Source organism: Streptomyces sp. NBC_01707 (assembly GCF_041438805.1).
GTDB lineage: Bacteria > Actinomycetota > Actinomycetes > Streptomycetales > Streptomycetaceae > Streptomyces.
In genome coordinates this window covers 5,960,643-6,422,015 of the sequence record NZ_CP109190.1, presented here as the reverse complement: position 1 = coordinate 6,422,015, position 461,373 = coordinate 5,960,643, and the positions used below count along the sequence as shown (strand labels likewise).

377 protein-coding genes, 9 tRNA genes, 3 rRNA genes, 1 other RNA gene, 5 pseudogenes and 2 riboswitches (2 of these 397 running past the window's edge) are annotated in these 461,373 nt (G+C 69.8%); of the genes and pseudogenes, 166 read left to right on the top strand and 229 right to left on the bottom strand.

Translation table 11 applies throughout. The features are described from left to right. A protein-coding gene (locus OG963_RS28850; protein WP_093776986.1) for a sodium:solute symporter crosses the window boundary here: on the bottom strand, positions 1-868 show its 5' portion. Its footprint begins 599 nt before the window's first position; the window shows 868 of its 1,467 coding nt (coding positions 1-868); it begins with the start codon at positions 866-868; its stop codon lies off the left edge, out of view. A gap of 133 nt (positions 869-1,001) precedes the next feature. On the opposite strand from OG963_RS28850, the gene OG963_RS28845 reads away from it, so the two are divergent. From OG963_RS28845 to OG963_RS28830, 4 genes are all read left to right on the top strand, one after another. Further along, a complete protein-coding gene (locus OG963_RS28845; RefSeq protein ID WP_093930513.1) occupies positions 1,002-2,531 on the top strand; it encodes a PucR family transcriptional regulator in 1,530 nt (509 codons plus the stop codon). A 231-nt stretch (positions 2,532-2,762) separates the two neighbouring features. Next, complete coding sequence (locus tag OG963_RS28840) at positions 2,763-3,920, top strand: acyl-CoA dehydrogenase family protein (protein ID WP_030923469.1); 1,158 nt, start codon at positions 2,763-2,765, stop codon at positions 3,918-3,920. Between the two features lie 19 nt (positions 3,921-3,939). Further along, positions 3,940-4,815, top strand: coding sequence for an acyl-CoA thioesterase II (gene tesB / locus OG963_RS28835; protein ID WP_030923466.1), 876 nt, complete (start codon positions 3,940-3,942; stop codon positions 4,813-4,815). Positions 4,816-4,853: 38 nt separating this feature from the next. Then, positions 4,854-5,846, top strand: a complete 993-nt coding sequence (locus OG963_RS28830; RefSeq protein WP_093776982.1) for a cation diffusion facilitator family transporter — start codon at positions 4,854-4,856, stop codon at positions 5,844-5,846. Positions 5,847-5,859: 13 nt separating this feature from the next. On the opposite strand, the gene OG963_RS28825 is transcribed toward OG963_RS28830, so the two are convergent. The 4 genes from OG963_RS28825 to OG963_RS28810 all read right to left on the bottom strand — a co-directional run bounded on the left by OG963_RS28825 (position 5,860) and on the right by OG963_RS28810 (position 8,324). After that, entirely contained in the window at positions 5,860-6,639 is a 780-nt protein-coding gene (locus tag OG963_RS28825; protein ID WP_030923461.1) for a phosphatase, read from the bottom strand. A gap of 97 nt (positions 6,640-6,736) precedes the next feature. Next, complete coding sequence (locus OG963_RS28820) at positions 6,737-7,276, bottom strand: GNAT family N-acetyltransferase (protein WP_030923459.1); 540 nt, start codon at positions 7,274-7,276, stop codon at positions 6,737-6,739. A 41-nt stretch (positions 7,277-7,317) separates the two neighbouring features. Next, the gene (locus tag OG963_RS28815; RefSeq protein WP_093776980.1) at positions 7,318-7,671 is read right to left on the bottom strand and encodes a hypothetical protein; all 354 of its coding nucleotides are present in this window, start codon (positions 7,669-7,671) and stop codon (positions 7,318-7,320) included. 44 nt (positions 7,672-7,715) lie between these two features. Further along, on the bottom strand, positions 7,716-8,324 hold the full coding sequence (locus tag OG963_RS28810; protein ID WP_093776978.1) for a TetR/AcrR family transcriptional regulator: 609 nt from the start codon (positions 8,322-8,324) through the stop codon (positions 7,716-7,718). 109 nt (positions 8,325-8,433) lie between these two features. Between OG963_RS28810 and OG963_RS28805 the strand changes: the two genes are divergently transcribed. The 12 genes from OG963_RS28805 (at position 8,434) to OG963_RS28750 (ending at position 22,693) form a co-directional block, all read left to right on the top strand. Continuing rightward, positions 8,434-10,041 (top strand): carboxyl transferase domain-containing protein, encoded by a 1,608-nt coding sequence (locus OG963_RS28805; RefSeq protein WP_093776976.1) that lies wholly within the window; start codon positions 8,434-8,436, stop codon positions 10,039-10,041. A gap of 8 nt (positions 10,042-10,049) precedes the next feature. Further along, positions 10,050-12,143, top strand: coding sequence for an acetyl-CoA carboxylase biotin carboxylase subunit (locus OG963_RS28800; protein WP_371799615.1), 2,094 nt, complete (start codon positions 10,050-10,052; stop codon positions 12,141-12,143). Further along, positions 12,140-13,084 carry a hydroxymethylglutaryl-CoA lyase gene (locus OG963_RS28795; RefSeq protein ID WP_030923446.1) on the top strand — a complete coding sequence of 315 codons (945 nt, stop codon included), beginning with the start codon at positions 12,140-12,142 and terminating at the stop codon, positions 13,082-13,084. The genes OG963_RS28800 and OG963_RS28795 overlap by 4 nt, the downstream gene beginning before the upstream one ends. Positions 13,085-13,092: 8 nt before the next feature. Beyond that, positions 13,093-14,253 carry an acyl-CoA dehydrogenase family protein gene (locus tag OG963_RS28790; protein WP_093776974.1) on the top strand — a complete coding sequence of 387 codons (1,161 nt, stop codon included), beginning with the start codon at positions 13,093-13,095 and terminating at the stop codon, positions 14,251-14,253. 96 nt (positions 14,254-14,349) lie between these two features. Then, the gene (locus tag OG963_RS28785; RefSeq protein ID WP_030923440.1) at positions 14,350-14,991 is read left to right on the top strand and encodes a GNAT family N-acetyltransferase; all 642 of its coding nucleotides are present in this window, start codon (positions 14,350-14,352) and stop codon (positions 14,989-14,991) included. Then, positions 14,988-15,347 carry a hypothetical protein gene (locus tag OG963_RS28780; protein WP_093930508.1) on the top strand — a complete coding sequence of 120 codons (360 nt, stop codon included), beginning with the start codon at positions 14,988-14,990 and terminating at the stop codon, positions 15,345-15,347. The genes OG963_RS28785 and OG963_RS28780 overlap by 4 nt, the downstream gene beginning before the upstream one ends. Before the next feature lie 114 nt (positions 15,348-15,461). Beyond that, entirely contained in the window at positions 15,462-16,496 is a 1,035-nt protein-coding gene (locus tag OG963_RS28775; protein WP_030923434.1) for an ABC transporter substrate-binding protein, read from the top strand. A 157-nt stretch (positions 16,497-16,653) separates the two neighbouring features. Then, positions 16,654-17,505 (top strand): siderophore-interacting protein, encoded by an 852-nt coding sequence (locus tag OG963_RS28770; RefSeq protein ID WP_093776970.1) that lies wholly within the window; start codon positions 16,654-16,656, stop codon positions 17,503-17,505. Positions 17,506-17,663: 158 nt separating this feature from the next. Further along, entirely contained in the window at positions 17,664-19,112 is a 1,449-nt protein-coding gene (locus OG963_RS28765; RefSeq protein ID WP_371799614.1) for an aspartate aminotransferase family protein, read from the top strand. Next, the gene (locus tag OG963_RS28760) at positions 19,096-20,373 is read left to right on the top strand and encodes a lysine N(6)-hydroxylase/L-ornithine N(5)-oxygenase family protein (protein ID WP_371799613.1); all 1,278 of its coding nucleotides are present in this window, start codon (positions 19,096-19,098) and stop codon (positions 20,371-20,373) included. Before OG963_RS28765 ends, OG963_RS28760 begins: the two co-directional genes overlap by 17 nt. After that, positions 20,370-20,921 carry a GNAT family N-acetyltransferase gene (locus OG963_RS28755; RefSeq protein WP_093776964.1) on the top strand — a complete coding sequence of 184 codons (552 nt, stop codon included), beginning with the start codon at positions 20,370-20,372 and terminating at the stop codon, positions 20,919-20,921. The genes OG963_RS28760 and OG963_RS28755 overlap by 4 nt, the downstream gene beginning before the upstream one ends. Continuing rightward, positions 20,918-22,693 carry an IucA/IucC family siderophore biosynthesis protein gene (locus OG963_RS28750; protein WP_371799612.1) on the top strand — a complete coding sequence of 592 codons (1,776 nt, stop codon included), beginning with the start codon at positions 20,918-20,920 and terminating at the stop codon, positions 22,691-22,693. Before OG963_RS28755 ends, OG963_RS28750 begins: the two co-directional genes overlap by 4 nt. 118 nt (positions 22,694-22,811) lie before the next feature. Here OG963_RS28750 and OG963_RS28745 read toward each other — a convergent pair whose 3' ends face one another. Continuing rightward, on the bottom strand, positions 22,812-24,446 hold the full coding sequence (locus OG963_RS28745; RefSeq protein ID WP_093776960.1) for a beta-N-acetylhexosaminidase: 1,635 nt from the start codon (positions 24,444-24,446) through the stop codon (positions 22,812-22,814). Positions 24,447-24,772: 326 nt separating this feature from the next. Here OG963_RS28745 and OG963_RS28740 point away from each other — a divergent pair, with 326 nt between their 5' ends. After that, a complete protein-coding gene (locus OG963_RS28740; protein ID WP_030923415.1) occupies positions 24,773-25,048 on the top strand; it encodes a hypothetical protein in 276 nt (91 codons plus the stop codon). A gap of 44 nt (positions 25,049-25,092) precedes the next feature. After that, the gene (gene glmS / locus OG963_RS28735; RefSeq protein ID WP_030923412.1) at positions 25,093-26,922 is read left to right on the top strand and encodes a glutamine--fructose-6-phosphate transaminase (isomerizing); all 1,830 of its coding nucleotides are present in this window, start codon (positions 25,093-25,095) and stop codon (positions 26,920-26,922) included. A 104-nt stretch (positions 26,923-27,026) separates the two neighbouring features. Here the strand turns inward: glmS and OG963_RS28730 are convergent, their stop codons facing one another. Together OG963_RS28730 and OG963_RS28725 are read right to left on the bottom strand one after the other, a co-directional pair. Next, positions 27,027-27,599, bottom strand: coding sequence for a GPR1/FUN34/YaaH family transporter (locus tag OG963_RS28730; protein ID WP_030923410.1), 573 nt, complete (start codon positions 27,597-27,599; stop codon positions 27,027-27,029). A 175-nt stretch (positions 27,600-27,774) separates the two neighbouring features. After that, positions 27,775-28,296, bottom strand: a complete 522-nt coding sequence (locus tag OG963_RS28725) for a universal stress protein (protein WP_030923407.1) — start codon at positions 28,294-28,296, stop codon at positions 27,775-27,777. A gap of 974 nt (positions 28,297-29,270) precedes the next feature. On the opposite strand from OG963_RS28725, the gene OG963_RS28720 reads away from it, so the two are divergent. The 3 genes from OG963_RS28720 (at position 29,271) to OG963_RS28710 (ending at position 31,318) form a co-directional block, all read left to right on the top strand. Then, positions 29,271-30,506, top strand: coding sequence for a helix-turn-helix domain-containing protein (locus OG963_RS28720; protein WP_093776958.1), 1,236 nt, complete (start codon positions 29,271-29,273; stop codon positions 30,504-30,506). Positions 30,507-30,516: 10 nt separating this feature from the next. Beyond that, on the top strand, positions 30,517-31,119 hold the full coding sequence (gene orn / locus OG963_RS28715) for an oligoribonuclease (RefSeq protein ID WP_093776956.1): 603 nt from the start codon (positions 30,517-30,519) through the stop codon (positions 31,117-31,119). A gap of 126 nt (positions 31,120-31,245) precedes the next feature. Further along, positions 31,246-31,318: transfer RNA gene (locus OG963_RS28710), tRNA-His, on the top strand. A 120-nt stretch (positions 31,319-31,438) separates the two neighbouring features. On the opposite strand, the gene OG963_RS28705 is transcribed toward OG963_RS28710, so the two are convergent. The 9 genes from OG963_RS28705 to OG963_RS28665 form a co-directional block, all read right to left on the bottom strand. Continuing rightward, positions 31,439-32,470 (bottom strand): LacI family DNA-binding transcriptional regulator, encoded by a 1,032-nt coding sequence (locus OG963_RS28705; protein ID WP_030923398.1) that lies wholly within the window; start codon positions 32,468-32,470, stop codon positions 31,439-31,441. A gap of 298 nt (positions 32,471-32,768) precedes the next feature. Beyond that, positions 32,769-34,244: a GH1 family beta-glucosidase gene (locus tag OG963_RS28700; protein ID WP_030923396.1), complete on the bottom strand. Its 1,476-nt coding sequence runs from the start codon at positions 34,242-34,244 to the stop codon at positions 32,769-32,771. A gap of 168 nt (positions 34,245-34,412) precedes the next feature. Beyond that, positions 34,413-35,333, bottom strand: a complete 921-nt coding sequence (locus OG963_RS28695; protein ID WP_030923395.1) for a carbohydrate ABC transporter permease — start codon at positions 35,331-35,333, stop codon at positions 34,413-34,415. Between the two features lie 15 nt (positions 35,334-35,348). After that, complete coding sequence (locus OG963_RS28690) at positions 35,349-36,347, bottom strand: carbohydrate ABC transporter permease (RefSeq protein WP_093776954.1); 999 nt, start codon at positions 36,345-36,347, stop codon at positions 35,349-35,351. A 211-nt stretch (positions 36,348-36,558) separates the two neighbouring features. Next, positions 36,559-37,887 carry an ABC transporter substrate-binding protein gene (locus OG963_RS28685; protein ID WP_093776951.1) on the bottom strand — a complete coding sequence of 443 codons (1,329 nt, stop codon included), beginning with the start codon at positions 37,885-37,887 and terminating at the stop codon, positions 36,559-36,561. Between the two features lie 558 nt (positions 37,888-38,445). Beyond that, complete coding sequence (locus OG963_RS28680) at positions 38,446-38,613, bottom strand: hypothetical protein (protein ID WP_177309284.1); 168 nt, start codon at positions 38,611-38,613, stop codon at positions 38,446-38,448. Positions 38,614-38,966: 353 nt separating this feature from the next. After that, positions 38,967-40,454, bottom strand: a complete 1,488-nt coding sequence (locus OG963_RS28675) for a cellulose binding domain-containing protein (RefSeq protein WP_371799611.1) — start codon at positions 40,452-40,454, stop codon at positions 38,967-38,969. Positions 40,455-40,584: 130 nt separating this feature from the next. Continuing rightward, positions 40,585-42,003, bottom strand: coding sequence for a HAMP domain-containing sensor histidine kinase (locus OG963_RS28670; protein ID WP_093776947.1), 1,419 nt, complete (start codon positions 42,001-42,003; stop codon positions 40,585-40,587). Then, on the bottom strand, positions 42,000-42,719 hold the full coding sequence (locus OG963_RS28665; protein WP_093776945.1) for a response regulator transcription factor: 720 nt from the start codon (positions 42,717-42,719) through the stop codon (positions 42,000-42,002). The genes OG963_RS28670 and OG963_RS28665 overlap by 4 nt, the downstream gene beginning before the upstream one ends. An 89-nt stretch (positions 42,720-42,808) precedes the next feature. On the opposite strand from OG963_RS28665, the gene OG963_RS28660 reads away from it, so the two are divergent. Continuing rightward, positions 42,809-43,348: a hypothetical protein gene (locus OG963_RS28660; RefSeq protein WP_093776943.1), complete on the top strand. Its 540-nt coding sequence runs from the start codon at positions 42,809-42,811 to the stop codon at positions 43,346-43,348. Between the two features lie 11 nt (positions 43,349-43,359). Here the strand turns inward: OG963_RS28660 and OG963_RS28655 are convergent, their stop codons facing one another. Together OG963_RS28655 and OG963_RS28650 are read right to left on the bottom strand one after the other, a co-directional pair. Then, on the bottom strand, positions 43,360-44,262 hold the full coding sequence (locus OG963_RS28655; protein WP_030923382.1) for a spermidine synthase: 903 nt from the start codon (positions 44,260-44,262) through the stop codon (positions 43,360-43,362). An 88-nt stretch (positions 44,263-44,350) separates the two neighbouring features. Then, a complete protein-coding gene (locus OG963_RS28650; RefSeq protein WP_371126460.1) occupies positions 44,351-44,833 on the bottom strand; it encodes a hypothetical protein in 483 nt (160 codons plus the stop codon). 243 nt (positions 44,834-45,076) lie between these two features. Here OG963_RS28650 and OG963_RS28645 point away from each other — a divergent pair, with 243 nt between their 5' ends. Next, on the top strand, positions 45,077-46,447 hold the full coding sequence (locus OG963_RS28645; protein ID WP_371799610.1) for a tetratricopeptide repeat protein: 1,371 nt from the start codon (positions 45,077-45,079) through the stop codon (positions 46,445-46,447). Between the two features lie 174 nt (positions 46,448-46,621). On the opposite strand, the gene OG963_RS28640 is transcribed toward OG963_RS28645, so the two are convergent. Next, complete coding sequence (locus OG963_RS28640; RefSeq protein WP_030923374.1) at positions 46,622-47,218, bottom strand: histidine phosphatase family protein; 597 nt, start codon at positions 47,216-47,218, stop codon at positions 46,622-46,624. Positions 47,219-47,465: 247 nt separating this feature from the next. On the opposite strand from OG963_RS28640, the gene OG963_RS28635 reads away from it, so the two are divergent. The 7 genes from OG963_RS28635 to OG963_RS28605 all read left to right on the top strand — a co-directional run bounded on the left by OG963_RS28635 (position 47,466) and on the right by OG963_RS28605 (position 54,036). Continuing rightward, complete coding sequence (locus tag OG963_RS28635; protein ID WP_093777045.1) at positions 47,466-48,395, top strand: phosphatase PAP2 family protein; 930 nt, start codon at positions 47,466-47,468, stop codon at positions 48,393-48,395. Continuing rightward, positions 48,295-49,494 (top strand): hypothetical protein, encoded by a 1,200-nt coding sequence (locus tag OG963_RS28630; RefSeq protein WP_319325103.1) that lies wholly within the window; start codon positions 48,295-48,297, stop codon positions 49,492-49,494. Before OG963_RS28635 ends, OG963_RS28630 begins: the two co-directional genes overlap by 101 nt. Next, positions 49,485-51,092 carry a hypothetical protein gene (locus OG963_RS28625; protein WP_371799609.1) on the top strand — a complete coding sequence of 536 codons (1,608 nt, stop codon included), beginning with the start codon at positions 49,485-49,487 and terminating at the stop codon, positions 51,090-51,092. The genes OG963_RS28630 and OG963_RS28625 overlap by 10 nt, the downstream gene beginning before the upstream one ends. Then, the gene (locus OG963_RS28620; protein ID WP_030923363.1) at positions 51,089-52,423 is read left to right on the top strand and encodes an AAA domain-containing protein; all 1,335 of its coding nucleotides are present in this window, start codon (positions 51,089-51,091) and stop codon (positions 52,421-52,423) included. Before OG963_RS28625 ends, OG963_RS28620 begins: the two co-directional genes overlap by 4 nt. 314 nt (positions 52,424-52,737) lie before the next feature. Next, positions 52,738-53,079 (top strand): hypothetical protein, encoded by a 342-nt coding sequence (locus tag OG963_RS28615; protein ID WP_030923361.1) that lies wholly within the window; start codon positions 52,738-52,740, stop codon positions 53,077-53,079. A 149-nt stretch (positions 53,080-53,228) separates the two neighbouring features. Beyond that, a complete protein-coding gene (locus OG963_RS28610; RefSeq protein ID WP_093776935.1) occupies positions 53,229-53,972 on the top strand; it encodes a hypothetical protein in 744 nt (247 codons plus the stop codon). Further along, a tRNA-Lys gene (locus tag OG963_RS28605) sits at positions 53,963-54,036 on the top strand. The genes OG963_RS28610 and OG963_RS28605 overlap by 10 nt, the downstream gene beginning before the upstream one ends. A gap of 62 nt (positions 54,037-54,098) precedes the next feature. On the opposite strand, the gene OG963_RS28600 is transcribed toward OG963_RS28605, so the two are convergent. Further along, entirely contained in the window at positions 54,099-55,313 is a 1,215-nt protein-coding gene (locus OG963_RS28600) for a M6 family metalloprotease domain-containing protein (protein WP_030923354.1), read from the bottom strand. A 434-nt stretch (positions 55,314-55,747) separates the two neighbouring features. On the opposite strand from OG963_RS28600, the gene OG963_RS28595 reads away from it, so the two are divergent. After that, the gene (locus OG963_RS28595; protein WP_371799608.1) at positions 55,748-57,682 is read left to right on the top strand and encodes a putative bifunctional diguanylate cyclase/phosphodiesterase; all 1,935 of its coding nucleotides are present in this window, start codon (positions 55,748-55,750) and stop codon (positions 57,680-57,682) included. A gap of 235 nt (positions 57,683-57,917) precedes the next feature. Here the strand turns inward: OG963_RS28595 and OG963_RS28590 are convergent, their stop codons facing one another. Both OG963_RS28590 and OG963_RS28585 read right to left on the bottom strand, forming a co-directional pair. Beyond that, entirely contained in the window at positions 57,918-58,991 is a 1,074-nt protein-coding gene (locus OG963_RS28590) for an LLM class flavin-dependent oxidoreductase (protein WP_093776933.1), read from the bottom strand. Positions 58,992-59,084: 93 nt separating this feature from the next. Further along, positions 59,085-59,825, bottom strand: coding sequence for a decarboxylase (locus OG963_RS28585; RefSeq protein ID WP_319325104.1), 741 nt, complete (start codon positions 59,823-59,825; stop codon positions 59,085-59,087). 163 nt (positions 59,826-59,988) lie between these two features. On the opposite strand from OG963_RS28585, the gene OG963_RS28580 reads away from it, so the two are divergent. The 6 genes from OG963_RS28580 (at position 59,989) to OG963_RS28555 (ending at position 65,290) form a co-directional block, all read left to right on the top strand. Continuing rightward, on the top strand, positions 59,989-60,948 hold the full coding sequence (locus OG963_RS28580) for a D-2-hydroxyacid dehydrogenase (RefSeq protein WP_093776929.1): 960 nt from the start codon (positions 59,989-59,991) through the stop codon (positions 60,946-60,948). Between the two features lie 256 nt (positions 60,949-61,204). Then, entirely contained in the window at positions 61,205-62,107 is a 903-nt protein-coding gene (ehuB, locus tag OG963_RS28575) for an ectoine/hydroxyectoine ABC transporter substrate-binding protein EhuB (protein ID WP_093776927.1), read from the top strand. A gap of 19 nt (positions 62,108-62,126) precedes the next feature. Then, entirely contained in the window at positions 62,127-62,867 is a 741-nt protein-coding gene (ehuC, locus tag OG963_RS28570) for an ectoine/hydroxyectoine ABC transporter permease subunit EhuC (protein ID WP_093776925.1), read from the top strand. Beyond that, positions 62,864-63,505, top strand: a complete 642-nt coding sequence (gene ehuD, locus OG963_RS28565; RefSeq protein WP_030923333.1) for an ectoine/hydroxyectoine ABC transporter permease subunit EhuD — start codon at positions 62,864-62,866, stop codon at positions 63,503-63,505. Before ehuC ends, ehuD begins: the two co-directional genes overlap by 4 nt. After that, positions 63,495-64,346, top strand: a complete 852-nt coding sequence (gene ehuA / locus OG963_RS28560) for an ectoine/hydroxyectoine ABC transporter ATP-binding protein EhuA (RefSeq protein WP_093930500.1) — start codon at positions 63,495-63,497, stop codon at positions 64,344-64,346. Before ehuD ends, ehuA begins: the two co-directional genes overlap by 11 nt. A 185-nt stretch (positions 64,347-64,531) precedes the next feature. Further along, positions 64,532-65,290: an IclR family transcriptional regulator gene (locus tag OG963_RS28555; protein WP_030923329.1), complete on the top strand. Its 759-nt coding sequence runs from the start codon at positions 64,532-64,534 to the stop codon at positions 65,288-65,290. Between the two features lie 31 nt (positions 65,291-65,321). Here the strand turns inward: OG963_RS28555 and OG963_RS28550 are convergent, their stop codons facing one another. Both OG963_RS28550 and OG963_RS28545 read right to left on the bottom strand, forming a co-directional pair. Beyond that, complete coding sequence (locus OG963_RS28550; RefSeq protein WP_371799607.1) at positions 65,322-66,425, bottom strand: endonuclease/exonuclease/phosphatase family protein; 1,104 nt, start codon at positions 66,423-66,425, stop codon at positions 65,322-65,324. 78 nt (positions 66,426-66,503) lie between these two features. After that, positions 66,504-67,145: a M15 family metallopeptidase gene (locus tag OG963_RS28545; RefSeq protein WP_093776922.1), complete on the bottom strand. Its 642-nt coding sequence runs from the start codon at positions 67,143-67,145 to the stop codon at positions 66,504-66,506. Positions 67,146-67,438: 293 nt separating this feature from the next. On the opposite strand from OG963_RS28545, the gene OG963_RS28540 reads away from it, so the two are divergent. The 4 genes from OG963_RS28540 (at position 67,439) to OG963_RS28525 (ending at position 71,095) form a co-directional block, all read left to right on the top strand. Next, a complete protein-coding gene (locus tag OG963_RS28540; RefSeq protein ID WP_030923319.1) occupies positions 67,439-68,116 on the top strand; it encodes a response regulator transcription factor in 678 nt (225 codons plus the stop codon). Continuing rightward, positions 68,113-69,282, top strand: a complete 1,170-nt coding sequence (locus OG963_RS28535; protein ID WP_256223720.1) for a HAMP domain-containing sensor histidine kinase — start codon at positions 68,113-68,115, stop codon at positions 69,280-69,282. The genes OG963_RS28540 and OG963_RS28535 overlap by 4 nt, the downstream gene beginning before the upstream one ends. Before the next feature lie 94 nt (positions 69,283-69,376). Then, positions 69,377-69,450: transfer RNA gene (locus tag OG963_RS28530), tRNA-Lys, on the top strand. Between the two features lie 133 nt (positions 69,451-69,583). Further along, positions 69,584-71,095, top strand: coding sequence for an MFS transporter (locus tag OG963_RS28525; RefSeq protein ID WP_093930499.1), 1,512 nt, complete (start codon positions 69,584-69,586; stop codon positions 71,093-71,095). Between the two features lie 83 nt (positions 71,096-71,178). Here the strand turns inward: OG963_RS28525 and OG963_RS28520 are convergent, their stop codons facing one another. From OG963_RS28520 to OG963_RS28505, 4 genes are all read right to left on the bottom strand, one after another. Beyond that, positions 71,179-72,858, bottom strand: coding sequence for an AMP-binding protein (locus OG963_RS28520; RefSeq protein WP_371799606.1), 1,680 nt, complete (start codon positions 72,856-72,858; stop codon positions 71,179-71,181). Positions 72,859-72,884: 26 nt separating this feature from the next. Then, the gene (locus OG963_RS28515; RefSeq protein WP_093776916.1) at positions 72,885-73,475 is read right to left on the bottom strand and encodes a lytic polysaccharide monooxygenase; all 591 of its coding nucleotides are present in this window, start codon (positions 73,473-73,475) and stop codon (positions 72,885-72,887) included. Between the two features lie 160 nt (positions 73,476-73,635). After that, positions 73,636-75,642 carry an SPFH domain-containing protein gene (locus OG963_RS28510; protein ID WP_371799605.1) on the bottom strand — a complete coding sequence of 669 codons (2,007 nt, stop codon included), beginning with the start codon at positions 75,640-75,642 and terminating at the stop codon, positions 73,636-73,638. A gap of 76 nt (positions 75,643-75,718) precedes the next feature. Beyond that, a complete protein-coding gene (locus tag OG963_RS28505) occupies positions 75,719-77,182 on the bottom strand; it encodes a peptidoglycan-binding protein (protein WP_371799604.1) in 1,464 nt (487 codons plus the stop codon). 183 nt (positions 77,183-77,365) lie between these two features. Here OG963_RS28505 and OG963_RS28500 point away from each other — a divergent pair. The 3 genes from OG963_RS28500 to OG963_RS28490 all read left to right on the top strand — a co-directional run bounded on the left by OG963_RS28500 (position 77,366) and on the right by OG963_RS28490 (position 81,725). Further along, positions 77,366-77,439 (top strand) — tRNA-Lys (locus OG963_RS28500). Between the two features lie 423 nt (positions 77,440-77,862). Next, positions 77,863-79,794: a glycosyltransferase family 2 protein gene (locus OG963_RS28495; protein ID WP_371799603.1), complete on the top strand. Its 1,932-nt coding sequence runs from the start codon at positions 77,863-77,865 to the stop codon at positions 79,792-79,794. Further along, positions 79,791-81,725: a galactose oxidase-like domain-containing protein gene (locus tag OG963_RS28490; protein WP_371799602.1), complete on the top strand. Its 1,935-nt coding sequence runs from the start codon at positions 79,791-79,793 to the stop codon at positions 81,723-81,725. The genes OG963_RS28495 and OG963_RS28490 overlap by 4 nt, the downstream gene beginning before the upstream one ends. Positions 81,726-81,776: 51 nt before the next feature. On the opposite strand, the gene OG963_RS28485 is transcribed toward OG963_RS28490, so the two are convergent. The 4 genes and pseudogenes from OG963_RS28485 to OG963_RS28470 form a co-directional block, all read right to left on the bottom strand. Then, positions 81,777-82,790, bottom strand: coding sequence for a glycoside hydrolase family 6 protein (locus OG963_RS28485; protein WP_319739601.1), 1,014 nt, complete (start codon positions 82,788-82,790; stop codon positions 81,777-81,779). Positions 82,791-83,111: 321 nt separating this feature from the next. Then, complete coding sequence (locus OG963_RS28480) at positions 83,112-83,843, bottom strand: class F sortase (protein ID WP_093930495.1); 732 nt, start codon at positions 83,841-83,843, stop codon at positions 83,112-83,114. Positions 83,844-83,848: 5 nt separating this feature from the next. Continuing rightward, positions 83,849-84,424, bottom strand: coding sequence for a hypothetical protein (locus OG963_RS28475; RefSeq protein WP_093776906.1), 576 nt, complete (start codon positions 84,422-84,424; stop codon positions 83,849-83,851). 143 nt (positions 84,425-84,567) lie between these two features. Further along, positions 84,568-84,695, bottom strand: a pseudogene (locus OG963_RS28470) (TIGR01457 family HAD-type hydrolase); the annotation flags it as partial. A 26-nt stretch (positions 84,696-84,721) separates the two neighbouring features. Here OG963_RS28470 and OG963_RS28465 point away from each other — a divergent pair. Together OG963_RS28465 and OG963_RS28460 are read left to right on the top strand one after the other, a co-directional pair. Beyond that, a complete protein-coding gene (locus OG963_RS28465) occupies positions 84,722-85,186 on the top strand; it encodes a hypothetical protein (protein ID WP_371799601.1) in 465 nt (154 codons plus the stop codon). A 426-nt stretch (positions 85,187-85,612) separates the two neighbouring features. After that, positions 85,613-86,392: an HAD-IIA family hydrolase gene (locus OG963_RS28460; RefSeq protein ID WP_030923286.1), complete on the top strand. Its 780-nt coding sequence runs from the start codon at positions 85,613-85,615 to the stop codon at positions 86,390-86,392. A 176-nt stretch (positions 86,393-86,568) separates the two neighbouring features. On the opposite strand, the gene OG963_RS28455 is transcribed toward OG963_RS28460, so the two are convergent. The 9 genes from OG963_RS28455 to OG963_RS28415 all read right to left on the bottom strand — a co-directional run bounded on the left by OG963_RS28455 (position 86,569) and on the right by OG963_RS28415 (position 95,981). Continuing rightward, a complete protein-coding gene (locus OG963_RS28455; RefSeq protein WP_030923270.1) occupies positions 86,569-87,630 on the bottom strand; it encodes a 2-aminoethylphosphonate ABC transporter substrate-binding protein in 1,062 nt (353 codons plus the stop codon). A gap of 39 nt (positions 87,631-87,669) precedes the next feature. Next, positions 87,670-88,467, bottom strand: a complete 798-nt coding sequence (locus OG963_RS28450; protein ID WP_093776903.1) for an ABC transporter permease — start codon at positions 88,465-88,467, stop codon at positions 87,670-87,672. Next, a complete protein-coding gene (locus OG963_RS28445; protein WP_093776902.1) occupies positions 88,454-89,407 on the bottom strand; it encodes a 2-aminoethylphosphonate ABC transporter permease subunit in 954 nt (317 codons plus the stop codon). The genes OG963_RS28450 and OG963_RS28445 overlap by 14 nt, the downstream gene beginning before the upstream one ends. Continuing rightward, positions 89,400-90,509, bottom strand: coding sequence for an ABC transporter ATP-binding protein (locus OG963_RS28440; protein WP_093776900.1), 1,110 nt, complete (start codon positions 90,507-90,509; stop codon positions 89,400-89,402). The genes OG963_RS28445 and OG963_RS28440 overlap by 8 nt, the downstream gene beginning before the upstream one ends. After that, positions 90,506-91,186, bottom strand: coding sequence for a phosphonatase-like hydrolase (locus tag OG963_RS28435; RefSeq protein ID WP_319325184.1), 681 nt, complete (start codon positions 91,184-91,186; stop codon positions 90,506-90,508). Before OG963_RS28435 ends, OG963_RS28440 begins: the two co-directional genes overlap by 4 nt. Before the next feature lie 77 nt (positions 91,187-91,263). After that, positions 91,264-92,388: a TIGR03364 family FAD-dependent oxidoreductase gene (locus tag OG963_RS28430; RefSeq protein WP_362275211.1), complete on the bottom strand. Its 1,125-nt coding sequence runs from the start codon at positions 92,386-92,388 to the stop codon at positions 91,264-91,266. 132 nt (positions 92,389-92,520) lie between these two features. Further along, positions 92,521-93,285, bottom strand: coding sequence for a GntR family transcriptional regulator (locus tag OG963_RS28425; RefSeq protein WP_093777033.1), 765 nt, complete (start codon positions 93,283-93,285; stop codon positions 92,521-92,523). Between the two features lie 54 nt (positions 93,286-93,339). Continuing rightward, on the bottom strand, positions 93,340-94,569 hold the full coding sequence (locus OG963_RS28420) for a hypothetical protein (RefSeq protein WP_371799600.1): 1,230 nt from the start codon (positions 94,567-94,569) through the stop codon (positions 93,340-93,342). 179 nt (positions 94,570-94,748) lie between these two features. Further along, a complete protein-coding gene (locus OG963_RS28415; protein ID WP_371799599.1) occupies positions 94,749-95,981 on the bottom strand; it encodes an ROK family protein in 1,233 nt (410 codons plus the stop codon). Between the two features lie 56 nt (positions 95,982-96,037). On the opposite strand from OG963_RS28415, the gene OG963_RS28410 reads away from it, so the two are divergent. Both OG963_RS28410 and OG963_RS28405 read left to right on the top strand, forming a co-directional pair. Further along, positions 96,038-97,192 carry a Gfo/Idh/MocA family oxidoreductase gene (locus OG963_RS28410; RefSeq protein WP_093776894.1) on the top strand — a complete coding sequence of 385 codons (1,155 nt, stop codon included), beginning with the start codon at positions 96,038-96,040 and terminating at the stop codon, positions 97,190-97,192. Next, complete coding sequence (locus tag OG963_RS28405; protein WP_030923248.1) at positions 97,189-97,668, top strand: heme-degrading domain-containing protein; 480 nt, start codon at positions 97,189-97,191, stop codon at positions 97,666-97,668. Before OG963_RS28410 ends, OG963_RS28405 begins: the two co-directional genes overlap by 4 nt. A gap of 79 nt (positions 97,669-97,747) precedes the next feature. Here the strand turns inward: OG963_RS28405 and OG963_RS28400 are convergent, their stop codons facing one another. The 4 genes from OG963_RS28400 to OG963_RS28385 all read right to left on the bottom strand — a co-directional run bounded on the left by OG963_RS28400 (position 97,748) and on the right by OG963_RS28385 (position 100,609). Then, positions 97,748-98,608, bottom strand: a complete 861-nt coding sequence (locus OG963_RS28400) for a fumarylacetoacetate hydrolase family protein (RefSeq protein ID WP_371799598.1) — start codon at positions 98,606-98,608, stop codon at positions 97,748-97,750. A gap of 159 nt (positions 98,609-98,767) precedes the next feature. After that, positions 98,768-99,538, bottom strand: coding sequence for a YidC/Oxa1 family membrane protein insertase (locus OG963_RS28395; RefSeq protein WP_093776890.1), 771 nt, complete (start codon positions 99,536-99,538; stop codon positions 98,768-98,770). A 121-nt stretch (positions 99,539-99,659) separates the two neighbouring features. After that, a complete protein-coding gene (locus OG963_RS28390; protein ID WP_093776888.1) occupies positions 99,660-99,995 on the bottom strand; it encodes a DUF6412 domain-containing protein in 336 nt (111 codons plus the stop codon). Between the two features lie 86 nt (positions 99,996-100,081). Next, positions 100,082-100,609 (bottom strand): helix-turn-helix domain-containing protein, encoded by a 528-nt coding sequence (locus tag OG963_RS28385; protein WP_093776886.1) that lies wholly within the window; start codon positions 100,607-100,609, stop codon positions 100,082-100,084. 139 nt (positions 100,610-100,748) lie between these two features. On the opposite strand from OG963_RS28385, the gene OG963_RS28380 reads away from it, so the two are divergent. Beyond that, on the top strand, positions 100,749-102,197 hold the full coding sequence (locus OG963_RS28380) for an MFS transporter (RefSeq protein WP_093776884.1): 1,449 nt from the start codon (positions 100,749-100,751) through the stop codon (positions 102,195-102,197). On the opposite strand, the gene OG963_RS28375 is transcribed toward OG963_RS28380, so the two are convergent. The 3 genes from OG963_RS28375 to OG963_RS28365 are packed head-to-tail and all read right to left on the bottom strand — an operon-like array spanning position 102,163 to position 104,711. Then, the gene (locus tag OG963_RS28375; RefSeq protein ID WP_362275203.1) at positions 102,163-103,725 is read right to left on the bottom strand and encodes a sodium:solute symporter family protein; all 1,563 of its coding nucleotides are present in this window, start codon (positions 103,723-103,725) and stop codon (positions 102,163-102,165) included. The genes OG963_RS28380 and OG963_RS28375 overlap by 35 nt on opposite strands. Beyond that, positions 103,722-103,880 (bottom strand): DUF3311 domain-containing protein, encoded by a 159-nt coding sequence (locus OG963_RS28370; protein WP_078852680.1) that lies wholly within the window; start codon positions 103,878-103,880, stop codon positions 103,722-103,724. The genes OG963_RS28375 and OG963_RS28370 overlap by 4 nt, the downstream gene beginning before the upstream one ends. Positions 103,881-103,934: 54 nt before the next feature. Beyond that, the gene (locus OG963_RS28365; RefSeq protein ID WP_093930490.1) at positions 103,935-104,711 is read right to left on the bottom strand and encodes a class E sortase; all 777 of its coding nucleotides are present in this window, start codon (positions 104,709-104,711) and stop codon (positions 103,935-103,937) included. 108 nt (positions 104,712-104,819) lie between these two features. On the opposite strand from OG963_RS28365, the gene OG963_RS28360 reads away from it, so the two are divergent. From OG963_RS28360 to OG963_RS28335, 6 genes are all read left to right on the top strand, one after another. Continuing rightward, positions 104,820-105,818, top strand: coding sequence for an SEC-C domain-containing protein (locus tag OG963_RS28360; RefSeq protein WP_371799597.1), 999 nt, complete (start codon positions 104,820-104,822; stop codon positions 105,816-105,818). A gap of 221 nt (positions 105,819-106,039) precedes the next feature. Beyond that, on the top strand, positions 106,040-107,569 hold the full coding sequence (locus tag OG963_RS28355; protein ID WP_371799596.1) for an ATP-binding protein: 1,530 nt from the start codon (positions 106,040-106,042) through the stop codon (positions 107,567-107,569). 48 nt (positions 107,570-107,617) lie between these two features. Further along, a complete protein-coding gene (locus OG963_RS28350) occupies positions 107,618-110,527 on the top strand; it encodes a Z1 domain-containing protein (protein ID WP_371799595.1) in 2,910 nt (969 codons plus the stop codon). Positions 110,528-110,541: 14 nt separating this feature from the next. Continuing rightward, positions 110,542-110,988 (top strand): very short patch repair endonuclease, encoded by a 447-nt coding sequence (locus OG963_RS28345; protein WP_371799594.1) that lies wholly within the window; start codon positions 110,542-110,544, stop codon positions 110,986-110,988. Further along, a complete protein-coding gene (locus OG963_RS28340; protein WP_362275193.1) occupies positions 110,981-111,967 on the top strand; it encodes a DNA cytosine methyltransferase in 987 nt (328 codons plus the stop codon). The genes OG963_RS28345 and OG963_RS28340 overlap by 8 nt, the downstream gene beginning before the upstream one ends. Positions 111,968-112,012: 45 nt before the next feature. Continuing rightward, complete coding sequence (locus tag OG963_RS28335) at positions 112,013-113,569, top strand: DNA cytosine methyltransferase (RefSeq protein WP_371799593.1); 1,557 nt, start codon at positions 112,013-112,015, stop codon at positions 113,567-113,569. A gap of 10 nt (positions 113,570-113,579) precedes the next feature. On the opposite strand, the gene OG963_RS28330 is transcribed toward OG963_RS28335, so the two are convergent. The 3 genes from OG963_RS28330 to OG963_RS28320 are packed head-to-tail and all read right to left on the bottom strand — an operon-like array spanning position 113,580 to position 117,598. Then, positions 113,580-114,458: a DUF6339 family protein gene (locus OG963_RS28330; protein WP_371799592.1), complete on the bottom strand. Its 879-nt coding sequence runs from the start codon at positions 114,456-114,458 to the stop codon at positions 113,580-113,582. Then, positions 114,455-115,450, bottom strand: a complete 996-nt coding sequence (locus OG963_RS28325) for a hypothetical protein (RefSeq protein WP_371799591.1) — start codon at positions 115,448-115,450, stop codon at positions 114,455-114,457. The genes OG963_RS28330 and OG963_RS28325 overlap by 4 nt, the downstream gene beginning before the upstream one ends. A gap of 3 nt (positions 115,451-115,453) precedes the next feature. After that, entirely contained in the window at positions 115,454-117,598 is a 2,145-nt protein-coding gene (locus OG963_RS28320; RefSeq protein WP_362275183.1) for a helix-turn-helix transcriptional regulator, read from the bottom strand. 776 nt (positions 117,599-118,374) lie between these two features. On the opposite strand from OG963_RS28320, the gene OG963_RS28315 reads away from it, so the two are divergent. From OG963_RS28315 to drmB, 4 genes are read left to right on the top strand one after another with little or no spacing between them, the layout of a single operon-like run. Continuing rightward, positions 118,375-123,120 carry a DEAD/DEAH box helicase gene (locus OG963_RS28315; protein WP_371799590.1) on the top strand — a complete coding sequence of 1,582 codons (4,746 nt, stop codon included), beginning with the start codon at positions 118,375-118,377 and terminating at the stop codon, positions 123,118-123,120. Then, positions 123,117-125,021, top strand: coding sequence for a UvrD-helicase domain-containing protein (locus tag OG963_RS28310; protein ID WP_362275177.1), 1,905 nt, complete (start codon positions 123,117-123,119; stop codon positions 125,019-125,021). Before OG963_RS28315 ends, OG963_RS28310 begins: the two co-directional genes overlap by 4 nt. Next, positions 125,018-128,272 carry a helicase-related protein gene (locus tag OG963_RS28305; protein WP_371799589.1) on the top strand — a complete coding sequence of 1,085 codons (3,255 nt, stop codon included), beginning with the start codon at positions 125,018-125,020 and terminating at the stop codon, positions 128,270-128,272. Before OG963_RS28310 ends, OG963_RS28305 begins: the two co-directional genes overlap by 4 nt. Then, positions 128,269-130,134 (top strand): DrmB family protein, encoded by a 1,866-nt coding sequence (gene drmB / locus OG963_RS28300; RefSeq protein ID WP_371799588.1) that lies wholly within the window; start codon positions 128,269-128,271, stop codon positions 130,132-130,134. The genes OG963_RS28305 and drmB overlap by 4 nt, the downstream gene beginning before the upstream one ends. Positions 130,135-130,288: 154 nt before the next feature. On the opposite strand, the gene OG963_RS28295 is transcribed toward drmB, so the two are convergent. Beyond that, on the bottom strand, positions 130,289-130,471 hold the full coding sequence (locus tag OG963_RS28295; protein ID WP_371799587.1) for a hypothetical protein: 183 nt from the start codon (positions 130,469-130,471) through the stop codon (positions 130,289-130,291). Beyond that, positions 130,468-130,947 carry an ATP-binding protein gene (locus OG963_RS28290; protein WP_371799586.1) on the bottom strand — a complete coding sequence of 160 codons (480 nt, stop codon included), beginning with the start codon at positions 130,945-130,947 and terminating at the stop codon, positions 130,468-130,470. Before OG963_RS28290 ends, OG963_RS28295 begins: the two co-directional genes overlap by 4 nt. A 209-nt stretch (positions 130,948-131,156) precedes the next feature. Here OG963_RS28290 and OG963_RS28285 point away from each other — a divergent pair, with 209 nt between their 5' ends. Further along, positions 131,157-132,005: a helix-turn-helix transcriptional regulator gene (locus OG963_RS28285; RefSeq protein WP_362275163.1), complete on the top strand. Its 849-nt coding sequence runs from the start codon at positions 131,157-131,159 to the stop codon at positions 132,003-132,005. Then, positions 132,002-132,193, top strand: coding sequence for a DUF397 domain-containing protein (locus OG963_RS28280; protein ID WP_362275160.1), 192 nt, complete (start codon positions 132,002-132,004; stop codon positions 132,191-132,193). The genes OG963_RS28285 and OG963_RS28280 overlap by 4 nt, the downstream gene beginning before the upstream one ends. A gap of 92 nt (positions 132,194-132,285) precedes the next feature. On the opposite strand, the gene OG963_RS28275 is transcribed toward OG963_RS28280, so the two are convergent. Then, entirely contained in the window at positions 132,286-133,956 is a 1,671-nt protein-coding gene (locus OG963_RS28275; RefSeq protein WP_371799585.1) for a cellulase family glycosylhydrolase, read from the bottom strand. A gap of 241 nt (positions 133,957-134,197) precedes the next feature. Between OG963_RS28275 and OG963_RS28270 the strand changes: the two genes are divergently transcribed. The 3 genes and pseudogenes from OG963_RS28270 to OG963_RS28260 all read left to right on the top strand — a co-directional run. Next, positions 134,198-135,418, top strand: a complete 1,221-nt coding sequence (locus OG963_RS28270; protein ID WP_371799584.1) for a hypothetical protein — start codon at positions 134,198-134,200, stop codon at positions 135,416-135,418. Between the two features lie 321 nt (positions 135,419-135,739). Then, positions 135,740-137,149, top strand: a complete 1,410-nt coding sequence (locus OG963_RS28265; RefSeq protein WP_093776870.1) for an LCP family protein — start codon at positions 135,740-135,742, stop codon at positions 137,147-137,149. A 153-nt stretch (positions 137,150-137,302) separates the two neighbouring features. Continuing rightward, positions 137,303-137,494, top strand: a pseudogene (locus tag OG963_RS28260) (hypothetical protein); the annotation flags it as partial. 29 nt (positions 137,495-137,523) lie between these two features. Here OG963_RS28260 and OG963_RS28255 read toward each other — a convergent pair. From OG963_RS28255 to OG963_RS28245, 3 genes are all read right to left on the bottom strand, one after another. After that, a complete protein-coding gene (locus OG963_RS28255; RefSeq protein WP_371799583.1) occupies positions 137,524-138,501 on the bottom strand; it encodes a hypothetical protein in 978 nt (325 codons plus the stop codon). A 175-nt stretch (positions 138,502-138,676) separates the two neighbouring features. After that, positions 138,677-139,066: a hypothetical protein gene (locus tag OG963_RS28250; RefSeq protein ID WP_371799582.1), complete on the bottom strand. Its 390-nt coding sequence runs from the start codon at positions 139,064-139,066 to the stop codon at positions 138,677-138,679. 113 nt (positions 139,067-139,179) lie between these two features. Then, positions 139,180-139,458, bottom strand: a complete 279-nt coding sequence (locus OG963_RS28245; protein WP_256223715.1) for a hypothetical protein — start codon at positions 139,456-139,458, stop codon at positions 139,180-139,182. A gap of 365 nt (positions 139,459-139,823) precedes the next feature. On the opposite strand from OG963_RS28245, the gene OG963_RS28240 reads away from it, so the two are divergent. Then, on the top strand, positions 139,824-140,171 hold the full coding sequence (locus OG963_RS28240) for a hypothetical protein (RefSeq protein WP_093776862.1): 348 nt from the start codon (positions 139,824-139,826) through the stop codon (positions 140,169-140,171). Positions 140,172-140,361: 190 nt separating this feature from the next. Here OG963_RS28240 and OG963_RS28235 read toward each other — a convergent pair whose 3' ends face one another. Beyond that, positions 140,362-142,518 carry an FUSC family protein gene (locus tag OG963_RS28235; protein ID WP_371799581.1) on the bottom strand — a complete coding sequence of 719 codons (2,157 nt, stop codon included), beginning with the start codon at positions 142,516-142,518 and terminating at the stop codon, positions 140,362-140,364. Between the two features lie 620 nt (positions 142,519-143,138). Between OG963_RS28235 and OG963_RS28230 the strand changes: the two genes are divergently transcribed. The 3 genes from OG963_RS28230 to OG963_RS28220 all read left to right on the top strand — a co-directional run bounded on the left by OG963_RS28230 (position 143,139) and on the right by OG963_RS28220 (position 146,631). After that, positions 143,139-144,860, top strand: a complete 1,722-nt coding sequence (locus tag OG963_RS28230; protein ID WP_093776856.1) for an NAD-dependent malic enzyme — start codon at positions 143,139-143,141, stop codon at positions 144,858-144,860. A gap of 360 nt (positions 144,861-145,220) precedes the next feature. Then, positions 145,221-145,658: a cupin domain-containing protein gene (locus OG963_RS28225; RefSeq protein WP_093776854.1), complete on the top strand. Its 438-nt coding sequence runs from the start codon at positions 145,221-145,223 to the stop codon at positions 145,656-145,658. A 241-nt stretch (positions 145,659-145,899) separates the two neighbouring features. Next, positions 145,900-146,631: an SDR family oxidoreductase gene (locus OG963_RS28220; RefSeq protein ID WP_093776852.1), complete on the top strand. Its 732-nt coding sequence runs from the start codon at positions 145,900-145,902 to the stop codon at positions 146,629-146,631. Positions 146,632-146,645: 14 nt separating this feature from the next. Here the strand turns inward: OG963_RS28220 and OG963_RS28215 are convergent, their stop codons facing one another. The 3 genes from OG963_RS28215 to OG963_RS28205 all read right to left on the bottom strand — a co-directional run bounded on the left by OG963_RS28215 (position 146,646) and on the right by OG963_RS28205 (position 149,378). Further along, a complete protein-coding gene (locus OG963_RS28215; RefSeq protein WP_319739584.1) occupies positions 146,646-147,224 on the bottom strand; it encodes a hypothetical protein in 579 nt (192 codons plus the stop codon). Between the two features lie 64 nt (positions 147,225-147,288). Beyond that, positions 147,289-147,879 (bottom strand): TetR/AcrR family transcriptional regulator, encoded by a 591-nt coding sequence (locus tag OG963_RS28210; RefSeq protein WP_093930481.1) that lies wholly within the window; start codon positions 147,877-147,879, stop codon positions 147,289-147,291. Then, positions 147,876-149,378: an MFS transporter gene (locus OG963_RS28205; RefSeq protein ID WP_093776848.1), complete on the bottom strand. Its 1,503-nt coding sequence runs from the start codon at positions 149,376-149,378 to the stop codon at positions 147,876-147,878. Before OG963_RS28205 ends, OG963_RS28210 begins: the two co-directional genes overlap by 4 nt. A gap of 195 nt (positions 149,379-149,573) precedes the next feature. On the opposite strand from OG963_RS28205, the gene OG963_RS28200 reads away from it, so the two are divergent. Continuing rightward, positions 149,574-149,876: a hypothetical protein gene (locus OG963_RS28200; RefSeq protein WP_093776846.1), complete on the top strand. Its 303-nt coding sequence runs from the start codon at positions 149,574-149,576 to the stop codon at positions 149,874-149,876. Between the two features lie 139 nt (positions 149,877-150,015). On the opposite strand, the gene OG963_RS28195 is transcribed toward OG963_RS28200, so the two are convergent. After that, the gene (locus tag OG963_RS28195; RefSeq protein ID WP_256328184.1) at positions 150,016-151,410 is read right to left on the bottom strand and encodes a DUF445 domain-containing protein; all 1,395 of its coding nucleotides are present in this window, start codon (positions 151,408-151,410) and stop codon (positions 150,016-150,018) included. Between the two features lie 153 nt (positions 151,411-151,563). Here OG963_RS28195 and OG963_RS28190 point away from each other — a divergent pair, with 153 nt between their 5' ends. Further along, positions 151,564-152,817 (top strand): SGNH/GDSL hydrolase family protein, encoded by a 1,254-nt coding sequence (locus OG963_RS28190; RefSeq protein ID WP_319325146.1) that lies wholly within the window; start codon positions 151,564-151,566, stop codon positions 152,815-152,817. A 73-nt stretch (positions 152,818-152,890) separates the two neighbouring features. Here OG963_RS28190 and OG963_RS28185 read toward each other — a convergent pair whose 3' ends face one another. From OG963_RS28185 to OG963_RS28170, 4 genes are all read right to left on the bottom strand, one after another. Next, positions 152,891-153,550, bottom strand: coding sequence for a DUF1707 domain-containing protein (locus OG963_RS28185; RefSeq protein WP_176902306.1), 660 nt, complete (start codon positions 153,548-153,550; stop codon positions 152,891-152,893). 102 nt (positions 153,551-153,652) lie between these two features. Further along, a complete protein-coding gene (locus OG963_RS28180; protein WP_371126458.1) occupies positions 153,653-154,639 on the bottom strand; it encodes an ATP-binding cassette domain-containing protein in 987 nt (328 codons plus the stop codon). 26 nt (positions 154,640-154,665) lie between these two features. Then, positions 154,666-155,556 carry an ABC transporter permease gene (locus tag OG963_RS28175; RefSeq protein ID WP_093776840.1) on the bottom strand — a complete coding sequence of 297 codons (891 nt, stop codon included), beginning with the start codon at positions 155,554-155,556 and terminating at the stop codon, positions 154,666-154,668. Beyond that, positions 155,549-156,349, bottom strand: a complete 801-nt coding sequence (locus tag OG963_RS28170) for an ABC-2 family transporter protein (protein ID WP_093776838.1) — start codon at positions 156,347-156,349, stop codon at positions 155,549-155,551. The genes OG963_RS28175 and OG963_RS28170 overlap by 8 nt, the downstream gene beginning before the upstream one ends. Positions 156,350-156,539: 190 nt before the next feature. On the opposite strand from OG963_RS28170, the gene OG963_RS28165 reads away from it, so the two are divergent. Next, positions 156,540-158,909 carry a transglycosylase domain-containing protein gene (locus tag OG963_RS28165; protein WP_371799580.1) on the top strand — a complete coding sequence of 790 codons (2,370 nt, stop codon included), beginning with the start codon at positions 156,540-156,542 and terminating at the stop codon, positions 158,907-158,909. An 18-nt stretch (positions 158,910-158,927) separates the two neighbouring features. Here OG963_RS28165 and OG963_RS28160 read toward each other — a convergent pair whose 3' ends face one another. From OG963_RS28160 to OG963_RS28150, 3 genes are all read right to left on the bottom strand, one after another. Further along, complete coding sequence (locus tag OG963_RS28160; protein WP_030923141.1) at positions 158,928-159,248, bottom strand: multidrug efflux SMR transporter; 321 nt, start codon at positions 159,246-159,248, stop codon at positions 158,928-158,930. A 33-nt stretch (positions 159,249-159,281) separates the two neighbouring features. After that, a riboswitch (guanidine-III (ykkC-III) riboswitch) is annotated at positions 159,282-159,348 on the bottom strand. A gap of 58 nt (positions 159,349-159,406) precedes the next feature. After that, positions 159,407-159,745 (bottom strand): co-chaperone GroES, encoded by a 339-nt coding sequence (locus OG963_RS28155; protein ID WP_030923137.1) that lies wholly within the window; start codon positions 159,743-159,745, stop codon positions 159,407-159,409. Between the two features lie 54 nt (positions 159,746-159,799). After that, positions 159,800-160,120 (bottom strand): DUF3618 domain-containing protein, encoded by a 321-nt coding sequence (locus tag OG963_RS28150; RefSeq protein WP_093776834.1) that lies wholly within the window; start codon positions 160,118-160,120, stop codon positions 159,800-159,802. Between the two features lie 127 nt (positions 160,121-160,247). Here OG963_RS28150 and bcp point away from each other — a divergent pair, with 127 nt between their 5' ends. The 5 genes from bcp to OG963_RS28125 all read left to right on the top strand — a co-directional run bounded on the left by bcp (position 160,248) and on the right by OG963_RS28125 (position 164,039). Next, positions 160,248-160,715 (top strand): thioredoxin-dependent thiol peroxidase, encoded by a 468-nt coding sequence (gene bcp / locus OG963_RS28145; RefSeq protein WP_093776832.1) that lies wholly within the window; start codon positions 160,248-160,250, stop codon positions 160,713-160,715. A gap of 112 nt (positions 160,716-160,827) precedes the next feature. After that, entirely contained in the window at positions 160,828-162,324 is a 1,497-nt protein-coding gene (gene proP, locus OG963_RS28140) for a glycine betaine/L-proline transporter ProP (RefSeq protein WP_093776830.1), read from the top strand. A 161-nt stretch (positions 162,325-162,485) separates the two neighbouring features. Continuing rightward, on the top strand, positions 162,486-163,106 hold the full coding sequence (locus OG963_RS28135; RefSeq protein ID WP_093776828.1) for an HNH endonuclease: 621 nt from the start codon (positions 162,486-162,488) through the stop codon (positions 163,104-163,106). Positions 163,107-163,162: 56 nt separating this feature from the next. Continuing rightward, positions 163,163-163,948 (top strand): HNH endonuclease, encoded by a 786-nt coding sequence (locus tag OG963_RS28130; protein WP_176902305.1) that lies wholly within the window; start codon positions 163,163-163,165, stop codon positions 163,946-163,948. Between the two features lie 14 nt (positions 163,949-163,962). Beyond that, a tRNA-Leu gene (locus OG963_RS28125) sits at positions 163,963-164,039 on the top strand. 52 nt (positions 164,040-164,091) lie between these two features. Here OG963_RS28125 and rdgB read toward each other — a convergent pair. From rdgB to OG963_RS28105, 4 genes are all read right to left on the bottom strand, one after another. Next, positions 164,092-164,694, bottom strand: coding sequence for an RdgB/HAM1 family non-canonical purine NTP pyrophosphatase (gene rdgB / locus OG963_RS28120; protein ID WP_093930474.1), 603 nt, complete (start codon positions 164,692-164,694; stop codon positions 164,092-164,094). Between the two features lie 34 nt (positions 164,695-164,728). After that, positions 164,729-165,127, bottom strand: coding sequence for a hypothetical protein (locus tag OG963_RS28115; protein ID WP_093776824.1), 399 nt, complete (start codon positions 165,125-165,127; stop codon positions 164,729-164,731). Positions 165,128-165,229: 102 nt separating this feature from the next. After that, positions 165,230-165,967, bottom strand: coding sequence for a ribonuclease PH (gene rph, locus OG963_RS28110; RefSeq protein WP_030923110.1), 738 nt, complete (start codon positions 165,965-165,967; stop codon positions 165,230-165,232). An 89-nt stretch (positions 165,968-166,056) separates the two neighbouring features. Continuing rightward, complete coding sequence (locus OG963_RS28105) at positions 166,057-166,320, bottom strand: glucose PTS transporter subunit EIIB (RefSeq protein ID WP_078878901.1); 264 nt, start codon at positions 166,318-166,320, stop codon at positions 166,057-166,059. A 192-nt stretch (positions 166,321-166,512) separates the two neighbouring features. On the opposite strand from OG963_RS28105, the gene OG963_RS28100 reads away from it, so the two are divergent. Both OG963_RS28100 and OG963_RS28095 read left to right on the top strand, forming a co-directional pair. Further along, entirely contained in the window at positions 166,513-167,823 is a 1,311-nt protein-coding gene (locus OG963_RS28100; protein ID WP_030923106.1) for a PTS transporter subunit EIIC, read from the top strand. 258 nt (positions 167,824-168,081) lie between these two features. Continuing rightward, on the top strand, positions 168,082-169,347 hold the full coding sequence (locus OG963_RS28095; protein WP_093776822.1) for a PTS transporter subunit EIIC: 1,266 nt from the start codon (positions 168,082-168,084) through the stop codon (positions 169,345-169,347). Between the two features lie 80 nt (positions 169,348-169,427). Here the strand turns inward: OG963_RS28095 and OG963_RS28090 are convergent, their stop codons facing one another. Then, positions 169,428-170,180, bottom strand: coding sequence for an MBL fold metallo-hydrolase (locus OG963_RS28090; RefSeq protein WP_093776820.1), 753 nt, complete (start codon positions 170,178-170,180; stop codon positions 169,428-169,430). A gap of 182 nt (positions 170,181-170,362) precedes the next feature. Here OG963_RS28090 and OG963_RS28085 point away from each other — a divergent pair, with 182 nt between their 5' ends. After that, positions 170,363-170,842 carry a type II toxin-antitoxin system PemK/MazF family toxin gene (locus tag OG963_RS28085; protein WP_319325149.1) on the top strand — a complete coding sequence of 160 codons (480 nt, stop codon included), beginning with the start codon at positions 170,363-170,365 and terminating at the stop codon, positions 170,840-170,842. A gap of 271 nt (positions 170,843-171,113) precedes the next feature. Here the strand turns inward: OG963_RS28085 and OG963_RS28080 are convergent, their stop codons facing one another. From OG963_RS28080 to clpS, 7 genes are all read right to left on the bottom strand, one after another. Further along, positions 171,114-172,064, bottom strand: a complete 951-nt coding sequence (locus tag OG963_RS28080) for a PLP-dependent cysteine synthase family protein (RefSeq protein ID WP_030923093.1) — start codon at positions 172,062-172,064, stop codon at positions 171,114-171,116. Then, the gene (locus OG963_RS28075; protein ID WP_093776816.1) at positions 172,064-172,342 is read right to left on the bottom strand and encodes a MoaD/ThiS family protein; all 279 of its coding nucleotides are present in this window, start codon (positions 172,340-172,342) and stop codon (positions 172,064-172,066) included. The genes OG963_RS28080 and OG963_RS28075 overlap by 1 nt, the downstream gene beginning before the upstream one ends. 101 nt (positions 172,343-172,443) lie before the next feature. Further along, the gene (locus tag OG963_RS28070; RefSeq protein ID WP_256223732.1) at positions 172,444-172,569 is read right to left on the bottom strand and encodes a putative leader peptide; all 126 of its coding nucleotides are present in this window, start codon (positions 172,567-172,569) and stop codon (positions 172,444-172,446) included. Positions 172,570-172,703: 134 nt separating this feature from the next. Then, positions 172,704-173,135 carry a Mov34/MPN/PAD-1 family protein gene (locus tag OG963_RS28065; RefSeq protein ID WP_030923086.1) on the bottom strand — a complete coding sequence of 144 codons (432 nt, stop codon included), beginning with the start codon at positions 173,133-173,135 and terminating at the stop codon, positions 172,704-172,706. Positions 173,136-173,224: 89 nt separating this feature from the next. After that, entirely contained in the window at positions 173,225-174,664 is a 1,440-nt protein-coding gene (locus tag OG963_RS28060) for an amino acid permease (protein WP_030923083.1), read from the bottom strand. Between the two features lie 378 nt (positions 174,665-175,042). Further along, positions 175,043-175,624 carry a DUF2017 domain-containing protein gene (locus OG963_RS28055; RefSeq protein WP_030923081.1) on the bottom strand — a complete coding sequence of 194 codons (582 nt, stop codon included), beginning with the start codon at positions 175,622-175,624 and terminating at the stop codon, positions 175,043-175,045. A gap of 63 nt (positions 175,625-175,687) precedes the next feature. Beyond that, on the bottom strand, positions 175,688-176,002 hold the full coding sequence (gene clpS, locus OG963_RS28050; RefSeq protein WP_030923079.1) for an ATP-dependent Clp protease adapter ClpS: 315 nt from the start codon (positions 176,000-176,002) through the stop codon (positions 175,688-175,690). A 79-nt stretch (positions 176,003-176,081) separates the two neighbouring features. On the opposite strand from clpS, the gene OG963_RS28045 reads away from it, so the two are divergent. Continuing rightward, positions 176,082-177,410 carry a nicotinate phosphoribosyltransferase gene (locus tag OG963_RS28045; protein WP_093776810.1) on the top strand — a complete coding sequence of 443 codons (1,329 nt, stop codon included), beginning with the start codon at positions 176,082-176,084 and terminating at the stop codon, positions 177,408-177,410. A gap of 145 nt (positions 177,411-177,555) precedes the next feature. Beyond that, positions 177,556-178,140 carry an isochorismatase family protein gene (locus tag OG963_RS28040; protein WP_030923074.1) on the top strand — a complete coding sequence of 195 codons (585 nt, stop codon included), beginning with the start codon at positions 177,556-177,558 and terminating at the stop codon, positions 178,138-178,140. A gap of 144 nt (positions 178,141-178,284) precedes the next feature. On the opposite strand, the gene OG963_RS28035 is transcribed toward OG963_RS28040, so the two are convergent. Beyond that, positions 178,285-178,617, bottom strand: a complete 333-nt coding sequence (locus OG963_RS28035; protein WP_371799579.1) for a hypothetical protein — start codon at positions 178,615-178,617, stop codon at positions 178,285-178,287. A 124-nt stretch (positions 178,618-178,741) separates the two neighbouring features. Further along, positions 178,742-181,141, bottom strand: coding sequence for an immune inhibitor A domain-containing protein (locus tag OG963_RS28030; RefSeq protein WP_176902300.1), 2,400 nt, complete (start codon positions 181,139-181,141; stop codon positions 178,742-178,744). A gap of 370 nt (positions 181,142-181,511) precedes the next feature. Here OG963_RS28030 and OG963_RS28025 point away from each other — a divergent pair, with 370 nt between their 5' ends. Beyond that, positions 181,512-181,859 (top strand): hypothetical protein, encoded by a 348-nt coding sequence (locus tag OG963_RS28025; protein WP_030923068.1) that lies wholly within the window; start codon positions 181,512-181,514, stop codon positions 181,857-181,859. A 12-nt stretch (positions 181,860-181,871) separates the two neighbouring features. On the opposite strand, the gene OG963_RS28020 is transcribed toward OG963_RS28025, so the two are convergent. Continuing rightward, a complete protein-coding gene (locus OG963_RS28020; RefSeq protein WP_371799578.1) occupies positions 181,872-182,642 on the bottom strand; it encodes an RDD family protein in 771 nt (256 codons plus the stop codon). 109 nt (positions 182,643-182,751) lie between these two features. Further along, positions 182,752-184,353, bottom strand: a complete 1,602-nt coding sequence (locus OG963_RS28015) for an RDD family protein (protein WP_371799577.1) — start codon at positions 184,351-184,353, stop codon at positions 182,752-182,754. Positions 184,354-184,565: 212 nt separating this feature from the next. On the opposite strand from OG963_RS28015, the gene OG963_RS28010 reads away from it, so the two are divergent. Further along, complete coding sequence (locus OG963_RS28010) at positions 184,566-185,042, top strand: SsgA family sporulation/cell division regulator (RefSeq protein ID WP_371799576.1); 477 nt, start codon at positions 184,566-184,568, stop codon at positions 185,040-185,042. A 41-nt stretch (positions 185,043-185,083) separates the two neighbouring features. Here OG963_RS28010 and OG963_RS28005 read toward each other — a convergent pair whose 3' ends face one another. Continuing rightward, positions 185,084-186,451, bottom strand: coding sequence for an FAD-linked oxidase C-terminal domain-containing protein (locus OG963_RS28005; protein ID WP_319325152.1), 1,368 nt, complete (start codon positions 186,449-186,451; stop codon positions 185,084-185,086). A 97-nt stretch (positions 186,452-186,548) separates the two neighbouring features. On the opposite strand from OG963_RS28005, the gene OG963_RS28000 reads away from it, so the two are divergent. Continuing rightward, positions 186,549-188,213, top strand: a complete 1,665-nt coding sequence (locus tag OG963_RS28000) for a tetratricopeptide repeat protein (protein ID WP_093930522.1) — start codon at positions 186,549-186,551, stop codon at positions 188,211-188,213. A gap of 128 nt (positions 188,214-188,341) precedes the next feature. On the opposite strand, the gene OG963_RS27995 is transcribed toward OG963_RS28000, so the two are convergent. Then, positions 188,342-189,547, bottom strand: a complete 1,206-nt coding sequence (locus OG963_RS27995) for a hypothetical protein (RefSeq protein WP_093776796.1) — start codon at positions 189,545-189,547, stop codon at positions 188,342-188,344. Positions 189,548-189,801: 254 nt separating this feature from the next. Further along, entirely contained in the window at positions 189,802-190,947 is a 1,146-nt protein-coding gene (hppD, locus tag OG963_RS27990; RefSeq protein WP_093776794.1) for a 4-hydroxyphenylpyruvate dioxygenase, read from the bottom strand. A gap of 121 nt (positions 190,948-191,068) precedes the next feature. On the opposite strand from hppD, the gene OG963_RS27985 reads away from it, so the two are divergent. The 7 genes from OG963_RS27985 to OG963_RS27955 all read left to right on the top strand — a co-directional run bounded on the left by OG963_RS27985 (position 191,069) and on the right by OG963_RS27955 (position 197,655). After that, positions 191,069-191,542, top strand: a complete 474-nt coding sequence (locus OG963_RS27985) for an Lrp/AsnC family transcriptional regulator (protein WP_030923048.1) — start codon at positions 191,069-191,071, stop codon at positions 191,540-191,542. Positions 191,543-191,557: 15 nt separating this feature from the next. Continuing rightward, positions 191,558-192,205, top strand: a complete 648-nt coding sequence (locus tag OG963_RS27980; protein WP_030923046.1) for an ABC transporter permease — start codon at positions 191,558-191,560, stop codon at positions 192,203-192,205. Further along, positions 192,198-193,454 carry an ABC transporter ATP-binding protein gene (locus tag OG963_RS27975; protein WP_093776791.1) on the top strand — a complete coding sequence of 419 codons (1,257 nt, stop codon included), beginning with the start codon at positions 192,198-192,200 and terminating at the stop codon, positions 193,452-193,454. Before OG963_RS27980 ends, OG963_RS27975 begins: the two co-directional genes overlap by 8 nt. Then, positions 193,451-194,374, top strand: a complete 924-nt coding sequence (locus OG963_RS27970) for an ABC transporter permease (RefSeq protein ID WP_093776789.1) — start codon at positions 193,451-193,453, stop codon at positions 194,372-194,374. The genes OG963_RS27975 and OG963_RS27970 overlap by 4 nt, the downstream gene beginning before the upstream one ends. Beyond that, positions 194,374-195,369 carry a glycine betaine ABC transporter substrate-binding protein gene (locus OG963_RS27965; protein ID WP_093776787.1) on the top strand — a complete coding sequence of 332 codons (996 nt, stop codon included), beginning with the start codon at positions 194,374-194,376 and terminating at the stop codon, positions 195,367-195,369. Before OG963_RS27970 ends, OG963_RS27965 begins: the two co-directional genes overlap by 1 nt. Positions 195,370-195,452: 83 nt before the next feature. Beyond that, positions 195,453-196,061, top strand: a complete 609-nt coding sequence (locus OG963_RS27960; protein WP_030923034.1) for a winged helix-turn-helix domain-containing protein — start codon at positions 195,453-195,455, stop codon at positions 196,059-196,061. A 301-nt stretch (positions 196,062-196,362) separates the two neighbouring features. After that, positions 196,363-197,655 carry an MFS transporter gene (locus tag OG963_RS27955; protein ID WP_093776783.1) on the top strand — a complete coding sequence of 431 codons (1,293 nt, stop codon included), beginning with the start codon at positions 196,363-196,365 and terminating at the stop codon, positions 197,653-197,655. 81 nt (positions 197,656-197,736) lie between these two features. On the opposite strand, the gene OG963_RS27950 is transcribed toward OG963_RS27955, so the two are convergent. The 5 genes and pseudogenes from OG963_RS27950 to OG963_RS27930 all read right to left on the bottom strand — a co-directional run bounded on the left by OG963_RS27950 (position 197,737) and on the right by OG963_RS27930 (position 203,435). Beyond that, complete coding sequence (locus OG963_RS27950) at positions 197,737-198,525, bottom strand: S16 family serine protease (protein ID WP_093776781.1); 789 nt, start codon at positions 198,523-198,525, stop codon at positions 197,737-197,739. A 133-nt stretch (positions 198,526-198,658) separates the two neighbouring features. Next, positions 198,659-199,300, bottom strand: coding sequence for an IclR family transcriptional regulator (locus OG963_RS27945; RefSeq protein ID WP_030923018.1), 642 nt, complete (start codon positions 199,298-199,300; stop codon positions 198,659-198,661). Between the two features lie 496 nt (positions 199,301-199,796). After that, entirely contained in the window at positions 199,797-201,578 is a 1,782-nt protein-coding gene (locus OG963_RS27940; protein WP_037822492.1) for a DEAD/DEAH box helicase, read from the bottom strand. A 178-nt stretch (positions 201,579-201,756) separates the two neighbouring features. Then, a pseudogene (locus OG963_RS27935) lies at positions 201,757-201,961 on the bottom strand (death-on-curing protein); the annotation flags it as partial. 10 nt (positions 201,962-201,971) lie between these two features. After that, positions 201,972-203,435 carry an MFS transporter gene (locus OG963_RS27930; RefSeq protein WP_319739578.1) on the bottom strand — a complete coding sequence of 488 codons (1,464 nt, stop codon included), beginning with the start codon at positions 203,433-203,435 and terminating at the stop codon, positions 201,972-201,974. A 239-nt stretch (positions 203,436-203,674) separates the two neighbouring features. Here OG963_RS27930 and OG963_RS27925 point away from each other — a divergent pair. Further along, positions 203,675-203,746, top strand: a tRNA-Cys gene (locus OG963_RS27925). A gap of 125 nt (positions 203,747-203,871) precedes the next feature. On the opposite strand, the gene OG963_RS27920 is transcribed toward OG963_RS27925, so the two are convergent. After that, positions 203,872-204,111 carry a GntR family transcriptional regulator gene (locus tag OG963_RS27920; RefSeq protein ID WP_030923012.1) on the bottom strand — a complete coding sequence of 80 codons (240 nt, stop codon included), beginning with the start codon at positions 204,109-204,111 and terminating at the stop codon, positions 203,872-203,874. Positions 204,112-204,251: 140 nt separating this feature from the next. On the opposite strand from OG963_RS27920, the gene OG963_RS27915 reads away from it, so the two are divergent. From OG963_RS27915 to OG963_RS27905, 3 genes are all read left to right on the top strand, one after another. Next, the gene (locus tag OG963_RS27915; RefSeq protein WP_371799575.1) at positions 204,252-204,548 is read left to right on the top strand and encodes a hypothetical protein; all 297 of its coding nucleotides are present in this window, start codon (positions 204,252-204,254) and stop codon (positions 204,546-204,548) included. Between the two features lie 513 nt (positions 204,549-205,061). Then, positions 205,062-206,228 carry an acyltransferase family protein gene (locus OG963_RS27910; RefSeq protein ID WP_371799574.1) on the top strand — a complete coding sequence of 389 codons (1,167 nt, stop codon included), beginning with the start codon at positions 205,062-205,064 and terminating at the stop codon, positions 206,226-206,228. Between the two features lie 19 nt (positions 206,229-206,247). Next, positions 206,248-206,322: transfer RNA gene (locus tag OG963_RS27905), tRNA-Ser, on the top strand. 618 nt (positions 206,323-206,940) lie between these two features. On the opposite strand, the gene OG963_RS27900 is transcribed toward OG963_RS27905, so the two are convergent. The 4 genes from OG963_RS27900 to mycP all read right to left on the bottom strand — a co-directional run bounded on the left by OG963_RS27900 (position 206,941) and on the right by mycP (position 211,927). Then, positions 206,941-207,228 (bottom strand): hypothetical protein, encoded by a 288-nt coding sequence (locus OG963_RS27900; RefSeq protein ID WP_143020009.1) that lies wholly within the window; start codon positions 207,226-207,228, stop codon positions 206,941-206,943. 391 nt (positions 207,229-207,619) lie between these two features. Beyond that, complete coding sequence (locus OG963_RS27895) at positions 207,620-209,890, bottom strand: DUF6571 family protein (protein ID WP_319739576.1); 2,271 nt, start codon at positions 209,888-209,890, stop codon at positions 207,620-207,622. 25 nt (positions 209,891-209,915) lie between these two features. After that, complete coding sequence (locus OG963_RS27890; protein WP_319739575.1) at positions 209,916-210,347, bottom strand: hypothetical protein; 432 nt, start codon at positions 210,345-210,347, stop codon at positions 209,916-209,918. Between the two features lie 194 nt (positions 210,348-210,541). Then, positions 210,542-211,927, bottom strand: a complete 1,386-nt coding sequence (mycP, locus tag OG963_RS27885) for a type VII secretion-associated serine protease mycosin (RefSeq protein ID WP_371799573.1) — start codon at positions 211,925-211,927, stop codon at positions 210,542-210,544. Between the two features lie 923 nt (positions 211,928-212,850). On the opposite strand from mycP, the gene OG963_RS27880 reads away from it, so the two are divergent. Continuing rightward, positions 212,851-213,192: a hypothetical protein gene (locus tag OG963_RS27880; RefSeq protein ID WP_371799572.1), complete on the top strand. Its 342-nt coding sequence runs from the start codon at positions 212,851-212,853 to the stop codon at positions 213,190-213,192. Between the two features lie 309 nt (positions 213,193-213,501). Here OG963_RS27880 and OG963_RS27875 read toward each other — a convergent pair whose 3' ends face one another. The 10 genes from OG963_RS27875 to OG963_RS27830 form a co-directional block, all read right to left on the bottom strand. After that, positions 213,502-214,026, bottom strand: a complete 525-nt coding sequence (locus OG963_RS27875; RefSeq protein ID WP_319739572.1) for a hypothetical protein — start codon at positions 214,024-214,026, stop codon at positions 213,502-213,504. 101 nt (positions 214,027-214,127) lie between these two features. Beyond that, on the bottom strand, positions 214,128-216,464 hold the full coding sequence (locus OG963_RS27870) for a xanthine dehydrogenase family protein molybdopterin-binding subunit (RefSeq protein WP_093776763.1): 2,337 nt from the start codon (positions 216,462-216,464) through the stop codon (positions 214,128-214,130). Continuing rightward, positions 216,461-218,056 (bottom strand): 2Fe-2S iron-sulfur cluster-binding protein, encoded by a 1,596-nt coding sequence (locus OG963_RS27865; RefSeq protein WP_371799571.1) that lies wholly within the window; start codon positions 218,054-218,056, stop codon positions 216,461-216,463. The genes OG963_RS27870 and OG963_RS27865 overlap by 4 nt, the downstream gene beginning before the upstream one ends. Continuing rightward, positions 218,053-218,949, bottom strand: coding sequence for a xanthine dehydrogenase family protein subunit M (locus tag OG963_RS27860; RefSeq protein WP_030971135.1), 897 nt, complete (start codon positions 218,947-218,949; stop codon positions 218,053-218,055). The genes OG963_RS27865 and OG963_RS27860 overlap by 4 nt, the downstream gene beginning before the upstream one ends. A 295-nt stretch (positions 218,950-219,244) precedes the next feature. Continuing rightward, the gene (locus OG963_RS27855) at positions 219,245-220,879 is read right to left on the bottom strand and encodes a beta-N-acetylhexosaminidase (protein WP_093776759.1); all 1,635 of its coding nucleotides are present in this window, start codon (positions 220,877-220,879) and stop codon (positions 219,245-219,247) included. A 4-nt stretch (positions 220,880-220,883) separates the two neighbouring features. Beyond that, positions 220,884-221,723, bottom strand: coding sequence for a carbohydrate ABC transporter permease (locus OG963_RS27850; protein WP_030922997.1), 840 nt, complete (start codon positions 221,721-221,723; stop codon positions 220,884-220,886). Continuing rightward, a complete protein-coding gene (locus OG963_RS27845; protein ID WP_093776757.1) occupies positions 221,720-222,682 on the bottom strand; it encodes a carbohydrate ABC transporter permease in 963 nt (320 codons plus the stop codon). Before OG963_RS27845 ends, OG963_RS27850 begins: the two co-directional genes overlap by 4 nt. A gap of 2 nt (positions 222,683-222,684) precedes the next feature. Next, positions 222,685-223,989, bottom strand: a complete 1,305-nt coding sequence (locus OG963_RS27840; protein ID WP_093776755.1) for an extracellular solute-binding protein — start codon at positions 223,987-223,989, stop codon at positions 222,685-222,687. Between the two features lie 229 nt (positions 223,990-224,218). Then, positions 224,219-224,512: a DUF3039 domain-containing protein gene (locus tag OG963_RS27835; RefSeq protein ID WP_063756076.1), complete on the bottom strand. Its 294-nt coding sequence runs from the start codon at positions 224,510-224,512 to the stop codon at positions 224,219-224,221. 29 nt (positions 224,513-224,541) lie between these two features. After that, the gene (locus OG963_RS27830; protein ID WP_030922989.1) at positions 224,542-225,102 is read right to left on the bottom strand and encodes a YqgE/AlgH family protein; all 561 of its coding nucleotides are present in this window, start codon (positions 225,100-225,102) and stop codon (positions 224,542-224,544) included. Positions 225,103-225,379: 277 nt separating this feature from the next. On the opposite strand from OG963_RS27830, the gene murA reads away from it, so the two are divergent. Beyond that, positions 225,380-226,720, top strand: coding sequence for a UDP-N-acetylglucosamine 1-carboxyvinyltransferase (gene murA / locus OG963_RS27825; protein ID WP_030922987.1), 1,341 nt, complete (start codon positions 225,380-225,382; stop codon positions 226,718-226,720). Positions 226,721-226,956: 236 nt separating this feature from the next. Here murA and OG963_RS27820 read toward each other — a convergent pair whose 3' ends face one another. From OG963_RS27820 to OG963_RS27795, 6 genes are all read right to left on the bottom strand, one after another. Beyond that, positions 226,957-227,238 (bottom strand): HU family DNA-binding protein, encoded by a 282-nt coding sequence (locus OG963_RS27820; RefSeq protein WP_003968811.1) that lies wholly within the window; start codon positions 227,236-227,238, stop codon positions 226,957-226,959. Positions 227,239-227,659: 421 nt separating this feature from the next. Continuing rightward, the gene (locus tag OG963_RS27815; RefSeq protein WP_030922985.1) at positions 227,660-229,096 is read right to left on the bottom strand and encodes an NAD-dependent malic enzyme; all 1,437 of its coding nucleotides are present in this window, start codon (positions 229,094-229,096) and stop codon (positions 227,660-227,662) included. Positions 229,097-229,500: 404 nt separating this feature from the next. Further along, positions 229,501-231,909: a UvrD-helicase domain-containing protein gene (locus OG963_RS27810; protein ID WP_371799570.1), complete on the bottom strand. Its 2,409-nt coding sequence runs from the start codon at positions 231,907-231,909 to the stop codon at positions 229,501-229,503. A gap of 130 nt (positions 231,910-232,039) precedes the next feature. Then, entirely contained in the window at positions 232,040-232,969 is a 930-nt protein-coding gene (locus OG963_RS27805; RefSeq protein ID WP_093776751.1) for an anti-sigma factor, read from the bottom strand. Further along, positions 232,966-233,553, bottom strand: coding sequence for a sigma-70 family RNA polymerase sigma factor (locus OG963_RS27800; RefSeq protein ID WP_093776749.1), 588 nt, complete (start codon positions 233,551-233,553; stop codon positions 232,966-232,968). The genes OG963_RS27805 and OG963_RS27800 overlap by 4 nt, the downstream gene beginning before the upstream one ends. Before the next feature lie 89 nt (positions 233,554-233,642). Next, positions 233,643-234,254, bottom strand: a complete 612-nt coding sequence (locus OG963_RS27795) for an ABATE domain-containing protein (RefSeq protein WP_371799569.1) — start codon at positions 234,252-234,254, stop codon at positions 233,643-233,645. 119 nt (positions 234,255-234,373) lie between these two features. Between OG963_RS27795 and OG963_RS27790 the strand changes: the two genes are divergently transcribed. Next, positions 234,374-234,916 carry a GNAT family N-acetyltransferase gene (locus tag OG963_RS27790; protein ID WP_319325164.1) on the top strand — a complete coding sequence of 181 codons (543 nt, stop codon included), beginning with the start codon at positions 234,374-234,376 and terminating at the stop codon, positions 234,914-234,916. A 24-nt stretch (positions 234,917-234,940) separates the two neighbouring features. Here OG963_RS27790 and OG963_RS27785 read toward each other — a convergent pair whose 3' ends face one another. The 7 genes from OG963_RS27785 to OG963_RS27755 all read right to left on the bottom strand — a co-directional run bounded on the left by OG963_RS27785 (position 234,941) and on the right by OG963_RS27755 (position 243,679). Further along, positions 234,941-235,528, bottom strand: a complete 588-nt coding sequence (locus OG963_RS27785; protein ID WP_093776747.1) for a GNAT family N-acetyltransferase — start codon at positions 235,526-235,528, stop codon at positions 234,941-234,943. A 17-nt stretch (positions 235,529-235,545) separates the two neighbouring features. Beyond that, positions 235,546-236,691 (bottom strand): uroporphyrinogen-III synthase, encoded by a 1,146-nt coding sequence (locus tag OG963_RS27780; RefSeq protein WP_030922951.1) that lies wholly within the window; start codon positions 236,689-236,691, stop codon positions 235,546-235,548. Positions 236,692-236,817: 126 nt separating this feature from the next. After that, entirely contained in the window at positions 236,818-238,149 is a 1,332-nt protein-coding gene (locus OG963_RS27775; protein ID WP_093776745.1) for a NarK/NasA family nitrate transporter, read from the bottom strand. 145 nt (positions 238,150-238,294) lie between these two features. Beyond that, complete coding sequence (locus OG963_RS27770) at positions 238,295-239,548, bottom strand: acyltransferase (protein ID WP_093776743.1); 1,254 nt, start codon at positions 239,546-239,548, stop codon at positions 238,295-238,297. Further along, positions 239,545-241,671 carry a bifunctional polysaccharide deacetylase/glycosyltransferase family 2 protein gene (locus tag OG963_RS27765; RefSeq protein ID WP_371127940.1) on the bottom strand — a complete coding sequence of 709 codons (2,127 nt, stop codon included), beginning with the start codon at positions 241,669-241,671 and terminating at the stop codon, positions 239,545-239,547. Before OG963_RS27765 ends, OG963_RS27770 begins: the two co-directional genes overlap by 4 nt. A 66-nt stretch (positions 241,672-241,737) precedes the next feature. Then, a complete protein-coding gene (locus tag OG963_RS27760) occupies positions 241,738-242,400 on the bottom strand; it encodes a hypothetical protein (RefSeq protein ID WP_093776739.1) in 663 nt (220 codons plus the stop codon). 319 nt (positions 242,401-242,719) lie between these two features. Beyond that, positions 242,720-243,679: a LysR family transcriptional regulator gene (locus OG963_RS27755; protein ID WP_371799568.1), complete on the bottom strand. Its 960-nt coding sequence runs from the start codon at positions 243,677-243,679 to the stop codon at positions 242,720-242,722. A gap of 84 nt (positions 243,680-243,763) precedes the next feature. Here OG963_RS27755 and OG963_RS27750 point away from each other — a divergent pair, with 84 nt between their 5' ends. Further along, a complete protein-coding gene (locus OG963_RS27750; RefSeq protein ID WP_256223711.1) occupies positions 243,764-245,011 on the top strand; it encodes an MFS transporter in 1,248 nt (415 codons plus the stop codon). 73 nt (positions 245,012-245,084) lie between these two features. Here OG963_RS27750 and ssrA read toward each other — a convergent pair. The 5 genes from ssrA to ftsE all read right to left on the bottom strand — a co-directional run bounded on the left by ssrA (position 245,085) and on the right by ftsE (position 248,977). After that, positions 245,085-245,454: a transfer-messenger RNA gene (ssrA, locus tag OG963_RS27745) on the bottom strand. 95 nt (positions 245,455-245,549) lie between these two features. Further along, positions 245,550-246,038, bottom strand: coding sequence for an SsrA-binding protein SmpB (smpB, locus tag OG963_RS27740; RefSeq protein ID WP_030922931.1), 489 nt, complete (start codon positions 246,036-246,038; stop codon positions 245,550-245,552). Between the two features lie 18 nt (positions 246,039-246,056). Next, positions 246,057-247,250 carry a S41 family peptidase gene (locus tag OG963_RS27735; RefSeq protein ID WP_093776735.1) on the bottom strand — a complete coding sequence of 398 codons (1,194 nt, stop codon included), beginning with the start codon at positions 247,248-247,250 and terminating at the stop codon, positions 246,057-246,059. Between the two features lie 68 nt (positions 247,251-247,318). Beyond that, positions 247,319-248,236 (bottom strand): permease-like cell division protein FtsX, encoded by a 918-nt coding sequence (ftsX, locus tag OG963_RS27730; RefSeq protein WP_030922925.1) that lies wholly within the window; start codon positions 248,234-248,236, stop codon positions 247,319-247,321. A 51-nt stretch (positions 248,237-248,287) separates the two neighbouring features. After that, complete coding sequence (gene ftsE / locus OG963_RS27725) at positions 248,288-248,977, bottom strand: cell division ATP-binding protein FtsE (protein WP_030922922.1); 690 nt, start codon at positions 248,975-248,977, stop codon at positions 248,288-248,290. Between the two features lie 267 nt (positions 248,978-249,244). Here ftsE and OG963_RS27720 point away from each other — a divergent pair, with 267 nt between their 5' ends. Then, a complete protein-coding gene (locus OG963_RS27720; RefSeq protein WP_030922919.1) occupies positions 249,245-249,448 on the top strand; it encodes a hypothetical protein in 204 nt (67 codons plus the stop codon). A gap of 141 nt (positions 249,449-249,589) precedes the next feature. On the opposite strand, the gene OG963_RS27715 is transcribed toward OG963_RS27720, so the two are convergent. From OG963_RS27715 to OG963_RS27700, 4 genes are all read right to left on the bottom strand, one after another. Next, positions 249,590-250,507 carry a hypothetical protein gene (locus OG963_RS27715; protein WP_371799567.1) on the bottom strand — a complete coding sequence of 306 codons (918 nt, stop codon included), beginning with the start codon at positions 250,505-250,507 and terminating at the stop codon, positions 249,590-249,592. A 410-nt stretch (positions 250,508-250,917) separates the two neighbouring features. Next, on the bottom strand, positions 250,918-252,024 hold the full coding sequence (gene prfB, locus OG963_RS27710) for a peptide chain release factor 2 (RefSeq protein ID WP_030922913.1): 1,107 nt from the start codon (positions 252,022-252,024) through the stop codon (positions 250,918-250,920). A gap of 151 nt (positions 252,025-252,175) precedes the next feature. Further along, positions 252,176-253,414, bottom strand: a complete 1,239-nt coding sequence (locus OG963_RS27705; protein ID WP_030922910.1) for a serine/threonine-protein kinase — start codon at positions 253,412-253,414, stop codon at positions 252,176-252,178. 169 nt (positions 253,415-253,583) lie between these two features. Next, on the bottom strand, positions 253,584-255,218 hold the full coding sequence (locus tag OG963_RS27700; RefSeq protein ID WP_371799566.1) for a serine/threonine-protein kinase: 1,635 nt from the start codon (positions 255,216-255,218) through the stop codon (positions 253,584-253,586). Positions 255,219-255,728: 510 nt separating this feature from the next. On the opposite strand from OG963_RS27700, the gene OG963_RS27695 reads away from it, so the two are divergent. The 6 genes from OG963_RS27695 (at position 255,729) to OG963_RS27670 (ending at position 268,384) form a co-directional block, all read left to right on the top strand. Continuing rightward, complete coding sequence (locus OG963_RS27695; protein WP_371799565.1) at positions 255,729-259,592, top strand: FHA domain-containing protein; 3,864 nt, start codon at positions 255,729-255,731, stop codon at positions 259,590-259,592. A gap of 268 nt (positions 259,593-259,860) precedes the next feature. After that, positions 259,861-261,228 (top strand): ABC transporter substrate-binding protein, encoded by a 1,368-nt coding sequence (locus tag OG963_RS27690; RefSeq protein WP_176902299.1) that lies wholly within the window; start codon positions 259,861-259,863, stop codon positions 261,226-261,228. Positions 261,229-261,232: 4 nt separating this feature from the next. Continuing rightward, positions 261,233-262,618, top strand: coding sequence for a carbohydrate ABC transporter permease (locus tag OG963_RS27685; protein WP_093776725.1), 1,386 nt, complete (start codon positions 261,233-261,235; stop codon positions 262,616-262,618). Between the two features lie 97 nt (positions 262,619-262,715). Continuing rightward, a complete protein-coding gene (locus tag OG963_RS27680; RefSeq protein ID WP_371799564.1) occupies positions 262,716-263,639 on the top strand; it encodes a carbohydrate ABC transporter permease in 924 nt (307 codons plus the stop codon). Positions 263,640-263,830: 191 nt separating this feature from the next. Continuing rightward, positions 263,831-266,128 carry a CDP-glycerol glycerophosphotransferase family protein gene (locus tag OG963_RS27675; RefSeq protein ID WP_371799563.1) on the top strand — a complete coding sequence of 766 codons (2,298 nt, stop codon included), beginning with the start codon at positions 263,831-263,833 and terminating at the stop codon, positions 266,126-266,128. An 84-nt stretch (positions 266,129-266,212) separates the two neighbouring features. Further along, a complete protein-coding gene (locus tag OG963_RS27670) occupies positions 266,213-268,384 on the top strand; it encodes a bifunctional glycosyltransferase family 2 protein/CDP-glycerol:glycerophosphate glycerophosphotransferase (RefSeq protein WP_093776719.1) in 2,172 nt (723 codons plus the stop codon). A gap of 70 nt (positions 268,385-268,454) precedes the next feature. Here OG963_RS27670 and OG963_RS27665 read toward each other — a convergent pair whose 3' ends face one another. From OG963_RS27665 to OG963_RS27645, 5 genes are all read right to left on the bottom strand, one after another. Beyond that, positions 268,455-268,829, bottom strand: a complete 375-nt coding sequence (locus OG963_RS27665) for a hypothetical protein (protein WP_030922887.1) — start codon at positions 268,827-268,829, stop codon at positions 268,455-268,457. Between the two features lie 79 nt (positions 268,830-268,908). Then, positions 268,909-270,426, bottom strand: coding sequence for a bifunctional glycosyltransferase/class I SAM-dependent methyltransferase (locus OG963_RS27660; RefSeq protein WP_093776717.1), 1,518 nt, complete (start codon positions 270,424-270,426; stop codon positions 268,909-268,911). Between the two features lie 29 nt (positions 270,427-270,455). Continuing rightward, entirely contained in the window at positions 270,456-271,700 is a 1,245-nt protein-coding gene (locus OG963_RS27655) for a glycosyltransferase family 39 protein (RefSeq protein ID WP_107441124.1), read from the bottom strand. A gap of 234 nt (positions 271,701-271,934) precedes the next feature. After that, on the bottom strand, positions 271,935-275,501 hold the full coding sequence (locus OG963_RS27650; RefSeq protein ID WP_177309281.1) for a bifunctional glycosyltransferase family 2 protein/CDP-glycerol:glycerophosphate glycerophosphotransferase: 3,567 nt from the start codon (positions 275,499-275,501) through the stop codon (positions 271,935-271,937). A 362-nt stretch (positions 275,502-275,863) separates the two neighbouring features. Beyond that, positions 275,864-276,472, bottom strand: coding sequence for a TetR/AcrR family transcriptional regulator (locus tag OG963_RS27645; RefSeq protein ID WP_030922875.1), 609 nt, complete (start codon positions 276,470-276,472; stop codon positions 275,864-275,866). A gap of 130 nt (positions 276,473-276,602) precedes the next feature. Here OG963_RS27645 and OG963_RS27640 point away from each other — a divergent pair, with 130 nt between their 5' ends. Continuing rightward, the gene (locus tag OG963_RS27640; protein WP_037822519.1) at positions 276,603-277,553 is read left to right on the top strand and encodes an ABC transporter permease; all 951 of its coding nucleotides are present in this window, start codon (positions 276,603-276,605) and stop codon (positions 277,551-277,553) included. A gap of 4 nt (positions 277,554-277,557) precedes the next feature. Further along, complete coding sequence (locus OG963_RS27635; protein WP_093777016.1) at positions 277,558-278,334, top strand: ABC transporter ATP-binding protein; 777 nt, start codon at positions 277,558-277,560, stop codon at positions 278,332-278,334. Between the two features lie 304 nt (positions 278,335-278,638). Here OG963_RS27635 and OG963_RS27630 read toward each other — a convergent pair whose 3' ends face one another. Then, the gene (locus OG963_RS27630) at positions 278,639-283,669 is read right to left on the bottom strand and encodes an NAD-glutamate dehydrogenase (RefSeq protein WP_093776711.1); all 5,031 of its coding nucleotides are present in this window, start codon (positions 283,667-283,669) and stop codon (positions 278,639-278,641) included. Between the two features lie 382 nt (positions 283,670-284,051). Here OG963_RS27630 and OG963_RS27625 point away from each other — a divergent pair, with 382 nt between their 5' ends. After that, the gene (locus tag OG963_RS27625) at positions 284,052-284,618 is read left to right on the top strand and encodes a DJ-1/PfpI family protein (protein ID WP_030922863.1); all 567 of its coding nucleotides are present in this window, start codon (positions 284,052-284,054) and stop codon (positions 284,616-284,618) included. 58 nt (positions 284,619-284,676) lie between these two features. Here OG963_RS27625 and OG963_RS27620 read toward each other — a convergent pair whose 3' ends face one another. Together OG963_RS27620 and OG963_RS27615 are read right to left on the bottom strand one after the other, a co-directional pair. Beyond that, positions 284,677-285,348 carry an HAD family hydrolase gene (locus OG963_RS27620; RefSeq protein WP_371799562.1) on the bottom strand — a complete coding sequence of 224 codons (672 nt, stop codon included), beginning with the start codon at positions 285,346-285,348 and terminating at the stop codon, positions 284,677-284,679. A 58-nt stretch (positions 285,349-285,406) separates the two neighbouring features. Beyond that, on the bottom strand, positions 285,407-285,913 hold the full coding sequence (locus OG963_RS27615) for a hypothetical protein (protein WP_030922857.1): 507 nt from the start codon (positions 285,911-285,913) through the stop codon (positions 285,407-285,409). 285 nt (positions 285,914-286,198) lie between these two features. On the opposite strand from OG963_RS27615, the gene OG963_RS27610 reads away from it, so the two are divergent. After that, positions 286,199-286,654, top strand: coding sequence for an Rv3235 family protein (locus OG963_RS27610; RefSeq protein WP_051878273.1), 456 nt, complete (start codon positions 286,199-286,201; stop codon positions 286,652-286,654). A 145-nt stretch (positions 286,655-286,799) separates the two neighbouring features. Here OG963_RS27610 and secA read toward each other — a convergent pair whose 3' ends face one another. Continuing rightward, positions 286,800-289,625, bottom strand: a complete 2,826-nt coding sequence (gene secA / locus OG963_RS27605) for a preprotein translocase subunit SecA (RefSeq protein ID WP_093776707.1) — start codon at positions 289,623-289,625, stop codon at positions 286,800-286,802. A 240-nt stretch (positions 289,626-289,865) separates the two neighbouring features. Between secA and OG963_RS27600 the strand changes: the two genes are divergently transcribed. Next, positions 289,866-290,516 (top strand): GNAT family N-acetyltransferase, encoded by a 651-nt coding sequence (locus tag OG963_RS27600; protein WP_371799561.1) that lies wholly within the window; start codon positions 289,866-289,868, stop codon positions 290,514-290,516. Positions 290,517-290,550: 34 nt separating this feature from the next. Further along, a complete protein-coding gene (locus OG963_RS27595) occupies positions 290,551-291,726 on the top strand; it encodes a winged helix-turn-helix domain-containing protein (protein ID WP_093776705.1) in 1,176 nt (391 codons plus the stop codon). 13 nt (positions 291,727-291,739) lie between these two features. Here the strand turns inward: OG963_RS27595 and OG963_RS27590 are convergent, their stop codons facing one another. The 7 genes from OG963_RS27590 to mtnA all read right to left on the bottom strand — a co-directional run bounded on the left by OG963_RS27590 (position 291,740) and on the right by mtnA (position 300,240). Beyond that, positions 291,740-292,498: a response regulator transcription factor gene (locus OG963_RS27590; RefSeq protein WP_030922845.1), complete on the bottom strand. Its 759-nt coding sequence runs from the start codon at positions 292,496-292,498 to the stop codon at positions 291,740-291,742. Between the two features lie 183 nt (positions 292,499-292,681). Next, a complete protein-coding gene (gene hpf, locus OG963_RS27585) occupies positions 292,682-293,371 on the bottom strand; it encodes a ribosome hibernation-promoting factor, HPF/YfiA family (RefSeq protein WP_030922843.1) in 690 nt (229 codons plus the stop codon). 326 nt (positions 293,372-293,697) lie between these two features. Then, a complete protein-coding gene (locus tag OG963_RS27580) occupies positions 293,698-294,423 on the bottom strand; it encodes a ComF family protein (RefSeq protein WP_093776701.1) in 726 nt (241 codons plus the stop codon). Positions 294,424-294,519: 96 nt separating this feature from the next. Further along, positions 294,520-296,385, bottom strand: a complete 1,866-nt coding sequence (locus tag OG963_RS27575) for an LpqB family beta-propeller domain-containing protein (protein WP_256223706.1) — start codon at positions 296,383-296,385, stop codon at positions 294,520-294,522. Then, positions 296,375-298,399 carry an MtrAB system histidine kinase MtrB gene (mtrB, locus tag OG963_RS27570; RefSeq protein WP_093776699.1) on the bottom strand — a complete coding sequence of 675 codons (2,025 nt, stop codon included), beginning with the start codon at positions 298,397-298,399 and terminating at the stop codon, positions 296,375-296,377. Before mtrB ends, OG963_RS27575 begins: the two co-directional genes overlap by 11 nt. A gap of 1 nt (position 298,400) precedes the next feature. Next, positions 298,401-299,090 carry a two-component system response regulator MtrA gene (gene mtrA / locus OG963_RS27565; RefSeq protein ID WP_007448372.1) on the bottom strand — a complete coding sequence of 230 codons (690 nt, stop codon included), beginning with the start codon at positions 299,088-299,090 and terminating at the stop codon, positions 298,401-298,403. 4 nt (positions 299,091-299,094) lie between these two features. After that, complete coding sequence (gene mtnA / locus OG963_RS27560; RefSeq protein ID WP_362273751.1) at positions 299,095-300,240, bottom strand: S-methyl-5-thioribose-1-phosphate isomerase; 1,146 nt, start codon at positions 300,238-300,240, stop codon at positions 299,095-299,097. 140 nt (positions 300,241-300,380) lie between these two features. Between mtnA and OG963_RS27555 the strand changes: the two genes are divergently transcribed. The 5 genes from OG963_RS27555 to OG963_RS27535 are packed head-to-tail and all read left to right on the top strand — an operon-like array spanning position 300,381 to position 305,822. After that, entirely contained in the window at positions 300,381-301,577 is a 1,197-nt protein-coding gene (locus tag OG963_RS27555) for a glycerophosphoryl diester phosphodiesterase membrane domain-containing protein (RefSeq protein ID WP_319325178.1), read from the top strand. A gap of 4 nt (positions 301,578-301,581) precedes the next feature. Continuing rightward, positions 301,582-302,271: a DUF4129 domain-containing protein gene (locus OG963_RS27550; protein ID WP_371799560.1), complete on the top strand. Its 690-nt coding sequence runs from the start codon at positions 301,582-301,584 to the stop codon at positions 302,269-302,271. Then, positions 302,268-303,503 (top strand): DUF4350 domain-containing protein, encoded by a 1,236-nt coding sequence (locus OG963_RS27545; protein ID WP_371799559.1) that lies wholly within the window; start codon positions 302,268-302,270, stop codon positions 303,501-303,503. The genes OG963_RS27550 and OG963_RS27545 overlap by 4 nt, the downstream gene beginning before the upstream one ends. After that, on the top strand, positions 303,500-304,501 hold the full coding sequence (locus OG963_RS27540; protein ID WP_319325180.1) for a MoxR family ATPase: 1,002 nt from the start codon (positions 303,500-303,502) through the stop codon (positions 304,499-304,501). The genes OG963_RS27545 and OG963_RS27540 overlap by 4 nt, the downstream gene beginning before the upstream one ends. A 10-nt stretch (positions 304,502-304,511) precedes the next feature. Beyond that, the gene (locus tag OG963_RS27535; protein WP_093776689.1) at positions 304,512-305,822 is read left to right on the top strand and encodes a DUF58 domain-containing protein; all 1,311 of its coding nucleotides are present in this window, start codon (positions 304,512-304,514) and stop codon (positions 305,820-305,822) included. 121 nt (positions 305,823-305,943) lie between these two features. Here OG963_RS27535 and rrf read toward each other — a convergent pair. The 4 genes from rrf to OG963_RS27515 all read right to left on the bottom strand — a co-directional run bounded on the left by rrf (position 305,944) and on the right by OG963_RS27515 (position 312,780). Further along, positions 305,944-306,060: ribosomal RNA gene (gene rrf, locus OG963_RS27530) — 5S ribosomal RNA — on the bottom strand. A 79-nt stretch (positions 306,061-306,139) separates the two neighbouring features. Then, a 23S ribosomal RNA gene (locus tag OG963_RS27525) occupies positions 306,140-309,265 on the bottom strand. Between the two features lie 296 nt (positions 309,266-309,561). After that, positions 309,562-311,087: ribosomal RNA gene (locus OG963_RS27520) — 16S ribosomal RNA — on the bottom strand. The 16S, 23S and 5S rRNA genes sit together here, the layout of an rRNA operon. Before the next feature lie 685 nt (positions 311,088-311,772). Next, positions 311,773-312,780 carry a stage II sporulation protein M gene (locus OG963_RS27515; protein WP_093930343.1) on the bottom strand — a complete coding sequence of 336 codons (1,008 nt, stop codon included), beginning with the start codon at positions 312,778-312,780 and terminating at the stop codon, positions 311,773-311,775. 119 nt (positions 312,781-312,899) lie between these two features. On the opposite strand from OG963_RS27515, the gene OG963_RS27510 reads away from it, so the two are divergent. Continuing rightward, entirely contained in the window at positions 312,900-313,862 is a 963-nt protein-coding gene (locus OG963_RS27510; RefSeq protein ID WP_093776635.1) for an RDD family protein, read from the top strand. A 74-nt stretch (positions 313,863-313,936) separates the two neighbouring features. On the opposite strand, the gene OG963_RS27505 is transcribed toward OG963_RS27510, so the two are convergent. From OG963_RS27505 to OG963_RS27460, 10 genes are all read right to left on the bottom strand, one after another. Further along, positions 313,937-314,125, bottom strand: coding sequence for a hypothetical protein (locus tag OG963_RS27505; RefSeq protein WP_093776633.1), 189 nt, complete (start codon positions 314,123-314,125; stop codon positions 313,937-313,939). A gap of 225 nt (positions 314,126-314,350) precedes the next feature. After that, entirely contained in the window at positions 314,351-314,962 is a 612-nt protein-coding gene (locus OG963_RS27500) for a hypothetical protein (RefSeq protein WP_030927025.1), read from the bottom strand. 176 nt (positions 314,963-315,138) lie between these two features. After that, positions 315,139-316,596 carry an adenosylhomocysteinase gene (gene ahcY, locus OG963_RS27495; RefSeq protein ID WP_030927023.1) on the bottom strand — a complete coding sequence of 486 codons (1,458 nt, stop codon included), beginning with the start codon at positions 316,594-316,596 and terminating at the stop codon, positions 315,139-315,141. A gap of 288 nt (positions 316,597-316,884) precedes the next feature. After that, positions 316,885-317,853, bottom strand: coding sequence for a cation diffusion facilitator family transporter (locus OG963_RS27490; RefSeq protein WP_093776630.1), 969 nt, complete (start codon positions 317,851-317,853; stop codon positions 316,885-316,887). 87 nt (positions 317,854-317,940) lie between these two features. Beyond that, a complete protein-coding gene (gene manA, locus OG963_RS27485) occupies positions 317,941-319,122 on the bottom strand; it encodes a mannose-6-phosphate isomerase, class I (protein WP_093776628.1) in 1,182 nt (393 codons plus the stop codon). A 109-nt stretch (positions 319,123-319,231) separates the two neighbouring features. Further along, complete coding sequence (locus OG963_RS27480; protein ID WP_030927017.1) at positions 319,232-320,368, bottom strand: SIS domain-containing protein; 1,137 nt, start codon at positions 320,366-320,368, stop codon at positions 319,232-319,234. Between the two features lie 102 nt (positions 320,369-320,470). Then, on the bottom strand, positions 320,471-320,653 hold the full coding sequence (locus OG963_RS27475; protein ID WP_030927015.1) for a Trm112 family protein: 183 nt from the start codon (positions 320,651-320,653) through the stop codon (positions 320,471-320,473). A gap of 302 nt (positions 320,654-320,955) precedes the next feature. Further along, a complete protein-coding gene (locus tag OG963_RS27470) occupies positions 320,956-322,347 on the bottom strand; it encodes a phosphomannomutase/phosphoglucomutase (RefSeq protein ID WP_362277631.1) in 1,392 nt (463 codons plus the stop codon). 189 nt (positions 322,348-322,536) lie between these two features. Beyond that, positions 322,537-324,153, bottom strand: a complete 1,617-nt coding sequence (locus OG963_RS27465; protein WP_371799558.1) for an L-lactate permease — start codon at positions 324,151-324,153, stop codon at positions 322,537-322,539. Between the two features lie 149 nt (positions 324,154-324,302). Beyond that, positions 324,303-324,680 (bottom strand): DUF3499 domain-containing protein, encoded by a 378-nt coding sequence (locus tag OG963_RS27460; protein WP_030927009.1) that lies wholly within the window; start codon positions 324,678-324,680, stop codon positions 324,303-324,305. A gap of 322 nt (positions 324,681-325,002) precedes the next feature. Here OG963_RS27460 and OG963_RS27455 point away from each other — a divergent pair, with 322 nt between their 5' ends. Further along, complete coding sequence (locus OG963_RS27455; protein ID WP_078879028.1) at positions 325,003-325,446, top strand: metallopeptidase family protein; 444 nt, start codon at positions 325,003-325,005, stop codon at positions 325,444-325,446. A gap of 146 nt (positions 325,447-325,592) precedes the next feature. Here the strand turns inward: OG963_RS27455 and OG963_RS27450 are convergent, their stop codons facing one another. From OG963_RS27450 to OG963_RS27440, 3 genes are all read right to left on the bottom strand, one after another. Further along, positions 325,593-327,116, bottom strand: coding sequence for a DUF5719 family protein (locus OG963_RS27450; RefSeq protein WP_030927005.1), 1,524 nt, complete (start codon positions 327,114-327,116; stop codon positions 325,593-325,595). Continuing rightward, entirely contained in the window at positions 327,113-330,967 is a 3,855-nt protein-coding gene (locus tag OG963_RS27445) for a glycosyltransferase (RefSeq protein WP_371799557.1), read from the bottom strand. Before OG963_RS27445 ends, OG963_RS27450 begins: the two co-directional genes overlap by 4 nt. Before the next feature lie 491 nt (positions 330,968-331,458). Further along, positions 331,459-331,722, bottom strand: a complete 264-nt coding sequence (locus tag OG963_RS27440; RefSeq protein WP_030927001.1) for a WhiB family transcriptional regulator — start codon at positions 331,720-331,722, stop codon at positions 331,459-331,461. A 749-nt stretch (positions 331,723-332,471) separates the two neighbouring features. Here OG963_RS27440 and OG963_RS27435 point away from each other — a divergent pair. The 3 genes from OG963_RS27435 (at position 332,472) to OG963_RS27425 (ending at position 335,597) form a co-directional block, all read left to right on the top strand. Further along, the gene (locus tag OG963_RS27435; protein ID WP_093930348.1) at positions 332,472-333,011 is read left to right on the top strand and encodes a cysteine dioxygenase family protein; all 540 of its coding nucleotides are present in this window, start codon (positions 332,472-332,474) and stop codon (positions 333,009-333,011) included. Positions 333,012-333,279: 268 nt separating this feature from the next. After that, the gene (cofD, locus tag OG963_RS27430) at positions 333,280-334,236 is read left to right on the top strand and encodes a 2-phospho-L-lactate transferase (RefSeq protein WP_371799556.1); all 957 of its coding nucleotides are present in this window, start codon (positions 333,280-333,282) and stop codon (positions 334,234-334,236) included. Further along, positions 334,233-335,597, top strand: coding sequence for a coenzyme F420-0:L-glutamate ligase (locus tag OG963_RS27425; protein ID WP_362277642.1), 1,365 nt, complete (start codon positions 334,233-334,235; stop codon positions 335,595-335,597). The genes cofD and OG963_RS27425 overlap by 4 nt, the downstream gene beginning before the upstream one ends. Before the next feature lie 116 nt (positions 335,598-335,713). Here OG963_RS27425 and OG963_RS27420 read toward each other — a convergent pair whose 3' ends face one another. From OG963_RS27420 to OG963_RS27410, 3 genes are all read right to left on the bottom strand, one after another. Continuing rightward, on the bottom strand, positions 335,714-336,775 hold the full coding sequence (locus OG963_RS27420) for a DNA-3-methyladenine glycosylase (protein ID WP_371799555.1): 1,062 nt from the start codon (positions 336,773-336,775) through the stop codon (positions 335,714-335,716). A gap of 57 nt (positions 336,776-336,832) precedes the next feature. Then, positions 336,833-337,924 (bottom strand): sugar phosphate nucleotidyltransferase, encoded by a 1,092-nt coding sequence (locus OG963_RS27415; protein WP_371799554.1) that lies wholly within the window; start codon positions 337,922-337,924, stop codon positions 336,833-336,835. Between the two features lie 128 nt (positions 337,925-338,052). After that, positions 338,053-339,486: a peptidoglycan recognition protein gene (locus tag OG963_RS27410; protein ID WP_371799553.1), complete on the bottom strand. Its 1,434-nt coding sequence runs from the start codon at positions 339,484-339,486 to the stop codon at positions 338,053-338,055. Between the two features lie 138 nt (positions 339,487-339,624). Here OG963_RS27410 and OG963_RS27405 point away from each other — a divergent pair, with 138 nt between their 5' ends. The 4 genes from OG963_RS27405 (at position 339,625) to OG963_RS27390 (ending at position 345,686) form a co-directional block, all read left to right on the top strand. Continuing rightward, a complete protein-coding gene (locus OG963_RS27405) occupies positions 339,625-340,377 on the top strand; it encodes a TIGR03089 family protein (RefSeq protein WP_371799552.1) in 753 nt (250 codons plus the stop codon). A 236-nt stretch (positions 340,378-340,613) separates the two neighbouring features. Beyond that, on the top strand, positions 340,614-341,930 hold the full coding sequence (locus OG963_RS27400; protein ID WP_371799551.1) for an LCP family protein: 1,317 nt from the start codon (positions 340,614-340,616) through the stop codon (positions 341,928-341,930). Between the two features lie 224 nt (positions 341,931-342,154). Next, positions 342,155-343,948, top strand: a complete 1,794-nt coding sequence (locus OG963_RS27395; protein ID WP_093930350.1) for an LCP family protein — start codon at positions 342,155-342,157, stop codon at positions 343,946-343,948. 49 nt (positions 343,949-343,997) lie between these two features. After that, the gene (locus OG963_RS27390) at positions 343,998-345,686 is read left to right on the top strand and encodes an LCP family protein (protein WP_093776603.1); all 1,689 of its coding nucleotides are present in this window, start codon (positions 343,998-344,000) and stop codon (positions 345,684-345,686) included. 74 nt (positions 345,687-345,760) lie between these two features. Here OG963_RS27390 and OG963_RS27385 read toward each other — a convergent pair whose 3' ends face one another. Continuing rightward, the gene (locus tag OG963_RS27385) at positions 345,761-346,783 is read right to left on the bottom strand and encodes a glycosyltransferase family 2 protein (protein WP_030926978.1); all 1,023 of its coding nucleotides are present in this window, start codon (positions 346,781-346,783) and stop codon (positions 345,761-345,763) included. A 275-nt stretch (positions 346,784-347,058) separates the two neighbouring features. On the opposite strand from OG963_RS27385, the gene OG963_RS27380 reads away from it, so the two are divergent. Further along, positions 347,059-348,423, top strand: coding sequence for an LCP family protein (locus OG963_RS27380; RefSeq protein ID WP_093776601.1), 1,365 nt, complete (start codon positions 347,059-347,061; stop codon positions 348,421-348,423). An 80-nt stretch (positions 348,424-348,503) separates the two neighbouring features. Here the strand turns inward: OG963_RS27380 and OG963_RS27375 are convergent, their stop codons facing one another. Further along, positions 348,504-349,055, bottom strand: a complete 552-nt coding sequence (locus OG963_RS27375; protein ID WP_030926974.1) for an acyl-CoA thioesterase — start codon at positions 349,053-349,055, stop codon at positions 348,504-348,506. A 119-nt stretch (positions 349,056-349,174) separates the two neighbouring features. Here OG963_RS27375 and OG963_RS27370 point away from each other — a divergent pair, with 119 nt between their 5' ends. Beyond that, on the top strand, positions 349,175-350,479 hold the full coding sequence (locus OG963_RS27370; protein ID WP_093776599.1) for an LCP family protein: 1,305 nt from the start codon (positions 349,175-349,177) through the stop codon (positions 350,477-350,479). Positions 350,480-350,568: 89 nt separating this feature from the next. On the opposite strand, the gene OG963_RS27365 is transcribed toward OG963_RS27370, so the two are convergent. From OG963_RS27365 to OG963_RS27355, 3 genes are all read right to left on the bottom strand, one after another. Beyond that, a complete protein-coding gene (locus OG963_RS27365; RefSeq protein WP_371799550.1) occupies positions 350,569-351,375 on the bottom strand; it encodes a class I SAM-dependent methyltransferase in 807 nt (268 codons plus the stop codon). After that, a complete protein-coding gene (locus tag OG963_RS27360) occupies positions 351,372-351,848 on the bottom strand; it encodes a hypothetical protein (RefSeq protein WP_093776595.1) in 477 nt (158 codons plus the stop codon). The genes OG963_RS27365 and OG963_RS27360 overlap by 4 nt, the downstream gene beginning before the upstream one ends. Before the next feature lie 156 nt (positions 351,849-352,004). Further along, positions 352,005-353,162: an acyl-CoA dehydrogenase gene (locus OG963_RS27355; RefSeq protein ID WP_093776593.1), complete on the bottom strand. Its 1,158-nt coding sequence runs from the start codon at positions 353,160-353,162 to the stop codon at positions 352,005-352,007. Between the two features lie 189 nt (positions 353,163-353,351). Here OG963_RS27355 and OG963_RS27350 point away from each other — a divergent pair, with 189 nt between their 5' ends. Beyond that, on the top strand, positions 353,352-354,695 hold the full coding sequence (locus tag OG963_RS27350) for a UDP-glucose/GDP-mannose dehydrogenase family protein (protein WP_093776685.1): 1,344 nt from the start codon (positions 353,352-353,354) through the stop codon (positions 354,693-354,695). A gap of 112 nt (positions 354,696-354,807) precedes the next feature. Here the strand turns inward: OG963_RS27350 and OG963_RS27345 are convergent, their stop codons facing one another. From OG963_RS27345 to OG963_RS27335, 3 genes are read right to left on the bottom strand one after another with little or no spacing between them, the layout of a single operon-like run. Then, entirely contained in the window at positions 354,808-356,049 is a 1,242-nt protein-coding gene (locus tag OG963_RS27345) for a dipeptidase (protein WP_256223681.1), read from the bottom strand. A gap of 22 nt (positions 356,050-356,071) precedes the next feature. Next, positions 356,072-356,611, bottom strand: coding sequence for a 5-(carboxyamino)imidazole ribonucleotide mutase (purE, locus tag OG963_RS27340; protein ID WP_093776591.1), 540 nt, complete (start codon positions 356,609-356,611; stop codon positions 356,072-356,074). Continuing rightward, on the bottom strand, positions 356,608-357,747 hold the full coding sequence (locus tag OG963_RS27335; protein WP_319739088.1) for a 5-(carboxyamino)imidazole ribonucleotide synthase: 1,140 nt from the start codon (positions 357,745-357,747) through the stop codon (positions 356,608-356,610). Before OG963_RS27335 ends, purE begins: the two co-directional genes overlap by 4 nt. 167 nt (positions 357,748-357,914) lie before the next feature. Between OG963_RS27335 and OG963_RS27330 the strand changes: the two genes are divergently transcribed. Next, positions 357,915-358,418 (top strand): GtrA family protein, encoded by a 504-nt coding sequence (locus OG963_RS27330; protein WP_030926956.1) that lies wholly within the window; start codon positions 357,915-357,917, stop codon positions 358,416-358,418. Between the two features lie 132 nt (positions 358,419-358,550). Here OG963_RS27330 and OG963_RS27325 read toward each other — a convergent pair whose 3' ends face one another. Next, complete coding sequence (locus OG963_RS27325) at positions 358,551-359,816, bottom strand: ATP-binding protein (protein ID WP_093776587.1); 1,266 nt, start codon at positions 359,814-359,816, stop codon at positions 358,551-358,553. Between the two features lie 15 nt (positions 359,817-359,831). Continuing rightward, a complete protein-coding gene (locus OG963_RS27320; RefSeq protein ID WP_030926954.1) occupies positions 359,832-360,509 on the bottom strand; it encodes a response regulator transcription factor in 678 nt (225 codons plus the stop codon). 484 nt (positions 360,510-360,993) lie between these two features. Here OG963_RS27320 and OG963_RS27315 point away from each other — a divergent pair, with 484 nt between their 5' ends. Next, positions 360,994-362,484, top strand: a complete 1,491-nt coding sequence (locus tag OG963_RS27315) for an oligopeptide:H+ symporter (RefSeq protein WP_093776585.1) — start codon at positions 360,994-360,996, stop codon at positions 362,482-362,484. 98 nt (positions 362,485-362,582) lie between these two features. On the opposite strand, the gene OG963_RS27310 is transcribed toward OG963_RS27315, so the two are convergent. The 6 genes from OG963_RS27310 to OG963_RS27285 form a co-directional block, all read right to left on the bottom strand. Beyond that, complete coding sequence (locus tag OG963_RS27310) at positions 362,583-363,992, bottom strand: hypothetical protein (RefSeq protein ID WP_371800325.1); 1,410 nt, start codon at positions 363,990-363,992, stop codon at positions 362,583-362,585. 14 nt (positions 363,993-364,006) lie between these two features. Then, a complete protein-coding gene (locus OG963_RS27305) occupies positions 364,007-365,167 on the bottom strand; it encodes a hypothetical protein (RefSeq protein ID WP_371799549.1) in 1,161 nt (386 codons plus the stop codon). Continuing rightward, entirely contained in the window at positions 365,164-366,141 is a 978-nt protein-coding gene (locus OG963_RS27300) for a hypothetical protein (protein ID WP_371799548.1), read from the bottom strand. The genes OG963_RS27305 and OG963_RS27300 overlap by 4 nt, the downstream gene beginning before the upstream one ends. A gap of 119 nt (positions 366,142-366,260) precedes the next feature. Next, on the bottom strand, positions 366,261-366,926 hold the full coding sequence (locus OG963_RS27295) for a peptidase (RefSeq protein ID WP_371799547.1): 666 nt from the start codon (positions 366,924-366,926) through the stop codon (positions 366,261-366,263). A gap of 352 nt (positions 366,927-367,278) precedes the next feature. Then, positions 367,279-367,782, bottom strand: coding sequence for an ATP-binding protein (locus tag OG963_RS27290; RefSeq protein WP_030926945.1), 504 nt, complete (start codon positions 367,780-367,782; stop codon positions 367,279-367,281). Between the two features lie 254 nt (positions 367,783-368,036). Continuing rightward, the gene (locus OG963_RS27285; RefSeq protein ID WP_030926943.1) at positions 368,037-368,405 is read right to left on the bottom strand and encodes an STAS domain-containing protein; all 369 of its coding nucleotides are present in this window, start codon (positions 368,403-368,405) and stop codon (positions 368,037-368,039) included. Positions 368,406-368,725: 320 nt separating this feature from the next. Here OG963_RS27285 and OG963_RS27280 point away from each other — a divergent pair, with 320 nt between their 5' ends. Next, a complete protein-coding gene (locus tag OG963_RS27280; RefSeq protein WP_093776577.1) occupies positions 368,726-369,694 on the top strand; it encodes an RNA polymerase sigma factor SigF in 969 nt (322 codons plus the stop codon). Between the two features lie 111 nt (positions 369,695-369,805). Here the strand turns inward: OG963_RS27280 and hutI are convergent, their stop codons facing one another. The 4 genes from hutI to hutU all read right to left on the bottom strand — a co-directional run bounded on the left by hutI (position 369,806) and on the right by hutU (position 375,406). Beyond that, on the bottom strand, positions 369,806-370,978 hold the full coding sequence (gene hutI / locus OG963_RS27275; RefSeq protein WP_093930356.1) for an imidazolonepropionase: 1,173 nt from the start codon (positions 370,976-370,978) through the stop codon (positions 369,806-369,808). A gap of 32 nt (positions 370,979-371,010) precedes the next feature. Then, positions 371,011-372,396, bottom strand: a complete 1,386-nt coding sequence (locus OG963_RS27270) for a formimidoylglutamate deiminase (RefSeq protein WP_093930357.1) — start codon at positions 372,394-372,396, stop codon at positions 371,011-371,013. Beyond that, entirely contained in the window at positions 372,387-373,601 is a 1,215-nt protein-coding gene (locus OG963_RS27265; RefSeq protein WP_319325204.1) for an allantoate amidohydrolase, read from the bottom strand. Before OG963_RS27265 ends, OG963_RS27270 begins: the two co-directional genes overlap by 10 nt. A gap of 143 nt (positions 373,602-373,744) precedes the next feature. Continuing rightward, positions 373,745-375,406 (bottom strand): urocanate hydratase, encoded by a 1,662-nt coding sequence (gene hutU / locus OG963_RS27260; RefSeq protein WP_093776571.1) that lies wholly within the window; start codon positions 375,404-375,406, stop codon positions 373,745-373,747. A 268-nt stretch (positions 375,407-375,674) separates the two neighbouring features. Here hutU and OG963_RS27255 point away from each other — a divergent pair, with 268 nt between their 5' ends. The 4 genes from OG963_RS27255 to OG963_RS27240 all read left to right on the top strand — a co-directional run bounded on the left by OG963_RS27255 (position 375,675) and on the right by OG963_RS27240 (position 377,898). Continuing rightward, complete coding sequence (locus OG963_RS27255; RefSeq protein ID WP_093776569.1) at positions 375,675-376,103, top strand: hypothetical protein; 429 nt, start codon at positions 375,675-375,677, stop codon at positions 376,101-376,103. A 92-nt stretch (positions 376,104-376,195) separates the two neighbouring features. Beyond that, positions 376,196-376,939: a hypothetical protein gene (locus OG963_RS27250; protein WP_051878729.1), complete on the top strand. Its 744-nt coding sequence runs from the start codon at positions 376,196-376,198 to the stop codon at positions 376,937-376,939. Positions 376,940-376,977: 38 nt separating this feature from the next. Next, the gene (locus tag OG963_RS27245) at positions 376,978-377,445 is read left to right on the top strand and encodes a roadblock/LC7 domain-containing protein (RefSeq protein WP_030926928.1); all 468 of its coding nucleotides are present in this window, start codon (positions 376,978-376,980) and stop codon (positions 377,443-377,445) included. Between the two features lie 78 nt (positions 377,446-377,523). Beyond that, the gene (locus tag OG963_RS27240; RefSeq protein ID WP_030926926.1) at positions 377,524-377,898 is read left to right on the top strand and encodes a hypothetical protein; all 375 of its coding nucleotides are present in this window, start codon (positions 377,524-377,526) and stop codon (positions 377,896-377,898) included. Positions 377,899-377,913: 15 nt separating this feature from the next. On the opposite strand, the gene OG963_RS27235 is transcribed toward OG963_RS27240, so the two are convergent. From OG963_RS27235 to OG963_RS27225, 3 genes are all read right to left on the bottom strand, one after another. Then, positions 377,914-378,501, bottom strand: a complete 588-nt coding sequence (locus tag OG963_RS27235; protein WP_256223682.1) for a hypothetical protein — start codon at positions 378,499-378,501, stop codon at positions 377,914-377,916. A gap of 168 nt (positions 378,502-378,669) precedes the next feature. Beyond that, positions 378,670-379,521, bottom strand: coding sequence for a MurR/RpiR family transcriptional regulator (locus OG963_RS27230; protein WP_093776565.1), 852 nt, complete (start codon positions 379,519-379,521; stop codon positions 378,670-378,672). Continuing rightward, positions 379,518-381,110 (bottom strand): aromatic amino acid ammonia-lyase, encoded by a 1,593-nt coding sequence (locus OG963_RS27225; protein WP_176902296.1) that lies wholly within the window; start codon positions 381,108-381,110, stop codon positions 379,518-379,520. Before OG963_RS27225 ends, OG963_RS27230 begins: the two co-directional genes overlap by 4 nt. A gap of 141 nt (positions 381,111-381,251) precedes the next feature. Here OG963_RS27225 and OG963_RS27220 point away from each other — a divergent pair, with 141 nt between their 5' ends. The 6 genes from OG963_RS27220 (at position 381,252) to OG963_RS27195 (ending at position 386,703) form a co-directional block, all read left to right on the top strand. Then, positions 381,252-382,382 (top strand): ABC transporter ATP-binding protein, encoded by a 1,131-nt coding sequence (locus OG963_RS27220; RefSeq protein WP_371799546.1) that lies wholly within the window; start codon positions 381,252-381,254, stop codon positions 382,380-382,382. Then, the gene (locus tag OG963_RS27215; protein ID WP_030926916.1) at positions 382,379-383,023 is read left to right on the top strand and encodes an ABC transporter permease; all 645 of its coding nucleotides are present in this window, start codon (positions 382,379-382,381) and stop codon (positions 383,021-383,023) included. The genes OG963_RS27220 and OG963_RS27215 overlap by 4 nt, the downstream gene beginning before the upstream one ends. 3 nt (positions 383,024-383,026) lie before the next feature. Beyond that, positions 383,027-383,689: an ABC transporter permease gene (locus tag OG963_RS27210; RefSeq protein ID WP_030926914.1), complete on the top strand. Its 663-nt coding sequence runs from the start codon at positions 383,027-383,029 to the stop codon at positions 383,687-383,689. Between the two features lie 11 nt (positions 383,690-383,700). Then, entirely contained in the window at positions 383,701-384,660 is a 960-nt protein-coding gene (locus OG963_RS27205; protein ID WP_093776563.1) for an ABC transporter substrate-binding protein, read from the top strand. 18 nt (positions 384,661-384,678) lie between these two features. Then, positions 384,679-386,085, top strand: coding sequence for a cytosine permease (locus tag OG963_RS27200; RefSeq protein WP_093776561.1), 1,407 nt, complete (start codon positions 384,679-384,681; stop codon positions 386,083-386,085). A 195-nt stretch (positions 386,086-386,280) separates the two neighbouring features. Next, positions 386,281-386,703 (top strand): hypothetical protein, encoded by a 423-nt coding sequence (locus OG963_RS27195; RefSeq protein WP_093776559.1) that lies wholly within the window; start codon positions 386,281-386,283, stop codon positions 386,701-386,703. An 11-nt stretch (positions 386,704-386,714) separates the two neighbouring features. Here OG963_RS27195 and OG963_RS27190 read toward each other — a convergent pair whose 3' ends face one another. Continuing rightward, positions 386,715-387,476, bottom strand: a complete 762-nt coding sequence (locus OG963_RS27190; protein ID WP_093930437.1) for an SDR family oxidoreductase — start codon at positions 387,474-387,476, stop codon at positions 386,715-386,717. A 153-nt stretch (positions 387,477-387,629) separates the two neighbouring features. Here OG963_RS27190 and OG963_RS27185 point away from each other — a divergent pair, with 153 nt between their 5' ends. Next, positions 387,630-388,466, top strand: a complete 837-nt coding sequence (locus OG963_RS27185) for a helix-turn-helix transcriptional regulator (RefSeq protein WP_093930360.1) — start codon at positions 387,630-387,632, stop codon at positions 388,464-388,466. 298 nt (positions 388,467-388,764) lie between these two features. Here OG963_RS27185 and OG963_RS27180 read toward each other — a convergent pair whose 3' ends face one another. Continuing rightward, positions 388,765-390,168 (bottom strand): cystathionine beta-synthase, encoded by a 1,404-nt coding sequence (locus tag OG963_RS27180; RefSeq protein WP_030926902.1) that lies wholly within the window; start codon positions 390,166-390,168, stop codon positions 388,765-388,767. A 156-nt stretch (positions 390,169-390,324) separates the two neighbouring features. Here OG963_RS27180 and OG963_RS27175 point away from each other — a divergent pair. From OG963_RS27175 to OG963_RS27165, 3 genes and pseudogenes are all read left to right on the top strand, one after another. Then, positions 390,325-391,332 (top strand): annotated as a pseudogene (locus OG963_RS27175) (SGNH/GDSL hydrolase family protein); the annotation flags it as partial. Between the two features lie 333 nt (positions 391,333-391,665). Next, on the top strand, positions 391,666-392,886 hold the full coding sequence (locus tag OG963_RS27170) for an acetyl-CoA C-acetyltransferase (protein WP_093930361.1): 1,221 nt from the start codon (positions 391,666-391,668) through the stop codon (positions 392,884-392,886). A gap of 346 nt (positions 392,887-393,232) precedes the next feature. After that, the gene (locus OG963_RS27165; RefSeq protein ID WP_093776675.1) at positions 393,233-394,063 is read left to right on the top strand and encodes a hypothetical protein; all 831 of its coding nucleotides are present in this window, start codon (positions 393,233-393,235) and stop codon (positions 394,061-394,063) included. A 99-nt stretch (positions 394,064-394,162) separates the two neighbouring features. Here OG963_RS27165 and OG963_RS27160 read toward each other — a convergent pair whose 3' ends face one another. Further along, positions 394,163-394,480: a hypothetical protein gene (locus OG963_RS27160; RefSeq protein ID WP_093776555.1), complete on the bottom strand. Its 318-nt coding sequence runs from the start codon at positions 394,478-394,480 to the stop codon at positions 394,163-394,165. Between the two features lie 100 nt (positions 394,481-394,580). Between OG963_RS27160 and OG963_RS27155 the strand changes: the two genes are divergently transcribed. Then, a complete protein-coding gene (locus OG963_RS27155) occupies positions 394,581-394,808 on the top strand; it encodes a DUF4287 domain-containing protein (RefSeq protein ID WP_030926897.1) in 228 nt (75 codons plus the stop codon). A gap of 78 nt (positions 394,809-394,886) precedes the next feature. On the opposite strand, the gene OG963_RS27150 is transcribed toward OG963_RS27155, so the two are convergent. From OG963_RS27150 to OG963_RS27115, 8 genes are all read right to left on the bottom strand, one after another. Then, entirely contained in the window at positions 394,887-395,774 is an 888-nt protein-coding gene (locus OG963_RS27150; RefSeq protein WP_030926896.1) for a Bax inhibitor-1/YccA family protein, read from the bottom strand. A 170-nt stretch (positions 395,775-395,944) separates the two neighbouring features. After that, a tRNA-Leu gene (locus OG963_RS27145) sits at positions 395,945-396,030 on the bottom strand. Positions 396,031-396,271: 241 nt separating this feature from the next. Then, a complete protein-coding gene (locus OG963_RS27140) occupies positions 396,272-398,680 on the bottom strand; it encodes a glycoside hydrolase family 2 protein (protein WP_093776553.1) in 2,409 nt (802 codons plus the stop codon). After that, positions 398,677-399,588, bottom strand: coding sequence for an ATP-binding cassette domain-containing protein (locus OG963_RS27135; RefSeq protein WP_319325207.1), 912 nt, complete (start codon positions 399,586-399,588; stop codon positions 398,677-398,679). The genes OG963_RS27140 and OG963_RS27135 overlap by 4 nt, the downstream gene beginning before the upstream one ends. After that, the gene (locus OG963_RS27130; RefSeq protein ID WP_371799545.1) at positions 399,570-400,514 is read right to left on the bottom strand and encodes an ABC transporter ATP-binding protein; all 945 of its coding nucleotides are present in this window, start codon (positions 400,512-400,514) and stop codon (positions 399,570-399,572) included. Before OG963_RS27130 ends, OG963_RS27135 begins: the two co-directional genes overlap by 19 nt. Before the next feature lie 4 nt (positions 400,515-400,518). Then, positions 400,519-401,418 carry an ABC transporter permease gene (locus OG963_RS27125; RefSeq protein WP_093776549.1) on the bottom strand — a complete coding sequence of 300 codons (900 nt, stop codon included), beginning with the start codon at positions 401,416-401,418 and terminating at the stop codon, positions 400,519-400,521. Further along, complete coding sequence (locus tag OG963_RS27120) at positions 401,415-402,410, bottom strand: ABC transporter permease (RefSeq protein WP_093776547.1); 996 nt, start codon at positions 402,408-402,410, stop codon at positions 401,415-401,417. The genes OG963_RS27125 and OG963_RS27120 overlap by 4 nt, the downstream gene beginning before the upstream one ends. An 86-nt stretch (positions 402,411-402,496) precedes the next feature. After that, a complete protein-coding gene (locus OG963_RS27115) occupies positions 402,497-404,233 on the bottom strand; it encodes an ABC transporter substrate-binding protein (RefSeq protein ID WP_093776671.1) in 1,737 nt (578 codons plus the stop codon). A 221-nt stretch (positions 404,234-404,454) separates the two neighbouring features. Here OG963_RS27115 and OG963_RS27110 point away from each other — a divergent pair, with 221 nt between their 5' ends. The 3 genes from OG963_RS27110 (at position 404,455) to OG963_RS27100 (ending at position 409,082) form a co-directional block, all read left to right on the top strand. Beyond that, positions 404,455-405,474, top strand: a complete 1,020-nt coding sequence (locus OG963_RS27110) for a LacI family DNA-binding transcriptional regulator (protein WP_030926886.1) — start codon at positions 404,455-404,457, stop codon at positions 405,472-405,474. Between the two features lie 243 nt (positions 405,475-405,717). Continuing rightward, on the top strand, positions 405,718-406,488 hold the full coding sequence (locus OG963_RS27105; protein WP_093776545.1) for an ABC transporter ATP-binding protein: 771 nt from the start codon (positions 405,718-405,720) through the stop codon (positions 406,486-406,488). 68 nt (positions 406,489-406,556) lie between these two features. Beyond that, complete coding sequence (locus OG963_RS27100) at positions 406,557-409,082, top strand: ABC transporter permease (protein ID WP_093930367.1); 2,526 nt, start codon at positions 406,557-406,559, stop codon at positions 409,080-409,082. A gap of 93 nt (positions 409,083-409,175) precedes the next feature. Here the strand turns inward: OG963_RS27100 and OG963_RS27095 are convergent, their stop codons facing one another. The 13 genes from OG963_RS27095 to OG963_RS27035 form a co-directional block, all read right to left on the bottom strand. Continuing rightward, positions 409,176-410,480 carry a cyclopropane-fatty-acyl-phospholipid synthase family protein gene (locus tag OG963_RS27095; protein ID WP_093776541.1) on the bottom strand — a complete coding sequence of 435 codons (1,305 nt, stop codon included), beginning with the start codon at positions 410,478-410,480 and terminating at the stop codon, positions 409,176-409,178. Positions 410,481-410,777: 297 nt separating this feature from the next. Continuing rightward, positions 410,778-412,163 (bottom strand): NAD(P)/FAD-dependent oxidoreductase, encoded by a 1,386-nt coding sequence (locus tag OG963_RS27090; RefSeq protein ID WP_030926879.1) that lies wholly within the window; start codon positions 412,161-412,163, stop codon positions 410,778-410,780. A 463-nt stretch (positions 412,164-412,626) separates the two neighbouring features. Continuing rightward, the gene (locus OG963_RS27085; RefSeq protein ID WP_093776539.1) at positions 412,627-413,568 is read right to left on the bottom strand and encodes a Ppx/GppA phosphatase family protein; all 942 of its coding nucleotides are present in this window, start codon (positions 413,566-413,568) and stop codon (positions 412,627-412,629) included. After that, positions 413,565-414,173 (bottom strand): DUF501 domain-containing protein, encoded by a 609-nt coding sequence (locus tag OG963_RS27080; RefSeq protein ID WP_256223686.1) that lies wholly within the window; start codon positions 414,171-414,173, stop codon positions 413,565-413,567. Before OG963_RS27080 ends, OG963_RS27085 begins: the two co-directional genes overlap by 4 nt. Positions 414,174-414,242: 69 nt before the next feature. After that, positions 414,243-414,713 carry a septum formation initiator family protein gene (locus OG963_RS27075; protein WP_030926872.1) on the bottom strand — a complete coding sequence of 157 codons (471 nt, stop codon included), beginning with the start codon at positions 414,711-414,713 and terminating at the stop codon, positions 414,243-414,245. A 102-nt stretch (positions 414,714-414,815) separates the two neighbouring features. Next, on the bottom strand, positions 414,816-416,096 hold the full coding sequence (gene eno, locus OG963_RS27070; protein ID WP_030926869.1) for a phosphopyruvate hydratase: 1,281 nt from the start codon (positions 416,094-416,096) through the stop codon (positions 414,816-414,818). Positions 416,097-416,379: 283 nt separating this feature from the next. Continuing rightward, the gene (locus tag OG963_RS27065) at positions 416,380-417,078 is read right to left on the bottom strand and encodes a transglycosylase family protein (RefSeq protein WP_030926867.1); all 699 of its coding nucleotides are present in this window, start codon (positions 417,076-417,078) and stop codon (positions 416,380-416,382) included. 3 nt (positions 417,079-417,081) lie between these two features. Further along, positions 417,082-417,252, bottom strand: a riboswitch (cyclic di-AMP (ydaO/yuaA leader). Positions 417,253-417,552: 300 nt separating this feature from the next. After that, complete coding sequence (locus OG963_RS27060) at positions 417,553-418,500, bottom strand: transglycosylase family protein (RefSeq protein WP_093776537.1); 948 nt, start codon at positions 418,498-418,500, stop codon at positions 417,553-417,555. 105 nt (positions 418,501-418,605) lie between these two features. Beyond that, positions 418,606-419,895 (bottom strand): cytochrome P450, encoded by a 1,290-nt coding sequence (locus tag OG963_RS27055; RefSeq protein ID WP_093776535.1) that lies wholly within the window; start codon positions 419,893-419,895, stop codon positions 418,606-418,608. 9 nt (positions 419,896-419,904) lie between these two features. Continuing rightward, positions 419,905-420,867, bottom strand: a complete 963-nt coding sequence (locus tag OG963_RS27050) for a nucleoside triphosphate pyrophosphohydrolase (RefSeq protein WP_093776533.1) — start codon at positions 420,865-420,867, stop codon at positions 419,905-419,907. Positions 420,868-420,880: 13 nt separating this feature from the next. After that, positions 420,881-421,537 carry a SurA N-terminal domain-containing protein gene (locus OG963_RS27045; protein ID WP_093776531.1) on the bottom strand — a complete coding sequence of 219 codons (657 nt, stop codon included), beginning with the start codon at positions 421,535-421,537 and terminating at the stop codon, positions 420,881-420,883. Between the two features lie 138 nt (positions 421,538-421,675). Next, positions 421,676-422,077 (bottom strand): GtrA family protein, encoded by a 402-nt coding sequence (locus OG963_RS27040; protein WP_093776529.1) that lies wholly within the window; start codon positions 422,075-422,077, stop codon positions 421,676-421,678. Then, positions 422,074-423,033, bottom strand: coding sequence for a glycosyltransferase family 2 protein (locus OG963_RS27035; RefSeq protein ID WP_030926851.1), 960 nt, complete (start codon positions 423,031-423,033; stop codon positions 422,074-422,076). The genes OG963_RS27040 and OG963_RS27035 overlap by 4 nt, the downstream gene beginning before the upstream one ends. A 133-nt stretch (positions 423,034-423,166) precedes the next feature. Here OG963_RS27035 and OG963_RS27030 point away from each other — a divergent pair, with 133 nt between their 5' ends. Continuing rightward, positions 423,167-425,698, top strand: a complete 2,532-nt coding sequence (locus OG963_RS27030; protein WP_371799544.1) for a YfhO family protein — start codon at positions 423,167-423,169, stop codon at positions 425,696-425,698. A gap of 99 nt (positions 425,699-425,797) precedes the next feature. Here OG963_RS27030 and OG963_RS27025 read toward each other — a convergent pair whose 3' ends face one another. The 4 genes from OG963_RS27025 to OG963_RS27010 form a co-directional block, all read right to left on the bottom strand. After that, positions 425,798-425,980, bottom strand: a complete 183-nt coding sequence (locus OG963_RS27025) for a hypothetical protein (RefSeq protein ID WP_371799543.1) — start codon at positions 425,978-425,980, stop codon at positions 425,798-425,800. A gap of 75 nt (positions 425,981-426,055) precedes the next feature. After that, positions 426,056-427,588 (bottom strand): serine/threonine-protein kinase, encoded by a 1,533-nt coding sequence (locus OG963_RS27020; protein WP_093930369.1) that lies wholly within the window; start codon positions 427,586-427,588, stop codon positions 426,056-426,058. Beyond that, positions 427,585-428,244 (bottom strand): hypothetical protein, encoded by a 660-nt coding sequence (locus OG963_RS27015; protein WP_093776523.1) that lies wholly within the window; start codon positions 428,242-428,244, stop codon positions 427,585-427,587. The genes OG963_RS27020 and OG963_RS27015 overlap by 4 nt, the downstream gene beginning before the upstream one ends. Before the next feature lie 129 nt (positions 428,245-428,373). Next, positions 428,374-430,539 (bottom strand): N-6 DNA methylase, encoded by a 2,166-nt coding sequence (locus tag OG963_RS27010; protein ID WP_093776521.1) that lies wholly within the window; start codon positions 430,537-430,539, stop codon positions 428,374-428,376. A 233-nt stretch (positions 430,540-430,772) separates the two neighbouring features. Here OG963_RS27010 and OG963_RS27005 point away from each other — a divergent pair, with 233 nt between their 5' ends. Continuing rightward, positions 430,773-431,618 carry a DUF4190 domain-containing protein gene (locus OG963_RS27005; protein ID WP_093930371.1) on the top strand — a complete coding sequence of 282 codons (846 nt, stop codon included), beginning with the start codon at positions 430,773-430,775 and terminating at the stop codon, positions 431,616-431,618. Positions 431,619-431,657: 39 nt separating this feature from the next. Beyond that, complete coding sequence (locus tag OG963_RS27000; protein ID WP_093776517.1) at positions 431,658-432,392, top strand: hypothetical protein; 735 nt, start codon at positions 431,658-431,660, stop codon at positions 432,390-432,392. A 44-nt stretch (positions 432,393-432,436) separates the two neighbouring features. On the opposite strand, the gene OG963_RS26995 is transcribed toward OG963_RS27000, so the two are convergent. From OG963_RS26995 to OG963_RS26985, 3 genes are all read right to left on the bottom strand, one after another. Then, complete coding sequence (locus tag OG963_RS26995; protein WP_319325216.1) at positions 432,437-433,183, bottom strand: N-acetyltransferase; 747 nt, start codon at positions 433,181-433,183, stop codon at positions 432,437-432,439. A gap of 182 nt (positions 433,184-433,365) precedes the next feature. Continuing rightward, the gene (locus OG963_RS26990) at positions 433,366-434,109 is read right to left on the bottom strand and encodes an HNH endonuclease family protein (RefSeq protein WP_319739099.1); all 744 of its coding nucleotides are present in this window, start codon (positions 434,107-434,109) and stop codon (positions 433,366-433,368) included. 160 nt (positions 434,110-434,269) lie between these two features. Continuing rightward, complete coding sequence (locus tag OG963_RS26985; RefSeq protein ID WP_371799542.1) at positions 434,270-435,136, bottom strand: hypothetical protein; 867 nt, start codon at positions 435,134-435,136, stop codon at positions 434,270-434,272. Positions 435,137-435,241: 105 nt separating this feature from the next. Between OG963_RS26985 and OG963_RS26980 the strand changes: the two genes are divergently transcribed. Next, positions 435,242-435,817, top strand: a complete 576-nt coding sequence (locus tag OG963_RS26980) for a TetR/AcrR family transcriptional regulator (RefSeq protein WP_093930439.1) — start codon at positions 435,242-435,244, stop codon at positions 435,815-435,817. Here the strand turns inward: OG963_RS26980 and mfd are convergent. The 3 genes from mfd to OG963_RS26965 form a co-directional block, all read right to left on the bottom strand. Continuing rightward, positions 435,795-439,325, bottom strand: a complete 3,531-nt coding sequence (gene mfd / locus OG963_RS26975; RefSeq protein WP_093776509.1) for a transcription-repair coupling factor — start codon at positions 439,323-439,325, stop codon at positions 435,795-435,797. The two genes, OG963_RS26980 and mfd, sit on opposite strands and share 23 nt — an antisense overlap. A 318-nt stretch (positions 439,326-439,643) precedes the next feature. Further along, complete coding sequence (locus tag OG963_RS26970; protein ID WP_371799541.1) at positions 439,644-442,229, bottom strand: ABC transporter permease; 2,586 nt, start codon at positions 442,227-442,229, stop codon at positions 439,644-439,646. Next, positions 442,226-443,014 carry an ABC transporter ATP-binding protein gene (locus OG963_RS26965; protein WP_030926818.1) on the bottom strand — a complete coding sequence of 263 codons (789 nt, stop codon included), beginning with the start codon at positions 443,012-443,014 and terminating at the stop codon, positions 442,226-442,228. Before OG963_RS26965 ends, OG963_RS26970 begins: the two co-directional genes overlap by 4 nt. Before the next feature lie 430 nt (positions 443,015-443,444). Here OG963_RS26965 and OG963_RS26960 point away from each other — a divergent pair, with 430 nt between their 5' ends. The 3 genes from OG963_RS26960 (at position 443,445) to OG963_RS26950 (ending at position 447,318) form a co-directional block, all read left to right on the top strand. Next, a complete protein-coding gene (locus OG963_RS26960; RefSeq protein ID WP_371799540.1) occupies positions 443,445-445,055 on the top strand; it encodes an MFS transporter in 1,611 nt (536 codons plus the stop codon). 140 nt (positions 445,056-445,195) lie between these two features. Next, entirely contained in the window at positions 445,196-445,693 is a 498-nt protein-coding gene (locus OG963_RS26955; RefSeq protein WP_030926814.1) for a DUF485 domain-containing protein, read from the top strand. Continuing rightward, complete coding sequence (locus OG963_RS26950) at positions 445,690-447,318, top strand: cation acetate symporter (RefSeq protein WP_093776504.1); 1,629 nt, start codon at positions 445,690-445,692, stop codon at positions 447,316-447,318. Before OG963_RS26955 ends, OG963_RS26950 begins: the two co-directional genes overlap by 4 nt. A gap of 129 nt (positions 447,319-447,447) precedes the next feature. Here the strand turns inward: OG963_RS26950 and OG963_RS26945 are convergent, their stop codons facing one another. The 3 genes from OG963_RS26945 to OG963_RS26935 all read right to left on the bottom strand — a co-directional run bounded on the left by OG963_RS26945 (position 447,448) and on the right by OG963_RS26935 (position 452,123). Then, a complete protein-coding gene (locus tag OG963_RS26945; protein ID WP_030926810.1) occupies positions 447,448-448,341 on the bottom strand; it encodes a hypothetical protein in 894 nt (297 codons plus the stop codon). Between the two features lie 192 nt (positions 448,342-448,533). Beyond that, positions 448,534-451,140 carry an SUKH-4 family immunity protein gene (locus tag OG963_RS26940; RefSeq protein ID WP_371800324.1) on the bottom strand — a complete coding sequence of 869 codons (2,607 nt, stop codon included), beginning with the start codon at positions 451,138-451,140 and terminating at the stop codon, positions 448,534-448,536. Positions 451,141-451,145: 5 nt separating this feature from the next. After that, the gene (locus tag OG963_RS26935; RefSeq protein WP_093776665.1) at positions 451,146-452,123 is read right to left on the bottom strand and encodes an SMI1/KNR4 family protein; all 978 of its coding nucleotides are present in this window, start codon (positions 452,121-452,123) and stop codon (positions 451,146-451,148) included. Positions 452,124-452,412: 289 nt separating this feature from the next. On the opposite strand from OG963_RS26935, the gene OG963_RS26930 reads away from it, so the two are divergent. After that, entirely contained in the window at positions 452,413-452,937 is a 525-nt protein-coding gene (locus tag OG963_RS26930; RefSeq protein ID WP_030926803.1) for a YwqJ-related putative deaminase, read from the top strand. Positions 452,938-452,947: 10 nt separating this feature from the next. After that, positions 452,948-453,502, top strand: coding sequence for an SUKH-3 domain-containing protein (locus OG963_RS26925; protein ID WP_319739071.1), 555 nt, complete (start codon positions 452,948-452,950; stop codon positions 453,500-453,502). A 70-nt stretch (positions 453,503-453,572) separates the two neighbouring features. Here OG963_RS26925 and OG963_RS26920 read toward each other — a convergent pair whose 3' ends face one another. Next, positions 453,573-454,886 carry a sensor histidine kinase gene (locus OG963_RS26920; RefSeq protein WP_030926798.1) on the bottom strand — a complete coding sequence of 438 codons (1,314 nt, stop codon included), beginning with the start codon at positions 454,884-454,886 and terminating at the stop codon, positions 453,573-453,575. Between the two features lie 155 nt (positions 454,887-455,041). Here OG963_RS26920 and OG963_RS26915 point away from each other — a divergent pair. From OG963_RS26915 to OG963_RS26885, 7 genes and pseudogenes are all read left to right on the top strand, one after another. After that, positions 455,042-455,901, top strand: a pseudogene (locus OG963_RS26915) (hypothetical protein). Between the two features lie 24 nt (positions 455,902-455,925). Continuing rightward, positions 455,926-455,997, top strand: a tRNA-Gln gene (locus OG963_RS26910). 109 nt (positions 455,998-456,106) lie between these two features. Further along, entirely contained in the window at positions 456,107-457,555 is a 1,449-nt protein-coding gene (gene glmU, locus OG963_RS26905; RefSeq protein WP_030926794.1) for a bifunctional UDP-N-acetylglucosamine diphosphorylase/glucosamine-1-phosphate N-acetyltransferase GlmU, read from the top strand. Positions 457,556-457,675: 120 nt separating this feature from the next. After that, a complete protein-coding gene (locus OG963_RS26900; RefSeq protein ID WP_030926792.1) occupies positions 457,676-458,650 on the top strand; it encodes a ribose-phosphate diphosphokinase in 975 nt (324 codons plus the stop codon). Positions 458,651-458,832: 182 nt separating this feature from the next. Continuing rightward, on the top strand, positions 458,833-459,420 hold the full coding sequence (locus OG963_RS26895) for a 50S ribosomal protein L25/general stress protein Ctc (RefSeq protein ID WP_030926790.1): 588 nt from the start codon (positions 458,833-458,835) through the stop codon (positions 459,418-459,420). Between the two features lie 127 nt (positions 459,421-459,547). Further along, positions 459,548-460,141: an aminoacyl-tRNA hydrolase gene (gene pth / locus OG963_RS26890; RefSeq protein WP_030926788.1), complete on the top strand. Its 594-nt coding sequence runs from the start codon at positions 459,548-459,550 to the stop codon at positions 460,139-460,141. A gap of 86 nt (positions 460,142-460,227) precedes the next feature. Next, the gene (locus OG963_RS26885; RefSeq protein WP_093776496.1) at positions 460,228-460,698 is read left to right on the top strand and encodes a hypothetical protein; all 471 of its coding nucleotides are present in this window, start codon (positions 460,228-460,230) and stop codon (positions 460,696-460,698) included. A gap of 30 nt (positions 460,699-460,728) precedes the next feature. Here OG963_RS26885 and ppc read toward each other — a convergent pair whose 3' ends face one another. Continuing rightward, positions 460,729-461,373, bottom strand: the end of a protein-coding gene (gene ppc / locus OG963_RS26880) for a phosphoenolpyruvate carboxylase (protein WP_030926783.1). It continues 2,085 nt past the right edge of the window; 645 of the gene's 2,730 nt are visible here — the last part of the coding sequence; its start codon lies off the right edge, out of view; its stop codon occupies positions 460,729-460,731.

Below are 461,373 nucleotides of genomic sequence, written 5' to 3'. Positions count from 1 at the left end.
CCGCGCTGGGCAGCTTCGGGTACATGACCTTGGCCGCGGTGCCGATGACGGCTCCGGCGAGCGCGTAGACCAGGCAGTAGGTGCCGGCGACGGTGCCGCCCCAGCGCGCGGTCCGGTCGGTGCGTGCGGTGAACACACGCTGCCAGATGTCCTGACCGATCAGCATGCCGAAGGTGTAGATCAGCACGTAGGTGAAGATCGTCTCGCCGCCGATGCCCAGCGGGTCGAAGTACTCGGTGGGCAGCTTCGCCTTCATCTCGCTGAAGCCGCCGGCCTTGATGACCGCGATCGGCAGGAGCAGGAGCAGCACACCGATCGTCTTGACGACGAACTGCACCATGTCCGTGAGCGTGATCGACCACATGCCGCCGAGCGTCGAGTACGCGACGACGATGGCGCCGCCGAGGATGATCGCGACGGTCCGGTTCATGTCGAAGAGGACGTCGAAGATGGTGGCGTACGCGATGGTCGAGGTGACCGCGAGCATCAGCGTGTACGCCCACATCACGACGCCGGAGATGAGGCCGGCCCGGCCGCCGTAGCGAAGGTCGAGCATCTCGGAGACGGTGTAGACCTTCAGCCGGGCGATGCGCGCCGAGAAGAAGATGGACAGGGCGAGCAACCCGAGGCCGATGGTGAAGACCATCCAGGCGCCGGAGAGCCCGTACTGGTAACCGAGGCCGACGCCACCGATGGTGGAGGCGCCGCCGAGGACGATCGCGGCCATGGTCCCGGAGTACATCCAGGGGCCGAGGCGGCGGCCCGCCACCAGGAATTCGCTCTTGGACTTGGCGCGGCGCATGCCCCACCAGCCCATGGCGAGCATGCCCGCCAGATAGACGACGATCACCGCGTAGTCGACAGCCATGGGCTTCCTCCGTCTCAGTCACGTTGCGGGTCATTGCGGGGTTGTGTGGTTCGTGAAGACGGTAGGTGGCCCACAGGCGGCGCTGAAGTGTACGTTTTATCCATTCTCGCTGTAGCCAATGGATGGACCGTCCATGTCGGACACTCCCACCGGGCCCTCCGCCCCCACCGGATCCACCGTCCCCGCCGCTCCTTCCGGGTCCGCCGCCCCCTCCGGGTCGGCTCCGCCCACCCCGCCGATCCCGCTCGCCGAGCTGCTCGCCCGCGAGGACCTCGGGCTGCGCCTGATCGCGGGCCCGGCCCACGTCGACCTGCTGTGGGTGCACACCTCGGAGATGGCCGACCCGTACCCGTATCTGCTCGGCGGTGAGCTGCTGCTGAGCGCCGGAGTGCTGCTCAAGGAGCCGGACACCTATGTCGCCCGGCTGGTGGAGGCGGGGGCGGCGGCGCTCGGCTTCGGGGTCACCCCGGTGCACGACGCGGTGCCGCAGGCGCTGATCGAGGCGTGCGACCGGCACGGGCTGCCGCTGGTGGAGGTGCCGCCCGCGACGCCGTTCACGGCGATCGCGCGGGCGGTGTGGCGGCTGATGGCGGAGGCCCGGCACCGGGAGCTGCGCCGGGTGACGCGCGCCCAGCAGGCGCTGGCGACGGCGGCGGCCCGACCGGACCCGGTGCCCGCGGTGCTGCACCAGCTGGCCGCGCAGCTCGCCGGCCGGGCGATGCTGCTCTCCGCGGCCGGCGAGGAGCTACACGCGGCGGGCCGCCGCCCGGCCCCCGAGGTACGGGCGGCGCTGACCCGGCTGGCCCGCGTGGTCTCCCCCACCGCCGCCCCCGCCTCCCCGGCCCCGACGTCCGCGACCGACACCCTCGGCGCCACGCATCTCTTCGCGTACGCGCTCGGCGGCGGGCAGGGGCTCGTCCTGGCGCTGGCGACGGGGCGGCGCGAAGCGGGCGACCACACGGTCACCGGCATCGCGGTCGTCCTCCTCTCCCTGCTGGCCGCTCCGCACCAGGGCGCCGACGCAGCGGGCCGGTCGGCGGCGCTCGTGCGACTGCTGCTCGGGGCGGACCCGGTGGCCGTCGCCCCGCTGCTCGGCGGCACCGAACTCTGGACCGTGGTCCACGCACGTCGCAGCGGTGGCGGCCCGGTGGACCCGCTCACCGCCGGGGCGCTGGGCGCCGCCCTCGGGTCGGCCCTGGTCGACGCGGGCCGGGGCGGCGACGCCGTCAAGGTCCTGGTCCCGGGCGGCGACCGGGTCACCCCGCAGCCCGGCTGGACACTCGGCACCTCCGCCCCGGCCCCCATCACCGCACTGGGCCTCGCCGACGGTCAGGCGGCCCGCGCGCTGGGCCGCGCCGTGGCCACCCGCACCCCGCTGGCCCACCACCACACCGACACCGGCCGGGGTCTCGCCGCCCTCGTCCCGCACGCCGAGGCGGAGGCGCACGCCCGCGCGCTGCTCGCTCCGCTCACCCCCACGCTCGCGGAGACGCTCCGCTGCTGGCTGAGTCTCCACGGCAGCTGGGACCGCACGGCCACGGCCCTCCAGGTCCACCGCAACACGGTCCGCCAGCGCATCGCCCGCTGCGCGACGCTGCTGGACGCGGACCTGGACGACATGGACGTACGGACGGAGCTCTGGTTCGCACTGCGACAGCAGTGAGGCCGCGCCGACCGGCCCTGCGGTGCGGTCCGGGCCGGCCGGCCCTGCGGCGAGGTCGGGGCCGGTAGGTCCGGCGGTGAGCGCCGGCTGTGATGTGGGCGACCACCGCCGGCCAACTCTGGACAGCTCCGGTGACTGCCGGGTAACTTTTGACCAGAACTGAGCAAGCGCTTAGCCAGCCCTGGCCGAAGCTCACCCACGCTGCCCGAAGCTGACAGAGGAGGCACCCCCGTGCGCCGTACGGTATTCAACGAGGACCACGAGGCGTTCCGGGAGACCATCCGCGCCTTCATCGAGGCCGAGGTCGCGCCCGTCTACGACGAGTGGTTCGCCGCCGGCCAGGCACCGCGCGACTTCTACTACAAGCTCGGCGAGCTGGGCATATTCGGCATCAACGTCCCCGAGGAGTTCGGCGGCGCGGGCCTGGACACGCACAAGTTCGAGGCCGTCCTCTACGAGGAGACCGCGCGCGCGGGCGTCTCCTTCGGCGGCTCCGGCGTGCACGTGCTGCTCGCCCTGCCGTACATCAAGATGCTCGCCACCGACGAGCAGTTGAAGCGCTACCTGACGAAGTTCGTCACCGGCGAGGAGATGTGGGCGCTGGCGATGACCGAGCCGGGCACCGGCTCCGACGTCGCGGGCATGAAGACCACCGCCAAGCTCTCCGAGGACGGCACGCACTACGTCCTCAACGGCGCCAAGACCTTCATCACCGGTGGCGTGCACGCCGACCGCGTGATCGTGTGCGCCCGCACCTCCGCCCCGCGCGAGGACGACCGCCGCTTCGGCATCTCCCTCTTCGCCGTGGACACCAAGTCCGAGGGCTACTCCATCGGCCGCAAGCTCGACAAGCTCGGACTGCGCACCTCCGACACCGCCGAGCTGGCGTTCGTCGACGTGAAGGTGCCCGTCGAGGACCTCCTCGGTGAGGAGAACAAGGGCTTCGGCTACCTCGGCACCAACCTGGCGTCCGAGCGCTGGGGCATCGCCTTCGGCGCGTACGCGCAGGCCGCTGCCGCCGTCCGGTTCGCCAAGAGCTACGTGCAGGACCGCACGGTCTTCGGCAAGACCGTCGCCTCGTTCCAGAACACCAAGTTCGAGCTGGCCGCCTGCCAGGCCGAGGTGGACGCCGCCGAGGCCGTCGCCGACCGCGCGCTGGAGGCCCTCGACGCCGGCGAGCTGACCGCCGCCGAGGCCGCCTCCGCGAAGCTGTTCTGCACCGAGGTCGCGCACCGCGTGATCGACCGCTGCCTGCAGCTGCACGGTGGCTACGGCTTCATGAACGAGTACCCGATCGCGCGCCTGTACGCGGACAACCGCGTCAACCGCATCTACGGCGGCACCAGCGAGGTCATGAAGTCGATCATCGCCAAGTCCATGGGCCTGTAGAGCGGTTACGTTCTTCTCCATGAGCTCAGCACTTGAATCCCTGCTCGACCTGCTCGACCTGGAGCAGATCGAGCGGGACATCTTCCGGGGCACGAGCCGTTCGGCGGTCGTGCCCCGGGTCTTCGGCGGCCAGGTCGCGGCCCAGGCACTCGTCGCCGCGGGCCGCACCGTCCCCGCAGACCGCACGGCCCACTCCTTGCACTCCTACTTCCTGCGAATGGGCGACCCGGGCGCTCCGATCGTCTACAGCGTCGACCGGATCCGCGACGGCCGCTCCTTCACCACCCGCCGCGTGGTGGCCGTCCAGCACGGGCAGCCGATCTTCCATCTCTCGGCGTCCTTCCAGACGTACGAGGAGGGCCTGGAGCACCAGGCGGACATGCCGCCCGCTCCCGACCCGGAGACGCTGCCCACGGCGGAACAGATGCTCCCGCAGTACGCGGACGTGTTCACCGACCCGGGTGTCATGGACCGGCTGCTGGAGGCGCGGGCCGCGGTCGACCTGCGCTATGTCGGCGCCCCGCCGTTCGCCAACGTCGGCACACCGCAGGAGCCCCGCTCCCAGGTGTGGTTCCGCACCAACGGCAAGCTCGCGGACGACCCGCTGCTGCACGTCTGCATGGCCACGTACGTCTCCGACATGACGCTGCTCGACTCGGTGCTGCTCGCGCACGGGCGCGGCGGCTGGGCGGTCGGCGACGTGGTCGGCGCGAGCCTGGACCACGCGATGTGGTTCCACCGGCCGTTCCGGGCCGACGAATGGCTGCTGTACGACCAGGAGTCGCCGTCCGCGTCCGGCGGGCGCGGTCTCGGCCAGGCCCGCATCTACACGCAGGACGGCCGGCTGGCGATCACCGTCATCCAGGAGGGCGTGGTCCGGGTCCCGCGGGACTGAACAGGCCACGGCCCGCCCCTTCATGGATACTCCCCACCATGAGCGCCGAGAACAGCACCGACAGCAGCGCGCCTGGTGGGGAGTCCACGTTCACGGTCGTCGTCGCCGCGGTCGCCAACCTCGGTATCGCCGTGGCCAAGGCGATCGCGGGGCTGATCAGCGGATCGAGCGCGATGCTCTCCGAGGCGGCGCACTCGGTCGCCGACACGGTCACCGAGGTCCTGCTGCTCACCGCGCTCAAGCGCAGTGAGAAACCCGCCGACGACGAACACCCGCTGGGCTACGGCCCGGAGCGCTACATCTGGGCGCTGCTCGCCTCGGTCGCCACGTTCGTCGGCGGCGCGGTGTTCGCCTTCTACGACGGCATCCACACCCTCGTCCAGGGCGAGGAACTCGGCGACCCGCTGATCTCGTACATCGTGCTCGGAATCGCGTTCCTCCTGGAGGGCTACTCCCTGCGCACGGGCCTGCGTCAGGTCCGCGGCGAAGCCGCCCGTCTGGGCGCGCCCGCCACCCACTACCTGCGCCACACCCCCGACACCGCGGTCAAGGCGGTCGTGATGGAGGACTCGGCGGCCCTGGCCGGCCTGGTCCTCGCCGCGGGCGGCCTGCTCGGCGGTCAGCTCTCCGGATCCGGCGTCTGGGACGGCGTCGCGTCGCTCCTGATCGGCGCACTGCTGGTGTACGTCGCCTGGGTGCTGGGCCGGTCCAACGCCCAATTGCTGATCGGCCGCCCGGTGCCGACAGCGATGCGGGCCGGGATCCGCGAGGAACTTCTCTCGGTGCCGCACATCATCGAGGTCCTGGAACTCACCACCCTGATCCAGGGACCGACGGAAATCCTCGTCGCCGCGAAGATCGACTTCCGGGACGCGTCGACCGCGGCCCAGATCGAGTGGGCGTGCGAGGAGGCGGAGGAGCAGCTGCAGGAGCGGTATCCGGCGATTCGCCGGGTGTATCTGGACCCGACGCCGGGGCTGGGACTGATCGTGCGGGGCGGGCCCGCCGGCTCGGACCCGCCCGGCACCTGAGGACGACGGGCGCTCAGATCAACCCGGCCGCGTCCAGCAGATAGTCCGTCATCGGGTCGTAGAACCGCGGGTCCAGGACATGGTCGTCCAGCGGCACGACGACCTGAAGGGTGCCCTCCGCCTCCCCGAGGAAGAGTGCCGGGTCATTGCAGTCCGCGTACCCGACCGAGTCGAGCCCCCGCTGTCCGGCGCAACCCGCCCATCCGTGATCGGCGACGACCAGATCCGGCATCGGCCGTCCCTCGCGCTCCAGACCGTCCAGGACGGCCGCCATCGGCGCCGGGGAGTGCGTGTGCCACAGCGTCGCCCCGCGCTCCATCACGGCCACGTCGGCGAACTGGAAGACCATGCCCTCGTCCGCCATCAGCCCGGACGGAATCCGCACGATCTCGCACCCGGCGGCCCGCAAGGCGTCCGCGGTCTGCCGGTGCACATCCAGCAGCCCGCCCGGATGTCCGGTCGCGAACAGCACCCGCTCCGACCCGGCAGCCGCCTTGCGCAGCCGGGCCGCCATCCGCTCCAGCGCGTCGACCGTCAGCTCGGGATCGATGGTGTCCTGCCCGTGCCGGTGCTCCGGATCATCACTGACCCCACAGCGCTCGGCCATCACGGCGAGCACATCCTGCTCGTCGGCCCACCGGTTGCCGAGCTCCAGACCCAGCCAGTAGTGGCGATCGCCGTTGGCGAGCTTGCGGTAGTGGGAGAGGTTGTTGTCGCGGGGTGTCGCGACATCTCCGGCGATACGCGTACGGACGAGGTGTTCGACGAGGGCGGCACGGCTGGGTATCGGCATGAACCCATTGTGCCGTCAGGTGTGCGCAGCGTGCCGGGTGTCTTGCACGGCGGACGCCTGGGCCCCCACGGCCCCCAGGTGCCACGCCGCAGGGCCGCTACGGGCGCCGCACATCCGGCCGGGACGCCCGGTCCGTCCTGGCCGGTTCCCCGGCCTCCCGCAGATCCCGTACGAAGCGAAGGCCCGGGCGGCCGCCGAGCCGGATCTCCCCGGTGCGTACGAATCCCGTACGGGCCAGCACGGCTCGGGACCCGGCGTTGTCGAGGGTGGTGACGGCCCGCAGCGTGGTCAGACCGTACTCCGCGGCGGCGAGGCCGCAGACGTCACGGACGGCGGCGGTGGCCAGCCCCTGCCCGGCACTCTTCTCGGCGATCCGATATCCGAGCTCGGCCGAACCGTCGGCCACATCGACCAGATTGACCCGCCCGTGCACCGCACCGCTGCCGTCCACCAGCACATGGAAGAAGTGCTGCCCCGCAGCCTGCTCTGCGAGCAGATCGTGGTGCCGCACATCGAAGTGGGCGAAGTAGTCGTCGCCACGATCAGGGATCGACGCGGCGAAGTAGGCCCGGTTCTCCTGCTCGAACGCGAGAAGAGCCGGAGCGTGATCGAGGCGGAGGAGCTGCAGCGCAGGCATGCGGAGATGCTAAGGGCTGTCCCGTGATCCCGGCGGAACTGTCAGCGATCGCGCCCGGGCCTGCTCATCCGCCCGCGAAGACCTCGCCGCCATCGGCGATGACGTCGCCGCACAGGGCTTCGCCCGCCCTCGCCCCGCGGACCGGCCCCACCACGGATCGGCCGCCACGGATCGCCGGGCGCCGCCACCGGCACCTTGCGTTCCGCTTGCGCCTGGATCTCGTAGTGCGAGTCGTGGGCGGTCACACGGAACGCCTCTTCGTAGGAGGCCATGGCGGTGCGGACAGCTCCGCCGGCCAGACCTCGGCGGCGCACCACGAATGCCAGCCAGGTGAAGAAGCCCATGACCGCGGCGAGTGCACCGGTGACCACGAGGAACGGCAGGAACTGGCCCATGCGGCAGAGATTACCGGCGGCAGGGCCGCGGAAGCAGGTTCGCCCTACGCCTGCTCGCCCGCCGCCTCGAACGCCCCCCGCGCCAGCCGGTGCAGCAGCGCCGCCGTCGCCGTACGGCCCGGGAGGGCGCCGGGGCGGCCCAGGTGGGGGGTCGAGTTGAGCAGTCCGAAGACCGCATGGACGGTGGCGCGGGCCTCGCTCTCGGGCAGGAGGGGGTAGCGGGCGCGGACCACTTCGACCCACAGTTCCACGTACTCCCGCTGGAGCCGTCGCACCCGCTTGCGGTCGGTGTCCCGGAGGCGGTCCAGCTCACGGTCGTGCAGGGTGATCAGGGGGCGGTCGTCGAGGGCGAAGTCGATGTGGCCCTCGATGAGCGCGTCCAGCAGCGTCTCCGGGGAGCCGTCGCCGGATGTCGCGTCCTCGGTGACCCGCAGCTGTCCTCCGGCCAGGAGGCGCTCGCTGATGCCGACCAGGAGTTCGGCGAGCATCGCGTCCTTGCCGGGGAAGTGACGGTAGAGGCCGGGTCCGCTGATCCCCACGGCAGCGCCTATTTCGTCGACGCCCACGCCGTGGAAGCCGCGCTCGGCGAAGAGGCGGGCAGCCTCCTTGAGGATCTGCTCACGGCGTGTCGGGGAGTCCGTCCTGGTGGTCATGGATTCGATTCTAGACAGTCGGGTTAGCGAGCGTTAACCTGAAGGAAACGTGTTAACGCTCATTAACCGAGTCGGCCGTACCGGCCGACCGGGCAAGGGGGCTCGACGGATGCAGCAGGCACCGGTGCTGGCGAGTGCGGCCGATCCCGCGTCTCAGGGCTGGCTGGCCAACGAGGAGGCGCACCACGCGCTCGGCGACGAGCTGCGGGCGCGGCTGGCCGTGGCCAGGCTGGGCGGGGGTGAGAAGGCCCGCGCCCGGCATGTGGCGCGCGGCAAGCTGCTGCCCCGGGACCGGGTGGACGCGTTGCTGGACCCCGGGTCGCCCTTCCTCGAACTGGCGCCACTGGCGGCCGAGGGGCTGTACGGCGGCGCGGCCCCGGCGGCCGGAGTGATCGCCGGGATCGGGCGGGTCAGCGGCCGGGAGTGCGTGATCGTCGCCAATGACGCCACGGTCAAGGGCGGCACGTATTACCCCATGACGGTGAAGAAGCACCTGCGGGCCCAGGAAGTGGCGCTGGAGAACCGGCTGCCCTGTCTCTACCTGGTGGACTCGGGCGGGGCGTTCCTGCCGATGCAGGACGAGGTGTTCCCCGACCGGGAGCACTTCGGGCGGATCTTCTACAACCAGGCGCGGATGTCAGGGGCCGGGATTCCGCAGATCGCGGCCGTGCTGGGGTCCTGTACGGCCGGTGGGGCGTACGTCCCCGCCATGAGCGACGAGGCCGTGATCGTACGGAACCAGGGGACGATCTTCCTGGGCGGACCGCCGCTCGTGAAGGCCGCGACCGGTGAGGTGGTCACGGCGGAGGAGCTGGGCGGCGGTGAGGTCCACTCCCGGACGTCGGGCGTCACCGACCATCTCGCCGAGGACGACGCGCACGCGCTGCGGATCGTCCGGAACATCGTCTCGACGCTGCCCTCGCGTGCCGCTCTGCCCTGGTCCGTGGAGCCCGTCGAGGAGCCGAAGGTCGATCCCGCCGGACTGTACGGGGTCGTGCCGGTCGACTCACGGACGCCGTACGACGTACGGGAAGTGATCGCCCGGGTCGTCGACGGATCGCGGTTCGCCGAGTTCAAGGCGGAGTACGGGACGACGCTGATCACCGGCTTCGCCCGGATCCACGGACATCCGGTCGGCATCGTCGCCAACAACGGCATCCTGTTCTCCGAGTCCGCTCAGAAGGGTGCGCACTTCATCGAGCTGTGCGACCAGCGCGGCATCCCGCTCGTCTTCCTGCAGAACATCTCCGGGTTCATGGTCGGACGCGACTACGAGGCCGGTGGCATCGCCAAGCACGGCGCCAAGATGGTCACGGCGGTCGCCTGCACCCGCGTGCCGAAGCTGACCGTCGTGGTCGGCGGGTCGTACGGGGCCGGGAACTACTCCATGTGCGGGCGGGCCTACTCACCGCGCTTCCTGTGGATGTGGCCCAACGCCAAGATCTCCGTCATGGGCGGCGAGCAGGCCGCGTCCGTCCTTGCGACGGTCAAGCGCGACCAGCTCGGCGACGACTGGAGCGCCGAGGACGAGGAAGCCTTCAAGGCGCCGATCCGCGAGCAGTACGAGACGCAGGGCAACGCGTACTACGCCACCGCCCGGCTCTGGGACGACGGTGTGATCGACCCCCTGGAGACCCGGCAGGTGCTGGGGCTCGCTCTGACCGCGTGTGCCAACGCCCCGCTGGGTGAGCCCGGCTTCGGCGTCTTCCGGATGTGAGGGAACAGATGACGATGTTCGACACCGTTCTTGTCGCCAACCGCGGCGAGATCGCGGTCCGGGTCATCCGGACCCTGCGTGACATGGGTGTGCGGTCCGTGGCCGTCTTCAGCGACGCCGACGCCGACGCCCGGCATGTGCGGGAGGCCGACACGGCGGTACGGATCGGCCTCGCACCCGCCTCCGCGAGCTACCTCAACGTGCCCGCACTGCTGGAGGCGGCCCGCCGCACCGGCGCGCAGGCCGTGCACCCCGGGTACGGGTTCCTCGCCGAGAACGCCGGGTTCGCGCAGGCCTGCGCGAACGCGGGGCTCGTCTTCATCGGGCCGCCCGCGTCGGCGATCTCGCTGATGGGAGACAAGATCCGGGCCAAGGAGACGGTGGCCGCGGCCGGGGTCCCGGTCGTGCCCGGGTCGTCCGGCAGCGGCCTCAGCGACGCGCAGCTGGCGGACGCGGCGCGCGAGATCGGGATGCCGGTGCTGCTGAAGCCGTCGGCGGGCGGCGGCGGCAAGGGCATGCGGCTGGTGCGTGACGAGGCGCTGCTCGCCGACGAGATCGCGGCCGCCCGGCGCGAGGCCCGTGGCTCGTTCGGGGATGACACCCTGCTCGTGGAGCGGTGGATCGACCGGCCGCGGCACATCGAGATCCAGGTCCTGGCCGACGGGCACGGGAACGTGGTGCACCTCGGCGAGCGCGAGTGTTCGCTGCAACGCCGCCACCAGAAGATCATCGAGGAGGCGCCGTCCGTGCTCCTCGACGAGGAGACCCGGACGGCGATGGGCGAGGCGGCCGTCCAGGCGGCCCGCTCCTGCGGGTATGTGGGCGCGGGCACGGTGGAGTTCATCGTCCCCGGCAACGACCCGGCCTCGTACTACTTCATGGAGATGAACACCCGCCTCCAGGTCGAGCACCCGGTGACGGAGCTGATCACGGGGCTGGACCTGGTGGAGTGGCAGCTGCGGGTCGCCTCCGGCGAGCAACTGCCGTACAGGCAGGCGGACATCACACTCACCGGCCATGCCATCGAGGCCCGGATCTGCGCCGAGGACCCGGCCCGCGGCTTTCTGCCCTCCGGCGGTACGGTGCTCTCCCTCCGCGAGCCGAACGGCCACGGCGTACGGACCGACTCGGGACTCAGCGAGGGCGTCGAGGTCGGCAGTCTGTACGACCCGATGCTGTCGAAGGTCATCGTCCACGGTCCGGACCGGGACACGGCGCTGCGGCGGCTGCGCGCGGCCCTGTCGGAGCTGGTGATCCTGGGTGTTCCGACCAACGCCGGGTTCCTGCGCAGGCTGCTCGCCCACCCGCAGGTGGTGGCGGGCGAGCTGGACACCGGGCTGGTGGAGCGCGAGGTGGAAGGACTGCTGACCGACGGGGTCCCGGAGGAGGTGTACGCGGCAGCGGCGTTGCTGCGGCAGTCCTCCCCGGTGAGCGCCTCCCCCGTGGACGCCCCCGGCTGGGTGGACCCGTTCTCGGTGGCCGGCGGCTGGCGACTCGGCGGCACCCCGGCCCGGATCGTGCGCGACTTCCGGCTGCCGGGCCATGACCCCGTGCAGGTCTCACTGCGCGCCTGCCCGGCGGGCACCGAGCTGACGTTCGGCCATGTCGGGGAGGGCGCGCAGCCACCGGAGCCCCAGACCGGCGCCTGCGGCCCGCTGGCTCCGCTGCCCGGCGGCAGGGAGACGGCCAGGCTGGTCGAGCGGTCGCCGCACCGCATCGTCCTCGAACTCGCCGGTGTCACCCACACGTTCACCCACGCGGCCTCCTCGGAGGGGACCTGGCTGGGCCGGGACGGCGACACCTGGCACGTACAGGACCACGATCCCGTCGAGGCGTCGCTCACCGGAGCCGCCCGCTCCGGCGTCGACACGCTCGCCGCACCCATGCCCGGCACGGTCACCGTGGTGAAGGTGGCCGTAGGGGACGAGGTCGTCGCCGGGCAGAGCCTCCTCGTCGTGGAGGCGATGAAGATGGAGCACGTCATCTCCGCCCCGCACGCCGGGACCGTCACCGAGCTCGATGTCGCGGCCGGCTCGACCGTCGCCATGGACCAGGTACTGGCCGTCGTGGCGCCCGCGGCCGAATCCGGGGAGGACGCATGACCACCGCCCGTACCCTGCCCATGACGGTGCCCGCACCGGATCTGCCCGCCCGGGTACGCATCCATGAGGTCGGCGCCCGCGACGGGCTGCAGAACGAGAAGGCCGTCGTACCCACCGAGGTGAAGGCGGAGTTCATCCATCGCCTCGCCGCGGCCGGGCTGACCACCATCGAGGCGACCAGCTTCGTCCACCCCAAGTGGGTGCCCCAACTCGCCGACGCCGAGGACCTGTTCCCCCGCCTCGGCGACCTCGAGGGGGTCGCGCTCCCGGTACTCGTACCGAACGAGCGCGGGCTCGACCGGGCCATCGCACTCGGTGCCCGCCGGATCGCCGTCTTCGGGTCGGCGACCGAGGCGTTCGCCGCCCGCAATCTCAACCGCACGGTCGCCGAGTCACTCGCCATGTTCGAGCCGGTCGTCGCCCGCGCCAAGGCGGACAAGGTGCATGTCCGCGGCTATCTGTCGATGTGCTTCGGCGACCCGTGGGAGGGGCCCGTCCCCGTCCACCAGGTCGTCCGGGTCGCCAAGGCGCTGATGGACCTCGGCTGCGACGAGCTCTCCCTCGGCGACACGATCGGCGTCGCCACCCCCGGCCATGTGCAGGACCTGCTCTCCGAGCTGAACGAGGAGGGCGTGCACACCGACACCATCGGAGTGCACTTCCACGACACCTACGGCCAGGCCCTCGCCAACACCCTCGCCGCGCTCCAGCACGGAGTGACCACCGTGGACGCCTCCGCCGGCGGCCTGGGCGGCTGCCCGTACGCGAAGAGCGCCACCGGAAATCTCGCCACCGAAGACCTCGTGTGGATGCTCCACGGCCTCGGCATCGAAACCGGGGTCGACCTCGACGCGCTCACCGCCACCAGCGTGTGGCTCGCCGAACAACTGGGCCGACCGAGCCCGTCCCGTACCGTCCGAGCCCTCTCCCACAAGGAGTGATCCCCGCCATGTCCCTGGACCACCGGCTGACCGCCGAGCACGAGGAACTGCGCCGCACCGTCGAGGAGTTCGCGCATGACGTGGTCGCGCCGAAGATCGGCGACTTCTACGAGCGCCATGAGTTCCCGTACGAGATCGTGCGCGAGATGGGACGGATGGGCCTGTTCGGGCTGCCGTTCCCGGAGGAGTACGGCGGCATGGGCGGCGACTACCTCGCCCTCGGGATCGCCCTGGAGGAGCTGGCCCGGGTCGACTCGTCCGTCGCGATCACCCTGGAGGCCGGGGTCTCGCTCGGCGCCATGCCGGTCTACCACTTCGGTACGGAGGAGCAGAAGCAGCAGTGGCTGCCCAGGCTCTGCTCCGGCGAGGCGCTCGGCGCGTTCGGGCTGACCGAGCCGGACTGCGGGTCCGACGCGGGCGGTACCCGGACGACGGCCGTGCTCGACGGGGACGAGTGGGTGATCAACGGCTCCAAGTGCTTCATCACCAACTCCGGTACGGACATCACCGCACTGGTCACGGTCACGGCGGTGACCGGCCGCAAGGAGAACGGCGCCCCGCTCATCTCATCGATCATCGTGCCGTCCGGCACCCCCGGATTCACGGTCGCCGCCCCGTACTCCAAGGTCGGCTGGAACGCCTCGGACACGCGCGAGTTGTCCTTCACCGACGTCCGGGTGCCGGCGGCGAACCTGCTGGGCGAGGAGGGTCGCGGGTACGCGCAGTTCCTGCGGATCCTGGACGAGGGGCGGATCGCGATCTCCGCGCTGTCCACGGGTCTGGCGCAGGGCTGTGTGGACGAGTCGGTGAGGTACGCCAAGGAGCGGCACGCGTTCGGCCGGCCGATCGGCGCCAACCAGGCCATCCAGTTCAAGATCGCGGACATGGAGATGCGGGCGCACATGGCCCGGATCGGCTGGCGGGACGCGGCATCGAGGCTCGTGCACGGCGAACCGTTCAAGAAGGAGGCGGCGCTCGCCAAGCTGTACTCGTCGACGGTGGCGGTGGACAACGCGCGCGACGCGACGCAGATCCACGGCGGCTACGGCTTCATGAACGAGTACCCGGTGGCGCGGATGTGGCGCGACTCCAAGATCCTGGAGATCGGCGAGGGGACCAGCGAGGTGCAGCGGATGCTGATCGCGCGGGAGCTGGGGCTGCCGGCCTGAGGCATGCCGGGCGGGCCCCCCGGAGCGCGGCCGCCGGGCTCCTGTCGGCGGGCAATTCGTTCGACAGGGCCGGGCCCGCCCCGGCAGAGTCTGTCCATGGACCCCCGGCACTGGCCCCTCTACGGACTCCGCATCCGCACACCTCGCCTGGAACTGAGGCTTCCGGACCTGGAGTTGCTCGACGACCTCTCGACGGTCGCCGCCGAAGGCGTGCATGCCCCGGACAGCATGCCGTTCACCGTCCCCTGGACCGACACGACTCCCGCCGAGCGCGGCCGGGGCGTGTACCAGCATGTGCTGGGCAGCATCGCCAACTGGTCGGTGCGGAACTGGGTGCTGAGCCTGGCCGTGCTGCACGAGGGCAAGGTGGTCGGCCGGCAGGACCTGGGGGCGGCCGACTTCGCGGTGACCGGTGAGGTGAACACCGGTTCGTGGCTGGGGCTGGCGTACCAGGGACAGGGCATAGGCACCGAGATGCGGGCCGCCGTGCTGCATCTGGCGTTCGCCGGTCTCGGCGCCCGGACCGCGACCTCGTCGGCGATGACCGACAACCCGCGTTCGCTGGGCGTCTCGCGCCGGCTCGGCTATCTGCCGGACGGGCTCGAGGTGGCCGCCTTGCGGGGCGCTCCCGTGACCCTGCAGCGGCTGCGGATCGACCGCGGCCGCTGGGAGGAGCACCGCACCGTCGACGTGCGGATCGAGGGACTCGGCGCGTGTCGGAAGGACTTCGGCGGATGACGCTCCTGGTGCACACCTTCGTGCGGGGGAAGAGTGGCAAGCCGCACCTCCTCGACAACCCCCCGGACGGCAGCGACATGGCCGGGTTCGAGAGCTGCAGGACCGGCCTGTGGGGGTCGGAGCGGGTCCGGGCGCTCGGGGCCCGGTTCCTGCCCGAGCTCGCGTCCTGCGACCTGTACGTCGAGCCGGAGGACGTCGAGGAGTTCCTCGCCGAGTGCGAGCTGCTGCGCCCGCACGCGGCGGCACTCGACGCGCACTGCGGCTACCGCGAGGGCTATGTGGCCGAGCGGCTGGCCAACATCACCGCGGCGGCCCGGCGGGCCCAGGACGTCGGTGGCGGAGTCCTCGTCTGGTAGCCGGGCCGGTGGCCCATGGGGAGGGTGCCCACTGGACAGCTGCTGAGGTTAGGCTAACCTACCCTCGAACTCGTCAGCGGGCGCCTACCGGCGCGTACGAAAGCAGACACACCCATGCCCAAGGTCCGGACCACCTCCCTCTCCCGTCGCGGCCTCCTGGCCGCCGGCGGCGCCGTCGGTCTCGGCGCCGTGCTCGCAGCCTGCGGCGACAGCGACTCGAAAGGCTCCGGCTCCGGCTCGGGTTCGAGCTCAGAGAAGTCCGGCCCGTGGACGTTCAAGGACGACCGCGGTCTGACCGCGAAGGCCAAGTCGACCCCGAAGAGCATCGTCGCCTTCACCGGTGTCGCCGCCGCGCTCCACGACTACGGCGTCGAGGTCAAGGGCGTCTTCGGCCCGACGAAGACCAAGGACGGCAAGGCCGATGTGCAGGCCGGCGACCTCGACATCAGCAAGGTCGAGATCCTCGGCAACGTCTGGGGCGAATTCAACGTCGAGAAGTACGCTGCGCTCGGCCCGGAGCTGCTCGTCACCGCCATGTGGGAGAAGGACGCCCTCTGGTACGTGCCGGACGAGTCCAAGGACAAGATCCTCAAGCTGGCCCCGAGCGTCGCCCTGTGGGCGGCTCAGACCACCATCCCCAAGGCGATCCAGCGCCACGAGGACCTCGCCGCTTCCCTGGGCGCCGACGTCAAGGCCGCCAAGATCACCGCCGCCAAGGACCGCTTCGAGAAGGCCGCGGCCCGGCTGCGCGCCGCCGCCAAGTCCAAGCCGAACATCAAGGTCATGATCGGCTCGGCCAGCCAGGACCTCTTCTACGTCTCGCTCGCCAAGACGTCCGCGGACACCCTGTACTTCCAGGAACTGGGCGTGAAGTTCGTCGAGCCGAAGGTCAACTCCGCAGGCTTCTTCGAGGAGCTGAGCTGGGAGAACGTCGACAAGTACGACGCCGACATCATCATGATGGACAACCGCTCCTCGGCCCTGCAGCCCGACGCACTGACGTCCAAGCCGACCTGGGCCCAGCTGCCCGCCGTGAAGGCCGGCCAGGTCATCCCGCGCACCACCGAGCCGATCTACTCGTACGACAAGTGCGCGCCGATCCTCGAGGACCTCGCGAAGGCCATCGAGGACGCCAAGAAGGCCGGCTGACGCACCAAAAGCGCCGCCGGAGCACTCCGGAAGCGCTCCGGAGCCTTCCGGAACCGCCCGTCGCAGCACCCCAGCACCGGCCCGGCCCGGCCGGGATCTTCCCGGCCGGGCCGGGCCGCGTCACCCACGCTTCCCGGTTCCTGGAAGGAGCCCTCGTATGACGACCGCCGCCGCTCCCCCCGTCGCCCCCTTCCGGTTCTTCGGCCTGACGGTCCTCCGGACCAGGCGGCTGGGGCCGTCCATGCTCCGGATCACCTTCGGCGGGCCGGGACTCGACGGCTTCGCCGCCGGGGGCCGGGATCAGAGCCTGTCGCTGTTCCTGCCGCACCCCGGCCAGCCGGAACCAGTCGTTCCGGTCGATGAGAACGGCGACTGGTTCGCCGCCTGGCGGGACTTGCCCGAGGATGTCCGGGCCGTCATGCGCTCGTACACGGTCCGTGCGCAGCGTCGCGCCCCCGACGGTTCGACCGAAATCGATATCGACTTCGCGCTGCACGAGGACGGCGGCCCGGCCTGCCGCTGGGCCGCCGGCGCAGCCCCCGGCGATCTCCTCAAGGCGCTCGGACCGGCCGTCGAGGACAACACGGCCGTCCGCTTCCGGCCTCCTCAGGACACCGACTGGGTGCTGATATGGGCCGACGAGACGGCGCTGCCCGCCGCGTCCGCGGCCCTGGAGTGGCTGCCGGCCGGTATGCGGGCCCGGGTCTGGCTGGAGGTCCAGCACACCGAGGACCGCCAGGCGCTCAGCACCGCGGCCCGCGCCCGGATCAGCTGGCTCGTCCGGGACGAGGGCGCACCCTCGGCCGTGGACGCCGTGCGCGCCGCGGAACTGCCCGAGGGGAACGGGTACATCTGGATCGCGGGCGAGTCGTCGAACGTGCGGGCCCTGCGCCGCCATCTCGTGCAGGAGCGTCAGTTCGACCGCAGGCGCATCACGTTCGTCGGCTACTGGCGCCGCGGGCTGAGCGAGGAGCAGCTGCGTGCGAAAGCGGCCACCGAGGACGCGTAACGGCATGTGATCCGGACAACTTCTGCGTCCCATGGGGGGCGAGGGAACAACGCGACGTGAAGTTAGGTTAGGCTTACCTTACTTCGGCATCGCGCCCTCGCCCCCATCTTCTGTCCTGAGGGCCCGATGAAGTTCCCCGCATCCGGGAGGACCCCTTCATGCGTTCGCACCTGCTCAATGACACGACTGCGGAGCACTACCGTCGCTCCGTCACCGCAGGAGTCGAACGGGTAGCAGCCAAACTCGCCGCCACCGACCGGCCGTTCACCGGGATCTCCGTCGACGAGCTCTCCCCGGTCGTCGACGCGATCGATCTGGACCGGCCGCTGGGCGACGCGTCCGCCGCCCTCGACGAGCTCGACCGCGTCTATCTGCGTGACGCCGTCTACTTCCACCACCCCCGCTACCTGGGTCATCTCAACTGCCCCGTGGTGATCCCGGCCGTCCTCGGCGAAGCCGTGCTCTCGGCTGTCAACTCCTCGCTGGACACCTGGGACCAGAGCGCGGGCGGAACCCTCATCGAGCGCCGGCTGATCGACTGGACGGCGGCCCGGATCGGCCTCGGCCCGGCTGCCGACGGCATCTTCACCAGCGGTGGCACGCAGTCCAACCTGCAGGCCCTGCTGCTCGCCCGTGAAGAGGCCAAGTCCCGCCCCGAGCACTTCACCCGGCTGCGCATCTTCACCTCCGAGTGCAGCCACTTCAGCGTCCAGAAGTCGGCGAAACTCCTCGGCCTCGGACCGGACTCGGTCGTCTCCGTCCCCGTCGACCAGAACAAGCGCATGCAGACCGTGGCCCTCGCCCGCGCGCTGGAGCAGTGCGTCGTCGAGGGGGACGTCCCGATGGCGGTCGTCGCCACCGCGGGCACCACGGACTTCGGCTCCATCGACCCGCTGCCCGAGATCGCCGCGCTGTGCGATCAGTACTCCACCTGGATGCACGTCGACGCCGCGTACGGCTGCGGACTGCTGGCCTCGCGCGAGCGCCGCCACCTCCTCGACGGCATCGAGCACGCCGACTCGGTCACCGTGGACTACCACAAGTCCTTCTTCCAGCCGGTGAGTTCCTCGGCCGTGCTGGTCCGGGACCGGGTGACGCTGCGGCACGCCACGTACCACGCGGAGTACCTCAACCCGCAGCGGATGGCCAAGGAGCGCATCCCCAACCAGGTAGACAAGTCCCTGCAGACCACCCGCAGATTCGACGCCCTCAAACTGTGGATGACCCTGCGCGTCATGGGCGCGGACGGCATCGGCGAGCTCTTCGACGAGGTCTGCGACCTGGCCGCCGAGGGCTGGCGGCTGCTCACCGCCGACCCGCGCTTCGACGTCGTCGTGGAGCCCCAGTTGTCCACGCTGGTGTTCCGCTGCATCCCGGCCGCCGCCACCGCGCCCGCCGAGATCGACCGGGCCAACCTCCACGCCCGCAAGGCTCTCTTCGCCTCCGGCGAGGCCGTCGTCGCCGGGACGAAGGTGGGCGGCCGCCAGTACCTGAAATTCACCCTGCTCAACCCCGAAACGACCGCGCGGGACATCGCCGCGGTACTCGACCTGATCGCCGGCCACGCCGAGCAGTACCTGGGAGACTCCCTTGACCGCGCTTCCTGACCCCCACGACTTCATCGGGATCGGCCTCGGCCCGTTCAACCTCGGCCTCGCCTGCCTGACCGAGCCCATCGACGAACTGAGCGGCCTGTTCCTGGAGTCCAAGCCGGACTTCGAATGGCACGCCGGGATGTTCCTCGAAGGTGCCCATCTCCAGACGCCGTTCATGTCGGACCTGGTGACGATGGCCGACCCCACCTCGCCGTACTCCTTCCTCAATTACCTCAAGGAACGGGGCCGGCTGTACTCCTTCTACATCCGGGAGAACTTCTATCCGCTGCGGACCGAGTACAACGACTACTGCCGATGGGCCGCCGCCAAACTGAGCAGCGTCCGGTTCGACGAGACCGTCGAGTCCGTCACGTACGACGAGAACACCGCGCTGTACACCGTGGCCACCGCCGCCGGCGGCGTCTTCCGCTCCCGGCATCTGGTGCTGGGCACGGGGACCCCCGCGTACGTCCCGGAGGCATGCCAGGGCCTGGGCGGCGACTTCCTGCACAACTCCCGCTACCTGGACGGAAAAGCCTCCCTTCAGGCGAAGAAGTCCATCACCCTCGTCGGCAGCGGGCAGAGCGCCGCGGAGATCTACCACGACCTGCTCTCCGAGATCGATGTGCACGGCTACCGGCTGAACTGGGTGACGCGCTCACCGCGGTTCTTCCCGCTCGAGTACACCAAGCTGACGCTGGAGATGACCTCCCCGGAGTACATCGACTACTTCCACGCGCTGCCCGAGCAGACCCGCTACCGGCTGGAGTCCGACCAGAAGGGCCTCTTCAAGGGCATCGACTCGGAGCTGATCGACGCGATCTTCGATCTGCTCTACCAGAAGAACCTGTCCGGCCCCGTCCCCACCCGCCTCCTCACCAACTCAACGCTGCAAACTGCGAGTTACGAGGAGTCCAGCGGTCTGTACACCCTCGGCCTGCACCAGACGGAACAGGGCAAGGACTACGACCTCACCACCGAGGGCCTGATCCTCGCCACCGGCTACCGCTACGCTCCGCCGGCGTTCCTCGAGCCGATCACCGACCGGCTGCGCCACGACAGCCGAGGCCGCTTCGACGTGGCCCGCAACTACTCCATCGACACCACCGGGCGCGGCGTCTTCCTGCAGAACGCGGGCACGCACACCCACTCGATCACCTCGCCCGATCTGGGCATGGGCGCCTACCGCAACGCGTACATCATCGGCGAACTGCTCGGCCGTGAGTACTACCCGGTCGAGAAGTCCATCGCCTTCCAGGAGTTCGCCGTATGACCACCGACCTCGGCACCTTCACAGTCCGCGCCCTCGACCCGCTCGCCGACGCCGAGACGGTGCACGGCTGGGTCACCCACCCCAAGGCCTCCTTCTGGCTGATGGGCGGAGCCCGGCTCCAGGACGTCGAGCGGGAGTACATGGCGATCTCCGCCCACCCGCACCACGACGCGTTCATAGGACTGCACAACGGGGAGCCCGCCTTCCTGATGGAGCGGTACGACCCCACGGAGGTGGAGCTCAAGGGTCTCTACGAGGCCGAGCCCGGGGACATCGGGATGCACTTCCTGGTCGCCCCGACCGACACCCCGCTGCACGGCTTCACCCGCGCCGTGATCGCCGCCGTGATGGAGACACTCTTCGCCGACCCGTCGGTACGCCGTGTCGTCGTCGAGCCGGACGTGAGCAACAGCGCGGTGCACGCGCTCAACAAGGCCGTCGGCTTCGAGGTCCTCCGGGAGATCGTCAAGCCCGAGAAGACCGCCCTGCTCAGCGCCTGCACCCGGGAGCAGTTCGAGGCCGCACGACGCGAAGGAGCCGCCCGATGACCACGACCACCGACGCCGTCGCGCACCTCACGCCCGCACACTGGGCCACCGCCGACCGGCAGCTCGTCCGCAAAGCCCTCGCCGAGTTCGCCCACGAGCGACTGCTGACCCCCGAACCGCTCGGGGGCGGCCGTTACGCCGTACACAGCGACGACAGGGCGACCGAGTACCGCTTCGACGCCCGGCGCTTCGCGCTCGACCACTGGCAGGTCGACGCGGCCTCCGTGACCCGTCACCGGCACGGCCAGGAACTCCCCCTGGACGCACTGGAGTTCTTCATCGAACTGCGCCAGACGCTCGGCCTCTCGACAGAGATCCTGCCGGTCTACCTGGAGGAGATCTCCTCCACGCTGGCCGGCACCGCGTACAAACTGACCAAGGAGCCGGTGACCTCCGCCGAGCTCGTCGCCGCCGGCTTCCAGGCGATCGAGACGGGCATGACCGAGGGCCACCCCTGCTTCGTCGCCAACAACGGACGGCTCGGCTTCGGTGTCGACGAGTACCACGCCTACGCCCCCGAGGCGGCGAGCGCGATCCGGCTGGTCTGGCTCGCCGCCCGCCGCGATCGCGCCACCTTCACAGCGGGCGCCGGGCTCGACTACTCCACGCTGATCGACGGAGAACTGAGCGAGGAGACCCGGGGCCGGTTCGCCGCCACGATGACCGGCCTCGGTCTCGACCTCGGCGACTACCTGCTGATCCCGGTCCACCCCTGGCAGTGGTGGAACAAGCTGGCCGTCACCTTCGCCGGGGAACTCGCCCGGCACCATCTGGTCTGCCTCGGAGAGGGCGACGACAGCTACCTCGCCCAGCAGTCGATCCGCACGTTCTTCAACACCAGCAACCCGGACAAGCACTACGTCAAGACGGCGCTGTCCGTCCTCAACATGGGCTTCATGCGCGGGCTCTCCGCCGCGTACATGGAAGCGACGCCCGCGATCAACGACTGGCTCGCCGGGCTGATCGAGCGCGACGAGGTGCTGCGCGCGGCCCGGTTCTCGATCATCCGGGAGCGGGCGGCCATCGGCTACCACCACCGGGCGTACGAGGCGGCCACCGCCAAGGGCTCCCCGTACCTGAAAATGCTCGCCGCGCTCTGGCGGGAGAGCCCGGTGCCGGGCCTGGCGGCCGGTGAACGGGTCGCGACCATGGCCTCGCTCGTCCACACCGACCACGAGGGCAACTCCGTCGCGGGCGCGCTGATCACCGAATCGGGACTGGCACCCGCCACGTGGCTGCGGCGCTACCTGGACGCCTACCTGGTGCCGGTGCTGCACAGCTTCTACGCGTACGACCTGGTGTACATGCCGCACGGCGAGAACGTCATCCTGGTCGTCGAGGACGGGGTCGTCACCCGCACGGTGTTCAAGGACATCGCCGAGGAGATCGCCGTCATGGACCCGGACGCGGTACTGCCGCCGCAGGTCGAGCGGATCCGTGCCGAGGTCCCCGACGACATGAAACTGCTGTCGGTCTTCACCGACGTCTTCGACTGCTTCTTCCGTTTCCTGGCCGCCGGACTCGCCACCGAGTCGGTCCTCGACGAGGACACCTTCTGGCGGACGGTCGCCGAGTGCGTGGCCGGCTACCAGGAGTCGGTGCCGGAGCTCGCCGACAAGTTCAAGCAGTACGACATGTTCACCGACGAGTTCGCGCTGTCCTGCCTGAACCGGCTGCAGTTGCGCAACAACAGGCAGATGGTCGACCTCACGGACCCGTCGGGAGCACTGCAGCTGATCGGCACCCTGAGGAACCCGATCGCGGGGTTCTAGATCGTCGCCCCGCTCGCCGGACGAGCCTGATTGCTCAGGCCCGTCCGGCGAACCAGGGTCTTTCGTTCGGATCAGGCCGGCTCAGGGAGCGGCCCGCCGCCAGGCGGCTGATGTCACCTCACTTCGTGGACCACGGCACCTGCGCCGACCGGTAGTAGTCGATCCCGAGCGCCGAGAACCTCGGCCCCTGAGCGGCCAACCGCACCTTGTACGCGTCCCAGTCATGCGTGGACGCCGGTGACCAGCCCAGCTCCGCGACGCCCGGCAGCCGCGGGAACGCCATCTGCTCGATCTCGTCGCTGTTGGTCAGCGTCTCCGACCAGATCGGTGCCTCGACCCCGAGGATGGAGTTCTCCGGGGCGCCCTCGAGATACGTGCCGGGGTTCCAGTCGTACGAGCGCTGCACCTCGACATAGCCGGCCCAGGCCAGCCCCAGCGCGGTGTCCTTGTTGTACTTCATGTCGAGGTAGACCCGGTCCGCCGGGGACAGCACCAGCTTCGTGCCGTTCTTCGCGGCGTCCGCCACCTGCTTGCGCTCGGCGGCGCCCGTCTCGTCGTATCCCCAGTACTGCGCGACCGCGCCCGCGACGGGCGTGGCACCGGTCAGCTGGTGCCAGCCGACCACGGTCTTGCCGTACTTGCCGACGACGGCCTGTGCCTTGTTCATGAACGCCACGTAGTCGTCGTGGCTGGTGGAGTGCGCCTCGTCGCCGCCGATGTGGAGGTACTTGCCCGGGGTGAGCGCGGCCAGCTCGCGGACCACGTCGTTCACGAAGTCGTAGGTGATGGCCTTCGGCACGCACAGAGAGCTGAAACCGACGTTCGTGCCGGTGTAGAGCGGCGGCGCGACGCCGTTGCAGTTCAGCTCGGCGTACGAGGCGAGCGCCGCGTTCGTGTGGCCCGGCAGATCGATCTCCGGCACGACCTCCATGTAGCGCGAGGCCGCGTACCGGATGATCTCCCGGTAGTCGCTCTTCGTGTAGTAGCCGCCGGCTCCGCCGCCGACCTCCGTCTGACCGCCGTACGTGGCGAGCCGCGGCCAGGAATCTATGGCGATGCGCCAGCCCTGGTCGTCGGAGAGATGCAGGTGGAACTTGTTCATCTTGTAGAGGGCCAACTGGTCGATGTAGCGCTTGACCTCGGTGACCGTGAAGAAGTGCCGGGAGACATCGAGCATGGCGCCCCGGTAGGCGTAGCGCGGCGCGTCCGTGACCGTGCCGCCCGCGACCCTCCAGGGGCCCGCCTGACGGCTTTTCTTCTCCACATCGGCCGGGAGCAGCTGACGCAGCGTCTGGACGCCGTGGAAGAGCCCTGCCGGACCGCGCGCGGTGATGGTGACCGATCCGCGGCCGGACTTCAGCGTGTAGCCCTCCGCGCCCAACTTGCTGTCGTGGGAGCCGAGCCGCAGCCGGATGCCGTCGCTGCCACCGCTGCCGGTGACCGGCAGGGCGTAACCGGTGGAGGGGCGCAGCACGCCCGCCAGGTAGTCGCCGATCTTCCGGGCGTCGCGGGAGTCGTGGTCGACGCGAATCTTCGTTCCCGCGCTGATGACGTAGGGGGATCCGCCTGCCTTCACTTCGGCGGGGGCGGGCACGATCTGCCCGAGCGGACGGGGCGCGGCGGTGACCGGGCCGATGCTCGCCGCCGCCGCTCCCGGAGCCGCGCCGGCACTGGAGATACCGGCCGCCGTGACGAGCAGCAGCGAGCCGAGAAGACGGGGAAGGGCGGTGCGCTGTGTCCTGTGCAGTCTCACAAGCCGGGTCCCTTTCGACGGGTTCACACCTGCGGATCTCCTGAGAAACGAACCATCACCATGCGTATCGTGCGGCCCACGCGTGGTCAAGGTGTAGACCACTTCCCCCTTTTGCGGCCGACGGAATCTGACGTACAGCGGAAATCATCCGGTCGGGACGGGGCCCGGATCCTGAAGCGACGCTGAGCGACGCCGCGATCACATGGCGCGATTTCACGGTCTCTCGGTACCACCCAAGACCCCTCGGAGAGTGCGATCGCACTCACTCTTGCCCGATATCGGGCAGAATTGTTGCGTACGGCCTCCATTCCCCGCAATATCAACGAGTGCTCGAACGCCGCCCGTCACATGACGACCTCATCGATCACCTGGTGCGCTCCACCACGCTTCAGCGCGGAGAAGCGGCCCGGGTGATCCTCGACGTGCTGGCGTACTTCGACGAGACGACCGACGCCTTCGTGCGCCGCCGCCACCGGGAACTGCAGTCCGGCGGTCTGGTGAACGCGGAGATCTTCGAACGGATCGCGGCCGAACTGCCGCACCGGGCGGTCGCGCCACCGGAGCTGTCGCTCCGTCAGCTGCGCCGCATCGTCTACGGCTGAACAACGGGCACTCACCAGTACGTCCATGGAGGGGCAGAGACCATATGTGCGGAATCGTCGGATACATCGGGAAGCGTGACGTGGCTCCGCTGCTGCTGGAAGGACTGCAGCGGCTGGAGTACCGGGGTTACGACTCCGCGGGCATCGTCATCACGGGCAAGGCCTCGGCCGGGAAGCCCGCCGCTCTGAAGATGGTCAAGGCGAAGGGCCGGGTCCGCGAGCTGGAGGCCCGCATCCCCAAGCGCTTCACCGGCACCACCGGTATCGCCCACACCCGCTGGGCCACCCACGGCGCCCCGAGCGACGAGAACGCGCACCCGCACCTGGACGCCGACCACAAGGTCGCCGTCGTCCACAACGGCATCATCGACAACGCGTCCGAGCTCCGTGCGAAGCTCGTCGCCGACGGCGTCGTCTTCCTCTCCGAGACCGACACCGAGGTGCTGGTCCACCTGATCGCCCGCGCGCAGGCGGACACCCTGGAGGAGAAGGTCCGCGAGGCCCTTCGCTCGATCGAGGGCACGTACGGCATCGCCGTCATGCACGCCGACTTCAACGACCGCATCGTCGTCGCCCGCAACGGCTCCCCGGTCGTCCTCGGCATCGGCGAGAAGGAGATGTTCGTCGCCTCCGACGTCGCCGCGCTGGTCACCCACACCCGCCAGGTCGTCACCCTCGACGACGGCGAGATGGCCACCCTCAAGGCCGACGACTTCCGTACGTACACCACCGAGGGCTCCAGCACGACGGCCACGCCGACCACCGTGGAGTGGGAGGCCGAGTCGTACGACATGGGCGGCCACGACACGTACATGCACAAGGAGATCTCCGAGCAGGCCGACGCCGTCGACCGGGTGCTGCGCGGCCGGATCGACGACCGGTTCTCCACCGTCCACCTGGGCGGTCTCAACCTGGACGCCCGCGAGGCCCGCGGGGTCCGCCGGATCAAGATCCTTGGCTGCGGCACCTCGTACCACGCGGGCCAGATCGGCGCCCAGCTGATCGAGGAGCTGGCCCGCATCCCCGCGGACGCCGAACCCGCCTCCGAGTTCCGCTACCGCAACCCGGTCGTCGACCCCGACACCCTGTACGTCGCGGTCTCCCAGTCCGGCGAGACCTACGACGTACTGGCCGCCGTCCAGGAGCTGAAGCGCAAGGGCGCCCGCGTCCTCGGTGTGGTCAACGTGGTCGGCTCGGCGATCGCCCGGGAGGCCGACGGCGGCACCTACGTCCACGCGGGCCCCGAGGTCTGCGTCGTCTCCACCAAGTGCTTCACCAATACGGTGGTCGCGTTCGCGCTGCTCGCCCTGCACCTCGGCCGGATCCGCGACCTGTCGGTCGCCGACGGCAAGCGGATCATCGAGGGTCTGCGCAAGCTGCCCGCCCAGATCACCGAGATCCTCGAGAACGAGGACGAGATCAAGAAGCTGGCCGCGGAGTACGCGGACGCCAAGTCGATGATGTTCATCGGCCGGGTGCGCGGCTACCCCGTCGCCCGTGAGGCCTCGCTGAAGCTCAAGGAGGTCTCGTACATCCACGCCGAGGCCTACCCGGCGTCCGAGCTGAAGCACGGCCCGCTGGCCCTGATCGAGCCCGCGATGCCGACGGTCGCGATCGTGCCGGACGACGAGCTGCTGGAGAAGAACCGCGCCGCGATGGAGGAGATCAAGGCCCGCAGCGGCCGGATCCTCGCGGTCGCCCACCAGGTGCAGGAGAAGGCCGACCACACCATCGTCGTGCCGAAGAACGAGAACGAGCTGGACCCGATCCTGATGGGTATCCCGCTCCAGCTCTTCGCGTACCACACGGCGCTGGCCATGGGCCGCGACATCGACAAGCCGCGGAACCTCGCGAAGTCCGTCACGGTCGAGTAGCACGCGCGGCAGTACGCCGGACAGGGAGCGGCTCCGCACCACGCCACCACGGGTGCGGAGCCGCTCTCTCGCGTCGGCCGGGTCGCGCCGGCCGACGGGCTGCCTCAGCCGGTGGCCGTCACACCTCGGCCGGCAGCGCGCTTCGGGAGCACCGTCGGCCACTTGGCCAGCGCCGCCGTCGCCCCGTACCAGGCGGCGAGACCGGCCACCGCGGCGAGCCAGCCGCCGACCTTGCCGAGCCCGTCGCTGTCGGCGAACTGCCCGACACCCAGGAGCAGAAGCCCCAGGAAGAGCAGTCCGTACGTCCCCTGGGCGAGCAGGCCGCCGCCGGCCGACCCGAGAGCCAGGCTGAGTGCGAACAGCGCCCAGAGCAGCAGGAACATGCCCGCCGCATGACTGGAGACTTGGGCATCGGCACCGGTGCCCCAGGTGAACCAGAAGGCGCCGAGTCCGACGAAGGCCGTGCCGGTGAATCCGCTGCCGGCGCGGAACTCCAGCAGTCCGGCGACGAACAGGGCTATACCGCCGACATACAGCGCGAGCGAGACGGCGTCGGCCGCCGTCACACCGTCGATGACCCCGGTGTGACCGATACCGAACGCCAACAGGGTGAGTCCCAGGGCGAGATGGCCGAGGGTGGAGGTGCTGCTGTTCCCCGCAGAGACGTCATTGTCCACGGCGGGCTCCCTTCAAAGGCAGTGGTGCTGATTCCCGTGGCCCTTATGTACCCTTCACAAGCGCACAATCCACCTCTACGGGCGAGTAGATTGCCTGTTTCCGACGGCGAGTTGACGCCACGTCGGAGAACGAGGGAGCGGTGAGGGGTCGCCGCGGTTCCGCCAGGAGTCCGCGCTAGGGAATGACCACGACCGGGCGCTGCGCGCGCCGCGCCAGCCGCCCCGCCACCGAGCCGAAGATCCGGCCGACGATGCCGTGCGTGGAACCGACGACGATCGCGTCGGCCGAGTACTCCCGGCCCACGTCCTCCAGCTCGTGGCAGATGTCGCCGCCCCGCTCGACGAGCACCCACGGGACCTCGGAGAGGTAGTCCGCGCAGGCGAGCTCCAGCCCGAGGACCTCGGTGCGGTGATCGGGCACGTCGACGAAGACGGGCGGCTCGCAGCCTGCCCAGACCGTGGTCGGCAGCCGGTTGGCGACATGGACGATGATCAGACCGGAGCCTGATCTCCGGGCCATCCCGATGGCATACGCGAGGGCTCGCTCACTGGACGTGGAGCCGTCGAAGCCGACCACGACCCCATGCCGGAAGGCGGGATCGCAGGAATGGCGTGTTTCTTCGACCGCCTGCTGGTCCGACAGAGGGTCGGCTACCTGCTTGCGGTCCGCGGGTTCGGGGATTTCGTGACCGGCCATCGGTGTCTCGGCGAAGAGAGTCCTCGTGAGGAGTGAGCGGCTTGGGGAAGGTGTATCAGCGGGCGGTGATGCGGTGTCCGGGAATCATCTTCCCAACCCCTTACCCCCAAGGGTACGGCGCCACTCCTCCACTGCCCAGACCCCCGCAAAGCGCGTGCGATGTTCCAGGGAGCATGCCCGAGGCGGCTCCGTATGGCAATGCCGGTTGCGTAGTACATCGAGCTCGCGTGAACGGCGGGCCGTCCTCGGCGACCAGCAAGCAGCCGAGCACCACCGGCCACGCGCCGGCGCCGCAGAGTCACGGCACCGCACGCTCCGCACCGAAGCGGGGCACCCCGGGGCGCCGACGGCGGAGCGATGCCGGGAAACGACGCCGCGGCGGTGTTCAGCTGTTCACCGGTACCGGTCGCCCGCGTGGCGTTCGGCACATCCGCCGCCCCGGCCGCCGATACACCCACCGACCGGATACCGCCACCCGTCCCGGTTCCGCCGTTCCCGTCGCGACCTGCCGGGTCCCGCCCCGCCCACCTGGCCACAGGGGGCGTACGGGCGCAGTCGCATCGTCGGGGTCGTGCGCCGGTCAAACGACGGATTCAGGCTTGCGCAACCATATATTTTCAGCCAACTTCTCACCCCTGCCCATTCCTTGGGGAATTGGCCGATCAACCCCCTTGCCACCAGGCAAGAAGAGACCAGGCGGTACGCTTCCACCCGACGGGGACGGGCCACGAATGCGAGGCGCACTTCCCTGCACGGCTTCTGGGTGAAACGCTTCGTGATCGAATGCTTCCCGCCAAGTTGCCTTGTCGACATAGTGCTGGTTGGTCAACTTGTCACGTCGGCACCGCGGGACGCAGTAGATTCGATCTTGGGTGCCGAAGACTGGGGACTCGCGCAAGACCGAGGGGAAATGTGCAGGAGCGACAGGCCCGTAAGGACCAGGGAGACGCGAACACCGAGGGGGGCTTAGCGTCATGAGCCAGGACTCCGCCGCCGCAACGGAGGCTGTACGGAAGCTCAGCGGACGACGACGTCGGGAAGTCGTCGCCGTGCTGCTGTTCAGCGGCGGCCCCATCTTCGAGAGCTCCATCCCGCTCTCCGTGTTCGGGATCGACCGCCAGGACGCGGGAGTTCCGCGCTACCGACTGCTCGTCTGCGGCGGGGAAGAGGGACCGCTGCGCACCACGGGGGGACTCGAACTCACCACGCCCTACGGGCTGGAGGCGATCAGCAGGGCAGGCACCGTCGTGGTGCCCGCCTGGCGTTCGATCACCTCTCCGCCGCCCGCCGAGGCGCTGGACGCGCTGCGCCGTGCCCACGAGGAAGGGGCCCGCATCGTCGGGCTGTGCACCGGGGCGTTCGTGCTCGCCGCCGCGGGCCTGCTGGACGGCCGCCCGGCCACCACGCACTGGATGTACGCACCGACGCTGGCCAAGCGCTATCCGTCGGTCCATGTCGACCCGCGTGAGCTGTTCGTCGACGACGGCGACGTGCTCACCTCCGCAGGGACGGCGGCCGGCATCGACCTCTGTCTGCACATAGTCCGCACGGACCACGGCACGGAGGCCGCCGGTGCGCTGGCCCGCCGGCTCGTGGTCCCGCCGCGGCGCAGTGGCGGTCAGGAGCGCTACCTCGACAGGTCTTTACCTGAGGAGATCGGCTCCGACCCGCTCGCAGAGGTCGTGGCCTGGGCGCTGGAGCACCTGCACGAGCAGTTCGACGTGGAGACGCTGGCCGGGCGCGCCTACATGAGCAGGCGGACCTTCGACCGGAGGTTCCGTTCGCTCACCGGCAGCGCGCCGCTCCAGTGGCTGATCACCCAGCGGGTGCTGCAGGCGCAGCGACTGCTGGAGACGTCCGACTACTCGGTCGACGAGGTCGCGGGCCGCTGCGGCTTCCGCTCGCCGGTCGCGCTGCGCGGACACTTCCGGCGCCAGCTGGGCTCCTCCCCCGCCGCGTACCGGGCCGCCTACCGGGCCCGCCGTCCGCAGGCCGGGGCGCCGGACCCGGTGGCGACCGCCATCGACACGGTGGTGCCCGCACAGGGCACGCCCGCGAGCCGGAGGCCCGGCGCGACGGGAGCCCCGTCGGGCCCCGCGGTCGCGGCCCCCACGGCGGTCGGTGCGGGTCAGCCGGAGCACGGGAAGCCGGCGTCCGATGCGTACGCCACAGGACGCCCGACCCTGCCGGGGCAGCGCAGCGCCCCGTAGGGTGGGGCGTATGAACGATCGCATGGTGTGGATCGACTGCGAGATGACCGGGCTCTCGTTGACGGAAGACGCACTCATCGAGGTGGCCGCACTGGTCACCGACTCGGAGTTGAACGTGCTCGGCGAAGGGGTGGACATCGTGATCCGCCCGCCGGACAGGACGCTGGAGACGATGCCCGAGGTGGTGCGGCAGATGCACACCACCTCGGGCCTCCTCGACGAGCTGGCCGGCGGCACCACCCTGGCCGACGCCGAGGCCCAGGTACTGGCCTACGTGCGCGAGCACGTGAAGGAGCCGGGCAAGGCCCCGCTCTGCGGAAACTCGGTCGGTACCGACCGTGGCTTCCTGGCCCGCGACATGGCGGCTCTGGAGGGCTACCTCCACTACCGGATCGTCGATGTGTCCTCGATCAAGGAGCTGGCCCGCCGCTGGTACCCGAAGGCGTACTTCAACAGCCCGGAGAAGAACGGCAACCACCGGGCGCTCGCGGACATCCGTGACTCCATCACGGAGCTGCGGTACTACCGGGAAGCGGTCTTCGTACCGCAGCCCGGGCCCGACTCCGAGCAGGCGAAGGCCATTGCGACACGCCTGACGCAGCAGTCGGTCTAGGACCTTGGGAAGCCGCTGGTCACGAGTGTTTCGGGGCCCGGGATCAGCGGCTGAACAACGAGGGCGCGAGCACCCTCTCGGACCCTGTACACTTTTTCTCGGCCGGTCAGAAAAAGACCGGACATGGTGGGTATAGCTCAGATGGTAGAGCACCTGGTTGTGGTCCAGGATGTCGCGGGTTCGAGTCCCGTTACTCACCCTGAAGGGAAGGGCCCCGGTCTTCGGACCGGGGCCCTTCTCGTGTGCCCGTGCGACTGAGCCCCCCTCACCAGGCCCCTGTGTGACGGTCGTCACCCCTGCGTTCGGCCCGGGGCGTCCGTCAGGACGAATCGCGGACGACGAGTTCCGTCGGGAGCACGATCTGCGGGCGCACCTCGTTCTCGCCCGCGATCTCCTGGAGCAGCACCCGCGTCATCACCCGGCCCATCTCCTCGATCGGCTGGCGCACGCTGGTGAGCGCCGGGTCCATGTGACGGGCGACGGCCGAGTCGTCGAAGCCGATCAGCGCCACATCGTCCGGGATGCGCCGGCCTGCCTCGCGCAGGACCTGACGCGCGCCCGCCGCCATCACGTCGGAGGCGGCGAAGACCGCGTCCACGTCGGGGCGGCGGGCCAGCAGCTCCCGCATGGCGCGGGCACCGCCCTCCTCGGTGAAGTCGGCGGGCGCGATCAGCTCCTCGTCCGGGCCGAGACCGGCCGCCGCGACCGCCTTGCGGTAGCCGTCGAGGCGGCGCTGCGCGCCGTACACGTCGAGGCGCCCGGTGATCGTGGCGATGGAGCGGCGACCGCGGGAGATCAGATGGTCGACGGCGCCGCGGGCGCCCTCGAAGTTGTCGGAGTCGACCGCGGCCAGCGTCTCGGAGGCGGATCTGCGGCCGCTCATCACGGCCGGCATGCCGAGCTGTTCCAGCAGGTCCGGCAGCGGGTCGTCGGCGTGCACGGAGACCAGCAGCACGCCGTCGACGCGGTGCGCCGTCAGATACTGGGCCAGCCGCTTCCGCTCGCGGTCGTTGCCGACCAGGGTCAGCAGCAGCTGCATCTCGGTGTCGGCGAGGGCCGCGCCGACACCGCGGACGATGTCCGAGAAGTACGGCTCGGCGAAGAACCGGGTCTCGGGCTCGGGAACGACGAGGGCGATGGCGTCCGTGCGGTTTCCGGCGAGTGCGCGGGCCGCGCGGTTGGGTACGTATCCCAGCTCGGCGACGGCGGCTTCGACCGCCTCACGGGTGTGCTCGCTGACCCGCGGCGAGCCGTTTATGACCCGGGAGGCCGTGCCACGGCCGACTCCGGCCCGTGCCGCGACCTCTTCGAGCGTCGGCCGCCCGCCGCTCCGTACTCGCGCTGCCGCCATGGCTGCCTCCCGTTCGCGGTCAACTTCTCACAGTCAGATAACCAAACCAAGTCCACCTGTTGGACCCCGTGACACCTGTCCGACCTCGGAAGGCCTGCCGGGCCCAAACTATGGGAGCGCTCCCACCATACGGGATGACGGTGCCGGGTGCAGGTGGCCATGGGTCACCGGATCTGCGGATACGCATCCGGGAGCCGGCCGGAACAACGGGAGCTGCGGAAACGACGGAGACCCGGCACGGGGCCGGGTCTCCGTCGTCCGTCACGTGTGTCTGCACACGGGACACCCCTCAGAGAAGTCAGAGGAGTTCGGGGGCCGGGGGAAGTGCGTGACGGCGGATCACATCGGCGTACCAGTGGGCGCTCGACTTGGGGATGCGGCGCTGGGACGCGTAGTCGACGTAGACCGCGCCGAAGCGCTTGGAGTATCCGTACCCCCACTCGAAGTTGTCCATCAGCGACCACAGGAAGTAGCCGCGGACATCCGCGCCGTCGGCGACGGCCCGCTGGACGGCGTCGAGGTGGCCGCGCAGGTACTCGATCCGCTCCGGGTCGTCGACCCGGCCGTCGGGCGAGACCTGGTCGTCGAAGGCCGCGCCGTTCTCGGTGACCATCAACGGCAGCCCCGGGTGGTCGCGGGTGACGTCCATGAGCAGCTCGTACAGCCCGTTGGGGTCGATAGCCCAGTTCATCGCGGTGCGCTTCTTGCCCTCGGCGAGGTGGAAGGCGACCTGTTCGGAGCCGGTCCACGGGGAGTGGTCGCTGTTGCCGTGGCCGTCGTCGCGGGAGTCGCCCTTGCCCTCCTGCGGCATGGAGACGATCGTGGGCGTGTAGTAGTTCACCCCCAGCACATCGACGGGGCGGGAGATGGCGGCCAGGTCGCCGTCGTGGACCAGCTTCGACCAGTCCACCACGTGCGAGGTGTCGGCGATCAGGTCCTCGGGGTACGCGCCGCGCAGCATCGGGCCCGTGAAGATCCGGTTGCCCACCGCGTCGATCCGACGGGCGGCGTCCACGTCGGCGGCACTGTCGGTCAGCGGGCGGACCTGGTGCAGATTGAGGGTGACCGAGGTCTGCGCTCCAGCGGGGAGTCGATCGCGCAGTACCTCGATCGCCCGGCCATGGGCGAGGTTGAGATGGTGTGCCGCGCGCAGGGTGGCCGCCGGTTCGGTGCGGCCGGGGGCGTGCACGCCGGAGCCGTAACCGAGGAAGGCCGAGCACCACGGCTCGTTGAAGGTGGTCCACACCGGGACCCGGTCGCCGAGGGCGCGCGCCATGATGGCGGTGTAGTCGGCGAAACGCTCGGCGGTGGCCCGCTCGGGCCAGCCGCCCGCGTCCTCCAGCTCCTGGGGAAGGTCCCAGTGGTAGAGGGTGGCGACGGGGGCGATGCCCGCTTCGAGGAGCTCGTCGACGAGCTTGCGGTAGAAGTCCAGGCCGCGCTCGACGGCGGGGCCGCGGCCGGTGGGCTGCACCCGGGACCAGGAGACGGAGAAGCGGTAGGCCTTGAGCCCGAGCTCCTTCATCAGGGCCACGTCGTCCCGGTAACGGTGGTAGTGGTCGGCGGCGACGTCACCGGTGTCACCGGCCAGAACCTTGCCAGGGGTGTGACTGAAGGTGTCCCAGATGGAAGGGGTGCGGCCGCCCTCGGCAGCCGCGCCTTCGACCTGGTAGGCGGCCGTGGCCGCTCCCCAGACGAAGCCCGTCGGGAAGAGTGTCGTCGAGTTCGTTGCCTCGGATGCCGGCTTCGGGGTGATGTCAGGTCGTACGGCAGTCATGCGGGAGCGCTCCCATGTGTGGACGGAACAGAGGCAGGGCGAGGCAGAGGAGGTAGGGGTGGGGCTCCGGGCCCGTACGGCCTGTGGTCGGGGCAGGCCGTACGGGACATCCGGGAGCGGGGGGCACCGGGTGACGGACCATCACCCGGTGCGCCGGGTGCCGTCGGGTCAGCCCTTGACGGCGCCGGACATGATCCCTCCGACGATCTTCTTGCCGAAGATCACGAACACCACGAGCAGCGGCAGCGTGCTGATCAGCGCACCGGCCATGACGATGCTCTGGTCGGGGGTGTAGGACGCGCTCAGCTGGCCGAGGGCCACCTGGAGCGTCGGGTTCTCCTGGTTCAGGGCGAGATAGGGCCAGAAGAAGTCGTTCCACGCCTGCACGAAAGTGAGCATCCCGAGCACCATCATCGCGGGGCGGGCCACCGGGAGCACCACGCTCCGCACGATACGGAAGTTGTTCGCACCGTCGATCTTGGCGGCCTCGATGAGCTCGTACGGCAGCGCCTCCGACAGGTACTGACGCATGAAGAACACGCCGAACGCGCTCACCAGGGTCGGGAAGATCACCGACTCCAGATTCCCGCCCCAGCCGAGGTCGGACATCATCATGAACAGCGGGACGACACTGAGCTGCGGCGGGATCGTCAGCGTGGCGATGACCCCGGCCATCAGTCCGTTGCGTCCGGTGAACCGCATCTTGGCGAAGGCGTAACCGGCCAGCGTGCAGAAGAAGAGCGTCGCCGCCGTGATGCAGCTGGAGACGATGACGCTGTTGACGATCGCCTTGCCCAGATGTGCCTGGTTCCAGGCCGCGTCGAGGTTGTGGAACAACCGTCCGCCCGGCAGGAAGGGCGGTGTGGAGGCCAGCACCTCGTCCTGCGTGTGGGAGGCGGCCACCAGGGTCCAGTACAGCGGCAGCAGCGAGCCGATACCGACGACGGCCAGGGCGATGTAGGCGAACGGACCGCCCTGCAGTTGCTTGCCGGCGCCGGGCTTGAAGCGGCTCGGGCCTTTCTGGAGGCGGTCTGCGGAACGTGCCGGGAGGCCGAGCTCCGGGACTTTGGTGGGGCTGGTGATGGTCATGGATATCGCTCCCGGTCAGACCGCGGACTTGCGTACGAAGCGGCCGATGAGCCAGTTGACCGCGGCGATGATCAGCAGGAGGGCGAGCATCGCCCAGGCCACTGCGGCGGCCGGACCGAGATGCCCCAGGTTCCAGCCGTAGTTGTAGAGGTAGACGCTGAGGGTCTCGTACTGATTCTCGTTGCCTCCGGTCGCGCCGAGGGTGCCGCCCTCCAGCAGCAGGGGCTCGCCGAACAGCTGCATGGAACCGATGGTCGAGATGACGATCGTGAACAGGATCGTGGGCCGCAGCGAGGGGATGGTCACCTTGCGGAACTGCTGCCAGCGGGACGCTCCGTCGAGCGACGCCGCCTCGTACAGATCGGTCGGCACGGCCTGCATGGCGGCGAGGTAGATCAGCGTGTTGTAGCCGGTCCAGCGCCAGATCACGATGATGGAGATCGCGATCTTGGACGTCCAGTGCCCGTTGGCCCAGTTGGTGTGACCGAGGCCGACGAACTCCAGCGCCCAGTTCAGCAGGCCCCCGTCGGCCCGGAAGACCAGGGCGAAGACCAGGGCCGCCGAGGCCACGGAGGTGGCGTACGGGGTGAGGATGACCGTCCGCCAGAAGGTGCTGGCGCGGAGCTTGTAGTTCAGCAGATGGGCCAGGCCCAGCGCGACGAGCAACTGCGGGACCGTCGACATGACGCCGATCAGGAAGGTGTTGCTGACGGCCGTCCAGAACTCCGCGTCGTGCAGGATCTTGTCGAAGTTGTCCCAGCCGACCCATTCCATCTGGTTCAGTCCGGTCATCTCCACCCGGTGCAGGGCGATCCAGCCGGTGTAGACCAGCGGATAGAGCCCGAAAGCACCGAAGACGAGGAAGAACGGGGCTATGTAGGCGTACGGCGACGCCTTGTCGTCGAACCGCCAGAGCCGGCTCCGCCACGTCTGTCGGCGGGCGTTCAGTGGTGTCTGCTGGGAACCGCGGGGTGGCGGGGCGTATGCATCCCGGGTGGGAGTCGAGGTGGCCACGGGCGGGAGTCCTTCCCTGGATTGCTGGTTACCCGGGTACGGGGCTGGATGGGCCGAAGGCGCGTGCGGTGGGCTCGCACGGGGCGGCCGGGGAGATACCCGGCCGCCCCGTGCACGCCCATCGGGAGACGGGCTGTGCGCGGCCCCGGTGCCCCGCGGGGTGGGGACACGCAGGTGCGGGCGGCCCGGGGGCCGCCCGCTGCTGCGACGGTCAGCCGATCGCCTTGTCGATCGCGGTGGTCGCGGCCTTCCAGGCGTCGTCCGGCTTGGTGCCGCGCTGCTCCATGTTGTTGATCTGGGTGGAGATGCTGTCCTTGATCACGCCGTCCTTCGGGCCGAGAACGGTCTCAGGGATCGACTTGGCCTCACCGGCGTAGATCTCACCGATCGGGGCGTCGTTGAAGTACGGGAGCTTCGCGGTCTTCACGTCCGGCAGGTCGTACGCCAGCTTGTTGGACGGGAAGCTGCCGATCGCCTTGAAGACGGCGGCCTGCTGCTCAGGAGCGGTCAGCCACTTGACGAGCTTGGTGGCCTCGTCGACGTGCTTGCCCGACTTGGGCACGGCGAGGAACGAGCCACCCCAGTTGGCGGCGGTCGTCCCGGGGGCGGTGGTGATGTTCCACTTGCCCTTGTTGCCCTCACCGGCGTTGACCGAGATCTGACCGGCCATCCACGCGGGGCAGACCACGGTGGCCATGGTGCTCTTGCGCAGTGCGGCGTTCCACGGGGGGCTGAACTGGGCGAGGCCCTGCGTCAGCTTCTTGTCCGCAGCCTCGGCCGCCAGGTCCCAGCCCTGCTTGACGCTGGGGCTGTCCTTGTAGATCGGCTTGCCGCTCTCGTCGTAGTACTGCTTCGGGTTGGAGCTCACCACGGCGTTGTACATCGCGCTCGCGGAGTCCATGAAGAAGGTGCCCTTGGGGGCGGACTTCTTGTACTCCTCACCGAGCTTGAGGTAGTCCTCCCAGCCGCCGGCAACCTTGGCGGCGACCTCCTTGGGGTCGGTCGGCAGACCGGCCTTCTTGAAGAGGTCGGTGTTGTAGCAGAGCGACATCGGTCCGATGTCGGTACCGGCGCCGATCACCTTTCCGTCGGGCGTGGTGGCCTGCTTCTCCTTCCAGGACACCCAGTCGTCGACGTTGATCACCTTGCTGAGGTCGGCGAACTGGTCCGCCTTGGTGTCGACGATCTCCTTGATCCGGCCGACCTCGAGGCCCTGGACGTCCGCCAGGCCACTGCCCGAGTTCAGCTGCTGGAGCAGCTTGGGGTAGTAGACCTTCTCGTCGGCGGTGGCGTCCTCCTTGACCGTGATGTTCGGGTTGAGCTCGTGGTACTTGGCGAAGAGACCCGCTTCCTTGTAACCGAACTGCCCGAAGTCGGCGACGGTCAACGTGATCTTCCCGTTTGCGTCGGAGCTCCCGCTGGAGTCCGATGAGCCCGAGTCGCTGCATCCGGTCAGCAACAGGGCGGTGGCCGTCAGGCCCGTGGTGGCCACCAGCGCGGCTTTGCGACGCCGGCCGGCGTCGGTGCGGGTGATACGCATTCCACTACTCCTTGTTCCAGGGCGGGACTGGCGTTCTGACTGCGCGCCGTACGCGCAGGTGGGTGCAAGTGCCAGGTGGTGCAGGGGGGAAGACACGGGCAGTGCTGTCCGCGCGAGAATTTCCCGTGCGATGTGGGAGCGCTCCCATGCGCCGATGCCGGAAGGTTGCTGCCTCAAGGGGGTGGGTGTCAAGAGTTGAAGACGGTTCTGTTGCCCGAGTGTGTCCTGCAAGTCACGCGACCGTGTCCGGTCGAAGCCTTGCCTAAGCGTTCCGGCACCGTCCGCGGACAGCGCGTGCTCGTGAATACTCCCAGGCCGGCGAGGGTCTGGAGCCGGGAAGAGTGCAGGGTCCCGGCGGAAGCAGACCGATCGCGCTGTTTTCGTGTGCACCATCGGGCCGGTTCGGCCACGGCTGGACTTTGCTCGTCCGCCCACCGGAAGGTGAACAGGGTGCGGAGCCAGGGGGTGCGTTGGGCCGCATCCGCGTTCTCCCTCCGAACCGTGGCGCCGAGGTGAAAGGGCCTACCTGTGGCCCGGCTGTCGCCGAGGTGGGTGGGTTCAGGCCGTGCGCAGCCGGGTCGGCGTGGTCTCCGGTTCGGTCCGGGCCGCCCGGCCGGCCGCCTCCGCGTCGCCCGCCGCCACGGCGCGCACCGGTGCGTCATGGGTGTCGTCGCCGTGGTTCGGCTCGCCGGAGCGCAGGCCTAGCAGGTCGATGTCCGCATCCACGCGCTCCGCGTGGGGACCGCGCCAGCGGCCCGGCGGGCCGTGAGGCCGCCTTGCGGTCCGGCGATGGCGTACGTGGAGTGCCGGGCGGACGGGGCGATGCCGTGGGGGCGCGGCTGGACACGTCCGTGCTGACGGCAGCGATTCCGGCGGCGCTCTCTGCGGTGAACCGGAAGGTGTGACCAGGCGGTCGCGCGGACCGCGGTCGCCGGACGGGCCGGAAGACCAGGCCCGTCCGGCGACCGGGGACGGAACCGTTCGCCAAGAAAAATGGGGGCGCACCCCGGCCGGATGTGGGGGTGTGGGGCCGGCCGGGGTGCGCGCGGGGGGGGGGGCGGTCTGCGGGGCGGAGAAAACTACTTGTACGCGCCGAACGCCTTCGTGAAGGCGAGCGGCTCCTGCACGATCGAGCTGCACGACGCATCCGCCGACGGCTTCGCCCCGCCCGCGCACGCCTTGTCCCGCGTGCCCGACCACATCGCCAGCCGGCCCAGCCCCTTCTCCTGGGCGAACTTCACCAGCTGCGTGGCGCCCTCGACCTTGAAGATCTCGGTGCTGACGTCGTTCACGCCGATCATCGGGGTGACGGCCACGGCCTTCCACGCCGCCGCGTCCGACAGCCCGAGCACGCCCTTGACCTGGGCCTGCGTCGCGGTCGCCGCCTGGATCGCGTAGGAGCCCATGTCACCGCTGTACGAGGCGCCGTAGTCCATCGCCATGATGTTGACCGCCCCGACCTTGACGCCGCTCTTCTTCGCGTCGGCGATCAGGTCCACACCCGGCTGGGTGAGGCCCTCGGGCATGACCGGCAGGGTGAAGGACACATCGAGGCCCGGGTGGGACTTCTGCAGCTGCGCGATCGCCTGGGCGCGGCGGGAGTTGGCCGCCGTGTCGGGCAGCGCGCCGCCTTCGATGTCGAAGTCGACCTTGGTGAGCTTGTACGTGTCTATGACCTTGCCGTACGCGCCGGCCAGGTCGGCGGCGGAGGTGCAGCTGAGCGCCAGTTCGGAGCCTGCCGCGCCGCCGAAGGAGACCCGGACGTCGCCGCCCTTGGCGCGCAGCGCGCCGATCTGGGAAGCGACGTGGTCGTCGCCGAGGGCGGTGACGCCGCCCCAGAGCGGGGCGCAGCTGCCGCCGGAGGTGATGAAGGCGAGGTTGAACTCCTGCACCCCGGTCTTGGTGGCCGTGTCGACCAGGTCGTACGCCGGGTAGAGGGAGGTGTCGACGTACGGGGCGAAGCCGGCGCCGCCCGCCGTACCGCCGCCGCCCTCGGTCGCGGTGGGTGTGGGGGTGGGTGTGGGTGTGGGGGTCGCCGTGGCGGTCTGTGTGGGCTTGGCCGTGGGGGTGGCCGAGGGAGTCGGGGTCGCGGTCCCGGTCGGGCGTCCGCTGGGCTCCGGGGTCGCTCCGGTGTCGACGGAGCACTTGGCGTTGTTGATCAGGCAGCCGGTCGGGTCCGCCGCCGTGCCGTCCGAGGTGGTGACGAAGCCGACGGTGGCCGACCTGCCGGGCGCCAGCTCCTTGTTCCAGTCGGCGGGCTTCACGGTGACGTGGTTGCCGCTGACGGTGTGTTCGCCGTTCCAGAGGGAGCTGATCCTCGTGCCCGCGGGCAGGTCGAATTCGAGTGTCCAGCCCGTCTGGACCTTGTCGGTGTCGTTGGTGACGACGTACTGCCCGGTGTAGCCGCCCGTCCAGCCGCTGGTCCTGGTGTACGCCGCGCCTACCGAAGCGGCCTGTGCCGTGCCCGTGAGGGCGAAGACCGCGGAGCCGATCACTGCCGCGGCGACGACAGCGCCGATCGCCTTGGTCCTGGTGCTCGCCGTGCGCCGGTGCGTACTGGTGCCCATTGCGTGCCTGCCTCTGTCGTACGGGGGTGTGGGTGCGGGAGCACGCTAGCGGCCCCGAAACCGGCAAATAGGCTGTATCGGTCACGAGTTGATGTTCTTAGGGTTCGCTTAAGGGACGCATCGGTGCTGGTTAAGACCGGCCCGCGGTCCGGAGGCGGCGGCGCTGCCGGACCACCCGGCGGCGGCGCCCGCCCTGCCCGGGCCCACGCCCGTCGAGCCAGATCCAGATGCGGACCTCCGTGCCGCCGAGCACCGACCGCCCGATCCGCACATCGCCACCGGTGGACTCCGCGACGCGGCGGACGATGTCGAGCCCGAGCCCGGTCGAGCCCACCGAGGCCCGCTCCCCTCCCCCACCGCTTCCGCCGCGCGTCAGCGCCGCCTTGGGGTCCGCTATGCCACCGCCCGCATCCGAGACCAGCACGATCACGGCGTCGCCGCTGTGGTGCACGTCGACGGCGAAGGCGGTGCCCTCCTGGGTGTGCCGGAAGACGTTGCCGAGCAACGCATCGAGTGCGGCGACGAGTTCGGGCCGGGCGACGGGGATGCGTACCGTACGGTCCACTCCCGCGAGGCGCACCTCGCGCCCCTCGTCCTCGGCGAGCGCCGACCAGAAGTCCATCCGCTCGCGGATCACCTCTGAGGCATCGCAGCCGGCCCCGGGTCCGCTGTTCAGCCCCTGGGTCTGGGGGCGCTGTTCGCGGGCGGTGCGGATGATCGTGTCGACCTCGTGCTCCAGCTGCTCGACGGCTGCCCGGGTCTGCTCGGCGGCCGGGCCCTCACCGAGCGAGGCGGCGTTGAGGCGCAGGACGGTGAGCGGGGTGCGCAGCCGGTGCGAGAGGTCGGCGGCCAGTTCCCGTTCGTTGGCGAGGAGCTGGACGACCTGGTCGGCCATGGAGTTGAACGCGACGGCGGCGGAACGCAGTTCGGTCGGCCCCTCCTCGCGGACCCTGGTCCCCAGCCTGCCCTCCCCCAGGTCGTGGGCGGCGCCCGCGAGCCGCTGGGCGGGCTTCACCATCCGTACGCCGAGCCGGTCGGCGACCGCGACCGAGCCGACGATCAGCGCGATGCCCACGCCCGCCAGCATCAGCCAGGCGGTGGCGACCCCGTTGGACTCCTCGCCCTCGGGTACGAACACCTCGACGACGGCGATGCCCCCCGACCCCAGCGCGGTCGGCTGGAGCAGTGCGGAACCGCCGGTGACCTCGCTGATCGAGGCGCGCCCCGAGGTGCGTACGGTCTCCACGTCCTTGCGGGTGGCGCGCCGGGTGCCGATCTCCACCGGCCGGCCGTCCGACTCCTCGGATGCGGGGACGTGGACGGCCATGCGGCCCTCGCCGCCCGGCTCGGTGGTGAGGACGGCCGTCTCCAGTTCGGCACGGTCGGTGGTGATGGACAGGGTCGGACCGATCGTGGCGGCCTGCCGCTCGGCGTCGGAGAAGGCCCGGTCGCGGGCCATCTCCTTGATGACCAGGCCGAGCGGTACGGCGAAGGCGATGACGACCATCGCGGTGACGGCCAGACAGACCTTGACCAGGGCCCATCTCATACGGACTGCTCCGGGTCGGGCCGTTGCACCGCGGGCGGCTGGAGTTTCACTCCGACACCGCGCAGGGTGTGCAGATAGCGCGGCCTGGCCGCCGTCTCCCCCAGCTTGCGTCGCAGCCAGGAGAGATGGACGTCGATGGTCTGGTCGTCGCCGTACGACTGCTGCCAGACCTCGGCCAGGAGTTCCTTGCGCGGGACGACGACCCCGGGACGCCCGGCGAGGAAGGTGAGCAGATCGAACTCGCGGCGGGTGAGGTCGAGTGCGGTGCCGTCCAGTTCGGCCTGGCGGCGCAGCGGATCGATGGAGAGTCCGCCGACCTGGATGACGCTCGGCGGCGGCGCCTCACCCCCGGCGGCGCGCGAACGGCGCAGCACGGCGGCCATCCGCGCCGACAGGTGTTCCACCGAGAACGGCTTGATCAGGTAGTCGTCGGCGCCGTCGTTCAGCAGCCGGACGATCTCGCTCTCGTCGTCCCGCGCGGTCGCGATGATCACGGGTACGTCGGTGATGCCGCGGAGCATCTTCAGCGCCTCGGATCCGTCGAGGTCGGGCAGCCCGAGATCGAGGATGACCACATCGAATCGGAAGTGGGCGACTTCGCGCAGCGCTTCCAGCGCGGTACCGACACTCCGTACCGTATGGGAGGCCTCGGTCAGGTGCCGGATGAGGGCGGAACGTACGAACTGGTCGTCCTCGACCACGAGCACACTTGGCATGGGCGGCACCGTACGCCATCGACCGGCCCGCGGTCCTGTCCGTGGGGGTACGGGGACAGTACGGGGCCCTGTGGTGCAGGATGTGCCGGATGCAACGAGGACTCGTACACGCGCTCGCGTGGTCGCTCGCCACCGGCGCTGCGGTCACGCTGTCGTGGTGGGGCGTGCACACGGTGATGGCGGGGACGGCGTACGACCCGCCGCGCGCGGTGCCCATCTCCGCGAGCGCCCGTGACAGCCACAGCGGGGCGGACGCGTTGTCGTCCTCGACGAGGCGCCCGCCGTCGTCGCCGGCACCGACGCCGAGCAGTACCCCTCGTACCACCCCGAAGCCGTCCCCGACCCCTCCCCGGCAGCCGTCCCGCACCCCTTCGAGCAGCCCCGCGTCCACGCGCCCGCCCGAGCCCTCCGGCACGGTCAGGAGCTACCCGACGGACGGCGGACGGGTCGTATTCGAACTCGGCACCGACTGGGCGAAGCTCGTCTCGGCCACACCGGATCCGGGCTGGTCGATGCGGGTCTGGACGAACACGGACTGGATCCGGGTGAACTTCACCACCGACGAAGGGACGACGGTGTCGGTCTTCTGTACCTGGAACGGCCATCCGCCGATGGTCGAGATCGTCTGATCAGCCGCCGCTCACTCGAAGGCGGAGGGCGGAGGCGCGGGTGACGGACGGGCGTCCGCATCACTCACCGCCGCCGCGCCACCGGTGAAGTCGGCGAGCTCCTTGCCGTGTTCGACGCGTCCGGGGTGCGGGTCGGTGGCGACCCGGCGGGTCAGTTCGGCCACCTTGAGCGGGAGCGCCGAGGCGAGCAGCACGGCGTTGCCGAAGCGGCGGCCGCGCAGCACGGCCGGATCGGCCGCGAGTGCCAGCTCGGGGAAGACGGTGGCGGCGGTGGCGATCTGGCCGCGCAGATGGGCCAGCGGCGGGCCGTCGGCGAGGTTGGCCACGTACTGTCCGGCGGGCTTCAGGACCCGGCGTACGTCGGTGAGGAACTCGGCGCTGGTGAGGTGGGCGGGCGTACGGGCTCCGCTGAAGACATCGGCGATGACGAGATCCGCCCAGTCGTCCGGGATCTTCCCGAGCCCGGCGCGGGCGTCGGTGGAGCGGACCCTGATCCGGGCCTGCGGGTCCAACGGCAGCTCCCGACGCACCAGTTGGACGAGCGCTGCGTCCAACTCGACGATCTGCTGGGTGGAGCGCGGCCGGGTCGCCGCGACGTACCGGGCGAGGGTGAAGGCGCCGCCGCCCAGGTGCACGACGTGCAGGGGCTGCCCCGCGGGGGCTGTCAGATCGGCGATGTGGCCGATCCGGCGCTGGTAGGCGAAGGAGAGATGAGAGGGGTCGTCGAGGTCGACGTGGGACTGCGGGGCGCCGTCCAGGGTCAGCGTCCAGGCGTGCGGCCGCTCCCGGTCGGGGATCAGCTCGGCGAGGCCGCCGTCGACGGTCTCGGAGAGGGTCTCCGGCTTGCGGTCGGACTTGCGGTCCGCTCGTTTCCGGCCGCCCGCGCCTCCGCTCGACGCACCTCGACGTGCCACTGACGCTCGTCCCTACTCACTGCTCATCGCCCGGGCCGGTGCAGGACCGGCAGCGGCGGGGAAACCCGCCCACCTGGCCATTATGGGCTCAGCAGCAGTTGTCGGCCGCCTCGATCAGCCGGGCTGCCTGGTCGAGTGCGGCGCGCAGCGCGGCCGGGTCGGTGACCCGGGCGTCGGCGGCGGGCGGCAGCAGCCAGCCGCTCCCGGAGACCGGCGGCTCGGCGGGGACGCGCAGCCCACGGCCGTTCGTCTTCGTACAGGCACTGCCCGGTACGTCCCAGGCCTCCGCGGTGCCGGGCGGCACCAGGAAGCCCAGGGTGTCGCAGGTGCCGTCGTGCAGGACCGGGCCGACGGCCTCCTGATCGGCGCCGCGGCGCAGGATGTCCACGGCCTCCAGCCCCTGGCGGGCCGGAACGGTCACCAGGTCACAGGGGCCGCCGACGGGGGCGTCAGGGGGATCGCACTCCGGGGTCCCGGGATCGGCTTTCGCCGTACGGGTGGTGGCAGTACTGGTCGTCGCCGTCCGGGACGCCGAAGTCGTCCGCGAGCCGGCCTCCGTGCCGAGATGCAACAAGGGACCTCTCCTCTCATCGCCGGGCGGAGCCAGACTCCGTCTCCGCATGGACCAACGCGTCGACTACGTCAAGGGCTACGGTGCCGCACCGCCGCAAAGGGTGGCAGTTCATGGCGGATCGTGGGTGAGATATCCGTTTTGTAGGCAAACGCTGCGTGTGTGCGTCGTCACAGCAGGTACGTTCTTGCCCCGCCGGACACCGGAATCAGGCGCCCGGCTTGCACCAGAGAGGGCCCAGCCATGGTGTCGACAGGGGCAGTTCCCAACCTCGCCTTCCGGCGGCTGCGCGGACCGCGCTCCGCCGGGGAGTTCGCTGCCGCGGTACGCAGGTCCGCCCGCGAGATCGGCGAGCAGGTCGCGTGCGACGCCCGGTACATCGGACGCGTGGAGTCCGGCGAGATCCGCTGTCCCAACTACGCGTACGAACGAGTCTTCCTGCACATGTTCCCCGGGGCGACCCTGGCGGACCTGGGCTTCTCGGCACGCGAGTCCGTACGCGGCCGGGCGGCGAGAACCACCGGCCACGCGCCCGACCGCCCTGATACCCCACCACCCCCCACGCTCCAGAGCGACACCGACGAGGAGAGCGACGTGCTGCGTCGCGTATTCATGACGAGCGGCACCACCGCGATGGCGGCCGCATCCCTGGGCCTCGGCCTCGGCACCACGACCATCGTCGCCGCTGCCCTGCCCGCTCAACGGCGAGTCGGCGAGGCCGAGGTGACGGCCGTCGAGAAGGCGGTACGGCAGATCCGGCTGCTGGACGACCGGCACGGCGGCGGCGGCCTCTACCGGCGGGCCGCGCAACCGCTGCGGGCCGCTTACGCGCTGCTGGACGAGGGAACCGTCACCCGCCGGTCCACCTCCGACCGGCTGCACGCAGGGGCCGGCGAACTGGCCATCTCGGTGGGGTGGCTGGCGCATGACTCGGGACGCTTCGACGACGCCCGCTCGCACTACGCGGAGGCGCTGGCCACGGCTCGGCTGGCCGGGGACCCGGCACTGGAGGCGCACGCGTTCTGCAATGCGTCGTTCCTGGCGAGGGACACGGGGCGGCCCCGTGAGGCGGTACGCGCGGCGGAGGCCGGGCAGCGGGCGGCGGGACCACTGGGTTCCCCACGACTGCTGGCGCTGCTCGCGCTGCGGGAGGCGGGGGGCCGGGCCGGGCTCGGCGACCGGAGCGGTTGCGAACGGGCGCTGGGGCGGGCGCACACGGCATTCGGCCAGGGGGAGTCCGATGCCGACCCGGAGTGGATGACCTTTTTCCGGGAGGCGGAACTGGAGATGCTGGAGGCGCAGTGCTGGTCGGCCCTGGGCGACTGGCCGCGGGCGGCCCGCCATGCGCGGCGGGCCACCCGGCTCCAGGATCCGCACTTCACCCGGAACCTGGCGCTTTACCGCGCCGAGCTGACGACGGACCTGGCCCGGGCCGGGGCCGCGGCGGAGGCGGCCACGGCGGGTCAGCAGGTGCTGGACCTGCTGACCCAGGTCCAGTCCTCCCGCATCCGGGCGATGCTGGCGGCGGCGGTGCAGGTGCTGCGGGCTCAGCGGGGGTCACCGGAGGTGACGGAGTTCCTGGAGCGGTACGGAGATTCAGGGGCGGAGGTGTAGGCGGGGTGCCCCCACGCGACGCGCGTCCCGGTCCGGTGCACCGGTTCCGCCCTCGGTCGCCGGACGGGCCGGTTCCGGCCGCGCGGGACGGGACCGGGCGACGGTTGCGTCACCCGCGGGCCACGGTTCGGGGCCCGCGATCGAGGGCACCACGCGGCCGATCGGGGCAGGATCTCACCGGTCCAAATGGCCCGTGTCGTTCCAGCGTTCGAGGGCCGGTGCCCCATATGCCCATCCGAGCACCGATAGCGACGTCGGGTCCAGGCGGATGCGCGACGCGAACGACACGTCCTCGCCCAGCCAGCGCGCCCCCAGCGCCCGCAGGATGTGACCGTGCGCGAAGACCAGCACGTCACGTTCGGCCGAGCGCGCCCAGTCGACGATCTCGTCCGCACGGGCGGACAACTCGGACAGGGTCTCGCCGTCCGGAACCCCGTCGCGCCAGATGAACCAGCCCGGCCGGACCGCCTGGATCTCGGCCGGTGTCATGCCCTCGTACGCCCCGTAGTCCCACTCCATGAGCACGTCCCACGGCTGCGCCCGGTCGGCGAAGCCCGCGATGTCGCAGGTCTCCCTGGCGCGGACGAGCGGACTGGTGCGGACCTCCAGGCCCGGCAGGTCCGCCCACGGTCCGCGGTGCAGCCGCTCGCCCAGCAGCTTGGCGCCCGCGCGGCCGGTGTCGAGCAGAGGAATGTCGGTCCTGCCGGTGTGATTGCCCTTGACGGACCATTCCGTCTGGCCGTGCCGGGCGAGCAGGATACGCGGTGCCATGACGGCTCTCCCTGAATCTTGGTTCGGAGAAAACGACAACAGGGACGGGTGCTCCGCCTTTTCCATCATCGCTCACGTGTCCGGCAGGCAACCTCCGGGGCCGAACAGGCGTCCCCTTCCCCGCGGAGAAATCTCCGTACGAACCGGGGCATCCGCAGGGGTACCCCCGGGGAAAACACGGCCGATCTGCGCCGTACGGTTGAACGGCCGCCCTCGGTCGCATGAACACATGATGGAGAGCTTCCGAATGCCGCTTGCCACCGCGCCCGCGCCGAGCCACCGGCCTCGCTGGTGGGCCGAGCTGCCGCTGATCGCGGTCATATACGCGGTCTACTCGGCGGGCCGGCTGCTGGTTCGCAGCGACGTGTCGACCGCTGTGGACCACGGGCTGCGGATACTACATCTGGAGAAGACCCTCTTCCTCAACGCCGAGCACCCGCTCAACCGGCTGATGACCGCCCACCCGTCCATCGGCATACCCGCCGACTTCGCCTACGCCTCGCTGCACTACCTCGTCACCCCGGCCGTCCTGATCTGGATCTACCGGCGCCGCGCCGCCGTGTACCGCACCGCCCGCACCTGGTTGATGACCTCCACACTGCTCGGCCTGATCGGCTTCGCGCTGCTGCCGACCTGCCCGCCGCGGCTGCTGCACGCCACGCACGGCTTCGTCGACACGATGGCCCAGTACAGCTCGTACGGCTGGTGGGGCACCGAGGCGAGCGCGCCGCGCGGGATGGGCTGGATGACCAACCAGTACGCCGCGATGCCGAGTCTGCACGTCGGCTGGGCGCTGTGGTGCGGGGTCCTGCTCTGGCGTCACGCGCGGCACCCGCTGGTACGCGTCGCGGGCGTCGTGTACCCACTGGTCACCACGATCGTCGTGATGGGCACGGCCAACCACTACTTCCTCGACGCGGTCGCGGGCGCCGCCGTCATGACCGTCGGAGCGCTGCTGACCGGGCCGGTCGTGCAGCTCGCGGACCGGGTGCGGGCCGCGGTACAGGCCCGGTTCGCACCGGCCGATCCGGCCACGAAGTCCCCGATTGTCAGTGCCGGATGCAAGACTTCCGCGGGTGAGCGAATCCCCGGCCAGCGGACCTCCTCCGCAGACTCCACCGACGACGCAGCATCGGGCGACGCCGCAGACGACGGCGCTCCGGCAGCGGCTCGCTGAGCTGCGCGGTCCGGCCGTCGCCCCGCATCCGCTCGATGCCCGCGCGCTGGCCGCCCTTGCCGCGAACCCCGGCTGCAAGCGACGCGCCCTGCTGGACGGTGCCGGGGTGGACAAGGCCGCGCTGGCGACGGCGCTCGGCTCCCCCGCCGCGTTCGGCCAGTCGCAGTTCGCGTTCATGCGGGGCAACGCATTCGAGGCGAAGGTCAAGGCCGACGGCGGTACGGAGCTGATGCGGCTGCTGCACGAGCGGCTCGGCGGCGGCAGTGAGGCACCGCGCGAGGTCCTGGTACCGGATCTGACGGCGGCCGGTCCCGAGGGGCGCGCGGCCCGTACGGCGCTGGCGCTGCGGGAGGCGACGGGGGCGGGCGGCTGGGCGCTGCTCGACCATCCGATGCTGGCCCTGGAGGTGGCGGGCTCGCCCGCCTATCTGGAGCCGGACGCGGTGGTCGTGCACCCCGACGGCCGGTGGACGGTTGTGGAGATCAAGTCGTTCCCCATGATCGACAGTTCCGCGGACGCCGCGAAGGTCGGCGCGGCGGCCCGGCAGTCCGCGGTGTACGTCCTGGCGCTGGAGCGGATCGCGGCGGTCACACAGGGTGCGGAGGTCGGCCACCGGGTGCTGCTGGTCTGCCCGAAGGACTTCTCCAATCTCCCGACGGCGTCGGTGGTGGATGTGCGCAAGCAGCGTGCGGTCACCCGCCGTCAGCTGACCCGGCTGACCCGGATCGAGGAGATCGCGGCCGCCCTGCCCGAGGGCACCACCTTCGACCCTGAGTGTTCGCCGCAGGAGCTGACGGCCGCGGTCGAATCGGTCGCGGCGATGTACGCACCCGAGTGCCTGGCCGCCTGCGAACTGGCCTTCCACTGCCGGGCGAAGGCGCGCTCGGCCGGTGCGGTGCAGGCGCTGGGCCGGAGCGTCCGGGGCGAGCTCGGAGGTCTGACGACGGTCACCGAGGTACTGGCCGCGGCTGCGGGCAAGGAGGGCGACCCGGCGGATCCGACGGTCGCGGCCCTGCGCCGCGCGGCGGCCCTGCGCGCGGAGGCGCTGGAAAGAGTGCCCGGCCCGGCGGCTCCGGAGGGCGGAACGGTATGTCGCTGATCAGCACCCTGGCCCGGCTCGAGGCCGTGGAGAGCGGCCGGGCGCAGCCGATGGCCACCGTTCGGCATCGCCATCTCACCGGCCGGCCGCTCGTCCTCGTACCGCTGACCACCGCCGGTGAGGCGGGCGCCCCGCTCGGCGCGCTCGTGGGAACCGACCGGGACGCGCCGCGGCTGCTGACCGTGGCCCAGCCGCGCGACCGTGACCTGCGGTTCGCGTTCCTCGCCGACCTGGCCGAGGCTGTCCTGCCGCACATCGAGTCGTACGCGGACGTGGTCGAGCCGGCCGAGCGCAACGAGACCGATCCCGAGACCGGCAAGAAGGTCAAGGTCGAGGTCGAACTGTGCACGGATGCGCCGCAGTTGATCGTGCCGAGCCGGGCGGGTATCGACTTCGTACGGCTGCTGGGCCGTTCCATGCGGTTCCGGCGCACCGCCGAGGACGATCCGGACACCCCGTACCCCGCCCCGGCCCGTGTCCCACTGCTCGGCCGCTGGCTGACGCACTACGGGGAGCGGGCGCGGGTGCCGGGCTCCTCGCTGCTCCTCGCCGCGACCGATCTGCTGAACCGGCACTGGGCGAGCGGACAGTCCACGCTGGAGGACCAGCATCTGGGGGCTCTGCTCGCCTGGATCGACCCTCCGGCGGGCGAGTCCGGCGCCGAGGCCGCGCTCCGGGCCGAGCTGGAGCGGGACGACAGCGGCCGGCTGGTGTGCCCGCCGGCCGGTCCGGCCACGGACCCGGCGTTCGACAACCGGCTGCTCGCACCGGCGATCGAGAAGTACGACCGGGCGCGCACGGCACTCGCGGCGGCCGAGGACGGGCTCGCGGCCGACGCCCGGCTCGCCGAACTGACAGCGGCCGAACGGGAGATCGGATCGCTGCTCGCCGGCGTGCTGCGGCCGACCTGGGATGCGGTGTGGCGGGGCCTGGACCTGATGGCGCAGCTGCCGCCCGGATCCAGGGCCGAGGACCGCTGGACCCGGGACCGCTGGTCGTTCACCGGCCACCGGGACCGGGTGCGGTCCGGGGAGCCGCCGCAGCCACGCCGGGACGACGCGGTGACGGCAGCCCAGAAGCTGGCGTCCCGCGAGACGGCGCAGGCGCAGCTGGAGGCCCAGGAGGCGCTGGACGATCCGCTGGTGCTGGCCGGGCGGCGGCTGGCCGGCGAGGCGTTCGTCGGGGAGGTGACGGAGGTGGTGATGGCGTACAGCGAGTCGAAGCGGCCGTCGCCGCGCCCGCTGGTCACGGTCCGGACCGATGAGCGCCCGCATCTCGGTGAGCGGACGAAGGTGTACCGCTCGCTGGACGGCAGGCCGCAGACCGCCGAGTTCGTGGCGTACGCCTCCGAGGACTCCGCAGGACCGGACGAGGCCCTGCTCGTGCTGCGGATCACCGACCGGATGGGCCGGAGCAAGGAGCCGGCCCCGGGTTCGCTGCCGGAGCCCGGCGACCGGATCGCGTGGACGCTGTTCGAGCACGACCAGCGCGGCGGTCCGAAGCTGCCGGACCCGGAGGACACCCCTTGGACGCACGGCGGTCCGCCGGGCGCCGCCGCCGAGAACCCTGACCCCGTGACCGCGGAGGACCTTCTGTGACAGCCGTATTCGACCCGGGCGCGGCGGCGGGGCGGGCAACCACCGCGATCCTGGACGACACGCTGCACGGCACGGCACGCGGCATCGTGGTGGACTCCCCGCCGGGCGCGGGCAAGTCGACGCTCGTGGTGCGCGCCGCCCTCGAACTGGCAGCCGCCGGGCGCCCGTTGATGGTGGTCGCACAGACCAACGCCCAGGTCGACGACCTGGTGGTGCGGCTGGCCGAGAAGGACCCGGGGCTGCCGGTCGGAAGACTGCACAGCAATGACTCGGACCCGTACGACAAGGTGCTGGACGGCCTGGCCAACGTACGGAAATCGGCAAAGGCGGCGGACCTCGCCGGACTTGACGTCGTCATCTCGACGGCCGCCAAGTGGGCGCATGTGAAGAACGTCGAGCCGTGGGGGCACGCGATCGTCGACGAGGCGTACCAGATGCGCTCGGACGCGCTGCTGGCCGTCGCCGGGCTCTTCGAACGGGCACTGTTCGTCGGCGATCCCGGCCAGCTGGACCCGTTCTCGATCGTCGGCGCGGACCAGTGGGCGGGGTTGTCGTACGACCCGTCGGCGAGCGCGGTCTCCACCCTGCTGGCGCACAACCCGCAGTTGCCGCAGCACCGGCTGCCGGTGTCCTGGCGGCTGCCCGCGTCGGCGGCGCCGCTGGTCTCGGACGCGTTCTACCCGTACACCCCGTTCCGCAGCGGCACGGACCACGGCGACCGGCGGTTGTCGTTCGGTGTCGCGTCGGACGGCTCCGCCCCGGACCGGGTGCTGGACGAGGCCGCGGAATCCGGCTGGGGCCTGCTCGAACTTCCGGCCCGGCACACCCCGCGCACGGATCCGGAGGCGGTGCGGGCGGTGGCCCTGGTGGTGCGCCGTCTGCTGGACCGGGGCGGTGCGGCGACGAGCGAGCGCTCCCCCGAGCCCGCCGCGGTGACGGCGGACCGGGTCGCGGTCGGCACCGCCCACCGGGATCAGGCCGCGGCGGTACGAGCCGCGCTCGCGGAGCTCGGTGTGACGGGTGTGGCGGTGGACACGGCGAACCGGCTCCAGGGCCGCGAATTCGATGTGACGGTGGTCCTGCACCCGCTGTCCGGCCGCCCGGACGCCACGGCGTTCCACCTGGAGACGGGCCGGCTGTGCGTCCTGGCCTCGCGGCACCGCCATGCCTGCATCGTGGTCTGCCGCGAAGGCGTCGCCGACCTGCTGGACGAACATCCGTCGACGGAACCGGTCCAGCTGGGTGTCACGGTGAAGTTTCCCGACGGCTGGGAGGCGAACCACGCGGTCCTGGCACATCTCGCGGAACACCGGGTGCGCTGGGCGCCGTGACGTCGCCGGTGCGGCGGGCGCTGTGGCGCCCGGGCGCCCGGGCGCCGTGGCGCCGTGGCGCCGTGGCGCCGTGGCGCCGTGGCGCCGTGGCGCCGTGGCGCCGTGGCGCCGTGGCATCCGTCACGGCACCGGTGCGACGGTGGCCGTAACGTCGTCGGGCCGTGCGCGATGGGCCACCGTGGGGCGCACGTCGCGCCCGGGGGTGTGTTGGTGCACACCCCCGCGCACCGGACCCGCGCACCGCCCCGAAGCGCACTTGCGGCGGGTTGGACAATAGAGGGTGGCCGTCGGGCCCACCGAAGGAGGAACACCACATGGCACAACCCGAGCGGAACGAGCGGCAGCGGCTGCGCCCCGCGCCCCTGCTCTTCGAGCCGTCGGCGGCGGTCGCCGATCCCGAGCACTTCTTCGACCTGGAGTCGATGGACGACCCGCAGGAGATGCTGGACCGCGCCACCGAGCTCACCCTGGCATTCCGCGCCGCGACCGACCGCGCGGTCGAGTTCCAGGCGATCGCCGCTGCCCAGCTGGCCGACCCGCGCCGGTTCGACCGGCTGACCACCGCGGACATCGCGGAGCGCGCGGAGTGGACCGAGGACTACGCGAAGAAGATGGTCGAATTCGGCCGGAGCCTGCTGGGCGGCGCCAGACCGTGATGCCGGAGCGTCCGGCCCTTGCCCGGAGCTGACTCCGGGTACAGCCGCTGGCATATGCCCGCGGGCAAGATACTCCTCCCCCCACCACCCTGTCCCGATTTCCGGCAACTCTTGGAATCCGCACCGTCACTCCCGGTAGACCGGTGCACATGAGTGCATGGCTGCCAGACCAATCGACCCTGTACCCCGGCACCGGGTCCCACCGCAGCGTCGACATCTTCGCCGCCCTGCGGGACCGGACCGACGCCCAGGCCGGGCCTCAGCCCGGGAATCAAGCCGGGCATCAGACCGCGCAGGTCACCGCGGCGGGCGCCGCCTGGCTCGCCGGCGCCACGGCCTACCCGCACTCCACGCTCACCCAGTGGCAGGCCCACCCCGGCTCCCCCGGTGTGCTGCCGTGCGGCTCCGCGTTCGACGTGGTCAATGTGCCCGCGCTCTTCGGGCGACGGATGCTGGAGCACCTGTGGGCCGACGGGCCCGGTTCCGGTCCGGTCGCCTCTCACCGCGGGCGGATGCTGCTGTTCGCCGCTCCCGGGACCGCCCAGCGGCTGCCGTCGCTGCTCGACTGGGAGGAGTGGGGCAACCGCCCCGAGCCGGTGACGGAACACGACCCGCAGGCGCCCGACGACCAGGCGGACAGGTTCCCGCCGCTGCTCTGTCACGGCACCGGCGACGCGGTGACCGTCCCGCCCCTGGCCTGCGGTTCCACCTCTCCCGGGCCCCGGTGGGTGGTCGCCCCCGACACCCGTCACCCGTGGCTGCCGGGCCCCGACGTACTTCTCTGGGCCTGCGTACGCGTGACACGCTCGGCGCCCGCGTCGACGGCCAGGAATTCGATTTTTCCTCCCGCCGATCAGGATGCTAAGGTCTACGACGTCAGCAGGCGCCGCTAGCTCAGTTGGTTAGAGCAGCTGACTCTTAATCAGCGGGTCCGGGGTTCGAGTCCCTGGCGGCGCACAGACGGAAGAAGCCCCTCGCGCAAGCGGGGGGCTTCTTCGTTCCGCCGCCGGAGCGGTTGCTCACGTGCCGGTGGTGATCCTGACCGTCCACGCACCCGACGGCGTCCGGTCCGCGACCTCGACCCTGGTGTGCTCACCGGGAATGGTGTACGTCTCCCCGACCCGCAGCGGGGCGTCCGCGAGCGGTGGGTAGACCGACAGGTCCCAGCAGGCGTCGGTGCGGGGGTGGGTGTCGATGACATGGATGGGCCCGCCGCCGGACGACGTCCCGTTGCGGACCCGGTAGATCAGCACCCCTTCGCTGCAGGTCGACCGGTCGTTGCCGGTGGCGCTGCGGGCCTCCATCGCCACCACGCCGCCTTCCCCGGTCCTGATCACCGCGAGCCGCGTCCCGAGGGACGCGCCACGTGCCGGGGTGGCGGCCATCGACTCCAGGGTGATGTCCTGCTTGCGCTGGATGCACACCACCTGCCCGCGGTCCAGCCAGCCCAGCTTCCACTTCTGCCAGCCGAACAGGTCCGGCGCGAGACCGAACTGGCTGCCCATCACGTCCCAGTCGCCGACGTACGTGTCCCAGTCGCCCTTGCCGTCCGTCGGCCGGTGGTAGAGGTCCGGCAGGTCGAAGACGTGCCCGGTCTCGTGGGCCAGCACGTTCCGGTCCGGCGGGTGCTGTTCGAAAACGGTGACGACACGTCTGATGTCCGTACCGTCGGCGTGCAGCGGCTGGTCGAAGTTGACGACCTTGGTGGCATCGGAGTCGACGCCGGGGGCGTCCGGGTCGGCGACCAGATAGACGATGTCGTACTTAGAGAAGTCGACCTGGTCGTCGGCCGCGGCGATCGCGTCACGCAGATACTCGCTGCGCCGGCTGTCGTCCCAGTCACGCTTTATCCCGTAGGCGGTGGAGCTCCGGGGCATCTGGATCCAGTGCCGCTGCGGGTGCGGGCGCAGGGTGAACTTCCCGTACGAGGCACGCTGGAAGAACTGGGTGGTCGCCGGGAAGTAGTCGGCGGCCAGCTCGGCGGGGGTGGTGACGGGGCGGGCGTCCGTGAAGGAGAGGAAGATCATGACCGCGTCGAGCGGGTGGTCGGGGCGCGGGTAGGCGTCGTTCCAGTCCCCCACGCCCAGCGAGTGGTGCACCTCGGTCCGGGGCAGGGCGCACGGGCCGGCCGCTCCGGTGGCGGCCACCGCCGGACCGGCGACAAGAGAGATGGCGGCGAGCGCCAGAAGCGCGATCAGCCCTGCCAGTACACCACGCGGACTCGGCCTCTCCACTCCCGCGAGTCTGCGCTTATGCGGCACATCGACCTCCGGTGCGGGATGCGGGACTCGCAACCCAGCCTGTGCCGGTTTGGTGGTGTACGCCCTGTTGTGCTGCCCCACTCGGGTAAACAGACCGCCACCCGGTGACTTTTCACGGACAGTCATAATCGATCACCGCAACTGCGCAAGACGGACTCAAGATCGACTGGAGAGAACAGAGCCGCGCAGAAACAATCAGTCATGGGCAAACCGGATCGGCGCGCGAATGGTCCATGCGGGGCGATCCGCGGGCCCGGAACGGGAGCGGAGCTGGAACGGGCCGGACGACAACCTCTATGCTTCACCACGCTTTCCTGCGTGATTTCCGCCCCGACAGCGGCACTCCACGCGGCGGGCCCAGTCCGACCACATCTGTTCAGGACAGAACTGCACGGCGGGAGCGAGCGGTGAGCGAAACCTCCGAAGGGCCGAGGCCCCCGGCAGGCGCAGCGCCCCCTACCGCGCGACCGCCGGTCACGGAGCGTCATACGGATCCCGTGCCGGCACGGGCCGGAAACGGGATCGCGCACATGCCCGGAGCCGGGCTCGCAGACGGAACGGCTGACGGCATCGACGGGTCCGAGCCGGTGGGCCGGGGCGCCGACTACCGGGCCGCCTTCCGGGCCGCCACCCTTCCGATGGCGGTCGTCGACCACGAAGGCCTGATCCTCACCGCCAACGACGCCCTCGGCACGCTGCTCGGTGCCGCCCCCGCGGCGCTGACCGCGCAGTCCGCGTCCGATCTGCTCGACGTCTCCTCGGACGGGCGCACCTGGCATGCGTACCGTGAGGTGCTGCGCGGCCGGCGCTCCCGGTTCCGCTGCACGCGCAGGCTCAAGCACCCCGACGGGCGCTCGCTGTGGGCCGAGATCACCGTGGCACCGATGACGCAGACGCCACCCGGTTCCTCCGCCGGTTCCTGTCCCGTGCTGCTCTCCGTCGCCGACATCAGCGACCGACGCGAGCTGCAGAAGCGGCTGCGCCACCTCCAGATGCACGACCCGGTGACCCGGCTGCCCAACCGGACGCTGTTCTTCGAACGCCTCTCGGCAGCCCTGGAGACCCCGCCGGACCAGGACGCTCCCCGGCGGCACGGCCGGATCGGGCTCTGCTACCTCGACCTGGACGGGTTCAAGGCCGTCAACGACACGATGGGCCACCGGGTCGGCGACCGGCTGCTCGCCGCCGTCGCCGCCAGACTCACCGACTGCGCCGAACAGGAGAACCAGCACCGCAGCGGCGCCTCACTCGTGGCGCGCCTCGGCGGCGACGAGTTCGCCATCCTCGTCGAGGAGTCCGCCGGTACGCAGCAGCTCACCGATCTCGCCCGCGCGGTGCTCACCGCCCTGCAGAAGCCGTTCGACCTGGCCGGGCAGCGGCTGGCCGTATCGGCGTCGATCGGCGTGGTGGAGCGGGCCGCGGCCGGCACCTCGGCGACCGGTCTGATGCAGGCCGCCGACACCACGCTGTACTGGGCGAAGGCGGACGGGAAGGCCCGCTGGACCCTCTTCGACCCCGAACGCAACGCCCACCGGATGACGCGGCAGGCGCTCTCGTCCACACTGCGGCCCGCCGTCGAGCGCGGCGAGTTCACCATCGAGTACCAGCCGCTGGTCGGGATGGCGGACGGGGTCGTACGCGGGGTGGAGGCCCTGGTCCGCTGGAACCACCCGCAGTTCGGCATGCTCTCGCCGAATCGGTTCGTCGCGATCGCCGAGGAGGACGGTTCGATCGTCCAGCTCGGCCGGTGGGTGCTGCAGTCGGCATGCCGCCAGGCACGGCGGTGGCAGCTGGACCATCCGACCGAGCCGCCGCTGTTCATCAGCGTCAACGTCGCCGTACGGCAGGTCTGGGACTCGGACCTGGTGACCGATGTCGCGGAGATCCTCGCCGAGACCGGCCTGGCACCGGGCCTGCTGCAGCTCGAACTGACCGAGTCCGCGGTGATGGGCTCGGCGGGACGCCCGCTGGAGGCGCTTCAGGCGCTCAGCGACATGGGCGTCCGGATCGCCATCGACGACTTCGGGACCGGCTACTCGAACCTGGCCTATCTGAGCCGGCTGCCGGTGTCCGTACTGAAGCTGGACGGCTCGTTCGTACGTGGCTTCCGTTACGACGACGGCACGCACCCCAGCCCCGCCGACGAGACGATCGTCGAGGCGATGGTGCAACTGGCGCACCGGCTGGGCCTGACGGTCACCGCGGAGTGCGTGGAGACCGCGGGCCAGGCGGAGCGACTGCGCCGGATCGGCTGCGACACCGGCCAGGGCTGGCTCTACTCACGAGCGGTGGCCCCGGAACGCATCGCAGAACTGATCGGCGCCGGATCCCTGCAGCGCTGAGCCCCCGCGACAGCCCCAAGCCCACCCACGCACATCGAGCCCGCCCACCAAAACCAAGCCCGCCCGGCGCTTGAGGGCACCTGCGAGCCCGCCCACCAAAACCAAGCCCGCCCGGCGCTTGAGGGCACCTGCGAGCCCGCCCACCAAAACCAAGCCCGCCCGGCGCTTGAGGGCACTTGTCAGCCCGTCCGGCGCTTGAGGACAAAGCGGTCAGGCGGACGAACCCGCCCAACCCTCAGCCACGCAACCCATACGCATCCGCGATCAACTCATAACTCCGCACCCGCGCCCCACCCCCATGCGCATTGGCAGTGATCATCAACTCATCCGCACCGGTCCGCTTGGCCAGGTCGTCCAGCCCGGAGCGGACCTCGTCCGCCGTTCCATGGATCACATTGCCGAGCCAGCTGTCGACGAACTCGCGCTCCATCGGAGTGAAGGCGTACGCCTCCGCCTCCTCGGGGCTCGGGATGAGACCGGGCCGGCCGGTGCGCAGACGGACCATCGACAGCGCACCGGTCAGCACCTGGCGCCGGGCCTCGCGCTCCTCGTCGGCGGCCAGCGCCGAGACGCCGATCAGGGCGTACGGGGCGTCGAGCACCGCGGAGGGCTTGAACGACTCCCGGTACAGGTCGAGCGCCGGAATCGTGTTCTGCGCCGAGAAGTGGTGAGCGAAGGCGAACGGCAGACCGAGGACACCGGCCAGCCTCGCGCTGAAGCCGGAGGAGCCCAGCAGCCAGATCGGCGGGCGGCCGGTGGGGCCCTGCACCGGGCCCGGGACCGCGTGGATGCGGGCGTACGGGTGACCGTCGGGGAAGTCGTCGTCCAGGAACCGGGTCAGCTCGGCAAGCTGCTGCGGGAAGTCGTCGGCGCCCTCGTTCAGCCGGTCGGTGCGGCGCAGGGCGGCGGCGGTCGCGCCGTCCGTGCCGGGCGCGCGGCCGAGGCCCAGGTCGATGCGGCCGGGAGCCATGGCCTCCAGGGTGCCGAACTGTTCGGCGATGACGAGCGGGGCGTGGTTGGGCAGCATCACGCCGCCGGAGCCGAGCCGGAGCCGCTCCGTGTGGGCGGCGAGATGGGCGAGGATCACGGCCGGGGACGACGAGGCGACGCCGGGCATGGAGTGGTGTTCGGCGACCCAGAGGCGGTGGAAGCCGCGGCGTTCGGCCAGTTGCGCGATGTCCACGCTGGTGCGGAGCGCCTGGGTCGCGGTGCGGCCCTGACCCACGCTGACCAGGTCGAGCACCGAGAGCGGCACGGGGGCCGTCCCCTCGGCCCGGCCGCGAATGTCGTCGCCTCGGTTCTTGTCCACGTGAAGGCCTCTCCGGTGATGCGCTGGCGTCTGGACGCGTACGTCCGGGGGTGACTAACAGGAGGTTGTCTCCGTTTATTCCCCGGCCGGTCACTACGCCACCGGGGCCGGCGGCGCTTCCCGGGTGGCGAAGAGCGTGCCCAGCTGCGGCGCCCAGGTACGGCGGCGAGCCAGCCGCAGCGCCTCGAACACCGCCACCTGATTGGCGGTGAGAACCGGCTTCGCAAGAAGTTCTTCCAGGTCACAGATGTGCGCGGCGGTGTGTAGCGCGGTGTCCGGCACCAGTACGACGTCCGCGGCCGGTCGGTCCGCGGCGACGACGAGCTCCTTCAGCCGCTCCGGGCCCCACACGGCGGCCTCGGCGGCGGAGGTGACGCCGCCGCTGTGCGTGGCGACCACGTCGATGCCCGCGGCGGCCAGGAACTCACTGAAGAGCCGGGAGATCTCCTCGGGGTAGGTCGCGGCGACCGCGACGCGGGCGGCGCCCAGCGCCCGTACCGCCTGGACGAAGCCGAGCGACGCGCTGGAGGCGGGCAGTCCCGCCGCCCGGGCCAGGGAGGTGGTCTGCCCATGGGCCCCCTCCCAGCCGTACACGAAGCTCCCGCCGGTGCTGGCCCAGACCACCGACTCGACACCGGCACGCCGCAGCTCCTCGACACCCGCGGCGAGGCGTTCGGGCTCTCCCATCTTTCGCAGGGTGTCGGGGCGCCGGTCGTCCTCACCGGGTTCGGTGCGGTTCACGACCAGTCTGATCGTGGTGTCGAGGATGACCTCCATCCGTGGGAACTCGTCCTCCGCGAAGTGGCCCGGGTAGAGGAATCCGACGGTCGTCATGTCCACCCTCCTGCACTGCTGGACCGGTGTACTGGCGCTACTGCCCCTCCCTGCCCAGTATTCCCCTCGGCACCCGCCGCCCACATTCCCGTTGACGGAGCAAGGCCGGGGTGCGAGCGTGGTCAATCCTCACATCTCAGACACAGCGGAGCCGTCGTCTCTCATGCCAGAGCCCACCCTGCTCGTCCTGGACACCGCCCCTTCGCCGCGTCTCGGCCGGCTGACCGGACGGGTCCGGATCCGGTACACGGACGAGGCCGGCCTCGCCGGGCAACTGCCGCATGCCGATGCTCTGCTGGTGTGGGACTTCGCCTCCGACGCGGTACGCGCCGCCTGGCCGGGCGACGGCCCGCGGCCCCGCTGGGTGCATACGGCGAGCGCGGGCGTGGACCGGCTGCTCTGCCCGGAGCTGGCCGCGTCCGACACCGTACTGACCAATGCGCGGGGTGTCTTCGAGCGGCCGATCGCCGAGTACGTCCTGGGTCTGGTGCTGGCGTTCGCCAAGGACGTCCCCGGCACACTGGAGCTGCAGCGGCAGCGGCGGTGGCGTCACCGTGAATCGCAGCAGGTCGCGGGCGCCCGCGCGGTGGTGGTCGGAGCCGGGCCGATCGGCCGGGAGATCACCCGGCTGCTGATGGCGCTGGGGGTCCAGGTGGCGCTCGTCGGGCGTACCGCGCGCCGCAGCATCCACGGCGCCGAGGATCTGGACCGGCTGGCGGCGCTCGCCGACTGGGTGATCTGCGCGGCACCGCTGACGGAGCGCACGCGCGGGATGTTCGACGCACGTTTCTTCGGGCTGATGCAGCCGTCGGCCCGCTTCATCAATGTCGGGCGCGGGCCGATGGTCGTCGAGGACGATCTGGCCGACGCGCTGCGCAGACGGTGGATCGCGGGCGCGGCACTCGATGTGTTCGCACACGAACCGCTGGATCCGGGCAGCACGCTGTGGGACGTGCCGGGACTGATCGTGTCCCCGCACATGAGCGGCGACACCGTCGGCTGGCGGGACCGGCTGGGCGAGCAGTTCGTGGAGATGTACGAACTCTGGGCAGCCGGGAAGCCCTTGCCGAACGTGGTCGACAAGCGGCTCGGGTACGTCCCCGCCGGGGACCGGATCGAATGACCCCAACCGAGCGGGCAGGATGACCACTTCAGCCACCCATGACGGACATCTCCACATGACGGTCGGTCATGACCCGTTCCGCCCCAAGAAATACGCGCTGCGCACCGGTCGTCGCGCTCCGCCCACATGGGGACACGGAAGGGTCACGTCCCAGTCACCGTTTGATTGCATGCAGCCTCTTCCTGCATAGGCGCACGGGATCGGGCAGGCGCTGCACCTGTCCGGACTGTTCGACCCCTCCAGGAGACTGCGAACCATGGCTGACTTCCCGAACCTGTCCCGTCGGGGCTTTCTCAACCGATCGGCGGCCGTAGGTGGTCTGCTCGTCGTACCCGGTCTGCTCTCCGCGTGCAGCAAGACGGACGCCGGTTCCGCGGATGGTGCGGGGGCGCTGGAGGCGCTCCGCAAGCAGGGGTTCGTCCGGGTTGCGTACGCCAACGAGGCCCCGTACGGCTACATGGAGGGCAAGCAGCTCAAGGGCGAGGCGCCCACCCTGCACCGGGAGATATTCAAGGCGCTCGGCGTCGACGAACTGAAGCCCACCCTCTCCGAGTGGGACGGGCTGATCCCCGGGCTGCAGGCGGGCAAGTACGACGTGGTCAGCGCCGGCATGGCGATCACGCCCGAACGTTGCGCCAACGCCATCTTCTCCGAGCCCGAGTTCATCTCGCCCACCGCTCTGATGGTGAAGAAGGGCAACCCGAAGAAGGTCACCGATCTGGCATCGGCGAAGGCCGCCGGGATCGTCGTCGGCGTGATGTCGGGCGCCGTCGAGGGTTCGTACGCCGAGGGGGCCGGCATCCCCAAGGACAGGATCAAGTCGCTGCAGAAGCCCCAGGACGGCGCCGACGCGGTCAAGGGCGGCCGGATCGACGCGTTCCTGCTCACCGGAATCTCGCTGCGCTGGCTGGCGAGGACCAACCCCGGCACCGAGGTCACCGAGGCCTTTCTGCCGGAGCTTGACGGCAAGCGGCAGTACAGCCCCGGCGGAGCCGTCTTCCGGAAGGGCAACGAGGATCTGCGGGACGCCTTCAACCGCGAGCTGAAGAAGATCGTCTCGGACAGGTCGCGCTATGTCGGCCTGCTCCAGGAGTACGGCTTCGGAGCCACCGAGCTGCCACCGACGACCCTGAAGACGGCCGATCTGTGCAAGGGCTGACAGGGACGGACCCCACCGCATGAGTGATTTCTTCTCCGCCTTCGTCGACGATCTGCCGCAGCTGCGCTCGGGACTGTGGGTGACCCTCCAGGCGACCGTCCTGGGGGCGTTGCTCGCCCTGCTCCTGTCCTTCGTCCTCGGTCTGATGTCGGTCAGCCGGCAGCTGGTGGCGCGCGGCGTGTCACGCGTGGTCGTGGAGTTCTTCCGCGGTACCTCGCTCTACATCCAGCTGTTCTGGCTCTACTACGCGATGCCGCCGCTGACGGGGTACGAACTGACACCGCTGCTCTGCGGCGTCGTCGCCTTCGGCCTCAATTACGGCGCGTACGGCTCCGAGGTGGTGCGCGGCGCGATCAGCTCCGTACCCCGTGCCCAGTACGAGGCGGCGGTCGCGCTGAACATGACGCCGCTGTACCGGATGCGGAAGGTGATCATTCCGCAGGCCTGGGTGCAGATGATCCCGTCCTTCACCAATCTGCTGATCCAGCTGCTGAAGTGCACCCCGCTGCTGTGGCTGATCTCCGCGGCCGACCTGATGACCGTGATCCAGCAGCTGCGCGACCGGACCGGTGAGACGCTCACCGCCTACATGACCCTGCTGGTCGCCTACTTCGTCCTCGCCTACGCGCTGACTCTGCTGATGAACCTGCTGGAGCGGAGCGCCAAGCGACGGCTGGGCCTGGCCACCGGTGCGGGCTCGCTGCTGCGCAGCCGCAGCGCGACGGAGGCCGTCGCCTCCGCGACCGGAGGTGCCCGGTGAACGGCTTCGACTGGAACGCCGCCCGGGACGCACTCCCCCTGGTGCTCGAGGGTTTCCGGGTCACGCTGCTCGCGACCGTGCTGGGCACGCTCGTCGCCGCGGTCCTCGGGCTCGCCATCGCGGTCGCCGGACGGGCCCCGAGCAGGTTGGTGACCGTGCCGGTGCGGGTCGTGATGGAATTCATCCGGTCCACCCCGCTGCTCGTGCAACTGGTCGGCGCGGCAGCCCTGTTCACCGCGGTGGAGCCGCTGACGATCGGCATTGCGGTGCTGGGCGTCCACTACGCCGCGTACACCTCCGAGGTGTACCGCGCCGGGATCGACGGTGTGCCGAAGGGCCAGTGGGAGGCCTGCCGGGCGCTCTCACTCACCCCCCGGCGGACCTGGCAGGCCGTGATCCTGCCGCAGGCGGTGCGCAATGTGCTGCCCGCCCTCGGCAACTACGCGATCTCGATGTTCAAGGAGACCCCGTTCCTCGCCGTGATCACGGTGCAGGAAATGGTCTTCGAGGCCCGTAAGTACGGCGCCGATCACTTCGCCTACACCGAGGCGTTCACGCTCGCCGGACTGGTCTTCCTGGTCGCGAGCTACCCCACCTCGCTGCTGATGAGAAAGCTGGAGAAGCGCCTTGGCCACTGAACCCCTCCCCCTGCAGAAGGCGGCCGCCGAGGCCCCGGTGGACATCGCCCCGGTCCCTGCCGCGTCGCAGACCGGCCATCCGCTGGTCCGCTTCGACAACGTCGTGAAGCGGTACGGCGACCATGTCGTCCTCGACGGGCTGGACTTCTCGGTGCGGCGCGGCGAACACGTCACGCTCATCGGACCAAGCGGCTCGGGCAAGACCACCATCCTGCGGCTGCTGATGACGCTCGAGAAGGTCAGTGACGGAGTGATCTGGGTGGACGGCGACCCGCTGTCCCACGTCAGGGCTCCCGACGGCTCGCTGCGGCCGGCGACCGAGAAGCATCTGCGCGAGGCCCGGACGAAGATCGGCATGGTCTTCCAGCAGTTCAACCTCTTTCCCCACATGAAGGTGTTGCAGAACATCACCGAGGCACCGGTGAGCGTGCTGGGCATGGACCGGGACGAGGCGGAGACCCGCGCCCGTGAACTGCTCGATCTGGTGGGGCTCTCGGGAAAGGTCGACGCACACCCTTCCCAGCTCTCCGGCGGCCAGCAGCAACGGGTCGCGATCGCACGCGCGTTGGCCATGCAGCCGGAGATCCTGCTCCTGGACGAGGTGACGTCCGCGCTCGACCCGGAGCTCGTGGCGGGTGTGCTCGACCTGCTGGGCGACATCGCGCGAAACACCGACATCACGATGCTCTGCGTGACCCACGAGATGAATTTCGCCCGGGACGTCTCGGAGAAGGTGCTGATGTTCGACGCAGGGCGGGTGGTGGAGGCCGGTTCGCCGGAAAAAATCTTTTCCGACCCCGAGCACGAACGTACGCGCGAGTTCCTCGACGCGGTGCTGTGACCTCGCCCTCCCTCGGCCGCTAATGACTTTGGCATATGCCAGACGGGTGCAGCCCAGCTGACAGCGCCAGGGCGTCTCGTCAAGTCGTCAACGGACCCCCCTCAAACGCCATTTGGCGGCTATCGTGGTGCGGAAGCTTGCGGTTACAACCTGGTCTTGCGGTCACAACCTGGTAGGGGGAAACCGTGGCGTTGAAGCCCGAACCGACCGCACCGTTCCACTCGGTGCAGTACGCCCTTCGCGTTCTCGAAACGGTCTCCAAGCACGGCAACGGCGTTCTGGACGCCCAGATCTCCCGCGAGACGGGGCTGCCGGCCGGGCATCTCGCCCCGCTGCTGCTGATGCTGCGCCGCGAGGGCTATGTCGAGCAGGTCACCGACGGCGCCTATGTCATCGGCGCCTCGCTCCTGCTGCTCGGCTCCGGCGCCAGCCGCAGGCAGGCCCTGGAGACCAAGCTTCAGCAGACCCTGGACCAGCTGCGCGACTCGGTCGGCGCCGCCGTGTACATCAGCCGGTACGTCGACGGCGAGATCCGGGTCACCCAGTACGCCGACGGTCCACGCACCCCCGCGGTCAACGAGTGGGTCGACTTCCGGTCCGCCGCGCACGCCAGCGCGATCGGCAAGTGCCTGCTGACCCAGCTCGACCAGAACGGCCGGCGCGACCACATCTCGCGCCACAAGATCGCCCGGCTCACCTCGCGGACCATCACCAACGAGAAGGTCCTGTTCTCCAAGCTGGACAGCCAGCCGGCGACGGTCCCGGTGCTCGACCTCCAGGAGTACGCGGTGGGAACGGTCTGCGCGGCCGTCCCGCTGACGGCGGGCTCCTCGGCCGGCTGCCTGGCGCTCTCGCTTCCGGTCGAGGACGCACACCGGCTGCGCTCGGCGGCGGACACACTGAACCGGCGGGCCGCACCGGTCCTGTTGTCACTGGCGCTCTGAGCACGAGTTCCGACAGTTCCTGGGCGGTCTGCTACGCCTTCAGTCTGGCGCCGACGGGCCGGTGGTCGCTGCTGGTCGCGGGGAGGGTCCAGGCGTCGGTGGGGGTGACGCCCCGGGTGAGGATGTGGTCGATACGGGCGACCGGGAACGCTGCGGGCCAGCTGAAGCCGAAGCCGGCCCCCACCTCGTCCTGGACAGATGCCAGCCGGGAGTTCAGGGAGGCGAGGCCCCGGTCGGTGGTGGCGCCGTTGAGATCTCCCATCAGGAGGATCTTCTTCTGCCGTTCCTGGTCGACCGCGTGATCGAGCGCGGTCAGGACCTGGTCGCGCCGTGCGATGGTGAAGCCGGAGACGCCGACCCGGACGGAGGGCAGGTGCACCACGTAGACGGCGAGCGGTCCGCCCGGCCCCTGGACCCGGGCGCGTAGGGAGCGGCTCCAGCCGGGGTCGATGGTGACGCGCTCCGAATCCGTGATCGGGTAGCGGCTCCACAGGGCGACGGTGCCGATGTGGACCGAGTGCGTGAGCCGGCGGCCCAGCACCTTCTGGTAGGCGGGCATCGCGTCATCGGTGACCTCCTCCAGAGCCACCAGGTCGGGGTCGGCGGCAAGCAGCGTCCGGGCGGTCCCGGCAGGGTCCGGGTTGGCGGCACCGACGTTGTGCGTGACGACCGTCAGGTCCGGCTCGACATCCGGCTGCCCGCCGAGAAACAACTGCCCGAACATCGCAGCCCACACGGCAGCGACCAGGAGCGCGGCTACGCCGGCCGGCACCGACCTGCGGAGCAAGGCGGCCGACAGCAGTACAGGCACGGCCAGACCTGTCCAGGGCAGCAGAGTTTCGAGCAGACTGCCCGGATTGCCGACCGAGTTGGGCACCAGCGAGTGGCCGACCAGCACGGTCCCCGTCATGACCGCCAGGGCGGTCGGAAGCCGGCCCTTGCGCCACCCCTGGCCGCGGGTGTGCCGATCGGACATGTGGTCCGGCCGGTCGCCGGCTTGTTCGTCCGGCACGGGTGCCGCCTCGGGAACGGCCGACTGTGCGCGCTCGGCGTCGGTGGACGGAATCTGGGTGGGGTCGAAGAACCCGCCACCGATGTACACATCCGGGTAGGGGTCCTCGTGCAGGTCGGGCACGTCGTGTCCTTCAGACAAAGGGGGGTGGGTCCGGACCGGCTCGGCGGTGCCGGCTCGGGGCGAGGCGACGGGTAACCGTCAGCCGGCGGCATTGTTCAGCGGGGCGGGGCAGGTGCCGCCGGGGCCGGCCAGCAACTCGAAGTGCCACATCTCGTTGGCGTAGACCTGGCACAGGCCATAGCCGGAGCCGTGCCGGATGAGCCAGTCGTCGGCGTCGGTGGGGCCGATGTCCACCGCTTTCCCGGACACGTGGGTCGACTTCTCCGGGGTGTTCACGAACTCCCGCGCCTTTTCCAGGCTCCCGTACTTCTCGATTCCCTCCTCCAGCAGGCGCTGCTGGTGCTCCTTGCTGCGCCAGCCCGACGTGACCACGAATTCGATGCCGTCTCCTCGGGCGTCCCGGGCAGCTGCCTGCACGGCCTTCAGCAGACGCTTGTCCAGACGGGTGACGGCCGCGTGCCGGGTGTCGAAGGGGGTGATTTCACGGTCGTCCGGCAGTTCACCGTCGTCGGCGGCCTCGGGAGGGACCTCCGCGGGCGCTCCACCGCTGTCCGGCGAATGCTCTGCCGGTGCGGTTGCCGGTGCGGCCGGTTCGCTCCGGGTCGTCACGACCCATGTCGCCGACAGCGTCAGAACCAGGAATGCGCCGATTCCTGCCGTCATCCGGCCGGGGAATCGGCGCGCCGCCGTCGGGCGGTTCGCCACGTGGTCCTCGTTCATCGTGGCCTCCAGGCTTCTCGGACGCAGCGGCAGGTGCCGCTCGGGATGCCTTGAGTCAAGGGCGGGACGTGTTGTCGGGCCGTCTCGATTTCCCGATACGTTTTCGATAGGCGCGGACCGCTCCAATGGAGATGGCCGGGTACAGGACCGGCGGCCGGTCCGGCTCGCGGCGGGAATACCGGCAGGAGCGCTCCGCAGTGCGGAAATCGCTCTTCGCCACTGTTCCCTGCGCGGGCCGTAGGCTGAACGGAAGCCGGATATCGTCCGGTTTGACACAGAGCGGGAGAGGCCGCATGCGGGTGCTGATTGTCGAGGACGAGCTGTATCTCGCCGAGGCGGTGCAGGCGGGTCTGAGGCTCGAAGCGATCGCCTCCGACATCGCCGGGGACGGCGACACCGCCTTGGAGCGCCTCGACGTGAACGAGTACGACGTCGTCGTGCTCGACCGCGACATCCCCGGCACGCACGGCGACGACGTGTGCCGGACCATCGTGCAGCGGCGCCTCGGCTGCCGCGTGCTCATGCTGACGGCGGCGGGCCTCCTCGACGAGAAGGTCACCGGGTTCGAGATCGGCGCCGACGACTACCTGACCAAGCCTTTCGACCTGAAAGAGCTGGTCGTACGGCTCCGCTCACTGGCCCGCCGGCCCAAGGACAGCACACCCCCGGTCATCGAGTACGCCGGAATCCGGCTGGACCCGTTCCGGCGCGAAGTCTTCCGGGACGGGAAGTACGTCGCGCTCACCAGGAAGCAGTTCGCCGTCCTGGAAGTCCTCATGACGGCGCGGGGCGGGGTCGTCAGCGCTGAGACGCTGCTGGAGCGGGCCTGGGACGAGAACGCAGACCCGTTCACCAACGCGGTCCGCATCACCATGTCCACCCTCCGCAAACGGCTGGGCGAACCGTGGTCCATCCTCACCGTGCCCGGCGTCGGATACCGGCTCGCCGAACCGGCGGAGCACGGACGGTGAACCGGCGATCAGCACCCCACCGGGCCACCGCCGCGGCACCGGCGGCGGACGATCCGGCGCGCCCCCTTCGGCCGCGCCGGCTGACCGCCCGGATGAAGCTCACCCTCACCTACGCCCTGTTCGTGGTCGTCGCGGGCGCGTTCACCCTGGCCGTCATCTACCTGGCCATGCGGTTCGTGCCCAACTACCCTTTGACCGCCGCGAACCCGCGGGACGAGAGCGGCGCCCCTTCCCGGCAGGAGATCCTTCAGACCCTGCTCAAAGCCTCCGGCCTGACGCTGCTCCTGCTGGCGCTCGTCGGGGTCGGCGGCGGCTGGTTCATCGCGGGCCGTGTCCTGCGGCCCCTGCAGGACATCACCCGAGCTGCCAAGCGGGCGGCCGACGGCTCCCTGGACCATCGCATCGGGCTCACCGGTCCGCGCGACGAGTTCACCGATCTCTCCGACACCTTCGACACCATGCTCGCCCGCCTGCAGCGGTCCTTCGACGCCCAGCAGCGGTTCGCCGCCAACGCCTCGCACGAACTTCGCACCCCGCTCGCCATCAACCGCACCATGCTCGACGTCGCCACCGCCGACCCCGACGGCCAGGACTACCCCCGGCTCGTGGCCCGGCTGCGCGAGACCAACCAGCGCGGCATCGAGGTCACCGACGCCCTGCTGCAACTCTCCGCCCTCGACCACACCTCGCCCGCCACACAGCCGCTCGATCTCGCCGACACCGCCCGAGAGGCCCTCGATCTCGTCCGTGAGGAAGCCGGGACACGGGGCATCACCCTCTCCACCGACATCCGCCCGGCTCCGGCCACCGGCGACGGTGTGTTGCTCCGCCAGCTCACCCTGAACCTGCTCCACAACGCCCTGCGGCACAATCTGCCCACCGGCGGATCGCTCTCGCTGACCACCGAGCCCGATCCGGCGCACCCGGGCCGCGCCGTCCTGACCGTCACCAACACCGGGCCCCTCCTGCCCGACACGGTCGACCACCTCACCGAACCGTTCCTGCGCGGCAGCGGACGTCTGGCCGAGAAGGACCCCGCGCGCCGCGGGCACGGCCTCGGCCTGGCCATCGTCGCCGGTGTCGTCCGCGCCCACCACGGCGACCTGACCCTGACCCCGAACCGCGGCGGCGGGCTCACCGCCCGCGTGTCGCTCCCCGGCCGTTAGGGGCCGTCCGATCAGGCCGGATGTCCCCGCGGGCCCCTCGTGGGCGCGTGTCATCAGCACCTCTCGGGACCAGGTATTATTTTCGAGTCAGCAGGCGCCGCTAGCTCAGTTGGTTAGAGCAGCTGACTCTTAATCAGCGGGTCCGGGGTTCGAGTCCCTGGCGGCGCACAGACAACGCAGTGGGCGGTCTACGTAGATGTACGTAGACCGCCCACTGCGTTTTTTGCTGCCCATCGTTCCATACAAGTGTGTTACACAGACGTACTAGACACTTGTTTTAAACGCTCGTATATTTCCTGGCATGACGAACGCGACGAGCACCACCACTGATCGCAGTGACCTCGCCGGCCGCAAGGAATGGACCGCCTTCGTGGTCCTCCTGCTCCCCCTCCTCCTTGTCTCGATGGACGTCTCCGTCCTCTTCTTCGCGATCCCGTCCATCGACCGGGACCTCGCCCCCAGCGCCACCCAGCAGCTCTGGATCTTCGATGTGTACGGCTTCGCCCTGTCCGGCCTGCTCATCACGATGGGCTCGCTCGGCGACCGGATCGGCCGCCGCAAGCTGCTGCTCCTCGGGGCGGCCGCCTTCGGCACCGCGTCCGTCGGCGCGGCATACGCCACCAGCCCCGAGATGCTGATCGCGGCACGTGCGCTGCTCGGGATCGGCGGAGCGACGCTGATGCCGTCGACGATGGGACTCGTACGGAACATGTTCCGCAACGAGCGGCAGCGCAGCACCGCGGTCGGCATCTGGTCCGGCGCCATGGCGGGCGGGATCGCACTCGGCTCGGTGCTCAGCGGGGTCATGCTGCAGCACTTCTGGTGGGGCTCGGTCTTCCTGATCAATGTGCCGGCGATGGTGCTGCTGCTGGTTCTGGTGCCGATGCTGGTCCCGGAGTTCAAGGACCCGAATCCGGGGCGGTTCGACCTGTGGAGCGTGCCGCTTTCGATGGGCGCCGTGCTCCCCGTCGTCTACGGCGTCAAGGAGAGCGCGGCCCATGGTCTCGACGCGCGCAACGCCCTGATCATCGCCATCGGCCTCCTCGTCAGCTGGTTCTTCGTCCGCCGTCAGCGCGTCCGTGACGACGCGATGATCAGCCGGGAGCTGTTCCGCGGGAAGGGCTTCGCCGCCGGAATCGGCCTGAACTCCCTCGCCGCGTTCGCGATGATGGGTTCCGCCTTCTTCACCACCCAGTACCTCCAGTCGGTGCTCGGCATGTCCACGATGGAGGCCGCCCTGTGGAGCCTGGCCCCATCACTGGCGGTGGGGGCCGCGGCGCCGACGGCCACGGCCATCGCCCAGCGGGTCGACCGTTCATACGTCATCTCCGCCGGATTCGTCATCGCCGCCGCCGGGTTCGCCCTGCTGGCCCTGTCCGACACGGACTCGCTGTGGCTGCTGCTCATCGGCTCGGCCGTGATGAGCTCGGGCATCGTCACCGTCATGGCACTCGTCTCGGACCTGGCGCTGGCGACCGCCCCGCCGGAGAAGGCCGGTTCGGCCGCGTCACTGCTGGAGACCGGTCAGGAGTTCGGCGGCGCGATGGGCATGGCGCTGCTGGGCGCGGTCGCCACCGCGGTGTACGCGGCGGACCTGCCGGACTCCGCACCCGAGGCCGCGCGCAAGACGCTGCCGGGGGCACTGGCCACGGGGGACGCGTCGCTGATCTCGGCCGGCCGGGAGGCATTCGTGCACAGCATGCAGTACGCGTCGGTGGCGGGATCGTTGATTCTGCTGGCGGGAGCGGTGCTCGCCGTGGCACTTCTGCGGCGCGGAAGTGGGGCCGTGAAGCAGCTGGCCCCGACGCACTGACGGGCCGCCGACGTCGCCCCGTCCGTCCTCGTCCGCCGGACGGGCCTGAGTTCCGAGCCCGTGGAGGGTCCTCTGCCTGCCCTTCAGACCATGGGGGGGATCGGGGACAGGAGAGCTGTTCGTCCGTGCGCCTCGTACTCGGCGAGCAGGCCGGCCAGTTCCTCGCCCCCCAACGGGCCGTAGGCACCACCGCCCACCCCGTTCCACCACACCGGGTCCGCGCTCCGGAAGCCCACGCGGCGGAGCGCGACCCGGTGCACCTTGTTCGTCGCCGTGACCGGCATCGCCGGGACGATCCGCACGAAGCGGGGCGCCATCTTCGTCCCCAGATCCGGCTGGGCCGCCAGGAACGCGGCGAAGGCGTCCGGGTCGAACACCGCCCCCTCACGCAGCGCCAACGCCGCCATCACCTGGTCTCCGGCCACCGGGTCCGGCACCGCGTACACCGCGACGGCCGCCGCGTCCCCCCAGCGGGCCAGGATGTTCTCGATCATCGCGGCCGCCAGGTTCTCGCTGTCGACGCGCAGCCGGTCGTCCGTGCGGCCCGCGAAGTAGAGGAAGCCGTCGAGGTCGCGGAAGAACAGGTCCCCGGTCCAGTACCAGCCGCCGCGCACCCGCGCCGCGTCCGCCTCCGCGTTGCGCCAGTAGCCCTCGAAGGGCGTACGGCCCCGGTTGACCAACTCACCTATGGCTTCGTCCCCGTTGACCAGTCGTCCGCCCTCGTCGAAGACCGCGGCGGCGCGCTCCTCACCGGTCTCCGGGTCGACCACGGCGAGATCGTCCCGCACGGAGGCCCGCCCGATGGCGCCGGCCGGGGTGTCCGGGGTCCGCTGGATCGCCGCGCCGCCCTCGGAGGATCCGTACCCCTCCACCAGCCGCACCCCGAACCGCTCCCGGAACCTGGCCGCGTCCACGGCGCCCGCCTCGGTGCCGAAGCCGAGCCGCAGCGGATGGTCCCGGTCATCGGGGCGCTCGGGGGTGGCCAGCAGGTACTGCACGGCGCGGCCGACGTAGGTGAAGTACGTGGCGCCGTACGCCCGTACGTCGTCGAGAAAGCCTGAGGCCGAGAAGCGGCGGCGCAGGGCGACCGCGGCGCCGCCCGCCAGTGCGGGTGCCCAGTCGGCGATCACTGCGTTGCCGTGGAACATCGGCATGCAGACGTAGTGGACGTCGTCGCGCCGGACCCCGAAGTGGTCGACCAGCGACTGCCCGGCCGCGGCCAGCCGCCCCTGGGTGCAGACCGCGGCCTTGGGCGCACCGGTCGACCCGGAGGTGAAGTAGAGCAGCATGCGGGTGGCGGACCGGACCTCCCCGAGCACCGCGTCGCCCGGCTCGGCCCCCGCGTAGCCGGCGAGCAGCTCGGCGTACGCGTCGGTGTCGGTGACGAGCAGCCGTACGCCCGGCAGATCGAGCCCGTCGAGCAACGGCAGATGCGCGCGTTCGGTGACCAGGACCCGGCACTCGGTGTGCCTGATGTCGCGGGCCAGTTCGGCGCCGCGCCGGGTCGGGTTGATGCCCGCAACGGCGGCCCCGGCCAGGGCCGCCGCGCTCAACCACAGGGGGAATTCGGGAGTGTTGTCGAGCAGCACCCCCAGGTGCGGTTCGCTGCCCGCCGGCAGCAGATCCACCAGGAGCGCAGCCCGTGCGGCAGCGCCGACGGCGACCTGGTGGTGACTGAGGACGGTGTCCTCATGCCTCAACCCGGGCCGGTGGTCGCCCCATTGGTGCTGTACGAGCTCCGCGACGGTGCCTGCGCTCCCCATGGCGCCGCACGGTAACTGACTAAGCGTCAGAACTGAACATCGGAGCACGCGTAGAACGCGTTCCCGGTGTCCGCTATGTTCCAGACGCTCAGGATGATGTGCCGCCCGGTCTTCTGGGTGGGGATGGTGCCCTGCTGGGTCAGGGTGGCCGGGGGCTGCTGACCGCCGTACGGCACGGTCATGAACGGCTGGGACTCGAGCGCCGCCCTGGTGAGCGGTTTGGTGGGGTCCCAGCCGTTCTTGGTGATGTAGTACCGGAAGTCCGTTGTGGCGTGGCGGGCGGTGAACTGCCAGCGGAAGCTGAAGCCCTGACCCGCGGTGACCTTGGTGGCGGGCCAGCTGCCGCCGCGCGGGTCGTCCAGTGCGGCGAAGTTGTCGTGGGCGCCGGAGCAGATCTTGCCGTCGGCCGGACCCGCTGCCGGGAAGCCCTTGGGAGCCTCGACGCTCTGCGGCTCGTACTGGATGGCACCGCAGCCGGTGACGGTGCCGTTGGCGCAGAGCTTCTGGCGACTGATGGGGTTGTCGGTGTAGCCGTGACTGCCGGCGCTGCTCGTCGCGAACATCGAGACGCCCGCGATGGCGAGGCCTATGACGGCCGCGCTTGCCCGTTTACGCATTGCTGTCGCTCCTCAAGAACGTGGGGGAGGTTCCATGAGCACTGCTGCGCGCGTGATGGTGCGGTCTAGACCAAGCCTTAGATTATTGACAGGGCATGAACATGTCCAGACCAATGGGAGTGGGATTCCGGTTCCCCACGGAGACGGCGCGCCGGCGCGATCAGGAGCCCTCCCTACTGGTGCGTCCGGTGTAGAAGGCCACCGTGAGGTCCTTGACCAGCGCCTTCCGTTCGTAGTCGTCGAGCGTCACGAGGCCTCGCGCGGTCAGCCGGCTGACCGTGTCGTCCACCGCGTCGACCACGGAAGTCAGCACGCTGTCGCGGTGTTGGGCGTCGATGGCGGCGATCCGTCGGCGCTGCATGGAAGCGGCGACCTCCGGCGCGTACTCGATACCGGTCGGCTGCGCGGAGTACACCTCGATACCCACCGGCTCGCATTCCCCCTGCAGCGTCAGGGTCAGCGCGTCCCCGACCGCCTCCGCGTTGCGCAGGGTGTGCGCGTCCTCGTGGAAGGAGTCGGCGGGCAGCTGCGAGAGGACCCGCGCAATCGCCGACTCGACCTGCTCGCGCAGATAGTCCTCGTGGTCCGTCACCCCGAACGTCGCCCGCACCGTGTCCTTGATCCGCCACACGACGAGGACGACGACGCGCAGCGCCGTACCGTTCGCGTCCACGGCGGGCAGCGGTTCGCTCCGCCAGTGCCGAAGCCGCACGTCGACGCGGCGGCGCGCCAGCAGCGGGTTGGTCCAGACGAGTCCGGTCCGGCGCACGGTACCCCGGTACTCGCCGAAGAGCGTCAGCACCCACGCGCTCCCGACGCGCCCACGGCCCAGACCGCCGACCGCGACGAGCACCAGGATCACCGACAGGAAGAGCTCCGCCAAGGACCCGACGCCGATCCCCTCGTACGGGCGCGCATCGATCCCGGCCCGCGCGAGCAGGCCACGCGGCACCGCACCGGCCCACCACAGCACGGCGCCACCGGCGACGATCCCGGCCAGCCCGGTGAGCACCGCGATCCACCCGGGCAGTGCGCTCCCCGGCTTCTCGGTCAGGTACGGATCCGTGCTCGGAGCGGGCCTGATGGGTGCCTGCACCTGCCCCCTGCGTGCGACGGGCGCCCGCCGCACGCCCGTCGCCTTCTCCCCGCTGCCACCCTGCCGCGTTCGATCGACATGGGACGTGGCGGAGTCGTCGCGGGAGGAGATGTGCACGGGGACGACGGCGTCGTGCTCCTTGGTGCTGACCGACCGCCGCCGCCCGGTCTCCCACCGGGCACCGGCGCCGTCCGCCCCGTCGCCCGCGGCTCCGGACACCGTCTCGGGCACGGCGTACTGCGCGGCATCGTGCAAGGCGTCGGACACCGTCTCGGGCACGGTGTCGGGCACGGCGCCGAGCATGACGTCGGGCGCGCACTCGGGCACGGTGTACGGCGCGGTATCGAGCAGGGCAGCGGATGCGGCGTCGGGCGTGGTGTCGCGCACGATGCCTGGCCCCGGCTCGACTCCGATGGGCTCGGGCGGCCATACGGCCCTGACCTCGACAGCCGGCACGGGGTCCGAGACCGTGGCAGACACCGAGACCGGCACGGGGTCCGGAACCGGCACCGGGTCCGGGACCGGGGCAGCCACCGAAGCCGGCACGGAGCCGGGTGCGCCATCGAGCAAGGCGTCGAGCACGGTGTCGGGCACCGGCTCGGTACCGACGGGTCCGGGCGGCGGCCATGCGGCCCCGGCCCCGACGGCCCGTGCGGGGTCCGGAGCCGGGGCTGGGTCCGGAGCCGGGGCGGCTTCCCCTTCGTCCCCGACCGTCACCAGGCCGGCGACCACGGGGCCGAGTGCGGCGTCGGGCGCGGTGCCGGGCACCGGCCCGGCTCCGACGGATCCGGGCGGCCGTACGGCCCCGGCCGCGACAGACGGCACGGGGTCCGGGACCGGGGCAGCCACCGAAGCCGGCACGGGGTCCGCAACCGGGACGGACACCGATGCCGAGGCCGCCCCGAGGGTGGAGTCCTTGGCTTCGCCCGGGACCAGGTCGAGCACCACGTCGAGGACGGAGTCCGTCCCTTCGCCCGGCTCGGCACCCGTACGGGACCCTGCGTCGGCACCCACGCCCGGGCCCCATCCGGCCCTCGTTTCCTCGCCGCCGTTCACCGACTCACCTTCCATCCTGTTCTCCTTCTCCGGACCTCCGGAGCTGTCCGACACCGTGGATTTCATTCCCGCCTCCGTCATGTCCGTTCCGTCACGCGAAAAGTCGTTGCCAGGTCTCTGGGCCGGGGTAGCCGTCGGCCTCTGCGCCCCGCCAGCCCTGGGCCCGCTGGAAGGCACCGACATTGCGGCGGTCCTCCTCGGTCCATCGGGGGCCGGGGCCCTTTGCGTAGTGCTTGCCGTATCCCTTCCTCACCAACTGTCTGCCGAGCTCGTCGACATGGCTGTTGGACCGACCCGGCCGGAAATGGTCCCGGCCCGGGAACGCCGGAGCCGCGGTCGAACCGCCCCTGTCCTCGCTGCCGCTCGCGGGGATGTCCCGGCCCGTTCCGCTCACCAGCAGGCGCCAGGTGTCCGGGCCGGGGATGCCGTCCGCTTCCTTGCCCGACCAGCCCTGGGCCTTCTGGAACGCCTGGGTCGCGCGCCGGTCCGCGTCGCCCCAGTCCGGTCCCGGGCCGCCCTTGTAGAAGCGCTTGCCGCCTCGGTCCACGAGCATGCGGCCGAGCCGGGTGACGTACGCGCTGCTGACGCCGGGATCGAACTTCGCGGCACCCGGGAACGCCGAAATCGCCTTCGGACTACTGCTACCGGTACCGGTGGAAAGCCCCTTGTAGCGGTACGGGACGTAGCTGCCGGAGTGGGTCCAGTACGCCATGGGCGTCGTCTGCTTACGCGTGTGCGAGGGCGTCTGCTCGTACGCCGAGTAATGGCTGTGCGTGTAGTCGGTCCAGCCGCCGAAGATCGTGACGTGCGAGCCCTTCGTCGGGTTGGCCTTGTTGTGGAAGAGCAGGATGTCGCCGGGCTTCAGATCCTTGCGGGCGATCTTGGTCCCGAATTTGGCGAGGCTGCCGGTCCACTCGTTGCCCTTCAGCTTCCAGGCCATCGACACATAGCCGGAGCAGTCCTGCCGGTAGCCGTCGGACCAGTACTTCGCCATGCCGTACGGGACCTGCTCGCTGACCCATTTCTTCGCCCGGTTGATGATGTCCGTCCGTGTGGTCCTCGGCGTCTGCGGTGCCGAGCCCGTGGACGAAGGCGGCCCCGGGGTCCCGCCACCCCGCAGAGGGCCGGGGGTGCCCTGCGGACTGCCGGATTCCGAGTCGTCCGGATCCGGATCGCCCGGGTCGGCCAGATCGGCCGGGTCGCCCTGGTCGGCCAGATCGGCCGGATCGCCCAGGTCGGCCGGATCGCCCGGGTCACTCGGGCCGGCCGGGATCGGCGTCGGGTCCGCCCGGGCGGACCCGACGGATCCTGCGGCCCCTGCGGTTCCGGTGCCTTCGGCGTGCCCGGTCACCGCGCTCGCCGCCTCGGCCCCGCCGGTGCCGAGCACCACGCCCGCCGCCGTGACCATGACCAGCGCGCGCCGTGCCCCATGCGCGGCAGGGTGTCCTCCGTACCGCCTCGGCAGGGCCCTGGCGGCGGCTCGGCGCTGCGCGGCACACCCCGCGCAGGTGCAGTCGGCGGCGGGCGCGTACTCCTCGAAGGCCGGCACAGTCATGCGAGTCCCTCCGCACTCTCAAGATCTTTGGGCGCATCTGCACAGGCGTCAGCGTTTCAACTCACCTGACATATTGCATTTTGACGGATAGAAGTGAAAAAACGACCATCCGACAGGCCGTGATCGACAGGAAATGGTCAGAAGCACCCCCTGGAGGTCGGGTAGAGTTCTCCAGGTCAGCAGGCGCCGCTAGCTCAGTTGGTTAGAGCAGCTGACTCTTAATCAGCGGGTCCGGGGTTCGAGTCCCTGGCGGCGCACGCAGAATCAAGGCCCCCTCACTCAGCGTGAGGGGGCCTTGTTCGTGCGCGCGCGGCCCGTACACCTCCGCACGCCCCTCCACAAGAGTCACTCAAATCGCACATATGGTTGATTACCGGCCCTGATTCACCCTTGCGATAACGACCTGGGTCATACAACCTGTCATGGGGTCATCGGCTTCAACCAGGCCGATGACACCCGCAGTTGGGACAATGCGGGGGAAGTTCCGGTTGCGGTACCGCGGGGTGGGGGTCCCGCTCATGGACGGATGCCGAGGGGCATCCTGCAGCCGGAAGGGCGCAGTCCCGTGTCTCGGGGGAAGCGGCCCGCCAGCGATGTCGCCCGCGGCGATCGAGGGGGATTGCGGCGGACGAGACGACCGACCGATCACGCAGTGACCAGTGCGTGCAGGGGGATGACCCATGACGTCGACGCCGACCGGCGCCGGACAGGACGACGACCACTCCTCCCGGACCACACAGCTGCGGTTACCCCCGCAGCTGCGGACCGGGGTACAACGGCGCCACCCGAAGAAGGCGCTGCCGCGTTACGACTACGAGCACTACAGCCGGCTGGCCGGGCCACTGACCCAGCCCGATCCGGACAAGCCCTACACCGTGCGGTTCCGCTCGCTGCTCTCGCAGGAGCCGCACAGGATCCGCGCCGCGCTCCTGCTCGGCGCCGCACCGCTCGTCTCGCTCGGCCTGTTCGCCTGGCTGATGCAGCCCGAGCACTGGACCCGACGCGACCCGAACGTCAAGAACGACACGCTGCTGATCCTCGACATCGTCATGCTCGTCTCGATCGGTCTGATCGAGCTCTTCCGCACGATGAATGTCCTGTCGAACGCGCACGCGACGCTGGTCGCGCGTGACCCGGTCCCCGTCGTGCCCGAGTCCGGCACCAGGGTCGCCTTCCTCACCTCCTTCGTCCCGGGCAAGGAGCCCCTGGAGATGGTGACGAAGACCCTCGAAGCTGCGGTCCGCGTCCGGCACCGAGGACCGCTGCACGTCTGGCTGCTCGACGAGGGCGACGACCCCGCGGTGAAGGAGGTCTGTGCCCGCCTCGGGGTGCACCACTTCTCCCGCAAGGGAGTCCCGCACTGGAACCGGACCGAGGGCGCGCACCGCGCGAGGACCAAGCACGGCAACTACAACGCCTGGCTCGACGCCCACGGCGGTGCGTACGACTTCTTCGCCTCGGTCGACACCGATCACGTACCGCTGCCCAACTACCTGGAGCGGATGCTCGGCTACTTCCGCGACCCGGACGTCGGCTTCGTCATCGGCCCGCAGGTCTACGGCAACTACGACACACTCGTCACGAAGGCCGCCGAGTCCCAGCAGTTCCTCTTCCACGCACTGATCCAGCGCGCGGGCAACCGCTACGGCGCCCCGATGTTCGTCGGCACCAGCAATGCCGTGCGGATATCGGCCCTGCAGCAGATCGGCGGCCTGTACGACTCGATCACCGAGGACATGGCGACCGGCTTCGAGATGCACCGGGCCCGCAACCCGCGCACCGGCCGGAACTGGCGCTCGGTGTACACCCCGGACGTGCTGGCCGTCGGCGAGGGCCCGACCGCATGGACAGACTTCTTCACCCAGCAGCTGCGCTGGTCACGGGGGACGTACGAAACGATCCTCAAGCAGTACTGGAGAGGGATCGGGACGCTCCCCTTCGGCAGGCTCTTCAACTACACGATGATGATCATTTTCTACCCGATGTCGGCCCTGAACTGGATCCTGGCGGCACTCAGTTGCGCACTGTTCCTGGGCATGGGCGCCTCGGGAGTGCAGATCGACCCGGTCGTCTGGATGATGCTGTACGGCAACGCCTCGGCGCTCCAGATCGGTCTGTACATCTGGAACCGGCGGCACAACGTGTCTCCGCACGAGCCCGAGGGCTCCGGCGGTCTGGCGGGCATGATGATGTCCGCGCTCTCCGCCCCGATCTACGCACGTTCCCTGATGGATGCCGTACTGCGCCGCAAGAGCTCGTTCGTGGTGACACCCAAGGGCGACTCGTCCAGCCCTGACACCCTGTTCGGCACCTTCCGCATCCATCTCTTCTTCATCCTGGTCTTCGGCGGTTCCCTCACCGCGTCCTTCGTTCTCGGCCACAGCCATCCGGCGATGCTCGCCTGGGCCGCCCTGGCCCTGCTCATCACGGCGGCGCCGATCGTCTGCTGGCGGCACACCGTCCGCACGGAGAAGAAGAAGCGGCGCGGCGGACCGCCACCGCCGCAGGGCGGCGCACCGGCCCCTCGTCCGGTGCACTCCCCGCAGGAGCGGCCCGGCCGGCTCGCCGACGACCAGACCGTGCAGATCGCCCTTGGGGGACGTGAACGATGAAGTACCACCCGAGCCGCCGTACCCGCCGCATGGCGATCAGTACGGCGGTGGTTCTGGCGCTCTCGGGAGCGAACGGGCCGTGGCTGTACCGCTTCGGCAGCGAGCGCTACCACGCGTACGCGATCAACAAACCGGAGTACAAGGCCGCCAACGGACACTGGAGCTTCCTGGACGTGCCGTCCGAGTTCCGGATCAACACGATCCACGCCGCCCTGCTGCACACCGGCAAGGTGCTGCTCGTCGCGGGCTCCGGCAACAACCAGAAGAACTTCGACGCGAAGAGCTTCCGGTCCGTGCTGTGGGACCCGGCGGCCGGCACGTTCAAGAACATACCCACGCCCAAGGACATGTTCTGCTCCGGTCACACCCAGCTGCCGGACGGCAAGCTGCTGATAGCCGGCGGCACGAAGCGGTACGAGAAGCTCGAGGGCGATGTCACCAAGGCCGGCGGCCTGATGATCGTCCACAACGAGGACCCGGACAAGCCGGTCACCCTGCCCGCGGGCACCCGGTTCACCGGCAAGGGGAACGGGAAGACGTTCGTCTCCAAGGACCCGGTACTGGTGGAGAGGGCCACCAAGGTCTTCGACAGGCGGACCGGCGCATTCCTGCGCAACGATCCCGGGCTCGGCCGGATCTACGTCGAGTCCCGGCAGGCCGGCACGGAGTACGGGACGGGCACCCAGGACAACTACCGGGTCTCCGGCCTCTCCGGCTCCGACACCCGGAACGTGTACGGAATCGCCCAGAAGCTCGCCCTCGACAAGAAGGATTTCCAGGGCATCCGGGAGGCGTACGAATTCGACCCGGTGGCGGAGAAGTACATCACCGTCGACCCGATGCACGAGGCACGCTGGTATCCGACACTGACCACACTGGACGACGGGAAGGTCCTCGCCCTGTCCGGGCTGGACGAGATCGGGCAGATCGTGCCCGGCAAGGACGAGATCTACGACCCGAAGACCAGGAAGTGGAAGTACACCGGCATCGTCCGGAAGTTCCCCACGTACCCCGCGGTCTTCCTCCTGAACGACGGCAAGCTCTTCTACTCCGGCTCGAACGCCGGGTACGGACCCGCCGACATCGGCCGCGACCCCGGTATCTGGGACCTCGCGACCAACAGGTTCCAGAAGATCCCGGGACTGAGCGACGCCGACGAGATGGAGACATCGGCGACGATACGGCTGCCTCCCGCCCAGGACGAGAAGTTCATGGTCATCGGCGGCGGCGGGGTCGGTGAGTCGGAGAGGTCCAGCGAGAAGTCCCGGCTGGTCGACCTCAAGGACCCAGACCCCGAGTTCCGGGACGGCGCGTCGCTCGACGAGGGCACCCGCTACCCGAGCGCGACGCTGCTGCCGGACGACTCGGTGCTGGTCACCGGCGGCTCCGACGACTACCGGGGGCGCGGCGGCTCGAACGTCCTGCAGGCGCGGCTGTACGACGCGAAGACGGACAGGTACAAGCGGGTCGCGGACCCGGCGGTGGGCCGCAACTACCACTCGGGGTCCGTACTGCTCCCCGACGGCCGCATCATGATCTTCGGCTCGGACTCGCTCTACGCCGACAGGGCGAACTCCCGCCCCGGCGTCTTCGAGCAACGCATCGAGATCTACACCCCGCCCTACCTGTACCGCGGCTCACGCCCGGAGCTGACCGCGGGACCGAAGAGGCTACGGCGGGGCGGTACGGGGATGTTCACGACCTCACGGGGGTCGACGATCACGTCGGCGAAGCTGATGCGGCCGAGCGCGGTGACGCATGTGACGGACACGGACCAACGGTCGGTGGAGCTGGGGCTGGCGAGAACGGCGGGGGGCATCTCGGTGACCGTGCCGAAGAACCGGGCGCTGGTGCCGTCGGGGTGGTACATGCTGTTCGTGACGGACTCCAAGGGGACTCCGTCGGAGGGGACATGGGTGGAGATCCCGTAGACCGAGGGGGAGTTCGAGGACGAAAAGCCGGCCGCAGGACGACCCCCGGGACTACTTCGTGTCGCGGGCCAGACCCAGTGCGTACTCCGGCCACCACGCCCCTGCCTTCGGACCCCCCTTGCAGGTACCGTCCGACTCTCCCGGCCGCTTGACCCAGAGATACGCGTCGACCAGGTCCTCACCCGTGTCCGTCGTCGGCGGTTCGCCGAGTGCGCGGTCCGGAGGGTTGCACCAGTTCTCCTTCGGGTCACCGCCGTCGTAGGGGCCGTTGCCGTTGCGGCTGGTGTCGATCACGAACGGCTTGCCGCCGACCCTCTCCGACAGCTGCCTGCCGAAGTCCGTACTGACCGCCGTGGTCTGGAAGTTGGAGACATTGACCGCGAAGCCGTCCGCGTCGGCGATGCCTGCCCGCCGGATCGGCTGGAAGAGCGCGTCGGGCGTGTGCCAGCCGGCGTTGCCCGCGTCCATGTAGACGCGGGTGTGTGGCAGTTGCTTCAGCCGCTGGACTGCGCCCTTGAGGAGGTCGTACCGCTCCTCGTGGAACTCCTGCGGAGTGCAGCCGTCGACCAGGTGCAGTACCGCGTCCGGCTCCAGGATCACCGTGGCGCGGCGGTCGCCGATGCCCTGGGCGACCTTCTCCAGCCAGGCGCGGTACGCGTTGCCGTCGGCGGCACCGCCCTTCGAGAACTGGCCGCAGTCGCGGTGCGGGATGTTGTACAGGACCAGCAGCGCCTCCCGGTCGGCCTTCGCGGCCGCCTCGGTGAAGCCCTTGGCCTCGACCTCGGGGTTGTCCGGGCCGATCCACTCGCCGACCGGCTGCCGGGCGATCTTCCTGATCAGGTCGGCGTTCCTGTCGTTGCCGTCCCTGGTGTAGGCGGCGACCTGCCGCGCCGCGTTCCCTTCGGGATTGACCCAGTACGGGCCGCCGCCCGAGGGCTGACGGCCGATCGCGGAGGGTCTCTCGTCCCCGTCGTCGTCGGCCGATGAACATCCCGCGAGCAGCACCATCGCGCCGACCGCGGCCACCGCCCCCGTGCGGAACCAGCCGGTGCAACTGCCGTACATCCACTCCCCCTTGAGTGCCGGACAAGACCGGGCGAATCCATCCTGGCACACCCCGGTGTCCGGCTTGCCCGTACATACAAGGACGCCCATGAACGACGGACAGTGACCGATTCTGAACGCACCGTCAAAAAACGACTGGGCCATGACCGTTCACCGGCCTACAGTGTTCAGCAGTGGCCCACGCGCCCCCTTGCCCTCCCGTGTCGGCGCCGGGCTTCTCCCGCAGCCCGCGCACCGCGGTCGAGGACCGGCCCGGCCGGCGCCCCGGGGGGAGAACGGGCGGCCGGCCGGGCCAGGTATCCCTCCTCTGCCCAGGACGTCCTACGCCGAGTCGGCGGACCTGGCCGACCTGCCGGACTTGCCCATGGCCCCGGCCGTCCTGGCCGGACTCTTCTTCTCGCCGGTCAGATAGGCGGAGACGACCACATTGGCGTTGTACTCGTGCGACGCGCGGTCGAACGTACCGCCGCAGGTGATCAGCCTCAGCTCCGCCCGGCCGTCCTTGCGGGGACCGTACGCCTTGCGGGCGTTGAAGCGGTCCCGGGTGAAGACCTGGACGTCGTCGATGGTGAATTCGGCGACCGTGCCGTCCGTGCGGACCACCCGGATCTTGGCGCCGGGGCGGGCCGCGCTGAGCCCGTAGAAGACGGCCGGTTTGGTCTCGGTGTCGACATGGCCGACGAAGAGCGCGGCGCCCGCCGCGCCGGGCCGGGTGCCGCTGCCGTACCAGCCGACCGTGTGCGGTGTCGCGAAGGACGGCGGGTCGATCCCTCCCGCCGCGTCCAGGCCGCGGGAGACGACGGGGGCCTTGATGCCGATCGAGGGGATCTCGACGCGCTCGGGGGCCGCGCCCTTGATCGGGGCGTGCGCCGCGGGCAGCGGTACGCCGAGCGGGCGGCCGACCGCGGCGACATCGCCGGTGGTCGGGGCGGAGCTGGCGCCGGATCCGTCGGTGATTCCGCGACCCCAGAGCCACAGGCCCAGCAACACGACGGCCCAGGCCACGCCGGTGAGCAGCCGGCCGGTGCCTGTGGGGCGGTCCGAGGCGGACATCTCGTTCAGTCCGCGGACGGGTGACGACGGCGGGAGCTGCGGAAGGCGACGGCGACGGACGCGACGGCGGCCAGGACCAGCCCGGTCACGGTGTGTGCGATGCCGGGGCCGTCCTGCTGGGCCGCCTCGCCGGCAAGGAGTGTCGCGGTGCCGCCGCCTCCGGCGCGGACCGGGGCGATCGGGGCGACGGGTGCGGCGCCTTCGCGATCGACGACGGTGACGGTGCCGGACACCCGGGTGTCCTTGTCGTCGTCACAGGTCACCCAGATGTCGTAGTCGCCGGCCGCTGCGTCCGAGCGGATCTTGGCTCTGGCGGAGAGTCTGCTGTCGTCGGCGGCCGAGAAGCCGGCGTCGGAGTCGAAGGCGTCGGAGATCCCTTTGGCCTTCCCCCCCTTGCAGCCGTCGACCCGCAGGTCCACCTCACCCCCGGGGGCGATGGAGGCCGGGTCCACCGAGAGGGCGGCGCGGGTCTGTGTTTCCTTTTCCTGGCTGGTGCCGGAGTCGGCCAGTGCGACGGAAGCGGGCATCAGTGTCACCGCAACCACTGCGGCTCCACAGAACGTGAGGGATATGGAACGCATCGTGAACCTCCTAAAGGCAGGTTCACGCGTCCGGCGGGTTTTCGCATCCGCTGGGGCGACGGGCTTGGTCCGTGGGAGTGCGGGGAACGGCTCGCAGGAACCTCTCCCCGCACTCGCCCGTGCCGGTGCCGGGCGGGTCTCAGCCCACGCGCAGCGGCCGGCCCTCGGCGGAGGGGCTGGTCCCGTCCCGGGTTGGTCCAGATGAAGCGGGCCCCGCCGTTGATCACGCGGATCGCCTTGGTGAGCGCTCGAAACTGTACGTTCGGGCCTCTACCTGTGCAGGAAGGCGGGCGGCGGGTGCGGAAAGCTGTCCCGCAGCGGCCCCCGGTCGACGACTACGTCGAGAAGGTCCTTCTCGGCAGCCTCAAGAAGCGGGCTCGCACTGTGCAGCCCGCTGAAGAGGAAGACCCCGAGCTGACCAAGGCCAAGAAGGCGCTGGAGCAGGTCGAGGCGGACAAGGCCGAGGCTCGACAGCTTCGGGCTGACGACCTGCTCTCTCTCGGCGAGTTCGCCCGCGAGATCCGCCGCCTGGAGGACAAGGAGCGGGAGACGAAAGAGAAGGTCTCGACGTTTCCGGAGACACCCGCCCCAGCAGGCTCCGCGGCCGGTCGCATCGTCCGCGAATGGGAGGGCGGCACCGTGGACATGAAGCGGCAGGAGATCATGAGGACTATCGAATCCGTGATGATCAGCGGAGCAGGTAAGGGCGGCGCACAGCGCGGAGTGTTCCGCCCGGAGCTCCTTGAGATCGTGTGGAAGTAGCCCGTGTGCCAGCGGGCAACCACCAGATCTGAGGCTGCAGTTCGGCAGTCAGGAGTGCGTCCCCTCACTGCCGCCGTCGTAGATCTCGTATCGGCCGTCACTGTGTACTGCACTCCGGCCGGAACGGGACCATCCACGGCTCGGTGTTCGAGCACTCGCCCGCGTTCGGCTCGGCGGCCCTCTTGGCCGAGCCGGCGTCCGGGAAGAAGTTCCCCTGCGAGTCGGAGCGGGTGACTCCGTATGACCAAACCCGCACTGTAGGTGATCTCTGAATGAATCGCTACTTACTGATGTATAGGGAACCCTACGAACAAAGGCGACGTTTCACCCTGCGACCGGTCCGGGCTACGAGACGTTCAGGCTCTGAATGCAAGGAGTGAATAGCATGGTCATCCCGTGAGTCGTCGTATGGCAGGAGCCGCACCCATGACAGATCACAAGCCCATCGAATCGTGGCTCACCGACATGGACGGGGTGCTGATGCACGAAGGCGTGCCGATCCCCGGCGCGGACGCCTTCATCAAGAAGCTCCGTGATTCGGGCAAGCCGTTCCTCGTTCTGACGAACAACTCGATCTACACAGCCCGAGACCTACATATGCGGCTCAACCGCATCGGCCTCGAAGTGCCGGTCGAGAACATCTGGACCTCGGCCCTGGCTACCGCCAAGTTCTTGGACAACCAGCACCCTGGCGGCACTGCCTACGTCATCGGTGAGGCGGGGCTGACCACCGCCTTGCATGAAGCCGGGTACGTGCTCACCGACACCGAGCCCGATTTCGTGATCTTGGGTGAGACGCGGACTTATTCGTTCGAGGCGCTGACTAAGGCCATCCGGTTGATAAACAACGGTGCCCGCTTCATCGCCACCAACCCCGACAACACCGGGCCTTCACCCGAGGGGGCACTACCCGCCACCGGTTCCGTCGCTGCGTTGATCACGAAGGCGACCGGCAAGGAGCCGTACTTCGTCGGCAAGCCCAACCCGCTCATGATGCGCAGTGCGCTGAACACTTTGGGTGCCCACTCCGAGACCTCCGCGATGATCGGCGACCGGATGGACACGGATGTGCTGGCCGGGCTGGAGGCCGGGATGGAAACGTTCCTGGTTCTCACCGGGCTGACGAACAGGGACGAGATCGAGCGCTACCCGTACCGGCCGACCAAGGTTGTGGACTCGATCGCGGACCTCGTCGACCTCGTCTGAGTGGTGGTCTGGCACTCCCCCCGCAGCGGAGTGTCAGACAGCCGGAGTGAGACGTCAAGAACGTTCTTTGCGCGTTCCTGGCCCGTGTGCGGGGACGCCGGCGGCACCGCGTTGTGCAGCGCCGACATCCCCGATTTTAGGGTGCCCGGCCGGTGGGCCCGTGCCGGTCCCCGCAGTCAGCTGCCGGTGGCCGTCTTCCAGGCGTCCACGTAACCGTCCAGGTTGGCGCCTATGTCCGACCAGTCCGGCTCGAAGACCTCCACCCCGTTCATCAGCTTGCTGAGCGCGATGGCGTTGGCGTCGGTGGCCTCGATGTCCTTGCGGGCGGAGAAGCCGCCGCCGACCTCGCTGACGTCCTTCTGGGCCTGCTCGGAGAGCATGAAGTCGAGCAGCTTCTTGCCGTTGGCGCTGTGCGGGGCCTTGCTGACCAGTCCGGCCGCGTAGGGCAGGGCGAACGTGGTGGGCTCGGAGCCGGCCTTCGCCGGGAACCAGATGCCGAGGTTCGGCATGTCCTTGGACTGCGCGAAGTTCATCTGGACGTCACCGTTGGCGACGGACAGTTCGCCCTTGTCGACCTTGGGGGCGAGCTTGCCGGTGGAGGCGGACGGCCCGACGTTGTTGGCCTGGAGCTTCTTCAGGTACTCCATCGCCGGCTCCTTGCCGCCGAAGTCGTGCATGGCCTTGATGAGTACGGCCGTTCCGTCACCGGCGACTCCGGGGGTGGAGTACTGGATCTTCTCCTTGTACTTCCCGTCGGTGAGCTCGTCCCAGGTGGTGGGCGCGGTCTTCAGTTCCTTCTTGTTGTAGACGAAGCCGAAGTAGTTGTTGACGACCGAGGTCCACTTGGAGTCGGACGCCTTGTCGGCGCCGTCGACCTGGTCGGAGCCGGCCGGTTCGTACGCCGTCAGGAGGCCCTTGGAGTCGGCCTGCTGGATGAACGGCGGGAGCGTGACCAGCACATCGGCCTGGGTGTTGGACTTCTCGCGGGCGGCGCGCTGCACCATCTCGCCGGAGCCGCCCTCCACGTACTCGACCTTGATGCCGGTCTTCTTCTCGAAGTCCTTGAAGACCTTGTCGTACCAGCCGTCGCCGTTCTCGCCCTTGAGCCCGTCCGCGCTGTAGACGGTGACGATCTTCTCGTCGGAGGCGGCCGAGGAACCGCCGCAGGCGGAGAGGGTGGCGGCGAGGGCGAGCGCGCCGGTGACGGCGGCCAGCGGCTTGAGGTGGCTCTTGCGCATGGGAGTCGTATCTCCTGGAAGTGGGTTCGGTACGGGGTGTCAGCGGTACGAGGCTCTGGTGCGGATGCGGGAGACCGCGAGCAGGACCAGCAGCGTCGTGCCCATGAGGACCACGGCCACGGCGGCGCCGGTGAAGAGCGAGCCACGGTCGGTGGCCGCGAAGATCTGCACCGGGAGCGGTGTCCAGTCGGGCGGGTAGAGCATCATCGTGGCGCTCAACTCACCCATGGACAGGGCGAAGCAGAGCCCTGCGGCCGCCGTGAGGGAGGGCAGCAGGAGTGGCAGCTTGATCCGCCACAGGACGTACGAGGGGCGGGCGCCGAGACTGGCCGCCGCCTGCTCGTACATCGGATCCAGACGCAGTGTCGCGGCCGAGACCGACTGGTAGGCGAACGCCGTGACAAGAACGGTGTGCGCCAGAATCACGATCCAGCGCGTGCCGTTGAGCAGCATCGGCGGCTTGCTGAACGCGACGAGCACGGCGAGGCCGACGACGACGGACGGTACGGCGACCGGCAGCATGAACAGCCCGTCCAGGAACCTCTTGCCCCGCCGTCGCAGCGTGGCTGCTGCGAGCGCGGCCCAGGAGCCGATGGTGAGGGCGAGCAGGCTGGCGCCGACGGCGGTGATCAGGCTGGTGGTGAGGGCCTGGAGGGAATCGCCGCTGGTGGCTGCCCGATAGTGCTCGGTGGTCGGGCCCGAGGGGAAGGCGCCGGACCAGTTGGTCGTGAACGACGCGGCGACGATCACCAGCAGGGGGAGCGCGAACAGGGGGACGAAGAGCAGGAGGAAGACGGCCCAGGTGGCCCACTTCCCGGCACGGCTATGCACCAACACGGCGGCTCACCATCCGATACAGGCTGTAGAGACCCACCGAGATCGCGATGTTGACGACGGCGACGGCACAGGCGGCGGGGTAGTCGGACTCCAGGATCGCCTTGCTGTAGACGAGCATCGGCAGGGTCGTGACCCCTTTCGCCCCGGTGAACAGCACGATCCCGAACTCGTTGAGGCACATCACGAGGACGAGGGAGCCGCCCGCGGCGAGCGCCGGCAGCGCTTCGGGGAGGATCACCTGCCGCACGATCCGGGCCGGCTTCGCGCCCAGCGAGGAGGCGACCTCCAGCTGCCCGGTGTCGAGTTGCGAGAACGCGGCGAGCAGCGGCCGCATCACGAACGGGGTGAAGTACGTGATCTCCGCGAGGAGGACGCCCCACGGCGTGGTGAGGAAGTGGAAGGGCCCGTCCGCCGCGCCGGTGACATCCGTCCAGACGCCGTTGGCCATGCCCACGGTGCCGTAGATGAACAGCAGGGCGAGGGTGATCAGGAAGGACGGGAAGGAGAGGAAGACGTCGATGAACCTGGCGACCGCCCTGCCGCCGGGGAACGGCACGAAGGCGATCACCAGGGCGAGGACGAGGCCCAGCACCAGACAGCCGGCGGTCGAGCCTACGGCGAGCCAGACGGTGGTGGTCAGCGCCGAGCGGAACGACGCGGAGGCGAAGACGTCGCCGTACGGGGCGAGCGAGGTGCCGCCCTCGTCCGGGCTGACGGACTGCTGGACGACGAGGACCAGCGGATAGAGGAAGACCAGGGCGAGAACGGCGACGGGCGGTACCACCCACCCGAACCGGGCGGTGCGCACCTTGATGGGCGTACGTTCCGCAGGGGCGGACGGCGCCTCCCCTGGTCGAGCGGAGTCGAGACCTTGGGGATGGGTGGGCACCGACCCCGGTGCGGGATCAACGGGCTTGAGGCGGACCCCGGTGCTATCCATCGTTCACCCCTGTCGCCCCCGCGGGCAGCAGCACCGCGTCCTCGGCGGCGAAGTGCAGGGTGACCCGGTCGCCGAGCGCCGGAGTGTCGCGCAGTTCGCGAAGGTCGGCCTTGATCCGGTGGCCGTCGACGTCGACGTAGAGCCGATGCGTGGAGCCGCGCCACTGGACCTCGGCGAGGGCACCGGTCAGCGCGTTGGGCCCGTCGCCGAGTCCGACCAGGTGGGGACGGACGCAGAGGGTGGCCGTGACGCCGCCGGCCGCCTCGCCGGTCGGTACGTCGAGCCTGCGCCCGGCGAACTCCACGGTGCCCGCGGTCCCGGCGACGGTGACCGGCAGCAGGTTGGCGTTGCCGACGAACGACGCGGTGAACTCCGTACGCGGGCGGCGGTACAGCTCCTGCGGGGTGCCGCAGTCCTGCAGGCGCGCCTTGTCCATGACCGCGATCCGGTCGGCGAGGGTCAGCGCCTCGACCTGGTCATGGGTGACGTACAGGATGGAGACGTCCGGCAACTCCCGGTGCAGGCGTGCCAGTTCGGCGAGCATCCCGGAGCGCAGCCGGGCGTCGAGCGCGGAGAGCGGCTCGTCGAGCAGCAGTACGCCGGGGCGGACGGCGAGCGCGCGGGCGATGGCGACGCGCTGCTGCTGACCGCCGGACAGTTCGCGCGGGTAGCGCTTGGCGTACGCGGCCATGCCGACGAGTTCGAGGGCTTCGGCGACCCGTGCGGGGATCTCGGCCTTCGCGACCTTGCGGGCCTTGAGGCCGAAGGCGACGTTGTCCTGGACCCGCATGTGCGGGAACAGCGCGTACTGCTGGACGACCATGCCGATGCCGCGCTTGTGCGGCGGCAGCCCGGTGACATCGCGGTCGCCCAGCCAGACCCGCCCGGAGGCGGGCCGGACGAAGCCGGCGACGGCGCGCAGGGCGGTGGTCTTGCCGGATCCGGAGGGACCGAGCAGCGCCATGACCTCGCCGGGTTCGACGGTCAGGTCGAACCGGTCGAGGACGGTGTTTTTGCCGTACACGACGCTGACTGCGTCGAAACGGATCCCGCCGGCTTGCGTGGTCCGACCGACGGCCGCGGGTGCGGATGTGCCGGTCATGCTTCCGCCCGGGCGATCAGGTCAGGCAGCTCGGCCACCGAACCGAGCACGTGCGTGGCCCCGTTGCGTGCCAGCTGGTCCTTGTCGTGTGCGCCGGTCAGCACCCCGGCGACGATCCCGGCCCCGGAGCGTACGCCGCTGAGCATGTCGTACGAGGTGTCCCCCGCGACCACGATCTGCTGGACGCCGTCCACCGCCCCGGTGCGCAGGAAGGCGGCGAGGACCATGTCCGGGTAAGGGCGGCCGCGGCCGCCCGCGTCGGCGGGGCAGAGGGTCAGCGCGACCAGGTCCTGCCAGCCGAGCGCGGCGAGGATCGCGTCCTGGGTGGTGCGGGCGAAGCCGGTGGAGAGGACCACGGTCCGGCCTTCTCCCGTGAGCCGCTCGATGGCCTCGCGGGCGCCGGGCACCGGCGCGATGCGGCCGCCGGCGACCAGTTCCCCGTATGCCTCCTCGAACGCGAGGTTGGCCTGCTGGGCCCGGTCCTCGTCGCCGAAGAGGTGGCGGAAGACGGAGATCTTGGACTCGCCCATGGTGGCGCGCACGTAGTCGAGCTTCTCCGCGTGGTCGGCGGAGCCGGGCTCCACGCCGAGGCGCTGCGCGGCGGCGCCGAATGCCTGCTCGACGAGGCCGCCGTCGGCGACGGTGGTCCCGGCCATGTCGAGGACGATCAGCTTCAGCCTGCTCCTCCGCTCGTTCGTCCGGTCGTTCTTCTGGTCGTTCTTCTCGTCGTTCTTCTGCGAGTTGCTCAACTTCTTCACCAGCCCAGTTCGTCTGCGGTCGTCTCGGCGATGGCGGGCGAGCAGGTCATACCGCGGCCGCCCGGCCCGGTGACGAGCCAGACGCCGTCCCGCACCTGCTGGCGGTGGACGACGCGGCCGGTGTCGGTGCACTGGGCATAGACCCCTGCCCAGCGGTGCCGGATTCTCGGCAACGGGCGGCCGAGGAAGGACTCGACGACGCGGGTGAGGTGCTCGTACGGCTCCTCGACGACGTCGAAGGAGAACGGGTGCTCGTACTCGTGGGTGTCGCCGATGGTCAGTCCGCCGCCTCGGCGCTGCACCATGAGCAGCTGCATCCTGTGCTCGGCCGCGGTCGGCGCCTGTGGCTGTCCGGCGTCGAGGGCGTCGAGCGCCTCGCTCCGGTACGCCGGGTAGTAGCGGAAACTGTCGGCGTCGGCGACGGATGTGGTGAGCGTTTCGCCGAGCGGGTCGGTCTGCATCATCTGGAGGCGGACGCGGCGCACCGGAAGATCGGGGCCGGCCAGCTCGCGGACGAGGCCGCCGAGCCAGGCGCCGGTGCACAGCACGACGGCGTCGCCGGTGTGCACGTCACCGTGGTCGTCGCGCACGGAGGCCCCACCCACCACCTCGCGGACCTCACGGCCGCCGAGGAAGGTGTACCGGCCCGACGACAACAGTTCCTTTTTCAAAGCCAGTTGGGCGGTTCGCGGCTCGACGGCGGCGTCCCGTTCACACCACAGCGCGGCGACGAAGTCGCCTCGGAGCGCGGGGTTGACGGCGCGGGCCTCGTCGGCCGTGAGCAGCTTGTAGCCGCGGGCCGCGGCGTCGGGGCGGGCCACGGCGGCCTCGGCGACGGCGATCTCCAGCTCGGTGCGGAGCGGGGTCAGCGAACCGCAGGGCCGGAAGCCCAGGCCGGGGACCTGCTCCCCGATGCCCTCCCACAACTCGCGGGCACGGAGCGCGGTCTCCAGCTCTTCGCCACCGGCCCTGCCGCTGACCCAGATCTGTCCGAAATTGCGGAGCGATGCTCCGCGCGCCTCGCTCTCGCGCTCGATCTGTACGACCTCGTGGCCGCGGTTCACTGCGTGCCAGGCGTGCATGGTTCCCACCACGCCGGCTCCTACGACGATGACTCTCACGGCGGCAACGCTCCTCGGGGTGGGTGGCCCGTTCGGATCGATGCGGCAACGGGAGGGTGAACTGGGCCTCAAAGTTGGCCTAGACCCGTTACCTTGTCGTTATCCAGGCAAGTCGGTTGCCGATCCGCGGTGTCAGCCCCGCGCGCCCAGGTGCGCGGTGAAGGAGAACCGGTCGCCGCGGAAGAGGGTGCGTACGCGCTCCAGCGGCTGCCCGCTCGCGTCCCGCGAGATCCGGTGGAGCAGCAGCATGGGCAGCGCGGGCGGCGTACCGATCAGCAGGGCCTCGCGCGGGGTGGCGAGCACCGTCTCGATCCGCTCGTCCGCATCACCGAACGAGATGCCGAGCCGGTCGTGGAGGTAGGCGTAGAAGGAGGAGTCGGGGTCGAACTCGGTGTCCAGATCCGGTACGCGGGCGACGGAGACATAGGTGCTCTCCAGACCGACCCGGTCGTCGTCGGCGAGCAGGACGCGCTCCAGGTGCCAGACCGGTTCGCCCTGCCCGACGCCGGTCTCGGAGGCGAGCGCGGCGGGGCAGGGGAACTTTTCCAGACCGATGAGATGGCGGCCCGGGGTCCGCCCCTGGCGGCGCACACCCTCCGTATAGCTGGCGAGGGAGAGCGGCTGCTCCAGCTTGGGACCCGCGACGACGGTGCCGCGGCCCCGACGCGCGAGCCGGCCCTCCAGCAGGAGTTCACGCAGCGCCTGACGCACGGTCTCGCGCGAGACTTCGTAGCGGACGGCGAGGTCGCGCTCGGTGGGCAGCATGCCGCCCTCGCCCAACTCCTCGATGAGGAGCGAGACATGGGCCTTCACGGCGTAGTACTTGGGGATACGGCCGTGCTCCGGAATGCCGGAGCGGATCGGTGCGCCAGGTGCCTGGTCGAGCAGGTAGTCCACGCCCCGATGGTGGCAGACGGACATGAACACCGGTGAACGGTGCGGCGCCGCAGGTCAACGACGGGAGTGGCGCAGCCGCCGGGACCATGCGAGGACGGCGGCGCCGCCGAGCAGCAGGGATCCGGCGGTGAGGAGCGACAGCCAGGGGACGGTCGACGCCTGGCCCGTCATGGCGAGCTCCGGACTGTCCTGCGGGGCCTGCCCGGAGTCCGGGACGCGTCCAGAGTCCGGCGGGGTCGGCGTATCACCGGCACCTCCGCCGTCGACGCCGCCGATGTCACCGGTGCCGCCGACCGCTCCGGTGGTGTCGTCCCGCGGGCCGGTTCCGGTTCCGTCGCGAGCGGTGTCCCGGCCGGGGTCCCCGCTCCCCGTCACATCGCCGGCGCCTCCCACGTCACCGGTCTCGCCGAAATCACCGGTCTCGCCGAAATCACCGGTGTCGCCGTACCCGTCGGTCTCTCCGTACCCGTCGGCGTCTCCGTACCCGTCCGTGTCGCCGTACTCGTCGGTCTCACCGACCCCGCCGGTGTCCCTGTCGCTGCCGCCACTGTCCTCGACGACGCTGAAGACATAGTCGCCGGACTCACCGACCCAGTCCCCGTCGTCCTTCGGTTGTGCCTTGCTGCTGCCGGGACTCGCCCCGCGCTGCCGCTGGACGATCGCCGCGTTGACGGTGATCCGCCCGGAGCCGGTGTCGGAGGTGAACGCCATCCGGACCTCGACGGTGACGGTGCGGCCCGCGGGGACCGTGAAGCCGTCGAAGTCGTCGGCGCCGTCACCGCCGAAGACACCGATGTGCTCATCGCGGTCGGTCGTCTCCCAGGCGACCCGGTGCTCGACGTCGGGTTGGGCCTGATCGGCGAACTCCAGCTGGATCTGGTCGGAGGTCAGCTTCCGGTCCTCGTCGGTGAGGACCAGGACCGGGTGGATGGACCGGCAGGACTCGGAAGTCGTATTGGTCAGATCCAGGAACCAGGTGCCGTAGCCGCCGCCGGAGGCATACCTCTGCGGGCCGCCGTGGATCCGGGTCGCGATCGGGAAGTCGCCCGCCGTCGGTGTGCCGCAGGTGGGCTGCTGGTCGGCGGTGACGGAGAGCGCCGGGACCGGGGTGGCGGCGGCGGACGGGCCGCCGAGGACGACGGCGGGGACCACGCTCGCCGCGGCCAGTCCGAGGGCGAGTCCACGACGTGGCCGCGTCGCGGGAGGAAGCGGTGAGGACGGCCGGAGCGGGGACGGCTCCGGAGACTGTTCAGGGGTGGGTTCCGGGGGCGGTTGGGGGGACATGGGGGGACACCCTTCGCTGCTTGCGAACGGCCGGATCGCCCCGTGCCCGGAGTTCACCGGCGGTAGGCGGCGACGCTGTCACGCGCGCGCGAGCCGCCGGGCGTCGACATGCCGAAGGGCCACCCGGTCGGCCGCCCTCGACCCCTCGACCGGCCCACACCCCTTCCGCTCCGACGGCGCTATGCGCCACCGCCGCCGACACGGCCGAACAACGGGGCGAGGACCAGCTGCGCGGCCCCCTCGGCGACCGGCCGGCCGGTACCGGCGGTGGTGACGAGCGGTACCGCCGCACCGGTGCCGTCACGCCGCGCCCGCTCCTCGATGACGGCGCGGACCCCCCGTACGTACGCATCCGGATCCGCGCCGACGGTACGGCCGCCCAGCACCACCCGGTCGATGTCGAGCAGCCCGACGAGGTTGGCGGCACCGGTCCCGAGCACGCGCGCGGCCTCGGGGACATCGCCGTCGGCGACGGCGGCGAGACAGAGCGCCTCGATGCAGCCACGCCCGCCGCAACTGCACGGCGGCCCGTCCAGCGCCACGGTCTGATGCCCGAACTCCCCGGCACCGGTACGGGCCCCGCGGTGCAACGCCCCGCCGAGGAACAGTCCGGCGCCGAGCCCGGTCCCGAGATGCAGATACGCGAAGTCGCCCGGACCGTCGGCCCGCAGGGCCAGCCCCAGGGCGGCGGCATTGGTGTCCTTGTCGACGACGACGGGCAACCCGGTACGAGCGGCGAGGGCGTCCTGGAGCGGATAGCCGTCCCACTGCGGAAATCCGGTGACGCGATGGAGCACGCCCCCTCGATGGTCCAAGGGCCCGGGCACGGCCACACCGATCCCGAGGACGGTCCGCGCGCCACCCGCGGGAGCGGTGGTCCCGCCCGCGCCCCCGCCGCCGCGGCCGGACGCCGTGGAGATCCCGGAGCCTGCCCCCGGTTCCGGGAAGGGGTGCGACCGGGGAGATTCCGCCTCGGCGTCCTCCCCCACCGGTCCGCCCAGCACCGCCCCCACCTCGCCCGCGGCCACCGCGACGACTTCCCCCGCCGGCGCTCCGAAGTCCAGCGGTATCCTGCGGCTCGCGACGACCGCCCCGGCCAGGTCGACCAGGACCACCGTCAGCTCGTCGCGGTCCAGGTGCAGCCCCACCGCGTGACCCGCGTCGGGGACCAGCCTCAGCACCGTCCGCGGCTTGCCGCCCGTGGACGCGCGGTGGCCGGCCTCCGTCGCCAGGCCCTCCGCCCGCAGCCGGGCGGTGATCTTGCTGACGGCCTGCGGCGTGAGCCCCGTCCGCTCCGCCAGCTCCAGGCGGCTGATCCCGCGCTCGCCCGCGACACGCAGCAGGTCCAGCACGAGCGCCGCGTTGTGGCTGCGCAGTGTCGGCAGGTTCGCCCCCGCATTACTCCTGTTCACAGCCCCATTGTCTCTCTCGCTTGCACTTTGGCAACAGCGTTGCTTAAGTGGATTGCATGACTGGCATCACGACTCCCGAGCCGCAGCGGCAGACGCACGCGCACGAGGCCCCCCTTCGCGTCGGACTCGTCGGCTACGGCCTGGCGGGCTCCGTCTTCCACGCCCCGCTGATCGCCGCGACCGAGGGCCTCGTCCTCGACACGGTCGTCACGTCGAACGAGGAGCGGCGGGCGCAGGCCCGTGCCGAGTTCCCCGACGTCTCGTTCGCCGCTTCGCCCGACGAGCTGTGGGCCCGCGCGGGCGGCCCGGACGCGCTCGACCTGATCGTGATCGCCTCCCCCAACAGGACCCATGTCCCGATCGCGACCGCCGCGCTCGACGCCGGTCTGCCGGTCGTCGTGGACAAGCCGATCGCCGGTACGGCCGCCGAGGCGCGCGCGCTCGCCGCGCTGGCCGAGTCGCGCGGCCTGTTGCTCTCGGTCTTCCAGAACCGCCGCTGGGACAACGACTTCCTGACGCTCGCCCGGCTGATCGAGGACGGCGAGCTCGGCGACGTACAGCGCTTCGAGTCCCGTTTCGAGCGGTGGCGTCCGCAGCTGAAGGGCGGCTGGCGCGAGTCCGGCGACCCTCAGGAGATCGGCGGGCTGCTGTACGACCTGGGCAGCCATGTCGTCGACCAGGCGCTCGTGCTGTTCGGCCCGGCCGTCCAGGTGTACGCGGAGTCCGACGCGCGCCGCCCCGGCGCCGCCACCGACGACGACACGTTCCTGGCGATCACCCATGCGAACGGGGTCCGCTCGCATCTGTACGTCAGCGCCACGACCGCGCAGCTCGGCCCGCGCTTCCGGGTCCTCGGTTCGAAGGCCGGTTACGTGAAGTACGGGCTGGACCCGCAGGAGGCCGACCTGCGCGAGGGCCACCGTCCGTCCGCCGCGGCTCCCGGCTGGGGCGAGGAGCCCGAGGCGCTGTGGGGCCGGATCGGTGCGGGCGAGTCGCCGCTGACCGGTGGTGGCGTCCCGGTCCGTACCCTGCCGGGCGACTACCCGGCGTACTACGCGGCGGTCGCCGACGCGGTGCGCGGCAAGGGCGACAATCCGGTGACGGCCCTGCAGGCCGCCGCGGCTCTGGACGTCCTCGAGGCCGCCCGCCGCTCGGCCCGCGAAGGCGTCACCGTGACCCTGCCCACTGCTTCCGAGGAGCAGACCGCATGAACCCCACCGCTCCGACCATCTCCGAGCTCATCGCGCAGGAGCGCCGACTGACTCTGCCGCATTTCGGCTACGACGACGCGTACGCACTCGGCGGCCTGCTCGTCTCCATGGCCCGGAGGCGGCACGCGCCGGTCGCGATCGACATCCGGCGCGGCGCCCAGCAGCTGTTCCATGCCGCGCTGCCCGGTTCGAGCGCGGACAACGACGCCTGGATCGACCGCAAGCGCAGAGTGGTCGAGCGCTACGGCGAGAGCTCGTACCTGGTCGGGACCCGGTTCCGGGCGAAGGGGACGACCTTCGAGGACTCCTCGCGGCTGGACCCGGACCTGTACGCCGCGCACGGCGGTTCGTTCCCGATCGCGGTCGAGGGAGCGGGCGTGATCGGCTCGGTCACGGTCTCGGGTCTCCCGCAGGCGGACGACCACGCGCTGGTCGTCGAGGCGCTGGAACAGTTCGCCACCACGATCGCCGGATGACACACCGGAGGGGTGGGTCGCTGCACCATCAGCGCCCCACCCCTCCGATCTCTGACCGTCTGCGACGGCCCTTAAGCGACTACGCGTCCTTGAGCTCCTGCCGCTGCCGTCCCAGCCCCTCGATCTCCAGCTCGACCACATCGCCCGCCCTCAGATACGGCTTGGGCTCCGGCTGCCCCATGGCCACCCCGGCCGGCGTGCCGGTGTTGATGACATCGCCCGGGTACAGCGTCATGAACTGGCTGAGGTAACGGACGACCTCGCCCACCGGGAAGATCTGGTCGGCGGTCGTGCCGTCCTGCTTCAGCTCTCCGTTGACCCACAGCTTCAGCGCGAGCGCCTGCGGGTCGGGCACCTCGTCCGCCGTGACCAGCCACGGCCCCAGCGGGTTGAACGTCTCGCAGTTCTTGCCCTTGTCCCAGGTGCCGCCCCGCTCGATCTGGAACTCGCGCTCGGACACGTCGTGCGCGACCGCGTAACCGGCCACATGCCCGAGGGCTTCCTCGGCCGAGTCCAGGTACCGGGCGGTGCTGCCGATGACGACGGCGAGCTCCACCTCCCAGTCGGTCTTGCGGCTGCCCCTCGGCACCAGCACGGTGTCCTCGGGTCCGACGACGGTGTCCGGCGCCTTGAAGAACAGGATCGGCTCGGTCGGAATCGCCGCACCGGTCTCGGTGGCGTGGTCGTGGTAGTTCAGCCCGATGCACACGATCTTGCCGATCCGGGCGAGCGGCGGCCCGACCCGGAGCCCTTCGGCATCGAGTGCGGGCAGCTCGCCGGGGGCTGCCGCGGCAGCCCGTACACGGGCCAGCGCGGACTCGTCGGCGAGCAGGTCGCTGTCGATGTCGGTGACGACTCCGGACAGGTCACGCAGCGTTCCGTCCTGGTCCAGCAGCGCCGGTCGTTCCGCACCTGCCGTACCCACGCGAAGCAGCTTCAACGGTCTGTCTCCCCTTGGTCGAGATCGGGCCCGTCGGATGGGTGGCGGCCATCGCAGGCTTGGCCGATCCTCCAAGACATCGGATCACTCCGCAAGACCCTGTTCACACACTGGACCGCCTCACTCACTGCGGCGACTGCGCCGCAGCAGGCACGGCCCCTACGCCGCGGTGGCCATGGCGGCCCCCGCGGCCGGCATGTCGCGGTAGAGGACGGTCCGCTCGACCGCGGTCCAGGTGGTGCTGGTGACGATGTAGAGCGCGGCGGCGAGCGGCACGTACGCGACCGAGACGAGGGTGAAGAAGGACATCAGCGGCATCAGCTTCGTCATCGCGCCCATGCCCGGCATCGGCTGCCCGTCGGGCCCGGTGGCGGGGGTGGCCGGGGCCGCGGCGAGCTGACGCTTCGTACGCCGGTAGTTGAACGTGGCGACGGTGGCGACGATCGCGAAGAGGCCGAGGTAGACGACGCTCTGCGCGCCGAGCAGCCCGCCGTGCGCGAGTGCGTCGTGCCAGCGCTCGCCCAGCGGGGCCCCGAAGAGCTCGTGGCCGAGCAGCGCGTTGGGATCGCCGCCGATCTTCTGGCTGGAGAAGAGGTGGTAGAGCAGGAAGAAGGCCGGCATCTGGAGGAGGCTGGGCAGGCAGCCGGACAGCGGCGAGACCTTCTCCTCCTTGTGCAGTTCCATGAGCGCCTTCTGCATGCGCTCAGGGTTCTTGCCGTGCTTCTTACGCAATTCGGCGATCTGCGGCTGGAGTCTGGTCCGGGCCTTCTGCCCGCGCGCCGCGGCCCGCGACAGGGGGTGCACGGCGAGCCGCACCAGCGCTGTGAAGAGGACGATCGCGGCAGCTGTGGCCGCGCCCTGGAAGAGCGGCTGGAGGAGATCGGCGAAGGAGCCGACCAGGCCGGCGAAAGCGGACATGAAGACGGACATGGGTGAGCCCTCCGGGGGTCTCGTCGTGCCGGGGGAGAGAAGATCTGGCTCGGCATGACGACCCGCGTGGGGGTGCGCCCGGGTACGCGCACGTACACAGGCAAGAAGGTGGGCGAAGTCCCTACGCGGCCGTCAGGAGGGCATGGCCGGGGGCTCGGGGCCGCCTGCGCCCCTTGGCGTCGGGGTCGCGCTGCGACAGGAACGCGGTGCGTTTCTCGCGGTCGCGCATGGCGGTACGGACCCGGGTGCGGGGCACCGGGGCGGCGCAGCGGGCGCTGATGACCGAGCAGGCGACGAGCGCGGAGCCGGCGGCGGCGGTGGCGGCGAGCGCGACCGCGGCGGAGAGGCTGCCACCCTCGGCGAGGAGGACCTCGGTGAGGAGGAAGAGCAGGATTCCGACGGGCCTTGGCAGGCGGGCGACACCGGCGCGCAGACGGTTGCTGATGCTGCCGCTCATCGATCCCTCCCCTGCTCGGCCCGGTGGGCTCGCTCGTTCGGCCCTCCAGCCGTTATACACGATGGCACCGTGGCAGGTGGCCGTCGTCAGACGGGGTCGACCTCCAGGGGCTGGAGCAGCCTGCGCGGCGCGAACAGGGCGCGGCTGACCGGATCGCCGTTCGGGTCGAGTCCGTCGCCCGGCCGCATCTCGACATCCTCCAGCGTTACGGCCTGGGCGCAGGCCGGGCAGTTGCCCCACGGCCCCAGCTCCGTACCGCAGGTGGCATGGATGAAGAGCCGCATCGGACGCGTACCGGGAATCTGCTCGCTCCCCCACACACCGAGGGTGCGGAGGACCGGCCAGAGAGCCTTGCCGCTGTCGGTGAGGAGGTATTCGTCGCGCGGCGGCGACTGCTGGTAGCGGCGCTTCTCCAGTACTCCGGCCTCGATGAGGGACTGCAGCCGTGCAGCGAGGACGGCGCGCGGGATGCCGAGGTGCACGAGGAAGTCGCTGTAACGACGGACGCCGAAGAACGCGTCGCGCACCACCAGGAGGGTCCAGCGCTCGCCGATCACTTCGAGTGCGCGGGCGATCGAGCACTGCTGTGTCGCGTAGTCCTTGCCGAGAGCCATGGGCAGCAGTTTACTCCCACAAGGTTCGATGAATGAACCGACCCGTGCTAGCGTCGACCCACACCCTAAGTTCATTCACCGAACCTAGAGCGGCCGAGAGCCGACCCGGAACGAACGACCCGAGCCCCGGAGCGAAGCCATGGCGCAGCCCACACGTCCCCTCCCTCAGCAGCTCGCGCACACCCCATCGCACCCCCCGAGACGGGCCGCGAGCCGCCCGACCGCGGCCCTTTCCCCCTCCTCCCCCCGCCCCACCGCCACCCTCGCCGTCACCGCCCTGGCCACCACCGTGGCGCTGATGAACTACACGTCGCCGTTGACGACCGTCCCCGGCATTTCCGCCGCGCTCGCCACCCCCGCCTCCGGCCAGGCCTGGCTGATCAACGGCACCCCGCTCGGACTGGCCGCCTTCCTCCTCGTCGTGGGCAGCCTCGCCGACGACTACGGCCGGCGCAGGCTGTTCCTCATCGGCACCCTGGGCCTCGGCGTCACCACCGCCGCCGGCGCCTTCGCGACCAGCACGCTGGCCTTCACGCTGGCCCGCGTCGCCCAGGGCGCGGCGACCGCGGCGATCCTCGCGACCAGCCTTGGCCTGCTCGTCGGAGCGTTCCCGGTGGGGACGGCCAGGATCAGGGCGACCGGGATCTGGGGCGCGTGCGTGAGCGGCGGGATCGCGCTCGGCCCGCTGCTCGCCGGTTCGCTGGGCATCGTCGACTGGCGGCTGGTGTATGCCGCACTCGCGGTCGCCGCACTCGGGACGGCCACCTTTGCGTTCCGCGTGCTGTCCGAGTCCCGCTCGCCGCGTGGCGGCCGCCCCGATCTCGCAGGCACAGCGGCGCTCGGCCTGGCGATGACCGCGCTGCTGACGGCCCTCACGCTGGGCCGGGAAGGCTGGCTGCGCGAGAGTGTCGGCCTGCTGCTGCTTGCCGCGCTCGCGCTGACGGCCGTGTTCGTGCTGGTGGAGCGCCGGGCGGCGGCGCCGCTGATCGATCTGACGCTGCTGCGCAGCCGCCCGTTCCTGACGTCGCTGGCGGCCGGTCTGTTCACCGGTCTCGCGGTGATCGGCCTGTTCAGCTATCTGCCGACACTGCTTCAGGGGGGACTCGGACTGTCGCCGATGGGCACGGCGTGGCTGTTCCTGCTCTGGTCCGGTACGTCGTTCGTGGTGGCCCTGCAGGCACGGCGGCTGACGGGCAGGGTCTCGGCGCGCCACCAGCTGGCCGCGGGCTTCGCCCTGCACGCCGCGGCGGTGCTGGCGCTGCTGGGCGCCCTGGACACGGGAACTGCGGGCCCCTCGGTGTGGCTGCGGCTCACCCTGGCGCTCGTCGTCTCCGGCATCGGCAGCGGCCTGCTCAATGCCGCGCTGCCGCGTGTCGCCGTGGAGTCGGTGCCGGCGGAGCGGGCGGCGATGGGTTCCGGGGCGAACAACACCGCCCGCTACCTCGGCTCGTCGGCGGGGGTCGCGCTGACGATCGCGGTCGCGACGTCGGGCTCGGGTGCGGACGGGGCGGTGCTGCTCTCGGTCGCGACGGCCCTGGTGGCGACGGTGGTCGTCATGCTCCTGCGGGAGCGTCGCTCGCCTCGCTGACGCCCACTCCCGAGAGCTCCGGCTTCCGGCTGTCCTCGGCCTCCCGCCTCTCCCGCGGCTCGTCCCGCGCGAGCACGTCGCCGTCCGGCCGGTCGTCGTGCTCGCGGGGGCCGGCGTAGGTCACCGCCAGCGCGACGGCGAGGTTGGCGCCGAGGGCGACGATGCCCGCGTTCACACCCCACACCGGATCGTTCTCGGTGAACACGAACCCGCAGACCACCCCCACGCCCACGACCAGCCCAGCCATCGCGCCGAGCAGTGTCAGCCGCCGCCACACCAGGCCCAGCAGCACCATGGGGAGCAGCTGCGCCATCCCCTCGTACGAGATGAGGGAGAGCCGCACCAGCGTGTTCGGCGCGGTGTACGTCAGCACGAGCGCGATGACGCCCGCCGCCACGACCACGGTCTGCGCGGCGCCCTTCTGCCGCTGCTGCCAGCGCGGTACGAGCGAGAGCACGCTGCGCCCCCACATGGTGCCGATGACGAGCATGAAGACGGCCATGGGCACGATCGACGACAGCGCGGCCGCCACCCCGATGACGCCGACGGCCCAGGCGGGCAGCGAGTCCACGACGAGCCTGAAGAGCGCGAGGTTGGACTCGGCGCCGACGAGCCCCGGCACGACGAAGAGGGCGGCCATACCGAGCAGCATCGGGACGAACAGCAGCACGTTGTAGGCGGGCAGCCACATCGCGTTGCGGCGCAGGACGTCGGCGTTCCTCGCGCCGAGGTAGCCGGCGACCGTGGTCGGGAAGATCACCACGGTGAGGGAGTTGAGGAACGAGGTGGTGATGAACCACGCCTGCCCGAGCCCGCTGTCGCCGTGCCCGGGGAAGGTCAGCCACTCGCTCCTCTCGGTGACGAGCCGGTCCAGGAAGGGCCCGTACCCGTCGAAGTAGTGCATGGGGACGTAGAAGGCGAGAAACCCGAGAGTGGCGATCACCAGCACGTCCTTGAGCACGGACACCCAGGCGCTGCCGCGCAGTCCGCTGACCACGACGAAACCCGTGGTGACGGCGAAGGCTATGAAGTACGCCCAGTTCAGGCTGATGGCACCGTACGAGATGGTGGAGACGACGACGCCCATGCCGGTGATCTGCAGCTGGATGTAAGGCAGCAGGAACACGGTCGCGAGGACGGCGACGAGGGCGCCGAGCCACGGCCGCCCGAAGCGGTGCGCGACCATGTCGGTGATCCCGACGAGCCCGTGCCGGCGCGCGTACGCCCAGAGCATCGGCCCGACGACATATCCGACGGCGTAGCCGCAGGACATGTACGCCACCACATAGAGCACGGGGGCCCCGTAGTTGTAGCCCCATCCCGCGGCGCCGAGGTAGCTGAAGCTGGTGTAACCCTCACCGGCCATCAGCACCCAGATGAAGACGGTCCCGAGGCTGCGCCCGCCGACGGACCACTCGGCAAGCCCGTCACGGCCCCTGTTCCCGCGGCCTCGCACGGCGAGGAGCCCGAGAGCGACGGTGACCACCATGAAGGCCCCGAAGACGGAGGTCGCGACTGCGGCGTTCACCGGCGGTCCCCCCGCCGGGTCAGCCAGACCGCCACGGGTGTCAGCAGCGTCGCCCCGAGCAGCCACACGAAGAGGAAGGGCAGTCCGAGCACGACGGGACGGACCCGGTTCACGAACGGCAGCGCCCCCAGGTACAGCACGTAGGGAACCAGCAACCACAACAACTGCGGACGTCGTCTGAGCACGTCGGAAAAGCTTAGTGACCGCCGCTACCGCTCCTGCACACCCGCCAGCTTCCCCCACACGACAAGCCGGTAACGGGAGGTGAATTCAGGCGTGCACGTGGTCAGTGTCACGTAGGAGCCGGGCTCGCTGTACCCGAAGGCGGGCTTCAGATTGCTGCGCGGCACGGCGGCGATGACCCCGCTGTCCCGGGCGGCGGTCTGCGCCAGCGTCTTGTCGACGACGTACGTGTACACGTGCTTCCGGGTCTCGACGGTGATCCGGTCGCCGCGCCGCAGCCGATTGATGTGGCGGAACGGCTCACCGTGCGTATTGCGGTGCCCGGCGAGCGCGAAGTTCCCCGCGCCACCGGGCTGCGCGGTGCGCGGGTAGTGCCCGACGTACCCCTTGTCGAGGACGCCGCTCTTGCTGATGCCCTGAGCGACGGGGGCCGTGAGGCCGAGGCGCGGGATGCGGATGACGGCGTAGGCCTGATCCCAGCGGGGCGCGGCAGCCGCTGCCGTACGCCCACCACCTGCCGGCGCGTCCCCGCCCTCCCCCGCCGTGTCCGTGTCCGCGTCCGTGCTCGCACCCTCGTCCGACGGGGCGGACGGAACGCCGTCGTCCGCGCCCCCCGGCCGCCCCCACTCCTGCTCCAGGGACTGCACCTTGTGCCGTGCATCGGCCCTGGCCTGCCTGTTGGTCCACCACAGCTGATGCACGACGAGAAGCAGCAGCACCACACCGAGGGTCACGATCATCTCGGCGCCCGACCACAGCCCGCGCGCGGCGAAGCGCCGCCCGCGCGGGTCCCGCTGCACCATGACCGGTATCCGCTGCCTCACGGCCCGCACGATAAGGGCAGGACCCGTAACTCTCCAGGGTCGGAACAACCCTCCGTGCAGCAGCCGTACAGCAGTACGGTGTGATGCATGCGCCCCGACACGCCTGCTGACCACATTGCCGAAGCCGAGCGCCTGCTGCGCACGGCGGCGCAGTACCCCGACGACCGGGAACCGCTGCTCCTCCGGGCCGCCGCCCACCTGGAACTCGCCGGCGAGCGCACCCGCGCCACCCCTCTCTACGACGAGCTCCTCGCCGCGGACGCCGCCGAGCCGTATCTGATCAAGGCCCTCAAGGCATCGAACCTCTGGGAGTACGGCCACGAGGCCGAGGCCCGCGCCATCATCGAGGGCATCCGCGCGGCGGGGCCCCTCGAACCGGCCCCCTGGCAGATCGCGGCCGAGACCCTGGAATCGCACGACGAGCTGGAGTCGGCCCACGACTTCCTCTCGACCGCGCTGACCCTGCTTCTGGCCCCGGGCGAGGAAGTCCCTTACGCGACCCAGTCGCTGCTGATCGGCCGCCACCGGGTACGCCGCCTGATGGGGATCGACCACGACACCTGGGACGACCTGACCGACACGCTCCACGCCGCCCCGGTCCCGCTGGACGAACTCCACGACCCGAAGCGGCTGTGGTCACTCGGCTCCTCCGACCCGGGCGAACTCCAGGCCGAGATCACCCGCCTCCGCGCCGAACTGGGCACCTACCGCACCGCGCTCTCCCGCCCGTTCCCGGTGGCGGTCCTGCACTGGCCGGAGCCCGAACTGAGCGAGCTCCTCGCCGGCTACCCCACCCTGCGTGCGGAATACCCCTCCCACACCGAACACCTCGCCGACCTGGAAGCCGCCCTCCGCGACCTCCACGCCGCGGGCACCCCGAACCTGGGCATCGTCACCGGCACGGTCCCCTCGTACGAGGCCTTCGCCGCCTCCGAAGCCGCCTCCCCGTCCGACCCGAACCTCCTCCCCCAGTACGCGACGACGCTCGCGGCCCGCGGCCGCGCGGTGCCATGGCCTCCGGCACGGACCGCGGCCTGCTGGTGCGGCTCGGGACGGGCTTACCGGGACTGCCACGGGGTGGCGTGAGCACCTGACCGGACGGGCGCTGCCACTGTGCCGTTGCCGGAAATCCCCCAAGGGCCCTGCTTCGGCGGGGCCCTTGGACGTAGCTGAGCGGAACGAGGCGTTCTTTCCACAAGAAGTTTCCCTCGATGTCCCACTTTTGCAATACCATCACATCTCACCACTGGTCTCAGGGCGCACCTCCCCCACGCAGGTTCCAGCTCTGTGTGCGCGAGGAAGCCTTCATGCCGCCTTATCAGCCTTCTGCCGACTGGCAGTACGAGATCCCGACGACCGGCAGCAAGCGGCTGCCGCCCGCCGCCCGTTACGTCGAATCGCTGACGCACCAGGGGTACGGCTTCGAGGCGGCCATAGCCGACCTCGTCGACAACTCCATCGACGCAGGCGCCCGTAACGTCGTCGTCAGCTTCCTCCGGGACGACGACCGCCTCGCCGGCCTCCTTGTCGTCGACGACGGGTGCGGCATGAACGACGAGGCCCTGGACACCGCGATGACGGTCGGCGGCCGTGAGGGATACGCAGCAAGCGCGCTGGGCCACTTCGGGGCGGGTCTCAAAGCAGCCTCCCTCTCGCACGCCGATTCGCTGACCGTCATCAGCCGCACCAAGAAGAGTCCGTCCACCGGCCGCCGCTGGCTGACGGCGCGCGCTCAGGCCGACTTCACGTGCGACGTCGTCGACCCCCGCTACTGCCAGGACCTCGTCGACCGCTACGACGGGGTCGTCGAGTGGCACGGCACGATCGTCCGCTGGGACCGGGTGCGGGCCTTCGACACCGTGACGACGGGGCAGGCCGACCGCTTCCTGAACGACGCGATCGAGAAGCTGGAGACCCACCTCGGTCTGTACCTGCACCGCTTCCTCGCCCGTGAGGACTTCAACGTCGACATCGTCGTGGAGGACGTCCGGACCAAGGAGGAACTCGACCACCGCGGCGTCGAACCGATCGACCCGTTCGGCTACCGGATACCGGGGCGGTCCGGCTACCCGCGTACGTACAGCGCACCCGTCGAAGGCGTCGGCGAAGTGGTGCTGACCGCCCACATCTGGCCGCCGAAGTCACCGCTGGTCAGCTTCCGCGGCATCGGTCCGCTCGCCGAACGCCAAGGCTTCTACATCTACCGCAACGACCGCCTCGTCCAGGCAGGCGGCTGGAACAGCACCCGCAGCGCCGAGGGACACCTCGCGCTGGCCCGGATAGCCGTCGACCTGCCGTCCGGGCCGAACGATGTCTTCAGCCTCACGGTGAAGAAGGACGGCGTGACGGTCACCCCCGCCTTCGCCCGCGGCCTCGAACAGGCCACGGACGACAGTGGCCAGACGTTCGCCGCCTACCTCCAGGAGGCGGAGACGACGTACCGGGAAGCTGCCCGTCGCGCCACCGAGCCGCAGCGCAAGGCCGTCCTCCCGGCCGGCAAGGGCCTGGACCCGAAGCTGAGGCGTGCACTACGTGACGAACTTCCGGAACTGGAGGGCGAGGACGCGATCACCTTCCGCTGGGACACACTGCCGTCGGAGGTGTTCTTCGAACTCGACCGTGACGAGCGGGAGGTCAAGCTCAACAAGGAGTACCGGCAGGCCTTCAACGGGGGCCGCCGCGGCGGCCTGAACGACGCCCCGGTCGTCAAGAGCATGCTCTACCTCATGGTCAACGAGATCTTCCAGAAGGAACGGGTGCGGGCCGTCCACACCGACAACGTGGCGCTGTGGAACAGCGTCCTGGTGACCGCCGCCCGCTGCGAACTCGCGCGCTGAACCGCCGAGTCGTCCGCCCACCTCCCCACTCGAGGAAGCCGTCCCACCATGACCGACCACTTGCTCAACCTGCACGGCGACGTCCTGGCCGCGATGCGACGTGGCCCCAAACACTTCACCAAGCTGGCCTTCGTCCTCTCCGAGGCCGACGAACCCGCCGACACGGAGCTGAGCCACTTCCGGGACCGCATCATCGCCGCGGGCCCCGGAGACGAACTCACCGCACTCTGGCACCGCACCCTGACCGGATGGGACCTGGCGGAACAGGCCGACTGGTCCACCGCCCCGCCCCGTACCGACGAGCGCCGCGCGGACACGTACACCCGCCTCGGCTTCGGCGCCGACCTGCGCAAGGCGCTCGACGAAGCGGTCCCGGTCTTCAAGGAGCCGGGTCCCACCGTCATCAGCAAGGAGTTCGCCTCCTGGTACTCACGCGACCTCGCGGACGTCCGCTCCTTCTACTGGAACTCCTACGAACAACTCCTGCGACGCAAGGGCTGGTCGGACGCCGCCGTCTCCAGCCTCGACGAGGCGAGTCACGCGGTGGTCGAGCGCCTCTCCGACCCCACCCGCACCGAAGCGTACGGTGCCCGCGGCCTGGTCGTCGGCTACGTCCAGTCCGGCAAGACCGCCAACTTCACCGGGGTCACGGCGAAGGCCATCGACGCCGGCTACCGCCTGGTCATCGTCCTCGGCGGCACCCTGAACCTCCTCCGGGGCCAGACCCAGCGCCGCCTGGACATGGAACTGATCGGCCAGGAGAACATCCTGCGCGGCGCCGACCCGTCGGATGCGGACGCCCTGGTCGGCATCGACTACCAGGACGACGAGGACTGGCCGGCGAAGTTCGTCAGCCACGGCCACCGCCCGTTCAACATCGAGCGCCTCACCACCCGGGACAACGACTACCGCAGTCTCCTGCAGGGAATCCGCGCTCTGGAGATCGAGAAGCGCGAGCCGCACCTCCCGCTGTACGTCCCCGAGAATCTGCACCGGGCCGCAGCCCGCGTCATGGTCGTCAAGAAGAACAAGTCCGTCCTGACGAACCTGGTGAAGGACCTCAAGAAGATCGGCCCGATCCTGCGCGAGATCCCCACCCTGATCATCGACGACGAGTCGGACCAGGCGTCCGTCAACACGTCCGACCCGAAGAAGTGGGAGTCGGGTCAGATCCAGCGCACGGCGATCAACGGGCTGATCTCCCAGCTGCTGAGCCTCCTCCCCCGCGCCCAGTACGTCGGCTACACCGCCACCCCGTTCGCGAACGTCTTCATCGATCCGAGCGACGGCGAGGACATCTTCCCGCGCGACTTCCTGATCTCCCTGCCACGGCCGGCGGGCTACATGGGCGTGCAGGACTTCCACGACCTGGACGGCGACGGCGCGGCGGAGGAGACGCACGTACGTGGCATATACGAGGAGTCGGGCGACCGACTCCAGGAGGCGATGGACGCATTCGTCCTGACGGGCGCACTGAAGCTGTACCGCGCCGACCGCGGGGTCCCGGAGGGCCCGTTCCGCCACCACACGATGCTGGTGCACGAGTCCGTGAAGATGGACGACCATGCCGATCTCGCACTGCGCATCAACACCCAGTGGCATCAGGCGGGTTACACCTCCCACGAAGGCCACGCCCGCCTGGAGAGACTGCTCACCTCGGACTTCGCCCGCTACGCGGACGACACTCTCCCGACCCCCGACACCTACGCCGACCTGCGTCCGTACGTCTCCCGCGCCCGCCAGCTCATCAACGCAGGCGGAAATCCGGTTGTCGTCGTCAACGGCGACACGGACCGCTACTTCTCCCAGATCGACCTGGACTTCGACCGCACACCGAACGTCTGGAAGATCCTTGTCGGCGGCACGAAACTGTCCCGCGGCTTCACCGTCGAGGGCCTCACGGTCACCTATTACCGCCGCACCACCCGCCAGGCGGACACCCTGATGCAGATGGGCCGCTGGTTCGGCTTCCGCCCCGGCTACCGCGACCTGGTCCGCCTGTACATCGGCCGTGAGGAACCGCTGACGAAGACGCAGAACGTCGACCTGTACGAGGCCTTCGAGGCGATCTGCCACGACGAGGAGACCTTCCGCTCTCAACTGTCACGCTACGCCGAACTGGTCGACGGAAAGCCGCAGGTGACCCCGGCCCAGATCCCGCCGCTGGTCTCCCAGCACCTGCCTTGGATCAAGCCGAGCGGTCGCAACAAGATGTTCAACGCGGAGCTGGTGGAGATCCGATCGCCGGGGCAGTGGGTCGAGCCGACGGCGTATCCGACCGATCCCCTGGACCTCCGGCACAACGTAGGTGTATGGAGTCCGGTCCTGGAGTCGCTGGACCCCGTCCCCGTCGCACTGAGCTGTTCCTCTCCCGAGCACGGCCGCAGCGACAGCTACGAGGCACTGCTCGGCACCGTCGACCATGCGGCGCTGCTGCAGATCCTGTGCGATCTACGGTGGTCCGCGCCCACCCAGTTCTCGCCGCATCTGGAGTCTCTCGTCGCGGCCGGCGAATACGGACCGGGCATCGACGACTGGCTGGTCGTGGTCCCGCAGCAGACCTCGAGCCGCAGCACCGAGGCAACGGTTCTCGGCTCCCGCCCGCTCACGCTGGCGCACCGTACCCGCCGACGTGGCGATCTCTTCGGTGCGATCAGCGAGCCGAAGCACCGTGGCGTCGCCCTGCGGGTGGCAGGCGCTCTCAAGGATTCCGCGGACCCCTTGGTCGAGTCGCTCGTGCGCGAGCGGCGCGGCGTCCTGGTCCTGTATCCCGTTGTCGAGGCCGAGCCCCGTCTGTCGGACAGCGGAGCAATCGATCCTCGACACCTGGTCATGGCGCTCTCGCTGGTCGCTCCGAAATCGTCGACCGGCCGGGAGGGGAACCTGCTGCGCTTCCGGACCATCGATTCGGGGAGGAGCGATTTCGCAATCATTGATCGCGAGGGCGACGGGTCGTAGGAGACTTGGCATTGATGAGCACGGCAGAACCTTCCTCCCCCGGGGTCTCCGCCCGGATGAGTCGCCAAGCGCGCCGCGACACCACCCCTGAGGTGGCGGTCCGGAAATTGCTGCATGCCGCGGGCTATCGCTATCGGATCAACGAACGCGTGCCGGGCATGTCCCGGCGCACCATCGACATCGCCTTCACCCGGGCCAAGGTGGCAGTGATGATCGACGGATGCTTCTGGCACGGTTGCCCCGAACACGCCACGCAACCGAAGGCGAACGCCGAGTGGTGGCGGCAGAAGCTGGATCGGAACATGGCACGGGACGTGGAGACGACGGCGCATCTGACGGCGGCCGGGTGGACGGTGCTGCGGTTCTGGGAGCATGTGCCGGCGGCAAATGTCGCGGCAGCGGTACGTACGGTGGTGGATCGGGAGACACGCGAGCAGGGCGGACGGGGAGCGAATGACTGACCGACTGGGTTTCGTGGACGTCTGCGCGGGGGCGGGCGGCCTGGCATTGGGGCTGGAGAGTGCGGGTTTCTCGCCGGTGCTCCTGCTCGACAACAAGCCCCAGGCGTGCGCGACCCTTCTCGCCAACCGACCGGACTGGAAGGTCGTCTGCGAGGACATGATCAGCTTCCTCCCTGAAGAGCACCCGGAGACCCTGGACGTCGACCTGCTCTCGGCGGGCCTGCCCCGCGTGAAGTCCTCGGCCGCGGTGGGACGGCCGGACAGCGAGCCGGAACTGCGGCTGCTCATGGCCACGATCTACCTGCTCCACTCCGTCCAGCCCCGCGCCCTGCTGCTGGAGAACCTTCCGGCACTCGTCGACTCGCCCGTCTATGCGGAGGTACGCCGGTTCATCGCGGAGGAACTGGCTCACCTCGGCTACCGATGGAGCTGGTTCGTACTGAACGCCGCGGACTTCGGCGTGCCGCAGGACCGTGAGCAGGGTGTCCTGGTGGCACTCAAGGAGCCCTGGTTCGACGCCTTCGCCCCGCCGAAGGCGACGGTGGGCGAACACGTCTCGGCCGGTCAGGCACTGCGCGACTCGATGGCGGCACGAGGCTGGCCGGAGGCCGAAGCCTGGGCGGATCAGGCGACCGCCGTGGCTCCGACCCTCGTCGGCGGCTCGGACAACCGGGGCGGTGCCGACGTCGGCCCGACCGGCACGAAGCGTGCCTGGGCACGGATGGGGATCAACGGGAACGCGTTCGCCGACGAGGTGCCGGGTCCGGACTATCTGTGGCCCCGCTCGAACGACGTGGCGCATATGCCGAAAATCACGGTGGACCAGGCCGCCGTCGTGCAGGCGTTCCCCCCGGAGTGGCAGATCACAGGCCAGAAGACCGCCCGATACCGACAGATCGGCCATGCCACCCCTCCGCCGGTCGGCAGGGCACTCGGCGAGGCGATCGCGACCGCGTTGCGATCCTCTGGCCGGGCGTAGCCGATGGCCGATGGCACACCGGACAGCCGGCTAAACTTCTCGCACATGAGCCACGACACGCACACATCCACCTCACCTGCGGTTTTTCGCATCGTGGACCTGTTCGCAGGACCTGGAGGGCTGGATGTGGCTGCGGAGGCCCTCGGACATCAGGTCACCGGCATCGAATGGGACGACAACGCCTGCGAGACCCGCGCGGCGGCGGGGATGGACACCTTCGCCGGTGACGTCAGGGACTATCGGGCCATGGACTTCCCGTGCGCCCAGGTGCTGACGGGCGGACCACCGTGCCAGACGTTCACCGTCGCCGGACACGGGGCCGGCCGCAGGGCCTTGGACGACGTGCTGGAGTACATCGCGCAGCTGCACGACGCCGTGCGCTCGAAGTCGACGCCTTGGCGTGAGATCTTCCGCACCTGGCGCAAGATCTCCGAGGAACTACGGCGCAAGGCCGCCGAGGCAGATGTCGTCAAAGCCGCGAAGCGCGAGGACGAGGCGGTCCGTTCGGTCACCCGCAAGGCGGCCAGGAAGAGCCTCGCCGAGCACGGTTGCTCGACCGAGGAGATCGAGTTCGCTCTGAAGACGCTGGAGGCACCTCTCGGCCTCGCCCACCGGGACGCCGACGTCAAGAACCTGTTCGACGCTCTCGTCTCTCTGGAGAAGTCCCTCGACGCACATCGGGCCAGGTTGGAGGAGCTGGGCGATGAACGGACCGGGCTCGTTCTTCAACCGCTGTGGTGGGTGATCGAACGCAGCCGACGCCCGGGGCTTGATCCCTACGAGGCCGTCGTGCTGGAACAGGTACCCGCCGTGATGCCTGTGTGGAAGGAGTACGAGAAGGTGCTGGCCGCCCTCGACTACCGGACGAAGACGCAGATGATGCACACCGAGGCGTTCGGCGTCCCACAGACCCGTAGGCGTGCCGTGCTCATGGCCAGGTACAAGACCGACGTCCGGGAGCTGGAGGAGACCCACCACCGCTACCGGCCGGGCGGTGTTCCCGCGGCCTCCCTTGACGCAGATCGCGCGGACACCCCGCTCTGGGGTGTCGACGAGGCAAGCGTCGGCAGGAGAAAGAAGAGAAGGCCGAAGGGCCCCTGGGTGCCCATGGAAGCCGCCTTGAAGGAGGCTCGGCGCATCGCGCGGGAGACCGCTCCAGATCTGGAACTGCCGGACCGCCCTGCCTTCACCGTCGTCTCGAACTACGGGACAGGCGGCGACCCGGCCGCACGAGGGCGCCGTGACCACGACGCCCCGTCCTCGACGGTCACCGGGAAGGTGTCCCGCAACCGGCTCGTCCACAAGGGCACGAACACAGATCTTCCCCGCTTCGAACTCGCCGAGGCCGGGGTGCTCCAGACGTTCCCCGTCGCGTATCCCTGGCAGGGACGGGACCGGTCCCAGCAGATCGGCAACGCAGTGCCGCCTCGGCTCGCACTGCACGTGCTCCTGAATGTGCTCGAACCGAAACTGAGCGAGGAGAAGGTCGACGCCAGGCTGGACCAGGCCGTGGAGAAGCTCGAGAACTGGCGTCTCCCGAGCGCGCCTGCGAGGATCCGCCGGCGGAAGGATCTGAAGGGCCACCCTCTCAACGGTGGGTGACCCCTCCAGCTCACCCCTGCGGCGCCCGCCCTCGGACCGGGGCCGTCTCGAAGAGGTCGGCGAAATACTTGGTCAGCGTCTCCACGGACTCCTCGGGGACCGGTTCCTCCTCCGGGCCGATCGGCAACTCGTGGCGGGGTACGGGAGGCGCGGTCTCGGCCTCCTCGATCCAGCGGCGCAGATCTTCGGGGTCCCGCCACTCGTCGGCGGCCATCGCGTCGTAGACCAGAGTGGCGCCGGCCGTGTTGATCGCGGCCATGAGGCCGGTGAACTCACGGCCGGTGGTGGCAATGCCGCTCTGGAAAATACGGACCAACGCCTGGGCCGTCGGGCGGTGGTCGACCAGGTCAGACCGCATCACGCTGTGGATCATGTCCTGGTTGGAGCAGGCGGCCACCACCGGGGCATAGTCCCCGCCGTTGCGGAACACTTCGGCCGCCCACCACAGGCGCGAGAAGCACTGACGGTCGGAGGCGCCCTTGAAACGGGCCGCGGCGACACGGGGATCGGGGGTCTTCGCCGAAGGCACAGGAGGATGCCGCCACACCACGTAGTCCGGGGCGACACCGAGCGCGAGGTGGTTCCAGATCCGCCGATCGGCGGCCTCCCGCCGGGTCAGGCGAAGAGCTGCGTGCAGACGGGGGGCCAACCATGCGTCGGCCTCCGTCCGGTTCTCCTTGAACTGGTGCAACGCGTCGTCGATCAGTTCCCGGAGGGGTTCCACTCGCCAGCGGGGGTCCTCCTCCGGCAGAGGCTCGACGACCTTCGCCAGGTCCACTCCCCCGTGCCCCTGGATCCCCCGGAGAAGATCCTCGGTGAGGAAGGGATCGGCGGCCGTCGCGGAGAGCAGACCGAGTCGCGGGGGAAGGTAGTGCGGCTGCTCGATCACGGCCGGTCCTCTCGGTTGATCTGCTGAAGCGCGCGCAGGGCGTTGGCGAGCGACTGGCGCGCACCGGCACGACGCACGGCGGCGTAGTGGACGCGGGTCTGGAGTTCCGCCCATCCCGCGTCGCCGGTCCGCCGTCGATGCACCTGGCGCAGTGCGTCCTCGGCCCGGAGGCCGGGCACCACGTCGGGGAGCATCTCCCGCAGCACTTCCCCCCTCCAGTCGGAGGGGAAGACGGGCGAGCCGTCGGCCTCGACCTCCAGGTCACCGACCGCGCTGTGGAAGACGGCCGTCCACACGTCGGTGGCCATCTGCGAGAGCAACAGCTCCTGGACCTTGCTCTCCATCCCGCCGGTCTCACCACCGAGCAGGTCGGAGAACCCCTCGACGTCGGTGTTGACCATCACCACCGGAAGCCGGCCCGAGGCGTCGACGACCCAGGGGGCATCGGCGTATGGACGCAACCACTCCCGCGCGCTCTTGCTGAAGCTCGTCTGCTTCACGTCGAGGCGGAGTCCGCCGAGCGGTTCCTCGGCGGTCGTGTCGATCGTCCAGTCGGTGTCGGTCTCGGTGATCGCCCGGCCCTGCACTCCGTCCACGGTGGCGACCGCGTGGACCGCCAGATCGGCACGACCGACGTGGTCGTCGCGGCGCACCTCGATCGCGCCGGACCATTCCTTGCTGTCCGGGGCGTCCTGGCGGAGTTCGACCGTGGTGCGGAGGTTGGTGTCGCCGTCGGTGAGCACCGCGAGGACCCGTAGATCGCTCCATGGGGCGTCGGGGTCGGTGGCACCGGGGGGCAGCGTCGCGGACAGGCCGATCCTGGCGGAAAGCCAATCCTCGTGCTGTGCCACGCCCAGGGCCACGGTCGTCTGGGGCGTCGAGAACGCCGAGGTGTCCAAGTGGTCACGGGTGCGGTCGGGCAGCCTGAGCGAGACCGACGTCACCCTCAGACCGACCGGACGGTTGAGTCGCTTGTACGGATAGAACTTCATGCCTCACTCCCCTGAGCCGGCACGGAGTTCGAGCGCGAGTCGCGTGAGTTCGGTGCGGACCGGATGACTGGTGGGATCGGTGGCCCCACGGAACACCGCCTTGCGGGCACCTTGCTCGAAGTGCAGAACTCCGCCTTCCACCTGGCAGCCCTCCACTGCGACGAGTTCGGCCCAGTCGAGTCTTGGCCTGCCGCCCGAGCGGACGTCGAGGAGGACCACAGGGGTCATCGCAGGCAGTTCGTCGGCGCGGGGAAGCTTTACCTCCGCCGTGATCCGCCATTCCTTGCTCTCGCCGATCTCGGCGTCCAGCTCGACCAGCTCCGGCACGGTCGGCCCGGCACGCCGCTTGGGGGCCGCGGTCTTGCGCTGGACGGTGAGCTTCTTGCGCAGCTTGGCGCTCTCCTCGGAGCCGGGGCGCTTCGGCCGGACCACAAGCTCCTTGACGGCTGCGTTGACCTCGGTGGTGAGTCGGGAGATCCGATTGTGGGCACTGTGGGACCAACGGAGGGTCAACTCCTCGGTCTGGCCCCATCGATCGTGCTCCGGAGGCTCAGCGGCCCGCAGGAACTCCTCGGCCTCTCCTGCGAAGGGCGCCGCCTCTCCCGCCGCGTGGCCCACCAGGAGAACGGCCTGGAACTGGGTGACGCCCAGAGGCAGACCGTGGACGGTCGACTTCTTGATGGTCATCCGGTTGCCACGAAGCGAGTGGACCTGGTTCGGTACCCCGTCCTTGTCCTCGGCCTCCGTGACCAGGAGCACGCCTTGGTGCGTGCCGAGCGTGCCCGCACGTCCGCCGGACATGGGGAGCCTGAGCGGAACGGTACGGAGGGCCACCTGGCCGGCCTCGGTGAGCCGGTCCACGGTCGTACCCTCGTAGAACGCACGCAACGCCCGGCTGCGCGAGGGCTGGGTGTCGGTGGGGTCGACGGTCTCCTCCTCCACGACGACCTCGCCGTTGCGATACGTGCGCACCGAGGTCTCCAACAGCGGGAGCCTGCTGCCGCCTCCGGTCATGGCCGCCCAGAAATCCCGGCCCAGTGCCTCGATTAGGCGTCGATGCATGACACGGATGTCGCGGATCCCGTCACCGTCGCCCGTGTTGCCTTCATCGTCGTCCGAGGCCGTTCCACCCTGTTCGAGACTCGCCACGTCGTGGGCACCGACGATGAGGAAGGACGTGCCCGGCTCGTCGTTGTCGCGGGTGAGATAGAGGCGATCGACCGTCTCCTCGTCGGCCCACCAGGAGCGGACCACTTCCGCGTTGTGCGTCTCGGGATCGGGGCGCCCCAGCCAGGCCGGGCCCGCGTACGCGGTGTCGTCGACGGAGCGCCACGGCAGCTCCAGCCGCCCGATGACGCGGCGCTCGGTGCGACCCTCGTGCGGCACGGAGAGGGTGGAGTTGATGAGCACCATGCCCAGCGCGCTGGTGGCCCAGAGCGTCGCCTTGCCGAGGCCGTACGAACCTCCGGCACCGCGCCCCGACTTGAGGCTTTCCAACTGCCTTCGGACGACTGCCGCGAACTTGCCGTCGCCGTAGTCGTCGCCGGTGAGGCCCGAGGCGTTGTAGTCGTCGACCCGAAGGAGGATCAGGCGGCCCTTTTCGAACATGTCGCGTACGCCCGCGTCCACGACGCGGCCGACCTTCTGATCGGCGGCGGACTCGGAGACCGCCGAGTAGTGGGGTTGGAGTTCGTCCCAGAGCAGGGCGGAGCGGAACGCCTCCAGCTTCTCGCCCGTGAGTTCATGGATGGTGTAGCGCACCCGGACGGGACGTCCGTTCTCCACCAGCCGCTCGTCGAGGCTGTTCTGGCACGTCTCGCGCGCGAGGACCTGGACGTCCGCGTCGAAGGCGAAGGCCGCTGCGTTACCGCCGTCGCGGCCTCCGTCCTGGTAGCCCGGTCGGTGGTACCAGGTGACCGGGAGGCCGGCCTGCGTATCGGTGGTCCGGGTGTGCACGGTGCCCAGGTCCGTGCCGAGCGCCTTCGCGATCTCGCCCATGACAGTGGGGCGCGGCACGGAGCGCTTGGTGATCCACGCCGAGACCGCGGCCCTGGTCAGACCCAGCTCGTCGGCCAGCTCCGCCTGCGTCTTACCCGCGATCTTGAGCTGACGGGACAGCCAGGGCCCGAACTCCTCACCGACCTCCATAGGGCCTCCCACTCCTCGCCGTATGTCGTTGTGCCCACGATCACGGACAGGCTAATTTGACGGCGCGAAGCACGTCAACTACCGCTTGACGCAATCCGATCGCCCTCCATCACCGTCACGAAGCCCACCGTGCATGTTATGTCCGGTTTAGGAATTCCGGGCGGCTACCCCCGCGGACCATCGAGTCCCGAACGCGAACGCTCACTGCAAAGCGGAGACGTCAACTCCAGTAACTCGTAAGCCAATTGGGGTGACACGAACGGGTGACGCGACCTAGGATCTTCGACGGCGGCATTATCCGCCCCGCTCGGAGAACTCCCGTGCGGCAATAGGTGAGTTGTGTCGTTTTGCATTCACACAACCCCGGACGCACTGCAGCCGCGGGGACCCTCGACAGAGAGCCGAAGGGCGCTGAAATCCCATGGAAGACCCTCCCGAAGAGACGGACTCCCCGCACCACTGCGTTCCTCATTCGCTGTGCGAAATCCACTCCGTGTCCTTACAGCTCTGTTTAGCCAGTTCTGAATCGGAAAGAAAGCAGATTCTCGACTCGTCCGGCATGACGGTCGAGGAATTCGGCGAACTCTTCGGTCACAGTTACAGATTCACCGACTCCGCAGACGTCTGAACAACCGGTCCCTCCTCCACGCGTGCATCAGCGAGCCCAAAGCTCGCCGGATCGCATAACCCCAGTTCAAACGGGTTCGGACCACTTCATGCTCGACCCTGTCGTCCCCTTTACGCCATGCCGTCCACAACAGGAGCCGTGAAGAAGCATGTCCGCTTCCCCGCTTTCGGTCATTCCCACTGTCGTCGAACAGTCGTCTCGCGTCCTGCAGACCTACAAGGTCGACCCCGGTCTGATTCCCGAGCATGCCAATGGTGAGCGCCGCATCACCCAGGGTGGATACGGCGACCGCCAGCTCTTCGAACTCGTGCAGAACGCGACCGACGAGATCGCCGCCGACCCCGGCGGCTCCGTCCAGGTCGTTCTCACCGACACGCACCTGTACTGCGCCAACGAGGGCGAACCGGTGACTCCCGAGGGTGCGGAAACCATCCTTCGAATGAGCATGTCGCGCAAGCGAGGAGGGCAGATCGGCCGTTTCGGGGTGGGTGTGAAATCTGTTCTGGTCGTGACCGACACCCCGCAGTTCTTCAGCAGCTCCGGCTCCTTCGGGTTCGACCGCGAATGGGCACTCGGGAAGATCCTTTCGGTTCCCGGCGTGCGGGAGCGCCTGGGTGAGCGGTTCGAGGCACCGGTGCTTCGTATGGCGCGTCCCCTCGATGTGGATGCGGAGCGGGCTCAGGACACCGTCCTGGACGAGTTGCTGAGATGGGCAACGACCGTCGTCCGCCTGCCGTTGCTCCCCGGAGCCGCCGGCCGGTTGGCGCTGGACATGCACGGTGGGCGCACGACAGCCGGATCGGCCCGTGAGGAGTTCCCGCTCGGCTTCCAGCTGCTCTCCCCGCATGTGGCGAAGGTCGTCCTCGAGGACCGTCGGCCTCGGCCTGCCGTCCGACGCGTGCTGACGAGCGAGCAGTCCGGTGACCTGCACACCGTGGTGGAGGAGAGAACGGGAAGGCCGGCTTTCAGCACCCGCTGGCGGGTCTTCTCCACCACGCACGAACCCGGTCCGGCAGCTCGGGCCGACGCCGGCGAACTGCACGACCGGCTCGCTCTGGACCTCGCCTGGGCCGTTCCCGCGCTGGAGAAGGACGAGAAGAGCGGCCTCTACGTCAGCCCCCAGGCCCGGGGACGGGGACGCTTCTGGTCCTTCTTCCCGACGAAGTACGAGATGTCCCTGAGCGGCATCCTCAACGGCGCCTGGAAGACCAACGAGGACCGACAGAACCTGCTCGACTCCTCGCCGTTCAACGAGGAGATGGTCAAGGTCTCGGCGGCGCTGGTGATCGACTCCCTCACCCGTCTGGCTCCCGCCGAGGACCCCGCCGCGTACCTCCCGCTGCTGCCAGGCCGGGTGAAGGAGGCGATCAGCTGGGCCGACGAGTTCCTGACCCGGGAGATCTGGGAACGGGCGGCCGTCCGTCCGTCGCTGCCCGATCAGGAGGGCGTGCTGCGCGTCCCCACCGAGCTGCTCGTCGCCCCGCGCCTCGACAAGGACAAGAACGCCGGCTGGCTGCGGATGTGGCACGAGGCCCCCGGCCGCCCGTCGAACTGGCTGCACCCGAACGCCGAGGCCGACACGCTGCGTTCGGGCAAGGTCGAACACATTCTCGGTGCGGCCGATCACCGGCGGGCGGGCGTGCGCGAATGGCTGGAGGCTTTGGTCGCGAGCGGCGACGCCGAGGCGTCCGCCACGGCGATCCGCATCCTCGCCGACATGATCGAGAGCAGGTCGCCGTACGCCGAGGAGGCCCGCAAGGCCGAGATCGTGCTCACCGAGGAGCATGGCCTCGTCGCCCCTGTACCCGGTCAGGTGTTCCGGCGTGCGGACGAGGGCGGACTGCGCGAGTCCCTGAAGTACGTGGTCGGCGAGATCGCACAGAACCCGAGGCTCGTCTCCGCCCTCGACCTCCTCGGCATCCGTGAAGCCGACGTCGAAGGCCGGTTCATCAGCGTGCTCGACCAGGGCTTCGACGGCTACGCGGACGCCGAGTGGGAGCGCTTCTGGGACCTGTTCCGTCAGGCCGGCGGTTGCCGTCTGACCCACACGGTGCTTCAGCAGGTACCGAACGCCCGCGAGACCCTGCGGGTACGGACGGCGGACGGGAGGTTCCGGCCGGTGCGCGACTGCATGCTGCCGGGTGCGGTGGTCGACGCGAGGCGCGACCCGGGCATCGCCGTCGACGTGCGATTCCACTCCGACGACCTCGCCTTCTTCCGGGAGATCGGTCTGCGTGAACGACCGTCGGGCTCGATGCGTCCGGAGGGCGAGGCCTGGTTCGAGGAGTACCGGGAAGCCGTCCACGCCTCCTACCTGCGCGCCCCGGACGCCCCTCGCATCGGCATCAACAGAATGAAGGTGGAGGGGTCACCGATCGGTGGTCCACTGCACCTCTTCCGGTCGCTCTCGCAGGAATCGCGCGCGGCCTTCCTGAAGGCTCTTCCGGACGAGGCCGTGGTGGACAACTGGACGCGGCAGATCGGCGTCCAGACGAGCACCCGCCGGGCCGTGGTGTCCCCGATCCGCTGGATGCTCAGGAGGCACGGGTCCGTCTCCACCTCTCAGGGCATCAGGCCGTTGGGGGAGGCCGTCGGACCCCAGCTCGCCGCCTACCGCGATGTGCTGCCGGTCGCTGACATCTCCCCGGAGAAGGCTCGCAAGCTGCGCCTGCCCATCACGGTCGACGAGGTCCCGGCCGAGCACTGGGAGACCCTCCTGTCGGAGGTGACCCGGAGCGAGGACGACACCTTCGTGGGCAACACCTACGTGATGCTGACCCGATTCGACGCGACCTTCCCCGAGGACTCGCTGACTCGCTGCCGGATCGGCGACACCTGGGACACCCGCCCCGACGAGGAGATCACCGTCGCGGTCGGCCCGACCGAGTACCAGGCACTGCGCGCGGAACAGCTTCCCGCCCTGCTGGTGGCGACCTCCGAGGACGCCGAGCTGATGATCGAGAAGTGGGGCATGAAGCGGTACTCCGATGCCATCACCCTGGAGACCCGCGAGGTCCCGGACGGCGACCCGGTTCCGCTCGTGGAGCTGTACCCCGCCCTGCGCCAGCGGTTGAACAGCGGCAACCGGAACACGGTGATACAGCGGTGCACCGAGCTGGAGGAGGTGACCCGAACCCTGAACGGCGTGAAGCCCCGTCCCCTCGACGCGGTACGCCAGGGCGGCACGGTCAAGGTCCGCGTCCCCCTGGCCGCCGAGCCGATGCTCCGTCTGATCGACCGGGAACTGGAGCTCGGTCTCGGTACCGCCGGCTGCAGGGCGGTGTTGGAGCACCAGGACCGCATGGCACGTGACGCGAAGACGAAGGCGGCCCGGCAGGCCGTTCGCGACGCCGACGACGTGGTCACCAAGATCGAGCTGCTGATCGGCGCGGAAGCCCTCCGCACCGGGCTGCCCGACGGGCTGATGGACGCCGAGCTGCAGGAGAGCGACGGCACCGAGCCCTCGGGGCAACGGATCGCGCAGATGGCCTTCAACTCGCACGGTGACGGTGTGCTCCAGGAGCACACCCGCGACATCCAGGCCAGATTCCCCGACGCGCCGGTGGCCTACGGTGGTTCGCCTGCCGCCGTGGCGTTCGTGTCGGACCTGAGACTGCCGGTGGGCTTCGCCGGTTCCAGGACTCCCTCACCGCCCGCATTCGAGACGGTGGACGGCCCCCGGGACTTTCCTCGTCTCCACGACTACCAGGAGGACCTGGTCCGCAACATCACCACCCTGCTCGACCGGCTCGCCCCGCAGCGCGCCATGCTGTCGCTGCCCACCGGCGCGGGCAAGACGCGGGTCACGTCCGAGGCCGTGATCCGCTGGGTGAAGCGGGTGGGTGACCTGGGAGGTCCGCTGCTGTGGATCGCGCAGACCGAGGAGCTGTGCGAACAGGCCGTACAGAGCTGGAAGTTCGTGTGGAGCAGAGTAGGCGCAGAGCGACCGCTCACCATCAGCCGGCTCTGGAGCAGTCACGAGGTGGGGAACGTGGTCGATCATCCGCATCTGGTGATCGCCACGGACGCAAAGCTGGAGCGATGCCTGAGCACCGACCAGTACGCCTGGCTGCGGCAGGCCGCGCTGGTGATCGTGGACGAGGCCCACATCGCCATCTCCAAGCGGTACACCGGAATACTGACGCAGCTGGGGCTCACTCAGTACGAAACCGGGCGGCATCTGCTCGGGCTGACCGCAACCCCCTTCCGCAACACCAACGAGGAAGAGACGAGAAGACTGGTCAACCGCTTCGGCAACCGTCGCCTCGACGAGGGGGTCTTCCCGTCCGGCGATCCGTACCGGGACCTCCAGGAATGGGGAATGCTCGCGCAGGTGGAGCACCGCACCCTGGAGGGTGGCCGGATCGAGCTGAAGCCCGAGGAGAAGGCGCAGGCCGACCGGATGGCGACGCTCTCCCGCGCTGCCGAACAGCGGCTCGCCGACGACCACGCACGCAGCCGCCGCATCGTCGACGAGGTCGCCGCTCTCCCGGAGAACCCGCCGACTCTGCTCTTCGCCACCTCCGTGGATCACGCCAAGTACCTGGCCGCCATGCTCAACGACCGCGGGATCCCGTCCGCCGCCGTGGACTCGACCACCAGTGCGCAGGACAGGCGTCGGCGCATCGAGGACTTCCGTGCCGGACGTATCCAGGTCCTGACCAACTACGGCGTCCTTACACAGGGGTTCGACGCTCCCTCCACGCGTGTCGTGGTGGTGGCCCGCCCGGTCTACAGCACCAACGTCTACCAGCAGATGATCGGTCGGGGTCTGCGCGGCCCGAAGAACGGCGGCGAACCCACCTGCCTGATCCTCAACGTCAGCGACAACATCGCCAACTTCGACACCCAGCTCGCCTTCACCCAGTTCGAGCACCTCTGGAGCAGAAAGTGACCGACGCCTACCTCGACAGCCCCCCGCTCACCGACGAGCAGCGGGCCGTGGTCGAACAGCACTGGGACGCGCGTGTCCTGGTCACCGCCGGAGCCGGCGCGGGGAAGACGCACACCCTGGTGCGCCGGCTCGACGCGCTGTGCGGCGACGAGAACCCGGACGGGGCGCTGGAGGCCGCCGAGATCCTGGTGCTCACCTTCTCCCGGGCCGCCGCCCGGGAACTGCGCGAACGGATCTCCCGGCACGGGGAACGGGCCCATCGGGTGCGGGCCCGGACCTTCGACTCGTGGGCCTACGAAGTGCTCCTCCAGGCGCATCCGGACGGCGAGTGGGGATCGGTCGGATTCGACGAGCGGATAGCCGCCGCGACCCGCGCGATCGAGAAGGGCGCGCTGGAGGTCGGCGACGCCGTACCGCCCGCGCATGTCGTGATCGACGAGGTCCAGGACCTGCTGGGCGGGCGCCGCGAACTGGTGGAGACCCTCCTCGACCGGTACCAGGAGGCCTGCGGTTTCACCGTCGTAGGAGACGCGGCACAGTCCGTCTACGGCTTCCAGATCGCCGACGCCGACGAACGTGCGGACGAGACCGGCCGGTTCTTCGACTGGCTGCGCTGCTCGTACCCCGACGACCTGGTGGAGCTGCGGCTCACTCAGAATTTCCGAGCGGCCACGCCGGAGGCCCGGGTGGCGCTGGCGCACGGACCGCGCCTCCAGCGGGTCACCGACCCGGACGAGGCCGGCACTCTCTACGACGAGCTGCGCGATCTGCTCCTGGACCCGGTGAACGCCATGGGCGACCTCACCGACGAGTTCGCCTTGGCCGGACTGCGAGACGTCACGGACAGCTGCGCTATCCTCACGCGCGACAACAGGGAGGCCCTCGTAGTCTCCGGTCTGCTGCACGCGCACGGCGTCGAGCACATGCTGCGGCGCCCGCTCGAAGAGCGTCCGGTGCCGTACTGGGTCGCCGAGCTGCTGCGTCGCACGGAAGCGACAGGTCTCACCGAGGACCGGTTCCGTACCCTCCTCGCGGAGATCCCGCTCGGCTACGGACCAAACGCCGACGCGCTGTGGACGGTGTTGCGTCGAGTCGCGCGCGGATCCGGACGTGGTGTGGTCGATCTGGACCGGCTGCGTCGTGCGGTCGCCGACGGCCGGTTCCCCGACGAGGCCGCTGCCCCGGAGACCGCCCGGATCGTCGTCTCCACCGTGCACCGGGCCAAGGGTCTCGAGTTCGACCGCGTGATCGTCCTGGCCCCGCCGACCGTCGCGGAACTCCAGAAGCGCCACAAGGACGAGCTCGATCTCCCCGCCGAGGCGCGCGCTCTCTACGTGGCGATGACCCGCGCCCGCCACGACCTGTACCACGCGCCCTCTCCCGAACTGCCGCACTTCAGGAATGCAGGTCATCGACAGGGTGGCCGGCGCTTCCTCGGGACGTGGCGGTCGTACGACAGGCTCGGGATCGTCGCCGAAGCGGGTGATGTGTGTCGGGACGACCCGCCGGGCCACGAGACGGACGCCGTCGCCACCCAGAGGTATCTCCTGGAACAGGTCCGCTCCGGCCAGGCAGTGGTGCTGCGCAGACGCCACGACGTACCGATGGGCGAGATGCAGAGCCCGCCATACGTCCTGCTGCACGACGGGCGGGAGATCGGCGAGGGCTCGCAACGGTTCCGCGAGGAGCTGTTCCAGGTGCAGAAGGTGAACCGCACCTGGGACCCCTGGTGGCCCGACGAGATCCACGACCTGTGGATCGACACCCTGGAGACCGTGACGGGCAGCACCGCCGCCGGTGCCAATGCGGGGCTCGGTGACCGGGGCGTGTGGATCGCACCGCGGATCACCGGCATCGGCCGGTACCGGAGAGCCGACGACAACAAGGAGCAGAGCGCGTGACACAGACATCAGGTCGGCACTCCGAGCACTATCGGGTCCGGGACGAGGAGCTCCTGGTCGGACTCCGCCGTGAGCTCCTCGGCCCCGCCGAGGACGCCGAGCCGGACGACCGGGACGAGGTACTCACCCAGGACGCGCCGATCGATCGCTATCTCACCGGCGTGCTGTACCCGCGTGCCGCCGACAGAGCCGCGCAGAAGCGGAAGGACGAGGACGCCGCCGAACAGGAGGGTCTGGACGTCACCCCGCTGCTCCGCCGCGACGACGTCGAGGAGTCCGGTACGGGGCAGGACGTCGGCGCCGCGGCGGACCGTCGTCCTTCCTCGATGGGTCTGACCTTCGCGGTCGACCCGGGCATAAGCGACACAATCGTGGTCTCGGCGCGCGCCGCCGTCTACGAGCCCACAGACGCGGACGGCCATCCGATCCCTGCCCACCGTGCCGAGGCCCGTACCACCGCCGACCAGCGGGAGCATTGGCGACGCAAGGAACTCGAACTCCCGGACTTCCAGTTCGACGTCACGACGCCCGACAGCGACAAGCGCAAGGGGCTCGACGACAGGGTCCTACTTCGGGTGAACGTCCGTCGCCCCGACCCCACCACCGGCACGGTCACGATCACGGTCACTCTGATCAACACGCAGAAGGTCGGCGAGCGGGATCTCCAGGACGCCTTCTCCCTGTTCCAGTGCGGTCTGACGGTACGGGCAGCCAACGGCTCCACGGCGTTCGTCGAACGTCCCGCCCCGGCCGCCGCCCATGACCCGGAGATTGCCACCAGTCGGCTGCTGCACCGCCATGCTCCGACCTTCGCCGTCGGTCACGGCTGCACCGCCGAATGGGACTGGACCCCGCCGCCGATTGGTGTGACCGACCCCGTTCCGGCCGCGGTCACCGAGGTTCGGAGCGAGTTCGTGCCCAGTGTGGAGGTGCTGCTCACCGACTCCAATCCGGAGATCGACAGCTCGGCGCTGTCCATGCTGGGGCTGGCGGAGAGGTCCGACGCCGAGGTACTGGCCGCTCTGGGGGAGCTGGCCATGGGCTACGACCTGTGGATCGACCGTAAGGCCATCGAGGCGGCGGCCCTGGCGGGCAGCGCGCACGAGAAGCCCGCTTCGATCCAGGTGGAGGCCTGCTGCGAGGCTCTCGACCGGATCCGTGAGGGCATCGAGCTGCTCCGGACCAAGCCCGATCTGATGAGGGCGTTCCGACTGGCCAACCGGGCCATGGCCGAGCAGCGCGCCCGCAGCGCCTGGGTGAAGAGCGGGCGCGTCGGCTCCCCCGATCCGGCCGCCGGTCGCTGGCGCCCCTTCCAGATCGCTTTCGTGCTCCTCTGTCTGGCCGGCATCGACGATCCCGGGCACCGCGACCGGGAGGTTTCCGACCTGTTGTGGTTCCCCACCGGTGGTGGCAAGACGGAGGCCTATCTCGGACTGATCGCCCTCACGTCGTTCCTGCGCCGCATCCGCAAGGGCGCGCACGGCGGCGGTGTCACCGTCCTCATGCGCTACACGTTGCGTCTGCTCACTCTCCAGCAGTTCGAGCGCGCGGCGATCCTGCTCTGCGCCATGGAAAACATGCGACGTCACACTCCCGAGCTGGGCCAGGAGGAGTTCTCCGTCGGCATGTGGGTGGGCCGTTCGGCCACCCCCAACACGCTGGCCGAGGCGAGCCTGAAACTCGACGAGCTGCAGCGGAGCCTCGACAAGCGCCTCGCCACCGAGAACCCCGTCCAGTTGCATGCCTGTCCTTGGTGCGGGACCCGCCTCGACGCCCGGGACTACAAGGTCGACGAGGACGCCAAGCGGATGAACATCCGCTGCCCCGGCACGCGCTGCGACTTCACCGACGGCCTGCCCGTCCACCTGATCGACGAGGCGGTGTACGACGCCCGTCCCACGCTGGTGATCGCCACCGTCGACAAGTTCGCCTCGATGCCGTGGCGTCCGGCAACCTCCGCGCTCTTCAACCGCGACGACCCGGACGGCGCCATCCCGCCCCCGGAACTGATCGTCCAGGACGAACTCCACCTGATCTCAGGACCGTTGGGAACGCTCACCGGCCTCTACGAGACGGCCGTCGACGCGCTCGCCGACCGCCCCAAGGTGATCGCCTCCACGGCGACCATCCGTCGCGCCGCCGACCAGGGTCGCCATCTCTTCGCCCGCGACGTACGGCAGTTCCCGCCCGCCGGCCTGGACGCCCGCGACTCATGGTTCGCCGTGGAGACACCGCGCGAGGAGAAGGCGAGCCGCCGCTACGTCGGCCTCCTGGCCCCCGGCACCAGCCAGTCCACGCTGCTGATCCGCACGTACGCCACCCTGTTGCACCGGGCCAAGCATGCGAAGACCGACGACGAGGTGCGCGACGCCTACTGGAGTCTCGTCGGCTACTTCAACAGCCTCCGACTGCTCTCGGCGGCCGAACTCCAGGTGCACGACGACGTGGTGGCCTATCTGGAGCTGCTCGCCGAACGGGAGGGCGTGGAGGTCCGCTCGGTCGCCAACTACTCGGAGCTGACGAGCCGGATCGACGCCAGCGAGATCCCCACCCGTCTGAAAGGCATCGAGAAGCGGCTCCCCGACGAGGACACCGTGGACGTCCTGCTCGCCACCAACATGATCGCGGTGGGTGTGGACGTGGACCGCCTCGGCCTCATGGCCGTGATGGGCCAGCCACAGACGACCGCCGAGTACATCCAGGCCACCAGCCGGGTCGGCCGCGCGTACCCCGGACTGGTCACGGTCATGCTCAACTCGTCCCGCTCCCGGGACCGTTCACATTACGAGAGCTTCCAGCACTTCCACTCGGCCCTGTACCGCGAGGTCGAGTCCACCTCGGTCACCCCGTTCTCCGCCCGCGCCCGCGAACGGGGCCTGCACGCGGTGATCGTTGCCCTGGCCCGCATCATGATCCCGGCCGCCCGGCCGAACGACGGGGCAGGCAGGGTCGAGTCCTACGAAGACGTGCTCCGGGGCACCATCAAGTCCGTGCTCCTGGAACGCGTCCGCGGAGTCACCCCGGAAGAGACCGAGGCCGTGTCCCAAGGCTTCGACGAGTTCGTCGACTGGTGGTGCGAGGAGGCCGACATCCACAGCGGCCTGCTCTTCGAACCCCTCCGAGGCCGTCGCGCCCCCTCGCTCCTGAAGGCGTACGACGACGAGACCGAGGATGCCGAGGCGTGGTCCACGCTCTGGAGCCTGCGCGACGTCGACGCCGAGTCCGCCCTGTTCATGGAGGGAACCCGATGACCCCGCCCCCCGCCCGCCGTCGCCGGACCGGTGCGAACGGCGCCGCCCCCGCCCACAGCTTGCCCCGACGCGGCACGGTCCGCCGGGCCCAGGCGATCACCACATACGGTGTCGGATCGCTCCTTGCCGTCGACCACGAGTCCTTCGTGATCTCGGGCCTGGACGGGGCCGACCGGAGCTGGAGCTCGGACGAATCGCCGCGGATCCACGAGAGGCGCCTGGCCCGACTGCTCGACGTCAAGTACTTCAGGCTGCCGCCCGCGTCCGACGACACGAGCACGGACGGGCTGCGGGTCCGACGATTCCCCCTGATGCACTCCTGCCCGGAGTGCATGGAGCTGCAACGGCACCAGGACTTCAACCCACCCTCCGGTCGAAGCGTGTGCGGCACATGCGAAGTCGATCTCGCGCCCTCCCGTTTCGTCGTCGCCTGCGAGGCCGGGCACCTCGACGAGTTCCCGTACCGGCAGTGGGTGCACCGCTCCACCGAACGCGGGGCCTCGACGGTCGGGCCGTGCGGCGGGAAGCTCAGGTTGCGCTCGTCCGGGCGGACATCCTCGCTCCGCTCCATCCTCGTCTCCTGCACCTGTGGAAAGGCCTCCGAGGTCTCGATGGAGGGCTCCTTCCGCAGGAACGCGCTAAAGGATCTGGGGCTCAAGTGCCAAGGCGCCCGCCCTTGGCTCGGCACCTCCGTTCCCGCCCAGGAGTGCGGACTGCCCCTGCGCACGCTCCAGCGCGGTTCTTCGGCTGTGTGGCAGCCGGTACTGAAGTCCGCGCTCTCCATCCCGCCGTGGAGCGACGGTCGCACAGATCCGCTCGCCGAACACTGGGAGAAGCTTCGGAAGTACGACGACCGCGTGTCCGTCGGGATCTATCTCGATGCCGTTTTCCCCGAGAAGTGGCCCATTTCCCTCGACGAAGTGATGACGCTGCTCGACGCGGAACGCGAGGAGGACTCCGACGGTGAGACGGCTCCCACCTTCGACCATCGCTACCGCGCCCTGCGCAACAAGGAGTACGAGCGTCTCTGCTCGGGCAACGACGAGAGCGAGCAGTCCCACGACGAGCAGTTCGTCTGCGAGACCCCGCAGGGCGACCAGCGTGTGCTCGGTCCGCTCGGTATCACCGGTCCGATGCTGGTCAAGAAGCTCCGAGAGGTGCGCGCGCTGAAGGCGTTCACCCGACTCGCCGATCCCGACTCGACGACCGATTCGAAGGAGATGCCCCTCTCCTCGTCGCCGATGCTCTGGCTCCCGGCCATGGAGGTACGCGGTGAGGGAGTCTTCCTCCGTCTGGACGAGGACCGGCTCGGCACCTGGGAGAAGGCCGTGGCGGTGGCGGCCCGGGTCGAGCGGATGCACACCGCTCACCAGCGCGTGCTGGACCAGCGGGCCGGCGACCAGGGCCAGGCCGTGCCCTCTCCCGCCACGCCTCGCATGGTGCTGCTGCACACGTTGGCCCATGTCCTCATCAACGAGTGGAGCCTGGAGGCCGGATACCCTGCCGCTTCTCTGCGCGAGCGCCTGTACGCCGACGACGACATGGCCGGAGTACTCGTCTACACGGCGACGAGCGACTCGGCAGGCAGTCTCGGCGGTCTCGTGGCGCAGGGCGAACCGGAGCTTCTCGATCGCACGGTGCGTTCGGCGGTCCACCGCGCCGAGTGGTGTTCCTCGGACCCGCTCTGCATGGAGACGGAGATGTCCGGCGCAGGCGGAGTCAACCTTGCCGCCTGTCACGCCTGCGTGATGCTCCCCGAGACGAGCTGCGAGCACAACAACATCCTGTTGGACCGCGCACTGCTCGTCGGCACCCCGGACGATCCACACCTGGGCTTCTTCACGAACATACTGGAGCAGTGATATTCGGCTGGCCGTGGGACACCGACATGGATCGGCGCCTTACACCACCCACGCCTCGGTGGGCTCGGAGACTGGACGGTAGCTGGCGCTTCGTTTCCAGTCCCCGCGCTTCAGAGCTGAGGGCGGCCTCGGACCGGCGGATCGCCTGCCGCACTCAGCTCACCACGATCATCGCCGACTGGCTGTCAAAACGCTGCTGAGCTCGGTCCAGGATCTCTTCCTCGTCGCAGCCGTGCGCCCGAAGCCAGTGAAGGAAGTCCGTGATGAGATCGATCACCGCTTCCTCGGCCAAGGCCGTGCTCAGCCGACTCGGCTTGGACTCGCCTGCCGACTTCACCACTGCATAGAGATGCAGCAGGGCTTCAGCCCGCGTGACACCGGATCCTGCGACATGGCCGTTTGCGCGGCCGGCGCTGTGGTCAGCTCGCACCAAGTCACCTTCCGGTCAACGAGGAGTTGAACGCCCCAGCGGTCGGCCACACCGGTGATGAGCCCCATACCCCGACCCGTTTCGCAGTCGACGCCTTCGTGGAGGAGCGTGGGCAGAGTGCGGGTGTCGGGGTCATGGACCTCGATGCGCAGATCGCTGCCCTTCATGGACACGGCGAGGGTGGTGGGGGTGCCGCGACCGACGTGGATGATCACGTTGGAGACGAGTTCGCTGACGCAGAGTTGGGCCGCGTCGATGAGTTCGCCCAAGCCCCACAGCCCCAAGTGGATCCGCAGCACGCGCCGTGGAACCTGCACTTCCTCAGGCTCCGCCAGAAAGTGCAGGTTCCACGGCTTTCGTGACATACACGCTTCCCGGATCACGAAGACCCCTCTCGTCGCATGCCGTCTCCCCCTGACCCCACATGATCAGCGGAGCGTTACGCGCGCTCACAGTGAGTGGCGCCATTGGAAGGATGAACTGAGCGCATCCCCTAATGCAATGTGCACGGCGAGATTCGCTCCTTAGAGTGATTGGCTGAGTCGGCCGGTTCCGGTGGGATGGAATCTCCGTTATGCGAGAGGGAGTTGATATGGCCGGTTCACCGACAGCACGTCGCCGCCGACTGGCGATCGAGCTCAAGAAGCTCCGCGAGGAGAGTGGCCTGACCTGCAACCAAGTCGGCAAGGAGCTCGACTGGAGCGGTTCCAAGGTCAATCGGCTGGAGACCGGCCAGGGGCGGGTTCAGCCATCGGACGTGGACGCGTTGTGCCGCTTCTACGGAACATCAGACGAACTGCGCGACCTCCTGAAGTCTCTCGCGAAGGAATCCAAGACCAAGGGCTGGTGGCACGCCCACGGCGACGCCGTGCCTTCGTGGTTCTCGGTCTACGTAGGGCTGGAGCAGGCCGCCTCCGATCTCCGCAGCTACCAGGGGGAGTTCATTCCTGGGCTGCTTCAGACGGCGGAGTACGCAGCCGAGCTGAGCCGGGCCTCGGCCGACCTGTCCGATGACGAGATTCAGCGACTGGTCGACGTGCGCATGCGTCGGCAGCAGCTCCTCACAGCCGAGAATCCGCCGGATCTCTGGACGGTGATTCACGAGAGCACTCTCAAGCACGTGGTCGGCAGCCGAGCGGTCATGGCCAGGCAGCTGGAACGTGCTCTCGGCATCGCGAGACTCAGAAATGTGACCGTGCAGGTGCTGCCCTACGACGCGGGTGCCTACCCGGTCACAGGTCCGTTCACCGTTCTCGGCTTTCCGGAGCAAGAGGACCCTGACGTGGTCTACCGGGAAGGACTGACCGACTCGGTCTACCTCGAAAGCGCTGCGGATGTCAGCCTGTACACAAAGGCGTTCGACCATCTCAGGGCGCTGGCTCTCAGCCCTGAGCGATCGAGCTCATTGATCCGCGAGACCCTCGAGGAGCATTCCCGATGAACCTGCCCACCGCTCCCACCCAGTGGCGAAAGAGCAGCTACAGCAACGGAACGGGTGGCGAGTGCGTGGAGGTCGCGGACCTGTGTTCGGCGGTTGGTGTACGGGACTCCAAGCAGCCCCGTAGGCCCCACATAGCCGTACGCCACAGCGCGTGGGCGGGCTTCGTCGCATTCCTGCGCACCCAGTAGGTCGGGGTCCGATCCACCTCGCCACCGTTCGAGGGTGACGACGCACTGTCCGGCAGGGGCGAGTACCCCTGCCGGTCAGCGGGCCAGCCAGGTCAGGCCGTGGCGCAGCTGGCACCGCTCAGGGTGAACGCGGTCGGTGCGGCGTTGGTCGTGCCCTTGCCGGCGGTGAAGCCGACCGTGACCGACCCACCGGTGGGGATCGTGGAGGTGTACGAGGCGGGAGCGACGCTCACCGTGCCGCCGTTCTGGGTGGGGACGCCTCCCCACATGTTGGTGACGGTCTGGCCGTCGGCGAAGGCGAAGGCGAGGGTCCAGCCGTTGATGGCGGTGGCGCCGGTGTTGCGGATGGTGATCTCGCCCTGGAAGCCGTCGGGCCACTCGCCGACGACGCGGTAGCCGACGGCGCAGCCCACACCGGGTGTGCTGCCGCCCTTGTCCGTGGTCACACTCACCGTGTCCGAGCGGGCCGAGCGGTTCCCGGCCGCGTCGCGGGCGTAGACGGCGAAGGTGTACGCCGTGTCGGCGGTGAGGCCGGTCACGGTGGTGGTGTTGGTGGCGGAGGCGGCGACCGTGGTCTCGGAGCCGCCGCTGACGCGGACGATGTCGTAGCCGGTGACGCCGACGTTGTCGGTGGCGGCAGTCCAGGTGAGGGTGACGGAGGTGGCGGCCACGGCAGAGGCGGTCGGGGTGCCGGCAGCGGACGGGGCCTGGGTGTCGCCGGGGTTGCCGCCTCCGTAGACGGTGGCTTCCCGGGAGGTCTGGGCGATGCCGTTGACGCCGTTGAAGATGCGCCGGCCCCAGGAGCTGAGCCGGCTGGGATCGAAGTCGATCGCCAGGTCGAGGATCGGGTCGGTGTTGCCGCTCCACGACCATGCCAGGTAGCCGAGTCTGAGCTGCTCGGCGGTGGCCATCATGGTGTCCTCGTCAGGGTCGCCGTACTGGTCGGCGGGACCCCCGAACTCGCCGATGAGGATGGGCAGTCCGGCGTCGACGAAGGCATGCAGGTAGTCGGTGACCTTCTGGGCGGTGTTGTAGACGCTGTACATGTGGATCGAGAAGATCAGGTTGCCGGTGGGGTCGGCGTCATAGACGGACTGGGCGTTGGCGCGCATGACCCCTTGCCAGTCCTGGCCCCAGTTGGGCGCATCCACCATGATCGTGTGCTGGAGCCCGGCGTCCCGCAGTTTCTGGACGGCGGCGATCGTGGGCGCGGTCCAGCCCCCGGGGTTGGTGTTGCCCCAGGGCTCGTTGCCGATGTTGATGATCACGTAGTTCTCTTCGCCGGCGAGCACGTCCTGCAGGCCGATCCAGTAGTCGGCGGCGTGGTCGAGCGTGCCGGCCGCGGCGTCCTCGCCGTAGCCGGTGGTGTCGTGCACCTCCAGTACGCAGATGAGCCGGTTGGCCTTGCACTGGGCGACGATGCCGGCCACGTCCGCGGGGCTGTTCTCGCTCCAGCGGTAGCCGTCGGAGAGAACGACGCGGACGGTGTTGGCGCCCAACGCCTTGATGTCGGCCAGCGACCGGGTCTCGCCCGGGTACCAGGTGTGGGCGTGGTTGACGCCGCGCATGATGAAGTCGTTTCCGTTGCCTTCGAGTAAGCGGCCGTCACTGATGTGGAGGCCGGTGGCGAGGTCGTCGGCCGACCGGGCGTGGGCCGTGCCCAGGCCGAGGGCACTGAGAGCGATGATCCCGAGGAGGGTGGCCAGTGCGGTCAGCAGGGCGGTGACGGGGCCCGTTCGTGTCGTGCTTCTTGTTGCTCTCACTGCGACTCCAGAGGGTGAGCGCCAAAAGGACTGAGCATCAGAAGGAACATGGGAGCGCTCCCATAAAGTCATTCAGTCAGGGGCACGTCAATACATCGCGCACACGCCGGCATCTGAAAGGCCGGTGTGCGGGTGCGATCCCGACCCCGAACCCGTTACGGGGAAGGAGGATGGGCCGCGGGCACTCGACGCGTAGGGGGCGTACCTGTAGCGTCCCGGGCTCTGCGAGGGGGAGGGGCGGATGGGGAGGAGGAGATCCGGCAGGCCGGTGTGGCTGGTGGCGGCGGCCCTGTTGCTGCTGCTCGGCGGCTGCAGGATGGGCACGTCGGACGACGATTCCCTGCCGCCCCGGGCCGGGGCATGGAGTATCGACTACGTGGGTTCGCCCGGCCAGGTGCAGATGGCGGACCTCGCGGCGGTCTCGGCCACCGAGGCGTGGGCGGTCACCGAGAAGCGCGGGTCCGCGGGCAGTTGGAAGCCGGGCCTGCTGCGGCTGCTCGACGGCCGGTGGTCGGCCGTGCAGATCCCCACCCAGTTGCGGGCACAACCGTGGTTGCGGCTTGCCGCTGCGGGTCCGCGCAGTGTGTGGCTCTACCCAGACGCGTGGGGCGGTGTGCCGCCGGAGAAGACCGGCGATGCGCCGAGCGGCCCGTGGAAGCCCTGCCCGGCGTTGCTCTGGGACGGAAACCGCTGGCACCAGGTCCCGCTGGACTTCCCCCCGGTGGACCTCGATGTGGTCTCGCCCGACGATGCCTGGGCCCTCGACGCCTCGGGCGCCGCTCGGCACTGGGACGGCACCCGATGGCGGACCGTGCCGCTGCCGGCCCGCGGCATCGACATCGAGGCGCGAGCTGCGGACGATGTGTGGGTCGCCGGGGACCAGGCATTCGACGACCGTCCCAAGCAGCCCGCGGCGGTCCACTGGGACGGCAGCGGCTGGCAGTTGACCCGCCTGCGCCGCTACCAGGCCCCGTACGACGCCAGGGTGGTCGACAACGGGTCGATCCTCTGGGGCATCCGCGCAGGATCCGCGGGCGACGCCTGGGCCCTCGGGGTGCACTCGGTCGTCGACGGGCGCGATGAGGACCGCGAGGAGCCCCGGGATGTGGACGAGCGCATCCTGCTGCACTGGAGCGGCACCCGCTGGCAGCCGGTGCCCGGGCCGCCGCACCCCTTCAGGGACAAGAGCTACGGCCAGGCCGTCCCCGACGGCACCGGGGGCATGCTGCTCGGCGCCTGGGCGTACCGGACCGCGGAGGGCACGTACTTCCGCATCGACGCACCGCCGAATACAGAGGGCTGGCAGGAGACCAGCCTTCCGCCCCTGCAGCGTCGATGGCTGACGATGGTGGAGGCAGACGTCATCCCCGGGACGCACACCATCCTCGCGGCGGCCAATCTTGTCGGCCACGACAGCGCGACCCAGCCGGCCGTCATCCGCCTCACGCCCGACGCGCCCTAGCGTTCTCTTCATGAGCAACCCCAGGACGACGTAGGCCGCTCCAGAAGTTGTTCGACGTCTGAGCTCTGCGCCGCGACGCAGTCGTGGCGATCGTTCCTCGACGACCACGACACCTGGCTCACGCTGTCGGCCGTCACGCAGCTCTACCTCAGCTTTCAAGACTCCACATCAATCAAGCCGCGCCGCACAAATTAAGCCGGAGCCTCGCTGCACCAACAGCTGCACGTTCGAAACGATCGTAATAAAGTCCGGTGATCGACATGGGGCGTCTGGTGTCCGGTCACGCCGGGTGGTCGGGGCGGGGCGCGGGGGGCGATTCACATGGGTGGGACACGCGGACGAAAGAGTGCTCCGGCGGCCGGGCGCTCGCGCAGGCGAGCGGGCGGGAAGTCGGACGGGCTGACGCGGCGGGGCCGGATCGTTGCCTGGACCGCCGGTATCGGCGCCGTGTGCGTCCTCGGCGCCGGCGGTGCCGGTGCGTGGATCTACAACGACCTCGACGGCAACATCCACGGCGCCCACCTCGACGGCAAGCTCGGCGACGACCGCCCGGAGAACCTCAGTCCCGGGTCGCGGAACATCCTGGTCGTGGGCTCCGACAGCAGGTCCGGGGCCAACGCCCGGTACGGCGGCATGGAGGGGGGCACCATGCACTCCGACACGCTGATGGTCCTGCACATCCCCGCGAACCGGAAGTGGGCCGCGGTCGTGTCCTTACCCCGCGACTCCTGGGTGCGAATACCGACCTGCGACAAGGGCGACGGTACGACCTCCGAGGTCCATCACTTCAAGATCAACGAGGCGTTCTCGCTCGGCGGCACAGGCGGCGAGGTGGCCGACGCCGCCGCTTGCACCATCAAGACGATCGAAGCCAATACCGGTCTGCGCATCGACAACTTCATGTCGGTCGAATTCCAGGGGTTCAAGGGCATGGTCAACGCCCTGGACGGCGTAGAGGTCTGCCCTGAGCAGGCCATCCACGACAAGAAGGCCCACCTCGATCTGGAGGCAGGCTGCCAGACGATCAGGGACGAGAAGGCGCTCGGCTACGTGCGTGCCCGCTACAGCGTGGGCGACGGCTCCGACACCGGACGCATCGGCCGCCAGCAGGAGTTCATGTCGGCGCTGGCCGAGAAGGCCAAGTCGAAGATCACCGACCCCGTCGCTCTCTACAAGTTGCTGCAGTCCCTCACCAAGTCCCTCACCACGGACGACGAACTGGCCGGTGCGAAAGCCCTCACCGGCCTCGCGTCCGAGCTGAAGGGCATCCCCGAGAACCGGTTGACGTTCCTCACCGTTCCCAGCTACCCGCGCGAAGCCGACGTCCCGACGGACAAGGCCAATGTGGTGTGGCAGTACCCGCAGGCCGCCACCGTGTTCACCGCCCTGGCCAAGGACCGGGAGATCGACAAGAAGAGTCTGGAGGCGGACGCGAAAGATCCGCTGTACGCGTCCTCCGTGCATGTGCGTGTCCTCAACGGATCGGACACCGGGGGGAAGGCCGCCGCGGTCGCCGAGAGACTGCGCGAGGCCGGGTTCACCGTCACGGGCACCGGCAACGCGCCGCACGCCGGCCGCACCACGGTCACCTATCCCCCGGGCCTCGCCGACCGGGCCGCTGTCCTCGCGTCCCAGGTACCCGGCGCGCGCGCTGTCGAGGACGCCGCCGCCCCGGCGGGCGAGGTCACCTTGGTGGCCGGCGCCGAACTGGACGTCGACGACCTGCGATAGGGCACCACATCGAGAGACCGAGCGAGCTGTGCTTCCGCGTCTGCGACAGGACGCGGGAGTACGGACTCCGCGTCCGTACCGGATGCCGTCGTGCTGCGGCGGAACCAACGGTGCTGCCGGCCGCGGATTCGCCCGCTGACGTCGACGCCGACAATCGAGCGCACGATCTCGTGGCTGTCCGGCTACCGCAGACTCAGCCCCCGCTACGAACGCAACCCCCGCAACTACCTGGCTTTTCTCGGCCTTGCCGCTGCCGCGTCAATGTCCTCTGGGCCCTCCTCCGCGACGGACGGTGCTACGAGCCCACGCCGCCCGTCGCTCTCGCGGCTTGACAGACGGCATTAGGAATCGATGGCATAGGACACCCTCGTTCTCTACTCTCCGCCGGGGCTTGACCGAGTCACCGCGATCTTCGCGAACCGTTCGCGCCACGGGATGCCATCAGACTCCGGTGCGGGGGCGCCGTAGAAGGTCGCGCGTGCGGTGGCCTGGCGGCACGGGGCACACTCCGTCTCGTCTCCCACGGGTCGGAAAACGTGTTCCTCACCGGGTGCGGAGCAGACCACCAGGGCGGCGGCCACCGGGAGTTGAGGCGACGTCGGCGGGGCCGAGTCCGGGGGTAGCTTCTGGATGAGGCGGTAGCGCAGAAAGCCGAACGCCGAGCGCACACCGTCTTCCGGGCGTTCGGCGAGCAGCGCCTGTCGCAGGTCGGACTCGCCCAGGCCGCGCTCCAGCCACTTGACCGCCTCCACGGCCAGCGCGCGGGCCTCGCGCGCTCCCAGATGCAGTTCGCGGCGGGTGTGGCGCAACGAGAGCAGAACCCGCTCGGCGCGGGCCAGTTGGTGGGACTCGGCCGGTCTCGGCGTCGGTTCGGGTTCCGGGTCCGTCGTCGGCTCGGCTTCGGAGGGTGGGTGGGGAGTGGTCTTGTCACTGTGGTCTTCTACGGGTTCATAGCCACCGACCGTCCGGGGAGCCGGTTCGCCGACCGTCGGAGTCTGCGTACTCGGTGGTGAGGCGGTGGCCGGGGCCCCTCGCAGGTGTTCTGCCTGCTCATCCGTCAGAGGGGTGTTCGCGACCAGTTGCTCGGTGATCCAGCGGCCTCGACCGCCCTGGGTCCGCCATTCGTGTACGTACCCGTGCGCGACCAGTTGTTCCTTCGCCTTCTGGTACGCGCGGCCCTTGATGCCCAGTTTCCGGGCGAGTTCGCTCAGGGGCCTGCAAGGGGTGTCTTCGGGGAGGCCCTGGACGTACAGGAGGAGGATTTTCGCGTCACTGCTCAGACGCGGATGGCGCACGACATCGTGCGATGCCTTCGTGAAGCGCCGGGACGGGGCGATAGCATGACGCAGCATTTCCGGTGGCCTCTGGTTCCACTGGTGATGAAGGCCCTCGGATGGTGTTGGCGCACCGCCGGGGGCCGCCCTATGTGCGCGCTTGCACACAGAGCGTGATGATTTCGTCACCGTACCGCACCATCGCCATCTCCCACCATGCGAACGGGACTTCGCGTCACGCCCTCGGTGCGGGTCAGGAGAACCAGAGCGAGCTGTGCCGGTGGTTCGCAGGCGTCACGTCCACCATGTCCGCGGCAATGAGAGCGAGTTCGCCGCCGGAGGTGTTCACCAGGCGCCGGATCACTCCCACCTGCGTGCGGAGGCGCTGCCGGGCCCGGCGTTCCTCCAGGGCGGACCATCGTGCGATCCCACGGTCGCGGTTGTGGCGGGGGAAGCAGTAGACGTCCACCTGCCGTCGGGCAGCACGGGGCAGGGGGCGGTGGCAGTGGTGCGCCGCCTCGGCGAAGCACCGGGCGCTGCAGCGGAGATCCAGGAGTATCACCGAGTGCCACGGGGCACCCGGCTGGTCGCCGGTGGTCTTCTTCGTCCGGGAGGACGGGAGGTGATGAGCGGTGCGTGCCACAGGACTCCGTCGGTGGCGAACCGCCAGGGAATTCCTGGCGGGCTACCGGAAGCCCATGGGCCCGGTCGAACGGATGCTGCTCACGCGGTCCACCCCGGCGATCTCGTACGCGGTCAGAGCGAGCTCGGGTTCGCCGGCTGCGTACCGTACCCGGCGAGATAGAGCTTCAGCCTGCACGGGTCTTCGGCCTCGACGAAGACCTGCTGCCCCCAGTGGGCGCTGAGACGGTGCGCCACGTCGATCAGCCGGCGGCGGTCCTCCGGCTCGTACGCGGGGAACCGGACCCAGCCCCGGTCGGCGATTTCGGTGCCGAGTTCGCTGAACAGCACGGCACGCATGCGCCGCTCCTCCTCGTCGGTCAGCGGCGTGCAACCACTCTCCTCGGACTGCAACCGGACGTTGTACAGGTCTCGGATCACTGGTTGCTCGCAGGTCGCTCGGTTCTGTTGCGGAGAGACTATTCGAACAGGTGGAGGCCGGTCGTGTCGACGCCTCACGGACCGCGCTGCCACCCTGCCTGCGCGGCGGCTTCCCGACGGCATCGAAACCGCCTGGTCCTCGACGCGACCATCCGGCTGCTCACCCGTCCGGCCCCCACCAGCGCGACGAAGCGGGAGGTGACCCACTTGGCCGTCGGCAGAACCGATTCGGCTGTTCACTTCCGGGTGACGGGAGCGCGCGCTCCGCAATAACCGCAGGTCACCGGGACAGATTGAATCGGAACGTATTCCTCCTTATCCCATCAGGAGTGCCCTCCATGCGCCTTCGTACCACCGTCGCCGCCGCCCTCGGCGCACTCGCGCTCGTCGTGACGGTGCCGACCTCGGCCAGTGCGACCGTCGGATTCTTCGCCTACAGCTACACCGGCCTCGACGGCACCCCGCAGATCGCCGATCTGATCAACCCGCCGAGCGGGGAGTGCGTCACGCTGCCCGAGGTGGCCGACCCCAACTCGTCGAACCCCGCCAACTCTCCCTGGAACTACACCGTCTCGACCGCCACCGTCTTCACCGGTCCCGACTGTGACGGGGACCACTTCTCTCTCCGCCCCCTCGGCGGTCACGCCTCCGAGCGGTTGAAGTTCCGGTCGGTCGTCTTCAGCTGATACCGGCCCGGATCCTGATCCGCTACGTCACCATCGCCCGCCTCGGTACGCGTCACATCCCGCTCGTACCGGGGCGGGGTCATGCGCAGGGCCGGTCGGCCCCGGCGACCGGGGCCGTCCCCGTACTCCGCGATGGCCGTGACGCCGCCGGAGCCGTCCGAGGTCGATGGATTGCCGGCTCGGTCGACCCTCATGGTGAAGCAAGTTGTCGCCGAAGGACGTGCTCCAGCGTATGGGCGGTGTCGACCAGGTGGTCCGTGATCTGCAGCAGCCGGGGATCGAGCGCGGTCGGCCGGTTGCCCAGCGCGCACTGGACCTGACGGAGCGGGGGAAGCGGGCCGGGAGGCTGCAGCGTCCTGACCGCCTCGGCCAGAGTGATCATCGCGATATCGAACGCGGTTGCCAGGGCTTCGAGCCGATCGGCATCGGCATCCCGGGGCCCGCCTTCTTCCCGTCCGATGGCCGTGGCCTGCGGCGGGACGAGTGCGTGCAGCAGCAGTTCGGTGTGGGCCAGCCGGGTCACCACGGCAACCAGGGTCCGCGCAGCGGTGGGAGTCAACGGCGAGTGCGGCGGCTCGGCGGCCAGACGTTCCGAGGATGCCTCGGCATCGGTGCGGGCGCGGCGGGATGCGGCTTGAAGGCCGCGTAGCCGGGCCGGATCGGTCCGCACGGGCCGGGCAAGGCTGCGCAGCAGGGCGGTGACGTAGGTGTTGTGGACGTCGATCAGCCGGACGAACTTCTCCTGGGCGGTGAGGCCCTCCCAGGTCGGCCACACCGAGTAGGCGATGAGCGCGAGGACCGCTCCGACAGCGGTGTCGGTCAGGCGGGCCACGGCGGTGGTGTCCGCGGGCAGGCCGAAGATGTCGAGGAGGATCACGATGAAGACGGTGAGGAAGCTGCTGTAGATCACGTAGTTCACGTCGAACAGGGCGTAGGCGGCCGCGACAGCGATCCCGGCCGCGACGATCAGCCCGACCGGGCTCGGGTGGGCAAGATGCGCCGCTGCCGCGCCGAGGCCCGCTCCGACGGCGGTACCCACTGCCCGTTGGATGCTGCGGTACACCGTGGAGGTGTAGTCGGGCTTGAGCACCAAAAAGATCGTCAGTACCACCCAACGGCCTTCGAACAGGCCGGTGGCCTGGACCATCGCCTCGGCGAGCCCCGCGACGACAGCCAGCCGCACAGCGTGACGCCCGGTCTCCCCGGAAAGGGCGAGATTGGCCCGCAGGGTGAGGGCGGCCCATCCCATCCCGTCCTGGCCGACGGGAACCACAGGGCTGATCGCCGTGCGTTTCACCGGCGTTCGCCCAGGACCCGTCTCAAGGCTTGCCAGGCTCCGGGTCACGGCGCGGAGCTGCCCGAAGAGCGCCTCGGTGGCCAACTGCCCACGGGTGCCCGGGGCGACGACCAGGCTCGGCATGAGTGCGTTCAACTCGCGGGTGCGTCCGGCACGTTCGGCCCGTCCGGCACTCAGTGTGTCCGCGATGAGATCCAGCACCCGGGCGGCGTCCGCGGCAGGGCGGAGGGCGGCCTCCGAAGGGTCGTCAGCGGTACGCTCGGCCAGGGTCGCGAGCGAGGCGCGGATGCGTTCCGCCTGCTCGAGCAGGTCCAGGAGGCGCAGTCGCGCGGTGACGGGCAGCAGCGGGTTGGGGTCGGTGAGAGCGACGGCCGCGGGAAAGGCCGTCGCCGACGGCGGCCCGAAGTGCCCGGCTGTCAGGCCGGAGGCGTAGACCGCGAGGATCCGGTAGGACTCGGCCAGCGCCGTGCGCTCCGGGTCGCCTCGCCGGAAAGCCCAGGAAACGGCGACGAGCACGCCCTGGAGCAGCCCGCCGGCAAGCACCAGACCGGCCCGCAGTGCGGCTTCCGTCGGCCCTAGCGGCATGCCGCTCGCGATCAGCAGCCCCACCGGCCATTGGAGGGCTGCCACGCTCAGCCTCGGCCCGAGGCAGACGGCGAGCCCCACGACGTAACCCCAGATGACGACGACCGCTACCAGCAGCCATGGCGCGACCGCCGCCGTGGCTGCCCCGACGAAGGTGGACACCGCCATGCCGGCACTGGCCACTGCCACGGCCGCCACCCGGCTCCGGGTCACACCCTGGAACGAGGCGAATCCGGCAGGCAGCGCTCCCAGAGCCGCGAAGGCACCGTAGTCGAGGCGTCCGCAGGCCGATCCGACCGCGAGCGGCACCATCACACCGACGGCCACCCGCACTGCGCGCCAGAGAGCGACATCACCCCAACGGAACGGCCCGAATTGCCATAGCTTCCGCCATTGGAACCGGGCCAGATAGCTGCGGCTGGACCGAAGCGTGCCGTGCGTCCGTCGACGCTGATCGTCGGTCATCCTAGACGGGGGCGACGCATTCCCGGCGGGATACGGGACGGGCAGCCGGTCGGATGGTGTCGCTGCGGTTGCATCCCTGCTCCGTGTGGCGAGTGTCGAGCCCGAATGTGAGGCGGCCATCGGCTGATTCTTCGAGATGTCGGACGTCTCGAAGAGGAAACCCAGCACGATGACCGCACCTGGCAGTCTGCCGTGGGCCGTCGCCCCGGAGGAGAACCCGGCACCGGCGAGTCCGGGCCCGCGGCGGGGAATCCGGGCCTGCGACGGAGGAATCCGGGCCCGCGGCGGGCGATGCGAAGGCCCTCGCGGAGGGCCTGATCCCGGCGGAGGCCGACGGCGGTGCACGGAGCGGGGTGCGATGACGGCGGCGCCGGGCCGCCGGGGACCCGGGGAACCTGCAGCGCGGAGGAGTGCGGCTTTCTCCGGTGGCGCCGTTGGGGTGAGCCGATGGAACATGGCAATGCGCGGGCCGGAACCCATGGAGGCACGCATGCCCGTGGAGGACTTCGCACGCACACGTCTCCTGTCCTTCTGGATCCTCTGATCAAGGAGGTCACCCACAGCCCCGCGTACCCCAGAATCCGACCGCGCCGACGAGGGCCGACGACGGGAGACCGCTCATGGGCACCCAGTGGATCGCCGGGGAACACCGCTTCGAGACCACCGCGACGGGCCGGGCCGTGCTCACCGATCCACGGCTCAACCGCGGCACGGCCTTCACGCCGGAGGAGCGCGCGACACTGGGCCTGGTGGGCCTGGTGCCGTCGCAGTCCCTCACCCAGGACCAGCAGGCGGTGCGCGCCTACACGCAGTACTGTTCGCAGCCCAGCGACCTCGCCAAGAACGTCTATCTGACCGGTCTGCACGACCGCAACGAGGTGCTGTTCTACCGGCTCGTCGGCGACCACCTCGGCGAGATGCTGCCGATCGTCTACACCCCGACCGTCGGCACCGCGATCGAGCGCTACAGCTACGAGTTCCGTCGCCCGCACGGGATCTATCTCTCCGTGAACGCCCCCGAGGAGATCGAGCAGGCGCTGCGCGGCTCCGGTCTCGGGGCCGGCGACGTCGATCTGATCGTGGCGACCGACGGTGAGGCGATCCTGGGCATCGGCGACTGGGGTGTCGGCGGCATCGACATCTCCGAGGGCAAACTCGCCGTCTACACCGCGGCCGGCGGGGTCGACCCCAACCGCACACTCGCGGTCATGCTGGACGTCGGCACCAACCGGCAGCAGCTGCTGGAGGACCCGCTCTACCTGGGCAACCGCCATCCGCGGGTGGACGAGAAGGCGTACGACGCTTTCATCGACGCGTACGTCACCACCGCGAACAGGCTCTTCCCCGACGCGCTGTTGCACTGGGAGGACTTCGGCACCGCCAACGCCCGCCGCATCCTGGACCACTACCGGGACCGGGTGTTCACCTTCAACGACGACATCCAGGGCACCGGTGCCGTCAATCTCGCCGCCGTGCTGTCCGCGACGAAGGCCAGCGGCATGGCGATGACCGACCACCGCATCGTCGTCTTCGGCGCCGGCAGCGCCGGCACGGGCATCGCCGACCAGTTCCGCGACGCCCTGGTGGCCGACGGACTGCCGGAGGAGGAGGCCGACCGCCGCTTCTGGGCCGTGGACCGGTACGGCCTGCTGACCGACGACCAGGACGGCCTGCGCGACGCCCAGATCCGCTACGCCCGTCCGGTGGCCGAGGTGGCCGGCTGGGAACGGGACGCGCAGCACGGTGGCGTCGCCCTCGACGAAGTGGTCCGCCGGGTCCGGCCGACGGTGCTGATCGGCACCTCCGGTCAGGGCGGTGCCTTCACCGAGCAGGTCGTACGGGAGATGGCGGCCCACACGCGGCGACCGGTCATCCTGCCGATGTCCAATCCGACGCCGCTGGCCGAGGCCACCCCCGCCGACCTGCTGAAATGGACCGACGGGCGGGTGTTGGTGGCCACCGGCAGCCCCTTCGAACCGGTCGAGTACCGGGGCGTGACGTATCTGATCGGCCAGGCGAACAACGCGCTGATCTTCCCCGGGCTGGGCCTGGGTGCCATCCTCGCCCGCGCCACCCGCGTCACCGACGGCATGCTCGTCGCCGCCGCGCACGCGGTGGCCGGACAGGTCGACGGGAGTACGCCGGGCGCGCCCGTCCTCCCGATGCCCGACGCGCTGCGCGCGACCTCCGCCGCGGTGGCGGGAGCGGTCGGCCGCGCCGCGGCCCACGACGGCGTCGCCCGCACGGAGGTCGACGACGGCTTCGGCAAGCTGGTGCGGGACGCCATGTGGCAGCCGGTCTACCCGGAGATCAAAGCCGTCCGCGACACCGGAGGATCCTGACCGACGTCCGGCGACGTCCGCGTGAATGCGCGCCGCAGCATCGAGCTCCGGCGGGTGCGGGTCCCGGTCGTCCTGACCCGCGCCGATGACAGCCGCTGGTCCGGCCCGGGCACGGCCGCGCCGGAACAGTCCTTGGCCCGCCGAGATTGTCGGCGGTGTCAGGCTCCTGGCTCAAGGCGGGCCACTTTTCACCGCCCTGATCCCGGTCGGCATGCCGCGGCCCCTGCGGCGGCCTCGGCCTCGCCGAAACGACGTCACAACCGGCCCCGGACGGTGCCCGGGCAGCGCGTCGGACGACAGGCGACACGTACGGGCCGGTGCGAAGCTGGTCCGTGCAGCCCAGGCACTGGAGGCTTCATCATGTCGAGCAACGAGCCCGCGAACACAGGTCGGAAACCACGGTCCGATGCATGGAAGACCGCGCTGACCGTTCTGCAGACGGCCGAGCCGCCGTCCATCCCGGCAGGGGCCGAGGTGATGACCATCCTCGTCGAATTCCCCCCAGGAGATCCGGGCACTCCTCCGCACCGGCATTCGGGGCCGGCCTTCGGCTACGTGCTGGAGGGGGAGATGCTCTTCGAGCTCGAAGGTGAGCCGGAGCGTGTGATCAAGGCCGGGGAAACTTTTTGGGAACCGGGCGGAGACGTCATCCACTATCAGGACGGAAACAACCGGACGGACTCCCGGAGCCGTTTCCTCGTGACGATGATGTGCGCGCCGGGCCAGCCCATGCTTACCCTGGTCGACGACGAGGAGCTGGCGCAGCGCAAGGACCGGCGGGCTCCGCGGCCTGCCTGACCTCGGCGGTGCAGTCCACGCCGGTTCACGGACGTCGGCGAGCCGACAGGCATACGGCAATGACCACGGGCACCGAGTAATCGCGTCACGGCGATGAAGAAATCGTCGCCCCGTTGCCGGAGCATCGACGCGAAGACGGGCACCGGCCCCGATTCGGACTCGCTGTCAGATCCCTTTCCCTCCCCGGTGCGCCATCGGGGCTTCGAAGAGCCACCCGATGGTGCGCGACGAAAGGTGACCCATGAAGTTCGCAGTGATGGGCGGTACCGGCCGGATCGGGTCGCAGGTCGTGAAGAAGCTGAAGGCGGCGGGACACGAGGTCGTGCCGCACTCGCTGTCCACCGGTGTCGACATCATCACCGGCCAGGGCCTGCAGGAAGCGGTGGCCGGCGTCGATGTCGTCGTCAACCTGACGAATTCACCGACCTTCGACGACACCTCCCCGGCGTTCTTCCAGACCTCGATGGACAACCTCCTGGTCGCCTGCCGGAAGGCCGGGGTGGGGCATGTCGTCATCCTGTCGATCGTCGGCATCGAACAGGTGCCGGACCTCGACTACTACCGGGCCAAGATCCTCCAGGAGAACATCCTCAAGACCGGGTCGATCCCGTACTCGATCGTCCGCGCCACCCAGTTCATGGAGTTCATGGATTCGGTCCTGGCCATGACCACCGATGGCGACACCGTCCGCCTGCCTTCTACGCCGATCCAGCCGATCGCCGCACAGGATGTCTCCGACGCTGTCGCCGAAGTCGCTGCCGGCACGCCTTTGAACGGTGTCCTGAACGTCGCCGGACCCGACGTCTTCCCCCTCGACGAACTAGGCCGGATGACCCTGAACGCCCGCCCCGACGGCCGCACTGTCGTCACCGACGACACGGCCGGCATGTTCGCCGTCGTCCGGGGCGACGTCCTCACCGCCAAGGGCGACGCCCGTATCGCTCCCACCCACTACACCGACTGGCTCTCCTGAACGACGCGGTCCCGTCAGCGGTAGTCCTCCGGGTGGCCCTGCATCCACGTGTTGATGCGGTCGCGCGTGCCGAACAGCTCGGAGCGGTGCTTCTCCAGGTTCTCCGTGGAGGTGTCGCCCTTCAGCGTCCTGTCCAGGGTGGTCATCCAGGCCACGGGCTCCTTGAAGTGCCCCGGGTCCTTCGGATGCGCCTTCATCGACGCCTCCAGGCCCGCCAGTTCGTCGTGGACCCGGCCCAGGACGTAGGCGCAGTCGCCCGCGCCCGGGGTGCAGGTGTCGTCCAGGGTCGCCTGGAGGGTGGCGAACGCGTCACGGACCTGCGGGGGCGTGGTCGCGGGCTTCTCCGAGGACATACGGGCGGCGTCCTCCGCATCGGCCGACGCCTTGGCGTCCGCCTCGGCTTGCGCCTCCGCCGCCCGGGACGCGGCTGCCTCATTCGCCGACGGCGCCACGTACGGAACGTCGCCCCCGGGACCTTCCGATGTCTCCACGCTGCTGCAGCCGATCAGACACGCGCCCAGCAGCACGGTCAGCCCGGCGGCGGCACGCACGCGGGCACGGGTGGATCGGGCACGGGCTGTACGGACAGACATGAGGCCCCCCTCGTCGATTGGCCCAGACCATACCGCCACGGTCGGCCATCCGTGCCCGGTGGCCTCAGCCCGTGATCAGGGTCTGGAGCGCCGGCGCGTACAGATCGGCGAGGTGTTCGGGGGTGGCCAGTGAACCCGCGCCGTCGCGGTGCAGGCTCAGTGTGGCGCCGAGGCCGAGGAGGTGACCGGCGATCAGCTCGGCGCGCAGGGCGCGTTCACGGCCGGGCAGGCGGGCGATCAGTGCCTCGGTGACCTGCTCGTGGAAGCGGTCGCGCAGCAGGGAGCGTTCGTCCTGGTTGCCCAGGGAGAACACGACGCGCAGGAGCGGGTCCGACTTCAGCTCGCGCCGGCGGCGTACGAGAGTCACCACCATGTGGCGGCCCAGCGTGTCGAGCGGGGCGTCGAAGAGTTCCTCGGCGGCCGGGCCGAAGTCGGCGACGGTGTTGAAGAGTTCTTCCTTGCGGCCGAAGTGCTTCACGACCAGGGAGGGGCTGACTCCGGCGTCCGCGGCGATCCCCCGGATGGTCACCTCGGCGTACGGTCGCTGGGTGAACGCCCGCCGTGCCGCGCGCAGGATCGCGTCCCGGCCCGTGCCCTGGTCGGCGGGGGCCGGGGACGCCGAAGGGGCCGGAACGGTGGCCTCGCTGCCGCTCATGCGCCCTCCTCGATCGGGATCGTCCGCGCACCGCCTTCGCGGTCCTTGCGGTCCTCTCCGACCGTACCTGTCGCAGGTGTACGGCTGCCGGGCAGGAACAGTGTGACCGCCAGCGCCAGCAGCGCCGCGCCCGCCGCGATCACGAAGACGACCTGGTACGCGTGGAGAGTCGGTGCCGTCCGGCCGCCCGCCTGGAAGGTGATGTTGGCGAGGACCGCCGCCACCGTCGCACTGCAGAAGGCCTGTCCGATCGACCTCATCAACGTGTTGAGACCGTTGGCCGCACCCGTCTCGCTGACCGGGACCCCGCGCATCACCAGGGCGGGGAGCGCCGAGTACGCGATGGCCGTGCCCGAGGCGACGACCGTCGCGCCGGCGATGATCAACCACAGGCTGTGGCTGGTGAAATAGCGCACTGCGTAGCCGACGGCGATGATCCCCGCCGCCAGCGCCAGGCTGACCTTCGGCCCGTACGTCGCCGAGATCCGCGCCGACACCGGCGAGAGCGCCACCATCGCCACACCGCCCGGCAGCAGGCACAGCCCGCTGACGACCAGCGAGGCGCCGAGCCCGTAGCCCGTCGCCTTCGGTTCCTGCACCATCTGCGCGGTGACCAGTGAGTTCGCGTAGAAGGCGAATCCGATCAGCAGGGCGGCGACGTTGGTGAGCAGGACGGCCGGGCGGGCCGAGACCCGCAGGTCGACCATGGGCGTCGGCACGCGGAGCTCGTACGCGCCCCAGAGCAGCGCCACCACCACGGCCGCGACGAGCAGGCCGACCGTACGAGTCGACGTCCAGCCCCAGTCGGCGCCCTGCGTCACCGCGAGCAGCAGGCAGACCAGCGCCGCGGACAGACCCAGCGCACCGACACCGTCGAAGCGGCCGCGGGTGCGCAGCGGCGACTCCGGTACGCAGCAGAGCACCAGCACGATGTCGATGAGGCCGATCGCGCCCGACACCCAGAACATGGTGTGCCAGTCGAAGTTCTCGACGACGAGTGCCGCGACCGGCAGGCCGACGGCGGCACCGATACCGAGCGTCGAACTCATCAGGGCTACCGCGGAGAGGACGCGCTCGGGCGGGAGTTCGTCGCGCAGGATGCTGATGCCCAGCGGTACGACGGCGAGCGCGGCGCCCTGGAGGGCGCGGCCGGTGATGAGTACGCCGATGTGGGAGCTGACCGCGCACAGCACCGAGCCCATCACGAGGACCGCGAGCGACGCCACGAGCACCCGTCGCTTGCCGTACATGTCGCCGACCCGGCCCAGGACGGGCGTGAAGACGGCGCCGGTGAGGAGCGTGACGGTGACCAGCCAGCTCGCGGCGGTCGGGGTCGCACCGGTGAGGGCCGGGATGTGCGGGAGGAGCGGGACGACGATCGTCTGCATGACCGCGACGACGACGCCGCAGAACGCGAGGACGCCTACGGCGAAGCGCGGGTGGTGCGGGGTCCGGGGCTGCCCGGCTGCCCCGTCGAGGGCGGATATGTCCGCGGACATGCGTTCTCCGTACGGTGCTCGGCAGTGGTGCCGGGTGGCGGAAGCCTGAGGGGGGTGCACATGCGTTCACCTTCAAGGTAAACGCATGTGCACCCCCTCCGGCAACCTGAGGTTCGCCCGTCGCGTTAGCCTCGGAAGCCGACAGGAGCCGGGCAGCGGGAAGAACCGGCCGGCGAGAGGGCGAAGGTGGCGGCTATGGCGAAGGTTCCGGCAGCGGCGGTTGCGGCGGGCGGACTGGTCGGCGGATACGCGATCGCGCGTTGGACCAAGAAGCGGCCGCTGGGTGGAGTCGCACTCGCCGCCGCGGGATCCGTCGCCGCGTACGAGTGGAACCGGCAGGCCGGACCCCGCGCGGCCACCGCTCTGACCACGGCGTACGTCGCCGCGTTCGCCGGATCGCACCCGCTGGCCAAGAAGCTCGGCGCCTGGCCCGCCGTCTTCACCGTGGCCGGCACGGTCGCCGCCGCGTCATGGGCGGTCACCCGCCGCGCCGCCTGAGAAATTTTTTCGCAAGGCCCGCGGAACACTGAACGCGAGGGCGACGGGGCGCGTATTCAAGAGCACTCCCCCGCGTAAGCCGGGTGCGTACCCGTACGACAGGCCGGGTACGCACCCGGAACCCTCACAAGCGTTGCCGTTACGCGCCGAACGCCCGCGACACCGAATAGATCAGCAGTCCTGCCAGCGCACCCACCACCGTGCCGTTGATTCGGATGAACTGCAGGTCACGGCCGATGTGCGCCTCGATCTTCTTCGACGTCTGATCCGCGTCCCAGCTCGCGACCGTGTCACTGATCAGCGACGTGATCTCCGTACGGTACGTCGTGACGACATACACCGCCGCGTCCTCGAGCCAGCCCTCCAGCTTCGCCTGGAGCCGGCCGTCCGTCGCCAGCCGCGCCCCCAGCGACATCAGCGAGGCGCGCGCCCGCAGCCGCAGCTCGCTCTGCTCGTCCTCCGCCGCCGTGATGATCATCGTGCGGACCGACGACCAGGCCGACGCGATGACGTCCTGGACCTCGCGCCGCCCCAGGATCTCCGACTTCAGCCGCTCCACCCGCGCCCGGGTGTCCGAGTCGCTCTGGAGGTCGGCGGCGAAGTCCGTCAGGAACGTGTCGATCGCGTAGCGCGCCGGATGCTCCGGCATGTCCCGCATCTCGGTCACGAAGCGCAGCAGCTCCTTGTAGACCCGCTCCCCCACCCGCTTGTCGACAAACCGTGGCGTCCAGCCCGGGGCCCCGCCCTGCACCGCGTCCATCACCGAGTCGCCGTGCAGGATCAGCCAGTCGTGCGCGCGTACGCAGAGCAGGTCCACGACCCTGCGGTGGCCGCCGTCCGCGACGATCGTCTCCAGCATCTTGCCGAGACCGGGGGCGACCTCCACCGCGTTCGCCCGCCGGGTGATGGCCTCACCGACCACGGCCTGTACGTCGGAGTCGCGCAGGACGGTCAGCGCACCGCGCAGCGCGGTCGCCAGCTCGGCGGTCACCCGGTCGGCGTGTTCCGGCTCCGCCAGCCAGGCGCCGAGCCGGCCGCCGATACCGAGAGCGTGTATCCGGCCTCGTACGACATCGCCCGAAAGAAAATTCTCCCCGACGAAGGAACCCAATGAGGCCCCGAGCTGGTCCTTCTTGGTAGGGATGATGGCGGTGTGCGGGATCGGAAGGCCGAGCGGACGTTTGAACAGCGCCGTGACGGCGAACCAGTCGGCCAGCGCACCCACCATCCCCGCCTCGGCGGCCGCGGCGACGAAGCCCGGCCAGCCGCCCACACCCACGTTCTTCGCCCAGGTGGCGAGGACGTACACGAGCGCGACAAGCAGGAGGAGGCCGGTGGCCGTGGTCTTCATACGGCGTACGCCACGCCGCTTCTCCTCGTCGGCGGCCGTGTACGCGAAGGAGGCGAGGGGAGCGGGCCGCACGGGAGCCGAGGCTGCCGTGCCGGAGCTCCCGTCCGCGCCGCCCGGTGCCCGTGCGGGATCGGCAGGTCCCCCGCCCGGCTCGCCCGACTCGGTCCGCTCGATCCGTTCCATCCGCTCCACCCGTCCGCGTACACCTACGCATCGACCCCGGTGCCCCGTACGCATTGTCCCTACCTGACCTACTCCCGGGCCGCATGTCGAGTTCCCCCGCGCCCTGCTTCATCATGAGATCAGCCCGCACCCTCACGAGGAGACACTCCACCCATGCCCAGGCGCCACGGACCCGCCCTGCTCACAGCCCTTGTGGCGGGCACCGCCGCGCTCGCCGCGATCGTGGCGCTCGCCGGATCCCTACTGTTCTCCGGCGGCGGAGCGAAGCAGGTCGGCACGGAGTCGGTGGCCCGTACGCCCGCCGCGCCGGCCCACTCCACCGGTGTCTGGATCGGCACCTGGGCCGGGGCTCCGACGGCCGGTGTGGCGGACACGTCCACCGATGACGACCTGACCCAGCGCATCATCCGAAACGTCGTCCACACCAGCATCGGCGGCGACGCGGCGCGCATCACCCTGTCCAACCTCTTCGGCACGCACCCGCTGCTCGTCGATCGGGCCACCGTGAACACCAGGCCCGTCTCCTTCCGCGGCACCCCGTCCGTCACGATCCCGGCAGGCGGGCAGATCGTCAGCGACCCGGTCGTCGTCCCTGTCGCCCCCGACGCCGATCTGGTCGTCACCCTGCGTACACCCACCGCCGACGGCCCCGTCACCGTCCACCCGAACAGCCACCAGACCTCGTACGTGGCGGACGGACGCGGCACGTGGCGCAGCAACCTGTGGCGCTACCTCACCGCCGTGGACGTCCGCAACAAGGCTGCCGCCGGGGCGATCGTCGCCATCGGCGACTCGCTGACCGCGGGCACCGGCTCGACCCTCGATGCCAACAGCCGCTGGCCCGACGTCCTCTCCGACCGGCTTCGCGGCCGGTACGCGGTGGTCAACCAAGGCATCGCCGGCAACCGCATCCTGCGCGACGGGCAGGGCTACGGGCAGATGTACGGGCAGCGGGCGATCGCCCGCTTCGACCGGGACGTGCTGGGCGTCGCCGATGTGAAGACCGTCATCATCGCGCTCGGCATCAACGACGTGCAGCAGTTCCCGAAGGAGCGGGACCCGCAGCGGATCGCGGACGCGCTCAGGGCCATGACGGAGCGTGCCCACGCCCGCGGTCTGCACGTCGTCGGGGCCACTCTGATGCCGTTCGAGGGTTCCCTCGCCTGGACGCCTGCCGAGGACGCCGTACGGAGGCAGGTCAACGCGCTGATCCGGGCGGGCGGCATCTTCGACGAGGTCGTCGACTTCGACCGGGTGGTACGCGACCCGTACCGGCCGAGCAGGCTCCTCCCGGAGTTCGACTGCGGCGACCATCTGCACCTCAACGACAACGGATATCTGCGGCTGGGCCAGCAGGTGGATCTGCGGACCCTGCACCGGAACAGGCCGGCGTCCGACCAGCTCTGACCGGCTCACCGCAGCGACGGGGTCCGGTGAGCTCGCACAGCTCACCGCCGTGTCCCCCGTCGCCGTGCGGGCCCTACTCCTCCCCCGTTCCCTTCTTCAGCTGCCGGGCACGCTCCCGCTCCTTCTCCGCCTTCGTCCGCTTGCGCTCCACATCGACCCCGCCCATCAGCGCGAAGCCGGTGATCCGCACCCGCGGTGAGCCCGGAGAGGGGATGCCCTCGCCCGACGCCCGGTCGCCGAAGCCGCCCATGATGCCGATGCCCCTGACCTCGACATCCAGCTCCGGCGGGACCGTCACCTGCATCCCGCCCATGATCGTGAAGCAGCGGACGACGACCTCACGGTCCTCGAAGCGGGCCTCGCGCAGATCGATCTCGCCGCCGCCCCACATCGCGAACGCGGTGAACTTCCGGGCCACCGTCCATGTGCCCTTGCGCCTGAAGCCGCCCCAGAAAGCGAACGCCCCTGTCGAGGTGGCGGGGCCGCCGACACGTGCCGCCCAGTCGACACCGGACGAACCCGTACGCGCGGGCGAGCTTCCCGCACCCACCGGTGCCACCACCCCGCCGGGCGCCGGAAGATCACGGACCAGTGGCTCCAACTCGCCATGTGTACGCGCCTTGTAGGTGGCGTCGAGCCGCTGCTCGAACTCCTCCATCTGCAGCCGACCCTCTGCCACCGCCTCGCGCAGGACCTCGGCGACACGCTCACGCTCGGCATCGGAAGCACGCATGTCCGGATGTTCGCTCGTCATACCGCGCAGCCTATTGAACGCTTCCGCCCACGTCACCGATCCGACTGCCGTCAGCGGTAATTGACGTCATGTCATGACTGTCTACGCGCTGTCGGCCGACGCGTACATCCTCGCGATCACGGCCTCGATGTCCGGCTCCCGCACCGACAGGTCCACCAGCGGATACTCCGCGGCGATCCGCGCCACCAGCGGGGCCGCCGATCCGGACGCGGGGAACGCCAGCCACTGCCGCGGCCCCTCCACCTTCACCGTACGCACCGATGGCTCCGACTCCAGCCGGATCGCCGGGAGTTCGCACTCCAGGTCGACGACCAGGGTACGTTCGCTCGCGCCGATCTCGTGCAGTCCGGCGAGCGCCCCGTCGTACATCAGACGACCGTGGTCGATCACCATCACCCGCCGGCAGAGCTGCTCGATGTCCGTCAGATCATGGGTGGTGAGCAGCACCGTCGTACCCCGCTCGGCGTTCAGGTCGCGGAGGAAGCCGCGGACCTTCGCCTTGGAGACCACGTCGAGGCCGATCGTCGGCTCGTCCAGGTACAGCACCTCCGGGTCGTGCAGCAGCGCCGCCGCGATATCGCCGCGCATCCGCTGCCCGAGCGACAGCTGCCGCACCGGTACGTCCAACAGCTGTCCCAGGTCGAGGAGTTCGATGCAGCGGTCCAGGTTCTCCCGGTAGCGGGCGTCCGGGATCCGGTACATCCGGTGCACCAGCCGGTACGAGTCCCGCAGCGGCAGGTCCCACCAGAGCGTGGTGCGCTGGCCGAAGACCACACCGATCCGGTGTGCCAGCCGCGTACGCTCCCTGGACGGGTCGATGCCCGCGACCCGCAGCCGGCCTCCGCTCGGGGTGAGGATGCCGGTCAGCATCTTGATGGTGGTCGACTTGCCCGCACCGTTCGGGCCGATGTAGCCGACCATCTCGCCGCGCGGCACGCGGAAGCTGATCCCGTCGACCGCGCGGACCTCGCGACGCTCACTGCGCAGGAAGCCCGTCCTGCGGCGCACGTCGAAGACCTTCTCGACGTTGTCGAGCTCGATGAAGTCGGTATCCGTGTCCATGCCCATGTCCGATGCCCTCGTTCTCCCGCCGGTCAACTTCCCGTGCTCCGGTACGAGCGCAGGCCCACCCGCCATGCCGTCCCCGCAAGCACCCAGCACACCCCCGCCACCACCGGCGGCAGGAACGCCACCCACTCCGGCAGCCCCAGCGGGTAGTCGCGGCCCAGCACATACAGTGCGGGCAGCCAGTTCACGAAGGCCAGCGGCACGACGAACGTCACCCCGCGCACCAGATCCTTCGCGAAGATCGTCGGCGGGTACTGGAGCAGCGTGTTCCCGCCGTACGTGAAGGAGCTCTGCACCTCGGCGGCGTCCTGCGCGAAGAACTGGAACGCCGCCCCGCACACGAACACGGCCCCGAAGATCGCCGCCCCGGTCAGCAGCATCAGCGGCACCATCGCCACCCGCAGCGGTGTCCAGCCGATGTCCAGCGTCACCAGGGCGTACCCGAGCACCAGCAGCCCCTGCGTGATCCGGCCCAGCCTGCGCAGCGCGAACCGGTCCGCCGCCACCTGGGCGAGAACCGGCACCGGGCGCACCAGGAGCGTGTCCAGCGTGCCGTCCCGTACCCGGCGGCCCAGCCGGTCCATCGACCCCAGCACCAGATCGGCCAGGCCGAAAGCGGTTCCCGAAGCCCCGTACAGCAGGGCGATCTCCGGCAGCGTGTAGCCGCCCAATTCGTCGACATGGGCGAACATCAGCATGATCGCGACGAAGTCGAAGCCGGTCGCCGCGAAGTTCCCGAGCGTGGTCATGACGAACGAGGCCCGGTACGCCATCGTCGAGCGCAGCCACATCGCGGCGATCAGCCCGTACGCACGGACCCCCTCGACCAGCCTCGACCGTTCGGCGAACGCCGGCCCGGGCGCCTCGACGCCCCCTCCGGCCTCCGCCGCCTGTGCCGTCTCTGCAACCTCAGCCACCCTGGACCACCACCCTGCGCGTCGCCACCGACTGCACCAGCCGCCCCGCCAGCAGCAGCGCAAGCGCCCAGCCGCCCTGGAACGCGAACGCCCCCACCAGCCCCCACCCCGTGTGCTTGCCGAGGAACACATCGGCCGGCACCTGCAACAGCGCCGACCACGGCAGTGCGCGTGCCACCTCGCCCAGCAGCCCCGGGAACAGCGTCAGCGGAAGCAGCATCCCGGAGAAGAACAACCCCGCCAGAAACGCGATCTGCGTCGCGCCCGCCCCGTCCATCAGCCAGAACGCGGAGAGCGCCACCAGATAGCGCACCGCGAAACTGACCACCACACCGAGCGTGACCGAGACCAGATACGCCAGCCAGATCCCCGGCGACGTGGGCAGCGCCAGCGGAAAGGCGAGCGCGCCCAGCACCATCGGCACGATGCCGCGTGCCAGCAGTTGATACGCAGCGCGCCCCAAGTCCCCGGCCAGCCACCACATTTGAAGATCGACAGGCCGGTAGAGATCGATCGCCACATCGCCGGTACGGATCCGCTCCATCAGCTCGTCCTCGAAACCGCCGCCCATCATGGCGCACGTCGCCAGCAGCGCCTGGCCCAGCCACACGTACGTGAGCGCCTGGGACATGTCGTAACCACCGAGCTGCGGCCGCGCGTCCCACAGGGCCATATAGGTGTACGCCAGGATGAAACCGAAGACGGTGTTGGTGAACACCCCCGCCGCCGTCGCGATCCGGTAGGTGGCATAGCGCCGAAACCCGCCCGCAGCGACCACCGCGTACAGCCGCACCTCAATCGCCCCCGCACTCGTTCGCACTCGGACGCCCAACGGCGCCGGGCACCAAAGCGCACGACCCTAGTCCAGCGGCGGCAGCCGCCGCGACCGCTTTTCGGCCCCCCTCCGGAGGTCGATCCGGTGCTTATTGCATAGAAAAGTGCAGTATGGGGGAACTGACCGCGGCCGAGGAGTCTTCACCGACATGAGCGACGAGCCACAGCAGCAGAGCGGGGATCCCGGCAACGGGAACTGGACCCCGAGGGACCTCTCTGCCGGCGCCGGCGCACCCGCAGGCCAGGCTGCCGCGCCCGAAGGGAAGAAGGGGGGCACCGGCCGGCCCCGGCGCACCGGCTGGCGCCGGGCCGTCCCCACCTGGCGGGCCGCACTCGCCACGCTCCTGGTGATCGCCCTGATCCTCATCGGCGGCTTCATCGCCGGATACCAGCTCGTCGGCATCCCGCCCGCCAACCCCACCGCCACCGCTCAGTCCAACGTCTATCTCTACAAGGACGGCACCGTCATCGCCCGCGACGGCGACGTCAACCGGCAGAACGTCCAGCTCGCCCAGGTCCCCCTCCCCGTCCAGCACGCCGTCCTTGCCGCCGAGGACCGCAACTTCTACTCCGAGCGCGCCGTCGACATCAAGGCCATGTTCCGGGCCGGCTGGAACACCCTCACCGGCAAGGGCAGACAAGGCGGTTCGACCATCACCCAGCAGTTCGTGAAGAACTACTACCTCGGCCAGGAACAGACCGTCATCCGCAAGATCAAAGAGTTCTTCATCGCGATCAAGCTCAATCGCGAGGTGAGCAAGGACCACATCTTCGAGGGCTACCTCAACACCAGCTACTTCGGCCGTAACGCCTACGGCATCCAGGCTGCCGCCCAGGCGTACTACGGCAAGGACATCGGCGACATCACCACCGCCGAAGGCGCCTACCTCGCCTCCCTGCTCAACGCCCCCAGCGCGTACGACGTCGTCGTCCACCCCGAGAACAAGGCCGCGGCCGTCGCCCGCTGGCACTACGTACTCGACGGCATGGTCAAGGAGAACTGGCTCAGCGCATCCGAGCGCGCCACCATGCAATTCCCCGTGCCCGACAAGGTGAAGAGATCGACCGGCCTCTCCGGACAGCGCGGCTACATCGTCCAGGCCGTCAAGGACTACCTCACCACCCACCAGATCATCGACGAGAAGACGCTGGCCACCGGCGGCTACCGGATCACCACCACGCTGGAGAAGAAGAAACAGAACGCCCTCGTCGAAGCCGTCGACGACAACGTCATGTCGCAGACGAGCGACGACCGCACGGCCGACCGCAACGTCCGCGTCGGCGGCGCCTCCATCGACCCCACGAACGGCCGGGTCGTCGCCATGTACGGCGGCATCGACTACACCAAGCAGTACGTCAACAACGCGACCCGCCGCGACTACCAGGTCGGCTCCACCTTCAAGCCGTTCGTCTTCACCTCCGCCGTCGCCAACGGCTCCAGGACCCAGGACGGCCGACGCATCACCCCCAACACCGTCTACGACGGCACCAACAGGCGCATGGTCCAGGGACCTAACGGACCCACCGGCTACGCCCCCGCCAACGAGGACGACGTCAGCTACGGACCGATCACCGTCCGTATGGCCACCGACAAGTCCGTCAACGCCGTCTACGCGCAGATGGCCGAGGACGTCGGCCCCGACATCGTCAAACAGACCGCCATCGACCTCGGCATCCCCAAGAACACCCCCGACCTCACCGCATCGCCGTCCATCGCGCTCGGTACCGCCACCGCCAGCGTCCTCGACATGACAGGGGCGTACGCGACCCTCGCCAACCACGGCAGACGCACCGCGTACACCCTCGTCGACAAGGTCAGCAAGGACGGCGAGGACCTCACCCTCCCCGACCGGAGCACCGAGCAGGCCGTCAGCCGCGAAGCCGCCGACACCACCACCGCGATCCTGCAGAGCGTCGTCGAAAACGGCTCGGGAACCGCAGCCCAGGGCGCCGGCCGCCCCGCCGCCGGCAAGACCGGCACCGCCGAGGAGGACAAGGCGGCCTGGTTCGCCGGCTACACCCCCGACCTCGCGACCGTCATCGCCGTCATGGGCCAGGACCCCGACACCGGGGTGCAGGAACCGCTGTACGGAGCACTCGGCCTGTCCCGGGTCAACGGCGGCGGCGCGCCCGCCCAGACCTGGGCCCAGTACACCGGCGCCGCGCTGCAGGGCACCAGCGTCCAGAACTTCGACCTCACCCTCGAGAGAGGCGCCGAGGAACCGTACCTGCCGACCGACGAAGCCACCGAACCGACCGACACCGACACCCCGTTCGCTCCACCGTCGGACACGCAGCCGAGCAGCCCGGCCAACCCGCCCATCCCGCCCATCCCGCCCACCGACATCGAACCCGCCATCCCGCCGGACACACCCACCGGCCCGCCGGACAGCGAATTCACCGACGGAGGGGACAACGGCGACTTCGACGACTTCTTCCCGCGCGGCGTCGGCGGCGCCCGCCGGGACCCGGCCTCCACCCCGGTCCCGAACCCGCTCCCGGCCCCGAACCGGCCGTGAAACCGGCCGATCGACGACTCAGTGCCCCGAGGTCGCCTTCAAGCCCACCACGGCCACCAGCAGCAGACACACGAAGAAGACCCGGGCGGCGGTCACCGGCTCGTGCAGCACCACCATGCCCAGCACCGCCGCCCCCGCCGCACCGATACCGACCCACACGCCGTACGCCGTACCGATCGGCAGCGACTTCGCCGCCTGCGACAGCAGCACCATGCTGGCCACGATCCCGAGTCCGGTGAACACACTCGGCCACAACCGGGTGAACCCGTCGGTGTACTTCATCCCGATCGACCAGCCCACTTCCAGCAGACCGGCGACAACAAGCAGAACCCACGCCACGACGGCACCTCCGACAGACACACGGACATCACGGGTGCGTCGTCTTTGCGAAAGCCCGGTACGGCGCGTCTCGTCGGGGTCCCACCAACATAGCAAAGAACAGGCAAAAGGCCTGGTGACGGCTGTCACCAGGCCTTATCTCGAGCACATCGGGAGAGCTACAGATACAACCCGGTCGAATCCACCGAACCCTCGAACCGGTCCGCAGCCACCGCGTGCAGATCCCGCTCCCGCATCAGCACATACGCCACACCGCGCACCTCGACCTCCGCACGGTCCTCGGGGTCGTACAGCACCCGGTCGCCCGGCTCCACCGTCCGCACGTTCTGGCCGACCGCGACCACCACGGCCCAGGCCAGTCGACGACCGACCGCAGCCGTCGCCGGAATCAGGATGCCGCCGCCCGAACGCCGCTCGCCCTCGGGCGTATCGGACCGGACCAGCACACGGTCATGCAGCATGCGAATGGGCAGCTTGTCGTCGGTGTTCTCGCTCACGACCCGAAACCTACCTGTCCGCAGCCGCGTCGCACGCCCCCGGGGTCAGCCTTCTCAGCGCTTCTTCCGCCGCGCCGACACCACGACCAGCCCGAGCACACCCGCTGCCAGCAACGCCACCGGAACCACCCGCTCCAGACGCGGCGCACCATCCTCCGACACAAACTGCGCCTTCACATCGGACACCGTCCGATTCACCGCGACAAACGCCCGCCCGGCCGTCCGGTCCGCGGCCTCGACAGCCTTGGCCTTCGCATCACCGATGATCGTCTTCGGGTGCACCCGCACCCCGATCTCATCGAGCACCACCGCAAGCTGCTCACGCCTGCTGATGATGTCCGCCTCGATCTGCGCAGGGGTCCTGGCATCCGACACTGCGCCGCCTCCGTGGTCGTCGTCCGGTAAACCTTCATCGACAGTCTGTCAGCTCAGCCGCCCGCACACCCGGCGGCACCCCTATTACGCTCGGTCCCGTACACCCCACACGCCCCTGAGGAGAACCATGAGCGAGCGACTCCAGCCCGGCGACACCGCCCCGGCCTTCACCCTCCCCGACGCCGACGGCAACGACATCTCGCTCGCCGACCACAAGGGCCGCAAAGTCATCGTCTACTTCTACCCGGCCGCCCTCACCCCCGGCTGCACCAAGCAGGCCTGCGACTTCACGGACAACCTGGAGCTCCTGACCGGCGCCGGATACGACGTCATCGGCGTCTCCCCCGACAAGCCGGAGAAGCTCGCCAAGTTCCGCGAGAAGGAAAACCTCGAGGTCACACTGGTCGGCGACCCGTCCAAGGAAACCCTCCAGGCCTACGGCGCATTCGGCGAGAAGAAGCTCTACGGCAAAACGGTGACGGGCGTCATCCGCTCCACGGTCATCGTCGACGAGGAGGGCAAGGTCGAACGCGCCCTCTACAACGTCAAGGCAACCGGCCACGTAGCCAAGATCATCAAGGACCTCGGCATCTGACCACCACCACGCCCATGTGACGGGCGTCGCACTTTCACCCCCCATCGGTTTGCGACCGCCATGACCGCGCAGAAGCCCTTCCTGGAACACCCACCGAGGAAAGGACCCGGCCATGGCGGCCTCCGACCTTCAGCAGGTGGCCGACCCCGAAGCGGTCAAACGCCACCCCACCCTCTTCCGCGCCATCCGGCAACGGAAGAACCCCAGGCTGCGCCGGTCCGACATCACCGTCACCGACGACCAGGCAGTCAAGCGGGCGGTGAAGGCGGCCTCCCTCGGCAACGCCATGGAGTGGTTCGACTTCGGCATCTACTCCTACCTGGCCGTCACCCTCGGGCACGTCTTCTTCCCGTCCGGGAACAACACCACCCAGCTGCTCTCCTCGTTCGCCACCTTCGCGGTCGCCTTCCTGGTGCGCCCGCTGGGCGGAATGTTCTTCGGCCCCATGGGCGACCGGATCGGCCGCAAGAAGGTCCTCGCCCTCACCATGATCATGATGGCGGTCGGCACCTTCGCCATCGGCGTCATCCCGTCCCACGCCTCGATCGGCCTCTGGGCACCCGCCCTGCTGATCTTCTTCCGCCTGATCCAGGGCTTCTCCACCGGCGGAGAGTACGGCGGCGCATCCACCTTCATCGCCGAGTACGCCCCCGACAAACGCCGCGGCTACTTCGGCAGCTTCCTCGAATTCGGCACCCTGGCCGGATACGTCGGCGCGGCCGGCCTCGTCACCGCACTCACCGCCGTCCTCGACACCCCCGCCATGGAGTCCTGGGGCTGGCGCATCCCGTTCCTCGTCGCGGGCCCCCTCGGCCTGGTCGGCCTCTACCTCCGACTGCGCCTCGACGAGACCCCGGCCTTCCAGAAACTGGAGGGCGGCAACGCCCAGGCCACCGAGGCCGCCGACAGCGTCGAGACCACGGCCAAGGGTGACCTCGCGAAGATCTTCCGGCAGTACTGGCCGACGCTGATCCTCTGCATCTGCCTCGTCGGCGCTTACAACATCACCGACTACATGCTGCTGTCGTACATGCCGACGTACCTCTCCGACGAACTCGGCTACAGCGAGACCCACGGCCTGCTCGTCCTGCTCGCCGTCATGATCTTCCTGATGCTGATCATCAGCCAGGTCGGCAAGCTCTCCGACCGCTTCGGCCGCAAGCCGCTGCTGATGGCGGGAATGCTGGGTTTCCTCTGCCTGTCGCTCCCCTCCTTCCTGCTGATCCGCCAGGACGGCATCCCGGCCATCACGATCGGCATGCTGATGCTGGGCCTCTCCCTGGTCTGCATGCTCGGCACGATGTCCGCCGCCCTCCCGGCCCTCTTCCCCACCCAGGTCCGCTACGGCTCCCTGTCGGTCGGCTACAACCTCTCGGCCTCGCTCTTCGGCGGTACGACCCCGCTGGTGATCACCGCGCTGATCAGTTGGAGCGGTACGAACCTGATGCCGGCGTACTACGCGATGGCGGCGGCCCTGGTCGGCGTGATCGCGGTGGCCTGCATGAAGGAAACCGCCCAGCGGCCGCTGGACGGATCGCCCCCGTCGGTGGAGACGGAGCAGGAGGCGGCGGAGCTGTGCGCGGCCCAGACTCCCGAGCCCAAGTTCTGACCCCTGACCCCTGACCCCGTCCCCGGGAACGGCCCGCCCCGCTTCAGCCGAAGCGGGGCGGGCCGTTCCACATCTCACCGTATTCCGGACGTGACCATCCGATAAACGGTTCGTTGCTCCGTACGAGACCGCGAACGTGCGGTCGGGAACGGAGGCGATCGATGACGGTTCGATACACCCGTGAGCTGCTCGAGGAGGCAGCACGTGAGGTGGCCAACTTCGACGAAGCGGTCCGCTGGTGTGGGGGCACTCCCACGGCGGGCAGCAGGCGCTACCTGCGGCAGAAGATGGCAGCGGCGAAAATCGACACGTCACACTTCCAGAAGACATGGGTGCGCTATACGGAGGAGGCCCTGAGGGAGGCGGTCGCAGCCTCTTCCTCGGTCATGGAGGTCCTGCAGCGGCTGGGGATCAGCCCAGTGGGCGGCAGCCATACGCACATCAGCAGGCGGATCGCATCTCTGGGCATCGATGTATCCCACTTCGTAATGCGCCGAGGCCGCCCCCGAGGCGCACGCGGCAACCTGCTCAGGTTGGGCTCTCCACAGGACGGGCGGATCGCCGGCTCACGGCTCCGTCGAGAACTCCTTCGGATCGGGATACCGGAACGCTGCACGGAGTGCGGCACAGGCACCGTATGGAACGACAGACCACTGCGGCTCGAGGTCGATCACAGGAACGGCAACTGGTGGGACAACCGACCGGAAAACCTGCAGCTCCTCTGTCCCAACTGCCACTCTGCGACGGACACATATCGCGGCCGGAAGCGGAGGGCGACGTGAGCGCTCCCGCCTACACACGCGACCGATTGGCAGCGGCAGCCGCCGAGTCATCCAGCATGGTGGATCTGATGCGCAGACTCGGCGCCACGCTCGGCAGCGGATCGCGCAGCTACCTGAACCGACGGCTGCGGCACTACGGCATAGATGTGTCCCATTTCCGCGAGGAACCACTGCCGACGCGAGAACGCCGCTCGTACTCGAAAGAGCTTCTCGCCGAGGCTGCGGCACACTCCCACAGCATCCGAGAAATGCTGGAGTACATGGACCTCCCACCACGGGACAGTCCGTACGGCCATATCCGCAAGAAGCTCGATCAATACGACATCGACACCTCGCATTTCACTCGTGGCCGCCGCTACGGAGCCGGCGTTCTGGACCGGGCCACGCTGGCGTCAGCCGTGGAGAAATCACTGAGCCTCGCGGGCACACTCAAGCTCCTCGGCCTCGCCGACAACGGTGCCGGTCGCGCTCTCGTGAAACGGAGCATCGAAGCGCACGGCGTCTCAACCGACCACTTCACAGGCCAAGGCCACTTCCTCGGAGCCTCTTCCCCGTACCGCAAGTCCGCCATGGACATACTGAGACGGCTGGCCCCACCCGCACCCCGGACGAGAACCTCTTTTCTGCGACGCGCCCTTGATGATCTGGGTGTCCCGCACGAGTGTGCTGCGTGCGGCATCGGCGATCTCTGGCGGGGCAGACGACTCGTCCTGGAGATCGACCACATCAACGGCGACTGGCTGGACAACCGCCGTACGAACCTTCGGTACTTATGCCCGTCCTGTCATAGCCAGACGGCGACTTTCGCCAATCGCTCTCCATCTCTCCACCGAAGGCAGTAGGATCTGGTTCACATGCGCCCGTACGCCATCTGGTTGAGCGGCGATCTTTAGGTGGTCGTGTATGTCGGTTCGAATCCGACCGGGCGCACCAAATAATTGATGCCGGGCTTCCTGCAAAGCGCAGGAAGCCCGGCATCAATTCGTCACCCCACCAGCTCCCGCACCACCGGTACCAGCGCCCGGAACGCCTTCCCCCGGTGGCTGATCGCGTTCTTCTCCGCCGGGGTCAGTTCCGCGCAGGTCACGGTCTTGCCCTCCGGCTGGAGGATCGGGTCGTAGCCGAAACCGTTCGTGCCGGACGGGGTGTGGCGCAGGGTGCCGAGGAGGTGGCCCTCCACCACGTGTTCCGTGCCGTCCGGGAGGGCGAGGGCTGCCGCGCAGGCGAAGTGGGCGGCGCGGTGGGTGTCGTCGATGTCGGAGAGCTGGGCCAGGAGCAGGTCCAGGTTGGCGCGGTCGTTGCCGTGGGTGCCGGACCAGCGGGCCGAGAAGATGCCGGGGGCGCCGCCGAGTACGTCGACGCAGAGGCCGGAGTCGTCGGCGATCGCGGGGTGGCCGGTGGCCTGTGCGAGGGCGTGAGCCTTGAGGAGGGCGTTCTCGGCGAAGGTGACGCCGGTTTCCTTGACGTCGGGGATCTCGGGGTACGCGTCCGCGCCGACGAGTTCGTAGGTGAGGCCGGCGTCGGCGAGGATCGCGTGGAGTTCGTTGACTTTCCCGGCGTTGCGGGTGGCGAGGATCAGGCGGGTCATGTGCCGATTATCGCGGGGCGGGCCGGGCCCGGTGCTACGAGGTGCAGACGTTGCCGATCTCCTTGGCGGCGTCGGTGACCGGGGTGATGTCGGGGGTGGCGTCGCCGTTGTCTATGGAGGTGCGGACGTTCTTGACGCCGGTCTGGAGGTCGTCGACGGCCTTGGAGAGGTCGGCGTTGTCGGTGGTGTCGCCGAGGTTGCCGAGTTCCTTGTCGATCTCGTCGAGTGCTTCGGCCGCCTGGGTGGGGTCGTTCGAGGCGTTGGAGACGGCCTGTTGGAGGTTGTTGACGCTGGTGGCGATGGCGTCGGCGGTGCGGACGCAGTCGAGTGCCTTGTCGACGGCGCCGCAGCCGGTTGCTGCGGTGAGAGTGATGGTGAGGGCGGTCAGGGTCAGCGCGACGGTGGTGCGGCGGTGGCGGGTGGCCTTGGCCATGGTGCGGGTTCCTCCCCGGGTGCGGATACGCGGACGGGCGCACGGTTCGACCCGTGCGCCCGTACTCGTCACGACGCTCTTGGTGCGTACTTGGTTGCTTCTTTACTCGCCGAGGGTGCGGGCGAGTGCCACGTGCTGATACGCGGTCAGGTCGACGCAGCCGGCGGTGGCGAGGTCGAGGAGCGCGTTCAGTTCCTTGCGGTCGAACGGCTCGGCCTCGGCGGTGCCCTGGACTTCGACGAAGCGGCCGTCGCCGGTGCAGACGACGTTCATGTCGGTCTCGGCGCGGACGTCCTCCTCGTAGCAGAGGTCGAGGAGCGGGGTGCCGTCGACGATGCCGACACTGACGGCGGAGACGGTGCCGGTGAGCGGCTTGCGGCCGTGCCTGATGAGCTTCTTGCCCTGGGCCCAGGTGATGGCGTCGGCGAGGGCGACGTATGCGCCGGTGATGGCGGCGGTGCGGGTGCCACCGTCTGCCTGGAGGACGTCGCAGTCGAGGACGATGGTGTTCTCGCCGAGGGCCTTGTAGTCGATCACGGCACGCAGGGAGCGGCCGATGAGGCGGCTGATCTCGTGGGTGCGGCCGCCGATCTTGCCGCGTACGGATTCGCGGTCGCCGCGGGTGTTGGTGGAGCGGGGCAGCATGGAGTATTCGGCGGTGACCCAGCCTTCGCCGCTGCCCTTGCGCCAGCGCGGGACGCCTTCGGTGACGGAGGCGGTGCAGAAGACCTTGGTGTCGCCGAAGGAGATGAGGACTGAGCCTTCGGCGTGCTTGCTCCATCCGCGTTCGATGGTGACGGGGCGGAGCTGTTCGGAGGTGCGGCCGTCGATACGAGACATGGCGTCGAGCCTATCGGCTGTGCCGCAGGCCCCGGTCCGGGCGGGAGCGGGGCCTGTGGGGTGTGGAGCCGGACGGGCTCAGCGGGTGGTCACATCATGTCTTCGATGTCGGCGGCGATGGGGTCGGCGTCGGTGCCGATGACGACCTGGATCGCGGTGCCCATCTTGACGACGCCGTGGGCGCCGGCGGCCTTGAGCGCGGCTTCGTCGACCTTGCTCGGGTCGATGACTTCGGTGCGGAGGCGGGTGATGCAGCCTTCGACCTCTTCGATGTTGTCGATACCGCCGAGCCCGGCGACGATCTTCTCAGCCTTGCTGGCCATGTCGTTCTCCCTGATTGTTCGCGTCCGCATGCCGGCCCACCATGGGTCCGTTTCGTCACGGTAACTCACGGTTGGCCCAACTTCGCGGGCGAGCTGTCGGCCCATCACCAATGATGACGATCACCGGCGCCCTGCCTTTCGAGCGGGCTCCGCACCGTGATGCAACTGGTCTACACCAGTTTGCGTCGACCGCCAAACGTGGGCTGTTCCTGGAGGACGACGATGAGCTCAGACAGCGCCGCCGTGCCACGGAAACAGTGGTGGAACGGCCTGTTCCAGGGCCTCCAGAAGATGGGGCGCAGCCTCCAGCTCCCGATCGCGGTGCTCCCGGCCGCGGGTATCCTCAACCGGCTCGGCCAGGAGGACGTGTTCGGGAGCCAAGGGCTCGGCTGGAACAACGTCGCCAAGGTCTTCGCCGCGGCCGGTGGCGCACTGCTCGACTCCGGCCTGGGGCTGCCGCTGCTGTTCTGCGTCGGCGTCGCCATCGGGATGGCGAAGAAGTCGGACGGCTCGACGGCGCTCGCCGCGGTGACCGGCTTCCTCGTCTATTACGCGGTGCTGCACGCCTTCCCGGTGGACTGCGCCCCGGGCTCCACGTTCACCGCCGGCGGCACGTGGTTCGGCACCTGCGTCACCGGCGACGCCAAGGTGACGGCCGCCGAGTACCAGAACCCCGGGGTGTTCGGGGGCATCGTGATGGGCCTGCTGTCCGCGTGGTTCTGGCAGCGGTACCACCGCGTCAAGCTGGTCGACTGGCTGGGCTTCTTCAACGGCCGCCGGCTCGTGCCGATCATCATGGCGTTCGTGGGGCTGCTCTTCGCGGCCCTGTGCGCCTGGCTGTGGGCGCCGATCGGTGACGGTCTGATCAGCTTCTCCAAGTGGCTGACCGATCTGAACTGGCTGGGCTCCGGGATCTTCGGTGTCGCCAACCGCGCGCTGCTGGTCATCGGCCTGCACCAGTTCCTGAACACCTTCGTCTGGTTCCAGTTCGGCGACTTCACCAAGCCGGACGGGACGGTGGTGCACGGTGACATCAACCGGTTCCTGCAGGGCGACCCGACGGCCGGGCAGTTCACCACGGGGTTCTTCCCGATCATGATGTTCGCGCTTCCGGCGGCGGCCCTGGCGATCTACCACTGCGCCAAGCCGCATCGCCGGAAGGCGGTCGGCGGCATGATGCTCTCGGTCGGCCTGACGTCGTTCGTGACGGGTATCACCGAGCCGATCGAGTACTCGTTCCTCTTCGTCGCCCCGCTTCTGTATGCGATCCACGCGGTGCTCACCGGCGTGTCGATGGCGGTGAGCTGGGGGCTGGGCGTGAAGGACGGCTTCAGCTTCTCGGCGGGTCTGATCGACTACGTCATCAACTGGAGTCTGGCAACGAAGCCGTGGCTGATCATTCCGATCGGCTTCTGCTTCGCAGTGGTGTACTACGTGCTGTTCCGGTTCGCGATCACCAGGTTCAACCTCCAGACCCCTGGCCGGGAGCCCGACGAACTGGAGTCGGAGATCGAGAAAGACCTCGTCAAGTAGGCCACCGACCGGGCTCCACCCCCGACAGGCGAAGGCCCCCGGACCTCACGGTCCGGGGGCCTTCGTCATGTCACTGAGGGTGTAGATGAGCTACTGCGAAGTAGTCGACATTTGCATGTTCCTTATACAACCCACACCGTGCTAAAACTGGTCTACACCACTGAGTGGTCCAGACCACGTGGCGCCCGTCACGTTTCTGGAGTCGTCGCCCCCAAGAATCCGTATGCCTGGCGGCGCCTTGTCCAATGGAGGAAGTTGATGACCACGGCGAGCGCCGCACCCGCGGCCACCAAGAAGAAGGGCGCGGGTGCGATGGCTGTCATGCAGCGCATCGGCCGCAGCCTCATGCTGCCCGTCGCGGTGCTGCCCGCAGCCGCTCTGCTGGTCCGACTCGGCAACGCCGACATGCTCGGCCGCGAGTCGTTCCCGACCTTCATCACGAAGCTCGCCGGCTACATGGCCGCGGGCGGCGGGGCCATTCTCGACAACATGGCGCTGCTGTTCGCCGTGGGTATCGCGATCGGCTTCGCCAAGAAGTCGGACGGTTCGACGGCCCTCGCCGCGGTCACCGGCTATCTGGTCTTCCAGAAGGTGCTGGCCACCTTCACCGACAGCAACCTGCCCCAGGTCGCGAGCGTCGTGGACGGCAAGATCGTCATGAGCGACGCGCCGGTCAACGCCGGTGTGCTCGGCGGTGTCGTGATCGGCATAGTCGTGGCGCTGCTCTACCAGAGGTTCTACCGGAAGAAGCTGCCCGACTGGGCGGGCTTCTTCAGCGGCCGTCGCCTCGTCCCGATCCTCTCGGCCTTCGCGGGCCTGATCATCGGCATCGTCTTCGGCCTGATCTGGCCGGTCCTCGGTACCGGTCTGCACAACTTCGGTGAGTGGCTGGTCGGTTCCGGCGCCGTCGGCGCGGGCATCTTCGGTGTCGCCAACCGTGCGCTGATCCCGGTCGGCATGCACCACCTGCTGAACTCGTTCCCGTGGTTCCAGGCGGGCGAGTACAAGGGCGCCCACGGCGACATCGCACGGTTCCTGGCCGGCGACCCGCAGGCCGGACAGTTCATGACCGGCTTCTTCCCGATCATGATGTTCGCCCTTCCGGCCGCCTGCCTGGCCATCGTCCACTGCGCCCGCCCGGAGCGCCGCAAGGTCGTCGGCGGCATGATGTTCTCTCTCGCGGCCACCTCGTTCGTCACCGGTGTGACCGAGCCGATCGAGTTCACGTTCATGTTCATCGCCCCGGTGCTGTACGCGATCCACGCGGTGCTCACGGGTGTGTCCATGGCTCTGACCTGGGCGCTCGGGATGAAGGACGGCTTCGGCTTCTCTGCCGGCCTGATCGACTTCGGATTGAACCTCGGTATCGCGACGAAGCCGTGGATGCTGGTCCTGGTCGGCCTCTGCTTCGCGGTGGTCTACTACGTGGTCTTCCGCTTCGCGATCACCAAGTTCAACCTGCCGACCCCGGGCCGGGAGTCGGACGAGGAGCTCGCCGAGCTGCTCAAGGCCGAGGCGAAGTAGGCCTGGCCCCTCTCGTAGGTACGGCAGAGCCCCCACCCTCCGTCCGGAGGGTGGGGGCTCTGCCGTACCTACGCGGGGTCCTAGATCTCGTAGACCGCACCCGGGACCGCCAGTTCCACCGGGCCGTCGTAGATCGCGCGGGCGTCCGCCAGATTGCGGTCCGCGTCCGTCCACGGCGGGATGTGGGTCAGGACGAGCCGGCCCACCTTCCCGTGCGCGGCGATTTCGCCCGCTTCACGGCCGTTGAGGTGGAGGTCCGGAATGTCCTCCTTGCCGTGGGTGAACGACGCTTCACAGAGGAACAGATCGGTGCCCTCGGCGAGTTCGTCCAGCACCTCGCAGGTTCCGGTGTCGCTGGAGTACGTCAGCGAACGGCCGTCGTGCTCGATGCGGATGCCGAAGGTGTCGACGGGGTGGCAGACCTTCTCCGTACGGACCGAGAAGGGGCCGATGTCGAACGAGCCGGACTTCAGCGTGTGGAAGTCGAAGACCTCACTCATCGCCCGGTCGGACGGGGTGTCGCCGTGCGCGGCCGTCAGCCGCTGCTCGGTGCCGTCGGGTCCGTAGACCGGGATGGGCTCCGATCGTCCGCCGTCGTGCCGGTAGTAGCGCACCACGAAGTACGCGCACATGTCGATGCAGTGATCGGCATGGAGATGGCTGAGGAAGATGGCGTCCAGGTCGTAGAGACCGATGTGGCGCTGCAGCTCGCCCAGGGCGCCGTTACCCATGTCGAGGAGCAGCCGGAAGCCGTCGGCCTCTACGAGGTAGCTCGAGCATGCCGAACCCGCGGACGGGAACGAGCCGGAGCAGCCGACGACGGTGAGCTTCATGGAGCGTGAACCTCCGAGACGTGGGAACGGGGAGGGTTCGTGCGATTTGTTGAGCGTAAGGCGCCAAACACCTGGTCGCTCCTTCAAGGCCTGCCGTTGTGGGCGAACTCACCTGCTCTGTCACCGGTTCGATGGAAGCGGTTGCGAGGCACGGGCCTGCGGGGCGCCGGTACCGTCGGTGCATGAACATGTCCTGGTGGCCGGCGCTCGGCGCGGTCGTACTGCTGGCGCTCATTGCCGCGATCGCCGACGGGCGGGGCCGGCTCAGGCGCGGTGCCCGGCGTCCGGGTGGGCGTCCGAGGGGGCGGACGCGCCCGCCGGGGAGGACCGAGGGGCCCAGGGGCGGGCCGGAGCACACGCCGCGGCCGGGGGAGATCTGGTGGGCCGAGGTTCCGTACGAGGACGGGCCGGGGTCGAAGGACCGGCCGTGTCTGGTGCTGTCGGTGCGGGACGGTGCCGCGCGCGTCGCGAAGATCACCAGCAAGCGTCACGAGGACCGGCCGGGGGTGATCGCGCTCCCGCCGGGCGCTGTGGGCGATCCGCAGGGGCGGGCGAGCTTCCTGGAGACGGATGAGCTGCGGGATGTGGCGGTGCGGGGGTTCCGGCGGCGGGTGGGGGTGGTGGATCCGGGGGTGTGGGATCAGGTGCGACGGTTCGGGTGAGTGCAGGGGCCGGTGGGGGCGGGACGGCGAGCTGTCCGCCACCTGTCCCCTCCCGGCTGTGAGGATGTGCGGCTCCGCGGTGCGGGGACTCCGCCGCGGACCTCGGTCCTCGACCACCTCAGGGGCCGAAAATGCCGGGCGGGCTGGATGTCTCCAGCCCGCCCGGCATCCGGGAACCGTCTGAGCGCCGAGCCAGGCCTCTCGTCTGGATCATGCCGGGCTCGCAGGGTCTGACACGCACCCTGATCCGGTCCGATCCAGACGAAAGACCCTAGGCCCAGAGCTGGCCGTGCAGCGTTTCGATGGCCGCTTCCGTGGTCGGGGCGGTGTAGACGCCCGTCGACAGGTACTTCCAGCCGCCGTCCGCGACGACGAAGACGATGTCGGCCGGCTCCCCGGCCTTGACCGCCTTGTTGCCGACGCCGATCGCCGCGTGGAGTGCCGCACCGGTGGAGACGCCCGCGAAGATGCCTTCCTGCTGGAGGAGTTCGCGGGTGCGGGTGACGGCGTCGGCGGAGCCGACGGAGAAGCGGGTGGTGAGGACCGAGGCGTCGTAGAGCTCGGGGACGAAGCCCTCATCGAGGTTGCGGAGCCCGTAGACCAGGTCGTCGTAGCGCGGCTCGGCGGCGACGATCTTGATGTCCGGCTTGTGTTCGCGCAGGAAGCGGCCGACGCCCATCAGGGTGCCGGTGGTGCCGAGGCCCGCCACGAAGTGGGTGATGGAGGGCAGGTCGGCGAGGATCTCCGGGCCGGTGGTGGCGTAGTGGGCGCCCGCGTTGTCCGGGTTGCCGTACTGGTAAAGCATCACCCAGTCGGGGTGCTCGGCGGCGAGCTCCTTGGCGACGCGCACGGCCGTGTTGGAGCCGCCGGCCGCCGGGGAGGAGATGATCTCGGCGCCCCACATGGCGAGCAGGTCGCGCCGCTCCTGGGAGGTGTTCTCCGGCATGACGCAGACGATGCGGTAGCCCTTGAGCTTGGCCGCCATGGCGAGGGAGATGCCGGTGTTGCCGCTGGTGGGTTCCAGGATGGTGCAGCCGGGGGTCAACCGGCCGTCCTTCTCCGCCTGTTCGACCATGTGGAGCGCGGGGCGGTCCTTGATCGAGCCGGTGGGGTTGCGGTCCTCCAGCTTGGCCCAGATGCGGACGTCGTCCGACGGTGACAGCCGGGGCAGGCGGACGAGCGGGGTGTTGCCCACCGCGGCGAGCGGGCTGTCGTACCGCATCAGTTCATGCCGCCCGCGACGGCCGGGAGGATGGTGACGCTGTCGCCGTCGCCGAGCTTGGTGGAGATGCCGTCGAGGAAGCGGACGTCCTCGTCGTTGAGGTAGACGTTCACGAAGCGACGGAGTTCGCCGCCGTCGACGATGCGCTCACGGATGCCGTTGTGGCGGCTGTCGAGATCCGTGAAGAGGTCGGCGAGGGTCTCTCCGTTGCCTTCGACGGTCTTCGCGCCGTCGGTGTAGGTGCGGAGGATGGTGGGGATGCGGACCTCGATGGCCATGGCGTGGGCTCCTGTCGAAAGCGGAGTGGTGGCGTGGGGCGCGCGGCTCTGCCCCCGCGCAGGGAAAGTGCGATGGTCGGCGCTTCGGGCCGGGACCCGGCTCAGGCCTTGCCTGCGACGGGGAGGCGGCTCGTACAGATCGCGCTGGAGAGCCTGCACAGGTCGACGTGCAGGCGCGCGACGAGCAGCGTGCCCGGCGTCTTCTCGCTCACGTCATGGGGAACCATGAGCTCATCGTATCGATTCCCGGTCCGGATCCCGGTATGTGATCTCACCTGCTGGATGGTGAGCGTTCGCCTGGTGGACTGTCGTCGGCGGGAGGAGGGGCCGGGCGCGGGCCCGGCCCCCGGCCCGCGGCCGGTCAGGCGGGCTCGTACGCCTCGACGACCTTGACGTCCTCCTCCGTGATCACGCCGTCGACGATGCGGTACGAGCGGAACTGGAAGGGGCCCGCGTCGTCCGTGTCGGCGGTGGAGACGAGCACATAGTGGGCGCCGGGCTCATTGGCGTAGGTGATGTCGGTGCGCGAGGGGTAGGCCTCGGTCGCGGTGTGCGAGTGGTAGACGATCACCGGCTCCTCGTCGCGGTCGTCCATCTCGCGGTACAGCTTCAGCAGGTCCGCGGAGTCGAACTCGTAGAACGTGGGCGAGCGGGCGGCGTTGAGCATCGGGATGAAGCGTTCGGCACGGCCGGTTCCGGCCGGGCCCGCGACCACGCCGCACGCCTCGTCGGGGTGGTCCGCGCGGGAGTGCGCGACGATCTGGTCGTACAGCGCCTGGGTGAGGGTCAGCATGGCGCCAGGATAAGCAGAGGGCCCCCGCGGCTCCGAGGAGTGGTACGCGAGGGCCCGCATGCTGGACAGAAGGTGCCGGAGGCGCTGGGTCAGCGCTTCGCGAAGGCCTTGTTCTCGGGGTTGCGGGCCTTGAGCACCAGGTACGAGACGCCGAGGATCAGCGCCCAGAGCGGGGCGCAGTACAGCGAGATCCTGGCGTCCTTGTCGACGGCCATCATGACGATGACCATGCCGATGAAGGCGAGGGCGAAGACGCTGGTGTACGGGGCGCCGGGGGCCCGGAAGGTGGACTGCGGGAGCTCTCCCCGGTCGGCCCGGAAGCGGTAGCGGATCTGGCAGACGAGGATCATGATCCAGGCCCACATGCCGGAGATGGTGGCGAAGGAGACGACGTAGTTGAAGGCGTCGCCGGGCCACTGGTAGTTGATCCAGACGCCGACGAGCATGAGCGCGGCGGAGAAGGTGGTGCCGATCAGCGGGGTGCCGCTCTTGGTCAGCTTGGTGAAGAACTTCGGGCCCTGTCCGTTGAGCGCGAGGTCGCGCAGCATGCGTCCGGTGGAGTACATGCCGGAGTTGCAGGAGGAGAGGGCCGCGGTCAGGACGACGAAGTTGACGATCGCGGCGCCGACGCCGAGGCCCATCTTCTGGAAGGCGGCCACGAACGGCGAGATGCCGGGCTGGAACTCGGTCCACGGGACGACGGACAGGATCATGATCAGCGCGCCGACGTAGAAGACGGCGATGCGCCACGGCACGGTGTTGATGGCCTTCGGCAGGACGGTCTTCGGGTCCTTGGACTCGCCCGCGGTGACTCCGACGAGCTCGACGGCGAGGAAGGCGAACATCACGATCTGCAGGGTCATGAGGGTGCCGCTGAGGCCGTGCGGGAAGAAGCCGCCGTCGGACCAGAGGTGGGTCACGCTCGCGGTGTCCCCGGCGTCGGAGAAGCCGAGGGTGAGAATTCCGGCGCAGATGAGGATCATGCCGATGATGGCGGTCACCTTGACCATCGAGAACCAGAACTCCAGCTCTCCGAAGAGTTTCACGGAGATCAGGTTCACGGCGTACAGGATGATCGTGAAGATCAGTGCGGAGACCCATTGCGCGATGTCGAACCAGTAGGTCATGTACTGGGCGGCCGCGGTGACTTCGGTGATTCCGGTGACGACCCAGAACAACCAGTAGGTCCAGCCGGTGACGAACCCCGCGAAGGGCCCGACGAATTCACGGGCGTACTCCGAGAAGGAGCCCGAGACCGGGCGGTACATGAGGAGTTCGCCGAGCGCCCGCATGATGAAGAAGATCACCAGGCCCGCGACGGCATAGGCCAGGATCAGGCTCGGTCCCGCCTTGGCGATGGCCTTGCCCGCGCCGAGGAAGAGGCCGGTGCCGATGGCCCCGCCGATCGCGATCATCTGGATCTGGCGGGCTCCGAGACCGCGCTGATACCCCTCGCTCGAGGTGGCGTCGTGCGCGGCTGCTCCGGCCTCCCGGCCGGCTTGTCCCTTGTCGACCTTCGCCGATGTCATGGTGATGCGCCTTTCTCCACGCCGATCCGCGCCGTTGAGGCTGCGGATCAGGTCCTGATCCCCCCGGATATGGATGGAGTGCGACCGGCGATCCGCCGGCTGTAGCGCCCCCGGGAACAGGGGTGGCGTCCCCGGGTGGTCGTGAAGATTTATCACGGGCCTACCGGCGATCCGCCGGACATTATGTGGCGCACACCACAGGAAAAAGCGGACAAGCGTTTCCAAGCCGCTATAAAAAAGGCCGTTCAGGTGACGGGATCGTTATTCGGATTTGAGCGTTCGTTGAGCGAACACCCGGCGGTTTCGGCACGGGTGATCTTCGGATCCGGTTACGCGGAAATGGCCGTTCGGTCCGGCCCCGGGAGCGGCCGGACGCCCTTACGGCATCAGGGTCTCGACGAGGGTTTCCTGAAGCGCGCCCAGCCAGAGATAGGCCATGACCATGGGCTTGCGCGGGTCGCTGTCGGGCAGCCGGTAGAGCGATCCCTCGCCGCCTTCGTCCTGGTCGGAGACGTCCAGGCGGGTACCGATGGTCAGCCTGAGGTCGTTGAGCGCGCCGAGCCAGTTGCGGCATTCGTCGGCGGTGAGCGTGAGGATCCCGCCGTCCTCCCCGGCCGGGATCGCGTCCAGGGTGCGTACGACGGCGAGGGCGTCGTCACGCTTGCGGGAACGCAGGTCGTTCTCGGTGTACCGGCGGAACTCGGCGGACGCGGCGCGCAGTTCGCTGTCGTCGTCGCCGTACGCCTCGGGGAAGAGACGGGCCAGGGCCGGGTCGGTCGGCGGTTCGCTGGGTCCTTCGGTGAACAGGGCGGCGAGCGGGTCCTCGCCCTCGGCCGGTTCGTCACCGGGGCCGATCAGCTCCAGCAGCTGGACGGCGAGGGAGCGCAGGATCGCGATCTCCACCTCGTCGAGCGCGACGGCCGCGCCGCCGCCGGGGGTGGCCTCGAAGTGGCCGGCCATGGGTTCTCTCCGATGGTGGGTCGGGCGGGGCAGAGGACAGGGCGGATCGGGGGAGGGGGCGTGCTAGTTGCGGTCCTGCGTGAGGGTGGCCCAGAGCCCGTAGCCGTGCATGGCCTGGACGTCGCGTTCCATCTCTTCACGGCTGCCGCTGGAGACGACCGCGCGGCCCTTCTGGTGCACGTCGAGCATGAGCTTGTGGGCCTTGTCCTTGGAGTAGCCGAAGTAGGCCTGGAAGACGTAGGTCACGTAGCTCATGAGGTTGACCGGGTCGTTGTGGACCAGCGTCACCCAGGGCACATCGGGCTCCGGGACGACGAGGCTCTCCTCGGCCGATTCTGGACGCTCGATCTCTACGGGGGCGACGCTCACCCACCCCATGCTGCCACTCAGGAGGGGCCGGCGCACAAACAGACCCTAGATCTCGTCACTCTGACGAAATAGGGGTAGCATCCCTGCCATGAACTCTGCGGACCTTGGGCGACGGGTCGGTGTGCCGTCGACAGCGCTCTTCACCGACCAGTACGAGCTCACGATGTTGCAGGCCGCATTGAAGGCAGGCACGGCCGACCGGCACTCGGTGTTCGAGGCATTCACCCGCCGGCTGCCCGAGGGGCGGCGCTACGGCGTCGTCGCGGGCACCGGACGGCTGCTCGACGCGGTGGAGAACTTCCGCTTCGACGACGAGATGCTCGCCTTCCTGCGTGAGCGGAACGTCGTCGACGGGCCGACGCTCGCCTGGCTGGCGGACTTCCGCTTCAGCGGCGACATCTGGGGCTACCCGGAGGGTGAGGTGTACTTCCCCGGCTCGCCGATCCTGCGGGTCGAGGGGTCCTTCGCCGAGTGCGTGCTGCTGGAGACGGTGATCCTGTCGATCCTCAACCACGACTCGGCGATCGCCGCGGCGGCGTCCCGCATGTCGGTGGCCGCCGGCGGGCGCGGGCTGATCGAGATGGGTGCGCGACGCACCCATGAACTGTCGGCGGTGGCCTCGGCGCGTGCCGCGTACATCGGCGGCTTCGACGCGACGTCCGATCTGGCGGCGGGGTTCCGCTACAACATCCCGACGGTCGGGACGAGCGCGCACGCGTTCACCCTGCTGCACGACAGCGAGCGCGACGCGTTCCGGGCGCAGGTCGACTCGCTCGGCCGGGGCACGACCCTCCTGGTCGACACCTATGACGTCGCCGAGGCGGTCCGTACGGCGGTCGAGGTCGCCGGGACCGACCTGGGAGCGGTGCGCATCGACTCCGGCGACCTGTTGCTGGTCGCGCACCGGGTGCGCCAGCAGCTCGACGAGCTCGGCGCCACCGGTACGAAGATCGTGGTGACGTCGGACCTGGACGAGTACGCGATCGCGTCGCTGGCCGCGGCGCCGGTGAACGCGTACGGCGTGGGCACCCAGCTGGTGACCGGCAGCGGTCAGCCGACGTGCTCGATGGTCTACAAGCTGGTCGCGCGGGCGGTCTCCGCCGACCCGGCGGAACCGCTCCAGCCGGTTGCGAAGAAGTCGCTGGGGGCGAAGGCCTCGGTGGGCGGTCGCAAATGGGCCGCGCGTCGGCTGGACGAGGACGGGGTGGCCGAGGCCGAGGTGATCGGCACGGGTCCGGTGCCGGACGGCCTGGCCGACCGGCAGCTGCTGGCCGAGCTGGTCAGGGGTGGTGAGGTGGTCGCCCGCGAGTCGCTGGACACGGCCCGGGAGCGGCACATAGCGGCGCGGCAGGGGCTGCCGCTGTCGGCGATGCAGCTGTCCAAGGGAGAGCCGGTGATTCCCACGGAGTACGCCTGAACGTGCGTCGGCGGGACGCGATAGCAGCGGACGCCCTCTCCCGCAAGGCGGCCGCAGTCTCTAGGCTCGATTCCGGCCCCTCCGTGACTGTTCCGCCTCCTTCCGCTCCCCGCTCGTCCGCTCCCCCCATCGAAGGACACCCGCCATGCATCGCGCGTTGATCGTCGTCGACGTTCAGAACGACTTCTGCGAGGGCGGCAGCCTCGCGGTGGCCGGGGGCGCCGACGTCGCCGCCGCCATCACCGACCTGATCGGCGAGGCCCAGGCCGGTTACCGCCATGTGGTGGCGACCCGGGACCACCATGTCGACGCGGGTGACCACTTCTCCGATCATCCGGACTTCGAGCACACCTGGCCGGCGCACTGTGTCGCCGGTACGGAGGGGGTGGGCTTCCACCCGAATTTCGCCCCGGCGGTCGCCTCCGGGGCGGTCGACGCGGTGTTCGACAAGGGGGCGTACTCGGGGGCGTACAGCGGTTTCGAGGGCCTCGACGAGAACGGGCTGGGGCTGGCGCAGTGGCTGCGTGACCGGGGCGTGACGGAGGTCGACGTGGTCGGCATCGCCACGGACCACTGTGTGCGGGCCACGGCGCTGGACGCGGTACGGGAGGGGTTCACGACCCATGTACTGCTGGACCTGACGGCCGGGGTCGCCGCGGCGACCACAGGGCGGGCGCTGGAGGAGCTCCGGGCAGCCGGCGTGGAGCTCTCCGGCAAGCCGGTGGTGTAGGGCGGGGGCTCACCGGAGTCGTCCGGCGGCCGCTCCGTCCTCGATCTCCCCCACGGCCTCAAAGGCATCCGGAGCCCCTCGGCGCGCCGGCCCCGCCGACGTGGCGCTCGAGTGCGCGGCGCCGGATCCTGGCCCGGCCCGGCCCTAATTCTGCTGGGCAGGCACCGGCGGCGCGAGCAGCGTTCGTATGGGGTGCCAGAGCTCCTGCGCGTTTTCGGGTCTGGCTCGCCACAGGAGGCCGTCCGGGTGGTGCAGCACCGCGGTGACCTCGTCGGGGGTGGGGGGTTCCGCGTTGCCACGGAGGTAGACCGCACGCAGGCCCAGGTTGCGCAGGCGGGTCAGTGCGCGGGCCCGGTTGGCCGCATGGACCAGGACACGGACCGGGCTGCCCGGACCCGCTCCGTCGGCCGGACCGGTCAGGGTGATCGCCACCACGACACTGCCGTTCGGCAACTTGCTGAATCCTCCGCCGGCCATACTCCGCGCTCCCCCATGAGACGTCGTGTCAATAAGAATCCGAACAAGAGGCACCTAAACACGATCGGCCGCCGCCCGCTAGAGGGCGACGGCCGATCATGCTCTGACCTGCGGTGATGTGGAATTACTTGTGCGAGGCACCAACCATGACGGTGATCGTCGAGCCGCTGAGCGGCTCGTTGACGATCGTGATCCGCGTGTTGGTGTCAGCGACCTTCACGCTTCCGGTCGCGTTCTCCTCGTACCAGTAGGTGCCCTTGTGGTCGTCGAAGACCGGGACACCCAGCTGGGGCTTGATCTTGACCGCCACGTCGGCCTTGTGCAGCGTGAAGCCGTCGGTCGGCCACCAGCTGAACGGCGCGTCGAAGGGCTGGATCTTGTTGCGGATGACGGTGCCGTCGGCCCACTTCAGCGGCTTCGCGTGCGCGTCGATCGGCAGGATCAGACCCTTGCCCGGGTGGGCGGAGACGTTGTTGTCCTTCTGGGAGGTGTCCCAGAGCCAGATCAGCAGACCGTTCTGGTACGGGTAGTGCTCGACCCAGTCCGGACGGGTCGTGGTGAAGCCGAAGTTGTACGGGCCGACCTTGAGGGTCTGGTCGTACGAGACGTACTGGCGGTTCTCCGCGAGGTAGTACTGCGGGTACTCCTTGGTGAACGACTCGCCGACGCGGGAGAAGCCCTTGGCGGTCCAGCCGTTGTCGTCGCCCTCGGCGTTGTCCGAGAAGAGCGCGGCACCGTCGGCGTTGACCGCGATGGTGTCGGCCGCGAAGCCCACACCGCCCGCGCCACCGTCGGTGGTGTAGCGGAAGCGGATGTCGATCTTCTTGCCGGCGTAGGCGTCCAGCGAGTACGAGAGCTTCTGGTACTTGCCGGAGACGTCGGTCAGGGCCGGCTTGTCGCTGGCGTCACGCGGGATCGCCTTGCCGTCGGCCGTGCCGTCGATCGCGGTCCAGCTGGTGCCACCGTTCTCCGACACCTCGGTGTAGAGGTAGTCGTAGTCCTTCTCGATGTCCCACCAGCCCGAAAGGTCCAGAGAGGCCTTGGACTTGCCGGTGAGGTCGACCGAACGGGACAGGGTGTTGTTGAGGTTGTCACCCATGTCGCTCCACCACTGCTTGGAGCCCTCGGCGGGCTTCGTGACAGAGGTGGTGACGGCCTTGTCGGGCAGCGTGACGACGAGCGCCTGCTTGTCCTTGGTGTTGTACTCCGAGACGCCCAGCTTGTGGACCGAGTTCTTCGCCGCCTTGGCCGAGGCGTAGTTCAGCCAGCCCAGCTGCAGCTTGTCCCAGGCGGTCATGTCGCCGGGCAGGTCACCGATGGCGTTCTTGCCGGTGCCGAGCCAGGAACCGGCCGACATCAGGGACCAGAAACCGACCGAGTTCTCGGCGGTGTTGGTGGTGTCGTACAGGTCCGGCAGACCGAGGTCGTGGCCGTACTCGTGGGCGAAGACACCCAGGCCGCCGTTCTCGGGCTGCGCGGTGTAGTCGCCGACCCAGATGCCGGTGTCACCGATCTGGGTGCCGCCGGCCTTGTTGTCGGCCGGGCCGGTCGCACCGGCGTTGGTGCCGTACGCGTACCAGCGGTGCGCCCAGATGGCGTTCGCGCCCTCGACGCCGCCGCCCGCGGACTCGTCCTCACCGGCGTGCACGATCTGGAAGTGATCGATGTAGCCGTCGGGCTCGTTGAAGTTGCCGTCGTTGTCGAAGTCGTAACGGTCCCACTGGTCGTACTTCGCCAGGTCCGTCTTGATCTGCTCCGGCGTGCGGCCCTTGGCCTTCTGGTCGGCCGCCCAGGCGTTCACGCCGTCCCTGATCATGTCCCAGGAGTTGGCGCAGTTGGACGAGCCGCAGTAGTTGGAGCCGTAACGGGCCTCGTTGTACGGGACCTTGACCCAGTCGGAGACCTCGCCGTCGACCGAGTAGCGCCCGGAGGACGTCTTCTCGTAGTACGTCTTCAGCGAGTTCTTGCCGGCGCCCTCACCGAAGTAGAGGTCCTGGAAGTGGGCCTGGTTGTAATCGGCCTGCCAGGCGGTGCTGTTGTCCTTCGCCGGGTCCGGCTTGGCTATCGTGTTGTGCAGCGGGCCGGGCGTGCCGCCGTACTTCTTGACGGGCGGCTTGGGCCCGTCCCCGTCCGGGTCGATCATGGTCGTGTCGTCGACCTTGTCGCCGAACTCGACCAGGACCGTGAAGATCTTGTCCGTCTTCTCGCGGCCGAGCTCGACATACTTCTTGTCGTCGAGCTTGACGACCTTGGAGCCGTTCCGCGTCGACACCTTCTTGTCGCCCGCGATGACCTGCTCCAGAGCGGCCTGACGCTGCGCGTCCTGCTGCTCGCTGTAAGGGCCTTCCAGGTCGTGCGCGCCGCCCTTGGCCGACCCCGGATCACGGCGGTCGACGATGGAGCTGCTCGCCCCTGGGGACTTGTCGTCCGCCTGGGCTGTGGCGAAGGCCGACGCCGTAGCGGCGGTGGCGGCCATGGCCACGACAACCGCCGTGGCGCGAAGCGCCCGTCTCTTAGTGGTCACTTGATGCTGTCCCTCCCCGGCGTCCGCGGCTGCAGCCTTGGGGTGTGGCGGGGCTGCGCGCGGATACGCGTCACAAGTGACGACATTCGACCGGAGTTACGAGAGAAAAGACAGACCTTGACTTGCACAGGCCAAGTGCACTATGCAGTAGGGCATTTCCGTTATCCGGACGTTCATCGAGCAGGTAACCGGCGCGCCGAAGCGCCCCCTCGGAACCCGGGGTGACTCAGTGCGCCCCCTGTGCACCGGCACCGTGGGTTAGGTCACGCTTACTACCGGTTCCTCCCGGGCATCCACCGTCGTAGAGTCGCTTGACAGTGCGACCGCGTTGAGAGACTGCCCATCCGATGTCCCGAGGACGGATACCGCCATGCCGCGTCCCACTGCTGCACAGCTCTCCTACGGATCGGTCACCGTCGTCTTCTCGACGCTCGCCATGCTGCTGCTGTCCCGAACGAGTTCGGGCGTCGGCATCGCCGTCATCGGAACGGCGGCGATGGCGCTCGGCCTGTTGGTGGCCGTCACCGTACCCCTGCCGCTACGCACGAAAACGCGGAAGGCGGCGAGGACGGCAACCGGGGTTCGTACGAACCCTGCCGTCCCCACCGCCACTTCAGCCGCGTCCACAGGCGATGCCGTCACCGACGACATCGCCCGGGCCAGAATCCCGGCCGTCCACACCTCCGAGCGCGTGGGCGAGCACTCCCTGCGCCGTTGATCGGGCACCTGCCTACGCGGTCGAAACCACCACCGTCTTGGCCGCCTTGTCGTGCAGTCCCTGCCGGTACGGCTTGTCCGTGAACATCAGCACGATGTTGATCAGCCACCACAGGCACGGGCAGCACAGCAGAGCCGGCAGCCACAGCACCACGGCCCGCAGGAACGAGGCACTGGTGTCCGGCACCCGGCCGTCGTTGAGCATCGCGACCCGCAGCTTGAGCAGCCGCTTCCCGATCGTGCGGCCGTCCTTGTGCGTGAAGTACGTGTCGTACGCGACGTAGATCACGAGTGCGATCAGCGACCAGACCAGCTGATGCCCGTTGTACGTCTGGGTGAACACGTCCCCGGCGCTTTCGCCGTTGCCGTTGTTGTCCGACATGTCGACCGCGCCGCCGAACGGCAGCGAGATCAGATACAGCGGGATCGAGATGATCAGGAAGTCGATCAGCCGGGCCAGAATCCGCTTCCCCGGCTCGGCGAGCGGAGGCATCCCCGCCAGCGGGTCGGTGCCGCCGTACGGGCCGCCGCCGTAGGCATGCGGATCGTACGGGGGAGGCGGCGGAGGCGGAGGCGGCGGCTGAGAACGGTCGTAGGGCGAGCCCGCCCCCGGACCACCCGCGCCGGAACCCGGCCCTGAGCCCGACCCGGATCCCGCCCCGGCCCCGGGACCCGGCTGCGACCCGGCCCCGGACCCCGACGGCGGTGTCGGGGGCTCCTGCGGCTTCTTGAGGAACGGGTCGTCCTCGGGTGGCTGGCCGGGCGTCGGCTGATCGTTGCTCATGGGGGCAGTGCATCCCGGACCGGGGGTCCCCGCAACGGCTCAGGTGCGTTCGGGGGAACCCGGCACCGCGCGACGGCCCGTCACCCGACGAGCCGTCAGTACGCGGCGGTCAGCCCGCCACGAAGGTATGGGCGGCCTTGTCGTGCCAGCACTGCCGCCACGGGCGGTCGAACAGACACCACACCACGTTGACCACACCGATCACCAGGATGCCGAGCACACCGTAGACCAGCCATCGGCGCAGCGCCGCCCCGAAGCCGGGCGCACTGTGGGACTCGATGTCCCGCACCTCGAGCCCGCAGAGCTTCTTGCCGAGTGTGCGGCCCCACTTCGCGGTCGGCAACGCCTCCAGCAGCACACCGAGCACGAGGAAAGCCGCGAGCGCCCCGCCGAACAGGACGGACGTGGTGGAGTCCACGAGCCAGACGGTGACCGTCTCGCCCGACAGCTTCGCCGCGTCGATCTTCTCCTCGATGTGATCCATCGCCTGTGTCACAAGGGGGAACGCGATCACGCCGGCGAGCGCGCCCAGCACGACCGTGTCGACGAGCCGGGCGGCGAACCGCTTGCCGAGCCCGGCGGGGCGGGCCGCCGCCTGGGCCTGGGCGAGCTGCTGGAAGTGGTCGTTGACCGGGGGCTTCCAGGGCACGACGGGCTGGTCCGGCTGAGCCGGCTGGGGACCGCGGAACTGCGGCTGCCGCTGTTGCTGCTGGGGCGGAAGTTGCTGCTGCTGTTGCTGGGGGGCGGCGAGCTGATGGACCTGCTGCGCCCAGGAGGCAGCACCGCCGCCAGGTCCCGGAGTGAGCGGATTGTTGAGCTCCGCGGGTGCGGGAGCCGGGCCAGGTGCGGGTGTGGGCCCGGGTGCCGGGGCGGGCGCGGAGGCCTGCGGGGTGCTGCCGGGAGCGACCGCACGGATCGACATCGTCCCGCCGCCCGGCTCCTGTTCGGCCTTGTGGGACCGGCCCATGGCGCGGATCTCGACCGTGCCGTCGGCAGGCGGACGCCCCGCCTCGCCGGACCCGGCGCCGGTCCCGCTCCCCGTTCCGCCGGCGCCACCGCCGCGGCCCGGCCGGTTGACCCGGATCGCCACGGTGCTCTCGGGGACGGGGCTGTTGCCGTCCCGCATGCCCGGCAGCGCGCCGCCGGTGGGGTCCTGCGAGCCGGGCCCCCGCGGATCCGTGGGAACCCGGTCCGCAGGGGAGTTGCCGCCCGGGGCACGGTCGCCGGGCGTCCGGTCGGCAGGGCCGCGCCCCGCCGGCGTACGCGGATCCTGAGGCGCGGCCGCGCCCTGCTCCCCCGGCCCGCCGGTCTCGCCGGGCTGCCCGGTGCCACCCCAGGACACCCGCCGGTCGCGCTCGCCGCCGAAGCCGGTCTGCCGGGAGGCGTCGGCCTGCCAGGCGGATGCGGGTTCGGGGCGGTCGGGGCCGAGCGGCTCCTCGTCCAGGAACACCGGACCGGTTTCGTCCACCGGCATGTGGGCCGGGCCGGACGGCTGCAAGGGTGCCGGGCCCGGTACCGACGGCCGCTGTGGTTCGGGGTCCGCTCCAGCAGGCGTCCCGGGCGCCGACTCGCCCTGCAGAGGCGCAGGACGGCTGGTACCGGGCACCCACGAAGCGCCGTTCCAGTACCGGACATATCCGGGAATGGACGGGTCGGGGTAATACCCCTCGCGGGGCCTGTCGTCACCGGGTGCCGGGGTTGGGGCGCTCATCACCGTGGTCCCGTATCTCTTCGAAGCTTCAAGTCGACGGACCACATCTACCAGACAGCCGCGTACCCCCGTGCCAGTCCCGGTGTTTGGGCCACTTTCCGGTCGCCGTGAAGTTTTTCCCGGAAGTCGCGTAATAGGTGGCGGGGAGGGCGCTCTCTCCATGTGCGGGCCGGTCAGGGGACCGGTTCACAGGCACCGAAAGGACGCACCTCATGCACACCGTTGTGGAACGCGAGCTCGAGCTCAAGCTGGTCCTGTCGCCGGAGCGCAGCATCCCCGTGCCTGCCCGGCTGACCTACCGCACGGAGGACCCGTATGCCGTGCACATCACCTTTCACATCGGCTCGGACTTCCCCGTGCACTGGACGTTCGCCCGCGAACTGCTGGTCGAGGGCGTGTTCCGGCCGTGCGGGAACGGCGACGTACGGATCTGGCCGACCAAGATCGAGCGGCGCAGCGTCATCTGCGTGGCGCTGACCTCGCCCGACGGCGACGCGCTGCTCGAGGCACCGTCCGGGGCCGTGGCCGCCTGGGTGGAGCGGACGCTGCGCCTGGTGCCGCCCGGCACCGAGACCAAGCGGCTCGGTATCGACGCCGGGATCGCCGAACTGCTCGCACCGCTGCCGGCCGACGACCTCTGGCTGAGCGACCCGTGGCCGTCGGACGGGTCCGCGGACGGCGAGTTCTGATGCGCAGCCTCTCGGGGAGGCCGCAAGGCTTGTCGAGGGGATCAGAAGACCTTGCCGGGGTTGAGCAGCCCCAGCGGGTCGAACGCAGCCTTGATGCCTCGGTGCATCTCGACGCTCACCTCGCCGAGTTCGCGGGCCAGCCATTCCTTCTTCAGGAGGCCGACGCCGTGCTCGCCGGTGATGGTGCCGCCGAGTTCCAGGCCGAGCGCCATGATCTCGTCGAAGGACTCGCGGGCCCGCCGGGACTCGTCGGCGTCGGTGTGGTCGAAGCAGACGACGGGGTGGGTGTTGCCGTCGCCGGCGTGGGCGCAGACGCCGATGGTGAGGTCGTACTTCTCCGCGATGGCCGCCGTCCCCTCGATCATGGCGCCGAGCTTGGAGCGCGGTACGCACACGTCGTCGATCATCGTGGCGGACTTGACCGTCTCCAGGGCGGTCAGCGACATCCGGCGGGCCTGGAGGAGAAGTTCGGACTCGGCGGCGTCGGCCGCGGGGACCACCTCGGTGGCGCCCGCGGCGTCGCACAGTTCGGCGACGGCGGTCAGGTCGGCCGTGGGGTCCGGGGTGTCGAAGGCGGCGAGCAGGAGCGCCTCGGTGGAGTCGGGGAGGCCCATGTGGCCCATCTTGTTGACGGCGCGCACCGTCGTCCGGTCCATCAGTTCGAGGAGTGAGGGAGTGTGACCGCGCTCCATGATCCGGCAGACGGCGTCGCAGGCGGCCGCCGCGGACGGGAACTCGGCGGCGAGGACGAGCTGCTGCGGCGGCTGCGGCTTCAGCGCGAGTACGGCGCCGACGACGATGCCCAGGCTGCCCTCCGAGCCGACGAAGAGCCGAGTGAGGTCGTATCCGGCGACACCCTTGGCCGTGCGGCGCCCGGTCGTCAGAAGCCGCCCGTCGGCGAGGACGATCTCCAGGCCGATCACGTACTCGGCGGTGACCCCGTACTTCACACAGCACAGCCCGCCGGACGCGGTGCCGATGTTGCCGCCGATGGTGCACATCTCCCAACTGGACGGGTCCGGCGGGTAGTACAGCCCGTGTTCGTTCACCGCGCGGGACAGCACGGCATTGATGACACCGGGCTCCACGACGGCGATCCGGTCGACGGGGTCGATCTCCAGGATCCGGTCCATCTTCACCAGCGACAGCACGATGCAGCCGTCGGAGGCGTTGGCCGCGCCCGACAGACCGGTACGGGCCCCCTGCGGGACGACCGGGACACGCAGGGCGGTCGCGGTCCGCATGACGTGCTGGACCTGTTCGACGGTGCGCGGCAGCACCACCACGGCCGGTGCCCCCGCGTCGCAGAAGCTCGCCATGTCGTGGGCGTACGAGGCGGTGATGTCCGGGTCGGTGATCAAGGCCTCGGCAGGAAGGCCTGCGCTCAGTCGTTCGAGAAGATCGTCCATGATCCAAGCGTGACACCCGGGGCCAGTGGTGTGAACCCGTCTGCGGCAGCGTTCGCAAGGTGCGGTGTGCTCTTCGTACTGACGCAGAGTGATCGGCATGGACGTCACGCCGCAGCAGCCTCCGGAACCCCCGCACTCGGACCACTCCGATCCGGACCATCTGGATCGCCCGCCCCCCACCTCGCAGCCCGCCCAGCCCTGCGACGTGCCGCCGGAGACGCTGCCGACACCCGATTACGAACCGCCCTTCGGCCTCGACCCGGACCCGTCGACGGATCTGCCGCCCGTCTCGTTGCACACGACGCTGCGCAGGGCGGCGTTCGGCATGGTCGCGGCTGCCGTGCTGGTGACGGGTGCGGTCGTGGCCGTACCGGACGACGGCAAGAAGGCCGCGCCACCGTCCGTGCCAGGAGGCGTCTCGCGCGCCCTGGCGGCGGCGAACTCGGGCTCTCCCGCCTCCCTCCCGGATCTGAAGGCGATGATCGGGGACCGGCAGAGCTGGGTGGGCACGCATCCGTCCGACGCGCGGTCGTGGGCGGTGCTCGGGACGGCTTACGTGGAATGGGGGCGGCGTTCCGCGGACGCGGCGTACTACGGGCGGGCCGAGCAGGCGCTGAGGCGCTCCCTGGACGCACAACCGGGCGACCGCGGGAACACGGCGGCCCTGGTGGGGCTGGCGGCACTGGCCAACGCTCGGCACGACTTCGTCACGGCGAAGAAGTGGGGCGAGACGGTACGGGCTCGGCAGCCGAAGGACTGGACGGCGTACCCGGTACTGATCGACGCGTACGACGGGCTCGGTGAGTACACGGCGGCGGGAACGGCGGCGGAGAAGTTCACGGCACTGCGCTCAGGCGTCCCGGCGCTCTCGCGGACGGCGCAGATGTACCGGAACCAGGGCCGTCGCGCGGACGCGCTCGCCACCGCGCAGAACGCGGCGGACCGGGCCACCGCACCCGCCGAGAAGGCGGACTGCCTGCACCGGCTGGGCGAACTGGCCTGGGAGCGGGGCGAGTCCGAGAAGGCGGTGGCCCAGTACAGCGCGGCCCTGCGGACCGACCCGGCCCACCATCCGTCACTCGCCGGCCGGGCACGGGCGCTGGCGGCCCTGGGCCGCACGGACGAGGCGCAGCGCGACTACCGGGCGGCGTTGTCCCGGCTCCCCCGCCCCGAATACATGCTGGAACTGGGCGAGTTGTACGAGTCGCTGGGCCGGGACGACGACTCCCGTAACCAGTACGACCGGCTCCGCAAGAGCCTGGCCCGAGCCGACGGCTACGGAGTCGACGACGCGCTGCTGCTGGGCCGCTTCGAGGCCGATCACGGGAACGCGGCCACGGCGGTGAGACTCCTGAAGACGAAGTGGCAGCGCCGCCATCACAGCGCGGCGGTCGCCGACACGCTGGGCTGGGCGCTGCACCGCTCGGGCGACTCGGCGAGTGCGCTGCAGTACGCGCAGAAGGCGGTGGACACGGGCGGCGGGACGGCGCTGTACGCGTATCACCTGGGCGTGATCGAAGAGAGTCTGAGGGAGTACGCCCCGGCCCGCCGCCACCTGGAGGAGGCGCTGCGGACCAACGCCCAGTTCTCACCGCTGGCCGCCCCCGAGGCCCGGAAGGCCCTGGACGCCCTGAGCCCGCCGTCCGCGACCGGCCCGCGGGACGTACAGCCCACTCCGGGGCCGGATCACATGGCCGCCGGCCCGGACCACGGCACGCATGCTCCGGCCGGGGCAACATCGCCTGCGCCGGGCGGCCACTGACAGGGCGCGCGGCCCGACGCCGTACGCGGGACGGACTCGCCGGGCCGGCGGCGGCGCACATCGATCGCCGGACGGCCCGGCTTCGGACCGTCCGGCGATCTCTCTTCACCGACCGGAACGAGCGGCGACTACCGGTGCAGTGTGGTGCCGTCTGTGACCACCCCGGTCCGCTGGAGGGGGGCGTAGCCCCGTGCGAGCAGTTCGGCCGTGAGGATCAGTGAGTCCCCGTTCCTCTCGCGGGTCGAGTGCTGCCCCCGCTTGGAGGAGATGGTGATGGGCGTGCTGAAGGTGCCGTTCGGTACGAGGTTCACGCTCGGCACGGGGTCGACGACACCGACGAGGGTGCGGCCCGGGCCCGCGGTGAGCTGCAACGGCTTGCCGTTCGCGGTCACCTTGAGGTCGCGCGGATCGAGTGCCCGTCCGCCGGAGAAGACCAGGCGGGCGCCGACGGCGTGATATTCCGGGCCGTCCGCCGGGGCGGTGAAGGTGACGGTGCCGACCGCCGAGTCGTGGTCCACGCCCGCGGAGCGGCAGGCGCGGCCCGGCCGGCAGTCGCCTCCCGGGGTGGTGTCCCTCAGGGTGATACGGCCCGTGGCGAGCCCGTCGACGCCGAAGTCGTAGACGGTGCCGTTCACGGTCAGGTTGTCCACGTACGTGTCGAGCGTGTCACTCACGTTGCCGAGCCTGCCGACGTTCGCGATGACTCCGAACACCCCGTCGCCAGGGGCGTCGCAGGCGGCGACGTAGTCGCTCAGCGGGTGGTCGCTCTGCGCGGGGAACGTCGCCACCGCCTGGGAGGTGCGCCACGGGCTGGACGCGCTGGACGAGAAGTGCTGCCAGATGTCCCGCACCACGCCGGGGCGCCCCTGGGTGTCGGTGTTGTCCTCCGGCCGGAAGCTGAGCGTCGTGAACACACCCTGACACAGCAGTGGGAGCTGGAGGTTCGGCCCGACGTCGACGGCCCCGGGCGGCACGGTGCTCTTCACATAGGTGTCGTACGACAGCTCGGAGGACGCGATGGTGCTCAGCGGGATCATCTGGGGGAAGGGGTGAGCGGCCTGCGACTTCTGACCGGGGCCGATCGCCAGGTGCAGGCTGCCGTTGAACCGGACGGGGTCGGCGAACGGCGAGACCTCCTCGGTCCCCGGGGGGATGTTGACGTTGCCGGGGTCGTCCTCCAGCCGGAACCACGGCCCGTTCGGGCCGAGGTGGACGGCCCGGACCTGCTCCAGGGTGTTCGGTGCCGCCGCGCCGACGGCGGCAGGGGCCAGAAGAGCGAGGGATGCGCCCGTTGCCACAACGGCAGCGGAGACGGACGCGGCAAGACGGTTCATACTGTGGGGCTCCCATCGAAGCCTGCGGCGGTCGGCCACAGGGTCCGCGACAGCGCGCCGCGGCCCCTGATCCGTCCCACCGCGCATCACCTTCGCCGCCCGCGCCCCCCGCCACCTCACTCGATCGGACCGGCCAAGGACCCGATCGGCCTGCGCGCCCCGTGTCGGGCGCACGTGTTCCGGCGCGGAGCAGCACGAAGGGCGGGGCCTCCGCGTTCGCCGAAGGCCCCGCCCTTCACATCCGGGCGTCCCGCTCAGAGGTTGCCGCGCTTCTCCTGCTCGCGCTCGATCGCCTCGAACAGGGCCTTGAAGTTGCCCTTGCCGAAGCCCATCGAACCGTGGCGTTCGATCATCTCGAAGAAGACCGTCGGGCGGTCCTGGACCGGCTTCGTGAAGATCTGCAGCAGGTAGCCGTCCTCGTCGCGGTCGACGAGGATCTTCAGCTCGCGGAGCGTCTCCACCGGGACGCGGGTCTCGCCGGCCCACTCGCCGAGGGTGTCGTAGTACGAGTCGGGGGTGTCCAGGAACTGGACGCCGGCCGCGCGCATCGCACGTACCGAAGCGACGATGTCGTTCGTGGCGAGGGCGATGTGCTGGACGCCCGCACCGCCGTAGAACTCCAGGTACTCGTCGATCTGCGACTTCTTCTTCGCGACCGCCGGTTCGTTGATCGGGAACTTCACCTTCAGGGTGCCGTCGGCGACGACCTTCGACATGAGGGCGGAGTACTCGGTGGCGATGTCGTCGCCCACGAACTCCTTCATGTTGGTGAAGCCCATGACCTTGTTGTAGAAGCCGACCCACTCGTTCATCCGGCCCAGCTCCACATTGCCGACGCAGTGGTCGACGGCCTGGAAGGTGCGCTTGGCCGGCGGCTCGACGATCGGTGCGGCCGCCGCGAAGCCGGGGAGGTACGGACCGTCGTAACCGCTGCGGTCGACGAGCGTGTGGCGGGTCTGGCCGTACGTGGCGATCGCGGCCAGCACGACCGTGCCGTACTCGTCCTTGATCTCGTGCGGCTCGGCGAGACCCAGCGCGCCGTGCTCGACGGCGTACGCGTAGGCCGCCCGCGCGTCCGGGACCTCGATGGCCAGGTCGACCACGCCGTCGCCGTGCTCGGCCACGTGGTCGGCGAGGAAGCGGCCGTGGTCGGTGGACGCCTTGATGACGGAGGTGAATACAAAGCGTGCCGAACCGTTGGTCAGCACGTAACTGGCGGTCTCGCGGCTGCCGTTCTCCGGTCCGGAGTAGGCGACGAGCTTCATGCCGAAGGCGGTCGAGTAGTAGTGCGCGGCCTGCTTGGCATTGCCCACGGCGAAGACGACGGCGTCCATTCCCTTGACCGGGAAGGGATCGGCCTGCCTGGCGGTAACGGGGGCGTTGTGCAGCGTCTCAGTCATGCTCGAAGACTGTCCCCGCGTCGCAAGGTGCGCAATAGTTCGCATATCTACTGAACAATATGTACAGCTGTACGCCGGGACTGGCGGACTATCTGTACAGGGTGACCACAGGGAGTCGCACGTGGCGATCGATCATCTGGACGGGCGACTCATCGTGCTGCTCGCCCGCGAACCGCGGATAGGCGTACTGGAAGCGTCCCGACGCCTCGGGGTGGCCCGCGGGACCGTGCAGGCGCGGCTCGACCGGCTTCAGTCGAATGGCGTCATCCGCGGATTCGGCCCGGACGTCGATCCGGCGGCGCTCGGCTACCCCGTCACCGCCTTCGCCACGCTGGAGATCAAGCAGGGCCAAGGTGCTGATGTACGGGCCCATTTGGACGGCGTCCCCGAAGTGCTGGAGCTGCACACCACGACCGGGCACGGCGACATGCTCTGCCGGCTCGTCGCCCGCTCCAACGCCGACCTTCAGCGGGTGATCGACCGTGTTGTCGGTTTTGATGGCATTGTCCGGGCCTCCACGGCCATCGTCATGGAGAACCCCGTGCCTCTGCGCATCATCCCGCTCGTCCAGCAGGCAGCGGAGGACAGCGACTGAGCCAAGGAGTGGCGTGTGAGCTTCTGGGAGTACCTGGTCAACCGGCACCAGCAGCTGCTCACCGACGCGTACCAGCATGTCAGCGCCGTGTTCCAGTGCATGGTCATCGCCACCGTCCTCGGCATCCTGATCGGGATCGTCACCTACCGCAGCAGCTGGGGCGGCTCACTCGCCATCACCTCGACGGCGGCGATCCTCACCATCCCGTCCCTCGCCGCGATCGGTCTGCTGATCCCGCTCGTCGGGCTGGGGGTCCCGCCCACCGTGATCACGCTGACGCTGTACGGGCTGCTGCCCGTCGTCCGTAACTCCATCGTCGGACTGCGCGGCGTCGATCCGGCCCTCGTCGACGCGGCCAAGGGCATCGGCATGTCGCGGATCGCCCGGCTCTGCAGGGTGGAACTGCCGCTCGCCTGGCCGCCCATCCTCACCGGCATCCGGGTGTCGACGCAGATGCTGATGGGTATCGCCGCCATCGCCGCATACGCCTCCGGCCCCGGCCTCGGCAACGAGATCTTCCGCGGCATCGCCTCGCTGGGCAGCGCCAACGCGATCAACCAGGTCCTCGCCGGCACGCTCGGCATCGTCATCCTCGCCCTGCTCTTCGACGCCGCGTACGTCCTGCTCGGGAGGCTCACCATCCCCAGGGGGATCCGTGCCTGAGACCGCCACGGGGGCCGCCGACAAGCCCACCACCACCTCCGGGGCAACCATCCGGCTGGAGGAACTGACCAAGCGCTATCCAGGCAACCCGAACCCGGCCGTGGACAGTGTCTCCATGGACATCAAGGCCGGCGAGACGGTGATCTTCGTCGGTCCGTCCGGCTGCGGGAAGTCCACCACCCTGAAGATGATCAACCGGCTGATCGAGCCGACGTCCGGCCGGATCAGGATCAACGACGAGGACGTCACCGACATCGACCCGGTGAAGCTGCGCCGCAAGGTCGGGTACGCGATCCAGTCGTCCGGGCTCTTCCCGCACATGACGGTCGCCGAGAACATCGCCCTCGTACCGAAGATGGTCGGCTGGTCGAAGTCGAAGGTGAAGGACCGCGTCGAGGAGATGCTCGACCTGGTCGGGCTGGACCCGCGGGAGTTCCACGGGCGCTACCCGCGCCAGCTGTCCGGCGGCCAGCAGCAGCGGGTGGGTGTGGCGCGGGCGCTGGCCGCCGATCCGCCGGTGCTGCTGATGGACGAGCCGTTCGGGGCCGTCGACCCGATCACCCGCGACCACCTCCAGGACGAGCTGATCCGGCTCCAGCACGAGCTGCACAAGACGATCGTCTTCGTCACCCACGACTTCGACGAGGCGATCAAGCTGGGCGACCGGATCGCCGTGTTGCGGGAGCGTTCGCACATCGCCCAGTTCGACACCCCGGAGGCGATCCTCACCAACCCGACGGACGACTTCGTGTCCGGGTTCGTCGGTGCGGGCGCGGCCCTGAAACGGCTCAACCTCACCCGCGTACGGGAAGTGGAGATCGCCGACTTCCCGACGGTGACGGTCGACGACCCGCTCCAGGAGATCTTCAACAAGCTGCGCTCAGGCCCGCACAACGAGTTGCTGATGCTGGACCGAAGGAACCGTCCGTACAAGTGGCTGCGGCGCGGCGACCTGATGCGGGCCCGTGGCTCGCTGGCGCGTGCCGGGCAGCTGGTCAACGACACGGTGACCCGGGACGGCACACTGCACGACGCGCTGGAGGCCGTGCTCCTCGACAGCGGCGGGCGGGTCGCGGTGACCGGGCGGCGCGGCGAGTTCATCGGCGTCGTCGACATGCAGACCCTGCTGAACTCCGTCCACGAACTCCTGGAGGCCGACCGGCTCACCGCCATGGAGCACCAGCACGACCTGCAGGAGCTGCGCGCCCATCAGACCGAGCGGGACCAGGAGGGCGGTGCAGGCGCATGAACCCCGACCAGCCGGTCCCCCCCGACCAGCCGATTCCCCCCAACGGTTCCATTCCCCCCCTCGTTGCGCCTTCGAAGGCCGGTGAGCAACCGACGCCCGCCCGGCTGCCCGGCGAGCTCGAGGTCAGGGGCCTGCCCTTCCACGACGAGGAGGAGGAACCCGCACCGCCGCCCGCAGGACCGCCGCGCCGGATCACCTGGCGCAAGCTGGTGCTCGTGCCGGCCGCCCTGGCGGTCGTCCTCGTCGCCACCTATCTGTGGATCACCAACATCCCCCTGGACTCGATCGCGAGGAACTCGCTCTCCGGCGGCAATGTGCAGCTGCGCTGGTGGCAGCACGTCGAGCTGACCGCGATCTCCACCTTCTGGGTGCTGATCATCGCCGTACCGCTGGGGATCGCACTCACCCGGCGCAGGCTCCGCAAGGGCGCCCCGCTGGTCACCGCGGTCGCCAACATCGGGCAGGCCACCCCGGCGATCGGGCTGCTGGCGCTGCTGGTGATCTGGCTGGGCATCGGCCCGCGGACGGCGATCATCGGCATGGTGATCTACGCGGTCCTGCCGGTGCTCTCCAATACGGTGGCCGGCCTGAAGGCGATCGAACCGAACCTGGTCGAGGCGTCACGCGGCATCGGCATGTCGGCGATGGGAACGCTCACGAAGGTCGAACTTCCGCTCGCCGTCCCGCTGATCCTGGCAGGCGTGCGCACAGCGCTGGTGCTCAACGTCGGCACGGCGACCCTGGCGACGTTCGGTGGGGGCGGCGGGCTCGGGGACCTGATCACCTCGGGCATCCAGACGCAGCGGATGCCGGTGCTGGTGCTCGGTTCCGTGCTGACGGTGGTGCTGGCGCTGCTGGTGGACTGGCTGGCCTCCCTGGTCGAGGTGGCTCTGACACCACGTGGACTGGAGGTGGGGTGATGCGTACGGCGGGGGCGTCGCGCACATTCCGGGCCGGTCTCATCGGTGCGCTGGTCCTCCCCACCGTGCTCGCGGGCTGCGGTCTCAAGAGCGGTTCGCCGATGGCCGACGACGTCGTGCCGGGCTCCGTCGGCCAGGGCCGTCCGCTGCAAGGCGCCTCACTGACCGTCACCTCGAAGAACTTCAGCGAGAACATCATCCTCGGCCAGATGATCGGCCTGGTCTTCAAGGCCGCGGGTGCCGAGGTCCTGGACCGGACGAACCTGCCCGGGTCGATCAGTGCGCGCGAGGCCATCATCAAGGGCGACGCCGACGCGATGTACGAATACACGGGCACCGCCTGGATCACCTACCTCGGCCATGCGAAGCCGATCACCGACCCGCTGAAGCAGTGGGAGGCGGTCCGGGACGAGGACCGGAAGAACGGGGTGACCTGGCTGCCGCAGTCCACCCTCAACAACACCTACGCCCTGGCCATCAGCAAGAAGAACAACGCGAAGTACCACCTGAGGACGCTCTCCGACGTCGCCGCGCTGGCGAGGAGGAAACCGTCGGCGGTGACGATCTGCGTGGAGAACGAGTTCGCCTCGCGCGACGACGGGCTGCCGGGCATGGAGAAGGCGTACGGGATGTCGATCCCGCCCGGCAACATCAAGAAGATGGACGCCGGGATCATCTACACACAGGTGTCGAAGTCCAACTCCTGCCTGCTGGGCGAGGTGTACACCACGGACGGCCGGATCAAGGCGATGGACCTCGACGTCCTCGTGGACGACAAGCACTTCTTCCCCAACTACAACGCGGCGCCCGTCATCCACACCGCGACCTTCGACAGGTACCCGGAGATCGCAGGCCTGCTGGATCCGGTCAGCAGACGGCTGACCACGGAGGTCGCGCAGGAGCTGAACGCGAAGGTGGACGTGGACGGACAGGACCCGCACATCGTGGCGAAGGACTGGCTGATCCAGGAGGGCTTCATCAAGGACAGCCCTTAGGAGCGCATGCCCGGCGGGAAGTTACAAAGAATCCCTTGCAAAGAAGCGTTGCAAAGAGACCTTTGCATGTCTATGGTCGAAGCATGGCAGCGAACGAAGCCGACGGCGAGAAGCCGCTCGACCCGAACATCCACCGCGTCGACGCCCGCACCCTGCGCGGACTCGCCCATCCCCTGCGGCTCCGCCTGCTCAACACCCTCAGGGAGTTCGGCCCCGCCACCGCGTCGGGACTGGCGGACCGGCTCGGCGAGTCCAGCGGCGCCACCAGCTACCATCTGCGCCAACTGGCCACGTACGGCTTCGTCGAGGACGACCCGACGCTCGGCAAGGGCCGCGAGCGGTGGTGGCGGGCCGTCCACATGGGTACGGCGTTCGACCGGACGGCGGATTTCCTGCGTGACCCGAACCCCGAAGTGCGCGGCGCCATGGGAGTCGTCCTGCACGAGATCGCCGGATCGCACACGCAGGAGCTGAACACCTGGCTCGGCACCATGCACGAGTGGTCCGAGGAGTGGCAGCACTCGTGGGACGTGAGCGACTTCAAGGTGCGGCTCACGCCGGAGCTCTCGCTGGAGCTCGCCGAGAAGATCCACGACCTGGTCGACAGCTACCGGGGCCGGGTCGCCGAGGACACCGAGGGCTCAGCCGTCGTCCGCACCCATCTGCACGTCTTCCCGCGCCCCACCGACTGACCGCACCGCCCGGCCGCGCCGCCTGTCCGCACCGCCCGGCCCCACCGCCTGTCCGCACCGCCCGGTCCACCGCCCGAGAGGACTTCGCCATGCACCCCGACACGCACCTGCCGCTGCACCACCTCCGCTCCGCCGAACTGCAGCGGCGTGCCTCCGAGTTCCGCCTGTGCCGTCAGCCCCGCCGGTCCCCTCGGGAGGCTCTCCGCGTGCGCCTGGGATGGGCCCTGGTCGAGTTGGGTCTGCACGTCCTACCGAACCGCCGCGGTCTGCCCGCCTCCAGCACCCCTCGCACGGCTTAGCCATGGACGGGGGGAACCGCAAACCGCTCGCTGCCCTTCTCGCAGCCAACTCCATATCGACCGCAGGCACTTCGCTCACCCTGATCGGGGTGCCGTGGTTCGTCCTGCAGACCACCGGCAGCGCCGGCCGGGCCGGGGTCGTCGCCTTCTGCGCCACGCTGCCGATCGTCGTCTCCGCAGTGATCGGCGGGCCCGTCATCGACCGCGCAGGACGGCGGCGGGTCTCCGTCGCCTCCGACACGGTGTGCGGTCTCGCCATCGCCGCCGTCCCGCTGCTGCACTACGCGGGAGCACTCGAGTTCTGGATGCTCTGCGCGCTGATGGCACTGAACGGACTCGTCCACACGCCCGGCAACACCGCGCGCTACGTCCTGCTGCCGGATCTCGCCGAACACGCCGGGACCACGATCACCCGCGCCGCCAGCCTCTTCGACGCCACCTCGCGGGGCGCCAGGATGACCGGGGCGGCACTGGCCGGGGTGCTGATCGCGTTCGTGGGCGCGGAGACCGTACTGCTGCTGGACGCCGCGACGTTCGGCGCGTCCGCACTGCTGATAGCGGCAGGCGTGCGAGGGGTACGGTCGGCCGAACCACGCACGTCGGCCGCGCCGGTCTCGCTGCGTACGTACCGCGCCGAACTGCGCGAGGGCTACACCTACTTGTTCGGCAACCGGCTGCTGCTCGCCGTCGTGGTGATGGTGCTCTTCATGAACGGCACCGACCAGGGCTGGAACGCCGTGCTGCTTCCGGTGCACGCCGAGACCGAACTGGGCGGCGCGACGCAACTGGGGCTGCTCACCGCGCTGTTCGGGGCGGGCGGCCTGACGGGCGCGCTGGTGTACGGGGCGGTGGGGCACCGGTTCTCACGGCGGGCCGTGTTCACGGTGTGCGTGGTGCTCTGCGGTGGGCCGAGGTTCATGGTGGCCGCGCTGACGGACACGACGCTGCCGCTCGCCGTGACGATGCTGCTCGGCGGTCTCGCCGGAGGGGTACTGAACCCGATCCTGACCACGGTGATGTACGAACGCGTACCGCAACGGCTCCGCAGCCGCGTCTCCGGGGCGATCACAGCGGGCTGCGAACTCGCTCTGCCGGTGGGCGGGCTGGTGGCGGGGCTGCTGGTCGAGAGCGTGGGTGTGGACGGGGCGCTGCTGGCGCTGGGTGGGGTGTACCTGATGGCGACGGTGAGTCCGATGGTCTTCCCCGTGTGGCGCACGATGGACGGCAGGCCGTCCGAGGGGGCGCGGGGCGGTGCCCCGGCCGCCGAGGTGAAGGCGGACGTTTCACGCGAGTAGGCGGGCGGCCCGTACACCGGCCGGACCGGGCCGGGTCGGCACGACCGAGTCGCGCCGGGCCGGCCGGACCTCGGGCCGGCGTCAGCAGCTGGGGACCTTGCGGCCCTGCTCCAGCGCCCGCAGCGAGGACACCGCGCTCTTCAGCGTCGTGACGGGGATCAGCTTGAGCCCCTTCGGGAGCTCGGCGCCCGCCTCCTTGCACTCTGCCTTCGGGACGAGGAAGACGGTCGCCCCGTCACGCCTGGCCGCCTGGGTCTTGAGCGAGACCCCGCCGACCGCGCCGACATCGCCATTCGCCTCGATCGTGCCCGTGCCCGCGACGGTGCGGCCACCGGTGAGATCGCCGCCCGAGCCGTTGCCGTCGAGCTTGTCGACAATGCCGAGCGCGAAGAACAGGCCGGCGCTGGGGCCGCCCACATTGGCGAGACGCAGGGTGACATCCACCGAGCCGGGGGGCTTTCCGAGATACGTCAGGGCAGCGTCGACGGCGGAGTTCTGCGACTTCTCCATGTCCTCGAGGTTGTGCTTCTCGATCTCCTTCTCGGAGCCGCCGGTCGGGTAGACCGAGTCGCGGGGCAGAACCGCACGGTCCGTCCGGAACCAGCTGTCGATCACATCTCCCAGGCCGACGTCCGCGTTCGGCCCGGTCGCAATGATCGTCGTCATCCGCAACTGGCCGCTGGTGGCCCGGGTCGGCGTGCCCTCGATGCTGATCACGGGCGTGCCGCGCACGTCCCCGAGCACGTTCGCGGTCGTACCGGGCTGCGCCAGCGTGAACGGCAGCGGTGCGAAGGCGGCCACGCCGAACAGCGCGAGGACGGGCAGAGCGCAGAGGGCGAGGGTGCGGGGGCGCGAGAGACGAGTGACCACCCGCCCAATCTAGCCGCCGGGGGCGGAGGGCGAGTGCGGCCACCCCCGGCACGCCCGGCGCCCGACGACGCCCGACCCGCCGGGGGCCCGTCCGGTGCGTGAGAACAGCACAGCCACCGGACGGCGCCGGTCACTACCGCAGCGCGTCCGCCACTTCACGGGCCGCGTCGACGACCCGCGGGCCGACCCGCTCCGGTACCGCGTCCGCGAGCATCACCACGCCCACGCTGCCCTCGACCCCCGTCACACCCATCAGCGCCGCCGCAGCGCCGCTCGCGCCCGCTTCGAGTTCGCCGTGGGTGAGGGTGAAGGCGGGTTCGGCCACCGGCTTCGCCCGCGCGGCAAGGATCGCCCGGCCCGCTGCCCCGCGGTCGAGGGGATGGCGGAAGCCGGCCCGGTACGCCACGTGGTAGTCGGTCCAGGTCGGTTCGACGACCGCGACCGCCAGCGCGTCGGTGCCGTCGACCAGGGTCAGGTGGGCGGTGGCTCCGATGTCCTCGGCAAGGGACCGCAGCGCGGGCAGCGCTGCCTCCCGTACGAGCGGATGCACCTGGCGGCCCAGGCGCAGCACGCCCAGGCCAACCCTTGCCCGGCCACCCAAGTCGCGGCGTACCAGGGCATGTTGCTCCAGAGTGGCGAGCAGACGGTAGACGACGGTGCGGTTCACGCCGAGTTTGTTGGACAACTCGGTGACAGTCAGACCGTGGTCGGTGTCGGCAAGCAGCTTGAGGACGCGTAGTCCCCGGTCGAGCGTCTGGGAGGTCTCCGCGGTCACGACGCCCTCTCCTCTTTGGTGAGTGGCGGCACTCTCACGGAGGTTGCGTCGCCGGTCCCAGCGGCGACGCACGGAGAGGCCGCCGGCGGCCAAGGCACCGGCTGCGCTCCGCGGCGGCGTTGCCACGGGGCGTTCACTTTTTTGGGGACAGTAGCGAGCCAGTCCGCTCAGCGGAAGACCTCGTCCAGAATCCGGGCGCCCGTAGGCATACGGTTGTGCTTCGGAAGCATAAGTGCCGGTCAGCGCGGCGCCGACGGGATTCTGACCATCTACGCGCGTCCAGGTCGGCCGACGCCGTCGCGACGCTCCGTATGCGGAAGTGAACCGCCGTTAACTCACCGTGAACGAATATGGCGCAATTTTTCTTTCCGTCAGGACCTCGCAGGCCCGGATCACCGCCGTCGCCGGGCCCCGGACGGCAGAGCCGAGGGCCGGGACGGGGCCCTTGGCCCCTGTCCCCGTCCCGACCGACATCCGACCGCGTGGCCTCACGGCCTCACGTCATGCGCGTGGCCCACTCCTGCACCTTCTTGATCCGCTGCTGGATCTGTCCGGCCGTCGCCTCCGCGCTCGGCGGCCCGCCGCAGACCCGTCGCAGCTCGGTGTGGATCACTCCGTGCGGCTTGCCGCTCTGGTGCGTGTACGCCGACACCATCGTGTTGAGCTGCTTGCGCAGCCCCAGCAACTGCTTGTGGGTGACCACCGGCCGGGCCTCGGCCGGCTTCTCCAGCAGGTCGGCCTCCCCGGCCGGCTTCTGCCTGCTGTGCGCGATCTGCCGGGTCTGCCGCTTCTGGAGCAGCAGCTGCACCTGGTCGGGTTCGAGCAGCCCGGGGATGCCCAGGTAGTCCTGCTCCTCCTCGCTGCCCGGGTGCGCCTGCATGCCGAACTCGGCGCCGTCGTACAACACCCGGTCGAAGACCGCGTCGGACTCCAGCGCCTCGAACGGCAGCTGCTCCTCGGTCTCCTCGTCCTCCAGTCGCTCCGCGTCGGCGAGGAGCTTGTCCTCCTCCGAGAACGGGTTCTCCTCGTCACTGCCCTTCTTGGGCTTGTCGAGGACGTGGTCCCGCTCCACCTCCATCTCGTTGGCGAAGTCGAGGAGCATCGGGATGGTCGGCACGAATACGGAAGCGGTCTCACCGCGCCGACGCGACCGGACGAAACGCCCGACGGCCTGTGCGAAGAAGAGCGGCGTCGAGATCGTGGTCGCGTACACACCGACCGCGAGGCGCGGCACGTCGACGCCCTCCGACACCATCCGGACCGCGACCATCCAGCGCGAATCGTCCTCGCTGAACTTGTCGATCTTCTTGGACGCGGCCTTCTCGTCGGAGAGGACCACGGTCACCTTCTCACCGGTGACCTTCTTGAGGATCTTGGCGTACTCGCGCGCCGATTCCTGGTCGGTCGCGATGACGAGACCGCCCGCGTCCGGAATGCCCTTGCGCACTTCGGTCAGCCGCTTGTCGGCGGCCGAGAGGACGTTCGGGATCCAGTCACCGGTGGGCGACAGCGCGGTCCGCCAGGCCTGCCCGATCGCGTCCTTGGTCATCGGCTCGCCGAGGCGGGCGGCGATCTCGTCACCGGCCTTGGTGCGCCAGCGCATGTTTCCGCTGTAGCTGAGGAAGATCACGGGGCGGACGACGCCGTCGGCGAGGGCGTTCCCGTACCCGTACGTGTAGTCGGCCGAGGACCGCCGGATCCCGTCGTTGCCCTCCTCGTACGCGACGAACGGGATCGGGTTCGTGTCGGACCGGAACGGCGTACCGGTGAGCGCGAGCCGCCGGGTCGCCGGGTCGAACGCCTCCTGGCAGGCCTCACCCCACGACTTCGAGTCACCGGCGTGGTGGATCTCGTCGAGGATCACGAGGGTCTTGCGCTGCTCGCACCGGTTGCGGTGCAGCATCGGACGGACGCCGACACCCGCGTACGTGACCGCGACCCCGTGGTACTCCTTGCTCACAGGTCCCGCGCTGTACTCGGGGTCGAGCTTGATCCCTATCCGGGCGGCCGCCTCCGCCCACTGCTTCTTCAGATGCTCGGTCGGCGCGACGACGGTGATCTGCTGCACGACATGGTGGTGCAGCAGCCATGACGCGAGGGTCAGCGCGAAGGTGGTCTTCCCTGCGCCGGGCGTGGCGACTGCGAGGAAGTCACGCGGCTGCTCCTGGATGTACTTCTCCATGGCACCCTGCTGCCAGGCTCGCAGCTTGCCGGCCGTACCCCAGGGGGCGCGGCCGGGAAAGGCGGGTGAGAGGTGGTGGGAGGCGGTAGTAGTCACGGTCTCCGGTTCGGGGCTCTCGGGTACGTGGGGCGCTGTCCGCACGGGCCGGGACGGGCTCGCACGCGATACGACAACCGGGCCACCCTACCGGGGGCCCGGCCGGAACCCCGTATGGACGAACCGTGGTTCGGGCCGCTGAGACCCTCTTCACAGGGAACGTCCGTCTGTCGGACCCAGGCGGCCGCTCCGCGATCTTGGCCATGTCCGGTGCCCCCTGACACACTTCCCGCACGAACCTCTCGGCTTCGTCCACATCGAAGTCCGCGTCCAGCGGATGTCCGTGCATGTGCAGAAAAAACCCAGGTCGCGTACCGGGCGACGCGCCTGTTGCCTTCCACAAGGGCACGGTCGCGGGCCAGGGATTCCATCAGCGCCGCGGCCCAGTCGGCACTAGGGCTTCACCCGCACCCGGCCCGCCACCCACGCCCCCACCAGGGCCACCCCCGCCATCGGCAGGAACACCACCGCGAAGGCCCCCGGATGTGCCCCGGACGCCCCCGCTTCCACGGCCTCGTGCGCCGCCCCCACCGCACCACCGCCGAGCGCGGCGAACGCCGCGCCCCCCGCGGCCAGCAACAGCACGTTCGACAGCCCGTCGGAGATCTGCAGCGCGGCGGAGTTGGCCCCCGCCTCCTCCGGCGCCGACAGCTTCAGCAGCAGCACACTCGTCGAAGCGATCACCATGCCCATGCCGAAGCACCCGACGGCCCAGGCGACGGCCACCGTCCACACCGGCACCGACGCGATCAGCACCGACGGTGCGCCCGCGATCGCCGCCACGACCAGCACCATGCCGCCCACCATCAGCCGTTCCCGGTACGGCTCCAGGCGCGGCCGGGCCTGTACGTACGAGCCGAGCGCCCAGGTCCCGCCCCCGGCGGCGAGCGACAGCCCGGCCATCGTCGGGGACAGCCCGCGCTGCGTCACCAGCATCAGCGGCACGAAGGACTCGGCGGCGATGAACGACCCGGCGGCGATCCCGCGCAGCAGCACCACCGACGGCAGCCCGCGCGCCGCGCGCCCGGTCCCCGCGGGCAGCAGCCCCCGTACGGCGGGAACGAGCAGAGCGACACCCGCGGCGGCCGGAACCAGCGCAAACCAGTTCCGCTCCTGCCCGGCGTACTGCAACAGACCGGCCCCCAACGAAATACCGAGCGCCAGACCGATGCGCCGGCGGTCGTACGGCTCGACGGGCGCCGACGGATCGGCAGGCCCGGACGCCATGCGCCGGATCGCGGGCAGCGCGAGGGCCAGCGGGAAGACCACCAGCACCGGAATCCCGACGAAGACCCAGCGCCAGCCGAGATGCTCGGTCACGCTGCCGGCGGCGAGCGGCCCGACGACGGACGGGACGACCCAGCTCGCGGCGAAAGCGGCCATGATCGCCGGCCGGATCCGCTCCGGATAGGCCCGGCTGACCACCACGTACAACGCCACGATCACCAGTCCGCCACCGAGCCCCTGCACGGCCCGCCCGGCGATGAACATCCACATGCCGCCCGCTGTCCCCGACAGCAGCAGCCCGACCCCGAAAGCACTGATCCCGGTGGCCAGCGGCGCCAGCGGCCCGCGCCGGTCCGCCCACTGCCCGGACAGCACCATGGCGAAGAGACTGGTCGTGAAGTACGCGGAGAACGCGAACGCGTACAACGGAATGCCGTGCAGTTCACGGGCGGCGACCGGCATCGCGGTCCCGACGGCGGTCGCCTCGAAGGCGATCAGGAACACGACGGAGACGATGCCGATGCTGAGCGCCCGATAGGTCCGGCCCAGCAGCCCTTCGGATTCGGCGACGACGGGAGCGTCCACAGCATGGGGCGAGACAGCGGCGTCACGCGGTTCGAGGGCGGTCATGAGCCCAAGAGTAAGGGGCAAGATCCGCTTTGAGGCCTGTCGCGAGTCGGTCGCGCACTGGTCCCTTGGTCGTAGGACCGGGGGCGCGGAACGGGGGTGGAACGAGGCGCGGAACGGGGCTCCGACCATGAACGGCGTATGGCAGTCGCATTGCACCCCGCCCCGCACCCTTGAGCACGCGCCCCCGCCGCCCCTACGGTCGACACATCAGCAGGACACGCAAAACGTAGTAAGCGCATGACCGTGTGCCCGAGTGGTTCAGGGGCTCGACTGCAACTCGAGTTACACCGGTTCGAATCCGGTCACGGTCTCCGGTCCGGGAGTCACGCGGATCTTCTGAAGGTGGGGAAGCGGCCCCGAACGGGCCGCTTCCCCACCTTCATTTCCCACCCTCGGTCCGCCCCACGGCCAGGTCGGCTCGAAGCCACGACCGGAGCTACGACACCCCATCGGCAACGAACGAACCGAGCCCGACCTCGGTACGGATGAGACCTTCGGCCTTCAGATGGGTCAACGCCTTCTGAGCCGTCGAGGCCGCAATCCCGAACTCCGTCGACAGCTCCACCACACTGGGGACCTTTCCGCCCACCGGGTAGACGCCCTCCGCGATGCGAGCAGTGATCACTGCCGCCACCTGGCGCCACACAGGGCGCGTTCGGTCAAGATCCTCGCTCATGCAGTTGACGCTAGATATCCGCGGTACACCGCGCGACCGCAGTCTACCGCGGTAGACTGCGGTCGCCGCGGCCGGCGCTCGCCCCCGCGACCGTGCGACCGGCCCGGGCAATGGCCGGCAGTTACTGAGGAGCTGACGACGTGAGCCAGATCAGCCATGTGCGATTACTGCCCTGGTGCGGGGTGGACGGGCAACCTGCCCACCTGGTCACGGACGGCACCGAGAGCCGTCTTTCACGCCTCGCCGACAGCATCGAGGCCACCCAACTCGATACAGGAAGAGAGGTACTCAGACTCTCCCGCGCCATACTCCAAAGCCTTGAACGCCCCACGGCCGGCGAGCTCTTCTACGTGACGCAGCGGCTCACGGAATGCCTGACCGATGCCCTGCGCGTCGCGGAGAGCCGCGGCCTGAGAGTTCCCGCGTACGAGGCCTGACCAAGACCCCCAGCAACGGTCGCGGGAGTGGGGGCATCTCGCCCGCACCCCGCGACGGTGGACTTGCCGGAGACCATTACGCCATCAACGAGGACGACTGCCCGTTGGTCTCATTGCGTTGCCTGAAGCCGAGGAAGCCAATCCGGCGATCGCGCACGCCCCCCTCGCCGTGGCCACGAAGCTGCAGCAGCGGGAATGAATGACCGCGACAGTGACAGCCGCGCCGATAAGTGCCGCTGCGGCAACGCCCACGCCGACCCAGACACCAGGCTTCGGGCCCGCGGTCCGCCGCTTTCACTCCCAGAGCCGACACGCTCCCTGATACTCCGGCGCAAGCATCGTCACGCTCTCGGCACCCCTTGCCCCTGATGTACATGCGGGGTTCACCGTATGAACCTGAAGCGGCAACCGGGTCCTTCGCGGTGGTCGGGCACAGTGTGGCCACCCACCCGATTCGATCATCAGTGCGGCAGCCCATGTCACGGCCGGCCCGCTGTCAGGAGCCTCGCCGCGATGGACAAACCACTCCCGAGATCCGCCACCGCCGTCGGCAGCCCCCAAGGGACTGCGCGGGCCGAGCGGGCCAGAGATCCATGGTGGGACAACGCTCGGTTCGTCTCCGCCACGCTGATCGTGATTCTGCACACCGCGGGCAGCATCATGGAGAAGGAGGAGGTGCTGCACTCCTTCCACATCGCCAGCTGGGCCTTCCGGGTGCCGGCCTTCGTCATGCTGGCCGGCGTGTTCAGCAGCGCGGGTCCTCTCGGCCCCCGCCCCCTGCGCTCCCTGCTGCAGAGCATCGTGCTGCCCGCCCTGGTGTTCAGTCTGTTCTTCTCGCTGGAGAGCCGCTGGCTCGGCGCCGAGTTCACCCTGCACATCGTCCAGTTGCCGTGGACCCTGTGGTTCCTGATGTCCCTCTTCTTCTGGCGGCTGCTGCTGCCGCTCGTCGTGCAACTGCGCCACCCGCTGCTCGTCACCACGGGCGTCTCCCTCGCGGTGGGGTACGTCGACGACTTCGGGATGGCCTTCTCCGCCAGTCGGACCCTTGTCTATCTGCCGTTGGTCTACCTCGGCTGGCGGATCGGCCAGGGCTATCTGCACTCCTGGTTCACCAGCCGTTGGAGCCTGCCCGTGGCAGTCGCCGGGATCCTGGCCTCCTGTGTCGTCGGGTGGCTCTGGCACCGGGACATCAAGGGCAACTGGCTGTCTATGCGCCACCCCTACTCTGTCGCCGATCCGCTGAGCCTGGAATTTGCCTGGGTCATCAGGCTGCTGGTGCTGGCCTCGGCCGCGGCCCTGGTGCTCTGCCTGCTGAGACTGATGCCCCGACGGCGGCTGCCGCTGATCTCCGCGTTGGGCGCCGGCGGCTTCACCATCTATCTGCTGCATCCGCTGGTCATCCTGCCGTTCCGCGAGCAGGGCTGGATCTCCCGGGTGAACACCCCGGTCGAGATCGTCGGTCTGGTGCTCTGCGCGATCCTGCTGACGATGGTGCTCGGCTCCCCGCCGGTCCGCCGGCTGGTCCGGCCACTGACCCGGCCGTCCATCAGCTGGCTGCTCGCCCCTGCCCCGGCACGTCAGCAGCCGGTGTTCACGACAACGACACCGGCCCCGTCCACAGCGACGGCGACGATTCCGTCGCCCCGCAGTGCCGCCGAGCAGCAGACCACGGCGCCTTGATCACGCGACGCGTACACACGGCCGTACGTCCGGGAGGTTGACTGACTCGCCTGGAAAGTGGGTTACGCGGGTTCGATTCCGGTCACGGTCTCCACGCAGGAAGTCCGCCCAGCACACGCCAAACGTCGCGCCAAGCGGGCTTGGGCATTTCCAAGAACAGCCCTGGGGCTCCAGCGCGGACGGTACGAATCCGTTGATGAATTCCTTCAGTGCTTTGCGACGGTCGGCGACATCCTCGGGTACCGCCTTAGATTCGCCGAGTTCGACAAGGACGGCGTACTTCCTTGGGCAGCCTTGGTATACGCACTCCTTCACGGCGAGCACGAAGCGATCCATGATGCGGATGACCGGTAAGGCGTAGCGTCCCTCGGCCCGGCGTCCTTCCCCGGCGTGAGATACCAGTCCGCGTCGGCGAAGGGATCGGCGTCCACATTCAGTACGTCCCCGACCACAGGCGACGCGGGCCGCTTGTCGACAGTGAGCGCGCAACTGAGACTGCCGGGGGCTGGGCCTGAAGCCCGCTCCGCGAGCTTTCTCTCCGTCCGGCAGCAGCGGTGTCAGCGTGTCCCCCTGCGACGTCGACATCGCACAACCGGTCCGGACCGAGTAGCTAGCCGCACCTCCCGCCGTCGTCGCCCCCGCTACGAGCCGACAGCGGCCTTGGCGAGTGCAGAGCCGCGCAGGACGACGGTTGCGGGCCCGCTTCGTCTCCTCACTTGAGGCGCGGATCCACTTGGACGACGGCATCCACCGTCGGCAGAGTGACCTTGTTCTTGCAGTCCATGAACTCGATTACCTGTGACGCTGCCGCATTCAGCAACCGCACGCGCGACATCGAACTCAGCTGCAGCCGGTCATCGATCACTACCCTGAGGAGATCCATCTCCTTGCCGGGCTCAACCAGATCAGGCCGCTGGCAATCGATAAACATACGCGCGAGACGAGGTTCTCCTGAGGTCAGATCATATGCCGCCGAGGTGCCCTGAATCTTTCCCCTCACGTTTTCAAATGTCTCCGGCCACCAATCAAGCCAGATATTGACAGCAACATCGTCACTCGCGCTCCTACCGAAGCCACAGGTAGAATTGTACGAAAATCGCCCATTCATACCTCTGGACAGGACTTTCGCAACCTTTGCGGGCTCAGCTCGGGCAGTTCCATTTGCAGCCCCATACCAATAGACCCGATCGGTCTTCAATTTACTTGAGATCTCGGATCGGGTCGCCCCATTAACTATTCCACCACAGGTCTCGGCCAAAGGGGTTAGAGAATCAGAGTGCTCAGACTTGCCCCCTTTCGCTCCAGCATCCTTCTCTCCGCTTGCGCATGCCGTAGCGGCAGACGCCAACAGGATCACCGTGGCAGCACCCACGGAGTACCACTTTTTCATCTCAGTCCGCATCTGTCTGATCGGCCTCGGTGTCACCGTTGGTATAACCACGCTCAACGCCGACTCTTACTTCCTTCCACCAAGCGGTGTCATCCACCTCCGGGTGCACCGCAATGTATGCGTCCAGGGCAGCTCCGGCTCGCTTGCGCCCCAGACCAACAAACTCTCTCTTATCCACCTCTTCTTCGCGATCGAAGTCTGCCTCCTGCTTGGCCAGTTCGCGATCGATCTCGATCCCCTGATCCGTCTCAATCGCACCCCCTGCACCTTCGATAATCAGCGGGACAGCGAACTGGGCAACGGCCGCGGCTCCAGTGGCTGCGGCGGGACCGCCAAAGGGCAATGTCGCCAGCCCGACACCTACACCGATGCCCTGACCGATCCCGAATTTCTTCCATTCAGCCGCTTCCGCAAGTTTGCGATTGGCTTCGTCCGTCTTCTCGCCGTACTCGTGATCAATCTCCGTGACGCGGGACTGATCAAGAATTCCATGCGTCTTGGCGCCGCTTTCAATGATCATCTTTAGCTCGTCATCTGGATTCGGATGCGCCTTGAGTCCGCTGACCGTGTACTGCTCCTGAGCCTGAGAAAGGATTTCGTATCCACCCTCGTGCTGACCAACCGATTGAAGGAAACTCAAGGCACTGTCATGTTTCAAGAAGGTGTGCCCCTCGCCCAAATGACCGAACGCCGCGTCCCGCGAAGCTCTTCCTCCGTCGCCATCGCTGAAGTTAGCGACGGACCAGTTCAAGTCATCGATATAACCGGCACCCATCTTGGCCAGGCTGTTGCCGATCCCCGGCTTGTCCGCAACTAGACCTTGGTCGTTGCCGACCAGCCTCACGACCTGCTCCATGACGTTTGCCGTCGTGTCGTCCCGTCGCAACCCCAGTTCCGGCCGGTCGTACGGCACGCCGAGAGTCGCCGCTTCCAGCGCGTGGCCCAACTCGTCATATCCGTAGCCCCGCTTGTTGTCGACCAGCCAGTTCCCGTTCGGCCACTCCCGGTCCTTGAGCAGATACTGCAGATCGGGGTCGGTCTTGTCGTGCGGCCCCCAATCCTTGGAGAAGAACATCGTCTTCGCTGCGTCCGGGTTGTGCCCGAGCGCGTCCATGTAGCCGGCCATGGGGTCCAGTCCGTGGTCCGTCCCCGGCCCGAAGTTGAGATACGTCTCGTACCCGTCCGGCTGCCACAGGTCTTTGAGTTTGGTGCTCTTGTGATCTTTCTCGAAGTCGATGAGGCTTCGCCCGTAGTCGGTGAGAAAGTCCTTGTCGTACTCACCGGTCCTCATCAGGCTGCTCATCACCTGGTAGCCGTACGGTCCGTCGCTGACGGTTGCTGCGCCCATGTCGACCATCTGAACGCGGTCGTCACCGAGCGCCACCATCTGCCTCTTCCAGCGCTCCATGGCGGCGCTGTCGGAGTGAGAGGCGGTCGCCAGTGTCCGGCTCAGAGACTTCTGGATCTGAGCAGAAATCTTGGTCCGCTCGTCGCCGGTCTGCCTGCGGTCGGCGATCCTCGTCCAGAACTCCAGTGTCTTCTTGGGGCCCAGCCGAGTCGCGAACCGCTCAGTGAAATACGGATCACCTTCGTGCTTCTTCAGGAGGCTGTTGATCCGTGTGAGCGTCTCGGCATCCGGAGCCGTCCGCGCTGACGCAAGCTCTGTCAGGGCTGCCAGGTCCTTCTCAGCTGCCGCTCTTCCTTGCTTGGCTTCCTTGATGCTGCGGTACGTGTGCGCGTCGAAGCCACGCTCGCGGCCGTTGCCGTCCTGCGAGAGAACCCAACTGAGGGTGTCGTCGACCTCGTCGGCCGCGGTCAAGCACGACCGAATGCTCTCGCGGTAGGCGATGATCGACTCCTGGTAGCCCTTCCGAAGTGCAGCCAGGTCGTCTATCGGTGTATCAGCCGGGGCGTCGAACCAGACCTCGCCGTCCGGCTTGATCGACAGGTACTTGTCCTGCTCGATCTGGTCGCGCAATCCTTTGAGCTTCTTCTGCGACGATTTGAAAACGTGAAGCGCGTCGTCAAAAAGCAGATGTATGTCCGTGGCCTCTTCGGAGGCCGCGTCGATCTGTCGCTTCACCTTGCCGAGCTTGGTCCGCGCGGCGTTAGCTGCTTCACCCTCCCAGTCGTAGTCCCACAAACCCTTCTCGACCGTGTTCTCGTACTTCCGCGCAATGGTCTTGAACTGACCAGGCAGGTTTCGCCACTTCGCAACCGCTTCCGAGAGTGGAGCAAGATCTACATGGAGGAGATTCTCGTACGTCAGCATGCCGGTTCCCCCGATCCCCTCACTGTCACTTCAGATCCCGGTCCTTGCTGGATGCCCGCTTGTGTCGGTCGGCTTGCGCCTGGTCCTGTGCGGCGAAGTCATCGGCGGTCGCGCGCAGGGCTCCTGTCACGTCCTGCTGCAGGAGTCCCTCGACATACTTCATCTGCGCATTCCAGCGCTTCACGAAAACCTCGAATGCAGACCGCGACGCAAAACCCTTGAGGCTGGGACCTACTTGCCCGGTCTCGGTCATCGTCTTGTTGTCCGCGTCCCGAAAGTCGCCCCGGACGATGTCGGCCTTGCCGGCCCGCCTCCGCAGCTCAGCTCCGGTGATCTTCACCTTCTCCTTGGCCCCGGACGGGCCCTCTCCGGCTTGAAAGCTGTTGAGTTGCATCGCTGCCGTCTGCTTGGCCGCCGCTTCGGCGCGCAGCTCAGCCCATTCCTCGTCGAACGACACCCTGTCCCCGTTTCAATCCTGCCCACAGCCAGACCCGTTGCCAGCGTGAAGTTACGGGCACGACCGGCAACGCGAATCACCTGAGCAGATCGACGCTATCTGACGAGCGTAAGCATGGAGCAGCGCGTTCAAGTCATTCCCGCAGAACTCACACACCCGCACACCACCTTGTCCGCAAACTCCCGTTGGCGAATTCAGGCGTAAGGGCCCTGCGTCGTGCCGCCTCCGTACGGCGAGTTGGAGCCGGGCGGAGCGGCAGGAGGGGGACCGAAGGCCGACGGTGCGGGCTGGTGCTGAGACGGGTACGGGTACGGCGGTTGGTGCGTATACGCGGGCGACGCTGCTGCTGCCGCCTTGCGGCGGCGGGAGCGGATGGCCAGGGCGGTGACCGCTGCGCCGGTGAGCGCTGCGGCACCGATACCGAGGCCGATCCAGAGACCGGTGTTGCTGTCGGTGCCGGCTGCGGGGGCTGCGGTAGCCGGCTTGTCGTCGCCCTCTGAACTTCCGGTCGCCTGTGAGGGCTTGGCTGAGGGCTGGGCACTCTCGGCCGCCGCAAGATCGGGCAGTGGGTACTCGCCGGCCGGACCGGGGTCGCCGGGGGTCTTCAGGGCGATGCGGGGTCGGACGATGCCGTAACCGATGTAGTCCGTACGCTCGGCGCCGCTCGTCGGGCCGCCTGCCGTGTTGAGCATGACGCGCAGGACCTGGTTGTTGGTCCAGTCGGGGTGCTTGGACCAGATGAGGGCGGCCGAGGCGGAGGCGATGGCGGTCGCGTCGCTCGTGCCGTGCCCCCGGCACACGCCGGTCTCCCCTGCACATGCATAGACCACGTCTTCACCGGGTGCTGAGAGGTCCACCTGCCCCCCGTACTGGGATTCATCCGTCTTGCGGAGATCTTCGCCGATGGCACCCACCCCGACGACGCCCGGCGTTCCGGCCGGATACTCAACCATGTTCGCCTTGTCACCGCTGTTTCCAACAGCAGCGAAGATCAGCGAACCCTTGTCAAGCGCGTATTTTACGGCAGCCGTCAATTGCTGTGACCCGGTCGCATGCCCCAGGGAAATGTTGACAATCTTCACCCCGTGGTCAACCGCATATCGAATTGCAGTTGAGGCATCTCTGTTGAACGCCTGGTCAGCTGATGCCTGATTCGCGGCCTTAGTGGGGTCGAATATCCTGATAGGAAGAATTTTCGCTCCGGGAGCCAGCCCGAAAGCCCCGTTGCCGCCACGGCTCTTGCCTGTCCCGGCGATGATGCTCGCCATTCCAGTGCCGTGACCGTTGTAGTCCTTGAATTCGTCCCCTGAAACATTGTGTTCCAGGTTCAATCCCTTGAGAACCTGACCTGCAAGGTCCGGATTCGTCGCGTCCACTCCGGAGTCGATGACAGCAACGGTGACGCCGTCACCGGTACTCGTCTCCCACATCTTCTCGGCCTTCATGGCGTCGAGGTGCCACTGCATGGAGCGGACGGAGTCCGCATGTGCTGGTGTGGCAGCGACGGCCACCAGTAGGAGCCCCACCACAGTCGACACCGTGGTTCGCTGTCGGGTGAATCCTCTGCTGCTGGTGCGCATCTGCATTCCTTAGCCGGTGCTGTGCTGATCAGTCGATGACTGGAGGGACCACGCGTCGAGCGCCTTGCTGCCAGGTTTCCTCGTCCTCTGTGAGGTAGTCCGGCCGCTGCCCGCCCGCGTCTCGGTGCGAATCGACCGTCCGAGAAGCGTGCGGAGACATCGGCGCACCTCGCCCTACAGAACCGGTGCCACGCACACTTTCGGTCGACGTCGCGGCCCTTACCAAACCGGAGCCCCCGGGCGTGAATGGGCGCGTGCCGGTACGGCCTGGCTGCTGAGAACGACCGCCGACAACGCCGCCTGTTTCGCCCGCCAGTCGACGGCCGCCACTCACCCCGCTTTGGCCAGGAACGGTGCTAGTACCCACGCCTCCCGTGCCCGTGGTACGGCCCATTGGCGCACGCCCTTGCGTTCCCTCGCCACCGATCACCGTCCCACGCGGAATTCCACCCGCTGGACGCCCTGAAGTCTGTGGAACTGCACGTCCCCCGGTGATTCCGCCACCTCCAGAGGGGTGACCGATGGGACCAGAACCGAGTGGACCTGCCCCGGTGCCCGGCATCGACGGACGCGAGATCCCCGTCGTCTTGCCGCCGCCACTTGGACCGGATGGGATCACAGGTCCGCCGCCGAAGGTCGGAGGCACGGCAACTCCCGTGGAAGGGAGGACACTTTCAGGCCTGCCTCCTCCCGGAAGACCTGACGGAGTCGCGGACGGAACTGACGGAGCGTCCGGCAGAGTGGCGACTCCGTCGATCTCCATACCGACCGGCCGTGGCAAGTGGGCGTTGCTCAACGACTGGGACGCCACCGTTTGCTCTGAGGGTGTAACCACGCCACCCGATGGGCTCTGTCGCGCTGCCGCCAATCCATAATCCTTTCCCGTGGTACTGGAACTCTGCCCGGCTTCGCGAAGCACTACGTTGCCTTCTTCGCCACGGCGGTCCTCGTCAGGCGGCACGATCGCCTGCGGCGGCGGCGGAAACGCCGGCTTCTCCAGTCCGTCCATCTGCGAAGCAGAAAACGAGTACGTCTGCGCCAGCTTCCGCATCTGCGCAGCCGCCTCCTGGCGGTTCGCCTCCTGGGTCGCGATCAGCGTCTCCGCCGACTTCTGCGCAACCGCCGACGCATCGGGGTCGTTGCGCGCCGCCAACGCCGCGTCCAGGTTGGCCGGCGCGCCCGCCTGGGTGCGCGGGATCGCCGCCTGGGCCGACGCGATCGCGTTCGAAGCCTGCGTCAGCCACTTCGACGCGCCCTCGCTGTAATCCCCCAGGCGCAACGTGGAGTTGGCCAGGTCCGCGCTCCAGGTGCGGAACGCGTCGGCGCCCTCGCCCTTCCATTCGACCCACTGCGGGCGCACCTTCAGGTCTTCCGCGATCTTGCGGATCTCTGCAGCCGCGCTCACCAGTCGGTCGGCCGCGCCCTGTATCGCCCCGCTGTTGGCCTGGTCCAGCCATGCCAGCATCTCCTCGTGGGACATGCTCTCGAACGGCGTGCCCGAGCCGCTCTCCCCATGGTCCATCTCGTGCCCCCGTCTATGCCCGTGCCAAGCCGCTGATCGTCGTTTTCATCGGTCAGATGGTCCCGGTGGACTCGCCGGGCGTCGGCTTCGCCGCCGCCCCCTGGTCCGCACGCTGCTTGGCCGGCGCCCCGGGATCGTACGAACCCCCGTAGTGCTCCTGCGCGTTGTCGTTGATCGCGAGCATGCGGCGCCGTATGTCCACGTCGAGGTTCTCGTAGCCCTTGTGGGACGCGAGCACCGCGATGCCCATGCCCTCTATCGAGTCCGACAGCAGCTTCGACAGCGACTCGAGCTGCGTGATGACCGTCCGGTACGAGAGGAACAGGTCGGCCGCTTCGGCCCAGCCGTTGTGACCACCGCCGAACTGGGTGCGGACCATGGGCTCTTCGCCCACCTTCTTCGGTCCGGCCGGCGATGCCCTGAGGTCACGCAGGAGTTCGTCGATCCGGTCGCGGAACTTCGTGAACGACGAAAGCTCGGTGACCAGTTCACCGACCGCGTTCTGCGCGAAACCGGCAACCGACCCGAACGGACCGCCCGGTGTTTCCGCCGATCCTCCGGCGTCACTCGGCAGCACAGCACCCTCCCCCGTATGCAGCTGTCTTCAGCTTTGGGGATCACTGTAGTCAGCAGCGGCGACAGCGTGCATCTCCGTGTTGCATGTGCAACGCAAATCGGTCAGGAGTTGACCGCCGCCACAGCCGCCTGCGGTCGGATCGGGAGGCGGTTTATCGGGCGACCGGTCGCCGCGCGAACTGCCGCGGCCACAGCTGCCGGGGACGTCACCACCGGGACCGCCGAGGCGGGCTTCGCGCCGAAGGGGGCCACCACGTCGCGTTCCTCGACGAGTTTCACGATGCGAATGTCCGGCGCGTCAAGCGCTGTCGGCAATGCGTAACCCGTTAGGTCGGGGTGGCGGATCAGACCGCGGGCCGTGCGGAGGTTCTCGGTCAGTGCCGTGCCGATGCCCTGAGTGATGCCGGCTTCGATACGGGTCGCCAGCTGGGACGGGTTGAGGACCCGGCCGACATCCTGGGCGACGGCCATCTCCACCACACGGATCGAGCCGAGTTCGATGTCGACGTCCACGACCGCACGGACCGCGCAGAAGGCGAGGCCGACGAACGCGTCGCCCTGGCCGGACTCGTCGAGTGGCTCGGTGGGGTGGGGGCGGCACTGGGCGGTGGCCCAGAGCTCTTTGCCGTCCATCGCTTCTGTGACCGTCGTGGACAGCACTCCGTCGTACGACGTGATCTTGCCGTTGGCGATCTGGAGCAACTCCGTGGACATGCCGAACTTGTGGGCCAGCGGCTGGAGGAGCTGGGTACGGACCATCTTGGCGGCCCGTTCGACGGCCCCGGCGGAGACCCAGGTGTGGCGGCCGTGCGTGGCGGGGCCGGCCGGGGGCTGGTCGGTGTCGACCGAGGCGACGTGGACCTCCTCGATGCCCAGGGTCTCCTGGACCACCTGGCGGGCCAGGGTCGAGAAACCCTGGCCGGTTTCGACCGCCGCGCAGATGACCGTGGCGACGCCGTCGTGGACCTTGACCGTGGCCGTGGAGACCTCGTCCGCCCCCTCGGCGCCGAGCATGTGGACCATGCCCAGCGCGTAGCCGACGCCGCGGCGCACCGCGCCCGGCTCGCCCGCGCCCTCCGGGCCGCCCGGCAGCAGCCAGTCGTCCTCGGGAGAGTCCTTCGGGAGGGTGGGGAGCGGGAAGTCCCGTACCGCTCGCAGGAGTTCCGCGACCGGGGCGGGGCACGTGACGGTCTGGCCGGTGGGCAGGATGTCGCCGGTCGAGAGGGAGTTGCGCAGGCGGAGTTCGGCAGGTTCGATGCCCAGCTTCGCCGCCAGTTTGTCCATCTGCCCCTCGTACGCGGCGCAGACCTGCATCGCGCCCTCGCCGCGCACATGGCCGGACGGCGGGTTGTTCGTACGGACCGCCCAGCCTTCGATGAAGGCGTGCGGAACGACGTACGGACCGCAGGCGAAGGCCACCGCTGCGGCCAGGGACTCGGACGAGGCGTCGGCGTACGCGCCCGCGTCGAGGAGGATCTGCGCCTCCACCTTCACCAGTCGGCCTTCCGCGTCCGCGTGGTGGCGGTAGCGGAGCAGCGTCGGGTGGCGGTGGGCGTGTCCGAGGAAGGACTCCTCGCGGGTGGCGGCCAGTTTGACCGGGCAGCCGGTGCGCAGGGCGAGCAGGCCGAGCGGCAGTTGGAAGCCCGGGTCCTCGCGGTCGCCGGTCGCGCCGGGGACACCGGTGACGACGATCTTCACCCGGTCCGGTTCCAGACCGAAGCAGGCGGCGGCGAGGTCGCGGTCGGTGTGCGGGTCGGTGGATGCGGTGTAGATCTCCACGCCGCCGTCCGGGCGGGGCACCGCGAGTCCGGCCTCGGCACCGATCGGCGCCGGGTCCTGTCGGCCGATGCGGTACAGGCCCTCGACGATGACCTCGCCCGCGATGTCCGGGTCGCCGTAGCGCAGCGGGATGTGACGGATCAGGTTGCCGTCGGGGTGCAGGGGCTCGGCCTCGAAGGCCTTCTCCGGGTCGGTGACCGGTTCGAGGATCTCGTACTCGACGACGATCGCCGCCGCCGCGAGGCGGGCCGTGTCGGGGTGGTCGGCGGCGACCGCGGCGATCGGCTCGCCGTGGTGGCGGACCAGTTCGGACGCGAAGACCGGGCGGTCGACCACACGGCGGCCGTACGCACCGTCGCCGGGGACGTCCTCGTGCGTGACGACCGTGCGTACGCCCGGCATCTCGGCCGCGGCGCTGGTGTCGATGGACAGGATTCGGGCGTGCGGGTGCGGGGAACGCAGCACCGCCGCCCACAGCAGTCCCTCGGCCCAGAGGTCGGCCGCGTACGGGAAGGTGCCCTCGGTCTTGGCACGGGCGTCGGCGGGCGGCAGCGAGGCGCCGATGCCGAACACGGGCGGCTCGGTGTCGGGGCTGTCGACCGGCGGGGTGGTGAGCGTCGTACGGGTCGCGTTGGCCGCGGTGGCTGCGTCGTTGCTCACGCCATGCCTCCGTCCTGCAGATGTGGCTGGACACTACCGGCACCCGGGGCTGCCTGGTGCGGGATGCGCGCCCCGTCGGCGTGCGCTTCCGCGGACGAGGACGTGGGGCCGGGCACGGCGGCGGCTTCGGCGCTGGCCTCACGGCCCGCGATGACCTCGCTCACGGCGTCGAGCACGCCGCGGTAGCCGGAGCATCGGCACAGGTTGCCGCAGAGCGCCTGGCGGGTCTCCAGCTCGCTGGGGGCGTGGTTGCCCTCCAGCAGGTCATGGACGGTCATGGCCATGCCGGGGATGCAGAAGCCGCACTGGACGGCTCCACAGTTGGCCAGGGCCCGCTGGACGTCGGACGGCTCGCCGTCGACGGCCAGGCCCTCGACCGTACGGACCTCGCTGCCCGCAGCCGTGGCCGCGGGGACCAGGCAGGAGGCGACGAGCCGTCCGTCGACCTGGACGTTGCAGGCGCCGCACTCGCCCTGCGAGCAGCCGTCCTTGGCGCCCGCGAGGCCGAGCCGCTCGCGCAGCACGTAGAGCAGCGACTCGCCGATCCAGGCGTCGGTGACCGGGCGGTCGGCGCCGTTCACGTGCAGGACGTAGGAGGCGGCAGGGTGCTCGCTCCATGTGTCGAGGGGCTGCGGGTCGAGGGCCGGTGCGTCGGCCGGGACCTCCTCCGCAGCGAGTGCGGCGGCGGGCGTGTCGGTGTCGGTCTCGACGCCGGGGACCAGGTCCGTGGAGAGGTCGGGGCCCAGGTCCGGGCTCGCGTCCGGCGCGAGGTCCGCCGTCGGGTCGGCGGCCGGCTCGGTCGGCGGCTCGGCGTCCGCGTCGCGCTGCACGTGGACGCGCGTGGACTCCGGGGCAGGCACCTGCGAGACGTCCACACCGTGCGCCGGCGTCCCCACGGCCGTCTCGGCGGCCTCCGGGGCCGGTTCCGGCTGCGTCGCCCACGGAGCGGGCGCGCCGCCCGGCAGCGTGGCCGGCGGTGTCCGGTCCGCGTACCACTGGGAGGCCAGTGCCGAGGTCGTGAACTCACCGGACTCGTCCGGGAGCTCGCCCTCGGCGACCGGGATCGTCCACTGGCCGGTGTGGCCGAGGGACTCCGCTGGCGTCGCCTCGGTGAAGTCCCACTGGCCGGTCGCGGCCGACGGCTCACCGTGCTGCTCGTGCTGGGCGTACTGCTCGCCCGCTGAGTGCTGCTCGTGCTGCGGGTACTGCTCGTCCGCGGAGTGCTGCACGTGCTGCGGGTACTGCTCGCCCGGGGAGTGCTGCTCGTGCTGCGGGTACCCGTGCTGCTGGTTCGGATCCGGCCAGTGCACCTCGCCCTGCGCCTGCTGCTCCGCCCCGCCGTCCGGCAGGCCCCGCGTCTGGACCACCCAGCTGCCCGTCGCCGCCGGGTCGAGCCCGGCCGCAGGGGTCAGCGGCAGGATCATCGGCGGTACGTAGCCATGGCCGGGGGCAGCCAGCGGCGCGCTCGCCAGGTCCTCCGGCGGCAGGTGGACGAAGGCGGTGGCCTCGGAGTCGTACTCGCCGCCCTGCGGGGTCGGCTGCCAGCCCCCGTGCTGCTCGTTGTGGTCCTCGTGGTTGTTGCTGTTGCTCACGACAGTGCCCTCCCCAGCGCGCGTCGGGCGAGCGCGGCGACCGTGCGCCGCAGATGCAGTACGGCAGGCGGCAGCGGTGGCGCCTCGCCCCCGTCGGCGGGCGGTGCCTGGTCCGGGATGCACGCCGCCGCGACGTACTCGCCGAACGCGGCCAGCGCGTCGGGTGCCAGGCCCCGTTCACCGTCCCAGTCGATCAGCGAGGCGATCCACCGCTCGGCCTCCAGCGGGCGCAGCGGCATCGGCGCTATGGCGCCGACCGCACAGCGCACCCCGCGCCGGGCCGGGTCGAGGACGATCGCGACGGATGCAGTGGCGCGGCCGGGGCCGGTGCGGCCGGTCGCCTTCAGGAAGACCTGCGGGGCGTGCAGCAGCGGTACGCGGACGAAGCCGATCAGCTCCGCCGGCTCGAGCATCTCGCGGCCGGCCAGCAGGTGCGAGACGGGGATCTCGCGGCGGGCGCCGCCGGGGCCCGCGATGACGAGCTCGGCCTCCAGGGCGGCGAGCACCGGCAGGGCGTCGCCGGTCGGGGCGGCGGTGGCGATGTTGCCGCCGAGCGTCCCGGCGTTACGGATCTGGGGCGGGCCCGCGGCGCGCGCGGACGCGGCCAGGGCGGGGATCAGGGCGGCGAAGTCGGGCCGCCCCATACGGGCGTGCGTGAGGCCGGCGCCGAGCAGGGCGTGACCGTCCTGGTAGTGCCAGCCGCGGAGCTCACTGATCCGGCCGAGGCCGACCAGCCCGGAGGGACGCAGGAGCCCCTTGTTGACGGCCGACATCAAGTCCGTGCCACCGGCGACAGGAACGGCGGCGGGCATGGCGCCGAGCGCCGCCACGGCCTCGTCGAGCGAAGCGGGCAGCGTCACGGACTGCGCCGCCTGCGGTGCGTGCGTGGTCAACCCAGCTGCCCCTTCCCGGTGTCCCGGCGTCCGGCTTGTTTCGCCGTACGGTACGTGCTCGAAGGCCGGACGTGGCAACTCTGGCACATCTTCCGATCGGACCGACGCGAGGGTCCGCGAAGGGTGCATCCGTCCCCTACCTGGAAGATGGTCCCGTTTCGCACCTCTTGGGCGCAGAGTGTGAATTGGAACTCTTCAGCCATGGTTGTACGACTTGTTCCGTTCGTGCGGTGGACGCTTGCCGGCCACCACGTTCCCAGGAACCGTGGTGGCCGGACCCGCACTGCGGCCGGGCTCACACGTTCGGGGGCGCCCCCTCGATCGGGCGTCCGAGAACGCCGGGGCGTCGCTGCCACGGCAACGGGCCGCCCGGCGGGCGGTACTCGACGCCGAGCGCGTCAAGTCGGGCGTAGTGCGCCGTCATTCGCCGTTCGAAATCGGCGAAGTCCCGGTCGGCAGGTGCGGGCAGTGCCGACCAGGCGACCTCGGCGAAGGCCACGAGCCGCGGAAAGACCTGGTAGTCGACGCGGGACCGGTTCTGCATGACCTCGGTCCACACGTTGGCCTGGGTGCCGAGGATGTGACCGGCCGCCTCCTCGGTCAGGCCAGGCGGTACGGGGTCGAAGCGAAAGACGTCCTCGAGGGTGCGGACGTACCCGATGGGCATCGGTTCGTCGGGGCCGCCGTCCTGACGGTGGTCCAAATACACCTGCTGCTCCGGGCACATCACGACGTCGTGCCCGGCTTCGGCTGCGGCGATACCGCCCGCGTACCCGCGCCACGACGACACGGCCGCGCCGTCCGGGAGGCCGCCTTCGAGGATCTCGTCCCAGCCGATGAGGCGACGGCCGCGCGCGGTGAGCCATCGGTCGAAATGCCGGATGAACCAGGATTGCAGCTCGTCCTCGTCGGCCAGGCCGAGCTCCCCGATGCGGGCCTGGGCGGTCGGGGACTCCTTCCACTGGTCCTTGAGGCATTCGTCCCCGCCGATGTGGATGAACGGCGAGGTGGCGGCCGGGAAGAGGTCGAGGAGCTCCTCGAAGACGCCTTCGAAGAAGCGCAGCGTGTTGTCGGTGGGCGCGAGTACGTTCGGACTGACGCCCCAGGTGTCCCACACGGAGAGGGTGGTGGTGTCGATGACGTCGGTGTTGCCCAGTTCCGGGTATGCGCTGATGGCGGCCTGCGAGTGGCCCGGGATGTCGATCTCGGGGACGACGCGGATGTGCCGCTCGGCGGCGTACGCGACGATCTCGCGGATGTCGTCCTGGGTGTAGTGGCCGCCGTACGGGGTCTCGTCCCACAGCTCCGAGGCCCGGTGCCCGTGCTTGGTACGGGAGCGCCAGGAGCCGACCTCGGTGAGCTTCGGGTAGCGCTTGATCTCCACGCGCCAGCCCTGGTCGTCGGTGAGGTGGAAGTGGAAGACGTTCAACTTGTGGGCGGCGAGGAGGTCGAGGTAGCGCAGGACGTCGTCCTTGGGCAGGAAGTGCCGTGAGACGTCGAGCATCATGCCGCGCCAGGAGAAGCGGGGCCGGTCCTCGATGTCGGTGGACGGAACGCGTGCGGGAACGCCGTCGGAGACGGGTGCCCGGCGGAAGGCTTCCGGTCCCAGGAGTTGCCGGAGGGTCTGGGCGCCCCAGAAGACCCCGGCGGGGCTGCCACCGGTGATCACGACGCTCTGACCGGTCCCGGTGGACAGCCGGTAGCCCTCGGGCTCCAGGGCCGGGTCGATGCGCAGCAGGACGGTGTTGTCCTTGCCCTCGGCGCCCGGTGGGAGCGACAGTCCGAAGGCGGCCCCGAGCGTGGAGCGGAGCCAGCGCTCGGTGGACTCGGTGCCGTCCTGCCCGGTGATGGTCGTGGCCCGGTCCATCAGGAAGCCGCGCCGTCCCTGGTCGCCGACGCTCACCGGTGCCGGGATCAGTTCCATGTCCATGACGTCAGTCCTTAACCGCTCCGCCCAGTCCCGAGACCAGGCGTCGCTGTACGAGTACGAAGAAGACCAGCACGGGGACGGTCATCACCGTCGAGGCTGCCATGATCCCTCCCCAGTCGTTCTCGTCCGGTTTGAAGAACACCAGCAGCGCCATCGGAAGCGTCGACTGCGAGGTGTCGCTGATGAGAAAGGACTTGGCGAACAGGAAGTCGTTCCAGGTCGAGATGAACGAGAAGACGCTGGTCGCCACGAGCCCCGGGAGGACCAGGGGGAAGAGGATCTGCCACAGGAAGCGGGTGCGGCTCGCGCCGTCGATGTAGGCGGCCTCCTCCAGTGCGTCCGGGACGGCCTTGACGAAGCCGCGCAGCATCCAGATCGCGAACGGCAGCGAGAAGGCGAGGTGCGGCAGGATCAGCGAACCGAGCGTGTTGAGCTGGCCGAAGTCCCGCATCAGGAAGAACAGCGGGATGGTCAGCGCCTCCACCGGCACCATCTGCGCGATGAGGAACATGATCAGCAGGGTGGTGCGGAACCGGAAGCGGAAGCGGGTCACCGCCGTCGCCGCCAGAAAGGCGACCAGCGCGGACGCTACGACGACCGTGCCGGCGACGATCAGGCTGTTGAGGAAGTAGCGGCCGAAATCGTGCTGTTCGAGGACCCGGCGGAAGGAGTCCAGGGACGGTGACAGCGTCCACGGACGGGGGTCGGTGGACTGGATCTCACCCGCCGGCTTGAGTGCGGAGAGCACCATCCAGTACAACGGGAAGGCAACCGCGGCGGCGATCAGGAGTGCGGCGGCCTCGGCGGCCAGCCTGCCCGGACGACGGATGCGCAGCACGCTCACAGTTCCTCCCCCTGGCGCCGTACCAGGCGCAGATAGACCAGCGTGACGGCCAGCAGGATCACCAGCATCACGACCCCGATCGCCGAACCCAGGCTGTACTGCGAGGACGCGAACGCCTTCTGGTACGCGTACACGTTGAGCACCAGGTTCTGGCCCGCGATGCCGCCGCCGCCCGTCATCACATAGATCTGCGTGAAGACCTTGAAGTCCCAGATGATCGACTGGATGGTGACGACGACGAGGATCGGCCGGAGCATCGGTGCCATGACCGACCGCCAGATCCGCCACTGCGAGGCGCCGTCCAGCGCGGCCGCCTCCAACACCTCGGCGGGGATCGCCCGGATGCCCGCGTACACCGTCACCATCACGAACGGGAACGAGCACCAGAGCACTTCGAGGAGCACCAGGGCGAAGGCGCTGTAGCGCCCGTACGTCCAGGAGAAGTCGCCCAGCCCCAGCACCCTGTTGACCGGTCCGAAGTCCGGGTCGAAAAGGAACATCCAGACGGTGGAGCCGGTGATCGCGGGCGTCGCCCAGGCGCCGAGCGCCGCCAGCATCAGCGCGAGCCGGGGCAGGGCCCGTACGCGCGTCAGCAGGACGGCGAGCGCGCAGCCGACCAGCAGGGTGGCGAGCACACAGGCCGCGGCGAAGACGACGGTCGCGAGGAGCACCTGCCAGAACTGGCTGTCGCCGAAGAGCGTCGCGTAGTTCCCGAGCCCCTGGAAGGTGGTCGGTTCACCGCCGCTGACCTGGGCCTGGGTGTACTCCAGGAACGAGATCAGGCCGAGCTGGTAGATCGGGTAGAGGAGGAGCCCGCCGAGGAGGACGAGCGCGGGCAGCAGGTAGAGCCAGGGGGTCCAGCCGGGGCGGCGTGCCGGTCCGCGGGAGAGGCGGCGCCGGGGCGTGCTGCCCGTCCCGGTCGCCGCAGGAGCCTTGTACGCCGTAGTGTCCGCCGTCATCGTCAGCCCGCGTCGGCGAACGCCGCGTCCATCTTCTTCGCCGCGTCGTCCGAGGCCTGTGCCACGTCCTTACGGCCGCTGACGATCTCCTGGAACATCGTCGGCAGGATCAGCGAGGAGTCGATCTGGCCCCAGCCCGGCGAGGCCGGGACGAACTTGGCACCCGCGCCCAGCGTCTTGACGAACGGTTCGACGAACGGCTCCTTCTGCGCGACCGTGGCCCGCACATCGGTGTACGTCGGCAGGAAGCCCATCGCGTCGAACAGCTTCTCCTGGGTCTGCTTGCCGGTCAGCGACTTCATCAGGTCCACGGCCAGGGTGCGGTGCGAACTGCTCTTCAGTACACCGATGTTGTTCCCGCCCGCGAACGCGGGGGCGATCGACCCTTCGGACGCGCCGGGCAGCGGAACCACCGCGTACTTGCCCTTCACCGAGCCCGCCTCGACGGCCGCGTGGCTGAAGTCGCCGCCGATCGCCATGGCCGCCTTGCCGGAGGCGAAGGCGGTGACCGTCGCATTGCCGCCCATCGCGGCGCACTTGGCGGCCGGGCAGTTGCTGTCGCCGAAGAGCGAGGTGTACGCCTCGATGCCCTTGCGGGCCCGGTCGCTGTTGATGGCCGCCTTGTACGTGCCACCGCTCTCGTCGGCGAGTTCGCCGCCGTTCGCCCAGATGAACGGCATCGCGCCGTACGTGTACGCGCCACCGACGGCGAGGCCGTACAGCTCCGGCTTCTTCTTGTGGATCTTCTTGGCGGTGGAGACGAGTTCGGCCTGCGACTCGGGCGGTTCGATGCCCAGGTCCTTGAAGATGTCGGTGCGGTAGTACAGCGCGCGTACGCCGACGAAGAGCGGCGCCCCGTACACCTTGCCGCCGACCGTCACCGACTGCTTCGCGGTCGGGTCGGTGTCCTTGGCCTCGTCCCAGGCCGCGAACTCCTTGCTCACATCGGCAAGTCCGCCGTCCTTGACGTAACCGGCCGTGTCCGTGTTGCCGTACTCGATGAGGTCCGGCGCGCTCTTGGGATCGTTGAAGGCGGCCTTGATGCGCTGGGCGCGGGTGTCGACGGGGATGTACTCGATCTCCGCCTTCGCACCCTTGTGGGTCTTCTCGAAGTCGGCCACCGCCGCGTCGACGACCTGCTCCTTGGGCTTGTTGCCGACCTCCTGGAACAGCCATACGCGCAGCGTCCCGGTCTTTTCGTCCCCCTTGGCGCCGGTGTCGGACGTCTGCGGCGCGCAGGCGGTGGCGGTCAGGCCGGCCAGCACAAGCGCCGCGGCCGGGGCGGCAATTCGGGCGGAAAGCTTCATCCGGAACCCCTACCGATTGAGTGTTGCAACATATGCAACGAGCGTTTCGTTCTGTACAACTGGCAGGAGAGTAGGAGCGGTCACGGACGTCGACAAGTGGTCTCAACCAATCTGTGACCGAGCGATACGGGCAAACGTCCCAGGGCCTACGAAAGGGCATACGAAAAGGCCCCCGGGAGCACGCGTCAGCGTGCTCCCGGGGGCCTCGGCCCGAACGGTCGGGGACGGACTACTTCTTGTCCTTGCCGCCCTTGCCCTTGTCCTTGTCGCCACCGGCGCCCATGGACTCGTAGATCTCCTTGCACATGGGACAGACCGGATACTTCTTGGGGTCGCGCCCCGGTACCCAGACCTTCCCGCACAGTGCGACCACGGGGGTGCCCTCCAGGGCACTCGCCATGATCTTGTCCTTCTGGACGTAATGGGCGTAGCGCTCGTGGTCGCCGTCGCCGCTCGACACCTGCGGCGTCGGCTCTACGAGGGTCCCCGTACCTGCCCCGCGCTCGGGCTCAAGAGTGCTCATAACAGCCAGGGTACTGAAAGGGTCGGCCTTCAGTTGAGCGAAGGGTCGTCCGGATACGTGGCGATCATGGCGAGCTCGCTGCGCTGACGGCGCAGGACCGCCCGCCACAGCTGTTCCGGATGCGGCGAGGAGACGTCTCCGGGCTCGGACTCCACCACGTACCAGGCCCCCTCGGTCAGCTCCGTCTCCAGCTGTCCGGGTCCCCAGCCCGCGTATCCGGCGAAGATCCGCAGCGAGCCGAGCGCCGCGGCCAGCAGCTCCGGGGGCGCCTCCAGGTCCACCAGGCCGATCGCCCCGTACACCCGCCGCCAGCCGAGCGGCCCCTCGTCGCCGGGGATCACCGCGACGCCGAGCGCGGAGTCGAGCGAGACGGGGCCGCCCTGGAAGACCACGTCCGGCTCGGCGGTCAGATCGGCCCAGGACACGAGGATGTCACCGACACCGACCGGGGTCGGGCGGTTCAGGACCACACCGAGCGAGCCCTCCTCGTCGTGGTCGAGGAGCAGCACCACCGCGCGGTCGAAGTTCGGGTCCGCCAGGGCGGGTGTGGCCACGAGCAGCCGCCCTGTGAGCGAGGACACCTCGGTCATGGCAGAAATGATCCCGCATCTTCGCCCTCCATGGGGACCAAGTGGTACGCCGGGCGCCGAAGGGGGCCCGAGCGCAGCTCAGGGCGCACGGGTGCACGGAGAGCGCACGGTCCGGCAGGCACTTGCGGACGGTGACCCTCCGCAAGGCTCGGCAAGCAGAACGTGTTATAGCGGATTCATGACGTTCGTACATCCCCCGTAGCCTTATGGAAGGGGGGTGCCTGCCCATTACCCTTTCGGTTGGCCCCCTGCCCGACCACTCCGGAACGCGAGATTCATGACCGGCACAGACGATGTCCTGCTTGTCCACGGCGGAACCCCGCTGGAGGGCGAGATCCGCGTCCGAGGCGCCAAGAACCTGGTGCCGAAGGCGATGGTCGCCGCGCTGCTCGGCAGCGGGCCCAGCCGGCTGCGCAATGTGCCCGACATCCGCGATGTGCGGGTCGTGCGGGGCCTGCTGCAGCTGCACGGGGTGACGGTCCGCCCCGGTGACGAACCGGGTGAGCTGATCCTGGACCCCACCCATGTCGAGAGCGCGAACGTCGCCGACATCGATGCCCACGCGGGCTCGTCGCGCATCCCGATCCTCTTCTGCGGCCCGCTGCTGCACCGCCTGGGCCACGCGTTCATTCCGGGACTCGGCGGCTGTGACATCGGCGGACGTCCGATCGACTTCCACTTCGACGTCCTGCGGCAGTTCGGCGCGACGATCGAGAAGCGGGCGGACGGCCAGTACCTGGAGGCCCCTCAGCGGCTGCGCGGTACGAAGATCCGGCTGCCGTACCCGTCGGTGGGCTCCACCGAGCAGGTGCTGCTGACGGCGGTGCTCGCCGAGGGTGTCACCGAGCTGTCCAACGCGGCCGTGGAGCCGGAGATCGAGGACCTCATCTGCGTGCTGCAGAAGATGGGCGCGATCATCTCGATGGACACCGACCGGACGATCCGGATCACCGGTGTCGACCGGCTCGACGGTTACACGCACCGGGCGATCCCGGACCGCCTGGAGGCGGCCTCCTGGGCGTCCGCGGCGCTGGCGACCGAGGGCAACATCTACGTGCGCGGCGCGCAGCAGCGCTCGATGATGACGTTCCTGAACACGTTCCGCCGGGTCGGCGGCGCCTTCGAGATCGACGACGAGGGCATCCGCTTCTGGCACCCGGGCGGCGCGCTGAACGCCATCGCCCTGGAGACGGACGTGCACCCCGGCTTCCAGACCGACTGGCAGCAGCCGCTGGTGGTGGCGCTGACGCAGGCCGCGGGCCTGTCCATCGTCCACGAGACGGTGTACGAGTCCCGGCTCGGCTTCACGTCCGCGCTCAACCAGATGGGGGCGCACATCCAGCTCTACCGCGAGTGCCTGGGCGGCTCCGACTGCCGCTTCGGCCAGCGGAACTTCCTGCACTCGGCGGTCGTGTCCGGGCCGACGAAGCTGCAGGGCGCGGATCTGGTCATCCCGGACCTGCGCGGCGGGTTCTCGTACCTGATCGCCGCGCTGGCGGCGCAGGGCACGTCCCGGGTGCACGGCATCGACCTGATCAACCGTGGCTACGAGAACTTCATGGACAAGCTGGAGAAGCTGGGCGCGAAGGTGGAGCTGCCGGGCGGGTCACTGGTCTGAGGGCGGGCGCCCGACGGCCAGGTCCGACGCGGGGGTTCGGGGCACTGCCCCGGGCCCCCGCTTCTCGTTCGCCTGCGAGGCCCGCGCACACGGCCTTTCGTCGCCGGAACCTCGCTACGGCCCGGCAGTGGCCTCGCAGAGGCTCAGAGCGGCCTTCCAGCGGATTCTGCGGCCCGAACGCGCCGGAGGGCGGTCACCCTGGTCGGGGTGACCGCCCTCCGTCGTGCCTACGGGGCTTACTTGCCCTTGGCGGCTTCCTTGAGCTTCGAGCCCGCGGAGACCTTCACGCTGTAGCCGGCCGGGATGTTGATCGGGTCGCCGGTCTGCGGGTTACGAGCGGTGCGAGCGGCACGGTGAGTGCGCTCGAAGGTCAGGAAGCCGGGGATGGTGACCTTCTCGTCGCCCTTGGCGACGATCTCACCGACGGTCTCGGCGAGCGCGGCCAGCACGGCGTCGGCGTCCTTGCGGGTCACCTCGGCACGGTCGGCCAGGGCGGCCACCAGCTCACTGCGGTTCATGTTGTTACTCCCGTGTTCTTCTTGCCTGTGAGGCGTGAGATCGAAGCCGATGCTGCCAGGGCCCTCGGACAGTCCCCGGACCCGGGTCTGACGTCAGACCCTCGCGCCCGAATACGCATCCTGCCCCCACCTGCGGCGGGAAAGCCAATCCGGCACCCTCCGGAGTCACACGAAAGCCGCCACTGCCTCGTCGTGGTGACGTTCCGTCGACTCCCTGAAGCGGCCCTCAGCAGATGCTGGAGCGCCCCTCGGCGGGTCCACAGCGGGTGCGGGGTCCTGCGGGGCTCGCTGCCCGCCCACCCTAAAGGGGCGTTTGGGGCCCCGCGACCCGCGACGCGCCGTGGGGCGGGCCTACGTGGGGGGCGCCACAGCCCGCCACAGCCCCCGGCAGGGGCCGTGGCGGGTAAGGGAAGCCGTGGGTTCACATGGAGTTCGCCGGGCCCGTCACCGTGCCTCCAGCGGCCTTCGCGGCCGTGCGGACGGCCCCGGCGACAGCGCCCGCCACCTTGTCGTTGAAGACCGACGGGATGATGTAGTTCCGGTTCAGCTCGTCCTCGGCGACCGTCTCGGCGAGCGCGCCGGCCGCGGCGAGCATCATCTCCGTGTTGACCGTGCGGGACTGAGCGTCCAGCAGACCGCGGAAGACACCCGGGAAGACCAGCACGTTGTTGATCTGGTTCGGGAAGTCGGAACGCCCGGTGGCCACAACTGCCGCGGTCTGGCGGGCGATTGCCGGGTCCACCTCGGGGTCCGGGTTCGCGAGCGCGAACACGATCGCGCCGTCCGCCATCGCCGCGACGTCGTTTCCGTCCAGCACGTTCGGAGCGGAGACGCCGATGAAGACGTCGGCGCCGACGACGGCCTCCTTGAGCGTGCCGGTCATCGATTCCGGGTTGGTGTTGTCGGCGATCCAGCGCAGCGGCGAGTCGGGGTCGGCGGAGATCAGGTCCTCGCGGCCCGCGTGCACCACACCGTGGATGTCGGCGACGACGGCGTGCTTGACGCCCGCGGCGATGAGCAGCTTCAGGATGGCCGTACCGGCTGCCCCGGCGCCGGACATGACGACGCGCACGTCCCCAATTCCCTTGCCCACCACGCGAAGTGCGTTGGTCAGGGCGGCCAGTACGACGATCGCGGTGCCGTGCTGGTCGTCGTGGAAGACGGGGATGTCGAGGGCCTCGCGCAGCCGTGCCTCGATCTCGAAGCAGCGGGGTGCGGAGATGTCCTCCAGGTTGATGCCCGCGAAGCCGGGGGCGATCGCCTTGACGATCTCGACGATCGCGTCGGTGTCCTGGGTGTCCAGGCAGATCGGCCAGGCGTCGATGCCGGCGAACCGCTTGAAGAGGGCCGCCTTGCCCTCCATCACCGGCAGCGCCGCCATCGGACCGATGTTGCCGAGGCCGAGTACGGCGGAGCCGTCCGTCACAACTGCGACGGAGTTGCGCTTGATGGTGAGACGGCGGGCGTCCTCGGGGTTCTCGGCAATCGCCATGCAGACCCGCGCCACACCCGGGGTGTAGATCATCGAGAGGTCGTCACGGTTGCGGATGGGGTGCTTGGACGCCATCTCGATCTTGCCGCCGAGGTGCATCAGGAACGTACGGTCGGAGACCTTGCCCAGCACGACACCCTCGATGTCGCGCAGACCTTCGACGATCTCGTCCGCGTGCGCGGTGGAGGAGGCCGCGATGGTGACGTCGATCCGCAGCTTCTCGTGACCGGAAGCGGTCACGTCGAGGCCGGTGACCGAACCGCCGGAGGACTCCACGGCCGTGGTGAGCTGGGAGACCGCTGTGCCGCTCGCGGGCACCTCCAGCCTGACCGTCATCGAGTACGAGACGCTGGGCGCCGTTGCCATGGCCGAGTCCTTCGCTTTCCCTAGCTTCATTGCTGCGCGGCCGGGGCGCTCGCCTCGGACACGCTTCCCGATATTCGCACCTACTGGCTGGTAGCCGGTAATGACTGCCACTCTTCGGAAAGTATTTTCCACCATACGAGATTTGATCTCTACGTGGAACCCCGGCAGCCCTGCACGCGGCGGCCGGACCAGGCCACCAACAAAAACAGACCCGCGCCACCGGAAGGTGACACGGGTCTGTCTTTTTCACTTGAGCGGCACCGACCCGCCATGCTCGCCTCGCGGCAAGTGGTCGCTCGAAGCGACGAAGGTTGGGCCCGGGGGCTTGGATCGAGCCGGTGCCGACACCAGGCTAACAAAGTCCCCGGGATAAGTGATTCCCGCGACGCAGGTTGACTTGGCCGTCAGTCCCTGAGCAGATCCGGAACCCCGTCCTCGTCAGGCAGGTCCCGCTCCCCCGACACCACGGTGAGCTGCTGCGTCGCACGGGTCAGCGCCACGTACAGCACCCGCAGACCGGCCGGCGACTCGTCGGCGATCTCCGCCGGCGAGACGACGACCGTGGCGTCGTACTCCAGGCCCTTGGCCTCCAGGCTGCCGAGCGCCACCACCCGGTCGCCGAGCTCCGCGAGCCACTTGCGCGCCTGCGCGCGCCGGTTCATCGCGACCACGACACCGACCGTGCCGTCCACCTCGCCGAGCAGCCGCCGCGCCTCCTCCCGCACGACCCCGGCCAGATCGCCGTCGCGTACGGCCTCGAAGCGGGGCTGCACTCCCGTCGAACGGACCGCGGCCGGGGACTCCATCCCGGGCATCGCGAGCTCCAGGACCTTCGCCGCGAGCTCCGCGATCTCCGCCGGGTTCCGGTAGTTGACGGTGAGGGTGAACCGGCGGCGCGGGCGGTTGCCGAGCGCCTCGTCGCGCGCCTCGGCCGCCTCGTCGGGATCGGACCAGGAGGACTGCGCCGGGTCGCCGACGATGGTCCAGGTGGCGGTACGGCCGCGGCGGCCGACCATGCGCCACTGCATCGGTGTGAGGTCCTGCGCCTCGTCGACGATGACGTGCGTGTACTCCGTACGCTCCGCCGCGAGCCGCTCGGCCCGCTCGCGCTGGGTCTCCTCGCGCTGCGGCATCAGCTCCTCCAGACCCGAGAGCTGGTCCAGCGGATCGAACTCGCGCTTCTTCTTCGGCCGGTGCGGGGTGCCGAGCAGCGCGTGCAGCTCGTCGAGGATCGCCACATCGTGTACGGACAGAGGGCCCCGGCCCGCGCTGTCGAGCCGCTTCAGCGAGCGGGCGAGGCGGCGCACCTCGCCCTGGTTGAGGACCCGGCGCGCCCAGCGGCCGAGCCGCTTCTCGTCGGTCATCGCGGCGAGCACCCCGCGCGGGGTGAGCTCGGGCCACCAAGCGTTCAGGAAGTCGATGAACGGCGTCTCGGTGGAGACGTCGTCGTCGAAGGAGGAGCGCAGTTCCGCGGCCAGCTCGGGGTCGGTGTAGCGGCCCCGGCCCGACGACTTGTTCCACAGGGCGTCCAGCAGCAGCCTGCGGGCGCGGGGGCGCAGCAGGTTGACCGGGGTGGTGCCGCCGAGTACGGACTGCCGGATGCGGTGGAGCTCGTCGGCATTCAGCTCCACGCGGGCGCCGAAGGCGACCACGCGCAGGTGGGTGGGCGTACTGACGGGCGCGGACGTCTCGTCCTCGGAGCCGTCGGTACCCTCCTCGTCGCCGAACGACAGCTGGCCGCCCTGTCCGCCCTGGGGCACGCCCGGGGTCCGGGGCTGTTCGAGCGCCCCGCGGGCCGCCTTGCGCAGCACCTGGAGCATCCGGGAGGAGCCCTTGATCCGGGCGACGGCCGGTTCGTCGTACGTGGTGGCACCCTCGACGCCCGCCGCCTCGTCGGAGAGCGAACCGACCGCGCGGATCGCGACCTGCCCCTCCTCGCCGAGCGAGGGCAGCACGCCTTCGGTGTAGGCGACGAGCAGCGGGGTCGGCGAGACGACGAGGATGCCACCTGCGTACCGCCGCCGGTCCTGGTAGAGCAGATACGCGGCGCGGTGCAGGGCCACGGCGGTCTTGCCGGTGCCGGGGCCGCCGGAGACCTCGGTGACGGAGGCGGCGGGCGCCCGGATCACCATGTCCTGCTCGGCCTGGATGGACGAGACGATGTCCCGCATGGTGTGGCTGCGGGCCTGGCCGAGCGCCGCCATCAGCGCGCCGTCGCCGATGACGGGGAGCTTGTCGCCGCCCTTGTACGAGGTCAGCTCCGGGCGCATCAGATCGTCCTCGACCCCGAGGACCTTGCGGCCCTTGGAGCGGATGACCCGGCGGCGTACCACCCGGCCCGGATCCTTCGGCGTCGACCGGTAGAACGGCGCGGCGGCGGGTGCCCGCCAGTCGATGACCAGTGGCGCGTAGTCGGAGTCGAGGACCCCGATCCGGCCGATGTGGAGCGTCTCCGCGATATCGGCCGTGCTGTCGTCGCGCACGGCGTCGTCGGCCGGTTCGACCGAGGTGAACGCGCCGTCCGGGCCGCGCTCGCCGTCCTTGCCGAGCAGCAGATCGATCCTCCCGAAGAGGAAGTCCTCGAACTCGCTGTTCAGCCGGTTGAGGTGGATCCCGGCCCGGAACACCTGGGCATCACGCTCGGCGAGCGCGCCGGGCGTGCCGACCTGGCCGCGCTTGACGGCATCGTTCATGAGAAATTCCGCCTCGTGGATCTTCTCCTCAAGGCGGTGATAAACACGGTCGAGATGTTCCTGCTCGACACCGATTTCCCGGTCCCGCAACGAATCGACAGCGGCATCCTGCGCGGCCACCGAGGCCCCCTTCTGACGTGCATTGGGCAGCCGTCAACCCTATGCGAAGGAAGCCCCGCCGCGCACCTGCCACGAGCACCGATATGGCTCGTGGCAGGTCTCGATTGTGCGTCGGGTCCCGGTCGGGCGGTTATGCGTCGATGTCCACCAGCCGCTTTCCGTCGAAGGTGCGCACCTCGAAATGGTCGATGTCAGCACGGTCCATCGCCGCGCCACCGTGGACATAGAGCGGATATCTCGCGGCCGGGTGCGGGGAGTCCTTGATGCCGTAACCCCACTTCGGTACGGACCAGGAGGTGACGACCTCCTCCTCGCCGGTCTTCGAGACGGCGATCAGGCTGCACTTCTCCGGCCCCGTGACGTTATTGAGCTCCAGCACGGCGTGCGTGCCCCACGCCTTCTTCTCCGTGCCGACCGTGGCGTCCACCTTGGTGACGGGATCGGTGGCCTGCACCTTCTCCGTCATGTGGTGGAAGAACGCGTCCTCGGCAGGGCTGGTGGGGTGCGGGTCGGCCGCTTGGTTCGTGCCGCTGTCGCCGCCGCCGGTGGCCACGACGGCGACCACCGGACCGCCGATGATCAGCGCCGCGGCGGCCGCCACCAGATACATGCCGCGGCGCCGCCGCCTGGCCCGTCTGGTCGCGACCTCGTCGACCAGACGGTCGAGCACCCGTGGGGCGGGCGGCACGGGGACGTGCGGGACGGGGCGGGCCCCCGGTGCGGCGGCAGGGGCCTCGGCGAGCATCGCGAGCATGGGTTCCATGCCGGCGAACTCGTCGAGATGGGCGGCGCAGAGCGCGCAGCCGGCCAGATGCTCCTCGAACGCGGAGGCCTCGGTCTCGTCCAGGATGCCCAGGACGTACGCTCCGGCGGCGTCGTGCTCCGGCCCTTCGGTGGCTCCGCCGGAGCCGGGGCCGGGGGCCGCGCCGAAGCCGTCGAAGCCTCCGGGGCCGCCGAAGCTGCTGGGGATTCCCGGGCGGCCGAGCGGACCTGTCGGGCCGGTGGGGCTGGAGGGACCGGTCGGCCGGGGCCCGAAAGGCTCCCACTCGTGGTCGCTCATGCCGTGATCCCCCTCTCTTCGAGTGCGAGCTTCATCGAGCGCAGTGCGTAGAAGACCCGGGACCGCACCGTGCCGCTGGGTATGCCGAGCACCTCGGCAGCCTCATTGACCGTACGTCCCTTGAAGTAGGTCTCGACCAATGCTTCCCGATGGGCGGGGGTCAAGTCGTCGAGCGCATCCGAGAGCGTCATCAACCACAGCGCCTTGTCAATCTCGTCCTCCGCGGGAATGACCTCCAGCGGCGACGGATCGACCTCGTGCGGCCGGGCCTGCCGGCTGCGGTGGCCGTCGATGACGATGCGCCGGGCGACCGTCACCAGCCAGGGGCGGACAGAGCCGGTCGCCCGGTTGAGCTGACCGGCGTTCTTCCAGGCACGGATGAGCGTTTCCTGCACCACGTCCTCGGCACGCTGACGGTCGCCGGCGACGAGGCGGAGCACGTACGCGAGCAGCGGTCCGGCGTGTTCGCGGTAGAGCGCCCGCATCAGCTCCTCGTCGGGGACGGCGGAGGGAGACGGGGGCGGTTCACTGCGATGTCGAGCCCTGTGCGGACGGTCATCGGCCACGGCCGCATCCTTGCGCACCCGAACCTCCCGGTCGAGACCCTGTAGAGCTCCTTGGCCATCGAATACGGAGGCGGGGCCCGATCCATTCAATGCTGTTCCGAGAATTTTTACGAGGTGAGCTCCGCCGGGACCGTGGCCCCCGCCGCCCGGCGCCGGTGCCGGGCCACCCGTTCCCGGTTCCCGCACACCTCGCTGGAGCACCAGCGCCGCCGCCGCCCGCGTGACGTGTCGAGGTAGATCCGTCGGCAGTTGTCGCCCTCGCAGCGGCGGAGCCCGGCCCGCGCGACGGGGTCGGTCAGGAGCTCCACGACGTCGCGGGCGACGGCGGACAGCAGCGCCCGGCATTCGAGGTCGGCGCTCAGCGCCCGTACCAGCAGACCGTTCCGGGCGCGCACGGCCCGCACCCCCGGCGGGGCCCCGGCGGCAAGTTCGTTGACGCGTTCGAGCGCGCCGTCGGCGTCGCGGCCCGCGAGCTCGGCGGTCAGCAACAGGTCGACGCCTGTCCGCAGCTGCCGGAAGCTCGCCAGCCAGGTGTCGTCGACGGCGTCGAGACGGGTGTCCTCCGGTATGAGTCCGGTGCTCACCAGCCAGTCGGCGAGCCGGTCCGTCCCGTCGAGCAGTTCGCAGGCGCCGGAGGTGCCGATCCCTGTCGCCACCAGGTCCAGGCAGAGCCGCCCGGAGTCGAACCGCCAGTCGTACGAGCCTTTGCCCGCCGCCATGCGCATGTCACCGCCTCGGGGTCACCGGTGGTAGCCACCACCAGAGTGCCCGTCACCGGCCCGGCCCGGAACCCCTCCCACCACCCGGGTCGCGGCCGGGCCCCCCGTACGGTGAGGACATGAGCGACGATCTCCGGGAGGCCGCGTTCTCGGCCGGCCCCCTGCTGCTGCGGCCCTGGTGCCGGGACGACATACCGGCGCTGGTGGAGGCCTACCGCGATCCCGCGATGCGCGACCGATTGCGAGATCTCATCACGGACGAGGCGGACGCGGAACGCTGGCTGCGGGTCCAGACCGAGGGCCGGGAGTCCGGCACCCGGTTCAGCTTCGCCGTCGTCGACACGGACCTCGACGACCGACCGGTCGGCAATGTGGCGCTGAAGTACCCGGCACCCGGCTCCGGTACGGCCGAGGTCGGCTACTGGACGGCGGCGCGGGCGCGGGGCCGCGGACTCGCCCCGCAGGCGGTCGAAGCGCTCACCGGCTGGGCGTTCGCCGCCTTCGCCGCCGACGGTCTGAGGCGGCTCGACCTGCTCCACCAGGAGGACAACCGCGCCTCGTGCCGGGTCGCCGTGAAGAGCGGGTACGCCTTCGCGGAGATCCTCCCGGCCCGTCCGCCGTGGCCGCTCGACGGGCACCGCCACGTCCGGGAGGCCGGCTAAGGGCTGTCCGGCCGGGCGGGCCGGTCAGCCGGCGGAGGGCCGGTCGGCCGGTCCTTCGACCGGACCGTCGTGCAGGATCCGCTGGAACAGCCGGTGGTCGCGCCACTGACCGTTGATGTGCAGATAGCGCGGTGCCATACCGATCACCTCGAAGCCGCACTTGGCGAGCACTCGCTGCGACGCCGCGTTGTCGAGCAGGGTCGAGGCCTCGACGCGGTGCAGCCCCAGCACGTCCCTGGCCGCCGCGCAGACCTGCGCCACGGCCGCGGTGGCAAGGCCCCGGCCCGCGTACGCGACATCGACCCAGTAGCCGAGACTGGCGCTGCGGAACGGCCCCAGCACGATGTTGGTGAGCGTGAACCCGCCCATCGCCCGGTCGTCGGCGTCGGCGAGCACCCACGGCATCACCCGCCCCGCCTCATGGTCCGCCAGCAGCCCGGCCAGGCGCTCCTGCTGCCCCTTCTCGGTGTAGAAGACATCGGGGCGTATGGGCTCCCAGGGCTGCAGGTACGCGCGGCTGCGGGTCAGCGAATCGGCCAGACAGGCGGCGTCGGCCATGGTGGCGGGACGGAGTCGTATCTCCGTGTCGAGCAGCTGGTTTCCGGTGGTCATCCCTGCACGGTAACGCCTCAGGAGTCCGCGTACTTGGCGTCCGCGGCCGCCGGGTCCAGCGCCAGTCGATAGCCGCGCTTGACGACCGTCTGGATCAGCCGGGGCACACCGAGTGCCGTACGCAGCCGGGCCATCGCGGTCTCCACCGCGTGTTCGTCCGAACCGCTGCCGGGCAGCGCGCGCAGCAGGTCGGCCCGGGCCACCACCCAGCCCGGCCGGCGGGCCAGGCAGTGCAGCAGGGCCATGCCGGCCGGCGGCACGGGGCGCAGTTCGTCGTCGACGAGCACCGCGTGACCGCGGATCTCGACCCGGTGCCCGGCGACCGGCAACGTACGGGCGCCACCGGGCAGTTCGCGGCAGAGCAGCTGGACGAGCGGCCCGAGCCGGAAGCGTTCCGGCTGGATGGTGTCGATGCCGCGGGCCTGCAACGGCAGTGCGGTGACCGGGCCGACGCAGGCCGAGACGACTTCGCCCTGCAGAGCGCCCAGGATCTCCGGGAGCAGTCCGCGCTTGTCGGCCCGGTTCAGGAAGGAGGCGGCGGCCGGGGCGCTGGTGAAGGTGAGCGCGTCGAGGCCACGGGCGGCGGTGATGTCGAGCAGCCGGTCGAGCGGGGCGAGGTCCTCGGGTTCCATCCATCGGTAGACGGGTACGACGACGACTTCGGCGCCGCCCGCCCGCAGCGACTCGACGAAGCCCGGCAGTGGTTCGCCGTGCAGCTGGAGTGCGATGCGGCGGCCCTCGACGCCCTCCTCGAGGAGCCGGTCCAGGACCTCGGCCATGGACTCGGATCCGGGCGACCACGCCTCGGTGAGCCCGGCGGCCCGGACGGCGCCCTTCACCTTCGGTCCGCGGGCCAGCAGTTCGACCGTGCGCAGCCGGTCCAGCAGCCGGTCGCCGATGCCCCAGCCGTCGGCGGCTTCGATCCAGCCGCGGAAGCCGATCGCGGTGGTCGCGACGACCACGTCGGGGACCTGGTCGATGAGTTCCTCGGTGGCGGCGAGGAGTTCACTGTCGTCGGCGAGCGGCACGATCCGCAGGGCGGGCGCGTGTACGACGGTGGCACCCCGTCGCTGCAACAGGGTGCCGAGTTCGTCCGCGCGCCGTGCGGCGGTCACCCCGACCGTGAAACCCGCGAGGGGCCCGTGCTGTTCGTCGTCGCGCATGTGGTCTACCGGCTCTCGTCCCGCTGCTCGTTGATGCGGAGGACCGAGACTGCCAAGAAAGCGTGACAGGCTCGGTTCACCCGTATTTCCCGCCCGTTACGTCGTCCCGACGCCGGACGGCCATGATCACACCTCGGCGTAACTGAGCTGCGGCTTCGCGGGGACGACGGTGGCGCGGCGAAGGTATACCGCCCAAGTGACCGCGAAACACACCCCGTAGAAGGCGAGGAATGTCCAGAAGGCCGCCGTCCCCGTGCCCGCGGTCTGGAAGGACTGCCGGAACGCGAGGTTGATGGCGAGCCCGCCGAGCGCGCCGACGGCGCCGATGAGTCCCATGGCCGCCCCGGACAGCCGCCGCCCGTGGGCCGCGGCCTCCTCACCGCGGAGCCCCTGGGAGATCGCCTTGGCATGGAAGATGCCGGGGATCATCTTGTACGTCGACCCGTTGCCCAGCCCGGTCAGGACGAAGAGGGCGGTGAACCCCACGAGGAACACGGCGAGCGACTCGATGCCCGAGGCGTACACGACGACACCGGTCGCTGCGGCCATCGCGGCGAAGTTCCACAGGGTGATCCGGGCGCCGCCGTACCGGTCGGCGAGCCACCCTCCCGCGGGCCGGATGAGCGAGCCGAGCAGCGGGCCGATGAAGGTGAGCGAGGCGGCCTGCAGCGGGGTCCGGCCGAACTGGGTCTGCAGGACCAGCCCGAAGGCGAAGCTGTAGCCGATGAAGGAGCCGAAGGTGCCGATGTAGAGCACCGACATGATCCAGGTGTGCGGGTCGCGCACGGCGTCCTTCGCTGCCCCGGTGTCGTTCTGCACGGGGGCCAGGTTGTCCATGAAGGACGCGGCGCACAGGGCGGCGACGACGATCAGCGGCGCGTACACGGCGAGCAGGACCCGCGGGTGGGTGGCGCCCGCCGTGCCGATCACCAGCAGCCCGACGAGCTGCACGACGGGTACGCCGATGTTGCCGCCACCCGCGTTGAGCCCGAGCGCCCAGCCCTTCTTGCGGAGCGGGAAGAAGGCGTTGATGTTCGTCATCGACGAGGCGAAGTTCCCGCCGCCGATCCCCGTCAGCGCGGCCACCACCAGGAAGGTGGTGTACGAGGTCCCGGGCTCCATCACCAGGTACGCGGCGACGGTCGGCACGAGAAGGGTCAGGGCGCTGATCACCGTCCAGTTCCGCCCGCCGAACCTGGCGACGGCGAACGTGTACGGGACCCGGGCCAGGGCCCCGACCAGCGTCGCCGTCGAGATCAGGAAGAACTTCCCGGCCGGGTCGACCCCGTACTCCGGCCCCATGAACAGCACCATCACCGACCACAGGGTCCAGATCGAGAACCCGATGTGCTCCGAGAGCACGGAGAACCACAGATTCCGGCGGGCGATCCGCTCGCCCTTCTCCTGCCAGAAGATCTCGTCCTCCGGCTCCCACTGCTCGATCCACCTGCCGGCCATCACGCCTCCACGGTTCACGTTCCACGGGTGTCGGGTCGTCTGACTCGACGCTAGGGAGCGCGCGTTTCGGTGCGGTGCCGCGAAGTGACCGGTGGGCAACCTTGCTCTCACCGGGCCTGGGGCGGCCCGGTGAGGAGAAGGCAGGTCACTGCGGGGCCGGTGCGTTCTTCCTCCGTCTCGCGGACGCGCCGGTGGGCCACAGCCGGGGGCTGCGCTTCGCGGCGACGTCCTCGACCCAGCCGACCGCGAGGATCACCAGCGCCAGCAGCGGCCAGACCAGGAGCAGCATCAGCACCGCGTACGAGGAGTCGATGTACTGACCGATGTGGTCACCGACCCAGGGGATGTTCCACAGCTCGTCTATGAGCGGCGAGGTCGCCATGATCAGCACGTTGTGCCAGAGGTAGATCGTCACCGCGCGGTTGTTGGCGAGCGTGATCAGCCTGTCCCACCGGGCCAGCCTGCCGGGGAGCCGCTGCCAGGACGGTGCGTACTGGAGCAGAATCGCGCAGAAGCCGAGCGACCAGGCCGACTGGGCCAGCGGGATCTCGTCGAGGTTCCAGCCCTCCTGCGTCAGATGCCCCGCGGCCCACCACAGTCCGAACGCCATCAGGAACGCGGCGAGCGAGACCGCCAGATAGCGCGGGATCTTCTTCAGGAGTCCGTCGTGGTGGGCGAAGCCGAGGACCCAGCAGGAGCCGAACACCGCGAAGTCGACGAGCCCCTCGCCGGTCTCCCCGGGCACGGTGACCAGCCCGGTGCCGATCACGGCGGTGAGACCGAGCGGCGCGAGCAGCGTCGCCCAGGGCAGTCGGCGGAAGGCCCTCAGCAGCAGCGGCGAGGCGAGCACGAACCAGAGGTAGGCACGGATGTACCAGAGCGGTCCGACGGCCTGGTCCGCCCAGGACTGTTCCAGGAAGCCGCCCGGCGAGCCGCTCTCCGAGGGGTAGGGCGGGGCGCCGACCGGGAGGAGGTAGCAGCCCAGCTTGATGAACCACCAGATGCCCTCCTCCTTCACGGGCTTCCAGCCGACGACGAACATGACCGGGACGACCACCGCGGCGAACGCCCACATCGGGGGCAGCAGTCGGCGGAGCCGGGCCCGCACCACGGCCGGGGCGGGACGGTCCAGCGAGCGCGCCATCAGCGAACCCGCGAGGGCGAACATGACGCCCATGGAGGGGAACACGACCGTCAGCCAGGCCCAGCCGAAGACGTGGAAGACGACGACACGGACGAGGGCCACAGCGCGCAGCAGGTCGAGGTACCGGTCGCGGCCCGGCCGCTTCGGGGCGGCCGGGGCGGCCGGCGCCGGCGCCTCCGGTGCCGCTGGGGCGGATCCGGCGGACACCGGGGCCGGGCGGGGCGGGGGGAACGACGGGGTGTAGCTGCTCGTCATGCGACTGGTCTCCGATCGTTGCTGCGCCCGCGCTGGCTCACCATCACGCCGGGCGCCTCCACCACTCCCGTACGGCGAAGCTTCTGCCAGCGCAGCCGGCCGCCGGTGAGTGCGGTGATCCAGGACTGGAGCAGCACCACGTACATGAGCTGCCGGTAGAGGATCTGCTGGAGGGGCAGCGAGATCAGATGCGTCATGCGTTCCCTGTCGAGCCGGAAGGCGTACGCGGCGCAGACGGCCTGCACCGCGAGGACGCCGAGCCAGGCACCGACGGTCTTCTCGGTGGGGCCGAAGACCAGCCCGTACAGCAGGAAGACATCGATGAGGGGCGCGAGCAGCGGCGCGACGACCATGAACAGGGCGACGAACGGCAGTCCGACGCGCCCGAAGCGGCCGGACGGGCCGCGCTCGACGACGGCGCGGCGGTGCTTCCAGATCGCCTGCATGGTGCCGTACGACCACCGGTACCGCTGCGACCACAGCTGCTGCACGGTCTCCGGCGCCTCGGTCCAGGCGCGGGCGTTCTCCGCGTAGACGACCTGCCAGCCGTCGCGGTGCAGCGCCATCGTGACGTCGGTGTCCTCGGCGAGGGTGTCCTCGCTCATACCGCCGATCCGGTCCAGCGCGTCGCGGCGGAAGGCGCCGACCGCGCCGGGGATGGTCGGCATGCAGCGCAGCATGTCGTACATCCGGCGGTCGAGGTTGAAACCCATCACGTACTCGATGTGCTGCCAGGCGCCGATCAGCGAGTCGCGGTTGCCGACCTTGGCGTTCCCGGCGACGGCGCCGACCTTGGGGTCGGCGAACGGCTGGACCAGTTCACGGACGGTGGCCGGTTCGAAGACGGTGTCGCCGTCCATCATCACGACGATGTCGTGACGGGCGTGCGCGATGCCGTTGTTGAGGGCGGCGGGCTTGCCGGCGTTGCGCTGGCGGATGACGCGGACGTTCGGCAGCCGCAACGCCTCGACGATGTCCGCCGTGCCGTCCGTCGAGCCGTCGTCGATGACGATGATCTCGATGGGATGCTCGCTCGCCACCAGGGATCTCACGGTGTTGGCGATGCATTCGCGTTCGTTGTACGCGGGCACCAGCACCGAGACGGGGTGACGGAACGCGGGCCCCCAGCTGAAGTCCCTCCTGCGGACCTTCCGGGAGTGCAGGAAGGACAGCAGCAGCATCAGCCCGAAGCGGACGAGGACGAGCACCCCGATGACGGCGAGCCCGGTCACCAGCACGTCGGTGAGTTTCTCGGAGAGATCGACGGTGAAGACGAACGCTTTGCCCTTCCACAGTGCCGACCCGGTCACGGGAGTGTGCGCACTGGGGGCGCCGAGGGCGGTGGTGAGGTCGGTGAACGTGTAGCCCCGCTGCTGCATCTGCGGCAGGAACTCACCCAGGGCGGCCACGGTCTGGGACCGGTCGCCGCCGGAGTCGTGCATCAGGATGACGGCGCCCTTGCCACCCTTGGGGGTGGCCTGTTCGATGATCGCGGGGACCCCGGGGCGCCTCCAATCCTCGCTGTCCGTGTTGTTGACGACGGTGAGGTAGCCGCGCGTGCCGACGTACTGGGTGACCGGCCAGGACTTGTTGTCCATCGCGTCGGCGAACGACGAGTACGGCGGCCGGAACAGGGACGTGCGGATGCCTGCCGCGCCCGCCAGTACCAGCTGGTTCTGGGACAGCTCCCAGTCGATACGGGAGTGCGACTGGTAGGAGAGATCCGGGTGGTTGAAGGTGTGCAGCCCGACCTCGTGCCCCTCGTCGACCATGCGCTGGACGAGGCCGGGGTAGCGCGAGGCCATCGTCCCGGTGACGAAGAAGACGCCGTGCGCGTCGTACTTCTTCAGCACGTCGAGGACCTGCGGTGTCCACACCGGGTCCGGTCCGTCGTCGAAGGTCAGCACGATCCGGTGATCGGGGATGCGCAGCGTCTTGGCCGGCGCGGTGGCGCTCCGGGCGTCGATGACCGGGCCGCCGTCGAGGACCGCGTCGGGCACCTGGTCGGTGGGCGCCGGGGCCTGGACCCGGTGGTCGGCGAGGATTTCGCTGTGCACGTAACCGCGCAACATCAGCATGGCGAGCAGGGCAACGAGAAATACGGATGGCAGCAGATAGCGCATGGGTAGCCTGCGCCGCTGGTTCCGCTTCTGTCTGTTGTGCCTGCCCCGCGAGGCGGGGGTGGTCATCTACTGGGCGCCTTCTTGCTGCACGGGAGGATCCGGGGACTCGACGGGCGGGCTCGGCGACCCGGTGGGACCGGGATCGACGGGCGGCGTCGTGGTGGCGGCGGGCGGCCCGGGGGTCGAGGTCCCCGGTTCCGGCTTCTTGCCCCCGCCGGTGGTGGAGCTGGCCTTCGGCGGTTTGACGGTTGCCGGCTTCGACGGGTCCTTGCCAGGCGCGGACGCGCTGCCGGAACCGGCGCGGGCCGACGGCGTCGCACTGCCGCCGGCCACCTGGCCCGTCTCCGCGGCGCCCGGTGTCGCGCCCACCGGCACGACCGCGTCGGCGCTGCCCCTAGGAGCGGGCGGCGCCGGCGCCTCGTCCGCCTTCTTGTGCTGCTTCTGACCGGAGAGCGGCAGCCACGGCGCGCTGGAGTTGCCTCCGAGCAGGGCGACGACCAGCGTCACCGCGTAGCAGGCGCAGACCGCGGCAAGGATCCAGCCCAGACGCCTGAACGTCTTGCTGCGCCGACCGCTCTCGTCGACGAAGACGGGACCGTCGGAGCCTTCAGGGACTCCGGGTTCGGCAGTTAGTTCGGAGAGCTGACGTCCGAGACCGTCCAGTTGGACGGTGACATCGTTCGGCTCATGCGTGTGCCCGGTACGGGCACCTTCACGCCAATTTTCCACAGGTGTTGGCACATCCCCCACTCAGAAAAACGGGTGCGCACGTTTGAGCCAGTTACGTACCGACGGACTGGGCCCCCACCCGGTCCGTGCGCCCCCCAGCACCTTGCACCCGGAGGATGAATGTAGCGCACGAAGCTGACGAAATTGCCCCTGAACGAGTGATGTCCAGGAATGGGGGATACACCGATTTCACACAGCCTGCACCGAAACAAGATTCGCCTCTATATGCACAATTCACGCTTATCCGTCGTCAAGTTGAGTCAGCGTTGGTCAATAACCGGCCAACATGTCACATCAGCGCCCCGCGGCATCGACACGCCTACGACATGAAGGCCAGCTCCCCCTCGGGAAGCCAACTCCCGGCAGGCACCTCCAGCCCCCGTTCGGCCGCCGTCACCCCCGCCGCGACCCGCCGCAGCGCGTCCACCCCCGGGTGCTTCAGCCCCTTGCGCCACACCAGCGACACCGGTGACAGCGGCACGGGGTCGACCAGTGGCCGTACGACCATCCCCGGCACCTCGATGAACTCGGTGCTCGCCAGCACCGACCAGCCCTGCTTCCGCACCACCCGTACGAACTCCTCCTCCCCCACGATCTCCGGGAAGGGCGCCGCCAGTTCGATCCCCCGGCCCGTGAACAGCCGCTCCGCGAGGTCGGTCCACTCCGCCGTGGCCGGGTTGCCCGCCGCCGCGTACAGCCGCTCCCCCGCCAGCGCCGTCAGCGGGATCTGTGCGAGCGACGCCAGGCGATGGTCGTCGCGCAGCAGGACGGTCAGCCGCTCGAAGCAGACCGGCTGGTGCGCCAGCCCCGCCCGTACCGCCGGATCGAGCCCTGCCACCCGGCCGAAGGAGACATCGAGCCGCCCGGCCAGGATCTCCGCCGCCGCGCCCGTCAGCCCGCTCAGATAACGCGCCACGAACTCCACCCCAGGCGCCTCGCCGCGGGCCAGCCCGAGCAGCCGGTGGCCCGTCCCGACCGGTGCGCCGATGTCGACCAGCAGCGGGCGGGTCTGGACCGCCCAGGCGGCGCGGAGGTCGTCGTGGGCGGCGATCACCCGGCGGGCGTGCGGCAGCAGCCGTTCGCCGTCGGACGTGAGGGAGACCTGCCGGGTGGTCCGTACGAACAGTTCCGCACCGAGCTCGCGCTCCAGCCGCCGGATGTCGCGGCTGAGTGCCTGCTGGGCGACGTAGAGCCGGGCGGCGGCGCGGGTGAAGTGCAGTTCCTCGGCGACGGCGACGAAGGCGCGCAACAGCCGGGGATCGGTATCGGAGGAGGCCACGGGCCCGAACTTACAACAGATGTGCGTGAATGGGTGCTGAGCAGGTGTTGGACCGCACCGGCCGGGCGCCGAGAGGGTTGACCCATGTCGTCCGACACGCCCACCACACCGCTGCACGCCGTCTCCGGCGACCTGCTGGTGATCGCCCCGCGCACCGGCGCCCCCGCCCGTCGGGCATCCACCAACCCGTACCGCCGCCTGCTCGCCACCCCCGGCGCCCGCGCCTTCACCACCGGCAATCTGATCGCGCGGCTACCGATGGGGATGTTCAGCGTCAGCGCCGTGATCATGATCGCCGGGTCACGCGGCTCGTACGCCCTGGCCGGGGCGGTCACCGCGACCGGACTCGCCGCGACCGCCGTCGTCGCGCCCTGGACGGCCCGGCTCGTCGACCGGTACGGCCAGGCCAGGATCGCCGTGCCCGCCACCGCGGTCGCCACGCTCGGATCGCTCGCACTGCTCCTCTGCGTGCACTACGACGCCCCGGCCTGGACACTCTTCGCCGCCTACGCCGCCACCGCCACCACCCCCAACACCGGCGGCATGTCCCGAGCCCGCTGGGCCCATCTGCACCGCGGCGACCCGGCCGCGCTGCACACCGCGAACTCCTTCGAACAGGCCGCCGACGAACTGTGCTTCATGCTCGGCCCCGCCCTCGCCGCACTCCTGTGTGCGGCGCTCTTCCCGGAGGCCGGGACGCTGATCGGCGCCATTCTGCTGATGACCGGCGTGCTGGTCTTCGCCACCCAGCGCGCCACGGAGCCCCCGGTGGCGCCCCGCACCCGGGCGGGTTCCCCGCTGCGCACCCGCGGCATGCCCGCGCTGCTCGCCACGTTCCTCGCCACCGGCGCGGTCTTCGGCGCCATGGAGGTCGTCACGATCGCGCACGCCGGGGGTGCGATCCTCGCGCTCCAGGCCGGCGGCTCGTGCGTGGCGGGACTGCTGTACGGATCACTGCGCCCGGCCACGGACATCCGGCGCCGGCTGCTGTGGTGCCTGGCGGGGATGACGACGCTGATGTCCCTGCCGCTGCTCGCCGCCTCGGCGAGCGATTCGCTGCTCACGCTGGCCGGCGGTCTGCTGCTGGCGGGCGCGGCCACGGCACCGACGATGGTCACCGGGATGACGCTGGTGCAACGGCTGACCCCCGAGGGTCGGTTGAACGAGGGCATGACGCTCTCCGTCACCGCGCTGCTGGGCGGGATAGCGGCCGGTTCGGCGGTCGGCGGCTGGATGGTGGAGCACACGGGAGCGGTGACGGGGTACGTCGTCCCGGTGTGCGCGGCGGGACTCGCCCTGGCCGTCGCGGCGACCGGAATCCGCCGGGCATGAACCCGGAGACGGCCCCGGACACGAACGAGGACCCCGCTGCCGGTGGGCAACGGGGTCCTCGTTCACATGGGAATTGTGGAGATGGCGGGAATCGAACCCGCGTCCAACGGTGCAGAATCAGGGCTTCTCCGTGTGCAGTTCGCTGCGCTTTTCTCGGCCCCGGAGATCACGCGAACAAGCCTCCGACAGGCCCAGCCACTGTTTGATTTCCTTCCAGGCCCCGTGACCGGGTCTAGAAGTTTAGATCCCTTGATGATGCCAGGATCCGGGTCGGGATCACCCCCGGGCTGACACTTCGCAAGTCGCTACTTAGGCAGCGAGGGCGAAGGAATCGCGCTTGGAATCGGCGATTATTGGTTGCGACATATGGTTTACGAGATCATTGCCGCTTCCTCGACACGCTTCCCCTGCTTCGACATCCGCTGTCGAAACCGATCATCCCCATGTTGTGTTTTCAAACGCGCACCCGCTGTGAGGTGCAGTGCCATCGTACGTGACCAACGCACGACGGTGCCAGCCTATTCCTGCCGGAGCGCGCTCAGGCGCTCCGCTGGCGACGCCGGGCTGCCGAGATCGCGCGGTTCGTCTCCCGCAGGTCCTGCTTCTCCCGCAGCGTCTGCCGCTTGTCGAACTCCTTCTTGCCCTTGGCGAGCGCGATCTCGACCTTGACCCGGCCGTCCTTGAAGTACAGCGCGAGCGGCACGATCGTGTGCCCGGTCTCCTGCGACTTCGACTCCAGCTTGTCGATCTCGGCCCGGTGCATCAGCAGCTTGCGCTTGCGCTTGGCGGAGTGGTTGGTCCAGGTCCCCTGCACGTACTCCGGGACATGGATGTTGTGCAGCCACGCCTCGTGCCGGTCGATCTGGACGAAGCCGTCCACCAGCGAGGCCCGGCCCAGCCGCAGCGACTTGACCTCGGTGCCCATCAGTACGAGACCGCACTCATAGGTGTCGAGGATGTGGTAGTCGTGCCGCGCCTTCTTGTTCTGCGCGATGAGCTTGCGCCCTGTGTCCTTTTCCTTAGCCATAGTGCGGCCATTTTCGCACTACGACCCACCCCCGAGGCCACTCAATACTGTCTCGCCCCGCTGCAGGGCCCGGGAGGAGACCGCGAGGTCCGGGGTGATGCCGTGCCCGTCGACGCTGCGCCCCGCCGGAGTGCGGTAGTGGCCGACGGTCAGCTCGGCGACCGAGCCGCCCGCGAGCTTGCTCGGCATCTGGACGGAGCCCTTGCCGAAGGTCCGCGAGCCGACGGTGACGGCGCGGCCCCGGTCCTGGAGGGCGCCGGTGAGCAGCTCGGCCGCGCTCATGGTGCCGCCGTCGATGAGGACGACGAGGGGGCATACGGTGTCGCCGCCCGGCTCGGCGTAGAGGGCGCGCTGCTCGCCGTGCACGTCGTAGGTGGCGACCAGCCCGCCGTCGAGAAACGCGGAGGCGGCGACCACGGCCTCGGTGACCAGCCCACCGGAATTGCCGCGGAGGTCGAGCAGCACCCCTGCGCCCGCGGGTGCGCTCCGGACCGCGTCGCGGACCTTCGCGCCGGCGCCCTTGGTGAACGAGTCGACCTTGATCAGTACAGCTGCGGAGGAATCGGAACGGTCCGGTCCGAGCTTCTGGACGGTGACGGCCTGGGTGAGGAGCCGGGCCCGGGTCAGCGTCAGCGTCCTCGTCGGGCCGGTCGCGCCGTGCTGGACGCCCAGCACGACGGTGGTGCCCGCGGCGGCGCTCGTACGGTCCCCGCGCAGCAGGGCGACGACCTCGGCGACGGGGCGCTTGTCGACCCGGTGGCCGTCGATCGTACGGAGCAGGTCGTCGCGCTCGATTCCGGCCCGGTCGGCGGGACCGCCCGGCTGGACCCGGGCCACGGCGACCAGTCCGTCGGCCGAGCGCTTCGCGGCCAGCCCGACCCCCGTGTACGAGCCGTCGAGGGCCTGCTCGAACTCTTCGTACTCCCGCTCGTCGTACACCGCGCCCCACCGGTCCCCGCTGCGGCTGACGACCTCCTCGGCCGCAGCGGTAGCGGACTTGCCGTCGGCCAGTGCCTCGGCGGCCGCGTGCGCGACCTCGTCACGGTCGGCGGTGGAGGCGACGGCACGGGCCCTCATCGAGGTGCTCGTCCGGTCCCCGTGCGGCAGCGATCCGGTGGCCGCCCCGGTGGCCAGGACGCTCGCGAAGACCAATGTCAGGGCCGCCCCGCGGCAGAGGCCGCGGGGCCCGAGAGCGTGTGCAGGGCCCGACATGGCGTTGAGTCTAGGACAACACTCCGAGGGCGCACGGCGGGTTCACCGCGCGCCCTACGGGGCGCATGTCACACCTTGAGGTACTTGCGCAGCGCGAAGAGTGCGGCAACGGCGGGCATCAGCAGCCCGATCGCAAGGACCAGCGGCAGCTTGGTGAAGACCGCGTCCCAGCCGATGAAGTCGATCAGATTCAGCTTCGACTGGAGCGCCAGACCGCCGTCGATCAGGAAGTACCGCCCGGCCAGCAGCATGATGCAGGCGAGCACACCACCGATGAGCCCGGCGAACGCGGCCTCCATGATGAACGGCATCTGGATGTAGAACCCGGACGCCCCGACGAGCCGCATGATGCCCGTCTCGCGGCGCCGGCTGAACGCCGAGACACGGACGGTGTTCACGATCAGCATCAGCGCAATGACCAGCATCAGCGCCATCACGAAGAGCGCTGCAACATTCATGCCGTTCATGAGCCCGAACAGGTTGTCCAGGATGGATCTCTGGTCCTGGACGGACTGCACCCCGGCCCGTCCCGCGAAGGCGGTGGCGACGACCTTGTACTTCTTCGGGTCGTGCAGCTTGACGCGGAACGACTCCTGCATCTGGTCCGGCGTGATGTTGCCGGCCATCGGTGAGTCGCCGAACTGCTCCTGGTAGTGCTTGTACGCCTGATCGGCCGACTCGTAGGTGACCTTCTCGACGGCCTTCATCTTGCCGAGGTCGGTCTCGATCTGCTTCTTCTGCTCAGTGGTGACGGCGCCCTTGGAGCAGTTGGCCGCCGACTCCGCGTCGTTCTTGCTGCAGAGGAAGATCGAGACGTTGACCTTGTCGTACCAGTAGTCCTTCATCGTGCTGACCTGCTCGCGCATCAGCAGCGCGCCCCCGAACAGGGCGAGCGAGAGGGCGACGGAGACGACGACGGCGAAGGTCATCGTGAGATTGCGACGGAGACCGACGCCGATCTCCGACAGGACGAACTGGGCGCGCATGGCGTCCTTTCAATACTCGATGCTCAGCGGGTCCGGCGCGGCCGGATCCGCTCAGTGCTGGTAGCCGTAGACGCCGCGGGCCTGGTCGCGTACGAGACGGCCCTTCTCGAGCTCGATGACGCGCTTGCGCATCTGGTCGACGATGTTCTGGTCGTGGGTCGCCATGATGACGGTGGTCCCGGTCCGGTTGATCCGGTCCAGCAACTTCATGATGCCCACGGAGGTCTGCGGGTCGAGGTTTCCGGTGGGCTCGTCCGCGATCAGCAGCATGGGGCGGTTCACGAATGCCCGCGCGATCGCCACGCGCTGCTGCTCACCACCGGAGAGCTCACCGGGCATCCGGTCCTCCTTGCCGCCGAGCCCGACCAGGTCGAGGACCTGCGGTACGGCCTTGCGGATCTCGCCGCGCGGCTTGCCGATGACTTCCTGGGCGAACGCCACGTTCTCCGCAACGGTCTTGTTGGGGAGCAGCCGGAAGTCCTGGAATACCGTGCCCAGCTGGCGGCGCATGTGCGGCACCTTCCAGTTGGACAGCCGCGCGAGGTCCTTGCCGAGGACGTGGACCATGCCCTGACTGGCACGCTCCTCGCGGAGGATGAGTCGCATGAAGGTGGACTTGCCGGAGCCGGAGGAGCCCACCAGGAAGACGAACTCGCCCTTCTCGATATCGAGAGACACATCCCGTAGAGCGGGACGGCTCTGCTTCGGGTAGGTCTTGGAGACGTTGTCGAATCGGATCACGGATGCACCACGGTCGGCCGGGAGTAGGTGTGCGTGACCATACGCGAACCGAGCTGAGGCGTGCAGGCGAGCGTCCGCCGATGGGCGATTTATGGCGGAACGGAACCGCGTCGGGGCGCTCCGGAGCCGGAACGGACCGGGTGTTTCCGGCGGGCCGCGCCGAAATCCGCGCGAGCTGGCACAGTGGAGGGGGAACGGATGCGTTTCCATGAGCGTTGTGCGGAGAGAACGCGTATGCGGCTCCGCCGCGCGGGAGGAGGAAAGCGCATGACCTATGACCGATTGGTGTGCGCAAACTGCGCGGCGCCTGTGAACGAGGGCCGGTGCCCGGTGTGCCGGGCAAGCCGCGCACGGCTGCAGCAGCAGGAGGAGCAGCAGGGACTGTTCGCGGGCCTGAGCCCGGCGATGCTGGTCGCGCTGCTGGTGGTGCTGCTGGCGACGCTGGCACTGCTGGCGCACCAGACCGTATGACCAGGTAGCTGTCTGTAACCGCCGCCGCCCGCATGGCGGAGTGAGTACGCGACCGTGTGTGTACGTAGAAGGGCCCGGGACGCCGATCGGCTGTCCCGGGCCCTTCTGTGTACGCAGGCGCGTCCACCGGCCACTGGGGCCTTAGGCGACCGTACGGCCGTTCATCAGACGCGGCATGATCCGGAAGCCGATGCCACCGGCGATCATCGTCGCGGCGCCGACCAGCAGGAACATGGTCTCGGCCGCACCGGTCTCGGCGAGCTCGTCCTTGCCCTTGCCCTGCTCGACCGGCTGGTTGCCGACGCTGTCGGTGTCGGTGTTGTCCGCGCACGCGACGCCGTCGAGGTCGACGGTGCAGGTGTTGGCACCGTCGTCGTCGCCACCGGTGGTGTCGCCGGAGCCGCCGCCGTTGCCGTTGGCGCCGCCGTTGCCGTTGGCGCCACCGTTGTCGGCCGCACCGCCGTTGTCGGCCGCGCCACCGTTGTCGGCCGCGCCACCGTTGTCCGCAGCGCCACCGTTGTCGGCCGCACCGCCGTTGTCGGCCGCACCGCCGTTGTCGGCCGCGCCACCGTTGTCCGCAGCGCCACCGTTGTCCGCAGCGCCACCGTTGTCGGCCGCACCGCCGTTGTCGGCCGCGCCACCGTTGTCCGCAGCGCCACCGTTGTCGGCCGCGCCACCGTTGTCGGCCGCACCGCCGTTGTCGGCCGCACCGCCGTTGTCGGCCGCGCCACCGTTGTCAGCCGCACCGCCGTTGTCAGCAGCGCCACCGTTGTCAGCCGCGCCACCGTTGTCAGCAGCGCCACCGTCAGTGGTCTCGCCCGTGGCCCCCTCGTCGACACCGCCGGCCGCATCGCCGCCGTCGCCGCCGTCGGTGTCTCCCTGGAGACCCAGGCCGACGTCGAGACCTTCCTCGTTGGCCTCGGCCGTGGCCGAGAGCCCACCGATGTTGACACCGATGCCGACGGCCTGCGCCGCGCCGGCAGCGGTCAGCGAGGCACCCGCGGCAATTACCGCACCGGCGGCTATCCGCGCGACGCGGACTCGCGTCTTCTTGGTCATCTGCTGCTACCCCCAGTAGCTGTTCTCGTCAATGGAGCAGCCATATGCGGGCTCACGGCTCTGCCGGGGGTTGCGCTCTCGGCCTGCCGGGCCACGTAGTGCCGTAGCCAAGCCGCCCTTCCCCCGCCCACACCCGTCCCAGACATACGCATGCTGCACTAGCACCCTGTCCAGAGTTAAGGACTACGTCAAGCCTGTTCCGTGCAATGTGCACCGTTTTGCGAGCAGTTGACCGACAATCAGAATCACGACTGTGACGCACTCACCACGGCGCCTACGCAACTCGCGGCCCCAACTCCCCTTCGGACAACGGAATTCCGCACGCGTCACGGTGTCCGCCGGGTACCGAAAACGGCGGTGCCGGAACCCTGTGGGGGCTCCGGCACCGCCGTACGCGTGCGAACTGGTTGCTACTTCTCCCGCTGCTTGCGCCAGCGGATGCCCGCCTCCAGGAAGCCGTCGATCTCTCCGTTGAAGACCGCTTCCGGGTTGCCGATCTCGAACTCCGTACGCAGGTCCTTGACCATCTGGTACGGGTGGAGGACGTACGAACGCATCTGGTTGCCCCAGGAGTTGCCGCCGTCGCCCTTGAGCGCGTCCATCTTGGCCTGCTCCTCCTGGCGGCGGCGCTCAAGCAGCTTCGCCTGGAGGACATTCATCGCGGACGCCTTGTTCTGGATCTGCGAGCGCTCGTTCTGACAGGAGACGACGATGCCGGTCGGCAGGTGGGTCAGGCGCACCGCGGAGTCGGTCGTGTTGACGCCCTGGCCACCGGGGCCGGAGGAGCGGTACACGTCGACGCGCAGCTCGGACTCGTCGATCTCGATGTGGTCGGTCGTCTCGACCACCGGCAGCACCTCGACGCCCGCGAAGGACGTCTGGCGCCGGCCCTGGTTGTCGAAGGGCGAGATCCGGACGAGCCGGTGGGTGCCCTGCTCGACGGAGAGCGTGCCGTAGGCGTACGGAACCTGCACGGCGAAGGTGGTCGACTTGATGCCGGCCTCTTCCGCGTACGACGTCTCGTAGACCTCGGTCTTGTAGCCGTGCCGCTCGGCCCAGCGGATGTACATGCGCTGGAGCTTCTCGGCGAAGTCGGCTGCGTCGACGCCACCGGCCTCGGCCCGGATGTTGACCAGCGCCTCACGGGAGTCGTACTCGCCGGAGAGGAGGGTACGGACCTCCATCTCGTCGAGCGCCTTCCTGACGGACTCCAGCTCCGCCTCGGCCTCGGCGAGGGTGTCGGCGTCGGCCTCGTCCTGGGCGAGCTCGAAGAGAACCCCAAGATCGTCGATGCGGCCGCGCAGGGCCTCGGTCTTGCGGACCTCGGCCTGGAGGTGCGAAAGCTTGCTGGTGATCTTCTGTGCCGCGTCCGGGTCGTCCCAGAGGGACGGCGCCGCCGCCTGCTCCTCGAGCGCGGCGATGTCCGCCCTCAGCGCATCCAGGTCCAGGACGGCCTCGATCGACCCCATGGTCGAGGAGAGGGACTTCAGCTCTTCGGAAATATCGACGACTGCCACGGGTCCAGCGTAACGGCTGTCGGCACGGACCTGCCCCGGGCTGCTTGATCACCGTCCGGAATCCTTGCGCACGGGGCCGCCGGGCAGCCCGGCGGCCGACCGCAGGGTGTCCGGGGCCACAGTGACCGGACCCGTTCGACCTTCCGGAGGGCTACGGCACCGCCGGTGCCGAACTCCCCGGGTCCTGCGGTGCCGCGCCCGCGTCGTCGCCGCTCAGGGCCATCCAGCCGCCGACGCCCAGTGCCGCGCACAGCACTATCGCCACCGCGCCGAGTGTGATGCGGCGTTTGCGGATGGCGGCTGACTTGTTGCGGGCCGAGCCGGGGCGCGGCTGACCCGGGGCGCGCGGGGCCCGGGCCGTTCCCCTGGGACCGCCGGAGAGTTCGTCCGGGGCCGGGACGCGCATGCTCGTGTGGGTGTCGCGGTTGGAGTCGGGAGACGCGCCGGGGACCAGCGGGACCGAGCCGCGGCGGCGGGGTTCGTCGGCGTTGGGGGTGTACTGCTGCTCGTCGTACGGCTGCGGTTCCGGTTCGGTGTCCGGCTCGTCGACATCGAGCGGCGGGATGCCGGCCAGGTGCGGGAGCTGTTCGCGCAGGCGGGCCGCGAGCTCGGACGCGCGCAGCCGGGACGCCGGGGCCTTGGCCAGGCACTGGACCAGGAGCTGCCAGAGTTCCTCGGGGATGCCGGGGAGCGGGACCACCGTCTCCGTGACATGGCGGCGCAGCACCGCGCCGGGGTGGCCGCCGCCGAACGGTGTGAAGCCCGCGAGGAGCTCGTACAGCACCGTCGCGAGGGCGTAGATGTCCACGGCGGCGCGCGGCGGGAGACCCTCGACGATCTCGGGGGCCAGATAGTCCGGCGTACCGATGATCTTCGTGGCCTTGGTGCGGCGCGGGGTGTCGATGAGTTTCGCGACGCCGAAGTCCGTGAGCAGGGCCGGGTGCGAGCCGCCCGGGCCGAGCGGGCCCTCCATGTCGAGCAGGATGTTCTCCGGCTTGACGTCGCGGTGCACCACTCCGGCGGCGTGCGCGGCGGCGAGGCCGTCGGCCACGTCCGCGATGATCGCCACCGCTGCCTCGGGGGCGAGGCGGCGCTCGCGGTCGAGACGGGTGCGCAGATCCGTGCCGCGCACCAGGTTCATGACCAGCGCCAGGTCGTTGCCGTCCACGACGAGGTCGCGCACGCCGACGATGTGCGGATGGTCGAGCTTGAGCAGGGCGGCGCGCTCCTGGACGAAGCGTCCGACCAGCTCCTGGTCGGACGCGAGGTCCTCACGGAGGAGCTTTATGGCCACGGGGCCCTCAGGACCCTCGCCGAGCCACACCGTGCCGGCGCTGCCGCGCCCCAGGATCTGGTGGGCGGTGTACCGGCTGCCGATATTCCGTGCCAAGACTGCTCCCTCAGCGGCTGGCGATGGACCTCGCTCACTAACCCCCGGTCGACAAAGTTACGCGTCGATCGGGGTGCTGCGTGCCCTGCATGGCGCCAACCTTCACTTCTACGGGCGAAATTGCCCCGCGGAAGTCGACAAAGCCACGAAGTCGGTGGTGCGCGCGCTCTCAGTTGGCGCCGCTGCCGCCCAGTTTGGAGAGCCAGTCGGTGGCGGCCGAGATCCCGTCACCGATCGCCTGCCAGTAGCTCTTGCCCTGGGCCACCCAGTCCTGCAGCGGCGTCAGTTCCCAGATGAGCCAGCCCGCCACGAACAGCAGCACCAAGGTGAACAGACATCCCTTGAGGCAGCCGAGGCCCGGGATCTTCGTCGGGTTGGCGCTGCGCTGCCTCGGCTCCCGGGGCTGGCGCGGAGCCGGCTGCTGGGGCGGCGGCTGCTGCGGGGGCGCGTACTGCTGTCGCTGCGGCTGCTGTTGCGGGTATTGCTGCTGGTGGCGCTGAGGGTATTGCTGCTGCTGGGGCTGCTGCCCGTACTGCTGGTGCTGCGGCCGCTGCTGCTGGGACCGCGGCTGCTGACGCTGGGGGCGGCGGCGCAGCGGGTCCTGGCTCGGGTCGAGGTACTGGACCTGCGTCTGCTCGTTGCGGTCTCGGGCCGCCTGCAGCTGGGACTGCCACGGGTGCGGGCCCTCGGGCTGCGGCGGGCCGTCCGGGCGCGTGGGCACGGGCGGCATGACCGCGGTCGGGTCGGCGTACCCGCCCTGGCCCTGTCCGTATCCCTGGCCGGGGGCGTGCTGCATCACGCTGGTCGCGGCGTTCGGGTCGTACGCACCCGCGTTGCTCGGCAGCACCTGTGTCGGGTCGGCCGCACCCTGGGTCCCCGGGACCGCCGGGGGCGCCGGGTCGGGGGCGAGCAGGGCGCCCACCCCGTCGGCGGCGGCGATCTGGGCCGAGTTGGCGTGGACGCCGATGCCGGCCGCGACGGTACGCAGTCCACGGGCCAGGTTCTCGGCGCTGGGCCGCCGGTCCGGGTCCTTGCTCAGGCAGCGCTCTATGACCGTCCACAGCGGCGCCGGGACGGTGGTGGGACGGCGGGGCTCCTCGCTGAGGTGCCGTTGCAGCACTTCGAGGGCGGTGCCACCGGCGAACGGCGGTCGCCCGGTGACCAGCTCGTACAGCAGGATGCCCGCACCGTAGATGTCGACCGCGGACGTCTGCGGCCGGCCCTCGGCGGACTCCGGCGCCACATAGGCGGGCGTGCCGACGAACTCATGGGTCCGGGTCAGCCCCGGGGAGTCGGCGAGCCGCGCGATGCCGAAGTCGGTGAGCATCGGGTGCATCTGACCGTCGCGCTCGGAGAGCAGCACGTTGGCCGGCTTGAGGTCGCGGTGGACGACGCCGTCGGCATGGCTGGCGGCGAGCGCGTCCGCGATCTGGGCGGTGAGGAGCGAGGCGGCGACCGGGGTGAGCGGGCCGTTCTCGCGGAGGTAGCGATGCAGGTCGGGGCCGTCGACCAGGTCCATCACAAGGGCGAGGAGATCGCCCTCCACGACCAGGTCACGGGTGCGCACGATGTTCTCGTGGGTGAGCCGCAGCAGCACGGAGCGCTCGCGCAGGAACCGCATCACGACGTCCGCGTCGTTGGCGAGCTCCTCCTTGAGGACCTTGATCGCCACCGTCTCGCCGGGCTGACCCGCGACGGCCGCCTCGGAACCTGCGGTCTCCCGCTGGCGGGCACGCCAGACGGTGCCCGTGGCGCCGCGTCCCAGCGGCTCCTCGAGCAGGTACTTGCTGCCTACCGGCCGCACGTCATGCGCTCCCTGCTGATCGTGGTGCTTGCGGTCCCCCGGGGCCGCCCGGGAGTTCCGCCCACTCTAGTGCCGCTCCGCGACCTCCGAACGGGACACCGGTCGGTCGTTCTCCGGTCGTGAACGGCGAGTGAGCCGTCGTGTCCGGAACGTGTGATTCGTCGTGTCCGGAGGAAGACGCGCACGCCGGACGGATGGTTGCCACCCGGTTGCCGCACAAACGTGCCCATGGCCGCTCCCGAGCGACCGCCCTGTTCCCCTGCGCAGCTCCCGGGAACGCCCCAAGCAGGCACTTTTGGGGCCACAGCCGACGCTCCAAGATCAATTCCAGGTGGCCCCCGGGCGTGTTGTCAGTGGCAGGTGCGAGGATGCCTCCAGCACGGAACCGTGGGGGCGGGAGCCTCGCGGTACGTGACGACCTGTACCGGACGACGCGTCCGTGCCGGGTGGGGGGAATCACAGGGCGTTTCCCCTGCCGGGCACCCCGCGCAGAAGGGACCGCTGACGGCGATGCAGATCCGGCTGACCGTCCTCGCGCCGCCCAGCGGCCAGACCCCGGCTCGCACCTGTGACGTGCTCGTCACCGCCCCTGCGGGGACGGCGCTCGCCACGGTGGCCTCCAACCTCGCCGCGGCCGTCACCGGGCCGGACGGTTCGCTCGGCAGCGGTGCGGTGGTGCTCTTCGCCGGACGCGAGCGGCTCGACGCGCAGCGGTGTGCGCTGGGAGAGCCGCCCCTGGTCGACGGGGCGGTGCTGTCGCTCCAGGTCCCCGGCGAGGACGAGGCTGCGGACGATGCCGTACCGGCGCAGCTCCATGTGGTGGCGGGCCCCGACGCGGGTGGCGTCCATCTGCTGCACGGCGGGCAGATCCGGATCGGCCGCTCCGCCGACGCGGACGTCCCGCTCGACGACCCGGATGTGTCCCGGCTGCACTGCGCGGTGACGGTCTCCGAGGACGGCCGGGTCTCGGTCGCCGACCTCGGTTCCACGAACGGCACCTCACTGGACGGTACGGAGGTGCACGACCGACCGGTCCGGCTCAAGCCGGGTGCGCTGCTGCGGCTCGGCGAGTCGACGTTGCGGCTGGCCTCGGGAGCGCGTACGCCCTCGCTGGCCACGGCGCCGGACGGCGAGGGCCATCTACGGGTGGCGCGGGCAGCGGGCGGCGTCGGCGAGGACGGGAACTTCCCGGATCCGGAGTCGGAGAAGTCGAGGTCGGGGCCGGGCGGGTACGGCTCGGGTCATGCGTACAGCGCGGGGATCTCGCACGGCTTCGGGTCCGGCGAGGGCGTCGCGCATGCGTACGGGAGTGGGTCACCGGCCGCGGCCGGTGACCGGGGCGGGCAGGGCCCGGCCGGCCGGGCCACGGACCACGAGGCACCCCGGCGCGGCGGGATAGGAGCCTGGGCCCGCAGGCTGGCCGGCAACAAGGCCGAGCCGGTGCACGAGGCCGCACCGGACGAGACGCAACCGGTGGGCCGGCCGGACCCGTCCGCCCTGTCGTCCGTCGCGGCTTCGCGCCCGTCGTCGGGCTCGTCGGTCGGGGAGACATGGCCCGATCCGGCGACCGTGCTGCTGACCGCCCTCGGACCGGGCCCCCGGCTGTGGGAGCGGGACGCCGAGCACCCGGAGGCTCTGGTGGTCCGGCTCGGCACCACCGACCGCGCCGAGCTGCCCGCGGTACCGGTGACCGTGGGACTGCGGGAGGCCGGTTCGCTCGGGCTCGCAGGGCCACGGGAGCGACTGACCGGGCTCGCCCGCTCGGTGGTCGCGCAGCTCGCCGCGCTGCACTCCCCGGCCGACCTGGAGATCGTGCTCATCAGTACCGACCGCGCCCGCGGCGCGGACGAGCGCAGGCGTCAATGGGCCTGGCTCGGCTGGCTCCCGCATCTGCGGCCGATGCACGGCCAGGACTGCCGGCTGCTGCTCGCGTACGACCGGGAGCAGGCCACCGCCCGTACGACGGAGCTGGTGCGCCGACTCGACGACGGGCCGCTCGGCACCGGCTGGGCCAGCGTCGACCGGGGCACGGTCGCCGAGGCCGCCCGGCGGTACGTGGGGCCGCACACCGTGGTGATCGTCGACGGTGACCCCGGTTCCGCGGTCCTGCGCGAGACCACGGCCCGGCTCGCCGCCGCAGGGGCTGCCACCGGGATCCACCTGATCTGCCTGGCCGAGACGCCGGCCGCGTCGCCCACCTCGCCGGTCCCGGCGACGTACGAGGCGGCCTGCCACGCGTCGATCGCGTTCCGCGAGTGCGGGGCGGTGGCGATGCTGAGCGGCGATGTGGCGACGGCACTGCGGCTGCTGCGCACGGCGGGCGGGCAGGCCGCGGGCCACGGCACGGTGGCCGCGGTGGACGCGGTGTCGGCGGCCTGGGCGGAGCGGTTCGGACGGGCGCTGGCCCCGTTGCGTACGGACGGTTCGGCGACGGCACCGGGCCACCGGACGGCAGTGTCCCTCCCGCCGTCCGCCCGCCTGCTGGACGAGCTGGGCCTGGCCAGGGCCACCCCGGCCTCGCTGATGGCCCGCTGGGCGTCGACGTCGGACGACCAGCCCGGGGCGACGGTGCATGGGCTCGGCAGCATGAAGGTGCCGGCCGCCGGCACCCACGGTTCCGGCCGCACGCAGTACCCCGACAGCTCGGGTCCCCGGGTGGGCGCGCAGCGCACGGCCGGCGGAGGACCAGGCGCCCCGTTGCCACCCTCGCGCCCGGCAGGCGCGGGTGCCACCGGTGCCCTGGGCGCGGATGACGTGTACGGATCCGGGTCGGGGCGCACCCCGTACCCCGGCACCGAGACACCGGACTCCGGCCGCACCCCGTACCCAGGAGCGGACAACCACGGCTCCGGCCGCACCCCGTACCCCGGCACGAGCAACGACACCCATGCGGGCACACCACGGCACACATCGGTTCGCGGCGACGGCAGCCTGTCGGGCACCGGGTCGGGACGCACCCTGTACCCGGGCCCGGACACGCCGGGATCGGGACGCACGCCGTACCCGCGGGCGGATGCCCCTGGTTCCGGGCGTACCCCGTACCCGGCAGGCGACACGTCCGGCTCGGGCCGCACCCCGTACCCCCGTACCGACACATCGGACTCCGGGCGTACCCCGTACCCCGCTACCCCCCGCATCGGCGCGCAGCGTCACGACGGCGCGGTCGGCGACTCCTCCAGTTCTCGGACCGGTGCTGGTGCCGAGCCCGCCGAGCGTGCCGCGAGCCGGGTGAGCGGGCCCCGTGGCGGCGATGCGCCGCAGGTCGCTGCTCGGGTCACCGAGGGCGCGAGCCCCGCCAGGGCTGCGGCAGCTTGCACTGCCCCGGCCTCCGACGCGGTCGCCGCCCGGCCCGTCGTCGTTCTGGGCGCCGGGCCCCGGGGTGCGCTCAGCGTCGATCTTGCGGACGAAGGGCCCCATCTCCTCATCGAGGGCCCGGCCGGCAGTGGACGTACCGAGTTGCTGCGCGCCGTCGCCGCCTCGCTCGCCGCCGCGGCGCGGCCCGACCGGCTCGGGCTCCTGCTCGTCGACGGCGCCGGTGGCGAGCGCGGCGAGAGCCTGCGGCCCTGTAGCGAACTCCCGCACGCATTCATGAACTTGACGGCCTCCGACCCGCTGAGGATGCGCGAGTTCGCCCAGGCCCTGGGCGGCGAACTGAAGCGGCGGGCCGAGCTGCTCGGGCGGCTCGACTTCGACGAGTGGCACGTCCGGCACGAGGTGGCGCAACGGATGGTCGGCCAGCGGGCACCGAGCGCCGCCGAGCAGCGCGGCGATCTGGACCCGGCGACGACCGGCACACTCCGGTTGCGGCCCGCCGCCGCGCGGTCCGTGGATCCCGGCCCGTCCCCGCTGCCCCGGCTCGTCGTCCTGGTCGACGACTTCGACGCGCTGGTCGCACCCGCCCTCGGCAGCCCGGGCCGGCCCGCCGCCGGTTCGGTCGTCCGCGCGCTGGAGGCCGTCGCGAGGGACGGCGGCCGGCTGGGCGTGCATCTGGTCGCGACGTCCGCCCGCGCCGACCGTACCGAGGACACGGAGCTGGCCCGCGGGGCGCGGCTGCGGGTGGTGCTCGACGCACCCGTCGTGCCGCCCTCGCCCGAGGACCCGCTGCCCGGCCGGGGGAGGCTGGGGCATCCGGACGGGCGGGTGACGCCGTTCCAGGGGGGCCGGGTGACGGGCCGCATTCCGCGTACCGCGACCCTGCGGCCCACCGTCGTCCCGCTGGAGTGGGAGCGGATGGGCGATCCGCCCACCCGGCGACCGGTCCGCGAGCTGGGCAACGGGCCGACGGACCTGGCGCTGCTGGCCAGTGCGCTGGAGCGGGCGGCCCGTTCGGTGAACGCCGAGCGAATAGCTCCGCTCGTCGCCCACCACTCCTGAGACGCCCTCACTCCGACCGGGGCATCCTCACCCCGGTCGCCTTGCGTCATTTCGCTATTTCGTCATTTCGTCCTCGATCACCGGACGGGCTGGGACATCGGGCCCGTCCGGCGGCCGAACACGGCTGACCGCACGTCACGAGCCCATCACGATCGACATGTTGACGCCGAAAGCGGTATTGCGGCGCCCGTGCACCCGGCGTAGGACTGTGCGCACAGGAGCAGACACCCACACGTTCAGGCAGGCGCACAGGAGAGACGGGGCACGGATGCGCACAACGCTTCGGATTCGCAGGGCCGCCATGGTGTTCACGGCCATCGGCGCACTGGCCCTCACCGGCTGCGGTGACGACGGTGGCAGCGGAAAGGGAAAGGCGGGCGGAGGTTCCGGCAACTCCGAGAAGACACCTTCGGGCGTCTCACTGCCCAAGCTGGACGGCGAGAAGATATCGGTCGCGGCGGTCTGGACCGGCCCCGAGCAGGCCAACTTCGTCAAGGTACTCAAGGAGTTCGAGAAGCGCACGGGCGCCACGGTCACCTTCGTCCCTGCACAGGACCCGATCGTCAACTTCCTCGGTACGAAGATCGCGGGCGGTCAGCCGCCGGACGTCGCGATGATCCCGCAGGTCGGCGCGATCAAGCAGGCCGCGGAGAAGAAGTGGGCCAAGCCGGTGGGCGCCGACGCCAAGGCCCAGCTGGACAAGAACTACTCGAAGGTCTGGCAGGACCTCGGCGCGGTGGACGGCACCCAGTACGGCGTCTACTTCAAGGCCGCCAACAAGTCCCTGATCTGGTACAACACCAAGGCGTTCGAGAACGCGGGCGCGAGCGAGCCGAAGACCTGGAAGGACTTCATGGCGACGGCCGAGACGGTCTCCGCCTCGGGTGTCACCCCGGTCTCGGTCGGCGGTGCGGACGGCTGGACCCTCACCGACTGGTTCGAGAACATCTACCTCTCCCAGGCGGGCCCGGAGAAGTACGACCAGCTGGCCCAGCACAAGATCAAGTGGACCGACCCGTCCGTCAAGGACGCGCTGACCACGCTCGCCGAGCTCTTCGGCAAGCCGTCCCTGATCGCGGGAGGCGCGGACGGCGCGCTGCAGACGGAGTTCCCGGCCTCGGTCACCCAGACGTTCACCGGCGGTGACCAGCCCAAGGGCGCCATGGTCTTCGAGGGCGACTTCGTGGGCATCAACATCGCGCAGACCAAGGCGAAGATCGGTACGGACGCCAAGGTGTTCCCGTTCCCGGCGGTCGGAGCCGAGTCCCCCGTGGTGACGGGCGGCGACGCGGCGGTGGCGCTGAAGGACAGCAAGGGCGCCCAGGCCCTGCTGACCTGGCTGGCCTCGACGGACGCGGCGAAGATCTGGGCCGAGCAGGGCGGGTTCATCTCGCCGAACAAGGCCTTGGACACCGCCGCGTATCCGAACGAGGTGCAGCGCACCATGGCGAAGGCGCTGATCGCCGCCGGCGACGCCGTCCGGTTCGACATGTCCGACCAGGCCCCGCAGTCGTTCGGCGGGACGCCCGGGAAGGGCGAGTGGAAGACCCTCCAGGACTTCCTGAAGAACCCGAAGGACATCGCGGGGACCCAGGCGAAACTGGAGTCCGACGCGGCCAAGGCGTACAAGAGCTGACGGGATGACGACAGCGACAGCGGGGGGCGCCGACGCGGTGCCCCCCGCCGACAAGCGTCCCCCTGAGCGCTCCGAGCGCCCTGCGCAGCCGCGCCCCCGCAGGAGCGTGACCGGCACCCGCAAGATCGTCGCGACGGCGTTCCTGCTGCCCGCGCTGGTGCTGCTCGGCGCGCTCGTGCTCTATCCGATCGGCTACTCCGTCTACCGGTCGTTCTTCGACCAGTCGGGTACGGGGTTCGCCGGTGTCGACAACTACAAGGCGCTGTTCACGGACGACACCATCCGTACAGCGGTCAAAAACAACGCGATCTGGGTCGTCTTCGCACCGACGATCTCCACCGCGCTCGGGCTGATCTTCGCGGTGCTGACCGAGCGGATCCGCTGGGGCACGGCGTTCAAGCTGATCGTCTTCATGCCGATGGCGATCTCGATGCTGGCCGCGGGCATCATCTTCCGGCTGGTGTACGACCAGGCCCCGGAGCGCGGGGTCGCCAACGCCGTATGGGTGGGTGTGCACGACACGTTCGCCGAGTCGGCCGGATACCCGAAGGCGCACCCACTGCCCGTCCACCCGCTCAAGGCGGGCGGTGGCGGATCGTTCGTGACGAAGGTGCCGGTACGGGCCGGCGAACCGGTCCAGTTGCCGCTCGTCGGGGTGGCGCCCGCCAAGATGCCGACCGATGCGAAGCCGGCGAAGGCGGCCACCGCGCAGTCCGGGAAGGTCGCCGGCACCGCGTGGCTGGACTTCACCAAGGGAGGCGGCGGCAAACCCAATGTCATCGACACCAAGGAGCTCGGTCTCAAGGGGCTCGAGGTCGAGGCGGTCAGGAACGGCAAGGTGGTCGCCTCGGCGAAGGCCGCCGCGGACGGTACGTTCACCCTGCCCGCCTCGGCCGACGGCGCCCTGCTCCGGCTTCCCGCGTCGAACTTCAAGGAGCCGTACAACGGGGTCGACTGGCTCGGCCCGACCCTGGTGACGCCCGGGATCATCGGCAGCTACGTCTGGATGTGGGCGGGCTTCGCGATGGTGCTGATCGCGGCCGGACTCGCGGGTCTGCCGCGTGAACTCCTCGAGGCGGCCCGGGTGGACGGTGCCAACGAGTGGCAGGTGTTCCGCCGGATCACCGTGCCGATGCTCGCGCCCGTGCTCGCGGTCGTGCTGGTCACGCTGATGATCAACGTCCTGAAGATCTTCGACCTGGTCTTCATCATCGCCCCGGGATCCTCCCAGGACGACGCGAACGTCCTGGCCCTCCAGCTGTACCGGTCCTCGTTCGGCACGGATGCGGACCTCGGGATCGGCAGTGCCATCGCCGTACTCCTGCTGCTGCTGGTGATCCCGGTGATGATCTTCAATATCCGCCGGATGCGGAGGGAGGGGCGCCGATGACGACCACGTCGACCACAGTCACCTCCGCCCGGGGGTACGGGAGTTGCCCTCCGGAGAAGCACGGAGATGTCCGCCGGACAAGGAAGGAGGGGCGCCGATGACCACCCCGTCGACCACGGCTGCGGCCACCCGCACGGCTTCGGCCTCCGGCAGCGGCGCGGAACGGGCGAAGGTGTCCCTCGGTTCACGGATCGCGGCCCGTGCCGGCGGCGGCGTGATGCGGGTCTTCCTCATCCTGGTGGGCCTGTTCTGGCTGATGCCGACCATCGGGCTGCTCCTCTCCTCGCTGCGCAGCGGCGAGGAGATCGCGGCGACCGGCTGGTGGAAGGTCTTCACCGCCCCGTCCCAGCTCACCTTCGACAACTACTCCCGGCTGCTGGACAATTCGACCATCACCCACTCCCTCCTCAGCACGGTGATGATCACCGTCCCTGCGACGGTCCTGGTCGTGGTGATCGGCTCGCTCGCCGGGTACGCCTTCGCCTGGATGGACTTCCCCGGCCGCGACTGGTGGTTCCTGCTGGTCGTCGGCTTGCTGGTGGTTCCGGTGCAGGTCGCCCTCATCCCGGTCTCCAAGCTCTTCGGCCAGATCGGGATCTTCGAGACCACCTTCGGTGTGATCCTCTTCCACACGGCCTTCGGCCTGCCCTTCGCCATCTTCCTGCTGAGGAACTTCTTCGCGGAGATCCCGCGCGAACTCCTCGAGGCGGCCCGGCTCGACGGGGCGGGCGAGATCCGGCTCTTCATCCGGGTCGTGATGCCGCTGGGCGGTCCGGCGATCGCCTCGCTCGGGATCTTCCAGTTCCTCTGGGTCTGGAACGACATGCTGGTCGCCCTGATCTTCGCGGACTCCGACTCGCCACCGATCACCGTGGCGTTGCAGCAGCAGGTACGGCAGTTCGGCAACAACATCGACGTACTGGCGCCCGGCGCCTTCGTGTCGATGGTGATTCCACTTGCCGTGTTCTTCGCCTTCCAGCGTCAGTTCGTCTCCGGCGTGATGGCGGGCGCGGTCAAGTAGCAGCACCACACAGAAATCAATCAGCAGTACGTCGACCGTGTGTACGTCAACGCGGGGCGTGTCCCGTTACTCCCAACGAGCACGCCCCACCTGGCACTTCGCGCGAATGCCACGTTTCGGCGTAACCATCACGCCCCATCGGCCGTTTGCGGACCACCCGCCCGCACCAGCGAACGACCGATGGATGTGTTGTGCCCAGGTTCAGTGTCATCGTGCCCGCGTACCGGGTTCAGGCGTATCTGCACGAGAGCCTGGACTCGGTGCTGAGCCAGTCGTACGCGGACTTCGAGATCATCGCGGTCGATGACTGCTCCCCCGATTCCTGCGGCGCGATCATCGACGGGTTCGCCGCCCGTGACAGCCGGGTGCGGGCCCTGCACCTGCCGGAGAACATGGGCCTCGGCCCCGCCCGCAACGCCGGGATCGCCCAGGCCACCGGCGACTACCTGATCTTCCTGGACAGCGACGACACCCTCGCCCCCGGCGCCCTGCGGACCATCGCCGAACGGATCGCGCGGACCGGGGATCCGGACGTCCTGGTCTACGACTACGCCCGTACGTACTGGACGGGCGAGAGCGTGCGCAACACCTTCGCCGGGTATCTCGCCGAGACCGGCGCCGCCACCTTCACCCTCGGCGACCGGCCCGGTCTGCTGAAGGTCCTCATGGTCGTCTGGAACAAGGCGTACCGCCGCGAGTTCGTCGAGGCCGAGGGGTTCACCTTCCCGCCCGGCTACTACGAGGACACCCCGTGGACCTATCCGGTGCTGATGGCCGCCGGTTCGATCGCCGTCCTCGACGAGGTGTGCGTCCACTACCGGCAGCGGCGCCAGGGCAACATCCTGTCCACCACCAGCCGCAAGCACTTCGACATCTTCGACCAGTACGACCGGGTCTTCGCGTTCATCGACGCCCGCCCCCGGCTCGCCGCCTGGCGACCGGTGATCTACCGCCGGATGCTCGACCACTTCTCGACGCTGTTCACCACCCGCGGCAGGCTGCCGCGCGGCAGCCGCCGCGAGTTCTTCCGCCGAGCCCGTGCCCACTGCGGCCGCTACCGCGTCCCCGGCGCCCCTGCCCCGCGCCGCACCCGGCTGCGCCACGGACTGATCCGGCTGGGCGCGCACCGCACCTACCGCGCCCTGTGGGCCGTGCGACTGCTGCGTGGGCGGCTGCGCCGGATCACCGGGGCCGCACACCGGGTGGTGCGGGCCGGCGCGCTCCAGGCGTACTACCGCGTGCAGCTCCGGCTGCCCGTGCGCGCGGACCGGGCGGTGTTCGCCGCGTACTGGTACCGCGGCTACGCCTGCAACCCGGCGGCGATCGAGGAGAAGGCCCGCGAACTGGTGCCCGGGCTGCAGACGTCATGGATCTGCCGCGCCGAGGACGGGCACACCGTCCCCACCGGAATCCGTCGGCTCACCCCGGGAACGTACCGCTACTGGCAGGCGCTGGCCCGCTCCAAGTACCTGGTGAACAACGTCAACTTCGACCGGCGGCTGGTCAAGCGGCGCGGCCAGGTGCTGCTCCAGACCCATCACGGCACCCCGTTGAAGACGATGGGCCTGGACCTTCAGGACCGTCCGGCGGCGGCCGGCACGATGGACTTCGAGCAGCTGCTCGCCAACGTCGACAAGTGGGACTTCTCGCTCTCCGCGAACCGGCACTCCACCCTCGTGTGGGAGAAGGCCTACCCGTCGGGATCCGCCGGCCTGGAGACGCTCGAGTACGGCAGTCCACGCAACGACCTCTTCCGGCGGGCCACCGTCGCCGATGTGGCGCGGCTGCGCGAGTCGATCGGCGTCCCCGAGGGCGCCACCGCCCTGCTGTACGCCCCCACCCACCGCGACTACCGGCGCACCCAGCAGCTCGACCTCGACCTGGAGCGGGTGGTCCGGGCGCTCGGCCCCGACTTCGTGATCCTGACCCGCGCGCACTACTCGTACGACGCCCCGCTGGTCCGCGGCACGCACCCGCGGATCATCGACGTCAGCGACCATCCCTCGGTCGAGGCGGTCGCGCTCGCCTCCGACGCACTGATCACCGACTACTCGTCGCTGATGTTCGACTACGCCGCTCTGGACCGGCCCATCGTCATCCACACCAGTGACCATGAGGCGTACGAGGCAGTCCGCGGCACCTACTTCGATCTGCGCTCCTACCCGCCCGGGGCGATCGCCCACACCGAGGACGAACTGCTGGACATCTTCGCCACGGGCCACTGGCGCGGCTCCCGCTCCGCGCAGCTGCGGGCGACGTTCCGGGCACGGTTCTGCCCGTACGACGACGGGCACGCGGCGGAGCGGGTGGTGCGCCGGGTGTTCCTGGGCGACACGACCGTGCAGGTGCCCGCGATGTCAGCGGGGTCCCTCGCGGAGCGGCAGCCGGGGCCCGCGCCGGTCCCGGTGTCCGGCCCCGTACCGGCTCTCCTGAGCGGGACCTCGCCGGGACGCAGTCCGTCGACCGGACCCGACCGCCCGGCCATCTGACCCACCGGCCTTCCGACTTCCTGTTGTCCCCCGTCTCCCCCGCTGTCTGCGCCTACGGGTGCCAGTGACCCAGAAAGAGCGTGTATGCCCCGGCTGAGTGTCATCATCCCCGTCCGTCGCGCCCGAGGACATCTGCGCGAGTGCCTGGAGTCGGTGCTCTCGCAGTCGTTCACGGATATCGAAGTGATCGGCGTCGACGACGGGGCGCCGGACGGTTCGGGACTGCTGCTGGACGAGTTCGCCGCCCGGGACGACCGGGTGCAGGCCATCCATCTCCCGGCGGGCGAGGGGCCCGCCGGGCGGCGCAACGCCGGGGCCGAGCGGGCCGTCGGGAACCATCTGCTCTTCCTGGAGGGGAACTTCGTCCTGCTGCCGGGTGCGCTGCAGGCCGTCGCCGACGCGCTGAACGCGGCGGGCGACCCGGAACTGCTGCTCTTCGGCCATCACAAACGGTCGTTCCGCGGCAGGCCGCGGCCGACCCGGTCGCTGGAGCTGCTGCACGAACTGCCCGCCGGTCCCCTCACCCTCGCCGACCACCCCGAACTCCTCGACGTCGCGCAGGTCTCCTGGAACCGGGCCGTACGCCGAACCCTCCACGAGTCCGAGAAGCTGGCCTTCGGCCCCGGACAGCACGGCGAGCGGATGTACGCGCTCCAGACGCTGGCCGCCGCCGCGTCCGTCGCCGTCCTGCCGGTCGCCTGTGTCGAGCACCGCCAGCAGCGCTATCTGCCGGAACTCGCCGACGAGTCGGAGCCGACCGACGGCAGCACACCCCTCCAGCTCGTCGAGGCGTACTCGGGGCTGATGACGTTCCTCCGGGACCGGCCGGCCCTTCATCCGCTGCGGACACTGCTCTTCGAGCGGGCCGCCCAGGAACTCCTGGCCGGATACCCGTCGGTGGAGCGAAGGCGCAGGCGGTACGTGCGGTCCGTGGCCGAGTTCCACCGCAGGCACCGGCCCGAGGGGCACCGGTTCCCGGGCGGCGCGAGGGGGCTGCGGCCACAGCTGATCGGCGGTGGCCGGTTCGGCGCACTCGGCGCCCTCGACACCGTCCTCGCCGTGCGCCGGACGATGCGCTCCGTGCCCGCCGCAATCCGGGCGCGTGCGAAGCGCACGCTGTCCGCGCGCTACTACTGGTGGCAGCGCAGGCGCCCACTGGACCGCGGACTCGCCGTCTACGCCGCGTACTGGAACCGCGGGGTCAGCTGCAACCCGGAGGCGATCTTCCGCAAGGCCCAGGAGCTGGCCCCGCAGGTCCGCGGGGTGTGGGTGGTTTCGAAGAACCAGGTGGACACGGTGCCGCCCGGCATCGACCACGTGGTGCCGGGGACCCGCCGCTACTGGGCGACGCTGGCCCGTGCCACGTACTTCATCAACAACGTCAATTTCCCCGACCACCTGGTCAAACGCCCGGGTCAGGTCCATGTGATGACCCACCACGGCACCCCGTTGAAGATCATGGGACTGGACCAGCAGGACTATCCGGCGGCGGCGCAGGGGCTGAACTTCGACCGGCTGCTGCAGCGCGTCGACCGGTGGGACTGGAGTATCTCCGCCAACCCGCACTCCACGGAGGTGTGGGCCCGCGCCTACCCGAGCGCCGCACGCTCGCTCGAAACGGGCTACCCGCGCAATGACGTCTTCTCCACCGCGACGGCCGGGCAGATCGCCGAGATCCGGGCGGCGCTGGGCATCCGCCCCGGTCAGCGGAGCGTGCTCTACGCGCCGACCCACCGCGACTACGAGGCGTCGTTCACCAGCAGGATCGATCTGGAACGGCTCGCCGACGCGCTCGGCCCCGACACCGTGATCATGGTCCGGGCGCACTACTTCTACGACGATGCGGGGCTGCCGGACCGTCCGTCGATCCTCGATGTCTGCGACCATCCGCGGATCGAGGAACTGTGCCTGGCGGCCGACGCGCTGGTGACGGACTACTCGTCGGTGATGTTCGACTATGCCGCGCTGGACCGGCCCATCGTGGTGCACGCCCCGGACTGGGAGATGTACCGCACGGTGCGCGGGGTCTGTTTCGACCTGCTGTCCGGGGAACCGGGAGACACCCCGGGGGCCGTCTCCACGAGCACGGACGAGCTGGCGCGGATCTTCCTCGACGGTACTTGGAACAGCCCGGAGAACGAGGCGCTGCGGGCCGCGTTCCGGGCGAGGTTCTGTCCGTACGACGACGGGCGGGCGGCGGAGCGGGTGGTTCGGGCGGTGCTGCTGGGAGAAGGCGGGGCACCCGGCGGGCGTTAGTCCTCGATCGCCGGGCGCGCTCGTTCCTGCCGCCCGGCGATCGATCGCGCACCCGCTCCCGGGACACGTCTCAGCGTTGCTGGCCCGCCATGACCGTGACGAGGCCGATGACCACGAGCAGCGAACCGCCCCAGGTCCACATCGAGGTCCGCTCGTGCAGCACCGTCGATCCGGCCAGCACGATCAGCAGATAGCCGAGCGCGTTGAACGGGTACGCGATGCTCAGCGGCACCTTGGCCAGCGTCGCCATCCAGGCGAGCGCGGACACCGCGAAGACGAGGAGCCCGAGAACGACCCACGGGCTGGTCGCCGCGCGCATCGCCAGGGATCCGCCCTCACGCCCGACGGTCGCAGCGGCGCCCTTCATCCCGTGCTTGAGCATGATCTGGCCCCCCGCCGACGCGAACACGGCGAACAGCAGCAGCGTCAGACTGGGCAGGGTCAAGGTCTTGCTCCTGACGGGGGCGGCGGGCACCGGCTCGGGGGCAGGTACGGAGTGGGGCGCTGAGGCGGCGGTGGCCGTCTCAGACTCCGACCCGGCCGGCAGGGACGTACTGTCGGTTGAGGATGTCCTGTACATCGACGTGCTCTCCAGCGATGATCGTCTCGGCCGCATGCGGGGTGAGCAATGCGACGTGCTGATAGCCGAACAGCGTCGGCCGGACCCTGGTCAGCAGCTTCGACAGGCCGCCGAGGGTCGTGGCGAGCGGTCCGCGACCGCCGAGCAGCGACCAGAACGGCGCCCCGGTGGACGCGATGTCGAGGACGTCGTAGCCGGCGTTCCGGACGGTGCGACGCAGGCTGGCCCGGGTGAAGAAGCGCAGATGCGTCTCGTCGAGGATGCCGCGCCGGTCGTAGTCGAAGACCCCGAGCGCGACCCTCAGCCGTGAGTACCAGTGGCTGAAATTCGGTACGGACAGCAGCACATGGCCACCCGGCCGGAGCACGGTCGCGGCCTCGGAGAGGACGCGTTCGGGACGGGAGAGGTGCTCGATTACATCGCCGGCGACCACATAGTCGAAGTCGGCGCCGATCTCGTCGGGCAGCCCCTCCTCCAGGTCGGCGAGGTGGAAGTGCGTGCATTTCTCGCGGACGCCCGGGACCTCGATGTAGTCGACGCCGGTCACTTCGTGGCCGAGCGCCTCCAGACGCTGCGCGAACAGGCCACCGGAACAGCCGAGATCGAGGACGCGGCCGGGCGGGAGTGCTCGCATCTTCTCCAGGATGACGGCGTGCGAGGAACCGTCGCCCTCCTTGAAGGCGTACTCGACGGGCTTGGGGATCCAGGCGCAGGTGCCGAACCCCTTGATGGCGAGGCGGTATTCGAGGACATCCTTGACGACGTCCTTCGCGTACTTCATGCCGTTGACGTAGCAGATCTCGTCGCCGTAGTAGGTCGGGACGGGGATCTCCTTGATCCGCATCCCTTCGTTGAGCAGCTGGACGATGATCTGGGTGTCGAAGTCGAACGCGTCGGTGTTCCGGGCGATGGGAAGTTTCTTGAGCGCCGCGACGCTGTAGGCGCGGTAGCCGGAATGGAATTCGGTGAGCTTCGAGCCGAGGAGCCTGTTCTCCAGGCGGGTGAGAATGCGATTGCCGAGCCACTTGTACATCGGCATGCCGCCCTTGAGGGCGCTGCCGGACTTCATCATCCGCGAACCGAAGACGGCTTCGCATTCGCCGCGCTCGATCGGTGCGACCATGTCGGGCAGCAGTTCGGGGGCGTACTGTCCGTCGCCGTGCAGCAGCACGATGATGTCCAGTCCGTGTTCGGCGGCCAGCGCGTATCCGGCCTTCTGGTTTCCGCCGTATCCGAGATTCTTGGTGTGCCGCATCACGACGGTCCGCGGCATTCCCTCCGCCAGCGACCAGCGGCATCCGGCGGTGAAGGTCGCATCATGGCTCGCGTCGTCGAGAATGAGGATCTCGGAGACCCGGGACCGGAAATCCTCCGGAATCCGGTCGAGGGTCTTCTCCAGCGTCGTCTCGGCGTTGTACGCGACCACCAGGATGCCGATCCTGGGGCTCGTGCTTTCCTTCACGGGAGGTTCTCCAGTGTGCTCGGGTGTGGTCAGTTGACGGCGGAACCGAACGGATGAGAAGTGCGGGACGCAGTGACCGCTGCCGGTTCGGCGTCGGGGGACGACGGGGGCCCGTCCGGCGGGGCGGCGAGGATCCCGCGGACGCCTCTGACCAGACAGACCGCGAGCACGAACCAGCCGGCAGCGCCGAGTTGCAGCACCGTCTCGCTCCAGCGCACGGCGGAGCGCCCCTGGTAACCGAGGACGGCCGCCCAGCCGAGCAGGCAGTTGTACGCGACTCCTTCCCAGAACCCGATGACGAACATGGCGGCGGCAGCCCAGGTCAGGTACTGCAGGCCGGACGCGGTGGAGAGCAGCAGCAGGAGGCCCATCGTCACGGCGACGACACCGGGCAACTGCCCGGGCCGCACCCAGGCCAGCCAGACACCGACGGCCACACAGATCAGCACGAAGAGGAAGTGGCCCTCGCCGCGCATGAAGGCGATGAAGGACTCCGGCAGGCCGAGCACATCTGCGAACCGGACGAGGCCCCAGAGGCGGTAGCCGCCCCCCGTGTACTCCAGGACGTTCTCGCTGAGGTTCTCCGGCACGGTCACCAGCGCGGGTCCCCAGACGAGCGCGACCAGCCCGGTGAACCCCGCGGTGAAGCGGACGAGCACCGGCCGGCCGGCCCGTAGCGCGACGACGAAGAGCGCCGGGATCACCACGACCGGGATGAACTTGACGCTGATCGACAGCGCGGCGGCCACCCCGGCGGCCAGCGGCGACCTCCGGTCGGCCAGTAGATACGCGGCGGCGAGGGCGAAGACGATGGCGACCGCGTCGGTGTTGCCGTGGTAGCCCGAGGTGGCGATCAGCACAGGACTGAGGGCCACTCCGATCCCGCAGGCGACCGCGGTGCGCAGACTGCGACGCCGCCGGACAATTTCGAACACGATGAGTGTGCAGAAGAAGTCGGCGATCGAAGCAGGTGACCGGATCAGCGTCCCGAACGGAATTCCGAGTTCGGCGAGTTCATTCAGCCCGAGGAGCATCCAGCCGGCCAGCGGCGGATGATTGTAGACGGGCAGTCCGGGCAGCGGCTGCTCATAAATACGAACGGGGCCGTAAACGGTGACGGCCTTGGCGAAACTTTGGAAAATACGAACATCAGCGGGGCCCGACGTGTTCGCCGCGATCAGCATTCTGCCGAGCAGCCCTATGGCCGCGGCGACGAACACGACAGCTCTTGCGCGCCGCACGCTCCAGGCGTCGCACCACGTTCGGATACCCATGAAAACGAACGTAGCAACCCGCAGCCGCTATCCAGTGCACCGATCAACATACTAAAGCGAACGAGTGAATCGCTCCCCGCCCATCTGCACGTACACCGGGGGGTGCGATTCACTCGAACGGTTTACTTATCACCCATTGTGCGGGCGCTTCCTGGCCGTTCACCACCGTTTCACCCGGGAGTCCGGTTCCGGTGCCGCACGGGTACGGGGGCCGGATCCGGACTCCGGGGTGGACTACCGGGGGTCGGGCTGCAGCATCCGGTCGACCACCCGCTGCGCCGCATGCCCGTCGTCGAGGTCACAGAAGTCGCGCCGGAATGCCTCGTACGCCTGCGCGTGTCCCGCGGTGGCCCGGACCGGGTCGCGAAGTGCCTCGACGAGATCCGCGGAGTCGGGGATCAGCGGGCCAGGGGCGCGGTTCTCGAAGTCGAAACAGAAGCCGCGCAGGGTGTCACGGTAGTGAGCGAGGTCGTACGTGTGGAACAGCATCGGGCGGCCGGTCTGGGCGAAGTCGAACATCAGCGAGGAGTAGTCGGTGACGAGCGCGTCGCTGATCAGCATCAGCTCGCCGACGTCCCCGTAGCGCGAGACGTCCCGCACGAAGCCGCTGCCGGTGTCCGGGAGCCGGTCGGTGACCAGGTAGTGGCGCCGCACCAACAGCACGGTGTCCGAGCCGAGCTCACGTTCGGCGGCGGCCAGGTCGAGCTGGAGGTCGAGGGCGTATCTGCCACCGACCTGCGGCTGGTCCTCACGCCAGGTCGGCGCGTACAGCACGACCCGCTTGCCCGCGGGGATCCCCAGTCGCTCCCGTACCGCGGCGGCCACCTTGGTGCGGTCCGAGGCATGGAAGAGGTCGTTGCGGGGGTAGCCGCACTCGAGCATCTCCCCCCGATAGCCGAAGGAGCGCCGCAGGACGGGGGTGGAGAAGCTGTTCGGGGAGACCAGGACGCTCCACTGGCCGGCGCGCTGCTCGATGGTGGCGATGTAGGCGGCATTGGCCTGCGCCGTGCCCGCGAGGTCGAGGCCGATGCGCTTGAGCGGGGTGCCGTGCCAGGTCTGGACGACAGTCTGGCCGTCGCGCCGCTCGAACCATTCGGGCAGCTGGGTGTTGGTGACGATGTGGCGACTGCGGGCCAGCGCCTCGTGCCAGGCGGCGGAGCCGTGGACGACGGCGGTGGCGCCTGCGGGGATCCGGGCCTGCTGATCGCGTACGACCCACAGATGCTCGAACGCGGTGGTACGGGCGGCCAGTTCCTCGTAGATCGCCCGCGGCGAGTCTGAGTACTGGCGGCCGTCGAAGCTGCTGTGCAGGACGGTGTCGCGCAGGGGGGCGGTGCGCTGTCCGGCGTACGCCTCGCGCAGCAGCCGCTTGCCGCGGGCGCCGCGTTCCGCCGGGGTGAGCATGGACGCTGCGTTGACGAGCAGCTGGTCGTGGTAGCGCCGCTCGATGACGTAGGTACGTCCCGCGAGCGTACGGGCGGCGGGAAGGGTGCGGTGGGCGGCGGCCGGGATGCGCAGCGGCATGTCGCCCGTGTCGTCCGCAGAGCCCTTCGGGCGGAGGAAGAAGTACCAGTGACCCTCCCCCAGGGGCAGCGGGCCACCGGGCGCTTCGACGGCGTCGGGCCGCAGCTCGGCCCGGAACCGCCGGGCCTGCGCGGGCCCGGAGAACACCACCGGGAAGACGGCCTCCTCGTGGTGACCGCTGTGCCGGGCCACCAGGTCGACGGGCCGGTCGTGGTCGGCGGGGAAGGTGCCCTCCAGGAGCAGCAGCCCGTCCTCCGTCCAGCTCGCCAGCTCGCAGGCGGGCTGCACGGGCCGGTCGCTGACCAGCAGATTGCCCCGGGAGCTGGCGGTGAGCGCGAGCTCACGCGGCTCGTCGCCGCCCGCTTCCGGTGCGGGCGAACCGATCGGGTAGCGGCCCGGCGGAACGGGCCCCGGCACATCGACCGGTGTCCTGCGGCCGTCCGGTCCGACCAGATGCAGGCTGTAGGCGACGGCGGCCGCCTCCGTCGTCGGCCGCGCGTCGGTGACCGCTGCGAGCGGGATCGCGGCGGTGAAGCGCCGCCAGCCCGACGCCGACGGGACGGCGCCCTCGTGGACGGTCGCCGGGAAGTCGAGGGAGGTACCGGAGGGACGGTGGGTGAGACCGATGCGGACCGGCCCCTTGCCGAGACGTTCCCGGATCATGCCACTGATCACCACGGTGGCGGTCCCGTCACCCGCGTCGCCCGGCCGGTGCGTCTCGAACCGGGCGTCGATCCGCTCCGCGTGCACCACCAGCTTGCCGCTCTCGAAGACGGGCACGATGCGGTGGTCACCGTCCGGCCGGTGCACGGGCGGCGCCGCCGCGGCCACGTCGGTGGAGACGTCGGAGCGGCGCAGCATTCCGTGTCCGGCGATGCCGACCTCGAAGCGCCAGGTGAGCCGTTCGGTGTTGCCGTCGGCGGAGATCCGGAGCCGGGCCGGGTCGATGACCGTCTCGAAGCCGGACCGGTCGTAGTCGTGCAGGCTCTGCCGGGAACGGGCGGTGGCCTCCGGCTCGTCGACCGTACGCAGCCGTAGCGGCACCACATGCCGGCGCCCGGCCCGCAGCCAGCCGGCCCGGAACTCGCTGTGCCACGAGCCGGCGGGCAGGTTGCGGATGTACGCGTACCCCTTGAGGTGCAGCTTGCCGCCCTGCCAGTGCGCCTCGCGCAGCCGGGCGGTGAGCGGCAGGTCCCGGTCGCCGACCCGTAGCACCGAGCTCGGAACCGGCCCGGTGAGGGCCGGGTACGAGGCGGTGTGGCGCCGCACGCCCTGTACGGCGAAGGCACCCGGTTCGGCCTTGTCGTGGGCGAGCAGCTCCAGAAGTTCGCCGGTGCGCCGTTCGCGTACGAGGTGCCACATCAGCCGCAGCCGCAGCGGCAGCCCGTCGAGGACGGCCGGGTCGACCTGGTCGGTGAACTCGTTGGCGTACGTGAGGAAGGCGCGGCGGTACTCGTCGTCCCCGTCGGGCAGCGCCTCCATGAAGTACCAGAGGTCGTTGGCGAGGACATGCGCCTCGTAGCGGCGTTTGTCGGCGGCGCTGCGGTGCTGTTCGAGGAAGGTGGAGACGCCCAGTACGTGCGAGGCCCGGTCCCGGATGCCGCGGACGACGGCGCGGCGGGTGGTGATCGAGCCGGCCCGGTCGCGCCAGTGGTAGACGGCGTCCTTGACGACGTCGACGGAGCGGGCCAGGAAGTGGGCGGGGAGGACGACGGGGATGTCCTCGTAGAGGGTGCCGACCGGGAAGGCGAAGGCGTGTTCGTCCCAGAAGGACCGGCGGAAGACCTTGTTGCAGGCGATCCGGTCGGCGGCGAGATCCCAGTCGCGGGAGATGTGGGTGCGCAGCCGGGTGGTCGCCATGGGCTTGCGGAAGTTGGGCGACTGCTGGAGCTTGCCGGAGGCCCGCAGCCGGAGCACATTGCCGGATGCGATGTCCGATCCCGTCTCGTCGAGTGCGCCGACGAGGAGTTCGTACGCCCGGGGCGGCACGATGTCGTCGCTGTCGACGAAGGCGACGTAGCCGCTGTCCGGGTCGCAGTTGCGGACCCCGGTGTTGCGGGCGTGCCCGAGGCCGCCGTTCTTCTGGCTCACCAGCCGGAACCGGCTGTCCTGTTCGGCGAAGGCGGTGGCCAGGGCGGCGCTGCCGTCGGTGGACCCGTCGTCGACCATCACCACCTCCAGGTCGTCCATGGTCTGCTCCGCGAGGGACTTCAGGCAGTCCGTCAGATAGAGCTCCACGTTGTACACGGGGACGACGACACTGAGCCGTGGCGGCATGTTGAGCACGTCCGTTCATCAGGGGCCTGGTTGTCCGTATGGCTCAACCGCGTGAACGGCCGGGGGTCACCGGTTACGGCCTCGAACGAGTGACACCACAAGCCGTTGAGGAACACCATCGCACCACGCGGTCGGCGACGTGGCCGCCATGGTACGGACCGGAGCGCTCCCGGAACATGTCCCGGAGCCCGGCCGCCCGCTGTGACCTCTGCTCCCCGGTCCGAAGACGCCCGGCAGCTCGCCCTCGGTGGCGGTGACGGCTCCGGGGGTGTCGCCGTGGCGGCCGGACAGGGCCCCAGCTCACGCGTCGTGCGGGCCCCCGGTGAGCCGACCGGGCCGGGGCGCAGCCGATGGCCGGGCGGTCAGTTCTTCTTGAGGGCGGCGACGGCCGATTCGGCCAGATCGTCCAGATAGCCCTTGGGCAGATCACCGCGGACCACGGCGAGCCGCCAGTAGAGCGGGCCGACGATCAGGTCCAGGGCGCGGTCCGGGTCGCTGTCCTCGGGCAGCTCACCGCGGGCGACGGCGTCCCGGACGACCACGGCGGCGATGCCCTGCTGCGGGTCCAGCAAGGCCGACTTGATCGTGTCGGAGATCTCCGGGTTGCGCGCCGCCTCGACCAGAAGATCCGGGATGACCTGCGAGGCGACGGGGTGGCGCAGCGCATAGGCGGCCAGCTGGAGCACGGCGCGGACGTCCCCGTACAGCGAACCGGTGGCCGGCGCCGGCATCCCCTGGACCGCGACGGCGGAGACCAGGTCGAGGACGAGGGCCAGCTTGGACTTCCAGCGGCGGTAGACGGCGGTCTTCCCGACGCCCGCGCGCCGGGCGATGCCCTCGATCGACATCCGGGCGAAGCCGACCGCCGCCAGTTCCTCGAAGACGGCGCTGCGGATGGCATCGGTCACGTCCTCGCGCAGCACTGCGGCTCCGGCGGGGACGCGGCGGCGGGTTCCCGGGTCGGTGGTCATGACCCGAATGATAGTCCGTAACGACGAAACGGTTGCGTTGCGACGTGGTCACGTCCTACTCTCGGCGTTGCGACGATACGGTTCCGTTCCGGCGTTCGCGATGGTTCCTGTCCTCCCGTCGAAAGCGATCGTGGTGAGCCAGACAACAGCCCCGCCGACCACTCCGGCGGTGACCGACGCAGCCTCCGCCCCCCTCCTCCCGGTCTACGGGCCGGGTGAGCTCGCCGCACTGGCGGCCCGGCACGGGCTGACCGTGAGCGGGGCCCGGCCGACGCTCGGTGCGTACGTCCGGCAGCTGTGGGGCCGCCGGCACTTCATCACGGCGTTCGCCACCGCCAAGCTCACCGCCCAGTACAGCCAGGCGAAGCTCGGCCAGATCTGGCAGATCATGACCCCGCTGCTCAACGCGACGGTCTACTACTTCATCTTCGGCATCCTGATGAACACGAAGAAGAACGTCGAGGACTTCGTTCCGTTCCTCGTCACGGGCGTGTTCATCTGGACCTTCACCGCCAGCTCGATCACCGCGGGCACCCGCGCGATCAGCGGGAACCTCGGCCTCGTCCGTGCCTTGCACTTCCCGCGCGCCTCACTGCCCGTCGCCCTGGCGCTGCAGCAGCTCCAGCAGCTGCTGTTCTCCCTGGGCGCGCTGGTCCTGATCCTGATCGGGTTCGGGCAGTTCCCCCGGCCGTCGTGGCTGCTGGCGATCCCGGCGCTGCTCCTGCAGGCCGTCTTCAACACCGGGCTCTCGATGGTCGTGGCGCGGCTGGCCGCCCGGACGCCGGACATCGCGCAGCTGACGCCGTTCATCCTGCGCACCTGGATGTACGCGTCGGGCGTCATGTGGAGCATCGACAAACTCCTCAACGGGGACCGGGTTCCGCACCTCGTGAAAGTGGCGCTGGAGTGCAATCCGGCCGCCATCTTCATCGACCTGATGCGGTTCGCACTCATCGACAGCTTCAGCGGGGCGCAGCTGCCCCCGCATGTGTGGGCCGTCGCCACGGGCTGGGCGCTCGTGTGCGGAGTGGGTGGCTTCGTGTACTTCTGGAAGGCCGAGGAGCGGTACGGACGTGGCTGAGAACATGACTGGCAACACCGAGCGGGTGCCGACCGTCGTCGTGGACGACGTCCACATCACCTACAAGGTCAACGGCGCGCGCACCGGAAAGGGCAGCGCCACCTCGGCCCTCAGCCGGATCGCTTCCCGGCGGCAGGCCCCCGGCGTGCGCGAGGTGCATGCCGTGAAGGGCGTCAGCTTCGCCGCATACAAGGGCGAGGCGATCGGCCTGATCGGTTCCAACGGTTCGGGGAAGTCGTCGCTGCTGAAGGCGATCGCCGGTCTGCTCCCGCCGTCGAAGGGGCAGGTGCACACCCAGGGGCAGCCGTCGCTGCTCGGCGTGAACGCGGCACTGATGAGCGATCTGACCGGCGAGCGGAACGTCATCCTCGGTGGGCTGGCGATGGGCATGACGCGCGACGAGATCCGCGAGCGCTACCAGGCGATCGTCGACTTCTCCGGCATCAACGAGAAGGGCGACTTCATCACCCTTCCGATGCGTACGTACTCGTCGGGCATGGGGGCCAGGCTCCGGTTCTCCATCGCCGCCGCCAAGAGCCATGACGTTCTGCTGATCGACGAGGCACTGTCCACGGGCGACGCCAAGTTCCAGCGGCGCAGCAAGGAGCGGATCATCGAGCTGCGCAAGGAAGCGGGCACGGTGTTCCTGGTCAGCCACAGCAACAAGTCGATCACCGAGACATGTGACCGGGCGCTGTGGCTGGAGGCGGGGACGCTGCGGATGGACGGTCCGGCGAAGGAAGTCGTCGCCGCGTACGAGAAGTTCACCACCAAGAAGTGAAGTCCGCCGAGGTGAAGTCCGCCGCCGAGACGTAGGGGCGGCGGGCGACGGGCGGCGCGGTCACCTCGGGGGCGCTCCCCCGCAGCCGCAGCAGCCCGCTCCTCCGGTTCGCCGCGCGCCGGCAGGGCGCCCCCTCCGTGCCTCGAGGGCGGGGGCGGCGGCCCGTGACCGGTCCGGGAATCAGGCCCGTCCGGCGATCGGGGGCATCCCCTCGCCGGACGTTCGGGCACCACAGCCGGCGCCGTCCGGCGTTCGAGGGGGAGGGGCCGCCGGGACGCCCCGGCGGCCGCTCCCCCTCAGACCACTACGCGTGCGTACGCAGCAACGTCCGCATGGTCCGCATGGCCACCGACAGGTTCGCCAGATCGAACGAGTCCGACCCCCGGATCTCCTCCAGTGTGCTGCGCGAACGCGTCAGGATCGCCGCGTTCTTCTCCTCCCAGGCCGCAAACCGTTCCTCCGGCGTCGACGTCCCGTTGCCCACACTCAGGACGTCCCCGGTGAGCGCGGCATGCGCGGCGTACAGGTCCTCGCGGATGGAGGCGCGGGCCATGGACTGCCAGCGGTCGTTCCGCGGCAGTTCGATGATCCGGTCCATCAGCTGGGCGACGCCCAGCCGGTCGGCGAGGTCGTAGTAGACCTCGGCGACGGCAAGCGGGTCCTTGCCGGTGCGCTCGGCGATCGCCACGATGTCGAGCGCCGGGAAGGCGGACGAGAATCCCGCGACGCGCTGTGCCAGCTCGTCCGGGACGCCCGCCTCGGTCAGCTCGTCCAGGATCGACTGGTACCACTCCTGGTCGGGCCCCTTCAGCATCTTGGGCAGCTCGGCCCAGACCTGGTCGACGCCGTCCTTGAAGAAACCGATCGTCTCGGCGATCTCCAGCGGCTGCGGCCGGTTGCCGAGCAGCCAGCGCGAGCCGCGCTCGACGAGCCGGCGCGAGTGCAGCCGGATCCGGGTCTGCACATCGGCGGCGACCTTGTTGTCGAGCGCCTCGACGACGTCCCACACCTGGCCGAGGCCGAAGATCTCGCGGGCCGCGGTCTGGGCCCGCACGATCTCCGCGATCGACGCGCCGGTCTCCTCCCGCAGCCGGTGCAGGAAGGTCGAACCACCGGTGTTCACCGTGTCGTTGACCAGCACGGTGGTGATGATCTCGCGGCGCAGCGCGTGCCCGTCGACCGCCTCGGGGAACTGCGCGCGCAGCTGTGCGGGGAAGTAGGCGTACAGCAGCTTCTGCAGGTACGGGTCGTCCGGCAGGCTGGTCTTGATCAGCTCGTCGGACGCGGTGATCTTCGTGTAGGCGATCAGCACGGCGAGCTCGGGCTGGGTGAGCCCCTTGCCGCCGTTCAGCAGCTCACGGATCTGCCGGTCGCTGGGCAGGAACTCCAGCGCCCGGTCGAGGTGCCCGTCGCGGCCGAGACGGCGCATGAAGCGCTGCTGGGCGTGGAGCAGGGACGCGGACTGGGCGACGGAATTGGCGAGCGCGGTGTTCTGCGCGTAGTTGTTGCGCAGCACCAGACGCCCGATCTCGTCGGTCATCTCGGCAAGCAGCTTGTTGCGCTGCTTGACGGTCATGTCGCCGTCCCGGACCAGGCCGTTGAGCAGGATCTTGATGTTCACCTCGTGGTCGGAGGTGTCCACACCGGCGCTGTTGTCGATCGCGTCGGTGTTGATCCGGCCGCCGCCCCGGGCGAATTCGATCCGGCCGAGCTGGGTGGCTCCGAGGTTGCCGCCCTCGCCGACGACCTTGGCCCGCAGGTCCTCGCCGTTGACGCGGATCGCGTCGTTGGCCTTGTCGCCGACGTCCGCGTTCGACTCGGCGGACGACTTGATGTAGGTGCCGATGCCGCCGTTCCACACCAGGTCGACGCGGGCCTTGAGGATGGTCTTCATCAGGTCGGCAGGCGTCATCTTGGTGACACCCGACTCGATGCCGAGCGCCTCGCGGACGTGCGCGTTGACCGGGATCGACTTCGCGGTACGGGGGTAGATGCCGCCGCCCGCGGAGAGCAGTTCCTTGTTGTAGTCGGCCCAGGAGCTGCGCGGCAGGTCGAAGAGACGGCGTCGCTCGGCGTACGAGGTGGCGGCGTCCGGGGTCGGGTCGAGGAAGATGTGCCGGTGGTCGAAGGCTGCGACGAGCCGGATGTGCTCGGAGAGCAGCATGCCGTTGCCGAACACGTCACCGGACATGTCGCCGACGCCGACGACCGTGAAGTCCTCGGTCTGGGTGTCGTGGCCGAGCTCGCGGAAGTGCCGCTTGACGGACTCCCAGGCGCCGCGGGCGGTGATGCCCATGCCCTTGTGGTCGTATCCGGCGGAACCACCGGAGGCGAACGCGTCGCCGAGCCAGAAGCCGTACGAGACGGCAACCTCGTTGGCGATGTCGGAGAAGCTCGCGGTGCCCTTGTCCGCGGCGACGACGAGATAGGTGTCGTCCTCGTCGTGCCGGACGACACCGACGGGCGGCACGACCTCGCCGGCCACCAGGTTGTCGGTGATGTCGAGCAGGGCCGAGACGAACGTCCGGTACGCGGCGATGCCCTCGGCCATCCAGGCGTCGCGGTCGGCTGCCGGGTCCGGCAGCTGCTTGGCGACGAAGCCGCCCTTGGCGCCGACCGGCACGATGACGGTGTTCTTCACCATCTGTGCCTTGACCAGGCCGAGGATCTCCGTACGGAAGTCCTCCCGCCGGTCCGACCAGCGCAGGCCACCGCGGGCGACCTTCCCGAAGCGCAGGTGGACGCCCTCGACACGCGGCGAGTACACCCAGATCTCGAACGCCGGGCGGGGCGCCGGCAGGTCCGGGATGGCCTGGGGGTCGAACTTCATCGAGACGTAGGAGTGCGGCTTTCCGCCCTCCGCCTGCTGGAAGAAGTTGGTGCGCAGGGTGGCCTTGATGACGGTGAGGAAGGAGCGCAGGATCCGGTCCTCGTCGAGCGAGGCGACCTGGTCGAGCGCCCCGTCGAGCTCTTCGAGGAGACCGTCGATCAGCTCGGTGCCGGCGCTCTGGCGGCCGGGCGACATCCGGGCCTCGAAGAGGGAGACCAGCAGACGCGTGGTGTGGACGTTGTTACGGAGGGTGTCCTCCATGTAGTCCTGGCTGAAGGTCGAACCGGCCTGCCGCATGTACTTCGCGTACGCGCGCAGCACCATCGCCTGCCGCCAGTTCAGACCGGCGCCGAGCACCAGGGAGTTGAAGCCGTCGTTCTCGGCCTCGCCGGTCCACACCGCGGCGAACGCGTCCTGGAAGCGGTCGCGGGCGTCGTCGGCGAGGTAGTTGCCACTGCCGTTGACCTGCGGCATCCGCAGACCGAAGTCGTAGATCCAGGCATGCGTACGGTCGGCGCAGCGCAGCTCGTACGGACGCTCGTCGACGACCTCGACACCCAGCCGCTGGAGCGCCGGGAGGACGGCGGACAGGGAGACCTGCTCGCCGGTCCGGTAGATCTTGAAGCGGCGCTCGCCCGGGGCGGCGCCGACCGGCTCGTACAGGCTGAGCGCGAAGTCCTTCTCGTCGTGCTTGAGCGCTTCGAGGTGGACCAGGTCGGCGACGGCGGAGCGCGGCGAGTGGTCGGCCTTGTAGCCCTCGGGGAAGGAGTGCCCGTAGCGCCGCAGCAGCTCGGCGGCACGCTCCTCGCCGCACTCGGCGTTCAGCGCCTCCTGGAAGCCGTCGGCCCAGGAGCGGGCGGCCTCGACGAGACGGGCCTCGATGCGGTCCTTCTCGGCGTCGGTGAGGTCGGGCAGCTCGGTGCCGGGTGCCACACGGACGACGAAGTGCAGCCGGGACAGGATCGACTCGGTGTTCCAGGCGGTGAAGTCGACGCTGGTGCCGCCGAGCTCCTCCTTCAGGATGTCGATCAGCCGGAGCCGCACGCCGGTGGTGTAACGGTCGCGCGGCAGGTAGACGATCGCTGAGTAGTAGCGCCCGTACTCGTCCTGGCGCAGGTACATCCGCAGCCGGCGCCGCTCCTGGAGGTAGAGCACGGAGGTGACGATGGACCGCAGCTGGTCGACGGGCGTCTGGAAGAGCTCGTCGCGCGGGTACGTCTCCAGGATCTGCAGCAGGTCACGGCCGTCGTGGCTGTGGGGCGAGAAGCCCGCGCCCTCCAGCACCTCGGCGACCTTGCGGCGGATGACGGGCACCCGACGCACGGACTCGGTGTAGGCAGCGGACGAGAACAGTCCGAGGAAGCGGCGCTCACCGATGACGTTGCCGTCGGCATCGAACTTCTTCACCCCGACGTAGTCGAGGTAGCTGGGGCGGTGCACGGTCGACCGGCTGTTCGCCTTGGTCAGGATGAGCAGCTTGTGCTCACGGGCCTTGGCGCGGGCGTCGGCGGGCAGCCGGTCGAAGGACGGGCTGACCGGGTGTGCCTCGTCCTCGCTGTGGTGCGGGTCGGAACGCAGGATGCCGAGGCCGGTGCCGGGGACGGCAGCCAGTGCGTCGGTCTCCCTCAGTTCGTACTCGCGGTAGCCGAGGAAGGTGAAGTGGTCGGCGGCGAGCCAGCGGAGCAGCTCCCGCGCCTCGTTCACCTCTTCGTCGGCGAGGGCGTCGAGCGGCTCGCCGGGCAGGTCGTCGGCGATGCGCAGCGCGGCGTCACGCATCTTCTCCCAGTCCTCGACGGTCTCCCGTACGTCGGACAGCACCCGAAGCAGGTTCTCGGCGATCTGCTTGAGGTCGGAGCGGTCGGTCTCACGGTCGATCTCGACGTGGATCCAGGACTCGACGACCGCGTCGTGCGGCAGCGCGGTCCCGGTCTCCTTGGTCCCGTCGGCGCTCTTGCGGGCCTGCGGGGCCGCCGAGAGGCCGTTGCCCTCGGCCAGGACCTCGATGAGCTTGCCGGTGACATCGCGGCGGACGACGATCTGCGGGTGGATCACGACATGGATGCCGCGGCCCTGCCGGGACAGCTCGTTGGTGACGGAGTCGACCAGGAACGGCATGTCGTCCGTGACGACCTCGACCACGGAGTGGCTGGACGTCCAGCCGTTCTCCTCGACGGTCGGGGTGTGCACCCGGACGTTCGCGGTGCCCTGCGGGCGGTTCTCCGCGAGCCGGTAGTGGGAGGAAGCGGCGCCGAAGACATCGACCGGGTCGCGGCCGGCGATGTCCTCCGGAGCGGTGTGCAGGTAGTAGCGCTGGAGGTAGGAGAGCAGCACATCCTGGCCGGGACGCTCGTCCTGCCCGGCACCGATGCCCTCGGCCCCGGTGCCGGCAACCTGCACCCGGGTGGTACCGCCCGGGCCGCCGACACCACCGCCCGGGCCGTTGTCAGCTACCTTGGCGGCCCGTGCGAGCAGCTCGGCCTTGGCTTCGTCCAGCTTGGTCTGCATGTCCTCTGGCTCCTGTCGCGCGCCGTTGCGTGACGTAGGTGAAAAAGGCGACGTACCGCCACGACACGGGGTTTCCGGTCTGAGACGACGCTATGCCGCTATGAGAGACGCCCGGGACCTTATTGGCCATTTTTGGCAGAGGGTCCGGGCCGAGGGGATCAGTCATCGCCCGGGCACGTTGGCACTCCGGGCGCAGGCCGGGGGCTTCGCTGCCCCCGAGGCGTATCGCGCTGATCACGGGGTCCAGGCTATCTCGCCGGTACCCGGAACCGTCATGAGCCGTATGTGTACAAAAGATGGTCCCGAACTTTGACACTCTGGACAGCGCGCAACGGACAGATGCACGCTTATGGGAGACGTCCGCGCGAGGGGAGCCGCAACCATGGCACCGAAGGTCCTGATCGTCACCGGCGACGCAGCCGAGTCCCTGGAGGTCCTCTACCCGTACCAGCGGCTGCGCGAGGAGGGGTACGACGTCCACATCGCGGCCCCCGCCCGCAAGACGCTCCGCTTCGTGGTCCACGACTTCGAGCCCGGCTTCGACACGTACACCGAGAAGCCCGGCTACACCTGGCCGGCCGACCTGGCGTTCTCCGAGGTGGATGCCGGTGACTACGTCGCCCTGGTCATCCCCGGCGGACGCGCCCCCGAGTACCTGCGCAACGACGCCGAGCTCCGCAAGATCCTCAAGGCCTTCTTCGACACGGACAAGCCGGTGGCCCAGATCTGCCACGGCCCCCTGCTGACGGCGGCGATCGGCGAGCTGGGCGGCCGCCGCGTCACGGCGTACCCCGCGCTGGAACTCGACATGCAGGCGGCGGGCGCCAGCTTCGAGGACCACGAAGCGGTGGTCGACGGCACCCTGATCTCGTCCCGCGCCTGGCCGGACCACTCGGCCTGGATGCGCGAATTCCTGAAGGTCCTGCGCACCACGGCCCCGGCGGTATAGGCCCCCCACGGGGCATTCCGGGCCGCCCGGGCCGCCCCTGGCCCGGGCGGATCGCCCCTCAGCCGACCATCTGCTCGGCGAGCGCCACAGCCTCGCCCAGACTGTCCACCACCGGCACCCCGGCCGTCTCCAGGCTGCTCCGGCTGTGCGATCCCCCGGTGTACAGCACCGCACGCGCGCCGACATGCGCCGCGGCCACAGCGTCGTCCACCGCGTCACCGATCACCACCGTGTGATCGGGAGACACCCCGCCCATCGCGGCGAGATGCCGCTCCATGTGCCGCGCCTTGCTGCCACCGGACGGCCCGGTGCGGCCGTCGACCCGCGTGAAGTGCCGCTCGATTCCGTACCCCTGCACCACCGGCACCAGCTGCTCGTGGACGTACATGCTGAGCAGCGACTGACTACGTCCGGCCAGCTGCCACTGGGCGAGCAGCTCCTCGGCGCCCGCGGTGAGACCGCAGCCGACCCGCTGCTCCATGTAGTACCGGTGGAAGATCCCGTCCATCCGCTCCCACTCGGCCTCGGTGGGCAGCCGGCCCATCAGCCGCTCGTAGAAGCGCGGGATCGGGATGCAGTACATCTCGCGGTACTGCTCGAGTGTGATCGGCTCCATGCCGACCTCGGCGAACGCGGCATTCGTCGCACCGATGACCGCTGTGTTGTCGTCGAGCAGTGTGCCGTTCCAGTCCCAGACCAGATGCGTGCGGTGCTTCCCGTTCGTCCCCATGGAATGAAAATACCCGCCGGGTACGACAACGGGTCCGCGCGCTCGGCGCCTGCGACCGTCAGCCGATCAGGTTGGGAATCTCCTGCACCCCGAACCAGAGCAGCTCATGGTCCTCCGCGCCGTCCACGACGAACTGTGCGTCGTCGTCGCCGAGGTCCGCGGCGCCGAGCACCGACGCGGCCGCCGCCACGTCCTTCTCCGCGTCGTCCGCGTCGACATGCACCGCGGCCGCCTTCGCCAGCGCCACCGCGGAAGCGATGCGCACCTCGCCGAGCGAGGAGGGGTCCAGGCTGTGGTCCGGGTCCGCGACGGCCTGCCCGTCCGGTACGTCGACGGCGACGACCGCTCGCCTGCGCACCGCACCGGGGTCCCCGGCGATCAGGCGCAGCGAGGCGGCCGCGGCCCGGTTGAGCGCCGCGTACTCCAGCTCCTCGATGTCGTCGGAGACGTACCACTCACGCAGTGCGGGAGTCACCGCGTACGCGGTCAGCGGACCGGGGCCGATCTCGCCCGCCCGGTGCGCCGCTGCGAGACCGGAGAGGGTCAGGGGGACGTACACGCGCATGGCTGGCCGCTTTCGTAGTCGGAGACGCCCTCAGGATACGTGCGCGTCCCCCTTCGGGGTTACGAGTACAGCGCCCGATCCGTCCACCCGGTAAACGCCTGTCACCCTCCCCACGCCCTCCCGCGGCCTTGCGTCACCGGGTCCGCCACCCTGATAGGTGAACTTCACGCACGGCGCCACGCGGTCCCTCGGCGCTTGCGGTCGCGTCCGCCGCCCCCGTAGAAGATCCACAGCAGAAGTTACCGCCCGGTATCGGCCGGGCTCGGATCACGGGGGCGATCAACCATGAGCGTGAACAGGACCCGGCCCGCCGGACGCCACGACCGGCGCAGGCCCGAGACCGTACCGTCGCAGCGCCGGACACCTCAGCGGATGCTGCGCCCGCACCACTGGTTCGCGGAACGCCTCCTGGCCGTCCTCAGCGGCCAGCGCCCGGTGCACTGGATGCTCGGCCACACGATCGGCGAGGCGTACGACCAGCTCGCCGAACTGGCCCCGGCCACCCCGCTGAGGGCCCGCGGCGCCCGCCCGGTGGTACGCCAGTGCCACGGCGCGCAACCCGCCCCGGGCGTGGTGGAGGCCTGCGCGAGCATCGCGGCGGGCGAACAGGTACGGGCAATGGCCTTCCGCCTGGAGCAGGGCCGCGACCTGCGCTGGCGGTGCGCCGCAGTGGAACTCGGCATCCCCACCCCGCCCACCACGTCGAACCCGTCCGCCGCCCCGGGGCCGCCCGGCGATTAGAAAAAGGCGCCCACCGGGCGGCCCCGGCGCCCCCTGCCCAGCCCCTCACACACGGCTGGGGCCGGACACCCCTCGGTGCCCGGCCCCAGCCGCCCTGCAACACAAACCCACGCCGAAGAGCCGCGGGCACCACAGCAACCGCGAACTACTTCTTGCGGCGCCGCCCGCCACCACCATTCTTCTGCGCCTTGCGCCGCTCCGCCCGGGTCAGCCCGTCCGACTCCGACACCGCTCCACCGTCACCGTTGGAGAAGTCGCCCTCGACGACGCCACCCTCCCCGTCCACCGTGGGAGCGGAGAAGTGCAGCCGGTCGGGACGCTGCGGAGCGTCCAGCCCCTTGGCGCGGATCTCCGGACGCGCCCCGGCCGGAACCGTGGCGTCCTCCTTGGACAGCGACGGCCGCTCGCCCGCGTCCTGCACCGGGACCTCCTCGACCTGCTGCTCGACCTGGACCTCCAGGTTGAACAGGTAGCCGACGGACTCCTCCTTGATGCCCTCCATCATGGCGTTGAACATGTCGAAGCCCTCGCGCTGGTACTCGACCAGCGGGTCCTTCTGCGCCATGGCCCGCAGGCCGATGCCCTCCTGGAGGTAGTCCATCTCGTAGAGGTGCTCACGCCACTTGCGGTCCAGGACCGACAGCACCACGCGCCGCTCGAGCTCACGCATGATGTCCGAGCCGAGCTGCTTCTCACGCTCGTCGTACTGCTCGTGGATGTCGTCCTTGATGGACTCGCCGATGAACTCGGCGGTGATCCCGGCCCGGTCCCCGGCCGCGTCCTCCAGCTCGTCGACGGTGACCTTCACCGGGTAGAGCTGCTTGAACGCACCCCACAGCCGGTCGAGGTCCCACTCCTCGGCGAAGCCCTCGGCGGTCTCCTGCCGGATGTAGTCGTCGATCGTGTCGTCCATGAAGTGGCGGATCTGCTCCTGCAGGTCCTCACCCTCGAGGACGCGACGGCGCTCGCCGTAGATGACCTCACGCTGCCGGTTGAGCACCTCGTCGTACTTCAGGACGTTCTTACGCGTCTCGAAGTTCTGCTGCTCGACCTGCGACTGTGCGGACGCGATGGCCCGCGTCACCATCTTGTTCTCGATCGGCACGTCGTCCGGCACATTCGCCATCGACATGACGCGCTCGACCATCTGCGCCTTGAACAGCCGCATCAGGTCGTCACCCAGCGACAGGTAGAAGCGGGACTCGCCCGGGTCGCCCTGACGGCCGGAACGACCGCGCAGCTGGTTGTCGATACGCCGCGACTCGTGCCGCTCGGTACCGAGCACGTACAGCCCGCCGAGCTCCTTGACCTCTTCGAACTCCGCCCTCACGGCCTGCTCGGCCCTCGCCAGTGCGGCGGGCAGCGCGGCCGCCCACTCCTCGACGTGCTCGACGGGGTCGAGACCGCGCTGACGCAGCTCCGCCTCGGCGAGGTCGTCGGGGTTGCCGCCGAGCTTGATGTCCGTACCACGGCCGGCCATGTTCGTCGCGACCGTGACCGCGCCCTTGCGGCCGGCCTGGGCGACGATCGTCGCCTCACGGTCGTGCTGCTTGGCGTTGAGGACCTCGTGCTGCACACCGCGCTTGGAGAGCTGCTGCGAGAGGTACTCGGACTTCTCGACCGAAGTGGTGCCGACCAGGATCGGCTGGCCCTTCTCGTGCTTCTCGGCGATGTCGTCGACGACCGCGGCGAACTTCGCGACCTCGGTGCGGTAGATCAGGTCGGACTGGTCCTGGCGGACCATCGGCCGGTTCGTCGGGATCGGCACGACGCCCAGCTTGTAGATCTGGTGGAACTCGGCGGCCTCGGTCATCGCCGTACCGGTCATGCCGGAGAGCTTGCCGTAGAGGCGGAAGAAGTTCTGCAGGGTGATCGTGGCGAGGGTCTGGTTCTCGTCCTTGATGTCCACCCCTTCCTTCGCCTCGATCGCCTGGTGCATGCCCTCGTTGTAGCGGCGGCCGGCGAGGATACGGCCGGTGTGCTCGTCGACGATCATGACTTCGCCGTCGATGACGACGTAGTCCTTGTCCTTCTTGAAGAGCTCCTTGGCCTTGATGGCGTTGTTGAGGTACCCGACGAGAGGGGTGTTCACCGACTCGTAGAGGTTCTCGATGCCGAGCCAGTCCTCGACCTTCGCGACACCGGGCTCATGGATGGCGACGGTCCGCTTCTTCTCGTCGACCTCGTAGTCGCCGGTCTCCTCGATGCCCTTGAGCTGGTTGCCGGCCTCGCCCTTGGTCAGCCGCGTGACCAGCTTGGCGAAGTCGCCGTACCACTTGGTGGCCTGGTCGGCCGGGCCGGAGATGATCAGCGGCGTACGGGCCTCGTCGACGAGGATCGAGTCGACCTCGTCGACCACGGCGAAGTTGTGGCCACGCTGGACGAGCTCGTCCGCGGACCACGCCATGTTGTCGCGGAGGTAGTCGAAGCCGAACTCGTTGTTCGTGCCGTACGTGATGTCGCAGGCGTACTGCTCGCGGCGCTGGGCCGGCGTCATGTTGGCCAGGATGCAGCCGACGGTCAGGCCCAGGAACTTGTGGACCCGGCCCATCATTTCGGAGTCACGCTCGGCCAGATAGTCATTGACCGTGATCAGGTGCACGCCCTTGCCGGAGAGCGCGTTGAGATACGCGGGCAGGGTGCCGACGAGGGTCTTGCCCTCACCGGTCTTCATCTCGGCCACGTAACCGAGGTGCAGGGCAGCGCCGCCCATCATCTGGACGTCGTAATGGCGCTGTCCGAGGACACGCTTCGCGGCCTCTCGGACCGTTGCGAATGCCTCGGGAAGCAGGTCGTCCAGGCTCTCGCCGTCCGCGTACCGTTCCTTGTACTCGTCGGTGAGCGCCCGCAGCTCGGCGTCGGAGAGGTTGACGAAGTCCTCTTCGATGGAGCTGACCTGGTCCGCGATGCGGTGCAGTTTGCGCAGGATCTTGCCTTCGCCTGCACGCATGAGCTTGTTGAAGACGGACACTGAGGCTGGTCTCCTTGCCGGTCGGGCCTGGCACTGGGTCGTGTTATGGACGCTGGCGCGGGCACGGCAGGTGGGCCCCACCGCAACGGCCATCGTAAGCGAGGACCCCGCCGCGTCGGGAGGGCTGCCGCCGCGTTGCCCCCACTGGGCCCCTCCGAGTCAACGGACAGAAGGCCCCGAAGGTGCCGGGAACCCCGAAAAGTGTTCGCATCGCTGTCGGCGCCTCACCAGAATCCGTACATGGAGCCGATCACTCTCACCACCGAGCGTCTACTGCTGCGCCCCTTCCGTGGGGGTGACACGGACGAGGTCCACGCCGCGTGCCAGGACCCGGACATCCAGCGCTGGACGGTCGTCCCGTCCCCGTACACCCACGCCGACGCGGAACTGTTCACCCGAAAGCTGTCCCCCGGCGGCTGGCAGGACGACTCGATGTACAACTTCGCGGTGGTTCTGCGCGACGGCGGGGCCGTGGCAGGTGCGCTCGGCATCAACCGCCGCAACCTGCACGACACGTACGAGGTGGGGTTCTGGACCGCGAGGAAGCACCGCGGCCTCGGTTACATGACGGAGGCGGTACGGGCCGCGGCCCACTGGACCTTCACCTCGCTCGGCGGGGACCGGCTGGAGTGGCGCGCCGAGGTGGGCAACGAACCCTCGCGGGCCGTGGCGCGGCGAGCGGGCTTCCGCATGGAGGGCGAGCAGCGGTCGGGGCTGCTGAACAAGGGGGTACGGCGGGACATCTGGGTCGGCGCGCTGCTCCCTTCCGACCTCGGCCTGTCGGGCTCCCACCCGTATCTCCCGGCCCCGGCCCGCACCACCGCCCCCTGGACCGATCCCTCCTCCGGTCCTGTCCCCGGTCTCCCCACGGGTCTGTCCACCGCACCGTGAACGGATGTCAGTGCCGCCCTCTAGGGTGCGAGACATGACGCCAGTGCCACCTCCCGCCGCCGAACTCTCCGCCGACCAGGCCCGCAGAATCGCCCTCCGCGCCCAGGGTTTCCTCGGCGCGCCGGACCGACGGGCCGGGGTGCCGGGCGTGCTGCGACACCTCGGTGCCGTACAGCTCGACACGATCTCGGTGCTGGCCCGCTCGCACGAACTGATCCCGTACGCACGCCTCGGCGCCGTCGGCCGCCGCACGGTCGAGGACGCGTACTGGTCGGCCGGCCGCAGCTTCGAGTACTGGTCGCACGCGGCGTGCATCCTGCCTGTCGAGGAGTGGCCGCACTTCGCGTTCCGTCGTCGCGCCTACCGTTCGCGCCCGCACTGGCACCACGACCTGCCGGACGGGACCTACGACGCGGTGATCAAGCAGTTGCGCTCCGAGGGCCCGCTGACGGCGACGGAGCTGGGCGGCGCGAAGAACGGCGGGGAGTGGTGGGACTGGTCCGCGTCGAAGGTCGCCGTCGAGCGAGCCCTGATGTACGGCGAGGTGGTGTGCACCGAGCGGCGCAGCTGGAAGCGGGTGTACGACCTCGCGGAGCGCGCCCTGCCCGACGCCGTGCTCCACGACGACCTGGACGACAGGGAGTGCCTGCGGCGGCTGGTCGCGCTCGCGGGCCGGTCCCTGGGGGTCGGCACCCGCGCAGACATCGCGGACTACCACCGACTCAAGGGCGAGCAGTTCGATGCGGTGGTGGCGGACTCCGGTCTGGTGCCGGTGACGGTGGAGGGCTGGGCGAAGCCGGCCTGGGCCGACCCGGCGGCGCTGGCCTCGGAGCCCCGGGGACGACACCGTACGACGCTGCTGTCGCCGTTCGACTCACTGATCTGGGAGCGGGCCCGGACAGAGCGGATATTCGGCTTCACGCACCGCCTGGAGGCGTACGTCCCCAAGCCCAAGCGGATCCACGGCTATTTCGCGATGCCGCTGCTGGCCGGCGGCAAACTGCAGGGCCGGGTCGATCCGGCACGCGAGGGCACCACGCTGGTCGCCCGGCAGGTGTCCCTGGCGGGCACGAAGGCCGTGGCGCCGATGGCCGAGGCCCTGGTGGAAGCGGCGTCCTGGGTCGGCTGTACGGACGTACGGCTGGAGCGGGTCGACGCACCGGAGCTGCGCGAGCCGCTCACCCGGGAAATCGCCCGCGCCCTCAATTGACCATGCCGTCGCTTTACCTGATCTCGAGGATCTTCTCGCGCATGGCATAGACCACTGCTTCCATCCTGGAGTGCAGCTGCAGCTTCTCCAGAATGTTGCGGACGTGGTTCTTCACGGTGTTCTCGGAAATGAACAGCTCCTTCGCGATATCGCGATTGTTCATGCCCGTGGCAACCAGTTTGAGGACTTCGAGCTCCCGGTCGGTCAGCCGCGGCGCAGGCACCAGCCGGCGGTCGTCGGTCCGCTGGATCATCGACTTGAACTCGGTGAGCAATTTGGACGCCATGGACGGGCTGATCTGGGACTGCCCGTCGGCGACCGCACGGATCGCCGTGGCCACCTCGTCCGTGGAGATCTCCTTGAGGAGATAGCCGGTGGCGCCCGCCTTGATGGCGTCGTAGAGGTCGGCCTCCTCGTCGCTGATCGTCAGCATGATGATCTTCGCACTGGGGGCCACCTCCTTGATGGACGTGCAGGCCTCGATGCCGCCCCGCTTGGGCATGCGCACATCCATCAGCACGATGTCGGGCAGCAGATCGGCGGCCTTGTCGACCGCTTCCGCCCCGTCACCCGCCTCGCCGACGACCTGGATGTCCTCCTCCTGGGCGAGGACGATCTCCAGGCCCCTGCGGAAGAGCGCGTGGTCGTCCACCACCAGAACGCGGATCGGCTCCTTGCGGGAACCGCTGTCCGTGTCGGCGCCGGTATCGGCATCGGCAGCGTCGTCTCCGCCGTCATTCGCATCGCGCACGGGCCCGAAGGTGTCCGCCATCGTTCCTCCCCCTGAAGGCCATGGCCTGAAGTTCACAAACTCTCCGCCAACGGCATTTCACAGAGCACCGATTGGCTTGGGGCGCCATGATTTCATGCCTGGACGTCAGAGCGGTGGTTCTGTCGTCGCACGCGGGTGCCCCTGGCGCGAATTACGCCCCAGGGGCACCACCGATGCGGGGCGTCAGCCGCCGAGCGCACCGCCCGCGCCGCCCGCCCCGTCGGCGGCCAGCGGGTCGGTCCTCAGATGAATGACACCGTAGTCGTAGGCATGCCGCCGGTAGACGACACTGGGCTCCTTCGTCTCGGAGTCGACGAACAGATAGAAGTCGTGCCCGACCAGCTCCATCTCGTAGAGCGCCTGGTCGAGCGTCATCGGTGCCGCGACGTGCGTCTTCTCGCGCATCACCAGCGGCCCTTCGCCCTGTACCTCGAGCGTGCCGATCCTGGTGATGGGTACAGACGGGCCGGCGCCGTCGCCGGTCAGGTCGCCCTCGCTGTTGAAGGACGCCGTACCCGGCACCGTCTCGGCGACTTCGGCAGCGGGAATCCGGCCGTTGCCACGGCGGCTGAAGCGCTTGTCGTGCTGCTTGCGCAGCCGCGCCTCCAGCTTCCCGGTGGCCAGGTCCAGCGCTGCGTACGGGTCGCCTGCAGCCGCTTCAGCACGGATTACCGGCCCACGCGAGCGGAGCGTGATCTCCACTCGGTCCGAGCGGTCTGCCTGACGGGGGTTTGGCTCCTTGGACACCTCGACGTCGAGGCTGATCACCTTGCCGTCGAACTTCTGGATCTTGTCCAGCTTCAGCTTCTCGGCCACGTGCTTGCGGAACCGCTCGGGCACCTCGGTCTTGCGGCCCTTGACGACGATGTCCACGCAGAACTCCGTTCCCGGATCGCTCCGCTCAGCGGCGGAGCATCTCCCTTTTGCACCAGGCCCCGGTGGTCGCCGGAGCCGCGGACTCGGTGACTTCCACCTCCTCCTCCCCCGTCGGGGAGGTCTCCACCCCACCGATCTTTCTGAACGTCTGGCCTACCGGTGAGTCGCCTGCCCGAAACCTGGTGGTGCACTCGTCGAGGTCTGGCATTCACCATTCCTCACACCGAACATAGCCTGATCGGCCGGATGTCGGCACCCGCTACTCGCACGTACCTCCGTTCAGGGCCCTTTACTCACTCACTACCTGCAACGATGCAAGTCCACTAGCAGTTCCGGTTTATTGCGAAGGCAGTCGGAGACGCGGCGACAACGGCCGCCTGCCCCGTTCCGGAACCCGGTCTTCTCCGCCCGCCCGCGGCTTCGACCGCCCGTGCAGCCTCCGTCAGCGAGGCCCCGGTCGTCATGAGGTCGTCCACGAGTACTACCCGTTCGGCCGCAAGCAGCCGCTCCCCACCGGCCACCACCTCCAGCGCACCCGCCAGATTCGCCTGCCGCTGCAGGGCTCCGAGCCCCGACTGATCGGTCACCGGGCGCCGTTGCCGCAGCACCGGTACCACTCTGGCCGGAATCCCGCCATGCCTCAGCTCCCCCGCTGCGGCCAGCGCGATCCGACGTGCCGGATCATGCCCGCGTGCCGCAACGGCCCGCCGCGCCGACGGCACGGGTACGAGCAGCAGCGGCCCCGGACCGCCCACCTGCCCCGTCCCGGCCCGCACGGCGCCCGCCAGCGCCCTGCCGAGCGCCCGCGACAGAGGAAGCGCGCCACGCTCCTTGTGTGCCAGGAGCACCGCCCGTACCGCGTTCTCGTACGTGGCGGCGGCATGCACCACCGGCAGTCCGACGGGCTCCGGCGCGGGTCTCACACGCTGCGGCGCCGCACCGTACAGCGCTGCCCGACAGCCTTCGCACAACTCGCTCCGCGGCCTGCCGCAGCCACCACAGGCCACCGGCAGCACCAGCCCGGCGATCTCCCGCCACCACCCCCGCATATCTCCACTGTGCCCCCGGCCCACGAACCCGGCCACCCCTGTGGAAAACGCAGGCGTCCCTGCCCAAGGCCCACCGTCGCCCCACCCGCACAGGCCTCAGCCCGGGTAGACCAGCGACGAGCCTTCCTTGAGCACCGTCTGCCAGTTGTCACCCGGCGACAGCTTCACTATCCCGTCACCCTCGGTGTCCGCCATCAGCGGCAACTGCTCGTCGTCCGCCGCCGCGACCGCCGACACCTGGTTCACCCCGGGCAGCACACCCGAGGCCGGTGCCGAACCGTCCGCCTGGACATAGCGCACCTGCTGCACTCCGCCCTGCTCCTTGCCGACCACCACGAGACGGCTCCGCCCCGACCAGGACATCGCGGTGACATCCGCCAGCTGCGGCGCGGCCTGCCGCAGCTCCACGACGGAGACCTCCTGCTTCGAGGCCGGTCCCTGACGCTCGATCCGGCCGATCTTCAGCGTGGTGTGCCCGTCCTTGGTCAGCAGCAGTGCGATCCGCACCCCGTCCGCCGACAGCCGCAACGCCTCCAGCCGCGCGCCGTCCAGGCTCGGCACCGTGACCTCCGACGGCTTGCCGGCGCCACCGGCCAGCCGCAGCAGCCGGGAGTTCTCCGGGTCCCGGTCCGCGACCCAGAGATCGCCCCGCCCGTCCCAGCTGGGCGCCGACAGCCGGTCGTTCAGATTCTTGCCGCTGCTGGTCACCGCGGGCGCGGGCAGCTCGCCCTCCGAGACGATGGAGGACACGTACAGGGACTCGTTGTTCTGCGAGACCGCCGCCGCCAGCTGCTCGTCACGGGCCACGCCGACCGCGCTCATCCGCACCGGTCCGTCACCGAACGGGCCGGTCACCGGCTCCGGATCGCCACTGCCTTTGGTGGACCCCGGGATGCACTGGACATGCCCCTTGGCGTCGACGAAGTACTGGCTGTCGGGCCCGCCCGACGAACCGTCCGGAGCGAACTCCTCCGCCTGATCGGCGCCCAGCACACACAGCGGCGAGCTGTCGGACCGCTGCAGCTCCACCTGCTCGACCCGGGCGGACGTCAGGTCCCGCACGGTGTAGAGCACCTGAGAGGCCATCATGCGGCAGGAGCGCTGCCCGACGTTGTCCGCCCTCTTGTTCAGCGGAACCTTCAGGACGCTGCGGTCGTCGGGTGCCAGCGACGTGACGCCCTTGCGCAGCGCCGTGCTGGTGGGGAAACGGGAGTCGACCACCGGCCGCAGCCAGTTGGTCGGCCCCTCGATGAGGCTGCGGACCGTCTGCGTCACGGTGTCCATCCCCGTGACGGGATCCGTCCGGTTGCGTACGTAGACGGGGTCGGCAACCAGCGTGGACTGCCCCCCGGTCCGTCCGGTGGCGAAGTAGTACTTGTTGACGGAACGGTAGAGGCGCTTGAAGTCGGACTGGCCGAGCAGCAGACCGTCCGGCACGAGGTCGATGCGCCACTCCTTGCCTTCCGGCCCGTTCTGCCGCACCAGATGCAGGGTCCGGTTGAACTCCGTGGGTGCGACCGGCTGGTAGGCGCTCTGTGCGTCGACCGTCGCCACCTTCTCGCCGGTCAGCGTGTAGCTGAGCTCCGTGCTGCTGCGGTCGCCGTCGTGGACCGGGCGGTCGCTGCGGTTCGGCGCCTTGGAGAGCACCGTGGTGAACGCGCTCGGCTTCCAGGTGCCGGCCGCCTTCTTCGTCAGGTACTTGCGGGTGGTCCGGAAGCCGGGGTCGTCGCTGGTCATGGACTCCAGGAAGCCGTCGACCACCTCGTTGGGAGTGGCGTTGTCACGCGGCGCCACCGCGTACACCTGGACCTGCGAGTCGCCCGGCTGCGAGGCGTCGACCGCCTTGACGTCCCCGGTGACCGGCATCGAGCCGCACGCGGACAGCAGCACGATGCCGCACCCCAGCAACGCGGTCAGCCCCACCGCACGTCCATGGCCGTCCTGACGACGGTCAGTGCCCACGAGTCGTGTCCTCCCGCTCCGGGTGGTGCGCAGCAGATTCGATGTCGCCACCCGGCCGGTCGTCGGTGGGGCGGGCGACCACCCGGGCGCCGCTGCCCGGCAGAGCCGCCGGATGCACCGAAGCAGGCGCCGTGCGGGGAGCCACGTAGTTACGCGCCGGCACGGGCAGCGGCGACCGGTCGGGGCCTGCCTGCTGGGCCGGCACCGAGGTCAGCCGGTGCTCACTGCCGGTCGTGACGCCGTCCGCGGCCCGCTCCCGGCTCTCCCGGTTGCGGCGCGAGTCCTCGGGCTCCAGCGGTATCGGCGATCCGCGCAGCGGCTCGTCCGCCGTACGCGGCAGGGTCAGCCGGAACTGCGAACCGCCACCCGGCTCGCCCCACGCCTGCAGCCAGCCGCCATGCAGCCGGGCGTCCTCGACGGCGATCGACAACCCGAGACCGGTGCCGCCCGTCGTCCGGGCCCGCGCCGGATCGGCGCGCCAGAAGCGGTTGAACACCCGGGTCGCCTCCCCCGGCTTGAGACCCACGCCGTAGTCCCGGACGGCGACGGCGACCGCTCCTCCGGCCACCCCCATCCGCACCACGACATCCCGGCCCTCGCCGTGCTCGACGGCGTTGACGACCAGGTTGCGCAGCACGCGCTCGACCCGCCGTGCGTCGGCCTCCGCGATCACCGGCTGCTCGTCACCGACCACCCGGATCCGGGTGCCCTTGCGCTCGGCGAGCGGCTCGGCACCGCCGATCACCCGTCGTACGACCTGTCGCAGGTCTATCGGCTCGGCCTCCAGCGCCGCGGCGCCCGCGTCGAACCGGCTGATCTCCAGCAGATCGGAGAGCAGCGACTCGAACCGGTCGAGCTGGTCCCCGAGGAGCTCGGCGGAGCGCGCCGTCACGGGGTCGAAGTCGACGCGCGCCTCATGGATGACATCGGCGGCCATCCGCACGGTCGTCAGCGGTGTCCGCAGCTCGTGCGAGACGTCCGACACGAAGCGCCGCTGCATCCGGGAGAGCTCCTCCAGCTGCTGGATCTTCAGCTGAAGGTTCTGCGCCATCTTGTTGAAGGCCTCACCGAGCCGGGCGATGTCGTCCTCGCCGGTGACCTTCATCCGCTCCTGCAGCCGGCCCGCGGAGAGCCGCTCCGCGATTCCCGCCGCCATCCGTACGGGTGTGACGACCTGCCGCACCACGAACCAGGCGATGGCCCCGAGCAGCACGACCACGAACAGTCCCGCGGTCGCCAGGGTGCCCTTGACCAGGGTCAGCGACTTCTCCTCCTGCGTCAGCGGGAAGAGGTAGTAGAGCTGGTACGGGTTGTGGTCGATGTCGTACAGGCGCTTGCCCACGACGAGCCCCGGCTGCGACTCCTGCCCGTTCGCATACCTGATCAGCGAGTACGTCTGGAAAGCTCCCGGCCCCTTGTCCACGGACTCCCGCAGGCTCTGCGGGATGCTGGCCGCTTCCACGCTGCCCGAGCCACGCGGCGCACGGGTGCCGTCGTCGGCGCTGAGCGCCACCACGTTGAAGGCGTTCTTGCCGCCACTGGCGAGCTGATCGACGAGCTCGGTCCGCCACGAGTTGTTGGCGGTCGCCCCGTCACCGGCATCGCCTCCCCGCCCACCGGGGGTGAGCGGAGCGTTCGCCTTGTCCTGGGCCGCCGCGAAACCACCGGCGGCCTGTGTCTGAGCAGCCTTGCCCTTCGCGTCGAGCAGACCGTTGCGCACCTGCCCGATCACGACCAGGCCGAGCAGCAGCACCACACCGAGCGACATGAGCAGCGTGCCCGCGACGACCCGCAGCTGGAGGTTGCGCCGCCACAGCCGGACGGCGGGCAGCAGCGGACGCCGCACCCAGCGCATCAGCAGTCGCGGCACGGGACCGCCGGGCGCCCGGTCGTGGAACAACCGGCCGCCCTGCAGAAGCCTCCCCAACGGCGAAGGCCCACGTCCTGAACCGGCAGCCCGCCCCGTACGGACTCCCGGCCCCCCGGGCTTCGGAGCAGCGCTACCCAGGGTCATGTCAGCTCGGTCCGGCCTTGTAACCGACACCTCGGACGGTCACCACGATCTCCGGCCGCTCCGGGTCCTTCTCGACCTTGGAACGCAGCCGCTGGACATGCACATTCACCAGACGGGTGTCGGCGGCATGGCGGTACCCCCACACCTGCTCGAGCAGTACTTCACGGGTGAAGACCTGCCACGGCTTACGGGCGAGCGCGACCAGCAGGTCGAACTCCAGCGGGGTCAGAGCGATGGACTGCCCCTCCCGCTTCACCGAGTGACCAGCCACATCGATGACCAGGTCCCCGATGGTCAGCTGTTCCGGTGCCGGCTCCTCGGACCTACGCAAACGTGCCCTGATCCGGGCAACCAACTCCTTAGGTTTGAACGGCTTGACGATGTAGTCGTCGGCCCCGGACTCCAGGCCCACCACCACATCGACCGTGTCGCTCTTAGCCGTGAGCATGACGATCGGCACACCCGACTCGGCCCTGATCAGCCTGCAGACCTCGATGCCGTCCCGTCCGGGCAGCATGAGATCCAGCAGGACCAGGTCCGGCTTGGCCTCACGAAATGCGGCAAGTGCCTTGTCGCCGTCCGCTACGAACGACGGCTCGAACCCTTCACCACGCAGCACAATCCCGAGCATCTCGGCCAGTGCGGTGTCGTCGTCGACGACAAGGACGCGTCCCTTCATAATCGACATCATCCCATTAGCTAATCGTTATCTGCGATGACCTGGCACACAGCTCTGCCAGTCCGACCCCCGTGACCGGGGAAACTGCACCCTCCTCCGTGACGATCGCCGTGATCAGTTCCGGCGGCGTTATGTCGAATGCGGGGTTGTACGCCTGGGTTCCCAGCGGCGCCACGAGCAGTCCGCCCGCATCCTCGCCGTCCGCCCCGACCTGTGGAGATGTGAGCTCCGTCACCTCTCGACCGGGGCGCTGCTCCACAATGATCGACGCCCCGTCCGCGGTCTCCAGATCCACGGTCGTGGTCGGCGCCACCACAATGAACGGCACATGGTGGTATTTGGCAAGCACCGCCAGCGGATAACTGCCGACTTTGTTCGCCACGGATCCGTCCGCCGCGATGCGGTCGGCGCCGATGAGCACGGCGTCGACCTCCCCCGCGGCGAACAACGAACCCGCCGCGTTGTCCGTGAGCAAGCTGTACGCCATCCCGTTGCGCGCCGCCTCATAAGCGGTCAGCCGAGCCCCCTGCAACAGCGGACGCGTCTCGTCCACCCAGAGCCTTCGCAGCCGCCCCGCCCGGTGCGCGCGGAGCGCCACAGCGAAGGCCGTGCCCTCACCGCCCGAGACGAGTGCCCCCGAATTGCAGTGGGTGAGCAACTGATGCCCGCCGCCAGGCAGCAGCTCGTCGAGCAGCGCGAGCCCGTACTGCGCCATGCGTCGACTGGCCTCGGCGTCCTCACGGTGCAGCGCCTTGGCCTCCGCCAGAGCCTCCGCGGCCGCCCGCTGCGGATCCGCGCCCTTGTCCAGGGCCGCCCGGTATGCCGCCGCCGCGCGCCGCACCCCGTATCCGAGGTTCACGGCGGTGGGCCGCGCCCGCTCAAGCAGCCCCGCGGCCTCCGCGACGTCATGACCCCGGACAGCGGCCAGCGCCACGCCGTAGGCCCCGGCGATGCCGAGCAACGGCGCCCCGCGCACAGCCAGCGTCTGGATCGCCCGCACCAGCGCGGGCACATCCGCACACACCAGCCCGACCTCCTCCGCGGGCAGCCGCGTCTGGTCGAGGAGCACCAGCACAGGGCCCTCCGGGGGCTCGTCCCAACGGATGGAGGGAAGCGCGGGAGGCTCGATGCCCGCCGGCGATTGCGCGTCCTGATCAGCCATCTGCCCAGTCTGCCCGGTGAGCCGCCCACAAATGAAGGTGCGAAGGAGATCAGGCACCCGGCCCGTACCGGACCAACGCGTGGCACGATGGCTGCCAACCTGCCGCCCCGATGAGCGGACAGGACCGTGAAGGAGCGAGAATGAACGACACTCCGGGCTGGGCCTCGCCCGGATCTGCCCCCTCCGACAGCCAGGAGGCGGGCGTCCCCCAGACTTCCGCGCCCACGAACGGCAACGGCAACGCCGGGAACTGGTCTCCCACGCAGCCGCCCGCTGGGCAGTGGTCCCCACCGAGCATCCCCGGCCCCGGTCACGGCGCACCGCCGCCCGCCCCCGGCTGGGGCAGGCCGCAGGGATCCGGCTGGGGTCAGCCACCTGCGGCAAAGCCCGGTGTCATCCCGCTCCGCCCGCTCGGCGTCGGCGAGATCCTCGACGGTGCGGTCTCCGCGATGCGGGCGCACTGGCGCACGGTCCTCGGAATCACCCTCACCGTTTCCGTGATCGCCCAGATCGCCATCATCCTCGTGCAGCGCTACCTGCTGCCGGAACCCGCGTCGGTCGACCCGAACGCGACCGGCGCGGAGGCGCTCCGCCAGGCCGCCGACTCCGCCCGGTCCTCCATGGTCTACAGCGCCCCGTCCACGCTCATCACCCTGATCGCGACGCTCTTCACCACAGCCATGCTCACCGTGGTGATCAGCCGCTCGGTACTGGGCCGCTCCGTGACGCTCTCCGAAGCATGGGCCGAGGCCCGGCCCCGCCTGCTCCAGCTGCTGGGCCTGACCCTGCTGCTGGCCTTGATGGCCGCCGGAATCATGGCAGTGGGCGTGCTGCCCGGTACGCTGATGGGTTCCACCGCAGGCGTCGGCCTCATCCTCATCGGCTTCATGGCCGCCTGTGTCGTCGTCGTCTGGCTCATGGTCCGGTTCTGCCTCGCCTCGCCGGCGCTGATGCTCGAGCGGCAGTCGATCACCGTCTCGATGCGCCGGTCCGCGAAGCTGGTCCGAGGCACCTGGTGGCGGATGTTCGGCATCCTGCTCCTCACCTGGCTCCTGACAATCATCGTGACCCTGGTCATCGCGATCCCGTTCGGCATCATCGGGATGATCGTGGACGGCGACGGCCTGAGCAGCTTCCTCACCGGCGAGTCCACCGGATTCGGCTGGCCGTTCCTGATCATCTCCGGCATCGGCGAGGTCATCGTCTCCACGATCACCTATCCGCTCTCCGCCGGTGTGATGGCTCTGCTCTACGTGGACCAGCGCATCCGGCGCGAAGCACTCGACCTCGATCTCGCCAGGGCCGCGGGCCTGCCCGGCTACGACACCAGGAGCTGATGCCGTGTCGGGGGCGGGGGGCACCACAACAGCACGGCTATTGATCCACGCAAGCAGCGACGTACCGGTGGACACTCCACGCGTCCCCGCCCGTGAGGCGGCGAAGCACGAGCTGTCCCGTCCGATGTACCACGAGAACGACCCGAACCTCCTCCAGCGTGGCCTCGACCGCCTGTGGGGGTGGCTCGGCGATCTCTTCGCCACGGCCTCGAACGCCGCACCGGGTGGGCCGCTCGGGCTGATCGTCCTCGTACTGGTGGTCATCGGCCTGGCCGTCGCTCTCTGGTGGCGGCTGGGCACCCCGCAGCGCACCCTCCGCACCGCGGCCGCGCTCTTCGACGACAGCCCCCGCAGCGCGGCCGAACACCGCACGGCCGCCGAGGCGCACGCTGCCGCCCAGCGCTGGAACGAGGCCGTCCAGGAACGCATGCGCGCCATCGTGCGCTCCCTCGAAGAACGCGCCCTCCTCGACCCACGCCCCGGCCGCACGGCCGACGAGGCCGCCGCCGAGGCGGGCCGCTCACTGCCCGGCCACGAGATGGCGCTGCGCGCCGCCGCCCGCAACTTCGACGACGTCACATACGGCGGCCGGACCGCCGACCAGCAGACGTATCTGACCGTGGAGGCCCTCGACCGCGACCTCGAGAACGCCAAGCCGCTGCTGACCACCGTGGTCCGGGGGGCCGCCGAATGACCGCAGTCGCCACCGCCACCACTGCGTCCCCCACCTCGGCCTCCCCCTCTCCCCGCCAGGTGTGGTCCCGCACCCGCGGTCTGCTGTTCGCCCTCCTCCTTCTCGTAGCGGCCGGAATCGTCCTCGCCACCGCGCGCTCCGGCGATCAGCACGGCCGACTCGACCCCCGCTCCGCCGACCAGCACGGCAGCCGGGCCGTCGCCCAACTCCTCAAGGACCGCGGCGTCTCCGTCAGCGTGACCACCACGCTCGACGACACCACCGCGGCGACCGGCCCCGACACCACTCTGCTCGTCACCGCCCCGAACCTGCTGACGCGGCATCAGCAGGACGAACTCCGCGCCGCGACCACCGACTCGACAGGCCGCACCGTCCTCCTCGCCGCCGACCCTCTGTCCGTGGACGCACTCGTCCCCGGCGTCCACGCGAGCTCCCCCGGCCCGGTGGCCGCCCGCGCACCGCAGTGCTCCCTGCCCGCGGCCCGCACGGCGGGCGACGCCGACACGGGCGGCTTCCGGTACACGACGGACGGCCTCGACACCATCGGCTGCTACCCAAGTGGCAACCTCCCCACCGTGCTCCTCGTCCAGGGGAAGGGCGCCGGCGACAGCGTCCTCCTCGGCTCCCCCGATCTGCTCTACAACAACCGACTCGCCAGCCACGGCAACGCCTCCCTGGCCCTGCAACTCCTCGGCTCCCGCCCGCATCTGGTCTGGTATCTCCCCTCGCTCGCTGATCCTTCCGCCGCTCGGAACGACCAAGGTGCCGACGGCGGTGTCGACGACGGCTCGGGCAACCAGCGCAGCTTCGTCGACCTCATCCCGTCGGGCTGGCTCTGGGGCACCCTGCAACTCGCCGTCGCCGCCCTGCTCGCAGCCGTCTGGCGCGCCCGCCGACTGGGCCCCCTGGTCACCGAACGGCTGCCCGTGGCTATTCGCGCCTCCGAATCCACGGAGGGCCGCGCCCGCCTCTACCGCAAGGCGAACGCCCGGGACCGGGCTGCTTCCTCACTGCGCTCCGCCACCCGCACTCGTCTCGCACCCCTCATCGGCGTCTCCCCACGCGATGCCCACTCCCCCTCCGTGCTCCTCCCCGCCGTCTCCGCGCGCCGCAGCACCGCTGAAGGCGGCCTGGACACCCTGCTCTTCGGACCGGAGCCGGCCGACGACGCCGCCCTTGTCCGTCTGGCAGACCAACTCGACACCCTCGAAAGAGAGGTACGCACTTCATGAGCGCCCTGCCCCCAGTGCCCGCCGGGACGACCGAGACCGTCGGGAACGACGACACAGCCCGCGCATCCCTGGAAGCTCTGCGCTCCGAGATCGCCAAGGCCGTGGTCGGCCAGGACCCGGCCGTCACCGGACTGGTCGTCGCACTGCTCTGCCGAGGCCACGTCCTACTCGAAGGCGTCCCCGGCGTGGCCAAGACCCTCCTGGTCCGCGCCCTCGCCGCCTCACTCGAACTCGACACCAAGCGTGTCCAGTTCACCCCCGATCTGATGCCGAGTGACGTCACCGGATCCCTCGTCTACGACGCCCGCACAGCCGAGTTCTCCTTCCAGCCGGGCCCGGTCTTCACCAACCTCCTCCTGGCCGACGAGATCAACCGCACTCCCCCCAAGACGCAGTCCTCCCTTCTGGAGGCGATGGAGGAGCGCCAGGTCACCGTCGACGGAACCCCTCGCCCCCTGCCGGACCCCTTCCTGGTCGCTGCCACCCAGAACCCCGTCGAGTACGAGGGCACGTATCCGCTGCCCGAGGCCCAGCTGGACCGCTTCCTCCTCAAGCTGACGGTGCCTCTCCCGTCCCGCGACGAGGAGATCAACGTCCTGACCCGCCATGCCGATGGCTTCAACCCCCGCGACCTGAGGTCAGCAGGCGTACGCCCCGTCGCCGGCCCCGCAGACCTGGAGGCCGCCCGCACCGCGGTCGCCAAGACCACGGTCTCCCCCGAGATCGCCGGCTATGTCGTCGACATCTGCCGTGCCACGCGTGAATCCCCCTCGCTCTCCCTCGGTGTATCCCCCCGAGGTGCCACCGCCCTGCTCGCCACCGCCCGCGCGTGGGCCTGGCTCACCGGCCGTGACTACGTCATCCCGGATGACGTGAAAGCCCTGGCACTCCCCACGCTCCGCCATCGCATCCAACTGCGGCCCGAGGCAGAGATGGAGGGAGTCACCCCCGACTCCGTCATCACCGCAGTCCTCGCCCACGTACCCGTACCCCGATGAGGCGGTGACAGTGGCCCTCACCGGACGAACAGCGCTACTTGCCGCTCTGGGGTCACTCCCCGTAGGCATCCTGGCCCCGAGCTGGACAGGCCTGCTCGCAGTCAACGCCCCGCTCTCTCTAGCAATTCTGTGCGACTACGCCCTGGCAGCACCAGTGCGAACGCTCCAGTTCACCCGATCCGGCGACACAACCGTTCGACTCGGTGACGGCGCAGAGGTGCAACTGACCGTAACCAATCCCTCGCGTCGTCGCTTGCGCGCCCATCTCCGCGACGCCTGGCCCCCGAGCAGCTGGCTCACCGGCACGGAGCACGCCGCGTCCCGTCACACCTTGGCCGTCCCGCCCGGCGAACGCCGTCGCGTCACCACACTCCTGCGTCCCACCCGTCGCGGCGATCGCCGAGCCGAACGAGTCACCGTCCGTTCCTACGGGCCGCTGGGCCTGGCGGCCCGGCAGGGCAACCATCACGTTCCGTGGACGGTGCGCGTCCTTCCGCCCTTCACCAGCCGCAAGCACCTGCCGTCCCGTCTTGCCAGACTCCGCGAGCTCGACGGTCGCACCAGTGTCCTCACCCGTGGCGAAGGCACGGAGTTCGACAGTCTGCGCGCCTACGTCCCCGGCGACGACACCCGCTCCATCGACTGGCGGGCAACAGCGCGCCAGTCCGCTGTCGCTGTCCGCACGTGGCGCCCCGAACGGGACCGCCACATCCTCATCGTTCTCGATACGGGCCGTACCTCGGCGGGTCGGGTCGGTGATGTGCCGCGGCTCGATGCGGCTATGGATGCGGCACTGCTCCTCACCGCTCTCGCGACTCGCGCCGGCGACCGCGTCGACCTGCTGGCCCATGACCGCCGCACCCGCGCCCAGGTTCGCGGCCGCGCCGCAGGGGAAGTTCTGTCGGCCATGGTCACGGCGATGGCACCGCTCGAACCGGAGCTCGTGGAAACAGACGTCCGGGGTCTCAGCGCTACTGCCCTGGCAAGCGCCCCTCGTCGCTCCCTGGTCGTACTTCTCACCAGTCTGGACGCGGCCCCCGTCGAAGAGGGCTTGCTCCCCGCCCTCCCCCAGCTGACCCAGCGCCACACGGTGCTGGTGGCCGCGGTGGCCGACCCGCACATCGAAGAGATGGCCGGCGCCCGAGGCACAGTGGACGCGGTCTACCAGGCTGCAGCGGCGGCACAAGCCCAGGCACAGCGACGCCGCACTGCGGAACAGCTCCAGCGGCATGGTGTGGTGGTTGTCGATGCCACTCCGGACAATCTCGCCCCGGCTCTCGCCGACGCCTATCTCGCCCTCAAGGCAGCCGGCCGTCTCTGATCCCACGCGGCAACCATGGGATCACGCCGAGAAGGTGCCATGGTTGCCGCCGCGGGAAAGGGTCGGCCCGTAAACGCAGAAAAGCCCCGCACCAGAGGTGCGGGGCTTTCCCGGAATAATTGTTCGGCGGCGTCCTACTCTCCCACAGGGTCCCCCCTGCAGTACCATCGGCGCTGAAAGGCTTAGCTTCCGGGTTCGGAATGTAACCGGGCGTTTCCCTAACGCAATGACCACCGAAACACTATGAAATTAACCAACACCGGGCAACAACACGGCCGTTCGTTATTTCAGAACTAACACAGTGGACGCGAGCAACTGAGGACAAGCCCTCGGCCTATTAGTACCAGTCAGCTCCACCCGTTGCCGGGCTTCCACATCTGGCCTATCAACCCAGTCGTCTACTGGGAGCCTTAACCCCTCAAAGGGGGTGGGAACACTCATCTCGAAGCAGGCTTCCCGCTTAGATGCTTTCAGCGGTTATCCTTTCCGAACGTAGCCAACCAGCCATGCCCTTGGCAGGACAACTGGCACACCAGAGGTTCGTCCGTCCCGGTCCTCTCGTACTAGGGACAGCCCTTCTCAATATTCCTACGCGCGCAGCGGATAGGGACCGAACTGTCTCACGACGTTCTAAACCCAGCTCGCGTACCGCTTTAATGGGCGAACAGCCCAACCCTTGGGACCGACTCCAGCCCCAGGATGCGACGAGCCGACATCGAGGTGCCAAACCATCCCGTCGATATGGACTCTTGGGGAAGATCAGCCTGTTATCCCCGGGGTACCTTTTATCCGTTGAGCGACAGCGCTTCCACAAGCCACTGCCGGATCACTAGTCCCGACTTTCGTCCCTGCTCGACCCGTCGGTCTCACAGTCAAGCTCCCTTGTGCACTTACACTCAACACCTGATTGCCAACCAGGCTGAGGGAACCTTTGGGCGCCTCCGTTACTCTTTAGGAGGCAACCGCCCCAGTTAAACTACCCATCAGACACTGTCCCTGATCCGGATCACGGACCCAGGTTAGACATCCAGCACGACCAGAGTGGTATTTCAACGGCGACTCCACAACCACTGGCGTGGCTGCTTCAAAGTCTCCCACCTATCCTACACAAGCCGAACCGAACACCAATATCAAACTGTAGTAAAGGTCCCGGGGTCTTTCCGTCCTGCTGCGCGAAACGAGCATCTTTACTCGTAGTGCAATTTCACCGGGCCTATGGTTGAGACAGTCGAGAAGTCGTTACGCCATTCGTGCAGGTCGGAACTTACCCGACAAGGAATTTCGCTACCTTAGGATGGTTATAGTTACCACCGCCGTTTACTGGCGCTTAAGTTCTCAGCTTCGCCGACCCGAAAGTCAGCTAACCGGTCCCCTTAACGTTCCAGCACCGGGCAGGCGTCAGTCCGTATACATCGCCTTACGGCTTCGCACGGACCTGTGTTTTTAGTAAACAGTCGCTTCTCGCTGGTCTCTGCGGCCACCCCCAGCTCATGGAGTAAATCCAATCACCAGTGATGGCCCCCCTTCTCCCGAAGTTACGGGGGCATTTTGCCGAGTTCCTTAACCATAGTTCACCCGAACGCCTCGGTATTCTCTACCTGACCACCTGAGTCGGTTTAGGGTACGGGCCGCCATGAAACTCGCTAGAGGCTTTTCTCGACAGCATAGGATCATCCACTTCACCACAATCGGCTCGGCATCAGGTCTCAGACTTAATGTGTGACGGATTTGCCTATCACACGCCCTACACCCTTACCCCGGGACTACCACCGCCCGGGCTGGACTACCTTCCTGCGTCACCCCATCGCTTACCTAGTACAAGTCTGGTTCGTCGGCTCCACCACTACCCTCAACTCCGAAGAGATCGGGCCGGCTTCACGGACTTAGCATCGCCTGATTCAGTATTGGGCGTTTCAAAGCGGGTACCGGAATATCAACCGGTTGTCCATCGACTACGCCTGTCGGCCTCGCCTTAGGTCCCGACTTACCCTGGGCAGATCAGCTTGACCCAGGAACCCTTAGTCAATCGGCGCACACGTTTCTCACGTGTGTATCGCTACTCATGCCTGCATTCTCACTCGTGAACCGTCCACAACTCGCTTCCGCGGCTGCTTCACCCGGCACACGACGCTCCCCTACCCATCCGTACTCCCGTTGGGGATACATGTACGAATGACACGACTTCGGCGGTACGCTTGAGCCCCGCTACATTGTCGGCGCGGAATCACTTGACCAGTGAGCTATTACGCACTCTTTCAAGGGTGGCTGCTTCTAAGCCAACCTCCTGGTTGTCTCTGCGACTCCACATCCTTTCCCACTTAGCGTACGCTTAGGGGCCTTAGTCGATGCTCTGGGCTGTTTCCCTCTCGACCATGGAGCTTATCCCCCACAGTCTCACTGCCGTGCTCTCACTTACCGGCATTCGGAGTTTGGCTAAGGTCAGTAACCCGGTAGGGCCCATCGCCTATCCAGTGCTCTACCTCCGGCAAGAAACACACGACGCTGCACCTAAATGCATTTCGGGGAGAACCAGCTATCACGGAGTTTGATTGGCCTTTCACCCCTAACCACAGGTCATCCCCCAGGTTTTCAACCCTGGTGGGTTCGGTCCTCCACGAAGTCTTACCTCCGCTTCAACCTGCCCATGGCTAGATCACTCCGCTTCGGGTCTTGAGCGTGCTACTAAAACGCCCTATTCGGACTCGCTTTCGCTACGGCTTCCCCACACGGGTTAACCTCGCAACACACCGCAAACTCGCAGGCTCATTCTTCAAAAGGCACGCAGTCACGACTGTTGCTCCGAAGAACAACAGCGACGCTCCCACGGCTTGTAGGCACACGGTTTCAGGTACTATTTCACTCCGCTCCCGCGGTACTTTTCACCATTCCCTCACGGTACTATCCGCTATCGGTCACCAGGGAATATTTAGGCTTAGCGGGTGGTCCCGCCAGATTCACACGGGATTTCTCGGGCCCCGTGCTACTTGGGTGTCTCTTAAACGAGCCGTCAATGTTTCAGCTACGGGGGTCTTACCCTCTACGCCGGACCTTTCGCATGTCCTTCGCCTACATCAACGGTTTCTGACTCGTCTCACAGCCGGCAGACTATGAAAAAGAGATCCCACAACCCCGCATGCGCAACCCCTGCCGGGTATCACACGCATACGGTTTGGCCTCATCCAGTTTCGCTCGCCACTACTCCCGGAATCACGGTTGTTTTCTCTTCCTGAGGGTACTGAGATGTTTCACTTCCCCTCGTTCCCTCCACACTGCCTATGTGTTCAGCAGCGGGTGACAGCCCATGACGACTGCCGGGTTTCCCCATTCGGACACCCCCGGATCAAAGCTCGGTTGACAGCTCCCCGGGGCCTATCGTGGCCTCCCACGTCCTTCATCGGTTCCTGGTGCCAAGGCATCCACCGTGCGCCCTTAAAAACTTGGCCACAGATGCTCGCGTCCACTGTGCAGTTCTCAAACAACGACCAGCCACCCATCACCCCACCCCTAAGGGCGAGTTCACTGGGGCCGGCAACTGAAGGCAACCTCGCGGCCATACCCTCAGACACCCAACAACGTGCCCGACACGACCGACCATCCCCCACGTTCCACGCCGAAGCAGTACTAGTGAAAAACAACCTGTCGTGCCGAATAGTCAACGTTCCACCCATGAGCTAACCACCGTCGAACATTTGCCGACGTAGTGGCTCTGGATTCCTTGCGGAATCTAGATGCTCCTTAGAAAGGAGGTGATCCAGCCGCACCTTCCGGTACGGCTACCTTGTTACGACTTCGTCCCAATCGCCAGTCCCACCTTCGACAGCTCCCTCCCACAAGGGGTTGGGCCACCGGCTTCGGGTGTTACCGACTTTCGTGACGTGACGGGCGGTGTGTACAAGGCCCGGGAACGTATTCACCGCAGCAATGCTGATCTGCGATTACTAGCAACTCCGACTTCATGGGGTCGAGTTGCAGACCCCAATCCGAACTGAGACCGGCTTTTTGAGATTCGCTCCGCCTCGCGGCATCGCAGCTCATTGTACCGGCCATTGTAGCACGTGTGCAGCCCAAGACATAAGGGGCATGATGACTTGACGTCGTCCCCACCTTCCTCCGAGTTGACCCCGGCAGTCTCCTGTGAGTCCCCATCACCCCGAAGGGCATGCTGGCAACACAGAACAAGGGTTGCGCTCGTTGCGGGACTTAACCCAACATCTCACGACACGAGCTGACGACAGCCATGCACCACCTGTATACCGACCACAAGGGGGGCACCATCTCTGATGCTTTCCGGTATATGTCAAGCCTTGGTAAGGTTCTTCGCGTTGCGTCGAATTAAGCCACATGCTCCGCTGCTTGTGCGGGCCCCCGTCAATTCCTTTGAGTTTTAGCCTTGCGGCCGTACTCCCCAGGCGGGGAACTTAATGCGTTAGCTGCGGCACCGACGACGTGGAATGTCGCCAACACCTAGTTCCCAACGTTTACGGCGTGGACTACCAGGGTATCTAATCCTGTTCGCTCCCCACGCTTTCGCTCCTCAGCGTCAGTAATGGCCCAGAGATCCGCCTTCGCCACCGGTGTTCCTCCTGATATCTGCGCATTTCACCGCTACACCAGGAATTCCGATCTCCCCTACCACACTCTAGCCTGCCCGTATCGACTGCAGACCCGGGGTTAAGCCCCGGGCTTTCACAACCGACGCAACAAGCCGCCTACGAGCTCTTTACGCCCAATAATTCCGGACAACGCTTGCGCCCTACGTATTACCGCGGCTGCTGGCACGTAGTTAGCCGGCGCTTCTTCTGCAGGTACCGTCACTCTCGCTTCTTCCCTGCTGAAAGAGGTTTACAACCCGAAGGCCGTCATCCCTCACGCGGCGTCGCTGCATCAGGCTTTCGCCCATTGTGCAATATTCCCCACTGCTGCCTCCCGTAGGAGTCTGGGCCGTGTCTCAGTCCCAGTGTGGCCGGTCGCCCTCTCAGGCCGGCTACCCGTCGTCGCCTTGGTAGGCCATCACCCCACCAACAAGCTGATAGGCCGCGGGCTCATCCTTCACCGCCGGAGCTTTTAACCCCGTCCCATGCGGGACAGAGTGTTATCCGGTATTAGACCCCGTTTCCAGGGCTTGTCCCAGAGTGAAGGGCAGATTGCCCACGTGTTACTCACCCGTTCGCCACTAATCCACCCCGAAGGGCTTCATCGTTCGACTTGCATGTGTTAAGCACGCCGCCAGCGTTCGTCCTGAGCCAGGATCAAACTCTCCGTGAATGTTTTCCCGTAATCGGGAGACACATCACGAGAGCGGGACGATCAGCCGGAATAAGACCGATCGTCCACAGCGTCCTCGCTGTGTAATTGCCTACCGGAACCACAAAGGCCCGGCAGGACTTTCAAAGGAACCACCAACCTGTCGAAACAGGCCGGGGTATCAACATATCTGGCGTTGACTTTTGGCACGCTGTTGAGTTCTCAAGGAACGGACGCTTCCTTTGTACTCACCCTCTCGGGCTTTCCTCCGGGCTTTTCCCTTCGGTCTTGCGTTTCCGACTCTATCAGACTCTTTCGTGTCCGATTCCCGGTCGAAGCGGGTTCCGCTTTCCAGTTCTTCGCTTTCGCGTTTCCCTTTCCGGCGGTTCCAACCTTACCAGACTCATTTTCGTTCCGTTTACCGGTTCGAATTTGATTCCGATTGGCCGTTGGAGTGGCCTTTGCCTTTCGGCTGATTCGACTTTATCAGAAGCGTTTCGGCCGAGCTAATCGGCCGCATGGCTCACATAAAGGAATCGACGGCTCTTCAGGAATTCAATTCCCAGTGAGCGAGATGGAGACTAGTCGTTGGGTCCTGACTTGTCCAGTCCGACTCAACCGTTAGAATCTACCTCCCCCTGTCCACCGTGTCAACGGTTTTTTGGGGCGAGGAGGAGAGTAGCAGGTCAGCGGGGTCGTACGCACATCAGGCGGCGGCGGGGAGCTCAGCGCTCCGCTCGTCGGCGTCGACATCTCCCGCTTCGCCGGTTCGGGCCGCTCGGCCGCCCAGTACATAGACGTAGATGAGGAAGGCCAGTTCGGCCGCTATGCCTATGGCGATGCGGCCCCAGGTCGGCAGGCCCGACGGGGTGACGAAACCTTCGATGACGCCGGAGACGAAGAGAACCAGGGCCAGACCTATGGCCATGCCGATCGCGGCCCGGCCCTGTTGCGCGAGGGCGGATCGGCGGGTCTGCGGGCCGGGGTCGATGACCGTCCATCCCAGTCGGAGGCCTGTACCGGCTGCGACGAACACTGCGGTCAGTTCGAGCAGGCCGTGCGGGAGGATCAGGCCGAGGAAGGTGTCGAGGCGGCCGGCCGACGACATCAGACCGATGCCGACCGCGAGATTGAGGACGTTGACGAAGAGGATCCAGATCACCGGGAGGCACAGGAACGCCCCCAGGACCAGGCACATCGCGGCGGCCTGCGCGTTGTTCGTCCAGACCTGGGCCGCGAACGAGGCCGCCGGATGGCTGGAGTAATACGTCTCGTACTCCCCACCGGGGCTGGTCAGCCGACGCAGATCGTCCGGGGCGGCGATGGCCGACTGGACTGCCGGGTGGGTGCCGATCCACCAGCCCATGAGTGCGGCCAGGAGCGTCGAGAGGACGGCCGTGGGTATCCACCAGTGCCTGGAGCGGTAGACCGCGGCGGGGAAACCGGCTGTCAGGAAGCGGGTGGCGTCGCGCCAGGAGGCCCGGCGGGTTCCCGTCACCGTGGATCGGGCCCGGGCCACGAGCTGGGTGAGGCGCGCGGTGAGCATCGGGTCGGGAGCGCTGGACTGGATCAGTGAGAGATGCGTGGCCGTCCGCTGGTAGAGGGCGACGAGCTCGTCGGCTTCCGTGCCGGTCAGTCGGCGCCCGCGGTGCAGGAGATGGTCCAGGCGGTCCCACTCGGTTCGGTGGGCGGTGACGAATACGTCGAGATCCATGGTCGGCTGCTGCTCCAGGCATGGGTGCGTACGGGTCCGTACTACTGCGGCGCGCTGCGGGTCAGCTTGGCAGACTGAGCGCCCGAGGGTCAGGGAAGGTCGGCGAAGGGTGGGCGGCGATGAGTGAGCTGGTAACCGGGGATGCGGTCGTACTGGGGCTGCGACCGGCGAGACTGCCGAGCCGTGCGTTGGCTCTGGCGATCGATCTTGTCGTGGTCTGGATCGTGTTCATCCTGGTGTCGATCGGGTTGGCCATCGCGACGGCGACGCTGGACGAGGCGGCGAGTGCGGCCATAGTCGTCGCGACCTTTCTGCTGGTGCTCGTGGGCGGGCCGATCGCGGTCGAGACGCTCAGTCACGGGCGTTCGCTGGGGAAGCTCGCGTGTGGGCTGCGGGTGGTGCGGGACGACGGAGGGCCGATCCGGTTCCGGCACGCACTGGTGCGCGGGGCGATGGGCGTCGTCGAGATTCAGATGACGCTCGGGGTCTTCGCCTGCATCGCGTCGCTGGTGTCGGCGCGGGGGCGGCGGCTCGGAGATGTCTTCGCGGGCACGCTCGTCGTGCGGGAGCGGGTGTCGGCCGGGCGCGGGATCGCCGTGCCGCCTCCGCCGCCGTGGCTGGTCGGGCGGTTCGCCGGACTGGATCTGTCAGCGGTGCCCGACGAGCTGTGGCTGGCGATACGGCAGTACCTGACGCGGATGCACCAGCTCGATGCGGAGGTGGGGCTGTCGATGGCGGAGCGGCTGGCCGATGAGCTGGCGGTGCGTACGGGGGTTCCGGTGCCGCCGGGAGTACCGGCCGCGGCGTATCTGGCCGGCGTGGTCAACGAGCGGCAGGCGCGGGATGCCCGGCGGGTGTTCCGCGCTGCACAGGCCGATCCGCGCGGGCAGGGGGCCATGGGAGTTGGTTCGGTGCCGGTGGGGGTGGTGGGGCCTGCTGCGGCGGTCAGCCCGGTCGCGCCTGGCGCCACTGTTTCCCCCGTAGCGCCTCTTGTCCCTGCGGCGCCTGTTGAACCTGGAACTCCCGAGGCGGAAGAGCCTGGGGGCCGGGAGCCGGGTACGGGCTTCGCACCGCCTGCCTAGAAGTCGTCCCGGATGGGGTGGCAGTTGTCGCCCGGGTTCATGTCGTGGAGCAGTTGGCCGGCTGACGCCAGGGCTCAGGAGCCGAAGGGCCCCGTGTTCTGCCTCGCGGCGTTCGCCGTGCCCAGCCCTTGTGCGATTCCCTGGTCCGCTGCCCCACGCTCAAGTGCGCCGCGTTCCCCCGAGCCACCTCTGCGCCGCAGTACGACCACGCACACCGCGACCGCGGCCGCGAGCACGACCACCATGGAAACAAAAAAGATCATGGGTCCCCCTGTTGTCTGGCGGAACCGTGCTGCGGCCCCTTGCTGACCTGGATTATCGCCTGCTGCCCGTCCACAGGGAAGCTCGATATCTGGTTGGTGCCGCAGATGCGACACCTGCTTGGCGCCGCAGATACGACCTCGGAGTACAGGCCCTGTCGCGCCCTGCTCGGGAAAGCGAGTCCCACGCCCCATCGACGCACCGCCAACCGCGTTGCGGGACAGCCCTTAGCGGGGCGAGGGCGGGGTTTCCAGGTGTTCGAGCTCGATGCCGGGGGCCGAGAGGACTACGTCGCCGGCGATGTGGACGGTGTGCTGTTCGCCCGTGTCCAGGGCGTTGACCTGGTATTCGTCCACCATCAGAGGGCCGTTGTCAGTGGCGTGCGCTTCACTGTTCACCAGGGCCCAGGACTGGTCGACGGTACGGGGGGCGAGGACCGGGTCCGTGAAGGCGACGAGGCGGACGCGGGTCGCGGGGGAACCGGGGGTGAGGCGCAGCAGGCGTGAGGTCGCGATGAGGAATGCGGGGGACGTGCCGGTGAAGCCGTGGGCGCGGACATTGCCTTCGGTGGCATGAGTGCCGGTCGGGTCGGTGCGGACCCAGGTGACGCCTTCGAGGGCGGCACCGCGGATCTGCCAGCTCGCGGCATGCAGTTCGAGGCGGATGGGGCGGCCGAGTTCGTCGAGGGCCAGATCGACGGAGCCGAGGTGGTCGCCGGAGGGGGCGACGATCTGGGAGACGTAGCGCCAACCGGAGGGGCCTGGGGCGCAGTGGAAGTGTTCTTCGCCGAGGGGGGTGTGGTCGTGGGGATCGTGGAGCGAATAACGGCCGCGTGGCATGGGGTCCTTCGGGTTCCTCGGGCTGTGCGGGTGCGGTACGGCGCAGGCCCCCGACACGGGGGTGCGGGGGCCTGCGCTCGTATCTGCTGCTGAGGCTTCGGCTGTCCTGCCGTCAGTGACCGGTCACCGGCCGGCGGTGAGCTGTGTGGTCGATGACGGGCGGGGCCGGTGCCGGATCAGTAGCGGTAGTGGTCGGGCTTGTACGGGCCTTCGACCTCGACGCCGATGTACGCGGCCTGCTCGGGGCGGAGCGTCGTGAGCTTCACGCCGAGCGCGGCGAGGTGGAGGCGGGCGACCTTCTCGTCGAGGTGCTTGGGCAGCACGTAGACGTCGGTCGGGTACTCCTCGGGCTTGGTGAACAGCTCGATCTGGGCCAGGGTCTGGTCCGCGAACGAGTTGGACATCACGAACGAGGGGTGGCCGGTGGCGTTGCCCAGGTTCAGCAGGCGGCCCTCGGACAGCACGATGATGACCTTGCCGTCGGGGAACGTCCAGGTGTGGACCTGCGGCTTGACCTCGTCCTTGACGATGCCCTCGATCTTGGCGAGGCCGGCCATGTCGATCTCGTTGTCGAAGTGGCCGATGTTCCCGACGATCGCCTGGTGCTTCATCTTGGCCATGTCGGCGGCCATGATGATGTCCTTGTTGCCCGTCGTGGTGACGAAGATGTCGGCCTGGGCGACGACGTCGTCGAGCGTGGCGACCTGGTAGCCGTCCATCGCCGCCTGCAGGGCGCAGATCGGGTCGATCTCGGTGATGATGACGCGGGCGCCCTGGCCGCGCAGGGACTCCGCGCAACCCTTGCCCACGTCGCCGTAGCCGCAGACGACGGCGGTCTTGCCGCCGATGAGGACGTCGGTGGCGCGGTTGATGCCGTCGATCAGGGAGTGGCGGCAGCCGTACTTGTTGTCGAACTTGGACTTGGTGACGGCGTCATTGACGTTGATCGCCGGGAAGAGAAGCGTGCCGTCGCGGTGCATCTCGTACAGACGGTGCACACCGGTCGTGGTCTCTTCGGTGACGCCGCGGATCTCGGACGCCAGCTGGGTCCACTTCTGCGGGGACTCGCCGAGGGTGCGGTTCAGCAGGGTGAGGATGTGGCCGTACTCCTCGCTGTCCGCGGTCGACGGGTCCGGGGCCGCGCCGGCCTTCTCGAACTCGACGCCCTTGTGGACGAGGAGGGTGGCGTCACCACCGTCGTCGAGGATCATGTTCGGGCCGCCGGTGGGGGTGTTCGGCCAGGTCAGGGCCTGCTCCGTGCACCACCAGTACTCTTCGAGCGTCTCGCCCTTCCAGGCGAAGACCGGGACGCCCGCGGGGGCGTCCGGGGTGCCGTTCGGACCGACGGCGATGGCTGCGGCGGCGTGGTCCTGGGTGGAGAAGATGTTGCAGGAGGCCCAGCGGACCTCGGCGCCGAGGGCGACCAGGGTCTCGATCAGCACGGCGGTCTGCACGGTCATGTGCAGCGAGCCGGTGATGCGGGCGCCGGCGAGCGGCTGCGCGGCGGCGTACTCCTTGCGGATCGACATCAGGCCGGGCATCTCGTGCTCGGCGAGCGTGATCTCCTTGCGGCCGAACTCCGCGAGGGAGAGGTCGGCGACCTTGAAGTCCTGTCGATTGGCGACCGTCGTCATAACGGGCTGCTCCTCGTAGTGGGTGTCGAGGGTGGGTACGGCTGGCTCTGCGGCGGCGGACACAGAAATGCCCGGGCGCTCGCAGCGCAGTCCGTCGGAGGCCCTCTCTCCCTCGCCCGGTCCGCATGCGCGGAGCGGCCGACCGCCATCAGCAGCGACGTCTGACACTGCCGTCGAATCTACACCGATCGGGCCGACCGCTCCCAGCCCGCCCGGGGCCGGAAGTGATCGGGAGGGGGCCCGGGCGGGGTACGGGTGGCTCGGTGGTCGGATTGTGCCGGGGCGGCGTCAGAGGGTCTCGGGAGCGTCCGGGGCCTTGGCCGGGTTGCTGCCCGTGGCGGCGGCCGCCTCGTTGAAGATGTCCGGTTCCAGGTAGATGACCCGGGCGATCGGGACGGCTTCGCGGATGCGGGACTCGGCGGCATTGATGGCGTTGGCGACCTCGGCGGCGGTGTCGTCGTGCTCGACCGCGATCTTGGCGGCGACCAGCAGCTCTTCCGGGCCGAGGTGGAGCGTACGCATGTGGATGATGCGGGTGACGGTTTCGCCGTCGACGACCGCGGCCTTGATCTTTTCGACCTGGTCGGCGCCGGCGGCCTCACCGAGCAGCAGGGACTTCGTCTCTGCGGCGAGGACGATCGCGATGCCGATCAGCAGGATGCCGATGCACAGCGTGCCGATGCCGTCCCAGACGCCGTCGCCGGTCGCCAGGGTCAGGCCCACACCGAACAGGGCGAGCACCAGACCGACCAGCGCGCCGAGGTCCTCCAGGAGGACGACCGGGAGCTCGGGGGCCTTGGCCCGGCGGACGAACTGGGTCCAGGTGAGCTCGCCGCGGCTCTCGTTGGACTCCTTGATGGCGGTCCGGAAGGAGAAGCCCTCGGCGATGATCGCGAAGACCAGCACGCCGACCGGCCAGTACCAGGCCTCGAGCTCGTGCGGGTGCAGGATCTTCTCGTAGCCCTCGTAGACCGCGAACATGCCACCGACCGAGAACAGGACGATGGAGACGAGGAAGGCGTAGATGTACCGCTCGCGCCCGTAGCCGAAGGGGTGCTGGGGGGTGGCTTCGCGCTGGGACTTCTTGCCGCCGAGCAGCAGCAACCCCTGGTTGCCCGAGTCGGCCACCGAGTGGACGCTCTCCGCGAGCATCGATGACGAGCCACTGAACAGGAACGCCACGAATTTGGCCACTGCGATCGCGAGGTTGGCGGCGAGTGCCGCCACGATCGCCTTGGTTCCGCCTGACGCACTCATGGGTGCCTGGTGTCCCTTCTTCGGTGCTGCGGCCCTGGCGCCGCGGTACGGCCGGACATTGTTGCAGCCGCTGATGCGGCCGGTACGTCAGGCCACCACTGTGGCGCGGAACAGAGTGCCGGTACCGGACGCTTCGACCGTTTCGCCCGACGGTACGAAGACCGAGGCGCCGGGTGTGAGATCGAGGGTGCCGACGCGGGGTGCACCCGCGGTGCAGAGCAGGATCTGCGGGGTGGGCCTGGTCAGGTCGACGGGGGCGGCGCCGGGCGAGAGGTCGAAACGCGACAGCCGGAACTCGTCGACCGGGGTCTCGTACAGCTCCTCGCCGGAAGGGGACGCCTCAGGGCGCAGGATGCCGGGGTCGGTCGCCTCGAAGCGGACGATGCGCAGCAGTTCGGGGACGTCGATGTGCTTGGGCGTCAGTCCGCAGCGCAGCACGTTGTCCGAGTTCGCCATGATCTCGACGCCGAGGCCGCCGAGGTAGGCGTGCGGGACACCCGCACCGAGGAACAGGGCCTCACCGGGCTGGAGTTGTACGTAGTTCAGCAGCATCGCCGCGATGACGCCCGGGTCGCCTGGGAAGTGGTGCGCGATGCGGGCGTACGGGGCGTGGGCGCCGCCGAGGCGTTCGGCGGCGGCGGCCGCGGCAGTCACCGTCTCGGCCATCTCGACGGGGTCCGCGGTGAGGATCGCCGTGAGCACCTCGCGCAGGGCCGCCTCTTCGGGGTGGGCACCGAGGAGATCGACGTACGGCTTGAGGGAGTCGACGCCGAGTGCCGCCATCGCCTGCGCCGCCTCGGTGGGCCTGCGGAAACCACAGAGGCCTTCGAAGGGGGTGAGCGCGCAGATCAGTTCGGGCTTGTGGTTGGTGTCCTTGTACGTGCGGTGGGGCGCGTCGATCGGGACGGACCGGCGCTCCTCGTCCTCGTACCCCTTCTTGGCCTGCTCGAGGTCTGGGTGGACCTGGAGGGAGAGGGGGGCGCCTGCGGCGAGCAGCTTGAGGAGGAAGGGGAGGCGGGGGCCGAACTTCTCGACGGCGGCCGGGCCCAGCTCGCGCTCCGGGCCGGCGGCGATGATGTCGGTGAGGGGCTGCTCGGTGGGGGCTCCCGAGGCGCCGGATATGCGGGTGAGACGGGAAGGCGCTCCGGGGTGGGCGCCCATCCACATCTCGGCTTGGGGCTCGCCGGTCGGGGCGACGCCGAGCAGCTCGGGAATGGCGGTGGTGGAGCCCCAGGCGTAAGGGCGCACGGTGTTGGAGAGCCGGTCCATGGAGAGTTCGTCCTCGTGAGATGCGCGGATCGTGCGGTGCGGTGGTCGTGCGATGCGGTGGGGCTGTGCGTGGTGCGGTGGTCGTGCCCGGTACGGGCGCGCGGTGTGGTCAGGCGTGGGCTCCCGAGGCCAGTGCCAGGTAGACGGCGGCGAAGTCGGTGACCGCGAGGAGCTCGGCGAGGGCTTCGAGCTCGCTGCCCTCGTCCGGTTCGAGTTCACTGACCGCCGTGTCGTGGCCGAGGGCCAGTTCGCGGGCGGCGGGGGCGGCACTCAGACCGCCCGCGGGCCGGTCGCGGAGCAGGACGACCCGGGCGTGCAGGGCCTCCGCCTCGTCGACCCGGTCACGGAAGAAGTCGTCGGGGTCGGCCCCGGCGGCGAAGGATCCGGCCAGCAGCGCCCCATGGGCGGGAAGGGCCTCGGGGAGTTCGGCGGCGAGGGCCGGGCGGCCCGACAGCTCGGCGAGGACAGCGGCGAACCGGCGCCCGACCGGCCCCGCGGCGTCGCCTTCCGTCCATACAAGCGGCAGGCTGTCGGCGAGCTCGGCGGCGAGCGTCTTGGCCGGGTTGCTGTACGTGGCGATGGCCGGGCCGCAGCGTTCCGCGGTGCGGTCCAGGCGGTCGGCGACGCTCTGGAGCGTCTCGGCGGGTGCGGTGATCAGGCCGACCCGGTCGAGCAGCGCGAGGAGCGGCGTGAACAGGGCCCAGAGCGTGCCGGGTCCGGCGGCCGACGTCTCGGCGTCGTACTCGCCGTGCGGGGCGGACGCCATCGGCACGACGAGGCCGTGCGCCCCGTCGACCGCTTCACGCAACGGGGACTGACGGGGGGCGACGGCGACGACCGTGCAGCCGCGCCGGTAGGCCTGTTCGGCGAGCAGGGCGAGGCCCGGCTCGGAGCCGTCCGCCGTGACGATCAGCAGCAGGTCGACGGAGCCGGCCCAGCCGGGCAGCGTCCAGCGCATGGCGCCCGCGGCAGGTGCGACGCCCGTGGGGTGGATACGGGTGACGGGTGCGGAGGCTCCCGCCAGCGCGCCGATCAGATCGGCGACGCCGGATGCGGCGGTGCCGGAGCCTGCGACCAGGACGGCCCGCGGGCGGCCCTCCGGGGCCAGCTCGGTGATGCCGGCCTCCGCCGCGTGCCGGGCAGCGGTACGGACGCGCGCCCCGGCCTCGGCGGCGCCGCGGAGCAGACCGCGGCGGTCGGCTCGGGCCAGGGCTTCCGGGGCGTCGAGCAACGACTCGTCGAGCATGGGGACGGGCCTCCGATCACGTGCTGATCACCGTGCGGGCTGCGGGTGTACGGGGGTGGGGGCGCGCCGGCCCGGTGGGCGGCGGCGCTCCCGTGCCTCGCGCTACGCGGGGCGGCGGGCCTCGTCGACCAGGAGTACGGGGATGCCGTCCCGTACCGGGTAGGCCAGGCCGCAGTCCGTGCCGGTGCAGACCAGCTCGGGGCTGTCGGCTGCCGACCGGTCGTCGAGCGGGGAGTGGCAGGCCGGGCAAGCGAGGATCTCCAGAAGGCCGGCTTCGAGCGGCATGGGGTGAGTCCCTTCAAGCATTCGAACAGCGGGTTCGGGTTCGCGCGGATCGGGCGAGGTCAGCCTACCGCCGGGGTGGCGGGGGCGCGGCCCGGCCGGGGTGGTGAGATCGCCCTGCGGGTGCGGGTGGGGACGCCTGCGGCGGGCTGTTCCGCTGCCCACCCTTTCCCGGAACCGGGGCTCCAGCCCGGAACCCCGGTCCTCGAGCGTCGGACGGGCCGGAAGGACGCCGTCGATCGCCGGACGCGCCGGGGGTGCCCGGCGCGCCGCGAGTGGCCCGACAGGCGCTGTCTCAGGTGCCCTCACACATCGGAGTCGTTCGATGCCGCCTGGCTGCGGACCAGGGCCAGGACTTCGTCGCGTACCGCCGTCATGGTCTCTTCGTCGCGTGCTTCCACGTTCAGGCGCAGCAGCGGTTCCGTGTTGGAGGCTCGAAGGTTGAACCACCAGTCCGGGGCCGTGACCGTCAGGCCGTCCAGTTCGTCGAGCGAGATGTGGTCGCGGGTCTCGAAGGCGGCGCGCACCGCCGCTGTGCGGCCCGGCTGGTCGTCGACCGTGGAGTTGATCTCGCCGGAGCCGGTGTAGCGGTCGTACTGTGCGACCAGTTCCGACAGCGTGCCCGGCTGACCGCCGAGGGCGGCCAGCACGTGGAGGGCGGCGAGCATGCCCGTATCGGCGTTCCAGAAGTCGCGGAAGTAGTAGTGCGCGGAGTGTTCGCCGCCGAAGATCGCGCCGTGTGCCGCCATCTCCTCCTTGATGAAGGAGTGGCCGACGCGGGTACGGACCGGGGTGCCGCCGTGTTCGCGGACGACCTCGGGGACCGACCAGGACGTGATCAGGTTGTGGATGACGGTGCCCTTGCCGCCGTTGCGGGCGAGTTCGCGGGCCGCGACCAGGGCGGTGATGGCGGAGGGGGAGACGCCCGCGCCGCGTTCGTCGACGACGAAGCAGCGGTCCGCGTCACCGTCGAAGGCGAGGCCCAGGTCGGCGCCCTCGGCCAGGACTGCGGCCTGGAGGTCGACGAGGTTCTTCGGGTCGAGGGGGTTGGCCTCGTGGTTGGGGAACGTGCCGTCCAGCTCGAAGTACATGGGGACGACGTCGAGCGGGAGCCCTTCGAGGACGGTGGGGACGGTGTGGCCGCCCATGCCGTTGCCCGCATCGACCACGACCTTCAGCGGACGGATGGCCGTCAGGTCGACCAGGGACCGCAGGTGGGCCGCGTAGTCGGTGAGGGTGTCGCGCTCGGTGACCGTACCGGGGGTGGCGACCGGCTGCGGTCCGCCCTGCTCGGCCCACTTCTCGATGAGGGCGCGGATCTCGGAGAGCCCGGTGTCCTGGCCGACGGGCGCGGCGCCGGCCCGGCACAGCTTGATGCCGTTGTACTGCGCCGGGTTGTGCGAGGCCGTGAACATCGCACCGGGCAGGCCGAGGCTGCCGGAGGCGAAGTACAACTGGTCGGTCGAACAGAGGCCGATGAGGGTGACGTCCGCACCGCGCGCCGCCGCACCGCGTGCGAAAGCCGCGGAGAGGCCGGGCGACGAAGGCCGCATGTCGTGGCCGATCACGATCGCTCCGGCGGCCGTCACCTCGACGAACGCCGCCCCGAACCGCTCGGCCAGCGATTCGTCCCACTGGTCGGGCACGACTCCGCGCACGTCGTACGCCTTGACGATCTGCGACAGATCAGCAGCCACGGGCCGGTCCTCCTGAGGTTTCTGCGGACCGCCCAAACTACCCGGCGGCCGTCGGGGCAGGCCGTGGGGTCTGATGGCTGGACGGTGGCGCAGTGGCGCGGCCGTGCGGTTGCCCGGCTGTGCCCACGGTGACCGGGGCCGGCCGGTCATCGCTCGGTCGTCGAGCGGCGGCCGGACCCGGCCCTTTGCTCAGGGCAGCATCCAGCCCAGCACCGAGGTGCTCTGCGCCAGCACGATCAGGCACATCACCAGCAGCAGCCCCAGGCTCCACGGCAGCACCTTGCGCAGCAGGTCCCCCTCGCGCCCGGCCAGACCGACCGCCGCACACGCGATCGTCAGGTTCTGCGGGGAGATCATCTTGCCGAGCACCCCGCCGGAGCTGTTCGCCGCGGCGAGCAGCTCCGGCGAGAGACCCGATTCGCGTGCCGCCGAGACCTGGAGTGCGCCGAAGAGTGCGTTCGCGGAGGTGTCGGAGCCGGAGACCGCGACGCCGAACCAGCCGAGCACCGGCGAGAGAAAGGCGAGCCCGGCGCCGGCGGCTGCCACGAACTGGCCGATCGTGGCCGCCTGCCCGGAGAGGTTCATGACGTACGCGAGTGCCAGTACGGAGGTCACGGTCAGGATCGCGTACCGCAGTTCGTACACCGTGCCCACCCACTCGCGCGCTGCGTCCCCGGGCCGTACGCCGAGCGCGACGGTGGTGACCAGGCCGGCCAGCAGGACGAGGGTGCCGCCCGTGGCGATGACCGGGAGCGTGAAGAGATTGGCACCGACCGGCTTGCCCGCCGGGTTCGCGACGTCGAGAAGGGGCCAGTCGAAGACCCGGGTCGCCCTGGCCAGCGGATCCTTGACCGGCGGGATCTGCGCGACGGAGAAGACCGCGACGATGAGGGCATAGGGGACGTAGGCGCGCAGCACCTCCCGGTTCGGGTCCTCGTGATCCAGGTCCTCGCTCCGTACGCCTGTCAGGACTGCCGCACGCACCGGTTCCTCGGCCGGCCTGCGCGCCCCGGGGACGGCCATCAGCGCTGCCGCGCCCACGAGCGCGGCGGCGATGTCGGCGAGCTGGGCGGAGACGTAGTTGGAGGCGGCGAACTGGGCGCCGGCGAAGGCGGCTCCGCAGACGAGCGCGGGCAGCCAGGTCTCGCGCAGCCCACGCCTTCCATCCACCAGGAAGACCAGGATCAGGGGTACGAGGAGGGCCAGCAGCGGAGTCTGGCGACCCACGACGGAGGCCACGTCGTCCAGCGGCAGCCCGGTGATCTGGGCGAGCGTCACCACCGGGGTGCCCATGGCGCCGAACGCGACCGGTGCGGTGTTGGCCACGAGCGAGACGACGGCCGCCTTCACCGGGTCGAAGCCGAGCGCCACCAGCATCACGGAGGAGATCGCGACGGGCGCACCGAATCCGGCCAGGGCTTCGAGGAGCGCGCCGAAGCAGAAGGCGATGACCAGCGCCTGGATGCGAGGGTCGTCCGAGAGCCGGCCGAAGGAGCGGCGGAGGATGTCGAAGTGCTGGGTACGCACGGTCATCCGGTACACCCAGAGGGCGTTGACGACGATCCACATGATGGGGAAGAGGCCGAAGAGCACGCCCTGAGCACCCGCGGAGAGGGTCTGCCCGAGAGGCATGCCGTAGGCGAGCGAGCTGACGGCGACCGCGACGGCGAGGCCGATGAGTCCGGCGCGGTGTGCCCGCATCCGGACCGCTCCGAGCAGCACCAGCACGGTGACCAGGGGAAGAGTCGCGACCAGCGCGGACAGGGCGAGCGAATCGGCTACGGGCTCGAGTTGCTGGACGAACACACAGACCTCCCCGGGATTCCGTGATGCGGAAAACTATTTCTCACGGGTGGGGAAATCGTCGTGTCCACGACAAGAATTGGTCAATGGTGCGTACGTGAAAACTTGTAGCGGGAAATCATGGGTGGAGGACGCCGGGCAGCATGCCGCGGTCAGGAATCCGGCGAGCGCAGCACCCGAAGATGACCGCGGCGCGCAACCTCCATCGGGTCCGCGGCGCGTGGACCGCCGCCTCTGGCCTCGGCTGCGCGCTCATGCGGACGCGCCGCTTCCCGCACCGCGTTGGCCAGCGCTTCGAGGTCGTCACCGCTGGGGCGGGTGGGAGCGGAAGGATCGGAGAGCCGGACCACTTCCCAGCCGCGCGGCGCGGTCAGCCGCTCACCGTGCTCGGCACAGAGGTCGTAGCAGTGGGGCTCGGCATAGGTGGCGAGCGGGCCGAGGACCGCAGTCGAGTCGGCATAGACGTACGTCAGTGTCGCGACGGCAGGGCGGCCGCACGCGGTGCGCGAACAGCGACGTACAGGGCTCACGATGTTGGACGGTACCGCACTCTTGAGCGGGCTGCGACGACTCTCCCTCAGGTCACCCCACCGTGTCGCACTGTGACCTCCGGCACAACCGCCTTTCGGGCAACTATCCTGACCTGCACCGGAAGAGAGAACCGCAGGTCGCAACGGCAACGATTCCGGTTACCACTCGATACAAAAGCTGTCATTACGTAAGAGATCAGCGGTCGCGGACAGGGCCTGAAACGGGCTCAACCTTGGCCGGAATGTTCAACAGTGGACATGCCGCTGCCCTGCCGGTGAGCGGCGATCCCACTGCCCCGCCGGGAGTTACGCTGCGTCGGTGATGGACAGTCCTGTACCGCCGCCCCACCCGTCCGAGCCGCGATCCGAACCGCGGCCCCGCCGTCGTGACCGCCACGGCCGCGGCATGCGTGGGCCCGTGGCTCCGCCCCAGGTGCCGCTCTCGGTCAGCAGGGCGGAGACCTTCCGTGATCTCGTGCAGGATTCGGTGGAGCGGCTGGAGCGCCGCTGGCCGCAGCTGGCCGATGTCGACTTCATGGTTCTCGATGTACCGGGGACGCAGGAGGAGACCGTGCCGCTGGGGCGCGCGGTCTCCGCGGCGAAGGACCAGCCCGCGCAGATCGTCGTCTACCGGCGCCCCGTCGAGATCCGGACCAAGAGCCGCGACGAGCGTGCGCTGCTGGTGCACGAGGTCGTGGTGGAGCAGGTCGCGGAGCTGCTCGGGCTGTCGCCGGAGTCGGTGGACCCGCGGTACGGCCAGGACTAGCGGTACAGCAGGACCAGCAGTACGGCAGGAAGCGGGTACCCGGCGGCTCGGGTACGGCCCCGGCCACGGATCCGCCGGGCACTGCCTGTGGGGTGTGAGCGCGGTACGGGGCGGCGCTGCGTTCGGCGCCGCCCCGTACCGGTTGCTCAGTCGTCCAGGACCGAGAGGTCCTGCTCCGCGGCCGGCACCTCGACCGTTCCGCCGTCGTCCGGCAGCGTCTGCACCGTGAACATCGGGATGCCGTCCTCCGGAAGGGCGAGCGTGCGGGCGGCGTGCACCGGGCCGCCCGATTCCGTCTCGACGGTCAGCGCGTAGCTTCCCTTGAGCCCGGCCGGCACCTGCGGGGTGACCGCGAGCGTCGTACCGCCCTTCACCGTGTACGTCTTGACGGTCCGTTCGCCGCCTCCGCTGCCTGCGGACGCCGTGACCTTCACCGTGCCGGTGGCGCCCGGAGCGGTGAGAGAGAGGACCGATCCCTTCGCCCGGTTACCGGCCACCGTGGCCTGCGCGCCCACCGGTCCGGTCGCCGGGATGTACGCGACCTCCTGCTTGTCACCGGTGCCGCGGACCACACGCAGCGCGGCCACCACCGGGGTGGCCTGTCCGCTCTGCGCCGGGGTCAGCAGCAGGGAGCCCGCTTCACCCCTGGTGATGTCCTTCAGGTCGACGCCCGCGGTCATGTTGGACTTGATGTGGAGATCCTCGTGCCCGGCCGGCGTGATCGCGCCCGTCTTGCCCAGCAGTTTCAGCTTCAGGTCGGCGTCCTCCTCGCCCGGGGCGAAGGCCACCAACCGTACGGAGGTGGCGTCCGCCGGGATGCCGGGGAGGACCAGGGTGCCCGTCGGGTCGACGGAGGCGGTGAGCCAGTCGCTGCCCGTCGCGCCGTCCGCCGCCCTCACGACGGCTCCGACGCGTCCGGTACGGGTGGTGACGTGGATCGTCACATCGTCGGCGGCCTCGCTGGTCAGGGTGGAGATCAGGACCGGGACGCTGGATCTGGCGGGGACCGTGATGCCCTCGCCCACATCGGACTTGAGCGAGCCGTCCGGCCCGTACAGCTCGATGTCGGCGACGGCGGCGGTGTCGTCCGGGTTGGTGAGATGCACGTAGTCCTCGCGGGACTTCGCGGTACTGGCGGCCGGGAACCAGAAGTCCGTGTCGGGTCCGGTGCAGCTGACCCCGAGCAGGCCGCGCGAGGCGCCCGTGCTGACCGTGGTGGTCTGCTGGGTGGTCCAGCCGGGGGCCAGCTTGCCGGTGGCGGTGCCGACGAGGGCGGGGGCGTCGGCGCCGGAAGCGTCGGCGGTGGCCGGTTTGCCGGGCTCCTTGAGGGAGACGACCGGCTTGTCGGAGTCCGCGGCCTTCTTCTTCGTGTCCTTCTTGGCGGTGGTCCCTTCGCTCCCGTCCGCGTTGGTCGGCACGGACGGCTTCAGTTCCGCGGTGCCCGCCTCGCCGCCGCCGGCGGACGCCGGGGTGAAGGACGTGTACGTCGTCTCGGCGAGCTCCGAGAGGCCGGGTGCCGGGCAGAGGAGGCTGGACCGCTCCACGGGCAGCCGCGCGGCAGCTGTCGCCCCCGTGGCGTCCGCGTCACCGGGCGCGGAGAGCGCGGCGAAGCCGGTGACGGCGGCGAGGGCTACGGTGCCCGCGATGAGGGACAGGTTGGTGGACTTCACTCGGACTCGCCTCGCGATGCGTTACCGGTCGGCCACGGGTTCTGGGCCGGGGCGGGGTTCTCGTCGGGGTGCTGCGGGTCGTACGGGGCCTGCCCGCTGTACGGCGCCTGCGGGTCGTACAGGCCCTGCTCGTACGGGTTGTACTGACCCTGCTCGTACTGTCCGCCCTGGTTCGGGTCGTACTGGCCCTGGTCGTACTGCTGCTGCGGGTAGCCGTACGGGTCGTAGGCCTGGGCGGCGCCCTGCTGGTACGGATCGGCGTCGGGCTGCTGCTGCTCACCCTGGTACTGCGCGTACTCGCCGCCCTGGTACTGCTGCTCGTCCCACTCGCCGTACTGGTGCTGCTGCGGAACGGACGCGTACCGGCCGTCCTCGCCCTGCGGCGTGTACTGACCGTCACCCTGCGGGTCGTAGGGATCCGGGGCCTGGTGCCGGTGGCCGTAGGCGTCGGTCCCTTCCGGCTGCTGCGCGTACGGGTCGGTCGTCCGCTGTGCGGGCATGTACTCACCCGCCGCTTCCGCCGACTGCTCCCCGCCGTCGCCGTAGTCGTCGCCGTCGTGGTCGCCGTCCTCGGCCGCCGCCTCCGCCTGCGCGGCGGCGCGCAGCCTGCGGGCCCGGCGTCCCTCGCCCGCGACCGGCTCGGCCGGAACCGTCGCGGACTCCTCGGGCAGGTCGTCGTCGATCTCCCGGCGGCGGCCCGGCAGAGCCAGGACCAGCAGGACCACGCCGAGCGCGGCCTGGGCCCAGATCCATGCGCTGTGGGTGAGCGGCGTCTCGTACGTGAGGTCAAGACTGCCGCCCTCGGCGGGGAGCTCGAAGCCCTGCGCCCAGCCGTCGACGGTCCTGCCGGTCAGCGCCCGGCCATTGAGCGTGGCGTGCCAACCGGAGTCCGCCGTGTCGGCGATCCGCAGCACCCGGCCGGAGCCGCCCGCCGGGATCTTGGAGTGTGCCTCGACCGGCTGGGAACCGACGGGCAGCTGTTCGCCGCCCGCGCCGGACGGAACGATCATGATCCGGGCGATCTGGCGGTCGACGCGCCACAGCGCGCTGCCGTCCAGCTGGCTCAGCCGGCTCAGCCCAGGGGTCGCGTCGAGCACCCGGCTCATCTCGCGCGGTGCGCCGTCCCGTACGAGCACGTAACGGATCGCGAACCCGCTGAGCTGGCTGCCCTGGTCGGCGCCGGAGCCCGCGACCAGGTTGGCGACGACCTTGTCGAGGTGGCTGTTGCCGCCGCCCGACGCGGCCAGCTCGGCGTCGCCCAGCCGCGCACCGGAGCCGCGGACCAGGGTGTACGAGACGGACGCCGGCGAACTCCCGCCGAGCACCAGGGTGCGCGGCTGGTCACGGGTGCTGCTCTCCTCCGCGACGAACGCGGGCACCTGCACCGGGTCCCGGCGCTCCAGCGGACCCGCGGCGCCGCCGATCATCCAGCCGACCGCCGCCACCGCGGGGGCCAGTACCGCGGCGACGGCGATCAGCGCGGCGACGGGCTGGCGCCAGCCGAAGCTGAGCTCCGCGACACGCACCCGTGCGCCATCCGCACCGACGAGCGCGGCGGCGATCAGCGCGATGCCGTAGACGAGGGTGGCAGGTCCGGCCCAGCCGGAGCCGTTGGTGAGTCCGGCGAAGAGCAGGGCGACGAGCGCGACGGCCCAGGCGGCGCGCACCGCGAACTGCCGCTCCCCGCGCAGCAGCGCGGCCAGCGCCGCGAGCACGATGCCGAGCAGCAGCACGCCGCCCGTGGCATTCGGGCCACCGGGGCTGATCCCGAGCAGATCGAGTGCGGAGGCCGAGCCCGTACCGAACTCCAGGCCTGCTTCCGTCAGGAACGACGAGGGGTTGCCCAACAGCGACAGCGACCAGGGCGCGAGGACGAGCAGCGGGGTGCCGATCGTCGCGAGGAAGCGGAGTCCGTACGCGGCGACGTCGTGGCGGCGCAGGGCGAGCACACCGATACCGAGGACCACGGCCAGCGGCCAGACGACGGGCGTGAAGGCCATCGCCAGGGTGAGGAGCAGGGTGTACGCCCAGGTGGCGCGCCAGCTGCCTCGGGTGTCCCCGCTGCTGCGCATCCCGTACGCGGAGACGGCGGTGCGGGCGATGAGCGGAAGCAGGATCGCCAGTACGGCGGTGCCGAGACGGCCGGTCGCGAGGGCGCCGGTCGCGGCGGGCAGGAAGGCGTACGCGATGCTCGCCCAGGCCCGCAGCAGCCGCGATTCGAGCAGCGGGCGGGAGACGAAGTACGCGGTGAGCCCGGCGAGCGGAACCGAGCAGACCAGGAGCAGAGTGAGCGCGAAGCCGGTCGAACCGAGGAACAGGGCGGACAGCGCGGAGATCGCGGCGAGGTAGGGCGGCGCGCTCTGGGTGCCGCCGGTGCCGACCGGGTGCCAGCCGTCCGCGTACCGCCCCCACAGGTCGGAGACGTCCGCGGGCGCGGGCAGCAGCGCGCCGCCCGCCAGCGCCCCGCCGCCCAGAAGGCTGCGGCAGGCGACGAGCGAGACGAGGAGCAGGACGGCGAAGAGCACCGGGCCGGGCTTGCGGCCGATCCGCTTGAGCCGTGCGAACTGCTCGATCTCCAGGAAGTCGGCGTCGTCCCCGCCCGGTCCGGACTCGACGGCGCCGTGCCGTGAGCCGCCCGAGTCCGCGTCGGACCCGCTGCCGAAGTTTCCGGCGACCTGTTCGAAGGTCGCACGGACGGTCGCGCCGGGCGGCGGGAACAGCCCGCGCAGTTCCGCCGCGTCCACCACTCCCCTGCCGCGTCTGCGCCGGGCCGCGAAGATCCTGCCGGGTCGCAGCAGAGTGCCGAAGAGTCCGGCGACCTCGTCGAGTGCCTGGCCGGGGACCTTGCCGACGAGATAGGCGAGGGTACGCACCAGGGTGCCGAGGACGAGCCTGAGCAGCACCCACGGCAGCATCTTGCCGCGGGCGTTGACGAGCATCGTGTAGACGGCACCGGCCTTGTCGACCCGGTGCGGGGAGGCGACGAAACGGCCGGCGCAGTCGATGGGCCGGCGTTCCCTGGCGGAGGCCTCGGCATGTCGCAGGATGGCGTCGGGGGCGACGAGCACCCGGTATCCGGCGGCGTGCGCGCGCCAGCAGAGGTCGACGTCGTCACGCATCAGCGGGAGTCTGCGGTCGAACCCGCCGAGCTCCTCCCAGAGGTCACGGCGGATCAGCATGCCGGCGGAGGAGACGGACAGCACGGTACGGACCTGGTCGTGCTGACCCTGGTCCTGTTCGCGCCGGTCGAGCCCGGTCCAGCGGCGCCCGCTGTTGGCGATGGAGACGCCGACTTCGAGGAGCTGCTTGCGGTCGTACCAGCCCCGGAGCTTGGGGCCGACGATCGCGGCGTGCGGATCGGTGTCGACGACGCGGAGCAGCTCGGCGAGCGCGTCGGGCTCGGGCGCACAGTCGTCGTGGAGCAACCACAACCACTGCACCGGTTCGCCGTGCGGCAGTTCGGGCAGGTCGTACGCGTCGTCGCGCCAGCTTCTGGTGACCGGGTCCCAGCTGCTGGGACGCTTCAGATACGGCAGGTCGTCCGGGGTGAGTTCACCGGCCGTGCGTACCGCCTCGTCGACGGCCGTGCCGAAGCTCGTACGGCGTGCGAGGTGCAGGACCCGCTCGGCCCCGAGCGCGTCGGTGACCAGCTGCGCGGAGTCGTCGGCGCTGCCGGTGTCGGCGGCGACGACGTGCTGTACGGGGCGTTCCTGCCCGAGCAGCCCGGCGAGCACATCGGGCAGCCAGCGTGCGCCGTCATGGGAGACGAGCACGGCGGTGACGACATGCCGAGGGAACTCTGGGGCGGCGGCGGCCGCGTACGGCGCCGTCGATTGGCTGTGCACGGACATCGAGGTACGGGCCCTCCGGCCGGGTCCGGGGGGCGTCCCCCCGGGGGCTGCATCGGTGTACACGCGCGCTCCGTCGGGGCGTTGGCGCGTCTCGGACGGAGCCCCACACTAACGGTACGGATAACCGGGGTGGAGCGGAGCGGTTGATCGAGGACGGCGACGGACCGGCCGTACGCCGGTCCGCGGACATGGCAATGGCCCGCCGCCTGCGGGCAGGGTGCAGGTGGCGGGCCATGTCGGTCGGGGCCGCAGCGTTGTGCCGAGCGGTATGGAGTGGGTGGTCCGGAGCGTGGTCGGTGGCTCCTTGGTGGCCGTGCGGCTCCGGCGGATCCGGGTCCGGCGGCCGGCTCGGCCGCACAGTGCGACCCGTGGACATCGCAGCTTCGCGGGCGCCGCGGATCAGTGGACGTCACGGACTCGTGAGCACCGCGGATCAGTGGACATCGCGGCTTTGCGGGCGCCGCGGATTCGCGGGCCTGTGCGATTCGCGGTCAGACCGCGGCCTTCTTCAGCCGTCGCCGTTCCCGCTCGGAAAGGCCGCCCCAGATACCGAAACGTTCATCATTGGAAAGCGCGTACTCAAGGCATTCGGACCGGACTTCACAGGCGAGGCACACCTTCTTTGCCTCGCGGGTCGATCCGCCCTTCTCGGGGAAGAAGGACTCGGGATCGGTCTGGGCGCACAGTGCGCGCTCCTGCCAGCCGAGTTCCTCGTCCGCGTCCTCGACCAGCAGTTGCTGGAACAGCTCGGTCATGTGCGCCCCTCGTCTGTCTCTTGCGTCCCCGTGATGCAGCCGTTATCGAATCGGCCGAACGACACGAGTGAAATTACAAGTGTGTGGATCCGGGCCAGTCAAGCGGAGATCTGCTATTGGGCCCGGTATTCACTCTGCGGAACCAAGCCTATGCAGAAAGTGTGCAAATCACCAAAAACCTGACATATGCCACAGGCCCCGCCGCGCCCCCGTCCGTCACGAAGTGAGACGCCCAGGAGGGCGGCCATGTTTCGATTTGATCACCGAAGCGATCAAGATCACAGTCGGATCACGAGGCCGCTGTGACGTTTGGAGGCGCGGTTGTTGCGCCACATCTCCGTTACAACGACTGCACAAACCTTTCTCCGGCTGGAGTAACCGGATGAGGTGAAACATTGCCGCCAAATCGGTCATTGAGTTGACAGTGGGAGCTTTGCTCGGTTCTCCTTGATGCCATGCCAGCAAACTCAGCGATGCGCACGACCCACGTCCGTGGGTTCCGTACCGCTGTCCAGGCTCGCTGTTGCTGTTCCAGCTGTCTCAGCTGTTGATGCCGTCCCCGCTGTCGAAGCCCTCGCGCTCCAGCCAGTAACGGCCCACCCTCGGACCCCGGCCTCTCCGGCTCCGCTCCGCCGATCGATTGTCCGGCCCGGCGGCCGCCCGGCCCCAAGGCCTCCGGTCCACGCGACACCCCCGCATCTGCGTCCGCACTTCTGCCCGCACTCCCTTGCCGAGGAACCACCGCACCCATGAACAGCGACAGCGACCTCCAGATCGCCGGCGACATCCTCGAGGTTCAGCACCTCCTCCAGCCCGCACGCAAGCACCCGTCCACGGTGGCCGAGTTCGTCGGACTCGCCCGCACCATCGCCGCCGACCGTGAGCAGTGGGCGCCGCTCGTCCAGTACGACGCGACCACCCGCTGGTATCACCGGCTCCGCACCGTTCCCCAAGCTCTCGGCGCCGCTCGAGCAGGGGAGACCCCACTCGGCTACGAGGTGTGGCTGCTCAGCTGGGTCCCCGGCCAGGGCAGCGGGATGCACGACCACGGACTCTCCTCCGGCGTACTGACCGTCCTGGAAGGCGAGTTGACCGAGCACACCGAGCGCGGCAGCCGGTCGCTGAACTCCGGCGCGCAGCGCGTCTTCGCGCCCGGATATGTCCACGAAGTGGTCAACGACTCCCTCGAACCGGCCGTCAGCCTGCACGTCTACTACCCGGGTCTGACCGAGATGCCGATGCACGCGGCGCAGTGCGCCCCGACGGCCGCCGACGTCGTACCCGCCTGACAGCCCACCCGTCGCCCGCCACCACCCCACCAACGATCAGGCTTCGCCCGACAGCCCACCCGTCGCCCGCCACCACCCCACCAACGATCAGGCTTCGCCCGACAGCCCACCCGTCGCCCGCCACCACCCCACCAACGATCAGGCTTCGCCCGACAGCCCACCCGTCGCCCGCCACCACCCCACCAACGATCAGGCTTCGCCCGACAGCCCACCCGTCGCCCGCCACCACCCCACCAACGATCAGGCTTCGCCTGACAGACTGTTGTGCATGCGCATTGTGGTTCTGGCCGGTGGTATCGGTGGTGCTCGTTTTCTGCGTGGCCTCAAGCAGGCCGCGCCCGACGCGGACATCACGGTGATCGGCAATACCGGTGACGACATCCATCTGTTCGGGCTCAAGGTCTGCCCCGACCTCGACACCGTGATGTACACCCTCGGCGGTGGCATCAACGATGAGCAGGGCTGGGGGCGTACCGACGAGAGCTTCCAGGTCAAGGAGGAACTCGCGGCATACGGCGTGGGGCCCGAGTGGTTCGGGCTCGGCGACCGTGACTTCGCGACACACATCGTCCGTACGCAGATGCTGGGCGCGGGCTACCCGCTCAGCGCCGTCACCGAGGCACTCTGCTCACGCTGGAAGCCGGGAGTCCGGCTGCTGCCGATGTCCGACGACCGGGTCGAGACGCATGTCGCGATCGAGGTGGACGGCGAGAGCCGGGCGATCCACTTCCAGGAGTACTGGGTGAAGCTGCGCGCCTCCGTGGAGGCCCGTGCGATCGTGCCGGTCGGCGCGGAGCAGGCCAAGCCGGCGCCCGGTGTACTCGAGGCCATCGCCGAGGCCGACGTCATCCTCTTCCCGCCGTCCAACCCTGTCGTGTCGGTCGGGACCATCCTCGCCGTGCCCGGGATCAGGGAGGCCATCGCCGAGGCCGGGGTGCCGGTCGTCGGTCTCTCCCCCATCGTCGGGGACGCGCCGGTGCGGGGCATGGCGGACAAGGTGCTCGCCGCGGTGGGCGTCGAGTCGACGGCAGCGGCCGTGGCCCAGCACTACGGTTCCGGGCTGCTCGACGGCTGGCTCGTCGACACGGTGGACGCCGGGGCGGTCGAGGACGTGGAGGCAGCGGGCATCCGCTGCCGCGCCGTGCCGCTGATGATGACGGATGTGGACGTGACCGCCGAGATGGCGCGTCAGGCGCTGGTGCTGGCCGAGGAGGTACGGGCGTGAGCGGCGGCGCGGCCTCCGGCGAGGCACCCTCGTACCGAGTGTGGGCGCTGCCCGGGATGCCGGAGGTGCGGGCCGGGGACAGCCTCGCGAAGCTGATCGCCGCCACCGAACCGGGGCTGGTGGACGGCGACATCCTCCTCGTCACCTCGAAGATCGTCTCCAAGGCGGAGGGCCGGATCGTCGAGGCGGCGGACCGGGAGGCGGCGATCGACGCCGAGACGGTACGGGTGGTGGCGCGCCGCGGCACGCTGCGGATCGTCGAGAACCGGCAGGGGCTCGTCATGGCCGCTGCCGGGGTCGATGCCTCGAACACCCCCGCCGGGACGGTGCTGCTGCTGCCCGAGGATCCGGACGCCTCGGCCCGGACGATCCGGGAAGGGCTGCGGGACACGCTCGGCGTCGAGGTCGGGGTCGTCGTCACGGACACCTTCGGGCGGCCGTGGCGCAACGGACTGACCGATGTCGCGATCGGGGCGGCCGGGGTGCGGGTGCTGGACGATCTGCGGGGCGGGACGGACGCGCACGGCAACCCGCTGAGCGCGACCGTCGTCGCCACCGCCGATGAGCTGGCCTCGGCCGGTGACCTGGTCAAGGGCAAGGCCGAAGGGCTGCCGGTCGCGGTGGTACGGGGGCTTTCGCATGCCGTGGACACGGCGGACGGGGCCGAGGTGTCCGGGCACGGTTCCGGTGCCGATGGCGTCGAGTCGGGAGCTCGGGCGCTGGTGCGGGTCGCGGCCGATGACATGTTCCGGCTCGGGACGTCCGAGGCGGTACGGGAAGCGGTGACCCTGCGACGTACGGTGCGGGAGTTCACGGACGAGCCCGTGGACCCGGGGGCGGTACGCCGTGCCGTGGCCGCGGCGGTGACGGCCCCGGCACCGCATCACACGACGCCGTGGCGGTTCGTACTCCTGGAGTCCGAGGAGTCACGGACGCGGCTGCTCGACGCGATGCGGGATGCGTGGATCGCGGACCTGCGGCGGGACGGCAAGAGCGAGGAGTCGATCGCCAAGCGGGTGCGGCGGGGCGACGTGCTGCGCCGGGCGCCATATCTGGCGGTGCCGTGCATGGTGATGGACGGCTCGCACACGTACGGGGACGCCCGACGGGATCAGGCGGAGCGCGAGATGTTCGTGGTCGCGGCAGGGGCCGGCGTCCAGAACTTCCTGGTGGCACTGGCCGGCGAGCAGCTCGGGTCGGCGTGGGTCTCGTCGACGATGTTCTGCCGGGACGTGGTGCGTGAGGTGCTGGATCTGCCGGCGGAGTGGGATCCGTTGGGAGCGGTGGCCGTCGGGCGGGCTGCGGGGGTGCCACGGGAGCGTGGGGAGCGGGATGTGGCGGCGTTCGTCGCCGTGCGGTGAGGGGTGCGGGTGGCTCCTCCCCCGCCCCTTCCCGAAACCGGGGGCGGCCCCGGGAGCCCGGAATCGCGGCCTTCGGCCGCGTGGTGTCGTCAATGACCGGACGGGCTTGAGTTCGCCTACAGGCGGGCGATGTCGCCCCTCGTCATGCGGGGGGCTCGGCGCGAGGGGGTGTGGCCCGAGAGCAGGATCAGGCGGGTGGCCCGATGGCGTTGGCCCTCGTAGGGAGCGAGCAGGGTCAGCATCTCCTCGTCGTCGGCGTTCCTGTTGCCTGCCAGGGCGTGGCCGATGATGCCGGGGAGATGGAGATCGCCCACCGTGACCGCGTCGGCGGCGCCGTTGGCTCGTTGGAGCGTTTCCGCGGAGGTCCAGGGGCCGATCCCGGGGATCAGTTCGAGCCGGGCGGTGGCCTCCGGGAGGGGCATGGTGGCCGCTTCCTCAAGCCGTCGGGCCACGCGTACCGCGCGCAGGATCGTGGCCGATCGTTTGGCGTCGACGCCCGCGCGGTGCCATTCCCAGGACGGGATCAGCGACCAGGTACGCGGATCCGGCATCACATGCAGGCCGTGCGTGGTGAACAGGGTGGCCGCAGGGCCGGGGGCCGGGGTGCCGTAGGTCCGGACGAGAAGGCGCCAGGCGCGGTAGGCCTCGTCGGTGGTGACCTTCTGTTCCAGGATCGACGGGATCAGCGACTCCAGCACCAGACCGGTGCGCAGCAGCCGCAGTCCGGGGCGGCGGTGCTGAGCCGCGGCGACCAGACGGTGGCGGGGGCGGAACGCCTCCGGTTCGTCCTGCGCACCGAGCAGGGTCGGGAGTTGGTCCAGGAGCCATGCGGCGCCGGGACCCCAGGCCGTCGCCCCGATCCGGCCGCCCCGGTCGGTGAGGTGCAGTGCGCCGGGGCCGGCCGGGGTGCGGGTGGCACGCCAGACCGAACCGTCCCGGTCGATACGGAACGTCGGATCGGCGGGGCCGCGGCGCAGTGGGGCGAGGACGAGGCGCAGGTCGAGCGAGCCGGGCGGGGTCCACTCCCGGGTCAGTGCCTCGGATGCCTGCTGTGCCCCGGGGGCCTGCTGTGACTCCGGTCGGTGCAGTGCCCCCGGTGCCTGCGGCGCCTCGTCCGCTGCGGCCTGGCGCGGGACGGATCTGCTCGGAGCGCTGCGGGGGGCGAATCGTCCTGCCACGGGTGAGGTCCTCGGTCGTCGGGGATACCTATTGAGCGTACGCGCCGCGGGGGCCCGTCATTCGTCCGACGAGAAGCGCACGGACGCGTCGGGCAGAGTCGCCCCGCACCAGATGCGGACACCGTTGCGCAGTTCGTTGTCGGCGCCGACCCGTGCGCCGTCGCCGACGACCGCGCCCGCCAGCACCGTCCGGCTGCCTATCCTGGCACCGGCTCCGACCAGGGAGTCCGTGATCACGGCGCCGGGTTCGACGACCGCGCCGGCCAGCACCGCGGAGCCGTCGATCCGCGCGCCCGCGCCGATCAGGGCGCCTTCGCCGATGACCGTACCGCCGCTGAGTTTGGCGTCGGCGGCGACGGAGGCCGTCGGCAGCACGAGCCGGTCGCCGCACCGCCCGGGAACGGCAGGGGACGGGGCGCGGCCGAGGACCAGGTCGGCGGAGCCGCGTACGAACGCCTGCGGGGTGCCGAGGTCCAGCCAGTACGTGGAGTCGACCATGCCCTGGAGATGCGCTCCGGAGGCGAGCAGTCCGGGGAAGGTCTCGCGCTCCACGGAGACCGGGCGGTCGGCCGGGATGGTGTCGATGACCGACCGTCGGAAGATGTACGCCCCCGCGTTGATCTGGTCGGTGACGATCTCTTCGGGCGTCTGCGGCTTCTCCAGGAACGCCGTGACCCTGCCGGTGTCGTCCGTCGGTACGAGACCGAAGGCGCGCGGGTCCTCGACCCGGGTGAGGTGGAGCGAGACGTCCGCCCCGGACGTGGCGTGCGAGGTGACCAGCGCCCGGATGTCGAGGCCGGTGAGGATGTCGCCGTTGAAGATGAGGACGGGTTCGTCCGGGCCGGAGACGAGGCGGGAAGCCACATTGCGGATGGCTCCGCCGGTGCCGAGCGGTTCGCGTTCCGTGACGTATTCGATGTGCAGGCCGAGTGACGAACCGTCGCCGAAGTGCGGCTCGAAGACCTCGGCCAGGTACGACGTGGCGAGGACGATGTGCTCGACCCCGGCGGCCCTCGCCCGCGCCAGCTGGTGCGTCAGGAACGGGACGCCGGCCGCCGGAACCATCGGCTTCGGAGTGTGCACCGTGAGCGGGCGCAGTCGAGTGCCTTTGCCACCGACCAGGAGAATCGCTTCTTTTGCCTCTGTCACAGCACTGTCTCTGCTTCCTGCTGGGGCCGGGCCTCGTTTCGGCTGGCCAGTGTAAGCAGACCGGTCGGACCTCCCCGGTCGGCGGCCCGGCCGCCGGTCCGGCACCCCCGCCGGCGCCGCACGGGCCGTCAGCGGCCTTGCAGGTGGGCAGAGCTGGTCCGGGCCGAGCCGAGCTTCTTGTAGAGACGGGTTCCAGGGCATTCGGTTGCGAAGCCGTCCCGATGTCCGGAGATGACGTTGAGTTTGACCTTTGTCCCCTTCTTGAACCGGTTTCCGCCGCCCGACACGAGGGTGGTCCTGGAGTTCGGGTTGGCGCCGAACAGACCGAGTTTCCAGGCGGTGAGCTTCGCGACGGCGTTCACCGCGGCCGCGGGCGGGTCGGACGTGCTGAAGGTGCCGAGCACGGCAATGCCCATGCTGTTGGTGTTGAAACCGAGAGTGTGCGCGCCCTGGACCGCCTTCGTCACGCCCCCGGCACGTCCTTCGTAGATGTTTCCGCACTTGTCGACGGCGAAGTTGTAGCCGATGTCGCGCCAGCCAGTGCTCTTGACGTGGTAGCGGTAGATACCGCGAAGGACCGACGGCGCCTGGGAGCACGTGTACTTGTTGCCCGTGGCGCTGTGGTGGATGAAGGCGGCCTTGACACTCTTCGTGTACGCGAAGCCTTTCTCGCGCAGCTTCTCGTCGGCACCCCAGCCCTTGCGGGTGACGATGGTCGGGCGGGCGCCGATGTACGGCTTGCTGCCCGGCGCGACACCGGCCGCGGCCTCGCTCTCCGCCTCGGTCCGCGCCTTGCTCAGTGCGGGCAGGACGCGGTCCTGGCCGGATGCCTGGAGGGAAGTCGGTGCGGCTCCCTGAAGGGACGCCTGGAGAGTTGTGGCGAGGCGGCCGCCCTTGCCGGATGCGAGACCCACGAACTCGCCACCTGCCGCTTCGACGTCGCCTTCGTCGGTGTCGGCCACGGGCGACTGCTGCGGGTCCCTGCCGGGGTCCACGAGTTCGAGCCGCAGGCCTTCGGGCAGCGGTACCCGGGCCGTGACCCTGTCATCGACGGCGGGCGCCTCCGGGATGACCCGGACCTCGACGCCGTCGCAGTTGCCGACCCAGAGCGGGGCGGTGGAGCCGCGGACGGTCCCGGAGTCGCGCTCGGCGCTCCCGGGGTCGGCGGCGTGCTCGGCATTGTGGGTCTCCAGGTCCTGCCAGTCGGACCAGTGACGGGAGCCGACGGCCCGGGTGCGGACCTCGACGACGCCGTGGAGTTCGACGTCGGCGTCGTCCCAGACGACGCCGACCAGTGAGAAGGGGTGGACGTCGCGTCGAGGCAGACCTTGCACGGCGTTCGCCTCGGCGGTGCCGCTGGGGGCGTCGGTCGCCCGCTCGGACGCGTCGGGAAGTGGCGACAGCGGCAGGGACTGCGTCGACCCGGGCACTTCGGCGGGATCGGCGGCCTCGGTCGCTGCGACGGCGGAGGTGTCGGGGGCGGCGCCCGCGGGCGCGGCGTTGGGCAGCACAAGGGCTGCCGAACAGGTGACACCAATGGCAGATGTGATGAAGGCACGCATACGAACGATGGTGACCACAATGCGACATCAGCGGCTACCGGGGCATCTTCGGACAATTGACGGGCCGTCTGCCGAACCGGTGTACCCGATGTCTGTGCCATCCGGCCCCGCCCGGCGCCGCCGCGTACCCTTGCGCGGATGAACGCCAGCGACCGCACCCCTGCCGACCTGCTGCGTTCCGCGCTCGCCGCGGACCCGGCCCGCCCCATGGTCACTTTCTACGACGACGCCACCGGAGAACGGGTCGAACTGTCGGTGGCCACCTTCGCCAATTGGGTGGCCAAGACCGCCAACCTGCTGCAGGGCGACCTGGCCGCGGAACCGGGCGACCGGCTCGCCCTCCTGCTGCCCGCGCACTGGCAGTCCGCGGTCTGGCTGCTCGCCTGCTCCTCGGTCGGCGTCGTCGCCGATGTGCAGGGCGACCCCGCCGCCGCCGACCTCGTCGTCACGGGTCCGGACACGCTGGACGCCGCGCGCGCCTGCCGCGGCGAACGGATCGCCCTGGCCCTGCGCCCGCTGGGCGGCCGGTTCCCGCAGCCCCCCGAAGGTTTCGCGGACTATGCCGTGGAGGTGCCCAGCCAGGGTGACCGGTTCGCGCCGTTCGCGCCGGTGGATCCGGACGCGCCCGCGCTGACCGTCGGCGGGCTCGGGCTGACGGCGGCGCAACTGGTCGCGCGCGCCCGCGAGGACGCCGAGGAGCTGGGGCTGGCGCCCGGATCGCGGCTACTGACGGGACGCACGTACGACAGCTGGGACGGGCTCAGCGCCGGGCTCTTCGCCCCGTTGGCCGCAGGCGGCTCCGTGGTCCTGTGCCGGCATCTGGGACAGCTGGACGACGACGGACTCGCCAAGCGCGTCGAGAGTGAGCGGGTCACCAACACCGCGGTGTGACAAGCCCCCTGACGGCCACTCGTCCGGCCCACAGCGGGCCGAGTCCCCGGGTCTGCGCAACAACTCCGGTACATCATCTGCGGTACAGACCACTCGGGCCCTGCGGTCTTCCGTCTTGGCCGGGCCGGGCCCCGCGAGCCCGGCCCGGCCAAGACGAACCCCTGGGCACAACCAAGCGTGAGGTTCAGCCGTCTACTCCTGCGACCGGCGGCCCAGCGCGCCGCCGAACGTGAAGGATGGACGCAGACGTGACCGAAAGCGCCGGCACGCCGGCCGACCCCGACCGCTCGGCCGCGGACCAGGACGGGCACAACGACGAGTCGCAGGACAGGGACGGGTCTCAGGGCGAGGGCAGGTCTCGGGGCGACGGCAGCTCTCAGGACGGTCCGGAAGGCGAAGGACGCCCTGAGGAGCCGCTCGACTCGGACGCCCCTGCCGGGCGCAGGCACCGCTGGCTACGTTGGACTGCGCTCGCCGCGTCGCTCTTCGTCCTGGTCGCCGCGGGTGGCGGCTGGTGGCTGTACAGGAAGCTCGACAGCAACATCAGGACCGACACGTCCGCGGCCGCCGAACTGCGGGTGTACGAAAAGGAACGTCCCGTGTCCGTCGTGCACGACGCGGAGAACATCCTGCTCATCGGCTCCGACAGCCGCACCGGCGACAACCGCAAGTACGGCCGTTCCTACGGCAGCAGCCAGCGCTCCGACACCACGATCCTGCTGCACCTCGCCGCGGACCGGAAGAGCGCCACGGCCATGTCCATCCCGCGCGACCTGATGACGGAAATCCCCAGTTGTCACCAAGCGGACGGAAAGCCCACCAGGAAACAATTCGCCCAATTCAACTGGGCCTTCCAATTCGGTGGCACCGCCTGCACGATCCGCACGGTCGAGCGGATGACGGGCATTCGCATCGACCATCACATGGTCGTCGACTTCAACGGCTTCAAGGACATGGTCGACGCGGTGCACGGCGTCGAGATCTGCCTCAAGGAGCCGATCGACGACTCGGACGCGCACCTGAAGCTCCGCGCGGGGCGCCAGAAGCTCGACGGCGAGGAGGCGCTGGGGTACGTACGGGCCCGCAAGTCCATCGGCAATGGCAGCGACACCGACCGGATGGAGCGCCAGCAGCGATTCCTCGGCGCGCTGGTGAACAAGATGCAGAGCAACGGCGTCCTGCTCAACCCGACCCGGCTCTATCCGGTGCTGGACGCGGCCACCAAGTCGCTGACCACGGATCCGGGCCTGGACAGCCTCAAGGACCTGTACGAGCTGGTGCGCGGCATGCGCAACGTACCGACCAAAAAGGTGCAATTCCTGACAGTTCCGCGACAGCCATACACGGCCGACCCGAACCGGGACGAACTTGTCCAACCCGAGGCCAACAAGCTCTTCAAGCGACTGCGCGAGGACACCCCTGTCGCAGTGGTCCCGGCGGACGAACTGGAACGCAAAAAGGGCAAGAATTCGGACAGCGCGGGCTCGGAGAGCCCGACGCCCACACCCACCTATTCAGGCAGCAATGCGGCCACCGACCTGTGCGAGCAGTAAAGCAATTCCCAAGTAGGCATCAGCAATCGGAGCGTAATGAGCAGTATGACCGGTTGTAAGGGCCGTGGAATGTGTCACGCCCGTCGCTTGACAGCGAACCGGGCGGATAGTGTGACGCGATCCGGTGCTTCCGACCATCAGGTCGCGCACTGCTGGAGCGAAAGATCGAGCGCCTCTCCGGGGGAAGGCGCCTCGCGTGGCACCGACGGAGGACTCAAACAACCGTGGATGCGCAAAGCCGTGGGCGGGCGGACGAAATCGACCCCGCAGACCAGTGGGTCCTCAACCCGCAGACCGGCGATTACGAATTGCGACTGCCCCAATCCGGAGGGGATTCATACCGCACGCCGAGTGCGCCGGGTCCCCGTGGTTCCGGGCGCAGAGGCGCGGCGCACGAGGGCGGCGGCGAGCGCAGAAGCCCGGTTCGTGACGGCGGTGACGAGCGCAGAAGCGGTGGCCGGAACGGCGAGGGCCGGGGGCCGGTGCCCGCGCAGCGCGGTCGCCGTGCCAATGGCCCGCGCGGCCAGGAAGGTTCGGGTCCCGACTCCGCCGGTCGGCGCAAGCGCAAGCAGCCGAAGGGCCGCCGCAAGAAGGCGCTGCTCTGGACGGGCGGCGTGATGGCCTTCGTGCTGGTCGGTCTGTCGGTGGGCGGGTACGCGCTGTACCAGCACTTCAACGGCAACCTGAACTCCGTGGACATCGGCGACGCCGGCAACAAGGACGTCATCACCGCCAACGCGCCCCTCAACATATTGATCATCGGCACCGACAAGCGGACCGGTAAGGGCAATGAGGGGTACGGCGACAAGAGCAGCCCCGGCCACGCCGACACCAACATCCTCTTCCACGTCTCCAAGGACCGGACCAACGCCACGGCGCTGAGCATCCCCCGCGACCTGATCACCGACATCCCGGACTGCACCACCAAGCAGCCGGACGGTTCGGACAAGGTCATCCCGGGCACCCAGAACATCCGGTTCAACGTCAGCCTCGGTCAGGAAGGCCGCGACCCGGGCTGCACCATGCGTACGGTCGAGGACATCACCGGCGTGAAGCCCGACCACTTCATGATGGTCGACTTCAACGCCGTCAAGGAGCTGACCACTGCGGTCGGCGGCGTCAAGGTGTGTCTGGCCCACCCGGTCAAGGACCCCGACTCGCATCTCGACCTCCCGCAGGGCGAGAGCAAGATCCAGGGCGAGGACGCGCTGGCGTTCGTACGGACCCGGCACAGCTTCGGCAATCAGAGCGACCTGGACCGGATCAAGGTCCAGCAGCAGTTCATCGCCTCGATGATCCGGCAGATGAAGTCGGACGACACGCTGACCAGTCCGACGAAGATGTACAGCCTGGCGGACGCGGCGACCAAGGCACTGACGGTCGACAAGGGCATCGGGTCGATAAAGAAGCTGACCTCGCTCGCCAAGGAACTGGGCAAGATCGACACGAAGAACATCACCTTCGTGACGGCCCCGGTGATAGACAACCCGGCCGAGAAGGTCCATGCGACGGTGGTGCTCAACAAGGCCAAGTCCGACCCGCTGTTCCAGATGATGCGCGACGACACCTCGCTGACCGAGGTGAAGAAGCAGAAGAAGGCCGCCAAGAGCAAGCAGGACGCGCTGCTCAAGGGCACCAAGGCCGCTGCCGCCGACGTTCGGGTCGATGTCCTCAACGGCGGCGACCGGGCCGGCGCCGCCCAGGAGACGGTCACCTGGCTGCAGAACGAGCAGGGCGTACTCAAGTCGACGAACAAGGCCAACGCCCCGGAGAAGATCTCCAAGACGACGCTCGAGTACGCACCGAACCAGGCCGACCAGGCCCGGGCACTCGCCGCCATGATGGGCCTGCCCGGCTCGGCCCTGAAGCAGGGCACCACGGACGCCGAGGGGCTGCAGGCGATGGTCCTGACCCTGGGTGCGGACTTCAAGGGCGCCGGTGTGCCCGTCACCGGACCGGCAAAGGTGCCTGACGACATACCGCTGGCAAACGCCGACAAGGCAGTGTGCGCAAAGTGACACGGGGTCACTGCGCCATTCCGAGAGTCTGAGCAGCAGGGGGGACCTGGTGGGACGGAGCAGCACATCCGGGGAGGGAACGCGACCACGCGTCCGGCATGCCGGACAACTCGGCTGGGACGACGGCCTGTACGACGACGAGCCGTCCGCCGGCTCCGGGGGCGGACGCGACAGCCGCGCCGGGGACCGGGGCCGCCCGGACCCCGGCCGCGCCGGGCGCCGCCGCGGCCGGTCGCACCGGCACGGCAGACGCGGCAAACGCCGGATACTGCGCTGGATCGCCTGGGTTCTCGTGCTGGCGATACTCGGCGCCGGCGCCGCCGGCTATCTCTGGTACGAGCACCTGAACAGCAATCTCCGCAAGGGGCATCGCAGCGCCGGGAACAGCGCCGCGAAGAAGGCCGCCCCGAACGCCGCGGGCCAGACCCCGCTGAACATTCTGCTGATCGGCTCCGACAGCCGTAATTCCAAGGAGAACCTCAAGCTCGGCGGCTCGAAGGAGAGCGTCGGCGCGAAGCCGCTGGCCGATGTGCAGATGCTCCTCCACGTGTCGGCCGACCGGAAGAACGCCTCGGTGGTCAGCATTCCGCGTGATACGCGCGTCGACATCCCGAAGTGCGTCGACCCCGACACCGGCCACGAGTCCCCGGCCACCAACAGGCTCATCAACGAGTCGCTGGGCCGTGGCGGCCCCGGCTGCACACTGGACACCTGGGAGCAGCTGACCGGCGTCTACATCGACCACTGGGTGATGGTCGACTTCGCCGGGGTGGTCGCCATGGCGGACGCCGTGGGCGGCGCCGATGTGTGCGTCAACGACAACGTCTACGACATCCCCAAGCCCAAGGTCCCCGGCGGCTCCTATCTGAAGCTGACCAAGGGCACGCACAAGGTCAAGGGCAAGCAGGCGCTGCAGTGGCTGCGTACCCGCCACGCCTTCGAGAGCGACATCGGCCGAGCCAAGGCCCAGCACATGTACCTGAACTCGGTCATCCGTGAGCTGAAGAACCAGAACGCGTTCACCGACACCGGGCGGCTGATGGACCTCGCCGAGACGGCGACCAAGTCGCTCCAGGTCTCGGAGGAGATCGGCTCGGTGAAGAAGCTGTTCGACCTCGGTATGCAGCTCAAGGGCGTACCGATGGACAAGATCAACATGTTGACGATGCCGCGGATCCCGGATCCGGAGAACGACAACCACGTGCTGCCGAAGCCGGTCGCCGCCGACAAGCTCTGGGCGCTGCTGCGGGACGACGAGTCGCTCGACCCGAAGGACCGCAAGACGTCCGGGAAGAAGGACAAGGGACCGGCCGCGGCAGCGCCTGCTGCCCTCGACGTGACGGTGGTCAACGGCACCGGAGCCGACGGGCAGGTGCCCACCGGCGGCCGCGCCATGGGCGTCCAGGACATCCTCCGGTCCGAGGGCTTCACCAAGGCCACCGCCTCGACCGTCCCGGGGTCCGCGCTGACCACCACGGTGACCTATCCGAAGGACTCCGGCGCCCAGGGCAAGTCGGACGCGCTGTCGATCGCCGAGGCCCTGGGGATGCCGACCAGCGCGGTCAAGGTGTCGACGGATGTCGAGACGCTGACCCTCACGGTCGGCTCGGACTGGCGGACGGGACAGACGTACCCCAAGAAGGCCGCTGACGACGACGACCCGCTGGAGGGGACCGAGGCGGTCAACGGGTCGGAGCAGGACGCCTGCATGGACGTCTACTGGCCGTACCGGTTCTAGGCGGGGCCGACGCACAGGGGCGCCGAACGCTCTCGGGGAGAGCGTTCGGCGCCCCTGTGCGTGCCCGCGCCGGATCAGACCGTCTGTCGCCCGACCGCCGGGCGGCGGGCGGCCATGACCTTCTTGGCCAATGAGCGCGGGCTGGTCAGGAAGCCGTAGCCCCAGGACATGTGCATGGTGGCCAGCGCCACCGGGATCTGTGCCCGCGCCTTCAGCGGCAGGCCCTTGCCCGCCGGGAGGGACCCGGCGATTATGGCCGCGGCGTAACCGGCCGGGAGGACGAAGGCCCACGGGGTGACGGCCGCGCCGACGACGATGCCCGCCGCGATCGCGCAGACGGCGGTCGGCGGCGCCAGGTAACGCAGGTTGATCGAACCGGCGTGGTAGCGGGCGACGACGTGGCGCCAGCGGCCGTAGTCCTTGTACTGCTTGGCGAGGGCCTTCACCGAGGGACGCGGCCGGTACTGCACCTTCAGCTCCGGCGAGAACCAGATCAGTCCGCCCGCCTCGCGGATCCGGAAGTTCAGCTCCCAGTCCTGGGCGCGGATGAACTCCACGTTGTAGCCGTCCGCCTTCTCCAGCGCCTCGCGGCGGAAGACCCCCAGGTAGACGGTCTCGGCCGGGCCCGCCTGGCCGCCGGTGTGGAAGGCCGCGTTGCCGACGCCGATCCTCGATGTCATGGCCGCGGCGACGGCGTCCTCCCAGGCGTTCTCGCCCTCGGCGTGCATGATGCCGCCGACGTTCTGCGCGCCGGTCTCCTCCAGGAGCCGGACGGCGGTCGCGATGTAGTTCGGCGAGAGCATGCCATGGCCGTCGACTCGCACCACGACGGGGTGCGAGGAGGCCTGTATCGCGGCGTTGAGCGCTGCCGGGGTGCGGCCGGTCGGGTTCGGCACCGTGTGCACCCGGGAGTCCTCGCGTACGAGCTCGGCGGCGATCTCGTCCGTACGGTCCGTGGACGGGCCGAGCGCGATCACGACCTCCATCTCGCCGGCGTACTCCTGCTCGAGGATGTGCCGGACGGAGTTCCTGAGATGGCGTTCCTCGTTGAGCACCGGCATGATCACGGAGACGGCGGGGTACTGCGCGGCAGACATGTGGTCCTCGGGGGGTCCTCGGGGGCGCCGGGGGTTCGCACCCCAGGAGGCGGCGTTATTCGGCCGCCACGTTACCGCGAATGAGGGACACGGGCGCGCGCCACCGGGTTGCTTCCCGGAGTGGTTGTCGTATGGACCTACTGTGCGAATGGTCCCCCCTGCACCGCGGAGGTCCCCCCGTGCCCACACCGCACAGCTCCCCCCGTCCGCCGCGCCGCCACGCCACTCCCCCGCAGCGCAGGTCGAGAAAGCAGGACGAGCGGCCCCGCTGGGGCATGCGGGTCGCGACCGGTCTGTCCGTGCTGGTGCTCGGGGCGGGCGGGATCGGTCATGCCGTCGTGACCAGCCTGGAGACCGGGATCGACCGGGTCGACCCGTTCAAGGACATGAAGAACCGGCCGCGGGCCGGCAACGGCATGAATCTGCTGCTCGTCGGCACCGACGGCCGCGACAAGATCGGCCCGGAGGAGAAGCGGAAGTACCGGCTGGGCGGTGCGCCCTGCCACTGCACCGACACGATCATGCTGGTGCACCTGTCGGCGGACAGAGAACGCGCGACCATCGTCTCGCTGCCACGCGACACCTACACCGAACTCCCCGAGCACCGGGACGCGACCACCGGCGTCGAGCGCGCCGCCCATCCGGTGAAGCTGAACGCCGCCTATGCGGAGGGCGGCCCGAGTCTGACCGTACGGACGGTCGAGCGCATGACGGGTGTCAAGGTCGACCACTACCTGGAGGTCGACTTCTCCAGCTTCATGAAGACGGTGGACACCCTCGGCGGGGTGCAGGTCTGCACGGCCCGGCCCATGAAGGACGCGTACACCGGCCTCGATCTCGCCGCGGGCACCCACTGGCTGGACGGCGGGCAGGCGCTCCGCTACGTGCGCTCACGCCATATCGACGCGGCCGCCGACCTGGGCCGGATGCAGCGCCAGCAGAGGTTCCTCGCGTCGCTGATCAAGCGGGCGACCAGCAGCGGTGTGCTGATGAACCCGGTGAAGTTCCGGGACGTCGCGTCGACGATGCTCCGTTCGGTCCGGGCGGACCAGGGGTTCGGCACGGACCAGCTGCTGGACCTCGGCCAGGCGATGCGCGGCTTCACCCCGGCGTCGTCCGAGTTCGCCTCCGTACCGATCAGCGATCCCTCCTTCCCGGTCAAGGGCGTCGGCTCGACGGTCAAATGGGACCCGGTGAAGTCGAAGAGGCTCTTCGAGGCGCTGCGCGAGGACAAACCGCTGGCTTCGAAGCGGCCGATGGCGCCGGCGGCGAAGCCGGTCGATGTCGCACCGGGTGAGATCCGGGTCCAGGTCTACAACGGCACGGTGCAGGACGGGCTCGGCAGAAGGGTCGACGACGCGCTGCGCGCCACCGGCTTCGTCACGACACGGGCCCCGCTCAACGCGGATCCGCGCAGCCTCAAGCACACGCTGGTCGAGTACGACCCGCGGTGGGACCGGTCGGCGAAGTCGCTGGCGGCAGCGCTGCCGGGGGCGGAGCTGCGGGCGGTCGCGGGGCAGGGCAAGACGATGAAGGTGACCGCGGGCGACGATTTCGGCAAGGTGGAGCGGGTGCAGGCCGAGGCGAAGCACCGGGGTGAGTTCGGCACGGTCACGGGCGACCAGGTGGTGTGCCCGTAGGGGCGGTGCCGCGTGCGGGGCGACGTCCTGGAGGCCGGTGGCCACCGGGTGCCCGCCCCCGCCGGACCCGGGACCTGCCGTCAGTCGATGTCGATGCCGTCCGCGATGCGCTTCTCGCGCAGTTCCTTGATCGCGCGGCGGCGGGCGAGGCGGTGCGTACGCCGGATCTGCGCCTCCTGGTAGCGCCGCTTGTCGCGCTCCGTCTCCGGGATCACGGGCGGTACGGGGCGCGGCTTGCCGTCCCCGTCGACCGCGGCGAACACCAGGTACGCGCTGCCGACCTGCTGGGCGGGGGTCGATTCGTTCCACCGCTCGGCCATGACCCGGACGCCGACCTCCATCGAGGAGCGCCCGGTCCAGTTCACCTGCGCGCGGACGTGAACAAGGTCACCGACGCGGACCGGCTCCAGGAAGACCATCTCGTCCATCGAGGCCGTCACCGCGGGGCCACCGGAGTGCCGGCCGGCCACGGCGCCCGCCGCGTCGTCGACGAGTTTCATGATCACGCCACCGTGCACGGTCCCCAGCAGGTTGGTGTCACTGCCGGTCATGATGTGGCTGAGGGTGGTCCGGGAGGCCGCGGTCGGCTTGCCCGGAATATCGCCCTCCGGGCGCGGGGCCTGATCTGTCATGTCGTCCACCTTATGCGGGGGCCATGCGCCGCGGACATTGCATCAGCTTGGCAACAGCCCCGGCCCGATATCTCACACCCCCTGTAATACCGACAGGTCCGGCCTGCACACTGGTCCGCATGAGCGACAGGCCCGGTGGATGGACCGACGACAACCGCGACGACCGCTACGGACAGGGCAGTGACAGCGCCCAGCCCGAAGGTGCCCGTGTGATGCGGCACGTCCAGCGGCACCCCGCACCGCCGCAGCAGCGCCCGGCGCCGCCGCGGCAGTATCCGGCGCCGCCGCAGCAGCGCCGTCCGGAGCCGCCGCGGTACTCCGACGGCTATGACGACAACGCTGGGTACGGCAACGGTTACAGCGACGGTCAGGTCTACGGCGGCGGCAACGGCGGCGGCCGGGGTTACGGCGGCGGTGACGGCGGTTACGTCCAGGGCCGGCCCGCACCGGACTGGCGCCGTCGAATAAAGATCGGCGCGCTGACCCTCGTGGTCGTGGTGCTGGCCGTCTCCATCGGCACGTACTTCTGGGCCGACTCCAAGCTGAAGCGCGAGGTCGACCTCTCCAACGTGATCGAGCGTCCCGGCGAGGGCGACGGCACCAACTACCTGATCGTCGGTTCCGACAGTCGCGCGGGCATGTCGGCCGAGGACAAGAAGCGGCTCCACACCGGCTCCGCCGAGGGCAAGCGGACCGACTCGATGATGATCCTGCACGACGGATCGAACGGCCCGACACTGATCTCCCTGCCGCGTGACTCGAACGTGGAGATCCCCTCGTACAAGGGCTCCGACTCGGGCAAGCTCTACCCGGGCCGCGGCCGCTTCACCAAGCTGAACGCCGCCTACGCGGAGGACGGCCCGGAACTGCTGGTCCGTACCGTCGAGTTCAACACCGGCCTGCACATCGACCACTACGTCGAGATCGGCTTCGGCGGCTTCGCCAAGATCGTGGACGCGATCGGCGGGGTGGAACTCGACATCCCCAAGGCTTTCAAGGACAAGAACTCCGGCGCCGACTTCCAGGCCGGCAAGCAGACGCTGAACGGCGAGCAGTCGCTCGCCTTCGTGCGGACCCGGTACGCGTTCGCGGGCAGCGACCTGGACCGTACGAAGAACCAGCAGAAGTTCCTTGCGGCGCTGGCGAGCCAGACGGCGACGCCGTCCACGATCCTCAACCCGTTCAAGCTGTACCCGACGATGGGCGCCGGCCTCGACACCCTCATCGTCGACAAGGACATGTCGCTGTGGGACCTGGGCAACATGTTCTTCGCGATGAAGGGCGTCACGGGCGGTGACGGCAAGTCGATGAACATGCCGATCTCGGGCAGCACCGGCGGGAACCTGGTCTGGGACAAGGCCAAGGTCAAGCAGCTGGTGCAGCAGCTCAACGACGACGAGAAGGTCACCGTCTCCAGCAACTGACGGCAGACAGGAGCGGGGCCCGGACGGTTCGCCGGCCGGGCCCCGCCGCACGCCACGGTCGTCACCGCGCGTGCGACCGCGGCCCTCCGCTACGCGCTCCCCCGCCCCAGCAGCGCCACGTGCGGCAGAGTCAGATCGCCGTCCTCCTCGGCGAATTCGGCGCACAGCACGTCGTACTCCCGCTTGGCCGCAGCCACTCCCTCCGGCCCCCCGCTGTTGACCATCTGCCCGATCGCGGCGACCCCGGACGCGGGGCCGGCCCACCAGTCCTCCGCACCCACGTGGTGGTCCCAGGCGAGGGCCTCGGTCCGTACGTCTCCGAGGCCGGCCGCGGACATCAGTGCGCCCAGCCCTTCCCGGGTGCGCGGGAAGTCGTGCTCGGCGTCGACCGTGGCCAGCCACTGCGGGCGGGTCAGCCCCGCTGCCTGCGCGGCCCGTCCCACCAGGGCCTGCCCGGCGCCGCCCGGCACCCGCCAGATGGTGACCGCGACGAGTCCGTCGGGACGGGTGATCCGGCGCAGTTCCTCGATGGCGGCCTCCGGGCGGCCCACGTGGTTGAGCACGAAGTTCGCCACGACCGCGTCGAACTCGCCGTCCTGGTAAGGAAGTTCGGGCAGCCGACCGAGCCGGACATCGACTCCGGGAGCGGCCCGCCGGGTCGCCTCGACCATTCCCGGCTCGGCGTCCACGGCCCGTACGACCGCACCGCGCCCGACGGCCGCCACCGTCACACTGCCACTGCCGCACCCCACATCGAGCACCCGTGTCCCGGACCCGACCCCGGCCGCGTCCAGCAGCGCCGGAACGGGGTGCGCACAGAGCCTGGCGAAGGTGCGCGCGTAGGCCTCGGCGCGGCCGTCCCAGATCCGCCGCTCACTCAGATCGAACGCGGTCACCGCACACCCTCCACAGGTCCCTGCGGTTCGAGCTCGTCCAGGTCCTCGTACAGCGCATCCAGAATCCGTCCCGTGGGCTCCCCCTGCGGGGACAGCTCCGCCACGCACCAGCCGGGCAACTGTTCCTCGACCTCGGGCGGAAGGTCACCGTCCGCCGGCTCGGCCAGGCTGCGGAGCAGGCCGAACGCGGTCTCCTTCGCCACCTGCCGGGCTATCTCGCCCAGTTCACCGGGGGTCAGCCCGAGCCGCACCGCCCGCTCGACGGCGCCGCCCGCGAGGCCCTCCTTCCGGTACGCCTCGACCCAGTCGGGTGCCGCCGAGCTCCAGGCGTCGATGTCCTGCCAGACGTTGCGCAGGAACCGGTAGCGGGCGAGCTGCGGAATGTTCTCCTCGACTTCCGAGTCGGCCCAGCCCGGTGCGTCGTCGGCCCCCAGCGCTTCGAACAGGCCGGTGAGCTTGTCGATGTCCGTCATGGACAGGGAAGCTACGCCATCGCGAGCCACCGCTCCCGCGGCGTCCACGTACCCGCTGCACCGGGGATACGCGACCGGCCCCCGGCAGGAAGCCGGGGGCCGGTCGATGGTCGCAACCCGCTCGGAACGGACGCCGAACCGGGAGATCCCGCCGGGTTACGGCAGGTTCCGCGCCATGACTATGCGCTGGACCTGGTTCGTGCCCTCGTAGATCTGCGTGATCTTGGCGTCGCGCATCATCCGCTCCACCGGGTAGTCCCGCGTGTAGCCGTAGCCGCCGAGCAGCTGGACCGCGTCCGTGGTGATCTCCATCGCGACGTCGGAGGCGAAGCACTTGGCCGCGGCGCCGAAGAACGTCAGGTCGCCGTCGAGGCGCTCGGACTTGGCGGCGGCCGAGTAGGTGAGCTGCCGGGCCGCCTCCAACTTCATCGCCATGTCGGCGAGCATGAACTGGACGCCCTGGAAGTCGCCGATCGGCTTGCCGAACTGCTTGCGCTCCTGGACGTAACCCTTGGCGTAGTCGAGGGCGCCCTGAGCGATGCCGAGGGCCTGCGCCGCGATCGTGATGCGGGTGTGGTCCAGGGTCTTCATCGCCGTGGCGAAGCCGGTGCCCTCCTCGCCGATCATGCGGTCGGCGGGGATCCGGACGTTGTCGAAGTAGACCTCGCGGGTCGGGGAGCCCTTGATACCGAGCTTCTTCTCCGGGGCGCCGAAGGAGACACCCTCGTCCGACTTCTCGACGACGAACGCCGAGATGCCCTTGGAGCGCTTGGTCGGGTCGGTGACGGCCATCACCGTGTAGTACTCGGAGACGCCCGCGTTGGTGATCCAGCGCTTCACGCCGTTGAGGACCCAGAAGTCGCCGTCGCGGACGGCCTTGGTCTTCATGCCGGCGGCGTCGGAGCCCGCGTCGGGCTCGGAGAGGCAGTACGAGAACATCGCGTCGCCCTTGGCGAGCGGGCCCAGGTACTTCTTCTTCAGCGCCTCGGAGCCGGAGAGGATCACCGGGAGCGAGCCGAGCTTGTTCACGGCCGGGATCAGGGAGGAGGAGGCGCAGACGCGGGCCACCTCCTCGATCACGATCACGGTGGCGAGGGCGTCGGCACCGGCGCCGCCGTACTCCTCGGGGACGTGCACGGCCTGCAGGTCGGAGGCGACCAGGGCGTCCAGCGCCTCCTGCGGGAAGCGGGCCTCCTCGTCGACCGCCGCCGCGAACGGGGCGATCTTCGCCTCGGCGAGCGCACGGACCGTCTCGCGGAGCATGTCGTGCTCCTCGGCCGGACGGTACAGGTCGAAATCGGTGGAACCCGCCAAGACTCTCACTCCCCAGGGATGCTAACTACCGTTAAGTAACCCAATTTTAGGCGCCATGCCCCGCAAAGACCTATGCGAGCCGTACGTGAGCTGCGCGACAGGGGTCCGCAAGACCGGTAAAACAGGGCGTCAGGGAGCACGACTATGCTCGTTCACCGCACGTCCGTCCGCATCTCCCAGGAGCACTTCATGGCCCTCAGGATCACTGTGATCGGCACCGGCTACCTCGGCGCCACCCACGCCGCGGCCATGGCGGAGCTCGGCTTCGAAGTGCTCGGGCTCGATGTCGTGCCCGAGAAGATCGAGATGCTGAGCGCCGGCAAGGTCCCGATGTACGAGCCGGGTCTGGAGGAACTGCTCCGCAAGCACGTCGCGGGCATCGAGGGTTCCACCGGCCGGCTGCGGTTCACCACCTCGTGGGAGGAGGTGGGTGCCTTCGGTGATGTGCACTTCGTCTGCGTGAACACCCCGCAGAAGCACGGCGAGTACGCCTGCGACATGTCCTACGTGGACAGCGCCTTCGAGTCGCTGGCGGCGCAGCTGACCCGGCCCACCCTGGTCGTCGGGAAGTCGACCGTGCCGGTGGGCTCCGCCGCCCGGCTCGCGGCGCGGCTGGCCGAGCTGGCACCCGTGGGTACGGACGCGGAGCTGGCCTGGAACCCGGAGTTCCTGCGCGAGGGCTTCGCCGTGAAGGACACCCTGCACCCCGACCGGATCGTCGTCGGTGTGGAGAGCGAGCGCGCCGAGAAGCTGCTGCGCGAGGTGTACGCGGTGCCGGTCGTGGAGGGGTCGCCCTTCGTGGTGACGGACTTCCCGACCGCCGAGCTGGTGAAGACCGCCGCGAATTCGTTCCTGGCGACGAAGATCTCGTTCATCAACGCCATGGCGGAGGTCTGCGAGGCCGCCGACGGAGACGTGAAGAAGCTCGCCGAGGCGATCGGCCACGACGAGCGGATCGGCAACAAGTTCCTGCGGGCCGGAATCGGCTTCGGCGGCGGCTGTCTGCCCAAGGACATCCGCGCGTTCATGGCGCGCGCCGGTGAGCTGGGCGCGGACCAGGCGCTGACGTTCCTGCGCGAGGTCGACTCGATCAACATGCGGCGCCGCGGCCACATGGTGGAGCTGGCCCGGGAGGCCGTGGGCGGCGACTCGTTCCTCGGCAAGCGGGTGGGCGTGCTGGGTGCGACGTTCAAGCCGGACTCGGACGACGTACGCGACTCGCCCGCGCTGAACGTGGCCGGGCAGATCCACCTCCAGGGCGGCCAGGTCACCGTGTACGACCCGAAGGGCATGGACAATGCCCGGCGGCTCTTCCCGACGCTCGGGTACGCGGAGTCGGCGCTGGACGCCGTGCGCGGTGCGGATGTGGTGCTGCACCTGACGGAGTGGCACGAGTTCCGTGAGCTGGACGCGGTGGCACTGGGCGAGGCCGCGGCACACCGGATCATTCTGGACGGCCGTAACGCGCTGGACAGTGCGGTGTGGCGCGAGGCGGGCTGGACGTACCGGGCGATGGGCCGGCCCCGCGCCTGAGTCACTGGTTCATGAGCCGGCCGCTGACGGCCGGTCCGCCCTGAGCCGTCGAGGGCCCGAGCCGCCCCCCTCGGAGCGCTCGGGCCGTTCCCGGGCGGCTGTCAGGCCGTTCTCAGGCCTCGGGAGCGTCGAGTACGTCGATCGTGGCGTGGGACGGACCGCGCCGCGTACGCAGCTCGCGGGCGACGTCCTCCGCGTCCCGCAGCACCCGTACCGCGTTGCGCCAGGTGAGCTTGGCGAGGTCGGCGGCGGACCAGCCGCGGCCGAGGAGTTCCGCGATCAGGTTCGGATAGCCCGAGACGTCCTCCAGACCGGCGGGGAGGAACGCGGTGCCGTCGTAGTCGCCGCCGATACCGATGTGGTCGATCCCGGCGACCTCACGCATGTGGTCGAGGTGGTCGGCGATCGTCGCCACGGTGGCCATCGGGCGCGGGTTGGCCGCCTCGTAGGCGGCGTGGATCTTCATCGCCTGCGGGGTGGTGTCGAGATGGTGCAGCCCGTGGGCGCGCATGTTCTCGTCCGCGGCCCGGGTCCAGGCGACCGCGGCCGGCAGGACGAACTTCGGTACGAAGGTCGCCATGGCGATGCCACCGTTGGCCGGGAGCTGCGCGAGGACGTCGTCGGGGATGTTGCGCGGATGGTCGCAGACCGCCCGTGCCGAGGAGTGCGAGAACATCACCGGCGCCGTGGAGGTCGCGAGCGCGTCGCGCATCGTCGTGGCCGCCACATGCGAGAGGTCGACGAGCATGCCGGTGCGGTTCATCTCCCGTACGACCTCGTGGCCGAAGGGGGAGAGTCCGCCGACGCCGGGTTCGTCGGTCGCGGCGTCTGCCCACGCGATGTTGTCGTTGTGGGTCAGCGTCATGTAGCGGACGCCGAGGGTGTGCAGGGCGCGCAGGGTGCCCAGCGAGTTGTTGATGGAGTGGCCGCCCTCGGCACCCATCAGGGAGGCGATACGGCCCTCTGCGCGGGCCGCCTCCATGTCGTCGGCGGTCAGGGCGCGCCGCAGGTCGGCGGGGTGGCGGTCCAGCAGCTCGGCGACCACGTCGATCTGTTCGAGGGTGGCGCTGACGGCGGCGTCACCCGCCATGTCGGACCGTACGTAGACGGACCAGAACTGGGCGCCGACGCCACCGGCGCGCAGCCGTCGGATGTCGGTGTGGAGGTGGGCGGACTGGTCGGTGGCGATGTCCCGGGAGTCCAGGTCGTAGCCGACCTGTTCCCGCAGTGCCCAGGGCAGGTCGTTGTGGCCGTCGACGACGGGGTACTCGGCAAGCAGTTCCCCGGCCCGGGTGAGCCGTTCCGTGATGCGCTCGGCCGTGTGGCCCGCGATGTTGTCGGCGCTGTGATCCATGGTCGCCCTCCCCCTCTTGCCGCTACTTGCCGAAGCCGAAGGAGTCGCTGCCCTCGACCTTGTTGCGCAGCCGCTTGCCCTTCTCCGTCGCCTGGTCGTTCAGCTCCTGCTGGAACTCCCGCATCCGGACCAGCAGCTCACTGTCGTGGGCGGCGAGGATGCGCGCGGCGAGCAGGCCCGCGTTGCGTGCGCCGCCGACCGAGACGGTCGCGACCGGGACACCGGCCGGCATCTGCACGATGGAGAGCAGGCTGTCCATGCCGTCCAGGTACTTCAGCGGGACCGGGACGCCGATGACGGGCAGCGGGGTGACGGAGGCCAGCATGCCCGGCAGGTGGGCGGCGCCGCCCGCGCCCGCGATGACCACCTTGAGGCCGCGGTCCGCCGCGTTCTCCCCGTACGCGATCATTTCGCGCGGCATCCGGTGGGCGGAGACGACGTCGACCTCGTAGGGGACCTCGAACTCGTCGAGGGCCTTGGCCGCTGCTTCCATGACGGGCCAGTCGGAGTCCGAGCCCATGACGATGCCGACCAGGGGCGCGGCGGAGGCGGGGGAAGTCATTCGGTGATCGTTCCTCGCAGGTAGTCGGCCGCGTGCCGGGCGCGCTCCCGCACGTCCGCCAGGTCGTCGCCGTAGGTGTTGACGTGTCCGACCTTGCGGCCGGGCTTCACGTCCTTGCCGTACATGTGGATCTTGAGCTGCGGGTCGCGGGCCATGCAGTGCAGATACGCCTGGTACATGTCCGGGAAGTCGCCGCCGAGGACGTTGGACATGACCGTCCAGGTGGCGCGCGGGCGCGGGTCGCCGAGCGGCAGGTCGAGGACGGCCCGGACGTGGTTGGCGAACTGCGAGGTGATCGCGCCGTCCTGGGTCCAGTGTCCGGAGTTGTGCGGGCGCATCGCGAGCTCGTTGACGAGGATGCGGCCGTCGCCGGTCTCGAAGAGTTCGACCGCGAGATGCCCGACGACGCCGAGCTCCGCGGCGACCCGGAGGGCCAGCTGCTGGGCCTCGCCGGCGAGCTTCTCGCTCAGCTCGGGGGCCGGAGCGATGACCGTGTCGCAGACCCCGTCGACCTGGATCGACTCGACGACCGGGTAGGCGACGGCCTGGCCGTGCGGCGAGCGGACGATGTTCGCCGCCAGCTCCCGTACGAAGTCGACCTTCTCCTCGGCGAGGACCGGGACACCGGCCCGGAACGGTTCGGCCGCGTCCGCCTCGGAGCGGACCACCCAGACACCCTTGCCGTCGTAGCCGCCGCGGACCGTCTTCAGGACGACGGGGAAGCCGCCGACCTCGGCCGCGAACGCCACGGCGTCGGCCGGGTCCGTCACGATGCGGTGGCGGGGGCAGGGCACACCGATCTCCGAGAGCTTGGCGCGCATCACCCCCTTGTCCTGGGCGTGCACCAGCGCGTCGGGACCGGGGCGCACGGGGATGCCGTCCGCCTCCAGGGCCCGCAGGTGCTCGGTCGGGACGTGCTCGTGATCGAAGGTGATCACGTCACAGCCGCGCGCGAAGGCACGCAGCGTGTCCAGGTCGCGATAGTCGCCGACGACGACTTCGCTCACCACCTGGGCCGCCGAGTCCTGGGGGGTGTCGCTGAGGAGCTTGAATTTGATGCCGAGGGGGATACCCGCCTCGTGGGTCATACGGGCGAGCTGACCGCCACCGACCATGCCGACTACCGGAAACGTCACTCCTCCAGGGTATCCGGCGTCCCGGGAACCACCGGACGATGCCCCCGCGGGCGGTCCCGTGACCGCTCCACGTCGCCGGGTTCTGCGTCAGCTCACAGGCATCCCACAGGGGTGCTGGTTAGCATGACCGGGTTGACCGAATCCACGGACGGGGCTGATCGATCACCATGAGCGAACGGGGCGCACTGCGAACCCGGCTGGATCGGCTGGCCCGGGAGGTCGCCAAGTTCGGCGCCGTCGGCGCGCTGGGTCTGCTGGTGAACATCGCGGTCTTCAACCTGCTGCGGCACACCACGGACCTCCAGGTGGTGCGGGCCAGTCTGCTGGCGACGTTCGTCGCCATCCTCTTCAACTACGTGGGCTTCCGCTACTGGACGTACCGGGACCGCGACAAGACCGGCCGGACCCGGGAGCTGATGCTGTTCCTGCTGTTCAGCGCGGCGGGCGCGGTGATCGAGAACGGTGTGCTGTACGCGGCGACGTACGGGTTCGGGTGGAACAGCCCCGTCCAGAGCAACGTGTTCAAGATCCTGGGAATCGGGATCGCGACGCTGTTCCGGTTCTGGTCCTACCGGAGCTGGGTCTTCAAGGCGCTGCCTGCCAAAGACGATGTAGGTGTGGTGGCGCAGGGGCGGGTTCCGGCGGCGCCGGCGGAAGCGGTACGGCGTTGAGACACCGGAGCCGCCCGGTGACCGGTCCGCCCCCGGTCTCCCCCACAGCCTCGAGGGCGTGGGGGTACCGCCTCGACGGGCTCGATCTCGGCTGATGCCGTCCTGTGCATGTGCAGGTCGACCTCGCCCGGGTCAGCGCACCGGGCGTTCCGGTTCCTGGCGGGGAGCGGGCACTCGGCTCAGGAACAGGGCGAAGACCGCCGGCTGCTGCTGGAGCAGTTCCAGACGACCGCCGTCCGCCTCGGCCAGGTCGCGGGCCACGGCGAGGCCGATCCCCGTGGAGTTGCGGCCGCTGATCGTCCGCTCGAAGATCCGGGCACCCAGGTCGGGCGGGACCCCGGGGCCCTCGTCCGTCACCTCGACGACCGCCTGGTTGCCGGTGACCCGGGTGCGCAGCGCCACCGTGCCGCCACCGTGCATCAGTGAGTTCTCGATCAGTGCGGCCAGCACCTGGGCGACCGCACCCGGGGTGCCGACGGCCCGCAGGCCCTGCTTGCCGGAGCGGACGATTGCGCGGCCCTCGCCGCGGTAGGCCGGGCGCCACTCCTCGATCTGCTGCTTGACGACCTCGTCGAGGTCGAAGACGACCGCGGAGCCCGTGCGCGGGTCGCGGGCGTTGGTCAGCAGCCGTTCCACCACATCGGTCAGGCGCTCGACCTGGGTGAGGGCGAAGTTCGCCTCTTCCTTCACCGTGTCCGGGTCGTCGGTGACGGAGATCTCCTCGATCCGCATGGAGAGCGCGGTCAGCGGGGTGCGGAGCTGGTGGGAGGCGTCGGCGGCGAGCCGGCGTTCCGCGGTCAGCATCCGCGCGATCCGCTCCGCGGAGGAGTCGAGGACGTCGGCGACCCGGTCCAGCTCCGGCACCCCGTACCGCTTGTGGCGCGGTCGCGGATCGCCGGAGCCCAGGCGTTCCGCCGTCTCGGCGAGGTCGGTGAGCGGCGAGGTCAGCTTGTTGGCCTGGCGTACCGCGAGGAGCACCGCGGAGACGATCGCGAGCAGCGCCACCGCACCGATGATCATCAGGGTGCGGCCGACCTCGCGGGTGACGGCCGAGCTGGACTCCTCGACGGTGACCTTCTCGCCCTGCTCACCCGACGCCGTACTGCTGATCACTCTGCCGGTGGGGCGCGTGCCCACCTCGAGAGGGGCACGGCCCGGGATCCTGACGAGCGCGTACCGGTTCTCGTCGACCTGTTCGGCCAGCACCGAGGGGTTGATCCGCTCGGCCCCGAGAAGCCGGCTCTCGACGACGCTGATCAGCCGCAGCGCCTCGGAGTCGACGCTCTCCTGGGCGCTGTTGCTGATGGTGCGGGTCTCGACGATGACGAGGGAGACGCCGAAGACGGCGATCACCACGAGCACCACGGCGAGGGTGGAGTTGATCAGTCGGCGGCGCATGACTGTTTCTGTACGTCAGCTCTTCTCGAAGCGGAAGCCGACGCCCCGGACGGTCGCGATGTAGCGGGGGTTGGCGGCATCGTCGCCGAGCTTCTTACGGAGCCAGGAGATGTGCATGTCGAGGGTCTTCGTCGACGACCACCAGGTGGTGTCCCAGACCTCGCGCATCAGCTGGTCGCGGGTGACGACCCGGCCGGCGTCGCGCACCAGGACCCGCAGCAGGTCGAACTCCTTCGCGGTGAGCTGGAGTTCCTCGTCGCCCATCCAGGCCCGGTGCGACTCGACGTCGATTCGCACGCCGTGCGTGGCGGGCTGCGGCGAGGGCTCCGTGGCACCGCGCCGGAGCAGCGCCCGGACCCGGGCGAGGAGCTCGGCCAGGCGGAACGGCTTGGTGACGTAGTCGTCGGCTCCGGCGTCCAGGCCGACGACGGTGTCCACCTCGTCGGCGCGGGCGGTGAGCACCAGGATCGGCACGGTGTGGCCGTCGGCACGGAGCCTTCGGGCCACTTCGAGGCCGTCCATCCCGGGCAGGCCCAGGTCGAGCACGACCAGGTCGATGCCGCCCTGGAGGCCGGCGTCGAGAGCGGTCGGACCGTCTTCGCGGACCTCGACCTCGTAACCCTCCCGACGCAGGGCGCGAGCCAGGGGCTCCGAGATGGAGGCGTCGTCCTCGGCGAGCAGTACACGGGTCATGGGGTGATGGTAGTCCGCATGAGGCGGCTGTCGTGAGGTGATCGACAAGGCCTGCGGGTCCGCGGCCTGAACCGAGGCATGCCTTCGAATGTGCGAGCCTGGTTGCATTCATCCCTGTGATCCATCTCTCAAGTCCTTCCATATCCGGCAGTGTGGTGTCGTATGGTGGCTCGACGCCTGTTGCACCACTCAAGGACCTTTGGGCAGCTTTAAGCGCCGAAGGTCTCTTTTGTGTGCGGGCTGGTATTCGCCAGCCTTTGGTTCAGTGAATGACCTGTGGCCGGACCCGGAGCGCAATGACGTACTCCGGGCGTGGATCCCGATGCGGTCGGTCCCCGACTCCGACTCCGTACCCACGTACGGGGTCCGGAGCGAATCCCCTCTCAGGCGTGAGGGGTGGGCGCAGCCACATCGGTGCCGGCCTCCCCCCACCGGGCGCTCAACGCTTACAAGGCGTCGCGTCCCGAGCAAGCAAGGATCGACCATGGCGTCCAGCCTGACGAAGGACTCAGCCAGCACGTCTGGCTCCGAGAAGACCTTCTTCGGCCACCCCCGCGGCCTGGCCACTCTCTTCATGACCGAGATGTGGGAGCGTTTCAGCTACTACGGCATGAGGGCCCTGCTCCCCCTCTACTTGATCGCCCCCAACGGGCTTCACATGAACCCGGCCACGGCCACGGCGATCTACTCGGTCTACGTGTCGCTGGTGTACCTGCTCGCGATGCCCGGTGGCTGGTTCGGTGACCGCGTCTGGGGTCCCCGCAAGACCGTCGCCGTCGCCGGTGCGGTCATCATGATCGGTCACCTCGCGCTGGCGCTGCCCACGGAGGGCACGTTCTTCGTGGGTCTCGGCCTGGTGGCCATCGGATCCGGTCTGCTGAAGTCCAACATCTCGACGATGGTCGGCCAGCTCTACGACGGCCCGGACGACCCGCGCCGCGACGGTGGCTTCACGATCTTCTACATGGGCATCAACGTCGGCGCCTTCGCCGCGCCGCTGGCCATCGGCACCGTCGGCGAGAACGTGAACTGGCACCTGGGCTTCGCGCTCGCCGCGGCCGGCATGGCGCTGGGTCTCGTGCAGTTCCTGCTGGGCACCCGCCACCTGAACGAGCGCAGCCTCGTCGTCCCGAAGCCGCTGTCCGCCGCCGAGCGCACGAGCACGCTGCGCAAGGCCATGATCTGGATGGCCGTCGCCGCGGTCTTCTACATCGTCACGGTCGTCACCGGTGTCTACACGCTCAACTGGATCCTCGTCCCGATCACCGTCGCGGGCCTGGTCATTCCGGTGCTGGTCCTGGCGCGCATCAAGCGCGACAAGGAGCTGAGCGCGACCGAGCAGTCGAAGATGTCCGGCTACATCTGGTTCTTCGTCGCCGCCGCCATCTTCTGGATGATCTACGACCAGGGTGGTTCGACCCTGGCGATCTTCGCCGACTCCTCGGCCGAGAACAGCGTCCTCGGGTGGGACTTCCCGGTCTCCTGGTACCAGTCGGTCAACCCGGTCCTGATCATGGCGCTGGCCCCCGTCTTCGCCGCCTTCTGGATGTCGCTGAACCGGCGTGGCAAGGAGCCCAGCACCATCGTGAAGTTCAGCTCCGGCCTGGTGCTGGTCGGTGCGTCGTTCTTCCTCTTCCTGATGCCGCTGACGATCGCCACCGACGGCCACAAGGCCGCCGCGATGTGGCTGGTCGCGATCTACTTCGTCCAGACGGTCGCCGAGCTCACGCTGTCTCCGGTGGGTCTCTCCGTCACGACGAAGATGGCTCCGGCCAAGTACGCCAGCCAGATGATGGGTGTCTGGTTCCTGGCCGTCACCGCCGGTGACTGCACCACGGGTCTGCTCTCCATCGCGGGTGTCGACCTCAACGGCACCGGTGTGGTGACCCTGCAGGCCGCCCTCGCGGTGGCCGCGGGTGTCGCGATCTTCATGTACCGCAACAAGGTCAAGCAGCTCATGGGCGACGTGCGCTGACGCACCCATCGCTGATGCGCTGACCGCTCGTACGAAGGGCCGTCGCACCGGTTGACCGGTGCGACGGCCCTTCGCGTTGCCCTGGCAGGGAGCTCAGCTCACCGGTTGCCACGCAGCCGGCGCCAGGGGGTGAACGTGAACACGGCGCCGCCCAGCAGGATCGCCGTACCGGCGACCAGGCCGAGCGCGCGCAGGGTGCCGTTGTCCTCGGCGCCGGTGGCGGCCAGTCCGCCGCCGGAGTCCGTACCGCCGCCGCTCGTGGCGCCGCCCGCGTCCGAGCCGCCGGCTGCCCCACCGGGCTGGGACGAGGTGTCCAGCTCCAGGGAGACCGCGACATCGGCGGGCGGGGTGCAGGTCGTCGTCGTGCCGAGCGCCATCACCGTCAGTACGCCGGGGCTGAGGGTGGACTTGCCGCTTGCGCCCGGCTTGTACGTACCGGTGAGATCGGGGATCTCGATCGGATCGCCGGACTTGATGGGCTCCTTGTTGGTGGGGCCTTCGACATGGACCGTGCCCTTGTCGGCGCCGCCGAGCTTGACCTCCATGGAGGGCTTCACCGAATCGGCCGGGATGTCGGCGGGACTGTCCATGACCGACTTGCTGAACTTCACCGTGAGGTCGAAGCTGCCGCCGTCCTTCTTCGCGTCGATCTTCACCGGGGAGGTGGCGTTCTTGTCACCGATCGGCGTCTTGCAGGCGTACGCGACGGAGACCTCCTTGCCCTCGAAGTCGGTCTGACCGCCACCACCACCGCTCGACCCGGCGGTGGTACCGCCGGAGTCCGTACCGCCGGCCGTGGTCCCCGCCGTGGTCCCGCCGTCGGCCGTCGTCCCGCCCGCGGTGGTGGTTCCGGAGGTCGTGCCGGAGGTCGTGCCGGAGGTCGTGCCGGAGGTCGTGCCGGAGGTCGTGCCGGAGGTCGTGCCGGAGATGGTGCCACCCACCGTCGTACCGGTGGTCGTGCCGCCCGCTGTCGTACCGCCGCCGTCCGTGACCTTGATCGTCGCGCCCGGCTGCACGGTCTCCTTCGGGGAGCACTTGGTGTCGGTGGAGATCGGCTTGGAGACGTTGATGTTGTACGCGTCCGGCGTCAGCGTGATCTCACCGGCCTTCTCCAGCTTCAGCATGCCCTTCATGTCCGGCAGCACCATGGGGCTGTTCTTCGGGATCGGCGGGTTCTGCCGGGGCCCCTCCATCGGCAGGTCGCCACTGGCCGCGCCGCCCACCTTGATCGTGCCGGTCGGCTTGACCGTGTCCTTCTCCAGATCGAGGACGTCGGGGTTGCTGGAAGCGGCCGCGACCGTCTTCCACACCACCTCGACCGTGTCCCCGACCTTCGCCTCGGCGGGCGCGGTCAGCTGCACCTCGGTCGTGCCCTGTACGGGCGGGAGCCCGGAGATGGGCGGCGGAATGCACTCTGTCCTGTACGAGACGTCGGCGGCCTGGGCCGGGCTCGCGGCCAGCAGGATTCCCGCGCCGCCGAGCATCAGCGCGACTCCGGCCGCGCTCATCCTCCGTTGGGTGCTCACGAATGTCCCTTCGTCGTGGGTCTGTTCTCTGACGGTGCGGATTCCGGTGTGAACCACGGCAGCGCGGGGGTGGTGGCCGCGCCCGCAGCGGACCGGGTGCCTCCCGCCCGGTCCTCCGTCGCGGAGTTCACAAAGGTGGTGCCCGGCGCCCGGCGCAGCTTCGGGAGCTTCGCGGTCACGTCGGTGAGCTGTGGGTGACGGTGACGTCCGGCCCGGACCGAGGCATGCGGGGTGCGGGGCCGGACCTTGTCGACGACGGCCATGCCGATCCGGAACACGGCGGCCGGTACGACGACGCAGAGCAGGATCCAGAAGAGGGTGACGCCCCACGGTCGGCCCACCCCCCACGGCTGTTCGGCGAGCACCTTCGTCCCGTACCGCAGGGAGATCTGGTAGTCGCCGTGCGCTCCCGCCGTCAGTTCGACCGGGAGTTTGATCTGCGCCTTGCGGCCGGGCGCGATGGTGCCGCGCCACTGCTGCTCCTCCCACTGCGGGGCGAAGACGCCGTGCGCCGTACCGACCTGGAAGACCGGGTTTTTGACGGGTGCCGTGCCGAGGTTGCCGACAGTGAGGACGAGCCTCCGTGCGGGCGGGGCTCCGAACCAGGTGAGGATGCCGCTGTCGCCCTCCAGCCGGGTCGCGGCGAGCACGGCGAGCTTCCCGCCGTCGGTCTGCTTCGGCAGCGGGGCGACCGGGTGCCCCGCGACGACGAACACGGCGTCGGCGGTGGCCTGTTCGCCGGTGACCGTCGCGACATGCACCACGCACGGACACGGCTCGGGCGGCTCGGCGACGGGCATCTTCTTGCTGAAGGCGCCCTTGGCATCGGTGGTGACGGCGCGTCCGTCGGCGTTGGAGCAGGAGTTGGTACCGCCGATGACGCCCCTACCGGGCGCGGACTGCCCGCAGATCAGCATCATCAGCAAGGTGTCGGACCGCCAGCCGCTGCCTTTGACGGTGATCTCACCGCCCTTGCCGGCCTGCTGTTTCGAGAGGGTGACCGCGGGCTGTCCGTCCGCCGCGCGGGCACCTGGTGCGGGCAGGAGCAGCAGGGCGGGCACCAGGGCCACGAGCAGCACGGTGACCCATCGGTGGCTGCCGCGCCGCAGGGATGCCGGTCCGGTCCGTCGACCCACGTGTCCGGTCTGTCGTTTCACCTGTCCGCTCCCGCCTTCACCAAGTGCCTTTCGTCCGACGTGGGCCGAGATACCGGGACGACACCGTCCGGCGGCCGCAGCTGTCTGCGCCGCAGCAGGTACGCGCCCGCCGCTGCCGCGGCCAGGAACAGCAGTACGCCGAGGGTCACCGGCACCCAGGGGACGAGGACCGCCGAGCCCGTCGCCTCGCTGTGCGCGCCGCCCGCGGCAGAGACCCGCAGCCGGACGGTGACGGAGTCGAGGGCGGGGACGTCCCGCCACGGTTCGGTGAGCTTCGCCCGCTGTCCGGGCAGCAGCTCCACCGGCAGGGTCCGCGCCTCACGTCGCAGCAGCGTGCCGAACACCCCGTCCGCGCTGACGGCGAGGCGCGGGGCGAGGGCCGCATTGCCACGGTTGACGAGGGTGTAGTGAATGGTCCGGCCGGACACGGTGACGTCCTCGACGGTCAGTGCGGCCAGGGTCGGCCCGCTGACCCGGAGATGGACGCGTACCCCGACCGAACGGCCGGCGCTCTCCGCGACGATCGCACCGGGGTGGTCGCCCGGTGGCGCACTCGTCGGCACGGTGACGGAGAACGGCACTTCGGCACGGGTACGGGCGGGCACGGTCACCCGGTCCGCCGCGAGCCGCAGCCAGCCGCCGGTCCCGGTGGAGTCCTTGGATCCGCGTACCGCGGATCCACCGTCCTCGGCGTCGTACACGTCGGCCCCGCGCAGCCTCACGGTGACCGGGGCGCGGCCCGGGTTGGTGACGGCAAGCCGGTCCTGCAGGACGGTGCCGGGCGGGCCCTCCAGGTAGAAGTACGGTCTGCCGCCGTCGTCGCCTGTCCGGGTCGCGGCGCCGCTCGCGGCGGGCCGAGCCGTCCAGTCCGTGCCACTGTCCGCCCGGGCGGTGGCCGCCGCCGGGGTCGCGGCGGAAGCGCACAGCAGGACGGCGAGAACGGCTCGGACGGCGTGACCGGTCGACGACGGCATGGGCGGGGCTCCCTGGTGCGTACAGAGCTGTGCGTACCGAGCTGGCGTGTACGCACAGTGCGCGGACGGGGACTGCGGCTGTATGGGCCCTGGGGTGTTGCGGTGGCGCGGTTCGTGGCTCAGCCCGTGACCCGCTGCCCGCGCCGGGTCAGCCACAACACTCCGGCCGCACCGGTCAGCAGCACCGTGCCGCCGAGCGTCCCGAGCGCCGTCGCGGAGTCGAGCGGACCGGTCTTCGGCAGCTGACCGCCGTGGTCCGACGTGTTCTGCGCGCCGCCCGCCGCCGTCACATCGAGCTCCAGCGACGGCTTGGGGCTGTTGCCGGGGGTGCAGGTCGTGGTCGTGCCGAGAGCCTTGATGGTGAGCACCCCCGCGGTGAAGCTGACCTTGCCGCTCTTCTTCGGGGTGTAGGTACCCGTCAAGTCACTGATCTTGATGGGGGTGTTGGCCGGGATCGCAGCGGCGTTCGCCGGGCCCGAGACCTGCACCTGGCCCGATTCGGCGCCGCCCAGCCGGATCACCGCACTGGGCTTCATGGCGCCCTTGCCCAGCTCGACGGGGCTGGACGAGACGCCCTTCTGGAAGGACATCGTGAGCGTGTATCCGTTGCCGCTCTTGACGCCCTTGATGTCGATGGGCGATACGGCACTCTTGTCCCCGATCGGGGTCTTGCACTGGTAGTCGACGTCCACGACCGTGGCGTGTGCGGCGGGCGCGGCCAGCAGCACCACCGAGCCGGCCAGCGCGGACGCCAGGGCGAGAGCTGTTCGCTTCGGGTACGACACCTCGAGTTCCCCTCCTGCCGGTGGTCGCCGCACGCCGCATCACATCGAGGCAAGTTACTGACGACACATCAGATTGGGCGCTCAAGGTACGCCTGAGGCCTTGTGGAGGGAAGACAAAGAGCGCGCCGATCCGGCGCGCTCCTCGGGGATGCGAAGTCAGGGGTACGGAGTCGGAGGCGGGCCCGCGACCAAGGGCTGTCCCGTAATCCCTGGTGGATCAGCGCGCGGCGTCGCAGCCGGTGCATCGCAAGGCGGAGGGGCGCCCTCGTACTGAACGTATTCGGGCGTCCCGACAACGCGGCGAGGTGCCGTAGCTGTCGTCGTGCGCCGGCCAGGGATGACGGGACAGCCCTTAGGCCGGGGCGGCCAGCTCCGCCCAGACGGTCTTGCCGGGCTCACCCGGCACCCGCAGAACCCCCCAGTCCAGACAGAGCCGCTGGACGATGAACATGCCGTGCCCGCCGGGCCGGCCGGCACGGTGCGGGGTGCGAGGTGCGGGCTGTCCCGCTCCGCCGTCGAGAACTTCCACCCGCAGCACCTTCGGGGTGCAGCCGATGCGCAGCTCCTCGGGCCCCTCCGCGTGCAGGCAGGCGTTGGTGACCAGCTCGGAGACGACCAGCAGGACGTCTTCGGCAGCCGCTCGGCGATCGGCGCTCGACGCGGGGAGCCAGCCCCAGTCGTGCAGTGCCTGGCGGGCGAAATCGCGGGCCGCCGGCACGATGCCGCTGACCTGCCGCAGCGGCAGTGTGCGCCACTGTCGCTCGACCGACTCGGCGGAGGGTGCGCCGGCGCCGTCGCCCGTGCCCTCCGGCTCGCGGCCGAGGTCGCCCGGCTGATGCTGCCGGGTGGTGCTCATCAGCGCTTCACCTCACCGATTCACCATGTCGCCATCGAACAGATACAGATACAGATACGGGTACAGATTCGGGACCGCGGCGGGCGCCGGCACAGGTTCGGTACAGGTACGGACCGACTACAGAGTGTGCAGGTCGTCCCGCGCTCGCGGGGTCTCTCCTGCCCGCCCGAATCGTGACAACACCCACTTCGCCTACGCGGATCGCGTGACTCGGGCGACACACACGACTCCCGATGCCACACACCGCGCCGCGATCAGGTGTCCAGAGCCTCTTCCAGGGAGTCGTGGACGGTGAAGACCGCCTCGGCCCCGGTGATCTCGAAGACCCTCGCCACCACCGGCAGCATTCCGGCCAAATGGACCCCTCCCCCGGCCGCCTCCGCCTTGAGGCGGGCACCGAGCAGCACATTCAGCCCGGTGGAATCACAGAACTCGAGTCGCGAACAGTCGACCACCAGGCGCACCCGCCCTTGCTCGACCGCGCTCTCCAAAGGCTCGCGGAGCAGGTCGGCGGTGTGGTGATCGAGCTCACCCACCGGCGTCACGACCTCACTGCGTCCCTCGGTCCGGACCTCGACCTGAAGTCGACCCCGGTTCGCACTGCCGACCGTCTGGCGGTCCATGCCCGTCCCTCTTCGCCGTTCGCCATTGCCTGTGCCACTGCCTGCATCATCGCTCACGCGTCACCGACTGTCACTGTGTATGCGGTTGCGTGTGCAGCCGTCGCCAGCTTTCGTAAAACAGTACGCGTTCCGTACGCCACGCGGTAGCCAAGGAACCCTACAAACCGGACATTTGGCATCAATTGGAGGTTGTAACTCGCCCCCCGGACCGGGTAAGGGTAGGAGGACACCCGAAACACGGCCGGCTTTGGAGGCGCCGCTTCACCGCAGGAACACGTAAGGGCATCGGCAGCCATATGCCGAGAACGATGGAGGAGACAATGTCACCCCGGCTCGACGGACCGCGTACCCACGACGCAACGTCAGCATGTCCTCAGGGACTGACCGAATCAGACTCCCCTGCAACGGTTGCCGTACCCGGCCCGCGCAGCAGCAACACCAGCACCACCCGCAACACCAGCACGACCAGCAGCATCGGCGACGGTCTCGAAGACCTTCCCGAGATCCCCCCGTACTCCGAAGTGGGTCCGCTGGACGCCAGAGCGCTGTCCAAGACGCTCTTCGCGCGGCTCGGATCCCTCGAGGAGGGCACCCACGAGCACGCGTACGTACGCAACACGCTCGTCGAACTCAACCTGGCCCTGGTCAAGTTCGCCGCCTCCCGGTTCCGCTCCCGGAGCGAACCGATGGAGGACATCGTCCAGGTCGGCACCATCGGCCTGATCAAGGCGATCGACCGGTTCGAGCTCAGCCGAGGCGTCGAGTTCCCCACCTTCGCGATGCCCACCATCATCGGCGAGATCAAGCGCTTCTTCCGTGACACCAGTTGGTCCGTGCGCGTCCCGCGACGACTGCAGGAGTTGCGGATCGACCTGGCCAAGGCGGGCGACGAACTCGCCCAGCACCTGGACCGGGCGCCCACCGTGGGCGAACTCGCCGACCGCCTCGGACTCAGCGACGACGAGGTCGTCGAGGGCATGGCCGCGAGCAACGCGTACACCGCGAGCTCACTCGACGCCAAGCCCATGGAGGACGACGCCGACGGTGCCCTGGCCGACCGGATCGGCTACGAGGACCACGGACTCGCAGGCGTCGAGTACGTCGAGTCCCTGAAGCCGCTGATCGCCTCGCTGCCCGGCCGCGACCGGAAGATCCTCTCGCTCCGTTTCGTCGCCAACATGACGCAGTCGGAGATCGGTGAGGAGCTCGGCATCTCCCAGATGCATGTCTCGCGGCTGCTCTCCCGGACGCTGGTCAAGCTCAGGAAGGGCCTGACGCTGGAGGAATGATTCCCCGGCACGTTCCGCGCCGTTGCGCGACCTCACTGCGGAAGGACCTGACCCGGCAACGGGCAGGTCCTTCCGCATGGCTGACGTGGTGCCGGCGCGTAGCCGACGGGGTCAGAGCGTGCGTTCGCCGCGCTGCCAGACCGCCTGGACCAGCGGGACACCCGGCCGGTAGGCGAGGTGGACATGGCTGGGGGCGTCGAGGAGGACCAGGTCGGCGCGGGCCCCGGGGGCGATGCGGCCGATGTCCGTACGGCGCAGGGCCGCGGCACCGCCCGCGGTTGCGGACCACAGTGCCTCGTCCGGGGTCATTCCCATGTCGCGTACGGCGAGCGCGACGCAGAAGGGCATGGAGGAGGTGAACGACGAGCCCGGGTTGCAGTCCGTGGAGAGCGCGACGGTGGCTCCCGCGTCGAGGATGCGACGGGCGTCGGGCCAGTCGGCCCGGGTCGAGAACTCGGCGCCGGGGAGGAGCGTGGCCACGGTGTTGCCCTGGGCGAGGGCGTCGACATCGGCGTCGGTCAGGTGGGTGCAGTGGTCGGCGGACGCGGCGTCGAGCTCGACGGCGAGCTGGACACCGGGGCCGTAGCTCAGCTGGTTGGCGTGGACGCGGGGGTGAAGGCCCTTGGCCATGCCGGCGGTGAGGATCGCGCGGGCCTGGTCGCCGTCGAACGCGCCCTTCTCGCAGAAGACGTCGACCCAACGGGCGTACGGCGCACAGGCGTCGAGCATCGGCCCGGTCACCAGGTCGACGTACCCGGCAGGGTCGTCGGCGTAGTCGGGGGACACGACGTGGGCGCCGAGATAGGTGACCTCGTCGGTGTGGCGGGCGGCGATACGCAGGGCGCGGGCCTCGTCCTCGACGGTGAGCCCGTAGCCGGACTTGGTCTCGAACGTGGTGGTGCCCTGGCGCAGTGCCTCCGTCAGATAGCGGACGACGTTGGCGGAGAGCTCGTCGTCGGTGGCCGCGCGGGTGGCGGCGACCGTGGTCCTGATGCCGCCCGCGGTGTAACGGCGGCCGGACATCCGGGCGTTGAACTCCTGCGTGCGGTCGCCCGCGAAGAGGAGATGCGAGTGGGAGTCGACGAACCCCGGGATCACCGCGCGGCCGCCGGCGTCGACGGCGTTGTCGGTGGCGGGTGCTTTGCTTGACTCACCGGTCCAGACGACGTGGTCGCCCTCGATGACGACGGCCGCGTCCAGGATCAGGCCCAGGGGGGAATTGTCACCGAGGGAGGGGTCGTTGGTGACCAGACTGGCGATGTTGGTGATGGCGGTCGTCGTCATCGGGGGGCTGCTCTCCTTGCGAGGTTCCGGCGTCAGCCGTGCAGGACGGCGATGGCCGAGGCGAGTGCTGCGGGTACGTCCTCGACGAGCGCGTGCTGCCCGTCCCGGACGATGTGCCGGCCTGCCACGACCGTATGCCGTACATCAGCGGCGGAGGCGGCGAATACGGCTGTTTCGGCCGCCAGTCGGGGCGCCGGTCCCGCTGTTCTGACGGAGTCCAGGGCGACGGTGGTGAAGTCGGCCAAAGCGCCCGGTACGAGGGTGCCCGCGTCGGGACGGCCGAGTGCTGCGTGCCCTTCGCCGGTGGCGGCACGCAGCAGTGCGGCCGCGGTCCAGTGGCCGCGGGTCCGGGTGCGCAGCCGCTCGTTGAGCTCCATCGCGCGGGCCTCTTCGAAGAGGTCGATCACGGCGTGACTGTCGCTGCCCAGGGAGAGCGGCGAGCCCGCGCGCTGAAGGGCTACGGCGGGGCCGATGCCGTCCGCGAGGTCGCGTTCGGTGGTGGGGCACATGCAGGTACCGGTGGCCGAGGAGCCGAGCAGCGCGATGTCCTCGTCACTGAGGTGGGTGTTGTGGACGCCGGTGGTGCGCGGGCCGAGGACCCCGTGGTCGGCGAGGAGCCGGGTGGGGGAACAGCCGTGGGCGGCCTGGCAGGCCTCGTTCTCCGCAACCTGTTCCGAGAGGTGGACATGGAGGGGGGCCTGCCGGCCCTCGGCCCACGCGGCCACGGTGGCGAGCTGCCCGGCGGGGACGGCGCGCACGGAGTGGACGGCAGCGCCGATCAGGGCGTGGTCGGTGTCCTTGAGGAGGGAAGCGCGTTCGGCCCAGGCCTCGGCCGTGGTGTCGGAGAACCGCAGCTGGTGCTGGTTGGGCTGCTGGTACTGCCCGGCCCGCTGCCCGAACCCGGCGGCGAGATAGGCGGTGTCCAGCAGCGTGATCCGGATACCGGCCGCGTCGGCGGCGGCGATCAGGGCCTCACCCATCGCGTTCGGATTGTTGTACGGGACTCCGCCCGGCGCATGGTGCAGATAGTGGAACTCACCGACGGCGGTGATACCGGCCAGCGCCATCTCGGCGTACACGGCGCGGGCGAGGTCGTAGTACGTCTCGGGGGTGAGCCTGGACGAGACCTGGTACATGATCTCGCGCCAGGTCCAGAAGGTGCCGGAGCCGACCTGGACGGTGGAGCGCAGGGCGCGGTGGAAGGCGTGCGAGTGGGCGTTGGCGAGTCCCGGCAGAGTGAGCCCGCGCAGCACGGTGGCGCCCGGCGGCGGGGCGTCGACGCCTGTACGCACCCCGGCGATCCGCCCGCCGGCGACGTCCAGGGCGACGCCCGGCTCGACATGGGTGCCGAGCCAGGCGTGGGACAGCCAGAACGTCGCGGTGTCGCGCTTTCCCGTCGATGTCGTTGTCAGCTGCACGCGAGACCTTCCAGTACATCGGCGAGTGCGATCACCCCGGCCACGCAGTCGTCCTCGGCGGCGTGTTCGGCCGGTGAGTGCGAGATCCCGGTGGGGTTCCGTACGAACAGCATGGCGGTAGGGACCGAAGCGGACAAAATACCCGCATCATGCCCGGCGCCGGTGCCGAGGACGGGCACGGCGCGGCCCGCGTCGCCGCCGCCCCTGCCCGTCAGGAGCTTGCCGAGTTCGTCGCGCAGGGCGTGCTGGAACTCCACGACGGGCGTGAAGGACTCCCGTACGACATCGAGATCGATGCCCGCGCGTTCGGCGTGTTCCCGGGCGGCCCGCTCGATGCCGGTGACGACGGCGTCGAGGGTGTCCTGGTCGGCGGCGCGCGAGTCGAGCCAGCCCCGGACGAGGGAGGGGATGGCGTTGACCCCGTTCGGCTCGACGGCGATCTTGCCGAAGGTGGCCAGGGCGCCGGTGAGCTGCGCCTCGCGACGGGCGGCCAGCACGGTCTCCGCGTAGGTGAGCATCGGGTCGCGCCGGTCCACGAGCCGGGTGGTGCCCGCGTGGTTGGCCTCGCCCCGGAAGTCGAACCGCCAGCGGCCGTGCGGCCAGATGGCGGAGGCGATTCCGACCGGGTCGCCGGTGAGGTCGAGGGACCGCCCCTGTTCGACGTGGAGCTCGACGAACGCACCGATGCGGGCCAGCCGTTCGGGGTCCGGGCCGATGGCCTCGGGGTCGTAGCCGGCGGCCTCCATGGCCTGCGGCAGTGTGATGCCGTCGCCGTCGCGGAGCTGGTGCGCCTTCTCGACGGTCAGCTGCCCGGCGGCGAGCCGGGACCCGACACAGGCGAGCCCGAACCGGGCCCCTTCCTCGTCACCGAAGTTGGTGATGGCGAACGGACGAGTGAACTCCACTCCCCTGCGGCGGAGTTCGTCGAACGCGGCGAAGGAGGAGACCACACCGAGCGGCCCGTCGAAGGCGCCGCCGTCGGGCACGGAGTCGAGGTGCGACCCGGTGACGACGGCGTCGTCACCGAGCGGGTCCCCGTGCCAGGCCCACTGGTTCCCGTTCCGGTCGACCTCGTACCCGAGCCCACGGGCTTCGGCCTGCGCCCGGAACCAGACACGACAGTCACCGTCGGCGGCGGTCCAGGCGTAGCGGCGGTAGCCGCCGCTCCCGGGATGCCGCCCGATGGGGGCGAGCTCCTTCCACATGCTCTGGAAGGAGACCTGCGGGCTTTCGCTCCGCGGGGCGGGGGAGGCGTCTCCCCCACCTTCAGGGCCACGGCGGAGGGGGGCCGCGGGCGAACCCGCGCCCGACAGCGAACCCCCCACCGAGCCGACCGTGCCGGGCACCGTCACTGCCCGCCCTCGGTCATCGGCACCCGCACGCCCTTGTCCGCGGCGACGGACTCCGCGATGTCGTACCCGGCATCGACATGCCGGATGACGCCCATGCCAGGGTCGTTCGTCAGCACCCGGCGGATCTTCTCGCCCGCCAGCTTCGTGCCGTCGGCAACGGTCACCTGCCCCGCGTGGATGGAGCGCCCCATCCCGACGCCGCCGCCGTGGTGGATGGAGACCCAGGAGGCGCCGGACGCCACGTTGACCATGGCGTTCAGCAGCGGCCAGTCCGCGATCGCGTCGGACCCGTCGAGCATCGCCTCGGTCTCGCGGTAGGGGGACGCCACCGACCCGCAGTCCAGGTGGTCGCGGCCGATCGCCAGCGGCGCGGCCAGCTCACCGCTGGCCACCATGTCGTTGAACCGCTCGCCGGCACGGTCGCGCTCGCCGTAGCCGAGCCAGCAGATCCGGGCGGGGAGCCCCTGGAAGTGGACGCGCTCGCCGGCCATCTTGATCCACCGGTGCAGCGACTCGTTCTCGGGGAAGAGTTCGAGCATCGCCTTGTCGGTCTTGTGGATGTCCGACGCCTCGCCGGACAGCGCGGCCCAGCGGAACGGGCCCTTGCCCTCGCAGAACAGCGGCCGGATGTACGCGGGGACGAACCCGGGGAAGTCGAATGCCCGGTCGTAGCCCGCCAGCTGGGCCTCGCCGCGGATCGAGTTGCCGTAGTCGAAGACCTCGGCCCCGGCGTCCATGAAGCCGACCATCGCCTCGACGTGCTTGGCCATCGCCTCGCGGGCCCGCTGCGTGAAGTCGGCGGGCTTCTCGGCCGCGTACGAGGCCATGTCGTCGAAGTCGACGCCGATCGGGAGGTACGCGAGCGGGTCGTGCGCGCTGGTCTGGTCGGTGACGATGTCGATCGGGGCGCCCTCGGCGAGCATCCGGGGCAGCAGCTCCGCCGCGTTGCCGAGCAGTCCGATGGAGAGCGGCTTGCGTGCGTCGCGCGCCTCGACGGCGAGCTGGAGCGCGTGCTCCAGGGAGTCGGCGCGCACATCCAGGTAGCGGTGCTCGATGCGGCGCTCGATGGCGCGCGGGTCGCAGTCGATGCAGATCGCGACGCCGTCGTTCATGGTGACCGCGAGCGGCTGGGCGCCGCCCATGCCGCCGAGTCCGGCGGTCAGGGTGATCGTCCCGGCCAGCGTCCCGTTGAACTTCTTCGCGGCGACGGCGGCGAACGTCTCGTACGTGCCCTGCAGGATGCCCTGCGTGCCGATGTAGATCCACGACCCGGCGGTCATCTGCCCGTACATGGTGAGTCCGAGCGCCTCCAGGCGGCGGAACTCCTCCCAGTTCGCCCAGTCACCGACCAGGTTGGAGTTGGCGATCAGCACGCGCGGCGCCCATTCGTGGGTCTGCATGACGCCGACCGGCCGCCCGGACTGGACGAGCATCGTCTCGTCCTGCTTGAGCGTCTGCAGCGTGCGCACCATGGCGTCGAACGAGCGCCAGTCGCGGGCCGCCTTGCCCGTGCCGCCGTAGACGACGAGCTTGTCGGGGTGCTCGGCCACCTCGGGGTCGAGGTTGTTCTGCAGCATGCGGAGGGCGGCTTCCTGCTGCCATCCCAGGGCGCTCAGTTCCGTACCGCGCGGTGCCCGTACGGGGCGGGGTCCTGACATGGCAATGCCTCCTCGCTTCTGTGATGCTTCTATTCACATCCTGTCTCTCTGAATACTTGTAGTCAACAGGCACGCCCGAAAGACCTTCACGGAAGACTGGGAGCGACACCGAAGACGGACAGGACGTGACAGGGGCGTCAACGGGTCCGACCGTTTCCGACCGTCTTCCGCATGTACCAATGGAAAATGCCAGAACTCCCACCACGGGCGAGCACGTTGCGTAGCCTCAGGGTCACAGCCGTGTGTGCGGTCGGGGGAGGGAATCCGCGTGTCCGGAATCGACGAGTGCCTGCTCGAAGTCATGAGGCTGCCCGGTGCCCGCGGCGGCGCCGTGGTCGACTGGACGAGTGGTCTCGCCCTGGGCACCATCGGCGACTCGCCCAACGGCGACCACGAGGCGACCGCCGCCGAGACGGCCGAGGTGGCGCGCATGGCGGCGGAGCAGCCCGCGTTCGCCCTCTCCGACCCGGAACCCTCGACAGGCACGGCCGGGACCGCCGTCACGGGGACGGGCGCGACGCCTCCGGTGGAGGACGTCATCATCACCACCCGCGCCGGCTACCACATCCTCCGATTCGTCGAGACGGCCTTCGACAGCAGCGTCTTCCTGCATCTGTGGCTCGACCGTTCGGACGGCAACCTGGCGCTGGCCCGGATACGGCTGGGCGAGATGGCAAAGCGGCTGGTCCTGGCATGAGAACCAACGCGCCCGAGCGAACACCCGACAGAACCCGCAGAACCTCACCCGAGAGAACCTCCCCCGTGAGAGCAGCCTCCGCCCTCTCCCCCATGCTCCAGCGCCTCGCCGCCGAGCGCGCCACCGGCGCCCTGATGCGCGACCGCGGCACGCTCTACCTCGCCGACGGCCAGGTCGTGCACGCCGAGAGTCCCGCGACACCCGGCATCGACATCCTGCTCACCACCGGCGGCACCCTGCACCGCGACGGCTGGTGGGACGCGGTCGCCCAGGCGGGCGCCGGGCAGCGGGTCGGCCGCTACCTGGTGGACAGCGGGCGGATACCCGGCGGCGCACTGGAGCTCTGCCACTTGGGCGCGCTGTACGACGCCGCCTTCTTCGCCCTCGCCCCCACCCGGACCCCGGCCCGGTTCCGTTACGGGGTCTCGCACTGGATCGGTCCCGTGCACCCCGTCCCCGTCGATGCCGTGCAGCGCGAGACGCTCCGACGCCGGGAACTGCTGGACCGGATCTGGCCGGACGCGACGACCGACACCGCCCCGCTCGTCCGGGCGGCCCATCCCGTCGACGCCCCCGTCCCGGCGCGCCGTCGCCGCGTCCTCGACCTGGTGGACGGAGTGCGTACGGCATCGGACATCGCACAGCACCTGGGCCGCTCGGCGTTCCACATCCTCGTCGACCTGCGGCGGCTCACGGCCGACGGACTGGTCGAAGCGGTCCGGCAGACGGCGGCCCCGTCCGCCTCCGCGCCCGGCCGGATCACGCTTCCCGAGGTCACGGCCGACCCCGACGTCGCCCTGCTGCGCCGGCTCAGAGACGCATTGGAGGCCCTGTGATACGCGCGCTCAGACAGCGTGCCGGGAGGAGACAACTGATGGTTCCCGAGGCCGAAGTCCAGGACGTCCTGGCCGAACTCCAGCGGCTACGCGCCCGGGTTCCGCTCCTCGCGGGCGCGCTGGCGGCCAGCACCGACGGACTCGTCCTGGCCCAGGACACCCCGGGAGTGGAGGCGGAGGGCGTCGCGGCACTGACAGCGGCCTCGCTCGGCGTCGCGCTCCGGATGACGGAGGCGACCGGCCGGGGCGGCTTCCGGGAACTCCTCGTACGAGGCGAGACCGGCTACATCGCCACCTACGCGGCGGGCTCCTCCGCCGTCCTCACGCTCCTGGCCGAGGACCGGATCAACGTCGGCCGGCTCCACCTGGAAGGGCGCCGGGCGAGCACCCGGATCGGCGAACTGGTCGACACCGCACTGCAACGCACCGCACAGCCCGCGCCCGCGTCACATGCCCCGCGCCCACGCACCCCGCCCCCCGGCGGCCCCCTCCCGCACCGCACGTAATACCAGCCACATCCGCACCAGCAACGCCAGATAACGGAGCCGGTCACCTAGGCCGGCAAGGAAAGGAAACGAGCACTCATGGCCAACACCGAAGCGTCGCTCAAGGAAGCGATGACCTCCATCGAGGGCACCCTCGGTGTCGCACTCGTCGACTACACCAGCGGCATGGCGCTGGGCACCCTCGGCGGCGGCAAGGACTTCAACCTGGACGTCGCGGCCGCGGGCAACACCGATGTCGTACGTGCCAAACTCCGCACGATGGAACACCTCGGCATCAAGGATGAGATCGAGGACATCCTGATCACCCTCAGCGGCCAGTACCACCTGATCCGGCTGCTCAAGGCGCGCGGCACCAACGGTCTCTTCCTCTACCTGGTGCTGGACTCCGCCCGCGCCAACCTGGCGATGGCCCGCCACCAGTTGAAGCGGATCGAGGCCGAACTGGAGGTCTGACCCCGCGGCACGCCCTCAGCGACGCCGCGCCCCACCGGGCGCGGCGTCGCCCGCCACCGGCCCGGTCGTCCGGTACGCCGCGACCTGCTTGCCCGCCGGCCGCCCCTTCTCGACCCGGTCGGTCCGTACCCAGTACAGGACGTCGTTCTTCCGCTCCCGCTGTCCGATCCGGACCGCCTTGATCCAGAGCCCGGCCCCGGCACCCGCGAGCACCAGCCCACCGGCGCCGGGCAGCAGGAACCCACTGGCGACCGCCACCAGGAATCCGCCCAGCAGCCACCACCGGTGCCCGCGCCGCCAGTTGCGTACGGTCACGGCCCGGTCCTGGAGGAAGTCGGTGCGCCCGGCACGGGTGGCGGCCCTGGCCAGTTCCGCGTGCCTGCCCCCGCGTGCGAGCGCCACCACCACTGCCGTGACCAGGAAGAGCGCGGCCCCGGCGAGCAGTCCGATCCGTCGGCCGGTGAGCCCCGGGACGAGCGCGCCGACTGCGGCGGCGAGCAGTCCCGGCCACCACAGCGGTACGGCTCCGGCCCGTACGATCACGGCCACCCTTGCCAGCGACTGCGCTCCGCGCCCCACGTCCGTACCCCTCTCGACAGCCATCGGTGCTGTTTCTGTGGGGCGCAGATTAATGGCCGTGTCTGAGCAATTTCTGAAAATCCGCAGTGGATCCCGGCCGAGCACCCGTCAGTAGGGGGCGTCCCCCGTGCCGGCCCGGCCCGGCAGGACCGCTCCCCTCCCGGCCGGCGGCTACGGCCCCGGTCCCCACGCTCACTCGGCGAACAGACCGCGCGCCGCGGCCCGTGCGTCGAACTCCTCCAGCCGCGCCTGCGCGTCGGGAAGGTCGTCGCACATCGCCTCCAGCAGCACCCGCCCCAGCAGCATCGGCGCACACGCCGTGTCGAAGGCGAGCCCGGTGCCGACGGCCGCCGGAATCAGCAGATCGCTGTGTCCGGCCACCGGGGCGAACGCCGAGTCGGCCACCGAAACCACGGTCAGCCCCTGTTCCTGGGCGTACGCGAGTGCGTCCACGACCTCCTTCGGGTGGCGTGGCAGCGCGAAGCAGACGAGTGCGGTCGCCCCCGCCCGCCGCGCGGCGTCGATGCGGTCGCGCAGCATGCTGCCGCCCTCGTCGAGCACCCGCACATCCGGGTGGACCTTGGCTGCGAAGTAGCCGAAGCCACGCGCCTGCGAGGAAGCGGCGCGCAGCCCGAGCACGGGCAGCGGCCGCGACGCGGCGAGCAGTCGTCCCGCCCGCTCGACGGGAGTGGGGTCGGCGAGCAGATCGGCGAGGTGCCGCAGGTTCTCGATCTCGGCGTGGACGGCCTGCTGGTATTCGTTGTACGTGTCGTCGACGGCGCCCGCCGCCTCACCGGGTCCGGGCGCGACCTCCCGCAGGTGCTTGCGCAGCGCCGGGTACCCGTCGAACCCGAGCGCGACGGCGAAGCGGGTGACGGACGGCTGGCTGACCCCGGCCAGCTCGGCCAGTTCCACGCTGGACAGGAACGGCACGTCGGCGGCCCGCCGGACCATGGAATGCGCGATGCGCCGCTGGGTGGGCGTGAGCCGGTGCCCCTCGAAGAGCTGCTGCAACCGCGCGGCAGGGCTGCTCCCGCTGCTCATGCTGTCCCCCTTGTACTGGCGAGTCCGGTGTCCCGGCTCGTTCCGGTGAGTCCGGTGTTCCACAGATCGGCGCAGCGGTCGAGCAGTTCCCCGGCCGCCGCCTTCACATCATCGGTGAGCGGCCGGTCCGCGAGCTCGGGGTCGAGCAACGAATCGGCCAGCGTGAACGCCCGCCCGACCGGCAGCTCGGGATCGGGCCGCAGGTCGCGCAGGCGCAACGCCCTTACGGCAGAGACGAGTTCGCAGGCCACGACCTGCCGGTAGGCGCCGCAGGCGCGCAGTGTCTGACGGGCGGCCAGCGAGGCGAAGCTGGCCTGCTCCTCGACACCGCGGGAGAGCACGGCATGCCCGAGCGAGGCGGGCGCGGAGAACGCCCGCAGATCTCCGAGGGCGGCCCCGGCCGCGTACTCCAGGATCATCACGCCCGAGGCGGCGGGCTCGCCGTCCGCGAGGAACGGCCGCAGCCGGGTGAAGGAGGGCTCGTTGAGGGCCGAGAGCCGAGAGGTGGAGAGCCGGGCCACCTGGGTGACCGCGAGCCGGAAGTGATCGAGGGCCAGAGCGAGTTGGGCCATGTAGAAGCCGCCGTGGTGGTAGGCGGCGGGGCTGTCGTTGAGACCGGCGTCCGGGCAGATCAGCGGGTTCTCGGCGGCGGCGTTGATCTCGACGGCGAGGACACGTTCGAGCGCGTCGGCGGCGTCCTGCGCGGGGCCGTGGATCTGCGGCAGACAGCGGAAGCCGTACGGGTCCTGGATCCGGCCGAGCGGCGGCCCCGGGCGGTCGGGGGCGCCGAGCAACTCCCGCATCCGGGCCGCGACCTGGTACGAGCCGGGGTGCGGACGGGCGGCGTGGACCGGTTCGGCGTACGCCTCGTACGAACCGTCGACCGCGAGCAGCGAGAGCGCGGCGACCGCTTCGGTGGCGATGACGAGCCGGCGCAGCTCGTCGAGCGCGAGGGCGGCCTGGCCGAGGGTGAGGGCATTGCTGCTGATCAGGGCAAGGGCGTCGTTGTTGTCGAGCGACTGGGGCTCGGGCGCGGCGCCGGGCCCCTGCCAGGGGTGCTCCCCGGCGAGCGCGAGGCCGACCTGGGCGAGGGCGGCGATGTCCCCGGTACCGACCGAACCGAACTCGTTGACCACCGGGTGCGCGCCGGCCTCCAGCGCCTCGCAGAGACCCACGACGACGCCGGGCCGCAGTCCGGCACCGCCCGCAAGCAGCTGATTGGCGCGCACGGCGAGCATGGCACGGACCTCGCGGGCGGGCAGCGGGTCACCGATGGCCCCGGCGTGGCTGCGCAGCAGGCGCAGCCCGTGATCGGCGGCGGCCTCGGTGGGCACGCCCTCGTTGCGATTGGCGCCGACCCCGGTGGACCGTCCGTAGACTCGCCCGGTCGCGGCGAGCTCCCGGGCCGCGGACCAGGACCGGTCGACACGCTTCATCGCCTCGATACCGGGCACGGGCCGAGCGGTACCACGGGCGATCCGGACGACATCGGCGACGGGAAGGGTCCTGCCGTCGAGCTCGACGACGGAGACGGCATGATCCGCGGCCCAGCCACCGAAGGGCGAGGAGTCCATCATGTGGGACGACATCATGCGCGAACCCTCCTCATTCAGACATCAAATCTCGCCGCTCGGGCTTCCGTAACCAGTGTTTTACCCCGAGGCATTGACAACCTATTCAGTCAACGAGAACTCTGCATGACTATATGCAGCCGGGGCAAGGGACGACCGATGATCAAATTCGACGCAGTGAACAAGCGTTTCCCGAACGGCACGACAGCAGTTCATGAGCTCAGCCTCACCATGCCGGAGGGCGGCATCACCGTCCTGGTCGGTTCGTCCGGCTGCGGCAAGACGACCACTCTCCGGATGATCAACCGGATGGTCGATCCGAGCTCCGGCACGATCACGCTCGGCGGCCGGAACATCCTCGAAGCGGACGCCGCCGAGCTCCGCCGGGGTATCGGATACGTCATCCAGCAGGCCGGGCTCTTTCCGCACCGCACGATCCTCGACAACATCGCCACGGTCCCGCTGCTGCTGGGCCACGGACGCAAGCGCGCCCGGGCCCGCGCGGCCGAGCTGCTGGAGACGGTCGGGCTTCCGGCGGACGCCGCCAAGCGCTACCCGCACCAGCTCTCCGGCGGCCAGCAGCAGCGCGTCGGTGTCGCACGTGCGCTCGCCGCCGATCCGCCGGTGCTGCTGATGGACGAGCCGTTCGGCGCGGTCGACCCCGTCGTCCGGACCCAGCTCCAGGACGAGCTGCTCCGCCTCCAGCAGGAGCTGAACAAGACCATCGTCTTCGTCACCCACGACATCGACGAGGCGGTACGGCTCGGCGACCGGATCGCCGTGTTCCGTACCGGCGGTCATCTGGTGCAGTGCGCACCGCCCGCCGAACTGCTCGCGCGCCCGGCCGACGACTTCGTCGCCGACTTCCTCGGCGCCGAACGCGGCCTGAAGCTGCTCTCGTTGAGCACGCTCGCTGATCTCCCCCGGCAGTCGGCGACGACGGTGCGGGCCGACGAACCCGTCCCCGCCGCGCGCGCCGACTGGCAGCTGGTCGTCTCCGCCAAGGGCGAGCCGCTCGGCTGGCTGGACCCGGCAGCCGCTCCGTCGGGCCCGGCGGGCGACGCCCCGCTCCTCCCCGTACGGCCGCTGCGCGACACCGACTCGCTGCTCTCCGCACTGAACGAGTCGGTCGCCTCCCCGGCGGGCCTGATAGCCCGGGTCGACGACGCGGGCGTACTGACCGGGGTCACCGCGCGCGAGGCCGTCCACGCGCGGGCGGGGGACACCCACACCGCTGCGGTCGCGGCCCCTCCGCCCGCGACGGCTCCGGCCGGAAAGGGCAGCGCATGACCATCGACTGGTCGTGGATATCCGACCACGCGAGCGACCTCGTCACCCTCACCGTCTCCCATCTCCAGGCCGCCCTGACCGCCGTGCTCCTCGGCCTGCTGATCTCGCTCCCGCTTGCCGTCCTGGCCCACCGGGTGCGCCCCCTGCGCGGCTTCCTCCTGGGCCTGTCGAACATCCTCTTCACGATCCCGTCCATCGCGGTCTTCGTCCTTCTCCTACCGGTGTCCGGTCTCACCCGCACCACCACGGTGATCGGTCTGACCGTCTACACACTGGTCGTGCTCCTCCGCAACACGGTCGAGGGCCTGGACTCCGTCCCGGCGCGCACCAGGGAGGCGGCCAAGGCGATGGGCACCCGCCCGCTGCGCATCCTGCTCACCGTCGAGCTCCCCCTCGCCCTCCCAGTGATCATGGCGGGCGTACGGATCGCCACGGTCATGTCGATCTCGCTGGTCAGCGTGGCCACGTACATCGGCGACGGCGGCCTCGGCCAGCTCTTCACCGACGGGTTCCAGCGCAACTTCCCGACCCCGGTGGTCGTCGGCATCGCCCTGACCCTGCTGCTCGCGCTGGTCGCGGACGCGGCGCTGGTGGCCGTGCAGTACGTGCTCACCCCCTGGAAGCGGAAGCAGAGGGCCTGACCGATGTACGAACTCTTCGCGAACCTCGGCACCTGGCTGACCAGCGCCGAACAGTGGCAGGGCCCGGACGGCATCGGGCACCGCCTGGCCGAGCATCTCCAGTACTCGCTCCTCGCCACCTTGATCGCCACGGCGATCGCGCTCCCGATCGGCCTGCTCATCGGCCACACGGGGCGCGGCGCGTTCCTCGCCATCAACCTCTCGTCGTTCGGCCGTGCGCTCCCCACGGTCGGCCTGGTGGTGCTGGTCTTCCTGGCCAGCGGCCTGTCGATGACCCCCGTGTACGTGGCGCTGGTCGCCCTCGCCGTCCCGTCGATCGTCACCAACACCTACGCCGGGATGACCGCTGTCGACCCGGAGGTGAAGGACGCCGCCCGCGGCCAGGGCATGCGTGGCCACCAGATCCTCTGGCAGGTGGAACTCCCTCTGGCCCTCCCTCTGATCATGACCGGCCTGCGCCTCGCCCTGATCCAGGTCGTCGCCACCGCCACGGTCGCCGCGTACGTCAGCTTCGGCGGCCTCGGCCGGTACGTCTTCGACGGCCTGGCCCAGCGCGACCTCGTCCAGGTACTGGGCGGCGCCGTCCTGGTGGCGGTCGTGGCCGTCGCCCTGGACCTGATCCTGTCCGGACTGCAGCGCATCCTCTTCCGCCACCGCACCGCCTGAGGAGACCACCCATGACTCACCAGCCCCACAGCACCACCCGCCGCTCCCTGCTGGGCGGCCTCCTCGCCGCGGCTGCCGTCCCCGCACTCGCGGCCTGCAGCAGCGGCATCACCTCGCTCGACGGCCAGGGCGGAGGCGGCAGCGGCGGCGCCGGTTCCAGCGCCGGCGGCGTCACCATCGGCACCGCCAACTTCACCGAGAACCAGGTACTCGGCTACCTCTACGCCGAAGCCCTGCAGGCCGCCGGAGTGAAGACAGAGGTCCGCGCCAACCTGGGCACCCGCGAGATCCTCATCCCCGCCCTCGAGGGCGGGGACATCGACCTCCTCCCCGAGTACCAGGGCGCCCTCCTGCACTACCTCGACCCGAAGGCGAAGGCCACCGAGGAGGGCGAGATGCAGAACGCCCTGGCCATCGCCCTCCCCAAGGGCCTCCAGATCCTTCCGTACGGCATGGCCGAGGACTCGGACGCCTTCGTGGTCACCCCGAGGACGGCCAGGAAGTACGGCCTGTCCTCCCTCGCCGACCTGGCGAAGCAGAACGGAAAGCTCGTCATCGGCGCGGCCCCCGAGGTGAAGAAGCGGACGGTCGGGGCGGTGGGCCTGAAGGACGTGTACGGGGTCGAGTTCAAGGAGTTCAAGTCGCTGGACTCCTCCGGCCCGCTGGTCAAGGGGGCCCTGAAGAAGGGCGACGTCGACGTCGCCAACCTCTTCACCACCGACACGGACATCGCCGCCGAGGGCTGGGTGGTCCTCACCGACCCCAAGAACCTGATCCCCGGCCAGCACGTGGTCCCCCTGATCGCGGACCGCGCGGCTGACTCCACGGTCCGCAAGGCACTGGCACGCCTGGGCGCCACGCTCACGACGAAGGACCTCACGGAGCTGAACCGCCTGGTGGACAAGGACAAGAAGGATCCGGAGGACGTGGCGCACGAGTGGGCCGCGGCGCACGGCCTGACACAGAAGTAAGCGAAAAGGAGCACCCCCATGGCCGACTCTCTCGTCGAGCGCCGCTCGATCGACGTCGTACCGGACGACGAACGACACGGAAACGCGTTCTCCCAGTTCACCCTCTGGCTCGGCGCGAACCTCCAGATCACCGCAGTGGTCAGCGGCGCGCTCGCGGTCATCTTCGGCGGCGGCGCCTTCTGGTCACTGATCGGCCTGCTGGCGGGCAATCTGCTCGGCGGAGCGGTGATGTCGCTGCACTCCGCGCAGGGGCCCCGGCTGGGTCTGCCCCAGATGATCTCCAGCCGGGCGCAGTTCGGGGTGCGGGGCGCGGTCGTGCCGCTGCTCCTCGTCGTCGTGATGTACGTCGGTTTCTTCGCCAGCGGCAGCGTGCTGGCCGGCCAGGCGGTCGGCGAGCTCACCCATCTCGGGCAGACGTCCGGCATCCTCGTCTTCGCCGTGATCACCGCGCTGATGGCGGCGATCGGATACCGGGTCGTCCACGTCCTCGGCCGGGTCGCCAGCGTGGTCTGCGCACTGGCCTTCGTCTATCTCGGCATCCGTCTGCTGGACCGGATCGATCTCGGCGCCGCCCTCGCCGATCGCGCCTTCGACCTGCCGATGTTCCTGCTCGCGGTGTCGATCGCGGCGTCCTGGCAACTGGCGTTCGGCCCCTATGTCGCGGACTACTCGCGCTACCTGCCGCGCCACACGAGCTCCCGCGCCACCTTCTGGTGGACGCTGGCCGGCACGACGCTCGGCTCCCAGTGGTCCATGGCGTTCGGCGTGCTGGTCGCGGCATCCGCGGGCGAGGCGTTCCTCGACGACCAGGTCAGTTACGTCGTCTCCCTGGGCGGCACCGGACTGATCGCCTCGCTGCTCTACTTCGTGATCGCGCTCGGCAAGCTGACCATCAACGTGCTGAACACCTACGGCGGGTTCATGTCGATGGTCACCGGCATCAGCGGCTTCCGCGGGCAGCGGGCTCTCTCGCAGCGCGGCCGCTCCGCCTACATCGCCGTGATCATGATCGCGGGCACGGCGGTCGCCCTGCTCGGCAAGGACACCTTCCTCACGTCGTTCAAGGACTTCCTGCTGTTCCTGCTGACCTTCTTCACCCCGTGGTCGGCGATCAACCTCGTCGACTACTACCTGATCTCGCGTGAGCGGTACGACATCCCGGCCCTGTCCGACCCCGACGGCCGCTACGGCGCCTGGCGCTGGGACGCACTGTCGGTGTACGCGGTGGGCATCGTCGCCCAGCTCCCGTTCCTGGCGACGACCTTCTACACCGGCCCGCTGGTGGAGCCGCTGGGCGGCGCGGACATCTCCTGGGTGATCGGCCTGCTCGTACCCGCCCTGCTGTACTGGCTGCTCGCCCGACGCGACACGACACACATCCCGGCGGCCACGATCACCGCGCCGGACCGGGTCCCGGCCGGCTGAGCCCGGTCCCCACCGGGTCGCGGTCGTCCTCGACCCGGTGTGGGCCACGGCGCGACGCTTCGCGGCGTCAGGAGCGGAAACGCCGGCATCGGCGGGAGGCCCATCTCCACCGAGGGCCCGCCCGGTACGCCCCCGACCTCCAACAGGGGGGCTAGCCCCACTGTGCCGGGCTCGTCCGCTCCGTACCGTTGGACCATGGAAGCCCGTGACTCCGAGCTCGAGAAAGAGCTCAATGCCACCTTGCAGGCCCGCAGTGAGCTGGGGCCCGAGTACGAGTCGGCGCTCATCGACTCGTTCCTGGAGAAGGTCGACCGGCGTCTCGACGAGACCCTCGACCGTCGCGTCCGGCGTCATCTCGCCGAGCAGCAGATCACGGTCGCCCGAGGGGCCCGGGCGCCCCACGAGCCGATGGCGAACTTCGGCGAACGGTTCGGGTTCGGGATCATCTCGCTGGTACTGGCCATCCCGCTGTCCGCGATCGGCGTCGCGAACGCCGGGATCGAGGGGCTCGTCGTGGCGTGGCTGGGGATCGTCGGGGTGAATGTCGCCCAGGTGGCCCGCAGCCGGCCGTTGTTCCGGCGCTCGGAGGAACGCACGAAGTCCGACTGGGAGGGCTGAACGGCCGACGGTCACACCTGGCGGGTGGGGAGCACGATCAGCTGGCGCAGGTTGACGTGGCGCGGGCGGCTGGTGGTGTAGGCGACCAGGTCGGCGATGTCGTCGCCGGACAGGGAGCCCAGCGCGTCGAACATGCCGTCCAGCCGGCCCGACAGCTCCGCGTTGTCGATGTGGCTGCCCAGCTCCGTGTCGGTGAGGCCCGGCTCGATGTTCGTGACGCGGACGTCCCGCGGACCGAACTCCGCGCGCAGGGATGCCGACAGGTGGCTGAGTGCCGCCTTCGTCGCCCCGTACACGGCGTAGTCGGGGAACGCGATGTGCGCGCCGATCGACGAGATGTTCACCAGGTCGGCGGTGCGGCCCTCGGCGGCGGCCGCCACCAGGTCGGGGGTGAAGGCACGGATGATCCGCAGCGCGCCCGCCACATTGGTGTCGAGCATCCGCTGCCACTCGTCCGTGCGGCCCTCGTCCACCGGGTTCGGCAGCATGACTCCGGCCGCGTTGACCACCAGGTCGACCTCGCCGTAGGCGGTGTGGACACGCTCGGCAGCCGCGTCGACGGATGCCTGGTCGGTGACGTCCGCCGCCACGACGAGGGCTTCGCCGCCCTTCGCGGTGACCGCGGCGGCCACTTCTTCCAACCGGTCCGCCCGCCGGGCCAGCAGCGCCACCCTGGCTCCCCGGTCGGCGAGCAGGAGGGCAGTGGCGGCGCCCATACCGCTGGCGGCTCCGGTGATGACAGCGGTGCGGCCTGCGAGGGTCTCGTACGACATGGCGTGCTCCTTGCGGTCCGTGGTGTCCGCCGGGCGTCTCCCCGGTGGCAGGTTCCACTCTTCGCCGCCCGGCATCCGTTACCCAGGGATGCGTCTTTCCTGGGTCCGGCAGTACCAGGCTCCGCTCCGGGACCGTCTCTTAGGATCGAACGCATGGATGGGGACCTCGGAGACTTTCTCCGCTCGCGACGCGCACGGATTCAGCCCGAGGACGTAGGCCTGCAGGCATACGGCCGACGCCGGGTGCCCGGGCTGCGCCGCGAGGAGGTCGCCCAGCTCGCGGGGGTGAGCGTCGACTACTACATCCGGCTGGAACAGGGGCGTGGACCGAGCGTCTCGGACGCGGTGCTCGACGCGATCGCCCGGGTGCTGCGGCTGGACGAGACGGAGCTCGCATATCTGCGCACCGTGGCGCGGCCGAACACGAAGGCACGCGGCGAGCGGCCGGCCGCCGCGCAGCGGGTACGGCCCGGGCTGCGGTTGCTGCTGGACACCATCGACCGGGCCCCCGCGTTCGTCCTGGGCCGCCGCATGGACGTGCTGGCCTGGAACGCGCTGGGCGACGCCCTCGTCGGTTTCTCCCGGATGCCCACCGCCGCGCGCAACATGCCGCGCCAGGTCTTCCTGGAACCTGCGGCGCGCGAGATGTACCCGGAGTGGGCGGCAGTGGCGGCGGAGACGGTCTCGCACCTGCGGCTGGACGCCGGGCTGCACCCGACGGACAGACAGCTCGCCACACTGGTCGGCGAGTTGTCGATGCGGAGTGAGGACTTCCGGCGGCTGTGGGCGGACCACCAGGTCAAGGCGAAGACCTACGGGGTCAAGCGCATCCAGCATCCCGTGGCGGGCGAACTGACGCTTCCGTACGAGACGTTGGCGCTGCCCGGCGATCCCGACCAGTCGCTGGTCGTCTATACGCCGCAGCCGGACACCGAGACCGCCGAGCGGATCGCGCTCCTGGCGAGCTGGGCGGCCGCGCCCGCCGGATGAGCCGCCCTCGGCCGCCGGCGGACGCGTCTGGAGGTATGTCGCAGGGACCGCCGCACCCCCGGTTTCCCGGGGGGCGGGACGACGGCGGTCCCCGCGAGGGACGCGGGTCCGGGTCAGGGCCGGCTGATCGCGTCCTGGCGACAGTGGAGGTCCGGGAGCCGCTCCGTAGTCCGTGTCGCCGTCTCGGGTGCCGGCGGGTTTCCCTGCCGACACCCACCAATGTGCCGGAGCCGTGTTAAGCCGGTGCTGCGGGTACGTGTCGCGCTCGTACCGTTTTCACGAAGCCCCGATTCCCGCTCTACTGCTTCGGACCGGCGTCCTTCGCCAGGAACGACAGCAGGTCCTGCCTGCTCACGACGCCCTTCGGCTTGCCCTCCACGAGGACGATCGCCGCGTCCGCGGCGTCCGCACCGCTGAGTACCGACATCAGGTCCTCGACCGGTTCGCCCGAGCCGACCTGCGGCAGCGGCGGCGACATGTGCTTCTCCAGCGGGTCGGTCAGCGAGGCGCGCTGCGCGAACAGCGCGTTCAGCAGCTCCCGCTCCACCACCGAACCGATGACCTCCGCGGCCATCACGTCCGGGTGGCCGGCGCCCGGCTTCACGATCGGCATCTGCGAGACGCCGTACTCGCGCAGGACGTCGATCGCCTCGCCGACGGTCTCCTCCGGGTGCATGTGGACGAGCGTCGGGATCGGGCCCTCCTTGTGGGCGAGCACGTCTCCCACACGAGCCGACGGGCCGGTGTCCTCCAGGAAGCCGTAGTCGGCCATCCACTCGTCGTTGAAGATCTTGCTCAGGTAGCCGCGGCCGCTGTCCGGCAGGAGTACGACGACCACGTCGTCCGGGCCGAGCCGCTGCGCGACCTCCAGGGCCGCCACGACCGCCATGCCGCAGGAGCCGCCGACGAGCAGGCCCTCCTCCTTGGCGAGCCGGCGGGTCATCTGGAAGGAGTCCTTGTCGGACACCGCGACGATCTCGTCCGTCACCGTGCTGTCGTACGCGCTCGGCCAGAAGTCCTCACCGACGCCCTCGACCAGATACGGACGTCCGGAGCCGCCGGAGTAGACCGAGCCCTCCGGGTCCGCGCCGACGATCTTGACCGAGTCGCCGCTGATCTCCTTCAGATAGCGGCCGGTGCCGGTGATCGTGCCACCGGTGCCCACGCCCGCCACGAAGTGGGTGATCTTCCCGTCCGTCTGCTCCCACAGCTCGGGACCGGTGGTCTCGTAGTGCGAACGCGGGTTGTTCGGGTTCGAGTACTGGTCGGGCTTCCAGGCGCCCGGCGTCTCACGGACCAGCCGGTCGGACACGTTGTAGTACGAGTCCGGGTGCTCGGGGTCGACAGCCGTCGGGCAGACGACGACCTCGGCACCGTACGCGCGCAGCACATTGATCTTGTCCGTGGACACCTTGTCCGGGCAGACGAAGATGCACTTGTAGCCCTTCTGCTGCGCGACGATCGCCAGGCCGACGCCCGTGTTGCCGCTCGTCGGCTCGACGATCGTGCCGCCGGGCTGCAGCGCGCCGCTCTCCTCGGCCGCCTCGATCATGCGCAGGGCGATGCGGTCCTTGACCGAACCGCCGGGGTTGAAGTACTCGACCTTGGCCAGCACCGTCGCCTCGATGCCGGCCGTCACACTGCGCAGCCTCACCAGCGGGGTATTGCCAACGAGACTGATCATCGAATCGTGAAATTGCACCGTGTTACTCCGGGGTCTCCGAGATGGTGCGGCCAGCGTATGCGTACGGGGATGAGATTGGGCGAAGCGATTGGGCGACGGTCGTTACGGGGCAGTTAGCTCTATGTACGACGGTACGGCGACGAGGAGGTGGACCGGACTGTGTCAAGAGCAAGGGTGGCACGGCGGATCGCGGCAGGGGCCGCCTACGGCGGCGGCAGTATCGGACTGCTCGGTGCGGCGGCGGTGGGCGTGGTGCTGGCGGAGGTCCAGCTGGCGAAGCGGCAGGTGGGTGGCGGTATCGCACCCGTCCCGCCGAGTGCCGACGGGCGGTACGGGGTGGCCTTCACCGGCCCGGCGGAGCCTTTGCTGCTCGGCCTGCTCGGCGACTCCACCGCGGCCGGCCAGGGCGTACGCAGGGCCGGACAGACCCCCGGGGCGCTGCTCGCCTCGGGGCTGGCGGCGGTCTCCGAGCGTCCGGTGGATCTGCGGAATGTCGCGCAGCCGGGGGCACGGTCGGACGATCTGGAGCGGCAGGTGTCGGTGCTGCTGGCCGACACCTCCCGTACGCCCGACGTCTGCGTGATCATGATCGGGGCGAACGATGTGACACATCGGATGCCCGCCACCCACTCGGTGCGGTGCCTGACCACCGCCGTGCGCAGACTGCGCACGACGGGCGCGGAGGTGGTCGTCGGTACGTGCCCTGATCTCGGCACGATCGAGCCGGTCTACCAGCCGTTGCGCTGGCTGGCCCGGCGGGCGAGCCGCCAGTTGGCCGCGGCCCAGACGATCGGTTCGGTGGAACAGGGCGGGCGCACGGTGTCGCTGGGCGACCTGCTGGGCCCCGAGTTCGAGGCGAACCCGCGCGAGCTGTTCGGCCCGGACAACTACCACCCGTCGGCCGAGGGCTACGCGACGGCGGCGATGGCGCTGCTGCCGACCCTGTGCGCCGTGCTGGGGCTGTGGCCGGAGTCCGACCGCCTCGACGGCTCGCGCCGCGAGGACATGCTTCCGGTGGCCAAGGCGGCGTCCCAGGCGGCCAGGGAGGCCGGTACGGAGGTCACGGGGGCGCGGGCGCCCTGGGCCCTGCTCAAGCACCGCAGGCGGCGGCGTCTGCCTGCGGCCACGGAGCCGCAGCCGGAGCCGCTGGCGCGGTCCCATCCCCATCCGGACGGGCAGCACCCCGACGTACCGCTGCCGGACGGCCAGCATCCGGACGGCCAGCATCCGGACGGCAGACGCCCCGACGTGCACCGGGACGGGGACCCGCGCGCGGGCGGGGACGCGGGCACGGATCCCGCGCCCCGGCACGCCTGAACATCCGCATGCACTCGACCCCGTCCACCGACCCCGTCCACTCGACTGAGCGGTCGCTTAGAAAAGAGGTCCGCATCACATGGCCTGCCGGGTGACCTCAGCGATACGGCCGGGTAACTTCCAAGGCAGTCCTGCCCGTCAGGTCTGCCGGTCAGTCCTGCCGGACAGCCAGCCTTCCAGCCCTCATGGAGCCGCGTGATGCCTGAAGCCGTGATCGTCTCTGCTGCCCGTTCTCCCATCGGCCGGGCCTTCAAGGGTTCGCTGAAGGACCTGCGGGCGGACGACCTGACCGCCACGATCATCCAGACGGCGTTGGCCAAGGTCCCCGAGCTGGACCCGAGGGACATCGACGACCTGATGCTCGGCTGCGGCCTCCCCGGTGGCGAGCAGGGCAACAACCTGGGCCGCATCATCGCCGTACAGATGGGGATGGACCACCTTCCCGGCTGTACGGTCACCCGCTACTGCTCGTCCTCCCTGCAGACGAGCCGCATGGCGCTGCACGCCATCAAGGCCGGCGAGGGGGACGTCTTCATCTCGGCCGGTGTCGAGATGGTGTCCCGCTTCGTGAAGGGCAACTCCGACAGCCTTCCGGACACGCACAACCCGCTCTTCGCCGAGGCCGAGGCCCGCACCGCCGCGCGCGCCGAGGAGACCGGTGCGAGCTGGCACGACCCGCGCGAGGACGGCCTCGTGCCGGACGCCTACATCGCGATGGGGCAGACCGCCGAGAACCTGGCCCGCCTCAAGGGCGTCACCCGTCAGGACATGGACGAGTTCGGCGTACGGTCGCAGAACCTCGCCGAGGAAGCCATCAAGAACGGCTTCTGGGCGCGCGAGATCACCCCGGTCACGACCCCCGACGGCACGGTCGTCTCCCAGGACGACGGCCCGCGCGCGGGCGTCACGCTGGAGGGCGTGCAGGGTCTGAAGCCGGTCTTCCGCCCCGACGGACTGGTCACCGCCGCCAACTGCTGCCCGCTCAACGACGGCGCCGCCGCTCTCGTGATCATGTCCGACACGAAGGCGCGCGAGCTGGGTCTGACCCCGCTGGCCCGGATCGTCTCGACCGGTGTCTCCGGCCTCTCCCCCGAGATCATGGGGTACGGACCGGTGGAGGCCAGCAAGCAGGCCCTGAAGCGGGCCGGACTCACCGTCGACGACATCGACCTGGCCGAGATCAACGAGGCGTTCGCCGCCCAGGTGATCCCCTCCTACCGCGACCTCGGCCTGCCGCTGGAGAAGGTCAACGTCAACGGTGGCGCGATCGCCGTCGGCCACCCCTTCGGCATGACCGGCGCCCGGATCACCGGCACGCTGATCAACAGCCTGCAGTTCCACGACAAGCAGTTCGGCCTGGAGACCATGTGCGTCGGCGGCGGCCAAGGCATGGCGATGGTCATCGAGCGCCTGAGCTGAGCTGCAGCGGAAGCGAAGCGAACGCGACCACAAGCCCCGAGCGGCTGAGCTGATCACTTCCGGAGCCGCCGGGTGAGTCTCTCCCGGCGGCTCACCCACCCACGACATGGCTGGTTCCGAGCTCCGACCGTGACCGAATCTCCCCCAGGATGTGACCTATCTCCTGGGGGAGAGGTGTTTTTGCAGGTCACACCCACATCAGGGGTAAACACGAGCCCCAAAGAACTGTCCAATTCGTGACGTAATGCACTGACAACGGGCACGGGTGCAGGCCAAGCTGATGTAGGAAGTCGTGGGATCAATTGAAACCGGGAGTATGTCAGTGAGCATCATGCCTCTTGCCCTGTTGCTGACCACCGCCGCTGCGACGGCTGTGGGCACTGCTGCGCTGCACGCTGCTCACGGGCTGCGCAAGCAGGTCACGGCCCTGCGCATCGAGCTGGCCGCGGGCAACGCCCGTACCGCGTCGGTGCCGCCGCAGAGCCGCGCCACGGCTACCCCCGCCGCCGAAATACGCGCCGCTGTGGCCGAAGCACTCGCCGAGGAGCGTGAGCGCGAGCTCGCCGAGGCCCGGGCATTCTGGGCCTCCCAGGAGGCACGCGACGCCGCCGACGCCCCGTCCCTGCTGGGCGGTCTCTCCGGGATCGGCGAGGACACGCCGTTCTTCCTGCCGCGCCAGGCCGACTTCGCGGGCCTGGAGGCCATGGACCTCGACGCCACCGAGGCGCTCGAAGAGCTGACGGAACTGGCCGAGTTGGCGGAGATAACCGAGCTGCCCGAGACGGCGGAGTTCCCCGAGGACTCCCCCGAGCTGGCCGCGGCCCGCCGCCGCCACCCCTCGCACCCCGACTTCGTACCGGTGCAGACCCCGGTCGTCACCGACCACGAGCGCACCGTGGGCCGGCTGGAGGAACTCGCCGACCGCCGTACCGAGCTCGCCGACGTCCGCCCCGGCCCGCTCGGCACCCTCGACGTCTACGTCTTCGCCGACGGCACCACGCTCTGCATGACTCCCGGCCACCGCGAGACGGCCGAACAGCTCGGCCGGGCGCTGCTGGCCGGTGAACACCCGGTGCTGCTGGGCGGCTCCGGCGTCTCCGGCGCGTACGCGCTGACGTTCTCCTGCGGCAAGGAGAACGTCTACATTCTCGCCGACCGTGTCATCGCTTCTTTCTGACCAACCGGAAGCACTCCCGGAACCCCTGGCGCCCCCAGGAACCCTCCGGGAAGCCCGGATTCCCCGCAGCGGCTCTCGCCGGCCGCTGCCCGAAGACCGCTACGCGAATGCCCGGGCGGACGCTTCCTCGACGAATCGCACGGCCTCGTCCAGCTCCACGGACGGGGCCGTTTCCAGTGCCACCGCCAAGTCCCGCCCCACGACCGCGAGTTGGTCACCGATCGCGAACACGCCGACGTCCGGCAGGATGTGCGGCTCGCGGTCCGGCGCCTCGATGCGCTGGGCCCGTACGGCCAATTCCCTGGCCGTGGCCAGCCCTTCGGCGGCGGCTCCGCGCTGCAGCCTGCTCTGCGGAGCGGCACGCAGCCGGTCGGCAAATCGGTCCACGGCGGTGATCAGCGGGGTCGTATCGAGCACCCAGTGACCCTACGCGCCGGTCCGTGATGGTTGCCAACGGGCCAACGCTCAGGCACGGTGTCGGGAAGGACCAGCAACGCGCAATGCGTCGGAGGCGCCGATGAACCATGTCTTCTCCGAAGAGACCCATCGCAATCTGCTCTCCCGAATCCCCCGCTGCACCGGTCGTGAAATCTCCGACTGGCTCCGCACCGTCGACGAAGGCCCCGCCCTCCGGTTCGACGAGAAGGTCAGCTGGCTGCGGAGCGAACACGACCTCGCCTATGGACACGCGAAGGCACTCATCCACGAGTACGACCTGAGGCGGGCGGCGCGGAAGCTGCTTTAGGCGTACGAGATCCGGACAAGCGGAACGGCCCGCAGGCGGTATGCCTGCGGGCCGTTCCGTCGTGCGGGGCTGCGGCTGTCAGTCGTCGCCGCTGAGGATGGAGAACAGACGCAGCATCTCCAGGTAGATCCACACCAGGGTCATGGTGAGGCCGAAGGCCGCCAGCCAGGACTCCTCGCGCGGAGCACCGAACGCGATGCCGTCCTCGACCTGCTTGAAGTCCAGGGCCAGGAAGCACGCACCGAGGATGATCCCGATGACGCCGAAGAGGATGCCGAGACCGCCGCTGCGGAAGCCCAGGCCGTCGCCCCCGCCGAAGACGGCGAACAGCAGGTTGACCACCATCAGGAGCATGAAGCCCATGGCGGCGGCCATCACGAAGCCGTAGAAGCGACGGGTGACGCGGATCCAGCGCATCTTGTACGCGAGAAGCACACCGGCGAAGACACACATGGTGCCCAGCACCGCCTGCATCACCACGCCGGGACCGATGTACGTGGAGACCGCGCTGGAGATCACCCCGAGGAAGACACCCTCGAAGGCCGCGTAGGAGACGATCAGCGCCGGGACCGGCTTGCGCTTGAACGACTGGATGAGCGACAGGACGAACGCCACCAGGGCAGCGCCGATCGCGATGCCGTAGGACTTGCCGAGGTTCGCCTCGTCGACCGGCAGCAGGGCCCAGGCAAGGGCCGCGCCGAGCACCACGGTGCCCAGCGTGATCGCGGTCCGCGTGACGACGTCGTCGATCGTCATCGCGCCGGTGCGCGTGGGCGCCTGCGGGGCGCCGTACCGGGTGTCCTGCTGGGCGTAGGGGTTGGTGGCGTACGGGTTCGCGGCGGTGCCCTGCGCGTACGGGTCGGCGCCCGTCACGGGGGCCCCGGCCTGCGGCGCCGCGTTGAAGCCCGCGTAGCCGTTGTCGCGGCTGAACCCCCGTCGCGAGAAGACCGGGTTGCTGCTCCTCATTGCTCTCCTCCATGGCCACCCTGCGTGGCCTTCCCACAAGAGTAATGGGTAGGCAAAAGAATCACCCTAGTGCCAGGGGAGGATCTTCCTCGTGCCAGAGGAGGATCTTCTTGAAGGTTGATCACTGAAGTGACGCCAGTCCGGACCGGTGCCCTCACCGAATGTCGCAGTGGTGCCCGGAGCCGGACTCGAACCGGCACGCCCCCGAGGGGCAGCGAGGTTTAAGCTCGCCGTGTCTGCATTCCACCATCCGGGCCTGGCGCGCGGCTCCGCGTTGGCACATGACCCTATCCGTGGACGTCCCCCGATCAGCGGAACTGTGGCTCGATGTTGTCTTATTTTATTGACCGTTTGAGGGACCGTCAGCATAGCTGAGAGGGCATCGGTACATGCCTGGCCGGGGTAGTGCGTACCAAGACCCACAATCGGGATTGACGGAAACTCGCCGCACCCGGACGGCCCAGTGCGCCATGGTTCGCCATGGGTCCGCCACCCGGCTAGGCAAGGGCGTCGTTGACACACCTCAGCACCGGGCGGATCCCCAGTGCCCCCGGGTCCTCGAGCACCGCGCCGGTCACCCGGAAGACGGTGCTCTCCCCCGGCAGGAGGGTGACGAGCATCTCGTCCACCTCGGCCGCCGGATCGAGCCGGTCAGGGAAGAGCGCTAGGTCCCGCAGCAGTGTCCTGGCGGTCACCTCGACACGGTATGCGGACGCGTCGCCCTCACTCCGGGTGATCGTCACGTCGTAGCGGGCGGGCGGCAGGGCCAGCCGGGTGTCCTCCTCGTAGAACTCGACCGTCCGCACCTCGCCCAGCCGCGCCACCAGCAGCTCCCGTGTCCGGTCCGCCGGCTCCGCGACGGACGGCGGCAGAGCGACCCGGGTGACCTGGCGCGGCGCCGTGCTCACCCTCAGCTCCTCCTCGGCCAGCACGGTGCCGTCCAGATCGTGCCGGGTCAGGCACAGCGTGCCCGCCCACGGCCGGTCCGCGTCGTTGACCAGGTGCAGCGCGCCGTCACGCACGACCAGCAGCCGGTCCGCGTACACGGCACGCAGCGCGTACCAGAGGGGCTTTCGGCGGCCGTCGCCGTCGACTGCGGCCCAGGAGACGACCGGCCAGCAGTCGTTCAGCTGCCAGACCACGGTGCCCATGCAGTACGGGGTGTGCGAGCGGAAGTGCCGGATGCCGAAGGCGACCGCGCGGGCCTGGTTGAGCTGGGTGAGCCAGTGCCAGTCGTCGAAGGAACCGCCCGGCTGCGGCAGGTGGTCGCCGAGGCCGCGGAGCAGTTTGGCGTTGCCGTCCTCGGCCTTCTGGTGGTGGGTGAGCAGCGGGGCGTCGGGGGCGAGAGGGCCGCTGACGGCACTCCGCAGGGTGGCGTGGGCGGGCGGGCCCTGGAAGCCGAATTCTGCGACGAAGCGGGGGACACGGTCCGCGTAGGCGCGGTAGTCGGCCCGGTTCCAGACGTCCCAGATGTGGATCGTGCCGCGGGCCGGGTCCTGGGGGTGCAGGTCCGGCGAGCCGGAGTAGGGCGAGCCGGGCCAGTACGGGCGGGTGGGATCGGTCTCGGCGCAGATCGCGGGCAGCAGCTCGTGGTAGTAGCCGTGGCCCCAGGTCCGGTCGCCGAGCTCCTTGCGCCAGCCCCAGTCGGCGTGGCCCTCCAGGTTCTCGTTGTTGCCGCACCACAGGACGAGGGAGGGGTGCGGGGCGAGGCGGACCACGTTCTCGCGGGCCTCGGCCGCCACCTCGTCGTACAGCGGCTGCTCCTCCGGGTAGGCGGCGCAGGCGAACGGGAAGTCCTGCCAGACGAGGAGTCCCTTCTCGTCGGCCAGCCGGTAGAAGTCGTCGCTCTCGTAGAGCCCGCCGCCCCAGACCCTGATCAGGTTGACGCCTGCGGCCAGCGCCTGGTCGAGGCGGTCGGAGATCCGCTGCCGGGTGAGACGGGCCGGGAAGCAGTCGTCGGGGATCCAGTTGACGCCGCGCACGAAGACGGGTTCGCCGTTGACGACGATCCGGAACGCCTCGCGCTCCAGGGACACGGAGCGGAAGCCCGTCCTGCCGTGCCAGGCGTGGCCGCCGAGGCGGACGGTCACCTCGTACAGGGGCTGCTCGCCGTGGCTGTGCGGCCACCAGGGCTCGGCGTCCGGGACGAGGAGAGTGGTGGTGGCGCTGTCCTGCCCGGCCGGCACGGTGAGCTCGGCCCGTTCCCCGGCCACCTCCACGACGGCCTGCAGCGGGCTCCCGTCGCCACCCCGGTCCACGTCCAGGGTCACGCCCAGCCGGGGCATCCCGCCGTCCACGAGGTCGGCCAGCAGCTTCACCGAGGCGATCCGCGGCCCGGTCCACGACTGAAGGGCGACCGGCCGCCAGATGCCGGAGGTGACCAGGGTCGGCCCCCAGTCCCAGCCGAAGTTGCACGCCATCTTGCGGATGAAGGGGTACGGCTCGGTGTACGCGCCCGGCCGGTCGCCGAGCCGTTCGCGCAGCTCCTCGGCGTAGGTGTACGGGGCGGTGAACCGTACGTCGATCGTGTTGGCGCCCTCGACGAGCAGCGGGCGGACGGCGAAGCGGTAGCTGCGGTGCTGGTTGGCGGTGCGGCCCAGCTCCGAACCGTTGAGCAGGACCGTGGCGACGGTGTCGAGCCCGTCGAAGCACAGGTCGGCGTGGTCGCGTCCGTCGTCCGTCCAGTCGAAGACGGTGCGGTACGTCCAGTCGGTCCGGCCGATCCAGTCGAGCCGGGTCTCGTTGTCGTCCAGGTACGGGTCGTCGATGAGACCGGCGGCGAGCAGATCGGTGTGGACGCAGCCGGGCACGGTGGCGGGGACGCCTCCGGTGGGGAGCCCGAGGGGCACCGGCCCGTCGGCGCCGAGCGTCCAGCCGTCGTGCAGGGGCAGGTGGCGAAGGGTCACGCCGGGGTCCTTCCGCAGTCGGGGAGCTGGGCGCAGGCGACGAAGTGGTCCGGTTCGGTCTCGCGCAGATCGCTGCCCTGTTCCCCCGCCTCGTGGAAGGCGCAGGTCTCCACGGGCTCGGGCAGGGTCCACGGGGTGTTGAGCCGGGGCACCGCGGCCAGGAGGGTGCGGGTGTAGGGGTGGAGCGGGTTGCCGAACACCTTCTGGGTGTCGCCGCGCTCGACGATCCTGCCGCGGCGCAGCACCACGGTCCGCTCGGCGAGATAGGTGCCGAGCGAGAGGTCATGGGTGATGTACAGGACACCGAGGCCGCGCTCCTTGAGCCCGGCCAGGAGGTTGAGGACGTCGATGCGGGTGGAGGCGTCGAGCATGCTGGTGATCTCGTCGGCGACCAGGAAGCCCGGTTCGAGCAGGAGGGCGCGGGCGATCAGGAGGCGTTGCAGCTGGCCGCCGCTGAGCTGGTGCGGGTAGCGGCCGAGCACCTGTCCGGGGTCCAGGCGCACGTCCCGTACCGCCTGCTCGACGCGGTCGGCCCACTCCTTGTCCGGTACCCCGTGGTGGTACGTGCGTCGGACGAGGGCGAAGACGCGGTCGGCCTTGAAGACGGGGTTGTAGCAGGAGAACGGATCCTGGAAGACGCCCTGGACCCGGCGGTAGAAGTCCTTGCCCGGGCGGACCGCCTTCCCGTCGAGGGTGAGGCGGCCGTCGCTGACCTCGGTGAGACCGAGGATCATCCGGCCGATGGTGGATTTGCCGCTGCCGCTCTCGCCTATGAGCGAGACGACCTCGCCCGGGGCGGCGTCGAAGGAGACCCGGTCGACGGCGGTGACGGAGCCGCCGCCGAAGGCACCGGCCCGGTAGGTCTTGGTGACGCGGTCGAGGGTCAGCATCAGGCCGCCTTCCAGCATGCGACGGAGTGACGGGGGGCCACCTCGACGACGGGAGGCTCTTCGGCGCACCGGCCGTCGGCGAGAGGGCAGCGGTCGCGGAAGCGGCAGCCGGCCGGTGGGTCGAGCAGGGAGGGCGGAGAGCCCGCTATGCCCTTCAGCGGCTTGTCCGCGTACCGGGCCCCGACCTCCGGGAGCGAGCCGAGCAGGAGTTTGGTGTACGGGTGGCGGGGATCGGTCGTCAGGACCTTCGCGGGTGCCTTCTCGGCCGCCCTTCCCGCGTACATCACCATGATGGAGTCGGCGATGTGCGAGGTCAGTCCGAGGTCGTGGGTCACGAAGATCATGCTCGTGACCAGGCCCTTGTCGCGCAGCCCGGTGAGTGCGCCGACGACGGCCCGCTGGGTGGAGACGTCGAGGGCGGAGGTGACCTCGTCGGCGACGAGGACGGCCGGGTCGAGCAGGGTGGAGATCACCATGACGGTGCGCTGCTTCATCCCGCCGGACAGCTCGATCGGGTAGCGGTTCAGGACGTCGTGGTCCAGGCCGACCAGATCCAGGCGGCGGTGCAGTTCGTCGGTGTCCACACCGACACCACGTGAGGCGAGGAGTTCGCGGATCATGCGGCCGATGCGTCGGGTCGGGTTGAGTGCGCTCATCGAGTACTGCGGCACGAGCGATATCCGGTGGAAGCGGAAGGCGTTCATGGCGCGGTCGTCGGCGATCGGGACGTCGTCGCCGTCGAGGGTCACGGTGCCGCCCGCGTGGCGCATCCGGCCGTCGAGACGGATGAGGGATTTGCCCAGCGTCGTCTTGCCGCAGCCGGACTCACCCGCCAGGCCCAGGATCTCGCCGTCGGCCAGATCGAAACTGACGCCGTCCAGCGCCCGGACCTCGCCCCGCAGGGTGCGGTAGTGGACCCGCAGATCGGTGACGGTCAGGGTCATGTGCTCAGGCCTCCCTCAGCTTCGGGTTGAAGACCTCGTCGAGGCCGACATTGGCGACGTAGAGCGCGCCCACGATCGCGGTGATCCCGGCGCCGGGCGGGACGAACCACCACCACATGCCGAGTTGGAGTGCGCTCCACTGCTGCGCGCTCTGCAGCATCAGCCCGAGCGAGACGCCCTCCGTGGGGCCGAGCCCGATGAAGTCCAGTGAGGAGGCGATCAGGATGGAGCCGCCGAAGAGCAGGATGAACATCATGAAGAGGTACGAGCTCATGTTGGGCGCGATCTCGCGGAAGACGATCCGCCAGGTGGAGCACCCGCTGAGCCGGGCCAGGTCGACGAACTCCCGGGTGCGCAGCGAGAAGGTCTGCGCACGGATAGCGCGCGCCGCCCACGGCCATGAGGTGAGGCCGATGAACAGTCCCTGCACGGCGACGGAGCGCACCCCGAGATAGGCGTTGATGATCAGCAGGACGGCGAGGGCGGGCAGGACCAGCACCACGTTGGTGACCATGTTGAGGATCTCGTCGACGACTCCGCCGCGGTAGCCGGCGAGGAATCCGACGAGCATGGCGATGACGGCGGCGAGGGCTCCGCCGACGACACCCACCAGGAAGGTGGCGCGCAGTCCGTGCACGAACTGCGCGTACACGTCCTGTCCGAAGGTGGTGGTGCCCATCCAGTACGTCCCGTCCGGCGGTGCGGCCTGCGGTCCCACGTACTCGTTGGGGTCGGCGTTGTCGAGCAGTGGCGGGCCGATGACGCCGACGACCAGGAGCAGCGCGACGACCGTGAAGCCGATGAGCAGTTTGGGGTTGCGCAGGGCGTAGTGGAGCGTCTCGCGGGTCGGCTGGGGTGCGGGCACGGCGACGGTGTCGGTGGCCGGTTCGGGCACGGTGCTCACGAGTGGCCTCCAGCCATGCCGGTACGGGTGCGGGGGTCGACGACGACGTACACGATGTCGATGAGGAAGTTGGCGATCAGCACCCCGATGACGATGAACAGGAAGGCACCCTGGAGCAGGAAGAAGTCCTGGTTCTGGATCGCCGCCAGGATGAGGGAGCCGAGGCCCGGATAGGCGAAGACGATCTCGGTGACGAGCGCTCCGGCCACCAGGACGCCCAACTGGAGTGCGAGACCGGTGATCTGGGGCAGTACGGCGTTGCGGAAGGCGTACCGGCGGATGAGGCGCTGCGGTGCGCCGAGGGCCGACAGATAGGACGAGTAGTCGGACTCCAGCTCGTAAATGATCATGTTGCGCATGCCGATGGCCCAGCCGCCGAGCGCGACCAGGAAGAGGGAGAGGAAGGGCAGCACCCAGTGCTGCAGCAGGTCGACGGCGAAGTCGATGCTGTAGCTCGGCTGGATGTTCAGGCTGTAGCCGCCCGAGAGGGGGAACCAGCCGGCCTTGGAGCCCAGCGCCCAGGCGAGGATGACGGCGATCCACATGTACGGCATCGCGGTCAGCAGATATCCGGCCGGGAGCAGTGTGTTGTCCAGGACCTTGCGGCGGGCCGCGAGGGCGCCGGCCCAGTTGCCGACGAACCAGCTGAGCAGGATGGCCGGGATCATCAGACCCAGGGTGTACGGGAGAGCGTCGAGCAGGACATCGGCGACGGGCTTGGGGAAGACCCAGATGGAAAGCCCGAAGTCGCCCCGCAGGAGGGCGCTCCAGAAGTGCAGATACTGCTGCCAGACCGGCTCGTCGAAGCCGAACAGATCGTTGTAGTAGGAGCGCATCGCCTCGACGGCCTCGGGCTGGGAGACCCGGGCGCGGGCCACCATGGCCGACACCGGGTCACCCGGCATGAAGCGCGGGATCATCCAGTTGACGGTGACGGCGACGACGAAGGTCAGCGCGTAGATCAGGAGTTTTCTGGCGAAGTAACGGCGCAAGGGGGCTCCCCGGAGAGAGCCCCGCCGTGCGGACAGCGGCCAGGGCGCGCGCACGGCGGGGCGGGCATGGAATCAGAACGGCCGTGTCACTTGGCGGGCTTGAGCTGCGTGAGCGCCTCGAAGCCGCCCATCTCCAGCCAGTTGCGCCACAGGGCGGGGGCGTACTTGGGCGCTCCCGAGGCGTCCGACGGCCAGTTGGTCCAGGTCCCGGTGGTGGATTGCGACCAGAGGCCGTTGTACCAGAGCGGGATGACCGGCATCTCCTTGAGCTGGATGTCCTGGATCTTGGAGATGACCTGCTTCATGCCCTCGGTGTCGTCGGTCTTCACCCCACCGAGCTGCTGAACCAGCTCCCAGGCTTCCTTGTTCTCGTACCGGCCGAAGTTGACCGTGTTCTGCTGCTTCTGGACCGGGAGCTGGAACATGTACTCGTAGTACGTCCACGGGGTGTTGGAGAGCTGGCGCTCGTTGTTGATGACGAGGTCGAAATCGCCCTTGCCGCGCTGCTCGTTGAGGGCGTTCTGGTCGGGGAACTCGGTGGTGATCCGGATGCCCGCGGCCTTGCCCGAGGCGGCGATGACCTTCGCGGCCTCCATCCAGTCGGTCCAGCCGGTCGGCACGGCCAGCTTGAGGCTGATCTTCGAGCCGTCCGTGTTCTCCACGAATCCGTCGCCGTCGGTGTCCTTGTACCCGGCGTCGGTGAGGATCTGCTTGGCCTTGCCCGTGTCGTAGGAGAAGCCCTCCTTCGCCACCAGGTCCTGGTCGACGAACTGGTTCCACTGCGGGAGCAGCCCGGTCGGATCGGCGGGCTTGACCAGCTCTCCGTACACCCCCTTGACGATCTTCCCGACGTCGACGGATGCGGCGAGCGCCTTGCGGAAGGCCGCGTCGTTCATCGGCTTCTTCTTGGTGTTGGGCACCAGCCAGGCGGTGTTGGCGGAGAGCATGTAGGGCGGCTCGTCGTAGTACGAGACGACCTTCTTGCTCTTGATCAGCGAGGAGGCGCCCGGCAGGAAGTTGTTGCTCAGGTCCAGCTGGCCCTGGCCCAGCTGGCCGATGACCACTTCGTTGCTGGGGTTGGAGACGTCGACGATGTAGCGGGGGGCCGGCTTCATGTCGAGCGACTTGACTCCCCACCAGTCGTCGCGCCGCTGCCACACGACTCGGTCCTGGGTGTGGCTCTTGAGGGTGTACGCCCCGGTCCCTACCGGCTTGTCGTTGACACCGTCGAGGACTTCCTTGTCGGAGCGCTTGCTCCAGATGTGCTCAGGGACGATCGGCCGCCCGTAGAGGGTGAAGTCCCATTCCTGGTACCGGGCCTGCTTGAAGGTGAAGCGGACGGTGGTGGCGTCCACCGCCTCCGCCTTGTCGAGCCAGGTCCACAGGTTGTGGAAGGACGACGCCTCGATCTTGCCGATCCCGTAGGAGTAGGCGACGTCCTGGGCGGTGAGCGGCTTGCCGTCGGACCAGGTGATGCCCGGTCGCAGCTTCACCTCGTAGGTCTTGTCCGCGGTCCAGCTGCCCGACTGCGCCAGCCAGGGCGTGAGCTTGCCCGCGTTCGGGTCGAAGTGGAACAGCGTCTCGTAGACCAGGCCCTTGGTGCCGGTCGCGTGGTCCCAGTCGTGCAGCGGGTTGTAGTTGGCCGGCGGCCCCCACTGCGTACCGGTCGTGTAGAGCGTCTCGTCACGCGGAAGCGCGCCGCCCGAACCGCCGCCGGAGCCGCCCGATCCACCCGACGAGGAACCGCCTCCCGTGCACGCGGTGGCGGCGAGTCCGATCACGGCGAGCGTGGTCGCGATCCGTCCCCGGAATCCCGTACCCATCATCTCTCCCTTCCCCGCCATCCCTGCCGAGCGGAGTCACTGAACCGGGTAAGTGCCGTGAAGTTAAGACCGCCGAGAGGTCGTGTCAAGGGTGCGGGAGCGCTCCCATTCCCTTTGTTATCAGGCCAGTTGGGCGATCATCGACTTCCTCCGGGAGGTCGCAGGTGGCAGAGTCGGTCATTAGGATGGCCGAGGTACAGGAACCGGTTAAGCGAGGTCGCATGCCCAAGCACCGTCCTACGATCGCGGACATCGCGCGCCGCGCCGGGGTCTCCAAGGTCGCGGTGTCGTACGCGCTGAACGACCGGCCGGGGGTCTCCCCGGCGACCCGTGCCTCGATCAAGGCCATCGCGCAGGAGATCGGCTGGCGGCCCAACAGCGCCGCCCGCGCCCTGACCCGGGCCCGCGCCGACGCCGTCGGCCTCGCACTGTGCCGGCCCGCCCGGCTGCTCGGCATGGAGCCGTTCTTCATGGAACTGATCAGCGGCATCGAGGGCGAACTCTCCGCGCGCGGCTGCGCCCTGCTGCTCCAGGTCGTCGACGATCCGGCGCAGGAGCTGGAGGTGTACCGCCGCTGGTGGGGCGAGGGCCGGGTGGACGGGGTGTTCCTCGCCGACCTTCGCAGCCCCGACCCGCGGATCGAGGGCGTCGCCGAACTCGGGATGCCTGCCGTGGTGATCGGCCACCCCTCGGCGGCCGGCCCGCTCCCTTCCGTATGGTCGGACGACTCGGCGGCGGTGCGCGACACCCTCACGTATCTGACCGCGCTGGGCCACCGGTCCGTCGCCCGGGTGGCGGGGCTCCCCGATCTGATCCACACACAGCTGCGCGACCGGGCCCAGCGCGAGTTCTGCGCCGAGCTGGGTCTGGGCGAACCGCTGATCGTCCACACCGACTACTCCGGCGACGACGGGGCACATGCCACGCGGCGGCTGATCAGTTCCGCCGTGCGGCCCACCGCCGTCATCTACGACAACGACATCATGGCTGTGGCCGGTCTCTCGGTCGCCCAGGAGATGGGGCTCGACGTCCCCGGCGACCTCTCCCTGATCGCCTGGGACGACTCCCAGCTCTCCCGGGTGGTCCGGCCGCCGCTGACCGCGCTGAGCCGGGACATCCCGGCGTACGGAGGCCATGCGGCGCGCACCCTGATGGCGCTGGTCACGGAGGGCAGCGCGGCCGGATTCGAGGACTCCGCCGCCCGCCTCGTCCCGCGCGGCTCCACGGCGCCGCCGCGCTGACCGCCGGGTGCGGGGCGGCGGTCGCGACGTGCCGCAGGTGACGTCCCGGAGGTGACGCGCGCGGTACGGCATCAGGGTCGCCGTCATACCGCAGGAGGACGCGCGTACCCCGCCGATGCGACTCAAGAGGGCCTCCGGAACGGGCACGGGGGCTGACGACCGGCGGCGAATCGGCGGAGAGGATGAAGCGGTGCCTTGCAGAAGGCCCCGTACCTGAACCGAGCCCCGACCCAGGAGTCTCCCGTGACCACCATGTCCACCGCTCACCGCGCCACCGCGGTGGCCGCACGCGCCACGGAACTGTCGAAGATCTACGGAGAGGGCGAGACCAAGGTGACCGCCCTGGACCGGGTCACAGTGGACTTCCCGCAGGGCGAGTTCACCGCGATCATGGGCCCGTCGGGCTCCGGCAAGTCCACGCTGATGCACTGCGTGGCCGGTCTCGACAGCTTCAGCAGCGGTTCGGTGCGGCTCGGCGAGACGGAGCTCGGCTCCCTCAAGGACAAGCAGCTCACCCAGCTGCGCCGGGACAAGATCGGCTTCATCTTCCAGGCGTTCAACCTGCTGCCGACGCTGACCGCTCTGGAGAACATCACCCTGCCGATGGACATCGCGGGCCGTAAGCCGGACGCCGACTGGCTGCGTGGGGTGATCGACATGGTGGGTCTGTCCGACCGGCTGAAGCACCGGCCGACCGAACTCTCCGGCGGCCAGCAGCAGCGCGTCGCGGTGGCCCGCGCCCTGGCCTCACGGCCGGAGATCATCTTCGGTGACGAGCCGACCGGGAACCTGGACTCCCGCTCCGGCGCCGAAGTCCTGGGCTTCCTGCGCAACTCGGTGCGCGAGCTGGGGCAGACCGTGGTGATGGTGACGCACGACCCGGTCGCCGCCTCCTACGCGGACCGGGTGATCTTCCTCGCGGACGGGGCGATCGTCGACCAGATGGTGCGTCCCACCGCGGACGGGGTGCTGGACCGGATGAAGGCGTTCGACTCCAAGGGCCGTACCAGCTGAGCACCGTTCCAGCTGAGCACCCACCGCCTCCCCGCCCCGCTTCGGACCCCATCCCAGGACTGACAGACATGTTCCGTACCGCCCTGCGCAATGTGCTCGCGCACAAGGCCAGGCTGCTGATGACCGTGCTCGCCGTGATGCTCGGTGTGGCCTTCGTCTCCGGCACCCTGGTCTTCACCGACACCCTCGGCAACGCCTTCCGCAACCAGTCGGCGAAGAGCTACGACGACGTCGCCGTGGCCGTCACCACCCACGCCGACCGACGCGACGAAAAGACGTCCGGCATCGACGCGGCCACCCTGAAGAAGATCCGGTCCCTGGACGGGGTGGCCGCTGCCACCGGCCGGGTGTCCGGCTTCGCCGGGGTGGCCGACCCGGGCGGCAAGCTGATCGGCAACGGCTGGTCCAACACCGGTGGCAACTTCGCCCCCGGCGCGAACGGCAAGGACGCCTCGTACACCTTCGTCGACGGCACGGGCCCGGTCGGTGACAGCCGGATCGCACTCGACAAGGAGACCGCGAAGAAGGGCGCGTACGAGGTCGGCGACCGGGTCAGGGTCGCCACGAACGGGCCGGTGAAGGAGTACACCCTCTCCGGGATCTTCACCACGGAGGACGGCGCGGTCAACGCGGGCGGCAGCCTGGTCCTCTTCGACACCTCGGTCGCCCAGCAGCTCTATCTGAAGCCCGGCTGGTTCCAGGACGTCACCGTCACGGCCGCGGCCGGTGCCTCCGACCAGAAACTGCTGGACGCGGTGGAGCCGCTGCTGCCCGAGGACGCCACCGCCAGGACCGGCAAGGTCCTCGCCGATGACCAGGCGAAGCAGATCGAGGACGGCCTGGGCAACCTCAACACGATGCTGCTCGCGTTCGCCGCCATCGCCCTGTTCGTCGGCATCTTCCTGATCGCCAACACGTTCACCATGCTGGTCGCCCAGCGCACCAAGGAACTGGCGTTGCTGCGCGCCGTCGGCGCCTCCCGCCGCCAGGTCAAACGGTCCGTGCTCCTCGAAGCGGCCGTCGTCGGCGCGCTCGCCTCGGTGATCGGCTTCGTGCTCGGTATCGGCCTCGCCACCGGACTGCGCTCGGCGATGAGCGTGATCGGCGGAAAGATCCCGGCCGGTCCGTTGGTGGTCTCCCCCGTCGCGATCGGTGCCGCGCTCGGCGTCGGCATCCTGATCACCGTGCTGGCCGCCTGGCTGCCCGCCCGCCGCGCCGCGAAGATCGCGCCGGTGGCCGCGATGAGCAGCGTCCACGCGGTGGCCACCACCAAGTCGCTGGTCGTGCGGAACTCGATCGGCGGGGTACTCACCCTGCTCGGTGCGGCCGGGATCGTCGCGGGTGCGGCGGCCGGTTCGGACGGCCGGACGATCATCGGAGCCGGCGCCTTCGTGGCGCTGATCGGTGTCATCGTGCTGATCCCGCTGCTGTCGCGGCCGGTCATCGCGCTGGTGCGGCCGCTGCTGCAGAAGCTGTTCGGCGTCTCGGGCAAGCTGGCCGCGCAGAACGCGGTCCGTAACCCCCGGCGTACCGGAGCCACTGCCTCCGCGCTCGCGATCGGCCTCACCCTGGTCACCGGCATCTCGGTGCTCGGCGTCACGCTCGGCCAGGCCGTCGACCGGATGACGACGGACAACATCAAGGCCGACTACATGATCTCGATGGCGAGCGGCGACTCGCTCGACGAGTCCGCGCTCACCGCCCTGGAGAAGTCCGACGCCGTCTCCGCGGTCTCGCCCCAGCAGGCGGCCTCCATCAGGGTCGAGGGCACCTACCACGCGGCGTCCGGGGTGACGCCGGGCGAGGTGCAGAAGGTCTTCTCCGTGAAGACGGTCTCCGGTTCACTGGATTCGCTCGCCGACGGCGAGATCGCCGTCGGCGACAAGACCGCGAAGTCCAACGGGTGGAAGCCCGGCACCTCGCTCCCGGTGACGTACGACGACGACAAGAAGGGCACCCTGAAGGTCGGCGCGGTCTACAAGGAGAACGAGTTCCTCTCGCCCGTCCTGATGCCGAAGAACATCCTGGACGCGCACCAGAGCCGCCCGGACATCCGCGAGATCTGGCTGAAGACGGACGGTGGCGCGTCGAAGGCCAACGAGCAGGCCGTGGTCGACGCCCTGGGTGACAACCCGGCGATGTCCGTGATGGACCGTCAGGACATCAGGGACATGTTCGGCGGCTTCGTCAGCACGGCGCTGAACATCATGTACGGGCTGTTGGCGATGGCCCTGATCATCGCGGTGCTCGGGGTCGTCAACACCCTGGCGATGTCGGTCTTCGAGCGCCAGCAGGAGATCGGCATGCTGCGGGCGATCGGGCTGGACCGGCGCAAGGTCAAGCGCATGATCCGGCTGGAGGCCGTGGTCATCTCGGTCTTCGGTGCGGTGATCGGTGTCGCACTCGGTACGTTCCTCGGCTGGGCGATCGGCCGGACGCTGGCCTCAGCCATCCCGGGCTACGCCCTGGTGATCCCGTGGGACCGGATCGCGGTCTTCCTGGTGCTGGCAGCGCTGGTGGGCGTACTGGCCTCGCTCTGGCCGGCCCGCAGCGCGGCGAAGCTGAACATGCTGACGGCGATCAAGACGGAGTGACGAGTGAGCCGCTGACGGCCGGCCCCTGATACGGAGGGCCGGTACCCGCAAGCTGGAGCTGCGGGTACCGGCCCTCTCCGCGTTCGTACGCGATCAGTCGGCCGCGGAGGCCTTCCATTCGCGGGCTCGCAACGGCATCCGGGACGCCCCGCCGTCCATGGGACGCACCACGAGGATCTGGTTGACGCCGATCTTGTTGTGCTCGAAGGAGAGCGCGGAGGCCGCCATGTAGAGCCGCCAGACCCTGGCCCGGCCGGGCGAGGTCATGGTGACGGCGCGGTCCCAGTGCTTCTCCAGGTTGGCGACCCAACGGCGCAGGGTCAGTGCGTAGTGTTCGCGGATCGACTCGACGTCGCGGGCCTCGAAGCCCGCTTCCTCGAGCGTTGCGACGGTCCGGCCCACCGGCGCGAGTTCGCCGTCCGGGAAGACGTACGCGTCGATGAACTCGTCCACGTGGTACGCGGACTCGTCCTTCTCGGGACGGCGGGCGATCTGGTGGTTGAGCAGCCGGCCGCCGGGCCTGAGCAGTGCGTAGAGGCTGTCTGCGTATTCGCGGTAGCGGACCGAACCGACGTGTTCGGCCATGCCGATCGACGAGATGGCGTCGTAGGGGCCGTCCCTGACGTCCCGGTAGTCCTGGACCCGGATCTCGATCCGGTCCGTCAGCCCCTCTTCGGCGATGCGCTTGCGGGCGAACGCGGCCTGCTCGGTGGAGAGGGTCACTCCGGTGACCTGGGCGCCGTACTCGCGAGCCGCGTGCATGGCCATGGAGCCCCAGCCGCAGCCGACGTCGAGGAGGCGGTCGCCCTCCTTCAGGGCTAGCTTGCGGCAGACCAGGTCGAGCTTGTCGCGCTGGGCGTCCTCCAGGCTGCCGCCGTCCTCCCAGTAGGCGCAGGAGTAGACCATGGACGGGCCGAGGACCAGTTCATAGAAGTCATTGCCCACGTCGTAGTGGTGGCTGATGGCCTCCTTGTCGCGGCGCCTGGTGTGGAGGGGACCGGTGCGGCGGCGGACCTCCTCGGGGGGCGGGGGCGGGGGCGGCCAGGGCCCGGCAAGCTGCAGCAGGCCGCGCGCGGCAGCCCGCACCTTGGGGTCCCGGATCGGGTGGACGGTGTCCTTCGCGTCCGCCCCGCGCTCCCAGAGCAGCCCGGCCATCCGGTCCAGGGTCTCGTACAGATCGCCTTCGATGTCGAGCTCGCCGGCCACCCAGGCGCGGGCGAGGCCCAGTTCGCCCGGCTTCCAGAGCAGCCGGCGCAGCGCGCGGCGGTTCCGGACGACGAGTACGGGGGCACCTGGCGGTCCGGATTCACTGCCGTCCCAGGCCCGGATCCGGACCGGTACGGGTTCTCCCAGCAACTCCTCGGCGAGAGCGGTCAGCCGCAACGCGGCGTCTGCCATGGCGTACACCTCCGTGATGGTGTTTCCCAACGTGCCCGAACATGCCCAAACATGCCGTGAACCACGCCCTGCACCCGTGGTGCCACGACGAGGTACACCCCGGTCAACACTCTCCGGCGCCAACGCCATCCCGTAGCGGCGCAATGGATCGGCAAAATACCTGTAGTTCACACGCACTTACGGGTCGGAGGGCCGGCCCTCCCCGGGGACGCCGAAGGGGCCGCCCGCACCACGGATGGCGGACGGCCCCTTCGGGGTCATGCACAAGCTGCGCGGATGCGAGCATCCGCGGGTGGACTAGGAGGCGTTGGCCTTCTCGCCCTCGGCCTTGGCGGCGGCCGGAGCCGGAGCCGGCTTGGCGGCCTCGTAGAACTCCTCGCGCGGCGTCTCCATGGCGCCGAGCGAGACGACCTCGCGCTTGAGGAACATCGCAAGGGTCCAGTCGGCGAAGATCCGGATCTTACGGTTCCACGTCGGCATCGCCATGCCGTGGTAGCCACGGTGCATGTACCAGGCGAGACGGCCCTTGAGCTTGATCTTCATCTTGCCCATGACGATCATCGCGACGCCCTTGTGCAGGCCGAGACCGGCGACCGCACCCTTGTTGGCGTGGCTGTAGTCCTTCTGCGGGAAGCCGCGCATCCCGGAGATGACGTTGTCGCCGAGGACCTTGGCCTGACGCAGTGCGTGCTGGGCGTTCGGCGGGCACCAGGCGTTCGGGTTACCGGCCTTGCGGCCGACCATGTCCGGAACCTGGGCGTTGTCGCCCGCGGCCCAGATGTAGTCGGTGCCCTGCACCTGAAGCTTCTCGGAGGTGTCCACGTGACCGCGCGGGCCGAGCGGCAGGCCGAAGCGGGCCAGCGCCGGGTTCGGCTTCACGCCGGCCGTCCACACGATGGTGTTGGAGTCGACCTCGAGGCCGTTCTTCAGGACGACGTGACCGTCGACGCAGGAGTCCATGGAGGTCGAGAGGAAGACCTCGACACCACGGGACTCCAGGTGCTCCCGGCCCCAGGTGCCCAGCTTCGGGCCGACCTCGGGAAGGATCTTGTCGGCGGCGTCGACGAGGATGAAGCGCATGTCCTCGCGCTTCACGCTCGTGTAGTACTTCGCCGCGTCGCGGGCCATGTCCTCGACCTCGCCGATGGTTTCCGCACCGGCGAAGCCGCCGCCCACGAAGACGAACGTCAACGCCCTGCGGCGGACGTCCTCATCGGTCGTCGAGTCGGCCTTGTCCAGCTGCTCGAGAACGTGGTTGCGCAGGCCGATGGCCTCCTCGATGCCCTTCATGCCGATGCCCTGTTCGGCCAGGCCGGGGATCGGGAAGGTGCGGGAGACCGCGCCCATCGCGATGACCAGGTAGTCGAAGGGCAGCTCGTAGGCCTCGCCGACGAGCGGCGCGACCGTGGCGACCTTGCGGTCCTGATCGATGGTCGTGACGCGGCCGGTGAGAACCTCGGCCTTCGGCAGTACGCGTCGCAGCGGGACGACGACATGCCGAGGCGAGATGCTGCCGGCGGCGGCTTCGGGGAGGAAGGGCTGGTAGGTCATGTACGACCGGGGGTCGACGACCGTGACGGTCGCCTCGCCGTAGCGCATCTTCTTCAGAATGCGCCGAGCTGCGTACAGGCCTACGTACCCACCGCCTACTACGAGGATCCTGGGACGCTCCGTGGTGCTCATGCCATCGAGTATCCACCCCACCCGGGGGGCACGCTCGTGAGCCCCTTCACAAGGTATCCCCGACCCTCTGCTACACTTCGCCGCCCACGTGACCGAGGTCATGGCGGTGCGGGGGAACCACCGTGCCGCGGCGAACGTTGTTCACCGCTTGTGAGCAGGCCCTTGAGCCCCCCGAGCGCGGTGGACCACCCCGTTCACCCGCCCCCTCGAAACACACTCGAAACCGTCCCGCATGCGCGGCAGGCGGACCCGTCGGCGGCCATGGAAGCCCGTACGGAGCAGAAGTGTGGTCCGGAGTGCCGAATTCCTTGTGAAGAAGTTCACGAACTTCGTCGTGGCGTGTCCCCGGAGGGGGGCCGCGAAGGGTCCACGGTGAGCCGACGGAGGCTCAAAAGTGCAGGCGGGAGTGCGCATGAGCGTGTCACCTGCCGCGCCCGTACGCACCCCCGCCCGGCCGCCTCGCCTAGGCGATCGACCAGCCGATTCCGTCCAGGATGTCGTGCTCGCTGACGACGACCTCGCGGGCCCCGGTCCGCTTCATCACGGCCAGCAGGACGAGCGCCCCTGAGGTGATCACGTCGACGCGTCCCGGGTGCATCGCGGGGATCGCGGCGCGCTCGGCGTGGGTCGAGGCCACGAGCCGCCCGGTGATCTCCTGGACCTGCTCGAAGGAGATCCGGGAGTGGTGGATCGCCTCGGAGTCGTACTCCTGCAGTCCCAGCGCGATCGCGGCCACGGTGGTGACGGTGCCGGCGAGGCCGACGAGCGTGGCGGCCTCGGTGAGCGGGACGCTCTCCTCGGCGAGGTCCAGGGCGGCGTCGATGTCCGCGCGGATGGCGGTGATCTGACCCAGCGTGGGCGGATCGGTGACGACACCGTCGCGTACGAGGTGGCGCTCCGTCATCCGTACGCAGCCGATGTCCACGGACCGCGCGGCCAGCACCCGGTCGTCGCCGACGACGAACTCGGTGGAACCACCGCCGATGTCGACCACCAGGTACGGCTTGGCGAGATGGTCCCGGCCCGCGAGCTCCTTGGTGGCGCCCTCGAAGGAGAACTCCGCCTCCTGGTCGCCGCTGATCACCTCGGGCTCGACGCCGAGGATGTCCAGCACGCCGCGGACGAACTCGTCCCTGTTCTCCGCGTCGCGGGAGGCGGAGGTGGCGACGAAGCGGAGCTTCTCCGCGCCGTGCTCCTTGATGACGGCCGCGTACCGGCGGCAGGCGGCGAAGGTCCGCTCGAGCGCGTCGGGGGCGAGCCTGCCGGTGCGGTCCACGCCCTGGCCGAGCCGGACGATCTCCATCCGCCGGTCGAGCTCGATGAGCTCACCGGTGGCCGGGTCGGCGTCGGCGACGAGCAGCCGGATCGAGTTGGTACCGCAGTCGATGGCGGCGACGCGGGTCATGGGCGCTCCTGTCGTGATGCTCGGGGATCCGCCCCGGAACCCGGTCCGGGGTCGCCGGACGGGGTTGACGTGCCGGACTCGGGCGCGGGTTCGCACGGCGTCACGCACGGCCCCTTGCGCCACCACTCCGGCAGCATCGCAATCGCCTCGTCCCCCAGCGGATTCACGCCCGGTCCCGCCGCCAGCGAGTGCCCGACCAGTACATGCAGACACTTCACCCGGTCCGGCATGCCCCCCGCGCTGGGGAAGCCCTCCAGCACCTCGATCGCGTCACGCCGGGCGATGTAGTCCTCGTGCGCGTTGCGGTATGCCGCCGCCAGCTCCGGGTCCGTGGCCAGACGCTCCGTCATCTCCTTCATGACGCCGTTCGCCTCCAGCGTTCCGATCGCGGACGCCGCGCGCGGGCACGTCAGGTAGTACGTCGTCGGGAACGGCGTACCGTCCTCCAGCCGCGGCTGCGTCTCCACCACGTCCGGGTTGCCGCACGGGCAGCGGTGCGCGATCGCACGCAGTCCACGCGGCGGGCGGCCGAGCTGCTGCTGGAACGCGGCGATGTCCGCCTCGGTGGGCGTGGTGGATTCGGTCTGGGGAGGGGGCGTTTCCATGCCTGCCTTGGTTCTACTCGGGATGCTTGAACTGCGGTTGCGCAGCGGATCGGGAAAGGGGAGAAGAGGTCAGTCGCGGTCGGCGGAGTCCACGCCGTCCCACAGGTTGGAGTGCCACGGGCGGTCGGTCTCCTCCGACCCTCCGCTGCGCTCCTCGGCCGCGTCCGGGTCGACCACGGTGTAACCGGTCTCCCCGGGAAGGACGTAGTGCAGGTGCTCCCGGGCCAGCCGCCGGATGTACGCGTCGTCCTGGAGGCGCGCCTTCTCGTCGCGGAGCTCCTCGGTGCGCGCCTCCGCCTCCTGCGCCAGCCTTTCCTGGTCGGCGATCTCGTCGCGCTGCGACACGTACTGCCGCATCGGGTACGCGAGCGCCACCACCAGGGAGCAGACGACAAGGGCGAGGAACGCGGCCCGGCCGGTGAGCCGGGAGCGGCGGGCCTGACGGCGGTTCTGGGACCGGTAGACGCGGGCGGCGGTCTGCTCTCCGAGCAGCCGCAGCCGGGTCGCGGTGGAGAACCGGTCCCGGTCCTTCGCGGCCATGTCTCCGCCTCCCCACTACGCACGTCCGTCCCCGCACACGGTACGGGACCGAGTGCGGGGACGGACGGAGGCCGGTGCCTTTGACCCGTGACGGGCCTGCGATCAGCCCTTGAAGCGCGGGAACGCGGAGCGGCCCGCGTACACCGCCGCGTCGTCGAGGATCTCCTCGATGCGCAGCAGCTGGTTGTACTTGGCGACACGGTCCGAGCGGGCCGGGGCGCCGGTCTTGATCTGACCGCAGTTCACCGCGACGGCGAGGTCGGCGATGGTGACGTCCTCGGTCTCACCGGAGCGGTGGGACATCATGCACTTGAAGCCGTTGCGCTGGGCCAGCTCGACGGCGTCCAGGGTCTCGGTCAGCGAACCGATCTGGTTGACCTTGACGAGCAGGGCGTTGGCGGAGCCCTCCTCGATGCCACGCGCCAGACGCTCCGGGTTGGTGACGAACAGGTCGTCGCCGACGATCTGCACCTTGGCGCCGAGCTTCTGGGTGATGACGTTCCAGCCGGCCCAGTCGTCCTCGTACAGCGGGTCCTCGATGGAGACCAGCGGGTACGCGGAGACGAGCTCCTCGTAGTACTCGGTCATCTCGGCGGCCGAACGGGACTTGCCCTCGAACTCGTACTTGCCGTCCTTGTAGAACTCCGAGGCGGCGACGTCGAGCGCGAGCGCGATGTCCTTGCCCGGGGCGTAACCGGCTTCCTTGATGGCCTCGAGGATGAGGTCCAGGGCGGCGCGGTTCGACTCCAGGTTCGGCGCGAAGCCGCCCTCGTCGCCGAGACCGGTCGACAGGCCCTTCGTCTTCAGGACCTTCTTCAGCGTGTGGTAGACCTCGGCGCCCCAGCGCAGGGCCTCGGAGAAGGACTCCGCACCGATCGGGGCGATCATGAACTCCTGGATGTCCACGTTGGAGTCGGCGTGCGACCCACCGTTGAGGATGTTCATCATCGGGACGGGCAGCAGGTGCGCGTTCGGGCCACCGAGGTAGCGGAACAGCGGCAGGTCCGAGGCCTCGGAGGCGGCGTGCGCGACGGCCAGCGAGACGCCGAGGATGGCGTTGGCGCCGAGCGAGCCCTTGTTCTCGGTGGCGTCCAGGTCGAACATCGCCTGGTCGATCAGCCGCTGCTCGGTGGCGTCGTAGCCGACGAGCTCCGGGCCGATCTGCTCGATCACGGCGAGGACGGCCTTCTCGACGCCCTTGCCCTGGTAACGGTTGGGGTCACCGTCGCGAAGCTCAATGGCCTCGAACGCACCGGTGGAGGCGCCGGACGGAACAGCAGCACGGCCGGTGCTGCCGTCGTCGAGGCCGACCTCGACCTCGACCGTGGGGTTTCCGCGGGAGTCGAGGATTTCCCGGGCTACGACGACGTCGATGGACGGCACGAGGCATCTCCTTCTGGGATGTGACGCTGATTGTGCAGGGTCGCTTTGGCCTTGCGCCAAGAGCCTAACCGCCTTGGCGCACTGCGTTCGGCGACCGCCCGCCTCCTGGGACGAAAAAGGACCCAAGGGCACCCGAAGACGGGCAAATCTTGCGAAATCTACTGAGCGGTAACCACAACAGTTGAACGCTGAGCGCAGAAACCCCGACCCGGCGCGTACGGGGGAATCCGCGCCGGGTCGGGGTGCTCAGGGAGGAGAGAGAGCTTTTCTGCCGAGGCTCGTACTACTTCGTCAGGTGGAGCTGCTGACCCGGGAAGATCAGGTCGGCGTCCTTGACGATGTTCTTGTTCAGCTTGAACAGCTGCTGCCAGCCGCCCTTCACCTTGTGCGCCTCGGCGATCTTGCTGAGCGAGTCACCGGCCTTCACCTTGTACTCGCCGTCACCCTTCGCGACCTTCTGGCCGGTCGGCGTGGTGACGGTCTTCGCGGCCTCGGGGGCGGTGCCGCGGTCCGAGCGGGAGGCGGTGGGGGCCTCGGTGTGCTCGGCCGGCTTCGGCGCGGCCGGCTTCGCGGCGGCGGAGCCGGTGTCGACACCCGGGTCGACACCGTCGTTGGTCAGGTTGCCGGCGCCGGCACAGCCCCAGGCGCCCGGACCCTGCATGTCGAGGAGCTTCTCGGCGGTGGCGATCTGCTGGGCCTTGGTGGCCAGGTCGGCCCGCGGGGCGTACTGCGTGCCGCCGGCGGCAGCCCAGCTGGACTGCGAGAACTGCAGGCCGCCGTAGTAGCCGTTGCCGGTGTTGATGGACCAGTTGCCACCGGACTCGCACTGGGCGACGGCGTCCCACGTGGCGACGGAGGCCGCGGAGGCGCCCGTGGCGCCCATCAGGGGAACGGCGATGGCGGCACCGGCGACACCGGCGAGCGTGGCCACACGGACGGCCTTGGACGGGCGACGGTGCTTGCCCTTGCTGTTCAGCAGCATGCAACTTCTCCTCACCGACGCCTACGAGGTGAGCTGTCGGGTTCGGGCCAAGTGAGTTGCCCGGCCGCATGTCCTAGCACGCGACTTCACCCCAAGCCGGTCCTGACGGTCCTTCGACCATCGGTTCCGGCGCTTACCTGGGTCCCCCGCTCCTGCCTACGGCGCTTTACGCGTCTGTTCCCTTCGACCGACGGCAGGATTCGGCGTGACGATCGACGGGGCCCGCGGTGCGAGCGGTTCCGACCGTAAACGCACGCAACCCCCACATTCAAAGACGGACATAACCGACAATCATCCCCTACTCACGTCCGGCCGGTCATCGTTTTCGCAGGTGGGGGGCAATACGGACAGGCCTGACCGACAAGACACGCCGATTAACGCAAAGAGACCCATGTCTCACTTACGCATAAGTGGACATAGGCCTCTGAACTACCCCTATTTTTGGGGTGATTTAAGCTGTTGATCAGATTGGTCTCACTCCGCCTTCACACCGAGATCGAGGCTCTGGCCAGGAAGAATGAGATCCGGGTCGTCGCCGACAGCACTCTTGTTTGCCTCATAGAGCGCCGGCCATCCGCCATGAACCTTCTGTGCATCAGCAATTGCCCAGAGGTTGTCGCCCGGCCGAACGGTGTATGTGCCGTCGGCGGCCGAGTCGCGCGTGTCGCGTCCGTCACTGTTACCGCGGGAAGCATGGCGGCCCGAGTCGCGGTCACCACCCGTTCCCATGCCCTGGCTCACCTCGGGAGCCGGCGCGCCACGGTGCTTACCACCCGTCTCGTTGCCCGAAGAGCGGGAAGATCGGGACGAGTCGGCTGAACCGGACGTATCCGGCACGTCGGCCGACGGCTCGCTCGATGCCGCACCCGACGCCTGCCCCGAGGCCTTGCCGGACGACTTCTCCGACGACTTGTCGGACGACGACTTCGATCCGCCCGTGGCGTTCGCCTCGTCCGACGCCTCGTCCGAGGCCTCGTCGGACGGGTCCGCGCTCTCCGTCGGGTCGGTCGACAGCAGGCTTCCCGGGTCGACACCCGGCAGCGCTCCGTCCACCGTGAGCCCGGAGATCACCGCGCAGCTGGGCCACGCCCGTGGCCCCTGGTCGTCGAGGACCTTCTCGGCGACCGCTATCTGCTGCGAGCGGCTGGCGAGGTCGGCACGCGAGGCGTACGCCTCACCGCCGTACGACTTCCAGGTGTCCTGCGAGAACTGGAGACCGCCGTAGAAGCCGTTGCCGAGATCGGCACTCCACATGCCGCCGCTCTCGCACTCGGCGACCCGGTCCCAGGTCGTGGCGTCGGCCGCGTGCGCGCCGGCCGCGCCGAGCAGCGGGATGGCGATGGCCGAGCCGGTGACGCCTGCGGCGACGACGATGGCAGGTGCCTGACGAGGGCGACGGTGTCTGCCGTTCGCGGAGCCCATGGAGTTGCCTTCCGTGTGACTGACAAGTGACTGGTGAGTCGAACGGTGAACGTAGCGGCACTCGAACGCTTGTCACAAGTCGATGCAGCGCAGATCACGTGAAAGTCACGGAGTTGACAGAGCGTCACCTTCACCGGAGCGATGTCCGGGATGGAACTCCACGGGAAGAGTGCGCAGTCCGCGCATGATGAGCCCCCCGCGCCACCGCAAATCGGTAGGTTCCACCGCAAGGCGCAGATCGGGGAGGCGCCTCAGAAGGGTGGCCAGCGCGGCTTGTCCCTCCAGCCGGGCGAGCGGCGCTCCCAGGCAGTAGTGGATGCCGTGACCGTAGCCGAGGTGCTGATTGTCACGCCGGGAGAGGTCGAGGGTGTCGGGGTCGGCGAACCGTTCCGGATCCCGGTCCGCGGCGGCGAGGACCACCAGTACGGGGTCGCCCGCCGCGATCCGCTGCCCGCCCAGCTCCAGCGGTTCGGTGGCGAACCGCCAGGTCGCCAGCTCCACCGGACCGTCGTACCGCAGCAGTTCCTCGATGCCGGTCTCCAGCAGCCCCGTCTCCCCCGCGTCGAGCGAGCGCTGCAGCCGCTCCCGCTGCCCGGGGTTGCGCAGCAGGGCGTACACCCCGTTGCCGATCAGGTTGACCGTCGTCTCGAAGCCGGCGAAGAGGAGGATGAAGGCCATGGCGGCGGCCTCGTTCTCGGTGAGGTGCTCGCCGTGGTCGCTGGCCCGGATCAGCCCCGAGATCAGATCGTCCCCGGGGTTCTCCCGCTTCCGGTGGATCAGTTCGGCGAGATAGCCGCGCATCTTCTTCACCGAACGCGCCACCCCGCCGCGCGGGCCGCCGCCGTGGCGGATCATCATGCCCGCCCAGTCCCGGAAGTCGTCCTGGTCCTCACGGGGGACGCCTAGCAGATCACAGATCGCGTAGATGGGGAGCGGGAACGCGAAGTCATGGATGAGATCGGCACTCCCCTCCTCGATGAAGTTGTCGATGAGGCGGTCCGTCAGCTCCTGCACGCGCGGCGCGAACTCCGCGACCCGGCGCGGCGTGAACGCCTTGGAGACGAGGCGGCGCAGCCGCGTGTGGTCGGGCGGGTCGATGTTCAGCAGATGCGTCATCAGCTCCGCCTTGCGCTCGCCCGGGATGCCGGTCTTCCCCTTGGCGTGCGCCGGCTCGTCGTGGTGCGCCGGGTTCTTGGAGAGCCTGGTGTCGGCGAGGGCCTGCCGGGCGTCCGCGTACCGCGTCACGAGCCATGCCTCGACCCCGCTGGGCAACGCGGTGCGGTGCACGGGGCTGTGCTCGCGCAGCCAGGCGTAGGCCGGGTACGGGTCGGTGGCGAACTCCCATGTGAAGAGTTCGGGAGCGTCGGCGGGGGTGTCGGCGGGGCTGTCGTTCACCCCCTGACGTTATCCGTTGCCCTCCGCCGCGAGGATCGCGTCCCGGTAGGCACGGCCGGCGGCCCGCAGTGCGGCCTCGGGGTCGGTGCCGTCCTGTTCCGCGCGTACGGCGAGGGCGAGGAGCTCGTACCCGATGCCGTCCCCCGCGGGGAGCGCCACATCGAGTCCGGCGGTACGGACCCGGCCGGCCAGCTTCGCCGCCAGCGCCAGGCCTGGCTGGCCGAGCGGCACCCCGTCGGTGACCGAGTCGCGCTGTTTCTCTATGGCCTTGGTGCGCAGCCAGTGCGCGTGCACGTCCTCCGGGGTCTCGGCGGTCTCGTCGCCGAAGACGTGCGGATGGCGGTGGATCAGCTTCTCGACGAGGGTGGCCGCGACGTCGTCGACGGAGAACGGCTGGTCCTCGTCCTCCTCCGCGATCCTGGCGTGGAAGACGACCTGAAGGAGTACGTCCCCGAGTTCCTCGCGCAGCTCGTCACGGTCGCCGTCCTCGATCGCCTCGACCAGCTCGTACGCCTCCTCGATGGCGTACTTGGCGAGTCCCTGGTGGGTCTTCTGCGACGTCCACGGACACTCGGCCCTGATTCGGTCCATGACCTGGACGAGATCGAGGAGGCGGGCGCCCGGCAGATCGTACGAGCCGGGCAGCAGCTCCAGGTTCGGCATCTGCACCCGGCCCGATCCGGCGAGCCGGGCCAGGCCGTCCGTCAGCGGCTGGTTGCCCTCGCCGCCGGTGACGACCACGACGGTCCGGCCGCCGGCGCAGGCGTCGACGAGCTCCTGCGCGGTGGGCGCGGTGTGCTCGACGGTGACGCCCGCCTCGCGCAGATACGGCAGCTGGGCGTGGTCCTGCTCGGCGCAGAGCACCCGGTCGGCGGCGTGCAGCGTCTGCCAGGCCGGCCAGGACAGCAGCCCGGGCGCGACCCGGTGGCTGGCGGTGAGCAGGACGATACGACCGGGATCTTCAGCGTTCACCCCACCAACCTACCTACGCGCCTGCTGCGGCTTCCTGCTGGGCGGGCTTGGTGACCTGGGTGATCCACGGGGCCTTGTAGTTGGCGAGCTGGGTCTGCTTGTCGTCCCAGGTACCGAAGCGCGGGTTGACGTCGATGTGCAGCGACTTCGATGCCGCGGTGAGTGCGTCGCCGACGGCCTTCTGCCCGGCGGGCTGCTGCAGGTCGGCGCCGAGCGCCTGGGCCAGCTTCGTCAGCTGGACCTGCTCGCGCAGGACGGCCTCGATCTGCTCCGGGGCGACCCAGCTCTGCTCGAGCATCGTCGTCCGCAGCTGTTCCTCTCCCCCGGACTGGGTGGCCGCCGACTGCTGCATCTCCTGGATCTCCTTGCGGCTGACCGTCACGTTCGCGTCCGCGGCGGCCTTGTCCAGGATCCGGTCGAAGATCAGCCCGTGCAGCTTGGCCCGGCCGAGCTGCCCCGACTTGCTGATGAGCTGGACGGACTGGTCGGACTCGCGCTGCGCGGTGCGTACCTCCGCCACCTGGGCCTGCACGGTGGACACCTCGATCCGGTCCCCTCCGACCACGGCTGCGGCACCTGGGTGGGCCTGGTTCCCGCAGGCGGAGAGCAGCGGCCCCGCGACGAGCATGGCGGCGGAGACGACGAGCGCGGTGCGACGGCGGCGGTGCAAAGGAGCCTCCCGGGGAGAGATTGTGCGGCGGTGCACAAGACCTTGCGGTGATCGATGTTAGGCAGTGGGCGTGATCCGGGCCACTGGTTCGACCAACGATTCGGAAGGAGTTGGGGATGTGGGCCGAATCCGCTGTGCTCAGCGCACGCGTTCGACCGCTTCGGGCCTCACGTCCGGCCGCAGCATGATCGCGCGGGAGACCACAAAGGTGATCGGGATGGCCGCCACCGCCGCGACCAGTGGTGCGTAGCGGCTGCTGAAGCCGGCACGGTCGACCAGCAGCCAGACACCACCGGTCGTGATGACGAAGTTGGCGGCGTTGGTGAGCGGGAAGAGCAGGAACTTCCGCCAGGTGGGCCGGGTCCGGTACGTGAAGTACGAGTTCAGCAGGAACGAACCGATCATGCTCAACGCGAACGCGATCACATGCGCGGCCAGATACGGCAGCACTGACAGCAGGGCCAGGTAGAAGCCGTAGTACGTACCGGTGTTCACGACGCCGACGAGTGCGAAGCGGGCCATCTGGGCCGTGACCGTCATCGGCGTACGAACTCCCGCGGCCGCTGCTGATTCGGTACGCCGGTATTGGACGCCTTCACCAAGAAGTGCGGGCGCCGCTTCACCTCGTAATAGATGCGGCCGACGTACTCGCCGACGACACCCACTATCACCATCTGGACCCCGGCGAGCGCCGTGACCACGACGATCAGCGTGACATAGCCGGGCGTGTCCACACCCTTCACCAGGGCGACGCCGACGATCCAGGCGGCATAGGCGAAGGCGACGGACATCAGCGCCATCCCCAGGTACAGGGCGGCGCGCAGCGGCTTGTTGTTGAAGGAGAGCAGCCCGTCGAGCCCGTAGTTGAGAAGCTTCCCGAGCGTCCAGGCGGAACTGCCCTTCTCACGGACGGCATTCTCGTATCCGAAGGTCGTCGTCCGGAATCCGACCCAGGCGAACAGACCCTTGGAGAAACGGTTGTACTCGGTGAGTTCGAGGACCGCGTCGACGGTACGCCGGGACAGCAGCCGGAAGTCACCGACCCCGTCGACCAGCTCCACGTCCACCAGGCGATTGATCAGCCAGTAGTAGGCGCGGGCCCCGAGGGTGCGGGTGACGCGGTCGCCCTTGCGGTTGCGGCGGGCGATCACCTGGTCGTAGCCGTGGGCGTGCTCCTCCAGCATGCGGCCGACGAGCTCGGGCGGGTGCTGAAGGTCGGCGTCCATGATGACGACCGCATCGCCGTCGGCGTGCTGGAGGCCGGCGAGCATGGCGGCTTCCTTGCCGAAATTGCGGCTGAAGGAGAGGTAGCGGATCCGCGGGTCCGCTACCGCCAGCTCCTCCAGGATCAGCAGCGTGCGGTCCGCACTGCCGTCGTCGACGTAGACAATCTGGAAATCATGCCCCAGCCGGCTCATTTCGTCCGTGGCACGGGCATGGAAACGTTCGAGGATTTCCTCCTCGTTGAAACAAGGCACTACCAACGAGATCAGCACGGAAGCATCTCACTCTGTCGGTGCGTCAGGCATGGAGGGCAAACATGGACAACGGGCGACCATTACGTGAATTGAACTATTGAATGAGAGGTTCCACCTGCTCATCACTTTCACGGATGCGATATTCGTCCGTATGCCGACTTTCCGTCCCCGCACGGCCGCGGTCACGCTCGCCGCATTGATCACCACGGCCGCCGTGTGCGCGGGTGACGCCGTGGCCCGCAGCTTTCCGTTCGGGCCGCGCACCCGGAGCGTCAATGATCTCGGCAATCAGTTCGTGCCGTTCCACGCCCGGCTCTGGGACCTGCTGCACGGACACGCCGACGGCGGGCTGCTCCTGAACTGGTCCTCCGGATACGGCACCAGCTTCCTGCCGGACTTCGGCACCTACCTGAGCAGCCCGTTCGCACTGCTCGTCGGGGTCTTCCCGCGGGACCGCATCGACCTCGCGGTGTACGTGGTGACCGTGGTGAAGATGGCGTCCGCCGCGGCAGCGATGGCATTCCTGCTGCTGACACTGCGGGGCGGGCGCTGGTGGCTGGCCGGGGTGCTCGGCGGCTCGTACGCGTTGTGCGGCTGGTCGGTCGCCGAGGCGTCGTACAACCCGATGTGGCTGGACGGTCTGATCGCCCTGCCACTGCTCTGTCTGGTCGGTGAGTGGGCCCGGACGGGACGCCATCGCCTGGTGGCTCCGCTGCTCGTCGCGGTGGTGTGGGTCGCCAACTTCTATACGGCGTACATGGCGACCCTGGGGGCCGCCCTGGTGCTGGTGGTACGTCTGCTGACGGAGGGCGAGAAGGGACCCGGGCGGGCGAAGGCTGCGATACGGGTGCTGGCGCGGGCGGCCGGGAGCGTGCTGGTGGGGATCGGGCTCGCGGCGCCCGTCCTGATTCCCGTCTACCTGGGCACGAAACACGCCTACCCCGGCTGGGACCAGACGTTCCAGCCCGCTGCCTGGCCCGATGTGCTCGCCCGGCTGTTCCCCGGCACGTACGGCTTCTTCACCCCCGCCCTCTTCCTGAGCGCCGTCGCGCTGCTTCCGGCCTGCGCACTCGCCTTCCAGCGGGGTGTACCGCGGCGCGAACGGTGGGCGTGGGCAGGGCTGGTGGCGGGGGTCGGGCTGTCGCTGCAGTGGGGGCCGACCCATCTCCTCTGGCACGCGTTCGCGACGCCCAACGGCAGTCCGTACCGGCAGACGTTCGTGCTCGCCGGTCTGGTGGTGATCGCTGCCTGGATCTCGGTCTCGTACGGACCGCCGGGGCCCCGGGCCCTGCTCGGCGGAGGCGCCGTGCTGGCGCTGATCGCGGCAGGGGCGGCCTTCAGCGACCTGGCCACGCACCGGTCGTACCTGCTGTTCGCGGCCGGTCTGGTGGCGACGGCCGCCGCGCTCGCCCTGCCCGCCCGGGGCCGTCGGGCGGGTCTCGTCGCCGTGCTGCTGACCGGTGCGCTGCTGGGACAGGCCGCGGCGACCGCCGCGCTCGCCGACCGGCAGCGCCTGGCCCGGCTCGATCACTACGCGCCCTGGGGCGAGCGGCAACGCGTACAGGCCGACGCGGTGGCCCGCGCGGACGGCTGGCCCCGCTACCGCACCGACCCCGGTGGGGAGCGGACCACCGCCAACGATCCGCTGCTCGTGGGCGGTCAGGGCGGCGCGTACTACAGCAGCCATACGCCGGCCGTACTGACCCGCACGCTCGCCGCCCTCGGCGCCGGCTGGACGTCCAACGGCCGGGCCATGCAGAGCATGGACAACCCTGTCACCGACGCGATCTTCTCGGTCGGTGCTCGGGTCCACGGGCCGCGTGACCCGGACCAGCGTTGGGACACACCGGACGACCGGCCGGTGACGGTGGCCCGGCAGCAGGTGCCGCCGCTGGTGACGGTGCGCCAACCAGGCGCGGCGCCGTCCTTCGGCCCGTCGCCGTTCCGGAACCAGGAGTCGCTGCTCGGTTCACGGGTCTATACCGTGCCGCGGACGGCGCTCCGGACGGTGAGCGGCGCTCCGGTCGAGGAACAGGGCGACCGCACCCACCGGGTGGGGCGCGGCACATACCGGCTGACCGCCCTCTGTCCGGCAGGCAGCGAGGTCTATCTGTGGGCGCCCGGAGTGTTCGGCTCGGCTCGGGTGAGCGATCAGCCGGGGGCGGGCCGGCAGACCGAGCTCCGGGGCCTGCTGCCGGCCCGCCGCGCGGCGATGGAACCACTTGGACAGATCGTGGGCCCCGACGGGCAGGTCGTGGTCACGCTGCGGTCCCTCCGTGCCGGGACCCTGCCGGACGAGGCCCTCGGCTGTCTGGACCGGGACCGGCTGGCCGCGGCCACGACCGGACTGCGGCGCACAGGAGCGACGTCCGTCCACGTCACCGATGACGGCATCCGGGCCGAACTGCCGCCCGGAAGCAGCGGAACCGTCGTGCTCGCCGCGCCCCGGATCGCGGGCTGGAGCTGCGAGGGGCGCCCCGCGGACTCCTATCTGGGACTGGTCGCGGTGCCGGTCCCCGCCCACGCGTCCTCCGTGGACTGCACGTTCCGGCCGCCCGGGCTGCGGGCCGGTTCGACGGTCGGAGCAGGTGCGCTGCTCGTGCTGGCCGGGGCGGCGGTGTGGGGTGCGCGGGTGCGACGACGCGCCGGACGGCAGGACCTCGTACTGGCGGGACCGGACTGACCCGGCCTCCCGCCCGCGGCGGGCCGGTCCGACGGCACGTCCCGTCGGCCCGGCCCGCCAGGCGGGAGCTCCGGTGGGGAGTTCGGTGTGGCCGCTCAGTCAGCCACGACCGGCGGCCTCAGCCCCCCCCACGGTCGCGACCGGTGCATCCCACGCGTTCCGGTCGATCGTGAGCGTGCCACCGGTGTGCGTCACCTTCTTGTCAACGGCGTACTGGTGACCGCGGCGGTGCCCGGTGTACAGCGTCGAGGCGTACGGGAAGCCCGTGGTGGTGGAGTACACGTCGACGTAACGGGCGAAGTCGCCCCGTATCCCTGGCGGGACCGGACCCCGACCGGTCGGCCCCGGCCGGTCCGCTCAGCCGCCGCGGACCTGCATCTGACGGTCGAGCTGGCGGCGCAGCTCCACCGGCAGTGGGTGGTGCGGCCCGTACATCCGCTCAGTGTCGTACAGCAGCGCCTGGAGCTGTCCGCGCGCCGCCGCGTGGTCGCCGACCGCGAGCAGCAGATACCCGATGCGCTGACGGATCTCGAAGGAACGGGCCGGGTCGTTGCCCGTCGCGTACTGGTTCTCGTAGTACGGCAGGACCGCGCGGTACTCCGCGAGCGCGGCGGCCGGTTCGCCCAGCTGCTCCAGGCATTGCGCCGCGTCGTAGCGGTACTGGAGCGTCTGGGTGTCGGCCGGGCCGGCCTCCGCCGCGCGGTCGTCGGCGAGGCGGCGCAGTTCGGGCAGGGCGCGACGGTACTGCCCGTCGTCCATGAGCGTCGCCGCGTACTGCTTGCGCAGGATGCGGACCACCGGCGAACCCTCACCGTGCTGTTCGGCCGCGGCCGGGAGGATGCCACCGAGGATGTCCACGGCCTGGGTGATCCTGCCCTGTCCGAGCAGCTGCTTCACCTCGTCGACGGCGGCCGCGACATCCGGTTTGGCGGCCACCGGCGCCGGCTGCGCGGCGGGCGGAGTGGTGACGAGGTCGGGCCACGGGGCGTGCGGCCGCAGAAACGGGCGGGTCGGGTCGAGCGGGCCGGACGGCAGCCCCGTGGAGCGGGACGGGAGGAGCGGGGTGAGGTGCTCGTACACCTCCTGGGCGCTCGCCGGACGGTGCTGCGGGTCCTTGGCGAGCAGCCGCAGCACGAGCGCTTCGAGCGGCTCGGGGATCTCGGGTCGGATCTGCCGGACCGGGAGCGGCGGCTCGTAGAGGTGGCGGTGCAGCACACCGAGGGCGGTGGATCCGGCGAACGGCACGTCCCCGCTGAGCAGTTCGTGGAGCAGCACACCGAGCGCGTAGAGGTCGGTGTACGGGCCGACGGCGCCGCCCATCGCCTGCTCGGGCGCCATGTAGGCCGGGGAACCGATCGGCGTACCGGTGTGGGTGAGCCGGGTGGTGTCGTTGTCCAGGACGGAGGCGACGCCGAGATCGAGGACGGTGATCGTGCCGTCCGGGCGCACCATCAGATTGCGTGGCTTGAGGTCGCGGTGGACGATCGGCACGGCGTGCACGGCGGAGAGCGCGGCGCAGAGCTGGGCGGCCACGGCGACGGCCCACTGCCAGGGATACGGGTCGTGCTCGGCGAGATGGTCGGCGAGGTCGGAGCCCTCGACGTACTGCATGACGAGGAACAGGTCGTCGTCGTCATTACCCGCGTCGTGGACGGTGACCAGACCCGGATGGTCCACCTGGGCGGTGACCCGGCACTCGCGCACGAACCGGCGTCGCAGCTCGTCGGCGGCACCGCTGCCGCCGGGTCCGGCGACCCGGTCGGGCCGGAGCAGCTTCACCGCGACCCTGCGGTCGAGGCGTTGGTCGTACGCCGTCCAGACCTGGCCCATGCCGCCCTGGCCCAGGACGGTCGCCAGCTCGTACCGCCCGGCGATGACGCGTCCGCTCAACGGTCCTCCTCCTTACGGAGGTAGTCGCTCAGCTCGTCGAGCTCGGCGCGGACCTGGTCGATGCGGTGGGGCGGGGTGGGCGTGGACGCGCGCTGCCCGGGCTGGGGTTGCGAGCTCTGGGGATGCGCATCCTGGGAGTGGGGCTGGTACCGAGGCGGCTGATGCTGCTGGTACTGCTGTGGCTGTGGCTGTGGCTGGTACTGCGGCGACTGAGCAGGCCGCGGCTGCTGTACAGGCACGGTCGTGTACCCGTACCCCGGCACCGGCGGCAGGTATCCACCGGCGAAAGGCTGCTTCTCGAACTGCTCGTAGTGACGGATGTCCGCGACCAGGTAGTACACGGGGGCGGCCAGCATCGCCAGGAGCAGCATCGGTATGAGAACGAAGTCGATGCCGTTGGCGTCGGCATTGCTGCCGTCCCGGCCCACGACGGGCAGGAGGACACAGACGAACACGAAACCGGCCCCGGTCAGCCACCAGTCGGACGTCCGGCGGCGCACGATCGCGAGACGCAGCAGCGGAGCCCACAGCAGCAGACCGATCGATCCCACCGAGAGCACCACGAACAGCACACGCATCGACACGATCCAGGCCCGGCTGGGCAGCCGACGCGGCGGCATAGGCGTCGGCTGCGGCGGATGACCCGGGCCGTACATGGCTGCTCCTGGTACCTGGTCGGGGAAGTGCTGAACGCACCTGTGAGCGCGCGCAGATCTGGCAGACCTGAGCGTAAAGGGCGACACCGACAACGGTCCCGGGGTTGTACGGAACCGTTGTGGTTCAGCTCACTTCGGCGTGACCGTACCGTCTGTCAGCCCGTCGTACATCCCCTGGACCAGCTGTCCCCCGAGCCGGCCGGTCAGCCGGAGCGCGTCCTCGAAGGCGGCGAGGGCACGGAACTGCGCTCCGTACCGCTGCTGTTCGGCGAGCGGCAGGCGCGGCAGCTGGAGGCGGCGGGCGTCGAGCCGGGTCGCGGTCGACGCGTAACTGCTGGCCTGCCGGTTGTTGGCGGTGCCGCGCAGGAAACCGGCGAGGAACCACGGGTCGAGAGCGGCCGGATCGGGGCGCAGCAGCTGAAGGTTGCGGCCCAGTGCGGCGCCCGCGGTGGCCTCGTCGATCACCCGGGCGACGGTGCCGCCGCCCAGTACGGGGACGACGACATCACCGGGCTCGACGAGGACCGGCTCCTCGGGCGGCCCGTCGGTGGTGGCGGGAAGTGTTCCGGAGGGGGCGGTGGAGCCCAGGACGTCGTATTCCGTGAGGACGGGTCCGGGTCCGGTGCCGGAGCCGCCGGTGCGGAGCTGGAGTGCGCCGGCACGGGCGAGTTCACCGACGGTGGTGAGAGGCCAGCGGGCCGGGTCGGAGAGGTCCGCGAGCGGCGGGGTGAGAGTGGCGGTCAGCCGCAGCGTCTCGGTCAGCCGGTCCCGTACGCGGGTGAGTTCGGCCGACCCGCCGGCGGCCGTCGGCGGGGGCAGATGGCGGGCGGGAGCCAGGTCCACATCGTCGTCCAGGAGTTCGATGACGGGGACGACCCGGCTGACACCCGGCCGGTCCGGGCCGGTCCGGCCGAGGGAGGCGTCCGACTCGGGACCGGTCCGCTCCGCCCGGTCGAACGGCTCCCACGCGTCCAGCACGGCGCTGCGCACCGCTTGCCAGTCGAGCCGGTCGCGCCCGCCCGACGCGGTGGCGGCAGCGGTCGCCGCGGCCGGTTCGGCGGGCTCGGCGGTGTCCACGAGCAGCAGCTCCGGTGAGGGGCGCACACCGGCGCCCGGCTTGCGCAGCACCCAGAGGTGGAGCGGGATGCCGTACGGGGGCGCTGCGCCGGCCGGAAGGGCGACGACGGCACGAAGGGCACCGCGGCGCAGCAGATCGGCACGGATCCGGCGGCCGGAACGGCGCGACGCGGCGGCCGGGGGCATCAGCAGGACGGCGGTGCCGCCCTCGCGCAGATGCGCCAGCGCGTGCTGGACCCAGGCGAGTTCGGACTCCGTACGGGCGGGGAAGCCGTACTCCCAGCGGGGGTCGTAGGCGAGCTCGTCGTGCCCCCAGTTGCGCTCGTTGAACGGCGGGTGGCAGAGCACGGCGTCGACGGCGAGCCGTGGGAACGCGTCGGCGCGCAGGGTGTCGCCGGTCCGCACGGCGACCGTGCAGCTCTCGACGGTGGAGTTCAGGGCGAGGCGGAGCGCGGTGAGCGCAGCGAGGTCGGGGTCGGCATCCTGCCCGTACAGGGCGGTCGGACGGCTGAGGGCGCGCAGCAGGGCGCCGGTTCCCGTCGCCGGGTCGAGGACCGTACGGGCGGACCGGCTGCCCGTCTCCACGAGGGCGGCCATCAGCTCGGCGAGGTCCGGAGGGGTGAGGGTGAACTGGCGCGGGTTGGCGTCGAGCTGGCGGCCGAGGAGGAACTCGAAGGCCTGACGGGCGCCGATCCCGGCGGCGAGTTCGGCAGTGGCGCGCAGCAGGGGAACGGACGGAAGGAGTTCGTCGGCGGTGGGGGTGTGAACAGCGCGTACGCACCCGCTCGGTCCGCCTCCGCTTCCGTCGCCCGACTCGGCGACCGGACCGAAGCGGGCGGCGAGCAGGTCGGTCAGGGCGAGGTGCAGCACCGTGGCCATCCGCTCGTCCGACACGGCGGTGATCTCCAGCCAGGCGGTGGGCCTGTCCCGGACGAGCAGCAGGGCGCAGCCCGCGTGGACGAGGGCGGGGACGGCGCCGGCCGGGTGCCCGGCCAGTTGCTGCCAGACCCGTTCACGGAGCGGGATCTCGGCGAGCTTCCCCTGGTCGCGCAGCCACTGTTCGACTTCCGGCAGGGCGAAGGACGGGCTGGTCTCCGTGCCGCCGACCGGCTTGGGGAAGTCGGCGTGGCGGCGGCGCCAGTTGCTGACGGCGGCGCGGCCCACGCCCGCGAGCCGGGCGATCCCGGCCGCGGTCACCTCTGTCGAGTTCTCCGGCACTGACTGTCTCCCTGGTCCTGGCGCCCTGGTCCTGATCCGTCCGCGCTGCCTGCTCTGTGTAGGCGAGCATACCGAGCCGTTCACACGACATCGGTTCACGCCGTGCATGAACCTGTTTCGCGTGAACGCTGTTGACTCGGTTCACAAGCTCTGCTGTTATTGACCTGTCGCTACACCAGGCGGCGCAGCATTCCGCTCACCACTCATCCCTGTACTTGCCGGAGGGCACAGCCATGTCCCAGTTCACGCAGCCGCCGCAGTCCCCGCAGCCCCAGCAGCCGTACGCCCCGGCCCGGACGCCGGGCCTCCGCCCGGCCCGCAACGGCCTCGGCATCGCGGCACTGATCCTCGGCATCATCGGCGCCGTCTCCGGCCTGATCCCGTTCCTCTTCTGGCTGGCGGGCATCCTCGGCGTCATCGCCCTGATCCTCGGCCTGGTCGGCCGGGGCCGGGTCAAGCGCGGCGAGGCCACCAACAAGGGCGCGACCACGTTCGGCGCCGTCCTCGGTCTGATCGCGCTGATCCTCTCGGTGGTCGGCGCGGTGATCACGTTCAAGGCGGTGGGCGACGCGGTGGACGAGCTCGACAAGGCGGTGTCGGACACCACGGCCACCGCCGCGCCGAAGGCCGGCGGCACGGGCTCCGGAAAGGACAAGGGCAAGGATTCCGGCGGCAAGCCGGACGCCGGCAAGGCGCTGGAGGCCGGTGACTCGGCCGTCTACGACGACGATCTGACGGTCACGGTCGGCGGCGCGACCTCGTACACCCCCGACTCGTACGCCGCCGGTCACACGAAGGGCAACAAGGCGTACCGGATCGCCGTGGTCATCGAGAACGCGGGCAAGGAGAAGTTCGACTCGGCGCTCGTCAGCGTCGAGGCGCGGGCCGGCAAGGACGGCGTGGACGCCGAGCAGATCTTCGACGGCAAGGTCGGCGAGGGCTTCAGCGGCACGGTCCTGCCGGGCAAGAAGGTCACCGTCCAGTTCGCCTTCGACGCCCCGGCGGACGCCAAGAACCTGACCGTCGAGGTCAACCCCGGCTTCACGTACGACGCCACCCAGTGGGACCTGAAGCTCTAGAGCGCCCCGCCCCTTCGCCACCCCGACGGGAGCCCGACCATGCGCCTCCTCGCCCGCATCGCCGCAACCGCTCTGCGCACCGCGACAGCGACGCTCTGCGCCGTCACGGCCCTGGCTCTCACGGCCTGCAACCCGGTGTTCGCGCAGCAGAACGACACCGCGCCCTTCGCCCGTCTGACGGGCCCCGAAGTCGCCGACAAGGCCCTGGCGGCGACCCGGGCCGCCAAGGCGGTACGTATCACCGTGGGAACGAAGTCACCCGACGGCACCCCGGTCGAGGCGTACGTGGCCACCGACATCAGGGGCGAGTGCACGGTGACCCTGTCCATGGGCGCGGCAGGCACGATGGACCTGGTCAGGACCGGCGGCACGGTCTACACCCAGTCCGACGAGGCGATGCTGCGGGCGGCTTCCGCGGGCCGGCCGCGGCACACCGACACGAACGCCGAGGTCAAGAAACTCACGGGCCGCTGGGTGAAGGCGGACCGCGCCGACAGGTTCACGGCGCAGACCCTGGGCTACTGCGACCGGAGGGGTTTCCTCGACCGCCTGGCGGAGTACAGCGATACCGCGCACAAGGGGAGGGCGACCACTGTCGGTTCCGTGCCCGCCCTGTCCCTCACCGGCCGGACGGGCGGCGGGACATGGCAGGCGGCGGTCGCCGCGGAGGGCAGGCCCCACCTCCTGAAGCTGCGCTTCAGCACGGGGACCCCGCTCACCGTCGAGTTCACCGAGTTCGACAAACCGTTCACGGTGAAGAGACCGGCCGTCTGAGACACGGACCCGCCTGTACGCACGTACAGGCGGGTCGTTCGTCGTCACACCCGATGCCGTACCCAGACATTGGGCTCCACGTACACCGCGTATCCGTGCGCCACCGAACACTGCACCGGCACCAACGCCCCCGGAACCTCCACCGGGCCGTCCTCGTCGAACGGCAGCCCGGTCCAGGACCGCCACCGCTCGAGGGAACCCGACACCGTCATGGACACCGGCGCCACCGCCTCGATCACACCGCCCGCCCGCACATGGACGCGCAGCCACGGGTCGAACGGAAGCCCATCCTCCGCCCGGGTCCGGCGGGCGTACTCCTCCATCGGGGCCGAGGCGTCCAGGTGCTTGGCGCTCGGCCGCACGGGGGCGACGAGCTCCCGGAACCCGAGCCGCCCGGCGTTCTCCCGCATCGCGGCGACCATCCGCCCCGAGATCCCCTCCCCCTGCCGCCCCTTGGCGACGGCGATCTCGACCGCGCCGACCGTGTCCGGCGTACGCCCACGCCGCAGGTCGGAGAAGGCCCACAGCAGCGACTGGTCCCAGCCACCCTCGGGCAACTCCCCGCGCCCAGGGACATGCAGCGCGAACGGCACGCTGTACGCCCGCGCGGCGACACCGCCGTCCGGGTCCGTCGCGACGAGCGCGTACTCCGGGAAATCGACGGCGAGCCTGGGGTAGTTGGCCCACCCGACGAGGTCCTCCAGGACGAACTCCGGCCAGGTCTCGGGCATCTCCTGCATGGGTCCGGCGAGCTCGGGGCGCGCGGCGAGGGTGGTGATCTTCAGCTCCATCCACCACACGCTAGGCAGCGGGATTCCCGAAGCCAACCTGTTTGCCGATGCCCCGCCGCACGGCCGCGGCGGCGTGAGCGCGCGTACGCCCGGCGCCGTCCGGCTCCGTCGGCGCCGGACCACCCGGAGGGGCGGCTGCCTCCAGCGCCTCGTGCGTGACCCTTCTCAGCGGCCCGACGCCGTCAACCGCCGCACTGCGCCAGCATCGCCCGCTTGTCGGCGGTGGTCACCGGCAGCGCGTACTTCAGCGAGACCTGCGCGAACCGCACCGCGTACGAGCAGCGGATCTGCTTGTACGGCGGCAGCCAGGAGGCCGGGCCGGAGTCACGCTTGGCGTTGTTGGCCGGGCCGTCGACCGGGATCAGGTTGAGCGGGTCGTTGGCGATCTGCTGACGCTTGGCCTCGGGCCAGCGCGAGGCGCCCATCTGCCAGTCGTACGAGAGCGGCATGACGTGGTCGATCTGGACCTTCGTCGCCTGCCGCTTGCTCCACTCGATGGTCGAGCCGGTGTACGGGTCCTTGAGGGTCATGGAGACGACGACGCAGTCCGACCCCGACCGGAGCTCGACATCCTTTCCGTCCCTGGCCAACAGGTCGTTGCGGGTGTCGCAGCCGTTGCGGGACAGCGGGATCCCGTCGACCGAATCCTTCCAGGCGTAGCCGAACTTGTCCCGCTCGTAACCGGTCTTCGGCCCGCGGCCCTTCGTGTCGACCTTCTCGATGAGCTTCCGGGCGGCGGCCCGGTCCGTGTCGGAGGTGAGAGGGGCGAGGCCGGGCTTCGTGCCGTCGGGGTTGCTCAGCGGGCCGGCGCCGAAGCCGCCCGCCGACTGCCCGCCGCCCCCCGATCCGCTGCCACCGGCGGTCACGTCATCGGGGTCACAGCCCGCCAGGGCCAGAACCGCCGCCGCGCACAGCGCGGGCAGCATCACTCGGTACGCGTGGGGAGATATCACTCGAAGCCGTCCTGACGGGGGAAGTCGAACCCGCGAATCCTACGGACGTCTTCCCCGCCGAAGGACGTTCATGGCCGCGAACCCCGAAGGATGCGGCCCGAATCACACTCCCCTTCTCCCGACGCCTGCCTCCTCACACCTTCCCGATGCCGAGCGTCGTCTCGGACGGCAGCAACCCGGACCCGATCGCCGCAACCCACAGCGGCCCCAGCAGCTCCACGAGCCGCTCCCGCTCTCCCTCGCCGAGCACCCGCCAGGGTGCGGACGCCTGCTCGTCGGTGCGCCTCTCGACTTCGGTACGCAGCGCCCGGCCGGCCTCCGTCGCCGTACCGTCCTCCTCCAACAGCCCGCGCTTCACCAGCCGTCCGCGGGCCGCGTCCCACTCCTCGCCGCTCCAGGCCCGGCTCTCGAACACCTCCGGGCGTGCGGCACCGATGCCGGCGAACGAGACCAGCGACTCGACCGGGTCGAGCCCCGCCTCGGCGAGCGCGGCGATGTGCCCGTCCCCGCGGTGCTCGCGCAGAACCGTCGCCGCGTGCCAGAGCGCCGAATGCGGTGCCTCCGGCCACGGCAGGGCGGCGTTGGCCTCGGCCAGCGGGCGACCGGTCACATCGGCGGCCTCCGCGACGCGCCGGGCCAGCGCGGCGGCGTCGGTGATCTCCGGGCCGGCGGCCTGCTCCCCGAACAGCGCCCGGTACGCACGGTCGACCGCCTTCGTGCGGGCCGCGACCACCGCATCGGGAGAGGCGACGGACCAGGCGGCCGGAATGTGCTCACGCACCATCTGTGGACTGAAGCTGTGGAAGGTTTCGGCGACCCGCTCCGCGCCCACCGCCCCCAGCGGCGCCGCGCGCCAGGCGAAGTAGCTGGGCCAGCGCTCATCGGTGCGGTAGCCGAGCGCGGCCGCCTCCTCGAACGCCTCCGGCGCGTAATAGAGCACCGCGTGCAGAGGCTCCAGCAGGTGCCACATCTGACGTACGCGCCCCAACTCCTCGGACATGTCTCCACCCTCCGACCGATCCATCATCTTGTCGCTGACTAGTTCTAGAGAATCCTCGTCCCACCCGAACTTGTCAATGACTAGATTCCGCGTAATGTGCTGACCATGAGCAGCGATCGCACCTACCACCACGGCGACCTGCGACGGGCCGTCCTCACCGCCGCACTCGACGTCATCCGCACCGAGGGCCCCGGCGCCCTGAGCCTGCGCGACCTGGCCCGCCGGGCCGGCGTCTCCCACGCCGCCCCCGCCCACCACTTCAAGGACCGCACGGGCCTGCTCACCGCCATCGCCGCCGAGGGGTACGGACTCTTCGCCGACGCGCTCGCCGACGCGCCGGACCTACGGGAACGGGGTGTGCGGTACGTACGGTTCGCGGCCGGCCACCCCGCGCACTTCCAGGTGATGTTCCAGCCGGAGCTCCACCACCCGGACGACCCGGAACTCCTCGCGGCGAAGGCCCGCGCGGCACAGGCGCTGCGCGCAGGGGTCACCGGCCTCCCCGCCGAGGGACGCGGTGACGACCCGCGCCTCGCCGGCATCGCCGCCTGGTCCCTGGCCCACGGCTACGCCACCCTGCTCCTCAGTGGCAATCTGAACGACCCGCTGGGCGACCGGAACCCCGAGGAGGTGTTCCGGTCGCTCACCCGGCTGCTGTTCACGACCCCAGAATCGTCGTGAGGAACTCGCCGGTCCAGGCCAGCAGTTCGCGGCCGACGACCGGCTTGCCGCCGACCCTTCCGGTGGTCGGGCGCGGGACCAGGATCTGGTGGAGAGCCGGCTTGATCACCGTCTTCGGGTAGAGGCGCTTCAGGCGCAGTTCCTGCGACTCGCGCAGTTCCACCGGGGCGAACCGGATGTTCGGGCCCTGGAGCACGATGTCGCCGACGCCGCAGGCACGGGCCAGCATCCGCAGGCCCGCGACGAGCAGGAGGTTCTCGACCGGCTCCGGGAGCTTGCCGTAGCGGTCGGTGAGCTCCTCGCGGACCGCCTTGATGTCGTCCTCCGTGGTGGCGGACGCGATCGCGCGGTACGCCTGGAGACGCAGCCGCTCGCCGGGGGCGTAGTCGTGCGGGACGTGCGCGTCGACCGGGAGCTCGATCTTGACCTCCAGCGGCGGCTCCTCCTCGACGCCGCCTTCGAGCGAGGCCCGGTAGTCGGCGACGGCCTCGCCGACCATGCGTACGTACAGGTCGAAGCCGACGCCCGCGATGTGGCCGGACTGTTCGCCGCCCAGAAGGTTTCCGGCGCCGCGGATCTCCAGGTCCTTCATGGCCACGTACATGCCCGCGCCCATCTCCGTGTGCTGGGCGATCGTGGCCAGGCGCTCGTGGGCGGTCTCGGTGAGCGGCTTCTCCGGCGGGTACAGGAAGTACGCGTAACCGCGCTCCCGGCCACGGCCGACGCGCCCGCGCAGCTGGTGGAGCTGGGAGAGACCGAAGTTGTCGCCGCGCTCCACGATCAGCGTGTTGGCGTTGGAGATGTCGATGCCGGACTCGACGATCGTCGTCGAGACCAGGACGTCGAACTTCTTCTCCCAGAAGTCGACGACGACCTGCTCCAGGGCCTGTTCCGACATCTGCCCGTGTGCGGTCGCGATCCGGGCCTCGGGGACGATCTGGCGGAGGCGGGCGGCCGCGCGGTCGATGGACTCGACACGGTTGTGGATGTAGAACGCCTGCCCCTCACGCAGCAGTTCACGACGGATGGCCGCGCCGATCTGCTTCTCCTCGTACGGGCCGACGAAGGTCAGGACCGGGTGGCGCTCCTCGGGAGGCGTGGTGATCGTCGACATCTCGCGGATGCCGGTGACAGCCATCTCGAGCGTGCGGGGGATCGGCGTCGCGGACATGGTGAGCACGTCGACGTTGGCCCGGAGCTTCTTCAGCTGCTCCTTGTGCTCGACGCCGAAGCGCTGCTCCTCGTCGACGATGACCAGCCCCAGGTCCTTGAACTTCGTCTCCGAGGAGAACAGCCGGTGCGTGCCGATGACCAGGTCGACGGAGCCCTCACGCAGACCTTGAAGGGTCGCCTTCGACTCGGTGTCGGACTGGAAGCGGCTCAGCGCCCGTACGCTGACCGGGAATTGGGAGTAGCGCTCGGTGAACGTGCCGTAGTGCTGCTGGACCAGGAGCGTGGTGGGAACGAGAACGGCCACCTGCTTGCCGTCCTGCACCGCCTTGAACGCGGCACGCACCGCGATCTCCGTCTTGCCGTACCCGACGTCGCCGCAGATCAGCCGGTCCATCGGGACCGACTTCTCCATGTCCTCCTTGACCTCGGCGATCGTGGTGAGCTGGTCCGGCGTCTCCGCGTACGGGAAGGCGTCCTCCAGCTCGCGCTGCCACGGGGTGTCGGGGCCGAAGACATGGCCGGGCGCCGCCATCCGCGCCGAGTACAGCTTGATGAGGTCGGCGGCGATCTCCTTGACGGCCTTCTTGGCACGCGCCTTGGTCTTCGTCCAGTCGGCGCCGCCGAGCCGGTGCAGGGTGGGGGCCTCACCGCCGACGTACTTGGTGACCTGCTCCAGCTGGTCGGTCGGGATGTAGAGGCGGTCACCGGGCTGGCCACGCTTGGCGGGGGCGTACTCGACGAGCAGGTACTCGCGGGTGGCGCCCTGCACCGTGCGCTGCACCATCTCGATGTAGCGGCCCACACCGTGCTGCTCGTGGACGATGTAGTCGCCCGTCTCCAGCGTCAGCGGGTCGATGGTCTTGCGGCGGCGGGCCGGCATCCGGCCCAGGTCCTTGGTGGCGGTGCGCTGACCGGTCAGGTCCGTCTCGGTGAGGACGGCGAGCTTCAGCGCCGGGTCGACGAAGCCGTGGTCGATCGCACCGCACGAGACATGGACGACCGACGGCGAGATCTCCGCCAGGTCCGCGTCGAGGCGGGCCGGGATGCCTTCGCCGCCGAGCACCTCGACGGTACGGGTGGCGAGCCCCTGGCCCTCGGTGACGTACACCGTGCGCCAGCCCTCGGCGAGCCAGCCCTTGGTGTCGGCGAGCGCCCGGGCGGTGTCGCCGCGGTACGACTCCGGGGCGTGCATCGTGAGCTTCAGCGTGTCCTCGTCGAGCTCGGCGTCCGCGGCGAACGGCGAGACCGACCACCACATCATGTTCAGCTCGCGAGCCCGGTCGCGGACGTCCGCGATGCCCCACAGGGAGGCGGCGTCGACATCGATCGGGGCTTCACCACCACCAGCCGTCGCCGCCCAGGACGCCTGGAGGAACTCCTGGCTGGTGGCGACCAGGTCCGCGGCCCGGGTGCGGACCCGCTCAGGGTCGCAGACCAGCGCCATCGACCCCTTGGGCAGCACGTCGAGCAGCAGCTCCATGTCGTCGACGAGGACCGGGGCGAGGGACTCCATGCCCTCCACCGCGATCCCTTCGGCGATCTTGCCGAGCAGCTCGCCCAGCTCCGGGTGGCGCTCGGCGAGGGCGGCGGCCCGTTCGCGCACCTCGTCGGTGAGCAGCAGCTCACGGCAGGGCGGCGCCCACAGCCCGTGCTCGGCGATCTCCAGCGACCGCTGGTCGGCGATCTTGAAGTAGCGGATCTCCTCGACGTCGTCGCCCCAGAACTCCACCCGGAGGGGGTGCTCCTCGGTCGGCGGGAAAACGTCCAGAATGCCGCCACGGACGGCGAACTCACCGCGCTTCTCGACCAGTTCGACCCGGGAGTACGCGGCTGCCGCGAGCGCCTCGACGGTCTTGCCGAGATCGGCGCTCTGGCCGATGCGCAGCGCCACGGGCTCCAGGTCGCCCAGCCCCTTGACCTGCGGCTGCAGTACGGAACGCACCGGTGCGACGACGACGCTGACCGGGCCGGTCTCGGGGTCGTCGGCCCTCGGGTGCGCGAGCCGGCGCAGCACCGCGAGACGGCGGCCCACCGTGTCGGAGCGCGGTGAGAGCCGCTCGTGCGGCAGGGTCTCCCAGGACGGGAACTCGGCGATGCTGTCCGGGGGCAGCAGCGTCCGCAGGGCGGCGGCCAGGTCCTCGGCCTCCCGTCCGGTCGCGGTGACGGCGAGCACCGTCCGCCCGGCCTCGCGGGCCAGTGCGGCCACGGCGAAGGGGCGGGCAGCAGCAGGGCCGACGAGGTCGACATGCATCCGGTGGCCGTCGCTGGCGGCCTTCACCGCTTCGGCGAGTGCCGGGTCACGTACGACGGCATCCAGCAGACCGTGCAGGCTCATGAAGCGCTTCCGTCCGGGTTACGAGGGCGAGGTTCCGGCAGCCGGCTGCTGCCAGGGGGCAACGCGAAGGGCCCGACACGTATCACGGGCCGGGGGTTCCCAGCGTACGACTCCCCTGTGACACCCGCGCCCGCAATCCGGCTCGGCGGGCCGGATCCGGTCGCCCCGCGGCCCCGGCCGGCCACGTCCTACGGCACGTCGTCCCCCGGCGGTGCGGGGGACGACGCGACGGGAGCAGCGGCAACGCAACCGGCTCCGGGGTGTTTGGAGGAACACCCCGGAGCCGGACCAGTCATCCTACGTGGATCTCCGCGACCGCTATTCGGTGGCGATCGCGTTCAGCACGTTCATCCGGCCCGCCCGGAACGCCGGGACCAGGGCCGCGAACAGGCCGACGAAGGCCGAGCCGACGAAGACCGTGAGGATCGTCGGCCACGGAATCTCCAGCACGCCGAGGCCTTCCAGGGCCAGCAGCTTCTGCGCGGCCGTGCCCCAGCCCATGCCCAGGCCGAGGCCGAGCAGGGCACCGAAGAGCGCGATGACCACCGACTCCAGGCGGATCATGCGGCGCAGCTGGCGGCGGGAGAGGCCGATGGCACGCATCAGGCCGATCTCCCGGGTCCGCTCGACCACCGACAGGGCCAGGGTGTTCACCACACCGAGCACCGCGACGATGATCGCGAGCGCCAACAGACCGTAGACGATGTTCAGCAGCTGGCCGATCTGGTCCTTCAGGTCCTGCTTGAAGTCGGCCTGGTTCTGCACGGTGTACTGCGGGTAGGCGGCGAGGGCGTCCTTGAGGGCCGCGTACGCCTCCTTCTGCTTGCCGTCCTGCGCCTTGGCGAACATGATCATGTTCTTCGGCATCTTGTCGGCGGGGACGTACTTCTCGGCGGTCGTGATGTTGGTGTACATCGCGCCCTTGTCGACGTTCGTGTCGTCCGAGGTGATCGCGGCGACCTTCAGCTTCGCCGTCCCACCGTCCTTGAACGCGACGGTGATCCGGTCGCCGACCTCGATCTTGTGCCGGGTGGCGTACGTGTCACCGACCGACATGGCGTCCTTGCCGTAGGCGTCGGCCAGATTCCCCGAGACCGTCTCGCGGCGCAGGTCGTCCTGGTACGTCGGGTCCGCGGCGACGACACCCTCGTCCTCGACCGCGCCGTCGGGGGCGGTGAGCTTGGCACCGACCGACTTGTAGTCGGTGATGTGCTCGATACCCGGGACGGCCTCCAAGGCCTTCGCGGCCTGCGGCACGATCGGCTGGGGCGGGTTGCCGCTCGGCTGGACGATGAAGTCCGCGCCGACCGACCTGTCGAGCTCCTCGGTCGCCGAGGCGACCATCGACGAGCCGACGACGGAGAGACAGGCCACCAGCGCGAGGCCGATCATCAGGGCCGCTCCGGTCGCTCCGGTACGCCGCGGGTTGCGCAGCGCGTTGCGCTCCGCCATCCGTCCGACCGGACCGAACATCCGCAGCACCACCGTGCTGAGCACCCGGACCACGAAGCCGGCCAGCAGCGGACCGATCACGATGAAGCCGATCAGGGTGAGGACGACACCGGCACCGAGGAAGAGCGATCCGGTGCTCGCCTCGTCGGCCTGCGCCGCGGTGTACAGGGCGGCGCCACCGGCGGCCGTGAGGACCAGACCGATCAGGGCCCGTACCCGGCCGGAGCGGCCGTCCGCCGGGGTGCCGACTTCGCGCAGGGCGGCCATCGGGGAGATCTTCCCGGCCCGGCGGGCCGGGACGTACGCGGCGACGACGGTGACGATGACGCCGAGCGCCACCCCGAGCACCGGAGTGGTCCAGGCGACCGTGAGGTCCTCGGTGGACAGGTTCATACCCATGGCGGTCATGAGCTTCATCAGGCCGATGGCGACACCGATTCCGGCACCGACGCCGAGGACGGAGCCGACGAAGCCGAGGAACAGCGCCTCGACCAGCACGGACCGGTTGACCTGCCTGCGGCTGGAGCCGATGGCCCGCATCAGGCCGATCTCGCGGGTGCGCTGGGCCACCAGCATCGAGAAGGTGTTGACGATGAGGAAGATGCCGACGAGGAAGGCGATCCCGGCGAAGCCGAGCATCGCGTACTTCATCACGTCGAGGAAGGAACCCATCGAGTCCTTGTTGGCCTCCGCGGCCTCCTGCTGGGTCTGGAGCTTGTACGCGGCGCTGTCACCGAGGGCGGTGGCGACGTTCTTCTTCAACTGCGTGTCACTGACACCGGGTTCGGCGGTGACGGAGATGTGGGTGAAGACACCGGGCTTGCCGAGCAGCTTGGCCTGCGCGGTGGCGGTGTCGAGGTAGACCACGGCCGCACCCGGGTTGGTGACCTTGAAGGAGGCGATACCGCTGATCGTCGCCCTGATGTCGCCGGTGACGGCGATGGTGCGCAGCTCGTCACCGATCTTCAGGTGGTGCTTGTCCGCGGTGTCGGCGTCGACCATGACCTCGGTCGGTCCGCGCGGTGCGTGTCCGGAGGTGATCTCCATCGAACGCAGGTCGTTCCGAGTCCAGTTGCCCGCGATCGTCGGGGCGCCGGTCGAGGAGCCCATGTTCTTGTTGTGACTGTCGACGACGGTGACGGACATGCTGGTGACCGCGCCCTCGGCGGTCTTCACCCCGTCGGCCTCACCGGCCTGCTCGACAGCTGCGGCGGGCAGCGAGACGGGCCTGCCGTTCTGCGGCATCTCGTCGGCGCCCTGCGCGTTCCTGGGGCTGACGGTGACATCGGCCGAGGTCGCCGCGAACAGCTTGTCGAACGTGGTGTTCATCGTGTCGGTGAAGACGAGCGTGCCGCACACGAACGCCACCGACAGCAGGACCGCGACGGCGGAGAGCGCCATCCGTCCCTTGTGCGCGAAGAAGTTGCGCATCGAGGTCTTCCAGACGGTCATGACGTCCGCCCGCGCGCGTCGAAGTCCTTCATGCGGTCGAGGACCTGGTCGGCCGTCGGGTTGTGCATCTCGTCGACGATGCGACCGTCCGCGAGGTACAGCACCCGGTCGGCGTAGGAGGCGGCCACCGGGTCGTGGGTGACCATGACGATGGTCTGGTTCAGCTCGTCGACCGACTTGCGCAGGAAGGTCAGCACCTCGGCGCCGGCCCGCGAGTCCAGGTTCCCGGTGGGCTCGTCACCGAAGATGATCTCCGGGCGGGCGGCGAGCGCCCGGGCCACCGCGACGCGCTGCTGCTGGCCGCCGGAGAGCTCGGTGGGGCGGTGCTTCAGCCGCTCGGCGAGACCGACCGTGTCCACGACCTGCCGCAGCCATTCGGCGTCGGGCTTGCGGCCGGCGATGTCCATGGGCAGCGTGATGTTCTCCAGCGCGTTGAGCGTCGGGAGCAGGTTGAACGCCTGGAAGATGAAGCCGATCCGGTCCCGGCGCAGCTGGGTGAGCTTCTTGTCCTTGAGCTTCGTGATCTCGGTTTCGTCCAGGTGGATCTCACCCGAGGTCACGGTGTCCAGACCGGCCAGGCAGTGCATCAGCGTCGACTTGCCGGAGCCGGACGGGCCCATGATCGCCGTGAACTGCCCGCGGGCGATGTCCACATCGACATGGTCGAGCGCGACGACCCGGGTCTCCCCGGCTCCGTACGCCTTGACGACCTGGCGCGCTCGCGCAGCGACGGCCGTACGCCCTCCAGTGCCCCCGTGCCTGGGAATGGTTACAGCCGTTGTCACGGTAATTCTCCTATGTCGGTCGATAGCTGGACGTCGTGGTGCCCGTACTGAGTGCGTCGTTGTGTACGTACTGAGTCTGGAGCCTGACGGCTGTCGGCGCGCTGGTGCCCAGCGCAGTCTTCGGGTGGGGTTTTCCCCACCCCGCCCCCTGCGGTCAGCCGCAATCGCGGTGTAGGAACACGCTAAGGAACGGGAGCCCTGCGCCACGTCCTCCGCCGGGAGGAACCGTCCCCGGCCAGATGTAAGGAGCTACCCCTAGGGGTCTCCGCCCCTGGGTGGAGCCGGATATCAGGGGGCTCCACCCACGGGCGGTCGCGGGCAGCCGTGGCCGTTCCGGTGTCCTGGCGCGGCAGTGGGTGAGACAGTGTCCCCGGGAAAGTACGTGCATAGGGAAGGGATCTTTGTGAGCGCGGGCGGCGATACCGAAGCGATGTCCGGGTCCGGACCGGCCCCCGCACCCTCCTCCACCGCACACCCTGGCCGTGGCCGTGGCCGCGTCGTGGCCGCGCTGATGCTCGGCATGGCCCTGACCGCGATCGACGGCACCATCGTCTCCACCGCGGTCCCCCAGATCGTCGGCGACCTCGGCGGGTTCGCCGTCTTCTCCTGGCTCTTCTCCGGCTATCTGCTGGCCGTGACGGTCACCCTCCCGGTCTACGGCAAGCTCTCCGACACCTTCGGCCGCAAGCCGGTCCTGATCGCCGGCATCATCCTCTTCCTCGCCGGATCGGTTCTCTGCGCCGTCGCCTGGAACATGGCCGCCCTGATCGCCTTCCGCGTCGTCCAGGGGCTCGGCGGCGGCGCGCTGCAGGGCACGGTGCAGACCATCGCCGCCGACCTCTACCCGCTCAAGGAACGCCCGAGGATCCAGGCCAGGCTGTCCACCGTCTGGGCGACGTCCGCCGTCGCGGGGCCGGTGGTCGGCGGCCTGCTCGCGACGTACGCCGACTGGCGCTGGATCTTCCTGATCAACCTGCCGATCGGGGCGGTCGCGCTCTGGCTGGTCGTCCGCCACCTCCACGAACCCTCCCGGGCCCGCCGCACCGCGGGTACATCCCGGCTCCGCATCGACTGGGCGGGCGCCCTCGCCGTCTTCGCGACCGGCGCCCTGCTGCTGACCGCGCTCGTGCAGGGCGGCGTCGCCTGGCCCTGGCTGTCGGCGCCGTCGCTCGGCCTGCTGGGCACGAGCGCCGTCCTGGCCGCGCTGACGGTTGTCATCGAGCGACGCGCCGCCGACCCGATCATCCCCGGCTGGGTGTGGCGGCGGCGGACCATCGCCTCGGTCAATCTGGCCCTGGGGGCGATGGGGCTGCTGATGGTCGCCCCGACCGTCTTCCTGCCGACGTACGCGCAGGCGGTCCTCGGCCTCGGACCGATCGCCGCCGGTTTCGTGCTCTCGGTGATGACGCTGAGCTGGCCGGTGTCGGCGGCCCTGTCCAACCGGGTCTACAACCGCATCGGGTTCCGCCGCACCGCGATCATCGGCATGAGCGGCGCCCTGTTGATCCTGCTGTCCTTCCCGCTGCTGCCGTATCCCGGCGAGCCGTGGCAGCCGGCCCTGATCATGCTGCTGCTCGGTGCGGCGCTGGGGTTGTTCCAGCTCCCGCTGATCGTCGGCGTCCAGTCGACGGTCGGCTGGTCCGAACGTGGTACGACGACCGCCTCCGTGCTCTTCTGCCGCCAGGTCGGCCAGAGTCTTGGCGCCGCACTCTTCGGGGCCGTCGCCAACGGCGTCCTCGCGTCCCGGCTCGCCGACGCGCCCGTCCCCGGGCTGCCCGGCGACCTGGACGCGATCTCGCACGCACTGGACGACCCGGGTGCGCTCTCCGCCGCCGGGGCGGACCATCTGCGGCGGGCCGTCGACGCGGCCGTCGACCAGGTCTACCTCGGGGCCGCAGCGGCCGCGGCGGTGGCTCTGCTGGTGCTGGTCTTCGTGGCGCCACGTCGCTTCCCGATCCTCGCCGAGGGCGCCGAGGAGGCCGGCGGTGCCGGAAGCCGGGTCCTGAACGCCTCAGGAATTGACAAAGGACTGGACAACTGAAGGGTTACCGTAGGTAGTTCCGGCCAACCCCTCCCCAGCAGCTTTACTCACGAGTAACGTACGCGCATCCAGCAGCGCAGCCGCGCTTCTCCCTTGCAGCCCGTCCCCGGGCCCGAAGCCGTGCAAGGAGCAGCATCCAGATGTCGTACGAACCTGCACAGCCCTCCCCTGAGCACCAGCCTCCTCGACCGCCGCACCGGCCCCCGTACCAACCGCGCCACCAACGGCCGCAGCCGACCCACCGGCCCCGGTACGAGCCTCCGCACGACCCCGCGTTCCTCCTCCCCTGGCAGAGCTCCACACCCGCACCCCCACCTCGCTGGCCGAGCCCGCCCACCACGCCCGTCCCCGCGCCCGGCCACCACAGTGATCTGCGCAGACTGCGCGCCGCCTACCGCATCCTGCGGCGCGGAGCGACGCTGACCGCACTCGGCTTCTTCACGCTCTTCCTGCTGCTGTCCGCCTTCGCTCCGGGGCTGATGACCCACCCCCTCGGCGGCGGCCTCACCACCGGCCTCGCACTCGGTCTGTGCCAACTCCCGGTGACCCTGCTCGCGATCGCCCTCTACGAGCGGACCGCCCGGCGCACCGTCGACCCGCTCGCCGCCGAACTCCGCAGAACAGGAGGGACCCGATGAACGGATTCGACGAGTCCGCCCAGACGATGTCCCTGGTGGCGTTCATCGCCGTGGCCACCGTCACCCTGCTGCTCTGCGTGATGACCGGCCCGGACCGCGACGACCTCGACGAGTTCTACACCGGCTACCGCTCGCTCTCCCCCGTGCGCAACGGCCTCGCGATCGCCGGCGACTACCTGTCCGCCGCGACGCTCCTCAGCACCACCGGAATCATCGCCCTCACCGGCTACGACGGGCTCGTCGTCGCGCTGAGCACCGCGCTCTCCCTGGTCCTGCTGATGTTCCTGCTGGCCGAACCGCTGCGCAACGCAGGCCGGTTCACCATGGGCGACATGCTCACCCGCCGCGCCCCCGGACGCGCGGTCCGCATCGCCGCCTGCGGAGTCACCCTGGCAGCGCTCGTACCGATGATGGTCGTGCAGCTGGCGGGCAGTGGCGATCTGCTCGCGTTCATCCTCGGCTTCGACAGCTCCGGATTCCGTACCGGCTCGATCATCGTCCTCGGCATCGTGATGATCAGCTACGCGGCGATCGGCGGGATGAAGGGCACCGCCCTGATCCAGATCGTCAAGACGGTCGTCCTCGTGGCGGCCTGCCTCACGATCTCCGTACTGGTCATGAACCGCTTCGACTGGTCCACCACCGCCCTGCTCGCAGCCGCCCAGCAGGGCAGCGGCGCCGGGGCGGCGTACCTCCGTTCCGGCCTGCAGTTCGGCGGCAACGGGCTCGACATGGTCAGCTCCGAACTGACCGTGGTGCTCGGCGCCGCCTGTCTGCCGCACATCACCATGCGCATGTCGAGCGGCCGCAGCGCACAGGCCGTCCGCCGCTCACTCTCCTGGGCGGTCTCGGTGGTCGTGGGTCTCTGCCTGCTGCTCACCGTGATCGGCTTCGGTGCGGCGGCACTGGTCGGCCACAACCTCATCGTGGCTGCCGGAGCGCAGGGAAACGGTTCGATCCTGCAGGTCAGTGGCGTGGTCGCGGGCAGCGGTGAGCTCGGTGCGCTGGTTGTCACCATGATGACGACAGCCATCTTCCTGACGCTGCTCGCCTCGGTCGCCGGAATGATCCTGGCCTGCGCGAACTCTCTCGCCCACGACCTGTTCGCCCACGGGCTGCACGGGATCCGCAACCGCGCCAAGGAGCCGGTCGAGGACCGCATCGAGATGGGCACGGCGCAGGCAGCGGCGGTCGGTGTCGGCCTGGTCGCCATCACGCTCGCCGTGCTGGCCCGGCACTGGAACGTCCAGGCGCTGGTGACACTCTCCTTCTGCATCGGGGCGTCCGCACTGGCCCCGGCGCTGGTCTACAGCATGTTCTGGCGGCGCTTCACCCGCACGGGGCTGCTGTCCACCCTCATCGGCGGCACCGTTGCCGTGCTGGTGCTGATCACCGGCACGAATCTGGTCTCGGGCTCGCCCGGGTCGGTCTTTCCCGGACGCGACTTCAACTGGTTCCCGTTCACCACGACGGGGCTCGTGTCGATCCCGGTCGGTTTCCTGGCGGGCTGGCTGGGAACGGTGTTCGGCGGGCGCACGGCCGCCGAGGAACGCAGGCTGTACGAGGCCGAGGAGCCGTGGATCCTGGCGGGCGCACCCCCGGCAACGCCGCGTCGGGCGGGGTAGGACCGGGCCGCACCCGCTCAAGGGCACTGAACAGGTGCGCCGGTCCCGCGGCGCCCGGTCCTACGACGCTCGGTCCTGCCGCGCCCCGTCCTACGACACTCGGTCCCGCCGCGCCCGGTGCCGCGACGCTCAGCCCTCCGCCGTGGCCCCACGCCCGGTGAGAGCCGCGAGCGAGTTCCGTACGTGCGCCATGTGCGCCTGGACCTCCTCGCGGCCCTCTTCGTGCTCCCGCAGGATCCGCTCCGTCTCCCGGACCAGCCGCTCCTCGCGCACCCGCGCCTCCGCGATCAACTCTGCGGCCCGCGCCTCCGCGTCCTCCTGGCCGTGCCGCGCGGCCTCCTGCTCCTCGGCCAGCGCCCGCCGCGCCTCGGCCAGCCGAATCTCCGCCTGCTCGGTCAGCGCATCGTGGTGCGCGGCCTGCGCCGCTTCGGCCTCGGCCAGCTCCCGCTCGGCCGCCTTCCACCGTTCGGTGTGCTCCTGCTCCTGGTTCGCCAGCACGGCCGCCGTGCGGCGGCGCGTCTCGGCCACCGCGGCCTGCGCCTCGTCGCGTACTTCTCCGGCGTCCTCGAGAGCCGCGGCAAGCATGTCGTCGGCGCTCCGCTGCGCCGTGGACACCGTCTCGTCGGCGTGCGCCCCGGCGGCCGCCCGCATGGCGTCGGAGTCCGCGCGGGCCGTGCTGCGGAACGCGCGAGCCGCCGCGTCCGCCGCGTCCCGCAGCGCCTGCGCCTCCTCCAGCGCGGCACCGCGCACGGCCTCCGCCTCGGCCTCGGCGAGCGCCAGCATCTCCTGCGCCCGCTCGCCGAGCGAGACGTACGTCTGCGGGGCGAGCGTGGCAACGACCTCGGCAAGCCGGGCGGACTCGCCCTCCAGCTCCTCGGCCAGCGCGGTCAGCCGGGCCAGCAGCTCCCAGGCATCGTCCCGCGCCGTCGACAGGGCGGTCACCGTCCCGTCCACCTGCTCCGGGCGGTAGCCACGCCCGCGCATCACGACGAAGCCGTGCGCGGACACCGGTGCAGCACTCATCTGAAGCCTTTCTCCGACTCTCCGAACACCAAGCAATACGTCAAGGATGCGGCAATTGGCAGAGAAGTCGGAATCGTTTCGGTACTTTTCGGACGGAAGCGACGGGTGTCACAAGACGGTCGATCACAGACGCAGAGGCGCCCGGACCCCTTTCGGAGTCCGGGCGCCTCGTACGCGGCAGGTCGGATCAGGTCAGATCAGCCCGTCCCACATCTGCTCGAGCAGCACCGACCACCAGCTCTCCGGCGACGCCAGCGCCGCCGCGTCCAGCGCCACCAGCTGCGCCTGGAAATCGACTGTCCAGCGGCCCGCCTGCTCCGGGTTGAGGCCGAAGCGGAGCCGCCACATCCGGCCCAGGAGTGCCATCGAACGGATGAACTCCGGCAGCCCCGTGTTCACGAACTGCGGCGGTACCGGCTGCCCGCCCGGACCGGCCTCGACCGGCACGGCGACGATGTTCGCCGTGCCGTACTGAACGCAGATCGCCCGCCCGAAGTCGGACCCCATGACGAGGTACGCCCCCGCGTCGGCGGCCGGCTGCACCTGCCGCTGCGCGGCCAGCTCAGCCAGCGTCGGCACCACCGGCTGACCCGGCTGCGCCCAGAAGAACGGCCCGAAGTCGGCGGGCAGCCCCGCCCACACCAGCGTCCGCGCCACGACCTCGGGCACCCCCTGACGGGACACCGCGCGCTGGTCGAAACGGAGCACGCCCTGCGGCCCGAAGGACTGCAGCAGCTCCTCCGCGATGGCCTCCGGCGGGATCGGCATCGCGGGCGGCATCTGCGGCAGCGGGGCCCGTACCGGAGCCGGACGCGCCGGACCGTCCGCGACCTGGTGCAACTCGCCCTGGTGCGTGAGCAGATGCTGCATGCCCTGCTGACGGCTGGCGTGATCAGTGCCGTACGGGGCGACGCTGGTGATCCGCACCTGCGGCCAGGTCTCCCGGATCATGCGCGCACAGTAGCCACCGGGCAGCTCGCACGACTCCAGCTCGGTGTGCAGCTCGATGACCTGCTGCGGCGGCACGTTCATGGCCCGCAGCTCGTGCAGCATCTGCCACTCGGGGTGCGGGGTGCCGGGCGCCGAGCGGCGGATCAGCTGCTGCTCGCTGCCGTCGGGCGCGCGGAAACGCAGGACCGCCTGGTAGCCGGGGCCGACGGTCGGCTGACCGGCGGGCGCCTGCGGATAGCCGTACGCCGGGGGCGGCGGGGTGTGCGGATTCGGCGGTACGGGACCGGGGGCGCCACCCGGAGGCATACCGGGAGCTCCGGGCGGACCCGGCGGCTGCGGCGCGGACGGCCCGGCCTGTCCGGGGCCCGCGAGCATCGTGGCGGCATGGTGCGCGCCGCCACCGGGCGGCGGCGTCGAACCAGGAGGCGCGGGCGGACCAGGAGGCTGCGGCGCACCAGGCGTGCCGGGCGCACCGGGCGGCCCCGGCGGCCGAGGCGCGGTCGGGCCACCCATGCCGCCCGGGTCGGCGAACATCGTCTCGGCCTGATGCACCCCGCCACCGGGCGGCGGCGTCGAACCAGGAGGACCGGGAGGCGCCGGCGGACCAGGAGGCTGCGGCGCACCAGGCGTGCCGGGCGCACCGGGCGGCCCCGGCGGCCGAGGCGCGGTCGGGCCACCCATGCCGCCCGGGTCGGCCAGCATGGTCGCGGCGTGGTCGAAGCCACCGCCGGGCGGCGGCGTCGAACCAGGAGGACCGGGAGGCGCCGGCGGACCGGGCGGACCGGGAGGCTGGGGCGCGCCGGGCGGGCCCGTCTGCGGGACGAGCTGCGTCGGCAGGTAACCGCCCGCCGGAACGCCGGGCGTACCCGGGCCCGAGGGCGGCGGCACCGGCGCACCCGGCCTGACACCCGGCGTACCGGGTGCGCCGGGCGGCGGCGGAGTCGTCGAACCGCCCCCGCGCGCACCGCGCGGAGGCATCACGGCCTTACTGGTCGCCGCGTCCGCGATGTCACCACTCCCCGGAACGCCAGGGACCGGAGATCCAGGGCCGGGCGCGCTCGGCCCCTGCGGGTTCAGCCCCGGAGCGACCGCCGTACGCGGCAGCCCGCTGCCACCGGACATCAGCGCGGTCGGCGCCTCCGCCGACGCCGCCGGCGGCGGGGTGTCATCGTCATCGGCACCCGAGAGCGGCGGCGCGAACACGGTGGCCGGCAGTGCGACCGCCCCGTCGTCGGAATCCGCGTTGGTGTCGGTCCCGGCCCACGGGGCGGCCCCCGTCGGCGCATTCGGCGCGGCGGCCGGAACGCCGTCCTGAGCGGTGGGCTCGTACGCGGCCTGCGCACCGGCACCGGACCACGGCGACCCGCCGGACGGCAGCCCGGACCCGCCCGCGGCCTCGGGAGCAGCAGAAGAAGGGGAAGGAGCGGAGGGAGCGGCAGAACGCGCGTCCCCGGACCGCTCCGCCCGCTGGTCCGGAATCCCGAGCTTGTCCGCCGCCTCCTGAAGCCACTCCGGGGGGCTCAGCAGGAACGACGTCTGATTCAGATCGATGCGCTGCGGCGGCTCCGGAGCGGCCGGGGCCGCGTCGGGTGCGCCGTACTCCTCCTCGTACCGCCGGATCACCTCACCCACCGGCAGCCCGGGCCACAGCGTGGCCTCACCGCTGTCCCGGGCGATCACCAACCGCTGACGGCCGCCGTCCGAGACCGGACCCTCCGCACGGTCCTCGGCCCACACCACGAAGCCCAGCTCGAACTCGCGGACCCGCACCTCACGATGCTGATACGCGGGCACCTCACCGTTGACCCACTCTTCCGCGCGCTCCTGCGCCTGCGCGAAGGTCACCATCGCGCTCACCCCTCCACCGGGACGGCGTACGCGAAGCCGCCGTCCACCATCAGGTTCGCCACGGTCTCCAGCTCCGGTGGATTGCCCGCCAATCGCTGCAGGAAGGCGTCGAAGTCCGCACCGCAGGGCAGCAGCAGCCGGTCCACGCGCTCCTGCACACTCCAGCCGTCCCGGTCCCTGGCATCGTCGTACGCGCAGAACCAGACCGATCCGACACCCTCGCCCCGGACCTTCACCGCGAGGATGCCGCCCTGGACGAAGCCGACACCCAGGTAGTCCTTGGTGAGATGGTCCCGCAGACACTTGTTGACGTACACCAGGTCGTTCACGCCGGCCTCCTCGCGCACCGTGAAGAACGGCTGGTCGACCAGGAGACCCAGCTCCGCGTCGAGCGCCGCACCCACCGGAGCCGAACCGCCCGCCGCCTTCAGGAACGAGCGGTACGCACCCGGCAGCCGGTAACCGAGGTCCTCCTCGACGCCCAGGATCTGCTGCTCGCTGACCGCCACCGCCCCCTTCGGGAGACGGAAATGCGCGGGCCGGGTCTCCTGCAGCGGACGCGTGCCCCGCTTGTTCTGGTCGACCGGAGTGGTGGCGAGACCACCGTGGTGCCTCAACAGCGCCTTGACCTCGACCGGAACGAGCTCCATCCGACGGCCGCCCGGCACGTGGTGCCAGGTCCAGCCGTGCGGAGTGGCAACCGCCGGAATCGTGTCCCACAGCTCATGGCCGGTCGCCGCCGACGCGGCGTTCGCCGAGACGTAGTCGGTGAGCCTCAGCTCATCGACGCCGAAGCCCTGCGGAGGCTCCGCGATCTCGGCGGCGGCCCGTGCGTACGGCGTGAATACCGGGCAGCCGTTCTCGTCCACGCGCACACCCCTGGGGTGGCGGGACGCCCGGACCGGATCCGGGAAGTGCACGACCTGCCCGGCGTAGGCCGCGTTCGGTGGCGCGGCTTGCTGCCCGAGCCGACCTGTCGTCATGGCGGTTGCCCCCTGCTGCGTCTGTCTGATGAGGACCGACCTGCCCATGGGGACGGTCCAGGCACAGCCTATGCGGTGAGGCAACAGGCGGTCTCGCCACTCCACTTCACCCCCGCCTCACCCTCCGCTTCGATCACGAACCGTCACAACTGAGTGACGGACGAGCGACGGTCAGGCCACCTTCCGCGACACGCAGACACGTTTCACCGACCCAGCTTCCCCAGCACCTGGCACATTTGGCAGGCTGTCACCGCAACTCGGGGGATTGCACGGGAGGGACATCCGCACCATGCACACAGCACAACCAGTCACATCCGGGGATCCGCGCCTCAGCTGGAGCAGCACCGAGACCAGCCGCACACCTCGTCTGCTCCACCGCCGCGACGGCATCCTGCCGGCCGTGGCCGCAGCGCTGTCCGTCCGCGGCGAGACACTGACCTGCACAGCCGGCAAAGGCGACCAACCACCCGTACTGCACCCGCTGGTGCAGGACTTCCTCGACACCCTCACCAGCGGCCAGCGCGAACGCTTCACCGGCCGCTGCCCCGAAGCGATACTGCTCTCCCGTCAACTCACCGCCACCGAGGCCGACCGATCAAAACGCGCCCAACGCAAGCCGCTGACCAGCAGCGAGGCCCGGCGCGCACTGAAGCACTCACGGCTCACCGCGCGGCGGATCCGTGAGGACGGCGACCCCCTGCACGGCAGTTACGCACCGCCCTGCCGCTCCTGCACGGCGATGCTCGCCCACTTCGGCGTACGTCCCGTCGACCTCACCACCACCAGCGCGGCGACCACCGCCGAGAAGGGCTGATCGCGCGCCGATGCACGACCGAACCGACGACCACCCCGTGCCCGACCTTCCCGGACAGGCCGACCGTACGGCCCACGCGGACCGCGCCGCCGCCCCCCGCTTCCCCGTCGCCGTCGACGCCGCCCTGCGCTCCGCCGGCTGGCAGCCGGGCCGCTGGGACATCCGGCAGGCGGAGGAATGGGCCGACGCACTGCGCGCCCACACCTCACCCGCCGGGCATCAGCACGCGGTCTTCCCGGCGGCCGTGGAGGCATGGGCGGAATTCGGCGGACTGCACATCACCGCGTCCGCGCCGGGCCGGCAGATCGCACCGGCCGCGGTGCGCATCGACCCGCTGAGCGGACTCCACCTGGCCCGCACACTCGGCGACCTGGGGCGGGCGCTGGAGACCGAGGTCAGCCCGCTCGGCGAGGAGGACGACGGGCAGGCCGTCCTCGCGATCGACACCGAAGGACGGGTGTACAGCATCGACCACACCGGGGACTGGTACCTGGGTGCGAGCATCGACCAGGCGCTGGCCATGCTCGTCGGGGGGATCCAGCCGGAGCGGCTGACATCGGGCTGAAGGGCTTCCGCACGATCAGCCCCGCCCCGCGATCGACAACAGGCGAGGCCGAAGAACCGAGCCCGTCGAGTCACACGGCGCGCTGGTCCGGCAGCACCGCCGAAACCCGGAAGCCCCCGGCATCCGTCGGCCCCGACACGAACACGCCCCCCAGACCGAGCACCCGCTCCCGCATCCCCACCAGACCGTTGCCACCGCTCGGCAACCCCGCGTCCGCCGTCACCCCGTCCGTCGGACCGTTCTCGACCTGCATCGCGACCTCCGAACCGCGGTGCGCCAGCCGCACCCACGTCTTCGCACCCGCCGCATGCTTGTGGACATTCGTCAGGGCTTCCTGCACCACCCGGTACGCCGTCTGTTCCACCACGGGGGCATACGGACGGGCCTCGCCGTCCACCGACAGCTCCACCGTCATCCCGGCCGCCCGGGACTGCCCGACCAGCGCCTCCACCTCATGCAGCCGAGGCCCGTCCTCCGCGGCCGCAGCAGCCGCGGCCGCTGCCTGACCCACCGCGGCCAGCGGCACCTTCGCGACCCGGGCCGTCATCGGATCACCCGTACGCAGCACGCCCAGCATCTCCCGCAGCTCGGTCAGCGCCTGCCGGCCCATGTCACCGACCAGCGCCGCGTTCCGCACCGCCTTCGCCGGGTCCTTCGGGGCGACGGCCTGCAGGGCCGCGGCATGCACCACCATCAGGCTGACCCGGTGCGCCACCACGTCATGCATCTCCCGCGCGATCCGGGTCCGCTCCTCCGTACGCGCCCACTCGGCCCGCTCCTCCGCCCGGTCGGCAAGCAGCGACAGTTCCCGCTCCAACGAGTCCGCCCGCTCCCGCAAGCTCTCCATCAGCCGGCGCCGCGCCCCTATGTAAAGGCCGAACAGCACGGGTGGAGCCGTCAGCCCCAGCGACATGAAGAGGGAAAGCACCGGTACGTACCAGTCGCCGGGACCGAAGTTCCCGGCGTGCACCGAGACGCTCTGCCGCAGCCGCACGTAGGTGACGATGAACGTCCCGACCAGGGACATCCCCATCAGCACCGCGGTGATCCTGCGCGGTATGTCGGACGCGGCCAGTGTGTAGAGGCCGACCAGGCCCATAAGGAAGCCCATCTCGGCGGGCGTCGTCGCGATCGAAACCAGCACCACGGCGATCGGCCAGCGTCGCCGCACCAGCAGCACGGATCCCGCGAGCAGCCCGAAGACGACCCCGAGCGGCACCGGCAGCCCGGCGTCCCCCGCGAACTTCACCCCTTCCAACGCACATTCCAGCGCGGACAGGAGCGCCAGCACCACGTCCAGCGCGATGCTGCGCCGTCGTTCCCACCACCAATATCCGCGAGTGGTCGATCCCGCGCCTTCCCGGTGTTCCCCCGTTGCGGTCATGGCATCCAGCCTACGGGCGGGCGCATCTCATTTTCGGGCGACCTGGACAGCACGCGCCGGGCGCGGACACCGGCGAAACGGTCGACAACCGCCTGAAATAGCGAATCGACCAACCTTTCGACCTGGACGTTCGCATTCCGGACAACGCTTGTCGCATGACGGAGATCACCAGCAAGTACGCCGATTACGAGGCCCTCCGCGAGCAGGCGGTCGCCATGCGGCGCGAAGGACTCAGCCTCGCCAGATACGTGATCGGCTCCATGTCCACAACAACGAGATCCTGAACCGCCTCGTGAAAGGCGAGCCCGCCCCGGAATGGACGAAACGGCCGAACGCCAAGGACGACCTGCGGGACAGGGCGCGAGAGCTGAGGCAGCAGGGCATGACCTACGACCAGATCCAGGCGGAACTGGGGTGCTCCAAGAGCTCGATCTCGCTGTGGGTGCGGGATCTGCCCAGGCCAGACCCTCGCTACTCGCCCACGGAACGCCTTGCGCTCATGAACGCCGGCCTGGCCGGCCTGCACGCCTCACGGGAGAAGGAGCGGGAGGAGACCAAGCGTCTCGCACGCGAGGCCGTGGGCGACCTGTCGGACCGGGAGCTCTTCCTTGCCGGTGTGACTCTCTACTGGGCCGAGGGCTCCAAGGACAAGGCGTACAGCCGACGAGAAAGCCTCCAGTTCATCAACAGCGACCCGAACGTGATCACGCTGTACCTGCGCTGGCTCGATCTACTGGGAGTCACGCACGAACGGAGGCACATGCGAGTGAGCATCCACGAGTCGGCGGACGTCCCCGGAGCGGAGAGGTTCTGGGCGCAGCTGGCAGGGATCCCCGTTTCCGAACTCAGGAGGACGACCCTGAAGAAGCACAATCCGAAGACCATCCGCAGGAACACCACGGAGAGCTACCGAGGGTGCCTGATCATCTACGTGGCCAAGAGTGCCGACATCTACCGTCGCGTAGAGGGGGCCTGGTACGGCATAGTGTTGGGTGCTGATCCAACGGCGAGATGAAAATGTCCGGTTGGTTCGGTTTATTCCCCCGTGGTGTAATTGGCAGCACAGTAGCTTTTGGTGCTATTTGTCCGGGTTCGAGTCCTGGCGGGGGAGCTTTCATGTGCGGGCCCCGACCTCACCGGTCGGGGCCCGCACTCATGTCCGCCCCGTACGCCCCCGGTATCCTTCGGATGTCCACCACCCGAAGCCGAGGGGCATATCTGTGAGCGTCAACAGCCCGGCAGCCGTCGTCGTCCTCGCAGCGGGTGAGGGCACCCGCATGAAGTCGAAGACTCCCAAGGTTCTGCACGAGATCTCCGGGCGCTCGCTCGTCGGACATGTCGTCACCGCCGCCCGCGAGCTGGCCCCCGAGCATCTCGTCGTGGTCGTGGGCCATGCGAGCGAGCAGGTCACCGCACATCTCGCCACCGTCGACAGCCAGGTGCGGACCGCCTACCAGGCCGTCCAGGGCGGCACCGGCCACGCCGTGCGCGTCGGTCTCGAAGAGCTCGGCGGCGCCGTCGAGGGCACCGTGATCGTCGTCTGCGGCGACACCCCGCTGCTCGCCGGCGAGACGCTCGGCGCGCTCGCCGCCACCCACTCGGCCGACGGCAACGCCGTCACGGTGCTGACCGCCGAGGTCCCGGACGCCACGGGCTACGGGCGGATCCTCCGGGACGCCGCCAGCGGGGCGGTCACCGAGATCGTCGAGCACAAGGACGCCACCGACGCCCAGCGCGCGATCCGTGAGATCAACTCCGGTGTCTTCGCGTTCGACGGGCGACTGCTCGCTGACGCCCTCGGCAAGGTCCGTACCGACAACAGCCAGGGCGAGGAGTACCTCACCGATGTGCTGTCCATCCTGCGCGAGGCCGGGCACCGCGTCGGCGCCTCGGTCGCGGCCGACCACCGCGAGATCCTCGGGATCAACAACCGGGTGCAGCTCGCCCAGGCCCGCACCCTGCTGAACCAGCGGCTGCTGGAGCGGGCGATGCTGGCCGGCGTGACCGTCGTGGACCCGGCGACGACAGTGATCGACGCCACGGTGACGTACGAGCCGGACGCGATCGTGCACCCCGGTACGCAGCTGCTCGGTACCACGCACCTCGCCGAGGACGCCGAGGTCGGCCCGAACACCCGGTTGACGGACACCACCGTCCACGCGGGCGCGCGCGTCGACAACTCGGTGGCGGACCGGGCGGAGATCGGCCCGGGCTCGACGGTCGGCCCGTACGCGTATCTGCGCCCCGGCACCAGCCTCGGCGCGAAGGCCAAGGCCGGTACGTACGTGGAGATGAAGAACGCCACGATCGGCGAGGGCACGAAGGTGCCGCACCTGAGCTATGTCGGCGACGCGACGATCGGCGATCACACCAACATCGGTGCCGCGAGCGTCTTCGTGAACTACGACGGTGTGGCGAAGCACCACACGACGATCGGCTCACATTGCCGGACCGGTTCGGACAATATGTTTGTGGCACCCGTCACGATCGGGGACGGTGTGTACACCGCCGCCGGCTCGGTGATCACCAAGGACGTGCCGCCCGGTTCGCTGGCCGTCGCCCGCGGCCAGCAAAGGAATATCGCGGGTTGGGTGGCCCGTAAGCGTCCGGGCAGCGCTGCCGCACAGGCGGCTCAGGCCGCTGCACAGGAGGCCGACAGCGAAAGCTGACCGGAAACGGGTGCGCCGCGCACGGCGTACCGTGATAGATGCTCACCCCATTTCGGCTGGCTCGTTGCACATCGGGACACATGCGTGCAGCGCCAGGAACACGTCTGAGGAGACTGTGCTGTGACCGGGATCAAGACGACCGGCGAGAAGAAACTGATGCTCTTCTCCGGCCGCGCCCACCCCGAGCTGGCCGAGGAGGTTGCGCACCAACTGGGTGTCGGCCTCGTGCCGACGAAGGCCTTCGATTTCGCCAACGGTGAGATCTACGTCCGCTTCCAGGAGTCCGCACGCGGCGCCGACTGCTTCCTGATCCAGAGCCACACGGCCCCGATCAACAAGTGGATCATGGAGCAGCTGATCATGCTGGACGCGCTGAAGCGCGCGTCGGCCCGTTCGATCACGGTGATCGTGCCGTTCTACGGTTACGCCCGTCAGGACAAGAAGCACCGTGGCCGCGAGCCGATCTCGGCCCGTCTGGTCGCCGACCTGATGAAGACGGCGGGTGCCGACCGCATCCTCACCGTCGACCTGCACACCGACCAGATCCAGGGCTTCTTCGACGGCCCGGTGGACCACCTCTTCGCGCTGCCGATCCTCGCCGACTACGTCGGTGCCAAGGTCGACCGGACGAAGCTGACGATCGTCTCCCCGGACGCCGGCCGTGTGCGGGTCGCCGACCGCTGGTGCGACCGTCTGGACGCCCCGCTGGCGATCGTCCACAAACGCCGTGACAAGGACGTCGCGAACCAGGTGACGGTCCACGAGGTCGTCGGTAACGTCAAGGGCCGGGTCTGTGTCCTGGTCGACGACATGATCGACACCGGTGGCACCATCTGTGCCGCCGCCGACGCGCTGTTCGCGCACGGCGCCGAGGACGTCATAGTGACGGCGACGCACGGTGTGCTCTCCGGCCCGGCTGCGGACCGGCTGAAGAACTCGAAGGTCAGCGAGTTCGTCTTCACGGACACACTGCCGACCCCGGGCGAGCTGGAGCTCGACAAGATCACGGTGCTCTCGATCGCGCCGACGATCGCGCGTGCGGTGCGTGAGGTCTTCGAGGACGGTTCGGTGACGAGCCTCTTCGAGGAGCAGTAAGCAGCACTGCGGAAAAGATCCACTTTGGGTGCGGCCTCCCCGCCGGGTAGACTCAGCGAGTTGCTCGGCGAGGGAGGCCGTACTCATGGGTACGGCGGTCCGTTATCGACGCGCTCTTCGTAGCAGGCCTGTCGTGGGCCGGGTGACCATCCAGTTTTCGTCACCCCACGAGGAGTGCAGTCATGGCCGAGATCAAGCTCGCCACCCAGCCCCGTTCCGAGTTCGGCAAGGGTGCCGCCCGCCGCGCCCGTCGTGACAACCAGGTCCCCGCGGTCGTCTACGGCCACGGCGCCGAGCCGGTCCACATCACGCTGCCGGCCCACGAGCTGCTGCTTGCGCTGCGTACCCCGAACGTTCTCATCGGTCTTGAGATCGACGGCAAGAACGCCCTGGTCATCCCGAAGGCCGTGCAGCGCAACCCGCTCAAGGGCGACATCGAGCACGTCGACCTGCTGACCGTCAAGCGCGGCGAGAAGGTCAACGTCGAGATCGCCGTGCACGTCGAGGGCGAGCTGGCCCCGGGCGGCAACCTCCTCGAGTACGTGCAGAACACCCTGCTCGTCGAGGCCGAGGCCACCCACATCCCCGAGTCGGTCACGGTCTCCGTCGCGGGCCTCGACGCCGGTGACTCCATCCTCGCCAAGGACATCCCGCTGCCCTCCGGCTCCGTGCTGGCCGGCGAAGAGGACGCCGTCGTCCTGCAGGTCGTCTCCGCGCAGGCCGAGGAGCCGGCTGCCGAGGCGGCCGAGGCCGAGGGCACCGAGGCCTGAGCCTCGCCTTCCACGCTTCACCTGCTTCACTGACGGGGCGGCGGTTCCTTCTTCGGGGACCCGCCGCCCCGTCCGCCTGTATCCGGGCCATCCGGAACCATCCGTACGCGAAGGAGACCGAGCGCAGATGTCCGAAGCCACCGACCCCTGGCTCATCGTGGGCCTCGGCAATCCCGGTCCCGAGTACGCGGCGAACCGGCACAATGTCGGCTTCATGGTCGCCGACCTTCTCGCTGAGCGGATCGGCGGGAAGTTCAAGCGGGCGCAGAAGGCCCAGGCGCAGGTCGTCGAGGGCCGGATCGGCTCGCCCGGACCGGCGAACCGCCGTGTGATCCTGGCCAAGCCGATGTCGTACATGAATCTTTCCGGTGGCCCCGTCACGGCGCTGCGCGATTTCTACAAGGTGCCGACCGACCACATCGTGGCGATCCATGACGAGCTGGACATCGACTACGGGATGCTGCGGCTGAAGCTGGGCGGCGGCGACAACGGGCACAACGGGCTGAAGTCGATGACGAAGTCGATGGGCTCCGACTATCACCGGATCCGGTTCGGGATCGGCCGGCCGCCGGGCCGGATGCAGGTTGCGGACTTCGTGCTGAAGGACTTCTCGTCCACCGAGCGCAAGGAGCTCGGTTATCTGGTGGACCGGGCGGCGGACTCGGTGGAGTGCCTGCTCGCGGAGGGGCTGGAGCGCGCGCAGAGCGCGTACAACTCGTGAGTTAGCCGTGCAATTCGGGGTCTTTTATGGCCATGGGCTGACTCTGAGTTGACCGAAAGCGTCAGCTTGGCCAAGGATCGCTCCCCATGAAGCGGAGCCCCTCCCACCGCGCCCTCCTGTACGGCCGCAGCGCGGCCATGGGCGGTATCGCGCTGTTGCTGCTCGTCGCGGGCGTCGTGTCGTCCTGGGACTCGGCGCAGCACATCGTCCTCGCCAAGGGCCGTGAGCACGGCACCATGACCGTGACCGGCTGCGGTGCCGATGTCTGTACGGGTCCGTTCGCTCCGGCCGACGGCGCCACCGCCCGCCCGCGCGTTTCGGCGGAGAAGTCCGTCGCGGTGCGGAAGGGCGGCAGGTTCCCGGTCGTCGTGAAGCCCGGCACGGACGTTGTCGTACGCACGGGGCTTCCGGGTTTTCTGCATGCCTGGACGCCGCTGGGCGGTGCGCTGCTGCTGGCCGCCCTGGTCATCGGTGGTGGTCTGCGGCTGACCCGGACCGCCTGGTCCACCGGGATCGTGGGCGCGGCTCTGCTGGTGGCGACGTTCATCGCCCTGTGACAGAACCGCGCCCACGCACTGCCGGGCGGGTCAGCCGGTGTTACGCAGGCCCGCGGCGACACCGTTCACGGTGAGCAGCAGGGCCCGGGCGAGCAGCGGGTCGGCTTCCTCGCCGCGCTCCGCGGCCGCGCGCTGGCGGGCCAGGAGCGAGACCTGGAGGTAGGAGATCGGGTCCAGGTAGGCGTCGCGGATGGCGAAGGTCTGCTGGAGCACCGGGCTGGTGCCGAGCAGTTCGGTCCCGCCGGTGACCTTCAGGACCTCCTTGACCGTGAGCGCGTGCTCGGCCTCGATGTCGGCGAAGACGTGCTTCAGCTCGTCGGGGACGAGCGTGTCGACGTAGTGGCGGGCGATCCGCAGGTCGGTCTTGGCGAGCGTCATCTCCACGTTCGAGAGGAAGTTCCGGAAGAAGTGCCACTGCTCGTGCATCTCTTCCAGGACGGGGTCCAGGCCGGCTTCGCGCAGTGCCTTGAGCCCGGAGCCGACGCCGTACCAGCCGGGTACGATCTGCCGGGACTGGGTCCAGCCGAAGACCCACGGGATGGCCCGCAGGCCGTCGAGTCCGGCGCCGGAGTCCGGGCGGCGCGAGGGGCGCGAGCCGAGGTGGAGTTCGGCGAGCTGGTCGACGGGGGTGGATGCGAAGAAGTACGCGGGCAGGTCGGGGTCCTCGACCAGCTT

Bases quoted from the DNA above. Each gene is read 5' to 3' on its own strand.
- OG963_RS28845 (WP_093930513.1), top strand. From the start codon at position 1,002: ATGTCGGACACTCCCACCGGGCCCTCCGCCCCCACCGGATCCACCGTC.
- tesB (WP_030923466.1), top strand. From the start codon at position 3,940: ATGAGCTCAGCACTTGAATCCCTGCTCGACCTGCTCGACCTGGAGCAG.
- OG963_RS28830 (WP_093776982.1), top strand. From the start codon at position 4,854: ATGAGCGCCGAGAACAGCACCGACAGCAGCGCGCCTGGTGGGGAGTCC.
- OG963_RS28825 (WP_030923461.1), bottom strand. From the start codon at position 6,639: ATGCCGATACCCAGCCGTGCCGCCCTCGTCGAACACCTCGTCCGTACG.
- OG963_RS28820 (WP_030923459.1), bottom strand. From the start codon at position 7,276: ATGCCTGCGCTGCAGCTCCTCCGCCTCGATCACGCTCCGGCTCTTCTC.
- OG963_RS28815 (WP_093776980.1), bottom strand. From the start codon at position 7,671: ATGGGCCAGTTCCTGCCGTTCCTCGTGGTCACCGGTGCACTCGCCGCG.
- OG963_RS28810 (WP_093776978.1), bottom strand. From the start codon at position 8,324: ATGACCACCAGGACGGACTCCCCGACACGCCGTGAGCAGATCCTCAAG.
- OG963_RS28805 (WP_093776976.1), top strand. From the start codon at position 8,434: ATGCAGCAGGCACCGGTGCTGGCGAGTGCGGCCGATCCCGCGTCTCAG.
- OG963_RS28800 (WP_371799615.1), top strand. From the start codon at position 10,050: ATGACGATGTTCGACACCGTTCTTGTCGCCAACCGCGGCGAGATCGCG.
- OG963_RS28795 (WP_030923446.1), top strand. From the start codon at position 12,140: ATGACCACCGCCCGTACCCTGCCCATGACGGTGCCCGCACCGGATCTG.
- OG963_RS28790 (WP_093776974.1), top strand. From the start codon at position 13,093: ATGTCCCTGGACCACCGGCTGACCGCCGAGCACGAGGAACTGCGCCGC.
- OG963_RS28785 (WP_030923440.1), top strand. From the start codon at position 14,350: ATGGACCCCCGGCACTGGCCCCTCTACGGACTCCGCATCCGCACACCT.
- OG963_RS28780 (WP_093930508.1), top strand. From the start codon at position 14,988: ATGACGCTCCTGGTGCACACCTTCGTGCGGGGGAAGAGTGGCAAGCCG.
- OG963_RS28775 (WP_030923434.1), top strand. From the start codon at position 15,462: ATGCCCAAGGTCCGGACCACCTCCCTCTCCCGTCGCGGCCTCCTGGCC.
- OG963_RS28770 (WP_093776970.1), top strand. From the start codon at position 16,654: ATGACGACCGCCGCCGCTCCCCCCGTCGCCCCCTTCCGGTTCTTCGGC.
- OG963_RS28765 (WP_371799614.1), top strand. From the start codon at position 17,664: ATGCGTTCGCACCTGCTCAATGACACGACTGCGGAGCACTACCGTCGC.
- OG963_RS28755 (WP_093776964.1), top strand. From the start codon at position 20,370: ATGACCACCGACCTCGGCACCTTCACAGTCCGCGCCCTCGACCCGCTC.
- OG963_RS28750 (WP_371799612.1), top strand. From the start codon at position 20,918: ATGACCACGACCACCGACGCCGTCGCGCACCTCACGCCCGCACACTGG.
- glmS (WP_030923412.1), top strand. From the start codon at position 25,093: ATGTGCGGAATCGTCGGATACATCGGGAAGCGTGACGTGGCTCCGCTG.
- OG963_RS28725 (WP_030923407.1), bottom strand. From the start codon at position 28,296: ATGGCCGGTCACGAAATCCCCGAACCCGCGGACCGCAAGCAGGTAGCC.
- OG963_RS28720 (WP_093776958.1), top strand. From the start codon at position 29,271: ATGAGCCAGGACTCCGCCGCCGCAACGGAGGCTGTACGGAAGCTCAGC.
- orn (WP_093776956.1), top strand. From the start codon at position 30,517: ATGAACGATCGCATGGTGTGGATCGACTGCGAGATGACCGGGCTCTCG.
- OG963_RS28705 (WP_030923398.1), bottom strand. From the start codon at position 32,470: ATGGCGGCAGCGCGAGTACGGAGCGGCGGGCGGCCGACGCTCGAAGAG.
- OG963_RS28700 (WP_030923396.1), bottom strand. From the start codon at position 34,244: ATGACTGCCGTACGACCTGACATCACCCCGAAGCCGGCATCCGAGGCA.
- OG963_RS28695 (WP_030923395.1), bottom strand. From the start codon at position 35,333: ATGACCATCACCAGCCCCACCAAAGTCCCGGAGCTCGGCCTCCCGGCA.
- OG963_RS28685 (WP_093776951.1), bottom strand. From the start codon at position 37,887: ATGCGTATCACCCGCACCGACGCCGGCCGGCGTCGCAAAGCCGCGCTG.
- OG963_RS28675 (WP_371799611.1), bottom strand. From the start codon at position 40,454: ATGGGCACCAGTACGCACCGGCGCACGGCGAGCACCAGGACCAAGGCG.
- OG963_RS28670 (WP_093776947.1), bottom strand. From the start codon at position 42,003: ATGAGATGGGCCCTGGTCAAGGTCTGTCTGGCCGTCACCGCGATGGTC.
- OG963_RS28665 (WP_093776945.1), bottom strand. From the start codon at position 42,719: ATGCCAAGTGTGCTCGTGGTCGAGGACGACCAGTTCGTACGTTCCGCC.
- OG963_RS28660 (WP_093776943.1), top strand. From the start codon at position 42,809: ATGCAACGAGGACTCGTACACGCGCTCGCGTGGTCGCTCGCCACCGGC.
- OG963_RS28645 (WP_371799610.1), top strand. From the start codon at position 45,077: ATGGTGTCGACAGGGGCAGTTCCCAACCTCGCCTTCCGGCGGCTGCGC.
- OG963_RS28640 (WP_030923374.1), bottom strand. From the start codon at position 47,218: ATGGCACCGCGTATCCTGCTCGCCCGGCACGGCCAGACGGAATGGTCC.
- OG963_RS28635 (WP_093777045.1), top strand. From the start codon at position 47,466: ATGCCGCTTGCCACCGCGCCCGCGCCGAGCCACCGGCCTCGCTGGTGG.
- OG963_RS28625 (WP_371799609.1), top strand. From the start codon at position 49,485: ATGTCGCTGATCAGCACCCTGGCCCGGCTCGAGGCCGTGGAGAGCGGC.
- OG963_RS28615 (WP_030923361.1), top strand. From the start codon at position 52,738: ATGGCACAACCCGAGCGGAACGAGCGGCAGCGGCTGCGCCCCGCGCCC.
- OG963_RS28610 (WP_093776935.1), top strand. From the start codon at position 53,229: ATGAGTGCATGGCTGCCAGACCAATCGACCCTGTACCCCGGCACCGGG.
- OG963_RS28585 (WP_319325104.1), bottom strand. From the start codon at position 59,825: ATGACGACCGTCGGATTCCTCTACCCGGGCCACTTCGCGGAGGACGAG.
- OG963_RS28580 (WP_093776929.1), top strand. From the start codon at position 59,989: ATGCCAGAGCCCACCCTGCTCGTCCTGGACACCGCCCCTTCGCCGCGT.
- ehuB (WP_093776927.1), top strand. From the start codon at position 61,205: ATGGCTGACTTCCCGAACCTGTCCCGTCGGGGCTTTCTCAACCGATCG.
- ehuC (WP_093776925.1), top strand. From the start codon at position 62,127: ATGAGTGATTTCTTCTCCGCCTTCGTCGACGATCTGCCGCAGCTGCGC.
- OG963_RS28545 (WP_093776922.1), bottom strand. From the start codon at position 67,145: ATGAACGAGGACCACGTGGCGAACCGCCCGACGGCGGCGCGCCGATTC.
- OG963_RS28540 (WP_030923319.1), top strand. From the start codon at position 67,439: ATGCGGGTGCTGATTGTCGAGGACGAGCTGTATCTCGCCGAGGCGGTG.
- OG963_RS28525 (WP_093930499.1), top strand. From the start codon at position 69,584: ATGACGAACGCGACGAGCACCACCACTGATCGCAGTGACCTCGCCGGC.
- OG963_RS28520 (WP_371799606.1), bottom strand. From the start codon at position 72,858: ATGGGGAGCGCAGGCACCGTCGCGGAGCTCGTACAGCACCAATGGGGC.
- OG963_RS28515 (WP_093776916.1), bottom strand. From the start codon at position 73,475: ATGCGTAAACGGGCAAGCGCGGCCGTCATAGGCCTCGCCATCGCGGGC.
- OG963_RS28510 (WP_371799605.1), bottom strand. From the start codon at position 75,642: ATGGAAGGTGAGTCGGTGAACGGCGGCGAGGAAACGAGGGCCGGATGG.
- OG963_RS28505 (WP_371799604.1), bottom strand. From the start codon at position 77,182: ATGACTGTGCCGGCCTTCGAGGAGTACGCGCCCGCCGCCGACTGCACC.
- OG963_RS28495 (WP_371799603.1), top strand. From the start codon at position 77,863: ATGACGTCGACGCCGACCGGCGCCGGACAGGACGACGACCACTCCTCC.
- OG963_RS28490 (WP_371799602.1), top strand. From the start codon at position 79,791: ATGAAGTACCACCCGAGCCGCCGTACCCGCCGCATGGCGATCAGTACG.
- OG963_RS28485 (WP_319739601.1), bottom strand. From the start codon at position 82,790: ATGTACGGCAGTTGCACCGGCTGGTTCCGCACGGGGGCGGTGGCCGCG.
- OG963_RS28480 (WP_093930495.1), bottom strand. From the start codon at position 83,843: ATGTCCGCCTCGGACCGCCCCACAGGCACCGGCCGGCTGCTCACCGGC.
- OG963_RS28475 (WP_093776906.1), bottom strand. From the start codon at position 84,424: ATGCGTTCCATATCCCTCACGTTCTGTGGAGCCGCAGTGGTTGCGGTG.
- OG963_RS28460 (WP_030923286.1), top strand. From the start codon at position 85,613: ATGACAGATCACAAGCCCATCGAATCGTGGCTCACCGACATGGACGGG.
- OG963_RS28455 (WP_030923270.1), bottom strand. From the start codon at position 87,630: ATGCGCAAGAGCCACCTCAAGCCGCTGGCCGCCGTCACCGGCGCGCTC.
- OG963_RS28445 (WP_093776902.1), bottom strand. From the start codon at position 89,407: ATGGATAGCACCGGGGTCCGCCTCAAGCCCGTTGATCCCGCACCGGGG.
- OG963_RS28440 (WP_093776900.1), bottom strand. From the start codon at position 90,509: ATGACCGGCACATCCGCACCCGCGGCCGTCGGTCGGACCACGCAAGCC.
- OG963_RS28420 (WP_371799600.1), bottom strand. From the start codon at position 94,569: ATGTCCCCCCAACCGCCCCCGGAACCCACCCCTGAACAGTCTCCGGAG.
- OG963_RS28410 (WP_093776894.1), top strand. From the start codon at position 96,038: ATGACTGGCATCACGACTCCCGAGCCGCAGCGGCAGACGCACGCGCAC.
- OG963_RS28405 (WP_030923248.1), top strand. From the start codon at position 97,189: ATGAACCCCACCGCTCCGACCATCTCCGAGCTCATCGCGCAGGAGCGC.
- OG963_RS28395 (WP_093776890.1), bottom strand. From the start codon at position 99,538: ATGTCCGTCTTCATGTCCGCTTTCGCCGGCCTGGTCGGCTCCTTCGCC.
- OG963_RS28390 (WP_093776888.1), bottom strand. From the start codon at position 99,995: ATGAGCGGCAGCATCAGCAACCGTCTGCGCGCCGGTGTCGCCCGCCTG.
- OG963_RS28385 (WP_093776886.1), bottom strand. From the start codon at position 100,609: ATGGCTCTCGGCAAGGACTACGCGACACAGCAGTGCTCGATCGCCCGC.
- OG963_RS28380 (WP_093776884.1), top strand. From the start codon at position 100,749: ATGGCGCAGCCCACACGTCCCCTCCCTCAGCAGCTCGCGCACACCCCA.
- OG963_RS28365 (WP_093930490.1), bottom strand. From the start codon at position 104,711: ATGGTGCAGCGGGACCCGCGCGGGCGGCGCTTCGCCGCGCGCGGGCTG.
- OG963_RS28360 (WP_371799597.1), top strand. From the start codon at position 104,820: ATGCGCCCCGACACGCCTGCTGACCACATTGCCGAAGCCGAGCGCCTG.
- OG963_RS28355 (WP_371799596.1), top strand. From the start codon at position 106,040: ATGCCGCCTTATCAGCCTTCTGCCGACTGGCAGTACGAGATCCCGACG.
- OG963_RS28350 (WP_371799595.1), top strand. From the start codon at position 107,618: ATGACCGACCACTTGCTCAACCTGCACGGCGACGTCCTGGCCGCGATG.
- OG963_RS28345 (WP_371799594.1), top strand. From the start codon at position 110,542: ATGAGCACGGCAGAACCTTCCTCCCCCGGGGTCTCCGCCCGGATGAGT.
- OG963_RS28340 (WP_362275193.1), top strand. From the start codon at position 110,981: ATGACTGACCGACTGGGTTTCGTGGACGTCTGCGCGGGGGCGGGCGGC.
- OG963_RS28335 (WP_371799593.1), top strand. From the start codon at position 112,013: ATGAGCCACGACACGCACACATCCACCTCACCTGCGGTTTTTCGCATC.
- OG963_RS28325 (WP_371799591.1), bottom strand. From the start codon at position 115,450: ATGAAGTTCTATCCGTACAAGCGACTCAACCGTCCGGTCGGTCTGAGG.
- OG963_RS28320 (WP_362275183.1), bottom strand. From the start codon at position 117,598: ATGGAGGTCGGTGAGGAGTTCGGGCCCTGGCTGTCCCGTCAGCTCAAG.
- OG963_RS28315 (WP_371799590.1), top strand. From the start codon at position 118,375: ATGTCCGCTTCCCCGCTTTCGGTCATTCCCACTGTCGTCGAACAGTCG.
- drmB (WP_371799588.1), top strand. From the start codon at position 128,269: ATGACCCCGCCCCCCGCCCGCCGTCGCCGGACCGGTGCGAACGGCGCC.
- OG963_RS28285 (WP_362275163.1), top strand. From the start codon at position 131,157: ATGGCCGGTTCACCGACAGCACGTCGCCGCCGACTGGCGATCGAGCTC.
- OG963_RS28280 (WP_362275160.1), top strand. From the start codon at position 132,002: ATGAACCTGCCCACCGCTCCCACCCAGTGGCGAAAGAGCAGCTACAGC.
- OG963_RS28270 (WP_371799584.1), top strand. From the start codon at position 134,198: ATGGGGAGGAGGAGATCCGGCAGGCCGGTGTGGCTGGTGGCGGCGGCC.
- OG963_RS28265 (WP_093776870.1), top strand. From the start codon at position 135,740: ATGGGTGGGACACGCGGACGAAAGAGTGCTCCGGCGGCCGGGCGCTCG.
- OG963_RS28255 (WP_371799583.1), bottom strand. From the start codon at position 138,501: ATGCTGCGTCATGCTATCGCCCCGTCCCGGCGCTTCACGAAGGCATCG.
- OG963_RS28240 (WP_093776862.1), top strand. From the start codon at position 139,824: ATGCGCCTTCGTACCACCGTCGCCGCCGCCCTCGGCGCACTCGCGCTC.
- OG963_RS28235 (WP_371799581.1), bottom strand. From the start codon at position 142,518: ATGACCGACGATCAGCGTCGACGGACGCACGGCACGCTTCGGTCCAGC.
- OG963_RS28230 (WP_093776856.1), top strand. From the start codon at position 143,139: ATGGGCACCCAGTGGATCGCCGGGGAACACCGCTTCGAGACCACCGCG.
- OG963_RS28225 (WP_093776854.1), top strand. From the start codon at position 145,221: ATGTCGAGCAACGAGCCCGCGAACACAGGTCGGAAACCACGGTCCGAT.
- OG963_RS28220 (WP_093776852.1), top strand. From the start codon at position 145,900: ATGAAGTTCGCAGTGATGGGCGGTACCGGCCGGATCGGGTCGCAGGTC.
- OG963_RS28215 (WP_319739584.1), bottom strand. From the start codon at position 147,224: ATGTCTGTCCGTACAGCCCGTGCCCGATCCACCCGTGCCCGCGTGCGT.
- OG963_RS28210 (WP_093930481.1), bottom strand. From the start codon at position 147,879: ATGAGCGGCAGCGAGGCCACCGTTCCGGCCCCTTCGGCGTCCCCGGCC.
- OG963_RS28205 (WP_093776848.1), bottom strand. From the start codon at position 149,378: ATGTCCGCGGACATATCCGCCCTCGACGGGGCAGCCGGGCAGCCCCGG.
- OG963_RS28200 (WP_093776846.1), top strand. From the start codon at position 149,574: ATGGCGAAGGTTCCGGCAGCGGCGGTTGCGGCGGGCGGACTGGTCGGC.
- OG963_RS28195 (WP_256328184.1), bottom strand. From the start codon at position 151,410: ATGGAACGGATCGAGCGGACCGAGTCGGGCGAGCCGGGCGGGGGACCT.
- OG963_RS28190 (WP_319325146.1), top strand. From the start codon at position 151,564: ATGCCCAGGCGCCACGGACCCGCCCTGCTCACAGCCCTTGTGGCGGGC.
- OG963_RS28185 (WP_176902306.1), bottom strand. From the start codon at position 153,550: ATGCGTGCTTCCGATGCCGAGCGTGAGCGTGTCGCCGAGGTCCTGCGC.
- OG963_RS28180 (WP_371126458.1), bottom strand. From the start codon at position 154,639: ATGGGCATGGACACGGATACCGACTTCATCGAGCTCGACAACGTCGAG.
- OG963_RS28165 (WP_371799580.1), top strand. From the start codon at position 156,540: ATGAGCGACGAGCCACAGCAGCAGAGCGGGGATCCCGGCAACGGGAAC.
- bcp (WP_093776832.1), top strand. From the start codon at position 160,248: ATGAGCGAGCGACTCCAGCCCGGCGACACCGCCCCGGCCTTCACCCTC.
- proP (WP_093776830.1), top strand. From the start codon at position 160,828: ATGGCGGCCTCCGACCTTCAGCAGGTGGCCGACCCCGAAGCGGTCAAA.
- OG963_RS28135 (WP_093776828.1), top strand. From the start codon at position 162,486: ATGACGGTTCGATACACCCGTGAGCTGCTCGAGGAGGCAGCACGTGAG.
- OG963_RS28130 (WP_176902305.1), top strand. From the start codon at position 163,163: ATGGTGGATCTGATGCGCAGACTCGGCGCCACGCTCGGCAGCGGATCG.
- rdgB (WP_093930474.1), bottom strand. From the start codon at position 164,694: ATGACCCGCCTGATCCTCGCCACCCGCAACGCCGGGAAAGTCAACGAA.
- OG963_RS28115 (WP_093776824.1), bottom strand. From the start codon at position 165,127: ATGGCCAAGGCCACCCGCCACCGCCGCACCACCGTCGCGCTGACCCTG.
- rph (WP_030923110.1), bottom strand. From the start codon at position 165,967: ATGTCTCGTATCGACGGCCGCACCTCCGAACAGCTCCGCCCCGTCACC.
- OG963_RS28105 (WP_078878901.1), bottom strand. From the start codon at position 166,320: ATGCGGACGCGAACAATCAGGGAGAACGACATGGCCAGCAAGGCTGAG.
- OG963_RS28100 (WP_030923106.1), top strand. From the start codon at position 166,513: ATGAGCTCAGACAGCGCCGCCGTGCCACGGAAACAGTGGTGGAACGGC.
- OG963_RS28095 (WP_093776822.1), top strand. From the start codon at position 168,082: ATGACCACGGCGAGCGCCGCACCCGCGGCCACCAAGAAGAAGGGCGCG.
- OG963_RS28090 (WP_093776820.1), bottom strand. From the start codon at position 170,180: ATGAAGCTCACCGTCGTCGGCTGCTCCGGCTCGTTCCCGTCCGCGGGT.
- OG963_RS28085 (WP_319325149.1), top strand. From the start codon at position 170,363: ATGAACATGTCCTGGTGGCCGGCGCTCGGCGCGGTCGTACTGCTGGCG.
- OG963_RS28080 (WP_030923093.1), bottom strand. From the start codon at position 172,064: ATGCGGTACGACAGCCCGCTCGCCGCGGTGGGCAACACCCCGCTCGTC.
- OG963_RS28075 (WP_093776816.1), bottom strand. From the start codon at position 172,342: ATGGCCATCGAGGTCCGCATCCCCACCATCCTCCGCACCTACACCGAC.
- OG963_RS28070 (WP_256223732.1), bottom strand. From the start codon at position 172,569: ATGGTTCCCCATGACGTGAGCGAGAAGACGCCGGGCACGCTGCTCGTC.
- OG963_RS28065 (WP_030923086.1), bottom strand. From the start codon at position 173,135: ATGCTGACCCTCACCCAGGCGCTGTACGACCAGATCGTCGCGCACTCC.
- OG963_RS28060 (WP_030923083.1), bottom strand. From the start codon at position 174,664: ATGACATCGGCGAAGGTCGACAAGGGACAAGCCGGCCGGGAGGCCGGA.
- OG963_RS28055 (WP_030923081.1), bottom strand. From the start codon at position 175,624: ATGGCCGGCCACTTCGAGGCCACCCCCGGCGGCGGCGCGGCCGTCGCG.
- clpS (WP_030923079.1), bottom strand. From the start codon at position 176,002: ATGGGGTGGGTGAGCGTCGCCCCCGTAGAGATCGAGCGTCCAGAATCG.
- OG963_RS28045 (WP_093776810.1), top strand. From the start codon at position 176,082: ATGAACTCTGCGGACCTTGGGCGACGGGTCGGTGTGCCGTCGACAGCG.
- OG963_RS28040 (WP_030923074.1), top strand. From the start codon at position 177,556: ATGCATCGCGCGTTGATCGTCGTCGACGTTCAGAACGACTTCTGCGAG.
- OG963_RS28035 (WP_371799579.1), bottom strand. From the start codon at position 178,617: ATGGCCGGCGGAGGATTCAGCAAGTTGCCGAACGGCAGTGTCGTGGTG.
- OG963_RS28025 (WP_030923068.1), top strand. From the start codon at position 181,512: ATGCCGCGTCCCACTGCTGCACAGCTCTCCTACGGATCGGTCACCGTC.
- OG963_RS28020 (WP_371799578.1), bottom strand. From the start codon at position 182,642: ATGAGCAACGATCAGCCGACGCCCGGCCAGCCACCCGAGGACGACCCG.
- OG963_RS28015 (WP_371799577.1), bottom strand. From the start codon at position 184,353: ATGAGCGCCCCAACCCCGGCACCCGGTGACGACAGGCCCCGCGAGGGG.
- OG963_RS28010 (WP_371799576.1), top strand. From the start codon at position 184,566: ATGCACACCGTTGTGGAACGCGAGCTCGAGCTCAAGCTGGTCCTGTCG.
- OG963_RS28005 (WP_319325152.1), bottom strand. From the start codon at position 186,451: ATGGACGATCTTCTCGAACGACTGAGCGCAGGCCTTCCTGCCGAGGCC.
- OG963_RS28000 (WP_093930522.1), top strand. From the start codon at position 186,549: ATGGACGTCACGCCGCAGCAGCCTCCGGAACCCCCGCACTCGGACCAC.
- OG963_RS27995 (WP_093776796.1), bottom strand. From the start codon at position 189,547: ATGAACCGTCTTGCCGCGTCCGTCTCCGCTGCCGTTGTGGCAACGGGC.
- hppD (WP_093776794.1), bottom strand. From the start codon at position 190,947: ATGACTGAGACGCTGCACAACGCCCCCGTTACCGCCAGGCAGGCCGAT.
- OG963_RS27970 (WP_093776789.1), top strand. From the start codon at position 193,451: ATGAACCCCGACCAGCCGGTCCCCCCCGACCAGCCGATTCCCCCCAAC.
- OG963_RS27965 (WP_093776787.1), top strand. From the start codon at position 194,374: ATGCGTACGGCGGGGGCGTCGCGCACATTCCGGGCCGGTCTCATCGGT.
- OG963_RS27960 (WP_030923034.1), top strand. From the start codon at position 195,453: ATGGCAGCGAACGAAGCCGACGGCGAGAAGCCGCTCGACCCGAACATC.
- OG963_RS27955 (WP_093776783.1), top strand. From the start codon at position 196,363: ATGGACGGGGGGAACCGCAAACCGCTCGCTGCCCTTCTCGCAGCCAAC.
- OG963_RS27930 (WP_319739578.1), bottom strand. From the start codon at position 203,435: ATGACCGCCCTCGAACCGCGTGACGCCGCTGTCTCGCCCCATGCTGTG.
- OG963_RS27920 (WP_030923012.1), bottom strand. From the start codon at position 204,111: ATGAGCGAGGATCTTGACCGAACGCGCCCTGTGTGGCGCCAGGTGGCG.
- OG963_RS27910 (WP_371799574.1), top strand. From the start codon at position 205,062: ATGGACAAACCACTCCCGAGATCCGCCACCGCCGTCGGCAGCCCCCAA.
- OG963_RS27895 (WP_319739576.1), bottom strand. From the start codon at position 209,890: ATGCTGACGTACGAGAATCTCCTCCATGTAGATCTTGCTCCACTCTCG.
- mycP (WP_371799573.1), bottom strand. From the start codon at position 211,927: ATGCGCACCAGCAGCAGAGGATTCACCCGACAGCGAACCACGGTGTCG.
- OG963_RS27855 (WP_093776759.1), bottom strand. From the start codon at position 220,879: ATGGACATGGAACTGATCCCGGCACCGGTGAGCGTCGGCGACCAGGGA.
- OG963_RS27845 (WP_093776757.1), bottom strand. From the start codon at position 222,682: ATGACGGCGGACACTACGGCGTACAAGGCTCCTGCGGCGACCGGGACG.
- OG963_RS27840 (WP_093776755.1), bottom strand. From the start codon at position 223,989: ATGAAGCTTTCCGCCCGAATTGCCGCCCCGGCCGCGGCGCTTGTGCTG.
- OG963_RS27835 (WP_063756076.1), bottom strand. From the start codon at position 224,512: ATGAGCACTCTTGAGCCCGAGCGCGGGGCAGGTACGGGGACCCTCGTA.
- OG963_RS27830 (WP_030922989.1), bottom strand. From the start codon at position 225,102: ATGACCGAGGTGTCCTCGCTCACAGGGCGGCTGCTCGTGGCCACACCC.
- murA (WP_030922987.1), top strand. From the start codon at position 225,380: ATGACCGGCACAGACGATGTCCTGCTTGTCCACGGCGGAACCCCGCTG.
- OG963_RS27820 (WP_003968811.1), bottom strand. From the start codon at position 227,238: ATGAACCGCAGTGAGCTGGTGGCCGCCCTGGCCGACCGTGCCGAGGTG.
- OG963_RS27815 (WP_030922985.1), bottom strand. From the start codon at position 229,096: ATGGCAACGGCGCCCAGCGTCTCGTACTCGATGACGGTCAGGCTGGAG.
- OG963_RS27805 (WP_093776751.1), bottom strand. From the start codon at position 232,969: ATGAGCGACCACGAGTGGGAGCCTTTCGGGCCCCGGCCGACCGGTCCC.
- OG963_RS27795 (WP_371799569.1), bottom strand. From the start codon at position 234,254: ATGGCGGCGGGCAAAGGCTCGTACGACTGGCGGTTCGACTCCGGGCGG.
- OG963_RS27790 (WP_319325164.1), top strand. From the start codon at position 234,374: ATGAGCGACGATCTCCGGGAGGCCGCGTTCTCGGCCGGCCCCCTGCTG.
- OG963_RS27785 (WP_093776747.1), bottom strand. From the start codon at position 235,528: ATGACCACCGGAAACCAGCTGCTCGACACGGAGATACGACTCCGTCCC.
- OG963_RS27780 (WP_030922951.1), bottom strand. From the start codon at position 236,691: ATGCGCGACGACGAACAGCACGGGCCCCTCGCGGGTTTCACGGTCGGG.
- OG963_RS27775 (WP_093776745.1), bottom strand. From the start codon at position 238,149: ATGGCCGGCAGGTGGATCGAGCAGTGGGAGCCGGAGGACGAGATCTTC.
- OG963_RS27770 (WP_093776743.1), bottom strand. From the start codon at position 239,548: ATGACGAGCAGCTACACCCCGTCGTTCCCCCCGCCCCGCCCGGCCCCG.
- OG963_RS27765 (WP_371127940.1), bottom strand. From the start codon at position 241,671: ATGCGCTATCTGCTGCCATCCGTATTTCTCGTTGCCCTGCTCGCCATG.
- OG963_RS27750 (WP_256223711.1), top strand. From the start codon at position 243,764: ATGTCGTCCGACACGCCCACCACACCGCTGCACGCCGTCTCCGGCGAC.
- smpB (WP_030922931.1), bottom strand. From the start codon at position 246,038: ATGGCTAAGGAAAAGGACACAGGGCGCAAGCTCATCGCGCAGAACAAG.
- OG963_RS27735 (WP_093776735.1), bottom strand. From the start codon at position 247,250: ATGTCGGGCCCTGCACACGCTCTCGGGCCCCGCGGCCTCTGCCGCGGG.
- ftsX (WP_030922925.1), bottom strand. From the start codon at position 248,236: ATGCGCGCCCAGTTCGTCCTGTCGGAGATCGGCGTCGGTCTCCGTCGC.
- OG963_RS27720 (WP_030922919.1), top strand. From the start codon at position 249,245: ATGACCTATGACCGATTGGTGTGCGCAAACTGCGCGGCGCCTGTGAAC.
- OG963_RS27715 (WP_371799567.1), bottom strand. From the start codon at position 250,507: ATGACCAAGAAGACGCGAGTCCGCGTCGCGCGGATAGCCGCCGGTGCG.
- OG963_RS27695 (WP_371799565.1), top strand. From the start codon at position 255,729: ATGCAGATCCGGCTGACCGTCCTCGCGCCGCCCAGCGGCCAGACCCCG.
- OG963_RS27690 (WP_176902299.1), top strand. From the start codon at position 259,861: ATGCGCACAACGCTTCGGATTCGCAGGGCCGCCATGGTGTTCACGGCC.
- OG963_RS27685 (WP_093776725.1), top strand. From the start codon at position 261,233: ATGACGACAGCGACAGCGGGGGGCGCCGACGCGGTGCCCCCCGCCGAC.
- OG963_RS27680 (WP_371799564.1), top strand. From the start codon at position 262,716: ATGACCACCCCGTCGACCACGGCTGCGGCCACCCGCACGGCTTCGGCC.
- OG963_RS27670 (WP_093776719.1), top strand. From the start codon at position 266,213: ATGCCCCGGCTGAGTGTCATCATCCCCGTCCGTCGCGCCCGAGGACAT.
- OG963_RS27655 (WP_107441124.1), bottom strand. From the start codon at position 271,700: ATGGGTATCCGAACGTGGTGCGACGCCTGGAGCGTGCGGCGCGCAAGA.
- OG963_RS27650 (WP_177309281.1), bottom strand. From the start codon at position 275,501: ATGCCGCCACGGCTCAGTGTCGTCGTCCCCGTGTACAACGTGGAGCTC.
- OG963_RS27645 (WP_030922875.1), bottom strand. From the start codon at position 276,472: ATGACCACCGACCCGGGAACCCGCCGCCGCGTCCCCGCCGGAGCCGCA.
- OG963_RS27635 (WP_093777016.1), top strand. From the start codon at position 277,558: ATGACTGGCAACACCGAGCGGGTGCCGACCGTCGTCGTGGACGACGTC.
- OG963_RS27630 (WP_093776711.1), bottom strand. From the start codon at position 283,669: ATGCAGACCAAGCTGGACGAAGCCAAGGCCGAGCTGCTCGCACGGGCC.
- OG963_RS27625 (WP_030922863.1), top strand. From the start codon at position 284,052: ATGGCACCGAAGGTCCTGATCGTCACCGGCGACGCAGCCGAGTCCCTG.
- OG963_RS27620 (WP_371799562.1), bottom strand. From the start codon at position 285,348: ATGGGGACGAACGGGAAGCACCGCACGCATCTGGTCTGGGACTGGAAC.
- OG963_RS27615 (WP_030922857.1), bottom strand. From the start codon at position 285,913: ATGCGCGTGTACGTCCCCCTGACCCTCTCCGGTCTCGCAGCGGCGCAC.
- OG963_RS27610 (WP_051878273.1), top strand. From the start codon at position 286,199: ATGAGCGTGAACAGGACCCGGCCCGCCGGACGCCACGACCGGCGCAGG.
- OG963_RS27600 (WP_371799561.1), top strand. From the start codon at position 289,866: ATGGAGCCGATCACTCTCACCACCGAGCGTCTACTGCTGCGCCCCTTC.
- OG963_RS27595 (WP_093776705.1), top strand. From the start codon at position 290,551: ATGACGCCAGTGCCACCTCCCGCCGCCGAACTCTCCGCCGACCAGGCC.
- OG963_RS27590 (WP_030922845.1), bottom strand. From the start codon at position 292,498: ATGGCGGACACCTTCGGGCCCGTGCGCGATGCGAATGACGGCGGAGAC.
- OG963_RS27580 (WP_093776701.1), bottom strand. From the start codon at position 294,423: ATGCGGGGGTGGTGGCGGGAGATCGCCGGGCTGGTGCTGCCGGTGGCC.
- mtrB (WP_093776699.1), bottom strand. From the start codon at position 298,399: ATGACCCTGGGTAGCGCTGCTCCGAAGCCCGGGGGGCCGGGAGTCCGT.
- mtrA (WP_007448372.1), bottom strand. From the start codon at position 299,090: ATGATGTCGATTATGAAGGGACGCGTCCTTGTCGTCGACGACGACACC.
- mtnA (WP_362273751.1), bottom strand. From the start codon at position 300,240: ATGGCTGATCAGGACGCGCAATCGCCGGCGGGCATCGAGCCTCCCGCG.
- OG963_RS27555 (WP_319325178.1), top strand. From the start codon at position 300,381: ATGAACGACACTCCGGGCTGGGCCTCGCCCGGATCTGCCCCCTCCGAC.
- OG963_RS27545 (WP_371799559.1), top strand. From the start codon at position 302,268: ATGACCGCAGTCGCCACCGCCACCACTGCGTCCCCCACCTCGGCCTCC.
- OG963_RS27540 (WP_319325180.1), top strand. From the start codon at position 303,500: ATGAGCGCCCTGCCCCCAGTGCCCGCCGGGACGACCGAGACCGTCGGG.
- OG963_RS27515 (WP_093930343.1), bottom strand. From the start codon at position 312,780: ATGGATCTCGACGTATTCGTCACCGCCCACCGAACCGAGTGGGACCGC.
- OG963_RS27510 (WP_093776635.1), top strand. From the start codon at position 312,900: ATGAGTGAGCTGGTAACCGGGGATGCGGTCGTACTGGGGCTGCGACCG.
- OG963_RS27505 (WP_093776633.1), bottom strand. From the start codon at position 314,125: ATGATCTTTTTTGTTTCCATGGTGGTCGTGCTCGCGGCCGCGGTCGCG.
- OG963_RS27500 (WP_030927025.1), bottom strand. From the start codon at position 314,962: ATGCCACGCGGCCGTTATTCGCTCCACGATCCCCACGACCACACCCCC.
- ahcY (WP_030927023.1), bottom strand. From the start codon at position 316,596: ATGACGACGGTCGCCAATCGACAGGACTTCAAGGTCGCCGACCTCTCC.
- OG963_RS27490 (WP_093776630.1), bottom strand. From the start codon at position 317,853: ATGAGTGCGTCAGGCGGAACCAAGGCGATCGTGGCGGCACTCGCCGCC.
- manA (WP_093776628.1), bottom strand. From the start codon at position 319,122: ATGGACCGGCTCTCCAACACCGTGCGCCCTTACGCCTGGGGCTCCACC.
- OG963_RS27480 (WP_030927017.1), bottom strand. From the start codon at position 320,368: ATGCTCGACGAGTCGTTGCTCGACGCCCCGGAAGCCCTGGCCCGAGCC.
- OG963_RS27475 (WP_030927015.1), bottom strand. From the start codon at position 320,653: ATGCCGCTCGAAGCCGGCCTTCTGGAGATCCTCGCTTGCCCGGCCTGC.
- OG963_RS27455 (WP_078879028.1), top strand. From the start codon at position 325,003: ATGGACAGTCCTGTACCGCCGCCCCACCCGTCCGAGCCGCGATCCGAA.
- OG963_RS27445 (WP_371799557.1), bottom strand. From the start codon at position 330,967: ATGTCCGTGCACAGCCAATCGACGGCGCCGTACGCGGCCGCCGCCGCC.
- OG963_RS27440 (WP_030927001.1), bottom strand. From the start codon at position 331,722: ATGACCGAGCTGTTCCAGCAACTGCTGGTCGAGGACGCGGACGAGGAA.
- OG963_RS27435 (WP_093930348.1), top strand. From the start codon at position 332,472: ATGAACAGCGACAGCGACCTCCAGATCGCCGGCGACATCCTCGAGGTT.
- cofD (WP_371799556.1), top strand. From the start codon at position 333,280: ATGCGCATTGTGGTTCTGGCCGGTGGTATCGGTGGTGCTCGTTTTCTG.
- OG963_RS27410 (WP_371799553.1), bottom strand. From the start codon at position 339,486: ATGCGTGCCTTCATCACATCTGCCATTGGTGTCACCTGTTCGGCAGCC.
- OG963_RS27405 (WP_371799552.1), top strand. From the start codon at position 339,625: ATGAACGCCAGCGACCGCACCCCTGCCGACCTGCTGCGTTCCGCGCTC.
- OG963_RS27400 (WP_371799551.1), top strand. From the start codon at position 340,614: ATGGACGCAGACGTGACCGAAAGCGCCGGCACGCCGGCCGACCCCGAC.
- OG963_RS27385 (WP_030926978.1), bottom strand. From the start codon at position 346,783: ATGTCTGCCGCGCAGTACCCCGCCGTCTCCGTGATCATGCCGGTGCTC.
- OG963_RS27380 (WP_093776601.1), top strand. From the start codon at position 347,059: ATGCGGGTCGCGACCGGTCTGTCCGTGCTGGTGCTCGGGGCGGGCGGG.
- OG963_RS27375 (WP_030926974.1), bottom strand. From the start codon at position 349,055: ATGACAGATCAGGCCCCGCGCCCGGAGGGCGATATTCCGGGCAAGCCG.
- OG963_RS27370 (WP_093776599.1), top strand. From the start codon at position 349,175: ATGAGCGACAGGCCCGGTGGATGGACCGACGACAACCGCGACGACCGC.
- OG963_RS27360 (WP_093776595.1), bottom strand. From the start codon at position 351,848: ATGACGGACATCGACAAGCTCACCGGCCTGTTCGAAGCGCTGGGGGCC.
- OG963_RS27350 (WP_093776685.1), top strand. From the start codon at position 353,352: ATGGCCCTCAGGATCACTGTGATCGGCACCGGCTACCTCGGCGCCACC.
- OG963_RS27345 (WP_256223681.1), bottom strand. From the start codon at position 356,049: ATGGATCACAGCGCCGACAACATCGCGGGCCACACGGCCGAGCGCATC.
- purE (WP_093776591.1), bottom strand. From the start codon at position 356,611: ATGACTTCCCCCGCCTCCGCCGCGCCCCTGGTCGGCATCGTCATGGGC.
- OG963_RS27330 (WP_030926956.1), top strand. From the start codon at position 357,915: ATGAGCGAACGGGGCGCACTGCGAACCCGGCTGGATCGGCTGGCCCGG.
- OG963_RS27325 (WP_093776587.1), bottom strand. From the start codon at position 359,816: ATGCGCCGCCGACTGATCAACTCCACCCTCGCCGTGGTGCTCGTGGTG.
- OG963_RS27320 (WP_030926954.1), bottom strand. From the start codon at position 360,509: ATGACCCGTGTACTGCTCGCCGAGGACGACGCCTCCATCTCGGAGCCC.
- OG963_RS27315 (WP_093776585.1), top strand. From the start codon at position 360,994: ATGGCGTCCAGCCTGACGAAGGACTCAGCCAGCACGTCTGGCTCCGAG.
- OG963_RS27310 (WP_371800325.1), bottom strand. From the start codon at position 363,992: ATGAGCGCGGCCGGAGTCGCGCTGATGCTCGGCGGCGCGGGAATCCTG.
- OG963_RS27300 (WP_371799548.1), bottom strand. From the start codon at position 366,141: ATGCCGTCGTCGACCGGTCACGCCGTCCGAGCCGTTCTCGCCGTCCTG.
- OG963_RS27290 (WP_030926945.1), bottom strand. From the start codon at position 367,782: ATGAGCACCACCCGGCAGCATCAGCCGGGCGACCTCGGCCGCGAGCCG.
- OG963_RS27285 (WP_030926943.1), bottom strand. From the start codon at position 368,405: ATGGACCGCCAGACGGTCGGCAGTGCGAACCGGGGTCGACTTCAGGTC.
- OG963_RS27280 (WP_093776577.1), top strand. From the start codon at position 368,726: ATGTCACCCCGGCTCGACGGACCGCGTACCCACGACGCAACGTCAGCA.
- hutI (WP_093930356.1), bottom strand. From the start codon at position 370,978: ATGACGACGACCGCCATCACCAACATCGCCAGTCTGGTCACCAACGAC.
- OG963_RS27265 (WP_319325204.1), bottom strand. From the start codon at position 373,601: ATGTGGAAGGAGCTCGCCCCCATCGGGCGGCATCCCGGGAGCGGCGGC.
- hutU (WP_093776571.1), bottom strand. From the start codon at position 375,406: ATGTCAGGACCCCGCCCCGTACGGGCACCGCGCGGTACGGAACTGAGC.
- OG963_RS27250 (WP_051878729.1), top strand. From the start codon at position 376,196: ATGCTCCAGCGCCTCGCCGCCGAGCGCGCCACCGGCGCCCTGATGCGC.
- OG963_RS27245 (WP_030926928.1), top strand. From the start codon at position 376,978: ATGGTTCCCGAGGCCGAAGTCCAGGACGTCCTGGCCGAACTCCAGCGG.
- OG963_RS27240 (WP_030926926.1), top strand. From the start codon at position 377,524: ATGGCCAACACCGAAGCGTCGCTCAAGGAAGCGATGACCTCCATCGAG.
- OG963_RS27235 (WP_256223682.1), bottom strand. From the start codon at position 378,501: ATGGCTGTCGAGAGGGGTACGGACGTGGGGCGCGGAGCGCAGTCGCTG.
- OG963_RS27230 (WP_093776565.1), bottom strand. From the start codon at position 379,521: ATGAGCAGCGGGAGCAGCCCTGCCGCGCGGTTGCAGCAGCTCTTCGAG.
- OG963_RS27225 (WP_176902296.1), bottom strand. From the start codon at position 381,110: ATGTCGTCCCACATGATGGACTCCTCGCCCTTCGGTGGCTGGGCCGCG.
- OG963_RS27220 (WP_371799546.1), top strand. From the start codon at position 381,252: ATGATCAAATTCGACGCAGTGAACAAGCGTTTCCCGAACGGCACGACA.
- OG963_RS27215 (WP_030926916.1), top strand. From the start codon at position 382,379: ATGACCATCGACTGGTCGTGGATATCCGACCACGCGAGCGACCTCGTC.
- OG963_RS27210 (WP_030926914.1), top strand. From the start codon at position 383,027: ATGTACGAACTCTTCGCGAACCTCGGCACCTGGCTGACCAGCGCCGAA.
- OG963_RS27205 (WP_093776563.1), top strand. From the start codon at position 383,701: ATGACTCACCAGCCCCACAGCACCACCCGCCGCTCCCTGCTGGGCGGC.
- OG963_RS27200 (WP_093776561.1), top strand. From the start codon at position 384,679: ATGGCCGACTCTCTCGTCGAGCGCCGCTCGATCGACGTCGTACCGGAC.
- OG963_RS27195 (WP_093776559.1), top strand. From the start codon at position 386,281: ATGGAAGCCCGTGACTCCGAGCTCGAGAAAGAGCTCAATGCCACCTTG.
- OG963_RS27190 (WP_093930437.1), bottom strand. From the start codon at position 387,476: ATGTCGTACGAGACCCTCGCAGGCCGCACCGCTGTCATCACCGGAGCC.
- OG963_RS27185 (WP_093930360.1), top strand. From the start codon at position 387,630: ATGGATGGGGACCTCGGAGACTTTCTCCGCTCGCGACGCGCACGGATT.
- OG963_RS27170 (WP_093930361.1), top strand. From the start codon at position 391,666: ATGCCTGAAGCCGTGATCGTCTCTGCTGCCCGTTCTCCCATCGGCCGG.
- OG963_RS27155 (WP_030926897.1), top strand. From the start codon at position 394,581: ATGAACCATGTCTTCTCCGAAGAGACCCATCGCAATCTGCTCTCCCGA.
- OG963_RS27150 (WP_030926896.1), bottom strand. From the start codon at position 395,774: ATGAGGAGCAGCAACCCGGTCTTCTCGCGACGGGGGTTCAGCCGCGAC.
- OG963_RS27135 (WP_319325207.1), bottom strand. From the start codon at position 399,588: ATGCTGGAAGGCGGCCTGATGCTGACCCTCGACCGCGTCACCAAGACC.
- OG963_RS27130 (WP_371799545.1), bottom strand. From the start codon at position 400,514: ATGACCCTGACCGTCACCGATCTGCGGGTCCACTACCGCACCCTGCGG.
- OG963_RS27115 (WP_093776671.1), bottom strand. From the start codon at position 404,233: ATGGGTACGGGATTCCGGGGACGGATCGCGACCACGCTCGCCGTGATC.
- OG963_RS27110 (WP_030926886.1), top strand. From the start codon at position 404,455: ATGCCCAAGCACCGTCCTACGATCGCGGACATCGCGCGCCGCGCCGGG.
- OG963_RS27100 (WP_093930367.1), top strand. From the start codon at position 406,557: ATGTTCCGTACCGCCCTGCGCAATGTGCTCGCGCACAAGGCCAGGCTG.
- OG963_RS27095 (WP_093776541.1), bottom strand. From the start codon at position 410,480: ATGGCAGACGCCGCGTTGCGGCTGACCGCTCTCGCCGAGGAGTTGCTG.
- OG963_RS27090 (WP_030926879.1), bottom strand. From the start codon at position 412,163: ATGAGCACCACGGAGCGTCCCAGGATCCTCGTAGTAGGCGGTGGGTAC.
- OG963_RS27085 (WP_093776539.1), bottom strand. From the start codon at position 413,568: ATGACCCGCGTCGCCGCCATCGACTGCGGTACCAACTCGATCCGGCTG.
- OG963_RS27080 (WP_256223686.1), bottom strand. From the start codon at position 414,173: ATGGAAACGCCCCCTCCCCAGACCGAATCCACCACGCCCACCGAGGCG.
- OG963_RS27075 (WP_030926872.1), bottom strand. From the start codon at position 414,713: ATGGCCGCGAAGGACCGGGACCGGTTCTCCACCGCGACCCGGCTGCGG.
- OG963_RS27065 (WP_030926867.1), bottom strand. From the start codon at position 417,078: ATGCTGCTGAACAGCAAGGGCAAGCACCGTCGCCCGTCCAAGGCCGTC.
- OG963_RS27060 (WP_093776537.1), bottom strand. From the start codon at position 418,500: ATGGGCTCCGCGAACGGCAGACACCGTCGCCCTCGTCAGGCACCTGCC.
- OG963_RS27040 (WP_093776529.1), bottom strand. From the start codon at position 422,077: ATGACGGTCACGGCCCAGATGGCCCGCTTCGCACTCGTCGGCGTCGTG.
- OG963_RS27030 (WP_371799544.1), top strand. From the start codon at position 423,167: ATGCCGACTTTCCGTCCCCGCACGGCCGCGGTCACGCTCGCCGCATTG.
- OG963_RS27015 (WP_093776523.1), bottom strand. From the start codon at position 428,244: ATGTACGGCCCGGGTCATCCGCCGCAGCCGACGCCTATGCCGCCGCGT.
- OG963_RS27005 (WP_093930371.1), top strand. From the start codon at position 430,773: ATGTCCCAGTTCACGCAGCCGCCGCAGTCCCCGCAGCCCCAGCAGCCG.
- OG963_RS27000 (WP_093776517.1), top strand. From the start codon at position 431,658: ATGCGCCTCCTCGCCCGCATCGCCGCAACCGCTCTGCGCACCGCGACA.
- OG963_RS26995 (WP_319325216.1), bottom strand. From the start codon at position 433,183: ATGGAGCTGAAGATCACCACCCTCGCCGCGCGCCCCGAGCTCGCCGGA.
- OG963_RS26990 (WP_319739099.1), bottom strand. From the start codon at position 434,109: ATGCTGCCCGCGCTGTGCGCGGCGGCGGTTCTGGCCCTGGCGGGCTGT.
- OG963_RS26985 (WP_371799542.1), bottom strand. From the start codon at position 435,136: ATGTCCGAGGAGTTGGGGCGCGTACGTCAGATGTGGCACCTGCTGGAG.
- OG963_RS26980 (WP_093930439.1), top strand. From the start codon at position 435,242: ATGAGCAGCGATCGCACCTACCACCACGGCGACCTGCGACGGGCCGTC.
- mfd (WP_093776509.1), bottom strand. From the start codon at position 439,325: ATGAGCCTGCACGGTCTGCTGGATGCCGTCGTACGTGACCCGGCACTC.
- OG963_RS26970 (WP_371799541.1), bottom strand. From the start codon at position 442,229: ATGACCGTCTGGAAGACCTCGATGCGCAACTTCTTCGCGCACAAGGGA.
- OG963_RS26960 (WP_371799540.1), top strand. From the start codon at position 443,445: ATGTCCGGGTCCGGACCGGCCCCCGCACCCTCCTCCACCGCACACCCT.
- OG963_RS26955 (WP_030926814.1), top strand. From the start codon at position 445,196: ATGTCGTACGAACCTGCACAGCCCTCCCCTGAGCACCAGCCTCCTCGA.
- OG963_RS26950 (WP_093776504.1), top strand. From the start codon at position 445,690: ATGAACGGATTCGACGAGTCCGCCCAGACGATGTCCCTGGTGGCGTTC.
- OG963_RS26945 (WP_030926810.1), bottom strand. From the start codon at position 448,341: ATGAGTGCTGCACCGGTGTCCGCGCACGGCTTCGTCGTGATGCGCGGG.
- OG963_RS26940 (WP_371800324.1), bottom strand. From the start codon at position 451,140: ATGGTGACCTTCGCGCAGGCGCAGGAGCGCGCGGAAGAGTGGGTCAAC.
- OG963_RS26935 (WP_093776665.1), bottom strand. From the start codon at position 452,123: ATGACGACAGGTCGGCTCGGGCAGCAAGCCGCGCCACCGAACGCGGCC.
- OG963_RS26930 (WP_030926803.1), top strand. From the start codon at position 452,413: ATGCACACAGCACAACCAGTCACATCCGGGGATCCGCGCCTCAGCTGG.
- OG963_RS26925 (WP_319739071.1), top strand. From the start codon at position 452,948: ATGCACGACCGAACCGACGACCACCCCGTGCCCGACCTTCCCGGACAG.
- OG963_RS26920 (WP_030926798.1), bottom strand. From the start codon at position 454,886: ATGACCGCAACGGGGGAACACCGGGAAGGCGCGGGATCGACCACTCGC.
- OG963_RS26895 (WP_030926790.1), top strand. From the start codon at position 458,833: ATGGCCGAGATCAAGCTCGCCACCCAGCCCCGTTCCGAGTTCGGCAAG.
- pth (WP_030926788.1), top strand. From the start codon at position 459,548: ATGTCCGAAGCCACCGACCCCTGGCTCATCGTGGGCCTCGGCAATCCC.
- OG963_RS26885 (WP_093776496.1), top strand. From the start codon at position 460,228: ATGAAGCGGAGCCCCTCCCACCGCGCCCTCCTGTACGGCCGCAGCGCG.